The sequence below is a fragment of the Cohnella abietis genome, assembly GCF_004295585.1.
Classification (GTDB): Bacteria; Bacillota; Bacilli; order Paenibacillales; family Paenibacillaceae; genus Cohnella; species Cohnella abietis.
Map to the genome: position 1 here is coordinate 4,658,503 of NZ_AP019400.1, position 461,373 is coordinate 5,119,875.

The following is a 461,373-nucleotide window of genomic DNA, read 5'->3' on the forward strand; positions in this document are numbered from 1 at the left end:
CCCCACCTTCACCAGAGAAGGCAGGAACCTCTCGACCTTGTGCTTCTGTCCATATCGTATAAGGGTCTTCAAAAAGCACAGGAGCCCGAGGCATAATAATACCCGTCAAAATCACAATAGTAATTATTATTATAGCTGGGAAAGCGATATCCAATGGTCTTTCCGCCAAAGCTTCCCAGCTATCTGGATGCCTAACCTGAAGCTGACGTAAATGAAGCACAACTAGCCACACTAGTCCTGTAGCTACAATCCATGCGATATTATGCCACAGCTCCAGAGGGTAAAAGGAATCGATAGCAGCCATTACGCCAATGGATGACACGATAACAAATATTGCGCCCGCGCGCCTTGACCCTAACCACGCAATAGCATGAACGGATAGCAAGACACCACCAATGATTTCAATAAACGGATGAAACTGTACAGCATGAACCGAAACAAACTCACTTACATAGCTCCAATTACGCCAGCTTTCCGGCCATCCATTCCACTCCATTGGAATCTGCCATAATATCATTCCAATTACAGAAAGAAATTGAATACTTAGCCTTAGCCAGAGCTTACGTGTCATTAACAATTCAACTATCGCTGTAACCGTAAAGACTCCATAAATAATGGTGTAGTTTTCATCCCACCAGTAATCACTAAAGCATTGAATGAGCTGCAATACGATAATAATAGCAAGAACCCTGTGAAGACGCTCAAGTACAAGTCGCCTCCAGAAATCTCTAGGAATCCTTATCTTCATGCAGGTACCACCCCCAGAACCTGCGGCAAATGATCCAATTGGGATACTGAGCAAAATTCCCACTGCTTGGACTGGCATAGCAATTGCCATTGCCGTAGTCTAGCTGCTTCGTCAGCGTGATGATGCTTGTCTGCAATATGAATGATACTAGGAATCATCCTTTTGCTTTCAAGGGCATTCATCGCCACGACGGTTTGATTGTCAGTTGAGGACCCTATTATAACGATATGAATGCCCGTTTCAAATCGCTCTGCTACTTGACCAAGCAGCTCTCCTAACGTTTCACGGCTATCGGCCTCGACCTCTACCAGATGCTGAAAAACTTCGTCCCGTGAGACCGGTGTTCTACCTTGACCAAACCAATAAGAAGAAGATTGACCTGAAGAAACAAATCCTACCGGCATTCCCTTAGCTATCGTTAATTCAATCAAGGAGGCCGCAACAGATACCGCTAGCTCAAACTGCTCCGCTCCAGGGTAGGAAATCTCATTACGATCCAAAACAAATACTACACGTGGAAGGGCTTCCCTCTCGAACTCCTTCGATTTCCATTGCCCAGTCTTGGCCGTGGCGTTCCAATGAATACGAGAAAGCCGATCCCCATGAATGTATTCCCTAACGCCATCAATTTGGGTAGTTTCTCTTGCCCACAGAGAAGTAAGCGTATGTTGAAACACCCCTCTCTGAGACCTTCGGAACAATCTCCAGTCCTTCAAAGTGATGGTCCGAGGCAGAACTTGAATGTGAAGCGGTTGAGAATAGGAGCCGCGGTGCTCGAACAAGCCGAAAATATCTCTCGTAGAGCAGTCTGTCTTTTGAAATTCATATTTTCCTCTACGCAGAGGAGCCGTCTCGAATTGAACCTCGCCTCTTCGACGATAATCTGGCACGAAGGACATTTCGTATAATTGTGATTCTCCACCTGATAAACGAACAAGCTTTTCCCTTACAATAATGTATGGAAGCGGCCAGAACCCAGGAATCTGCATACGAAGCTTTACCTGTAGTCTCATTCCTGCTGTCAGGAAAGCATGACTTCCTTGCCCTGCATCCGTTAAACGTATTCCCCTAATGCCACCTATTCCACTCCAACGCCCAAGCAGTAAATATAAGCCTAGCGCATTGAGGATTACAAATAGCATTAACGAGGTTTTACCACCTTGGAATAACACATAACATATTGCTGTTACATATAAAATCGCGCATAACCACCAGGCCCGTGGGAACTGCAACCGCGTCATGTTAACGCTCCATTCCGACAGGCACCGGCAACTGACGAAGAACATCTTGAAGAACATGTAAGGTTGTTATTCCTTGCATCCGTGCCTCCGAACGCAGGTGCAGTCTATGACTAAGAACTAACGGAGCCATCGCTTTGACATCATCGGGCAATACGAAGGAGCGATGATTGAAGAATGCATAAGCTTTAGCTGCAGAAGAAAGTGCAACAGCGGCACGTGGACTTGCGCCGAGCAGTATTCCCCCATGCTTGCGTGTACCTCGAATTAAAGCGATAAGATAATCCGCCACGGTCGTTTCTAAATGAATGCTCTGTGCTAATCTCTGCATTTGAGCAACATCATCAACGGTTGCAACCGCCTTCAAGGATTCAGCAGCACGGCTTGCACCTGGCTCTAGAATGAGCCTTTTTTCCGATGCTTCATCAGGGTACCCAAGCTTTATTTTCATCAAAAAACGATCCAATTGTGCTTCAGGCAAGCTGTATGTTCCTTCGAATTCTATCGGATTTTGGGTGGCAAATAGCATGAACGGATGGGGCAGAATATGGGTCTCTCCGTCTACGGAAACTCTTCTTTCCTCCATCGCTTCAAGCAGGGCAGATTGTGTTTTTGTAGTGGCACGATTGATCTCATCTGCGAGTAATAAATTGGCCATTATCGGACCTGGTCTGAACACGAATTCCTCTAATTTAGGATGATAGATGGAAACTCCTGTAATGTCTGTTGGCAATAGGTCTGGATTGCATTGTATTCGGTGAAATACTCCCCCTATAGAAAGAGCGAGTGCCTTGACCATTTGAGTTTTTCCGGTACCAGGAACATCCTCAATCAGTACGTGCCCTCCTGCAAGCATTGCGGTTAACATCCAGGATATTTCTTCTTTTTTTCCATAAATACACGATTCCATATTATGTCTAATTTTATCTAGTAGCTGCATCGCGGCATGGTGATCCATTCCCGTTCCTCCTATGGAATCTACTTTGATGATCTATCTAATAGTCCATTTTTATTATACCGGAATTTGGATGCTGCCGTAAATTTTAGTTTTTTCCAAAAAAGAATAGAGAAACAACCAAACCTGTATAAGTTTGGCTGTTAAGTAGTTATTTAATGACTTTCTGTGTCCATTCAACCTTTAGGTCGAGCGACTAGTGCTGCCAGGAAAGAAAACACAATCGCTGCGGAAATACCTGCACTTGTCACACTGAATATACCCGTAATGACACCAATCCAACCGACTTCATGAAGCTCAGTTAACGCTCCGTGCACAAGCGCATTTCCAAAGCTCGTGATCGGAACAGTTGCCCCAGCTCCGGCAAAATCAATAAGCGGATCATACCAGCCTACTGCATCCAATAGAGCACCGATTACAACTAACAATGACATCGTATGCGCCGGAGTAAGCTTAGCAACATCAAATAGCAGCTGACCAACAACACAAATCCCTCCGCCGACAATGAACGCCCATACATAAGGCATCATAGAGCAGTGCCTCCTTGCTGTTCAAAGTTTTGCGCTTCTATGGCTACAGCGTGTGCCACACACGGGATGCTTTCCCCCTGCTGAAAAGTAAGCGGGCTAAGGAGCGCCCCCGTAGCAACGACAAGTACTCTACGAAGCTCTCCCTTATGGATTCGCTTTAAGAGATGTCCATAAGTGACCACTGCCGAGCACGCGCATCCACTACCACCGGCTTGCACCTTTTGCTTTTCCACGTCATAGATCATCAGACCACAATCCAGAAATTGTGTTTGATCCATAGGTACTCCGTTTCTTCGTAGCATTTCATTTGCAATAGGATGACCGACGCCCGCCAAATCACCTGTCACAATCATGTCGTAGTACCCTGGATCCCTGCCAGTATCCTGAAGATGACCTTGAATAGTGTCAACTGCAGCAGGAGCCATCGCAGCTCCCATATTGAATGGGTCCTTAATTCCGAGGTCCATTATTTTGCCAATCGTAGCCGCAGTAACAATGGGGCCATTCCCTTCACGGCTTACGATAGAGGCTCCTGCTCCCGTTACCGTATATTGAGCTGTTGGTGGCTTCTGAGAGCCATACTCCGTTGGGTAGCGGAATTGCTTTTCCACAGTGCAGTTATGACTACAAGTTCCCGCCATCGCGTAGTTACCTGCACCCGAAGCCACAATAAGAGAGGCAATCGCTAGCGATTCCATTGAAGTGGAGCACGCTCCGAACACACCGAGGTAGGGAGCTCCAAGCGTACGGGCAGCGAAAGTGTTACTAATAATCTGATTCAATAAATCTCCACCAATATAAAAGTTAAGCTCATCCTTCGATAGCTTAGCATGCTGTAGTGCGATATCTGTGGCCTGCTCCATGAGCAATCTCTCAGACTTTTCCCATGTGGGCTGACCCATCTCTAAATCGGGGTGTACCAGATCGAAGTCTGAAGCTAATGGGCCCTGACCTTCATCCGGCCCAACAACAGTCCCAGTCGCTATGATGACAGGAGGCTTGGAGTATACCCATGTTCGTTTACCCTGTAGTATCATGCCAAGCCCCGATTCCGAAAATCCAGTATATGATACCAACCACGAACGCCGCCACAACACCAAATACGATGACAGAGCCTGCAAGCTTGAACATATTAGCGCCTACTCCAAGCACCAGTCCTTCGCTCCGATGCTCGATTGCTGCAGAGCTCATAGAGTTGGCAAAGCCTGTTACCGGAACGGCACTCCCTGCCCCTGCCCACTGTGCGATTTTGTCATAGACACCTAGGCTTGTCAGAATAACTGCGAGCAGAATCATAATGGCAACTGTCGGATTTCCCGCTTCTCTAGCTGTCATATGAAACACAGCCATGAAAAACTTCTGCACCCCCTCACCGATGGTACAGATGATTCCCCCTACCAAGAAAGCCTTGAGACAATTGGTCAAAATGGAGCGAGAAGGCTCACGCGTTTTAGCGAACGCTTGATACTCTTTAGATGACATGGAAACAGGCTTATAGCTCTTCTCCCCACTGCCGGAACTTTTTACGGTCATTTATGCACCTCCTACTGGGATTTCAATTACTTTGTTGCGTTATTATTTCCCAAAGTTGGTTATTAACATTCTGCATTTCCAGTTTTCTCTTATCCAAATCAGTTAAATGCTGTGGAACAGGCACGGTTGGGCATTTACCCACATACAATGGTAATGCTTCTTTCCTGCAAGCGGACCCTAATTCCGGAGGTGGCCTTCCCGTGCCTGGTTTTATCACATCAATTGCCTTGTTCCTCAAACAATTATCGTTACTTGTCTCTTACGTTAAAAACAATGCTTTTCCACAGCCGCTAACGGATGATGAAGAGTCGCTGCATTTGCAACGGCTTGCGGAGGGTAACCCCGTTTCTCGCAATATGCTTATCGAGCACAATTTACGTTTGGTTGCCCATATCGTCAAAAAATTCGACAACACCGGTGAAGACCTAGAGGATCTCATCTCCATCGGAACAATCGGACTGATTAAAGCGATTGAAAGCTTTCAAACAGGCAAAGGTACAAAGCTAGCAACATTCGCAGCTCGATGTATTGAGAATGAAATCCTTATGCATTTGCGCTCGCTGAAAAAAACAAGAAAAGATGTGTCGTTGCATGACCCGATCGGAACCGACAAGGAAGGGAATGAAATCACTTTACAAGATATACTGGGGACTGAGGCCGATGATGTTGTTGAACAAGTTCAACTGAAAATTGAGAAAAGTAAAATATACCGCAATCTCGACATTCTTGATGAACGTGAGCAAGAGGTCATTCGTGGAAGGTTTGGACTCGATGGCGGTGGAGATGAGCGAACACAACGTGAAATAGCTAGGGAGCTGGGAATCTCGCGGTCGTATGTATCTCGCATTGAGAAGAGGGCTTTGATGAAGCTTTATCATGAGTTTTACAAGGCTAAGCGGTGATTGGATGAGGGTACAGGTAAAGCGCCGAGAAGTAACTTCGGCGCTTGTTTTGGTGGTATGCGTTAGGGAGTTAAATAATAAGAACGATTTCGAAGCACGCGAAGAGGATTCTGGGTTGTGCGATTTTCACTTTTTAGTTGACCGAAATAAATAGCATCACTTGCTGAATAATTCCCTGTCTTCCCAATTCCCTCAAGTAAATCATCTAGGTAAGTAAGATGCTCGAAAATTGCCTGCATAGACCGATGCTTCAACAATGAGTGAGACATTAGATCCGTAACGAATTGATCCGTAATCTGTTTCATTTGCTGTTTGCTCTGATTTTCAGTAGTTTTACGATAATTCGGCAATAGATGAATGAAAAGCTCGTTCTCCTCACGAGTCCAACGTTTGGCCATCCTATACACCTCTTAATTAAGAAATTGTTACTACATCAAGGCAAGCTCGATTTCTTTGTCCTTCATCCATATATAGGCATTATATTCTCTCTCATGACACGTTTGGTCGGCGTTGTACGATTTTTTCGAACAACGAGGGCCGGAAGTGACTCATTTGGTCGGTGTTGTACGATTATTTCGAGCAATTAGGTCCAGAAGTGAATCGTTTGGTCGCGTTGTACGATTTCTTCGAGCAACGAGGGCCAGAAGTGGCTTGTTTGGTCGGCGTTGTACGATTATATCGAGTAACGTGTCCCGAAAGTGACTCATTATGTGGGTGTTGTACGATTTATTCGAGCAACGAGGGCCAGAAGTGGCTCGTTTGGTCGGCGTTGTACGATTTTTTCGAGTAACGTGTCCCGAAAGTGACTCATCATGTTGGTGTTGTATGATTTATTCGAGCAACGAGGGCCGAAAGTGACTCATTTGGTCGGCGTTGTACGATTTATTCGAGCAACAAGCCCGGAAATGACTCTTTTGGTCGGTGTTGTACGATTTATTCGAGCAACGAGTTCCGGAAGTGACTATTTGGTCGGCGTTGTACGATTTATTCGAGCAACGAGTCTCGGAAGTGACCCGTTTGGAGGGTGTTGTACGATTTATTCGAGCAACGAGTCCGGAAGTGACTCGTTTGGTCGGTGTTGTACGATTTATTCGAGCAACGAGTCCCGGAAGTGACTCGTTTGGTCGGTGTTGTACGATTTTTTCGAGTAACGTGTCCCGAAAGTGACTCATCATGTTGGTGTTGTACGATTTCTTCGAGCAACGAGTCCCGAATGCGACTCTTTTGGTGGGCGTTGTACGATTTCTTCGAGCAACTAGCCCCTATCCCCGGATAAGCCAAACAAGCTGGCGCATATACCTCCGCCAGCTTGTTTATAGTGTCTCTACAATTAATCTATACCTCTTGTGACATTGCTCCGACCGCATTAACCTGCTGTAGGAGTCCATCCAGCATTTCGTCGGTAAAGGTGCCTTTACTGAAAGCGACTAATGATCGCAGTGGCATCTCTCGGATAAAAATAGCCATCATCTCGGAGTTATGCTTCTCCTTAGAATCTGCCATACCATTTATCAGTTGACTGACGATAGGTGTAAGCAAGGGATCAGCAATTAAATCCCCCAAAGACGATTGCCGATTGTATTTTCTTACGATTCGGGAAGTAGAGCGAACATGAACCGTCTCAACAAGCAGGATGTGCCGTGAGGACTGGCCTACCAGAATGTCGAAGTCTCCTGTCTCCACAATCCAATCAGCCTGCTCTGGATCGTAGTAGGCGAAAGCCCGCTTGTCCAGCGTAAACACAACCTCTTTCTCCTCGTCCGGCTTAAGCTCCACCTTCGCGAACGCCTTAAGCTCCTTCTCAGGACGGATCAAGCGGCTCTCGTTGTCTCTTACGTACAGCTGAACCGTTTCCTTCCCTACTCTATCGCCGGAATTTCTAACCTTCAATCGGACGGTCAACGTCTCAACATCGCTCAACTCACGCTTATCCACCTGTAACCCACTATATTCGAATGAAGTATAGCTTAATCCGAAGCCAAACGGGTACAGTGGCTCAATATTTTTGGCGTCAAAATAACGGTAGCCGATAAACAGTCCTTCCCGATACTCGATGCGATCTTCTTCCCCAGGAAAGCTCAAGTAAGCTGGGGTATGCCGAAGATCCACTGGGAATGTCTCCGCTAGCTTACCGCTTGGATTTACATCTCCAAATAGAACATCTGCTAGTGCCCCTCCGAACGCCTGCCCACCTAAATAAGCTTCCAAGATTCCATTAATATCATCAGCCCATGGCATTTCCACCGGGGAGCCGTTGCACAATACGACGACAACGTTTTTTTGCACCTGAGCCATGGCACGGATAATTTCCTCTTGATTTGAGGGAATACGCAAATTGTCTCTATCGTAGGCTTCCGACTCATATTTTTCCGGAAGACCCACAAGAACGATTGCTGTATCAGAGCTAGCTGCAGCTGCCTGCGCTTCCTCCACCCAAAGCAGGTTACTCTCTTCACTTTCCAGATCGTATCCGGGTGCATAGACAAGCTCTGCACCTTCGCCCAATTTAGATGCGATCGCTTCTGTCACATCATCCACCTGCGTCGGCTTCATATGTGAAGAGCCTCCACCCTGAATCTTCGGTGCCTGGATCATCGCTCCAATAAGCGCAATCCGTTGCTGCCCCTTGGACAATGGAAGCAAGCTTTGCTTATTTTTCAGCAAAACGATACTTTCCGCGGCTGCCGTCCTCGCCAACTGATGATGTCTATCGTAATCACAATCTACGGGAAGCCCCTTACGTGCCATCGAGCGAATAACCAAATTCAGCAATCTTTCTACAGCTTTATCAAGTGCCTCTTCGCTCAATTTCCCAGCGCGAACCGCTTGCACGATATTATCAGCGCCTAGACCATCACTTGAAGGCATCTCCAAATCAAGCCCTGTACGGATACCTTCTGAAAGGATATTAACCGCTCCCCAGTCTGAAACAACCGCGCCTTGGAAGCCCCATTCCTCCTTCAGAATCCCGTTAAGCAGCTGCGGATGCTCAGAGCAATAAGAGCCGTTAACCCGGTTATACGCACTCATCACTGTCCACGGCTTGCCCCCCTTAACTGCTTCTTCGAAGGACGCTAAATACATTTCCCGTAAAGCTCTATCCTCCACGATCGCATCCGTTGTCATCCGCCGTGCTTCTCGATTGTTGCAGGCGTAATGCTTCAACGATGTGCCTACCCCTTGGCTTTGAACACCAATAATATAAGCTTTGGCGAGCTGGCCGGACAGATAAGGATCCTCTGAAAAATATTCAAAATTTCTCCCACACAACGGGGATCTCTTAAGGTTTACGCCCGGTCCGAGCAGTATATCCACGTTAGCCGCATGGCACTCCTTGCCCAAGGCTATGCCTATCTCCTCTAGCAATTCCATATTCCATGAGCTTGCCAGCGCTGAAGCAGATGGAAAACAAGTCGCCGGTGCACATTCGCTTACATCGAAGTTGACCTCATACTCGTCCAGCTTTCGTAAGCCATGAGGACCGTTCATCATTACGATAGACGGAATGCCAAGCCTCTCCAGTTCATTCGTTCTCCAGTAGTCTCTTCCCGAGCACATCGCCGCCTTCTCCTCTAGCGTCATGCTCGAAAGCCATTGCTGTGCCTGCGTTTGATTCATCTCTCTGTTTTCCTCCCTCTGCCATCCTAGCCCTTAACTGCGCCAATCGTTATTCCTTTAACAAGATACTTCTGGAAAAAAGGATACAGCGCCATTATCGGAAGCACCCCAACGACCGCAATCGCCATCTTGACCGTCGTGCTTGGCAAACTTGCTGCAGCTTCTCCAAGCTGGGAGCTGAATTTACTCTCACTCAGAAATTGAATGTCTGTCAGCATTCGATTCAGAATATTCTGAATACTGAAAAGCCTAGAATCCGTCACGTAAATCATCCCGTTAAACCAGTCATTCCAATAAATAATCGTCTGGATCAAGCCAACAGTTGCTACGATAGGCATCGACAGCGGCAGGATGATGCGCCAGAAAATTTTGAATTCCCCCGCACCGTCGATTTGCGCTGCTTCAATTAATGCTGGAGGAATGGTCGTCATAAAAAAGGTTCGCATAAGCAGTACATTAAAGCCGCTCATTAGAAGCCCTGGTACTATTAACGCAAGTATCGTATTTTTAATATCAAAATATTGCACATAGATTAAATAAGTAGGTGTTAATCCCCCATTAAACAGCAGGGTAAAAAATACGAAAAAAGCAGTTGCGTTACGCCATGGCATGTCTTGCCTGGACATCGGATAGGCCAGCATCGCGGTTATAAGCAAGCTCGACGCCGTTCCCACGATTGTAATAAACACGGTTACCCCATATGCCCGAGCCAATTGCTCCGAATGGTTCCACAGATATCGGTAGGCCTCCAGACCGAATTTATCTGGAAAGAAGGTGTACCCCTGCCGCAAAATTGAGCCCTCGTCTGAAACTGACGAGATGACAAGCAGCAGGAAGGGCAATACGCTGACTGCTGTCAGGATTAGCATAGGCAAATGAAGCCAGATCTGCTTTTCCCCTTTGATTGTATTCATGCCTCACCACTCCAGTCTTTAGAACAATGCACTGTCCTTATTAAATTTGCGTACCGCATAGTTCGACAGCAGCACCAGCACAAAGCCGACTAATGACTGGTAAAGCCCTGCGGCTGAAGACATCCCGATGTCTCCCAGATTCATGAGTGCTCGATAAACATACGTATCGATTACTTGCGTTGTATCGTTTAGTGCCCCGGATGCAAGCGGAACCTGATAGAACAGGCCGAAATCCGAGTAGAAAATTTTACCGATAGCGAGAAGAGTCATCATAATAATAATGGGTGATAGCAAAGGCAGCGTGATGCTGCGGACTTGCTGCCATTTTGAAGCACCATCAAGCTTAGCCGCCTCGTAGTATTCCTGATCAATGCCGACGATTGCCGCCAAGTAAATGACGCACAGAAAGCCAGCTCCCTTCCACATGCTGATCATAGTCAGAATGTACGGCCAATATTTGGCCTCGCTATACCATGAGATTTCTTCAATGCCGAGAAGCGGGAAAATGGTCTTATTGATGAACCCCGTATCCATGCTGAACAAAGAAAATGCGAGATAGCTGACAATAACCATCGAAATTAAATGAGGCAACAGCAGCACACTCTGGTAAAACCTAGACATAATACGGCTACGTATTTCATTCAACGCTATCGCGATTCCGACGGCCGCAATTGTGTTAAGTATAATGAAGGTGAAATTATACAAAATGGTATTACGAGTAATGATGTAGGCATCCTGTGTTTTGAATAAATATTCAAAATTTCTTAATCCAATCCATTCGCTGCCGAGAAGGCCCTTCGCAAAGTTGAAATCCTTGAAGGCAATAAGCAGTCCGAACATTGGAAGATAATTGTTAATTAGTAAATAGATCAGTCCCGGCAACATCATGAACAGCAGCACACCATACTTGCGCACTTTGTTATTCCGACGAGGCCGTTTGGTTTGTTCCATCTTACTCACCGCTCCTATCACTTATGGCCTTATTAGCCTAACCGGGCCGAGCATACCGGAGGGCTCCTGCTGTACGAACTTGGAAAACCAGTCTTGCTGATCCTTCGCCAAAGTATTCGTCACTTCGATTACTAACGCATTAGTTCCCTGCATCCAGAACTCCGAGATATCCCATACATATGGAGCACAAAGCTTAACGCCTGCTGTTTTGCCATTAACCCAAACCTCGGCCGTCTCATATACTTGTCCAAGATCAAGCCACAATGGGCCGTGCGGCTCCACACATGCAATCTCGCACTCGTATTTGATTGTGCCTGAAAAACGAGGTAGCAGCTCTCGTGAGCTCATATTACGCAAGCTTGTTAATGCTCCCCAGCTATCGAACACAGGATAAGACTCCGACGATGCTAAGGACACCTGCCACTCCGCTGGTTCGACTAGCCTACTGCTGGTCGCTTGTGGAGGAAGAGCGCTTCTAGAACGAAGTGCCAATTCCGCAACATCAGCTGTTGTAACCCGCAGTAGAATGAATGATTCATAAGCGCTGAGACGGAGATCAAGACCATAATCTCTTCCTTCACCGACATATTCCAATTCATTACTGAAGGCATCGTAGCTAAGCCATAAGCCTTCTCCTGGCAATTTCACATGGGTTTCAAGCTGATCTGAAGGATGCTCATTAAACAGCATCAATACTTCCATTTGCTCATGTCGATACTGATAAGTCCGCAAATGCGGCTGCCAGTCTGTCGTACCGATCTCATACATACCATTAGTGCGAAGCGTGTCAGCCAGCTTTAATAATGGAACGACTGAAATATTGGAGCCTGCCTTCAACTGCTCAAGCAAGTCCGTTGAAGCTATAGACTGACTGAGTCGAGTCGGTAGCGCGTCCACGAAGTGGATCGGCAAGCCCGAAGCGGCAAGCTCAATCAGCTTGCTAATCAATTCGACAGGCAATGCTTCCGAATAAGGAACGATAAGACAACTGTAACGTTCCTGATTTATGGCAAGCTCGCCTTCCGTCGCAAAAGAGGTCAGTAGAATATCAGCTGGCAGCACGTCACAATCAATCTGGTGCTGCATCAATTGCTTAACGGGCTCCTGGAAAAGCATATATTGTCCAGACCATTCAGCCTCCGCATGATAAAGCACTGCAGCGGTTGCCACATGCCGTCCATCGGATAGCAAATGACTAAGTCGGTTCGTATAGTGATTCAACAGGTTGTAGTACCTAAACTGAGGGTTGCGCCCCCGTGCATAGAAGTGAGGCGGACAATCCCAATCCGGAAACTCCTTCTGGGAGAAGGCATGCGGGACAAAGTGGTTTACGCCCCGAACGAGCATATGATCGGTCAGCCACTTCATTAGCTTCAAACCCTCTGCCCAACCGTAAGCTCCGAATATTTCACAAAATGTTCTGCCCCGCTTGCGTGGATCAATATGTCCGAGCGAGGAGGCAAGCTTCGTCATTCCGTATTGGAAGAACACGCTATCCGTTTCCCCACCCATCCAAGAGAAGGACATCTCGTCAAATCCGGGTACGATTTGCCATAGCACAACATCCAGCCCCGACATATTCTGTCCCTCTAATGCTCTAAAGAAATGTCCCGCGCCGCAGCCCAGCCTTGCGTGAACATTGTTATCTTCAATTAAATGACCTATATATTCCACACCATGCTCCGTGCACCATTTTCCAATTCGCCCGCTAAAATGCTCAGCGTAAAGCTTGCTGATTACATTCATATAAGCGTAACGAACAGCATGTGTGTGTGGACCACCTTCATGCCAGAGCAAAGGCAGATGCTGCCGCAGATTTGAACCGTATTCTGCCTCAAGCAGCTCCAGAAGATCCTCCCTCCACGGCAAAGCCATGCTGGCTTGACCTAGACCCGAAGCAAAATCATAGGAATTTTTACTATTGTAGAAACCTGGCTCGTCAGAGAAAAACCCTGCGAATGTAACGCCGAAATCATCCTTATAGCGGGCATAGTAGGCTTCATATACCGTATCGATCAATATTTGCGTAGATTCAGGTACTATCGGGTTCAAATAATCCTTCCGTCGCTCGTCTCCCCCTTCTCGGGTAACCATTAACAGAAAGATTCTCCAGTAGCCCTCAGGAACCGGCCAATAAAGCACGCCATCCTGTACAGAGGTACTTAAATCAATGGGAATCAATTCTCCATCAAGCTGCCCAGTTACCGGGTCGCGTCTAGCAGCAACTGCTCCAACCGGTCTTGCCCCATCGAGAATGGAGAAGGGACGCAGCAGGAACGTTGCTTCTGGATCAGGTCCCCTCGCATCGATGTGGCGCTCAGACATAAATTGTCTTTGGTGCTCAAGCGGTGCTTCCTTAACTTTGCCCGCGGCATGACCCGTTGGGAAATGATCATCATCGAATACCCAAACCTTCAAGCTATGTCGTCTGGCTTCGTCCATAATAATATCCATATCTCTCCACCACTGTGGGCCGAGCATATCCGGATGAGGTCTAGCCTCGACACAAACCGCACGGATGCCTGCTTCGCGAATGCGGGTGAGCTCTTCGCGAATGACGGCTTCCGTTTCTCCTCGCTGCCAGAGAAACGGAATAATATAATTCCGTTCCTCCCCAGCAAGTAAATCCTTTAACTTTCCGTTCATTTTAAGCCCTCAGTCTTGGCCCACTCATCCAACTGCTTTTGCTTTTCTGCTATGACTTTATCAATACCCGCTGTCTTGAGCTTATTGAGATATTCCGGTAGTACTTTGTCAGGATCAACAGAGCCCGTCTCCAAAACCATATAATATTGAGACATGACATTAGTAACGGCAGCAATTTCCGTCTTCACAGCTTCAGGGTTCATCGTAAAGCCCATCGCTTTGGATTTAATAGCTTTATCGTTGAAGTCCTTCATTTTTACCCAAATTTCTGGATCCTCGCCCTCGAACACATAAGAGAGGAATTGATTGCCGAACAGCCAGCCCATATTCAGGTTGTAGCCGTTATTTAGCATGTTAATGCCTTCCGGATATTTGATCACATTATCTGATACTTTGACGTAGTGCTTGTTCTCAATACCCCAGTCGAACAGGTTAACTACTTCAGCATCCCCATACAACAAATCCAGAAACTTCATAGAGGCACTAGGATCTTCTGCCTGACGAGGAATACCCCACATAATATTCGTTACATCATCGGTCATAGAGACCGGCTCCGACAATGTGGCGCTGATCATTTCTTGACCAATAGATCTAGACTCCTGAGCATCAAAGCCCGGTTTAAGCTTAGACAAATAGCCGAATCCTCTGTTTGCCTTAATCAGCTCAATTTGACTTGCTTTATTCGTCGCTGCATCCTTCAATACATATCCAGCCTGGTACCAGCTTCTCATTTTTTTCAGAAGCTCGGCATATTCCGGAGACGCATAGCTGTTTACTAGCTGGAGATTGTTATCGTAGTCTGGAAGAACTCCCAGCCCATTTCCAAGCCCATCGTACCACTTGTAGCCTGACAAGAAAGAGAAGCCCGCTCCGCTTGGAATAAGCGGTGTAATTCCCTTTTCGTTTTCCTTAATAATTTTCAGTACTGCTTCCACGTCGTCAAAGGTGTGGATTTTACTTGCATCGATACCGTGCTTGTCAGCCAAATCCTTGCGCATCGTAAAGCCATTTGCACTGGCCAAGTCCCTTATGGAAGTAATACCGTAAATTTTGCCGTCTACTTTTCCAGCGTTCAAGTAAGCTTGATCAAGCGCTTTCTTAATATTCGGTCCATTCTCATCCAGCAGCTTGTCCAGAGGCAGTAATTGACCTCTAGATACCTGCGAGCTATAACCAAAAGCCGAGCCTACTAAGATCAAATCCAGCTTTTCATTGCTCGTAAGCATCAGATTTACCTGCTGCGCGTAAGCACCGTAATTAATCGGAATTAAATTTACAGTTACATTAATCTTTGCTTGAGTGAGTTTATTGATCTCACTTTCAACTAATTTCAAATCCGGTGGTGTTCCCGTCACACTAAGAAATGCGACATTCAGCTTAACAGGATCGCCTTTTACAGTTTCAGTAGGATTTTGTGTCCCAGGGGCGCTTTCCGTCTCCTTTGACGCTCCTCCAGAACCACATGCCGCCAGCAACAATAGACAAATCGCCATAAATCCTGATAACCATACCTTCTTGCTCATTGTGTCTCCCCCTAGCTTCTTTGGCTTTCTATTGTCATTATAGTGGCGGCTTGCCCCTGTCTTCTGCTTCAACTTCGACTACTATCTGACGCAAACTCGACTTTACTCGCGTTGCCCTCACGGTTAAACTGTCTGAAGTCTATCGGGGTCATGCTTGTCTGCTGCTTAAAAAGCTTCGCAAAATGGGAGAAGTTAGAGTATCCTATCGCCGTTGCTACCGTGCTGACAGGTAGCTCGGAATGAACAAGAAGCTGCCTAGCCAGCTTGATACGCTCTCGGAGCATATATTCGGGAATCGTACAGCCCAGCTCCTTCTTGAACAGCCGAGTCAAATAATCGGGATGCAAATAAACATGACTCGCCACAGACTCACGAGAAAGATTCTGTTCCAGGTTAGACAATATATAACTAGTTGCTCTGTCAACAACATTCCGGATTGATGAGACTTCTGTATAATCCGTCGCCTGTGTGATAACATGTTCAAGCCAACGCTCTAAATCGGCCAACGAGCGTATCGCAGCATCGGACAAGCGTAAACTTTCTCTATCACAAAACATAAGATGGGCTTGAACCCCCTTATGCTGGAGTACAGAATGAACCATCTGAAGAAAATCTTCCTTAAAGGCGAGCAAATAACGGCCATCAATTCCCTGTTGATGACGAAGCCCGCGTATGAAAGACACTGCCTCCTTAAGCAGCAAATCCTTCGTACCTTGACGCAGCATCGTTGCCCATCCACCCATATCCGGTACTGGAGGAGGAGATTTGAATTTACCTTTTACCTTTACTAAATCTACATAAGAGCTTCCATTCACATTGTGCTTGTCTAACTCCAACAGTGTAGGCAGTAAAGCAGAAATTTCATGCGACAGTACGGCTTCTCCTACGTAGCAAGCCACCTCTGAATATAGATGAATATTGCAATATTCTGTAAATTTACCGCAAACCTGCTCTACTCCACTGCTCAATCCGTCCTGCTGTGAGGCAGGCATAATAAGAAGCCACGACTCGGTACCGACGGGTACAATAATGCTCGTTGGTCTTATATTTCCTATTAGCTCCATACCCGCATTTTTCAGAGCATATTCCAGTAGCTTCCTATCTCTCATTGAAAACTCCTGATGCCAGCTTCTCACACTCAACAGTATGGGAAGAACGGCTGCCTCAGGAGAATGGGGAATTTGTCTAGCTTCTGCTTCACGAATGACCGCCTCGCGGTGCGGAGGAATTGTCTCATTTAATAGATCCGTCCAAAATCTTTCATAGTGGACTCCTTGATGGCGCGACCACCATCTCCTGTGCTGTAATGCATTTTCCAGCTCACGCTCTCTGAGTGCACTTTCAGTCGCCTTGCCTATCGCTTCCTCGAGCTTTTCCTTGGACAACGGCTTAAGCAAATAATTAGAGCAGCCTAGTCTCACAGCTTCTTTAGCATATTGAAAATCAGCATGGCAGGTCATCAAGATAGGTATTGTCCGCAGCTCGTCGCGCCTCATCCGCGAAAGCAATTCAAGCCCGCTCTCCTGAGGCATTTCGATGTCACACAATAGCACATCAATGTCATGCGTTCGGAAAATTTGTTCAGCGGCGGATGTATGGTGAGCGATATAGACGTCCGAGATTCCGAACTGTGTCCAATCAACAAGCTTTTTAATCGCTTCTACGAAATGAATTTCATCATCGACAATGAGAAGATTAAGCATTATTTTCCTCTCCTTCCTTAGAGCACATCTTCATCGGCAGACGAATAACGACCCGCGCGCCACCTTCCTCACGATTAGAGAACTTCAATTCGGCATGATTGGAATACAGCAATTCGAGTCTACGCTGTGTGTTCCATATACCGTGTCTGGTCCCATCCTCGCGTTCCAAGCTCGCCCCTTCGGACAAAACAGAAAGCACCTCATCACTAAATCCACAGCCTGTATCCTCAATAATAAGCTGAACATAAGGCTCTCGTTCACCAGACTCAAGCTTTCCACGAATGGCGAGCGTAAACGGCTTATCCAGTAATAGCACATGCTTTACGGCATTTTCAACGAATGTCTGGACGATAAGTGGCGGAACAGCTAATTGGAATAGATAAGCCGGTACTTCTATAGTGCTGCTTAGACGGTTAGAGAATCGCAGCTCTTGAATTAGAATATAATTTCTTACATTTTGCAGTTCTTCCCCAAGAGAGACGAAAGAGGTACCACTTCGGAAAATATAGCGAAAATAATCGGCCATGCAATGCGACATTTCCTGAATGAGCTTGTAGTCTCTAACGACCGCTAGACTATGCAGGATGTTAAGGGAGTTCAAATAAAAGTGAGGATTGATCTGATTTTGAAGCTGCTTCAGCTCAGCCTTTTGGTTACTTAGCTGCTCTTCATACACATTAATTTTGAGCTCCTGTATTTGAGACAGCATGAGGTTAAAATTATCGTTCACGACACGAAACTCTTCGGTGGACGAGTCCTGCTCAGGTATACCCTGCATATGCCCTTCCCCAATCCGCTTCATCGCTGATAGCAGTCTTCTAAGCGGAAGCATAATGGTTTTACGCAGCAATAGGAGACTTAGAGGCAACAGTAAAATAGACCCGACTGAGACAGCCGTGTTCCACTGGCGGAGATCAAATAGGCTTTTCAATATGCTTTGCTCTGGAATAATGGCGACAAGACGGAAACCTCCCTTGCGGGACAGCTCCCCTACAGTCAAGTAGCGATCAGGACTGCCAGTTACACTATAACTCCCTGAAGCAAAGCTCAGATCTATGTTGTTGTTACGAACAGCTTCAGAGTGCATCATTGGCTGCCCCTCATTGGTGACGAATAGGGAAAAGCCACTTTCTCCGAGATCGATCAGCTTTAGTGGAACGATAAGACTATCCGCCTTAACCCAAGCGCCAACAAAAACGCCCTCATTTGCTTGAAGCAGCCGAAGCATGTAGAAGCTACCTTCTATTTCACGCGTAAGCCATTGCCTACCTCTAATTCCCTGTTGCTCAGGAAATTCGTTGAGCAAGCGGACTATCTCTTCACCAACCGCCTGTCGTTCAGGATAAGGCAAGCGCGTGCTAAAAGCTTCGATGAGCCCCCCGTCAAAAGCGGAATAGATCAGAAATCCATCAACTGCATCATAACGCGCAATCTCATTTGTCAGGTTTCTGGACAGCTGCACCTTAAGTCGCGCGTAATCCGCTTCGTCTAAATGCTTATCAAGCATCGAAAGATTTAGATCGGAGACAATCATTCCCATCAGGAAGCTTTCAACGTCCTCCAGTTGTCCATCGACCTGATTCATATACAATGAGATGTAGCTTTGATTGCTCTGCGCGACCTGCTTTCGGACGACCTGAGCAGCATAATATTGATTGAAGTTCAATAGACCAATTAGCGGTATAAGTATTGCTGCAACGCCAACGATCAGCCGGAAACGAATCGTATGTCTGAGCCTGCTGCGAGGAAGATTCATTTTCCTTCCCACAGGCTTAATAGAAATTGCCGATAACGTATATCCTGCTCCTGCTCGGCAGCTCTTAAGATGCCTTGATTTTGTCTTGTGCTAAATACCGACTTTTGAAGGTAGCAGAAGTATAGGTGTAGAACCATTTGGGTCCGTTCAATCAAAGCGAGCTTCTGCCCTGATTCCTTAATATCCGACTCCAAGGAAAAAGCGCTTACTGACAAATCTGTTTCCTCGCTAATCAATTGTTTATATTCTGGAAGCTCCGCTGGGTTTTTGCCCATAGTAGCGAAGTAAACGTTAAATAAAGCGTCAAAATAAAGCAAATCCGAATAGTTCTCTCTTAGCGACAAATACTTGTTAAGAATAGCCTCCACGGAAGCGCGTGGAGACTGGAAATTAAATTCGAGAAGCAGTCTACCAAACATACGTCTAAGGTTGTCGATGTATACTTCAGTAGCCAGCTCCTCCTTATCCTTAAAGTGATGGTACAATGTTCGTCTTGATGTACCTGAGCGCGCAGCAATTAGAACCAGGTCCGAGCTTTCGATGCCTTTTTCACAGAACACCTCTAGTGCCGCATCCTTTATCATCCCTCGGGTAAGTTGAAGCTGCTTCTCCCTAAGTTTCATTGTTAAGCCTCATTTCTAAGCGCACTTGTCTCACCTGAATTCGAGCCTTCCCCCTCTTTAAGAAAACGGGAGCCTAGTGAAACCCTGCTTTTTCTGTTAATAATACCATCTAACCAGTTGACTAGTGTTACTCCTTCTTCCTGCGCCTCATAGAAGGCCTTCATTGGAAGCAGCGTATGCGGAGTCGTATGTGTTTTTTCATCGTAGCCATAGTCAGTGAGGAAATAGTGAAAGTTAGGGATATGCTCAACTAGACGCCGCGTTGAAGCACGTAATTGACGGGTCCAAGCCTCCGTCCTTTCCGGACCCACATCATCCCCTTTGACATCCAAATTGCCCTGGAATGATGTCAGCACTTTGTCGTATACGGTGCAAGCATGCAGCAGGACGACATTGTTGGGCAAAGATCTGGCGTTCCCCATAAATGCAGCACCGATCATATCGGCTTCCATAGGGTAGGAAAAGCGACGCTTAAAATCGGCATTCCAGTTTTTATTCACGATATCCGGCCAGCTTTCAGATTCCAGAAAAGAGCTGTCCGAGAGATGATAAATTTCTGAGCTCGAATATCGCTTTGCAATTTGAGTCGCATAGAAAGCAGAGCCAAAGCCACCAGCGCTGGAGCCAGCAATTAATAGCTTTTCTGGGGCTTCAAAATTATCATAGACCCACTTAAGGGCTTCCTCAACGTTATTCTTTCCGTTATGTCGAATATGACGTGCGCCCTTACCATTGGCTCGAACGTAATTAGCGCTAGTATCACCAACATGAAAGTCTCCAGATGCATAAGGGATAAATACAACGTTCCATTCCGAAAATGGATTTTCTGGTTTTCTATCAAACATGCCTCCATGCATGTTAAGAATATAGAAGGGAATTCGGGCAAAATAATATCCAAATTGGCCATGCTTAAGGTAGGAGCGCAGGGACAAAGGCACATTAGCCGTTTCCCCGTTCCAGCAACCACCGCCACCTGAGAAATAAACCATCAGATTGCGGCTGTTGCCTTTTCGTGTATACAAGAAATATTTCGAGCCGTCGGTGGCCGTTGTCCTTTTGCTGAGCCTTGCTTTATTCCATTTTCCAAGCTTCGTTTGCTCAAATCTCTGCCGCCTGCTTGGCCTCTTAATTAAATAGTGATGCAAGTAAACAAACGATAGTACAACTACACCAATGGTATAAAAAATGGCTCTCTTAAATGTGCTCATGCCAATTTCCCCTCTTCCTGTATTTGATTAGATGATGTTAAATTTCTGGTGTGGATATGCTTCCATCCTTTGTTGCGAGCGAGCTCTGGCTGTTTTCCGATAAACACATTGGCGGCAATGCTGTCATCGGCCAGTCGATAGCGTAGCCATGCCGTTAAGTAACCCCTGTGCATTCCGCCGTTCCCCATGCTCTCCAAATGATCCGCCGTCTTCGTCATCGCCATGACAGTAGGCAGCTTCATATTGGCTCGAAGAAGCGCTTCCATATTTGTCGACTTCGGAGAAATAATAAAATCATGTGTTCCTGCCATAAGAAACAAAGAGGATTCCAAATTCTCAGTTTCGTAAATATCCTTCGGTTTGCACCATTTAAGAGCAGGCAGCGCAATTGTGACGATCGTTTGAAGGGGCTGATCCAAATACTTGTTAGCATTTAACACGCCAGTCGCACCTTGTGATTGACCGACTGCGCCAAAACGATCCACCAACAGCTTTCCGTATAACGGACTCTTTTCTTTTTTGTTTTCTTCCAAGACAAACTTAACGGTTTCGGCGATTTCCTTGCCCGTTCCCGTATTTAGACAATAATTAGTTACGACAGTGAAGCCCCATGTGGCTAGATGCTCGAGAAGCCCTTCATAATGCTCAGGCTGAGCATTGGTTCCATTGCCCAAGACGACAACCGGGCTCGCTTCGGACCGATTGTCTGGGTAGATCAGCTTGTATAACGGCCCCCCTGTCTCGTCGCTTATTACAAAGCTTGCAGAGCGGTAAGGGCCCGGCTCCCCATACTTCCGTTCCAGTGGTGCCGGCCTATAGCGATAGAGTAGCGCGCGTAATTTAAGCGCATACATTAAGAGTAAGCCTACGGGGATAATGACCCATTTCGTCCATGATTCTGCTTCCTTGTTCTCAGAAGCTGCCATACTCGCTGTCCCTCCATTTCGAATTGACTTTACATCAAGATCATTAATTGCACACCGTGTGTAATGATTATATGGTTGCGTACATTTTATGTCAATCCTATAAAGTTTGCTTTAAGAATGTGACTCAACCCCAGCAGTTCGCACGTCATGATTAACGTCTGTTTTTGATTGGTTAATTTTTTTGCCCTGACAAATGCTTCTCGGAAGACTATAATAACAAAGGTACGAAATATTATCGGAATGTCCTTGAGGTGCTTGAATTGACCATTATCGTATATGATCTCGAAATGACTGTGCGACGCAAAAAGGGCCAAATCGCTGAAATTATTGAAATCGGAGCGGCTAAAGTCGGTCTCGTTGAAGATGTCCCACAAATTATTGAAACCTTCCAATCCTTTGTTAAGCCCGTCATTGTTCCTCAGTTGACTACAGATACAACTACATTTACTGGGATAACACAAGATGACGTTAATGGAGCGGCAACTCTGGCTCAAGTCGTAAAGGATTATACGGCCTGGATAGGCGACGAGGAATATTTCCTTTGTGCTTGGGGACCTGACGATCAACGCCAGCTTGTTCAGGAGTGTCGCCAACATCAGATAGCTACAGATTGGATTGTTAATCACAATAACTTGCAGAGGATGCTCTCTAAAGTATACAAGCTTGAGAAGCATCAGCAGATGGGGTTAAAGCCAGCTCTGGAAATGCTAGAAATTCCATTCTCAGGCTCCCACCATCGAGCGATGGATGACGCCATTAACACCGCGCAAATTCTTGTAAAGCTATTCGACAAATTCCAGTTCAAACACAACAAGCTGAGCGATGAAACAACCATCGAAAGCGAAGTAGTGTACAAGACTGACCACTACGAAAATTTACCGTTCGCGGGACTTGCTAATTTGTTCCCTGAGCAATAACAGCAAAGAAACTAAAAGAGTGTCCAAAGATAAAGGCGTTGTTTCAGGTAGTCCTATACCTGCAGCAACGCCTTTTGGGCAATCCCTTATTGAGTGTGCTCTGTAACTTCTTATTTGGTTTAATTACCTGTCTCTAGCCAACACGCGAATTACGGACATACTGGTCGATAATTTCGTGCATCTCCTAACAAACTAGTCTCTCCCAGGCACCGTTGCTCGATATTTTCTTCGTACATCTCTTAACACACTAGTCTCTCCCAGGCTCCGTTGCTCGATATTTTCGTGCATCTCCTAACAAACTAGTCTCTCCTAAGTAGAGTTGCTCGATACTTTCGTACATCTCCTATCGATGAAGGGTAAATTAGACGGGCAAACCATTTATCTACTCTCAAATCTATCTGCGACGCTGGTGAGAATTAGTCGGCCTCTACGCTCATCTCTACTCCAAACTGCTGCCGACGGCGCGAATTAGTCGGCCTCTACGATTATCTCATCCCCAAACTGCAGCGATGGCGGGAATTAGTCGGTCTCTCCGCTCATCTCTACTCCAAACTGCTACCGAAGGCCAGAATTAGTCGGTCTCCCCGCTTATCTCTTCTACAAACTGCTACCTATGGCGAGAATTAGTCGGTCTCTCCCCTTATCTCTTCTCCAAACTGTTGCCAATGGCGGGAATTAGTCGGTCTCTCCGCTCATCTCTACTCCAAACTGCTACCGATGGAGGGAATTAGTCGGTCTCCCCGCTTATCTCTTCTACAAACTGCGGCGCACCCGCATATATAAAATAATGTATTCTTTGAAACAAAAGAATAATTCCCCAAACTCTCTCTCTTGTTAAATACAGCCTATCTGGTCAAGCCGTCCGTTTCTGTGATAAAATCAAGGATATGACATTCCGGTTTATCCGAAAGCGAGGGACTATAGATGGCTAACAAGAAAATGCGTTCAGACATGATCACCAAAGGCTTCGATCGCGCACCACATCGTAGCTTGTTACGTGCTGCAGGCGTTAAAGAGGAAGATTTCGGCAAGCCATTCATCGCAGTTTGCAATTCTTATATTGATATCGTTCCAGGTCACATTCATTTGCAAGAATTCGGTAAAATCGTTAAAGAAGCTATCCGCGAAGCGGGTGGCGTACCTTTCGAGTTCAACACCATCGGTGTAGATGATGGAATTGCAATGGGTCATATCGGCATGCGCTACTCACTAGCAAGCCGCGAAATTATTGCCGATTCCGTTGAAACAGTAGTTAACGCTCACTGGTTTGACGGCATGGTATGTATTCCTAACTGCGATAAAATTACTCCGGGAATGATGATGGGCGCTTTGCGCGTTAACATTCCTACACTATTCGTAAGCGGTGGACCTATGAAGGCGGGCAAAACGTCTGATGGACGTTCCATCTCCCTTTCCAGCGTATTTGAAGGCGTTGGTGCTTACCAAGCCGGCAAAATCGACGATAGCGCATTGCTTGAACTCGAACAATATGGTTGTCCAACCTGTGGATCATGCTCTGGTATGTTTACAGCTAACTCCATGAACTGCTTAGCTGAAGGACTTGGACTAGCGCTTCCAGGAAACGGTACGATTCTGGCCGTTGCACCTGAGCGTAGAGATTTCGTAAGAAAATCCGCTAAACAGCTTATGGAGCTTATCAAATTAGATATCAAACCTCGTGACATCGTAACCAAAGATGCTATCGACAATGCTTTTGCACTCGATATGGCTATGGGTGGTTCTACGAATACCGTGTTGCATACACTAGCTCTTGCTATCGAGGCTGGTATCGATTACCCAATCGAACGAATCAATGAAGTTGCAGAACGCGTGCCTCACTTGGCTAAAATTGCTCCTGCTTCCGATTGGCATATCGAAGACGTTCATAATGCTGGTGGAGTTAGTGCAGTTATTAACGAGCTTCTTAAAAAAGAAGGAGCTATCCACGGAGATTGCATTACCGTTACTGGTAAAACTTTGCGTGAAAACGTTGAAGGCTGCGAGATTCAGAATACAGAAGTTATCCATACAATTGATAACCCTCATACTGAGCGTGGCGGATTGGCTGTTCTGTTTGGTAACTTGGCTCCTCAGGGCGCAATCGTCAAAGTCGGCGCAGTTGACAAGTCTGTCGGCGGCTATCACAAAGGCCCTGCTATTTGCTTCGATTCACAAGACGATTGTCTTGCTGGTATCGCTAATGGCAAAATCAAAGAAGGCCATGTTGTTGTCATTCGTTACGAAGGACCTAAAGGCGGACCAGGTATGCCGGAAATGCTTGCACCTACCTCGCAAATTATGGGTATGGGACTTGGCGCTAAAGTCGGCCTGATTACGGACGGACGCTTCTCTGGAGCATCTCGCGGAATCTCCATTGGTCACATCTCTCCGGAAGCTGCCGAAGGCGGACCAATTGCATTCGTTAACGATGGTGATATCATCGAGTTGGATCTTAACAACCGTTCGATTACTCTTCAAATTACTGATGAGGAAATGGATCGTCGTCGCTCTGAATGGAAAGGCTTCGAACCTAAAATCAAACGTGGTTACCTTGCTCGTTACTCCGCAATGGTTACTTCCGCTAGCACCGGCGGCGTTATGAAAATGTAATTTATTCTTCAAGCATAGCAAAGCACCGCCGTCCTTATTGGACAGCGGTGCTTTTATCTTTAGTGGGCTTAAATTACCCAATAGGTGTACCATTAGGTAATTTAATATCTGGTTCCAAGAGAACCACATCCCCCTTTTCCGGTATCCCTCCAAGAACTAATACTTCTGATTTGAAACCCGCTATACGTCGAGCAGGAAAGTTAACTACACCTATTATTTGTTTCCCTATAATCTCCTCAGCCTTATAACGTTTTATTATTTTGAACGTTGTGCTTACTTGATTTTGACCAAAAATACATTCCCATACCGACTAAAGTCAACATACTGCCTAAGAACTGAAATAAAGAAATTGTTTCCCCTAGTAATAAGTAAGCAAGAATAATGGCAAGAACAGGTTCTCCAATAATTCCAACCGAGACTGTTGTTGCCCCAATTGATTTTAACAACAGATTAAAAAGATATTGTCCAAAAATAGTTGGGATTATCGCAAGCAACAAAAAATAAGTCCAATCGGATGAATCGTAATCAATTAAAGAGAAATTATTTAACAAATTGTAAATGAGCATGACGGTACCACCAATAAAGAAAACGATAATGCTGTACACATTTACATCAATTTTACGACTTACTTTCTGCCCTACCAACAGATATGCAGAAATGAACAGTGCACCTATTAACGATAAGCCATCTCCAATTAGAGCATTTCTCGAAATCCCTATGTCTCCCCAAGCTATAATGATTGAACCAAAAAGAGCAACGGACAAGCAAAAAACGGTTAGCAGATTAGCTTGTTCTTTGAACAAAAAGGTTGAACCGATCAGTACAAATAATGGTTGCAACGTCAAGAAGACCATAGAGCTTGCAACTGAGGTATAGACCAATGATTCCATCCAGAATAAAAAGTGTAACCCTAGAAAAAGTCCGGCTAAAAGTACGATAAACCAATCTTTTTTATTCATCTCTACGGAGCGAAGTGTTTTCCAAGGTACAAAAGCGAGCATGATGAATACGGACATATACAATCTGTACATTCCAGCCACAGAAGTGGGTGTATTTGAAAATTTTATCATGATAGAAGAGATAGACACTGACAATATGCTTATAAATAACAAAATAAACGGATGAGAAGGCAATGAAGATTTAATTAATTTACCCATAGGTCCTCCAAGCTGTTAGTACAATTACTTGTGCACAGTATTGTAATGATAAGTCGACAATGGATATAATAATATCATCGCCAACGTTTTTTTCGTGTAACAATATATCTAATTTATATCGAAATATCGTCTAATAAAGGAGTTTGCAATTTGAAAAAACAATTACACGAAGCTATTCAGTACCCTGACGAGGCATTTCCATACATCATGTACACTCATACTAATCATAGATCTATTCCTAAAGGCAGAGGAGTTAATGATTTACATTGGCACGAAGAATTACAAATTACTCTAGTGACCAAAGGGAAACTAACCATACAAATCAATGGTATCGATTATGGTTTAGGAACGGGTCAGGCAATTTTTATCAATAAGAGCGTTCTTCACATTGTTACACACCTAACTCATGACGGTGAATATGTGAGCTTTAATTTTCCGGAGAAGCTACTCGCCTTTTATTCAGATAGTTCCATGCAGAAAAACTATGTACTTCCATTTACTAATTCTTACCTATTATCTTTAGAAATTAATGGTGATGCGGAGTGGCAAAACAAAATTCTTCATATCCTATGGGATATGAAGAAGGAATTCGAAATGAAAAAGTCCTGGGGGTGGCAGTATGAGATTTCCATCAAAACGGTTCAGTTATGGTTAATTCTAATATCCAACATTTCGTTATCCTCAGAGGAGTCCGCTAAACACAACAGACTTCAACAAGAGAGATTGCAATTAATGCTTAGCTTTATCCACCAAAACTATTCAAACAATATAACTTTGAAGGAAATTGCTGAGGTAGCGCATTTGAGTGTTTCGGAGTGCACTCGCAGCTTCAAAAAAGGCATCCATATGACTCCTTACTATTACTTGGTTAAGTTCCGTATTAAAAGGAGCTGCGAGCTATTAGAATCTACTGAATATACGATAACCGAAATTGCCTTGAGGGTTGGCTTCAATCATGTAAATCATTTTATCCAGTCTTTTAAAAAACATTGTGACATTACACCTAAGGAATTCCGAAAAATTAGAAATGTACAGAAACACCACCAAGCAACCAAAAATTAAGGGGCTGCCACATCAGGTCTCTTCAGACCTAATGGAACAACCCCCATACTGTTACCTCTTATGAAAAACTACACCAGCTTGCCGATCGATCCTTCTTCGAAATCCTCGCTAGCTTCCTCCACTTCAGAAGCCTTCTGCTTAGGGATATCCGCCTTTACTGTTCTTTCCCGATCAGGACGCCGCTTCTCCCGCGACTCATCAGCCCAAGTCATCAATATTTCCCGGGGCATAATAAGCATCCGCGGACTCATCGTTTCGCCTCTTTCGCGTACCCTTTTATTACCTGAAGGATGAATGACCCGAATAAGAATTCTTAAATAAATATTTGTAGTCCAGGAGAAAAAACCTCTAGGTAAATCATAAGTCCCATAACCAAGTGATTCCGCACCGCGATGAATCATAGATACGCCATAAAGCGCCTTTACCTTATCACCATTCGTAGCTTTAGCAAGCTCTCTCGCCATATCAGGCAATGTTCTTTCCATCTCACGAATAATTTTTATTCCAATTTGCAAAGTAGACTTAGAATTCATTCCTAACTCAAACAGCATTTGATTCTCGAAATGGATTTCCATAATGTAGTCCCCGGAGTGTAATGTTGCATTTGCACGCAAATCCATTGGCGGCCCCGAGTATCGACGAATACGATAATTAAAAAATTTACCATCCCCCACGGGATGAAGTCTGAACAGAAGGTGGAATACCTTTTCGTATGCCATCCACACGCTTACTAATAGCTTTTTCATGAAGCCAATAGATGGATTATTTTCAACAATAGACTCGTCACTGTTCACTTGGGGTCTCCTCGCAGCCATATGAGTATCTACCCCTTTATTCTTAGCCCGCTCCGTAATTTCGATCATTTCATCAATGCCGATAAAACGATAGCCCATCTTGCGCCCGTCATCCAATATCCGCTCTAAAGCCGAGATTGTATTCGCCGGAGCATCACGATCTGCTCCAAAGGTACTTCCACAGTCATGCAACAGAAATACTTGACCTGGCTTGAGCTTGCCCTTCATGCGTTTATATAGCTTTTCTGCACCTAATCTTTTACGCCAATCTCCGAATAACGAGGTCCATAACACGATTTGTAAATATCCCAGGTTTGCATAATCGAAGACATTCACCATTCCCCAAGGAGGGCGATAGTACATCGGTCTGATACCCGTTATTTTCTTGATAATATCTGAGGTTCGATGTATTTGCCGCTTGACGGTTCGAGGACGCATAAACCAATTCGTATGATGGACGTAATTGTGAATACCAATGATATGTCCTTCTTCATGAATACGAGCAACGATCTCGGGATACCGCTCTGCATTCTCACCTACGACAAAGAAAGTCGCTTTCGCTCCTTCCCGCTTAAGTAAATCTAGAAGCTTTGGCGTATAGACTGGGTCTGGCCCATCATCAAAGGTAAGTGCAACCTCCTTCTTCGCCTGTCCCTTCATAAATACTCTAAATCCAAAAATCCGACTAATTAAAGCTGGTAAAAAAGCGTAAAAAGTCAAAAAATAAAAACCTATCCAGAGGATGATTTCCATGCCTTCCCCACCATCTTGATTGCTGTATTTATAATTGCGTGAGATGTGCGCTTATATCTTCTATTTTATCATACCCCACTGCAAAATAGGCATGGTATAGGCATCTTTTTTGTAATCGTGTACAATAAAAATAAAAATGGGACAGGCGTGCGATAGATCGTGCGTGGAAAAGGTGGATAATCAAATGTTTTCCTTGTATCAGAAGTATTGGCGAACTGCATTCGATATCGGCATCATTGTTTTAACGGTTTGGTTAACGATGTATGTTTTCAGCTATTTGTACAACCTTGCTACTCCCGTTTTTTTATCCTTTGTTGTTTTTTGGTGCATCGAGCCTCTTGCCAAATTACTTAATCGTTGGGGAATTCGAAAAGCGATCGCCTCAGGAATAAGCGTACTTCTTTTTACCATGTTTATTCTGGCTTTATTTTTAGGGTTAGGTTATATCTTTATTGTGCAAATCACTCAGCTCATTAAGGATCTTCCTCATTATCAAGAGCTCCTGAAGGATCAAATTGCAACGATTACCGGCAATATGCAAGGAGGAATTGAGTCTTTGCCAGCCGGTGTTACGGAAAAAATAACGGAAGCTACAGCATTCATTACCGATCTAGGTGCCAAGTGGGCTGTCAATTTTCTTAATTGGCTTGTTCATTTCTTAACCTCCTTCTCCTCGTTCGTGTTAAATTTCTCGATTGCAATCATTCTTGCTTATTTCCTGAGTATCGAGATTGATACATGGAAAAAGCTAAGCTCAGACAAGTCTCCCAAGACATTTAAAAATGCCTTTGAATTTCTCCGTAATAATGTATTCAAAGGGATTGGAGGCTACCTCAAAGCACAAGGGAAGCTTATTAGTATCACCTTTATTGTCATATTTATCGCCCTCTTAGCGCTGAGAGTGGATAATGCCTTTTCTATCGCATTATTGGCAGGCATTTTCGATGTGCTTCCTTTGCTTGGGGTCAATACACTGTTCATACCTTGGGTCGTGTATTTATTTGTCACAGGCGATACCAATCTTGCCATTTGGCTTACTGTATTGCTCCTTGTCGTCACACTTACGAGGCAATTTCTTGAGCCACGCATTACCGGTCAAACCGTTGGAGTATCAGCCTTTACTATGCTTGCTTTCATGATGGTTTCCTTGTCTTTATTCGGGGTCGCTGGCCTCATCTTAGCACCTATCTTAATGATTTTGCTTAAAGCGTTATATGACCAAGGCTATCTCCACAAGTGGGTCCGTTTTCCGAAGGATGAATTCACGATTCATCCTTTCGCTCCTCAGCCTAATGATTCTGTTGTTCCAAAAGGCGAAGGCCGTCCATAATCGCTCCGAAAAGCGAAGCAGCTTTATTGCGCAAGCCTGCTGGCTGATCTTCGATTAGCACAGCAACCGCGTATCTCGGCCGTCCAGCAACAGGCCCGTAACCGACGAACCATTGGTCATTACGGGCTTTTTGCTTGCCTGCCAGCTCTGCTGTGCCTGATTTGCCTGCAAGTGGCCATACAGCGCTCTTAAGAGCGCTTGAGGCAGTTCCTGCCACCACAACCGACCTCATACCCTGTTGGAGCAGCTTCGCTGTTTGTGGCTCAATCTGGCCGTATTTCGATTTTGCAGATTGTATAGCCACCTGGGTCATTAAGTCCCCATCGGAATATCGAATTTCTTTCACGATTCTGGGAGAAAAGACATGCCCTTGATGTAAAATTGTAACAGCCATATTGGCAACCTGAAGTGGTGTCACCCTCACGTCTCTTTGACCAATTCCCGTACCTGTACGAACTCCACCATCCTTTGCTGCCTGCTTGCTTAGAAATATCGAGCCTGCTTCTTCCTCCCCCAATAGGCGCAACGGTTTGCCATCTATGAATTTATCTGTATTCCAGCCGACCTTCCTCCCAAGCCCCATACGCTCCGCAGTAATTTGAAGCCATGCCGGGTCCATCCGTTCAGCGAGCTCAGCAAATACGACGTTACACGATTGCGCAAAGGCCTCCTCCAGCGTTAACTCTCCATGCCCTTCCTTCTTCCAGCATTTCAACCCGTATTTTCCATAATGGCCATCGCAATAAAACCTCTCCTTCCACGTTGTAACACCTGATTCTAATGCGGCTGCTAGAGTTACCGCTTTGAATACAGACCCCGGAGGGGACGCAGCTAAAGCTTGATTACGCTCATCTGTCCCGGTAGCTTTAACATGATAAGGATCTAACCTAGGAACGGAAACCATTGCTAGAATATCCGCATTAGCAGCATCAAGAACTACCGCCGCCCCTTTAGAGATTCCGTATCTACTCAGGACAGATTGTACTAGCTGTTGGATATCTAAATCCAATGTTGTCGTTATCTGCAGTGGGAAGTGAGGGTTGTCAGGAGCTGTTATTCTTAGCCCAAGACCTTCTAAAGGTTTTCTCGTTGCGTCCGTAACCTGCATGACCTTCGTAGGTGCAACCCCTTGAATGAACCGATCTAATGATTTTTCTAACCCCGCGCCTCCAATGGCATTTGTGACATGCATATGATGGTTTAATAGCTGCTGACCATACTCCTCCCATAATCGCTCGGGGTGCTGGGAGATGTAACCAATAGCGTGAATGGGAGTCACTTCTTTCGGATAGCGATTGCGGTATGGAAGCACGGTAACACCTAGTAAATGTGAAAGCTCAACCGCTTTAATCTGCTTCTCCGTTAGGTTTATTGCCAGAGAGGAATGCTCCTCTTGCCATACACCAGGCTCCCTAAGCTCCTTAAACCAGTTATGCAGCCATAACGGCTCGACTCCAAGTGAATTGGCGAGTAATCGTACCTGCTCTTCTGAGCCCCTCGGCATACCGTTGCCTGGAAAAGCCGCTAAGCTTTGCACTGTTATACCTGTTAGTAAACGACCATTACGATCACGAAACTGTCCCCGTCCATTATCCAGTAGAAGCTCATCGGAGCGCTGCTGGATGGCACTTTGAGCAAGAGATTTGCTAGCTGCCTGCATCCCTCCTAAGCCAAGCTGAAGCCAAGCTAATCTTGCCCCTTCTATTCCGAATATAATGGCAAATAGCAGCAGCACATAAATGCCACGCATAGCCCATTCCCGATTCATGAGAATATAGCCCCTCTCTCTTACCTCTTTTCCTATTCATTATTTCCATAGTTGTTATAAAAAAAGCAGTAGACAGGGTATCTATCTCCCCTGCCTACTGCTTTTCTTCTACTTATGAAGATTAAGAAACGGTAAATCGGCTCAAAGACTCACGTAATTGGCCCGATACGGCTTCAAGTCTGCTAGAAAGCTGAACTAAGCCCTCGCTAATGTTCAACTGCTCGTTACTAAGCGATGCAACCTCTTCAGACGTAGCAGATGCTTCCTCTGCAACTGCGCTAACATTACTCATCGCTAGTGATAACGTCAACTGAGCATCTTCAAGATTACGAACCGAATCCGTTGCGGATTCAAGTCTATTAACAAAACCACCCATGTTGTCTTGGACAGTAATGAAAATTTGATTGGCTTCCCGAACAGATTCGATCTGCTCCTGGAATATAGGATAAGCCTCCGATAGCACATTTACCGTCTCGTCGATTTCGCGTGAAATATTCTCAACGATTCCGCCTACCACGCCAATCGATTGCCGAGATTGATCTGCCAGCTTACGAATCTCATCCGCAACAACCATGAAGCCTTTTCCTGCCGCTCCTGCTCTTGCGGCCTCAATTGTTGCATTCAAGGACAAAATATTAGTTTGCTTAGTCATATTGCCAAGCACATCAAGTATTTTGCGAATGGATTGTGTGCTGTCTTTCAGTTTGTCTACCTTTTCTACCATTGAGCGCGTCATTTCTTCCGTTTGACCCGTTTTCTCAGTCAAGCTTCCCATGTACAACGAGCCTTTACGACCTGCTTCCTCTACCTCACTGGCCGATTGTCCCATCTCCGCATTAGAATCAATAACAGACTGAACCTGAGAACCGATTTGAACGGTTAAATCCGTTCCCTTCTCAGACTCCACTGCAAGATTAGTAGCTCCATTGGCGATTTCCTCTGTAGCTATTGCAATTTCCTTAGCAGCATCAGCTGTTTTGCGTGAGGAATCCGTTAAAGCTGCTGCAGTTTCTAGAACCTCTTGAGCCGAAAGGTTAGTCTGACGAACGAGCTTCGTGATCTCCTCCATCATGCGGTTAAAGCTATCAGCAACTTGTCCAATTTCGTCTTTCTTACGGATTGTTGAACGAACGGTCAGATTCCCACTTTCCCCTTCATTCATCAGCGTCCGCAGCTGAGCAAGTGGTCTGCCGACTGAACGCATGACAATTAAGCCAATCCCGGCCGCAATAAGAGCAGCAACCAAAGACATTATCCAAGTGAGGTTGCTAATTGCTTTAGCATCCTTCACAAGTGTAGACACCGGAATATTGCCTATTACTTTCCATTTGTTATTATCAAGAATGCCCGCCGAGGTCAAAGTTTTCGTCCCATCAACCCGGATTGTTGAAGAGCCCTCATCACCAGGCAGCTCGTATTCGTATTTAGAGCCCCACTTTTTAATATCAGGTCCATAAACGATAGTTCCATCAGTCGAAACGATGTAGGAAGAGCTGCCTTCCCCGAATTGAACGGTTTTCATCTTTTCCTGAAGTACTTTCGCCTTCACTTCTAAAATCAAATAATAAGGCTTGCCTTGATTGAGCATTCTTCCCAAAGCAAAAGTAGGTGCGTTGCGGTTTCCATCCAAGCCCGATGGCATTGTAGGAGACCAAACAGCTTTACCATTACCCTCAGCTACAGCTTTAATAAACGGTAATTTGATAATGTCATCATTGCTAATCGCGCTGCCAGTCGTCATGAATTGACCTTTAAAGTCAGCTGGGATTAAAGTAATGGATTCATAGCTGGAATCAGCCATTGCAATTCCGCCCATTTTCTCTGTAAGCTGTCTTGACGTATCAAAAACCTCATAATCATCCTTCGAGATTGTTAAATTTGTTAGTAAGCTGAGAAACGAGTTATCAGTAATGAATTGCAAGGATTGTCTTTCATAGCCCTCTAGAAGCAATGATATCTTACCTGCTGTCTGCTCTGCAGTCGAACTGCTTGCATCTGCTACCTTACTCTGAATGATGGAACTGGATTTGGAATAAGAAAACCAGCCCAACGACAATACGCAAGCCAGTATACTACAAGAAATAAGTAAAAATAATTTCATACCGACGGAACGAATCGGATTTTCAAATTTCGTTTTCTTCAGCTGCCCACCAACGTTCTTAGAAATACGGCCCACCCCTTGTGATGCCTTCTTCAAATTCAACGCTTCCAATTGCTCACGCCACGATTTCTTCATCTGTTTAATACCCTCCGACTATGTAGTGACGACTGATTGGCGGCAAGAAAAAAACTTGCCGAATATCTCCATAAAGTATATATCGGTCGCTTAGCTGGCAACTATTACTTAATTGGAGAAAATTCGACAAGTTCTATTGAATTCCTCTAGTTTATATCAAAATAATTTAAGATAATCGTTTACGCATTAAATCTAGCGGTGACACTGGCTGTAATGTTGCGATACGTATTTTCTGTAGAGGGTGCCTAGCGACGGAAAGCGAATTTCCTTCTTCATCGGTTATTTCAGTTACCTGCTGGATAAACCGTCTACCTCCAGGTCCGAAAAACTCGACCTCCATTCCTGGTCGGAATGGGCTGCGCTGCTGGACGGTTGCGATTCCAGTAGCCTCATCGTAATCTGTCACAATCGCGGCAAAATCATAAGGCGCAGGCTTTTCCTCTGCCTCATAAATATGCTCCTCCGATCCTGGAACTGCATAAAAGAAGCCAGTATTCAGCGGCCTGTTCGCAGCCTTACCGATATCCTCCACCCACTCTGGGAGCAGTTCATACTCCTCAGGACTTTCCATATACGCATCAATGGCTTGTCGATACACATTTACGACGGACGCAACGTAATGAATGCTTTTCATCCGACCTTCGATCTTAAAGCTGTCTACGCCAGCCTCAATTAAATCGGGAATATGCTGAATCATACATAGATCCTTGGAGCCCATCGTAAATAAATTATCTCCCGGCTCCATGATGGATTGCTCATCGGCGTGGAGGTCGTATTTCCAACGGCAGGACTGACAGCAGCCCCCACGGTTGGAATCGCGATCCGTAAAATGATTGGACAACACACACCGTCCAGATACAGAAGAGCACATAGCCCCATGAATAAAAACCTCGAGCTCCACATCTACACGAGCTTTCATTTCCCTTATTTCGTTCATAGTAGCTTCCCTAGCAAGCACGACGCGGGGCAGTCCTTCTTCTTTCCAGAATTGCACAGCCTGCCAATTCATCGTCGACTGCTGAGTGCTTAGATGCACTTCAAGCTTAGGAGCCACCTGCTGTGCGAGCTCAACAATAGCTGGATCAGCTGCGATAATCGCAGCGATTCCGGCATCTTCAAGCTCCTTAAGGTAACTGGTTATTCCATCTAAATCCTCTTGGTGGGCATATATATTCGTAGCCACAAATACTTTCGCACCGTATTTAGCCGCGAATTCTACACCTTCACGCATTTCTTCGAAGCTGAAGTTGTCGGCATTCGACCGGAGACCATACTTCTGACCCCCGATATATACAGCATCAGCGCCGTAATGGACCGCGAACTTCAATTTCTCTAGACTTCCTGCAGGGGCTAGTAGCTCAGGCTTTGCTAACCGCTGTCTTTTCCCCGTCCCACGGGTCGCATTGTGCACTAGAGCTTGGCTCATTGTCGTGCCTCCTTACGAATATCGTTAATAAACCTGTTCCTTATACAAAAATCCGAACCCAAGCTCTCTCTCGGGATTTTGCAGCTTCTGAATGTCTGTTAGCCATTGCTGGTTAAATCGATACCCGTCAGAATTATCTTTCCACTGATCTAATGCTTTGCGATAGCTTCTAATAACAGTTTCATTATAATCATCCGACTTTAGGAGAGACTCGATGTACAAACTATCGACCCCCGCTTGGATAAGCTCTGGTAACGCCTCAATTAAGCATATATCATCTGGACTCATAACGTGGGTACCATTATTATCCTCATACACTGGAAACCGCTCATCCGGGCGCTCAGCCTCAACTAAAAACAACCCTTCGTCTACGCCTCTGCGAACTAATGAGACTTCGCGTCCTAGATGATCTAAGTAGCTCTGCACAAGATTTCTCTGAGAATGATAAATATTCGTCGCCCCGTGAACCTGAACTTGAATTTCCATTCCAGCCTTGCTCTTAAAATCAATAATTTCTTCCTCGTTGAGTTCCCTCGCTACGACTGCGCGTGCTGCTCCCCGTCGTCCCCAATACGAAGCCGCTGCAGAGTTGGTTCCTGTCATCTCTGCATTCCAATGCAAGGTCATATTCGGTGCAAATTGTCTTATGTTTAATAACACAGCTGGATCTCCGAATACGACAGCATCAGCATGGGCTTCATTAGCCAAGGTAATATACTCCGGCAATAAGGGTAGCTCGTCGTTGCGAAAAAGCTTATTCATATTTACATAAGCTTTCGCACCTAATCGATGGGCAGCTGCGATTGCTTCCTTCAGATTGATATCAGTGATGTCTCCCGGCTGTCTCATACCAAACCGAGATTCACCCACTAGCACGGCTGAAGCTCCTGCTTTAATGTACCGTTCTATTTGCTCTATTGAACCAACGGATACGAGCAATTCAGGTATTAGGGCTGTAATGGATACACACCTCCAGGAAGTCTTCGACCCGGCGCCCTTTATACAAAGCACATGATTAAGTGCATTGCATAAGCTCGCCGGGCCGGAGCGCGTCATCGTCTATCAAACGCGTCTTTATTATTTTTTGACGTTTTTCTCACTTAAAGTAATATTTTTTTGATGCTGCTTGTACGTTACAGCGAATAGATGACTATTTGTTCCGTCTTTTTTCGTAACGTAGTAGAAGTAATCCGTTTTCTCCGGGTACAACGCTGCTTCGATTGATTTCAAGCTCGGGCTGGCAATCGGTCCTGGAGGTAGTCCCTGATTTACGTAAGTATTGTACGGGCTGTTCACCTTGAGATCAGCATTTAACAGTCGTTCCTTCTGCTTATCAAGCAAATATTGAATCGTAGCGTCGATTTGCAAAGGCATTTTCTTCTTCAGACGATTCTGAATAACGCTTGCGACGATCGGACGCTCCTCATCAATAACGACCTCTCGCTCCACTAAGGAAGCAATCGTCAACAGCTGATGAACGGTAAGTCCACGTTCCTCTAAGACGATCTGCCAATCCTCTGGCAACTGATCAAGCTTGTGATCAAGCTCTGAGAGCATACGATTGATAAGGTCGACTTCGGTGCTACCACTCTTCATCTCATACGTTTCCGGGAATAAATATCCTTCTAACGGAAACCTTAGGCTGTTATCGGATGGTAAATTTTTAGTCCATAAGGAGCCAGTTAATTGTTGTGGCTTTCCAGCTGCTTCTATAAACTTAGCCTTGTCTATACCCGCTATATCCGCAAGCCTTGTCGCGATTTGCTGTACCGTAAAACCTTCTGGTATCGTAAATCGGATTGTAGCCCCTGCAATAATGTCACCATTATTCAGTTTTGTGACGATTTCATCTCGGGTCAGGCCTGGCGTAAGCTCATAAACTCCTGCTTGGAATTTCGAGCCTTCACCCTGCATCTTGAGCCAAACGCTAAAAAGAAAAGAACTTCGTATAAGTCCATTTTGCTCTAGCTCTTCCGCAACCTTCTGAGCACGCATGCCGCTGCTTATCGTTATTTTTACCGGCGTAGCGGATGCTGCAGGCGCTCTAAGACCATTCCATAAATATAACAAAACTCCCACCAAAACAGACAATACTAATCCTGAAGCGATTAGAAAGGACCATAGCAATACCCGAGGCTTACGACGGCGGACGGCAGGAAAGCTCTGTGTACGTGCAGTTTCAACCGGCTCCTCTGGAGTACGCTTACTCGATGAACGCATAGGAGTCGAATTCGACAGTCTACCGCCTGGTGGAATGCTTGATTCCGTAGCTGCAGCTGTTTCGCCTGTTCCCTTCTCCTTGCTCTCATCGTCCGTTATCTTATTGCCGTATATGGATTTCCAACCTTGTGATGTCGGCTCATCATCTCTGTCCACGCCTTTTCCCCTCCAGCAAGCCCCGTATTCGTAAAAAAGAGCGGTCGCCCGCTCCCTTGTCACTCATACTTAAGGCTGGTCGTCACTGCCAAACTGAGAATCGTCGAAAGCTTCGGCAACGAGCTCCCATTCTTCTTCATCCGAAATCGTTTCAAGCTGAACATCTCCGCTTGTGTCCCCGATTACTCGAAACACTTCGAAATCATCGTCTTGCTTCATAGCTTCCGATTGCAGAATAACATAATCTCTGCCATTCACGGTTAGCTCGGACAGTATGTGATAAGACTGAGCCGTGCCATCCTCGCCATGTAGCTCAACTTGATCTCCAAATGCTTGTCGTAATGCTGATAGCTCACTTGGAGCTTTATTATTGTGTGGCATTTAGAATTAACCTCCCGAAGCCTTGCTTTGCCGTATGTTCGGCTTAGCCTTTATTTTCTTCAGCTGCGTCGAACTCACCAATTAAGGTATTGAAGGTTTCTTCTACCATGTCCCACTCTGCTTGATCCTCAATAGGGAACAATTTGATTTCTTCATTCTCTTCCTCATAACGGAAAGCAAACACCTCTTGCTCTTCATCGCCATCCTCTTCTGCAGGGACAACCATTAAGTATTTGCGATCCGTACCGTCGTCTAATTCAAAACGCATGATGACTTCAAATGCTTCATCATTACCCTCATCATCCGCGATATAAATAATTTCTGCTTCTTCTTCGTTGTTAATCAAGTCTGTCATGACCATTCCTCATTTCGATATTGAATCAAGATAGCTTTGCAATAATATTGCGGCTGCCATCTTGTCGATGACTTTCTTACGCTTCGCTCTGCTAACATCAGCTTCAAGTAATGTACGCTCCGCAGATACTGTCGTCAACCTCTCATCCCACATATTAACGGGTAAGGATAGTTTCTGCTTCAGTTGATCTGCGAATTCGATACAATTTTCCCCACTTGGGCCGATCGAACCATTCATGTTCTTAGGTAAACCCACAACAATACTCTCTACTTCATATTCTTTGACTAATTCGGCAATACGAACCATAGGATCTTTAACAATCTTCTGATCGATAACCTCTGTACCCTGAGCAGTCCACCCGAATAAATCGCTCATGGCAACACCGATCCGTCTTTCCCCATAGTCCAAACCCATAATTCTCATGGGCTATCGATTCTGCTGAAGATAGAAACGAACGAGTTCTTCAATTAATTCGTCACGTTCCTTCTTGCGAATCAGACTGCGCGCATTATTGTGACGGGGGATAAAGGCCGGGTCGCCAGAAAGCAGATAGCCGACGATCTGGTTGATAGGATGGTACTCTTTCTCCACCAAAGCATCGTGCACAGTAAATAATATGTCGCGTGACGAAACTTCCTGGGGATCCGCAACGACGTTAAACTTGACCGTATGGTCCAGATGGTTATTGTCCGATGAGCTCATCTCTATAGCACCTCGTTTTCGCTGACCAACTTTAAGACACTTACATTTATAATAACATATTCTAAGGTGGACAGGAAATTACTGCCTACCCACCATCAATAGTTTAACACTATTTCCCTGAGACCTGAGCTAGAACTAGCTGCTCAACAGCTGCTAATGCCTCAGATAATTTGGATGGATCTTTGCCGCCTGCTTGAGCCAGCTCTGGCTTACCGCCGCCACCGCCTCCGCAAATAGCTGCGACTTCTTTAATGAGCTTGCCCGCGTGCAATCCTTGTGGAACTAGATCAGAAGTTACAGCAACAACAAAATTCACCTTGTCCTCAGAAGCAGCGCCAAGTACGAGAACTGCTGAGCCGAGCTTTAGCTTGAGCTCGTCGGCAATGCCACGAAGCACGTCCATATTTCCTGCTTGGACCTGCGTAGCCAAAAGAGTAACTCCTCCAACCGTTTTAGCTGCTGAAACAAGATCTGCTGCCTCTAAACGGCTAAGCTTGCCTTGAAGAGACTCATTGTCCCGCTGAAGCTGGCGAACCTCGCCCTGAACAGATTCGACACGCTTAGCAACATCATTAACTCCGCATTTTAACTGGGCAGCTGCATTCTTTAAGATGCTAATTTGATCATCCAGGTAATTATAAGCATTGCGACCTGTTACAGCTTCAATACGGCGAACACCAGAGCCGATTCCGCCTTCGCTTACTAGCTTAAACAGTCCAATCTGTGAGGTATTGGTGACATGACAGCCTCCGCAGAGCTCTAGACTATAATTGCCGACTCGAACTACCCGAACAATATCTCCGTATTTCTCACCGAACAATGCCATTGCTCCAAGCGCTTTGGCCTCTGCAATAGGCTTAAAGCCTATATCGAGCTCAGTTCCAATCCAAATTTGTTCATTAACGCGTCGTTCCACGTCCGCTAGCTCTTCGGCAGTAATCGCACCGAAGTGCGAGAAGTCAAAACGGAGTCTTTCAGGGTCCACGAGAGAGCCTGCTTGGTTAACATGCTCACCTAGAACGTCCTTCAATGCTCTGTGTAGCAAATGAGTGGCTGTGTGGTTACGGACGATGGCGCCGCGATCCGAAGCATCAACCGTAGCTGTCAATGTATCACCGACACGCAGCACTCCTCCTGTTACAAGCACCTGATGAACAGGCTGTCCATGCGGTGCCTTGCTCATTCCGCTAACCTCGGCATTAAGGTCTTTACCGATTAACACTCCACGGTCGCTAACCTGTCCGCCGCTCTCCGCATAGAACGGAGTACGATCGAGCACAACGAATACCTTCTGGTCTACGCCTGCAGATTCGACGAACTCATTATCCGCCACAATAGCAATAACGCGAGCCTCAGCAGTTAATCCATCGTAACCGACAAATTCACTTTTATCTGTATAGTCAGCCAAAGGTCCGCCTTGCACCTTCATGCTGTCAGTTTCCTGACGCGTAGAACGACCACGGTCCCGTTGCTCCTGCATCGCAGCATCAAAGCCTTCACGGTCGACTGTCATTCCTTGCTCCGTAGCGTAATCTTCAGTTAAATCAAATGGGAAGCCATATGTGTCATACAGCTTGAAGGCATCCCTACCTTCAATTGCAGTAAGTCCCTCGGCACGTGCCTTCTTGCATAAGTCAGCCAGTATCCCCAGCCCATCTGTTAAGGTTTCGTGGAAACGCTCTTCCTCTGTACGAATAACCTTCTCAATAAATTCACGTTTTTCAACAACTTCAGGGTAGTAGCTCCCCATAACTTCACCAACTGTTGCAGTAAGCTCCCAAAGGAACGGACGATCAATACCAATGACCTTACCGTAACGAACAGCGCGACGAAGCAGACGGCGAATAACATAGCCACGTCCATCGTTGGAAGGAGATACTCCATCACCTACAGAGAAAGCTACTGTACGAATATGGTCTGCTATAACCTTAAGAGCTACATCGTGCTCCTCATTTACTTTATATTTCACACCCGCAATGCCACTAGCGCGTTCAATCAACGGTATGAACAAGTCCGTATCGAAGTTAGAATCTACATCCTGCAAGATGGATGCGAACCTTTCAAGTCCAGCTCCAGTATCGATATTCTTATTCGGAAGCGGAGTATAGCTACCGTCTTTGTTGTGATTAAATTCAGAGAAAACAACATTCCATACTTCAAGGAACCGCTCGTTCTCTCCGCCTGTCGTACAATCTGGATCGGAAAGGCTTCCATACTTGTCTCCACGATCATAGAAAATTTCTGTACACGGTCCGCATGGGCCTTCGCCAATATCCCAGAAGTTGTCCTGCAGCTTAACGATTCTCTCAGATGGCAGACCAATCTTCTCGTTCCATATCCGGTAAGCATCTTGATCCTCAGGATATACCGTTACAGAAAGCTTCTCTGGGTCAAAGCCGATCCATTGAGGGCTTGTCAGAAATTCCCACGCCCAAGTAATAGCTTCTTCCTTAAAATAATCACCTATGGAGAAATTGCCGAGCATCTCAAAAAAGGTATGGTGCCGACGAGTTTTACCAACATTCTCAATATCATTCGTACGAATACACTTCTGAGAGTTCGTGATTCTTGGATTTTCTGGAACGACTCTTCCGTCAAAATAAGCTTTAAGCGGTGCCATTCCTGCATTAATCCATAACAAGGACGGATCGTTATGCGGAACTAGCGGTGCGCTTGGTTCGATTCTATGACCTTTGCTTTCGAAGAACGCCAGCCATTTGCTGCGTATTTCTGCTGCCTTCATTGGTTTCATTAGGAATCCTCCTTAAATAACTAAAAAAATCGCCCCTGAAATCAGGGACGAATAGCTTCGCGGTACCACCCTGGTTATTGTACTCATGGTGAATACAATCTCCTCTTTACCGGGATAACGGCCCTAGCCGACGGATTTCAATCCGCACTCCGAAACCAGCTTCCCTCGCCCTTCGCAACGAAGATTTTCTCAGCCAAGCCGTTAATATTCCCCATTAGTAGGAGTTCGGCTTGAAATCTTCTCTCTGGTCATGCGGTCTACAAGGTACTATTGTCTCGTCAACGTGTTCCAATATGATGAATATATAGATTATAGTCAACGGCTTTCCGCGCTGTCAAACGGTTTTTCTGTGAATGTAGTAGGCAGACACATGCTGAACGACAACCTTCATAGCCGCATAGAAGGGAACAGCGAGTATCATCCCTGCAATTCCTGCAAGCTGCCCTCCGATAAGCAGTACCAAAATAATCGTGAGTGGATGCATTCTCATGGACTTACCGACAACCTGCGGACTTATTACATTACTCTCTAGATTTTGGCAGATCATGTTGACAATAATGACCATCAGCACCATTTTCCAAGATATCGTTGTCGCCATCAGCAATGCGGGCAGTGCTCCAAAAAATGGTCCTAAATACGGAATAATATCAAACAACGAAACAAACCCAGCCATCAGCAAAGGATAAGGCATACCGATAATAAGATAACCGATGTATGCTAGCACTCCAATGCATAAGGAAACAATAAGCTGTCCACGTATGTAGCTGCCTAAGGCTGTATCTATGTCCTTCATTAGCCTAATCGCATGCTTGCGGCTCGCTCGTGGGACATACTGCAGTGCTGCTCGTTCAAAAACGTTCAAATCCTTCATCATGTAAAAGGCTAGAAAAGGAACAATCATCAAAATAAACAGCACGTTAACGACAGCGCCTAGATTGTTTAGAAAATCCGCTATACGTTTCTCCACCTGTTTTTCCAAGCTGCTAATCGAGCTATTGATTCCATCTCGAACGCTCTCAGGTAGCACATTATTATTGTTGAAATGATCAACAATGCTTTGCGCTCTCATCGTTAGATCGGGCATATGCTCACTTAATTCCTCAACTTGATTCATAAACATCGGAATAACATTCATCAGAATGACGACTGAAACCGATATAAATACAGCGTATATAAGTAACACAGCAGCTGTCCGAGGAACCTTGCGATCATGCAGCAGGTTGACGATAGGATTGAGCAAATAAGAAATGATCATCGCCACAAGGAACGGCGCCAGGACTGCCTTCAGAAAGTCATAGACGGATAAAAGCATCGGTCGCACTAGCACCACAAGGAACAATACGAACAAGCAAAGTATGGTGTATATAAGCACAGTAAACAAGCGGCTCTCAGTAAACCTGCCCATTGTTCCACCTCCAGGTTAACCTCACCCAACTTAAAGCGTTCTTGTTCAGTATATGTACTTGTCCGAATCGGTAAACCATAGAAAAACAAAAAAGCACCCTAATTCTCCACTTGGAGTATCAGAGTGCCTCATATTAAAGCTAAAATCACATTCCGTTCGCATGAATCTGTTCCACTGGCATCGGATCTTCGAAGAACAAATCGTCAAGAGAGCTTAACGTCCCGTCTTCCTCTACTTGATATACCGACATTTTTTCGCCGTTAACCGTCAATTCAATAAAACAGCTCCAGCAATAAAATTGATGGGAACCAATCTTCCCTATGTCTTTAGAACTGCAATTCGGGCATCTCATCCGTCTTCACCTGTCACTTTCCGCGTATGGTTTCTCGAAGTATCCGCTCGCAAGAAGCAGGTACCAGAATGGCGTCCTCGCCCAAGGTCATATTCTCGGCATCTGGCAGAAACAGCTTCCGCCTTCCCTCGAACACGTCCGCGAGAAATCCGTCCGTCAACTCGTATCCTATTATTTGTGTACCCTCGAACGGTCTAATGTAAACGTCCGACACTTCACCTAAATGTTGTCCTTCAATCGTGTAGACAGGCATATCCTTCAACCGAATGACTCCGGTATGAAATGTCCGCAGCAGTTGTTTGTTATCTTTAGTCACAATGACTGAACTGTTGCGAATCAACAGGGCATCCTCACCGCAATGAAGAATATGTTCCCAATAGACGATCTTGGGAATTTTACGAATTCCGATTCTGGCATATGTGTCTAGAATAACACCTACCAGCTTCCAAAACTCATCAAACCATAAATCTTTGATTTTCCCAATGCATTTGCCGTTTTCGAGCAGCACCGGTAAACCGAGAATCCGTTGCACCTGGATCATAACCGGGCTCCTAGCAATTTCAACGCCTACTATCTATTACGTAAACGCGCCGAAATGGTTGCAGTTATTTTAGCCGTTTTATCGGCTTCTTCTCTAGTATTACCCAAACCGAAGCTAAATCGTACGGCGGATAACAATCTTTCAGAAGAAAAGTTCATTGCCGATAAAACATGCGAGGGTTTTAAGGAGCCCGAAGTACAAGCAGATCCCCCAGAAGCCGCTACGCCTTCAAGATCAAGATTCATTAGCATGCTCTCCGAGGAAAGTCCAATAAAGCTCACATTCAGAATATGCGGGAGACGATACTCCAAATGCCCGTTGAGCACGAAATGATCTGCTCCTAGTTGCTCTGCTAATCCTTCTAGCAGGGCGGTCCGCATCATCTCAGCATGCTCTCGCCTTATCTGAAGCTTCTCGCTTGCTAATTGTGCCGCTTTAGCGAAGGCAACAATTCCAGCAACATTCTCGGTTCCAGCTCTTCGATTGCGCTCCTGAGAGCCTCCGAATAGCATAGGCTGGTACGGTGAGCCTTTGCGGATATATAACAAGCCAACACCTTGAGGCCCGTTGATTTTGTGAGCGGATAAACTGAGAAAATCAATAGGGAGCTGCCCTAAATCAAAAGGAGTGTAACCAAATGCCTGTACAGCATCCACATGCATTAAAGCTTTATGCTTGCGAGCCCATTCGCCGATTTCGGCAATCGGCTGTAGTGTTCCAGTTTCATTATTGCCAGCCATAATGCTTACAACAGCTGTTGTGTCATTAATGGCAGCCTTCGCGTCCTCTAATGCAACACGACCAAACTCATCGACAGGCAATACCGTCAGAGAGAAGCCTTGTGCCTCTAACTGACGGCAAGCGTGCAATACGGCGTGATGTTCAACTGCCGTTGTTACAATACCTTTTCTTCCTCGCTTGAGCTGCGCGTGGGCTGCTCCGAACAATGCGGAATTATCGCTTTCCGTTCCACTTCCAGTGAACACAATCTCAGAAGCCTGGCAATTCAGTATTTCTGCAAAGCAATCTCTAGCTGCGGCAATCTGCTCTCTTGCTGATCGCCCTAGAGCGTGCAAGCTTGAGGGGTTTCCCGGACCATTATTTGCCGCAGCAACATATGCACTAATAACTTCTGGATCCATAGCTGTCGTTGCTGCGTGATCGAAATAAATGGATGTCATGCCTGCACCTTCTTCTAAATGTAAAACATGTAATTATCCAGCTTGTCCGCGCCTTTAAAATGAATCAAATCACTGAGAGTCGTGGAATCAAGAACCCCTGCGATGCTATCACGGATACGTAACCACAAGTCCCGTTTCGCCGGATCGTCCTCTTCTGTGAAATCGACTGGGCTGATCGGCCCTTCAAGTATCCGAATAACATCTCCCGAAGAAATCGTATCCGGCTCCTTCGACAGAATATACCCGCCGTATGCTCCTCTTACACTCTTTACGAGTCCAGCATTACGTAATGGAGCAATCAATTGCTCGAGATAGTGCTCAGATAGGTTATTCTTTTCTGCGATGCTTTTTAATGAGATCGGCCCTTCGCCGAATTTAGCCGCAAGTTCCATCATGATCGTTAAGCCATAGCGGCCTTTCGTCGAAATTTTCAAGATAACACCTGCTTTCATGCTATTTGTTATAATTTAGCTACTATTTGTGACTTACAAACATTGTTAAATAGGGGGTATCCCCATATTAAATCTATGTTATCACATCTATATCCTTTTTGGTCAAAAAAAACATGACATATTCATGAAAGGTATAACTAGAGTGAGAAATAACTTCTAATATGCTAAAATGGGAAGCGCAATGGGATCTGTAAGCAGTAAGGAGAGATGAACTATGGAAAGTCTTAATCAAGCCTTGCCCTCACAAGAAGAAAGATTTAAAGATCCATCCAAGGTCCGTGTCGTCGTTGGCATGTCAGGCGGAGTGGACTCTTCTGTTACGGCACTGCTTCTGAAGCAGCAAGGCTATGATGTAATTGGAGTATTCATGAAAAATTGGGACGATACGGATGAATTCGGCGTATGTACCGCGGAGGAAGATGCCGAGGATGTACGACGGGTTTGCAACCAAATCGGAATCCCTTATTATACAGTCAATTTCGAAGAGGAATATCGCGACAAGGTATTTGAATATTTCCTTGAGGAATATCGCCGTGGAAGAACTCCAAATCCCGATGTCATGTGCAATCGTGAAATTAAGTTCGGCGAATTTTTACAAAAAGCGTTGGATTTAGGTGCAGAGGTTATCGCAACTGGTCATTATGCCCGAGTAGATTTCCGCGATGGTAAATATTCTCTGTTACGTGGTGTTGATTCAAATAAGGATCAATCCTATTTCCTCCACGCGCTTAATCAGTCACAGCTATCGCACGCTATGTTTCCAATAGGTCACCTTAATAAGCCAGATGTCCGCAAAATTGCAGAAGCTGCAGGCTTGGCAACAGCTACCAAACGCGACAGCACAGGCGTCTGCTTCATTGGCGAGCGTAACTTCAAGGAATTCCTCAGTCAATATTTACCAGCTAAGCCCGGCAATATGGTTGATATTGCTTCTGGAGAGGTCAAAGGCCGGCATGACGGGCTTATGTACTACACCCTAGGACAAAGACAGGGTTTAGGAATTGGTGGATCTGGAAGCGGCGAGCCTTGGTTTGTGGTGAACAAGGATTTAGAAAGCAATACCCTGTATGTCGTGCAAGGAGATGCGCACGTAAGTCTATATTCCATTAGTTTAACGGCAACCGAAGTCAACTGGATTAGCCCTGAAGTGCCAACGACTCCCGTAAGGTGCACAGCTAAATTCCGTTATCGCCAGCAGGATCAAGGCGTTACTCTGACTCCTCAGGGAGATGGTGTTTACCAAGTCACCTTCGACACTCCACAGAAAGCCATTACACCCGGTCAGGCAGTCGTGTTCTACCAAGATGAAACCTGCCTCGGAGGCGGTACCATCGATAAGGTCCAGATGCTGGAGCCCGCTAAAGCTACTGCTTCAAGCTAATAATAGACATAAAGAGAGACCGCGGCGAATTAGCTGCGGTCTCTCTTTATGTGCTATAGCTAAATGTTGAGAAGAACTCAAGGCATTATCCCAATCGGCTCATCTCATCGTCACTGATCTCAAAGTTATGGTAGACGTCCTGAACATCGTCATTATCCTCGAAAGCGTCCATCATTCTAAGCAGCTTGTCCGCATTGTCTCCATCAGCAGCTACTGTATTTTGAGGCAACCAACGTACGCCCGCTGTTTCAAAGGTGTAGCCTGCCGCTTCAAGCTTGCCCTTCACAGAATCGAAGTCTTCAGGTGCAGTAATGACCTCGAAGCTCTCTTCACCGCTAACGACATCCTCCGCGCCAGCCTCCACAGCCTCCATCATGAAGCCGTCCTCGTCAATCTCATTGTCCTCGTCTCGCAAGACGACTAACAAGCCCTTCTGATCGAACATATATGCGACACAGCCGGACTCCCCTAGATTCCCACCGCGTTTGCCAAATATAGAACGAACATCCGCTGCTGTACGATTACGATTGTCGGTTAGACACTTGACCATAATCGCTACACCACCAGGACCATATCCTTCATATAGTACGTCCTCATAATCGACGCTATCGGCTCCACCAGCCGCTTTTTTAATCGCTCTTTCAATATTATCTGCCGGCATTTGGATCGCACGAGCATTAGCAATCGCTGTTTTGAGACCATAATTGGCATCAGGGTTTGTTCCGCCCCTCCTAGCCTGCACATAAATATCACGAGCCAGCTTAACAAAACGATTGTTTTTAGCTTGATCCGCTTTGCCTTTACGGCCAGCAAAAAGCTTAAATTTTGGCATAACAATTTACCCCCGTGAGACATTAGTATCAATAAATTCTAGAAATAGTGTACCATTTCGCCGCTGGCATGGTCAAAGGTATTGACGAGAAAGACCCCCAGCCTTAGCCAGAGGTCTCGTTGTTTGTTCAAGTATAACACTTACGCCAATTTCACAAGTCTTAGCAAGGAGCTTGGGACTGGAACAAAAGGCAAATCGGTTGGTAAAAATTCAGCTTCTACGAAATCACCAAGCTCTGTTAGTATTTCCGGAATAAAAGCGCATGGCTCCCATTTCAGTGTAACAAGAGGATATATTCTTAGCTCGCCGCCAGGCTTAAGCACACGAAGCATCTCCTTGATGGAGGCTGTGTGAAAAGGTACCCCGAACGAATCGGCATATAAAAATAAAAAGTGACTGCAAAAAATCCGTTCAAAGCTATTATCTTCAAAAGGCAGATGAGGTAAAGATGCGGATAAATATCTCGTCCGTGCATCCTCTCTGCGGAAATCCTCGTTAAACAAGGTTAAGGAACGCTCTCGTATATTTCGGTGCTGCTCAGGTGAACCGTAGAAGCTCCAATCGTAAGCTCCGGCATTAGCGGCAATTTTCGCAGATGAAACCGCAATTTCCTCGTATGCCTTTGTAATGACTTCCTCAGTCACTCCCTCATAAAAAGGGTCAACGGCAACCGCAGGCACTCCCCTTGCAATCAGATGTGCAGTAAAGGAAGATGCTCCTCCTGCAACATCTAACACCGGACCACCCATTAATTCCGCATCCGACAGCTTAAACATCGCACAATACTCTTCATACGAACGGCAGGTTGATGCCACCCCTGTTTGCGGGTAGCCAGCTAATCCTTCTTTTTTTCCCATCTTCTTTTCTCCTCTCAGCTCATCCTTCTCGTCTCTTCTCAGCTCGTCTTCTCTTCTTCATTCACTCTTGTGAATTCCCATTAGAATCCCATATGCACTCTTAACTGTCAACCTCTAATTTCCATCACTACGTTGATTTCTCCGGCTATCTTCTCTATGATGAGAAAAACGGCAATAACTGCCCAGATCAGGAGACTCCCATGTTCACTAAACATACTGTCTATAAGCACGACAACTTTAATATGCTAACTGTAGAGGTTCAAGGAAAAACACTTGTCGTCCGTGAAATATCAGATCAGTGGGGTGAGGTTTGTCATAAATTCCTTAGCCGCCCCCAATTGATGGATTGGGCAGAAAAAAGATTTCTACCCATTGACTTCCCAGATGGCGAAGAAGGCTTACGCCTAACAATGGAAAAGCTGAAAGAAATTTAATTCTGTTAAAAGGAAACGAGGCTCCGCTCGATGATGACCGAAACGAATATTATTTTTATCATATCTTCATTTGGTTTGGCTGTTGTACTTATTATGTCGCGTGAGCGGATTCCTCAAGCCATGCGTAGACCAATGGCTATTATATCTATTGGTCTTGTGATTTTCGCCTTTTTCCTCATTGTTTATAGCTTCTTCCGAGCGGGTGCCTAACGTTAGGAAGAACTGATAAACACGGCTGGAAAGGACATACTATTCCGGTAACTCATTCCGTTTCCGGAGGTACGTATGAAGCCGAGTATTTTACCGCTTGCCGCCTCTATGGTGGCCATTTCCTTGCTATGTACAACAACAAATACTAGCACTGTTAAGGCAACAATCAATAAAGCTAGCACTGTAGCAGATGCTACCCATGACACTTTACCCAGGAGGTTGATCTCGCCCATGAAAGAAGTAGCCAAAAGATCCGAAACCCCAAAGGAATTCCGTTGGAAGCTGGAAGACCTGTACCCTAATCAAGCCGCATGGGATGCAGAATTTAAGCGTGTAAAAGGACAAATTAGTGAAATAACTAGCTTTCAGGGCAAGCTCAAGGACGCTGAATCCATCGCTCGTTGCTTTGCCTTGGAGGATGATGTTTCCCTCTTAACGGAAAGACTTTATGTGTATGCAAACATGCGCCATCATGAGGATACTGCGGAGGCATCTTTTCAGGCATTGTCCGATAAATCAAAGAAAATCAGTGTCGAGATTGGCGAAGCCCTTTCCTTTATTACACCTGAAATTCTCAGCCTGTCCGAAGAACAGCTAACTGGACTTATTGCCGATCCTGCTCTTGCCAAATACAAGCGCACTCTGGAAGAGATGCTTCGTCAGAAGCCACATATTTTGTCCAAAAATGAAGAGTCGCTGCTTGCTCAAGCAGGCAACCTCTCTCAAGCGCCAGGTACAATTTTCGGAATGCTCAACAATGCAGACCTGAAATTTCCGAAGGTAAAAAATGAAAAAGGCGAGGAAGTTGAGCTTACACACGGCCGGTATGTTCAATTTCTGGAGAGCAAAAACCAAACTGTACGACGCGATGCATTTAAGGCGATGTACGATACCTACGGCAAATGGCGGAATACGCTAGCTTCCACATTAAACGCTAACGTAACCAAGAACCTTTTTTATGCCAAGGCACGTCATTATCCTTCCGCTCTGGAAATGTCACTGTATGGCGACAATATTTCGCAATCGGTCTATGACAATCTCATTTCCACCATTCATGAATATTTGCCGTTAATGCATAGGTATATGGATTTGCGCAAAAAGCTGCTGAAGCTGGACGAATTACATATGTATGATCTTTTTGCTCCTCTTGTCGATGAATTCGATATGGAAATTTCGTACGAGGAAGCGAAATCGAAAGTGTATGAAAGTCTTGCGCCGCTTGGTGAAGACTATCGTAAGGAGCTTCAGAAGGGCTTCGACAACGGCTGGATCGACATCTATGAAAATGAAGGCAAACGGAGCGGAGCTTATAGCTGGGGAGCTTTCGGAACCCATCCCTACGTTCTGCTCAACCATAACGATAACCTGAACAGTATGTTTACGTTGACGCATGAGATGGGGCATGCGCTGCATTCCCACTACTCGGATACCAACAACGATTATCGCGACGCACAGTACACTATTTTCCTTGCAGAAGTTGCATCGACGCTGAACGAGGCGTTGCTGATGAATAATCTGTTGGAAAATTCCACAGATGCTAAAGAAAAAATGTACCTGCTCACCTACTATGCGGATCAATTCCGGACGACGGTATTCCGTCAAACAATGTTCGCAGAGTTCGAGAAAATCATCCACGAAAAAGCGGAAAACGGAGAAGCACTGACACCTCAGGAGCTGAGCTCCATCTACTATGATCTGAATGTCAGCTATTACGGTAAAGGCATGGTTGTAGATAAGGACATTGAAATGGAATGGGCGCGTATACCTCATTTCTACAACAGCTTCTATGTTTACAAATATGCAACTGGTTTCTCCGCAGCAACGAGCTTCGCCAAGCAAATTCTTGATGAAGGAAAGCCAGCTGTCGATCGCTATCTTGGTTTCCTTAAGAGCGGTGGCAAAGACTACTCCATTAATATCTTGAAAAAGGCTGGAGTAGACATGTCAACGCCTGAGCCAATTCGCCAAGCGATGAGTGTATTCGAAGGGTTAATTAAAGAGATGGAAGAGCTGACAAGCAAATAAGAGTCGGATTTACCTGGGCAATAATGGTTTGGAGCCCTCTCTGGGCTTCTAGCGTCTCGTTAGCGGGGTTTGAGGTATAGTTAGCCTCTTGATGGTTGAGTTGGCTAACTGCCGCTAATTTAGGCGCTGTCGGGCTCACGAGGCGGCACACCAATATTCAAATCTACGAAAAAAAACTGAGGCGCTTATATGCGACCTCAGTTTTTTTCGTTGATGCCGGAGTTGTGCGGCGGGGCCGACTAATTGCTGCTTTCGAGGCACGCTTGATGCGGAGTTGCGCGGTGAGACCGACTTATTGCTGCCACCTTGGCACGCATGGTGCAGAGTTGCGCGGCGTCGACGACTAATTACCGCTACTGTGGCACGTTTGATGCCGAGTTACGCGGCGACTCCGACTAATTACTACTACCGAGGCACGCTTGATGCGGAGTTGCGCGGTGACGACGACTAATTGTTACTACTGTGGCACGTTTGATGCCGAGTTACGCGGCGTCGACCATTAGCATTGCATGAAATGAAAAACCACTTGTCACTCCTCGCAAACGGCCGGTAATGGTTTACTGAATTTTCTGAAATTTAATTTGTCGCTCAAAACGAAAAAACGGCAGGGACTCTAACAGAAGAGAGTGATGTCCACAAATTTACACTATTGTACTTTTCAGGAGATTGGGTCGTACGTCAAGTCGTCCAGGTGGTCGCATTCGCCACTTTCGTATTGTAATTGAGTTTCTTTAAACAGTCGTTCTGCTTTTGACTTTTGCCTGCCTCCAGACTTTTGCTTTGGTGGTCGAAACAGCAACTTTACGAAGTGTGTGAGGTTTTCGTGCCAACACATTCGAATACTTTTCGTTAATTCCCAAAGCGTACCTCCGTAGTGAAGCTCATCTCGTGTAAGCAGGACCAAGCAATAAGCGATTAGCGCTGCATAGATCTGATTGTACACCGCATTTCTGCTCGTTCCGTAGAAGCGCTTCACATGCAAGTGTTGTTTAATCCACTTGAAAAAGATCTCGATCTGCCACCGATTACGATAAATATCGGCGATCTCTTCCACACTCAGTTCAAAATCATTGGTGCAAATGAGCACTTGTTCGCCCTTTTCGTCGAAGCATGTGATCAATCTGAGCGGATTTTTCATTTTGTATGCCGAAACGTCGCTACCGAGCAGAACCGTTGCATCACCTACATTGGCGTCAGATGCCACAGCGCGTTCTTCCAACACTTTCATGCATGCGCTTTGTCTCAGTCGGGTGACGAACCGAATGCCGTTGTTGCAGTAGGCATCAAACTTTTTATAGTCGACGTAACCGCGATCGAAGATATTCAGTACCTCTTTATCCGCAGAGACTAACTCACCCATGTATTTTCGCTCATGCACGTTTCCGCTGGTTAAAACGACCTTTTCAGGAAAGGAAGCGGCGTCCGAATGAATGAATCTAAGGTGCAGTCTGACCCCAGCTTTTTTCTTCGAGTACGTCGCCCATCGATACTTCGACAAGCACATCGTAATGGTAGATGCGTCTACGAGATTAAGCGCACGGAGCTTCTGGGTCGTTTTCGCCGAACCGAATTTTTGGGTCGCTTGCCCTGCGATGTGGCCAAACACATAAGCGAGAAACGAGTGATCTAAGTCGCGCCATTTGCGAGAGAGCTGCGCCGTACTAATGGAGGAGAGACCAACTGTCTTTTGAAGCTTCCTGTTTGTATTCAAAAACAAACTAAGACTGGCGTAAGATGGGGTTTGCATCAATTGAGCAAACACGAACAATTGTAAGGCAAAAAACGTATGAAACTTTTTGACGTAACGATCTAACTCGCGACTCTGAATGGAAGCCAATAAAAAATTGTGGTTTAACGGGGAAAGGTATTCCATTATGACCGATTTTGTAGTATTCTTGTCCATGCGGAAGTTCCTTTAATTAGGATTTGGACAGGACACCCTCTCCCCTAATTATAGGAGCTTTTTTATTGTCTGATTAAATAAAATCATACAAATTTAGCACATTTTACTTCGTGGAAGTAACCTTGACAACCTGCTGAAAATTTAATGCAATGCTACTGGGCGTCGACGACTAATTTCTGCTACTGTGGCACGCTTGATGCCAAGTTGCGCGGCGTCGACGACTAATTACTACTACTGTGGCCTGCTTGATACCGAGTTAAGCGGCGACTCCGACTAATTTCTGCTACTGTGGCACGCTTGATGCCGAGTTAAGCGGCGACTCCGACTAATTACCGCTACCAAGGCACGCTTGATGCGGAGTTGCGCGGTGACGACGACTAATTACCGCCACCGAGGCACGCTTGATGCAGAGTTGCGCGGCGACTCCTTCTAATTACTACTACCGTGGCACGCTTGGTGCGGAGTTACGCGGGGACGACGACTAATTACTACTACTGTGGCACGTTTGATGCTGAGTTAAGCGGCGACTCCGACTAATTGCTGCTATCGAGGCACGATTGACACGGAGTTATGCGGAGATGCCGACTAATTACCGCTAACGAGGCACGATTGACACGGAGTTATGCGGAGATGCCGACTAATTACTGCTACCGAGGCACGTTTGGTACCGAGTTAAGCGGCGACTCCGGCTAATTGCTGCTACCGTGGTACGCTTGATGCAGAGTTGCGCGGCGACTCCGACTAATTACTACTACCGTGGCACGCTTGATGCCGAGTTACGCGGCGACTCCGACTAATTTCTGCTACTGTGGCACGCTTGATGCGGAGTTGCGCGGTGACGACGACTAATTACCGCCACCTTGGCACGCTTGATGCAGAGTTACGCGGCGGCTCCGACTAAGCTACATCTCCAACAGCGTCCGCCAAGCTTGCAAACGATCCTCGAGTCCTCGGTAATCCCTCGTAGGTATTGGACTCGTGGAAGGCATACGCAGCACCTTGCGCCTGATTACCTCTGGATGCGTGCCATAATGCTTTTGCAGCTCTGTATATGACTTCGCCCCATTACAAGCTAGAACCGAAATGCCAGGATATTGAACTAGCAGCCCAGGGATATCGTTAGGAATCGCCAGCTTTATATCGCTGTCCAAGCTCCCCTGTCTCTCGCAGCTCGCAATGACATCCCATAAGGCAACACCATGATGCAAGGCAAACGAGATCCTGCTCTCGTAATCAGGATTGGGCTCACTTCCCTCGCCAAACAAACCGTATACAATCGGCCATAGATAGTTACGAGCATTCCCATAATATTGATAAGCTTTTAACGATGCCACGCCCGGCATACTCCCCATAATCAGTATTCGGGAGCTCGAGTTGATGACGGGCGGAAAAGAATATACGTTCAATTGGACCTATTCCTCCTAAGCAAAACTTCCTCACAGCTCACAGTTCACGGTTCACATTTACAGTTCCTCCTCCCCTTTATAACACAAAAAGAACGTTATCCCCAAGCTGAAGGATAACGCCCTATGCTTCCTTTATAACCGCATCAACCTTTAACACTACCAGCCATAATGCCTTCAATAATTTGCTTCTGTAGGAAAGCATATAGGATTAAAACCGGTGTTACGCTGAAAATAATCCCCGTACAGATCAAGGCATAATTCGTTTGATAAGCATCCTTAAAGCCGACCATGCCGGTAGGTAATGTCCGAAGCGCATCCTTGCTTATAAAGAAGCTCGCCAACAAATATTCATTCCAGTTTCCAAGAAAATTAATAATGAAAACTGTTACGAGAGCAGGCAGCGTCAGCGGAAGAACGATTCTCACGAACAGCCCCGGAGCGCTAATACCATCTATGATCGCTGCCTCCTCCATCTCTCCAGGCATGGACTTCATGAATGCCGATATTAGCAGCACACTAAACGGCAGCGCCCCTGCGGTGTAGGGCCAGAATAATGCCCAATGCTTGCCAAGAATGTGCAAGTCCATCATAAGAATATACTGAGCAATGAACAGAACATTACCAGGGATAAGCATCCCCAACAAAACGACTTGGGTTACCAATAGGCTAGTGAGTTTAAATTTCATCCGAGTAAGGGCGAAAGAAGCTCCCGCTGCGATCAGCACGCCAATTACGGCTGAGGATATTCCAATGTACGCGCTGTTCCAGAAGTAAACGTCAATTTTAGCTTGAACCCAAGCTTTGACATAGTTATCTAAGTACAAAGATTTAGGCAATGCAAACGGCGCTTGCGAAATTTCGACGTTATTTTCCTTCAGAGAAGAAAAGAGAACAAATACGAAAGGGAACAAAATAATAATCACATACGCTATTAAAACGATATGAGGGACTGTTTTTTTGAGCGAAGCTGGCATCAATATTCAGTCCTTTCCGTCTTACCCAACGTTATCTGATAAATGGCAGTAAACACGAGTGCGAGAGCAAAGATAATGATGGACAGCGCCATCCCATATCCATAATCACCGTATTTGATCGCTTTATTAACCATGTATGACGCCATAACCTCCGTTGCTCCCGCAGGTCCTCCGTTCGTCATAACGAGTACGATGTCTACTACCCTCATCGCTCCAGCAATCGAGAGCATCACCACTACCGAAATAATCGGCTTGATCAGAGGAACCGTTAAGTACCATGCACGCTGGGGAGCCGTTGCGCCATCCACACATGCAGCCTCTTCTATGTCCCTTGGAATGGCCAAAATCGCCGCCAAAATCAATACAATATAAAAGCCGACCCACTGCCATGCATTCGTGATCAGAATAGCGATCATTGCCCATTTCGACTCAGCTAACCAATAAATCGGGTCGATGCCGAAGAAGCCTAGGAATGCTGCGATCGGTCCAATGTCCGGATCATAGATGAAGCCCCACAGAATACCAATTACAGATGTGGAAAGGATAGACGGAATGAACACCGTCGTTTTGTAGAAGCCTTGCAGCTTTTTTACGTTGCTTATCAATAGTGCAAAAACGACAATAACCGGAATCTGAATGCCAACCGAGAAAAAGATAAAATACATGTTGTTTCCGATTGCGCTGAGGAAGCTTTTATCACCAAATGCCGTTTTGAAATTATCTATGCCAATGAACTGAGTTTCTTCTAAGCCGTTCCAATTTGTAAATGCATAGAAAACGGAAGAGAACATGGGGTACAAGAAAAATAGCCCATATAGTACGATCATTGGAATAATAAACATGAGGTATACAGCGGGATTTTTTAGTGTACTCTTCATAGTTCCTCCCGACTAATGGATAAGGAGGCCACCCACCTAAAGACTGGTAGTGCCTCCTCACCCATTTTCCTTACGGAATATGATTTACGGAAACTTCTTTATTTTTTGGTGTTTTCCGTATTTTGAACCTTTTGAAGCGCGTCTCCTACTTGTTGTGCAGTTGCTTTTCCAGCAATCAGCTTTTGAAGCTGAACTTCTGATTCGGAGTTAACCGCTTTTTGTACTACTGAATCATAGTGAACGAAGGAAGAGCTAGCTTTGCTCATTGTTTCCATAACTTGCTTAACTAGAGGATCCGTTACTTTAGCCAATGCCTCTTCAGACAGCTTCATAGAAGGAAGAACTCCATCTTCGATTAGACCGCGCAGTTGCATTTCGTCGTTGTACAGGTTTTTGATAAAAGCTGTGACAGCCTTCTTCTCATTGTCGTTCAGGTCGGAAGAGAAGCCATATCCGTTGCCGTAGTTAGCGTTGATCGAGCTTTGGTCGCCTTGAGCACCATTGATGGCAGGCAATGCTATAAATCCTACTTTACCTTCAAGGCTTGCAGCTACAGCAGCCGCTTTGAAAGCGGAAGAACGCCAGCTACCATCGAACATCATGCCTGCTTTACCAGCAGCGAACTCGTTCAACATGTCATCGTAAGTTTTACCAAGCTCACCTTTGGTAAAGTAGTCTTTTTTCACCCAATCTTGGTAGATAGCATATCCAGCAACAATTTCTGGCTGGTTCCATTTAAGCGTTCCGTCAGTTAGTCCATTAGGAAAACCGGAAGTGATGTGACGACCGATTACAGTGTTAACCAGCATGTTAGGTACCCAGCCCGCTTGTGAACCCATAGCGAATGGAGTGATTCCTTTAGATTTAAGTGTATCAGCAGCTTTGATAAGATCGTCCCATTTTGTAGGAGCATTCAGACCGTTAGTTTTGAAAATTTCAGTGTTGTAGAAAACGCCTTCCATGTTACCGCCGATTGGCAGACCATAGATTTTACCGTCTAATGTAAATTGAGCGAAGACGTTAAGGAATTTATCTTTCAAGCCCAGCTCTTCAAGAATCGGAGTCAGATCGAGCAGACGTCCGGCTTTGGCATATTTCAACGCATCCGCGTTTCCGCCGAATAGATCGAATATTTTCGGAGCATTACCTGTTGCCATTTCAGCTGGCAGCTTCGTGAAACGATTCACCGCATCCTCAATACCATCTAGCTCGAATTTCAATCCCGGCACTTCAGATTCCGTCTTTTTTACAACATCGTCTAGAATTGCTTTACGGAATTTTTGTGGTTCACCGATTTGAATGTGACGAAGCGACACAGTGAAAGGCTCTACTGCTGCCGGATCACTAGGTGATGCAGAAGGCGAAGCATTGTTGTTTTTGTCTCCGCATGCTGCTGAAAATGTCGACATTACGAGAATGAGTGTAAGAATGACCATTGCATTTCTTTTCATACGGTAGACCCCCAAAAGGTATTTGTTTGTTGTTGTTTCTTTATTGTATTAGGTAATTCATTCAAAGTAAGGGAGTCAAACACCTAACGGAGGTATAAGATCATCTTGCGGTTTATTCATGTCATTTCCCCCTATAACCTAATAATCATCCGTTTTAACAGATAACGCAATAATAATTCCTTGCATTAACTAATGACATTAGTTATTATAATAATATGATTAGTTAAACCGAGGAGGAGTTTCATATGAATAAAACAACTTTGGGCCCACTCACTCAGCTTATTTTTATGCCGAGACTTTTTCCATTAAACTGCTACCTTATAGAAGATGAACAAGGAATAACTCTTATAGATGCGTGTATGCCGTTCTTGGCGAAGGGTATTCATGAAGCTATTAAAGCAACAGGCAAACCGCTTACTCGCATCTTGCTCACGCACGTTCACGGGGATCATATCGGTGCGGTTCCTTACCTTAAAGAAAAGTACCCTTCTGCCCAGATAGGTATTTCAAGTAGAGATGCAGCTATTCTTAACGGGGATCACTCCCTATTGCCACACGAAGCCCAAACACCTATTAAAGGTGATTTACCGAAAAAAGCACCTTTCGCACCCGACTTCCTTATAGAAGACAATGACCAGATTGGTTCAATAATTGCCGTTGCATCCCCTGGTCATACTCCAGGTCACTTTGCTTACCTAGAGCAAATAAGCAACACCTTGATCGCTGGAGATGCCTTTCAGTCAAAGGGCGGATTTGCCGTATCAGGTACACTGAAATGGGCATTCCCCTTCCCTGCAATGGCGACCTGGCACGCCCCAACTGCAATAGCAAGCGCCAAAAAATTAATGAGCCTAAAACCTTCAGCGCTTGTTGTCGGGCATGGTCCTGCTTTGCTACAGCCGGTCAATATGATGAAGCATGCCATTGATGAGGCAGAACAGCGCATAATTAGAAGGAGCAACCGATGAGAGCAGGAATTAAACCAGAAGTGGTAATCGTAGCCGCAGCCGCTATCGCCGATCGTAATGGGTGGGACCAAATTACTCTTGCGAGTGTTGCAGCTCAATTAGGAATTAGAACCCCCTCCCTCTACAATCATGTTGATGGGTTGCCTGATCTACGCCAGAAGCTCGGGCTATATGCTCTACAACTGCTCACAAGCTCCCTACATGATGCAGCTATAGGTCATTCAGGCAAACAGGCTCTTATCGAGGTTGCCAAAGCCTATCTTGAATTTGTGCGTCTTCATCCTGGACTTTATGAAGCCATTAACCGGGTAACTAGTCCAAAGCCACCCGAATTCGAGGTTGCTACCGAACAGCTTTTATCTTTGTTCATACGTTTAATGCAGCCGCTTGGGCTCCCTCAGGAGGAAGCGATTCATGCCATTCGAGGTATACGCAGTATGATTCATGGTTTCGCAGCATTGGAAGCAATGGGAGGTTTTCAAATTCCCCAAGATTTGCTTGAGAGTATAACTAAATCAATCACTTATTATTTGAATGGATTACTCGATAGCTTCAATATGGATAACTGAAATAGGTAGTCAGTTTGGCCCCACAAACGGCATTTTTCTCATTCGATTGAGAAAGATGCTTTTTTTTATAATCCTAAGCAGGATTCGACATTTTTCTCGCGAATAGGGGTAAGGGATATGCTAAGGAGTGAGCAGGCTTGTATAAAAAAGAACTAGCCCCTGAAGAGCTGTTGAGAGTTATTTTTGGCTATACTGCGAAGATTGCGAGTGAGAGGCAGCTAAATGCCGTCCTTGTCCATATGGCTGATATGGGAAGAGAAATGATACTATGCGATAGATGCACGGTATGGCTAATAGATGAATTGAACAGTCAGCTTTACACGACTGTTGCTCATGGGGTAGACGAAATACGCATTCCTTACGGAACAGGCTTAGTCGGAAGCGCAATTCAAGCCGGAGAACCGATCATCATCGAAGATGCTTATAACGATCCCAGGCACAACGCGGATAACGACCTCAGAACAGGCTATCATACGAAATCAATCATTACTGTGCCCTTCGGCAACAATGATGGGGAAATTATCGGAGCCTATCAAGCCGTTAATAAATTAACTGAAATCGGTTATTTTACTGCACGAGACTTGGAGCTGTTATCCTTGGCTGCCTCTTATGCCGGAAAATCACTGGAATCGGTTATGCTGCATCAGGAGATTATTGATACACAGCGAGAGATCATCTCCACGATGGGTGAAATGGGGGAAATTCGTTCTAAGGAAACCGGCAATCACGTTAAAAGAGTTGCTGAGTATTCATACGTGCTCGCGCTCGGTCTCGGTCTAAGTGAAAACATGGCTGATCTACTTCGAACGGTCTCACCGATGCACGATATTGGAAAGGTAGCTATTCCGGATTCGATCTTAAACAAGCCTGGAAAATTAACCAAGGAAGAGTTCGATGTTATTAAAACGCATACGAATATTGGTCATCAATTGCTGCGTGGATCCAAGCGTGAGTTACTCCGAACGGCATCCATTGTAGCTGAGCAGCATCACGAGAAATGGAACGGCAGCGGCTATCCAGCTGGTAGAAAAGGCGAGGAAATCCACATATTAGCTCGGATAACGGCAGTTGCAGATGTCTTCGATGCCTTAAGCATGGAACGGATATATAAAGCTGCGTGGCCGCTGGAGAGGATCGAACAACTGTTTCACGAGGAGCGAGGACTTCACTTCGATCCAGCTATTGTCGATGTTTTTTTCGCACAATTGCCTAAGCTGCTCGAAATACGCCAGAGACTAACTGATATTGAAGAGCATACATAAAATCTATCGCTATTGCCCCATCCAACGCCACCTAGCTACATCAAGGCTTTGTAACTAATAAAGGAGCCGCCAAGCTTCACGCTTGACTAGCTCCTTTATTAGTCCGTCCCATCGTAGCCGACAAGACACCTCTAGATTCTAGCCCTCTAGCTGCACCTTCGAATGGCCTAAGCTTAGCTCATTCCACCAGACGTCGAGCTTATCGCCGGAATTTAATGCTCCTACCCCTGCCGGAGTACCTGTGAATAACAAATCCCCCGCTCCAAGACCATAATTGTGCCCCACGAAGTCTACGATTTGCTGCAAATCAAAAACCATATCACTAGCGTTTCCGCGCTGAACTTCATTTTCATTAATACGCAATCCGAAATCATGCTCCGTTATCGCCGCAGCGCCGGGGAATGCCTTCCAGCTTCCAAGAACAGCAGAATTCCTAAAGCCTTTAGCTGGAAGCCAGGGGTGTCCCTTCGCTTTTAACCCGTCCTGAACGTCCCGCAGAGTAAGGTCTAATCCTACGGTAAACATTGAGAAAAGCTCATCAAGATGAATGCCTGGCTCGTAAGCTGTTCCAACAGCGAAAACAAGCTCAGCTTCATAATGAATGCTTCCTCGAGAACCAGGTAAAATAAGATCTCCATCTGACATCTGCATAGCTGCATGAGACGGCTTAGTGAAAATCATGGGAGATGTGGGCACTTCATTACCCAGCTCTGCAGCATGAAGTCTATAGTTCCGACCAACGCAATAAATGTTACGTATATCTAACTGGGCCAGCTCTTCATTACCATTCATCCTATTCATTCGCTCCTTTAATCGCGGCGAGCCAACGATCCGGATAGTTCGTGCACAGCTGAAAAGGCTCGGGTCGGCTAGCCAGCCTGCGCAAATCATTAACCGAATTCACAGTCCAAGCCATTACCTGAATATCAGCTTCCGCCGCCTGCTCCATTAACTGCTCATTAAGATGTCTAAATCCGATAGACAGATAAGAGGCATCTATGGAAGTAATCATTTTAATAAGGTCCGCAGGGCGATCGTCTATAATTAAACCAGTCTTTACTAACGTTGAATAACGCCGTACAGCCTCCAGAACTTCCGAACGGAACGAGGTAATGACAATCTCCTTCTCTAACTGACGGGAACGAATGACTTCCACCGCTTGCCTTGCCAAATCATCGGGACTAGAATCTTCACCTTTTAATTCCACGTTTAATCGACATTTCCCGGTAGTTAGGACAAGCACCTCATCCAAAGTAGGTACCCTCTCCGAAGAAAAGGAGCTATGAAACCAGCTACCTGCATCCAAGCCGCCAAGCTCCTTAGCTGTCAGCTTATTAACCTGCCCTTTACCGCTCGTTGTCCGCTCTAAGCTACTATCATGAATAACGACCGGCACGTCATCCCGGGAGAGGTGAACATCAAGCTCAATCCAATCGACGTTTGGTTGGTCCATCGCGAGTTGGAATGCGGCTATCGTATTTTCAGGTGCTATACCCGAGAAACCACGATGAGCGACACAAGGGTGTAAAGAAGCACGGGTATTCTCCTGCACAATACTAACCCCCTTGGGAGGATATCTGAAAGTTAAATTTCTAAGCCCTTTTGTAAAGCTTTTAATTCCGTGCCACAATCGTCCCATCCTCCTCTACTGAGGCCCCATAAGATAATTTCGACAAACGTGCTAAGAGAGCTTTCCCTTCGACTTCCTTCATCGGTGCTGGCTGCGAGCTTGTGGCGAACATCGGATTAAACTTTAAGGAGCAAGTTCCACCCTTGTCACACTCAGCATTTAATACACCTGTTTCTGACGTGATCGTCCCAGTCGTAGAAAATACAAAGTTTCCTAAACTGTATGCGATCCATTTGCCTTTGTAATACTCAAAGCCTTGCAGCACATGAGGATGACCACCGATAACTAAATCGGCTCCACCGTCAATGTAACGATGGGCAAGATCAGTTTGAGTTGCAATTGGTCGGTCAACTCTTTCTTTGCCCCAATGTACCATGACGACTACAATGTCCGCGTTTTCCTTCGCTACCTTAATAGCAGCAACAGCACGATCTGGAGAATAGGTTTCGGCGACGCCTGGATGATTACGGTCTGCCTTCCACGACACTTCCGGAACTACCCCAGTAACACTTACGAACCCAACTGTAATGCCATTTCTTTCTATGTATGCAGGTGTAAAAGCTTCACGATCATCGATACCAGAGCCTGCATGCTTCAAGCCTGCATCGTCCAGCACATCCATCGTATCACTTAATCCTTCCCAACCATAATCCAATGTATGATTGTTGGCGAGCGATAAGAAATCGAAGCCCGCTTCCTTCAGTGCAGGAATAGCATCGGCACTTCCACGAAACACATACTGCTTATTTTTAGCCGGCGTTCCGCGTTTAGTTATTGGAGCTTCAAGATTACCTGCTGTTATATCAGCCGCTACTAGCAAAGACTTGGCCTCGCGAAAAGGGTAATCAAATCCGTTCTTTTCCATGAGCGTCAGTACAGAGGCTGCTGGTAAAATATCACCGACTAACGCAAGAGTAACCTTGTTATTGTTAATTTCAGGCTCTGCATTTCCCTCCTCCGGCGTCTGTTCTGGCTCAGCAATATCGGTTTGTTCTGGCGGTTTTGTTGATGGCAGCTCCCCTGTTGGCGTTTCAACGCTTTGGGGATGTAGCTTTCCAGGAGCAGTCGTTTCCTCTTGGTTAGATTTCCAGACGAAGAAGACTACTAGTAATATACAACATAGTAAAATGCCATTTACGATAAGCAGAAACCGCGTTTTGCTGCGTCGCTTCGACTTTTTCTGACTGTTTGTTCGTGATCGCGAGTAAGTCATGATTGCAACCGCCCTTCCGTGTCTCTTGCCGTTATTATACATGATGAGAAGCATATACAGCTACATTATGGAAAACCAAAGAAAAAGACGATTTCCCACCCCTTAATGAGGAGAAAATCGTCTTTATTCTCAGCTAACAAAATGAGCATTTTATCAACATATTACGCGCCCTAATCCTCCGAGCCTACTCGAGCATAGCTACCAATCGTCACCGGCAGCTTAGCCTGAACGGGCAGCTTCCCGGATAGAACACCTGCCAGCGCAGTCATCATAGCAGGCTTATTCTCATAAGTGCACAAGTAGATAGGAGCCTCTGGAGCGACCAACAGATCGTATGGCGTTCTCATTGAAACCCACACAAACTTAAAGCTGTTGTTAGCAGACAGCTCTCGAATGAGCTCGGTTTGTCCCGGAGAGAAGCCTGCATCGTATGTAGCGAATACGACTGTTTGGCTGCCTACCGTCGCTGCTCTTACATCTGCCGCTTCATCTGAAGACGGATCAATGCCTATTCTGACCTCCTGTATGTCGTAGCCTGCTTCCGCAAGAGCCGTGCCCAGTGTCCAATCCTGAGTAATTACCTCAATGACCTCGGTCCCCACACGTGCTTCCGTCCAAACAACAACCGTTTTGCCTTCTTTAGACAACGGAAGCGCCGCACCACCTTTTACTACCGTAACAGCCGCTTCGCAAAGCTCACGTTTCACTTCTGCTGCCCGAGCAGGGTTCGTTGCTGGCACAGCATTCTGAAACAGTCCTTGTTTTTGCTTAAGTCCCCATATTCTCCGCGCAGCCTCATCAATTCGAGATTCTAATATTTCCCCTGTCATGACCGCTTCCATTACAGCCTCTAAAGCCGCCGTTTGTCTAGTCAGACGATGACTTATTAATATCAGATCTGCTCCAGCCTTAATAGCCTCTACGGCTCCGCGGGCAACTCCAATTGTTTCTGCAATGGCGTTCATTTCCAAGCAATCCGTTACAATAACACCATTGAAGCCAAGCTGTTTCCGAAGCAGACCTGTTAATATCTTTTCGGATAGTGTGGCCGGAATATCGTCAGGCTCGAATGCTGGGAACACTACATGAGCTGTCATAATAGCATCTACACCCTGCTCAATCGCACGACGGAACGGAAATAGCTCCACTTCATTCAATCGGTCGATATCATGAGGGACCAACGGTAGCTCATGATGGGAATCAACCGCGGTATCGCCATGACCTGGAAAATGCTTAGCAACGGCTACAATCCCTCCCTCACGATATCCATTAATTGCTGCCAGACCAAGCTTGGCTACACGCTTCGGATCTTCCCCGTAAGAGCGAACTCCAATAACTGGATTTTGCGGATTATTATTAACATCCAGACATGGAGCGAAGTTCATGTTAATTCCAATGTCGCGTAACTCGGCGCCTGACCATTTCGCTGCTTCATAAGTCAGCTCACTATTGTTAGCAGCCCCCTGAGCCATCGCTCCTGGCATAACCGTAACACCTTCCTCCAAACGGACGACCATTCCGCCTTCTTGATCGATAGCAATAAACATCGGATGAGTAGATGCTTGCTGAAGCTTAGCCGATAGTTTCTTGACCTGAGCTGCGTCACGAACATTCCGTCTAAAGTAAATAATTCCTCCGATGCTATAATCGTTTATCAGGTTAAGAATGTCTTTCGATGGCTCAAGCTCATTGTAACCACACATAAAGAGCTGCCCGATCTTTTCCTTGAGACTGAGATGCTCGAAGCTTTTGTAATCTGTCATCCTACTCTCTCCCTTATCAAACCTCGTGATTGGCCCATGCAGGCATTTCAGCTCCGGTCTGGTTTTGTTGCCGTTCTCGAAATTCTGACGGAAGCATTCCGGTATACTTACTAAACACTCTCGTAAAATAACGCCTTTCTGCATAACCAACCATCTGTCCTACCTGTGTTACACTCTTGTCACTTAAAGAGAGCAGCGATTTCGCCATTTCCATCCTCTGCTTCGTAACATATTCGACGAATGTTTCACCAAAATGTTGCTTAAACAACAAACTGAAATAACTGCCGCTTATGCCCAAATATTCGGCTATAACATCAATACTAAGCTCCGTTGATAAATTGCGATCAATATAATCTCTTGCTGACAGCATAAATACATCACTCGTTTTCTTCTTCATAACACTCTCAAGCGATTGGTCAACTAGTCGATTGATGACAAGCAAGGTTTCACGGATTCCGTGATGCTGATCAATCTGACTCCATATCGCATGCTCCTCTTCTCTGCTAATAACATCCATAGCACGCATCTCTCGCAGAAGGTGGATACACAAATAATGTAAGATTGGAGCAACTCGCTCGAACGAGGTTTCGGGAAGTAAGCGGAAGCTATCATTCAGCTCCTTTAGCGCAATTTCTGTACGACGGCGTTCGCATCTTTTTAGCCCCGTAACCATCTCCTCAATGCGGTCCCATAGCTGCTGCGAGGTATCCGCATTTCCTCTGACCTTCTCCGATAGAATGACAGATGTATTCGCTGTAGGAGACAGGTTTAAGGATCTCTGCAAGCTTTTGTAGGTTTTGGCTAGCTGCTTTAAGCTGACCTCTGAGGGATGAAGAGCAATTCGAATGTTCAGCCTGAGATAGCTTTCCACAGCATGATGTAGCTTCTGCGCCCATTCTAAGCATTGTTCTCGGTTATAGATGTCGGGTAGGCTTCTTTCGATTAGCACACACCATTCCCCGCTGCGTACCTGTATAACAGAATAAGACACTCCGATATTCAACAAGTTTTCTTGTAAAATGTTATGGATGGCAAAGTTCCATAGCTTGCGTTCTTTCTCATCCCAGGATCTCTCTCGTTTAGAATAATCCGCAACATCAACTAACATCATTGCGAACGCCATATGGTCTCCATCCATCTCGTTCTGCTTCAGGAAAGGTCGACTATTGGCGCCTCCAAGATCGATAAGCTGGTCGTACAGCACCTTCTCGTGAGCCAAATTAAATACGTGCTTCCACTCCTGCTGAATCGAATGCTGCTCAATGGTTCTTTCTCTTAAGCCCTCAGCAAGGCGTTTAATCGTTTCTACAAGCTCCTCATAATCAATCGGCTTTAGAATATAGTCTTTAACCTCATAGCGGATTACTGAACGAACGTAGCTGAAATCCTGATATCCAGTCATCATAATCACTTCAGCTTTTGTATCAAATTCACGAAGTGCACCTAGAAATTGAATGCCATCCATGACCGGCATCCGAATATCGCATAGGATAAGCTGCGGCTGCATAGACCGCGCCACCTCTAATGCCTGCTCGCCGTTACGGGCTGTTCCGATTAATTCGATGCCAAGGTTATCCCAAGGAATAACCATCTTTAAGTTTTTTAATATGTTTACTTCGTCATCGACCAATAGAGCTTTAAGCTTCATAGGAATCACTCCCCGATGCTTGCGGAATTAGACATTTAATAATCGTTCCATGACCTGGTGCGCTACACAAAATAAGTCCGTATCCGCTACCATAATGTATACGCAGACGATCCGCCACGTTGCCAACACCGAGCCCACGTCTTTCGCCTGTTTCAGGCGTTTCCTCGTACATATCCTGTAATGTCGTCATTCCACTGATAGCGAATTTGGCCATTTGCTCCTCATTGATGCCTATTCCATTGTCCTCAATATAAAAGGCGATATTACGGCCTTCCTCACAGGCTCTAACGTGGATTCGACCCATGTACTCAATTCCTTCGAACCCATGCTGGATACTATTCTCAATCAAAGGCTGAAGCGTCAATTTCAATATGGAGCTACTCCTTAGCTCATTAGGTACATCAATTGTATACTCGAATAATTCCTCAAATCGGTATTTTTGAATTTCGAGATAGCTCGTTAAGTGCTCTAACTCCTGCTCTATCGTAATCTCTTCCTTTTGTTGAATGCTAATTCGGAAAATATTCGCAAGCCGCTGAACCATTTTACTTACTTTACGTCCTTCATTCTGAACCGCCAGAATATTAATCGACTCCAGCGCATTGAACAGAAAATGGGGTTTAATCTGTGCTTGAAGCAGCATCATCTCAGCTTTTCGCTTGCGTGATTGCTCCTGCTTAACATCCTCGAGAAGCTCCGACACTCGGGTGACTAGATTATTGAATCCCTTGGACAAAGCGGCCGTTTCGTCATTGCCGACGATCGACACTCGAGTAGATAAATCCCCTCGCTCTACCTGACGCATCGCCCTAACGACTCGCACAATAAACGTGACCGTACGTCGAATGAAAATGAGATTAAAGGCAAGTGCCAGAATAAGAGAGATAGCAGTGATAACTACCATCCAGCGAAGGACCAAGGTCATGTCCCCGGACAAGTATGTCCATGAGGTAACCATAACTAGCTTCCAATCTCCGACGCCTAAGCGCTGAAGCTGCAAATCCTGAACCGAAACGAGACTTTTATGGCCGTCGAAGGTCAATGTTTCACTTTGCGTTTTGTTGCTTGTCATATTAATACCCTTAACAGTATCCACAAGCTTCGAGATTTGCTGACCTTCCGAAATACTTTCATTATCAAAAATAATATTCCCGTTCCCTGCGACAATAAGAAACCGACGATCTATCTTTCCTTGACTATTATAAAAGCTAAATATTCGACTCAGCTCGTTCATCTGGAAACGTGTGACCAGAATCCCTTCACTCTCTAGTGAATCAATATCGAGCATAACCCTAATTTGAGTAAACCAATTGTTAGCTCCCGTTATCCTTACATCTTCATTAGGTCCGACCCAAACAGGGGCTCCATTTTTCCTCAGAACCTCACTGTAGATTGGATTGCTTTCTAGCTCCTCACGAGGAATCGGTGTATCCTTCGTGAAATTAACGAATACTTGCTTGTTATCGTTACGATAGAGAGTAACGGATTTGATACCTGGATAAGTCAGAAGAAGGCGCTTACTAAGCATTTCCTTCTCGAGCAGTTCATTGTAGCCCGGACTTCGTGATACCTCTGCACCCGTTGCACCATTGCTGTCTAGCGAATGCTCTACATACTTCACACTGTCTTTCGTTGTCACCCAGAAGTCGGAAAAATAGTTCGCTTCCTTGATCATGTTATTAATATTTCGACCTATAGCCTTAAGCGTTAGTTCCGTCTGCTCTGCATATTTCTCTTGGGTTACCTTCTGGAAAACCAAATAAGAAACCGTGCCTAAGACGAACAAAGGAACAATAATAAAAGCAAAAAAAGCGGCAAAAATACGCTTGCTCAAGCTCATAGATCGATGTCCGTCCTCTCAAGTGATCTGATTTCATTATAGCAGGAGGAAGACTTAGAGGTAGGTTTTTACAACTAAACAAACCTCTTCCTATCATTATAATGAGAGAACGATGTTCAAATAAGTTATTATTCAATTATTGAGGGATAAATATGGACAGTGGCTTGAATCAAGTAAAACGGCTTTGCCGTCCTTAGGACGGCTATACACGTTTGTATCGAGCTATCAGATGAGTATATAGACATAGAAATTTATACTTTCTGATAGTCTAAGAAAAATAAAATAACGATTGACAACGCTTGCAATTGAATGTTAGCATAATCTTCCTTTCGCTTTTTATTCCATACAGGAGGATACAAATTTGATAACAGTTAGTCGTATTAGCAAAAGCTTCAAGGTTGCCAAAAGGACGTCTGGCGTAAGAAGCGCAGTAAAAGCTTTATTTCGAAGGGAGTATACAGAGGTTGCTGCGTTAAAAGATATTTCCTTCTCCATTAAGCCCGGAGAGATCGTTGGCTATATCGGACCGAATGGCGCCGGTAAATCAACGACGATTAAAGTAATGAGCGGCATCCTCGTTCCAGATGAAGGAGCTTGCAGCATTATGGGCTACACACCTTGGCTTGATAGAGTAGCTTACGTAAAGAATATAGGTGTTGTATTCGGACAGCGATCCCAATTATGGTGGGACGTTCCGGTAATTGATTCCTTTGATCTGCTACGCGACATCTACGATGTTCGAGAATCCGAGTACCAGAGCAATGTTAAGCTGCTTACAGAAACGCTTGACCTGAAGGACATCATCCACACCCCCGTACGCCAATTAAGCCTTGGCCAACGAATGCGCTGCGAAATTGCCGCCTCCCTTCTTCATAGCCCTAGCATTTTATTCCTAGACGAACCGACAATCGGGCTCGACGCCATCTCCAAGCTTGCCGTAAGAAAATTTATTTCGACAATCAACAAGGAAAAAGGCGTAACCATTATTCTCACCACGCATGACATGAACGATATTGAAGCACTCGCTCAACGAATTCTTTTAATAGGCAAAGGAAGCTTACTCTACGATGGTAGCCTTAATACTTTGCGCAGTCAGTTTGCTCTCAACAGCAGCCAATCGATCGAAGAGATCATTGTTCAGCTGTATAAGGAGTATCAAATTACATGAGAGGCTATTTATCTGTTTTCAGACTCCGTCTGTCTATCGGCTTACAATATCGAGGTGCAGCGCTAGCGGGGATTTGTACACAATTTTTCTGGGGCTTCCTTATCATCATGGTATTCGAAGCGTTTTATAGTCAAACACTTACCGAACCGCCAATTTCATTAACCCAGCTCATCACGTATGTCTGGCTTCAGCAAGCATTTCTTTCCTTCATTGCGTTATGGTTCAGGGATAATGAGCTATTTCAGTTAATTACAAGCGGAAATATCGCCTATGAGCTATGCAGACCCAGTGATATATATAGCCTATGGTACGCAAAGCTTCTAGCCCAACGCTTATCAAGCGCCATACTACGTTGTATTCCGGTTATTAGCGTCGCCTGCTTCCTCCCTCAGCCTTATCGGCTTCCTTTACCAGCAGATCTATCTACTCTCATGTTATTCGTCGTCACCCTTCTGCTCGGGCTCTTAATACTAGTGTCCATCTCCATGCTGATCTATATCTCTACTTTCGTCACAATGTCATCTGCTGGCTCCTTGCTAATGTTCGGCGTTCTAGGAGAATTCCTAGCTGGGATGATCATCCCCGTTCCGCTTATGCCTTCTTGGCTGCAAAGTATCGTTAACGTTCTTCCCTTCCGTCTATGCGCTGATTTACCTTTTCGAGTTTACTCCGGGCATATTACGAACATTGAAGCACTGACCTTAATCCCGCTCCAGCTATTGTGGTTAAGTGCGCTTGTTGGCATTGGGAAATATACGATAAGCAAAGCACTTAGAAAAATTGTCGTTCAGGGAGGGTAGGAAAAATGAAGCTATTCATCAAATATTTGCTCATTCTATTTAAATCACAGATGCAGTATCGCACCTCATTTTTGCTGCTCACCTTCGGCCAGTTTTTCATCCCCTTCTCCGTCTTTGCCGGTCTGTACTTTTTATTTGAAAGATTTGGACAGCTCAAGGGGTGGGATTTCTACGAGGTTGCGCTCTGCTTCGGCATCATTCATATGGCTTTTGCGATTAGTGAGTGTTTGGCTCGTGGCTTCGACAGCTTCTCAATACTGATCGTAAACGGAGATTTCGATCGCTTATTGGTTCGTCCGCGAAGTACGGTTCTTCAGGTGCTAGGCTCCAAGTTCGAATTCACTCGATTCGGTCGACTGCTGCAGAGCTCACTCGTGCTAGGCTGGGCGGTAGGCAACATTAACGTGGACTGGACGGTTATTAAAATAGTGACGCTGTGCCTTATGATCGCTAGCGGCGTATTTGTTTTCACAGGTATCTTTATGCTTGCTGCAGCAATGTGCTTCTGGACTATTCAAGGGCTCGAAATCGCTAGCATCTTCACCGATGGCGGTAGGGAAATGGCGCAATATCCGCTAAACATCTACCAGAAATGGGTGACTAGATTTTTTACCTTTGTCATTCCGTTCGGATGCGTCAACTATTTACCCTTGCTTTATATTTTAGGCAGAGCCGAAGGCAGCTCCACCCTTTATATGCTAACGCCGATTGCAGGCTTACTGTTCATCGTTCCGTGCTTGCTAGTATGGAGATTCGGCGTGCGTCACTACCGATCAACCGGATCATAGCTATTCCAGCAAACCCATCTCGATGCAAATATTTACCGACAATCTCTTAACGATGGACGCGAACCGAATTTCGACGCTATCGCCATCCACTTCTATAATTTCACCGTTACCGAACACGCGATGCTGCACTTTTTTTCCAACTGCAAATTGTGTAATTTCCTTAAAGGCATTGGGATTATAAGGGTGCTCCTGCTTCTTAACCGTACGCGCCCTCTTTCCAGCTGGCTTACTAGGAATTTCTTTAGGTGGATCCTGAATGTTGCTTACTTCCGTCACGAATTGCGATTGTCGGACATTCTCGCCATCCTTCTTCTTGTAGGAAAGCAGCTCAAGCCCGCTTTTGGCTCTAGTCATCCCAACATAGAACAGACGAACCGCCTCTTCCATTTCCATATGCTGACCTTTCTCGAATTTCTTGTTGTCATCATTGGAAGGAATAACCCCCTCAACCAGATCAATCATATAGACGTGCTTAAACTCCAAGCCTTTAGAGCTGTGAAGAGTGGATAACGTCACTGCACTACCATTTTTATTGTACTTTGAGTCCTTCATGTTCTTTTCTAGAAATTTCAGTCGTTTGGCGAATTGCTCCATCGTATCCAGAGGCTCCGCAATTTCCTCCAACGTATTCAGAATTCCGACGAGATACTCCTTGCGAAATCCTAATCGCTCACACATTTTCTCGATCGCTTTATCGTACCCGAGCTTATCTCTGATCGTCTGAATGGCCGCAAGTGGCTTTGCCCCCTGCATCTGAATAAGTGTTTCTTTACCATTCTGGATCTGCTTAATTTGGTACTCTTGCAGGGGGACATGCTGAAGTAGGGTGTCGAATACGGATTCGCCTACTTCCAGCTCCATTAGCTTCGCCATCTGCTGTTTGGTGATGTAACCATTGAATTTGGTATGGATTTTCTCTAAAATGTCCGGTCGCTTGTCATTAAAGGTCATCCGCATAAAATTCAACATATCCTCAACAACCCAGTGGGAGAAAAACCGATTGTCTCCGTCCTTCATATAGAAAGGAATTCCTGCACGATCCAACGCATTCATAAGCATAATAGAGGAGGAGTTATTGCGATACAGCACAGCTATCTCATCCAGGTTAGCTTTGTCAGCGATTTTCTCGACCACGTATTTCGCCTGATATCGATAGTCCGGCAAGTCTGTAATCGTTATAGGACTGTGCTTTTCATTTAGTGTGAACATATTTTTGTCGTACCGATTTTTATTGCGTTTAATAAAACGGTTCGCTACGTCCACAATGTCGGGAGAGGAACGATAGTTTTGCTCCATTTTCAGCAGGGCTGCATGGGGATATATTTGTTTGAAATCGAGCAAATATTGCGGCTCGGCCGCACGCCATGCATAGATGCTTTGGTCATCATCCGCAACGACACACAGGTTCCCATGCTCTCGAACGAGCTTCTCAATAATGGCATGCTGAACGAGCGACGTATCCTGGCTTTCATCCGTCAGCACATAGTCGAATCTCCCCTGATACTTTCGCAGAAGAGAGCGATCCTTCGTTAGTGCATCATTAGCAATTGTGAGCATATCATCGTAATCTAATAGCAATTGGGCAGTGCCTGACTGCTTGAATCGCTCGTATTCCTTAAAAATAGCTTCCGCTTTTGGCACATCACATTTGACTTCTGATAGCTTGTCCATTGAAATCAGCTTGTTCTTAATAAAGCTAATATAGCTGGTGAGGTCTTCCATCTGATCGTCAGTCAGGTTATCGTTATTCACCTTTTTATATAGATCCCGCAGTATTCTTTGCTTGTGTAAGGGTGTGCCCTCGTGCAAAACATCGCCCTGACCAGCCGACTCCGTAGTCTTCTCAATCATCTGGTATGGGGTATTCGTTTTATGAAAATGGTTCCTTACAACCTCGAAGGCGAAGCTATGAATCGTGGAAAAGTCGACAGAGCTACCGATGTGATTGGGAAAAAACCGATTGAATCGCTCCCTCATGTCCTGAGCAGATGCCCGACTGAATGTCACAGCCTTAATCCGAGAAGGGCTTACGTTCTTCTCCTCGATAAGATAACCGATTCGCATAATAAGTGTCGTTGTTTTACCTGATCCGGGAGAAGCAAGCACTAGCAATGCTCCTTCGGTATGGGTTACCGCTTGCCTTTGAACCTCATTAAGCTCGACTTGTAGCTCGTCACGTTTACGTGTAAAAAAATCAATACCGTCTTTCAATTTCAAATTCCCTTTCATATACAACTAGAATAAGGATCAGCGGGGTCAATGTTCGACCGTCCCGCTGCGAGAATATAGGTAATCGCTAGGCTGCTTCCGCAGCTAGGATTTGCTTGTTTAATTTGTTTGTTCTATTTACTTGTTTGTTCTATTTACTTGTTTGTTCTATTTACTTGTTTGTTCTATTTACTTGTTTGTTCTATTTGCTTGTTCGGAATGTACTACTCATTGTATCCCCGATCTGCCCTTGGTGACAACCCATCGGAAGCGCTCCCTTGGCAGAGGTGGGGAGAGTGCTGGGTGTGACAACAAAAGGTCGTGAACTCTACCTGCGTAGAATTTCACGACCTTTTCAATTTATAGCTATTTCTCCCACTCACTCAACCATTGGCGCTGTAACCAATAAAATAGCGGCTTGTAGCACACCGAACCTCGCTTTTCCACCATTTAGTCCGCTCACAGCGGCTTGCAACCCTCCAAATCCCGCTTTTTCCACCATTTAGTACGCTGGCAGCGGCTTGCAACCCTCCGAATCCCGCTTTTCCACCATTTAGTACGCTCACAGCTGCTTGCAACCCTCCGAATCCCGCTTTTCCACCAATTAGTCCGCCCACAGCTGCTTGCCCCCCTCCAAATCCCGCTTTTCCACCATTTAGTACGCTGGCAGCGGCTTGCAACCCTCCAAATCCCGCTTTTTTCCACCATTTAGTCCGCTGACAGCGGCTTGCAGCTCACCGAACCTTGATTTCCGACCATTTAGTCCGATCACAGCGGCTTGCAGCACACCGAACCTCGCTTTTCCACCATTTAGTCCGCTCACAGCGGCTTGCAGCCCACCGAACCTCGCTTTTCCACCATTTAGTCCGCTGACAGCGGCTTGCAGCACACGAAACCTCGCTTTTCCACCATTTAGTCCGCTGACAGCGGCTTGCAGCCTACCGAACCTCGCTTTTCCACCATTTAGTCCGCTGACAGCGGCTTGCAGCACACGAAACCTCGCTTTTCCACCATTTAGTCCTCTCACAGCGGCTTGCAACACACCGAACCTCGATTTTCCACCATTTAGTACGCTGACAGCGGCTTGCAACCCTCCGAATCCCGCTTTTCCACCAATTAGTACGCTGACAACGGCTTGCAACACACCGAACCTCGCTTTTCCACCATTTAGTCCGCTGACAGCGGCTTGCAGCACACGAAACCTCGCTTTTCCACCATTTAGTCCGCTGACAGCGGCTTGCAGCTCACCGAACCTCGCTTTTCCACCATTTAGTCCGCTGACAGCGGCTTGCAACCCTCCGAATCTCGGTTTTCAACCAATTAGTACGCTGGCAGCGGCTTGCAACCCTCCGAATCCCGCTTTTCCACCATTTAGTCCGCTGACAGCGGCTTGCAACCCTCCAAATCCCGCTTTTCCACCATTTAGTACGCTGGCAGCGGCTTGCAACCCTCCGAATCCCGCTTTTCCACCATTTAGTCCGCTGACAGCGGCTTGCAGCACACAAAACCTCGCTTTTCCACCATTTATTTAGTACGCCCACTGCTATTGCTCCCTTTCACTCGACCAGGAAGCGCTGTAACAACAAATAAAACCCCCTTCCGAGCTCAAAGGCTCGAAAGGGGGTTTTATTCGATTTATTTTAATAGAAGAGAAACAAAGTGGTACGTCCCAGAGCTTATTTCATAAACACACTGGTCACTCTCGCGGCTAACTAATGTGACGCCAGCAGCATCAGTCGCTAGTCCAGCCCCTTCCAGCACGTCTGTACCTTCCACAGAAGGAACATGTACTAACGCAGTTACGTTAGCTGGAACAGTTACCTCTAGCATAAACTCTCCGTTTAGCACCATCCAGCTTGTTGCTACTGGACCGTATATAGAATCATAGGTGCAGCGTGCAGATGTTAAGCCGCCTTGAGGGCGCGGACGAATAAGTAGCTTACGGTAGCCCGGCTCAGAAGCCTCACGATCGATGCCGCCGATGTTTCGGTACATCCATTCTCCTATCGAACCGAATGCAAAGTGGCACAATGAGTTCATCCCCGGATCCTGAAATCCGTTCTCCTCCGTCCAGCCGTCCCAGCGCTCCCATATCGTTGTCGCGCCTTGATTGACCGAATAAAGCCATGACGGATATTCCTCACGATTTAACAATCGGAAAGCAAGATCAGAATGTCCCGAATCCGTTAACACATTCATCAAGGATTTCGTTCCATGGAAGCCCGTCGTTGCCATATCGCCCGCTTGCTCTATTTTCGAAACCAATCTATCAATCGCCAATGGCCGCAAGCTCTCTGGAAGCAGCTCCATCTCTAGAGCCATCGCATACGCAGTCTGCGTGTCTCCTTTAATTCGTCCTTGCGCATTAACGAATTGCTCTACGAACGCCTGACGAACTCGTTCAAATAAAGCCGCATAATTGTCGTGATCATCTTCCTCTTCAAGCACGCCTGCAATATCCGAGAGCAGCTTAGCATTATGGGCCATATACGCCGTGGAAAAAATATCGTAAGGAGTCGTGGAATGATGGCTGACCATTCTGCCGAACTCGGCTATAACCTCTTCGAACGGCCTCTCGTCTACAGATAACCAATCCCCGTATTGTGGAACGTCTCTTCGAATGCCATCGGGATGCTGCTTACGGTTGAATTCGACCCACTTCTTCATCGATTCATAATGCTTACGTAATATTTTCTTATCTCCATACGTCTGGTACAAGCCCCATGCTACGATAATAGGTGCATCTGCCCAGCCTGCTGATGCCGTATGTGTGTAGGTGAAGTCATTGTCAAATTCGGTCTTTGGTCCGAAAATAAATGGAGCGAAATCCGTGTATGCGCCAGTAGGCTGCTGTGCATCCTCTAAATCAACGAGCCACTTTGCGAAAAATGCCGATACGTCCATATTAAAAGCAGCCGTACTCGCGAATATTTGCGCATCACCTGTCCAGCCATGACGCTCATCCCGTTGAGGACAGTCCGTCGGAACGCCCATGAAATTAGCGCGCTGAGTCCAGCGAATATTGTTCACAAGCTGATTGATCTGTGGATTAGAGGTTTCCAATTTACCCGCTAGTGGCAAGTCAGAATGGACTACGATCCCCGTTACTTCAACAATATCGATTGGATCTCCACTTACCTCAACATATCGAAACCCATGATAGGTGAACGTAGGCTCAAATACTTCTAAGCCTCCACCTTTACAAATATAAGTATCTGTCTGACGAGCAAACCGTAGATTTTCTGTGTAAATTTCCCCGTTTGCATCCAGTACCTCAGCAAACCTGAACGTGCAGCGCGTGCCCGCTTCACCAGTCAAGGCAATCCGAACCCATCCGGCTAACACTTGTCCGAGATCGATAATCGTCCTGCCGTCAGCTAGCAAACGTAAGCTTTCCGGCTTACGCTCCTCCGTTGCGCGGATTGTCCTAGACATCTGGGAGACAATCCACCCGCGGTAATCGTACATCACATCTACAGGTGTCCAAGCATCCTCTGCAAAGCCGACGTCATTCCAGCCCGGCATCTCTAGCCGGGCATCGACCGTCTCACCCATCTGCAAATCTGCAGAAACGATAGCCCCGAAGGATGCTTTCCATTGTGAATCCGTAACGATACTCTCGCGCGTTCCATCCTCATATTCCACATTTAACTGCAGCAGGAATGACGGATCCATGCCATATTTTTGAAACCCATACATTCCAATATAGCCTGCATACCACCCTTGACCGAGAACGGCGCCCGCTGCGTTATCACCTTCTAGCAGCATACTGGTCACATCGTAGGTTTGATATTGCACCCGCACGTGGTAGTCAGTCCACTCCGGTGAAAACACATCGTTCCCGACGCGTTTACCATTCAAGAATAACCGGTATAAACCAAGTGCCGTCGCATAGACGGTTGCCCTCTTGACCGGCTTATTTACTTGAAATCCACGGCGTAAATATATATTCGGCTTTGGCTCTTCCTTAGTTGGTTTCCGATCATTTTTCCAACCAATCCATTGGCCTCTCCACTCGTCGCGTCCCAGCAGTCCCATCGACCAGCTAGCCGTTTCACTCCATGGTCCGGCAGCATCGTGCTCATCCCAAACCTGAACCTTCCAATACACGGCTTGCTCAGAAGCAAGCTCTTTACCCTCATATTCGATATGCTGCGATTCAGAAGATGTAACCTTACCACTATCCCATAAATCGCCTTTAAGTTTATCAAGAGCTTCGGGTCTAGAGGCGACCAGAAGTCGGTAAGCCGACTGAGACGCTCCCCGACGTGGGGACTCTACGATCCAACCGAGACGAGGCCGCACCACATCGATACCAAGTGGATTGTCCAAATATTCAGTGCGAAGACGCTCAGCTTTCAATGATGTTAATAATTCCACTTTTACAGCCTCCAAACTTCTTAAATTTAACCGACCTCTTACCCTTTAACTCCTCCGGAGGCTACGCCTTCTAGCACCTTACCTGAGAATAGGAAGAACAAAATAAGAATCGGCACTGTCGCCATAACAGACCCTACCATCGCAAGATCGATATTGTACATCAGGTTATTCGTAAACTTCATTATCATAAGAGGCAGCGTCTTTTTCGCTTCACTCTGCAGCATAATCAATGGTACGAAAAATTGGTTCCAAATTTGCACGGACATAATGATACAAATACTGAAAATAACAGGGCTGGCAAGAGGGAACATCACTCGCATGAAGGTCGTCCATTCTCCAGCTCCATCGATTTTGGCAGATTCGTATAAATCGTTAGGCAGCTTCTCGAAAAAGGTTGTTAAGAGGAATACTGGCATCGATAATCCTGAGGCTAGGACGATAATAACTCCCCACTGTGAGTTAAGTAAGCCTACATCGCGGATAAGCAAGAAGATCGGAACAATGCCAAGCTGGACAGGAAACATAAGCCCAATTAGAAAATAGAGCAGCACCGTGTTCTTGAACCGAAATTTAAATTTACCGATACCGTAAGCAACCATTGACGATAATAAAATGATAATGACTAGCGTTGCCACTAGAATCCAAGCGCTGTTAAAGAAATATCGAAGGAAGTCCGCTTGCACGAACAATTTTTTGAAATTAGCGAAATTAAAAACATCAGGCCACCCAAATGTATTGGATAACAGTTCCTTTTTCGACCGGAAAGCCTGATAAGTCATATACCCTAAAACAAACAATGTGAAAGCAGAATAAAACCATAGGATAGTCGAGCTTATATACGATCTCTTTGGCTTTAAGTTCATGTTAGTCCTCCGTCCTGCGGTACGTCGTAATCACCTGAATGACCGCGACGAGAAATATAACGGCGAACATTACACAGGCAATTGTCGTTCCCATGCCCATTGCGTTCACATTCATCGTTCCTCCAACCGCGCTGTTATCTCCAAACGCGATCCGATAGAAGAATAGTGCCATTACGTCAACGCTACGATTAATCCCGCCTGATACGCCGCCTAAGATAAAGCTATAGTCGAACATTGTCATGGCGAAAATATAAGTCAAAATTAGCATATTAAGCACCGTCGTCTTAATTTGTGGCAGTACGATGCTGAAAAATCTTCTCCAATAGGAAGCACCCTCAAGCAACGCGGCTTCCATTACTTCGTTTGATATCATTTTCATTGCGCCCAGGAAAAAGATCATCCCAACGCCAATCCCTGACCAAGCGACCATAATCCAGACGATAAACATACCGAAATCCGGTAATCCCATCCATGGACGGGCCCATTCTCCCAGCCCCACTGCTTCTAGCAGCTTGTTAAATACGCCGATATTACCATCGAAAATCAATGTACCCATAAATACGATAACCGGTGTTGCGATAAACTGTGGCGAGAAAATCATTGCCTGAAAAAAACGATGCCCTTTGATTCCACTATAGAGTAGATAGGCAATGTATAGCTGAGCCGGAAGAACCGCAAATGTATTAAGCAAAAATAGAAATACGCTGTGCTTAAAAGCTCCGGTCAATTGGGAGAACAGCTCTTTATTGCTGAATAGCTCAACATAGTTATCCAGTCCAATAAACTTTTTAACACCGATACCATCCCATTGGTTCAAACTGATCTGGAATGCTGAGAAAATCGGATAAACCGAGAATACGCTGTACAAAATAAAGCCCGGCAAAATAAACCATAAAAAAGGCCGCTTCTTGAACCAAGTCAACCGGAACACCCTCTTTGCTTGGAGAAACGGTCAAGCAACGTCATCAATAACGCCACTTGACCGTACCCGAATTCTTGTATCTTATTATTTCGTTGGGTATTTAGCTGCTTTATCTAACGTTGCAGCACCTTCAGCTCCGGTAATGGCTGATGTCATCAGCTTAGGAATAACATCCTTCATCAGAACATCGGCAGTGTTGGATTCAGGCGAAGATAATGCTGTGAGCACTGTGTAAATATTTACGCCAGCTTCATCGAATATAGCAAGCTCTTTAACGCCTTCGTCTTTAGCAACGATATCTTTAAGCGTAGGTACTAGTCCTACAGCATCTTCAAGAATTTGCTGTGCTTCCAAGGAGTTCAAGAACTCAATGTACTTAACAGCTTGGTCAGGATGCTTGGAAGTGGAAGCTACTGCATAAGTCATGAAATTGCTGTAGCTGGATTGAACAATTTTCTTGCCTTCTTTGTTTGGAATAGAGAAGCGTCCAAGGTTCAGTCCCGACTCAACATAAGTCGCGTTAGCCCAAGTACCGTCGATGATTGCAGCTGCTTTACCATTAGTGAAAGCAAATTGCGAAGCTGCATAATCCTGAGCAAGGAAGTTTTTGCCGAAATAGCCTTTATCCGCGAAATCACGGAATGCTTGCAATGCTTCAACGATTGATGGATCAGTCAGCTTGCCTTCTCCAACTTGAGCTGCTTTTAGTGCAGCATCAGAGAACGCTGGAGCGAATGCGAAGATTGGCCATGCACGATCCCACTCGCTCTTACCAGCAAGTGCAATCGGTGTTACGTTAGCAGCCTTGAGTGTCTCAAGACCTTGAACAAACTCATCCCAAGTAGCTGGGGATTTGATGCCATTTTTCTCGTAGATGTCTTTGTTAAAATAAACTACGTTTGTATCGAAGAATGAAGGCATTGAGCAGTATAATTTACCGTCAATAGAGCAATAATTTTTCTCGGAATCAGCAAAACGGGAAACGTCTATGTTGTAAGAGCTCAAATCCTTCAAGAAGCCGTTTTTAACCATTTCGCCCATTTTTGCTGTTTTATCGCCTTGAACCCAGAATAGGTCAGGCAGTTCATTCGCTTGCAAAGCTACGTTCAAGCTTTGGTCATTTTGTGCGAAATCATATTCCAGCTTGATGTTCGGGTATTTTGCACTGAAGGCTGCGTTAATCTTCTTGAACGGTTCCTCTAGTACAGCCTGATTTCCTAAGTCTCCCCATACCTTCAGGGTTACCTTCTCATCACTTGGGGCGGCGCTAGTCGTACCAGATGGGCTTGCGCTTGGGCTGCTATTTTTATCGTTGTTCCCTTTGCCACAGCCTTGCAGTAAAGCTCCGGTCATTGCCACCAAAGCTAAAACCATTACCATTCTTTTAAGCTTCAATTAAAACCCCTCCGATATTCGCATTTGTGTGTACGTTGAAGCGATCGCGATCTATTAAAATTGTAAGCGATATCAACTCTCTGCTCCATGCAGGATTACCCTGAGTATGTGCCAAAAAGACCGGAATCCCACTCCAGTCGGCAGTCTATGTTCCATATTCTACGATAGAGATGCTATTTATAAAGATCAATTAACGCTGTTTGAACTGCTTCACCGTTTGTCCGGTTATTTTTTTGAATACCTTAATAAAATAATTCGAGTTTAAATAACCTACCCGCGAGGCAATTTCCTCTGTAGAGTAGTCCGTTTCCTTATACAAGCGAATAGCCTCACGAATACGAATTCGAGTTAAATAGTCGGAGAAAGCTTCACCAGTCTCCTGACGAAACCGCTGGCTGAAGTGATTAGGGCTGAAATTGACGATTTCAGCTACCTCCTCAAGTCGAATCGGACTGCCAAAATGGCCTTCCACATATTCCTTAACCTTAAGCACCCACCCCCGGCTAGGCTGCATAGAGGAAATAACTTCTTCTGTCTGAAATAACATTTGCCTGATTGCTGCCATATATTCTGTGCGCGAATGCACTTTCTTAATGGCTTCGTTCAATGGCCACGATACACCGAACCGACTACGAATAACTTCCATGTCCATAGCATACCGCTCAATTAGCAGGTCCATTAATTGGGACGCCACCATCTCGCCAAGTCTCAGCCACTCAGATGGAAGTAATCTCGGCTGCACACTGCCCAATTTGTCGTCAATTTCATCTCCTAATTGCCTAAAGTGTAAATACTGAATTTGGTTTTTAGCCTGCTTGTACCATTCTAGCCATACCTGCTCTGTAAACACACCCAGTGTGGATTGCTCTTTCACATATATACCTGCACCACCGTAGAAGGAAAGCTGAAGCGCTTGTTCTGCCTCTGTCCTCGACTGGCCCATTCTAGCAAGAGTCACACTAGAGCTAATGCCCGCAATCAGACCAATGTTCAAGTTTTTTGCCCAAGCCGCTTTTAATTCCTCTGCCATCTGATGTAAGCCGATTAGACTATCCGCTTCCGATTCTTCTTCATTGAAAACACAGGCCCCGTGCAAAAGTCCCGAATCCTCACCAAAAAACTCAAGGTGCTTAAGCCGCGAGAATATTTCTTCCGCCTGCAAGGCCATCGCTTTTCTTTCCGTCGGTGAATAGCCTGATTCTCTTGGACTTGGCTTGAGGCAAATCCATCGCATCGTTAAGCCCCAGCTTTCAAATCTTTGGACGATTTCTGGAAACTCCGCGTCTATTTGAATATCTTTTCCTTCTGCAGTTCGTAGAAGCATCCTTTGCTTTTCTTCGGCTAATGTATTTAATACGACATTCTGCTTATGAGCTTGCCTGACTTCCTGTCGTCCAGGAACGACAGAGGTATCCTCGAAGGGAAGAGCATCGAGCACCCTTAGCAATTCCACGGGCTCCATTTCATATTTAGAGATGTAATCCATAACTCCTAATTGAATGGCTTGTCGTGTATATTCAAAATCACTATAGCTGCTCAAAATAATAAACTTTAACTGGCTATCGATTTGCTTCAAATTACGGATTAACTCAAACCCATCCATACCAGGCATCCGTATATCCGTTAGCACGATATCGAAAGCTTCTCTTCTGGCTGCTAGCAAAGCTTCTTCACCGTTCTTAAATACTCCCGTGATTTGATATCCTCGACTTTCCCAATCAATAATCGATTGCAGTCCAATTCGAACAAGAGACTCATCATCTACGATCATCACCTTGCGCATAGTGTCTCTCCCTCCCCTATGCCTTTATTAAAGGCACGCTTACTGTAATCTGCGTACCCACTCCGGGCTCGCTCTGAATCGTCAATCCATATTGCTGACCGTAATGAAGCTGTATTCTTTCATTAACACTATGTAAGCCGAAATGCTGACTTGGATTGTACAGCTCGGATATAATTTCTGCCGTCTTCTCCGTTGTCATGCCTATACCGTTATCACTCACCGTTACTCTTAGATATTCCCCTTCCTCTTGTACAGCGACCTTGATCTCTCCCGTATGGTCTGACGGCGCTAACCCGTGAATAAGCGCATTCTCGATTAAAGGCTGAAGAAGAAATTTGAGTACGGTAACCTGCTCCAGCGTCTGAGGAATATCCGTTACAAACTCAAAGTGCTGATAACGAACCTTCTGTATCGTGACATAGCTGTGCAAAATCGCAATTTCATCTGCAAGGGGGACAGGATCGCCAGATCCTCTTAAAGCGTATGTAAGCAGTGTATTTAACGAATCAACCATTTCTTTGATATTATCCTGCTTCTGGATCATCGCCATCCAGCGGATAGAATTCAAGGTATTATATAAAAAATGCGGAGACAACTGATTTTGCAGTACCCGGATTTCAGCATCCTTCTTTTTCTTTTCCTGTTTGGCAACCTCGTCAATAAGCTGCTCGATTTCATACATAATTGAGATGAATGTATCATTCATCTCGACCACTTCAATCGCTCCGCTAAAATGCTTTAGCTTACCTGGACGTACTCCCTTAATTCCTTGCTTCATATTAAGCATGAGACGTCTAATCGGGATGACCAAATCCATGGCGAGAAGATGTGTTACAACAAGTCCTAGCAGAATACATGCGAGAACTATGAATAGCGCCTGACGCACGGTATGATAAATCGGCTCGTACAGCTGTTGCAGCGGCAGCTGGACTTTAAGCATCCAACCATTCTGGATTCTGTCCTCTGAATAAGACAGGATCTGCTTTTCCTCAGGATCTATCGTAATCTCATTTTCCACAAGTACTTTGCCATCCGCTGAAAGAAGCTTAAGTGCTGTATTCTCCTGAAACTTAGTTTGCCGGAAAATATCCGAAATAGATTCAACTCGAATGACGAGAGTTAAAGTGCCAAGCTCATTCAGCTTCTCATCCCTAATCGTTCTGCCTAGACGGAATGCCTGAAAGTTACTATAACCATCACTGAAGGCTTCCGGAGGGAACCATTTCGCACCACCTGCCATCTCCTTGACCGATTGGCGGTAATCCGAGTTAAGAATGTCATAATTATTGGTTGAATTTTTACCGTAAGTATACATGATTTTGGGGGTTTCTATTTTGATGGAACGAATGTAGGTATTCTGATCAGCACCAAGCCATAGAACATTGAGCTTTTCATTAATAATATTTTCCATCCTGAATTGATCATACGTCGTTTCTGGCTCCGTAGACACGAGCTTAAGCAAGTCACCGTCCGTCATGATTTGTTTACTGAGCTGCTCGTAGCTGCGCATTCGATCGTCTATTTTCTGTCCCATCAAGCTTAGCAAATCCGTAGCATATTCTGCTGTTCTTGCTTTGGATGACGTTGTATAGCTATCCGTTAAATAATAAATTCCCGTCAATGCAGGCAACAGAATTAGAGGTGTATATACCAAAATCAGCTTATATGGCAATCGGATTTTGCGCCACATCACCGAAAACCAGAACCTATTCTTACTCATCTGTTACCCTCCCTCGTCCGGCATGTGGTTTTCCCCATTCTAACACAAACGTAAATATACATGATGATCGCACAAAAAAACACCGTCTACCAGAATGATTTCTCATCCCAGCAGCGGTGTGTTTGTTAATCTTTATCGAAGGAGCCCCTCATGTGATACTCCATAGAACCAGGATCGATGTCATCCACTTTACGTTGATAACGATATTCCAAGGATAGCCTCAGCCTGTTTTCCGAACGGTTATCGAGTGCCTTATGGAGCGTATGCCCATGGAACAGTAACAGGTCACCCATTTGAAAATCTGTTGTTAGCCAAGGAAGCCCCAATTCCTCACAGCGTTCATGCAAGACGCCATGTCCTCCCGTTCCCTGCATCGGCTCATGCGTTAGCATTCCTAATTTATGTGTCTTCGGCATAACGGCAAGACCTCCCAACTCTTCCGGACAATCTCCGGCCGGAATCCAGCAGGTATACGTATCCGGAGTCCCCTTGATATAGAAGTAATCCTGATGGGGTGGTGTTGTATTCTTGAAGCTTCCCGGAAAAGTAATGCGACCGATCCGGCGACGATGCTCCTGAAGCTCAGAATCGAGAAGTCCAGATAGAAGCAGGGATAATACAGCATTGCTCCCAAAAGCATTAAATCTCGGAAGCCCCAGTATACGGCGATAAAGCGGAGAGGTCTCGAATTTAATGGCGGTCGGGAAACCTTCACCTGAGTAAATTCCATCTACTAAGGGTACATCTGTTTTCACATATCCGTATTCGCTTGCTATTGCAAGCATATCTTCCCGAATATGAGTCAGTTCATTTTTATCCAATATGCCGCGGAAAAATAAATAGCCATCCTCATTGAGTCTGTTTCTTAATTCAGGTAGATCATGCAGCCATTCATTGGATGGGGACAATTCTTGCTTCAGCTGAGTGCTCATAGCTTATTAGCTCCTCTTCATGTAATATAAATTTAACTTTTATCAATTTCACTCCCTTAATATAATGTATATATTTCTTGATTTATTTAGTGTTAATAATTATTATTTGCACTTTACAAATAATAAGAAGAATAGGTGATAGCTTTGACAATTAATGAAGAAGTCAGATGGGAAAACCTAAGTCCTGTCGTATCCTACGCCAATCGGCTTGCTTGTTCGCCTGGTTTTAGCTTCGGACCTAGAGTTGTTAAAGATCATCAATTCATATGGGTTGCAGAAGGATCTGGTGAAGCCATCATCCAAAATCGTCGATATCGAGCCTCTAGTGGAGATTTGTTTCATTATGGACCTCATGTTGTACACAAGTTCACGGCGGATTCCGACCATCCTTTTGTCTTATATGGCTTACACTTTCAAACGATTGGACAATTAGGAGAACAGGGAGAGGCCCTCTCTCCGCTACATATCGATGTTCCGGAGGATTACAAATTGGATTATCCAAATATACTAGCCATCGGTCATTCACCTGATTTACTAAGCCAGCCTGAATATATGAAATTTCCTGGGAAGAATGCGGAACGTTATTTCCATAGGTTCACGTTATCGTTTCAGAAATCTGGTGCTCTGCATCATCTTCATAATCGGGTGACACTAATACAGCTTTTCATGGAGCTCCACCAGCTCACTCGCCAACAATCAGAGGAAAGCTCTGAACAGGGATTACTTCTCCGGCGGATACAAGATCGTTTAAAAGAACAAGCAGCCATGCCCTACAATCGGGAATGGCTGCGTGAATGGACACATTATCATGAGAATCATGCGGCAGCTTTATATTTCAAGCAATACGGCATATCGCCCCACGACTATTTTCTTGAATGCAAATTAGAGCTGGCCAAACGCTTACTTGTCGACTCTAAGAAAGCAGTCAGCGAGATCGCGGAATGTCTTTCCTTTGGATCGATCCACTATTTCTCAAGATTGTTCAAATCTCGTACAGGCTTAAGCCCTTTGGCCTTCCGTAAGAAGAGCATGTTAATCTAGTGGTTTACTCTCAATTGCCAGCTAGCAGGGCTTCAGCTGCTTGTTTTCCTTGAGCAACACAATCTGGCAAGCCGACTCCACCGAATGCAGCACCCGTTACTTGAACGCCAGGAAGCTGCTTGCTCAAACTATCGCGGAATGAGGATATAGCCTTATTATGATCGATTGGATATTGTGGCATGGAATGACGAAGTCTTGTGATTTCAACAAATTCAGGCGTCGCTGTTAAACCCATGAGATCATATAAATCACGTTGAACGACTGAGGCGAGCACAGCATCTGATAGCTCGACGCCCTTCTCATCTCCTGCCCTTCCGACATAGCAGCGAATTAATCGTTTGCCACTCGGTGCAGTATGGGCCCACTTAGATGAGGTCCACGTGCTTGCCGTAATATGCCTGTGCTCCCCACGGGAAACAAGAAAGCCCGAGCCGTTAAGGTCGTGATTAAAGCCTTTCTCATCGTAAGCTAGCACGACGTTAGCTACTGATACATATCGGATATTCGTCAATGCCGATACGTCGGTGTGAGAAGACAGCAGGTCAGCAGTAACATTGGCAGGTAGGGTGAACAATAGCTGATCCGCTTCAATTGCAGTACCATCGGATAGCTGTAGACGGTACATAGCCTCAGCTTCTTCTAGTTGGCTCTCTGCTGCTGTGCGTTCGACGTATTCCACCTGTGCTTCCATCCGAATGGAGCAGCCAGCTTCTCTAAGACTTGACTCAAGCGCCTCAATAACCGTAGATAATCCATTGCGAAATGTCATAAAAACAGATGTAGGCAAGAAATGTGCTACCAGATCCTGTTCCTTTTCATCGGAAGCTTCATTAATGGATTTTTCTTTTGCTTTGGCGGCAGTCGCAGCAGCGAGCTGGCTCATTTTTGTGCCTTGAATAAGGCTTCCATAATCCTTCACATACTGCTTAAACTGTGGGAAGGTTGCTTGCAGCCCCAGCCGATATAAATCTCCTGCATGAATGCCAGCTAGTAATGGCTCGAAAATCCTTTCAACCATTTCCTTACCCATACGGCGCTCGAGGAATGCTCCAACTGATTCGTCTTCAGTAAGCTCACCCGGCACAATATCAAGCTCCTCTAGTGCCCGGAGCTTCCCTTCCTCAGAAACTAATTCCGTCTTCATGAATTTTTCCTTATCGGAAGGGATACCAAGGGTAAGGCCCTCGGGCATGGGGTGAAGCTTTCCTTCATGTGAAATATAAGTTTTTTTCGCTACTGGGTTTGTGCCAGTCAATTCCTGTTCAAGCCCCAGCTCTCTTGCCAATTGGATCATAGGAAGCTTACGAGCTAGAAAGGAATCTGGACCACGCTCGATAACGAACCCTTCCTTACGAAGCGTGTTTACTCGGCCACCTAGTCGGTTCGAGCCTTCTATAACTGTAACTTCTATTTTTTCGCCTTGCTCCTTCGCGTGCTTTAGCAAATAAAAGGCGGCGCTAAGGCCGGTAATACCGCCGCCTAGCACCGCCACCCGGCGAACCTTTTGTATGGTCATTCGTTAGTCCCTCCATGAGCCAATCCTAGAACGGAAGCAGCTAATGCAGCCATATACTGAGGATCGTCATTGAGCATACGAATTCTTTCCAGCCTTATGCCGTGCTCTTCGGATAGCTTCCGTGCCTCGATGTCGATATCGTATAAAACCTCTAAATGATCGGATACGAAGCCAACAGGCGTCACGAGCACATTTTTCACACCCTCTTCGCTTAAACGCGTCAAGGTTTCCAAAATATCAGGCCCGAGCCAAGGCTGCCCTGTTTGACCCGCGCTTTGCCAAGTAAACTGCCACTTCTCAACACCCGCGGCTTCTGCAATCGCACGTGAAGTAGCTAGCAATTGATCTGAATAGGGATCGTTCATCTCTAAGATTTTGGCAGGCAGGCTGTGAGCACTGAATAATACTAGTGCATCCGCACGTTGCTCACCAAAGCGATCGAGCCCTTCCGTTACTCTCTTGCTTAGCGCGTCGATTAGCTCAGGATGCAGATGATACTCTTGCACGGACTTGAACGCGATACCTTGCTTACTCGCTTCCTCCTGTGCACGCTTCATATATCCGCCAACACTCATAATTGAATATTGGGGTGTAAGCACGATTCCTATAGCATTCTTAATGCCATCCGCTGCCATTGCAGCTACGCCATCCTCAATATACGGAGCAGCATGCTTTAAGCCTTGATAGCAAATATAAGCGCCTTCGCCGGCAAGCTCATCCAATGTGCGCTGTAGTGCTGCTACCTGAATATTCGTATTTTCACGAAGTGGAAAAACTCCACCAACGATAGAACGGTAACGGCTCGTCAGATCCTCTAGCTGCGCTGCTGAAGGTGGATTCCCTCTGCGAATGTGCGTGTAATAAGTCTCGACATCTTCCAAGCTCTCTGGAGTACCGTAAGACATTACAAGTACACCAATAGCATTGTTCACTTGGTCGCTCAAGATGTCACCCCCGCAGAAATTTTATTTTCACTATAAGTATGAACAAATTCCGTTAATTCCTTTAGCTTTTCCAGCGATGCCTCTGGGAACAATCCATGTCCAAGGTTGAAAATAAATCCAGGCTCTTGCATTCCTTCGTCTAGAATTCTTCGAGCGTGCTCATGAATGACTTCCGAAGGCGCAGTAAGTACATAGGGATCCAGATTGCCCTGAACAGCAAACTTACCACCCGTGCGGCGTCTGCCTTCAGATACGGAAACCCGCCAATCCAACCCAATGACATCACTCTGCAAGCTAGTAAGATGAGGAAGCAATTCTCCTGAGCTTACGCCTGGGAAATAAATTTTCGGCACATCAAGGTCTGAAAGACTTGCAAAAATGCTTTCCACATGCGGAAGCACAAATTGCTTGAAATCATGCGGTGCCAGCGAGCCTACCCAGCTATCAAACAATTGCACAGCCTTGGCTCCCGATTGAATATGCGCGCGCAAATAGGTTGCCGCCATATCTGCAAGCTTACCCATCAAGTTATGCCAAACATTCGGATCACTATACATGAGTGCTTTAGTCCGTATGTAGGATTTGGATGGGCGTCCTTCTATAAGGTAGCTAGCCAACGTGAATGGAGCTCCTGCAAATGATATTAGAGGCACCGTAAGCTCACGCTCAAGAATCTTAATGGTGTCCAGCACATGCGACAAATCTTTTTCCACATCAATAGGCTTTAAACGCTCAATATCACTCGCGCTACGGATTGGATTATGGATGACTGGCCCGACATCCTTGACGATATCAAAATCAATTCCAATCGAAGCTACGGGATTCATAATATCGGAGTATAGAATAGCTGCATCAACACCAAGCTTATGTATCGGCATGAGTGTCACTTCAGCAGCGAGCTCCGGCTGCTTGCAAATTTCGAGCAGAGTATATTTTTCTTTTATTTTACGATAATCAGGATCATAACGTCCGGCTTGACGCATATACCACACAGGCACCCGTTCAACCGACTCTCCCCTGCAGGCGCGTAGAAACAAGTCATTCGTAATCATAGTGTTATCCTCTTCTAGACAATAGATTGGTTACTTTCCTTTCATTATGCCCCTTTTGCCCCGCTAGAACAACCTCATGCGCCCTTAGGAGTATGACAATAGTTTGACAAAGGCCATAATAGAAGCTTAATCGCTTGTGATATACTATCAAGACATAAGAATGGCAGACAAAAAGGAGCAACAAATGCAGCGCTGGAAAATAAATTTGATCGTCCTGATGAGCGGAAATTTCCTGGTATTTGCGGGAATGACGATGATTATCCCGTTCCTATCCTTATATTTAAAACAAGATCTTGGGTTAACAGACAATCACGAAATTGGTCTATGGGCTGGGTTAATTTTCGCAGCAAATTTCGTTACATCATTCCTATTCCAGCCGTTATGGGGCAAGCTCTCTGATAAATACGGGCGCAAATTAATGCTCCTTCGTTCAGGCTTCGGGATGTCCATAGTCATGGTGCTTATGGGCTTCGCTACTGAGCCGTGGCATCTTCTCTTACTTAGAATGCTTAACGGCGTAATCTCTGGCTATACACCCGCCGCAGTCTCTCTGGTATCCGCAACTACGCCGAAAAATCGTATGGGCTTCGCCATGGGGACACTGCAATCGGGGGGAACAGCCGGCGCCATTCTAGGACCGTTCATAGGCGGCTTACTTGCAGACAGCTTTGGCTACCGTCCGATTTTCTACATTACAGGCTCGTTTCTATTTCTTGCCTCATTTATTTCTTGGCTCATGGTTCGTGAGAACTTCGATCGTTCTGCAGCAGCACTTAAGAAGCAAGTTAGCGTGGTTAAGGGCTTTCGTGACTTAATGGTCATTCGTCAGCTTCCTGTTCTGCTAACAATCACTTTCCTTATTCAATTTGCGATGTTAAGTCCAATGCCGCTTATGCCGCTTTATGTTCAGGAGCTTCATGGTACGACTGAAAATTTGGCCTTCTACGCCGGATTTGTCGGATCGGTAACCGGAATTTCCAATTTAATTAGCGCACCTCTCCTTGGTCGATTAAGCGATCGGATTGGTCCAACGCGGATTCTGCTTATTTCACTCGCAGGAGCGGGCGTCATGCTTATTCCACAAGCATTCGTCGGGTCCGTCAGCCAACTGCTAATTTTCCGCTTTTTATTGGGATGCTTTATGGGCGGATTGATCCCGACAGTCAATTCCCTCATACGCAAGCACACACCAGACGGTATGGAGAGCCGCTCTTACGGCTTTAACAGCAGTGCTCTTAGCCTTGGTAATATGTTGGGTCCCGTCATGGGTGGTTTATTGTCCGGCTTGATTGGCATCGAGGGATTGTTCATCCTGTCGGGTATCCTGCTGTTTTTGACCTGTATTTGGGCTACCCGAGCTTTGCGAGCCCGGCGGAGTACGTAGGGAATGGGAAATATACTGCTACAAAAAGCCTTCAAATCCACTCGCTACTATAAAAAGCCTTCAAATCACTCGCTACTACGCGGGATTTGAAGGCTTTTCAATTTGATTATGAGAATTTTAATTAGAGACTACTCAAATTTTACTAAGAAATAATTTTTCTTCCCACGACGCAGAACAACGTATTTACTATGGAGCCGCTGTTCTTGGGTAACGACGAAATCGATAGCGTTTTGTCTCTGACCATTGATATATACTGCTCCGCTCTCAATATCCTGCCTAGCTTGTCGGCGGGATGGAGCCGCTTGAGCTGCAATGAGAAGATCCATTAACGGAATTTCCTCTTCATTAATAACAGTTGTCGGCATGTCTTGAAGCGCCTCTACGAGCTCCGCCTCAGTCAGCAAAGTAACATCTCCCGAGAACAACGCTTCCGTAATTTTCTCCGCGCTTATGACCGCTTCCTCGCCGTGTACGAGGCGGGTGACTTCACGGGCTAGCTCACGCTGGGCGGCACGCTTCTCAGGACGGGTGCTAAGCTCTGTCTCTAGCTCGGCTATTTGCCCGCGATCAAGGAATGTGAAATATTTTAAGAACTTGATTACATCATTGTCGTCCGTGTTAATCCAGAATTGGTAGAACGCATACACCGATGTTTTACTCCGATCAAGCCAGACAGCACCGGATTCGGATTTGCCGAATTTCTTCCCATCACTCTTCGTGACAAGTGGGAGGGTCATTCCATAAGCGCTGCCTCCGCCCATTTTGCCGATTAAATCAAGACCTGCCGTAATATTGCCCCACTGATCGCTGCCTCCGATTTGCAATGTGCAATTGTGATCAGTTAGCAGCTTGTAGAAGTCGTAGGACTGTAGGATCATGTAGCTGAATTCTGTAAAAGAGATCCCGTTCGCCAGCCTTGAATCGACCGAATCCTTCGCCAACATGTAGTTGACGGTAAAATGCTTACCGATATCCCGCAGGAAGGTAATGATGTCCAGCGGCGCAATCCAATCATAGTTGCTTACAAGCTTTGCTCCATTTGCTTCTTGGTTAAAATCAAGAAAACGGGAAAGCTGATCCTTCAGTCTATTCGTCCATTCCGCAACCGTATCCGCAGTATTCAAGGAACGTTCTGTCGAGCGACCACTTGGATCACCGATTAGTCCTGTGCCCCCGCCCACTAATGCGATAGGGTTATGACCAGCCTTCTGAAAATGGCGAAGGATTAGCACAGGAAGCAAGTGGCCGATATGCAAACTATCCGCTGTTGGATCAAATCCGCAATAAAGTACAACCCTTTCGTTGTTGAGCTTCTCTTGAAGTGCTTCGCGATTAGTCGTTTGATGGATTAAACCTCTGTATTCTAGGTCCTCTAATAAAGCATTAGAGATATTTGCTGTAGCTTGATTAGTATCAGACATCTCAATCTCTCCTTCTCATCTGTGCAGAAATTAACAAGCATAAGCGGCTGACGCCGTCCTTTCACGGCGTTCAACGCGTATGTCGGAGACATATCAGAAAAGTATAGAAAATTCTATACTTGCTGATATGTACAAAAAAGACCCGTCCTGTCTAAAGACAGGGACGAGTCATCGCGGTACCACCCTAATTGAAAACACGCTTATGCGCATTCTCCACTCTTGTCAAATAACGGTAGACTACCGTCTTGCCCTTCCGCGCCGGCGCGGTTTCGGATCAAGAAGCTCCAGGACGTAATTCGCGTTTGCTCGTGAACCGGCTTGCATCAACCGCCGGCTTTCTGGATCACGTTGTACGAACGCTACTGATTCCCTTCATCACACTTAAGTTTAGTTGTTGGCAATACTTTATAACACTATACCTAATATGTCAATTAAGTTGGGCTGTTGCGGGAAAATTAGTCGGCTGGGCTGCTTTATTGCTCACATAAACTGTGCCAATGCTGGGAATTAGTCGGTGCCTCCGCTTATCTCTTACACAAACTACGCCCATGCAGAGAATTAGTCGGTGTCTCCGCTTATCTCCTCACTCTAGCTACCCCATTGCCGAGAATTAGTCGGTGCCTCCGCTTATCTTCTCACTCTAACTACTCCATTGCAGGGAATTAGTCGGTGTTTCCGCTTATCTCCTCACTCTAACTACTCCATTGCAGGGAATTAGTCGGTGCCTCCGCTTATCTCCTCACTCTAACTACTCCATTGCAGGGAATTAGTCGGTGTCTCCGCTTATCTCCTCACTCTAACTACTCCATTTCAGGGAATTAGTCGGTGTCTCCGCTTATCTCCTCACTCTAGCTACCCCATTGCCGAGAATTAGTCGGTGCCTCCGCTTATCTCTTACACAAACTACGCCCATTCAGAGAATTAGTCGGTGCCTCCGCCTATCTCCTTACACAAACTACGCCCATGCAGAGAATTAGTCGGTGTCTCCGCTTATCTACTCACTCTAGCTACCCCATTGCCGAGAATTAGTCGGTGCCTCCGCTTATCTCCTTACACAAACTACACCCATGCAGAGAATTAGTCGGTGCCTCCGCTTATCTCTTACACAAACTACGCCCATGCAGTGAATTAGTCGGTGTCTCCGCTTATCTCCTTACACATACTGCGCCCATGCAGTGAATTAGTCGGTGCCTCCGCCTATCTCCTTACACAAACTACGCCCATTCAGAGAATTAGTCGGTGCCTCCGCTTATCTCCTTACACAAACTACGCTCATGCAGTGAATTAGTCGGTGCCTCCGCTTATCTCCTTACACAAACTACGCCCATGCAGAGAATTAGTCGGTGCCTCCGCTTATCTCCTTACACAAACTACGCCCATGCAGAGAATTAGTCGGTGTCTCCGCTTATCTACTCACTCTAGCTGCCCCATTGCCGAGAATTAGTCGGTGCCTCCGCCTATCTCCTTACACAAACTACTCCCATGCAGAAATTTAGTCGGTGTCTCCGCTTATCTACTCACTCTAACTACACCTGCGCCGGGATTTAGTCGGTGCCTCCGTTTATCCGCGCACTCAAGCTGCTCAAGTGCCGGAAATCCGTGCAATGCGTCGCACAATGACTCCCCCCTAACTTCCAAAAACCAGCCCCTTGATTGCCACGGATGGCTACGGTATAATACAGCAAAATGAATGATTACATCATGCCTGTGAAGAGCATCCAACTCGGAGGCGTTCTCGTTAAGGAGCTATACATATTTAGCTCCTAAGTTAACCGTTGCCGCACGTTATCGCGGAACTAAAGTGGATCGGACGGAAAATCGTTTGATCAATTTGGGTGGCACCGCGAGTAAAAAACGCTCCTCGTCCCATAAAGATGAGGGCGTTTTTTGCATTTTTATTACAGAGGAGCGCGGTGGCATGTTAGACATTAAGTGGATTAGACAGCATCATGAGCAAGTTCAGACGGTCGCAGATCAGAAGGGAATTAAGCTATCAATCGCGGAATTGCTAAAGTGTGACGATGTGCGACGTTCGCTTCTAAATCAATCGGAAACTTTTCGGGAATCCCGGAACAGCCTTTCTCAACAAATCGGCCAGATGGTTGCACAAGGAAAGCATGACCAGATTGAGCTGACCAAACAGAAGGTCAAAAGAATAAATGACGAATTACTAGAAATAGAAGCTACTCTATCTTCAACGGAAAAACACTACTTGCAGCTCATGGCGCTTGTTCCGAATGTTGTTTCTCCTGATACTCCTATTGGCCGTTCAGATGCTGACAACGTGGAGTTAAGACGAATAGGCAAACTACCGGTTACTGATTATGAGCTTAAAAGTCATGTTACATTGGGTGAATGGCATGATATGATCGATCTTCCCCGAGGAGTAAAAGCAGCTGGTACACGTAATTATTATCTAAAAGGAGACGGCGTTCTTCTACATCGAGCCGTTCAGCAACTAGCCCTAGATCTGCTGCTCGCAAAAGGCTTCACCCCCCTCGAAGTTCCGCTAATGACTCGTTCGGAGGCTCTATACAATACAGGTTTTTTCCCTCTTGGGGAGGAACAAACCTACCGGCTATCGGGGGAAAACAAATGGCTTGTTGGAACATCGGAAGTCCCTCTAGTAACCTATTACGCCAATGAGATCGTAAATGTTACAGAGCCTATCAAGCTGGCAGCAGCATCCGTATGCTTTCGAAACGAGGTTGGTTCTTCTGGTAAAGACGTTCAGGGACTCTATCGCGTTCACCAATTTTCTAAGGTTGAGCAGGTCATCCTGTGCGAAGCCGACCCCGATGTATCAGATAACATACTAAAGGATATTACTGACAATGCTGAGGAGCTGCTCCAGCTTTTGGAGCTTCCGTACCGTGTTATGGCTGTCTGTACAGGAGATATGTCGCAGAAAACCTACAAGCAATATGACATCGAAACATGGATGCCTAGCCGTCAGGCTTATGGAGAAACCCACTCTTCGTCCAATGTGCATGATTTTCAGGCTAGACGCTCGAACATCCGATATCGCGACGCTGCTGGCAGCTTGAAATTTTGTCACTCACTCAACAACACTGCTGTGGCCAGCCCACGGATCCTCATCCCTCTAATTGAAAATCATCAATGCGAGGATGGAACCATTAGAATTCCTACGGCACTACGACCGTACTTGAATGGTAGGGAACGACTGTATCCCAAAAATATGGAATGAAACTTCCACATTAGGCACCTCCATTGCTCCTTCAAAGCACCCTTCAACTGAAGAACCCCAAGCCTCAGATCACAACTGACCTGCAGCTTGGGGTCTTTCAGCATAATATGCCTCTGTGGCGCCAACAAAACGAAGATGGTTCTAATCGTACTACTTGCTTGGCAGCCGGTTTGAAGTCTGATCAGCAATGTTATTCATCGCTTCTGCCCTTTCAAAGTCTGAAACTCACATACTCCAAACACGGAACATATCGTTAACGAATCCAGCAACTCTTATATGCTCAAAAACTAATTGTTTTATTTTGTAACGAACTCCACACACCCTATATCCAGCAAAGTAGCCCCATTCCTCCCGAATATTACTCAATAACGCCAATGAAGTTCCTTAGAAATTAAAACAGGTCATTTTGTCGGTAATAAACACAATACAATTCGTTAGCTAAAATCACACCGCGTCTTCTATGCGAGATACCATAGACGCTAATCCAAACTTGGTGATGAAGTACGCGACGATAGGTAGTTAAAACGTAATGTAGTGGTGTCCCGTAGTGGTGTCCGTAGTGGTGTCCGTAGTGGTGTACCGTAGTGTGTCCCATATGCAATACAAGACAGCACAAAAAAACGTGTACCGCCGTCAATACGACAGCAGTACACGCAAATAAAGCTATTATAGCAAATGACAAGCGGCAAAATGACCAGGCTCCACCTCTTTAAACGGAGGCATCGTAGCCGCGCATTCAGGCATCGCATGTGGACAGCGTGTTCTGAACGGACATCCGCTCGGTGGATTAAGCGGACTTGGAATTTCGCCCTGTAAAATCACACGTTTCCGCTGCTTCTGAAGATCGGGATCCGGAATAGGAATTGCGGACAACAAAGATTGCGTATACGGATGAAGCGGCTTAGCATTCAACTCATCCGACGTTGCTACCTCAACCAGCTTACCCAGATACATAACGCCAATCCTATCGGAAATATGCTTGACCATAGCTAGATCATGCGCAATGAACAAGTAAGTCAAACCATGCTCCTTCTGCAGCTTCTTGAACAGGTTCACAACCTGAGCTTGGACAGAAACATCTAGCGCAGAAATTGGCTCGTCAGCAATAATAAATTGCGGCTCAATCGCTAACGCGCGAGCAATCCCGATCCTCTGACGCTGACCGCCCGAAAATTCATGGGGAAAACGTCCCGCATGCTCTTCATTTAAGCCGACATCTGTAAGCAGCTGGCTTACCCGCTCTTTTCTTTTTTTCCCCGTATACAAGCCGTGAATATCCATTCCCTCAGAAATAATTTTCCCAACCGTCATACGTGGATTAAGCGAAGCGTAAGGGTCCTGGAACACCATCTGCATATCCCTGCGGAATTTCTTCCTATCATCGCCACTCAATTTCTGTATATCTTTGCCGTTAAACAGTACCTCGCCACCCGTTGCTTCATAAAGCCGGATAATCGTTCTGCCTGTCGTGGATTTACCGCAGCCAGACTCGCCGACAAGTCCAAAGGTTTCCCCCCGTTTAATCGAGAAGTTCAAGCCATCAACCGCTTTGAGTACACGATCCCCACTCAGGTGAAAATGCTTCTGTAGGTTTTTTACCTCTAAAATATGATCCTCAGCCATGTGATCTTCCCCCCACTTCGACTGGAATATCAACCTTCGGAGCGTCCGGATGTAACAACCAGCAGGCAGAGCTATGATCTGCAGACAGTTCGAAGTGCTCAGGATCAACCTCTTTGCAGATTTGCATCGCATACGGACAGCGTGCCGCAAAAGCGCAGCCTACCGGAGGAGCAAATAAATCAGGAGGAGTGCCCGGTATCGAATCCAGCTCATTGTTCTTATCGCTATCTAACCGTGGAACAGAGCGTAGCAATCCCCAAGTATATGGATGTCTAGGGTTATAGAAAATATCATTAAGAGTACCTCTCTCAACAACTTTACCTGCATACATAACGATGACTTTATGAGCCATCTCAGCAACTACACCTAAATCATGCGTAATAAGGATGATCGAAGTATCTGTTTTCTGCTGAATGTCTCGTAATAAATCGATAATTTGAGCTTGAATCGTGACATCGAGTGCTGTGGTTGGTTCATCAGCAATGAGCAGCTTGGGTTGACAAGCGAGAGACAACGCAATCATGACCCGCTGCCTCATCCCTCCCGAAAGCTCGTGTGGGTATTGATGAATACGTTCCGATGCATTCGACATCCCCACTAGTGTCAGAAGATCAGCAGCACGCTGCATAGCTTCAGATTTACTTACCTTCTGATGCTTACGAATACCCTCCGAGATTTGTGCACCAACCGTCATTGTTGGATTCAAAGAGGTCATCGGGTCTTGAAAAATCATGCCCATCTCCTGACCTCGCACTTTCTCCATCTGGGATTCCGACATTTTCGTAATCTCATGCTTGCTATCAAAAAGAACCGACGAGCCCTCTTTAATGTAGCTTGGCGGAGTCGGAATCAACCTCATAATCGTCTGGGCTGTTACCGATTTACCACTTCCGGATTCTCCAACGATCGCCAGAACCTCTCCTTTATTCAGGCTGAAGGAGACGCCACGAACCGCTTGAACCTCACCGGCATACATTTTGAAGGATACACGCAAATTGTTAACTTCAAGTATAGGCTTTCCCATCCGGCAGGCCTCCTTATTTTCTCATTTTCGGATCGAGAGCATCCCGTAGCCCGTCCCCGAACACGTTAAAGCTAAGCAAGATCAAGCTGAATACAATAGTTGGGAAAATAATGCGATGTGGCTGGTACCTCATATATTGCGCACCATCGTTAATTAAATTACCGAGGGACGCCATAGGAGGTCGAATGCCGACACCGATAAAGCTAAGAAACGACTCAAAAAAAATAGCCGTCGGAACAATAAACGTAATTTGCACAATTACAAGTCCAAGCACATTTGGAATAAGATGCTGCATAATGATCCGTGAAGGCTTCGCGCCCAAAGTTCGAGCAGCCAGAACGAATTCCTGCTCCTTAACGAGCAGAATTTGTCCCCTTACTAACCGCGCCATACCTACCCAACCCGTTAAGGCATAGGCGATAATAATAGATTTGATACCGGGTCCAAGGAAGACAATCAGAATAATAGCCAGCAGCAGCAATGGAATAGAGTAAATTATTTCAATGATCCGCTGCATTACATTGTCTACTTTTCCACCAAAATAAGCCGAAATCCCCCCATAGATAACACCAAATACTAAATCAATCACTGCTGCAACCAAGCCTATAAACAAGGAAATTCGAGTTCCCCACCATACGCGGGTCCATAAATCTCGGCCAAAATCATCCGTACCGAAAAAGTGTGTCCACGACGGCTTAAGATCTATGTCCTTCAAGTACTGGGTTTCATAATCAAATTTGCTGAACATAGGCGCAAATATAGCTAATAACGAGAGCACGATAAGAATGATCAGCCCAGTCATAGCCATTTTATTCGTTCTCAAACGCCTCCAAGCGTCCTGCCAATAGGTTAGGGATGGCCGGACAATGGTCTCTGCGTTTGTAGTTTTTTCAGCTGGGAGAAACTTTTCTTTAGCTATATCTATCATGGTTTATCTCCCTCCCGACATACGAATCCGTGGATCAATTAAGCCGTACGCAATATCGGTCAGGAACATCACAACAATAAGAACCGCTGCATAGAAGATCGTTAATCCTGTAATCATCGTATAGTCCAAAGTTGTAATAGAGCTTACAAATTGAGACCCTAAGCCCGGAATGACGAAAACTCTCTCAATAACAAGTGTCCCCGTGATGACGTTAACTGCAATAGGTCCCAGAATGGTCACGACAGGTAATATAGCATTACGAAGCATATGTCCAATTACGACTGTGCGGGTTGCGAGACCCTTAGATTTAGCCGTCTTAATATAGTCCAAGCTAGATACTTCTAACATCGAAGCACGCATCATTCTGGCTAATATTGCAATTGTTCCTAATGCAAGGGCAATAGCCGGTAAAATGCGATGCTCTGGTCCTTCCCATAAGCCTGAAGGAAGGATGCCCCATTTGTTCCCTACATATAAGGATAGAAGTGGACCAATTACGAAAGAGGGCACGGAGATTCCAATTAGAGCGATGAACATTGAGGAATAATCCTGCCATTTGTTATGCTTCAGTGCTGCGACGATACCGAGCAGTAATCCGATAATAATCGCGATAACCAAAGATTCCAGTCCAAGCTCCAAGGAGGCTGGAAAGGATTGCTTGATGACGCTGACAACCGACCGTGTCGGGAATTGATAAGATACGCCTAAGTCTCCTCGAAAAACATTGCCTAAATACTGCAAGTACTGCTGCCATTCCGGCTTATCTAAGCCGTATTGCTCCTTTAATAATTTCAAATTTTCTGGAGGCAGCTTCGCAGCTACTTCACCAAAAGGATTACCAGGTAGCAGCTTCATGAGAAAAAAAGTAGCTGTAATGATAACCCATAATGTGATTAGCATATATACGAATCGACGCAGCACGAATTTCAGCACGACTGATCCTCCTTCCAAATTTACATATAAGTACAATCGACATGAAAGAAGCCGTTCTGATAACGGCCTCTTTCATGGATTGTAGCTTGTCCAGCATCTTTAACATGGACTGCTTCAACAATTGAAGCTAACAGCTTATTACTTAATTGAAGTCCATTTTAATTCGAAATCAGTACCGTATGGAGGCAAGATCAAGCCCTGTACTTTGTCTTTAATCAAGTAGGGTGATGAACGGAAGAACAGTGGGAATATAGCTGCTTCCTCCATCAGAATTTTTTCTGCTTCATGCAATTTATTTGCACGGACTTTGGCGTCCGGCTCTTTCTGAGCCCCTGTAACTAGCTCATCATACTTCGCGTTCTTCCAATCTTGGGTGTTAAATGGGCTACCCGACACGTACATATCAAGCCAAGTCATCGGATCGTTATAATCTGCACCCCATAGTGAATTTACAATGGTGTAGTTTTTAGCAAGCTCTCTCTCAATCCGAGAAGCATGCGGTAATGGTTCAGCCGCTACATCGATGCCGAGATTTGTTTTCCACTGGGAAACGAGAAATTCAAGTGATTTTTTGCTTGTTTCAGTATCATCACCCATTACCGTCAGCTTAGGAAGAGCTGCTACTCCAGCTTCCTTCAATCCTTCTGCCAGCAATGTTTTTGCTTTTGCAGCATCGAACGCAACCTCTGTGTCCCCGACAACCTTACGGAACTCTTCTCCATTGCCATCGCTATTACCGTTTGGTATCAAACCAGTTGCCGCTACTGAACCATTTCTAAGCACTGTATCTACAAGCCCTTGGCGGTCAATCGCCATGCTCAATGCTTGACGAACTTTAGCATTTGCGAAGGCAGGCACTTTCGTTTGTTGGAAATTCAAATAACCTGTTATAAGCTCATTTTTTCTGTGAAGCTCTGTTTTTCCTTCGTAGGCTTTCATCTGATCGCCTTTAATATCAGCAACATCTGTTTTATTGGATTCATAAAGATTCAGGCCAGTAGCCGTGTCTTTAACAATGTTCAAAGTGATCTTGTTCAGCTTGACGTTATCCGCGTCCCAATATTTCGGGTTTTTCTCAAGAACTAGCTGCTGCTCGTGATCCCATTTTTTCAAAATAAATGGACCAGCGCCAAGCACTTTATCTGCATCTGCACCGCCTTTATCGCCAAGCGCAGAAACGAACTTCTCATTCTGAGGATAGTAGTTTAAGAAAGCTAGCTGCCCGGTAAAGAAAGACATCGGTTGCTCCAGCTTAATTTCTAATGTCGTATCATTCAGAGCTTTAGCACCAAAGTTTTCTTTGGCCTTCTTAAGCTCTTCAGGAGTTTTGGAGTTTAGAATATCACTCCCCCCTTTAACCCATTCCATAATGAAAGCATATGAAGCTTTAGTAGCCGGATCCAATGTTCTTATATAAGAATAAACGAAGTCTTTGGCAGTAAGCGGCGAACCGTCAGCCCATACAAGACCTTCACGTAATTTAATCGTATAGGTTAATCCATCATCCGAGATCTTAGGAAGCTCTGCGGCAAGCGCTGGCTCAGGGTTCATATCTTTATTCAAACGGTACAAGCCTTCACTAATAGCTCCTAGAATGGTAAAGGAAGCTGAGCTTTCTGCTAAGGATACGTCCAGTGCAGGTGGATCAGCACGGTAATTCATCACTAACTCCTGTTTGCTGCCCTTGCCGGATCCATTTGAAGAAGTACCTGATCCCGATGGTTCGGAGTTGTTGTTGTTGCCACAAGCGGCTAGCAGTGTTCCCGCTAACGTAATTGCCATGGCTGCTGAGAAAATTTTCTTGAATTTCATGCTGTTGCCTCCCCATTTTTTTAACTAGCATTTGAAGTATGCACAACTTCTATGCATTATTTGGAATATTGTGAAAATTGAAAATATTTCTAAGTCCACAACACCGCTATTCCGTTAAAAATCTACCTTACAAATAAATACAATCCTTTTGTAATTCGAAATCTGTCGGAACAACAGAAATACTACTACAAATCGCTTACATGCCGCAATGTGATAATCTTGGAAATGTTAGGTTGTGTGACATGGAAGTAACAAAAAAGAAGAACTGACCTCATAGGCTATTAAAGCCCTACTGGTCAGTTCTTCTTAGTCCGGTTTCACCTTATTAGTCCTTCACTCTTGCCAAAGCCAGACCATCATACGCTGGTAAATGAACACCCATTAGCCTTGAATCCTGCGCAATCCGTTGATTGAATTCCCGCATAGCAAGCACCGATGGACCTTGTTTGTTGTCATCAATCGTCCTGCCTCTAAGAAGCGTATTATCGGCTGCGATAATGGCTCCCTTATTCGAAAGTCGAATACATGCATCTAAGTAATGAGGGTAATTCTCTTTATCTGCATCAATGAAAAAGAAATCAAAACGCTTACCCTCTGAAGCTAGCCTCTCCAAGCTTGCTGAAGCATCACCAACTAGATAATCAACATGACTCTCCATACCAGCCGCAATTACATTCTCTTTAGCAAATTCTGCATAATCTTCGCGTAGCTCAAGGGAAAGCAGCTTGCCCTCAGCTGACAACCCCCGTGCCAAGCATATTCCGCTATATCCACCTAATGCACCGATTTCTAGTACATTTTGCGCTTTGGAAGTCGCAACTAGAAAGGTAAGCAGTCGCCCATATCCTGGTGCAACTGAAATTTCCGGCATGCCGGCTAATCGAATATTTTCCTTAACCCTTTCTAGGTCAATATCATTACTATATAGTTCATCAAAATAATAATCGGGTGTTAATCCCATCGTCATGCTCACCTCCATAAGTCGTAGAACGGATAAATCCCCCTACATTTTACCACAAAGTTTGTAAAATACCCTTGATTAGAGCTATACTATTTTTTGTTTACACTTTACAATGCGATAATCATTTAGTGCAGCGGTCTATACAAATCGCTTGTTATGGAAAGGAAGTTTGCACATGTTAGCTCAGATACAAGGTGGAGCCCGTAAAGGACTACACTGGATTGTAAGAGCGCTTACGCTTTGGCCTATTTGGGGTATTATCCTACTTGCTGTATCGATATTGTACAAATTAAATGAGCTCGATAATCAATTCAATGTTGGTGGTATGAATTATTGGAAATGGGCTGTTAATCTTGGTGCCGTTCTTCTTGTCTCCTTCTGGACAATATTTCTAGGCCGCCGGGCAAGAGCACTGTCTCTCGCAATATTGAATTTAGCACTCTCTATCCTTCTCTTCTCGGATCTTATTTACTTTAGATACTTCAAGGACTTCATCTCCGTTCCTGTGCTGCTGCAGGCCGGACAGGTAGGAGAGCTGAAGGATAGCATCTGGAGTCTCACGCAAGCAAGTGACTGGATTCTATTTGCCGATATTCCCATTGCCTTTGCGTTGGCAGGCTTTATTTTCTGGCGTACCGCGGTTGCTCGACGCTCCAAGGTAGGCCCTATAGTCAAAATCCGTAGCCAGTACATTTGGCGCAGATTCGTTCCAGCAGCACTAATATTCGCTATTGGATGGTCATTGCTTTATTACCCTATTGTAGAGCAGAAGAATGGATGGGCGCGAGGCTTGTTCGTTGGAAATTGGTGGAATGTGCCCATTTACAATGTTACAGGTCTTCTTGGTTTTCATGGCTATGATACTTATCGTTATGCCAAGGAGCATTGGTTCGGTGAGGGTCTTTCTGCGGAGGAAATTCAGGAATCGAAAGCATGGTTCACAGAGCGACTTAAGCTGCAGAAGCAAATGGAAACGGAGCCCCTCTTCGGCGAATATAAAGGCAAAAATGTGCTTGTTGTTCAAGCTGAAGCCTTTCAAGAATTCGTAATTGGTCAGTCCATCGATGGCGAGGAAATTACACCCAATTTAAACAAGCTCATCGGGCAAAGCGTTTATTTCCCTAATTTCTATCATCAAACCGCTCAAGGTCGAACATCTGATGCCGATTTTCTCACTAGCTGCTCCATGCACCCCTTGCCAACCGGTTCAGCCTTTATTCGCTTCGCGGGCAATGAATTTGATTGCGTTCCCTCCACCCTAAATGGTGAAGGCTATGATACAACCGTACATCATTCTTATGATGGAAGCTTCTGGAACCGGAATAATATGTATCATAATATGAAATATAATCAATTTTACAGCATCAAAGACTATACTATAGATGAACGAGTAGGCTGGTCTTTAGGGGATCAATCCTTCTTCCGTCAGACGATTGAACAATTGAAGGAACGTCAAAAATCACCTTTCTACGCCTTATCCATAACACTGTCTAGCCATCACCCCTTCAAACTACCTTACTCCAATCAGGAGCTTGATGTAGGAGATCTGAAAGGTACAATAATGGGAGATTATCTTCAGGCGACTCGTTATGTGGATTCTGCAGTCGGCGTATTGATAGAGGAGCTTAAGGATGCAGGCTTATGGGAAAATACGGTTCTGATGTTCTACGGGGACCACGATAATTCTATATATGACTGGAAGCTTTATGAGCAATTCTTTGATCATCCCGTAGCAGACATAGACAAGGACCGAATTATTAGGAAGGTCCCGTTCTTTATTCATCTCCCGAACGACGAGCATGCTGGTATAGTTAATAAAGCTGTTGGACAGATTGACACTACACCAACTATTATGCATTTGCTTGGAATTCCATTAGATAAAAAGTATTTGATGGGCATAAGCATGCTATCTGAAGCGCCTAAATCCGTTGTATTCCGTAATGGGGGCTTTACCGATGGCAAGGTTTACTTCGTTCCTAACAGCGATGGCATAGCCGCTGATGGAACCTGTTATTCCGTTGACAGCGGTATTCCTACTGACACTGAAGCTTGCATAGCAGGCGCAGAGTCGGCTAAGCAAGACCTGAAAGTGTCTGATCAGGTCATTGAGAATAATCTCATCGCCAGATTTCATAAAGAAGACAAGGAATAATTAAACGCTATATAAAATAAAAACGGCAACTCCGTCCTAGGACAGTGTTGCAGTTTTTTTATGTTTTCACATATTTTTTAGCTTTTTCAATTGCCTCGTCTTCAGATGAGGCAGTAATGTAACGACCATTAATAAATATAAAAGCATAACGAGAGCAAGGGCCGCAATAGGATTTGCAAGCCACTTTAATTTCAGTTTCAGGTGAAAGCTTTTGTAGCTTAGGAAGCATTGTCTTTACTTTCATATGCTTGCATTTGTCGCATATTCGAATATCGTTTAGTGGAGCTAATTGCTCGTTATCAATGATCTCCATGGTTGCCCTTGCTTGGATTCGTAATGACAAACCCTTCTTTAGGAAAATAAAGATAGTCGATTTTGACACCGTCTAGCAGCTGTTCTCCCTTAGTTAGGATAACATCAATGTCCTTATCCGTAGAGACAACTTCATCCTTATCGGTAGGCTTGCCTAAATCCATACCGTAATGGGCGTGGTCTCCGTGGCTGTGTGTCACGAATACCTTCAATTTCTTGTTTTCATTTTCCGGCTTGTCCAATTCTTTGCGCAGCACGTTGGCTGCATTCCGAGTTATTTTACAATTCATATTGATATTCACTCCCGTTAGTTTCTTGTGTTCTATTGTAAATAGTTTAATCTAAGAAAACAAGAACGCAAGATAATAAGATGACATTCTCAACCAAGGGAAAAGCGGATTTTTCTACTCACTAGGTAAATGTACTTATCCAATAATTTATCTTTACATAAGCTAACTGGGTGATGAAACAATATCACAATAAAAGCCCGGTGGTGATATTCTTGAGTTATGGTGCAGGAGCTGTTGGTGGATACGGCGGCGGAATGGGCGCTGCTGCTTTCGCGCTAGTGTTGTTTATCCTACTGGTCATTATTCTTAGAGCCGGCTACTAATTAAATAACAGGTTTAACCCACCACTTCTTAATTGAAGTGGTGGGTCTTTTATTAAGACCTGAATAGCTATCTTTCGGGCTTCAAGTTATATTTACGTTCCATCACACGAGCATACCAGGTTGCTACAAGTGCAGTAAATGCGATATCATCAATCGGCATAAAAGGCATAAAGTCTGGCAGCACCCAATAAAGGGCAACTGGAATAATAAATATTAGTTTATCCCTTAGCGTCACATGCTCCATACGCAAAATACGCCATACTCTGCTGGGAAGATGTCTCCATAGAGTATAGAACGATCTACGAGCCATTAGAAGGGTCTCCTTTCAAATTACAACCGCATTCATCAAGTTTACCCCTCTTCCTCCGATCCAAAACAGGACTGTGGCGTGCAGTCTAGCGCTTCTGCAAGAAGTCTTGCTAAATCGTCGTATATGTCTTCGAATTGATCCATAGAAAGAGGATTATGTCCCCAGCCCGCCTCTACCGTGAAGCCCGGTCTATGAAACTTCGAGATGAACCAGTCTTTGTACCCTGCATCACTTCCTTCTAAATAGACGGCACGATAACCCGCCGCTGCAGCTAGCCTCTCCGCCCAAGCTTTTGATTCAGTTGGCTCATCGTTCCTATAGTTCCAATAAATCTCCTCACCCTGCGTATGAAGCGCGATAACCGCTTGGAAATCGTTCTGCTCAGTAAATCGAGCTAGGGCCGCTGCTTCCGGCTCAGATAAGGGAGAAGGGCCGCTGAAGTCCCTAGGCGCTGGTCCTTTAATCCCCCGTCTTTGACGCTCTAGCTCCCAGTATGCTGGAAACTGGTCATTAAGATCGACGCCCCTTGCATTTGCTTTCCAGCGATGGAACCGGTTAGAGCCCCGATTCCATTGAAGCAATTCATTGTACATGGGATGCTTCGTCGTCACTCCTCGTTGGACAAGCTCTACACCATCAGGGTTAACCATAGGCACAATCCATAAGCTGCATCGTGAGAACAAATCTTTAGCTGATTTCCCCCAGAAGGTTGATTTCCGAGTAATAGCATTCGCATAATCCTCCACAAATCTCATCAGAAGTAACGACGTTATCCACTCATTGGCATGACAAGCACCGTTAAAATGCCACCGAAATGACCCTTCCCCTATCTTCAAATAAGGGATAGGCTTTCCCAGCAGGCTTTCCCCTATCGTGCCTGCACTAATAAAGGAATATCTCCCCGTTAACCTCTCTAATTCCTTGCCAAGCTGCTTAGAACCGAACTCCGTCTTCCGCATCCTATAACCCCCTCCTGCTGCGACATCTAACAACGGTTCTATTGGTGTATGATACTAAGCGCTAATATATAACTACCTTCAACACTACAAAAAACTCGAGCTACGTTAAGCACCTTAGGGTGGCTTAACGTAGCTCGAGCTTTCCTTGCCTTTATACACCGATACTTGAAACCTGCCAAACAACTGGAAATAGTTGAATTTGCTCTTCTAACCATGCTTGAGCAATTTCCTGAAACTTACGAGGATCACCACTGCAGAAAAACTGGTGCACCGGTTCAACGTCTATGCCCGCTAATTCGTTGTTCTCTTGTAGAATCGTGCTAATTTCTCGAGCAGTTTCTTCGGCAGAATTAATTAATGTAACTTCAGAGCCCATTACCTTCGAAATAGAATCAGCCAAGAAGGGATAGTGAGTGCAGCCGAGAATAAGACAGTCCATCGTAGTATTCTGCAAACTACTTAGAGATTCTGCTACGGTTTGATACGTTTCCTCCGAGTGAAAATTTCCGTCCTCCACAAGAGGTACAAAGGAAGAGCATGCCTGACTTATTACCGTCACACTGGGAGATTGCCGCTTAAGAGCCCATTCATAGGCCCTACTCTTAATCGTGCCTTCTGTACCGATGACGCCAACAACCCCAGTCTTCGTCCGGCCAATAGCAGCGCGAGCTCCAGGGTTAATCACTCCGATAGTTGGCACATTAACACGTGTCCTAATGTCCTCTAATGCAACCGCGGTGGCCGTGTTGCAGGCGATAACAATCATTTTGGGATTGAACTGTACAAGATAATCCACGATTTCTCTTGTAAATGTAATGACTTCTTCGGCTTCTCTAGGACCATAGGGCGTGCGTGCGGTATCGCCGAAATATAATATTTTCTCATGGGGGAGCTGACGCAACACTTCCTTGACGACAGTCAGTCCCCCCACACCGGAGTCCAGGACTGCGATCGCTTGCTGCACGGAAACACCGCTTTCTTCGTCTATAATGAGGTCGCTACAGAATAATTTATGAGGCCTAAGTGTAAAAGGTACCTGCAAATTAGCTTATATTTGGACGAGATTTAATCGACGCCCAATAGAAAGCACCGCCCAGCGGGAGCGGGCGGTGCTTTCGGGCAAAGCTAGAATAGTTTTGGATCAAACTACTGACGAGTCTTCATTATCATTTACCTCTATAGCAGCAGATTCACTTACTTCTACTGTTTCGTTATTTTTCCGTGAACGGATATCTGTAACGATACGGCCAGTAGCCTGCTTCGCATCTGATACAAAGCTTGTTGTCCGCTTTGCCAGAGATTGAACAGCAGAGCCCGCTTGACGACCTAAGTCTGAAGTCTTTTCTCCAACCTTTTGTGCAGTTTCTGCAATATCACTACGAAGCTCACGACCTGATTTCGGGGCAAATAATAGAGCAGTGACGGCGCCAGTGATCGCACCAGTAAGAGTTCCCCATAGAAACGATTTAACGACTTTCTTGTTAGCCATTTGCTTTCACTCTCCTTGAGATGGATATGCATTCAGTCCCGAGCCCTCACAGCAATCGGATGGATGATCATTATCGGATCGCCTTTTCCATGACGCCCATAGCTTTCGGCCTATTTGTGTTAAATCCGGAATACTGCCGTCTCCGTCTCCATCGTCACTATCACCGGATAGAGGCTGAAAAGGCGCTGTAAGACACTCCCGGTACAAGGACGTTACGTGAACAGCGGTTTGTGCTGCAGCCTGCACGGCATCTCCTACCGCTCTAGCTCCCTCTGCAAGCGAGCTGAATCCTTGCAAGCTTTTCCTAGATTCAGCTATGGCTAACTTAGCCTCATCCGCGAGCTGCCTGCATTGTCTTAAGGAGACTTCAGTCTCCTTACCGAGAGCCCTTACGACCTGTTCCAGACGTCTAAACGACCGTATTAGCATAATGAGACCGACCACGCCAGCAACGGCAATTGTTAAGACAGCTACCGTTATTCCATATGCCGCCACATCCCATGCCATCCGTGTCCCTCCCTTACTGTGCAACCCGGGCGAATGCCCATGTGGTTAATGCAGTATATGACGGTGTATGTAGAAGTGTTAATCATCGTTGAGTTTAAACAAAAAAGCCCAACTGCCAATTAAGCAGTTGGACCTTCATCTCTATAATTCTTTGTGTAAATAAGCCTCCACCTGATCAGAAAACCCCATTAGAACCCTTGGGAGCTCCGCTGTAAGAGGATGTAGCTCTTGTCTAGGCCAGTGTTCGTATTCCTGTACTAAAGTTTTACGAAGTAGCACCAGCCGACGTAATGGAGTCGCTACCAGATCAGTAATGACCCCTTCTCCTTCAATGATATCGATAATGTCCTCATAACTGCTGGCATCTCGCATAATAAAACCATCAATTAAAGTATGTCCGACATCCGTCGCTATTTCTGCAGCTAAATGTAATGCTCTTTCCTGTGCCAAGCCTTCGGTTAAGCTTCCTGTCCAAGAAACCGTTGCTGCTGATAGAAATTGAGCAATTTCCGGGAGGCACGCCAGACGGCTGCGGATGCTTCCTACGTTCACATCATACATGGGTAGATAGCCCCCTTGTTATTTCCTCTTGCTTTTGGCTCTTCGCTTCAACCAAAGCACCATAATAAATGCGCTAATAATTATGACGATGATATAAGTCATCATCTGATAAACATCGCCCATATTGGTTGGATCTTTCTCAACAAGCATCCTCATCTTAGCTCTCGTAATCGACACTGACGGATGCCTCGCGCACGGACGTCATGTGTTCGATAACTTTCTTATGCTCCGGATGCACTTGGTAAACCTGTAAAGCATCCATTGAATCAAATTTGGTTACTAATGCGATATCATACGAGCGTTCGGAATGAAGAATATCTGTTCCAACCTCGATATGACGAAGCTCGTCAATTTTACCCTCCATGTTGCGCAGTACTTGAACGGTACGATTAACGGCTTCTGGACTGTTATCCTTCAATTTGAACATGACGATATGAGTAATCATTATTTTACCATTCCTTTCTTATCATGAGGATTTAGAGTGTCGTGCATACTACTTATAAAGTTAAGCGAAGGGAGTCATATGAACCTCATATGCGATATATCATTACAGCAGCCTGTACACTAATCGGAACTGCGCTATGCCTCTTTAATGTGTCCGGATATGATCCCCACAATTTGTTTCTTATGATGTTCAGTGTTCCCATGTGGTTTGTTGAGCTTTTCACTGATCTCCATAAGGTAAATATATGGTTTATGTATGCGCTAACGATCCTTAGCTGGGCATTGATAGGATTCTTAGGTGATCTTGGAGTTGCACGTATCCGCAGCTGGCGGCATTTGTGAGCAACGATGTTAATGGGAAAAAAGGAGCCATGCTGGCTCCTTTTTCTCATTATTCAACAATAAACTTAGATACCATGTCTGCATGCCCTTGACCACACATAATGGAGCAATGCAAATCATAAGTACCTGGCTTGTCAAAAGTAACTTCAAGCTCTGGAGCATCCTTGCTTAGCTCTACACCAAGTCCTACGATTTCTAGACCGTGATTGCCGAGCTTGTTAGCGAACTTCACCTTGTAATTCGTTCCAGCTTTTACGCGATACTCTTTTTTGTCGAATTCAAAATTTGATGCTGTGATTTTAAGTAACTCTTGGCCTTCTTTCAGACCCGCTGCCTCGTCTTTAGGTTTCTCAGGCAATCCTGTTGCCATTAGATATACACCCATTGCGCACGCGATCGTGATCAAAGTAGACAAAATCCATTTCATTGTCTGCTCCCCTGCTTCCTACAAAGTGTCTACCTCTTATATTACCTAAAAAACACATTTGAACTCAAGCACTTGTCTATAGAGTTTAATTAACTTTTTGTACATTTGACAATTTCATGAACAACTATCGTTATTTTGTGCTTACAAATGGTTTACCCTAATCCAAGTTGCGAAAATCACTGGGAATTTTACGAGCTATCCCACTGTTAATAGCCTCCTGAATAACCGCTTTACGAACAGCAGGCACCACCTTGTCATTAAACACGCTAGGGATGATGTATTCTTCATTTAACTCATCATCCGTCACAATAGAGGCAATTGCTTTAGCGGCGGCTAGCTTCATCGATTCACTGATTGTACTTGCTCGAGCATCCAACGCCCCACGAAAAATGCCTGGAAAAACAAGCACGTTATTTAGTTGATTCGAGTAATCGGAGCGTCCCGTCGCATAGACTCGCACAGACGAGCCCGCCTCTTCAGGTGATATCTCTGGATCGGGATTCGCCATAGCGAACACAATCGGATCTGGATTCATTCGCTTGACATCCTCATTAAATAATAGCTTCGGCCTCGACAAACCAATGAATACATCAGCCCCCTTAATTACTTCGGCTAAGCTTCCCTTTTCATTAGATGGATTAGTCATTGCAGCATATTCATTCCATGCCTTGTTCTCATAAAAGCTGTCTCTATTTATGGCACCGTCCTTGTCTACCCCAATAATTTCGGTAACACCTGCAGCCAATAGCATACGTGTACAAGCGATACCCGCTGCTCCTATGCCGTTTACAACAACTTTAATACCGCTCATCGATTTGCCAACGATTTTTAATGCATTTATTAACCCAGCCAGCAGTACAACAGCAGTACCGTGCTGATCATCGTGAAAAACGGGAATGTCCAATTCTTCCTTAAGACGACGTTCGATTTCAAAGCAGCGCGGCGAGGAAATATCCTCAAGATTAATGCCACCAAACGTCGGTGCGAGCGCTTTAACAATGGCGATGATTTCTTCCGTGTCCTTCGTATTTAAGCATATCGGGAAAGCATCAACGCCTGCAAATTCCTTGAATAGCATCGCTTTTCCTTCCATAACCGGCATCGCGGCATGGGGGCCAATATCCCCAAGTCCGAGAACCGCTGTCCCGTCTGATACAACAGCTACCGTATTACGGCGGATTGTAAGCGTGAAGGCCTTATTTACATCATCGCGGATTGCTAAACAAACATTAGCTACGCCTGGTGTGTATACACGTGAGAGGTCGTCGCGATTTTTAATTGGTATCTTGGATTCAACCTGTATTTTACCACCAAGATGCATTAAAAAAGTTCTGTCAGAAACATTCAGTAGATGTATGCCTTTCATTGCGCTAACTACTAAAGATAAGGTTTCAACATCTGAGGGCTCAGCAACACTAACGGTTAGATCACGTATTTCCTTTTTTCTACCAGGTTGGATAACGTCAATAGCTACAATATCTCCACCCTGTTGACCAATGGCAGACACGAGCTCGCCGAACGTAACAAGCTGCTTGTCCATTTCTACGCGGAGTATAACACTTGTACCACTTTCCAACCTCATGATAGAATGACCCCTTCCCATCTCAATGTACCTATATAGAGTATAGCCTTAATTGTGGCAAACAAAAAGCCGCACCTCATCATCCTTTAGGATATATGCGATCCGGTTTTTATCGTTAAGGATTTGGCTTTTTTTCATCATCTGCTTCTCCTGCACGATCCCGAAGCACTTTAACAATCTGCTTCAAACGGTCAGGCAAGGGTAGACCCATCCTGCCATAGTTCTCAATAATGGATAACAGTTCATTCGCAATATAGAAAAAAGCTGTGCTTCCCATTACGATTTCTATTCCAAGTAAAACATCCAAGCGATGCGCAATAAGCAAAACAAGTAAGATTAGCCCCTTTTTTAATAAACCCCAAAAACCGATATTGCTGTTTAACCCGCTCCCCTCGCGAACAGCAGCGATAACACCTGTAAAATAATCAATACACATTAGAAGTAACAAGAACGTTAATGACTCATTCCACCCACCAAACGAAAATGAAACTACCGCTCCTATAAATACGCAAATTATCCCCGCTTGCAATTGCATCCACCGTTCCTCCCCTAATAAAGCTTTTTTGATATATTATGCAAGGTGGACAAGACGGAAACGGTCAATAACCGAACGACAAATGACTATTAGGCTTAAAATACTAATCACAAAAGAGACCCCTATTCACTCTGGGGTCGCGTTCATGCAATATTCACTTAGAGTTACTAGTCGCCTCATTTACCGTTGATCAGCCTGCAGCTCGAGCGTAACTTTTCTACTCCCCATTCGGTGACCGAGCCATGTAAATACGAACGCTGCAGCGGTCAGCATCACTACTCCCATAAGTGAAATAACCATGAAATCAAAGATGATCTTGCTGCCCGAATCGATTAATCGAATTGCATTGATTAATAGTAATCCTAATCCGATTCCTTGAACCAAGCCTACCAGAATAAAAAGCATCACTTGGGTCACTATCACCTTCTTAATCCCCGTTCGGTCAACCGAAATCGCCCTTAATATCGCAAATTCTTTTCTCTTGGATTGGATATTATTGACGAGCATATTGAATACCCCTATCGTCACACTTAGGAGGATCACGATCATTGCAGCGATAAAGAGATACCACCGTTGATAGAACATTTGATCCGACCTCTTAATCGCTTGATCATAACTTTCTATTTGAAGCTCTGGATACACTCTTTTGAGTTCCTTCAGCTCAGACAAAGTACGTTCAATCTCACTCGTGCTGATAAAAGCTGTACCAAAAGACTGATATGGAGCTTCTTTCAAGACACTATCCCAGTCTGCAACAGCATCAATAAAAGGCCCCGGGATTTTTTCCACAATATTCGTGACAATGACCGAGTGCCTTTTATGTTGAGTCGACTCATCAACGAGATCAATCGAATCCCCGATCTGCAATTGACTGCTTTCAGCCAGCTGCCTGGTAACTATGATCGCGTTATCGATGCGATCGGGGAGGTTCGTCAACAACCCTTGCTTTTCCATTTCCTTTAGATCAGCCAACTCAAAATGGATGTCTTGTTTATTTTTCGCGATTTTAATAATACCACCAGAACTCGTAATACTTACTCCTTGTACAGTAGGCAGACGACTGATTATTGACTTCAATTCCGAATGATTAATATCGGATATATATCCCGTTCGGCCTGTAATGACAATCGGTGTATCAAATTGATCTCGAACGTAGTTATCTCCACCAGCTCGACCCGTTTGCAAAATGGTGGATCCGAATACGGTAATGATCACCATGGCACTGATCGTTAAGATGACGAACGTATTTCTTTTCACCTGTGGAATTAAGTTCCTCACCGCAACATAGGATTCTGGGCCGAAGAGAAGCTTGAGGAGGGACGCCAACTTGCTGAATACATAAGAGAGATATATCGGTAGCAAGGACATCAGTCCAATGACGATCATTAATGAAGAAATTAATATGAATAGTGGGGATTCAATTACATATCCCCCAATGATCAGAAGAAAAACGCCGCCAATAAGAACGAAATAGATGAGCCCCCGCTGTGCATTTTTGTGTACAAAGTTATTCTCCTCATTGCTCCGAACAACCTTCAACGGCAGCACTCTAATGTTACGTATTGACGGGAGAAGCATGCCCAATATTACCGTAACAACGCATATACAAGTCGTCACCAGTGCGGAGGTATACTGAAACGCGGATGTATCACTTTTGAATGAAAACAATTTGCCTAATTCCTGATAAGCATAATGATGAATAACCCAAGATAACAAGAACCCTAATCCGGCTCCAACGACCGTGATGATTCCACATTGATACCAAGCGATTGAAACGATTTGTTTGGTCGAGGCTCCTATCGAACGAAGGATCGCAAGTTGGTTTTTGTTTTTGTACAATAACAATTCGAAATTGGAGATCAGCAGTAAAATAGATACGATGACCACGAGAACGGAGAGAACGACAGTGAAGCCTTGAAACCCTCTCTGATTTTTGGTGACGATTTCATCCTCTTGCGGAATCTCCACTCTTAAATTCGAATCGAGTTTCCGGATAGAGGCAGCCAAATTGAGCGAATCATAGTTGTTGTCGACTTTAAGCAAGAGTAAGGTTGCTTCATTATTTGCGTTAGTTCTCTCCTGAACAATCTGCTTGACTTCCGCTCTCGGTAAAATAAGAATGTTCTTGCCAAGCCTATCCTGATCGTCCAGTACCTCGCTTACCAGATAGGTGCTATTCTCTGCTTGAATCCGGTCGCCTACCCCCACGCCTAACGATTCCGCCAAGCTTTGATTCATCATGGCTTCATGATCGATTATATCCCGTTGGAAGTGGTATTTGCTCTTGGCCAAATCATCATTGTCCACGCCTACCGCGTCGACGGCGATCCCCAATCCGTTCACAGACAATTGCGTCTCCATGATGGCAGAAACCTGTTGCACACCTGCGAGGGAGGTTATTTGATGTACAAAGGAGTCATCCATCCCTTGTATTGTTGTGGATTCATATTGAATAGAGAGATCCATATCTCCATAAATCCTATGCAATTCATTTACTGAGATTTGTTTCACATAAGATGAGAAGGAGGTCATCGTAATGATTAAGGAAACCGCGAGCATGACCGTGAGGATACAGGAAGATGCGATAATCTTGTTGGCTTGAAAAAAACGCAGAGCTAACCCTCTCATCGATATGATCATATTATCTCTCCAATAATTGTCTAAATTTGATTAAAATCTGATCCATATCTTCATCTTGCTGGCACTTACAAACATACTCATCGACAATATTGCCGTCATGGAAAAATATCACTCGGTCTGCATAGGTAGCCACCATCGGATCATGGGTAACGATAACGATGCTCTGATCGAATGCTTGCTTCATATCAGTTATCACCTTTAATATCTCTCTGGAGGTGTTATAGTCTAAGTTCCCCGTGGGCTCATCAGCTAACACGATCGGTGGGGATGTAATTAGTGCCCGGCTAATCGCAACCCTCTGCTGCTGTCCTCCCGATAATTCAACCGGTCGATGGGTGCGATGATGCATTAGACCCACTAACTCCAGCATGCGATTCACCTTATCGCGAATCTCTTTATTGGGCAGCCCCTTCAAAACTAATGGCAGCGCAATGTTCTCTTCTACACTCAAATCCTTCAGCAGTTGAAAGGATTGGAAAATAAACCCAATGTTCTCCCGCCTAAACTTCGTTGCGTGAGGTTCAATAAACATCTTTTCCAGTTTAACGCCCTGTAACAAAATGTCACCGCTCGTCGGTTCATCTAGCGTCCCCAATATATTCAATAGTGTACTTTTTCCTGAACCGCTTGTTCCCATCACGGCCAGCATTTCACCCTTCGTTAAGTGGAACGTAACTTTACTCAAAGCAGTCACATGTTGATCTTTGGTATGATAGGATTTACTTAAATTTCTTACTGACATGACTGTCCCTCTATTGCTCATCCTCATGCTCCCTCCTTTACTTCCTTGGTTTCATACCACTAGCCAGTTTCGATGTTCCAACGAATATGATAACAGCGTTGGATCGTAACGAGATCCAACGCTGTTATCATGTGCATAGAAGACTAACCTGAGGTTTACTCGAAGCGGTTGAAATTACTTTTAATACGCTTCAAACTCGGAAATTTGAGCAGCAGGCCATCCGGTATTACCAGTAATGGTCAGTCGTACAAATTTTGTGTTCACTTCGCCCAATTCAATCTCTACCTCGTTTGCTTTCTTCGGATCGAAGGTGTATGACTTCTTCGGTAGTATAGATTTGAACGAATCGCCATCTGAGCTAATGAGTATTTCAATTTCTTGATCACGAGCTTCCCACGCATCTTGAGGTGGTAGCTTTAACATAAGCTTACTAATTTTTTTCTCAGCCCCAAGATCGAGTGTGAGCGATTGCGGGAATTTCTTTGCCGTGCTTTCCCAATAGGTATAAGGATCCCCATCTACTGCAAGCTCTGCAGGGAATGCCGCTGCTGTATTAGAGGTCGAGAAAACCTTCTGTAACAGCGCTAAATTGATCTGTACTTTAACCTTCTCGAAGGTTTCAGTCGCTGTACTCGCTTGTTTGGAAGAAGTAAGCTCTACATAACCTACCTTCTGTTCCTTAATCAAAGCTACGTAATCAAAGATGGCATAGTCCCCTTCTTCCTTAACAGGAAGATCAGCGATTTTCGTTCCATTCGCCTGATAAGCGACCGCGGTTCCATGAGGCCAATCCTTGCCTTTCTTAATCTTTAATGTCGAATCAGAACCAATCGGCTGATAAATACGAATGGAATCCTTTTCTCTGATTTCGACCAAATTATGATCTCCTGCGTCTAAGTCCAAACCGTTTAAGCGAGCATAGTTACCTGCTCTGCGATTGCCGTCGTTGGAAGCAACATAATAGCCTCCTGGAGCAAGCGATATGTCATTATCCAAAGCATAAGCCTCATTCAAATTCCAATTTGCTGTTACCTTATATTTACCGAAGTCTGTTCGGGTAACCGTTGGTGTCACTTGATTAAAGCTCACCACCAATGAATCAGCGTATTGAGATAGAATGAATTTTTGGAATATACCGATCGTATCCACCCATGGATTAGCAATCCCATTGAATAAGTCTGTGCTGAGGTTATACCCCATCGCAAGATTCCATCTCAGCATGTCTTGATCGTCTGTCATCGTCTCAGCAGCTAAGTCATGGTGGAACTGCATAACCTTATCACGGAACAGCATTCCAGCTAGTGGGTAATATTCCGTATAAGTTGACGTATTCTTACGATAGCCAAGTATATCCCACAAATAAGTTGAGCCCATGAAGCCAACAGCATCTTTCGCTAATACATCTGTTCCGTCTTCCATGTACATATTGCCCTTCAAAGAGCTGAAGTAATTTCGCACACCTTGGAAATAAGCAGTTGACGGATCAGTGCCTGCTGGAATTATTTTATTAAATACATAAGGAGAATTACGAATGCCCCACTGATCCTCGAAAACGCCATCGAAGCCAGCTTCCTCAAATAGCTTCTTGTGCTCCTCAGCCGTCCGTTCAATAAAGAATGGATGACCCGTGTTTACAACATATCCGCTATGCTTGCCGTAATCCTCCTTCATGATCGCGTTATTGTCCTTCACAACAATTAAATCCTCCATTGTTGTACCTGAAGGGAGATTAGCTAGAGTAGGAGAGTTATTTCCCCACCAGGACATATTCGTGTAAGGGATGACCTTATCTCCCTTATCCTTCGCTGCTTTCACGAATGCCTTGAATGCCGGCTCTCCGCCCCATTGCGGATCTGGAGGAATAAAATCTGGATAGTTCTCATCGTGCCCACCCTTCTGGAACCCTACCAGATGGATGACTCCGTTGTAATTCATTTTATCCAAATAGTTTTTCGTCAGATTATTCCAGCTTCCATCCTTAATTGCTGAGATATCGACCTTGTAGAAAGGTGATTGGAAGTAAGCTTCCTTATCCTTCCCTAGCTTGTCGGCCAATGAACGATATTTATCCATCTTGTTCAGCTCGCGGTAGCTAGCGATTGTAGTATCATAATCGCCAATCTCAAGCACAACCGTTGGACTATCCCATTGCTTCTTAGCATCAATCCACGTCTTATAATCGTGAATAATTCCTGTCTTACCAGAGTCATTTAACTGATTCTTGAAGCCTAGATCTGTCGTTGCTATGATATCGTTACTTAAATCATATACAGCCAAATTTCCGCCAGCCGTGCGAAGTCCTAAGTAGGAAGCAAACATAACGCCAGGATACTGATCCTGAAAAGAATTGCTTTCCTTGAAGAATGTGTCCTTCAGCTTAGCTCCAGGTAGCATAGGGAGTATGGCATCTTGAACACCAGCGGATTCCACCTTAAGCTCGTAAGGGAATCGGAATGACTTAATCGTCTTGTCCGTTTGGTTATCTACTGCTGCATTTAAGTAAATTCGGTCTTTATCCGTAAATTTTGCTGTGATGTCTACCTTCACCTGTCCAGCATAGTGAAAGACGAGCTCATTTTTACGAGAATTCCAATTGTAAGAGAACGCTTCTGCTTTCTTCCCGTTAGTCGACGTATCATCCTGCAAGAAAGCCCACCATAGCGCCTTCTCACGATTGCCTAACGTAATATTGCTTCCGGTATCTTTGTTCTTCAAATACTCTATTGCCCCATTATCCGAATGAAACGCAATTTCATATTTGGAGTTACTAACAATCAATAAACCATCTTTATCCTTGAAGCTTGCTTTCGCACTAAAAGGTGCAAATAGAAAAATATAAGCAATCGCCAGAATAATAACGATACTCCCTGCCGAAATCCATAATTTTCTGGACTGCCAATTAAGCCTGGCCACGAGTCATCCCCCTACTATTGAATTTGAAGCTCAAAGGATTGCTTCGCTTTCACCTTATGATGTTATAGAGGGTTGCCCCTTGCAAACTTATCGTTTGCCCAAGACAACCCTCTATTTTTAAGCTATTAGAGCTTTTATTCTACTATTCAACTTTGATCGAATCATAGAATTTCTCTTGGACGATCTTAGCAGCTGCATCAAGCTGAGCTTTAAGATCTACACCTTTTTTGGAGAATACTTCTTGAACCACGTTAGTCATTGCGCCATAGTAATCTTGCGTGTTGTATTGTGCTTCTGGTTTACCATCCAACAACGCAATCACTTTAGGGTCATATTGGTATACATTGTCGTATTTGTCATAAACCGCTTTTACTTTTTGGCCATATTCGGAATCATCTTTGTAGTAGTAAATAATTTGTGGAACTAGGAATTTGTTCTCTGCTTTACGAGCTTTAATGCTTTCTTCAGCAGAAGCTAAGCCTTTATCAGAGAAGTAATCAAATGTTGCATAACGGAAAGCAAGTTCTTGCTCATCTTTCGTTGCATTCGGGTTGATTACAAGGAAGTTACCACCCAAGATTCCTGTATGTTTGCCGCCTGCAGTAGCTGCTGGCATTGGATATACACCAATATCTTCTGGCTTCAGTCCACCTTGGTTCAAACCTTGATCAAGCGGACCATCTGGACCTGCGATAACCATTGCTGTTCTGCCTTGTGCAAATGCACCTACTGCATCTCCCCAGCCAAGAGCCCAGTCCTGAGGAATAGCATTAGCTTCTTTCAGCTTGCTGTAGAATTCGATTGCTTTTAAGCCAGCTTCAGAGTTAAAGGCCGCTGTAACTTTACCGCCTTCAATCTTTTGAATTTCTCCGCCTGCTTCGAACAGGAAGTTAGTCCAGTTCCATCCGGATTCATTTCCTTTACCCATTGGAGCGATACCGGAAACTCCCTTTTTCGGATCAGCAGCTGCTTTAGCTGTGTTGTACATATCATCCCAAGTCCAATCTAATGGAGGAAGAGCAACGCCCTTGTCGTTAAGCATCTTTTTGTTAACAACTGTCGCAACTACATATCCATCACGAGCAATACCGTATACTTTTCCATTGATAACGAATTGGTTTTGAAGAATTGGATTCATTTGATCTTTCTTTTCATAAGCGTTGTACAGATCCGTAATATCGGCTGCCCAACCCTTCTCAGCAAGGAATTTCCCTTCTGTAGCGTAAGTGTTGAACAATGTTGGAGCTTCGTTCGCCCCCATTTTAATTCCAATTTCATCAGGTTTGTACTGCCAGTCGCTCTTCACAATCTCAACGTTAGGGAACACTTCGTTATACCGTTTGATCTTGTCATCCTCTTGAGCACGTAATTCTACTTGGTCAGGAGTTGGATAATAGATGCTGATTGTTGCTTTAACTTTCGTAATATCCCGTTCTTCTGGCTCAGGAGTAGCAGCTGAGTTTGACTCAGCAGGCGCACTAGATGAAGCTGAAGGTGATGAATTGCCGTTGTTGTTTTTACCACCACAAGCTGCTAGTACCAAGCTGAACACGATAAGACAAGCAATAATCGTTGAAATTCTACGCATTGAAAATCCCCTTTTCGTTTAAGAGTTTTTAGCTTACACGCTCATCATAATGGAGGCGCATTCATCAAGGCGATGTGTATTCCTATGTCGATCATGTGCAGATTTACGCATGCTATGATGAACGGTTACCCTTTGATGCCACCAAAATTTAGTCCTCGAACGATATATTTTTGGAAAAGCAAGAACACAACTACAGGAGGTAAGGTGACCATTGAAAGAATAGCGAATCGAAGATTGACATCCAATCTGCGAATATTGACTACATACTTACTAATGGCTGTTGCTAGTGGATATTTATCATTGGTTGACATAATCAGACCAGGCCAGTACCAGTCGTTCCATGCAGTGGCAAATACGAAAATAGCCAATGTAGCAAAGATCGGTACAGATAATGGAAACGCAATTTGATAGAACAATCTTATTTCCGAAGCCCCATCAATTCTTGCTGACTCGAACAGCTCCATGTTAATACTGTCGAAAAATGATTTCAGTAGTAACAAATAGAAAGCATTCGCCCCAGCAGGCAACCATAAGGCCCAGAAGCTATTCATTAAGCCCAGGTCTCTCAGATTGACAAAGTTAGGGATAATATAGGTTGTTGGTGGAATAAATAGCGTCAAAAGAAAGAAATAAAAGATTACTTTCTTATAGGGAACGCTCATACGAGAAAGACTGAATGACGCAAGTCCGAGGACAATTATCGTCACTACCATGTTTCCAATAAAGATAAACATTGTATTTCTGAAATACATCGGTAACTCAATATAACCCCAAGCTTTGCGATAATTCTCAAAATGCCATTCCGAAGGCAAAAATGTTGGCGGGAATGAGTTAACCTCGGTATTAAGCTTCAAACCGTTAAAAAATATAACCAGCATAGGATATAACATTGAGCATGCCATAATTACGACAAGGAGCATTATGAGATAGTAAACAATTCTAGTTCCCGGCTTCTTCAAGTCGTGGGCAGATAATATTCCTCGTTCGAAGGTTTTCAAGGCTTATGCATCCTCCTTGTTGGACATGCGATATTGAATAACAGCTAGCAGTCCAAGAACTAAGAACATAAGTACTCCTAAAGCTGATGCTGTCCCATAATCCTGTCTAGTAAAGGCATATCTTTGGACGAGCAATGCATACGTTAGTGTAGCATTATTCGGTCCACCCTCTAGCATTGCATACTGAGTTTGAAACCCTTGAGATGTTGCAATGAGTTGAAGTAGAAACAATAGAACAATTTGGTTCTTAATTGCTGGTAAAGTAATATGTCTGATCCGCTTCCATACGCCTGCTCCATCAATCTCAGCTGCCTCGTACCAATCTTTAGGCACACTCATGATTGCAGCTAAGTAGATAAGCATGGCTGATCCGAAGCTTTGCCATGTTTCCATAAATACGATAGAGATCATCGACCAAGCCCTGTCTGTTAAGAACAATACTTGATCAAACCCTATTTTTTCTATAACGGCATTGATAGGTCCAACTGGGTCATAAAGCCACTTCCACAATCCGTATAGAACTACAAAAGGAACAACATACGGTAAGTATGCAGCAACTCTCGCAAAACCTTGGAACCTTCTCATCTCAGATATAGCTAGTGCAAACAAGATTGGAATCCAGAACCCCATTAGTATGCCGAGCGACATGTAGTAGAGCGTATTCTTTACAGATACGGTGACATCGGCATCCTTAAAGATCCTTAAGTAATTCTCCCATCCTATAAAAGAATCCCCTTTAACGAAGTCAATCTTGTAGAAGCTGAAGACAATCCCTTTGCCAATTGGCATCCATAAGAACATAAAGAAAATTACGGCGGCAGGCAGGATAAACAAATATCCCCAGATGTGTCTTTTCCATTTCATGAGAGGTTTCTTGGGCTTCACATCCAAGGAACGTAATGGAACAGTTGTTGATTGATTCATCTTGTCTCCCTCATTCCTGTATTCTATTGCTAAGTACTATTGTAGGAAAAGGGAGGCTAAGTGAACATGTGTGTATCTATTGGGATCATGGGTAATCCTACTTCTTCATTTCGCTAGGACTAATTCCGAAGTACTTCTTGAAAATTTTACTAAAATGCTCAGGAGACTCGTAACCAACTCGTTCTGAAATCTCATATCTACGCAAATCTGTATTTTGGATTAATCGCTTACTCTCATCCATTCGCAGTTTAATGACGTACTCCCAAAGATTACTTCCGGTATTTTTCTTGAAAAGATAGCTAAGATAATTAGGACTAACATGGTTTTTCTGAGCTACCTCGTTTAAGGTCAAGCCCTTCTGTGTATAATTCTGATGAATATACTCATTGGCACGTTCCACAATCATGTTACTCTGAGCGACCAGATCTTCCTCCGTAGGATCCTCACAAATGATATCCCACTTAAAATCCCCGAAATAGAACACATGATGATCTTTGTGCTCACGATTCCATACAATTGCTTTGTTAACTTGTTCATTTAGCTCATTTAGAAACTCGCGCCCTTTTAAGATTTGGCTAATGCCAACAATACTCTGAAAGCCCAAAAATTTATGTATATTGAAATGCAAGCTGCGCCCTATCATCTCGAGCTGATTAATTTTGTCGACACTTGAATCACCATAGCTGGTCTCATCCCATTGAATAATAATGCTTATCTCCTCATGAGGAGAGTAGAAGGAGTGATGATCCCATTTCTTGTCTAGCACTTCGTTCACAATATTGAGCGCGGCATATTGAAGAAGTAATCTATCCTTATCAGCGAATGTTGCGGCTTTGGAATTTGATGAGAAATCTAATCGTATTTTTATGACTGTAAAATAAGGTCCCTTGAGCGAAACTTGATTAATTTCTTCTAGCTCATACATCTGCTCTGTGAAAATCTTGTCCTTTTCCGTCAGCAGTCGGTTTAATATTTCAGTTCTCTGGGGAAGAGGCTGGTCCATGCGAAAATGCTCCCTTAAATCTGAAATCATATCCTCCTGATTAAGTGCAGACCTGTCCATATGAAGTAAAACATGGCGAACAGAATTAAGCAGCTGCTCACTATTAATGGGCTTAATCAGATAATCCTTTGCCCCTAAACGTATTGCCAGCTGGGCATATTGAAAAGTTTCATGGGCCGATACGACGATAACCTGAACCCAAGGCTTGATGATTTTAGCTTGCTGCATTAATTCAATACCGCTCATTGCACCCATCTGTATATCCGTTATTAGCAAGTCGATATTTTCCATCTTCACGTAATCCAGTGCTTCATAGCCATTATGTGCTGTGTAAATATTCGATATATCAAGACCCGAGGTTTCAAGAAGACTGGCTAGCCCTCTACAAATTAACGGCTCATCATCGACAATTAAGATGTTATACATCATTTTTCCTCCTTATAGTTAATGGTTTCAATAAGATTCCATACTTACCCTCTTTGGAATAAGGACGTTTACTCGAGTCCCCTCGCCGTCTCGGGCTTCATAATGTAATCCATATTGATCTCCAAAATGTAGTTGAATTCGTTGATGAACATTACGTATCCCATACCCTGATACATTTTCTGATTGAGCTTCGTTTACTATCTGATTAATAGCAGCATAATCAGTTTCCTTATACCCGTTATCTTCTACTGTTAATATGATGTTCTCTTCAGTTTGATAGGCATTAATAGTGATCTCTCCATCCTCCCCCATATTCATAACTCCATGAATAATGGCATTCTCGATTAAGGGCTGCAGGGTGATTTTGGGGATTAGGTTTTGGAGAACCTCATTACTGATGTTCCATCGGACACGGAAGCCATATTCATATCTCTTTTGCTGCAAGCTCGTATATGCAACAGCGTGCTCTAGCTCCTCTTCCAGAGAGATTAGCTCTCTCCCTCTACTCAGACTAATCCTCATCAGCTTGGAAAGCTCCTTGATCATTTCGGCCGATGCTGTATTGCCTTCCAAAGAGCTCTTCCAATAAATGCTCTCAAGCGTATTGTATAGAAGATGCGGATTAATTTGTTGGTATAGGAGTTGTAGCTGTGACTCCTTCTGCTTAATCTCCATGTAATATCGATCATGAATCATGTCGTTAATTCGATTGGCCATATTATGAACGGAATAAATAAGTACCCCCACCTCGTCATTGCGCTCTTGAGACGACTCTTTCGATAATGGTTTTCCGGGTTCATGTGAACGAGCAAACACCGCAAGCTTCTGTAGCGGATTCATTAATGATCTCCAGAAATACATCATAACAACAAGAGCAAACAAGGAATAAACAATTGAAATGAGCTGAATGACTTTCTTTAAGGCACTCTGCTGCTGGAGGAGAGACTTTACCGGAATTCTATATACTAGCTTTTGATTTAAAGAATATTTGGAATGAGTAACATAAATATAATCGTCCTTTATCGTATTCGTCGTTTCGCTTCCAGTCTCGCTCTGTTCCGGCAAGACTAGGCTGTCTCCTAATTGAGATGTTGAGGAAGCTAGAATCCGATTAGACCAATCCGTCAGGTAGATTTCTCCACCTTCCGGCAAGGAGACCGTTTTAAAAGACTCCTCAATTTTTTTCTCAACCTTCGTCGCAACGAGAATGCCTACTACACTGTTTCCTTTAGAGATGTTGTTTACTACACGTAAGTAGGCAAGCGTTTTCTGGTCTGCTCTTGGGCCTAAGTTATCAATATAGACGAGTATTCCCTTCCCCTTTTGCTTCAAAGCAATATTTATCCAAGGCATATTGTTCTGATCCGTGTAGAAAAAGACCGATGAAGCGGACGTTTGGCGGTCTAAACTGGGTACTGTAGGAGCAAACTCATAACTCCCATTTGGGTCGTAAACAAACAGATTATAATAAATCGCTTCACCACCGGAAATAGCCACGGAATTATTGCTAAGAAGCGTGCTCATCTCCGAATATTTTTTGACGCGGTCGTATTGTATCTCATTGTCCTTAATAATCATCTTCTGAGTAGTCGGATTCTGGATAATCGTCGTCATTATCCGATTAATGGAGTCGATATCCCGGTTAATAAGAAAATGATTTTGCTTATTTAGCTCCTCATAAGCATTCGTGACGTGTGACTTTAATATTTGTTCTGCCTTGGTGTTCGCATACCAGTTGAGAAGGAAAACAGGACTAACTAATATTAAAAACAACAAAACCATTTGTTGTTTTACATTTAACTTCGTTAAGGGATTTTTTATCCGCGAAAGCAACATAGGGTTTCCTCCAACTTCTTGTCGATTCTAAGTATGAGCAATTCCTTATGCCTTTTGGAGTGTACAGCTCTAACTACGTACAAGCGCATACATTTAACGTAGAATTGCGCATATCTAGTACTTCTATATCCTCAACCTAAACCCTTTAGTTTCCAATTTGTATTTCAACAAAATTAATCGCAAACAACCCCAGATTTATAAATTCCACAATAAAATAGATTTTTTTATGATTAAGAACAAATTATTACAATTATTTGCAAATACCTCTATCAAAACATTCAAGCACACATATTTCGCGTAGAACGGCACATTACCACCTAACTGAAAGCACTTACAATAAGAGGTATGGATAATATTGAATAGATCTGCCTAGGGGGGCAACTCATGACAATGTTTAGATCGGTGGGTACAAAGCTATTCATTTTGTTTTTTGTTTCAACTTTCGTATCCGTTCTCCTTGTCGGTATGATTTCATATACCAAATCCCAGTCCATAATCGAAAAAAAGATGGAAGCTGTATCGCAACAGACTGTTAAAGAAGCAAGTGAAAAAATTAGCCTCATGCTAAAGCAATTTGAAGATATGTCACTACAATTTTCCACAAATCGGGACCTTCAAGCACAAATACAATCTTTATTCGACCCATCGGCAGATCCAGCAGTTCAAATGAGGGCCAAGCTTTCGATTCAAGAAACCTTAAATCAGATCGCTAGGTCTAATACCTTAATTAAATCTCTTACATTATTCAATACGACCAATGAGAATGAAACGATTTCTTCTGTCTCCACAGGCTTGGTCATGCTGGACCGTAAAGAAGAGTGGTATGCCAAGGTAACAGGAATGAAAGGAACCGTCCTTTGGTTGCCTATGAAGGAAAATGGCTATACAGGGCTAGCTAAAGGAAATCTATTTGCCCTATCCAGGATGGTTAACAAGCTCCTTATTGTACTCGAAGTCGATTCTACCATGCTCTCGGAAACCATAAATGGAATTCACTTCAGTGAAAGCTCTAAAATGATTCTTCGCGATGATAAGGGCAGCATTCTAGTATCATCCACTGCAGAAGATGCGGGACAAGCTTTCGTAGAAGATCATTGGAAGAAAGACAATCTTATCGTCTCTGAGCCGCTCAAAAGAACGACGTGGACCTTGTCAGGAATTGTCCCCCTTAAAGAGCTCGTAGCTGATACAAAGGTCATTCGCAACCTGACTTACCTCATGTGTATTATAGCCGGGGTCGTTGCTCTAGTCATTGGCTATTTCATCATACTCTATATTGGCAGACCATTATTAAAAATCCGCAGTATGCTTAACGAAGGCTCCCGAGGAAATTTGGACGTTAGGCTGCACTTCAAAAGAAATGATGAGATCGGCGAAGTAGCCACCAGCTTTAATACGATGATGAGCCAAATGAAGCTGCTGATCGAGCAAACACAGCAATCCGCTCATAAGGTGTTAAATACTTCTTCTAATCTCCTTTACGTATCCCAGAATACAGCGATATCGTCTGGGGAAATCTCAACGGCGACAAGTGAGATTGCTCAAGGCTCTACTCAGCTTGCAGCAGAAGCGGATCATGTCTTCCATATCGTTGAATCTATGAACGTTGATCTCACAAGTGTGGCCAATGCCACAGAAGAAATTAATGTTTCCTCCCAGGATGTGAGATTAGCCTCATCAGATGGTAAGCTATTCATGCAAAAGGTAGTTCAAATGACAATAGAATCTGAGAAATCGATTGATTTGCTTGTTTCACGTGTTATGAAGCTAGAGGAAAGCACAGGAGAAATGCAAAAGGTGTTCGGTATGATGAATAAGATCACGAAGGATTCTAAAATTCTTTCCTTGAATGCAGGAATTGAAGCCGCCCGCTCGGGTCAACAGAGCGGAGGTTTTAGGGTCATCGCTAAAGAAATGGGACAGCTTTCTGACCAAACGCACGGCTCACTCCATACGGTTAACCAAATGACTGATACGATACAGGACGAGATTTCTCAAACAGTAAAAGCATTAAAGCAGGCACTGCCCCTGCTGCAAAACCAAATTCAGGCAGTAAAACAAGCCAACTCCATCTTTATTAACGTGTATGAGAAATCTGAGGCGTTTACCCTTAATGTAGATCAAATCAAGCTAGATGTTCTTGAGCTTGAATCCAAGCAGCAGTTTCTAAACAAGTCGATCTCCAATGTAAGTAGCTTCTCTCAGCAAGCATCTGCGACGTCCGAGCAGGTTGCTGCTCTCAGCTCAGGTCAATTACAATCTAGCAAAGAAGTTGTCGATATCGCCAAAGAGCTGGAGACCCTCTCCTTATCTTTGCAGGCAACTTTAATGACTTTTTCATCAACAACGGGTTCCAAACTCAATTAGTAGATTTGGAGTCTCATAGTTAGTTACTGTACATACATTCGACTACCCGCAGCCCACTGTTGGCTCGGCTCCAAGCGAATAAGTCCAGTTATTTCCTCAGGCAGCTTTAAATTAGGGGCATTGACCATGCCGGTTTGCGGCTCTGGACAGAAGAATTTCCCATTAGCTTCGGCATTATACACCATCCAGTGCTTATAGGCTTCTCCCGCTTCGTATACGAAGCGAACATTTAACCGACGATCATATATTGTCGTTTCATTAACACCTACACCTGAGCTCGTGTAATGATTGTCGAAGCTAGCGCAATAAGGACTTCCTTTACCCTCCTTCAAGAGTAACTCACCTTCACTGAGTGCTAGCTGGTCACCTGTAGGCAGCATCCGTTCGTTTAGCTCCCAGCGTTCACCGATGGAGATTCCACATTCTAAATCGTCTTTACTGCTGCCCGATGCGAAAGGAGCATTCAAGCTCGTATGGAATCCTAGCATAAACGGGATGGCTACATCACTTTCGTTGAGAGCTTCGAATCTGTGCTCGAGACCTCTGTTAGATAAGGTGAAGGTTTGAGAAAACACGATTTGATGAGGAAAATAGACATAACCAGCGTGCTTCTCGTCAAAGATCAGCTTAACTGTGACAGAGCTTTCCTGCTCTGAGCTATTTAAGCTAACGACTTCCCACTCTGATTGGCTTATGAAGCCATGAATGTGATTGCCTGTTTCCTCTTCATTAATAGGGAAACGATATGTACGTCCATCGAACTCGAACACTCCGCCATCATATCGGTTGGGCGGGAACAACACCGGAATGCCATGCACGATAGGCTTTTCAACAAAGGCCTCCCAATCGGCTCCCTCAGGCTCGCGGATAAAACGGAAATCACGGTCGTCATCCCGGAATGATATGAGATTGCCTCCGATTCTTGGTAATAGAATAGCAGAATAGCTACCGTGCTTTAAGAGAATAGCCGGTTCATTCTCATAGGTTCCTTGTTTAGCATAATGCAATGTCATTGTCGTTCCTCCACCAAATGAAGATTTTGTAAAAGTATATAAGTAACTTACCTTCATCGTCAATATTAGTCTCGCAAAAATAAACGCTCTTCCTTCAGCCTAGGGCTGGTGGAGGAGCGTTTATTTTTAAATGGAGCTGGGACGGGGGAACCCCCCTCCCTTATCAAGGAAAAGTGGCACCGACGAAACTACGATGTTTTTAATTGTACTTCGGGCTTCGTGGGGGGCTTGATATGAGATTAGCGATGTTTTTCATCGCTTTCGACCAGTTTGGTTAGTTAAATGGCTGGCATATCCCGAAAGTACGATGTTTTTAATTGTACTTCGTGCTTCGTGGGGGGCTTGATATGAGGTTAGCGATGTTATTCATCGCTTCTGATAGTTAGAAGTCCTAAACTTACCTTTCTAAATACGGAGCTTGCGGCTAACGAATCGAGTAATTCTTATTTGGTTAAAAACTAATGGTTTTATTTTGTAAACATTCCTGTAGAGACTAATTTTTGGTCTTGGACAAAAAAAGGAGCACCTCTTATGATGGGGGTGTCACGGGTCAATGCCCTAAAACCCATCAGGAGGCGCTTACTATGAAGTTTACCCAAAATGAGAAAACAAATCAACGTATTGAACGAATGACCAGCCAACACGCCGTAGTGGGGATCGACATTGCCAAAGATGTTCATGCAGCGCAAGTAACGGATTACCGTGGACGAGTCCTCTCGAACCGTCACCTGTCCTTTACCAATACGCGTGAAGGATTCGAGAAACTCGGACTTTGGTTGCAGGATATACGTGGCAAATACGGCAAATCGGATGTTATTGTCGGTATGGAACCGACCGGTCATTACTGGTATAACCTCGCCAATTGGCTATTAGAGCAAGGCATTGAAGTGGTTCTGGTAAACCCGGTTACGACGCATCGCAACAAGGAAAATCGGGACAACAGCCCCTCCAAGAACGACCCCAAGGATGCGCTTGTCATCGCAGACGTAGTCAGTCGCGGCTATTACACCAACTATGCACCGCAGTCCCCCGTATTTGACCAAATCAAGACCATTACGAGCAATCGCGAGTATTGGGTAAAAATGTCCACGAGCTTAGGAAATCGCATTGTCCGCTGGATCGACCTGTACTTTCCCGAGTTCAGAAGTGTCTTCCCCGTCTGGGACACGGCCCGTTCACTGGCGACGCTCCGAGCCTTTCCACTGCCTGAGGACCTCAAGCAGTTGAATGCAGAGTTGGTCATGGAGGGTTGGCGCGAGCAGGGAATGAGACGTGCAGGTGGTGCTAGCGGGAAGGCAACGGCCACTCAGCTTCTCAGCGCCGCGAATCGCAGCATTGGAAAACCGTGCATGGACGTGGCAGCAGGCCAGGATCTTGCTCGCTTGCTAGCGGCTTACGAGCAAACCCAAGCGGCACTCCAGGAAATGGAGCAGGAGATGGAAATGCTGCTGAACAGCCTTCCGCTGGCTAAGCAGCTCAGCAGCGCAGGTTTGGGAAGGGTCACCATAGCCGTCCTGTTAGGATGCGCTGGAGATCTGAGCCAGTACGCCCATGGCAAACAGTTGTTGCGTCGTGCGGGCCTCAATTTGACGGAGCGAACATCTGGGAAGCACAAGGGGCAGATTAAGCTCTCGAAGCGAGGGGACAGTACGTTGCGTAAGTATTTGTTTTTAGCTGTATTGAATTTGGTGCGGCATCACCCGGATTTCAAATACTGGCATAAGCAAAACCAGCTAAAAGGCATGACGAAGCTGAAGTCTGTATTTAAACTTATCGGGAAGTTGGCGCGTCTGGTCATCGGGATGGTCCAACGCGGAGAAACGTACCAGAGCAAGCTTGACGTTACGGCAGCCTGAGTCACAGCGCATAAACCGATTCGACACGCTTACGAATGTTGACTCGTTCGCGGAATGCCACCACAAAGAAAGCACAGAGAACCGAATGTGGAGTTCGTCAGGGACATAGATCCGTTATCTAAACGCAATCGGTCTCCACGCCTTGGTCAGGTTGAACGAAGGAATGTAAGGGCGCAGACCCGTTGAGACATGGGAGGGTGAACCTCCAAGGGACAAGTGGAGTGTGCAGCAGAAGTCTGTCGCGAAGTGCGTATGAGCGCGACTTCTGTTCCTGCATAGCCAAATGTGTCCATCGACAACGGGTTTCCCCTACTTCCGCTCCATCCACCTGTTCTTGTGAGTTGCAATTCTGCGAATGAGTGAGCATTCGTGAGTAAAACCCTTAAATACGAGGGACGAACTCCAGACATCCTATTCCCAGTAAAGTAGCTCCATTCCTCCAATAAATGACTCAATAAAGCCAATGAAATTCGTTAAAATAAATAAGGAGGCATTTTATCCGTAATAAGAACAATTCGGTTCGTTAGCCAAATACAACTTTTGTAGGCTCACGAAAACAGCTTCGCCCGTCCTAAGTCCGCGGTACTCGTTTGTATCGAGCGATCAGGTGAGTATAACGACATTGAAATTTATACTTCAGAAATGGATATGCGTGAAACTTATGCAATCTAGCTGAACAACCAAATAAGGGGCTACCCATAAGTGAATTTTAAGCTCACTTAAGAATCGTTCACTTTGATCAAGAATGACGTTCAAACTAAAATGTGTTGGTTCAGGAGGTTATTCCTGCGCCAACATATTTGTTTTTGATCAACTGCTGCTTGCTTAAGCAGATTATGCTCAAGCGCAAGCCAACCATGATCCATTGGCAGATAAAGTTGGTCCAAGGTCTATTGAATGTAAAAAGAAACCTCATCTCTTAAATGGTTGCTCGCCATTTCCATTTTGACTAAAGAGAGGTTTCTTTGTATTAGTACTTTCAGTAATCGATAAGAAAAGAAGGGAAGTCTCTCCTGTAGGAGCGAAGCGTTTGTCTTTGAGATCGTGAAATCTCCTTGTTATCATTTACCCATTCAGATTTCACGATCTCAACCCGGGGTCCCCGTAAAGTATTCGGAAATGACTACAAAGCTTATCCTCACTTTACGGGGTGGAGCAACAACCGGAAGGAGATACTTCCCCGCAAAAACTATAATCGATAGACATAACGAGAGGCTGCCCTATAAGTTATCTTATGGGACAGCCCCTTGTATCGAGCGAGCGATCTAATGTTGATTTTCAACTAGATTTTCTAATCACATCAAACCAGCTCATTGAGCCCGCTAACTACGCGATTTGCAGCTACGAGAATATCCGGATTACCGATCCCTACAACATATATCCCAGCGGCAATCGCCGCTTCAACGCCTGCTTCAGCATCTTCAAATACGACGCATTCCCCCGGCTCAAGTCCCAATGCCTCACACCCGGCAATAAAAACCTCCGGATCTGGCTTGGCCTTAGAAACCTTAGTCCCATCTATAACAGCATCGAATAGCTCGGCCAACCCTACCTTCTCCAAGATAAACACTGCATTCTTGCTAGCTGACCCCAGAGCAATACGTACCCCTCTGCGTCTTAATTGAAGCAAATACTCCTCAGCACCCGGCAGCACCTCAGATCGGTCCATCTGGTGAATATACTGCAAATATTTTTCGTTTTTCTGCTCAGCCTTCTGCAGCTTCTCTTCCTCAGATATGTCTATCCCGCCGATTTCGAGTACGATTTCAAGAGAACGTATACGGCTAACGCCCTTCAGCCTCTCATTATCCGTTTCCGTAAACTCAAAGCCCCATTGATCCGCCAGCCATTTCCACGCCAGAAAATGATACTTAGCCGTATCCACGATCACACCATCCAGATCGAAGATTGCTCCTTTGACTTTATCCAGCAAGCTCGTCACCGTTTCCTTTCCCAACATACTGAAAGGTATGGCTGCTGCCGGGCTCTAGCTTAATCGTCTGTAACCCAAGCCGGAAGCTTTGCTCCAAGGCGTTTACTTCATCCGATCTGATGTGCGCTTCAGTATCGGACACGGTAATTTGAAACTTCTGACCACTGACGTGAATGGAAAAAGCAATCGACTGCCAGCGTTCAGGCAGGGATGGATTTAGGATCACGACTCCTCTATTGAGATGTACTCCTGCGAACCCAAGAATAGCAGCCATCCAAGCTCCACCGTTCGCCGCTGGATGTGTCCCTCCAATATATAGCGTGCCGACATACTGCTTCGATTCACCCGTCAAATCGATTGTTGCCGTTCTCAAGAAATAATTGTAAGCCCAGTCGGCATAACCGATATCTGATGCAACCAAAGCATAAATACAAGAGCTTAAGCTGGAGCCATGCTCCGTTCTCGGCTCGTAATATTCCCAGTTTGCCTTCTTTACTTCGTGGGAATAACGGCTTTTGAACAGATGCAGCATGAGGACGACATCTGCTTGCTTCAGAATTTGTGTCGTAGTTGCTAGCCCGTTGCCGCCACCTAAGTATTCATTTTTGTTCAAAATCTTCGATTTAAGCTGCTTAAGCTCAATATCCTCAAGCTTGGAATACCCATCGAATTGCTCAATAACTAACGTATTCGGGTCAGGCTGCGGCATATAGAGCTTACCGTACATCCGAATCATGTTTTCCTTGTCTTGCTTAAAATCCAGCCTTCTTATTAAGTCTTCATAGATTTCAGGGTGCTCAGTTTCTAACAATTCTAAAGTTTGCAGAGCGATTTCCAACGTCTGCCCAACTAAAGCATTGGTGAACGCATTATTATTGACTCGCTCGTGATATTCGTCTGGCCCCGTTACGTCTAGAACCTCGTATCTTTGCTTGTCCTCTTTGTAATAAGCGTAGGAATAGAAGAACCGGGCACATTCCAGAATAACCTCGGCCCCACCGTCGAACAGAACACTCTTGTCTCCGGTAAACTCGTAATATTGCCATATGCCATGTGCGGCATCTGCGCTTATATGAACTTGTTTATCACGGAAGTAGGTACGCATAGGGCGATCAGTAAATACATCTGTAATATTAAAGAGAGTGCAAGCATCGTCCCCGGTATCTTGGCTCTCCCAGGCATAATACGCTCCACGGAAGCCATACTCGGCTGCTTTTCTCCTAGCCCCATCCAACGTATGAACCCGGTACATGACTAGGTTCCTAGCAACATCAGGCTGACTATATAGGAAGAAAGGCAGCATGAACATTTCTGTGTCCCAGAACACCGCCCCTTTGTATACTTGACCAGATAAGCCACGAGCAGGTATGGATACTTTCTCAGACTTGGTCGGAGCAATGATATGCAGCTGATACATGCTATATCGAAGAGCGAATTGGGCATCATCATCTCCTTCAATAACAACATCCGATAATTCCCACTTGCGCTCCCAATGCTGCTCATGACGTCCAAGATGGATGCTGTAGCTTTCCTTTGAAGCCTTATGGACAAGGGAATAAACATCATCTAACGATTGCTGTTCATTGCTCGAGTCAAAGGAAATAGCAACATACTTCGTGAAGCCATATGTTTTGCCAGCCTCACAAGCTATCGATATCCCTCTATAAATAGAGGTTGAATTGTCAATATAGCCTTGTTCTACATATCCATCCCACGCAATAGCTTCTGCAATAGTTACCGGCTGTCGAAGCTCATGCGTAACGGTGGATAAGCCAATGATCCCGTCTCTCTCCGTCGTTTCATAGTTTTCGAGATGCGGTCCATTAATGTCCCATACGTCTCCATCGATTCCAGTCTGTACGATTAACTCGCAATCCTCAGAGCTGGTAATTTCAACCTTCATAACAATAAGATTAAGCTGCTCCATACTGACAAAACGCTGTGATTTCACTTCAATCTTGTTGCCACCTGGCGCTGTAAATACGGTTTGCCGTTGGAAGGTAGCATTTCGAATATTCAACGATTGTCGATGAGATTCATATGGCGTCGTAAGAAGACTTAGCTTCTCGCCATTGCAGATAAGTATAGTAGACAAGCCATTAGGCGCATTAATGGGTTCTCTCCACTGATCGCCAACTTTGTCATATAAGCCGGCTAACGTACACGCGGTTAGCTGTTCCTTCGTAAACTCCTCAAGAGTTCCCCGGTAACCCATGGCACCATTGCCAATCATGAACTTATTTCCGTTTGTCGTTATCCGATTTGGATCGAAATCAGATTCCTCTAATATCCAACTCATGCAGTGTCCCTCACCTTCAACATACGAATATGCTCCAATTATGAAGGGATTTGCACCGCTGTTACAGGAGTAATATTACCGAAATGATGATCATTTCAACCGTGTTAGCCAAGTTTGTATCGTTTCTAGCGTAAGATCAAGATTTGAACGACCTGTTACATCCACATAAGGCTCACTATCGCGAAAATAGTCCGCATGCCCCCCAATAATGGGCACATTGCGATTGTCAATTGGTGCGTACTTTTGGCGATGCCATGTCGGTAATCCTAATTTTCCAGCTCTCCAGCCACCATGTGTGCCTAACCGGGAGACCCGGTCAGGAGATTTCCCCCTGCCTCCCCGCCGAATATCCGCTGCATTAATCGTTAATACACTTGTATCTAGCTGCACGGGTATTCGACATTTTGGTGATCCAATCATTACAATGTAGCGTTCCGAACCGGAATCTTGTAGAAGCTGGGCAGCATGTAGACCTGCAATCCCTCCTCCGCTATGACCAATAAACAGGAGAGTTTGTTTTTTGGAGGAAGGCCGTTTAGATGCAATAGCCTTAAGCACCCGATTGCCTCCAATCGATTTGAATATCCGATCGGTTCCCAGTCGCATATCTGCCCTGATTTCCCATAGCTGCGGCAACACTCTTCTGCTCCAATCCCCATATGGAAACAGCAGCTCCGAATGAACGGGCTGCCCCCATGACTCTAGAAAGCTATGTAGAGCAGCTCTAAATTTCTCCATGAAATGGGGAGCGGTCGCTAGCCCTGCCATCAAATATAAACAAATCTCATTTTCCTCTTTCTCGGTCAAATCGTTCTGCATCAATAATCCTTTCCATGTCGGACGGATGGTCGTCCCGGAACCACCTAACTAGCAGCGGTGGATTTACATCGCTTAGAACGACTAAGGACATTTTCTGATTCATGGAGACAGAGCCTTGCGCGCTTCCGATAAGCTCCATAGCATATCGATCTGCCGAGGTTTCGGCTTGTCGTGATACGTAATTGGTTACTGGCAAGGTCACGAAGGAAAGTATCGAGAGGATGAGTAGCACCAGCGGCAAAGCTGTCATATCTGACACTGAACGAATGCCCCATTGTGCACCTCGATTGCGGACAATTAGCTTAAACAGCCATCCGCCGATAACAATTAATACTAACGAGGAGCCAACAGCACCAACAGCACTCCACTCCAAATGATGCTTAACATAATGGCCCATTTCGTGAGCCATAATGAGCAGAATTTCTTCGCTTTTCAATTGCTGAAGCGTCGTATCCCATAGCACGATTCTAAGAGATGACCCAATGCCATTCACGTATGCGTTCATTGCATTTGTTTTGGCGGACATATTAACCTCATAGACGCGGTGAGCAGGAATGTCTGCTTTGGCGGCCAGCTCTAGAATTTGTTGCTCTAACACAGGATCAGATAAGGTTGAAAATTTATTATACAGAGGATCTATGACAACGGGCTGGACGTACATCATGAACAAGGTAAATGGGATGGAGATCAACCACAGCTTTAGCCACCATTTTCCACCCTTTGAGATTATCCAGAAAGCTACAGCGGATACTGCAAGTATTGTTAAATAATTAATACCAAAACCAACCATCTTATCCCTAAGCCAGCTAAGCACGGGCTGTGTTGATATACCGTAAGTTTTAGACAGATTATAGCCTAGTACCCGAAGCGGAAAATAAAGCAGAAATGAGACGGCATTAACCAGCAACACATAAATCGGAAAACGTATGTAAATTGGCAGCTTCTTTCTCTCTAATGTCTCTCTCCATCTGTTCGAAAGACCACTTGAAAGTAACATAAAGTAGATAAGCCATTCCCACGGCCCACTCATAAAAAAGATCCAATTCCTCACAGCGTTCAATGTTTCACTATTTTGAAGCTGATTCATCGTGAAGAAGGTTGTGGGATCAGCAGCTGATCCTTTATAGGCATCAGGCACTTGATTAGGCGACGTATACCACACATATATCGCAATTCCGATTGCGTAACAGACGAAAATAAACATCAATCGCATGAAAGCAGATCCTCTACTTAAACGCATGCCCCAGTCCCCTTATCCTCTAATAAGCATAAACAGCTCAGTAACTAAGATAATCATAACATTTTCATTGCCAACAAAAAAACAACGCAGAGCATCAAGTAGTCGCATAACCTAATGAAAAGGGGTGTGACTATGGCACAATATAGAATCATCGTCGACCTATCCGATCGAAGTCTGTATTTGCTGGACGGAAATACTGTCGTACGATCCTTCCCGGTGGGAATCGGAAAAATACTAACACAGACCCCGGAAGGAGAATACTGGATCGTGAACAAGCAAGCTAATCCCGGAGGACCTTTCGGAGTGTTCTGGATGGGCTTGTCTCGACCTCACTATGGTATTCATGGAACCAACGATCCCTCCTCTATCGGCAAACAGGTCAGCCACGGGTGCATTCGGATGTACAATGAGGATGTTCTGCAGCTTGCAGCATTGGTTTATGTTGGCACTAGGGTTACGATTAGGGCTTAGCGAATCATTCAGGTGGGATGGAATTCTTGGCGCCTACTTCGATATAACGCACTCACGGCTACTAAGAGACGCCGGCTCTGGAGCTTTTCTCGAAATAACGCACTCACGGCTACTAAGGATCGCGGGTTCTGGGACTTTTCCCGATATAACGCACTCACGGCTACTAAGGACCTCGGTTTCTGGGACTTTTCTCGAAATAACGCACTCACGGCTACTAAGCGACGCGGGTTCTGGGGCTTTTCCCGAAATAACGCACTCACGGCTACTAAGCGACGTGGGTTCTGGGACTTTTCCCGAATTAACGCACTCACGGCTACTAAGGACCTCGGTTTCTGGGACTTTTCTCGAAATAACGCACTCACGGCTACTAAGCAACGCTGGCTCTGGAGCTTTTCTCGAAATAACGCACTCACGGCTACTAAGGATCGCGGGTTTTGGGACTTTTCCCGAATTAACGCACTCACGGCTACTTAGGATCGCGGGTTCTGGGGCTTTTCCCAATATAACGCACTCACGGCTACTTAGGATCGCGGGTTCTGGGACTTTTCCCGAAATAACGCACTCACGGCTACTAAACGGAACCTCCAATCGCCGCCCCTCGGAGGACTGTTGCTCGATTATTTCGTACATCTCCCTCTAATCACCGTCTCTCGGAGCCCGTTGTTCGATTATTTCGTACATCTATCTCCAATCGCCGCCTCTGGGAGCCCGTAGTTCGATTATTTCGTACATCTCCCTCTAATCACCGCCTCTCGGAGCCCGTTGTTCGATTATTTCGTACACCTCCCTCTAACCGTGCCCCCCAGAGTGCTGTTGTTCGATTATTTCGTACATCTCCCTCTAACCGCGCCCCCCAGAGTGCTGTTGTTCGATTATTTCGTACATCTCCCACCAATCGTGCCTCATGCACAGCGCTTTTTGAACGCGCTCCTACCACGAAGGTACTCTAAAGCTTTAAACATACAACCCCCTCAGATCTCAAAAGACCTGAGGGGGTTGCTCTTCCCTAAATTGTAGGCAGTTACTCGAACAAATCTGTTACAGCACCTTTAGAAGCAGAAGAAACTAATCTCGCGTACTTACCAAGTGCCCCTCTAGATGCTTTAAGTGGTGGCTGAACCCAGCTTTTCGTACGTCTCTCTAGCTCCTCTTGCGTAACTTGGAATGAAATATCCTGGGTTTCGCTATCGATAGTTACGATATCTCCTTCATGGAGAAGCGCAATAGGACCTCCTACTTGTGCTTCTGGCGCAACATGCCCGACTACGAAGCCATGAGATCCTCCCGAGAATCTCCCATCAGTGATGAGTGCCACTTCGCCTCCTAATCCTTTTCCAACAATCAATGCGGTAACGGAAAGCATCTCAGGCATACCCGGACCCCCTTTAGGGCCGCAGTATCGAATGACCAATACATCTCCTTTAACAATTTCATCCTTCATAATCGCTTCAGTTGCTGCATCCTCACTGTCATACACTCGAGCTGGACCAGCGAAACGCAGCTTTTTCATCCCCGACATTTTAGCAATAGCCCCTTCTGGAGCCAAACTTCCTTTAAGCACGACTAACGGTCCACTAGACTTCAACGGGTTATCGAATGGACGAATGATATTCTGATCCTCGTCTAAGGGAGCAGCATTAGCCAAATTTTCCGCCAAAGTCTTACCTGTAACCGTTAAACAGTCACCATGGAGAAGTCCCTGCTCCAGAAGGAGCTTCATCACGCCCGGAACACCACCAATATCATTGAGATCCTGCATAACAAACTTGCCACTTGGCTTAAGATCTGCAATATGGGGTACTTTGGCACGAATGCGTTCAAAATCGTCATATGTTAAATCAACTTGGACCGAGTGAGCGATAGCGAGAAGATGCAAAAATGCATTCGTTGAGCCACCTAGAGCCATTACAACTGTAATCGCATTTTCGAATGCTTTCTTAGTCATAATATCCTTCGGGTATATCCCCTTCTGAAGAAGACCTAGCACCTTCTCTCCCGCCTCTGAGCACTCAATTGCTTTATTGGGAGAAATAGCAGGCGTTGAAGATGAGCCAGGAAGACTCATTCCAAGTGCCTCAGCTGCTGATGCCATCGTGTTAGCCGTATACATACCACCGCAGGCTCCCGGTCCAGGGCAAGCGCTACATTCTACCTTATAAAGCTGTTCGTCTGTAATTTTGCCATCATGATATTGTCCGACTGCCTCAAAGGCGCTAACAATATCAACGTCTTTTCCGTCGAGCTTCCCTGGCTGGATCGTCCCGCCATATACGTATACTGCAGGTATGTTCATACGACCAATAGCCATTAAACAAGCCGGGGTATTTTTATCACAACCGCCTACAGCTACCAAGCCATCAAAACGCTCAGCATTTGTAACGATTTCAATCGAGTCCGCAATGGCTTCTCTGCTTGGCAACGAATACAGCATTCCTTCGTGCCCCATCGAGATCCCATCCGAAACGGTAATCGTATTAAAAATCAACGGTGCTCCACCATGCTCTTGAATGCCTTTTTTTGCTTGTACCGCTAATTTATCAATATGCATATTACACGGTGTGACCTCACTCCAAGTACTTGCTACACCAATCATTGGCTTCTTGAAATCCTCATCCTTGAACCCGACTGCTCTAAGCATAGCGCGATTAGGAACACGATTTACTCCTTCACTAATCACTTTACTCCTAATTCTCAAATCTTGATTGTCCGACATTCTAATCATTCCTCCCACCAAACTAATATTTAATATTGATATCCACATAACGTAACTCTTACCCATATTCTTGTTATATGCAATATATCGCATATATGTATCAGATACAAGTGTTATTACAATTGAAAACAAACAGCCCTGTAATTTTGCCTTTAAGTTGTAGCATAGTATTCCAAATATCATTGATTTTTACAGAAACTTAGAACAGTACCCTACGTCTAATCTTTAGCAAGTTAATCCTTAAAGAAGGGGATTCTTATGAAAAAATTTATTATAGGCTTCGCATGGTGGGCTATTTTATTGACTATTACAACGGGAGCTGTAGCAGCTTCATCATCTAAAATTCAGGCTGTAGAAACCTCTGTTAACATTGATAAACCAGTAGTAAACAACCTTTTAACCATTGATATGAAAAACAGGTTGGACGGAGGAAGCTTCGCCATATCTGAGAAAAAACTGATATTTAGGGACAAAGATAATTTTGTACGGATTGGATACCTTAAGGAAATTTCTAAAAAGAAGATTAACAATAAAAATCGAATTATCTATACAGGAATCATTAAAATCAATAAAAGTTTAACAAATAAGATGGTCAGGATAGTTGGTTTAGATAATAAAGGGGAAAGTATATCAACCCTTGGCTATGTTGCCATTAACCAACAGTATGAAAAACCGCCAGAGACGGGAGATATTCGATCTTTCCGAACGGAAATAACTGCAGATGCGAAGATAGAATCGTTTCAAGTCACCGTGATTGATTTTATTGAACAGGGGAATTTTTCAGATGTCGATACTGATGCTATTGATATGTTTGGGACTCCTTCGATAAACTTTGACTTGCTCAAAGAGATGTACAATCTTAAAACATACAAAACAAACAACAAAAACATCAATGCTTTAATTGGTAATCTTGATCAAGGTCAAATCATTCCTTTAGATATCTCAATTGTTAATACGTCAGGCTCGGACCTCACACTAATTAAACCCTTCAAGGTGACTTTCACTGTTAGTAAAATAACCAAGAATGGGCAAGCTCGTGTTGTTTTCCAAAAACCTCTTGTAAGCTTAATTGGAGAATGGAAAAGTAAAGATTATTATCGTGCAAATTTTTACTGGGATCTGTTAAATAATCCTCTTGAAAAAGGAATCTATAAAATCTCATTAAAATCTGTTATCGCTACTTATACGATAGATCAGAAACATGAAGTTAAAACGTATAATGTAGCCCAGGAAAACAACCCAATGGACCCGGATGAGCTTTATGTTGTAATCCGATAAGAGTATTACTAGAAGAGCATGAACTAAATAAACTTCTGCTCTTATTAAACAAAATAAAAAGAGCTTACCCGCTCTATTCCCCCATTTAAGTTGAGGCTGACTTATAAGCAAACGCAAAAAAGGCGGCATATCTTTCTCTGCCACCGTTCTGCTATCATTCAATACTCAATCGATCTTCATTATACCTTTAAGCCGCCTAAGCTAGCTCCTTTAACGAATAATCGCTCAATGTTTTTCGCGACAGTTGGGTCAGGAACTAACGGTGGTGCTTGATGAGGTTTAACACGGGCATCTATAATAACGTTGTCACATGCCCAATGCTTGTTCTCGTAACCACTGTTCACGCCATAAATATCATGGGATGGGTTGCTGCGAGTGAAAGTAGCCCAAAGGAAATTGTTAATAGTCTCACTCATAAAGGTACTATCATCACACAATATAATGAGCGGACATGAAGGTAGTTCACCCTTTTCTTGAATAGCGCCACTTAAGCTTTGCAATTGTTGCTGTGCTTCCGCATAAGTAGTAAATTTAGAGCCTTGGATGGCCACAATACCCGGAATGACTAAACGTGCATTTTCAAATCCTCGTAATTGTCTTAAACCATCGGGCACTTCACGGCATAGCTCCCTCTTCTTATCCCCGTATGCTGCGAAAACAACCTTGCTACCGCTATTCAATCCTGTTCCTGAATAATCAAGAGTGTCAATGGTCGTATTCGTTTGGAAATGAAGGTCCCGTCGGAGGTCAATACGCTCCAGAATATACATTAAGAAGTCCGCTTCATGATGGGCGCTTATGGGCTGATGCTCTTCAGCAGTAATGAATAGATATTTCGCCAAGCTCAGCTGTCCTGTTCCCAGAATTCGATTAGCTATGGTGAGAATCTCTGTAGGCTGCTTGACCTGCTGGTATGGAGTATAACGCTCACTACCAATAGCAAAGAGCAAAGGATGCACACCAGCAGCATCTACTGCATGCACTTCTTTTACACCAGGTATTTCTTTTTTTATCGCGTCCCCAGTAAGCTCATGAATGAGTGCACCGAATGCCGTATCTTCTTGCGGCGGTCGACCTACAACAGTAAATGGCCATATCGCATTAGGCTTAGCATACACCTTATGAACCTTCATTAGCGGAAAAGGATGGGTAAGGCTATAATAGCCCAAATGGTCACCAAAAGGACCCTCCGGCTTAGTTTCTCCCTGATGGATTTCTCCTGTTATTACGAAATCAGCATCGTTACTAATGCAGAATCCATCCTTATAGCTATAGTGAAAACGTCGTCCTGACAATAACCCCGCAAAGGTGAGCTCGCTCATCCCTTCCGGCAAGGGCATTACAGCAGACAAGGTATGTGCAGGGGGGCCACCTACAAAACAGCTCACTTTGAGTGGGACACCTAATTTATTCGTTTTGTCCTGATGAACGCCAATGCCTCGATGAATCTGATAATGTACGCCAATTTCTTTATTCGTTTCGTACTCATTGCCGTTAAGCTGAATGCGATACATACCTAGATTGGAATTCATAATTCCGGGCTTGTCCGAATCTTCCGTGTACACCTGCGGCAAAGTAACAAAAGCACCGCCATCCATCGGCCAGCTTTGAATGAGCGGAAGATCTGATATTTGAATTTCCTGTGTGGCAACCGGTAAGCTATCCGATTTTTTAAGCGGAAGAGCTTTCCACGCCGCCAGCCCGGTACCGGCATACTTAAATGGATTCTTCAATGCTTTCATTGGATCGTTACGCAAAGCCATTACGCTCTGAACCGATTCCCACGTGTGCCTGAAAATAAACTTGCTGCGCTCCACTGTGCCAAACAGGTTAGATACGGCTCTGAATTTCGAACCCTTTACATTTTCAAATAGCAACGCAGGGCCGCCAGCCTCAAAAACCTTCATATGAATGGCAGCCATTTCAAGATACGGGTCAACCTCTTCATGGATACGAACCAAATGTCCATTATTCTCTAAATCTATTACACACTCTTCTAAATTACGATACATTCGAATGACTCCAATCTCTCCTAAATAGGATTGATGAATAGCTAATCTCTCCTATGTGCGGAGTCTGCTTTGATTAAAGTTAAAACAAATGTAAGGTAAATGTCAAACGATAAGCTCTGCGAACGCCCTTACTGGGAAAGTTCCCATCTTCTTTATCTTCGGGGGGACAGCGTAAAATAAAAAAGGCTTTTGTGGCAATTGTTCTAAATGACATAGGTGCTCGACGATAGGAATTTCTGCATGTAGCAAAATAGAATGTACGGGCCGTGTTTTCCCCTTCGTACTATCAATATTCATGGAGTCTATCCCAACTAATGCGACCCGCTGCTCTAATAAATATTGTGCGGCATCTTCCGTCAGATACGGATGATCAGTCGCATACTGCTCTGTATTCCAATGTTGATCCCAGCCTGTATGAACCAATACCGCTTTACCTTTTAACTCCGTGTTATAGAAAAATGTCTTATCAATCGCTTTAATCGTCTTATCCTCGATGTTCACTACAACGGCATCTATGCCCGCAAATGATTTAAGCTCCATCTCTGAAAGATCCTTGCCATCGTGGTATCTATGGAACGGAGTATCAATATAAGTTCCTGTATTCGAGACCATTTCTATCTTTCCAATTTGAAACTCCGTTCCCTCTTCGTAAATGTCTTTAGAAGCTTCTCTACTTAAATAGTCGCAAATAATCGGAGCAGGTAGTCCCTTATAAGTAACTAATCCATCCTCAATGATGTGACTTAAATCAATATAGATTTTCTCCATAAATCAGCTTCCTCTCCTATATAAATTAAAAACAAGAAAAGAGCTTACTCATCCTTGGTCGTATTTTTCAATAAATTCATAAATTCACGTGCAGCGAATCCCATATATTTTTCCTTATGATAAACTAGACCGATTTGTCTATTTATTGCGGGATTTTCAATCCTAATCATTTTAATTCTTGCATTATTATACATATTTAGAAGAGTTTTCGAAAGAACTGATGCCCCCGCTCCATTTTCTATCAAATGAATAATCGTTTCTGGAGAATCCGTCTCAATGAGTGGTTGTAAGCTCATTTCTTTCAATAGGCAGGCTGCTTCAATTTGCTGGCGACACTTATAATGCTTGGGAAATAAGATGAGCGGCAAAGTAACGATTTCATCTAGATGGACAGATTGTTTATGAGCCATCGGGTGCTTACTTGAAACAGCCAAGTAAAGCTCCTCCTCGTATAAAGGCACTGTTGTTAATCTTTCATCATGAACAGGGAGAATGGTTAAGGCGAAGTCAATTTCATTCTGAAGGATACGTTCAATAAGATCATCAGCTCCGATAACGGTAAGCTTGATTTGAGGATAGCTTTGGTGAAAATCCAAAAGTAATTTAGTTACCAATTGCGTTAGTTCCCCAGTTAAAGCTCCTATCGAAAGACTGCCTTGCTTTATTTTTCTGAGCTCTTGAATTTCTTCTTTGGCACCAGCTAGACTGTTAAATATGTTATGGGAATGCTTTAGCAAAATAAATCCTGCTTCTGTTATCGCTATTTTCTTTCCTATGCGGTCAAATAACAACGTGCCTACTTCGTCCTCTAATGCTTTTATTTGATGGCTTAAAGTAGGTTGAGTTACGCCTAAATCCTCTGAAGCCCGAGTGAAATTAAGTCTCTTGCAGATCGCCATAAAATATTCCAATTGCCGTATTTCCATGTTAACCTCCGGGAGACATTATTATATTGAACATAACGCCCCAATTATTACACTACTCTTTCCACGGTGAATGTAATACGCAATCACAGAAATTTGTTGGTTTGAACCCCGGAAGAAGAAGCCCACAAACATCAGCTTTAATATTACCGAAGGTCGTTTCCGGCTTATGCTTAAAGCCTTCAAGGAATGCGGGTAATATCCGGTTTTTGAAATTATCTCGCGGAAAGGCACCGACCACCTTCTCACGAATCTCTTCCGAAATGCTGTCAAAATTTTCACCCATCACATCATAGCCTACGCCAGAATAGATTAGCGCCACCTCGGGCTCTTTATACTGAGCAACCCCGATGGTCGTATGCAGTGCGATTGCATCCCATACTAATCGAATAGACTGATCCGGAACACCATGCTGTTGAAGATAGCTGCGTGCTGCATTCGCCCCATCTACTTCAAAACGTTTATCAGGACTGCTGTATTTCTTAGTAAGCCCCAAGTCGTGAAACAGTGCACTAATATAAAGCAGCTCTGAATCGAATTTCACCCCTGCGTTCTCGCCCTGAAGAGCGCCAAACAAATAAACGCGGTGGGAATGATTCCATAATAAAGCATCACCATGCTCACGAAGTAACTCAGCAGCTCCAACAGCTAGCTTACTATCCGGGATTTTAATATCTGCAATCGAAATTGACATAATAAGTGTCCTCCTCTTAGTAGGTTAATGCTCTTAAAGTATATTGGCCCACTAACGATTCATCAATATCATCGTTTCTATAATAATGATAGATAATACACATGATTGAAAGATGAGGATTTATTAGCCCCATATTCCCAACAGTATGACTCCCGTAGTAATTAAAATTGATGTAATTAGACGTCTTCTGCCTTGCTTTTCTCGCAAAATAAATATTCCCATGATCGTACCAAATACTGTTCCTATCTCCCTCATAGGAGCAAGCTGTGCTAATGGTGCGAGAGACGCGGCATATAAGAACAGCAGGTAGCTTGCAGGTGCGATAATTCCACCTAACAGAATGATCCTCCAATTTACACGCAGCTCTGTTCGTATAGCTTTGGAATTAAAAGTCGCCCATGAAAGCACAAATAGATTTCCTATATTTGTTGCTTCATTTATTACGACAGCTGGATAGTAGCTCAAGGCAACCTTATCCACAACAATGTAGCTCGCTATACATACCCCTACTGCCAAAGCCAGTAACGGTACTCTCAGTGTTGATGATTCGGTGCGGTTGAATGTAATGTTACTTATTAGCACAATTCCTATAACAATAAAGAGCACACCTATCCAGCCTAATACTGATAGCTTTTCATTAAGTAATGTCACTCCAAGCAATGGAACTAATAAAGGACTGGTTCCTCTCATAATGGGATATACCTGCGATAAATCACCTATCGAATACGTTTTCGCGAGTAAAATGACGTACAAACCATGTAGAAGCATGGATGCAACAATTATCCATCCTCCTGTACTTAGAATATGGACTCCCTCCCACTGTACAATAGTCCATGGAAGAAAGACGAAAACAGCTACCAATTGGCAAAACCAAAGAAAAACATTTTTATTTATGCTTCTCTTCGTATAAAGGTTCCAGACCGAATGCAGGAATCCCGAACCAATAACGAGTAAAATGGCTACGTTAAACATTCCCTCGCGACCTTCCTACTTGGAATCAATTAATTCAACATTTTACCATATGTGCGAACGACTTAAGAGAAAACAAGCTTAGAAAGTCCGTAGACCCTCTAAGCTTGTTTGGCGATTATTCGTATATTACTTACTCATCTGAGCAAGCATATTGAGCAAAATTGTTATAGCTTCAGCTCTTGTGGCATGCTCCTGAGGGGCGAATTCATTATTCCCTTTTCCTTGCACAATGCCTGCTTCCTTCACAACAGCAACACTGTCTTTCGCCCATACAGGTATATCCTTGTCATCTGCGAAGCTTGTTGAGGCAATAGCTTTAATAGATTGGCCCAAAGCTTTTGCAACTATTAATGCCATCTCTGCACGTGTAATTTGTGCATCTGGACGGAAGCTTCCGTCATTATAGCCTTTAATAATTCCTGCTTGTACCGCCTGTGCGACCGCCTTCTGTGCCCAAGCTCCTATCTTCGCGGTATCTGTGAAGATTAGCTCTGGACCCGCTCCTTGTAGCTTCAGGGCATTCATCAGCATAACAGTGAATTCTGCACGAGTCACAGTCTTACTAGGCTTAAAAGTACCATCGGGATATCCTTTGACAAAGCCGCTAATGACCGCTTGCTTAATAGCTGCCTCCGCCCAATGTCCTGAAATATCGCTAAGCTTAACTTCAATCGTTGGTTCGATCGTTGGTGCAGTCGTTGGTTCAGTTGTTGGTTCAGTTGTTTTGTCCAGTATTGGAATTCCTGTGGCTTGATCAACTACGAGTACTACAAATTTTCCAACGTGGCTAACATTCGCAGTAATAAAATTTCCTATAATCTCGCCGCCAGCGACTCCCTTCCATTCTTTCTTTCCTTCCTCATAATAGAAAATACCTACCGATTGGTTGCTCTTCAAGCTAGAAGGGTCGAATGATAAAGTCAGCGTCACCGGTTTACTGAAGTTTTCCGACGAGTTCTTCAGAATCTCATATACAGGACTCGCCAAAACCTCTTTATTCGTTAGTAGCTTTTGTGAATCTAACACTTTTTCTATTGTTAATTTCAATTCTTTATCTACAACACTAGAAGGAATTGAGAGCTTGATTGCATCTCCCAGACTAACCTCACCTGGCGTACCCGTAGGAAGCGTTAATTGACCGTTCGTTGAGATCACTTTCTCATTAGGTATTGAGCCGCTGCCTGTTCCAGGATAAGATGCACGGTCTACAGTAACTAAGTATGTCTTCGTCGTGTTGTCCTGTGCGGTCACTACGATAGTAATCAAATTACTTCCCACATTTAGACCGATATCTCCATACGGTTGACCACTTATAACCGCGTTTCCGTTCACGGTCATCTTCGCGTTACTATCGGACACATTCGCCGTTATAGCTATGCTCTGCACAGCATTAGCTACACTGGATGTATAGGCTATAGTCCCAGATGCGAATTCTGGACTTAGCACACCGCTCGACAATATCAGATCACTCAAGTCTGCATTACTACTTGGTGCTGGTGCACGATTTACTGTGAGATTATACGGATTAACCGTGCCATCCTGAGCTGTCACAACAATCTGAATCTGATTAGGCCCGATGTTTAAGTCGGTAGCTTCATAGGCATATACCGTATCCGTTACTGAACGATAAACCGCACCTGTAACTGTAACCGTTCCTTTTGAATCTGCCTTGGAAAAGGAAAAATGAAGATTTTCAATTGTGTTAGACACATCTACCGAATAATTAGGCTCGGTTGGTAAGAACGCCGGTGATAACAAGCCTTTTCCTTCTTCAATAGCCAGATCGGATAATAGCGCATTATTACTGATTCTTGTGACATCTATCGTATAGCTTTTCTTTGTCACTCTATCACTTGCTGTCACGGTAACAGAAATTAGATTTGAACCTGTGTCCAAAGGAACGTTGTAGGAAGCTACGTTATTGTATACAGAGCTCGAAACACTTTTTCCTGATTCAACAGTTACATTCACTGTCGCCATCGGATCTAACAATGTCGGAGTGACCTTTAATTCATATACACTTGCAGCTACAGATGCCTCATAGGGACCTGTATAGCTAGACGTAAATGACGGATTTAACATTCCATCGGAAATCGTTAATTCGCTTACCATCGTGTTATTATTAAAAATAAATTTCCTAACTGTTTTTCCACTCGCATCTATTACATACAATTCCCCACTATTGTCTACTGTGATTGCGTTAGGAACAAAAAACCGAACATCCCCGTCATCTCCGCTCCCCCATTGTGTGAGATAAGTGCCGCTTGAATCAAGCACCTGGATTCGGTTATTGTCATAATCCGCTACATAAATGTTATTCGCATGATCTGTAGCAATTCCTGTAGGATTATAAAATTGCCCATTGGACGTACCCGCCTCTGGAAGCCCCTTACTCGTAGTCTTCCCCCATGCAGTGCCGGATCCACCATTTGAATCAAACTTCTGAATACGATGGTTACCACTATCTACTACATATACATTACCATTTCTGTCTACGGCAATTCCTATAGGGTTGGTGAATTGTCCAATCCCCTTGCCCATACTCCCCCATTTTGTAACATAAGTACCGTTCGAATCAAACTTCACGACTTGGTTGTTAGACTTATCTGTCACATACACGTCGCCTTTGCTATCTAATGCAATACCTGAAGGTTTTGATAAAGTCCCATTTCCACTCCCCATATTACCCCACACTACCCAAGTGCCTTCGGGGTTACGCTTCTGAATTCGCTTGTTACCCGTATCCGCAACATAAATGTTACTGCTACTATCCACTGCAATTCCTTCAGGACTTGAGAACTGTCCAACAGCGTTGCCCTTACTTCCCCATTGATCGAGAACATTACCGCTTGTGTCAAATTTTAAAATTTGATTTTTAGATTTATCTGCCACATACACGTTACCATCGCTAACTACTGTACTTGACTCTGAATTTATTGTAGCAGCTCCATATTTCCCCCATGAAATCCAAGAACTATCCTTTGAATCAAGCCTCTGAATTCGGTGATTGAAGGTATCTGCCACATACACATTATCTTTGCTATCAACGGCAATTCCCCCAGGGTCTGAGAACTGTCCTAGCTCGCCCCCCTTAATAGGAGCTTCTTTTTCACTCGTTTTCCCCGCAAATACTGTCCAATTACCTAGAGTATCAAGCTTCTGAATTCGATGGTTTTTCTTTTCAACCACGTACAAGTTGCCTTCGCTATCTAATGCAACTCCTGAGGGAGAATCGAACTTCCCATCTGTGGTACCCTTACTCCCGATCACTGTCCAAGAATTAGAAGAAAGCTTCTGAATACGGTGATTAGAAGTATCCGCGACATACACGCTTTCGTTGATCTCATCTACAATAATTCCTGTTGGAAAATAAAACTCCCCGTTACCATTTCCACTGGCAGGAACACTATTTGTTTCTTTTCCCCATACTGTCCAAGAGCCGTCAGTATCTAGCTTTTGAACTCGATGGTTGCCACTATCCACTACATATAGGTTACCCTTGCTGTCTAACGTAATTCCTGCTGGTCTGCTGAACTGGCCCTTTCCGGTGCCCGCTGTACCAATTTGTGCGAGGTAAGTCCCTCTGGAATCAAACTTCTGAATACGATTATTTAGCATATCTGTTACATATACGTTATCGCTTTTGTCTACTGCGATTCCTTGAGCATAATTGAATTTCCCCTTACTGCTCCCCAACCCTCCCCACTGGGTGAGATAGGTACCTTTAGAATCAAGCTTTAGGATACGATGATTTGATGTATCCGCCACATATACATTTCCTTTAGAGTCTATCGCAACTGCTCCAGGGGAATTAAACTCTACAGAAGCAGGTAATCTAAATTCACCACTTGTATAAACTTCATGAATACCATCGGATGAAACTGATGCATAGGCTTTTGTTGAGAAGTTAATGGAAATGGTACTCATCAACAAAGCAATAATTAACAAACCATATATCGCTCTTAAAAAACTTCTATTCATTGTGTGTTGCCTCCAAAGATTATCATTCTATTTTCGAGCTTTCGACAATGTTTTTAATACTACGGTATATATCCAAATAAAAAAATCCCCCAAATGGGGGGGACGAGACCTCAAATTTAGAGGATATTCAACTCTTTGCTGCGTTGTATCACTTGTACACGATTGCTCACTTTAAGCTTCCTATACACATTTTTAATATGTGACTTTACAGTTTCACCGGTGATATTCATATCACTCGCAATTTCCTTGTTCGATAATCCACTTGCGATTAATAGTAAGACCGTCGCTTCTTTCTCCGTTAACATTTCTTTAGGAATTAGTCCTTCATTCGGAGCGACATTCAGTTCCAGTAGCAATTTCCTCACATAAGCCAAAGATACCGATGGGCTAATGCTTAATGGCTTATCCTGCTGACTTACTAAATACGCTGTTAATATCTCCGCCATTAATGGACCTTCGTCAATAAAGCTACGTATATAACCCTGTGGTTCTGCCAATTGTAAGGCCAGCTCTATTGGACCAAGTGCAGTCTCTATTTGACCAGCACGCTGTAGCGTCATACTTTGCAAAATCAATACCTTAATTTGATCACGGAGACGATCCTCCTTGCTCAACAACAGATATAACCTTTCTAGCAAATACATCGCTTCTTCTGTACGTTCAACCGCCGAAAGCACCCTTGCTAACGAAAGATATTCTGCCATATGGTAGAGAGAAACCTCATCCGTATGCGACAGACCGCAGCTTTGCAGCCAATCCCGTGCACCTTGAACGTTGCCTTGCCGCAGCGATAAACAAGCCTGCTCTGCTTCAATATGTAACATAAATGAAGAATGATCAGGGGAGTCAATCTGGAGCTTCAGCTCTGTGAGAAGTTTGGAAGCCTGATCGGGATTTCCTTTAGCTTGTTGAATTCTTGAAGCACTTATGGCAATGGGCATCAGAATTCTCGCGAAGGGCTGTATATCCTGCCGTCCGAGCACCTGCCCCACACACATTTCTGCCTCTTCCAACCGATTCCATTCGTATAGTAGTTTACTATAGGAAGCACACAAGCTTCCGAAAAAAGGATAATCCTGCTTACTTGACATAATATTAATCCATTTCATTAGGAACTCATTAGCCCCATGAAGATCGTTAATAAATGCCAGATGGTCATCGAACGAATCATACCCTTGATATCTGTTGCGTCCCATCGTTTGAAAGAAGCTGCCTTCGGGCATATATCTATCTACTAACTCGAGATATTCAGATGTTCGCTCCAAATCTTTTTGCAAATACGTCGTAATCGTTCGGAAAAAGTATAGATTTCCCATAATCTGATTCCACTCTACATCCGTTATTTTCCCTTGCAGAGCTTGGAAGCAGATTTCGGCATGCTCTACCCTACTAAAAGCTTTTTCCCATTTTCCGACACCCAGCAACAAAGAAATATAAAGCAATTCTAGCATCGGCTTATCCGCGAAAGAATTTTCTGGCAAAGCAGATACCCATCTAATTAACTTAATCGTTTTCGATTGCATCAGAGTGTTCAAGTTTTTCTCAATCAACCGAACGACATCCGCATCCTGTTTGGCCTCTAAATAATGCTCCACTGCCTCTTCGTCAAATCCATTATTCTCCATCCAAATTGCCGCTCGAGTATGGGCCTGCCTCCACTTATCCGGATATACTCTGAACAATATGGCTTGTAGAAAATCAGAAAGCAAATGATGATATCTATACCACTCCCTATTATGATCTAAAGGGATAACAAACAAATTTAATTGCTCAAGCCTTTCTAGTTGTTCCTGACAGTTCAACTGTCCTGTTACGGCTTGGCATAAGGAATGATTCATTCGAGTTAGAATAGAAGTTTCCAATAAAAAATCGCGAATGGGCTCCGGTTGATGATGAAATACTTCTTCCAGCAAGTAATCGGATATATGATGCTGCTGACCATTGAATTGCTGAATGGACTCGCCTATATTCACACTTCGTTTAAGAGAAATCGCCGCCAGCTTTAAACCACTAATCCAGCCCTCAGTTTGATGGAATAGATCAGCAACTTGCTCTTCGGATAGTAATAAATCGGTCGTTTCACGAAAAAAGACAAGTCCTTCATCCAGCTGAAAACGCAAATCCTGCATAATAATCGTATGTAATTCACCTTTTGCCAGAAGTCTCGCAGTCGGGAACATCAAATCAGTGCGACTTGCAATGTATAGATGAATATGGGAAGGCAAATGATCAAGAAGATAAATTAATGAATCGTGGATTTCGGGGAGCTCAATGACGTGGTAATCATCGAGTATGATAACTAACTCACTATTTAATCGATTAAGCTCATTCAAGAAGGCTGCAATAATAGACCTCAAAGGAAGTGAAGAGCCCTTCTCAAGCTCGAATCTTATCGTGGCACCAAAGCCCGGAATTCTCTCTTGAATCGCAGCGATTACATATCTCCAAAACTGGACCCAATCATTGTCCTGCTTATCTAGTGATACCCATGCCATCTGCGTATGGCTTTGCTTCACCCATTCACTTAATGCTGTTGTTTTCCCGTAACCAGCCTGTGCGGAAACAAGCGTAAGCTTAGTTTTCATCCCTTCATTAAGCTTACGCATCAGCCTCGGTCGGGCTACCAAAGGGTTGCTCACATAAGGGATAAGTAGCTTCGTACTTACTATCAATGTAATCCCTCCGTATATACATTAGCCATCGGCGGAATATATAATTTTTAGTGTTTTGTTCTCAAATTATATCAGATTAGACAGTATTAAAAAACCGAAGGACACTAGTTTTCTACTATGATATTGCATAAATGGCTTCCTATCAGCTCATATGTTCACACAACTCGAAACCGTTTCCATAATTGTATTATTTTACTGAAATAAGCTTTACTACTTAATTTCATTCTTCTCGATATTAAGTAGTTTACGTAACGTGACGTCATATAGATATTTTCCACTGTAATACAGGTCATTAGCACCCGTCCACTCAAAAGATACACTTAATTGATTGCTATCCAACCATTCCACCGCTTTAAAATACGGATCAGAACGCATTCCATTTTCAGTCGTCTCCCCGTTCCAATTTTCACGTAATTCTTGTAAGCTCGGCAGAGTAATTTCGGATTGATCTTGAGTATCCACCACCAGTGTTCCGCCCCAAGCTCGTGCCATATATGAAACGGTCACATATCGGCTGTCTGGGGACCACAAGAAGGACTGAAGATAGTAGCCTGGCGTCATCGACCATAGTACTTTTTGCGAAGCTACATCCAGAAGCCGTATACCTTCCGCTGGATTATTCCCCCCAGAAGAAACATTGCTGTTTTCTCCGAAAGCTTCAATAAGGAATTTGCCATCTGGTGATATTTCATTAGCATGGTTCACGATCTGCTCATTTAGTTGATCCGGATCAGGAGATGTTTCTGCTACCTCTATGGCTGGCTCGGGATGGCTACCTGCCGACTCACTCCCTACAGCTACTGGTTTCCAATTCTCAAGTAGTTTACCAAGCTGTTCAACATTTTTACTGAGCATAGTTATATCCAATTGTTTAGCGATATCGGATCGAAGATACTGAAGTTGAATATCATATGCAGACTGATCCAGTTGACCTGTCGAAGACGTATTTCGAAAAGCAAATGAAATCTCATCCACATTATCGATCATCGCGAATAGTACAAGTGCGTTTTTATAGTTAATATTTGCTAGCTCTAAATTCTGCTGATGATCTGGTCGAGACAGGCTATTACTAGCTTCGGTTGCTGTAGGCTCATAGAACACTGTTAGGCCATAAGGCTTCTGTTCGGTTTGTAGATGGATATATTGCTGTTTATAATAGCTATCTGGCTCAGGTAATTGCATAACAAGGTGTGACACTTTAGAAGCATTGCCTACATAAGAGGTTCTGTTCATTGCCATTTTATCTAGATTATAACCGGCGTATGTTTTAGTATATGTGTTCTCAGTAGCTGTCTTATCGCCAAATATAGTAAATCCGCCGTTTGCAAGCAACACTCCACAACCAACAACAAGAACAAGCACAACGGAAGCCACTATAATCATTCTATTTTTTTTGTGTGATTTCTTCATAGCTATTAGTTACTCCTCACTTGTCGCTCCAGACAACTAATACAAACTAATTCTAGTTTACATATTTTCCACTCCATGTGTCTATAAAACCAAGTAATATATGTTAAATTAATGAAATTAAGCGGGTTTTAGGAATAGCCGCTCCATCCTCTATTAGCTAATTTTAGCGCTGGTGGTTTGAGTTTATTTTCGAGCAACAGAGGTATATTCGTCGCTGGTGTAGTGGATGTACAAATATTTCGAGAAACGAGGATGAAACAAACAAAAAAGCGGCATCGCTGCCGCTTGGGAATTTAAGACTGGTGGGTTCTGAGGGACTCGAACCCTCGACCAGATGATTAAGAGTCAACTGCTCTACCAACTGAGCTAAGAACCCAAATTATAATTGGTGGACCCTAGCGGGATCGAACCGCTGACCTCTTCGCTGCCAGCGAAGCGCTCTCCCAGCTGAGCTAAGGGCCCGGGACCATAATATACCTGATGCTTTCATGTAGACTTCCATGTAAGACAACAGAAATTATTCTATCATGGAAGGGACAAAGATGTCAATGGGTGAATACACATTATTTTTACATACTTATATTTGCAGGACAAACGTATAAACTTTCCGAACTTTTTTCCCATTCAACATTTCACACTCTGCACGTCAACCAACCATTCCATACTCTGTTTCCGTCCAGCAATCCAAACTCTCCAGGCTCAACCAGCACTCCGGACTCTACTTTCAAGCAGCATGTCCGGATTCTACTTTCACCTAGCATTTCCAAGCTCATCATCAAATCCCGTGCTTATTCATAAGCCCATTTAATTCCTTAAGGAACATGTTGATGTCTTTGAAATGCCGATATACCGAAGCAAAGCGGACATAGGCCACCTCATCAACTGTATAAATATGCTCCATCAATAGCTCGCCAATGATACGGCTCTCTACCTCTGCCTGAGCGGTATTGCGGACTTCCCGCTCCACATCCGAGACAATGACCTCCAGCTGGCCTACCGATACTGGACGCTTCTCACATGCACGTAACAATCCGCGCAATACCTTGTCCCGACTAAACTCCTCACGGCTACCATCCTTCTTAATGACAATAAGCGGAGTTTCCTCAACAGTCTCAAACGTAGTAAATCTGCGGCTGCACTTCTCACATTCCCGGCGACGGCGGATCGACTTGTTGTCATTAGCCGGGCGTGAATCTAAAACCTTCGTTCCACTGTAATCACAATATGGACATTTCATGGCGTCGATGTCGCCTCCTACACAGCTTTATTTTAATTTCCAAACCTTCCCTTACATGAACAGAAAAATAAAGCACATAATACAGTTACCAACCGCAAGGAGGTGAACAATAATGGCATCCGGACAAAACAACAACAGCAATACATTGCTCGTTCCCCAAGCAAACGCAGGTTTGAACCAACTGAAATACGAAGTAGCACAAGAGCTTGGTATCGCCATCCCACAAGATGGATATCAGGGGAACATGACTACTAAAGAAAACGGTTCTATCGGTGGATACATCACCCGCCATTTGGTACAAATTGCTGAGCAACAACTTGCTGGCAAATAAACCAAGAACCATCTGAAGGCACTAAATACCGGGGAGCTTTGAAGCTTATGCTTCAAGGCTTCCTCTTCCTTATATTCGGACACATTGTCAGCTACTCTTTACAGCGTTCCATAAACCTTCTGATACTTCTTATAATAATACATCACACGTTGAACGTAATGTCTAGTCTCTCCGTATGGAATATCCTTTAAAGTTTGTTCTTCACCGTTCCAGACCCCTTTTTCCAGCCATTGCCGCACTTTACCAGGACCTGCATTGTATGCTGCGAGAGAAACAATCAATTTACCGTCAAATTGGCGTTTGAGATCCTTTACATACCAAGACCCCAAACTAATACCGGTATTTGCCTCCTTACCGGCATTGCTAGCCATCATATTACCGAAATCATCCTGCTTCAATATCCATTCCGCTGTGGCTGGCATAATTTGCATAATGCCGATAGCCCCTTTGCGCGAAACAGCATCTAGCTTAAAATTTGATTCCACCCTTATAATAGCAGCAATTAACAAAGGATCTAATTCATATTTCGTTGCACTTTGCTTGATCTCCTCCTTATACGAAATCGGATAAATCCAGCGTCCCAGCCAGTCCGATTCCACAAAGAGCATACCAAGAATAATGAGAATTAGAGGCAAAACCACTCTTTTCCGCTTAAATCTTTTCGTCATCCAAGCCCCTTTTCTCGCCAATAGCGCTCGATTTGCTGCTCAGTGCTTACGAGACTGCCACTATTGTCGATGAGAATATCAGCCCGAAGTCTTTTTTCCTCTATATCCATCTGTGCGTCTAATCGCCTTTGTGCTTCATCTGTCGTTAGCTTGTCCCGCTCAATTAGGCGCTGAAGCTGTTCCGTTCTAGGAACGTATACAACCATAATCTGCTCAAAATAAGACTCCAACCCCGACTCATACAATAGAGGGACATCCACGACAACCAGCTTGCTAGAAGATTTTTCTGCATGATATGCCATTCTGTCTCTCATCACAGCTCGAATTGCCGGGTGGGTTATCGCTTCAAGCGCTTTACGCTCAGCCGTATTCGTGAATACGATTGTACCTAGCTTCTTGCGATCAAGTGACCCATTCTCTTGTAGAACGGCTTGTCCGAACCGTGCCGCAATAGCAAGCAAAGCAGGCTGCCCGGGCTCAACGACCTCCCGGGCTATCGCATCCAGATCTATTAATATGGCGCCTTGCTTGATCAATAACTTGGCAACCGTGCTTTTTCCTGTAGCTATACCGCCCGTTAAACCTATATTCATTAGATCTCTTCCTTATACTAACAATTTGAATATTCCCATAACGATTAGAATAATACCCGGTAGCATTGATAGCTGTCTTACCCAACGCCAGCCTGATACCCAGAAGCCTACTCGTGTACCTGACCAGAGAAATAAACCACTAGCTGCTGCAATCAGTATGGCCGTAAGTAATGGTGGAAATCCTACCAATGCAGCCCCTATTCCCGCTCCGAAAGCATCAAGAGACAAAGCTGTCCCAAGAAAAAAAGCTTCCCCCGCACTTATCGTACCGGATAAATCCATATCTGCTGCCGAAGGTGTTCGTAATATTTGAATAATGAATCCAAACACTTTAAGCTCCATCTTCAGAACAGGAGCCGGTTCATTCCCAATGACTATGACTTCTTCACTAGCTACATCTTGAGCAGTTGACTGCTTAGCCTCGTCTCGTCCTCCATTGCGGATAAACTGTATGAGAGCTACTGTGCCAATTCCGATTAGAATTACCGCTCCAACTGCAGAAGCCCCATCAGGAGACATCCAGCCCGTTAACGCAACACCAACCATCATCGACAACAAAATAATTAAACCCGAGCAGGCCGATATAATAAGAATGGACGACACTGGAATTTTAATTTTTCTAACTCCATACGTAATACCGACACCAAAGCCGTCTAAACTAACTGCAAATGAAAGTAATACGAGCGAAGCGACAGGTGCCATCATAGCTAATTTCCCCCTGCATGGATGCTGACCCAACTGTTGTTACCAGAAGTCAGGTTCTGTTCATCCTATGCACGGGTGCGGTTAAATGCCCCAATTTTATAGGCGAATGCCTAATTATCTAAACCATCTAACCGATCCTTGACCTTATTGTTACGTTGTTTTAGCGTATTCATGCTGTTAGAATCACTCTTGCTGATGTTATTATGTGGCTGCTTCTGGCACTTTGGACAAATATGAGTACCTCGACCACCTACTACTGATTTCTCTATGAGGTTGCCGCAATTCAGACAAGGCTCACCTGTTCTGCCATAAGCCTTCAAGCTATGCTGGAATAACCCCATCTCACCTTGACCGTTAACATAGGATTTAATGGAGGAGCCTCCGGCTTCCACAGCAGCCGACAAAGTCTCAACGATCGCAAGATGGAGAAGCTCTTGCTCCTTCCGCTTTAACTCGTTGGCCGACGTCTCCGGATGAATACCCGCCATATGCAGCGCTTCATCAACGTAAATGTTACCCAATCCAACAACGACTTCTTGATTGAGCAACAGCGGCTTGATCTTTGTCGACCGTTTGCCGAGTGCACGCCGGAACACTTCCAGCGTAAACCCCTCTTCCAAAGGCTCCAATCCCAGTTTATTCAGCGGAGGAGCTTGTAATTCTTCTCCTGGCATAAACAAATGCATTGTTCCAAACTGCCGAACATCCTTATAACGTAATTCTGTACCATCGGTAAAATGGAAAATAACATGGGTATGCTTCTCCGGCAACGTTTCTGAGTCAAATAGCCCATAGCGTCCCTCCATCCGAAGATGGGAAACAAGGACGAGTCCATCCATAACTAATCGTAAAAACTTACCCCGACGCTCAACCGATTGAAAGGTTCTACCCTCAAGCTGAGCCGCGAACACTAAAGGATCGTCCGGCTTCTGAAGAATTCGCGGCAAGCTTACTGTGACCCGATCAATTTGTTTACCTGTAATCAGCTGGCTTAAAGTTCTGCGGACCGTTTCAACCTCAGGCAATTCCGGCATATTGTCTCTACCCCTTTCTCTAGATGTAGCCTCATCCTTGTTACTTCGCTTCGTACCAGTTGTTCCCCACACTAACATCTGCCAATAGTGGAACATCAAGAACTAATGCATTTTTCATAACCTCAGGCACTAGCTTTTTCATGATTTCCAATTCCTCTTCCGGCACTTCGAATACTAATTCATCGTGTACCTGTAGCAGCATACGGCTTTGCAATCCACGTTCGCGAAGCGCTTCGTCCATTCGCATCATCGCTAGCTTAATAATATCTGCGGCTGTACCCTGTATCGGTGTATTCATAGCCGTCCGTTCGGCGAAGGATCGAAGATTAAAGTTAGAATGACGAATTTCTGGCAAATAACGGCGACGCTCTAGAAGAGTTGTCACATACCCATCCTTCTTGGCTTGCTCCACAATCGTATCCATATAACGACGAACGCCCGGGAACGCCTGAAAATATTGCTCGATAAAAGCTGTAGCCTGGTCACGTGAAATGTCCAAATTCTGCGAAAGACCGTAGCTGCTAATGCCATAGACAATACCAAAGTTTACTGCTTTGGCCTGTCGACGCATATTGCTGTCTACTTGCTCGGCTTGGACTCCGAATACATCCATCGCTGTTTTGGTGTGAACATCCATCTCATTGAGAAATGCTTCCTTTAGTCCATCATCGCCAGATATATGAGCGAGCACGCGCAGCTCAATTTGCGAATAGTCAGCCGCCAGAATATGCCAGCCCGGCTCAGAAGGGACAAAGGCTTTGCGAATCTGACGGCCTTCCTCCATACGGATTGGAATATTCTGTAGGTTAGGGAATTGGCTCGATAGCCTTCCCGTAGCCGCAATTGTTTGTCGATAGAACGTATGAATTTTACCCGATTCCGGACGAATTTCTTTCAGCAAGCCTTCTATATAAGTTGATTGCAGCTTCGTCAGCTGACGATAGTGCAAGATTAACCGGACGATGTCATGATACGGCTCTAGCCTCTCAAGCACCTCCGCATCCGTCGAGTATCCTGTTTTCGTTTTTTTAATAACGGGAAGCCCAAGTCTGTCGAATAACACCTCACCTAATTGCTTAGGTGAACCTATATTAAACTCAAACCCTGCAGCATCGTATATGGCTTTCGTCATCTCTTCAATGCGACGCTGGAACTCCGTCCCTAAATCCTGTAATGCTGCAGCATTAACGGATATCCCTTGCTTCTCCATTCCCGCTAACACGCTGGACAATGGCTGCTCAAGCTCATAATACAAATGATTCATACCGAGCTGCTCAAGCTGTTCCGCAAGAAGCGGCTTTAGCCTACGAATCGCATCGACTTTGGCTGCTAAGTGCTTTGCAAGCTCTTCTCCTGCAGGGATATGGAATTTAGCACCTTTGCCATAGACAGCATCGTCCGACAGAATAGGAGCCAGATGATAACGATGCAGCAGCCCTTGAAGAGAAGGGTCTGCTTCAGTTGGATCAAGCAAGTAAGCGACAAGCTGTACATCGAATGCCTGTCCCTTCATCACTATGCCTGAACGAGCTAATACTAGCTCTACACCATGCAGGTCATAGCTGATCTTGTTAGCGGCGGGGTCCCCAAGCCATGCAGTAAGAGTTGCGCTTTCCGCCTTTGAGAGGTAGTCATAAGGAACAACATAACAATTCGTTCCCGCAACAATTGCGATCCCCATGCCTTGACCATGATGCGGATTATCTCCTACAAAATCGACTAAGACAGCTTCTGCCTCCGGAAGCGCAGCGTTTAACCGATCCCATCCGTCCGCATCAACTCTTATTACTTCATAATGTGAGGCCGTCTCAGCGCTCTCCGCTATTGTCGCTTCATCCGCCTCACCTAAGTTCAATCTTTCGGCCAGGTTCTTAAACTCCAGCTTACGAAACGCCGCTGCAAGAGCAGCAGAGTCGTAGCCCTTCCAAGCCACATCATCGAGGGAATGCTCAACTGGAACCTCGCGGAATATCGTTGCAAGCTGCTTGCTCATCCGAGCATCATCCATATGAGCCTCGATATTTTCACGTAGCTTCCCTTTAATATCGCTGACATGCTCCAACACATTTTCAACCGTTCCGTATTCTTGCAGCAGCTTCAAGGCTGTCTTCTCACCAACTCCGGGTACGCCCGGAATATTATCGCTCGCGTCACCCATAAGACCTTTAAGGTCAATAATCTGGTTAGGACTGAGTCCGTATTTCTCCCCAATCGTCCCTGGAGTGTAGCGCTCTACCTCGCTAACACCTTTACGAGTAATAAGCACGCTTACTTGCTCTGTCGCAAGCTGAAGCATATCCTTATCCCCTGATACGACAATAGCGGATTTCCCTTGCTCTTCGGCAAGCCTAGACATCGTCCCGATAATATCGTCCGCCTCATAGCCTGGAAGCTCAAACTGCGAAATTGAAAAGGCTTGAAGAAGCTCCTTCAGAAGCGGAAATTGCTCAGACAGCTCCGGAGGTGTCTTCTGGCGTCCACCCTTATACTCTGCATAGCCCTCATGGCGAAAAGTAACCTTGCCTGCATCGAAGGCGACGAGCAAATGACTTGGCTTTTCTTCTTCTAATATTTTAAGCAGCATCGTTGTAAATCCAAGTACCGCGTTCGTATGAATCCCACTGCTGTTCGTCAAAGGCGGCAACGCATAAAAAGCACGATTTATTATACTGTTTCCGTCAATTAAGACCAGCTTGTCCATTTCTTTTCCCATGACCCTGAGCCCACCTCGCCGACATTATTCATATGATAATCATACCATACTGGCACTAGTGCCGCACCCTGCCGTCATCTTCCAGTTCATAAAGAAAGGAGAAAGGAGCTTCCCTAAGTCATTAGACTTTAGGGACAGCTCCCATTATTACTGCTGAAGGAAATTCACTTGGCCTGCCGATCAGATAGCCTTGTGCGTAATCAAATCCCATTGCTCGGAGGAGACGAAGCTCCTCGGGTCTTTCGATACCTTCCGCCACCGTTCTGATATTCATCTTCTTAGCGAAACGAACGAAAGTGCGGAGCATATGCTTCTTCATCTCGTCCTTGTCAGCCATACGAACAAGTGAACGATCCACCTTAATATAATCAGGACTCAATTCGACGATCGATTGCAGGGAAGAATAACCTGCTCCAGCATCATCTATTGCAATCTCATAACCCTGGCTACGGTAATGCGCCAATATTTTTTTGGCAGCTTCAAAGTCATCTATTGAACTTCGCTCCGTTAATTCGAATACGACCTGCTCGGGGTAAAGCCCTCTTTCATTTAACCAACGAACAGTTTGGCCGGATACAAAGTGAGGATCATTAATAATTCCCATCGTTACATTAATAAATATTTTCTGGACCGAGCCCAGAGAGGGACAATGTCGAATAGCCTTTTCTCTTGCCAATCGATCCAACGCGAAAGCCATATTGTGTTTCTCTGCGAATTGGAATAAAGAAAGCGGACCATCAAACAGGCTGCCTTCAGGACACCTAGTTAATGCCTCATATCCGAACACTCTTCCGTCACCGAGTCGCATGATCGGCTGGTATACACTCTTAATGCTGCTTTCCGATAGGAGTCTATCAAGCTCAAAGCGTAGCTCCCATTCACTTTGATTGGATAACGATTCATGTATTTGCCCCGCAACCTTCATTACACCTTCATAAATAGTGTCTCTAAGAGATAGCGTTTGCAGGCGAGACAATTGTGCGTAACCAATCCCTCTTTCTGGGTGTCGCTGTAGCTGAGGATTACCCATGACGCCTCCGGCCTGCGCGACGATAGCTTCCCTGATGCGCTTAGCTAAGCCCCGCAGGTAGGCCTCACTCTCCTCTTCGCTAAAGAGGCTAGACAATTCCGCATATAAGAACAAGTGATTGGAAATCACATCTCCAAACCTTAGATCATTGCGTCCCATTGTAATCGCAATCCAGTTGGACCAATTAAAACCTTCCTCTTGGAATTCAGACCTAAATCCAACCTTCCACTCTGATAGATCAATGCCAATTAAGCCCATATTCTGATGCTGCTCGATTTGATCAATAAATTGATCCATTCCAAACCATGATGTCATCATTCGATAGTACACCATCTTCCACAGAAGTCTTCGATGACCTTAAATTTACCAAAACATTGTAAAGTCGATCCTCACTATTTGTTAACTTACAGTTAAATCCATAGGGATGATGATCTGATTGTCTACATTATCAGTAATCCGTTCCCAAGCAAGGGAATTGCCGCTTTGCTGCTTCGCCTTTTTCTTGAGCAATGCCGCTCGTTCCGACAGCGCTTCCGGCGTCCATCCTTCTGATGTTTCACAGAGCAGCAAGGACAATGACAGGGACAATCCCTTAGCATCTATCGGACAGCCCGCTCGATCGAGTACGGGTCCTGTGCTTTTCCCTGTATGTGCAGCTATCCCCTGTTCAAACCTTGTAAGCACATCTTGGGCTATGCCAACTGAATCTAAGCCCGAACACAATACTATAAAATCATCGCCTCCAATGTGACCAACAAAGCAATCATATTTGGGCTGAAGTCTCATGGTTTCTACAAGTGCATCCCCGGTAAAGCGAATAACGTCGTCTCCCTTGTGGAAGCCGTATTGATCGTTATACCATTTGAAATGATCCAAATCCGCATATAAAACGGAAAATGGACGTCCCTCGGCAAGCCTACGAATTAGCTCCCTGCGAATCGGCTCATTACCCGGCAAGCCTGAAAGTGGATTCGCCCACTGGGCATCCGCCATCCGTGCTTGTGTCACCCATTCCAGCATAGATCGAATGAATGTAATGCCAGTCACAAGTCCTTCACGAGTAATAATAATTGCGTCATAGAGCTTGTCTGGCTCACGGGCCATTGCCATCTGTGAGGCTTGGTCAACAGGAATCGACTCTTCGACAACCATTGGATGTGTATCCATGATTTTACCAACAGCTCTATTCCAATAAAGCGGCAGTCCAAACTGTCCTGACAGCATTTGATGAAGCTTTTCCTTCATCAGTAAGCCTAGTGGCTTGCCATTATCAACAATAACAATCCCTTGACCTTCCCGATGAAGCTCAAAGTGACGGGATATTTCCGATACTGGTGTTTCACGGCTAAACATCTTAACCGGAACGACTAGCTCCGATAAGGTTCCAGATGCCCCTTGGTAACGCTTATTTACTTCTGCGCGAATCCGGGCTTGAATATGTGGAGCTAGTGTCGTTGCTTCATCTAGCCCTTTATCGAGCCATGTCCCTTGAGCATAATTCATTCCACTTGCAACAAGCGCAGGAAGCAATTCTTCCCGATCCAAGCCGTTGGCTATCAATACAATCTGCTCTTTGCGAGTTAGGGAAATGATTCCATTCAGCATACTTTCTTCTACAGGATCCATTCCCTTGTCACTTACCCAGCCCACATTCATCTGACCATAGTCAGGATGCATATCGACCATTCTACGCAAGGAAGTAAAGCTTGGCACGATGCCTGAAAGAGAAATCCTAAAGCCCTGACTACGATAATGGCTTAATGCTGCTTTAACCGTCGTGTTCTGCTCTGTTTCACCGCCAACCATAACAAGCACAACATGCTCAGGCCTTAAATTGGCAGCCTCGATTCTCCTAAGCGTGCTTCCTGGATATAGCCTTGGATCGAATATGATTTTGGTAGGAACAGGAAGGAACAGCTTCACATCTCCATTACGGGAGGGGAAGCCTCGTATTGCTGCTTCACGGAAACGTCGATCAGCCTCGAATAGCTGACCTGCTTGATCCGCTGTCTCATAGAACTCACTAATATTGATTTTCGCTTCACTATGGGCTTTAACAGGAACGGCTTCGTATCCATACAGAGAGCCATCTAAGAGAGACACAATAGGTAAATATTTTACCTTGAAATCGTATTCTGCTGGCATTGCTGAATATTCAGGTAACGGAAACCTAATCGGATTGCTGGCAAAGAACATCCGGTGCCATGCAATCTCGTATGCTTTCAATAGGGCATATTCCCATTCTTCAACCGACTTCAAGTGAACTGCCGAGGATGAGGTTTCGTTCCCTACCCACCCGATCCCATAACGAAGGCTGCTTCCCGTTTCCTGACTTTGTGAGCACTTGAAATCAGTAAAGGCTCGTATCGCTAAATCTCTTAACAGAAAAGCCATTCTACCCGAAGTTATCTCTGGCGTATCATTATTGTTATTTTCTTCAGGACTAAAGGAAACGATAAAGATCAAACTACTATCCGTTAAAGTCCAATGCCTTACAGAATCAGATAACTTCTCGAAACGCAATGCAATAGCCTGTAGTAAGCGTCGAATACGAAGACCGGATGTACTCGAAGTCGCCCTATTAGAGGTCGTCTGACTGCCTTCCCAGCGAACGATTAACAAGCCGACATGCTGCGGCAGCGTAATCTTGCTCATCCACTCGTTAAACATATTGTGATTTAGCCATCCGTTTGTCTTATTCATCATGGTTTACCCCCGACAGATGATTCCGGAATTGTTTCACCTTAACAGGAATACTAATTTTAGTATAAAAGGACCTTCAGGCAGAATTCATTTCCTGAAGGTCCTTTTCTTCCTTAGATCTGCAGCTAATAGATGATTACTGATTCAAATCAGGTCGTTTGCCAGTCATCAGATACACAACACTCTCGGCAATATTAGTAGCATGATCCGCAATTCGTTCAATATAGCGACCAACAAAGCTAAGCAGCATCGCTTGTCCAATCGTCTTCGGATTTTCCACCATGAGGGAGAACAGCTCTCTGATGATTTGAGAATAAAGCGCATCTACTTGATCATCGTCCTTAGCGCTCTTATAGGCCAAGTCTACATTCTCATCCACGTAGGATTGAAGTGATTCCTGGATCATAATCGCGACTAGCTCAGCCATTCTTGGCAGATCGATTAGAGGCTTGATAAGCTCCTGTCCGTCGAGTCTAATAACGACTTTCGCGATGTCGACAGACAAATCTCCCATACGCTCGAGATCTGATGAAATCTTGAATGCGATAAGAATGCGACGTAAATCTTTCGCAACAGGCTGCTGTGTAGCAATTAATTTAGCACCGATTTCACTAATCTTTTCTTCAAGCTGGTTTAGCTCGGTATCGGATTTCACTATTTTTTTTCCTGTTTCGACGTCACTGTTCTTTAACGCGGTCATCGCTTCAGTAAGCGCCTTTTCTACTCGATTACCCATCTCAATAAGTAATTGAGTCATTTCCTCAAGACCCAAATCAAATTCTCTGCGTTTAACCATGCTAATAACCGTCCTCTCTGGGAATCAACCGAATCGTCCGCTAATGTAATCTTCCGTACGCTGGTCAGTCGGATTGGAGAATAGCTTCTCGGTCTCCGAATATTCTACAACCTCTCCATTAAGGAAGAAGACGGTTTGTTGAGAAACACGGGCTGCTTGGTGCATATTGTGCGTAACCATAACGATTGTGTACCGATCCTTAAGCTCCTGAGCCAGCTCTTCAATCTTAAGCGTGGAAATCGGGTCAAGGGCCGAGGTCGCTTCGTCCATAAGTAGAATGTCTGGTTCAACTGCTAAAGCACGTGCGATACATAGTCGCTGCTGCTGACCACCCGAAATACTGTAGGCGGAGCGTTTCAAGTGATCCTTTACTTCATTCCATAGGGCAGCAGAACGAAGGCTCGTTTCCACAATTTCATCGAGCTTCTTACGGTCAGTGATCCCATGCAAACGGGGACCATAAGCGATGTTATCATAGATCGATTTAGGAAAAGGGTTCGGCTGTTGAAACACCATTCCGACACGCTTCCGTAGGGTTTCAACATCGACCTCGCTGGAATAAATATCAGTTCCCGCAATTTCTACCTTACCTTCGATACGAGTGCCGGCGATCATGTCGTTCATCCGATTGAAGGTTCTAAGCAACGTAGATTTTCCACAACCTGATGGACCGATGAATGCAGTAATAGCCTTCTCCGGGATTTCCATGTTGACATGCTTCAAAGCGTGAAATTCTCCATAGAATAAGTCCAAATCATTAATCTCGATGATGGAGTTCATGGTCAATTCTCCCTTTTTAATTAGATGGCTTTCATTATCCGAACCGCCCTGTAATGTAATCGCTAGTCTCTGGCTTCTGCGGATTGGTAAAAATATTGTGCGTGAAATCATATTCCTTAACTTCACCCATGAGGAAAAATGCAGTCTTCTCTGACACTCGTGCTGCTTGATGCATGTTGTGAGTCACGATTACAATGCAATATTCCTTCTTCAGCTCTGCGATCAATTCTTCGATCTTAGAGGTTGAGACTGGGTCCAAAGCCGAAGCTGGCTCATCCATGAGGATAATGTCCGGCTTGACGGCAATCGATCGAGCGATACACAGACGTTGCTGCTGACCACCCGATAGTGCAAGAGCCGAATTATTCAGCCTGTCTTTGGTTTCCTCCCATAATGCAGCTTTCCTTAAAGATTGCTCAACGATTTCATCGAGCTCCTTTTTCCTCTTAACCCCGTGATACCGAGGTCCGAAGGCAATGTTCTCATAGATTGATTTATGAAAAGGATTGGGGCGTTGCCATACCATGCCGATCTTCTGACGAAGCGAAACGACGTCGGTAGATGGGCTATTGATATTCTGATCCCTAATCCATATTTCTCCTGTCACCTTACAGTTAGCAATAAGATCATTCATCCGATTCAAGCTTCGCAAAAATGTTGATTTACCACAGCCTGACGGACCTATAAGAGCAGTAACCTGTTTGGATGAAAAATCGAGTGAGACATTCTTTACAGCGGTTCTATCGCCGTAAGAAACGCTCAGGTCTTTGGCGGACAATCCGATATGCTCCAAGCGATAACCCCCTTATTTGATTGCTGTAAATTTGCGATACATGTATCTTCCCAGCCATCTTGCTGCAAAGTTAAACAGCAATACAGTAATGACAAGGACGGCTGATGCACCTGCAGCAATTTGTGCAGCATCTGGAGCTAAGCCCTCTGAATTGATCTTCCAAATATGAACAGCCAAAGTTTCAGCTGGGCGGAACGGATTGAGCGGAGAAAACGGGCTGAATGGGTTCCAATCCGTGAAGTCTAATCTAGGCGAGCTCATTCCCGCTGTAAACAGCAGAGCTGCCGCTTCTCCGAACACCCTACCAGCAGCAAGAATCGTACCTGTCAGAATGACCGGAAGTCCGATTGGAAGCATAACTGAAGTTATCGTCTTCCACTTGGACAATCCGAGAGCGAGACTCGCTTCCTTCTGCTCGCGAGGCACTCCCTTAAGCCCTTGCTCTGTTATCCGAACCATCAATGGAAGATTGAACACGGTAAGTGCCAATGCACCAGAGAACAAGGAAAATCCAAATCCGAACAAATTGACCAATACGAGTAGTCCGAACAAACCAACGATAATGGACGGAACGGATGAAAGAACTTCAACGACCAAACGAATGGCACTTGTGATCCGGTTTGCAGGGGCATATTCGCTCATATAGATACCTGCACCAAGACCGATAGGAATTGTAATAATCATCGTAAGTACGAGTAAGAACACGGAGTTAAATAGCTGTGGCCCGATGCCACCGCCTTTACGAATCGTCTCCGGTGCTGAGGTTAGAAAGTGAAAGCTGATATGTCCGACGCCCCGGAAGAGAATATAACCGAGCAAACCAGCTAATATTAGTACGATAAACGCTGCGACCGCAATAATGACGGAGGTTGCAATTTTATCAGCTGTTTTAGCTTTCATAGCTTCGATCTCCCTTCTAGGAAGCGTACGATAAATACGAAGACGAACGTCATTAGCATTAAGATAAGAGCCAATGACCACAATGCGTTGTTCGCTAGAGAGCCCATAGCTGTATTGCCCATGCTAAGTGTAATTGCACTTGTTAAAGTCGAAGCTGATTCAAACAGGGAGCTCGGGATATGCGGAGCATTACCGATAACCATCTGAACAGCGAGCGCCTCTCCGAATGCGCGTGCAATACCGAGCACAATACCCGTCATCAAAGCTGGCAGCGTTGTAGGAAGTACAATTCGATATATGGTTTGCCAACGTGTAGCGCCAAGTGCGAAGGATCCTTCTTTCAATCCTTTAGGCAATGCGGCTAATGCGTCAGTTGCTATCGTCGTAATAGTGGGAAGAATCATAATAGAAAGCACTAAAGCTCCCGCAGCAATTCCTATTCCTTGCCCTGGGAAGACGTTACGGAAAAAAGGAACAATAACACTCAGACCTACAAAGCCGTAAACGACAGAAGGTATACCTGCAAGCAGCTCAATGACTGGCTGTAAATAGCGACGTCCGAATTTAGGCGCTATTTCAACCATGAATACTGCTGCACAGAAGCCGAGCGGTGCTGCGATAGCCGCAGCGAGTAAGGATGTGCTGAAAGAACCGAATATAAAGGGTAGTGCGCCGAACACAGCTGGCTCTCCTTCAGGTGCCCATTTCAGCCCTGTCAGAAGATCTAATACGTTTACATGATTGACGAAAAAGGTACTCAGTCCCTTTGATGCGACAAAGTAGACAATAGAAACGATGGTACCAATGAGGAATGCTATGCACAATAGGGTATATACCTTACCTACCCATTCTTCTGCAAGATGCGGCTTAGCTTTTTGCCGTTCTAACGACTGAGCCATATATCTCTCCCTTTACACAGTCAATCAAGAGGCTGTATCGTTCTGCCTCTTGATTGGCTCATGATTTGGAACCCTATTATTTTGTAATATTGCCACTAACATCGCGCTTTACTTCCATTTTGCTTGCTGGAATGTAGCCAAGCTCTACAACGTCGCCGTTCTGAACTTCGTCACTCAGCATGTACTCTAGGAATGCTTTAACAGCTGCGGTAGGCTCACCTTTTGTATACATGTGCTCATATGCCCATACTGGATAAGTTCCGTTAGCTACATTTTCTACGTTTGCATCTACGCCTTCATATTTAACTGCTTTTACGGAGTCATCCAGGTAGGAAAGAGCAAGATAACCGATTGCTCCTGGTGTTTCGCCGACTAGCTTCTTAACTGTACCGGAGGAATCCTCTTGGATAGAGCCCTTCAAATCTTCTGATTTTTGACCAAGTGCATATTTCTCGAAAGTCGCACGAGTACCTGAGCTTGATGGACGGTTAATAATTTGAATGCTTTGATCGTTACCGCCAACTTCTTTCCAGTTCGTTACTTTACCTGTGAAAATATCAACCAGCTGCTGCTTCGTTAAGTTATCAACTGCAACTTCTTTATTCACGACTGCGGACATACCCACTACCGCAACTTGATGATCGACTAATGCTGCTGCTTTATCTGCATCCAGCTTTTCTTCTGCGAATACGTCAGAGTTACCGATGTCCGATTGTCCTTCAGATACTTGAGTAAGACCAGTACCGCTTCCGCCTGCTTGAACTTGAATCGATACTTTCTTATTAGAATCCATGAATTTCTTCGATACTTGATCAACTAGCGGCTGCAAAGCCGATGATCCTGTCGCTAGAAACGAGCCCGATAATTCGCTTCCACCATTGTTGCCACCATCATTATTTTTTTGGCCGCAAGCAGCCAGAGCTACCGTTAGAGTTAACACCATCAACAACATTACTGTCTTTTTCATTTCTTTAGTTCCCCTTCCAACTCTCAAGTATTTTTTCTTACAGTTCATATTGTAGAAGGTTGTCGTTTGGCAGATGTTTTCGTATTGTTAACGGAGTGAAAAAAGTTAATACACTTTTTCTATGTAAATGATAAAATTATAGGCGAAGTTGATAACTAGCTAAATAAAGTGGGGTTTATATCATCAGTCTATTAAAAATGAAATTACTCGTCCTAATCGATCGCTATAAACAAGTTACTGCCGTTGCCAATTCACTGGGAATGAAGCAGCCGACAATCAGCTTCCATATGAAGAAAATGGAGTCCGAATGGGGCACGAAGCTGTTCGAAGCTAAAGCAGGTCGGATCTTTCTTACAAACGCGGGTAAAATGCTGCTGCCTTACGCAGCTCAGATTAGCGCGCTATATTCTGAAGCTGAATCGAAAATGGTCGAGCTAAGAGATAATGAAAGAAATTTATTTCGTATCGGTTGTACAGACTGTGCAATGACTACGCTTGCTCGTTCTGGTTGGTTACAGGGCTTAAAGGATAAAATAGATGTTCAAGTTACCGTGCAAACCGGCAATGAAGAAGGACTGTTTAACCTACTGAAAGCTGGTATGCTCGATTTGGTTGTATGTGGTCAACTACCGCAGGAATCTGAAGACTTCCAATACGAGAGCTTAACATCCACATCAATGAAGCTTATTGTCCCCATCGACCACCCATTGACTGTTTCGGACGAGATTATTGCTCCGCATAATCTTTACAAATATCCTTTTATTGATCATACGGAGCGGTCCATAAGCCAACTTATTGCAACATGGAAAGCACAATTTCATTGGAACCTTCAAGCAGGAGCGAAATTCGAATCCGTAGAAATGATTTTCAGCGCCGTAGAAGCCCAGCTTGGCTTAGCTATATTGCCGGAATGTACTCTTCCCGATCCTGCCAGAAGGGTAGCTGCGTTAGAGCTTCCCGGACATTGCTCCGAGTGGAGCCTATATGCTAGCTGGAAACCAAATTATTGGAATACTGAGCTCATGAAGCAGATGGTTAGCAGTATATCTCTTTGAGGCCATCCAAGCAGCTCTTAGCGATTTTTACGTTCTTTAATCCATAGAGGTATTCTGAACACGACATTAAACATCAGAATAACAAAGACGAGAACTGCAGCCGCTTTATCGGAGATAGATACCGCATCAGGTACGATTGCTTCTGACTGGACATACCAGAGGTGAACAGCCAATGTCTCACCAGGGGAAAGCAGATTAAAGTCCCACATCTCGCCGGAGGTCGTTACACCCGCCGTCAGGATGATTACCGCGCTTTCACCGAATGCGCGCCCTGCGACTAAACAAATTCCTGTTACGATACCACTGATCGCAGTTGGAACTAGCACTCTTCTTATCGTCTGCAGGTGCGTTGCTCCTAGAGCGAAGGAAGCCTGCTTCATTTCTTTGGGAACAGCTCTGATTGCCTCTTCCGTTACCCGCGTCATAACAGGCAGGTTCAGGAATGCCAAGCTTACTGCACCACCAATAATGGTAAGTCCAATCTGAAACATCTCAACAAACAAAGCGATTCCGAACAAGCCGAATATAATAGAAGGAACAGAAGCTAACCCTTCAACACAAATCCGCACAAACCCAACTAGCTTGTTGTTAGGAGCGAACTCGGCTAAATAAATACCCGCAGCCATACCAAGAGGGATGGAGATCGCAAGTGAAATGAATAGCATGTAGAAGGAATTAAATAACGCAGGACCAATTCCTCCCCCTTCCTCCATCTCGCTTGGCAGCCCCATGATGAAATCCCAGGTTAAATGCGGCAGTCCTTTTTGCAAAATGAGAAAGAGCAAAGCACATATAAAAAGAACGATACATGCTGAAATGCCCCATACCAGAACAGTAAAGATCCGATTCTTTACGTTATTAATGCCTTTTCCAGAGCTAAAAGCTCCTTGTGATCCGTTAGTAGCTACCTTCATTGTTGTGCCCCCTTACGTTGGAACAATCGAACAAGCACAATCATTAAGAGAGAAATAACAAGCAGTAGGAAGCCCATCATATACAGCGCATTATTCCAAGTAGAATCAAACGGAACGTTAGCAATTTGCATAACGATGTTACTTGTTAATACAGATGTAGGCTTGAACAGCGCATCCGCGAGCTGTGGCGTATTCCCAATGACCATTACAACAGCCATAGTCTCACCAATTGCTCTAGCCATCCCTAGAATAACCCCATACATAATTCCGCTCTTCGAAGCTGGGATAATAACTCTAAATATCGTTTGGAATCTTGTAGCTCCGAGTGCATAAGAGGCATCTCTGTATTTCCTTGGAACAACACTAATTGCATCATCGCTAATCCGGCTAATTGTCGGAAGCACCATAATCGTAAGTACGATGGCTGCCGCAAGAATACCGTCACCCATATTTGTTCCCGTCAAGTCCCTTAATAGCGGAATAAGTATCGTCAATCCTAGAAATCCATAAACAACGGAAGGAATACCTACGAGTAGGTCCAGAATAGGACGCAAGAAGTTCCTCATCCATTTCGGGGCGATTTCAGATAGAAATACGGCAATAATAATCGACAAGGGCACTGAGATTAAAAGCGTCAGCAGTGTGAGTGCAAAAGTACCAAAGATGAAAACAAATGCTCCGTAGCTATCGTTCTCAGGAGACCAATCCGTCGAGAAAAAGAAGGTCATCGGCGAAACATCACGGAAGGTAAGTACACCCGTTCTAAACATAAAAAACAAAATACTAAACAATATCACGCAAACGAATGCAGCACTTGCAAAGCAAGCAATTTTGAAAAAGCGGTTGTAAACGAAAAGTCTATTTTTCCGATCAAACCATTTACCTGAACCGGCTTTGATGCTGCCTCCCAGCTCATTCACTTCTTTAGTGACAATCGTTCCTTGAGCTGCATTATCGAGTTGCATAAGAGTCTTCCTCCCATGAAGAAACCAGCGTCGCGTAAACTCCGCTTAGCTGGCCTCTTCCCCTATGTTTGCTATGGAGCATTATTTAATTATTTGATTGCGGAGATCGGAATGAATTTCAATTTTTTCAGTGAGCCGTTTTGGAACTTAGCGCTTTGGATATACTCGATGAACGCTTTAACAGCACCTTCAGGCTTACCTTTAGTCATGTAGTAGCCGTAGCCCCAAACTTTGTAAGTACCGTTAACAACGTTCGCTTCAGTAGCAGCTACACCGTTAATTTGCACAGCCTTCATGTTGCTAGTTACATAGACAAGATCGATATAACCGATAGCGTTAGGCGTAGTTTCGATAGCCGTTTTCATGTCACCGCTGGATTTAACTTCTTTGTAGTTACTGCCTTTAGTTATGAAATCAGTACCTTGTAAAGCTTTCATTTGGAAGTTAACACGAGTACCTGAACCAAATGCGCGGTTTACAACAATAATGTCCGCATCAGCTCCGCCAACGTCCTTCCAATTCGTTACTTTACCAGAGAAGATATCTTGCAACTGCTTAGTCGTTAAGCTATCAGCCTTCACATTCTTATTCACGACAGCTGCGAAAGGAATAATAGCTACTTTGTTTGCTACTTGACCATCGAATTTTTTGAAGCCCGGTACATCCTCAGAAGCATCCCAGTCTACTGCTCCGATGTCTGCAATACCTTTACGTACGGATTGTGGACCTGTTACAGAGCCAGCAGCTGAAGCTGAAATTTTAACCTTTGGGTTCAGCTTTTTGAATTCATTAGAAGCTTGAAGCGTTAGAGGAAGAAGTGCGGAAGAGCCATTAATTACGATTTTTCCGCTTAACGAGCTAGCAGCACCTGCTGCGGATACGGATGATGTAACGAGTGCGATCGCCATTGCAGCGACAGTTAAAGACTTGAATAATTTCATTTTTATTTCTCCTCTCAATTCTCTTATCGGGTTGTTGGTTTCCAAAGACCGTTATTGCTCAAGAATACTTTTCCATCATTAATAACTGCGATAGGTGATCCTGCTTTTGCTACTACTTCACTTACGCTGTCCGAAACAGTGTACAGTTGCTTGGCAGCACCTGTAGCCGAATCAACCTCATAAACGAATTGGCTTGAAGCAGTGCCTTCAGTAAGCAAATACCATTTGCCAGCAGCATAAGTTGCTTCGAAGATGTCTTTTTCTGCAAACAATGTTTTAACTGTTTTATCCTTGCCAACTGTAACTAGGATAGATTTTGCTGCTGCATCATCACTAACAGCTACATAAGATACACTTGAACCATCGGCAGCTGCATGAATGAACACCTTGTCATCCGTAGATGTAGTCAATTGAACCGCTTTGTTGTCTTTGATTGAAGGATCAACCGTATAGGCGAAGATTTGCGGCTCAGTACCTTTCATATCAATCGTGACATCGTCACTCTCAACTGGCTTGGAGCCGTCAGCAACTACCGCACCTGGCTTAGTTACCGTATAAGTAAATGTTTTGCCGTCTATAGATACATCTAAATTTGCTTTATAGTCTACTTTGTCTTCAAGAATCTTAGAAATTGTACCTGCTGCAAGATCTAGCTTAGCAATAACGCTACCTTTGTCTCCTTGAAGGAAATAAATAGCTGAGCTATCAGCCGACCATACGAGTTCTGGCTTGATGCTAGTATCTGAGCTTACTTTCGACTCTGATTTCGCATTGAAATCGTAGACATAAACTTCACCAGCAGCATTCGTATAAGCAGCTTTAGTTCCGTTAGGTGCTAAGATCAAGTCCGATGCATCCTGTACAATACGTAACTTCTCATATTTAGTAGATAGCGCATCAACTAAGAAATCTAAGCGACCCGAATCTGTCTCTTGTGAAGCAATCAATCTAGCAGAATCTAGCCATTGAATATGATCTACTCCTCCAAGCAAGTCTGCATCTAACCAGATATTGCCGGAGTCATCCTTCAAGAAATGTCCGCCCAACGCTTCAACAAAAGCTTGTAATTCTACATAACCTGTTCCTTTTAAGCTCTTAACTGGAACTTCTAGAGTAATTTCTACTCCGTCAGCATCTATCACTTTGCTATTCAGCTTCATTTCCACTGTACTACCATTAAGAGATACTGTAATATTGCTTTTTTCTGTTTGAATATCAGCACCCAGCTTATTGCTTAAATCCCGGATTCCAACAAGCGTTTTGCCTTTTTCAATGAATGTATTGATGTTTACTGGTACCCCGTTCACAATAAAAGCTGAACTATTTACTTGAACTACACTTGCTTTTGTTACAGTTGCTGCAGAAACTGCTCCTACAGATGAAACTCCGACTGCCAATGCCAACACAGAAACAATAGACGCTTTTTTTAGCAACATCGACTCTGATCACCCTTCTGAATTAAGGTAGAATTTAACTTACTATTGTGAGTATAGTCCTCAATTGTAAATTCTCTGTTCGAGGTTCGTTTTCGAATTGTTAAATTTATGTATTAATTTGATTGACTAGCTTGTGAAATTCCTTGCTAATCTCATTCGAAATTCCCATAGCATCTCGGGATGCAGAGACAAGCCTTGAGGCAGCCTCATTGTTAAGCTCTGATGAGCTCCATAGCTGGGCAAAGGTATCTTCCGTCTTCTTAACTTGAACGAAGCCTCTATCCGCTCCTTTCTTTCCTTCACCTACGAGATTAGCTGCACTTTCTACAGCTTCTGCCATTGATTTGATCAGCCCCGTAATTTGGCCTGCTGATTTCTTAGTCTGGTCCGCCAAAGAACGAATTTCATGGGCGACTACTCCAAATCCCTTACCATGCTCACCCGCCCTAGACGCTTCTATTGTGGCGTTGACGGCGAGTAGATTACATTGATCAGCCAGATCCGCAATTAATCGAATGATGCCATCCGCCGCAGATGTTCTTTCTGTAAGCTGGACAACAGCCTTCTCTTGCTTAGCTGCATTAGCAGACCACAGCTTAAATAGCTGAAGCATACCTTCCAATTCATCTCTTCCTTGATCGGTTATTTCAGCGATCCGCTCGCTGCACGCTTGGGTACCGTTTGCTGTCTCTGTTACTTTGGTTACGGACTCATGAATATTGGTTATCATCATTTCCGTATCGCGAATAGTTCGAATTTGTCTACTAACCGCTTCTCGCTGCAATAATCGGGAAACATTGAGCAGATCATTCACAGTCATTACCCCAACGAATCGGCTACTGTCAGTTAGTATGACTGCATCATAGAAAGATTCTTCTGAACGGGATAAAGCTCGGTCAATGAGCTCTTGGGGTGGAGTGGATATTTCTAAAATGAGTGGTGCAGCATCCATCAAATGAGAGATCGGTCTATTCCCAAACAGCGACATTCCATACAATGAGCCCAATAGCCTGAAGAAGCGATCCTTCATTATTAATCCAATTGGATGGTGATTTTCGTCGCATACAACAACGCATTCTAGCAGCTTGCTCCGACGAAACAGATTGACTAAATCATCGCTCTGCTGATCCGGAGAAATAATCGGACAGTTTTTCAACCAATCCTTAACAATAATCGGCTGAAAAATATCCTTTACCGAATGCTCGCTTAATGGAGGAGCTTGAGAAACTGATCTTTTTACAGCAGTAGCTTCCACTAATTCAGTTCTTACTCTTGTGGGAGTGCTTATCATAGGACAGGAGCACCTCGTCTCTGCATGGGGTTCATGAAAATATTTCCTTATACTGAAAATATCAAATTTATGTTATCCATTTATTCGGATTGTGTTAACGCAGTGTAAACTTTGTCGAATGTAGATAAAAGCAAAATAGCCCTCTCAGTTAATAATGAGAGGGCTAAAGATTACGAGCGCACAATTTACCTAACTTATTATTCTTGAAACAGCTTAGCCAGATCAATAAATTTGTAACCTTCATACATAATCCAATGCTGCCCGACATATTTAGGAGAAAATATGGCAAACGGCAGCTTTTTCTCATCCCATTTACTGTTAGTAACATCAATACGGGAGATTTGCGATTGTCTATTCACATCATCATTGCTTATGGTGTAAATTACACCCTGATCTGAACGGATGACATAGGCGCTATTTGGTGCTTCCCATATTTGCCTTTTGTTTAAATCTAGCAAGAACCCATTTATTGAGCCTATAGCTGATTCAACTAAAACTGGGGATGTATTGTCAGTTGGCTCCTGTACGGTTTTCAATTGAAAAAATCTACGTTGCTTAATATCGTATAGCTTAAATGCTGAATCAGCTATGGCAAAGTCTTGCTTCTGTCCGTTCTCTCGGTCTAGATGAAAGTATCGGAGTAATACAGAGTTATATTCAGGTAGCCAACCAGCAATGTCCACGTACTCGTCCTTTTTCGCATCCGACTTTAAGCTCGCGACCTCCTTACCTTCTTTGTTAAAAAGACGGATTCCCTGCGGTGCTATAATAATCATCTCTTCCGAGCTCATGATATGCTTTGGATTATTATCGGATGTGTAATAAAGTGCTGAATATTGACTATCTTTGCTCCATTCCCAAATAGGGTAATTAATCATCCCTTTGGGATATGGGACTTGGGCGATAATGTTTTCCTGCAGATCAATTAACTCAAGCTTCTTATTCTCATACCAAAACATTGACCCATCCGGTGAGGGAGCTGTTTTGAAGGTTGGCCAAGAATGCTTATATTTGTTACGGAACTTTTCTAACGATAGTGTTTTTAAGTTAATGACCTCTATGTCACCATCATGGTATTTATTGAATACCAGCTTTTTCGAAAGCGAACTATACCAATTGAGAGCGAAGCTATCTATTTCGTTCGTTATGGTTGGTGCTCCAACGACTAGCGTTTCTATTTCAGAAGTTCTTAAATTTAATGCTTCTATATTAAAGGTTTGTGAGCCGGCTTTGTTGAGTACATTAGAATAAACAATTTTATCCTCATCTAATAGCCCGAATACCTCCAAAGCACTGGAAACATCATAGGAGTTGCTTAGATTAGTATCTGTGATCACATTCGTCGACACAATCTTCTGGTCTTGCAAATCAATAATCCCAATCACTCTTCGTAAGAGAGCTTGGTTTTGCCCAGTATCCTCTATATGAGTGAAAGGAACCGCGAGTGTATTACCACTTGCTACCCTTTCTCTCTCGTTCACATAATAGCCGTTACTGAAATTCAGTTGAAAACCATACTCATTGGGGGTGATCGTTAAGCTTAGCTCTTTGGGATCGATTTCTTCAACCCGATTTTCTGCTATTTTCTTAAACGTATCCCCATCCCATTGGTATGTAGCTTCAATTAAACTTCCACCCGTGTTATCGTAATAACGAGTTAAGAAAGATTTCGGCGATGCTTTGGACAGAGGAATAGAATAGTCGGAGCTCGTACTAAATATATCCTTCCCAATCATGAAGATCCCATCAGGTCGAATCGTGTATATGTTATAGACATTTCCATTACTTGATGCATACTGTCCAATCGTAAAATCCGGATTATTATCCCCGTTATAGTCATCAATAACTAGCTCGAAGCTTCCTTTACGGAATCGCAGCTCCTCTCCAAAGGTTGGAGCTAGATCAAGCCGCTGAAGCACCTTGCCGTTTAAGTCTGTTAATTCAGCAACAAATTCCCCTACATAATATTCACCCTCGAATGGCCCAGGATTACTATCTGCTACTAGCACTCCCTCGGTCATAATAATCGAAAGCCTATCTTGCTCGCCGTCATGATTCCAATCTAACCCCTTCTGGGAAAAAGGCACTTCAAACAATTTAACCTCATTTGTGTGAGTAGCCTCGGGAACAAGTTTAGACCTATTCTGTTTAGCAACAAAAAATAAGATCCCTATTAATACAACCAATGTGATCCCTAGTATTATCAGCCTTCTTCGCATCATCGTTAAAGCCTCTTCCCTAAATAATGGTATATCTATAGAACGATTTTATTACTGGAAAAGTTCTTTATTTATGGAGTTGGTCCTATTAAAAAAACTGCTCCCTCGTCATATGGACGATGAGAGCAGTCAGTGGAAGTTATCTAAAACTAGTTTATAAACTTAACATATTCCAGCAATCGCTTAAGTGAACTTACCGCATCTGCACGGGTTGCATTCGCTTGCGGTTTTAATTGTGTATTTGCTTCTCTACGAATGATGTTAGCCTCCGCCGATTGTGCTACTGCAGCTTGTGCCCATGAGGAGATACGGCTATTATCCGTAAAGGTGTCGAGTAACTGTTTCTGTTTACCAGAAATCTCGATCTTCTTCCCTGCAAAGGCTACAGCTCGTGCTACCATTACGTACATCTCTTCGCGTGTAATTGTGGCATTCGGAGCAAATAAAGTATCACTCCGCCCTTGTACAATACCTGCTAGAACTGCTGCTTCAACCGCTTTAGCATAATAACTTTTCGCTGATACATCTGTAAATTTAGTTCCGGTCTTTACCATCTCCAAGCCTAAAGCTCTAGCTATTAAAGTAGTAAATTCCGCCCGAGTAACATCTTTATCTGGAGAGAAGTTATCCGCAGATGTACCGTTTACTAGCAATCTAGATGCAAGCAGCTCAATATCCGATTTGGCCCAATGCTTCTGAATATCGGAAAATGATTTATCTTTCCTCTCTGCTATCGCGTACAAGCTTGCATGTGGGGCCATAATGACGATCTCATTTGAGTTTTTCTGAATCGCAGGTATGAATTGAAGTTCCCCAGACTCCGAATTAATAATGACAGCCATTAGCTTCTTAATATCCGTTTGTCCAGTAATAGCAATCGTTCTTGGTACATATGTGCTACCAAAGCTAGTGATTTCTTCCGTTTTCCCGCCTGCTTCCGCAGTCACACTAAAATCCAACACATTGATAATGCTTAGTCCTTGTGCTTCTGCTTTAAGTCGAACAGACTTTTCTTGTTCGGATGTCGGAGCATTCAAGGATATAGACAGCTTTAGTTTTGCAATATCCGTTCCCAGCTTCTTGGCCAATGCTTCAAAATCAATCGATTGAATAGGAAGATCAAAGCTACCGCTGTCTGTTTTTACTGAAATGACAGTCTCTGGGCTAGATTTGATACTCTCCGCCAATAATCCCGCTGGAAGCTCTACTTTCGTTGAATCGCCCTTCTTGTCAACGTTAACGATAATAGTTTGTGATGCCGATTGATTATTTTTCAAGGCTTCGAATGCATTTTTCAGGTCATCATTGTTCAAGGATAAGGTAACATTTTGCTTACCGTCAGAATTCGTTTCCGTCTTTACACTATCTGGCCCAAGTGTCAAAGTTACGCCATTGCTTCCAGTAGTAACTGCTGGCGGTGTAGCTGGAAATGAAAAAGACCCTGTTGGTGGTGTTGATGGTGTTGGTGGTGTCGGGTCACTTATAGTTACATTATCAAACTTATGTAAGTTTGTTGTTGCCTGAACGGTTACAACATTATTAAAAAGAAGTCCCACATACAAACTTAGGTTGTACTGACCAGCAGGTGGAAGCTTTATCTCATTTCCTTGAGCAGAATCCGATGTTTTAATGACATACTCATGATTTCTAACGAGGTAAGATTGTGTCTCAATTACCATTGTTCGAGTCAGATTTGGATTTACCCAATCCGGAAAAGTATTGTTCCTTTCACTCGTAAAACCCGCTAACCCAATGATACGATTATTATCGGTCACATCCATAAGGATAATATCACTGATAGTGATATTACCCCAGTTCAAAGAGTTATCCGCTCCAAAATCAATCTTAATAGAATTTAAATTGTGTGTATGTAAAATATTATTCACTGTATCGTCAGCAGGAGTAAAACGAAAGAGCTCCGTATTTGCAGGTACGTAAGTATTCGCACTAACCGACGAATATTTTTGTGTCGCCGAAATACGATATGCGCCTAATCTAACTTTTTCATTCTGATTTCTATAAGTGAAATTATTGTCAGTTGAAGTGAAGGATATCCAATCGATTCCATCGTTCTCACTCACTTGAATACTCAATGGTGCCTCCGCAACAGGGATTCCATTAAAAACAACATTTTTGTACATAATATTGTTATCATCATAGACAGTACCGAAGAATTGAGCTGAGCTAGAAGTAACCTCTGTTATAGAATTATTTTTCGCCGTAATCTTAACACGCAATTTATTGGGATCTTTTGTGTAAATATTTCCGCCTAATTTCTGATTTGAAGAATAATAATAAAAACCGGAACTGAGTACTTCACTTGCGTTAGAATCGATAACTGGCGGGTCAGTGACTATTTCAGGCACTGTTGGGGTCCCCCCTGTTGATGGCCCTGTTGGAGGCACTTGATTAACTACTGTCACTTGATTAAAAGCGTGATAATTATCCGCTTTTACATAGTAGGTGTCAGCATTCAGATCTGTATCAAAGTTATTTACTATACTACCAATTGATAGACTTAGATCGTATTTACCGGCTGACAAACGCTTTATTTCATTCCCATCCATTAGAGATGATGTTACCAGAGCATAATTATTCCCTAGTAAGAGCTTAGTTTGGGTTTCTATTATTAATTCTCGTGTAGAGTCTTTACTAGTCCAGGTAGCAGTATAGGGATTATATTGATTGTCTTTTGCTGGCCTAATGCCTGAAATAGAAATGACACTATTATTTGTTGTATTCTTTAGAACAAAATCACTACCCGTAAGTTTACTCCAATTCAATAGATTATCCGCTCCGAAATCAAAGCTTAAAGCAATTAAGTTATCCGTATGCGAAATATTGTTAAGGGTATCATTAGCTGGAGTAAACCTAAACAGTTCCGTGTTTGGAGATACATAGGTAGCAGTACTTTCAGAAATTGAGGAATAGCTTTCCGTTGCAGAAATTCGATACCCGTTCAATTTTACATTTTCATCATCAAAAAAACCGTTATAATTATTTTCGTTCTTTTCAGTAAACAACCAATTTTGCCCATTATCATTACTTACTTGAATGCTAGAAGGAGCGCTCGCAATATTTAGTTTAGAAAAACCAAGACTTTTATAAATATTGTTATTGTCATCGTACCCGTAAAAGAATTCAGACAAACTAGTCCCATCACTGTATCTCAATTCTGTTACAGAATGATCATCTGCAGTAATCTTAACATGGACTTTGTTCCAATCCTTAGTGTAAACTTGTCCGCTTACCTCTTGGTTAGTTGAATTGTAATTAAAATGAACAGCAAAATAAGCATTTGCTGTTAGGGGAAGTAAAACTGTAAATGCCATTCCCACCAGCATTAGCATCGTTAGCTTTTGAAGCACCTTCTTTGAAATATTCACTCTCTTTCCGCCCTCCATCAAATGGTAAAATATCATTTGATCTGTTCTCAATATCAAGTACACGCACACGGTACACTGGCATCTAAAATATCGTTGTAACCACCGCTTAATTATCCACAATCAACAGTCATTATTAGCCGTGAAAATTGCTAAAACACAGCTACACTTTTATATGCTAATCTTACCTTAAAAGCATATTGGAGTGAATCCTATGTCGAAAACGTACAAACAATTGAACACAATCGGTAAAGAAATCTTTATCAGATACTACTCCGAAATAAAGAACTTAAACATCAGTAAAGAATTTTTGGCATCAAAGATGCTCAATGAAAATCCAAAAGCCACTTCTTATGATGCTCAAATTATTAGAGTCAACACTGCTCGGATTATTTTCAAATCCAACCGACACCTTGAAGCACTTCAACTCATTATAAATTCAGACAAACTTCCTCATAGCGTTATTCATGAAGCTAAAAATCTGATCAAATCCGAAACATGATTAACAGTAAAGAAATCTTGATGAATGATTTCATACAAATCTATATGAACTCATACAAAACATTTGAACAATAGTTTAGGAAATCATACAAAATTGAATGATTTCCTAGACTATTCTAATCTCATATTTAAATAATACCAGTTCTTCTCCTTTAACCACTCAAAACCCACGTCATGCTTGAATTGTAACGTCCTGTCCCTGCTTTTTTCTTGTCGTTTCTCCACCCAAGTAGGCACGATTGGAACGTCATGATAATAAAGCGTACCTTGACTGGTACTAACAATTTCAGCCTGACCAGAATGCTGGACATTTATATAGTACGGATTATCGGTTAAGCAAACAAATCGTTTTACAGCAAAATTGTTGAAATTCATCAACTTCTCAATGTCTTTGAGAACGTCATACATATCGTTGTCAGTTGCTCTATTCGATGACTTTCGGAAGCATTTTAACTCTATTGCAGCCTTAAAGTCATTGTAATAACAAACGATATCCACGTTCTTGTTTTCATAAGAATGCTCCAACTCAATTTTGAACACATCCGACTTGTCCAAGCACATTAATTCCCCTAGATTATGGATAAACGATGCATAATGTAACTGCATGGATGATTCTTTATTTACATTAATTCGTCCAAGAGCAAGGCGATTAATAAATATGCTCCAAGCCAAATCAAGAAGATAGTTTAACCGTTCTTTCGGATCAATAGGTACGTTTATCATGAATCACACTCGTTTATACAGAATTATGGACTTATACTTCCTCAATGATGAGAGTCCTTTCATTTCCATTGCCCTCTGATATTACAAACGAACCGTTTTCATCAGTCTCATGTACATATGATATTAGTCCATCAAATATAAATCCCCCACCATCATGTATTAACTTCTCTTCTTTTAATCCTTTACGCTCTAGCTTCAACAACTTGCCGTATACATCATCAATTAATTCTTGATAAATGCCAAGCATACTGGGATGCCCAATTTTTCTTTTAACCGTTTGAGCCTCTTCTTCTGTTATTTCCCCACTGCTTTTTAGGTCATCTATAATTTTCATGCATCTAACGTAACTATGTTCGCCTTTGTCATTTTTCAGAAGTGTAATGACGCTTGAATATTCATTCTTCAGTAATGGGGATATGATTTCTCTTCGTTCATTTCCTTGAATCGCCTTAACTTGAAATCCTCCAAGACATATACTTTTTTCTGAATCAACTGGATTGCGAACATAAAAAGCCACATCATCTTTTGTGGTATGTGAATACTTATTTGTATCCCACTCCTTGGTCTCCCTTGAAGATTTTGCAATTGTCCTGATTCCAAAATAAAAAGAAACAAAGTCATTGCGATTACCAATTATCGGATAGTTGTTCTCATTAAATCCCGTTGACCACCCCAGCATCTTTTTTCCAATTTTCATATCCATTCGCATAAGATTGACGATGTAGTTTTCAAAAACATGACCAGCGATTAATCTTATATCGACATGACTTTTAATTTTGATTTTATTATTCTCAAAAGCAAAATGGTCAGTTGAGAACAGTGATTCAACTGCCTTTTGACGAAGAACATTTAAACCGATTGCATTTACATATTCTCCAACAGGAATTTCAGAAGGATCACTGATTGTTTTAGAAATATCTAAGTCGCTATTTATATCATCGATTGTTTTCTGACTAATAATAATTTTGGGAGGTGTCTTCGAAGTTATTTTAATCACTACATGACCTGCTTTCTAAATACCCCTTATGAATACGCTTATCAACATTATAACAACAATGGATAAAAGCAAGCTACTTTGATTCAATTTCATTCAGACCATTGAAATCGAACGTTACTGCAGTTGAATGGGTTGCGCAGCAGAGTGGATTCTAATCCATAGTTCCTCCAACCTAAAACAATTAACAGATGATTATTGCAAATTAATTCATTCTTATCTGAATTGCGAAAGGTGCAGCTAATACCTTTCCGAATGCTGATTTCAAACAATAAATTTTACCGATAATCCTATTTATATCAGGGTTCTCGGTTTTTGGTTTGCGTCCGCATAGATAAGCAATCAAAAAAAGATAATGATTCCAAATTATGTATTCATGCACCGCCTATACTGAACGATTTACTGCGAAAATGCTATAATTAAAATAAATGCTCTAAGAAGGTGAAGAATTTGAATCGATTATTTATTCTGGGTAACGGCTTTGATGTAGCTCACTCTTTACCAACAAGATATGACAACTTCCGAAAATACTTATTAGAAAACTATCCTGACGCATCGAAAAGAACGCCTTCATTCAATATCTCCAGCAGCACTATGCCTGATGGTGAGGAAGTGTTTGATGATGATGAAGCTGTATCCTTCATCATGCATGTGATTTCAAATGCAGAAGCAGATGCAAACAATTGGTGTGATATTGAAACCAGTTTAGGTCATCTGGATTTCAGTGAATTTTTTGATGATATATCCATCCTATTTGGTGACGAAGAAGATGACGATGATTTCTATAGTGATGACTATAAAAGACGAGAAGACGCTGCAAGCAACTTCCGAATGGTCACAGAAACTATTAAGGATTACTTTTCCGAATGGATTAACACGATTGACATAAGCGAGGTTGCACCGAAACCAAAATTGCAAAATTTAATTTCAAATGGCGAAAACCATTTTATAAATTTTAATTACACAAAAGTATTGGAGCAAGTGTACAACGTTAAAGAAGTAACGCATATTCATGGCATCGTAAATGGAGACATTATTCTTGGTCATGGGGTTGAACTCACCTCTAATACGGATGATGAAGACGAGGATTATGAGGATTACGATGATTCCCATTTTGAGCTTGATGAGCTGCACCGTTCACTAAAAAAGCCAACGGAAAAGATTATACGAAAAAACGAATCCTTCTTTAATAAGCTAACGAATGTAAACGAGATTTATTCTTATGGCTTTTCGTTCTCCGATGTTGACTTGCCTTACATACGTAAAATTCGTGAAAGCACAGATACCACACATGTCGTATGGTATTTGAGTCGTTTTGGAAAAGCCGAAGAACATGAGGAATATAAAACGAAGATTCGTAAATGTGGGTTTAAAGGAACGTTTGATTGGTTCGATATTTAGTCTTGCTGATAAAACAAGGCAATAAAAAATGCGACTCCAGCTTAATTGGAGTCGCGTTTTTCTTTCCGCTATTCCATCTTTTCTTCACCCAGTCAAGCCCTAGCAATAAATTTACAATGCTCTCGTACATACCGCATCTCAGACATCTCACTGTGCATATGCGTTCATACTCCAACTTTTCTGATGAAGTCAGTCCAGTTGAATACGGTTGTATTTCTTTGACGAACATCATTTCGCCACAAGAGCATTTGAACATGATATTCACCTCCAACCACTTAACATCAAATGATTTTCAAGATTTCAAAATCTTTATCACTATTTATCTGCGATAAAACAGGAGTAATATTGCCGACATATTTAGCACTAATTAACTCATAATCCTCATTACTTTGAATCTCATATAACAACAATTGAATCATTCTCATCCCCGTTTGAAGCCGTATCCCATTCTCACCTGGATTCGTCAGTTCAACAGTTAGTGAGCCAGCAAAGCCTGGTTGAATAACAGAAGCAATTTTAATGCCCAATCTGTTTAACGAGGAACGAGAAAACAATAATCCCATTATATTTTTAGGTAGCTTTATGTATTCAAAAGAACTCGCTAAAACAAGTTGATGCGGATACAAAATAAACGAATCCCCAAACTTTTTATAGGCATCTTGAAAAAATGTCTCCATAGGAAGATCCGATAATCCAATTACAGGTTCTTTGGATTGAACGGAAACCTTAAAATGTGTACCTAACCTTAGATCAATGCCAACTTCTCTTATTTGCACTTCTCTATCTAGCAATGGAGTTATATGTAGTTCATCACTATTCAATAATTCATTAATTTGTTGTTGTGTTAGTAGCTGCATCTATCCATCTCCTATGTATATGTCCTGAATAGAGTGCTTTGCGAATTAGATTGTTAAGAATGTCTTGCGCTGCGTTCTTATCCTGATTCTTTGTTTCATCACAGATGACTTGCAATGATTGAAAGTAGGAAATCCAACCAGCATTTAAAATACTAATGCTACTAACAGGGTTTCCATCTAATTCATTTGGAGGAATTAACCCTTCAATTTTTGCAACTAAACGCCCCGTAATTTGATTAAATTCGGTTGAAGTATACATAGGTATACTTTTGACGCTACAAAAACTAATAATAGCATCAATGATTTGGTCTAGATTTGATAGGAATAACTCTTCAAGTTCAATTAAGATTGCATGATTAAACTTAAATGAATTAGTTTCATATGTAAAAGTCATTCCTTGAGCGTTTTCCCATCCATGATGCCAAGAATCCATTAGTTGAATGACATCAGACGATAAATATGAAGTAAAGTTTAATTTCTCCATCGTTCTTCTTTTAATTCGACTTCTTGCGATTCTTCTTGGATGTGATTGAGCTATACTATCCTTCAGTATTTCTGCTCCCTGTTCCACACCATACAACATAAAGATTTGTTCAGAGGAGAAATGTGAAGCTGGACCATATAGAATAATACCAAGAATATCTGCAACGTATTCTTTAACCCAATTGTAATATACAGGTCTTAACATATCAGGTAGACTCAACTGAATCTCTTGATCAGTCAATTGTTGTCCATTGACCACATATGGTCTAATCGATTGAATATTAATGAATTGGCAAAGTTGTTTATACAAGATTGAAGAAAGATCAAATCCACAATGTAAATCAATATAATGACCAATTTCATGACCCATAATACAACCAAACAATACATTATTTTTATGAAGTTTTGGAAAAGTTAACATAATTGTTTTATTTTCATTGATTGTGGGAAACTTATTAAGTGAATTAATGGGTCTCGCCAAACATTGCCATATTTCTCCGATAGAGTAATTGATAGCATATTCAGGACTCGTAATTACGTTTGCGCCTGGAGTTATCTTCTCAATAATCTCTTTGACAGGAATCATTACTTCAAGTGGATGATGACTATCAGTTGAATGCTCAATCCTTGGGTAGATATTCATTAAAAAATACCGAAACAAATAGGACATTACTTGAATGTCCTGTTGGGAAATTTGACTTGGATCGTCACTATTGAAAAAACTAAAAAACAATTTATTTAAACTGATAGCTTCTTTAATAAAAGTGTGATTGTCCTTTGAAGGAAAATCACTCGTTTCTAACTTTTTAAGTTGCGTATTTAATGCATGAGATTGCTCCTGCATAAGTCGCAGAATATTTATGTTTAGTAGGCTCATGACTACTCCTCATTTATAAATTACATTTTGAGAAAACCGCAACCGCTTTATTCTTTTCAACCTCAATTACATCTGTCAATTTTCTCAAAAACGTTATAGTTACCGTTTCGGTTACATTTGAACTATCTAAATTACGGATAAGTCGTTCGAAGTAATCAGATATATTTTGCATCGCTAAATCTTCTCTAGGTATTGCACGTGTTGAATAAATATATGCATCCATTGTATTGAAATTTCCCTCATCACATACATCCAAGTTAAACGTGAAGGAAGTTGTTGTATTTGTATAACGTTTAGCCTGTTTTAAAAATTGAATAACTGGTTTTGTATCATCTTGGCAAACTCGTTCATTTGAATTTATTACTTTCATTAAATTCGACAATCTATAATTTAAAAAAATAAGATCTAATTGAAGATCTGGTGAGTATTCATTTGATAAAGTATCATCATAATACATTTGTAGTACCTCCTTCATATTACTAATGCTACAGTATAACATTAAAAGATCATTAGTAAAAATTCAATCCACATATAAGTATATGTAGACCACTGGAAAAGATGTATGCGAAAACAAGACTGAATAAGGCTAATTCGACACACCTTCAAAATTTCCTGCTAACTCGTCCACAATATAAGCATTATTTTGCAATCCAAGAAATTGTTTTGTACAAAACCACATCTCATGTGATTCCATGAATCAATATAGATTTTTATTTTAGTCTTAATAATTTCTCACCCTCATTAATTGTTTGTTTAACTAAACCTGATAATGAGTTTGGGTATTTCCCTAACCCTGTGGTTAATATAATTTGGTAATCCGTTGATTGTAGTTCAGAGATTCTATCCATACATTTATTCAAATTTTCTCTATCAATTCCTAAGTTTTCAGGTGTATCGATAAGTAAAAACTGTGGAAATGGGATACGATTCTTAGAGTCCAACGACATTTTCAAAAGAGTCAAGAAATACAAAAAACGTTTTGGTACGTCTGAGCTTGCTTCTCTGTAATAACCATCATTAAGAACAGGCATATAATATTCATTTATCTCTGCACTGGTTACTTCTTTTAAGGTTATAGTCATAAACCCATTGTATATTGCGTTAAATCTTTTAATCTGGGCTTGTATCAATTGTTCAATTGCATCCTGTGTATTATTTACCCTTAATTGAAGCGAAGTAAAATCATCTTTTGCCTTTTTATATGCCCGTTCGATACCTTCAAACTTCTCAATTATTTTAATCCTGTTTTCGCTATCTTGAATAGCATTTCTCAATTGATAAACACGTTCATTTAATTGAAGTAATTCTTGGTTATTGGAGTTCGTATGTTGTTCAGCCTCTTTCAACTGACTGCGAATATTCTCCAAGTTTATGTGAATCTGCTTAATAACTTCCTGTAAAGATGTAATCTCTCTTCCACACGAATTGATAGCTACTTCTATGGTTTCTACCGATTTTTGTTTTGAACGCAAAATTTCAATGTACTCCTGAGAATTATAAAAAAAACGTTCACTCTGACCTTCTTTTATTTCAGAACCACACAAGCAAACTCCACTGACACGTTCCACTTTATTAAAACAACATGGACAGTGATCTGGAGAGAAAAGATGTAGTGTATTATGAGAAAAAATAATCTTATTTATATGTGAAACTTCTCTTATCAGTTCCTCTTTCAATTCAATCAAGTCACGCTGTTCAAATGATACATTACTGAGATGTGTTTGAACCTCTGCAAGTTCTTGCTCCTTAAGAACCAGCATTTGACGAAGTTGTTGAATTTGTTGTTCGAACTTCGAAGAATCTGACTTTCGACTCTTTACTTCATTTCGTATGAGTTGAATTCGTTGTAGTTCCAGATTATCTTCTGCTACTTTCCTTAGCAACTCGCTGGAAGGTTGACTGCTTGTATCGTATCCCATTTCAGCGGCTAGGACACCAAAATTATCAAATAATATTTTTTTAGCATCTCTTTCCTTCTCTAATTCACGCAGCTTTCCAAGCATAGCATAAAAATCAGAAAACCTATGACCTACCAATAATTCAAATATAACTTTTCGTATATGAGCTGAATCTGAAATGAAGTTATTATCCGACTTATGCTCTTTATATATTTTTTTTGGTTCGGTGCCTTGGTCATAATGGATGAGACGAAACAAATCAGTAAAATTAACCTTAAAGTGAGATGTGCCTTGCCAAACGTCTACCACTTCAATATCCAGTTTTTGAAGTAACCAGTCTGAATAAGTGGATTGACCTTCAGGCATATGTTGTCTGTTTAAGTACAATGACTCTTCTTTACCATTCTTATCTTGGACAATAATCATATTATTAGTTTTTTGACCAAAATAACGTTTAATTATGTAAGCCTCATGATTGATTTCAATTTCAAGCAACACAAAATTATTAGTATCATTCTTGATTTCAAAATGAACTTCAGTTTTAGAGAAATTAAACATCTGAACGTAATCTCCAAGCGCATAACAAATCAACGCACTAAATGTTGACTTTCCTCCACCATTTCCAGCTTCAATAATATTAACTCCATCTGTTAATCGCGGCGAACTATAGGTGTACTTATCGCCATTGTAATGCACTCGATTAATTTTTAATCTTCCCATATGTATACACCTCTATTACGGAACAATTCATCAAGTAATGAGTCAGTTTTCATTGTTCTGATATGTGAGAACATACCCTTTATTTGCTTACTATGATTGCGTTCCATTCTAAATAATTCTGTAGAAAAAAACTCTTTTGGAAGGTTTTCAGTACTAAGCCAAACATCATATGATTTTCTATTCTCATTCTTGGACATTGAAAGAATATCCTTCTGTTGAAGTGCATATAACAATGAGCCTGCCCAGTTTAATCGCAATCGACTTTTTAAATAGGTCTCTTTTAAGTGATCTCTATCAATAGGTGATGCCTTACTATCCATCGCTTTATTAGAAGAAACAATAGAAAATAATGAGTGATTGGACAAAAAGGGAATAAGATAGTTCAATTTTGACCATTCTTGTAATCGCTGATGCTCACTTGTAAAGCCAAGCGTATGCAAAAAAATTATCGTATTGTATGCGAAATAATAATAATCGTCTTCTGCACTAAACATCATTCGTTTCTTTACGTTTATATTGTCACTCATTGCACATTTAATTCCTCCTATCAAAAGCTAAATAACATGAGTTAATTAATTCGTAAATTGTATCACGAACAGCATTCTCGCTTCTAAATGGATAATTATAATCTTTGCCCCAATCTTCAATGTGTGCTATGGCTGAACGAACCAACATTTCTATCCAATCATCAACAACTGAAGGTTCAACCGTTGATTTTTGCGTCTGCTTATGCACAATCCTAATCAATTGTTCTTCGCATGCTTCAAACACACGATAAAGATATGCGCCTCTTGCTTGATGTTGAACTCTTCTTAGCTGTGTTTTAATCGAGCCAATTTTACGTGCAAATACCTCAAATGTCGTATCATCATAATCAGGTGATACATCTTTGATTTTGCTATTAATATCACGACCATCAAACGGCTTTTCCATCGAATCCCAATCCTCATAGCAGGGGTCTAATGGTTTTGACGTTGCAACGTTATTACCTATTTCAAGAAACTTGGTTCTAATGGTATCTGTATTAATCAATCGATGAAGCGGATCTTTGTGTGCTTGCCTTTTTTCAAGTTCTTTATCTAATGCATCAATAATATACTGTTCTTTCCCAGATACAGACACCGTATCATACAAGCGACAATTTTTAACTTTTAACAATAACGTCAGTTCAAGTTCGTTCTCATCTTCTTCTTCGAATTTCCAATTAATTTGCTCCAAAAATTGAATCCATAAATCATCCGAATATTTTTCAATTACATGTAAATAACCAGTCGCATTCTTGCCAACATACTGCTTCCTATAATCCTCTAACAAGATACATTTTAAATATGGAAGAACCGTCACATACTCTTTATTCATTAACAACAGCATAAGTTCTTTATCGGGTAATTCTAATTTATTTTGCTTTAACAATTCAGTAGTACGTTCATTCGTAATGCCAGTATTCGTATAAAAACCAAAACGAATATGATGTCCATAGTGTAAAAAAACATCAAGGAAACTCACTAAACTATTTTTAACTTCATCAGAATTTAGTGAAAAGCATTTGGACTCATAACTTTTGTCACTCTCTAGATATTCACTACTTTTACCGTCACCGTCACTTGTGTTCAAATAAACATCTTCAATATACTCGCATGCCACAAGCACAGAAATATTGGGGGCTTTCTCAAGTTCATCAAAAATTAATTGGATAGCTCTAAGGCGCTGTAGCCTCTCACCTTTACTTTGTTCACCCACTACCCGACTAATGATGCTTCTCTCCATAGGCTTCCATCCTTATTGTTGTGAATCTTTTGCACTATGCCATTTCGACACCTTCCTCCATTATCCCTTTTTCAATCCCATTTTTTTGATATTGAGGGAATTCACTATAAATAAATAGGAACTCACGTTCTCATTTTATCATATTAATGCTGATGAATCTATAAGAAGTCGAAAAGGCTTTTTGTTGGTTATTGCCTACAAAATATATGACATGCTAGTATAGGGTTAGGAAGATTTTTCAAAATACTCTTAAACGGTGGGTGGCATATGACAATATATTCTGCGGAAAATGCAAATGAAATCGTCACACGAACTTTTAATGGACAATTTATTGGTGGTATTACAAATGATAAGTTAAATGAAATTAATCATTTTTTAGCTTCAGATAGCTTTGAGCGAGTTAATTGGAGTTTTGGGATTGATAGAGGTGCAGTTCGAAGTATAACGTTATCTTGTCAAAGACCTAAAAAATTACTTCCTTTCAAGTTTGGCATCTATTTTGATGAAACACCAAAAGGAAGCTTTTCGGTGCCTTATCTACTCACCTATCAGGTTGGAGTGTTGAAAAAGCAATGAATGATTTCCAAAAAAAGTACCCTACGTTTACAATAAAAAGCACACGTCCGATTCATGGTTTTGGGATAAACTATGGGGTCTATATATTATTTACTTACTCGTCCAAAAATTCATAACGTATAATGAGACCTTCCCTTTAATAGGTGAAGGTCTCATTCATCGTTTACTTCTTTCGACTCAAAAATTTGCATCAGTTTTGATGGTGGAACATGCAATGCTTTTGCTAATGTCAAAATCGTAGTCAGACTTGGATTCTTAATACCGTTCTCGATTTCGCTTATGTAACTTCTATCAATGCGTGTATACAAACTTAAATCGTCCTGCGTAATTTTTAATTCTTTACGCGCTTTTTTTATCCTATTACCAAACGCAACTAAATACGGATTTTTTTCATCCATTCTATCATAATTCCTCTCTGCTTTTATTCAAGCATAGAAGAGTCATAGAATGAATTTCTGTAGGCTATTGCCTACAAAGTGAGTTTATGCTAGACTTTTGGAGAAATATGACAACAAGTGTCGAATGAGAAGGAGTGAAGCAAAATGAAGAAGTGGTTCGCTATAATGGTATTTACGACATTCGTTACTGTTGGATGTTCAAATGAAACAAGAGAAGTTAAACCCACATCAGAAGCAAAGCAAACAGAACAAGCCTTCTCACCCACATCAACATCTGCAGCAACAAATACGGTTAAAGAAGAGGAAGCACCAGATCCTTCGGAAATCGTTAAGAAGTTTTACGAGGCTTACATAAAGAAAGATTACGATACGCTTCCCCAATATATTGAAGATAAGAACTTAGGCATGTCGGCAGCTGACTTTATTAAGAATCTGAAGGAATCTGATTTTAAGAATTCCGCTGATACAAAGGAATATATGATTTCTCAGATTGCCGATTATGATGACACTCATAAATATGCCAAGGTTTTAGTTAAGGGTAAGAATGCAAACGGAGATGTATCTGGAGAAAATCGAATTGGACTGGTGCTTGTTAATGGGGAATGGAAATTGGATTTTGTGCTATTGATTGAAAAGTCTAATTTAGATAAGCAAATTACGACCGAAAACAAGGTTCTTACTGTAACTAGCGTTGAGCAAATGAAACGAATGGATGGATTTAATTACGTTATTCAACTAAAGAATAATCAAACAGACAATCAAGTTTCGGTTGGTTGGCTCAATGAAGCTACTGCCGAACTGACCACAGATAAGGGAAATGTAACAAGCAAACTAAGCCGCGCAACGATAAAACCAAATAGTAATGGTTCAATTACAATTTTCTTTGAAACCCAAAAGGCAGAAGCAAATTCTCTTCAAATCAATGGACTTCAAATTACAGACTCTAAAAACCTTCCGATACAGGGAAAGGATCCATTCAGTTTGGTAATCCCATTAAAGTAAAATATACAAATTCATTGCGGTCACTCTGCTTCACTTATCAGTTGGACCGCTTTTTCTAAATGGTTTTAACTTAATTACTTCTGCAATCATTCAAAAAAGATTGTACAAGTCAAAAGGCACATTCAATTTCATGGATTGATGTCCATCAAATTGAATGTGCCTTTTTGTTAATCGTTTTTTCATGCTTATACATAACCTAATTTGCTTAATCTAAAATATAAAGCTTGTGTACTTACTTTAAATTGGGATGCAATTTCACTTATTTCATCACTATCATCACTAATATCTAAACCATCACTTAATCTTTGTTCAATAATTGGGACTAGAAAATGTTCAGGCATTAAAATCGCAGCTGCAAAAGTATTTGCTTCAATTTCTTCTTTACTGGTAGCAGTTGAAGATACACTATTTCTATAATTTACTTTAAAGGTTCCAGCTCTATCAAAATGATTTGTTTCACCTTTATGCAATAAGAAATGACCTAATTCATGTGCTATTGTGAAACGTTGACGATTAGGACTATGAGATGAATTAACACCTATTACATTTAATTTTTTATTTTCATCCCTAAACAACATACCTGATATATCGGAATCATTAAACTTTTCATCGATGACATGTACGCCTAAATCTTTTGCAATTTCACGAATTGGCACATGTGGTGCAGTAATTTTAAATTCCTCTAAAACAGTATTCGCCAACCGCTCCACTTTTTTTAGATTCATTCGTCATTCCCTCCCACTTGTTCCAGTTTTCTAAAAATACGTGCTTGAAAATCCATCTCATCATCTTGTGTTTTTTCATCATCTTTTTCATTTTTTATTAATGCGTCTGCTTGTGGCAAAAGTTCCACTGGATTAATGTTAAATATCGTAGCAAATACAAAAAGAACATGGACTTGAATTTTTTGTCGTCCAGATTCAATGTTTGCTATGGAAGAACGAGTAAATTCTGTTTTATCACTCAGTTCTTGTTGCGTCCATCCTTTTTTATCTCTTTCCTCGCGAATCCTCCGACCAATTTCTGCATAAATAAGGTCTTCCATAAAAATCCTCAATTCTAAATTTTCATCCCATATAGTCTTTACTTCTTTTAGTATTGCCTATATGTAACGTTTTTGTCAATCCAGTAAACACAAAATTCACGATTATACGCCAAACACACTTGAAATGCAATCCCTAATCACTTGTTTATATCAGAAACATTTTATTTGATTGTGATGTTGACAACGACAAACGTGGGTGCTAGACTTAATCTCAGATAGGCAATCAACACCAAGGAAGGGGGAAGATACCATGGCAGTTAATGGACAACCTGGCGGCGGTAGAATCGGGCAAGTTACGAACCGCAGCCAATTTCAAGCGCCAAACGGCAATTGGGTGAAACGTGATACGCAAACTGGTCGTATCATGGACCAGAAAACGAGCAGCCCAAAGCCATTCAAAGGCGTGCGCCGCGAGAAATAAAAAGAAGACTCCACGTATGGGAGCCTTCACGTCTGTAATACCGAAAGACCAACACGCTTATCGTGGGTCAAATGTTCAGAAGTTCGTTTCAATGCTCGCAACATTAAATGAACCGCCAACGAACGGATATCCTCATATTACTGAAAACGCAATTAGGACGCAACCATAACCTTGGTAAAAGTATGTCCAATTTGTGTCAGTAGTTATACGTTCTAAGGCAAATTGAACCAACCCACGATAAGTACAAAAACTTATCTTCGAAAGGGTTGTTGAAAACAATGGCAAATATTCAACTGCAAGATGTACTGATTTATGTTAACGGAACTTCGCGATATAACGGCGGTGCGTTTGACACTGTTCTTGTTAAAACCACGCTCAAAACGGACGAACCAGTTTTGGACGAATACTATGTCCCAAGCGGTGTAACGGCAAGCCCTGCCCTTCTCGATTTACTCCGTCTGCAACAATTGGAGGTCACACCGTTCCGCGCAAGCACATTGCTTGCAGGCACCGAAGATATCCAACAAGAAGCCTTGAATGGCGACCCTGCAGGTACATTAGAAGATGCTGCTAAACTGCTTCTTCTTTCCTTACTGAAGAAATCGTCCCTCGTCCCTGTCGCTGGCTCCACGAACCTCTACGAATTGTCGTATGAGTATAAAATTTTCCCACTGACGAGTCAGGGTCTTCCGAATTCCTACGAGCTTCAAATTCGGGTTCCTTTCGATGGACTGGGAATGCCAAACGGCAGTCGTGTAGAAGTTTCTGCCATCTTGCCACGCGGTGCAGAAGTTGACCCAAACGCTACTATGGGCAAAGATACGAACGGACAAGAAATTGCCGAAATCGTGTACGATATGCCTAATGTAAGCCGTAAAGCCGTAACGTTCGCATACCAAATTGACCCTCTTTTCACCATTCGATATAACCATACGCAAGGGGTTCAGTCGTAATAGGGGTTTAAGCGTAATCGACTTCCCCCACGTTTTGTGGGGGATTTCTTATAATAATTTGGGAGGCAAATATGTCGGCGTTAACTCATTACATACAAACTCATACCTCTGATATCATGTTAAATATCTTTTTTGCATTCTTCAGCTTTTTCGTTAGTCTTTTACTAACGCCCAAGAATAACAGTGGGGTTAACACCAATGGATCCTCCATCCACAATACCATTCAGTTTATTGAACGTAACGTCATTACCCACCATCATCATAATAATTCATCACGAAATCGTCCAAGACGTAAAGATGATGATGACAATTCCGCTCTCGGTATGTGGGTTATTGGACTCATTGTGGCAGCGTTCCTATTTGTCAGGTATCACGAAGTGATTATGAATTTTTTGACTGGCTTCATCTGTTTTGCAATGGTGAGTACAATTACAATCGCTGTTAAATTGTATAGGAATAATCAGTACGATAATTTAAATCGCTTTTGGACAGCGGTAGCGCTCCTTATTGTCATTGTTGATTTGTTCACGTTGAAACTCATGCGTAATCAAGTTGATGTCTCAACCCAAGCGGATTCTTTATCCAACTTCATTCAATCAGTTGGAATTGACGGTGTGATGAGTTATGCATACTTAGCAGCTGGATTCATTTTTGTCATGATTCCAAACCTGCTGTTACTTGTACTGTTAATTCACATGTACGCAGTTAACGTCTACCTAGCTACTGGAAGCCGTATAGCTGGATTCATCATCCGTAAGACAAATCCGTTTACGATTAAGCCAGCGTTAATCGCTACCATTGGCATCCTATTGTGTGCAATGTCGCTCCTCTTTTCATCAGGCACAATGTACCATTGGGTATCTAAAACACAAGATGTTAAATTATCAACAACAAGCGCTGAAAAGAAATAAAATATTAAAAACCATTACTCCATATTGGTGTAATGGTTTTTAATATTTTAATGAATTGATTCGTTTTAATTCCTGTTTTCCCAAGATGAAAGCTCCCTCTTCATCGAAGCAAGTGAGAGTTTTTTGCACGATAAATAGAAGCATAGAAGTACGTTTGATTATTATCAATTCACCTTGTAACTGTTGCAGAACAAGTTCAATATTTAAATCATTCGGTGATACCTGGGATACTTCTGTACTCTGTAAAGAGAAGTTGATTCTTTGTTATATAAAGAGATACCGTTAATGTTCCTTGGGGTTCATTAAAAAGAACCGAAAATAGTGCTGTTTTCAATTTTCCATCTTCAGGTTTGATTGTAAATGCAGGTTTTATCTTCACATTCTCACAGACGCATTTAAATTGATTAAGCAGATTCTGCGTTTGATAGTTGAGAATATTTCTTCTGCACGTTTCATTATAAATTGTAATCTCTACTACATTGTCCAACAAGGATTCATATTGCTTAAAAATGAAAACGAGTTTACTTTCCAAAAACATGTAGTGTTGCATCAGGTACATCTCTCCTCACTATTTATCGATGGGAACATTTTTCCCAGGTAAAACTAAAATATACGAATCTTTGTCTCATTTTTGATAGAATGAATTCATATAAAATTGTATGAGAAAAGGAATCCACACTATATGAATGAACTCTTGATTCAAATCGGACAAACCATTCGAATTCTCCGTGAAGATAAAAATTTAACCCTAGATGAGTGCGGAACCATGATTGGTGTCACACGTAACTATCTTCGACAAGTTGAAAACGGCGAACGCAATATTACGATGAAGACTTTAGAATCGATTGCAAAGACTTTGGGTGTTCATCCATCCGAACTACTGATAAACAGTTCCCCTTCACCCATTCTTGATGAAGAGGAATTGATTATGAAATTATGTAGTTCAAAAAGCAAGAGAGACCTAAAGTGTGTCATTGCCCTTCTACATGCCATGTCTGATTAATCAGCATACCCTCCAACTTCATAGGCAATCGCACTTAACATTTTATTGCGCTTGCTGAAGAAGTGAGTGATTTCTTCAAATTGATGCGTAAATGAATAATAAAAATAATCGACTAAAATCGCATGATAATCGTTTTGTCCGTAACGTGATAAGTAGTTACGCATAGCTATTTGTGCCGTACTCGTAAACATGTCGGAATCCGTATCATGAAAATCAATTTTTTGTTGATTAGAAATCTCAATCATCGCGTTGGTTTGAAATAAATAGCCTAGTGCGAATACAATTTCAAAATCTCGCATTTGGATTTGAAATTTCCTTTGCATCTCATCTTTTAACTCGTTATAAATCTGTATGTTAAGGAGCGCAATACTTCGTTTACCTGTATGAACCACAGAGCGGTGTTCATACGCAGCGTCAAGGGCAATAAATGGCGTGTCGGATTCGATTAAGACTTTTTTCCATTCGGGCATATTTTTCATAATGAGTTTTGACCCCTGCATTTGCGGAATGAAAGGAAAAATTATGTTATTCCAGCCAAATTGCTCAGAAATGATTCCCTCAAAAATAGATAGCGTTTGTTCTTCACTGGTTGGTTTATATTGAGTGCAATGCATGTTGTACCGCCTCCTCTAGAATTATAGTATTCAATTTTGATTACTATAATATTATACCAATTTAGAGGGGAAATCCGCATGAAACTAGTAAAAATTTTTCAATTAGTTCTTTTTTACTAGATAACTCCCACCCAACATCTTAGTTGGACTAGGAAAAAAAAAGCATCCACCATTTAGTGAAATGCTTCGTTAGTCGTTTAACGAGTTAGAATAAGGCGAAGAACTGAAACTATCATATCCCCTGGTTAGATATATCATTTACGTTCCAAGTGTGTAATGGTTTTTCAAATGACCGCTCATGTATCTTTGCTGTGATAACGATTATAAATCTTCGCTTCTACCCCACTGTTCTGTGGTTTGTAAAATTGATGATTTATTAGTTCTGGCGGTAACAAAGGTTGACGTTTATCTGGGAAGTCGACTGGGTTTATATACGTCTTCGTGCCGTCCCTGAGATGGTCAGGTACATCAAATGGTTTCGTATTTTTGACGGTCTCCAGCGCGGCGTTAATGGCTTTATACACCGAATTAGATTTAGGACTCTCACAAATGAAAATGGCGGCTTGTGCAAGCGCCATACGGCACTCAGGCATACCTACAAACTCCGCTGCTTGTTTGGCTGCCAACGCCATCTGCAACGCTGTAGGATTCGCCATACCCACGTCTTCAGTCGCATGCACGACCATTCTACGTGCGATATAAATGGGGTCTACGCCGCTGTATAGGAGTCGAGCCATCCAATATACTGCCGCGTCAGAATCGCTGCCCCTGAGCGATTTACAGAAGGCAGAGACGATATCATAAAAATCCGTTTGATTCATGCCGTTGATGCGTTGTTCTACGGCTTCTTGAATGTGTTGTAATTCAATGACGTTACCGCCATGTAGTGAGTAAGCAGCGTTCTCCAAAGCAATCAAAGAATTGCGTACATCCCCATTCGTTATATCCACCAGATAGCTCAAAGCATCTTCTGTAATTTCAAACTTATTTGCAAGCCCACGTTCTTCATTCTGCAAAGCAAGACGAATAATTTGTTTATGGTTATCATGCTCAAGAGGTTTGAAATTATATATTTTACATCTAGATACGAGCGGTGGGATAATGTCATGCATCACCGATTCAGTCGTTGCTCCAATTAACGTGAATGTTCCATCTTCAGAAGGCGGCAATAATGCCTCTTGAACATTTGATTTCATCGCATGGATCTCATCGATAAACAATACGGTTCGTTGGTTGTACAATTTTAAATTATCTTTGGCATTCTTGATGGCATCTCGGATATCAGCGATGCCGAGGTTAACCCCATTTAACCGAATGAAGTGGGCATTCGTCATTTTGCTTATAATCGTGGCAAGGCTTGTCTTTCCAGAGGATGGAGGACCCTGCAATATCATATTGGTTAGGTGGTCATTCTCTATCAGTCGGCGTAAAACCTTGCCTGGTGCAAGCAAATGCTCCTGACCGAAGAACTCACTTAAATTCTGAGGACGCATTTTTTCAGCTAGTGGTTTAAAATTGTTATTTTGTTCAAGTGTATAATCAAATAAGTCCATTATTGAAACTCCAATGCGTTTTTTTCTTTCATTATACGACATCTTCACTATAAAGATAAAAAAATCCCCATCCGATTGGATGAGGAGCTAATGATGTTATAATCCCCTAGCTGCTAATCGGGATTGGAGTTGAAGGATTTCGCCTCGAAGCTTTGCTGATATTTCTTTCTCTTCTTTCCAAAAAGCTCGAGCGCCTTTATACTTATCCATCAGGTCTTCGTGTTCAGCTTTTAATTTAGCAAGTGCCTTCTCTGAATCACGTAGTTTCTTTTCAATCCCCTCAATTTCACGTTTCAAACCTTTGTAATCAACATCATTTTGTTTACTTCCAAATCCTCTTCGTCTTGCATACTTATGTTCCCATAATCGTGGATTCCATATTTTTAATAGATGTTCTTTGTAGAGTAAACTCTTATAAAATTGATTCCCCCCATAGTTCAATAATTTCTCTAAGGTTAAAACCGCATATTGACCTTCCTGTACTTGAATGAGTTCAATGAGTTTTTTAAGTTTTTTAATACTTTCTTGCCTTTGTTTTTCTTGATATTGTGATAGATGTTTTTTGCTCAAACTAATTTATCATCTCCATTTGAAATATCGCCATTCATGATTTTATTTACAAGTTCATTTTCATATTTATCAATGCCATTTTCACAAATCTTAATGATGCGTTCCAACAACACCGCATTTCGAGCAGCATTCTCAAACGAAGCAGCCATGTTCGGATGCTTGGCATACCTCTCCATGCGTTCATGCCAATAATCAAGTTCTTGATTGTATTGATTAAGGTATTCAGCTTTGGGAATAAACCAATCACATGCATAGCAATCAAAATGGTATGCTGTTCCTTGCGGTTGACATTTTTCAATTTGACCGCAAATGCCAATCCCCTTACTACCGCCAACTTCCCATGTTAAATAGGCATTCGGGTTTATTCGTTTGATGGCTGATAACCCATTTTCATCTAAATTAAAATACTTCCCCTTCATGGCAACGGCGGCTTGTTTTTCAGCAACTCGATTGTCCGTTAATAATTTCTTAATGGCATCTTTTATCGGATGCTTGTAGGACGCTAACATGGTCATATTTTTATGTTTGGACAGTTCGGAAACTTGTTCATCAGAGTAACCGCCGATGTAAATACGGTCGCTGATTGCGTTGTGGCGAAATTGATGGGATGTAATTACGGCGATATTTCCTTTTTTATCTTTGATTTGAAATAGGTGTGCCAGTTCCTCCAAATTTCTGTTGAATTTATCGAGTGTTAATCTTGAAAACCGATTTTCATGCTGTTTGTACACTTTCTTCATAACTTTACCGTTTTCTTTATCAAATCCATACCATTCAGATAGGAACAAAAACTTTTTATCTTCTTCTAAAATATCGTCATACTCCTGAATTCGGTTTTCTGTTTGTTTTTCTAATCGCTGAATAAGTTCAATGAGATAAGCGCCATGTCCAACGTTTAAAATAGGAATGGCTTTAATTTCTGCAACCAAAAAACCACCATTTTGCTTCCAAGTCGGCACGAACAAGACATAGTAGCTATAACTCGTTTTCAAGGCATGGATGGGACAACTTAAAATTTCAGTTCCTCGGTTTGGAAAAGAACGTAATAGCCAATAGGCGGTTCTTAGTTCCAGTGGAATATCCATGGCTTCATCCTTCATAATGGCATCAAATTTTCTTGCCACTTCATCAGGTATATACTTATGGTTGTTATTGATATGGAGATTTCGAAACGGATTTTTTCTCTTAGTCGGTATTTGTTCGGGGATTCCAGGGAATCCACGCATCGTTTTAAAAAAACTGTTAAGGGAGTTATAATATCTGGCTCTCGATTTTTGTGGTACGTTTTCTTTTATAAACTCTTCGTAATTAAAAAGTATTTGTTTGTTTACATCTTTTAGTTTTAGATGCGAATAGAAATCTTCTAAATAACGTATGAAGAATACTGTTTGATTCACATCAACGTTAATTGGTGCAATTTGTTTATTGGATAGCAAGGCGTAATACTTCAATAACTTCTTATAAGATTCTCTGACAGGCAGGTTAAAGTAAATCTTATAAGGAGACTTATTCCGAGCATCTTTATGTTTGTGATTGCAATACCACACTTCATCGTCAAAATGAAAATCTCCGTACTGTATTGTTTTTTTGTGGAGTTGTTCTATTAAATCATCTGTGAATGTCGTTTGATCTCTGTTAAATAACCAATTCTTTTGGTCGGTCAATTTGAATCCCCACTTCCATAGCTTTCTTTTCTGTTTGCTTTATCTTATTTTCGTAGATTTTCAACTCATTTTTTGCATGCTGAAACACACGATAATTTTCATAATCGTGAATATTCAGTGATTTGTACTTACTCTCCAACTCATCTACAACATACTTCTGTTCCAAATATAGTTGATACCACTTAGGTAAGTGTTGGGGTCCCGTAATAAGAAAATTGCATCCAGAACATTTGTTTTTTACGCAGGGACCAAAGGCAATGTGTTTATAACAGAGTCCATGTCCTTCAGGTGTTTCGCGGCTACCTTCCCTTAATTCTTGAACCAACGCTACCTTTTCTTCGGCAGTGTATGGAGACATGATTTCTTGATTTGTGACATCTCCAAACATTTTTTCAAAAAACGATGCTTCTTTCTCAGCCATCTGTGGCTTGGCTATTTCCTTATAATGTTTTTCAGTTGTTTTAGTGCTGAGATGATTAATAAAATCAGCAACTTCTTGTAGGGTTGCGCCGTTCGTGAATAAGTTTACAATGACCGTTTTACGGCACATATGATGCGTGTAATGAAACAGCTTTCCCATTTCGTCTTTAATTTTATGTTTCTTAATGAGTTTATTAATCCAAATGGACATGCTTCGTTGAGAATGCAATGTGACTTTATCCATATGCTCAGACAAAAAAATCACTTTGGAATTGATGCGTGTGCGTAAAGCCTCACTCGCCTGCTTTTGGATGTTGAATGCCTCAATTAGTTTTTCGTGTGCAGGAATTTCGTGAAAAGGGTCTTCACTATGCTTTGGTTTTTTCAACGAAATATATTTAAATACCATTTCATTTTCATATTCATATAAGTAATCTACTTCAACTGATAATGCCTCTTTTATTCGCATGCCAGAATACATCATCATCGCCCAAATGTTTTGAACATGACTTGGCAATTCTTGAATATGCTTTGTTATTTGTTCAACTACAATCTCAGGAATATACTCAGTTTTGTTTACAAATGAATCTATATTGCTAAAACCGAATCTCTTAAAGGGATTCTCTATATGTTCCAATGATTTTGATTCCAAAATCCATTCGTATAACAATTTGATTTCTGTATAAAATCCTTTCATTGTAGATAACTCATATTTCCGATTCCCATGTTCATCTTTAATTTGTTGCAAACCATCTCTAATGTGATGAGCATGAGCTGGATTAAGCTCAAGGACAGTTTGAATTTTGTAATGTGCATCTAATAACTCAAAACAGGTTTTGATACTATTCAACCGTTGTTGCGTATTCGATACGGATTCGTTTCGTTCGAATATATTTTCTATATAGGACTTCACTTCATTCTTTACATTTCCATTAAAATTTATAAAATCAAAACGATAACGGCGAATGACCTGCAACTCTGTATAATACAATTCCCATACATCGTCTTTAAACTTATATTACCAATGACGTACTTTATCAATCTTGGCAAGATAATAATCAGTTCGGACACGTTTGAACACATTGTCCATCTCTTCAATTTTCTGCAAGACGGAACCAGAAAAATAGTATTCTTTGACCCCATATAAGCAATAGTTATACAAGATTAGCCAACTGATTTCTATCTTTGTTGATTCTTTTTCAAGAAGTTCGCAACAAAAACGGATATAGCGTTCAAAAGCTGCCAAATCGTTCATACAGGCAAGATACACTTGATAGCCACTAATTTTAGGCTGCATCACTGTTGCATATGTCCAAACGGTATGGTTATCCAGTTTTTTAATCGCATTGAGTAATATATGCATACACTCGTCTATAAAACGTTCTACGACATCAATAACAAACTGAAAATATGGAGTCTTTGAGGTATAGTTGGTTCCAAGTTTATTAAAAACATCTTTTGTAGCAAACGGACGATTCTCTTTAAAAAATTGATGACATATGGAACGTAAGAATTGTTCAAACTCAAATGGAAATAAGCCTGCAACCTTATACAATGTCGATTCTTTTCTTTCCTCACGAAGTCGGTGAAATTGTTCGATGTCGCAGTTCTTTAAACATTCTACAACACTAGTGACATATAATTTTATGGAATCAATTTCTGCTACTTTAACTTGTAAGGTTATCTCTTTTTCGTTTATAAGAAAGATGTTTCCGCTGCCTGGCGTGATTTGCTTTAACACAACATCAATCACTGGTCATCCTCTTTCTCTTTGATTTGAGATGGCGCTAATTTCCGCAAAGTTTCTCTCCGCGTTTTTGTGGCTGTTTTTTTCTGATAAAATTTCCGAAGCGTATCAGGCTTGTGACCCAAGTAATCAGCAATGATGTTAATATCTATTCCTTTCTCAAAACTCTTCTCGACCAAGATTTCCGCTCTTGTACTTCGTCCACTATGCGTTCTAATTTTAGAAGGATTCATTCCTAATTTTTTAGCTGTTCTTTTCAGAATACTCAGAAAATTACGCCTAGTTACAGGTCTACCCCGATACTTTCCCTTGTTATTCAGAAATAGAAATGGACTCACATAGATGTCAGCAGATTCTCTTTCTCCAGCAATGTAATTTTCAATATCAGTCATAAGAGGTTGTGCAATGATTGGAATATCATCAAGGATAGGCACGTCACGATTACTTGTTTTAGCGTATGCTTCATTATCTGAATTGAGTTGATATACAACTTTTATCTCATTTTCAAAACGGTTGATATCGGTTAAGTGAAGCCCCAAAATCTCGCCAATTCTGAGACCACACTCCACACTTATCCGAAAGATTATTCGGTCTTTATGACTCGGTAAATGGTCAACTAAACTTTGAATTTCATCGATAGTATACCATTTGATATGCTCTTGCTTTTTTTTGAATCTGAACTTTTTAAAAAGTGCGTTATCCCTTGAATTGTTAAAGTTATAGATTTGACCATACAAAAACTTTTTGTTTACATAGTGATTTCCTTTACGATCCTTTTTATGCCCATACCATATCAGAGATTGTTCGATGGCTCCTCCATCTTCCAACCAATCATAAAAGTTTTTTAAAACTGAGATATGATTTCTCACTGTGTCAATGGTTTTCCCACCGCTGATTGCAACAACTTCGCCGCTATACCCCAATAGGTAGTGAACATATCCTTCAAGCGTTGCTTTATCTGTAACGTCCCGATAATGCATTTTTATGATTTTTAGATATTCTAAAAAGCTTACAATGACATATGCATAACGTTGTCCAGTTAGAGGGCTATTGGTACTTACAAACTGAATCCATCTGTTGATTTCTGCTATTGGTACTTCATCTTCTGTTATTGAGTATCTGGATATTGTTGTTCCATCATCTTGCGTAAATAAAGATTTTTTTACTTTTAAACTCAATCTTTCCATCACCCTTCTGTCGGATTCTCAGATGCGCATCTGCTCGTAGTTATTATAACAACCAAAAGTCGAAATGCGCATAAAATGTAAATACATGTCATTTCTCCACTTCCAGCCTCTAATTTATTATCACTATGTTTCGCTTACAAATGCACTATAATGTAGGATTTAGAATTCGTAAAGAGGAGGTAATGGAGTTAAACGGTTGAAGTAATATTTCGACAAATTCCCTCCTAATTTGAGAAATGAGTATAATAATTTTATTATTTATTCCGATTCTGTTGCTACACATAGGTTTGAGATTTGCTTATGAGTTTATTGTCTTTACTCAGTTTAATTAACTACAAAGTCATTACCACTTCTCAAGTAAATGTTTCCAGTTAGCACAAATCCTTTAAAAAGATAAAAAGACCATGGAATAAATTCCCTGGTCTTAGTGTTTCTTATCCACAATAGAGGTTAAATATCCTTCAAAAACTATCCTCTCGCCCCTTCGGTTGAGCTACGTCCTCCTCCATTAATTCATCAAACCTCCTCATCATTTATCTTATCTATGCGTGTACTTTGTTTTAATAAGGTCTACGCTAATAAAAAACCGTTTATATCAAGGTTTAAGATACGTGGTTCACTCCTAAAATACGTGTACTAATAATACACAGAACTATCAAATTATAACCTATATATTCCCAAAGTAAACGACAATTTTTCTCAAATCCTGCGTTTATTTCAATCTATTTCCTATTCCCTTTAGTTCGTCTAACAATTCCTTATACAAGCTTTCCTTTGGCTGTAGCTTTGTAGCAGCTTCAACTTTAGTTCTAGCATTTTTATAATCCTCTTTATTTTGTGATATATTGCCTTGTAAAACAAACAATTTTGCATTTTCATATTGAATAGTATGCGACCAAGGAATCATGCCGGATGCAATTCTAAAATGTGGCTCTGCCATTTCTAGTTGTCCACTGTCCCTTAGTTGAGTTGCCACTTGTTTTTGCTTATATCCAATTGCGGACCAGCCCAAAAACAGAGTAATACAAACACTGCAAACAACTAGTGAATATGACACTTTTTTAGAATTAATTGTAAATACTACAGGTAAATAGGTTAGTGAATCTGACATAAACAAGAGAAGAATTCCCCCCATTATCGGGAAGGTTAGATCAAAATCAAATCCACTATGCAGTATAACCACAATAACCACGAGTATTGATGCCTTCCCCCAATAAGCTTCAGCTTTGTTTCCTTTCTTAATTTGAATCTTAACCCCCACAATAAACAAACCTACTAGAATTCCAATTAAGAGAAGTCCGTAAATCCCTATATCCAATGCGGTCTGCAAAAAGTGGTTATGTATATACTTCACAAAATAGGGCTGGGATTGATAGTCTTGTTGAAGAAGATTCCAGCCACCACCGCCTGTTCCCTTCCACCAGTAGTCTTTTAGCATTTGTAAGCCATCTTTCCAATAAACCAATCTTATTTTAAACTCACTGGTTTCCGGCTGTATTGTCTGAACACGTCCCTTAAAGAACAGAAGATCCCCTTTGTAGAAGGCAGCCAATAACCACCCTGCAATATGTGTGACTATAAAGCCGACTGCCACTTTTTTGCGTCTCATCTCTGAAAAGATAAAAAATAAAATAATCATAGTTGCAAACCATAGCACCCATACTGACCTAGACAGCGTAAGTAACAGCCCTGTAACGAGAATAGTAGATACAACTAATTCACGTACTCTTCCATTTTGAGCATAATGAAGCAATGCAACAATAAGTGCTACAAGAAGGATAATCGCCAATGTATTTGCATACTCCAACGTTGATTCAAGCCGCCCATTACGTTCCATTTGAAACAAAACTCCTACTACAGCAACTATTGAAGTGATACGAGTTAGAATTAGATACAAGGCCAATCTTTTTCTCTATCTAAGTGCATTAAAAGAATAACAAGGGGGAGAAGGATCACTACCCTACCAGCCTCTATAATGGCGTACTCACGGTCAATACCATAGCCTATCGTCAAGATGTACATAGCTGAATAAAGTAGCAATATAATAGGAAACCAAGTCATTTTCAACGTCTTATCTTTATTGCTTAAATAACAAATAAGGCAAATAGAGCAGAGAACCGATGCTACGGCGAAAACACTCCAATCCGAAAAAAAACCTTGCAATAGTGCCCCCACACTAAAAAACAAAAACAATACTGCGTAAATAATGGAATTCTTGTTCATCAAAATCAAAATCTCCTTTAAGCTGTCGTTCCTTCATCATTATCTTTTACTTTATCGGCATATTTCAAATAGAAATTAAAGAGCCTATCTGATCATAAAGATCAGACAGGCTCTTTAAGCTTTATTAGACTTAAGTGTATTGTTACTAAACCTCGTCAACACTAACCCAAGCACCGCGTTCAATCGATAGATCTACCGCTTCCAATACCTCTTGGCATTTTACGCCGTCGTAGAAGGTTGGAGTGAATGGGGAATCAGTCGTCATGTGCTGGACGAATTCATATACAATATGAACGAATGCGTGCTCGTATCCGATAATATGACCAGTAGGCCACCAGTTGCCGGCATACTTGTGAGTAGATTCCGTAGCGAGAATACGACGGAAACCCGCCAAGTTCGGCTCGTCCTCACGGAAATATACCTCAAGCTCATTTAACTTCTCAAGATCCCAGCGGATAGAACCCTTGCTGCCGTGAATCTCGAATGTATTGTGGTTTTTGCGGCCAGCTGCGAAACGAGAAGCGATGAACACTCCCATAGCTCCGTTCTTAAAATCCGCTAGGAAGCCAGTCGCATCATCTACCGTTACTTCACCCTTCTCGGTTGAAGATCCAGCGCCAGTGAAACCAGCTGCGTCCGTCAATACTGGACGTTCCTTAACGAAAGTCCGGCTATGTCCAACAACTCGATCAAATTCTCCGATTAGGAAACGAGCAAGATCTATGCTGTGAGCATTGATGTCTCCATGTGCACCAGAGCCAGCAACCTCTTTCTTAAGACGCCAAGCAAGCGGTGTGTTCGGATCAACGAGCCAATCCTGTAAATAAGTCGCCCGATAGTGATGAATTTCTCCAAGGCGTCCTTCATCGATGATTTGCTTAGCCAATTGCACTGCAGGCAAGAAACGGTAGTTAAAGCAAATCGCGTGCTTAACACCTGCTTTCTCAGCAGCTTCAAGCATCTCCCGGCCATCAGCTAAGTTAAGCGCAAGCGGCTTCTCACAGAAAACATGTTTGCCTGCTGCGATTGCAGCAAGTGTGATTTCTTTATGCGCATCGCTTGGTGCATTGATATCAACAAAGTCGATATCTTCGCGAGCAATCATTTTACGCCAATCCGTCTCATAAGATTCCCAGCCGAATTTGTCAGCCGCTTCCTTAACCCCATTCTCATCTCGTCCACAAATCGCCTTCATAACGACGTCTGCTTCCGTATCAAAGAACATTCCTACATCTTTGTAAGCATGGCTATGAGCCTTGCCCATAAATTTGTAGCCTACCATACCCACATTGATTTTCTTTTTGCCTACGCCCACCACATTTCACCCGCACTTTCCTGAAGAATGAGTCCATTAAGGAAGTTAGCAGCTTTGGTGAAGCCTTCGTTTACGCTCATCAAGCCGTCTTCATGCTCAATGCTAATTGTTCCATCGTAGCCAACAAGACGAAGTGTGCTTACAAAATGTTTCCAGAAATCGTCGTCATGACCATACCCAACCGTACGGAATACCCACGAACGATTCAGAATGTCACCATAGTTTTTGTTATCTAGAACGCCGTTAATAGCTGTATTCCGTTTATCAATCTTCGTGTCCTTCGCATGTACATGGTAAATAGATTTGCCAAGAGCTTTAACACACTCAATGGGATCCATACCTTGCCAGAACAAGTGAGAAGGATCGAAGTTAACTCCGATGTTATCTCCCGCTTCTTCACGAAGACGTAATGCCGTTTCTGTATTATATACGAGAAAGCCAGGGTGAGCTTCAATAGCTACTCTCACATTGTGCTTACGCAGGAAAGCAGATTGTTCCTTCCAATAAGGAATGGCGATCTCGTTCCATTGCCATTCTAATACCGTCAAGAATTCAGGCGGCCAAGGGCAGGTTACCCATGAAGGATATGTAGAATTGACTGATTCACCAGGACAGCCCGAGAAAGTAATTACAGTCTCTACGCCGAGCTTCTCAGCCAATTTAACGGTAGCGACGAAATCATCATGATCAGATTTAGCAGTGGCTGCATTCGGATGTAACGGATTACCATGGCAGCTTAATGCACTAATCGTTAGACCGCGAGAGTCAACAGCATCACGAATACGGCTAATAGCTGCGTCATCATTCAATATTTCCTGTGCATTGATATGAGCAGTTCCGGGAAATCCTCCGGTTCCGATTTCAACGGATTGAAGTCCTGCGGCCTTAGCCGTATCCAATGCTTGTTCGAAAGCTTGTTGGCTGAATAGAACTAGAAAAACTCCTGATTTCATTGATTATCCACCAAACCTTTCCTAGATCATCTTAGTTATTAATGGACATAAAATAGATAAAGTATGTACACGCGTTCATTTTATGTCCCTTACTATTTTACAGGAAAATGCATCGAATTACTAACTCCAATTATACGACATCGCCTATTATTATTAATTTTCTCGGTTCTTTGGGCTATAACTAAACAAAGCTTATCGCTTGCCCTTTATTCGCAGATTCATAGACGGCTTCGAGTATTTCTTGTACAACAAGTGCTTGTTTAGCCGTAACAACAGGTTCTCGGTCATGAATAATGGCGTCAATCCATGCCCGTGCCTCTTGCTCTGCTGCATCATCAGGAAGAGGATTTCCGCCGAAATCACCAGACATCTGAATTTCTTGCGTATAAAGGCGACCATGCTCTTCACCATTAACACGTAGACCGTTTTTCATATCCGCTCCTGCTTTAGTTCCGGAGAGAGATACTTTCGCTTCATCAACATCAAGCGTATTAAGCGCCCAGCTCGATTCGAGCCACACGGTAGCCCCGCTCTTCATCGTAATCATGGCAAAGGCAGAATCCTCTACAGTAAATTTCGCAGGATCCCAGCTTCCCCAAAGATTCGCCTGGCTTCCTTGCTCCGCTAGCTTGCGGTAGGAAGTTCCCAGCACTGTCCTGGGCTCGTAGTTATCCATCATCCATAAAGCGAGGTCAAGAGCATGGGTTCCAATATCAATTAGCGGACCGCCACCTTGCTTCTCGAGGTCTAAGAACACACCCCATGTGGGTACAGCACGGCGACGAACTGCATGGGCCTTTGCAAAATATATTTCTCCCAGATCACCGGAACGGCACGCTTGGTGGAGCCAGCGACTATCTGCGCGATATCGATTTTGGTAAGCGATACTAAGCTTTCGGCCTGTTCTTTGGGAGGTTTCAAGCATACGCCGCGCATCCTCTGCCGTTCTAGCCATCGGCTTCTCGCAAAGCACGTGTTTACCTGCTTCCAAAGCAGCTATGGATATTTCGGCGTGGGTGTCATTTGGCGTACACACATGTACAACATGAACATCTTGGTCGCGGAGCAATTCATAAACATCGTGATACACTCTAGCATCGTGCGTGCCAAATCTATTTTTGGCTTCATGTGCTCTATCCGATGCTACATCAAAAAATGCGACAATTTGCGCTTCTGGGATTTTGGCGAGCGAGGGCAAATGCTTCCCCATGGCGATTCCACCGCATCCAATCATACCTACATTTACTTTTGTCAAAACACTTGTCCTCCTTGCGGGTTTTAAGTATTCATTCTACAATTAGTGTAACATAACTTTATATTAATCCCATGCACACAGATGCGAGGATCTTATGCGATTTTGTCATACAAGGGGATGAAGCCGTGCAAGCTATGCGAGAAAAGGTTGAATATGAGAATCCTCTGCTGTCTTTGAAAATATGGCAGGCGACCCGCAACGATCCTGGAGCAGTTAATTGGCATTATCATCCGGAGTGTGAGCTGTTGCTTGTTCAACGTGGACATCTCGAAATTGATCTCAGTGATAAAACCTACATGATGAATGATGGCGATATTGTTATTCTTGGAAATTCTCAGTTGCACCGAGATCGGAGTAAATTGGGATTCCTCGACTATATTGTCCTCCAATTCGATCTGCATACTTTTTTCGATCAAAGTACGATTCCCTATTTGCAGTATTTTAATGAAACAAAAGTACCACTTAGCACCATGAACTATATTTTTCAGGAAAATTTAGAAGCCCGTAATGCTGCAGCGGATTGTATTCGTCAAATTCATCATGAAGCACAGCAAAAAGAGAGCGGTTACGAGCTAGCCGTTAACATGTTAATAAAACAGCTGCTCCTCATTCTCATTCGCAATGACAATCGTGGCTTGTTGTCTGATCAGGACCGCGTTGAACGGATTCGTCTTAAGCCGGTGCTGGACTACGTCGAGACAAAGCTGGATGATCGAATTACTGTTGATGAAGTATGCCAATTGGCCAATATGAGCTATTATTATTTCGTTAAATTTTTCAAGAAAATAATGGGCCTTTCTTTCACAGAGTACGTTAACTTTCGGAAAATAAAAAGAGCCGAGCAGCTATTACTAACTCGAGACATGAGTGTCAGCGAAATTGGAGATCTGATCGGCATGGCTAACATGGCTCACTTCTACAAAATGTTCAAACGCTTCAACGGCTGCTCTCCGAAAGAGTTTCAACGGAAAATGCTCGCTTGGGGTAGGTAGGGTGCTCCCGTTTAAGATGCTACCATTAAAGATGTTACGTTAAAGTTGCAACATTTATGTTCTACCGTCGGCTTTCGGGAGTCATTTACAAATTCCCCTTGTACTTTAACCAATTATGTGATATTTCGACCCCATGTAGAACATTTATATTGGTCGTGAAGCACACGCCGCTCATTCCGGAGATTACCGGGCTGAGCGGCTTTTGTTTTTATTCTATTGAGAGGATGATGAGTTAATGAGTTCGAACAATGTAATTACGATGAACGATGAGTTATTGCATGCTTCGAAAAATGGACCGAGGACAATCGTTTAGCTAGTAAAGGAGAACGTAGAAGGAGACTGTCTAGCGCTTCAAGGCATGCAGAAAAAATGTTTATTCAGCAGGTATGGTGGCCCGCTTTTGGGCATTTTACTAATCTGCATGCGGAATACGAAATCAGAGATTATAAGGATGGCTGGAGATACCTTGACTTTGCTTATATTACTGAAGGTTATAGGATTTGTATCGAGATTGATGGCTACGGCAGCCATTGGCGGGATGTGAATAGATCACAGTTTGCAGATCACTTAATGCGACAAAATCACCTGGTCATTGACCGTTGGCATGTTCTGCGATTTTCGTATGATGATATTTTGGAAAAGCCTCGCGTTTGCCAGCAAATAATCCACCAGCTAATGGGAAAACTAAGTATGACTGACTCTCGGATAAATTTTGACTTAGCACCCATTGAACAATCGATCCTCACCATAGCTGCTTCAATCTCAACACCAATCACACCAAAATACGCCGCAAACCACATTGGCGTTCATCGAACAACTATATTGAGACACATTAAATCGCTAGTTACTAAAGAGCTCTTAATACCTTGTCGTATGGACGTAAAAAGGGTTTGCAGCTACAGAGCCAACAAAGCTATGTTAGCGAGGGTCAAATAGGGGCTGTAGCCGACTGCGGCGCTAAGTTATAGTAGCATTTTGCGACGATAGTGGGAGTTTCGCTCGGTGCCCCTCCTCATCGTTGCATTTTGCGACGATGGTGGGACTTTTTCTCTCTTGCCCTCGCTTATCGTTGCATTTTGCGACGATAGTGGGACTTTTTCTCTCTTGCCCTTCCTCATCGTTGCATTTTGCGACGATGGTGGGACTTTTTCTCTCTTGCCCTTCCTCATCGTTGCATTTTGCAACGATAGCGGAGCTTTTCATCTCTTGCACTCCCTCATCGTTGCATTTTGCAACGATGGTGGGGCTTTTCATTTCTCGCACTTCCTCATCGTTGCATTTTGCGACGATGGTGGGGCTTTTCATCTCTCGCACTTCCTCATCGTTGCATTTTGCGACGATGGTGGGCCACTTTAGAAACAACAAACCTCGCCTAAGCCTAGTGGCTTGACGAGGTTGATTTACGGTGGATGAACAGCTTGTAGCCGACGCCACGGATAGAATCGATTTGCACGGATTGCTGATTTAACTCAAGTTTCTTGCGGAGTGAGCTCACATGTACATCAACTGTTCGTTGGCCACCAATATAGTCGAAACCCCATACGACATTCATCAAATCATCTCGAGTGATGACGATACCTGGGCGTTCAGCTAAATATAGCAGTACCTCGAACTCCTTCGGCCGCAATGTGATCCACTGACCATTTGAGAAAACCTCATATTTGTCCGGAAAAATCTGCAGGTCTCCTATGGCAATGACTTTATCCCCACTACTTGCTTTCGAAGGCTTACTTTCCTCATTTCGAGAGCGCCTTAACACTGCCGATGTCCGAGCCAACAACTCGGCAACTCCGAACGGTTTTGTAATATAATCATCTGCACCAAGCTTTAAGCCTTGTACCACTTCCTCCTCTGCATTTCTTGCAGTGAGAATAATAACTGGTGTTTTGACTCCGTTCTGACGTAGCTTTTGCAGTACCTCGAATCCATTCATACCAGGAAGCATCAAATCAAGAAAAATAATGGCATATTGTTCATGGATTGCTTTATGCAATCCTTCCGCACCGTTCCCGACGACTTCTGTATCATAACCCTCTTGCGAAAGATTATAAGTAACTAGTCGTGCAAGAGTCGGTTCATCTTCGATAATCAGCACTTTGTCCGACATTGGTTCCTCCGGTCCGACAGGTAGTCCTGCCATTTTGACTCTTCATGTTAGTTTTATCATACCATTGTAAAGGCTGCATCATTAAAGTGTTAGCGGAATGTAAAATAGGTAAAGTTAATATTAAGGCTGTAGGAGTGGAAGCTCCAAAATAAACTGTGAACCCACGCCAACCGTGCTTTCCACTCGAATTGTTCCGTGATGCAGCTCTGTCAAATGTTTTACAATGGATAAACCTAAACCTGTTCCCCCTGAGCTGCGCGAACGCGCTTTATCTACTCTATAGAAACGTTCGAATATTCTAGGTATATCCTTTTTCGGAATGCCTATGCCTGTATCTGACACAGTAATTCGGACTAACTCATCTTCCCCATCGTCAGCTACGATAATACTCGCCCGTACCTTGACTTTGCCACCTGCAGGCGTATAGTTGATTCCATTCTGAATCAAGTTCATTAATATCTGTCCTAGACGATCTTCATCAGCTTCTAAGAATAGACCTTCCTCGGTCTGAATGTCCAATGTTATTTCCTTTTTACTAGCTTCTGAGGCAAGTAATTCGGTCATACGATCCAGGAACATTGGCAGATCGATAGGTGAAAACATTAATGGTGAACGGCGCGACTCAATCTTCGATAATTCTAATATATCTCCAATTAGTCGGTTCAGGCGATCACTCTCGTCTTGGATAATCGTCAGAAAGGAGGTTGCCGTTTCAGGATCATTCATCGCACCAGCCAATAATGTTTCTGCGAAACCTTTGACAGCAGCTACAGGTGTTTTTAACTCATGCGACACGTTAGCGACAAATTCGCTACGCATGCGCTCCAGCCGTCGAATAGCTGAAACATCCTGAAGCACGAGAAGAAGTCCAGGTTCTTCATCTCCGTTCATCGTCATTGGGACAATATTAATTTCAAGCAATCGCTCCTCAGGAAAATAAACCGTTAGCTCTTCATGAATAGACAGAGGATTTTCTAATCCTGAACGAATGAGACCGACCAGCTCAAAATGCTGACGGATTTCCGTGTAGCTACGTCCGACGCGTTCACGTACGGAGCTTCCTAGCAATAACTCTGCCTCATGATTGTACAATGTAATCCGGCCATCGTGGGCGATCATCACAACACCGTTTATCATATTGTCTACTACACTTTGCAGACGTGTACCATTTTGCCTAATTTCATCTAGCTGCCCCTGAAGACTCCCAGCCATCGCATTAAGCGCTCTAGCTAGCTCGCCTACTTCATCTCTTCCGCCTTCCGGTACGCGAATGGCATAATCCATGCCAGCCATCCTTATTGCTGCGGATGTCATACGTTCTAACGGTCGAGTAACACTAAGAGCAACTCGATAGCTTATTATCGCTGCAAGTGCGAAAAGCAGGAATAAGCCAAATACTAAAGCAAGCCACATGTTGTTTAAGCTACGTTCGACATCTCCCAAGCTCATGGCCAAACGAATTATGCCCTTGTTAGCAGTACCCTGGTCATCATGAACCGTAATTGCAACATACATCATCTTCCGATTTAAGGTTTCACTCTTTCGGACGCTGCTTCCTGTTCCTGATTTGAGTGCTTGCTGCACTTCCGAGCGATTGAGATGATTATCCATCGTCGACAGCTCATGATCCGAATCTCCCATAACTTTTCCGTCAAGACGAATATAAGTTACGCGCATCCCAGCAATTTCCTTAAACCGCTTGGCCTCATGCTGCAAATACAAGCTTTGTTCGGCTGAATTCTCCATCGCAGGCCAAGGAGCGGCAGCGTTAAGAACGTGCAGCTCCCGAATCATATGATCCCGCAAAGCCGCTTGATGGTTCCTCTGATAAGAGTTACCCATTAACAGCCCGGCTGCCAGGACAGAAAATCCAATCATGATGACAAATAGTCCGGTTAACTTCAAGCGAAATTTAGACATGAACAGACAATAGCTCCTTTAACATACGTATGGCTCTTTAAACAAATACTGGTTCTTTAAACTGCGCTAGCTTAGCTTTAGAATCCTTATCCACATCGGCATGCAGACTATTTCCGTGAGAGTCCATTGTAACAATGGCAGCAAAGCCTTCTACTTGCAAATGCCACATTGCTTCAGGAATACCGAATTCCATAAAGTCGACTCCATTAACCTTCTTAATGCATTCCGCATAATATTGAGCTGCTCCACCGACCGCATTCAAATACACGCCGCCATGCTCTTGTAATGCTGCCAATGTTTTAGGTCCCATCCCGCCTTTACCGATGACCGCGCGAAGTCCGAACTTTTTCATAATATCGCCCTGGTAAGGCTCCTCGCGAATGCTTGTCGTCGGACCTGCACCCTTAACATGCCAGCCTGAATCATCCTTAAGCATAACTGGGCCGCAGTGGTAAATAACGCCGCCATTCAGGTCAATTGGAGCATCATGATCCATCAGGTGCTTGTGCAAAGCATCACGCCCCGTATGCATTTCCCCATTCAGAATAACAACATCGCCAACCTTAAGGCTGCGTACGTCTTCCTCTGATAATGGCATTTGCAAAACGATTTCCTTAGGCTTTGATACTTCTACTGAAGCTTCCTCTGCCGGTTCTACCATTTTCACAGCATTGCCGCCTTCGTAAACCCAGCTTTTAATCTCATGCGTGTTACCATCTAATACGACTCCTTGACGACGGTACGCCCAACAATTGTAGGCAACAGAAACGAAGAAGCTTGCTGGTAACCGGTTATTTACCCCAACCTTACAGCCAAGCAAAGTAACATTACCGCCGAAGCCCATCGTACCTATACCAAGCTGGTTAGCCTTGTCCAAAATATATTCTTCCAATTGCTGAAGCTCCGGAATCGGATTCGTATCCTCAATCTCGCGGAATAATTGCTGTTTAGCTAGCTCATAGCCCGTTGTCCGGTCCCCACCGATACCAACACCTATAAATCCTGCGCTACAGCCTTGTCCTTGCGCTTGATATACGGCATGCAGCACACATTTGCGGATACCATCTAGATCGCGACCAGCTTTGCCTAAGCCTTCAATTTCACAGGGCAAACTATATTGAATGTTTTTATTTTCGCAGCCGCCGCCTTTAAGAATAAGACGAACATCTACGTCATCGCGCTCCCACTGCTCGAAATGGATAACCGGAGTGCCTGGTCCAAGGTTATCTCCTGTGTTTGATCCGGTTAAAGAATCCACAGAATTCGTGCGAAGCTTCCCATCCTTCGTCGCTCTTGCAATTGCATTTCTAATTTCTTGTTTCATAATAATCTGATTAGCACCGACAGGGGTATGTACGACAAAAGTCGGCATACCGGTATCTTGGCAAATGGGGGAAACATTATTTTCCGCCATCTCAATATTTTGAGCAATTGTCGTCAAAGACAATCCTGCGCGCGTCGCGCGGTCTTCCGCCTCACGGGCTGCTGCAATGGTACGGCGAACGTCCGCCGGAAGGTTAGTTGAGGTTTCCACAATAAGCTGGTACATGCTTTGTTCGAATGAAGTAGACATGATAAGTGCAATTTCCCCTCTCTGTTCGTTAATCCTTATCCATTATATAATAGCATACAGAGAAGCAATCGGATAAAAGGAGTCAACTTAATGGCAAATCATTTTTTAGCTTATTTGTACAGGCTGCAATACATTGAACGTTGGAGTCTCATGAGAAACACTTCTTCGGAAAATGTTGCGGAGCACTCCTATCATGTAGCACTAATTGCCCATACTTTGGGTAGTATTGCTCGGGAAATATTCCATCGGGATATTAATCCGGACGAGGCTGTGACTTACGCTTTATTTCATGATGCCACAGAAGTGTTTACGGGAGATATTCCGACACCCGTAAAACATCATAATCCACGAATTTTATCAAATTTTCGCGAGATTGAAGCATTAGCCGCCGAACGTCTGCTTGCAACCGTTCCTCCTGAGCTTGAAGAAACTTACCGCCCCTTGCTCGTAGGCAAGCCTGCTAACCCTGAAATGGAGAAGCTACTTAAAGCGGCAGATCTATTGGACGCCTACCTAAAATGCATTAGCGAAATGTCAGCAGGCAATCGAGAGTTCGCATCCGCTCGCAGGCAAAGTGAAGAAAAGCTAAGAAAGCTGGATATGCCAGAGGTCGAATGGTTTTTGACACACCTAGCGCCCAGCTTCGAGAGAACTATAGACGAGTTATCTGAGGATGAACAGCAGGTAGACAAATAGAGAAGCTATGAGTAAAGTAACGCAACTGGGCATCTCCCCTTGCGCATACGTCACTTCAGTAAGCGCAAAGGGGACTGGGTGTCCTTTAGTAGAACACTAGCAGTTCATGAGGGCACACCGTATATCCAACTTGTTTCGGTATGCCTTCATGCGTACGTCATTGCCTTTGAACGCGCGTCTCTTGAATATCCTTCCCCTGCTCATCTTACCAAAATTCGCTATGCCATCTCTATACCCAACCATCCTGCGAATAAAACCTTCGCTTGCTCTTAACTAACATCTGCTTTCTTCTCCGAGGATCGCCCCGCCATTGTCGCAAATTACTACTTTAAGCTTCTTTTATTCGAGGATTGCCCCGCCATTGTCGCAAATTGCTACTTTGAGCTTCGCTTATCCGAGGATCGCCCCGCCATTGTCGCAAATTGCTACTTTCAGCTTCGCTTATTCGAAGATCGCCCCGTTATTGTCGCAAAATGTGACTTTAAACTCACATGCTCCACTGACTGTACCCTTATCGATCATGCGCTCTTAACTAACCTCTGCCCTTGGTGTCAGTCTCCGGAATGGGGGGGGGGGACCTAAGTGTACAATTTTTTAGGGTAAACAGTCTGGGCAAAGCATAATTAGTTGGCGATATACGGTTTTTCGAAAGGGTTAGCAAGGATTCGAAGATGTTTCGATTCATCGAGCAACTAGTCCGAAAGGCATGATTAATTGGAGGTTTACGGTGTTTCGAAAGGGTTAGCGAGGATGCGAAGCTGTATCAATTTTCGAGCAACTAGTCTGGAAAATGCATAATGAAAACAACCCCAGCCCCCACTGCTTTAATGAAGGTGGGCTGAAGGTTGTTTGCGTTCATAATTGGGAGTAGAACTTAACCCCCAGCTACTCCAAATTCGTTAGCGCTTCCTTCTGAAGGCGAGAAGCATGATAACTAAACCCACAAGAGAGACGGCTCCAATAATTGGTACTATATAATAGCCCTTCGGCATTTCACTTGTACCCTGCGTAGCACTTTCGTTCTCTACACCGCTTGCTTGAGCCAATTCGCCAGAATTTCCTATGCCGGCAGATTTTCCAGTTTCTACAGACTCTGCAATGCCTATATTTGCCGTAGTTTTAATTGGGTCATATCCTGTGCCGAGTTCTGTAATATCCTCATCCGCCGACTCGAGCAGCTTGGTTCTTTCACACATACCCGTTTCAAGCTTGTCAGCATTCCCGTATGCATATACAACATACTCAGCCCCCAAAGCGAACCCTGTATATCCGCAGCTTGCACCACTAACAGCTGTGTTCACGACAGTTTTATTCTCAATCTGTCCCTTCCACACTGTCTGTACCTCAAAAGTAACCTTAACCGGATCTGCACTAGACATGATTTCCTTCTGTTCAGGATTTTCCATATTGATGACCTTCCCAGAAAAAATAGCCGTCTTCCTAGCCATCTCATCACTGACAGAGGCAGGCATAGCACAGGAGCAAGCATAGGCTTGTTCAGGCTTAAGTACAATCCCAGCGCTTACTAAGACTATGCTACATAGAATCAGTAACGTTATACGTTTTAGCAATTCAATCACCTCATCATATTAACGTCCCGTCGCTCCAAATTGTTCCACCAATTACAATTTTCTCGGGACAATGAACATTGTACTTCTAGAAACATCCAAGTAAAACGGCTTTGCCGTCCTTAGGACGGCTATACACGTTTGTATCGAGCTATCAGATGAGTATATAGACATAGAACCTTATACTTTCTGATAGTCGAAAAAAAGCCTCGCCCACAAGAACGGTGAGCGAAGCTTATGTACACTTCACATAAATAATTATTTATAGTATGGGTTTTTCATAAACCAAATTACGACTATGAACAATACAAAAGTAATAGCACTAAGTGTCCGAACTCTGGAAATGGACGCGCTTGCACTTTCCCCGCTAAGGGAAGCAGCTACAATCCTTTTGAGAGGAGCTTGCAGAATTCCTGAGAAGGCTCCCATTGCAACGAACAATACAATGACTACTACCATCCAAGCAACTGTGTATTTCGCACCGCCTGGTGCATTTGAGATCAAATATCCTCCGGTAACTAGCTGAACGACCAATGCATACTGTCCAATTCTTCCAGCTGAAATTAATCCGCTAGCTAAGCCTTCTTGAGCCGTACCAGAAAGCTGCTTAAATTTCCCTACGATAAACGGCAAGATCGCATACACTCCCATACCTACTGCACCCAATACGTGCAAAAACACCATAACCGTGTACATTTGACGTTCCCTCCAATAATAAAACAAACTAAGACAATTCTCAGTATACACAATATAGAGGGTGAACAAAACCTAACTCACACATTCAACATAAATCCTTCACCTTTTGTACGCAAAAAGAGAGCCCTAAGGCCCTCTCAGTGTATTTATTGATGAAAATTATGCATTTTCTACGATTTGGATAACGCTGCGTACGGATTGTGCGGATTTCTCAAGTGCGGTTTTCTCTTCATCTGTTAGGTCCAATTCAATAACCTTCTCGATTCCGTCGCCGCCTAAGATCGCTAGCACACCCATAAACAGGTCATTATAGCCATACTCTCCTTGCAGAAGAGCGATAACCGGCAGAATGCGTTTCTTGTCTTTAAGAATCGCTTCTGTCATTTGTACAAGGGAAGCAGCAGGAGCATAGTACGCACTGCCGTTACCAAGCAGGTTAACGATTTCTCCGCCGCCAACGCGAGTACGCTGAACGATCGCATCAATACGCTCTTTAGGAAGAAGCTTCTCAACCGGAATGCCGCCAATTGAAGTATAACGAACGAGAGGAACCATATCGTCGCCATGTCCACCCATTACAACGCTACGAACATCTTCTACGGACACGTTAAGTTCTTGAGCTAGGAACGTATTGTAACGAGCCGTGTCAAGAACACCGGATTGTCCGATTACACGATTTTTCGGGAAGCCTAGTGCTTTATTAGCCACATAAGTCATCGCATCAACCGGGTTAGATAGAATGATTACGTAAGCGTTCGGGCTAGTTGCTTTGATATTCTCGCATACCGATCTAACGATACCCGCATTTGTGTTCACGAGATCATCGCGACTCATGCCCGGTTTACGCGCAATTCCTGCAGTGATGATTACAACATCCGAATTGGCGGAATCCTCATAGTTGGAAGTCCCAACAATATTAGAATCAATGCCTTGAACTGGTGTTGATTCCATCAAATCCAGCGCTTTACCTTTAGTCGGGTTTTCCAATTGCGGAATATCTAGAAGAACAACGTCTCCCAATTCCTTCTGTGCCAGCATTAGCGCAGTCGTGGCGCCAGTAAAACCAGCGCCTACAACTGTAATTTTCGCACGTTTGATTGCCACTTTGTATATCCTCCTTTGATACTTAGCACTATGCTATGTGCAATGGAGCGAGTGTATGAATTGTGCTTTACTGGCATTGAGCTTTAGAAATGTTTAATAATTTCGTCTGCAAATGCCGAGCATTTTACTTCTGTTGCGCCTTCCATCAAACGAGCGAAATCGTAAGTTACGACTTTGCTATTGATTGAAGATTCCAAGCCTTTGTAGATCAAATCAGCAGCTTCCAACCAGCCAAGATGCTCAAGCATCATAACACCGGAAAGGATAACCGAGCCTGGGTTTACAACGTCTTTGTCCGCGTACTTAGGAGCAGTACCATGAGTCGCTTCAAAGATAGCATGTCCAGTTAAGTAGTTAATATTAGCACCTGGAGCGATACCAATTCCACCAACTTGAGCAGCCAATGCATCAGACAGATAATCACCATTCAGATTAAGAGTAGCGATAACGTCAAAGTCAGTTGGACGAGTAAGAACTTGTTGCAATGCGATATCAGCAATAGCATCCTTGATTAGAATTCTGCCGGAATCAAGAGCTGCCTTCTGAGCCGCGTTAGCTGCTTCTTCGCCCTTCTCTTCTTTCACACGATCATATTCAGACCAAGTGTACACTTTGTCGCCGAATTCAGCTTCAGCCACTTCGTAGCCCCAGTTTTTGAACGCGCCCTCTGTGTACTTCATGATGTTGCCTTTATGAACTAGAGTAACGGATTTACGTCCGTGTTTGATTGCATATTCGATAGCAGCGCGAACTAGACGCTTGGAGCCATCTTCAGAAACTGGCTTGATACCAAGACCGGAAGTTTCTGGGAAACGGATTTTGTTAACGCCCATTTCGTTTTGTAGGAATTCAAGCAATTTCTTAACTTGCTCTGTACCGGATTGATACTCAATACCAGCATAGATGTCTTCTGTATTTTCACGGAAAATAACCATGTCAACAAGCTCTGGACGTTTAACAGGAGAAGGTACTCCGTCGAAATAACGCACAGGACGCAAGCATACATAAAGATCCAGCTCTTGACGAAGAGCTACGTTCAAAGAACGGATACCGCCGCCGATTGGCGTCGTCAATGGTCCTTTGATTGCGATAATCATCTCACGAATAGCAGTCAATGTATCAGCAGGCAACCATTCGCCGTAAGCGTTAAATGCTTTCTCGCCAGCGAATACTTCGTACCAAGCGATTTGTTTCTCGCCTTTATAAGCTTTCTCTACAGCTGCGTCAAGCACGCGCTTAGAAGCTTTCCAGATGTCGCGGCCAGTGCCGTCGCCTTCGATAAAAGGAATGATCGGGTTGTTAGGAACGTTCAGGACACCATTTACTACTGTAATTTTTTCACCGGATGTTGGGGCTGCAAATTTTTCGAGTTTCATATTCATTTCTCCTCCTGATTTTCACATATATTCTCACAAAGAACCGGCTGCTTAACCCCCTCATCATAACATGGAGGTAAAACCGGCCGGCAACAACATGTCATTTAGCCACGCTCACCGATAGCTACATAATGCTGATTGACCGGACCAACGTACTCGGCACGCGGACGAATCAAGCGGTTATCTTCATATTGCTCTAGGATATGAGCTGACCAGCCGGAAACACGGCTGATTGCAAAAATTGGTGTGAATAAATCGCGCGGAATACCGAGCATTGTATAACAAGAAGCAGAATAGAAGTCTACGTTCGGCTTCAATCCTTTTTGGCTTGTTATGAGATCCTCAATCTTTATGGACATTTCATAAAGCGTCATATCACCTTTAAGCTCACCTAGCTGACGAGACATTTGCATAAGGTGCTTGGCACGTGGGTCACCATTCTTATATACACGATGACCGAAGCCCATTACCTTTTCCTTGTTGTTCAGCTTGTTCTGAATGTAAGGCTCTACATTCACCAAGGAGCCAATCTCATCCAACATAACCATAACGGCTTCATTGGCACCACCGTGCAATGGGCCTTTCAGTGCTCCGATAGCCGATGTTACACCGGAATAAATATCGGACAATGTAGCAACCGTTACACGTGCAGCGAACGTTGAAGCATTCAGCTCGTGATCCGCATGCAGAACGAGTGCTTTGTCCATCGCTTCAATAGCAACCTGAGCAGGCTCTTCACCAGTCAGCATATATAAGAAGTTATGCGCGATTCCTACGCCTTGCTTTGGAGCGATTGGCTCCTTGCCTTCACGGATGCGAGCGTAAGCTGCCACTACTGTAGGCAACTGTGCTTGCAGCTTGATGGCTTTGCGAAGGTTTGCTTCTTTGCTCATGTCATTGGCTTCACTATCATAAAGAGCAAGGCTGGATACTACGGTACGTAGAGCAGCCATTGAGTTGCTTGCTTTAGGATACAAACGTAAGCCTTCAATAACCTCTGTTGGAACTGTCGCAAATTGGCCCAGCTCTGCAATAAGCCCGTCCAACTCATCTTGAGTAGGTAGCTTACCATGCCACAGCAAGTATACAACCTCTTCGAACGAAGCCTGCTCTGCTAATTCATCGATGTTAATGCCTTGATACGTCAATACGCCGTCAATGATCGAGCTTATAGACGACTTCGCCGCTACAATTCCTTCAAGGCCTTTAGTTGCTGTCATATTTTCTCTCTCCTTTGTCCACAAAATTCAGACCAATCGGCTTGTCTAATGAATAGCCGAATGACGCCAAGATACGCCTGCGCTAGAGCAAGAAGCTCTCTCGGCTCAATAATCAACGCAAACCATGAATAACTTAACATTTTTTGACCTTTTTTAATGATAATCGATTTTTACGGGGAATGGAACTGATTCAGACATTAAAATGTTTTATCGGCATCATAACCATTCGTTCTTGCGCGTTCATGTAACATTAATCATTTGCTTGAAGCTCCTAAACATTCTGCTTATTGATTTGTGATACAATATAGTGATACGAAATGCACGCACGGTTGGAGGTCAGAGACATGAATACAAATAAAGTAACAGGGATTATAGATATTGGATCCAATACCGTCCGCCTATCCGTTTATCAATTAACGAGTAATGGCGCTTATCGTGTTCTTGATCAAGGTCGTTGGCCTGCACGCCTGAGTCAACGCATGGCTCCCGACGGAACATTGCCTGTCGAAGTCGTTGACGAGCTTGCTGAGGTGCTCCGGTACTTTAGTCGGATTTGTTCTAAGCATGGAGCAGACAAAATTCGTGCTGTTGCAACGGCAGCCATTCGACAAGCAGCAAATAGAGACACTGTCATTCAGCGTTTATTTGCCGCTACTGGTCTGTCTATAGAGATTTTGACAGGCGAGGATGAAGCAAGAATTGGGAGCCGGGCAATGCTGAACAGTCTAAGCCTTGCCGATTGCTTTGTCGTTGATATTGGAGGTGGCAGTACAGAAATCACTTTGATTAAAAATCGCAAAGTGGTCCATGCCGTATCCTTTCCCATTGGTTGTGTAAACACTTCTGTTCGGTACTCACTTGGAGAAGAACCCGTTTCTCAGTCTGTTTTATCGAATATTCAAGCTGATGTACGAAAATTGATAAGCAAAGAAAAATGGATTTCCAGTCACCCTAATCTCCCTCTAATTGGTCTAGGCGGTACCGTTCGTGCGCTTGCTAAGCTTCATCAGCGTGAATCTAATTATCCTTTCCCATATTTGCATGGATATGAGCTCAACAATCCCGATCTACCTTCGACGCTAGGAAGCTTGTCTATTCTGAATGTTGAGCAAAGACGTAAGCTCCCAGGGTTGTCCAAGGACCGTGGAGATGTTATCGTCCCTGGTCTAGCCATATTACTTGGAGTCGTTCAACAGGCCGAGACATCCCGTCTTGTCGTCTGTGGAGCTGGTTTACGAGACGGTCTGTTCCAAGAGACCTGCCTTCTTAATCATGAAACGGATTCTGAAGATTATGTATTAGAGGAAAGCATTCGCAATCTGAACGCTTTATACCCAGTAGCCCCAGAAGGGCATCTGAACCAAGTACGCAAATTAGCATTAACTCTATACGACAACTTATCTCCCCATACGGTCATGCCCGCTTATTCACGGCGCATACTTGAAACTGCTTCGCGCTTGTTCCGGATTGGGGCTGTTATCGATTACAACGAAAGTGCCGACCACACCTTCTATATGCTACTCCATACAATTTGGAATGGCTTGTCCCATCGGGAAATGCTACTGACGGCTGCCATCGCTTCTTATCGGGGCGCTAATCCGCTTAGACGTAAGCTTGCACCTTATCGATTAATGCTTGAGGACGGGGACTTAGAAGCAATTGCTAAGCTCGGCTCTCTGCTTCAGCTTGCCGTCGCTCTTGATCGAAGCGAATCCCAGGCTATTACGTCTCTTGAGCTAGCTATTAAGGGGAAAACCCTTCACTTGATCGCTCACGCCGACCACCCACTCCCAGTAGAGCATATGGAAGTTGAAACCTATGCTAGGGAAATCAAAAAAAATTGGGGAATTACTCCTATGTTAACGGTTCACATAGGATAATTCCCCTTCGTTCCTTACTCTATAGCACTGGCAATCGACTTCCACAATGGAATATCCGCAGCTTCGAACTGGCTGCGAAGAGGTGCGTGCGGGCTTGTCACTCGCACGTAGCTCCCTGACGACTGTAGCTCCCTCGCCTTGACGTTATCCTGCAAGTTCATTTGTAGCAAATTCATCAGCATCTGACGAGGACCTGGATCTTTTACCGGGCACATTAGCTCCACCCTGCGACTTAAATTCCGCGTCATCCAATCCGCACTGGAGATAAACAATTCTTCTTCCCCACCGCCTCCTACAGCCAATATTCTCGCATGCTCTAGAAAACGGTCTACAATGCTAATGACCCGGATATTATCGCTTAAACCGATTACTCCTGGTCTCAAGCAACATACTCCACGCACGATTAAATCGATTTTCACCCCTGCCTGAGAGGCTTCATAAAGCTTGTCTATCATTGACTGGTTTGACAAGGAGTTCATCTTCGCAATGATTTTTGCTGGTCGACCAGCTATGGCATGCTCTATTTCCCGATCGATCAGTTCAAAGAGCTTAGGCTTCAAACCAATCGGGGCCACTGCGAAGGAAGACCATTGATGAGGAGTAGAATACCCCGTCATCTCATTAAACAAAGCCGTCGCGTCAGCTCCAATATCCGGATGGCTTGTGAACAACCCTACGTCCGTATATAATTTAGCCGTATTTTCGTTATAATTCCCCGTCCCTACATGGACGTATCTTCGCAGTGTATCGGCTTCTCTTCGAACGACTAACGTAATTTTTGCATGTGTCTTCAAACCAACCAAGCCGTATACAACATGGCAGCCTGCCTTCTCAAGCTGGCGAGCCCAAGCAATGTTGCGCGCTTCATCAAATCTCGCCTTAATCTCTACAACTACGGTTACCTGCTTGCCTGACTCCGCCGCGCTCGCCAAAGCTTGAACAAGCACTGAATTAACACTAACTCTATAGAGCGTCATCTTAATAGCCAACACGTCTACATCTGCTGCGGCCTCTAATATGAAGTCATTAACAACTTCGAAGGATTCGTACGGATGATATACCAAGACGTCTTTCTCACGGAGAACAGATAGCATATCCTCTGCTTCCTCAAACTCGTCTGGGTAGATTGGGTCAACCTTTGAGTATCTGAGATGATCGTAGTTAGGAAGCATGGAGACGAATTTCGAAAGGAATGCGAGATCGAGCGGTCCATCGATTTCATCGAATACTACGTCTTCCATCTCCAGCTCGTCTTGCAGAAGCTCCATCGCATGAGGATGTATCCCTTTTTCTACTTCAAGCCTTACAGGTAGCCCACGGCGACGACGACGCAGCTCCTTCTCAATTTCCTGCAGTAAATCCTCTGAGCCTTCTTCGTTAAGCGTTAAATCTGAATTACGTGTAACGCGGAACGCATGAACAGCTTCGACCGTGTAGCCACTAAATAATAAACCGATATGTTCCTTAATGAGATCCTCCAGCAACAAATAAGTAAATTTACGGCTGCCTTTGCGACCCGGAACTAATACTGTACGAGTCAAAATTGTAGGTACTTGAACGATTGCACAGAATGATCTTGAGTCACTGTCATTCCTCAAATCGTCCTGTTGCAGAACAACTGCTAAATAGAGCCCTTTGCTATGCAAAAGTGGAAAAGGACGACTTTGGTCAACAGCCATTGGCGTTAATACAGGATAAATGATCTGTTGAAAATATTTAGTCATTAATGTTTTCTGTTCTTCATTCAGATCACGGAAGGTAGATAGCATGACACCTTCCTTGCCAAGTATGCGAATAAGCTCACGGTAGGAACGGTATTGCTCTCGAACCATCCGGGTCGTGCGTTTCATCAATCGTTTAATTAGTCCTTGTGGGGTATAGCCAGTAAAATCTGTTTTTGTATATCCTGCTCTGCTTTGTGCTTGTAATCCTGCGACCCTTACACTCATAAATTCGTCTAAGTTACTTTGCACGATGGATAGAAATTGAAACCGTTCAAGTAGAGGCGTTCCTGGATCCTCTGCTTCCTCAAGCACACGCCTATTAAACTCCAGCCAGCTTAAATCCCGATTAATGTAATTTTTAGCGCTAGTCACTTTGCTTCCCCCTGTTCATTATGTAAGCGACTACTGAATGCTTAAGTACTCTTGTTCTCTTATATTATGTTGTTCAATTGTAAAGCCAACGTTAACTTTTCGTTAACTGTAGGTTAAATGACACTTTCTTGGCAAAATAAAGAAAACAAGACGCTTGAATCGGAGCAAGGCAGCCTATTTTCTTAGCCATGATTCCATAAATAAATAGTAAATATTATTTATCTACGATTAGAACCTCCGTAAATTGTGAATCGGCCACTACGTATTGTACGTTCTAATAAACGATAGAGAAATAAATGGTAAATGGGTCTTGTAAGTGGGAACAGCATGGTCAACCCAATAAGATCCGAGAGAAAGCCAGGAATAATGAGCAGAATACCTCCCGCTAATACGCATAGTCCTTCTAACAAGCTATGCCCCGGCGCTTGACCGGATTGCATTTGTCTTTGCGCTTGCTGCCATACTCTTCTGCCTTCGACTTGAATAAGCCAGCCGCCTAGAAACCCTGTGGCTACAATAAGAAAGAAGGTCGCCCATCCCCCTATCCATTGGGTCATCATTATGATGCCCCACAGCTCCAAAAGAGCAAAGATGAAAAAAATGGCTAATAGCTTTCTTTGCATCCTCTATTCCCCCTTCACTTTCGTCAGATCGAAGTAGCCAGCCCTGCAAGCTGTATCATCTTATCATACCAGTCTGGAGCCTCTCTTGCGAAGCGAACCGGTCTCCACTCCCGATTGACCCACACGTGCTTCGTACCTCCACGGACTAACAACGTACCTGGTGGCGCATCGCCTTCATAGCTTTCCCCCAGACTGCCCGTTAAGTTACCACTTAGCACCCTTGATTCAAAACGAACGCGGATACTCGTTATTTCTGCAGCTCGTGTCGCTACCGTAACCCAATCATCATAGAGCGCAGGCTGCTTGAACGAAGCTTCCACATCCGTAACAGGCAGCAATAAGCCCTTTGCTTCCATCTCTTTATAGTTTATTCCGGCTTGACGCACCCATTCCGTCCTGCCTATTTCGAACCAGTTCAAATAATTAGCATGATAAACGACACCCATCTGATCGGTTTCCTGATATCTTACTCGCAAAGGGTGTAGCAACCATTTGGCCATCCGTTTACCACCTCTTTCCAATTAGATACAAAAATCCCCCACAGCAGCGCTGCGGGGAATCCTAACTTATCGCAAAACTAGCTTACTACATAACCTTAGCTTGACCGGAGTAAATAACGCCATGCTCAGCATAAAGCGTTACTTCCATTCCATCGCTTAGCAGCTTAGTCGCATCATTAACACCTACGATAACTGGAATACCTAGGTTAAGACCTACAACAGCTGCGTGACATGTAATTCCGCCACATTCCGTAATAACTGCAGCAGCTTTTTCGAAAGCAGGCATATATTCCTTGTCCGTTGAAGGAGCAACTAGAATAGCTCCCTGTGTCATATTGCGAATCGCTTCTTCAGGAGAATTGGCGATAACAACTTTACCTGTTGCGCTCTGCGAGCCAATACCTTGGCCCTGAGCAATTAATTCACCAACATTGTGAATTTTGATTAGGTTTGTCGTACCGGAGCGACCTACTGGAACACCTGCAGTAATGATGATTGTATCACCAAGACGAACAAGATCAGTTTCCAAGGCACCTTTAACAGCGATTTCGAACATTTCATCTGTCGTTTTTGCAGTAACACCCTTAACAGGGATAACACCCCATACAAGCTGTAGGCGACGCAATACTTGATCAACAGGTGTAACAGCAATAATATTTGATTTCGGCTTATACTTGGAAATCATACGTGCAGTATAACCGCTCTCTGTGGAAGTTACGATAGCTTTCGCGTCTAGATCTAATGCCGAGTTGGCAACAGCTTGACTGATCGCTTCCGTTACAGAAGTTTGCTGAGCGTTTGCTTGCTTCGTGAAAATTTCACGATAGTGCAGAGCGGACTCAGCACGTTCTGCAATTCGGGACATTGTCAGAACCGCTTCTTCTGGGTATCTACCAGCAGCCGTTTCACCGGAAAGCATAATCGCATCTGTACCGTCGAAAATCGCGTTCGCGACATCTGATGCTTCTGCACGGGTAGGGCGTGGATTGCGTTGCATGGAATCGAGCATTTGAGTAGCTGTAATTACCGGCTTACCTGCACGATTACATTTCTCGATCATTTGTTTCTGAACTAGTGGCACCTCTTCGGCTGGAATTTCCACGCCCAAATCTCCACGAGCAACCATAAGTCCATCAGAAACTTCAAGTATTTCATCAAGATTGTCAACGCCTTGTTGATTCTCGATTTTGGAGATGATGTGGATATGCCGTGCATCATGACGCTCAAGCAGCTCACGAATTTCAAGAACATCGCTTGCGCGGCGAACGAAGGAAGCTGCTATGAAATCTACACCAACCTCGATACCGAATTTGATGTCGCTAATATCTTTTTCTGTAAGTCCCGGCATGGAGATATCTACTCCTGGAACATTTACACCTTTTTTGCTCTTAATTTGACCGCTGTTAACGATTTGGCACTTGATTTCCGTACCTTGAATATCAATAACAGTCATTCCGATCAAACCATCGTCAATAAGAATTGTGGAGCCTACGTGTACGTCGCTAGGCAATTCCTTATACGTAATCGGAACACGGTTGATATCGCCTAAGATTTCTTCGGTTGTCAAAGTAATAAATTCACCTTGAACAAGCTCGATTGGCTCTTCCTTCAGCTTGCCTAGACGAATTTCCGGACCTTTGGTATCGAGTAGAATCGCTACCGTTTTGTTCAATTCTTGGCTAGCCTGACGAATTGTTTTGATGCGGTTGCCGTGCTCTTCAAAGTCACCGTGCGAGAAGTTGAGACGTGCTACGTTCATACCAGCTGTAATCAACTTTTTCGTGTTTTCCAGTGATTCGCTGGAAGGACCAATCGTACAGACGATTTTTGTTTTACGCATGATTTCTTTTCCTCCGTTTATCTATCCATGTTCGCATCTATATAGAGCTATTCAAGCTCTGCGGTACCGAAATGTCCGATTTTACGGAACTTCTGATACCGGTCTTCCCTCAATTGATCTGGCGTTAACTGCTGAAGCTCCTGCAGATGCCGCCATATTGCTTCCTTAATTGATTCTGCTTGCATAGCTTTATCGCGATGAGCTCCACCTTGTGGCTCAGGAATAATATCTTCAATAACTCCAAATTCAAGTAAATCCTTTGAAGTGATCTTCATCGCTTCGGCAGCTTGGTCCGCTTTCGAAGCATCCTTCCACAAAATAGACGCTGCTCCATTCGGAGAGATTACAGAATAAATCGCATTCTCCAGCATGAGCACCCGATTACCAACACCTAACCCTAGAGCACCACCGCTACCACCCTCTCCGATAACAACGCATATAATCGGAACACCGAATAGCGCCATTTCCCGGAGATTACGTGCGATTGCTTCCGATTGTCCACGTGCTTCAGCGGTATCGCCAGGATAAGCACCCTTAGTGTCTATGAAAGTAATAATCGGACGTCCGAATTTGTTCGCTTGCTGCATGAACCGAAGCGCCTTGCGGAAGCCTTCTGGATGGGGACTGCCGAAGAAACGTTGAATATTGTCCTTCGTGTCCTTACCCCGCTGATGTCCAACTACCGTAACTGGAATACCGTTAAGCTTAGCAAGCCCACCAACAATGGCCATATCATCAGCAAACAAACGATCTCCATGAAGTTCAATAAAATCGGTAAAAACCGTATTTATGTAATCAAGGGAGGTTGGACGCTGATGATGGCGAGCCATATGCATAATCTGAGCTGCAGTCATATTGGAATAGGTTTCTACTTCCAGCTGCTTGTAACGCTCTTCAAGCCTTCCAATCTCATCGGTAAAATCTATTTCCTTCTCGGCACCGAAATGCTTGAGTTCGTCGATCTTCTTACGCAATTCCGCGAGCGGCCTCTCAAAGGGCAGTTCACTTGACATCGGCCGGCTCTCCTTTCCCCGCATGCATGTCGAGCAGCTTCGTCAACAGCGATTTCATTTCCTTACGATGGACGACTTTATCAAGCTGACCATGCTTAAGGTTGAATTCCGCCGTTTGAAAATTATCAGGGAGCTTCTGGCGGATGGTCTGCTCGATAACAATACGACCTGCAAATCCAACGATTGCTCCAGGCTCAGCCAGAATAATATCTCCAAGGCTAGCGAAGCTCGCAGATACACCACCTAGGGTAGGATCTGTAAAGATAGAAATGAACAAGCCGCCCTGCTCATGGAACTTAGCAAGCGCCGCACTAGTCTTAGCCATCTGCATCAAACTCAAAATACTCTCTTGCATTCTCGCCCCACCAGAGGTAGAGAAGAAAACGAGAGGTAATTTCTTTTCTGTGGCCCTTTCAATAGCCCGCGTTACTTTCTCGCCGACTACGGAGCCCATACTGCCGCTGAAGAAGTCAAAGCTCATCGCACCGATTACGACAGCAAAACCACCGATTTCACCCTCGCCCGTTATGACAGCATCCTTCAAGCCTGAGCTGAGCTTTTGCTGCTCTAGCTTCGCTGCATAACCAGGAAAGTTAAGTGGGTCTTCAGAAATCAGATTTTCATCAATCTCAAAAAGACGCCCCTCATCGAGCGTCATCGCAATGCGCTCCAAGGCGTTAAGACGGAAATGATGCCCGCAGGTAGAACAAACTTTAAGATTTTTCTCCAGCTCTTTACTGAACTGAATCGTACCGCATTTTGGGCAACGGTTCATTAAACCTTCGGGAATATCCCTTTTTGTACGTTCAGTTGGAACGACTGCATATTTTTTCTTCTGAAATAAATCCTTGAACACAGCGACACCTCACAAACGATAAATGGCGACCGTCAAGCCTTACGGATTCGCCGACTCAAGAAGAAAGACGGGGTATCGTAATGAATTAAAGATGCAAAATACTGCCTAATACTTCTTGAACTTCCTTTACTTCACCGGATGGAACTAATATTTCATATTGCGGTTTAGTAAGGTTAATGGGGCGCACCTGCACGAGAAATCCTTCGTCGGTTAGATGCTTCTGAATTCGTTCGGCAATCTTCGAGGTCGGTGCAATGTAGATGACCGTCCACATGAAGCGTTACCCCCAATATTTAGCGATTCTTTAAAAAAGATCGTTCGACGCAATAAAGAAATCATAGCACAGATGCCGTAAGACTAGCAACCAAACAAAGACAGTTTCCTTACGGAACGGGCTATCTAAAGCAATCTAGTGTTCATGAATGCTTTACTGGGAGCCAATCAATAACCCTCTTGATTTTCATATCCCAATAGCCCCAATCATGATTCCCGGGCTCTTCCTCATAGTTTAAAGGAAGTCCTAGCTTATAGCAATAATCACGGAAACGGGTATTATCCTCATATAAGAAATCCTCTGTTCCGCAGCATTGAAATAGCTTCGGAACTAGCGCTTGCTCAGCAACTTGTTCAGCTAAAGCAAACAAATCGACTGACGATCCCTTAACTGCAGTCGGATCTCCGAATGAAAGGTGGATATCCCCACCAAATTTCTCAGCTACTAATCGGTCAATATCCACCGCTCCAGACAAGCTCGCAGCAGCTGCAAAACGTTCAGGAAAGGATAAGCCCAATTTCAAAGCTCCGTAACCCCCCATCGATAGCCCAGCCACGAAATTATGCTCACGCTCTGAAGATAAGGGGAAGAATGAGCGTGCCAGCTTAGGAAGCTCCTCACTAACGAACGTCCAATACTTCGCGCCATGACTCATATCATTATAGAAGCTGCGATTGACCGCGGGCATTACTACAGCTATACCACGGGCGTTCGCGTAGCGTTCAATGGATGTGTGTCTACTCCATGCAGTATGGTCATCTGATAATCCATGTAATAGGTAAAGCGTTGGAAATGGTGCCGCTCCCTGTTGAGGGACTACGACGTTTAATGATATTTGCACCTCTAATACCTCGGAAAACATCTGACATTGGAAGAAAGCCATTTTCTCTACCTCTCACTCTATTAGGAATTGGATTATCTATTATTTCATTCTAATGCTGCCTTCACCAAGCAGCTTCTCCATAGCAGACACTAGCTCCGGTGTAGGATTAACCTTGTATTCGTCACTTAAAGCGACATTTCGGCGTTCTCGCTCATAGCGTAGAACGGTTGTAAGCTCGCCTGGATGAGCCTTCAGCAGCAGCTTAAGGCGGATTAGCGTTGCAGGCTGTTCATGCGGCTCATCTATACGGATATATACCCGCTCTACCTTGGGAGCGCTGGCTGGAGGGTTGGACAAGGCAGGTGCTGCTGGTGTTTTCCCTGTAGCTACAGGCGCAGAAGAGACGCGATTCGCATAGCTGCCGTTCGAACGTCCTGACTGTCCAATTTTACGCAAGCGTTCTACTTGATGCTTTAAATCCGTGCCATCTAAAGGAATAATATCATCTGCTAGCAGCTTGTAATCTTCATCACCCTGCTGAACCTTAGCCCTTACGAAAACAAGTGAGCCTTTCTTCGCTATAGAAGCCGCTTTGCTCCACACAGTCGGGAATGCCACGAGCTCTGCGCCCATAATACGATCCTCTATTTCTAAAAATGCCATCGGTTGACCTTTCTTAGTAACAAAAGGCTTAAGCGACACGACCATGCCTGCCGTAAATACGGTTGAAGCATCCGCTGCATCAGCTATATCAATAAGCCGATCCAGTCTTAAATCATCCATTACCTCGTCATAGGCATCCAGAGGATGACCAGATAAATAAAGCCCCATCAGGTCTCTCTCTAGCTCAAGCATTTGCGTCTGCGAGTACGGAGGCACAATCGGCAAATCGGCATTCCAGCTAGGTGATTCAGCAAAATCAAACAGCTCGATCTGCAGCTCCTCCCGCTCCTTGCGCCAAATGGCTGCAGCCGAAATCGTTGGCTCCAAAGCAGCAAGCTGCTGCGCGCGGTGCCCTGGCATTGATTCCATTGCACCTGCTTGCACTAGCGATTCGATAACCCGCTTATTGCACACACGTGGATCAATTCGCCTACAGAAATCACTTAAGCTCTCGAAGGGCTTTTCTTGCCTTTCCCGCAGCACACTTTCGATGGCTTGTGTTCCAACGTTCTTAACCCCTGCCAAGCCGAATCGAATAGAACCCTTGCCATCTTGACCAACTGCATTAATGGGAGTAAAAAGAACCCCGCTCTCGTTAACGTCCGGCTTCGATACTTCTATTCCCATTCGTCGGCACTCATCTACGTATTCCGCAGTCTTGCGCTGATTCCCTACGACAGCCGTCAGCATAGACGCCATGAACGCAATGGGGTAATGCGCCTTGAGATAAGCAGTCTGGAATGAAAGCACCGCGTATGCGGCAGCATGCGCCCGACAGAAGCCATAGTCCGCGAACCTGACAATTAGATCGTATACGCTATTGGCTTCTATTTCTTCGTACCCTTGCTTCAGGCTTCCTTGGACAAAAAACTTCCGCTGCTCGTCAAGCACTTCCCTTTTCTTCTTGCTCACCGCACGTCTCAGCAAGTCCGCTTCCCCTAACGTGAATCCTGCCATCGTTGAAGCAATTTGCATAATTTGCTCTTGATAGACGATGATACCGTAAGTATCAGACAAGATCGGTTCTAGCTTCGCATGAGGGTATTCAACAGCTACCAAGCCATGCTTAGCTCTAATGAACTGTGGGATAAATTCCATTGGACCGGGCCTGTACAAGGCAAGGACGGAAACAATATCCTCGAATGAGGTCGGCTTCATTTCCTTCAATACTCGCCGCATACCCGGCGATTCTAATTGGAATATGCCAGTCGTTTCACCGCGTCCCATTAACGCATAAGTCGCTTCATCCTCGTAGGAAACATTTCCCCATCGAAACTCACGTCCGGTTTGCTCTCGAATCGAAGCTAGCGACCTTTCGATAATAGATAAAGTACGCAAGCCAAGAAAGTCCATCTTAAGCAGCCCAACCGCTTCAAGATTTTCCATCGAATATTGCGTTAAAGGAACCCCGTCGGTTCCTTCCTGCAACGGTACATAATCCGTTAAAGGGTCGGACGAAATAACAACACCAGCAGCATGAGTCGAAGCATGACGCGGCATTCCTTCTACCCGTTTAGCCATATCGATCAAATCCGCAGCATTAGAGCCGCCTTCAGCTAAAGCTCGGAACTCCGAGCTTTCCCTCATTGCCCGCTCTATCGACATACCAGGTGCGGCAGGAATAAGCTTAGCTGTCTTATCCACTTCTCCATAGGGCAGGTTGAGCACTCTACCTACATCGCGAACAGCTGCACGGGCAGCAAGCGTACCAAATGTAATAATCTGAGCGACATGCTCGGCACCGTACTTTTCTACAACATAACGAATGACTTCATCACGACGCTCGTCGCTGAAATCAATATCAATATCGGGCATACTGACCCGTTCCGGATTAAGAAAACGTTCAAAAAGTAGCTTGTGCTTAAGAGGATCTACGTCCGTTATTTTCAGCACATATGCAACTAAGCTGCCCGCCGAAGATCCCCGTCCAGGTCCCGTTACAATGCCATTCTCATGGGCAAAGCGAATGAAATCCCATACGATGAGAAAATAATCGTCAAAGCCCATTTCTCCAATAACTCTTAGCTCGTATTGTAGACGTGTCTCAGCGGTTTTACGGAAGCCCTCTTCCTCCCACACCTGCAAGCTACTAAACCGCTCGTTCAAGCCTCTCTCACACAATTCTTTCAGATGCTGCGCGGCAGTACTAACTGCTGGTAAAGGCGAGAACTCCGGTAATATATGCCGTCCGAACTCCAGCTCCAAGGTGCAGCTGTCAGCGATTTTCACCGTATTGGCTATCGCTTCAGGGACATGGCGGAACAATGCAGCCATATCCTCGCCGCTTTTAAGATAGAGCTGGTTCGTCGATATTTTGAATCTATCAGGATCATCTATCGTTTTTCCCGTTCCAATACATAGGAGAACATCCTGCAAGGAATGGTCATCCTCGCACATGTAGTGGGAGTCATTCGTAGCAGCTAATGGAATACCTGTCTCAGCTGATAGCTTCAGAATGCTTGCCAATATTTTCTTCTGATCCAATATCCCATGATCCTGAATCTCCAAGTAATAATCCTCGCCGAACAATTCATGGTACCGCAAAGCTGTCGCTTTGGCATCGTCATAACGATCATCCATGAGCTGCTTGGATAATTCACTGCTCATGCAGCCGCTCAAGCAAATAAGTCCCTCTGCATGCTCAGTAAGAGCTTCGAAATCAATGCGTGGGCGATAGTAGAACCCTTCCAAATGTCCGATGGAGGTCAGCTTCATTAGATTGCGATAACCCGTCTCGTTCTTAGCAAGTAATGTGAGATGGTAGGTAGGCTGCTCTTTGCGCGATTGCTTATCGTGACGGGAGCCTGCAGTAATATAAGCCTCCATGCCAATAATCGGTTTAATCCCGTGCTCTATGCACGCTTTATAGAAAGGAATGGCGCCATACATGACACCATGATCTGTTAAGGCGAGAGACTTCATTCCAAGCTCAGCCGCTTTGGCGGCCATATCCTTGATGCGAGCCGCGCCGTCTAGCAGGCTGTATTCGCTATGAACATGTAAATGGACGAAATCGCACATGGTTATCCCTTCTTTTCCGCTAAAACTCTCTTTTATTAATTGTATCATAAGGGAGGAGACCCGTCCCATACATATAGTAGTGGAACTGACAAACTGGAGGCGCTTGGCGCAGCTCGTTTGATCGCAACTGGAGGGATAAAAAATGGACGACTTCATTACGAAAGCGGCTTTCAGCTTCTTCATTGCATTCGGCGTCGTGCTCGGCGGTTCGCTTCTTGCAGGCATAGGCTCAGTTTTTCTAATTACCCCACCCAAGGATAGAATGCTGCAAGTCGCGGATAGCTTAAAAATATGGGCGCTCGTTGCAGCGGTCGGTGGAACAATCGATCCTATTCGAGTCATTGAGTCGCATATGTCGGCAGGTTACTTCTCCCCAGCTGTGCAGCAAATCGGTTATATCCTGTTTGCTTTCCTCGGTGCTCATATGGGCACAGAGCTCATACAGTGGATGTGCCGCAGCGGGGGGTGACAAGCTATTATGCGCATGCCTACTTTCCAGAGGTTCCAAAAGTTCATGCAATTAACAGCGTTCTTCGTATGCGGGATGATCGTCGGCAGCGCCATATACAGTGCTCTAAAAATCAATATTGTTGATGAGGTCATATCGAGAAATTTCAAGCTCCAGGCTCAGTTAGAATCAATTAAGCAGGATCTGGAGAAAGCTCAAGAAGTCCGCAAGAAAAACGTCATCCGCAGCATCGTTATCATTTTCGAGAAGCCTCAGAATAAACCCGATATCGATATCCTCACTCAAACTGCTTTGAAGAAAGAGCTTAAAGAGGATCTATCAGTCCTCCTCGGTCGAAGTATATACGATATTAATCTGGACTCACAGTTAGCTAGGAAGCTGCTCGCAAATAAATCTTATGATCAAATTGCAAATAAGAAATATATCATCAGTGTAAAAACGATGTTAGTGGTGGATGGCGTTCTTCAAATCTGGGTTGAGGCTACAGAGCACCTCCATAAATAGGACAATCATAGCCCAAAGAGACGAACTCTCACTGAACGGGCGCGTCTCTCTTCGAAATATGGTACAATAAGTGGCGTTACAAACTGTCTAAAGGAGCTGCTTTTTCTCATGTTAAACACACTACAATGGGTTTTCGGTGCCATTATACTCGTAACCTGCTGCCTATCCGCCTTCAACAGCTTTAGAGCGCGTCGGTCTACTGAAGTACGATTGCGAGGGCTTTACACTTCTCGAATGAATATTAGCATGGGTCTAATGCTTATTTTCATTGCGTTTTTTCAAATGTTTATGTTCAGCGGTTCATCTGTCCGCGTTGTAATAGGAAGCTTATTCTTATTACTTGGCTTGTTTAACTTGTTTGCAGGGATTCGGAACCATTCTCATTTTACACGTCTGCTGCGGTAGTAATGGTTAAGCTGGGTCGATGGTTTGGGCAGTTAACATCGCTTTCGCGACAACCTCTCCGTCCTGTACGGTTTGCACCTCTACCTTTACATACCTTCTGCTTGCTTCAATAATAAGAGGCACGATAGAAATTCCTGCATCAATCGGTACTGTGCGCAAAAAATACGTCGTCATATTGTCGAGTACATGCTCTCTTTTCCGTAAATCCTCGACCGCTCGGCTCGCCGCTTGCTGCATAAGTGAAGTCAGAACGCCCTCGGATATCGTACCCAGCGGTCCAGACATCTGCGGCGTGGCCAACCCGGTAAAGTACAATCGATTTTCCGAGTCCCTCTGTTCCGTGAACCCACCCCACATTAAGGCATCGAAGGTTTCCCCTAAGTGTGCAGGTCGATTGGCGAATTGCATCGCCCGAAGCACTTCTCCTCTAGTAATTGCTCCAACCAGCTTGCGCTGTCGATCGACGACAGGCAATAGCTCAATTCCTTCAGATACCATCCGATGTGCTGCTGAAGCAACCGGGGTATTCAAGGTTACGGTCATAGGACGACGAGTCATCAGCTTATCTAAAGCTTGTCCAGCGGGAGAACCTATGACGTCCTTAGAAGTAATCATCCCCACAACCCGATTCCATTCATCTGTTACAGGAAAACGACTGCTCCCCGTCTCCGCACTTAATTTTAGAAAATCGGCAACAACAGCGGACTGCTTCAGTACGCCATTTCGATAAGTAGGCTCAAGCAAATCAGCGATAATCATTATTTTACGTTTAATTAAACGGTCGTACATCGCTCTGTTAATCATTGAAGCAACGGTAAACGTATCATGACGACAGGTGAGAATAGGAAGCTTACGCTCATCAGCGAGAGCTCGAACCTCCTCACTCGTGCCGAAGCCGCCCGTGACAAGCACTCCCGCACCTTGTTCTAAAGCGACTTTATGCGCATTTTCGCGGTTACCGACGATCAACAAACTCCCCGCGTCGATATAAGCCATCATTTCATCGAGCTCCATTGCGCCAATTACTAGCTTATGGAGTGTTTTCTCAAGCCCCTCTTCTCCACCTAATAAGCTCCCCTGAACGATATCAAGCAGCTCGGCGAACGTTAATTGCTCCGGGTTACTGCGTCTCTTTTTGTCCACTCTAACAGTCCCGATACGTTCCTTCGTGTTAACCAAACCAAGATGCTCAGCTTCCTTAAGTGCACGATAAGCAGTCCCATCCGATACGCCACGATCCTTCGCCATCTGCCGAACGGGCAGCTTTGTACCGATAGGAAGCTCGCGAATATATTGAAGCAATTGTTCATGCTTTGTCGATTCAATTGAGTGATTATCTTTTCCCGGCATGCAGCTACCTGCTTCCTCTATATACTTTAGGTAAACTTTATGCGTTGCTATTGCTCCATTATATCACGAAGAGATCTCGCGCCCGAAAAGTCAGTTGTTAACTATCAAAAATAGTTGAATACTCACATAGTTAGCCAAGTACCCCACCCCTTAAAATGGATAATAGTGGGATTATAGTTGTTGCTTCCTCGCGAATTATTAAGCTTGGATGCTGTAGCTCACGGATCACGGAACAGAACAATAATCAATGGAGGTGCGAATAAAGTATCATCATTTATTGATAGCGCTTACAGAGATTAAATTTGAAAGAGGAGTGATCGTATTGACCCATTCGCATATTAAATACTCAAAAATGGTAGCACTCATACTTAGCTTTATTCTAGCATTCTCTTCTATTGTTGCTGTCTTTTCTGAATCAAAAGCTTCTGCTGCAATTAGTCCCGTTGGCCCAACTAATCTAAGGGTTACAGATGTAAGTGCTCATACCGTAACTTTGGAGTGGGACCCTATTCCTGGAGTCAATGATTATTGGGTTTGGAATAGTAATAATGGTTATGTGACTTGGGCGAGTGGCTCCACTAAAGAAGTAGGCGGTTTAACTGCTGAGACTGAATATTCCTTTTTCATCGGTCAAGATGGTGTTCAAGCAGCTGTCATTACTCCTGAACAAAAGAGCAACCTAGTCACGTTTACTACTCTTCCAGAGGATCCTGAGGCATACCCAACTCCCCCCTTAACCCCTCCACATAATCTTCGTATTGCAGACATAACAGATTCTACCGTTTCATTAAGCTGGGGCTCAAGTCCTGATGCAACTGGTTATGATATCTATGTGAATAATGGCTGGGCTTCGGGTACTTGGGATAACGCAGCTACTACTTATACCTATACGGCTCCATTTGTAGCGGGTTCAGTATACACCTTTATGGTAGGAGCACAAAGATCGGTTAATGGACTTACAGATGTATCAAGCAACAGCAACAAAGTATCTATTACTTGGGGACAATTAGCAGCACCTAAAGATTTACAGGTCGTAACAGCTACTAGAACTTCAGCATCGCTAGGCTGGGCTCCTACGCCAGGTGCAACCAGTTATGATATTTTCATCAATAGTGAAAAGGTCGGTTCAAGTGAATCCAATCACTATGTTGCGACAGGCTTGACTGAAGGGCAAAGCTACCTTGTTAAGGTTGTCGCCAATAATAGCGTATGGACATCCCCTTCCAGCAGTGAAATAACAGTTGTTCCAGGCAGTCAGTACACTATCATCACTTACTATACCTCATGGTCTATTAATGAAACTGGGCGTAATTTCAAGCCATCCGATATCGATGTTTCCCAAATCACACACATTAATTATGCCTTCTCAGATATATGCTGGCGGGGTTATGGCACTGGAGGCGTCCCTTGTCAAAGTTCAAATGTTCCTTTACAAAACAGATACGTCTTTGATGGCGAGATGATTGTAGGAGATCCTGAGGTAGATTTGAACAACTTTGCTGCTTTGAATCAAATTAGTCAGCAAAACCCTCATTTGAAGCTAATGGTTTCTGTAGGTGGCTGGTCCTGGTCTAAAAATTTCTCTAATATGGCGGCAACAGAAGAAACGAGACGCGCCTTTACTAATTCGGTAGTTAAATTTCTTCGTGAGTATGGCTTAGATGGTCTTGATATCGACTGGGAATATCCGGTTGAGGGCGGCGATGCTGGTAACTCTCGAAAACCAGAGGATAAAGAGAACTTCCTGCTATTAGTTAAAATGATACGTGAAGCACTTGATGCAGCAGGCTCAGAGGACGGCAGTTATTACCTGCTAACGATAGCAGCCGGACAATCCGACGCATTCGTTAACAATGCGGATTTGCAGCATTCTTCCCAGTATCTCGATTTCATTAATATGATGGCCTATGACTACAGTGGTAGCTGGGAATCCTTAGCTCATCATAATGCGCCATTATACTATGACGATAAGCATCCGAAAGATTTTGCACTTAGAAATAATATTGCAGCCGCTATTACGAGCTTTCTAGACGGTGGTGTACCAAGCTATAAATTAGTAATGGGAATTCCATTCTACGGGAAAGGCTGGAGGGGTTGTCCTGAAGGAGGACAGTATGAAACCTGCGAGGGGGGTGAAGCTCTCCCTGGACAATTCGGGACATGGGAGAGTCAAATCTTCGATTTCTCGGCTATCGAAAATAACTATTTGAATAAGGATGGTAATGTTCGATATTGGAATGAAGCGTCTAAGGTGCCTTATTTATATAACAGCACGACTAAAGACTTTATTTCATATGACGATCAACAAACAATTATGTACAAAGCTTCCTATATCAAATCGTTGGACCTTGCAGGAGCAATGAGCTGGGAAATAAGCGGCGATCGCAATAGAACCCTTTCAACACAATTGCTTAATGATTTGCCTATAAACGGGGTCAAAAATCCATCTGCTATTGCTGCACCGACAAATCTAGCCATTGATACTGCGAGTACGAATTCTATTTTTGTTAAATGGACTGCTTCTAGTCATACAACAGGCTACGATGTTTTTGTAAATCAGAAGTGGGTTGGATACACGACGGAGAGCCAATTCCTTGTCCCTTCGCTTGCGGCGAGCACAGAATACAAGATTTATGTTGTCGCCGTTAATAAAGGGGAAAATGATCTCATTACAGGGGTATCCGTTGCTAGTAATGTCATTAAAGCGACAACTGCTACACCACAATCATCATACGTTATAATACCGCCACCAGCAGATACAACTTTACTCGGTGATCCTGCAGCAACTAAAATAAAAACGACAAGCACAACCAATGGAGACAAAACCAGCGTTTCGCTCTCTACAGCAGAAGCGATTAAATCTATCGAAGACTCTACCTCAACCAAATTTCAAATTGTTGTAGGCACAAAGCGGAAGAAGCTTGAGACCACTATCTCCAAACAGGTTATTCAAGCTATCGCCAAAAAAGGGAAGAACGCTGTCCTTTCAATCGTTACTAACGAAGCTGAGCAGAATATTCCCATCTCAGCGTTAACTCTGGGGAATGACATCACAGATATCATCATTACAATCCAAGCTCCGGAGCAAGATGTCACTGATAAAATCAATAACAAAGCCAAGTCAACAGGAGCTAAGTCACTTCTGAGTCCGCTCGAAGTTAAGATAGTTGCTGTAGATTCAGGTAAGGTTCAGACTGCTATTACTATTTCAGGTGCTAGTTATGTCAGTACCTTATTCAAATTAAATAAGAAGGATATCGATATTGACCGAGCAACTGGCGTTATTTATATCCCAGAAACGAATGAGTACCGACACGTCCCTACCCTTTTCACAATAAATTCCGATGGAACGGTAACTGCACAATTGAAAGGACATGCAAACGGGATTTATACGATTATTGAAACGAAATTTGACTTCCCGGATGTAATTGCGGAGTGGTACAAAAAAGATATCACATTAGCGACTTCAAGCTTGATCGTATCAGGCACCAGTGAGCAAGAGTTCGGAGTAAATCAAGAAATCACACGAGCTGAGTTTGTTTCCATCATCGTTAAAGCTTTGGGAATCGCTCCTACTGCTGATAGCTCGACATTTAAGGACGTGGGTGGGAAAACGGAGTTCGCAACAGAAGTTGAAGCCGCTGTAAAGAGTGGTCTAATAAAAGGAAGGTCTAGCGATAAATTTGATCCTGATGGATCAATAACACGGCAAGAGCTAGCAGCTATCCTTGAAAATGTAATGAAGTACAACGGAGTAACTAGTCAAGCAGACCCAGCTATTCTGAAGACTTACAAGGATCAAGCTAAAGTTTCCTCATTCGCCAAAGCTGCCTTAGCATTAATGGTTGATCAACAAATTATCGTTGGGGTTACTCCAACAAAGCTCGATCCATTGTCCAACGTCACTAAGGCACAGGCTATAGTAACCGTTATGAGGATGCTTCGCATATTAAATTTGTCCAACTAATTTAAGTACACAAGAGGTGGTACAGGGGGATGCTCCTGTACCACCTCCTTATTAGCGCACTCTCCGATCTCTAACTCCCACGCCAGCCAGAAAAAAGTAACATTAGCGAACCCTACGTTCTCTATCTCCCACACCATCCCGCAAAAAGTAACTTTAGTGAACCCTACGTTCTCTATCTCCCACACCATCCCGCAAAAAGTAACTTTAGTTAACCCTTCGTTCTCTATCTCCCCAGCCCTCTTGCGGCAAATCCGCAATGTGTATCCGCGGGCTCTGAGTTGTATTAAACGGTGAAATTTATCTTGGCTAGATGTGAGAAATATAGACTATCAATAAGTAGTCGTCATAGTGTAAGAAATTGGTCTGCATTAGTAATCACTATTTATAGCGTGAGTTATCTAAAAAACACGTCGCATCATAAAGGGTATTCGTTACTCCGAGAGGGGAGTGCACATAGTGGGGATTCTGGATATGTATATATCCGAGATAAAAATATTAAAAATGATTTTGCCAAAGTAACTTACTGTATCAATCGTATGCCTTCTTCCCTAAGCAGAAAGCACCAAAAAGCCTTCTCTCCCACTCCCATTCAGGAAGAGAAAAAGAAGGCCCGCGCCATGTAAGGTGACGATGACAAAACGACTTACTGCTTTAGATCTTTAGCTCCCCGAGCTTAATAAGCTCGACAACCGCTTGCGAACGACCTTTGACATTCAGCTTTTGCATCACATTCGAGATGTGGTTGCGGACCGTCTTCTCGCTGATAAACAACTGCTGCGCAATGTCACGGGTCGTCTTATCCTGCACTAACAGCTCAAAGACTTCGCGCTCCCGATTGGTGAGTAGGAATTTGCTTTTATGGTCGCTGCCTTTCAACGTTTGTCACCCCTCCTTGCCCGGGAATGTGTGATTACAAGGTATAGGGATACAGTCAATTTCATCATATGAGAGGGCTTTTCGTGTGGTGCGGAGGTATTCAAAAATAGGCGTTAGAAAATTCCCAAAAAGAAAAAGCTGAAATCAAAGCTACCCGCTTTGACTCAGCTTTTGTTGTATTCATGCATCTTTTAGCGGTTTCGCGTTCCAGATGGTGCGGGGAAAACCCTCTCGACCAACGCATTAAACTCGGCAAGAAAGCCTTGGATTGGATGACCCTGTTTGACATCGTTGGCGTAACCCCTCATTCTCCCAGTGAAGTCAGGGTTGGAGGATACATAAACATTTTCTACAGAGGGAGATAACGCTTTTACTTGGTCAGCGATTTTGTCCTTGACTGCGTCAGTCAAGGCAACATCTGTTGCACTGTCATGATGACTCATCGAATGAGGACCACTCTTTGCATGAGAACGATGACCTTCATTTACAGCAACGTATGCATTGTGGTCCGTCATCATGACGAAAGCAGAATCGATACCAGGCATGGCAGCTATTTTATCTGCGATCTTATCACTCGTCTCAAGGTGTGAATTACCATGCATTCCGATGATGTTGTTATTTTCTTTTCTTTCCCCGTATTGAGATCGGTTCTGTTCATTGTCCTGATCATTGGCGAACCTCATCTTATTGACACCATATTGTTGATTAATGGCATTAGGACGAATGTTCTTGTTCCCTAAATCCCCCGTCTTCGACATGCATCCGGATGATGCAATTGCGGATGATAATAGAACGGCGGATAAAATGAGACCTTTACGCATGAAAATAATACCCCCCTTGTATTGATCAGCTTAGCGGTATACGCCAATACATAGGGTGCGTCATGCATGCTTTATTTATTCGAACTCGGTTTCTTTTCCCACTAACTCATCGTTATTAGCTTCTTGACAGTTAACATCATCAGATATAAGATTACAGTACTAATACCTGGTACTAATACTTTATACTAAAAAGTAATGATGAAGGGAAGAGATTATGATGACAATAGCTCACCCAACCGAAAATTCAGCATTTGCTTCTTCAGCTCGTATAACTGCCATTGGTAGTTATGTACCCGAACAAGTTATTACTAACGCTGAAATAGAACAATTGGTCGATACCGACAACGAATGGATCATCAGAAGAACGGGCATAATCGAACGACATAAAGCTGCAAGCGACCAATTTACAAGCCACCTAGCAATAGCTGCAGTAAAGGATCTATTTGACAGATTTCCTGCCACTTCAGCTGAAGACGTAGATGCTATCCTCGTTGCAACTACGACTCCGGATATGCCGTTTCCTTCTGTTGCCTCCCAAGTCCAGCAGGCCATCGGAGCATTAAACTGTCTTGCTGCAGATGTCAGTGCTGCATGCGCTGGTTTTGTAACTGCGCTCCAAATGGCTAATGGACTAATTATGACAGGCGTCTATCGCAAAATTATTGTCATAGGTGCGGAGACCCTTACGAAAATAACCGATTACACGGATCGCTCAACCTGCATCCTCTTCGGAGACGGTGCTGGTGCCGTGCTCGTAGAAGCCGCTGCATCGGGAGCATTCTTATCCTCTGTCGCAACAACCGATGGCTCAGGAGGCATGCAAGTATACTGCAACGATGACCATAAGATTGTTCAGAACGGCCGAGAAGTATACAAATGGGCTCTTTCTACCGTGCCGGATGGCGTTCGTAAATTAGTACAGAGCGCAGGCTTGCAGCTTGGGGACTTAGATTGGTTCGTGCCCCACAGCGCTAACCTGAGGATGATTGAAGCCATTTGCGAGAGGTTAGACATTGCACCCGAGAAAGCATTGGAAAGCGTTGTACGCAACGGCAATACTTCGGCTGCAACCATTCCTCTTGCTCTAGATGCAGCCTATAAGGCGAACAAGCTTCAGCCCGAACAGCTTGTAGCCCTCTATGGCTTTGGCTCTGGCTTAACCCAATCTGGTTTATTGCTTCGTTGGACTTTGTCCTCTAATTAAACGAGATAACCCTTGGTACAAAGTTACTGAAGGCTTCCAGCCTAATGCCGACTCGGCCAGACGCGGAGACAGTCTGCTACATAGGACGTCTCCGCTTCGGCTTGGCTTATAGATTCTTTCACCCCGTATGTTCCCGGTTAGCCTTTCACACCATTCGGCTAATTGGTTCACCGAAGTAGCAACACCAGTGGAAATATTGCATACCTGCCTCTCCCCCAAATCAATCGCTGCCAGATTTGCCCTTACTACATCATCCACATGTACAAAGTCCCTGCTCTGCTCTCCGTTACCATTAATAATAAGAGGATCGCCTTTAGCTATTTGATCTAGAAAACATGCCACGACTCCGCCTTCCCCTTTAGCCGTCTGGCCCGGCCCATAAACATTTGCATATCTTAAAATGGTATAGGAATTGCCCCACCACTCACCGCTTTTTTGTATATATTGCTCTGCAACCCACTTAGATAAACCATAAGCCGCTAATGGCCGCTTCGGGCTTGATTCTTTCAACGTCCTTCTGTTGGGAGGCTCCCCGTAAACACCCGAGGTTGAGGAAAATACTAGCTTACTACCCGATTGCCTGCATCCTTCCAGCACACGAAGCGTTCCTAATATATTAATTTTACCGTCCTCTGCTGGATCATTCATAGAGCTTCCCATTCCCACTTGTGCTGCCAAATGAAAAACAACCTGAGGTCGGTATTGAGTAATTAATGCTGTCGTTCTAGTATCTTCTACATCAAATTGATACCATTTTACTTCGGGAGGAAGCCCCTTACTATTTCCTGTGCGAAAATTATCAATAACGATAACCTCATAACCTCGCTCAACTAATGCATGGACGAGATGACTTCCGATAAATCCCGCTCCCCCAGTCACGACGACACGCATCCAGTTCATTCCTTTGCTGTTTTACCCCATCTTATGAAATGAAACGAATCCACTCTTGGACAGACGACTCAAAACGGGCTTATGACAGAGGTGCAACCGTCGTGGCGGCAACCGCCCTGTCCACATAAACTGTTGAATACCACTTTGTTTATTAAGTTTGGAGGGCTTGAGTCAATTATGGCAAATGGAAATGGCTTGCCGCTCGTCAGTGTCATAATCCCTTTTTACAATTGTCCCTTCATCGATCAATCCATAGCTAGCGTCTTGAATCAAACCTACCCTAATACCGAAATTGTTGTTGTAGATGATGGTTCGACCCTTCACCAGAATAAACTTGAGAATTTTCGCTCCCGCATCCATTATTTCGGTAAAGCCAATGGCGGAACAGGTAGCGCACTTAATTACGGCTTACGTGTTGCAAGCGGCGATTATTTCGTATGGCTGAGCTCCGACGACCTTATGTATCCCCAAAAAATCGAACGTCAGGTCGCCTTCATGCAACAGCACAAAGCACTCATTAGCTGCACTGATTTCCACTTAATTAACGAATATAGCGAGATTACGATGCGCGCTCTCGCAGTTAAATTTCCAAGCCTAAGAAAACTGATAGAAGCATTGTTTACTTTCTGTCCGATCAATGGGTCTACTGTTATGATGCATCGCTCATTGCCAAGTAAAGTTGGTTACTTTAACGAGTCATTGGCCTGTACGCAAGATTACGAGTATTGGTTGCGAGTTCATTTAGCACGGGTTGACTTTTACTTCATTAATGAAGTGCTGACACTTTATCGCTGGCATGAAGGTATGGGCTCCGTTCAGAAAAAAGCAGTAGTAGATCATGAATTCAACCTCGTCCGTGATCGATACGCTCCACAGATGCATGCCATGCTTAACCTCTTGTGATAACCGTTCATTTGGGGGTGCCTTATGAAGGTTTTGTTTGTGTTTATTTTGCCGAGCGGCGGCGTTGATACACTGAACAGATTAAGGTATAAAGCCTTGCTTCCTGTAGGCATCTTTAGTCATTTTCTCTATTTTCAGAGAGGGAGTGGCTCATCCAGTCTGCCTCCCGAGGTACCGGTTTTCTATGCCTCTGACCCGCTAGCCATTCAACATATTCTAAACTTCTATTCGTTCGATGTTATCGTAGTAACTTCCTTTTTCATACAAGTACCTCTATTTCGTCAATTAGGGTTTACCAAACCGATCTTATTTGAAATTCAAGGCTTCGGGTTACAGGAAAATGCACGCCATAATTTAATCGAAGCCCAGCCTTATCTCAACGATAATGTAAATGCCATTATTTACCCTAAAACCCCTCACATAGGCGCACTTCTTCAGGAGCTATACACGCATAAACCTAAATTTGCTTTCTCTAACCCATTTGATCCAGACAGCTTCGTTAGCCCACTGCCAGCGCCTCTATCCTCCTATCCTCCACTGGCTTGGATTGGACGGCTCGAGGACAATAAAAACTGGCGCGATTTTCTGCGAATTGGAGCTGAAGTCATTAAGCTTATTCCGAGCGTCCGCTTATGGATGTTCAGCGATCCAGAATTAGCTTTACCAGGGGAAACCGAAGAGCTGTTTCAATGGTCCATCGGACTTGGACTAACGACGCGTATTACCCATTTCTATAATGTTCCTCATGATCAAATGCCCTCGCACTATGAGCAAATAGCTTTGTCCGGGGGCGTACTATGTATGACTTCCAAAGCAGAAGGCGCTCCATATGTCGCTCTTGAAGCCTTAAATTGCGGCTGTCCCATAGTTACGTCAGATTCTGACGGAGTAAAATCAGCTATTATCGATGAGGTTACAGGACTTTATTATGATCATGGGGATATTGTAGGAGCGGCAGAGCAAATCGTTCGATTAATGACCACGGAGAAGCTAAGGAGAAATCTAGTTAATGCGGGAAAAAAACATGTGCGGAGTGATTTCTCAATGGAAAAATATGCTTACCAATTCTCGGATATGCTCATCGCCGTAGGCGTGCACCCATGCTGACAAGCATTCTGATTCTAACTCTGAACAATTTGGAGCTAACAACACGCTGCTTGCATAGTATTCGTACTTTTACAGATAGTCCCTATGAGCTCATCTTTGTTGATAACGGATCAACAGATGGGACAGTTGCTTGGCTCTCTCATCAGCCAGACGTTAAGCTAATTGCAAATAGGACCAATCTAGGGTTTGCTGTCGCTTGCAATCAGGGGGCTGCTGTAGCACAAGGCGATCATTTGCTACTGCTGAACAACGATACCATCGTATCTCATCGCTGGTTATCCGTCATGCTTCAGTGTCTCCATTCTAACGATCGGATAGGGATTGTAGGCCCTAAGTCTAATTTCGTACTCCCGATGCAGAAAATTCCCGCTGATGTAAGCAATGAAGGGCAATATCACTTGTTCGCACAAAGCTTCAACCATCATAATCCGGGTTTATGGCAGGATATCGCTTCTTTAAGCGGATTTTGTATGCTTCTGCGGCGAAGCACCTGGTTATTGCTCGGTGGGTTCGATGAGGCATTCAGTGTTGGAGGCTATGAGGATATAGATTTAGGCTATCGTGTTCTTAAAATGGGTCTGTTTCTGCGTATGGCCGGGGATGCATTCGTCTATCATGAAGGGAACCGGAGCTTTAATTCCAATGCCATTGATATGTATGGCGTTGCCGCAGTAAACAGAAGACTGTTCATTAGCAAATGGGGATTTAATCCGGAGAGGCTCATTCTGAACCATGATCCAGCCTTCTTACCTGATCGCTATGCAACCCCCCACCCCCATCACGCTCCCCTAGAACCGGAAATACCTAGCGGCTGGTACGCTCTGGCAGACGATGGATGCGTGTACAGGATAGAACGTGGACATAAGAGACCCTTCAATTCGTACGAAACCTTCCTGCGTATGAGACTTAGCTTAAACAGAGTCGGTCGTTGTGGAGCATCGTTACTGCTCAACCTGCCGGATGGAGTCGCTATAGACGCAGCGAATTTCCCAGCTGGCTATCCCGATGTATTCATAGCAAAAGATCCTAGCAACGGCTTGCATAGTGTGGAATACGGGATCCGATACCCCATTCGGAACGAATCTGTTTTTGCCTCTCTTGGCTTGAAAGTCGAAGAAGCCATTCCTGTGAGCTATGAGCAGCTCTGGAGCTTGCCAGAGGGCTGGCCTCTACAAGGCAATGCTTGGGAAGAGCACGAGCTATACGATTATCTGTTATATCGCGGTCCTAATGGCGGCCTATTCTATAGCGAAGGACAGCGACTGCGCCCTATCGTCTGGGAAGAAACGCTTAGCCGTTTCGGGTGGAGCAAGGAGCGAGCCATTAATATCCCCGAGTATTTGTTTAATAGAACACCTGTCGGCTTTGCTATATACTAATCGCTCCATCAAACGTGTACCGCCGTCCTTTGGATTAGCGAACGTATGTTTATCTCGAGGTTATTCAGGAATGGATACGTGTGAAGCTTAAAAATTTAGAAAAACCAAAAAACAAGCTACCCCAGCCAATCAATAAGGGGAAGCTTGTTTTTCTCTTTCAAAGATGAGCTTTCTTGTCCCTTACCTATCGCACACCAGTTACTTATTTATTGAGCAGCTATATTTTTCACTTTAAGCTCATTATTCGAATAACGGTGCTTCCCAATGCTCCGTTTGAAGACAGTTCCTCGAATTTTTCGAATAACGGTGATGCGAAATGCTTCGCTCGAAGGACAGTTACTCGAATTTTTCAAATAACGGTGCTTCAAAATGCTTCGCTCGACGACAGTTACTCGAATTTTTCGAATAACGGGCTTCAAAACGCTCCGGTTGAAGACAATTACTCGAATTTTTCGAATAACGATGCTACGAAATGCTCCGGTTGAAGACAATTACTCGATTTTTTCGAATAACGGTGCCGCGAAATGCTTCGCTTGGAGACAGTTACTCGATTTTTTCGAATAACGATGCTCCGCAATGCTACAGTTAAAGACATTTACTCGAAACTTTCGACTATCTCGATTGTAGTCGAGGCAGTTATTGAGAGAGCGAACGGGCACGCTCGACGCAACAATAACTCAGAAAGAGGCCAGATGTACTCACCTGACCTGACCGTGCTGAAGAGCTGTTAGTAGCTGCTCTAATCGAGGGGTATAAGTACGTCTAATGCTGCTAATCTCCTGCTGTATCGCCTTGTCATGCCTCAATGTACCCATTGCAGCATGAACTCTATAATCGGTTAAAGGTTCGTTCAAGTAACCCATTGGAAATCCCGACAGAATGGTTCTAATCCATAAATCATAATCATGTGTGTAAGGAAATTGCTCATTAAATCCACCCATACGGGTAAATAAGGATTTCGTCATCATGACCGTGCAGCCATTAACCCTGTTGCTCGTAAGCAGGGTACGATAGAAATTAACCATCGGACCCTCATGTAATGCGATGGGATGACTCTCAACAATGCCTTCACTATCCATCCGATAAAATGAAGTGTGACCAATCGAATAGCCAGTCTCCTGCATGTACTGGACTTGCCTCTCAATCTTATTAGGGTGAAATCGGTCATCCGAGCTCAGCCAAGCTATATAATGCCCGGTAGCGTAGCGAAAGCCGGCGTTCAACGCGCTTGCCGTGCCGCCATTCTTCTGGTTCAGAACTCGGATATCCCCGTCATAGGGATACAATTGCTCCGTTTCGCGCTCAGAGCCATCATTCACAACAATAATTTCAAGAGGCTTGTAGGTTTGCGCAAGTGCGCTCTCCACAGCCTCCCGAATATAGGGATCATTGTAGAATGGGATAACGATAGTGACTAAAGGATTTAGTGAGTCAGCATGCTCTACGTGGATAGGGATCCCCCCCTTTCCCTCTGACGACGCCACCGTTCGTAATTCAGAGCATCATTAATTGACTTCTGGAATGAATGGACAGGCTTCCATCCTAAATTCTGTACCATAGACGTATCTCGAGGTAGAGGACTAGGGAGTATTTCTTGCGATGAGCTCCTAATGCTCCACGGTAGCTCTGTGCTCGATGCGTCGTCAAATTCCCTCTTTATTTCGGCAAGCGTGCGTAATGTTCCTGATTCAAGGGCGTAGCTTTCTCCCGGTTGCCCTTTGTTAATTACAGCTTCATAAGCCGAGACTGCGTCTCTGACATCGAGGAAATCTCTTGCTTCATGCAACGATGAAAGCACGAAAGGTTGTAATTTCCCTTCCACCTCTTCGGCCGCGACCACCCATCTTGCAAGCTTACCGCATATTCCTTCGCTGCCTCCAGGACCGATTAAATTAGACGGCTCAGCAATCATAACAGGTATCCCGTACCAATGGTGCCAGGCTTGAGCCGCCGTTACCTGAAGCGTTTTGCTAAAGCCATAAGGATGTGAAGCATACGTTAATTTGTCTGCATTCGCTTTAATCATGGAGCCAATGACCAGTACCCGGCAAGGCTCCTTTAAGCCACGAACCCCCTCAAGCACATGGACCGTAGACATTAGATTTATGGAAAGAGTCGTGGCCGGTTGTCTCCATGAGAAATCCACCGCGTTACGACCAGCCAAATGCAGAACAGCTGCCGGCTCTATTCGCCTTAGCATTCGTGCAACGGCTTCTCCATCCGTCAGATCACAAATTTCCGTATGCGCCGTCGCTTCTATTGGTTCATTCGCCCTTCCGGGAGAAACTACTGCAATGACTTCCCAGCCCGCTTCCGCAAAACGTTGGCAGGCATGGCCTCCGGTAAACCCACCTGCTCCGGTAATAAGTATTCTGCGTTGGGTCATGAAGAAGCCATCCATTGCTGCAATTCAAATAGCATTTCTTTGTAGTAAGGCGTTCTATATTCAAAATCTTTTCTAGTCGCAGTCAAGGTACGGTCGATAATAGGCTCCTCTTCAGGAATAATTGTGACATTCCCTTTGTCAAAATGCCCCTGTAGCATTAATAGTAAGTTATGCTTGGATACCGTCTCCGCAGCAGTTAGATGGACTAATCCCCCAACCTCCGGACGCTCTAGCAGCCACTCAATCACTTTAGCCAGCTCTAATGTCGTAACTCCGTTCCAGAACACCTTCTGGTAGCCACTAATTTCCCCCTCTTGGGAAAGAAACCACTGCAGCAATCCGATTCCGTCTGGCTTCTTATCCGGACCGATGATAGAGGTACGAATGGTAACATGCTGTGAGCCCAGAATCTCTCCCAACGCCTTAGTTCGAGCATAAACAGTGCTCCCATCCGGAATGTCATCTTCCACATAGTTACCACGAGCACCGGAAAATACACAATCCGAGCTAATATGAATTAATCTCGCACCGACTCGATCTGCTAGATGGCGAAGCCAATGCGGAAGCAGCCCATTCACCTTATAAGCATCCAAAGGGTGGTCCTCCGCATGGTGATTCAATATCCCTACTGCATTAATAATAATATCTGGTGAAGTTTGCTCAATAAGAGCTCTAACGTCTTCAAAGGAGCGAGCGTCTAGCTCACGAGCTTGAATGCCTTCGAATACTTCCCAATCTCCGTCCACACCAGAACGGGGCCTTACTGTGACAATAATGTCATGCGTCGTGCTTCGCTTCAAATATGCCGTAATCATATGACCGGCCATTCCATTTCCGCCAAGCAGGACAATTCTCATTGTAAAAACCCTCCGCGCTCCAGCATAGCTCGAATCTCATCTTTATTCATAAGCGATTGGCTAGAGGAAAAGCTCTCGAAATCAACGGAGCTGTAGGAAGCATAATGCTGTCGTAGCCCCGGAACATCCAGCGTTGGAAGAATGACCAAATATTGCTCGTCATAGACAATCGTGCTTAAGCTCTCATACTCGGTGAGCAGAATCTCATGAATTTTTTCACCTGGTCTAATTCCGGTTTCAACCATTTCTGCGCGCTTGCCCAAAGCGTCCATCAGGACATCAGCCAAATCAATTATCCGGCAGGTCGGCATCGTCATAACGAAAATTTCGCCACCGATGCTTTGTGCTGTCGCTTTGAACAATAATCGAATAGCATCCTCTAAAGTCATGAAAAACCGGGTCATTCCCCGATCAGTTATGCTCACCTGATTTTTGTTTTTGATCTGGTCCATGAACAGATGAACGACGCTACCGTTCGTACCAAGCACATTACCACCACGTACGCAGACGAACTTCGTTTTACTGCGAAGCAGGTTTGCATAAACAATCAATTTTTCCCCGATTGCTTTGGTCATTCCATAGAAATTCGACGGATTAGCAGCCTTATCTGTAGAAATGTTAATGACCCGCTCCACCTTATTTTCAATGGCCGCTTCGATCACGTTTTGTGTGCCAATCACGTTGGTTTTCAGTGCTTCATAGGGCTGATCCTCACAGACTGGCACATGCTTAAGCGCTGCGAGATGAAAAATAATATCAACGTCCTTACAGGCTTTAGAGAGCGCCTCCCGATCCCGTACATCACCAATGCAGAAGCTGAGCCGACTGTCCTCGAAAGCTCGGTTCATTGCCACCTGACTGGATTCATTACGGGAAAATACGATCACTTCAGCAGGTCCTAGCGGCAACAATTGCTTAATGAGCTCATAACCCCAGGAACCAGTTCCTCCGGTGACCAGGATACGCCTATCTTTAAACATCCCTTTTCCCTCCAAGCACAAATTTCGCGACTTTGTCAGACACGTTTTCGTCCAAATACCCTTCAGGGCATTTCCAAGCATCCTTTAGTGCCAGCATGACTCGAGCCGCGTTTCGAATAGCCTCTGGATGAAGTCCTGCAACAACGTTACTCCCGCAGTCCACTGTCTCAGGTCTTTCCGTAGTCTGACGGATGGTGACTGTCGGAACGCCGAAGATGCAGCATTCCTCTTGAACGGTTCCGCTGTCTGTTAGTGCCAAGCAAGCATATTTCTCCAACCGAACGAAATCAAAAAAGCCGAAAGGCTCATGAAAGGAAACTAGCGGGTGAATGGAAGCACGAACCTCATCTGTTAATCTCGATTTTGTACGGGGATGCAGACTACAAATAAGAGGAAGCTGATGCTCCTCAGCCGTCCAGCTTAAGCCCCTCATAATTCCGGCAATTGTATCTGGGTCATCAACGTTCTCCGCGCGGTGTATCGTAGCTAACAAGTATTGTCCTTTTACAACACTTAATCTCTCAAGCACCGTGCTTCCCTCGATCTGGTCCTCATAATGACGAAGCACCTCATAGATCGGATTACCAGACCGGAAAATCCGTTGGACAGGAAACCCTTCTCGAAGTAAATTTTGCTTGCTGTTCTCGGTATAGGGAAGATTGTAGGTAGATACTGAATCAATAATCCGTCGATTTTTCTCTTCAGGCACGCGGAGATCGAAGCAGCGATTTCCCGCTTCCATATGGACGACCGGGATGCCCATTCTTTCTGCAACCATTGCGCATAAAGCGCTATTCGTGTCTCCTAGCACAAGCACGCGATCAGGACGCTCCTTCTGTAGCAGCTGCTCCACAGCGGCGAACATGACAGACAACTGGCCGCCAACCGTTTCTTTACGATCATCCAGCAGCAGGTCAGGAGAGCGTAACCCCATCTCAGCGAAGAAGACTGCGCTTAAGCTAGGGGAGAAGTTCTGACCCGTATGAACGAGAACATGCCGTTCCGCTAAGCGGTCAAGCTTGCCGATTAACACGCTAAGACGAATGATTTCGGGCCGAGTTCCTAATATCGTTACGATACGCAAGCCTTCACCTTCTTCTGCGTTGTGCTTTTCTAGCCGACCTTCTCTTATGTGCAACACTTCTTCCACGTTTGCCCTTTAACCGTTGCTTACTCGTTCTTACCCGACTTCTTTTACGTCGTCTTGCCTTTATTGACTTGGGAGGCTTTATTTCCGTAATTGAAGGACCGGACGGAAGCTGCAAAAGGTCCTCATCCGGAACAATAGTCACATTTTCGAATAAATATCCTCTTTGCAGTAATGATTTAGGAGATACGAATGGCCTTTTCACACCATGCTCAACTAGAAAAACTGTAGGACCGCTACCCCGCCACAACGAATTTCTCAGCTGCCTGGTCGATTGAGGGAGCTCAGCAATGAATTCATCCAGCTTCGCCCGGAACGCCTCAATACCGAACACCTGCTGAGACGTTTGCGCGTTGCGTTCACCAACCGCTTTTAGTAATCCATTGTTAGTTAGTAGCATATTCACTCGCGAGGTTAATCCGTTCACGTCCCCCGTGCTGGCGAGAAACTCTTCATTACCTGTAGCAGACAAAATTTCCGTTAGTCCCCCAGAAGCATAAGCGACAACTGCTTTACCGAATACGAGTCCCTCCAATGCCGTCATCCCGAAGCCTTCTGCAACTAGACTAGGAACAACCACAACATCCATAACAGAATAAGCATGCTGTATTTGCTCAGCAAAGGGGAGGAATAGAAACCGATCCCCATACCCGGACTGCTGTACAATCTTCTGACAATTGCGATAATAAACGTCATCTGCTGAATTACCAATGATGAGAAACCTTGTGCTCACATTACTGACCGCAATAGGAAGCATCGCGTTCACGAATTGCTCAAGACCTTTATTGGTATAAATCGACGCTGCGAGGTACCCTGCAACTCGGTGATACTCCCCCCAACCGTATTGCTGACGCAAACGAGAGCGATGGTAAGCCCAGCTACTAGGGAGAAGCTCATCTCTTATTAGATAAGGCGGAAGCATAAAGACTTTTGTTTCTGGGGCAAGCAATTGAAATGGCTGTAGAGTCGTATGTGATATTCCAACAACCCTGTCGCTATTAGAGGCAATAAAAGAAACCGCAACATTTCGATCAGGTCTATCCATAATCGTTTCCATTACAGTCCAAATCGTAGGAATACCCATTGTTTTTGCAGCCATAGCAGGCAAGGGATGGACGCTTGTATTAACTAGCACATAATCAGGACTCTCTTCGGCCAGCATCGCATGAATTTGGCTCCATGACGGGTGCTTCTTCATTGCCTCTATCTCTTCAAGAATGGTAGGCGCAGCTGTATACAAAGAAATACAAAGAGGAATATCCAGAACAATGATTTTTACTCCCAATGCTTTTGCTTTTTCTGAGATTGCGCCTGTTTGAGGAACGACCAACACACATTGAAAACGACGGATCATCTCACTGACGAAAAGGAGAAGAAGCTTTTCCGCCCCAGTCACATAAGACGGGCTGCATATATGAGAGAAAATGACCAGCTTTGGCTTTACACCATTCATAATTCCACATACCCTTTGCTGCCCATTGGTATGATCGTCACCTCCAATTGCCGAGTTGTACAATGTATGGGACTGCTGTAAAGTATGGCGCGGCTATTAACCATTCATCGTCAAATCCATAATCTGATTAAGTCGAGACACGAAGGTGTGATCCCGCAAAGTTCGATAAAGTCCTCTTAACGCGATCTCTTGACGTTCTTCTTCATGCTCCAAGTAGTAATCGGTTTTAGCGGCAAGATCCTCTGGAGAATCATAGGTCACAATTTCTTGGCCAGGGATATAAAATTGGGCGATGTCTTCGCGGTAGTCTGTCAGCTGCATAGTAGCAGAAGCGGAAATTTCAAAGGTTCTGGGATTAGGGGAAACAGCGGTAATCATGGCACGATTCTGATTAAAAGTGCCATCATCATGGGCGCGATGAGAATTAATGACGATTTTGTTAGCATTGTATCTTTCAGAGGTTTCGCCTGGCTCCATCCATTTGCCCAAATCGATTATGCCCTTCCAACGCTCATACTCAGCCAGTCGATCCCACCACAACCCTGATAAGTGTAGACGTCGATGTGCCAATAAGGGCATTAGCTGATCAAATAGAGTTACTCGATTCCAATAGGCAGTGCCTATGAAGCTTATTTCTCCTCTTAGCTCGAAAGGTGTATTACGTGGACGATAATCAACCGGGAAAACACCTAGTGGCAAATAAGAGACCCGCGGACAGCCTCTCTCAGCGTAAAAAGATAAACAATTTTTTTCTAACGTAAACACATGATGATAATGTACAGCAATGCCTGCCGTAATGTCGGTATAGTAAGGATCGTCTGTAAACCATATCGCGGTTCGAACACCCAATGCATTAACCGCCTGAACCTTCTCAGGAGCCATGTGCATCCCATCTAATACGAGCATCATGTCTGGCCGTACTTTGGTCGCTACCTTCAAAACATCCTCATCGGGAACAACTAAGGTTACCCGTTCGGCAACTGTCTTTAATGTCTCAACAATGCCATGATCCAGCGGGCTGTAGGGAAATCCTTTGCCCGATGTTACGTACAGCACATGAAGGGGACGTTTGACAGGTACAGGTGTTGCCCTTCGAACAACGGACTCACAACGGCCAAACCAATGCCCATCCTTCCATCCGAGCGGGAAGCCATCAACCCGACCTCTGTGGTACGCAGCTTTATTTTGAATTACAGCGGCAGATTTCATTGCTTTTCCCAACCTTCATCCCACCCACGATTTTGGATTTGAATTTTCATACTAAAGCCCGATAACTTCTAGTAGCTTTCTAATTCGAGCTTCGAAGGTGTGGTCTCTTTTCGTTCTGCGATAGGCTCTAGCCGCCACCTTAAGACGCTCCTCCTCGTGGGTTAAATAGTAATCGATCTGCTGAATTAAGTGCTGTGCATTGTTGAATACTCCAATTTCTGATCCTATTTCATAATTTTCAGGTAGCTCACTGCGCATATCCGTTAGTTGCAAGGTACCGCAAGATGCCATCTCGAACGTGCGAGGGTTTATGGATTCCGCCGGCCAGTTAATTCCATTCAGATTATCCTTGCCAGCCTCTGTCGTGCGATGAAGATTAATGACAATTTTGGCGCCATTGTAATACTTTGCCGTCTCCGGAACCTCAATCCATCCGTCATGCACAAATCTTGATACTGAAGAATAATTGTCCATCCGATCCCAGAGCTTTCCTCCGATGAGAACCCGTTTATTCTGCAAATAGGGGGCTAACTGATCAAACAGCTCAACCCGGTTCCAGAATGCAATTCCAATAAAACAAATATCCGTTCGATATTGCTGAGGCACAGACATAGGCTTGAAAATATCAAAATGTGCCGCAAGCGATAAATGATGTACTTCTTGGCAGCCTAACGAGCGGTACAACTCTAGGCAAGATCGTTCATGGGTAAACACATAATCGTACCTTGGTGCAATTTTTACTGTTACATCTGTTACATAAGGATCATCTACAAACCAAATTACTGTAGGAATGCCCATACTACGAATTTCATCGATCTGTTCGAGATGGTCCATCGGGAACACGTGTAGTCCATTCATCACAAGCACCGCATCCGGCCGGAATTGGGCAGCTTGAAGCTTCATTTCACTGGCAGGAGCGACGATAACCTCAGTAACTTCATTCTGAAGTGCGGCAATTACACCTTGATCAATCGCTTCGAAGCCTTGCGGAACATAGAGGATACGTGCCTTATTACGCGGGTAGGTTTGCTTGGTGATATGCTCATCAATGCCTCTGCATGCGCCTAATCTCCAACCATCCAGCCACCCGCTTGTGTAACCATCTTTAAGTCCGCGTTCCTTATTTTTTAAGATCGCATGGTTCCGCATCCTCATCACCCGCAATCAATATATGCGCCAATGCAAGGTTGGACTTGGATACTTACCCGTCCAACAGACGAATTTAGGCGGGCAAAAAGCGCCCTTTCTCTCGAAGACAGCTCGGGAGAAAGGGCGCTTTTCCTAATTGTTGCGATTATTTTACTGAATACGGTGAACTTGAATGTAATGATCGACTGTATCTTTAATTTGTATGATTACGGTAAAGGTCTTCGTAGCTCCATTACTATAGTTTACGGTAAAGATATAGGAATAGGAGCCCTCAGGTAAATCCTTGAAAATAATACCCGTATCTGCTTCACGTAATATACCGTTCCACAATAGAGAGCCCGGTGAAGCTTCGGTTAAGCTTTTCTGAAGCTTTGTCGTAGCTATTGCTTTGACGGATAGCGCCTTCGTTGTGGAATTTCCCGTATCTGTTACGGTAGCCTCCAGAACAAAGGCTTCACCGGCCCAAAATACATTTTTATCACGAAGCTTTGAAGGATGCTTAGCATTCCAATTCAGTCGATGCTCCTCCCACTCCGGCGTATGATTAACCTTGGCAAAGAGGGTAAGCTCACCAACGACTACCTGCTTCGTTATACTGTCACTTGCTTGATGTGGATCCTTGACAGTTAGAGTGACGAAATAGATACCTGGCCTGTTTAACGTGTCTGTGAGAGAAAAATCAGTTAACGTGCTTTTTCGAGTGTAGCCCCCTGGACCTGTAACAACCCATTCAGAAGTTAATATATCATTATCTGGATCTATGGATTTATTCTTAAAGGTTATAGTATCGCCTTCCCAAGCGGGCTTCGGTGACCAATCAAAATCTGCTATAGGTGGCGAATTAACGATGAGCCAGGTTTGCGGCGACCAATTCGACCATTCATACTCATCCGATACACGAACTCTTACACGCAGCTTCTTTCCTGTAGGAAGGTCACTGTTCACTGCCCAGGTCGCGCTGTTCAACGTCGTATTCTGATTCATTGTTCCACTGTCTACAATAAACGTATCATTGGCTTCATTAGTAATTTGGAGCTGATAACGTGTGAACAACGTCCCTGGATCCGCATCTGTTTGTGACCACTTCAGAATAGGTCGCTTAGTGGCAACAACAGTAGGTTGGGCTTCAGACCCGCTAGGAAATATCATCGTTGCTACAGGCTGGCTATTCGCGATTACGACATTTTGAGAATAGGGCTGTGACCAAAGAGATAAGCCTGAAGGGGGCGCATCCCTTACACGCAAGGTAATACTATAAGTACCTACTTGCGGCTTACCTTTGGCTGAAGCTCCGCTTTTTAATTGAGAAGCTGTAGGCGCAGTAGCCCCGGCATAGATTTCTAAGCTGTCTTTAGTTGCTGACCATTGCCACTCCGCTATCGGATCACCGTTAGGATCATAGGATTTGTCAGTTATTTTGTAGGACTGGCTGAGTGAAATACGCGCAGGATCTACGGTAAACAAAGCGATTGGAGGTAAATTGCCCGTATCCCCCACGACTTGAATATTTTCCTCTGACCAAGCCCCCTCCTTATCCTTAACCTTCAAGGAAATTAAGTAGGTTTGGTTTGCCGCTATCGTGCTAGGAAGAGGCCCATTCGTCCAATTCGCTGCCGTAGCCGTTTTCCACCGCCAAACCTTCTCAACAATACCTCCGCCAGCTTCAGATTGGTGATCGAGATCATATGAAAATTCGCTAATTGAAACCGAATAGTTTCCTCCTACAAGAGTTGCACTTGCCGTAAAGAGCGCAAAAGGAATTCGATGCACGTAAAATGTCATTCTTCCACCAGGTCCATCGCTCCATTTGCGATAGCTACTGAATCTGCTATCGTTTTTGGGATTATCCTGCGCCTGATACAGCACATCATATCTGCCAACCTTATCAGGCTTTACAATTGGCGATGTAACATATGCTCCATTACTGCTTATCGTACCTTGGTTATTCTCAAAGACGCTTGAGTCATGATCGAACAACCATCTACTACGCAATAATGGATCACCTTCAACATCATCATAGCTTGTCGTGTATTCAATTTCTTCTCCTAAAGCAATGTACTGAATGACAGGAGAATCCAGATTCGCTGCGGGAATGATATGATCACGAAATGCCATTAATGAAGAATCTAAGCTCGTATTATTATAAAATTTTCCCTTCCCATTATTCTGAGCAACTAGAGACGAGGCTTGAGCTGAATTGGCCGAGGAACCAAACTGAATATAGGACACATCATTACTTATCAGCTCCTTTAAAACCTCTGCTTTCAAGCCCGGCTTATCCAAGTCCGAATGGTACAGATCACTAATATCAACAAAATATCGTTGCGCATTTTCCGTCCAAGTGGTTGCGGAACGAGTTAATGCCTCGCTCAAAGGAGGCGATACAGGAACAGGGAGCACAGACTGATACCTGACTGGCGGTCCGTTAACAGCTCCAGTAGCATTAAATAATAGCTCCTTACTGTTAGTTGCAGGATCATAAACATAAATCTTATAGGTAGCATTTTTGTAGCTATAGTAAACTTTGTTGTCGTAAGATACTGCGTGAACGATTACTTGATTGACATCAATTTGTTCTAGAATACCCTTACTATAGTTATACTTAAAAAAACCAAGCTCAGCAGGTAATTGTCTCCCCCAAGGATGAACATCTCCATTAAAATAAAGATTAGGCTCGGTATAGCTGGCAGCAGCACTATCTACTGTTCCAGGCAGGCTCCATAATGTAGAATAACCTGAATAACTATAGGACTGCAGTGCCCTCATAAGCCCTCCACCATAACTAAATGCCTGACCAAAAGGTGTCGCAATTGAAGGGGAGGCGCCACAATGCATGGAATTCCCGCCAGAAAGGTCATTCTTATAAGCCCCGCAATAATAATTACCATAGGTATCAAAGCCTGTATTCATTAAAACTCGACCGTTAAAATCATACAATATGTACATTAATGACATGAAGGTGCTATCAAAATCTACTATTTTATTTGTCGCTTGATTATACATTTTTAAGTAATGAAAGGTAGGAGAATAGGCATCGACTGAGTAGGCATATCCAAAATAAATATTTCCCTCTGGGCTAACTGTATAGATATGTGATCTTTTTGGTGCTGTAAAAATGGTTGTGCTAGAGCCTGTAGCTGGATCGTAGAGCTTAAAATCATAACCATTTATCATATAGTACATTTTTCCATCGGTACGAATAATCGGCTGTGGAGATGCGTAGCCATATCCCGTCATAGTTGCCACTAATGTGTTCGTATTCGTAGATGGACTATAGTAATAGAGTTGATCGATTGAGGGCGATTCTCCTGAATGCAGTACATAGGCAAATGCATCCGTTACCTTAGGCTTAGAATCGATGTATTTAACATTTGCCTCAATTCCATTCAGAGCAAGCTCTGGGAGCACGAGTGTGTTCACTTTCGTCTTCAGTGCAGCCATATCTCCGCTTATCGTATCTCCCATATTGAACACGAGATCTACTTTCTTCTTTTTCTGTAAGCCAAATGATACTGTCGGTGCATAGTTATCAACTTCTACCACGAGCAGAGGCGATACAGAAGATCTTGCGTCAGCTGGAGTTAGGAATTCTGGCATTGTCGGTTCAGAGTAAGTTTCCGTTACACGAACACGGTAAGCGTACTTGCCTACATCGTTTACATATTCGTAAAAAAACTTACCGTTGCCAATACTTTCAAGAGTCGTCCATGTCTCGTCTGTAAAAAGTCCATTATTATTGGAGTCATAAGCTCTTTCCCATGTACGAGAAGCAATGATGTCAGCATCAGGAGAGTACGAATGATCCTTCAAATCCACATAAGCTTTATTATCTGAGTAAGACTGTCGATAAATCGGACTAATTCCTGTAATTTCAGCGTGCGGAGCTTCGTCTGGCTTAATAATGATTGTTCGCTCTTTCGTATCCGATTCTCCTACAGTATTCGTTACCGTTAGACGCACGAGGTATTCGCCAGCTTTTTTAAAAAGCACATCTTTAGACTTTGCCCCTATCAATGAATCATGATATTTAATATCCGCCATCGTTCCCCCACTTATCGGGATGATTTGCCAAGTAGTCATAGCATTATTGATCGGGTAAGCCTCCGGGCTGTAGCTACCCGAAGCGTCTAATGTAACTTTACGATTTTCCTTTAATACACCATTTACACGAATAAGGGCGCTTGGCTTAGGTGGCGCCGCAATAACAGTATGCCAAGCATCACCTGTAGCTCCTTTATTATCAGTTACAATGAGATTGAACTTATATGTACCGGGATTCATGCATATGAATTGTGCCTGCACATTGAACGAGCTAGAGAGAAGCTGGCAATCATCTGAGCCCCACTGATAGGCCACTATCGTTCCATCCGGATCATAGGACCCGCTTCCGTTTAATGTAAAGCTTTGTCCGGCAGATGTATAACCGGTACCATTAATAACCGCCACAGGAGGTATATTCCCTTCGGTAGCGGGTGGCAATGTTTCCTTATATACATAAGAAGATGCTTCAGCTGAGCCACTTAATTGAGCCTTTCCATACACCGCTTTATTAAATATTGCCGTAGCGGTTACAACATAGTTCTGCGTAAATGAATCACCTGCTATCTTTGATTTTGGAATGGAAAACTTAAAATTTGTCGTTGCTGTTAGATCAGCTCCTGGAATCGTTTTTGTTTGGAGTGTAGCATTTCCCACATCGTCCTTGTGCTTCGCATATAACCTCCACTCTTTCACATTCGCTGTATTCGTATAATTTTTCAAAGCCCCCGAAACCGTAACTGTAACTACCACATCCGTATTATTAAATTTAATAGAGTTCGGATTAGTAGCAGCAGTTGCCGTAACATACGGCTCGTCTCCTAGTGGCTGTATAATGACATTAACAGTCTTCCCGACATCTACCGTCTGCTCTTCTTTAAATGAGTTTTTGATATAGGCCTGCCCTTTAAGAGGAACAGGCACCTTTATGTCTGCACTACTCTCTGGATACGATGACCTCTTTATCGTTACCTTTTGATTGGAGAGAGTAACCGATGCCGTACCTCCTTGCGAAGCATTATTACTTCCTGAGCTTGCTTTGAGTATGGATACATCCTCTTTAATCGCAACTCCCGATAAATTAGCATTAGCAGTTACGTTGTAGAGTATATCAACGCTATCCTGATCCTTTCCTATCGTGTAGGTTTCACCATTAGGTGTAGCTATCGATCCAGAAACGATTGTTTCCCCCACCATTGGCGGTGATGTAAAAGTGGCATACCAAACCTTATTATTGCTACCATAGTGCTGCGTGTACACACTACCTCCCGTTTTCCACAACGGAGGGCTTTGCACTTTGGTGTACTGGTCATATAAATTAATTCCACCCATTTTTTGTCCAATGTAATTGGCTGTATAGTTGGGAGAACTTGCGTTATTGCCTGTTAAAATAGCTTTACGAAGAAAAGATTCCTGACTTGGTGAAATTGCTCTCCATGAATTGGGTCCGTCTGGTTGCTTCAAATAAGTATTCCAATCTTCTGGCTTATCCCCTATTAAGTCTTGCGGGTAACAAGGATTTGTGTAAGGTTGGTCTTTTACTGTGTATCCTAAATATCGAAATTGTGTTCCCGGAATAGACGAACAGATACTATTCGGTTTTGAGTCCCCAAATGGACCTGAACTTCCATATACTATTAAGTTATATTTTTTGTAAATCTGGAAGTTAACTGGTCTATTATTATTAGAACTCACAAGTTCTTGACCCTGACTAATTAAATACTCATTGAATTCATTCTCATTATCAGGAAATGCTAAAGACGTTGAAAAAGGGATTACAGTTACTCCAATAAATAGGATAAGAATAACTCTCAATATTTTTTTCATAGAGAACTATCCTCATTTCTTATATGAAAAAGTAAAATCTAATGTTGAAGACTCTCCATTATCCGCGAAGTCAACCTGAATTTTGCCAAAAGTTTTAACTTCACGAACAGCCTTATAGTTTTGCATCCCTTTTGTACGTTTCTGAATGTAATGGTTCAAAATGTAGTCTGCGATTTTATCACCGTATTCCTGACCATACAGTGCAAAGAAAGAAGCGCGCATTTTATTCTCGTAAAAAGGCACTGCCCAAACTCCAGTGACGGTTGGTAACTTATCATCAGGCCACAATCGTTCTAATGAAAACATTATTGAAACATGGTCACTGAATTGTTTTCCGTAGCTCTGGTTATTGAGTGCATCATTTTCCATGAAAATAAATTTAAAGAAATGGTTACCTCTAGCATCATATACTGAGCTTTTTGAGAAAGTAAGAAATACCCGTTCTTTGTACTCTCCATCGCCATCCGTATGGTACTTCAACCCCACAAAGTGATTCTCATCTAAAAGCACCTTCGTAGCATCGTATATTTGGCGATTAATATCTGGATTCAGCTTCTCTTTCAACGTGTAGTTGTTATTAGTTACTTTAGGATCAGTAGAAAAGAGAAACTTTCCATTGTTGGGGACGAAGTAACCTGGAGATGTTGTCATAGCATTCAGCTTCTGCTCATCCTCAAAAATCTCGTCCCCGGGGAGCACATACTTAAATTTGGGAGCGGGCTCCACAGTAACGGTGCTTTTAATCGTAATAAGTCTCTTCTCCGCATTCCATTCCATATAAACACCTAGCGCTTCTACCATGTAGCGAACGGGTATGAACAATCTCCCCTTCTTCATCTCGGCTTTCGTGTCCATAACGACAGTCGTTTTATTAACCTTCATAGTCGCATTTCCAACAGTGATTTCAGCAGTATTCCCATTTCTTTTCAAGGTTGCGGTTTGCGTTTTATTGTCCCATTTGATGTCTTTACTAGGCATGCCGATAGCACTAGCAAAAAATCGTAAAGAAACCATAGTACGCTGATCTTTGTTCACGTAAGGCTCCGGCTCTCCAGCAGGTGTCTTAAATGTTTTACCATCAATTAGGAAACTGACATCTACTTTATCCGCAGCTGCACCAGCATATCCAACTGAAAGCAACCCCATAATAATGACCAATAGCATTACCGTAACTTTTCTCATTAATATCCCCCTCTGAGTAATTAATAACTGGCTATCAAACCGACAAATCGAGCGTCCTAGCACCCCTAGCGACTATAAAATCACTCCCTCTAGAAAATAGACATAAAAAAAGAGGGAGCACTGCCGACATCTGTTAAACGTCTGCGGGTGCTTCCTCGCGTCAATATCCAGTATTTAGTTAATTTATTATATAAAGAACAATTCGTCTTCGTCAACTACTATTCTGTCGAATCTTCTGTTATTTTATTACTTTTTGTTTGTTTAGTAGCTCTTGTCCGATTTTCTGTATGTTGTCTAAGGCTTCTGAGATAGATTGCTGCTTATTCGTAACCTGAGATAATTGTTCCTGAGTTAGCTTTAGTATTTGGCTAAAAAACTCGTTTGGAAGCTTATCATAATCTTTATATAATGTAGCTTCAACTGGCTTAAGAGAAATGAAAGCTTGTAGATTATGTCCCTCTTCATCTTTAATATACTTTGTTCTTACAGGAAGGCTCCCGGAATTGATTTTGGATTTCACTTTAGCAAATTCATCACTATTCACGTAGCTAATAAATTTCCAAGCAGCTTCTATATTCGTAGATTTAGCATCAATAGCGAAAATTTGATCTATAGACATCGTATCTGTAACATCAGGGTTTTGTGGGTTTACAGGCACAGTAACGATATCCCAATTTTTAATGGCTCTTTCCTTATTGGCGCTTTGAGCTGCTTTTATCTGATTTCTGAGACCATTATCGTCCACTACCATAGCGATTTTCCCATTGATAAAAGGACTCTCAAACAAGTAATCTTCATAGGTGTTATAGGACATCGCACCTTGATTTTCGATCGTATACATAGCTCCAGATTGAATGGCCTTCTGAGCAGTCTCAAAAGCCGCCTTCCACGAATCGGTATTAATCGTCATCTTCATACTTGAAACATTAAAAACATCCAGCCCCATCGTACTACCAATATTCGTTCCTAAATTATATAAATCATAAGAGTGCTTTCGTTGAATCCCATAAATACGATCCTCACCTGTCCCACTAGTTGGAAAACGAGCTGCTAATTGCAGCAAGCTATCCCAGCTCATCTTGTCCTCTGGCAGAGGAACTCCATATTGAGTAAAGAGGTCCTTATTATAATAAACCGCTTTACTGTAGAAGGAGGGGGACAACCCATATAACTTACCCTCACTTAGCTCTCTTATGTAACTAATGACTCCCGGAACAATCCCGTCAAGATCATATTTATCCCTCTTTGCGCGAGCATCCAAGTCATAGAGCCGACCTTCATTCGATAGCTGCTTATATTGTTCCGCGCTTAGCATTAACACATCAGGCTTCTGTTCATCAATAAACTTGATTAACGCTTTATTCCTATCTTCACCATCTTCGTAGTTAATATCATTGGTTGAAACAACTTCAACATCAACATTGGGATATAACGCGGAAAATAGCATGCCGTACTGGTAATAATAACCGTTTTTATCATAGTACATTACCTTTAAAGTACTTCTAGTATCCGATCGTTCTTCCGTTTTAGTGCTACATCCCACTAGCAAGCCCGTCAGCATTGCTAGAACAATAATTAGCTCAATCCTGAATTTCCTAATCATCCCTTTTTCCCCCTATTGCATTTCTTATCTCTTGTTATTTTCCATCCAAAAGCTGCTGCCCTTGTGCTTGAATGTTTTCTAACGCTTTGGATAAGGATTGCCGCTCACTGGTCACCTTGTGCAATTCTTCTTGCATTAAAACGACTATTTTTGAAAATAGTCCATAAGGCAGCTTCTCATTATCTTTATAAATACTAGATTCAATAGGCTTGAGAGAGTACAAGGCTTCCAGATTATGCCCGCTCTCATCGGTAATATATTTAGTTCTTGATGTTAAGCTTCCTGTACTCACTTCCTTTTTAATTCTGGCAAACTCATCGCTATTGACGTAGCTGATAAAATTCCATGCCGCATCAATATTTGAGGATCTGGCATCAATCGCAAAGATTTCATCAATAGACATGCTGTTCGTCACATTGGGGTTTTGTGGATTTACAGGCATTGTAACCATGTCCCAATTGCTGATGGCCTTATCCTTAAACCTTTCTTGAGCTTCTGTAATTTGATTAACTAAATAATTCTCATCGATGGTCATAGCTACTTTACCTGCGACAAAAGGATTCTGGAACAAATAGCTCTCATATGAACCATTGCCGCTCTCATTTACTCCCTTATATATAGTCTCAGACTTAATGGCTTCCAGTGCAGATTCGAATACTGCTTTCCACGATTCTGAATTCATAGTCATCTTCATGCTAGAAGTATTAAAAAAACTAAGACCCAAAGTGCCACCCATTGAAATTCCAAGTTCATATAAATCGTCGGAATAGTAAGTCTTAATCCCATATATTCGTTCCTCTTCGCTACCCGTTGTTGGAAAACGTGATGCCAGCTGAAGTAGCTTATCCCAGCTCATCCCATTTTCCGGAAAAGGGATTTCGTATTTTGCGAACAGGTCTTTGTTATAGTAGACGGCCTTGCTGAAAAATGCTGGAGACATACCGTATAGCTTACCGTCACTTAGCTCTCTTATGTAATCCGTAATACCTAGGACGGTGCCCTCAAGGTCAAACTTATCTCTCTTAATAAAAGATTCAAGATCATATAGCTTACCTTGACTCGACATATTTTTGTATTGCTCGCCATTAAGCATGAGTAAGTCGGGCTTCTTCGCATCAATAAATTCCATAACCGCTTTATTCATGTCCTTACCTTTCTCGTATTTAACATTATTTTTTGAAATAACCTCAACATCAATCTCAGGAAACATGGCGGCAAATAAGGTGCCGTATTGCGAGTAATATCCCATCTCGTCGTAATACATAATTTTTAATTTGCTTGGTGTTTCTGTGGGATCCTTAACACTAGAACTACATCCCATAAGCAAGCCTGTAAGCATGGATAAAATAATAACCATTTGAAAATTTGATTTGCTACTCATTGCAAGTGACCCTCTCTCTCAGCATTGCTAACTGTTATGTTTTTATTTTCCAACCACCTTCTCTTAGCTTACTTAGCATTTCTTAACAACTACCCGTCCTTTTGCTTAAGAAAATCTTAATTTGTGCTTATGAAAACTTAAATACCACCAATCGATAGAGCTATCGCTTGGTGGTATTCTTATGTTGCTTCTTCATTAGACCTGCTGCTCATACGCTATCTGGTGACCATCCTCAAAGCCTTTGGAAAATCCAGCATTATATCCCTCGTTATACGCATGATTAAAGCCTGCATTGTATGAAGAGCCACCATCGACTCGCTGTCTCCTTACCCTCAATCGACGTCGACTTTGACCTTTACGAACTCGAAGCTTGCCTTTGCCAGAGCGAGATTTGCCTCGTCGCACACTTTTGATCCCCTTCTTCTTTATGCTTCGGCTCGCGCTCGATTTTCTTTTCCCTCTCTTGCCAGCTTTTGCTGAACGCGATTTACGTTTCAATCCGAGGCACCTCCAACATTTCGATTACTTGATCTAATTGTATCGGCTAACCACGGGGAAGCTGGTTTTCCTCTCACAGGTGGATTCCAGCTTGTTCCGGTAGCCCTTCTAAGCAAAGCTCCCTGCAAGCCAGTTAGTACCCTCACATGCTCGTGCAATGTGGAAACGGATACTCCAGCTACCTCAGTCACATCTGCAACACTTTCTAATATTTTCGCCAATGCTTCCTGGCTTCTCGATATGGCTCCCATTAACTGAAGCTTAATCTCCCACTCACGCTGCCATCGGTTCATTTGTCTTGATCTCCTGAATCTAACCCACCGAACATAGATGCCATATTATCCGAGCTGTCACCATCTGGATTTAAGATCACTTTCATATTGCGGCTTAGACCATTACAGAGCTTAGTTAGCCCATCAATGATTTCTATATTCTGTTCATGAAATTGTAAGCTGGTCGTCAATTGATCGTTATGCGCATCAAAAGTATCGTTCGTAATGTGGGTAAGTATCCAATTACGAACCTTCTCTGCCTCCGTCGCCTTCGCTTCCAGAATCATAGCTACGTTCCACTGCATCTTTGCAAGTGCATCGAGCGTGAGATGATAAGCCTCTTCCCTTTTCATCCCTTCTGCCCCCCTTTCCTGACAAGCCTAACTACATACTCTCTTATTCCTCGTCGTCTGAATCTGCCATTGCCTTCACAACCTGAGTTAAGCTATCCGCTACCGCTTCTTCCAGATCCGAGAGGCTGTTCAAATAAGAGACAATACTCTTGGTCACATTAGAAGAACTATCCAATAACCCATCAAGACCGCTTAATTGAGGATGTTCGTCAGGCAAGGCTTGAACCATATGAGCCATCCTTACAGTTACTTGCCGCTTAGCATCCAATATCCGGGCCATCTGCTGATGGGATTTGGATAAATGAACGACGATTTCTGTTAACAATTCCTGCATGCTTGCTGCATCCCCTATCCTTCAACGGATTCATTCGCTCCGATGCTTCCAGCAAACGTCTAGTCTCATACAGCATATGCCGTCATTCAGCGCTTGCCACAGGAGCAAATGCCCACATTGTTTGATGATTACAATGGATCACTTCAGACAATAAAATAACCCCAGCTACAGCTCCCTTAGAGTGCTACAGTTGAGGTTATCGCTATAATTACAGCACCTGCCGTAACAACGGCGGCGCAACAATCGGTAGTCCATGGACCTTATCTTCCAGTTGCTCAAGTGTTATATTCTTATGCGGCTTTAGGTGAAGGCTCCAAGCCCGCATAACTGCAGGGCTAATGATACGCCGCGCTACTCCACCTTCCATGTGAAACGTATTTCCATCCGGAAGCAATACAACTCCTGATTGTATGCTCACTTCGTCTCCTGAACCTCGCCAGAGGTGCTCCACCTCTTCCGCTGCAATCGGCGGCTCAAGTGGCCAGAGACGAAGATCAATCTGCGAAACTCTAATCGTTGGGATGGATAGCTCCCCCTCAATCAGCCTACGTTTACCATGCTCAATCCAATACCTATTAGCTCCGATGGCCTGCACGACCACTTGCTCTGGGTAGAAGTGCGCAGAGTGCTGTAGCTGCCCTTCCAATGGATCCGAATGCTGACGCGCCTCTTGAATCCATTCGTTAGGATTACTCCATTTGTCCATGAAATAAAGCTGATTACGGTCGTTCACTTCTTGGAACCGATCACCTAGTGCTTTCATGCTAATACTGCCAAAATGATGGATGAAGGTATCCTGTGCCATAACAATTTTTTTACCGAGTAATCTGACCCTAATGTTATAATCGTCGTCCTCATAATTTCCTACCTCGAAGCCTTCATCAAAATAGCCAATACCCTCGAATAGCTCCCTGCGAAACAATAAGCAGAAACCGGTTAGTCGTTCGATTTGACGCCATCTCGATGGATCTGACTTGTTATTCTCACGCGCGAATTTCGGCATATCCACGACATCCTGGTAAGGAACATCTACTTTCTGATCACCGCTTATATAGTTGGTTATCGGTCCGACCATGCCAATTCCTTCATCGCTGTTCAGACAGATTAGTAAATTATCTAACCAATTTTCCGTAGCCAGAGTATCGTTGTTAAGCAGCATAATCGTGCGCCCCTTGGCCATCATCATCCCCATATTAATCGCTCCAGCAAACCCACGATTGTTATCCAGTACACGGAATCTGACCTGTCCTCCTAGCCCCAGCAAATATGCTGCCGTGCCGTCCGTAGATGCATTGTCTACAACTATAATTTCATAAGGGAGATCGGTATTGTCCATAATGCTTTCAATACATTGCTCAAGCATATTCAACTGATTATAAGTTGGAATAACAATGCTTGTTCCCTCGAATAATGTGGGATAGCTTTGAGTGCCAGAATGTACCCCTTCCCGATATCCTTCACCAAACCCCTCGCGAAATTGTAGCTGCCGAGCATTCGAACGATGACGGGACCCGGCGTGACTTCGACGTGGCTTGATTTTAGAGGCTCTCGTTCTAGTACGGGTAGGCTTGCGATGCTTATTGTACTTAGCCTTCGTAATCGTCGCAACCACTTGCCCCACCTCATTTCTCCTCTATTTCATCCCATTCCGTTCAGGGTGCACCAGCCCAGCCATCCGGTTCGCTAAGTGACCGAAATCAAAGGTTACCTTCCCTCCAATTCCAGCCAAATGTACAGCGATAGGAATGGCAGGTACTCCTGCTGCGATTAGTGCGATATCGTAATCATAAGTAGAGGCTTCCGCCACGACTCTGTGCACGTCGGAAAAACCATTAACAGGGGTTACAATTCCCGACACCTCCAAGCCTTGCTCGATTAATACTTGGCTAAGCTGAACAGCTACATCACCAATGACGAGTATTTTGCGACCTTGTAACAGCCTCAACAGCAATCCCAACTCATGTAGCGCGTAATTCATCGTTGATGTAGTAAAACGTAGACCCTGATAATCTATTCCATGTGCACGCAATACGGCAAACAAAAGTGGTTGAAAATGGGGATGCCGAGACAGCGGTACACCGATTAATGAAGCAAGACGTAAGCAAGAAGCTAGCTCATCACGCGCAGTTAGGTTTGGCAAATGAACTCCTGCGTATGGAAGAAACGAGCCTGCTCGCTTGATTTCCTCTATCGTTAGCACCTTTTCCTGTGCCATTGTCAGCAGCTCTCCATCTCCAAGACGAATGAAGGCATACGGCTGTTTGTCCTGCAGAGCCTTCTCTAGCTCGTGGTACACCCCTGCTGCATCCAAAAGTGGAATTCCTCGATTTCGTAACACCTGGACCCCTGCAGCCATAGCTTCACGAGCTGTTATATCGGGTATGATAAGATCGTTAGGGATATGCTCTTCCAATATTCGTTCTTCGCCTGCAAGCAAGCCTTCTCGGTATCCGGAATCATAGCCTTCCTGATTAGAAATAGCTTCAATACTCTTCTCGGTAATATTACGGCTCATAGGAATTAGTCTGCGTTTAGCATGATAACGTCGTTTCGGTGAAATATTTTTTTTCCTAAGCTTCACAATTCGTTTTTTTGTAGTCTTCGGGGAAGCTCCTGTCGCTGCATGCTTTCTATCCGTTTTTGGTATAGCCTTGCTTGGAGCACGGTTTTTATCCGCTTTGGGAGTGATTTTGCTCGGAATACGATTGCTATCCGATTTGGGAGTGACCTTGCTCGGAATACGATTGCTATCTGATTTAGGAATCACTTTGCCAGATGTAATACTTTTACTCTTTACAACTTGAGGAGAACGACTTTGCACTGCGTTTACTACAGGTTGCTTGACTGGTTTAGGAGGAGCCACTAAAGGCTTAGCTGTATTCAGTAAGCTAACATTGATCACGAAATAGCCCCCTTTAATCTCCTTCCCGCTTCCTCCAATGATTCGAAGGTACCTGCATCTGTCCACCAGCCCGTAAGCTCACGATAGCTAAGCTGCCCATTGAGAGCATATGCATTATTGACGTCTGTAATTTCCAGCTCTCCTCTTCGAGAAGGCTTTACGTCATTGATTAAATCAAACACCTCAGTATCGTAAAAATAAGCTCCGGTAACGCAATAATCAGACTGGGGGTTCTCCGGTTTTTCCTCAATTAGCAGTATACGACCACTAGCTTCATCCAGCTTCGGAACGCCATATCGACGGGGATCATCCACCTTCTTTAACAGCACCATCGCTCCGCTTGCTTGCTTTGCGAATTGCTCGCAATAAGGCAGCAGACTTTCCTCGAACAAATTATCTCCGAGCAGCACGAGGAACTTATCCTTTGACGACATAATTGGACGAGCAAGCTCCAACGCTTGTGCGATCCCACCTGCCTCCTCTTGCACACGATACATAATGGACACACCCCAATCCCGTCCACTGCCAAGAACGTCTGCAAAGCTGCCCAGCGACGCCCGACTCGTAATAATAACAATTTCACGGATACCAGAATCGCGTAATTTAGTAATGCCATAACAAATCATTGGATAAGAACCAACAGGCAATAAGTGCTTATTCGTCCAGTAGGTGAGCGGTTTAAGCCTTGTTCCCGTTCCACCCGCCAGTATAACAGCCTTCAAAGCGATTCCTCCTCATGGTTAGAGCGGTTATGCTATCAGATGAACGATCTCGGATCTACATGCCACTTATCCATAAACATCCGATAGTTCCGTTCGACAAGCAGCTGCTGCTCTGCAATTCCTTCCCTTTTGAAGCTTGCGCTCCCCTCATGGTAAATTAACGTATCATGGCACACGAGAAGGCTGTAGCCATGAAGTCTGGTACGCAAGCAAAAGTCATCATCCTCATAGTGACCAGGTGAAAATCGTTCATCGAGAAGCCCAATTTTTTCTATGAGACTGCGATTAAACACAAAACAAATGCCTACAATTCTCTCGACCCTTTTCCACTTTGAGTGATCCTGTATGTTGACCTCAGATGCAATTCTCTGAAATTCCTCGACATCCTCGAAAGGGTAGTGAACCTGCTGTGATCCGCTAGCATAATTCGTGACTGGTCCCACGATTCCCACATCTGAGGAGCTGTTGAGTGCGGCCGTCATATTGCTTAACCAATTAGGAGTTACGACTGTATCGTTGTTAAGTAAAACAAGGGTATCCCCGGAGGAAAGCCGCAAGCCTTTGTTGCAAGCAATGGGAAAACCTTCGTTACGAGGAAGCGATATAAAGGCAAGCTTCTCCCGCCTGCACCATTCAGCGCTTCCATCGGTAGAAGCATTATCTACAATAATAATTTCGTAAGGTGTGTCCGTGTATTTACGTATGGAGGAAACACAATTTTGAAGAAGATCGAGACGATTGTAAGTTGGAATAATGATAGATGCTTTTGTCATTGCTCCCAATCCCCCAATACGCTTCGGTTACGTACGGAATCGGTAAAATCCAACCGACTGCCCCTTGTACCCATCGCCTCTGTCCATGCCTCTACATGATCACCCGCTGCTATTTGCCAGTTCTGCTTAGATGCAATTAGTCTGTTAGAATTTCTGTTGCTTGCTGAGCCTCCCGTACCAATCTTTAGACCATTCAAGATAGCTAGAGCATGTGCTTTGATTGGAACGGTAAAAGCCGCAGCCCCAAGTGTATCTAAAGCATTTCGAGAGACGGCAAATGGTAGCGAGGACAAACAATTAATGCTTAAATCCTCTCGATTCAAGCTCCTGTTCAGAAATTCATGAAACCGCTCGGATTCTCCTCTACGATTGAATAACCCCATCTGCGCGGTAAGGTCGTTAAGCGCGATATCAACCCGTCCATCGCATTCCCATAAAAAACGGGCTAATATGTCCGAGTGAACAGGATGCTCGCCGTCAACAAAAAGCACCGTATCCGCACCCGTTAATTTAGCGCCCAGAGCCCGTCCGACGTCCGGATTAACCTCATCAGGCAAATAGGCGATTATCATGTTTTTATGGTTTCTTGCGAGAGAGTAAATCTCCTCATTCGTGTTCGCAAGCACAATAACAATTTCATGAAGAGGAAGAGCCTCCAACTGAGCTAGCACCCCTTTTGGAGCCGGTGAATGAGGTCCAACAAAAACGACAGCAGCAGCCTTATTTCGCAGTGGCACTGGCGATACTGTAGCATAGATGCCAGCACCCTTCATAAATCCCGCAGCATAGCTTTTTCCTCTTTGTTGTACATGGCGCCATGCCGCCGTTATATTGCGTCCTTCATAGAACCTTTTGCTCCACCGCTGACGAAGTGCCCCTTTGAGACGCTCTTGGCTAACATTTTCAGATGAGGTGCTTCTCCATGCCCTACCCTCTTTTACACCTGCCGAATGATCGGGTAAATGAGATTTCGTAGTTGAAGCACGTTTTAATCGTACCCTCCTCTTTGAAGGGGGGATTTTAACTATTTTCGAGGAACGGAGAGGTCGTTTGGTTGCTAGCTGTTTTTTGCGCATTTGGTTATCTCACCATCCATCTTTGACGGACCTCGTCCTCATACCCGCCCCTGGAATCTGTATTTCTCAGCCACCAATGAATGGCTTCTAAGTGGTCCCCTACGATAATGGGTTCTAATGAATTTTTACGCTCCCGCTTCGTGCGCATCGGATTCAACTTTCCAACGTTGACATGGATGACACGTTTAACGCTAAGACCTTCGCGAATGGCCATTGTATGAGCCAAGGGAGGTACAGATAATGCTGATGCTCCTATAACTGACAAAGCCCTTCTACTCATCGCGTGAGGGATTGCTGTCATAGAGGCACCTTCCAGATCAGATCTGCCTAACAATGCATTTAAGGCGTGCTTGGCGAGAATCACACCATGAACAACTGTTTTTTTAACTGGACCTGAATAATCATTTAAGGCCACATCTACTCCATTAGCTACTGCATCAACAAAGACCCTAAGCTTAGCAGCAGGTATAATCATATCCGCATCAATGAATAGCAATATATTACCTTGAGCTTCCCTTGCCCCCAATGACCTTCCAACATCATGGCCGAGAGGATGATCGTAAAGGATTACCTTTGCACCGCTTTTCCTGGCAATGTCCAGCGAACCGTCGGTCGAGCCGTTTACAACCACAATGACTTCTACGTGGGGGTGCACCAAAGAAGCTTCTCGGATGACTCTTTTGAGTGTTTTTCGCTCATTCATGACTGGAATAATGACCGAAACGAACGGAGCCGTCCTAGGATCAGAAGTAGCAGGAGGATTGGGGATTTCTGATTGCTCACTCGATCGTATCGAGCGACTTAAAGACACCCTGCGTCTGCCTCTAACCCTCCCGGACTTAGCAGAACGAGAGCCGTTCCTCCCGATTTTTTTCGCCAATCCATTCACCCCCCCTCAGGATCGGGCAACGGTATACATGACATTGTATGTGTGACGTGTCCATTCGCAACGGCATATGTACAGTTTCATACGTTTGTATCGAGCGATTAAATGAGTATAAGGAACCAAAAAACTTATACTTTCACTCGTTCAACAAAGGCTCCGTTCTTATTTCGCGCTACCCTAAGAGGTAAGCATGAAATTGAACGGAGCCTTTTATAACTCACCTTATTTACCTTTGTGCTTGGTTACCTATTGCTATCCATTGGATAAATCCTTTTGGTTCAGGTCCTAACCGCGTGCGGAAAACAATTAGCTCGACTTCATGCGGACGCTTGGTACCGAGAATACAGCTGCAAGAAGGGTGGTCAGACATTGCAATTAATGTATAGGAATTGTCCGCGTATGGTGTAGGAAAAGGAACAATTAAGCGCATCGACTCCATTCCACCCTGAAAAACATACTGTTGGTTCCCAAACAACATACCAACACCAGGTAATTGTGTGATAACCGGAGTAAATGAAAGCTTATCTGCACCCACGCTGCCATTAGCTAGATGTTCGCTCGTTACGCTTCCTGCCTCTAGCTTCGCTCCGCTCACGCTTCCATCCGCTAGGTGCTCACTCGCTATGCTTCCTGCCTCTAGCTTCGCTCCGCTCACGCTGCCATCCGCTAGGTGCTCACTCGCTATGCTTCCCGCCTCTAGCTTCGATCCGCTCACGCTGCCATCGGCAAGGTGCTCACTCGTTACGCTTCCGACCTCTAGCTTCGCCCTGCCCACGCTGCCATCGGCAAGGTGCTCACTCGTTACGCTTCCTGCCTCTAGCTTCGCTCCGCTCACGCTTCTATCGGCCAAATGCTCACTCGCTACACTTCCCGCCTCTAGCTTCGTCCCACTCACGCTGCCATCCGCTAGATGCTCGCTCGTTACGCTTCCTAACTCAAGCTTCGCTCCACTCACACTGCCATCCGCTAAATGCTCGCTCGTTATGCTTCCTAACTCAAGCTTCGCTCCACTCACACTGCCATTGGCCAAATGCTCACTCGCTATGCTTCCTGCTTCTAGCTTCGCTCCGCTCACGCTGCCATCCGCTAGATGCTCGTTCGCTACGCTTCCTAACTCAAGCTTCGTCCCACTCACGCTGCCATCGGCAAGGTGCTCACTCGCTATGCTTCCTGCTTCTAGCTTCGCTCCGCTCACGCTGCCATCCGCTAGATGCTCCCTCGTTACGCTTCCTACCTCTAGCTTCGCCCCACTCACGCTGCCATCCGCTAGATGCTCGTTCGCTATGCTTCCTAACTCAAGCTTCGCTCCACTAATACTGCCATCTGCCAAATGGTCGTTGCTTATGCTTCCTAACCAAATCTGCGCTCCACCAACACTTCCAACAGATAACTGCTCACTTGTTATGCTATTACGTTCAAGCTTCGCTCCACTCACGCTACCATCCGCTAGATGCTCCCTAGCTACGCTTCCTGCCTCTAGCTTCGCTCCACTCACACTGCCATCAGCGAGATGCTCCCCAGATACGCTTCCTACCTCTAGCTTCGCTCCACTCACACTGCCATCCGCGAGATGCTCCCCAGATACGCTTCCTACCTCTAGCTTCGCTCCGCTCACACTGCCATCGGCAAGATGCTCCCTAGCTACGCTTCCAGCCTCCAGCTTCGCTCCACTCAGACTTCCATCCGCGAGATGCTCCCCAGATACGCTTCCTACCTCTAGCTTCGCTCCGCTCACACTGCCATCCGCTAAGTGCTCACTCGTTACGCTTCCTGCCTCTAGCTTCGCTCCACTCACGCTGCCATCCGCGAAATACTCACCTGTTACGCTTCCTACCTCTAGCTTCGCCCCACTCACACTGCCATCCGCCAGATGCTCGCCCGCTACGCTTCCAGCTTCTAGCTTCGCCCCGCTCACGCTGCCATCCGCTAAGTGCTCACTCGTTACGCTGCCCGCTTCCAGCTCCATCTTTATATCTGTTGGAGCTGAAGCCACAGTTTGAACTTGCTGTAACTGATTCAACAATTGCTGCAGATCAGCACTCAGCTTCGTGCTGCTCACACTGCCATCCGCTAGCTGTGCTTCTGATACGGCTTGCGGCTTGAAATGACTGGAGGTTATCGTTTGCTCCCCTAAGTGGTAACCAAGAATGGAACGTGGAATGATGTGAGATGAGCTTATGCTACGTACAGAGATTTTCTCAGCGTTAACGGCCCCTGGTGCCAGTTGCGTCGCTCCGATGCTTCCTTCAGTTAATTTCACAGACGTAATAGAGCCATCAGCAAGCTGCTCCGTGCCTACAGATCCTAAAGCCAGCTTCTCAGAGCTTACTGCACCTGCCATTAGTCGTTCTTCGGTAATTTGATCTCCTACAAAGGTTAGAAATTGGAACAACGGAGGAGAAAGACTTTCTACGGTTACGGCTCCTAATCCGAGCTTAGAATTGGTTATGGCATTGTCGGCAAGCTGACTCGTTCCGACGCTTCCATCCGCTAGCTTTCCGGTAGTTACTGATCCGTCGAACAGCTTCTCACTCGTTACACTAGAATCACCAAGGATTTCAGAAGTCACCGAGCCACCAGCTAGTTGGTTAGTTCCTATGCTCCCGATAGCAAGCTTCTCAGTCGTAACCGATCCATCGTTCAATTTAACTGATGTAACGCTTTTATCCGCTAATTTTTCCTCAGTCACAGAGCTATCCGACATCTGGCTCGTTCCGACACTGCTGCCCGCAAGCTTATCAGTCGTTATTACCCCATCCATAAGCTTAGCGGTCGTTACACTCTCATTAGCCAAAACATCCTCAGTGACAGCTCCATAGGACAATTGTTCCGTCCCGACGCTTCCCCTCGCAAGCTTCTCTGTTATTACTGCTCCGTCGGCAAGCTTCGTGTCCGTTACACTGCCATCTATTAGATGATTGGCTGACACAGAGTCGGCTGCCAATTGGCTTGTGCCAACAGCCCCCTCTGCTAGCTTCTCGGATGTTACTGCACCCGTTGCCAGCTTTTCATTCAACACACTGGAATCTGCTAAAATATTCGCTGTGACCGAGCCCCATACTAGTTGGTCCGTACCAATACTACCTAGTGCAAGCTTACCTGAAGTTACAGCACCATCAAGCAGCTTATCGCCCCGAACACTAGCATCTGCCAAAATTTCCGCAGTTACTGAGCCTGCTGCCAATTGATCCGTTCCTACGCTGTTATCAGCAAGCTTATCCGCTGTAATGATACCATCTCTAAGCTTTGAAGCTGACACGCTTTGGTCCGCGAGAATCTCAGCTGTAACCGAGCCTTCCACCAATTGACTGGTGCCCACACTGCCTCCAGCCAGCTTATCAGTCGTTACAATGCCATCAAGGAGCTTATCAGTAGTTACACTGCCCTCTGACAAAATATCCGCAGTTATTGAGCCTAGAACTAATTGATCGGTTCCAACACTTCCATAAGCAAGCTTTTCCGACGTAACTACTCTGTCTTCCAGCTTAGCAAGCGTCACACTTCCATCCGCAAGGATATTCTCGGTTACTGAGCCATCAGCCAATTGAACAGTACCCACGCTTCCCGCAACAAGCTTTTCCCCAGCCAACGAGCCATCAACTACTTTAGCTCCTGATACACTGTGATCCCCTAGGATGTCAGATGTAACCGAGCCCGCTGCCAATTGCAGCGTGCCCACGCTACCGTCTGCTAGCTTCTCTGTGGTAACTGTTCCATGGGCTATTTTAACACCTGTAATATTTCCATCTTTAAGGATATTCGTTGTGACGGCGCCTTCCACTAGCTTCTCGGTTCCGATACTCCCATCAGCCAGCTTTTCGGCTGTTACAGCACCATCACCAAGCTTAGCACAGGATACGCTCCCGTCAGCCAGGCTATCCTCCAAGACCGATCCATTCAGCAAGTGTCTTGCTTCAATGCTACCGATAGCTAGCTTCTCCGACGTAACTGCTCCATTAAGTAGCTTCGCAGTTGTGACACTTTCATCCGCCAGTATTCTAGCTCTAACAGATCCGGTTACAAGCTGACTCGTCCCGATGCTCCCGACTGCCAGCTTTTCAGAGGTTACTGCTCCATCAGCAAGCTTAGAGGTTGTGACGCTTCCTCCTGCTAGAATTTCTGCAACAACTGAGCTGTCAGCTAGCTGCTCCGTTCCGACTCCACCAATCGCCAGCTTCTCGGGTGTAACCACGCCATCGGCTAGCTTTGCAGCTGTGACGCTTCCATCCGCTAGAATGTCCGCATTTACCGAGCCAGCTTCCAGTTGACTCGTTCCCACACTTCCATTCGCTAGCTTATTTGCAGTCACCACGCCGTCGCCCAGCTTCGCTCCCGTTACACTACCATCACTGAGGATGTCCGATGTCACTGAGCTTTCTGACAAGTGCACTGTTCCAACACTATGAATCGCTAGCTTTTCTGACTTAATTGCGCCATCTGCCAGCTTCTCAGAAGTTACCGCTCCTGCAACCAGTTTATCTGGAGTAACACTTCCATCCGCCAGCTTTTCCCTAGACACACTTCCGTCAGCCAGCTTCACTCTTGTTATTAAACCATCCGCTAGCTTTTCCTCAGTAATTGTTTTCTCCTTGAGATGTACCGCACTTACTGCATTCGGCTCTAATCGCTCAGAATCGATACGACGTTCCCCGTTCTTGGCGAGATCCAACAAATCAGGCGCTAGATGGGAGACTGACACCGTACCCTTACGCAGATGGAAGCCATGTACGGCTTCCGATTTCAGATGCTTGCCGCTTATGCTTTCTATTTGCAAGTGCTCCGAATTTACGCTTAGCGGGGCCAGCTTATTAGAAGTCACGCTGTCCTCAGCCAGTTTATCCGAAGTAATCGCGTGCTTAGCAAGAGTCGCTTCATGGACGCTACCCATTGCCAAATGTGCGGCACCGACGGCTCCCTCGCGCAAATGCACAGAATCAATTAAGTCGACCTGTAGATGTGCGGACGATATGGCCTGGTCAGCGATATGCTGCTCCTTTACAGAGCCAGCTTGAAGCTTGCTGCTATCGATGCTTTTCGCTGCTAGCTTGTTTACCGTTATTATGCCGTCATTAAGATGAAATTCGCGGAGGCTTTTCTCGCCCAAATGAACACTGAGAATAGACTGCTCAGCAATATGACGGCTTTCCACCGCACTTGATACGATATGCTGGGCCTTAACCGACCCATCTGCTAGCTTATCTGAGGTAACTGCGCCGTTCGCCATACCGGCAGTCGTTACGGCTCCTTCACCTAGATGAATTTGCTTGATAGACCTAGGCTTCAAATGCTTGGAGGAAACAGCTGCTTCGGCTATCGCCCGCCCAGATACTGCCCCGTCCTGCAATGCTTTTTCATAAACTGCATTTGCGTCCAGCTTTGCGGAAGTAACACTATCATCAGCCAGCTTGGCAGTCGTAACGGCTAAATCGGCCATTTTATCTGTTGAAACACATTCTGGGGAAAGCTTTAAGGAAGTGATCAAATGATCCGTTAAATGATGCGAGAATATAGAACGTACTCCAAGCTGTCTCTCTCCGACGGCACCTGGAGCTATATTTTTCTCCGTCACCGCTTCGATTTGCAAGGCTCCAGTGCTTACTGATCCGTTCGCTAAATGAACTGATTCAACAGCACCCTGCCGAACGTGACGGCTATCTATAGAATCAGAAGCCAGAGCACCACCCATGACCGCTTCTACTCCGAAGTGATACGGTTTAAGCGACCCGGCCGCCAATTGCTCTGAAGTTACACTCTCCGAGGAGAGATGCTCTGTTTTAACTGCCGCCGAAGCCAGATGCTTACTTCCAACGGAATGATCTCCGAGCTTAACCCCAGTAACCGATGAATCCGCCAGCTGAGAAGCTCCAATCGCGCCATCCACTAGATGGGAAGCATGCACTGCATTTTTAGCAAGCTGTCCCGCCCCGATCAAGCCTTCCTTCAGATGCTCTCTCCGGATCGATTGATCAGATATATGCCGACCTTCAATCGTTTTCTCCGTTAAATGTCGGGGACCAATGATGCCTTCAGCTAGCTTATCAGATAAAATACTTCCCTTGGCCAAATGCTTGGATTGCACAGCTTCATCAGCAATTTTGCCAGAAATAATACTCTGATCCGCAAGCTTGGTCGAAGTAACAGCATGATCAACTAGCTTAATAGTAGTAACCGATTGCTCAGCCAGCTTTATCGCTGTTATTGCACCCTCTACCAAATGCTTTGTTTCAACGACCCCGTCGACGAGATGGTTGCCTTTTATTGCTCCCATACGTAGATGCTCGGATTGGACCGAGTTTAAAGACAGCTTGCTTCCCAGCACGGACTGATCGGCGAGCTCGCGTGATCCGACCGCTCCCTCGGCGAGATGCTCCGCCACCACGGCGAGCGGAGCCAAGTGCTTTCCCTGCAGCACTCCAGGGGCCACGTGATCAGCTAGAACTACACCTTCAGTCAGATGCTGGCTCTCTATCGCCCCTCTAGCCACTTTATCCTTTGTTACTGCACCGTCACGAAGCTTGGATGTGGCTACAGATCCTTCAGCCAATTTGGAAGTATCAATGCTTTCGTTGGCCAAATTTTCGCTTCTTATGGAACCACTGCGGATTTTTTCCGAGGTGATGATCTGGTCCTGAAGCAATTCAGATGTAATGATGGATAGATTTAAGTGCTTAGACTGTATGGAGCCCTCGGCGATTTTGTCTGAGCTGATCGTTCTGTCGGCCAGCTTCTCCGAGGAAACACTGCCATCACGCAGCTTCTCACCGGTAATGGAGCGATCACGGATTTTTTGCCCTGATATAGAGTTTTTCGTTAGATGATCCCCAACGACGGATTCTGGTGCTAATTTAGATGAAGTAATGGAACCATCCGCTAATTTTATAGCCGTTACTGAAAAATCCGCCAAAGAGTTCGTAAATACAGATTCAGTGGCCAAATGCATAGCCTCAATCGCAAAAGGAGCGAGCTTCTCGCTAGTAATTGACTCATTAGCAATATCGTCCGTGTAGACAATCGGGGCCGGGCGGGAAGGCATCCGTTTTTCTTCAAGCTTCAGATGTCGCTTTTCCTTTTCTAGCTGCTCCCTCGCCTCGATATCCTCTTGCAATTCTTGTTCGGCAGAATCCTCGTTTAGTAAAGCAACCAAGGCATCTGTAGAATTATGAGATTCCGTCTGCAATGATTCGACGACCGAAATAATATCGGGTATCTCTACAGCAGTGGATAATTCTAAAGCTGGGGGGAGAACCATTGCAATAGCAACGATTTCCTCAGCTTCCTCATTGGAGGAAATGAATTCTGAAGGCTGCGATAATTGTGCCTCTGAAGGCTGTTTAGCTGGCGCTTCAGCCACAGGTTTCAAGGAACGTACTCCACTATCTCTGGCATTAACACGACTTTGCTTGCTCTCGGCCTGACTTTCCGCCACCGGTGCTGGAGCAGCCGAACCATGAACGGCTATCGACTTGGCGTTTGATTTTTGTATGTCATCCAGCCAATTCAGCTCGAGCTTGTTCGGATTGTCGACGTAATAAAGCGGCCGGCGCGATTTGGGTGTCTTACTCGCCTTGTTCTTTTTCATGTCTTTCTCCTTCCTAATCATCAAAATCTTCAGTATCATATGCATTCACCCATGGGCACGTCACGAGGATGGGCAATTATCTCTACTTAAGCCTTAATTAAATAGCTTCTCTCAGTCTGATATTCGTTGCTTGCTGTTAAAAAAAAATGGAACTGCCCAGCACCACGTGAATAGACTATGCATTGTATTTTCTTTCTTCCTGCAGAGGAAATATCCACATATTCGTTTTTTATATTTCTTCGTTTACTTTTTCACTTTTCGGGCGTATATTTAAATCAGATCAAGTTTTGCCCTAGGGAAAATTAATGTCCCTGACGCTACACTTGTTACCCTGTACAACACGAGCAAAGAGGTGCATGAAAGATGAAAGAGGATCTGGCTATTTCTAAACCACAATTAACGTCAGCTGCGTCTGAATCTCCTAATAACACTGGCTGGAAGAGGGAAAGAGTAAGCGCCTCGCTGCCTGAAGCTTTTCGTTCCGTCAAAATTCCAAAAACCGGCTCCACCTTCCGTAAATTTCTGGCGTTTGCCGGTCCAGGATATATGGTTGCCGTCGGATACATGGACCCTGGTAATTGGGCAACGAGTTTAGCAGGCGGTTCACAATTTGGATATACCTTGCTTTCCGTCATTATGATCTCCAACTTGATGGCCATTGTTCTCCAAGCCTTATCCGGGAAGCTTGGTATCGTGACCGGCCGCGACTTAGCACAGGCTTGCCGAGATCACTATAGCAATCCCGTTAACTTCATGCTGTGGATCTTTTGTGAGATTGCTATCGCCGCTTGTGATTTAGCTGAGGTTATCGGTGCTGCTATTGCGTTAAATCTTTTATTTGGTATCCCGATACTTTATGGCGTCATATTAACTTCATTGGACGTACTCATCATCCTTTTTCTACAGAAAAAAGGCTTTAGATATGTAGAATCTCTGGTCATTGCCTTAATCGCGACAATCGCCTTATGTTTTGCTTTTGAGCTTATTTGGTCAACACCTAATATGGGCGACGTAATGAGAGGATTTATCCCATCAACAGAAATTATCAAAAATCCTGAAATGCTATATATCGCTATAGGTATTCTCGGTGCAACCGTCATGCCTCACAATCTCTATCTTCACTCTTCAATTGTGCAAACTCGTGAGTTTGAGCAAACGGCGCTTGGCAAAAGGCAAGCGATACGTTTCTCCACCTGGGATTCAACAATTGCTTTGTTTTTCGCCCTATTCATCAATGCGGCGATCCTTATTATTGCAGCAGCAGTATTCCATACTGCTGGACGAACCGATGTTGCTGAAATTCAGCAAGCTTACCACTTGCTCGCTCCTATGCTCGGAACGTCATTCGCTGCCATTCTATTCGGTGTCGCATTGCTAGCGTCAGGACAGAACTCAACCTTAACTGGAACCTTAGCAGGACAGATTGTAATGGAAGGGTTCCTGAATATCCGCCTAGCCCCTTGGCTACGCCGATTAATTACTCGTATGATCGCTATCATTCCTGCAGTTATTGTTACGGCTATATATGGCGAAAGTGGTACGATGGATCTGCTGATTTTAAGCCAAGTTATTTTATCTCTGCAATTATCCTTTGCTGTTGTTCCGCTAGTTCAATTCACAAGCGACAAGAAAAAAATGGGGCAATTCGTAAACCCCATGTGGCTCAATATTTTAGCTTGGTTCGTTGCCATCGTAATAATGGGATTAAACTTATATTTGCTCTACCGCACCTTTTGGGGTTAAGCTGCAACAAACCAAAAAAACGTGATCAGGAGTGCCTGATTCACGTTTTTTTTGGTTTACTCCCGTTGATTAGCCAGCCATCTCTCCGCCGTATGCTGCCAAAGAAAATAGTTGTATACCCTTTCCCTTCCCCTGCGCCCCATCTCTTTCCTTAATGCTTCATTAGTCAATAAATAGCCAATGTGAGCAGCAAGCTCTGGTACAACTCCGGGAAGCTCTGGCGTAACCAAATAACCTGTTGAGCCTGGCACCACAATCTCTTTCATTCCGCCTGCTTTGGTGGCAACTACCGGTAATTCGGCTGCCATCGCCTCCAGGTTGACTAACCCAAACGCCTCTTGGCCGATGGAAGGCACAACAGCAATATCTGCCATAACGAACCAACGAGGAATTTCGTGATGAGAAACATAAGGCTGAAAATGTACATGCTTCTTAAAATGCTTTGCTTTCTTATGAAGCCTCCTCACATACCCGGTTTGGCGATGAGAGCCGTAATAAGCGCTTCCTACGATAACTACCAGTAAGTCGGGCGATTTGGCAATAAGAGCAGGCAAGGTAGCCAATAGATGGTGAATACCCTTCTGCGGGACAAGTCGTCCCACATACAGCACGATGGGGCGATTTCCCCATCCGTGAGCAGCGCGCATTTCCTCACGGACAGCCATTCCTTCTAAGGTAGATCGGCCTGGAAACCTGGCAATATCGACGCCCAGATGATTGACTTTAACTTTTAGAACCGATTGTGGCACTCTTTGCTTAATATAAGTACGGAGAAATTCACTGTTAACCTGAATTTGATCAGCTGCATGCAAACACTTGCTGCGCTGTAGTTTGCTCAAATAAGGAGCATTTATGAAAGTAGTGGAGTGCAAGTTGAGACAAATACGACTGTTTGGAAAAGATCGCTTTAAACGTGGAACCCATGAAGGACGATTCTCCACCTGTATAATATCTGGTTTAAACTTCGTTAGCCTAGCACATACTTTTTTGAAATACTGACTCTTATCCGTACCAGCAAATCTTTCGACCGTAATCCCGTTTAAATCGCCTACAGTAGCCTGACGTTTACCCCTGCGGCCATATATTCGAGCATTAACATGCGTATGAAGCCCGGGGACGACCTTCTCCACTACACGCTCCACCGAGCCCCCCATTGAGGAAGGAATCGGATAGGCTCCGGGAGTAATAAAAGCCGCTTTTAGCATTACGGTATCTCCTTACTTGCCTAATCTGACTCGACTCAATAGCATATACGAACTGGGCTTAATTAGGCACGGCAGCTGTCCCGCAAATTACGACTATTGCACTTTGTCCAACGATGTGTCACAATTCACGGGAATGTATTTTATCGATAAAGGAGTGCACGGCTGCATGACTCGTTGGCTGCTGCGCATGATGACGGAACTGTCCTCACGCAAATTTCTGTCCCGCATTACGGGACGTTTCGCTAAATCTTCTTTGAGTCGGAGATGGATTGCCCGTTTCGCGGCGATGTACAAGATCCCGGTTGAAGACGCCGAAAAAAAGCTCGAGGAGTATCGTTCTTTGAACGATTTTTTCACCCGCAGACTAAAACCTGGCAAGAGACCTATCGACCAGTCTGCTGGAGCGTTAGTCAGTCCTGTTGATGCCATGATCACCGGATGTGGTGTTATTAAGGATGGAATGCTGCTTCAAGTAAAAGGGCAGGATTATACGATTGAAGAGCTGCTGAACAGCTCCCCACGTCAATCCCAATATCGGCACGGTTATTTCTGGGTGCTCTATTTAAGTCCGACGGATTATCACCGTATTCATTCTCCTTGTCAAGGAGAGATTGTAGAAACTGAGCATGTCCCTGGTCGAGTGTATCCAGTCAATGAATTTGGACTTACCTCGATGCGTCGTGTTCTCTCCCGCAATGAGCGGCTCGTCACTTATATTCGGCATGAGCTTGGCGAAACGGCTGTAGTAAAGGTAGGCGCTCTGAACGTCAGTAGCATTAAGTATGTGGAGCCCATGCCTAAATCCTTAGGTCGTGGTGATGAGCTTGCTTACTTCGAGTTCGGCTCTACTATTGTTCTTCTTACTGAAGACGGTACTTTGCTGCCACGCAAGGATTTGAAACTAGGCGATAAGGTTAAAATGGGCGAAAAGCTCGGCACACTAACTGTTAGGAACTAGACTTTCAACAACACTTGAATGCTATAACATAAAAAAGCTCGTTCATTTCGGCATTACTGCCGGTGAACGAGCTTTTTCCATAAACCGCTATCAAGCTCATCGGTTCATTAATACAATCTTGCTATACTCAGACCGTTGGTCACATAAAGCTTTGAATTGCTCGGGTCCCTCTTCCAAATCTTTAAGTCCCATCCATTCCTCGGTTTGGATACAGCCCTCTACAAGTAACTGAACGGCATGATTGAAATCTTCGTCGGTGTAGGTATACGCTCCTTTCAGCGTCACCTCTTGCCTAACAAGATGATTTAACGGCAGCGTAGTCTCATCTTGTCCCAAGCCTACCATAACGATAGTACCGCCGGAATTAATAAGGCTCAATGCTGAATGACGGGTTCCCTGAATACCAACGCAATCTATAATGAGATCGATGCCTTTATGGCCAAAGGTTTCAGAAACTTCTTTGTCCAATTGCTCTGGCAAAGCAATATGAGCTCCATATCTAGCTGGATAGACAAGTCTTTGCGGCTGTTTATCCGTAACAAGTATTGCCCCCGCTCCCATCTGCTTTGCTGCTTGCATCGTAAGAAGACCAATAGGCCCGGCACCGAAAATCAGCAGATTATCGAATGGACGATAGGCTAATTTTAATGCATGGATGCATACCGCAAGAGGCTCGGCTAATGAGGCAATTTCCGGTTTCATACCCGAGGGAAGCTTCGTTATACTACTTATTGGTACAGCAACGAATTGTGCGAACGCCCCCGGCCGATGAATACCGACAATTGCCCGGCTTCTACATACGTTCGGCTGGCCAAGAAGGCATCGGTCACATTTTCCACAGGATAACAACGGATTAACGACTACAAGATCACCCTTATTCAGAGTTGAATGTCCCGGTGGTGTTTCTGCTACCCGACCACAAAATTCATGCCCCATAATCAACGGTGGAGTTCTAATGGAGCTATGCCCGAGATATCCTTCGAGCTCGCTCCCACATATGCCTACTGCCTCAACCTTAAGTAGTACCTCTCCAGCTTGAACCTCCGGCATATCAATTATTTGCAAGGTTAAGTTATGAGGCCCTTCGTATACTAAGGCTTTCATACGTCCACCCCGTTAACGATATGCTTAGGACGCTGCCCAGTGAAAATCCGCTCAATTTCCAAAGCCGCATAATGCTGGAGCTTAAGCAGTGAAGCTTCGGAATACCATGCCATATGGCTGGTAACAATACAGGAATCTAGCTCTAGCAAACGATTTCCAGGCTGAATAGGCTCTTCCTCCAATACATCGAGCGCAGCTCCGGCAATTTTCCCCGCATGAAGTGCATCTGCCAAATCCTCCGTTGAGATGACTCCACCCCGTGAAGTATTGACTAGGAAAGCAGAATGCTTCATCCGCTCAAAAGTTTCTTTATTAAACGTGTGTCGTGTTTGAGCGGTTAAGGGCAAATGTACCGAAATAAAATCTGACTGTCCAATTAATTCATCCCAACCTACATGTCTAACACCATGCTTATAGAATATGTCATCCCCTAGAAAAGGATCATAAGCAGCTACTTCAATTCCGAAAGCCTGAGCACGCCGTGCTACCGCCCTAGCAATGTTACCGAAGCCCGCTAGCCCTAGTCTCCTCCCTTGTAAACCTACGATAGGCCTACACGGAGCAATTTCCCATATGCCTGCTCTAACTCGTCCTGCTACCTGTGGGAGCTTACGAACGATACCCAGGAGCAGCGTTAGCGCATGGTCAGCCACCTCTTCTATCGCGTAGTCTGGTACATTAACGACCGGAATTCCGCATTCCTTTGCAGCTTGGAGGTCAACATTGTCTACCCCTATACCATATCTGACGATGATTTTACATTTCCTCATCGCTCTAATCGCTTCCGCATCAATGGGCGCCCATTGTGTCAGCACCGCATCCGCATCTATACACAGCCTTGCCACCTCGGCGGAGCTTGTCGCTTGCCCCGTAACAAACTGAAATCCGAGCGGCTCGAGTACTGCTCTCTCCTGATTTAAGTCCGGAAAACCGGAATCTGTCACAACTACTGTATATGCCATCATTTCAATCCACCACCTTTATTTAATCAACCTCAAGCATGGCTAGTGCTCGAACTGGAGAACCATCTCTACCTCTAATCCGAAGGGGAGCCGCCATCAGGAAAAATTCGTTCGTACCGATGTCACCCAAATTAGCCAAGCCTTCGAGGATGACAATATCAGCCCCAAGCAATATATGATGAACGGGACTATAGTCAGTCGGGTTAGGAGTTGGGACATCCATTCCGATTAAGCTAATTTTGCGACTGGCTAGCCACTCTGCCAGCTCGATTGTCATGAAAGGGAAATCTGAGAAATAGTGCGAATTCGGAAATTGCTTATGCCAATCCGTACGATATATGACTCTTGCTCCCTCAGTCATCCGATCTTCATATAGAGCGAAATCCTCAACCGTTATGGGCTCCTTCGGCTGCTTGTAGCTGAGATCAACTAGTATGGCTTCACCTATACACGCTTGCAGGTCCAACTGCTCCACTGTTTTCCCATCGTCGATAAAATGAAACGGAGCGTCCAAATGCGTCCCCTGATGCGTGCTCATCGAAAGCTGCGATATATTGTAGCCAATGCTTTCCACCGTGTTGTGAACGATAACCGCGCATTTAGGGTCCCATGCAAATGTTGGCGCCCCGTGATAAATATCCATCGACAAATCTACAATTTTGCGCATGCTCCCAGTCCCCTTCCTTATTTGGCTAAATAGCCTCCGTCGACCATCAGGTCCTCTCCCGTAATAAAAGAAGCATCATCAGATGCAAGGAAGGCAACTGCACTCGCCACTTCCTCAGGCTTTCCCTGCCTGCCTAGAATGTGCATTTGTGATACCCTTCGATCTTCATCCTCGACGCTTATTCCAAGCTGTGCGCAGCTGTTCTCGAACGCTTCTGTCCAGATATAGCCAGGACAGACGGTATTCACACGTATTCCGAAGGGGCTTAAATCAATCGCCCAGCATTTCGTCAACCCTCTAATAGCGAATTTCGTAGCATTATAGGTGGCAAAGCTGGATTGCCCAACAAATCCACTGACGGACGACAGATTGATAATGGAAGCGTGTTCAGATTTCTTTAATAATGGAGTACAGTAACGAGTCATTGTCGAGGTTCCGATAACATTTACCCGCAGAATCGCTTCCCATTCCTTTGGCGTTGCATCTACTCCTTTGAAAATAAAAGCTGCTGCATTGTTAACCAGAATGTCCAGCTGCTCTCCTGTGGCCGTAAGATTAGTTATGAAATGGGATATTTCTTCCTCTTTGCTTATATCCAATTGTTGAAACATCACTGGATATCCCGTTGCCTGACTGATTTCATATGCAGTCTCGTGGCCTCCCTCTTGCAAGTCCACTAACCAAACCCTACAGCCTTCTTCGCTCAGCCGCTGGACGATTGCCTTACCAAGTCCCTGCGCTCCACCGGTAACAATTGCCGTCTTGTTAAGGAGTCCCCGCAACTTTATCCCTCCTGTCGGTCGTTATGCCCCCAGTGTAACACCAGTCCAATTTCAACGTAAACAAGTCCAATATATCCAATAAGATATTTATTTTAAAGGACATGTCCAATCCATTGCAGTAGCCCTTAGTTACCTTTATAATTTATTTATTCTCCCGAAAGGATGATCATCCTGAGCGAAATTCCTTTATACCAACAAATAAAAACGTATATCATAGAGCAAATTCATTCGGGTCGTTGGCCGAAGCATCATCAAATCCCACCTGAGCGAGAGCTGGCCCAGCAGTTCAGCGTTAGCCGTATAACAGCAATCAAAGCGATTACTGACTTGGTGGAGCAAGGTTATCTCCAAAGACATAGAGGCAGAGGAACCTTCGTGCTTCCGGTCACTGAAGAGAAAATGAACCAGAGCTCGCGGGAGGGGGATCGGATCGATTACGGTCGTGGGGCTCGAATTGGAAACAAGGAGAAATCCGGCTTGATTGGCGTTCTACTGCCCTTTTTCGAATTTCACTATGCCAATACACTGTTTGCGGGCTTGGAATCAGCATTAAGCTCATCTGGCTATCATGTCGTTATCCGGAAAATTGAGAAAGCTTATGGAGACGAAACCGTTGCAGTTCGCGATCTTATAGAGCTCGGGGTTGAGGGGCTAGCGATCGTGGCTATACAGGACGAGCATTTCATGCCCGACATCCTCCGGCTGGTGTTGGATGATTTCCCCCTTGTGTTCGTTGAAAAGAACATCCGGGATCTAAAGGCAAATAACGTCTATAGCGATACAGAGAAAGCAGGCTTTCTAATGGGGAGCTACTTAGCCGCTCAAGCAGACAATCCTGTTGGGCTGGTAACCTACCCGTCTCAATTTTCACTTGGAGTCAAGGAACGCACATATGGGTTTCAAATGGGGCTTGTTCAGAATGGCTTATCTCCGCTATCAGAGGACAATCAACTGATCGTTCCATTCGAGCTGCTAAGGGATAGAAATCAGTTAGATGAACATTTTGAATGTGCAGCCATTACAGATTTTATCACCCAGAGAACTGAGCTGAAAGCCATTGCAGCCGCTGATGCATTTCTTGCCAAGCTGGTGTGCAGAGCGTGTGAAAAGTCGGGGAGAGATGACATGAAGGTCGTCTGTGTTGACTATCCTGCCTTCCATTCGCAGCATGTCTATCCTATTGCCTATGTAGACCAGTCTCCTTACGAGCTAGGCCAATCCGCAGCTAATGTCTTAATCAGTGCCATCCATAGCCAAGAAAAACAGGAAATCGTGCTACAGCCTAAGCTTGTAGAAACCAGAGCTTAGCTGGGAGTGACACGACAATAAGGCAATCTGCACAAAGTTGTCTTTGTGTAGATTGCCTTTGTAGTCTCCAAATTGTAAGCATGCCACGAACATTTACCGGATTTCAGAGGGACTCTTTCCGGTGTATTGCTTGAATTGCCGACTGAAGAAAAAGATGTCTCTGTAACCAAGCGCATCGGCAACCTCTGTTACGTTCATTCCTGCATGCATTAGCAGGTGCTGCGCACGCTCGATCCGTGTCCGAATCATATAGGTCTGAACAGACATCCCGATCATTTCCTTGAATTTAATAGAAAAATATCTAGACGATAATCCCGCACGTTTAGCTAAATCATCAACACGATGCACAATCCCAGGATGCTGTTGTATATAATTAGCTACCTCGCGAATGCTTTCCGTCAATTGATTGCTCGCTTTGCGTTCTACAGGCTCCTGCCTGTCCTTCCGCAGCAAGTGAATAATGAGTTGCTTTAGAATGAGCTTGGCTTCTTCCTCCGCAGCGAATGTACGAACAAGGAACAGACGGACATACTTAGAGAGCATATGCTCGAAATCAAAGGTATCCTCTAATTCTCGGTAGGAGTCAGGAACAAGCTCAACAGTGTCCGACACATCAAAATGAATGTAGGTCAGAACTAACGGCTTCTGTGGATTGTGAGTAGCAGTAGGATGATCTCCCGGCTTAAACAGGAAGCAGCTCCCTTTGCCAATCGTATATTGCTTTCCGTTAAGATAAAGCTCCCCTTCTCCACTCCACACGTAAAACAAATCATAATTAGATAAAGGCTTCTCGCGTTTTTGCCATTTCCACCCGGGTTCACAGGAAATTTTGGCGAACGATGAAAGCAACACGAATGATTCCGGTGTCAAATCAAGCATTGAACAGATTCTCCTTTCATCTGGTCGGAATCTATTAATCCAATTGATTGTGCGGCTTGACGGATCTTCCTTATTCCCTTATCGATTAAATCTTCATTCAAGTGGGTAAATCCGAACAAAGCTGAAGGAACAGATGATTCACTTGGCTGCACGACATAAATAGCACCATCCCACCAAGTCACACCGCTTTTTGCACATTCCTGTACTAACATCATATAATCTTCACTCGATTTATTCCATCTAACATACACATGCAGCCCCGCGTCTGAAGGTAATACTTCAAACAAACCCTCTAAATAATAATTTATTGCCTGCCGGAGCTTTCCTTCCAGCTTACCGAAGACTCTGCGCATTCTTCGCATATACCGATCAAATCCGCCCTCCGCCATCCAGCCTGCCAGCGCTTGCTGTTCTGCAATTCCAGCCGGATAAGGATCATACAGCTGTTTGGCCATGATGAAAGGCGAGATAAGCTCCCTAGGTATGACGGCATAGCCGATTCTAACACCGACACTCATGGAGCGAGAGAACGTTCCGACATAAACGACTCTGCCTTCGCGATCCAATGCCTTTAGCGGTTCAATCGGACGACCTCCCCAACGGAAGTCGCTGTCATAATCGTCTTCAATTATCCATGCATTCCGCCGTGATGCCCAAGATAACAAAGCCCGGCGGCGCTCATAGCTGAGTACAGCACCTGTTGGAAATTGTCGCGTTGGTGTAACGAACAGGAGCTGCGCATCCCAGTCGCGAGGGATAATGCCGCTGCTATCTACTTCTTCCGCAATAACTTTAGCCCCTGTAATATTAACCGCTCTCTGGATACCCGTATAACTAGGGTTTTCAATGACTGCTGTCTTTCCTTTCTCCAGTAACAGCTGGGTGAGAAGGGCTATGGCTTGCATCGAGCCCGAAGTTACGACGATATCCTCGGCATCGCATACGATCCCCCGTTCACTCCGCAAACGGCTTGCAATGGATTGTCGTAACGACAGGCTGCCTTCTGTTGGATAATCGCTTTTCTGCCATGCAGAGCCAATACTCTTCCAATGCTGAGCAACCTCTGCTTTCCACTCCATCCATGGAAACCAAGCCGTTCCCACTCCCTCAGGGACGAAGGAAACGTCAGCATCTTGCTGAAGGGCCGCATTGTCAGAGTCTTGATTAGTCTTATTTAATGACACGATTGCTTTCTGATTCGTCGATTGATAGGAGGGCTGTAAATCCAGCAACCGACGCCCCCATGTAGAAAGTATAGGTGCTGCTGGAGCCACGCTCAATTGTTCTACGTTAGGACTGCTTGGCATCATCATCTCATCGTCATCCCATCCAGCGACGAAGGTGCCTTGCCCGACTCCCGTCTGAACGAAGCCTTCTGCCGCTAGCATCTCATACGCGACACTTACGCTTCCCCGTGACAAACCATATAAGGTGGCAAGGTTCCGAGTTGATGGCAGCTTTTCGCCGGAAGGTAAATTCCCCTCCGTAATCGCCTCACGTATGGCAAGATATAGCGCTAGATGCTTGCTTCCGCATTCGGCTAGCTTTTTCGAATACCTAAAAGGTGAGCTCACCCTGCTGCCCCTTCCGATTGGACTATTCATTTTAATGTAAATTGGATCTTTTCACTTGTCAACGATAGCCTTACACTAATTTCAACCGATTAGACCATTTGGGGGCGAAAAGGATGAGAAGAAAAGAGTTCAATGTAGATGACCCTGAGCTTTATGAGAGCTTTCTGGAGGAGCAGCACGACGGAGTGCTAACTTTCATTGGAACTGATGGCTGGCCAAAGGCGGTGCCGCTCAACTATGTTTATCATAATGAAGTGATTTATTTTCACGGAAGCAAGAAGGGTGAAAAGATTACAGGGTTAGCTAGCGACTCAAGAGCGGAATTCTTAGTTTATCAATCCCACGCCTTTATTCCATCCTATTTCACTGATCCTTATCTGGCCTGTCCCGCAACTGTGTTCTTTCGTTCCGTTCGAATTCGAGGTCATGTCACTCAGGTTGAAGAGGCAGAGGAGAAGGCTTCCGTTTTAGCCGCGCTATTAACGAGGATGCAGCCCGAGGGCGGGTACTCCCCGATAGATGCTACAGATAAGCGCTATACTGGCTCCTTACGTGGCGTTGCTGTACTTCGTTTAGATCCAGAAGAAATAACAGGTAAGTTTAAATTTGGGCAAAATCTTTCGGAAACTCGCCGGGAGCAAGTCATTCAAGGCTTATGCGAACGTGATCTTTCTGACGATCCAGATACGATAAAAAGAATTCGTGACAGCGCACCCAAGTGTCCATTTTCCCACAATTAAACTATTTCATAGCATTTTTGCACGAATCGTGTGGTTTTCAATGACGCTCTCTCTCCAATGGTGTATAATATCAGCTAATGAATCTTGGAAGGATGGACGTTATGAATCCGCTCGCACAGCAATTAAACGAAACGCTTAATCGAGAAAATCCACATGTTGCCCAGATGCTTTCTGGTTTGGGAAAAGCCATCTATTTGCCTAAGGTTGGAATATTAAGTCAATCCGCTGAAGCCAAGCAAAAGGCGAACCTCTACAACGCTACAATAGGTATCGCAACTGAGAATGGTATACCGATGCATCTCGAAGTCATTCAAGAAACATTGTCCGCTTACGAGCCTAAGGACATTTATGAATATGCTCCTCCAGGCGGTAAGCCTGAGCTTCGCAGTGTATGGCGCGATAAGATGCTCGTTGAGAATCCTTCCCTTGTTGGGAAACAGATCAGCCTGCCCGTTGTCACGAACGCCATAACGCACGGACTTAGCATCGTGTCTGATCTGTTCGCCGATGTGGGTGACGCTGTTATTGTGCCCGATAAAAATTGGGAAAATTATGAGCTGACCTTCAATATTCGCCGTGGCGCTGAAATGGTTAATTATCCTCTTTACGACGCTGATAACCGCTTTAATTCAGCAGGTCTTCGCGATGCATTGCTCGCTCAGAAGGAACGCGGTAAAGCAATCGTGCTGTTGAACTTCCCAATCAATCCAACCGGCTATACACCGGGAATTGAAGAGGGCCAAGAAATCGTCGCTGCTATCCGTGAAGCTGCAGAGGCTGGCATTAATGTAGTAGTTGTTACAGATGATGCTTATTTCGGATTATTTTTCGAGGATTCGTTGCAGGAATCATTGTTCGGTCAGCTTAGTGGGCTTCACGAGCGTGTATTAGCTATTAAAGTTGATGGCGCTACTAAAGAAGAGTACGTGTGGGGCTTCCGAGTCGGCTTTATTACTTTCGGAGGTCTGCCCGAAGCTAGCTTGTCTGCGCTAGAGCAGAAGACGACTGGGATCATCCGCGCAACCATTTCAAGCGGACCTCATCCGTCGCAAACCTTCATCCTGCGTGCATTGAAATCACCGAAGTTCAATGAGCAGAAGGAACAAAAGTTCCAAATTATGAAGGGCCGCGCCAATAAAGTTAAACAGCTTCTCGACAGCGGCAGGTATGGCGAAGAATGGACTTATTACCCGTTCAACTCCGGCTACTTCATGTGCCTCAAGCTACTTTATGTGGAGTCCGAAGCCGTCCGCCAACGTCTGCTTAACACCTATGGCGTCGGTGCAATCGCACTCGGCACAACCGATTTGCGTGTAGCTTTTTCCTGCATAGAAGAAGCAAATCTTGAGGATCTCTTCGATAAGATTCATCAAGCTGTTCTCGACGTAAAAGCAGGTAAATCATAGTACGATGAACAAGAAAAAAGACTACCGGGCAACCGGTAGTCTTCTTTCTTGTTATGTGCCTAATGTGCCTCTATTTGCTTCGCCAGCCCGTAAAAAGTAACTTTAGTGCACTCACGGTTCCCTATCAGCCCCGTTAGCTCGAAAAAAGCAACTTTAGTGCACCCACGGTTCCTTATCAGCCACGCTAGCTCGAAAAAAGTAACTTTAGTGCACCCACGGTTCCCTATCAGCCACGCTAGCTCGAAAAAAGTAACTTTAGTAGACTCACGGTTCCCTATCAGCCCCGCTAGCTCGAAAAAAGCAACTTTAGTGCACCCACGGTTCCTTATCAGCCACGCTAGCTCGAAAAAAGTAACTTTAGTGCACTCACGGTTCCCTATCAGCCCCGCTAGCTCGAAAAAAGTAACTTTAGTGCACCCACGGTTACCTATCAGCCCCGCTAGCTCGAAAAAAGTAACTTTGTGCACCCACGGTTCCGTTTCAGCCTCAGCCAGCTCTTCGAGCCGCAAAGGGGTGGATCTCTCCATCGGCTCAATCACAACTCACAAATCATCCTCGTCCAAGAACCGAGCAATCTTCCGGGGTACCCACCAGCCACACCACAATAAGCCTACTACGATCATCGGCAGCCAAATATCAAGACGAAACATTCCTGCTCCTGCCGAGCCAATATTTTCAGTTCCTGTTCCTGTAGCTCCAATCCCCGCGGTCAAGATGCCTATTAATCCGAGCAGCAAAGCTGCACCAAGACCGGCAGTACGTGCTATTGCCGCAGCAGCAACAAGTCTGCCTTCGGGTGCAATAGGAAGCGTCGCCGCCGTTTCAACGAATCGAACTCTCCTCAGCTCACTCAATTGCAATCCGCAGATTAAGAAGGCAATCCCATATATAACAGCATCGACAACTACATTCCCCGATACGACTAATATAGCAGCTGCTAATAGCACCCATCTCCAGAACGCACCGAATGTTTCCCCACGCAGAAACACTTTAGCGTATAGGAAATGCCATGACCATTGATGCTTCCACAGTAAATAATCTCCAACCCAAGCAATCCATCTGCGACGCGCAGGCTTAGAGGCTTCAGTTGGCACATCAACAAACCAACCAAGAAACGACATCCAACGGCGTCTCGTTGCTTCCTCATCTTCAATTAGTTTTTCCCAAGGCAAGGCATGCTGAATAGGCAGACGCCACAACACCCACATAACGACCATACATAGCAGCATAAAAGGAACAGCTAACGACAATGGCTTCAGCATTAAGCCTGCCACTATGAGAACCGTTAACAGGATGCGAGCCATCTTAAGCATTACACGCCAGGATTTAGCTGCCAGCCTGCGCTCTCTCCAGCCTCCATAAACGTTGTATCCCGAGACGATGGCAAACAATATAGCCATAACTACAAAGGGATGGCTGCTCGCAATGTCGGCAGTAATCGGCGCTCGATTATATATTGGAGTATAGATCGCACACACCACTAACACCCGTATTACGCCCATGACTATCGCATTATGTAGAGCAGGTCTAATGTAGATTTCAAGTAAACGACCTTCCATAGCTAGTAGAAAGATCGGATCGGCAGGACGAAAATAAGTGCGTAGCGGTGCACGGATCGATGCCAACGCAATAACAGCCACTCCAACCCAACCAGCGGGCCAATTAACAGGAACAGCCTTGATAAAATCCACGTACCATACTAATACCGTGAAAAAGATCGCTGAAGCAAACAATCCAAATCCGCTCTGAAACACATAACGGAAATGCGGCACGATTTCTTTGCGGAATGCTGCGGCACGACCTCGACGAAGAGAACGCAAAAAGCCGTGCTGCTCCTCCTGCCCTAGATCAACCACCCAAATTTCCTCCTTCCGCAGCGATAACTAGCGCTTCGAAGGCATCGTCCAGCGTCGACTCCGGATTAGTGCAGCCTGCCTGAGCCTTCACCTCACGCGGGGTTCCTCCCGCAATTATGTTACCCCGGTGCAGCACGACAAGCCGATTGGCCTGACGCTCCAAAGCAGGTAATATATGCGAGCTTAGTAAAATCGCGCTACCCTTCGCGCGCACTTCCTCCAGAGCGTTCAACAATCCCCGTATGGCTAGAGGATCGAGTCCTAAGAATGGCTCATCGATAATAAGCAACGGTGGGCTTACCAGAAGAGCATTCATCAGCATAACCTTCTGCTTCATTCCTTTGGAAAGCGTGCCCGGCAATGCATTAAGCGCCTCTGTCATCCGGAATGTTACTGCAAGCTCGTCCATCCGCGCTATGGCTGAATTTTTATCCAGATTGTATGACATTGCGGTCCACTGCAAATGCTCCTTAACCGTCAAATTCGGAAACAAGGACGGCTGCTCCGGAACATAGGCAGTAGAAGATCGGTATTTGTCACGGTTTTCCTCCAGCGTAACTCCGGAAATTCTAACTTCTCCACTTTGCGGGGCCATTAGGCCCAATATATGTTTAATAGCCGTGCTTTTCCCTGCTCCATTCAGTCCAATCAATCCAACCATTTCTCCAGGGTTAGCGGTTATGGATACACCATGCAGCACCGGTCTCCGCTGGCTGTAGCCACCTGTCAGCTTACTCATCTGAAGAGCTGGAACAACACCGTTTTCTTGCTTTAATGCCACCTTATTTCCCCCTCGTTCAAACCAGTCATTCCTTCTATTATACCGGGGGAAAGTGCTCTACACAAAAAATGAAGCAAACGAAAGAATGTTTATGTTGAACGTTATCTATAAACTCTGAACAACTAATAAATAAAGTTAGTATGATCAATTCTAGAATGAACCTCCACGTTAAACCGTGAGCTAGCATAAATGGTATCCCAGTCCTCTTTCATCTTTTTCCACTGCTTAGGGTGCCTGCGATGGATGATTTCCCCCACCCCCAGTAAATCCACCTTGTTCCGCTGCGAGAAATCGATATATTGATTAATGTCCTCTGAAATCCTCTCATTCAGACTATTTTCCCAATCAGAGATTTTCCCAGGCGTGACCTCGCTATCTTTACATTGTAAGCTTGTCAAATTCAGATCTGCGTAGATTTCAATCCGAATAACTGGCCTCATATTAGAATCTACTGATACCTTCAACCGACTCTTATTGCTGGTGTTCTCGAATGAAATCGTTTGACCATCATCACATTTAAGGGTCTCAACAGCACCGCTCAACTTATTACCTGCACGAAGATATCCTTTCGTTTCCCTTTCCTTCATCAGCCCAATAAGACGATCACCTTGAAAAGAATAAATACCAACAGTCTGCAACAGACGCCTTTCTTTCTCAGAAGAATCCGTTACAATTTGAGCCGCTGGTATACTAAGATCTTCATAGTGGTTAACTAACTCCTTATAAATATCAATTAAGCTCATCTTTTCTGTCAGCGCAGTAATGCTAGCCCCCTCCGTTAATCCCCTTAGAGCTAACGAGGTAATAGCTACATTCGGCATCGTAACCTGCAATGCTTCATACGCATTACCTTTCATCACATATACTAATGCTGAATTTCTAAACTGCCTTAATTGCCTAATAGCTCTGATATGCTTGCCAATCCCCAGCTTTGCGACATCTTCACTGAATAAAATACTTGTCGTATGACCCCAAAGCAACGTTCGATCTGATTTAACTCTCATTAATCGAGCAGCCTCGAACAAGCTTTTACCTTCACCGGTCAAATAGAAGGTTCTATTCTGCATCCCTTTAGGCTGGTTTCCGCCAGTTGATAGCTTGGCTATTTCAGCCGTCAGCTTGACACCGCCGTTCTGCCCTGAATCAACCGCAATAGAATGAACAATATGTAATTCATTTAATTCCTCACTGCCTTTGCAACTAGAAAGAATGCTACAAACAACAATTACAACTATAGTTAACTTTAATTTCAGGATCATCTTGATTTTCCTCGAAAACGAATTTTACTCAAAGGGCTAAACAATTTAGGGCGTTTTTTATTGAGAACAAGCGGGCGGCGAACGAGCACATCTGAGAGTTGGTCAAAATTAAAGGGAGCAGCGGGGGCTAAATAGGGAATTCCGAATGAACGAAGAGACGCTAGGTATGTCAATAACATGAGAAGTCCCACCATGATTCCGACATATCCTAATAATGCTGCAAGCAAGGTCATTCCAAATTGAAGGAACCTTATAACATAATTAATCGCAGTAGGTGGGAGTGTAAAGGTGCATATACCTGTTAGTGCGGCCACGATAACCATAATAGGTGAGACGATTCCGGCCTGCACAGCGGCCTGTCCCAATATAAGGGCACCAACAATACTAACAGCTTGACCTACCTGCTTAGGCATACGTACTCCCGCTTCACGCATAACTTCAAAAGCTAGCATCATCGCAAAGCTTTCCACTACTGCGGGGAAAGGAACTGGCTCTTTGGCCGCTGCTATGCTTTGTAATAGGGGGGTCGGAACAAGCTCATGATGGAAGGTAATCGTGGCTACATAAAATGCAGGCAGCAGCATACCCACTAATCCGCTAAGCAAACGTATTAACCGCATTGAAGTCCCTATATAGTAGTTCCATGTGTAATCTTCACCGACTTGAAATGCCTGTAAGAATAAGAAGGGTAACAGGATCACGAATGGAGTTCCTTGAACGACCACTGCTACCCTCCCTTCAAGAAGCGCACCCATCACTCGATCAGGTCTTTCTGTCGTTTCAACTAACGGAAACAAGGTTCCTCGATTATCGATAATCCATTCTTCTAATGCATTACTTCCTATTATGGCATCTGAAGGTATTTCTCCAATTCTGCGATGCAATTCAGCAAGAATATCCGGATTCGTAATTCCTCCGATGGATAGCACTGCAATGCTTGTTTTGCTTAGAGAGCCTATCTTTCGGGTTTCTACCTTTAGGTTAGGTGAAGCAAAATAAAATCGAACTAACGCAATATTGTTTTGTAATGACTCAGTGAAACCGCTACGCGGTCCCTTCACCGTTGATTCGCTAACGGGTTCTTCCACACTGCGCAGTTGAACACCTAGCGTATCAACAGCAACTCCGTAACCAGAGGCATTAAAGAGCAGAACTGACATTCCTGAGGCAAGACTATAGGCTGCATCCTCAATCGTTAATATTCTAGATTCCATTTGAAATGCAGGTAATATTGCTTTATTTTCCTTATACATAATTAAGATTTGCTCAAGCTTTGTTAAATCGATTAGCCCTTGAATATAACAAATCGTGATGGTTTGATCTAAGTCTAGATCAGAGTCTACCATAACCAAATCTTCGGTTGCCTGCATCCTCTCCGATAACATCCGCTTATTCTCAGATTCGCTTTTTGATAATACCGCTTTACTCTCGTTCATTATTTCACCTCTTTTTTCGTAAACTTCTCTTTAATGAGCGCAAAAAGCAACAGAAGTACCGGGATAAAAAGTTGAAAAATGACAAAATACCAAGCCTGTTTATCGTAAAAGGTAGCTAATTCAATCAATCCCCATACCTTAAACTTAGAACAAATCACAAATCCGATAGCTAACGGAAATATTAGCATGCGCGGCTTTCGCAATCTTAATAAATCCGAAAGCCCTTGAATAGCGGACCAGAAATAAACGCTTATTTTAATAAATGAACACATGACCCAGACGATCACAAGAGCGGCATCAAATCGTTCAATGTTGCTGAACAGCTTAATATTTTGAATCAAGCTGACGCTAGGATAGGTAAAGGTAGCAGTCGTTTCCGCACCGAATAGCAGTGTACAGGAAAGAACAGACATCAATAGCAAGATTACGGTTATTCCGACCGCACCAAAAGCATAGAAAACAGTGTGCTTCGTTTTTCGTACATGCTGGATGATCATGGAGACAAACATTAAATCTCCAAACCATGACGTTGTCAGCATTAATCCCTTTAATGGCTTTAGCAGCCCTTCTTCCATTACAGGAAGCAGGTATTCAGGATGATACTGATTAATTAATAGCAAATAGATAACAACAAATGTAGCTAGCATAATAAAAATAATGATTTCTGATACTCGAGCGAACGCTTCTAGTCCATGAAAGACGGCGTAGGCGCACATAATAACTCCAGCGAACAAATACCACAATTGCGGAATAATCGGATTCAAAGCAATAATAAAAAATTGAGAAAATTCACGCAAAACCCATGATGATACATCCATAAAGAAAAAAATGAATAGAGCAGCCACCCCACTACCTAACCAAGGTCCCAATACATGAATACAAATTTTAATGATGTTTTTATCAGGATAGATTCGGTTTAACCACAAGAAGACTGCCATATTAAACAACGCAACAAATCCACCTACCACTACCAAATACCAGCAATTACGGCCAGCATACTGAGAAATTACTGCCGGGGCGTATAAGCTTGATGTGCCAATCGAGGCAATAACAACTAATGATAGCAATTGAAAGTTGCTGATTCTAATGCTGCCTTCCATATGTAACCTTCCTTTCCAATGCATTAAGTATGCTCAGCACTGGGTAAAATATGCTCTGATGGCATCTACATACTTCTACATGCGAAGCAAACAAAGAAAAGGAGGTTTTTTATATTAAACCCTATATGTACGCGTATTTATGTTCAATTGTTTGGCTAATTGGCGTATTTTCCTATCTATCCGATTACACATGGTACAGATTAATTGCCACCGGAACTTGGGGGTTTATTTTTGTTAATGCTGTTACGCTATTTCCAGTTCTACTTTTTTTGTTCATTGCAGATCGGCTTCAGCCCATTGAAAAGCACAAAAAAAGAACCGCAGAATAGCGGTTCTCCAATCTATAGCTATTAAACAAAACATCTAACACATTAGGATATAATTTCGATAGCTTGAACGACATAATTAGACCCTCTGACTACAACATTCAAATTAGGGGCAAGCACACCAGAGTTCCCGGATATCGTAGCATTAGCATCTACATTGTAGATAATTCTTTGCAGCGTGCCATTGTTATCTTTGGCAATTGAGATCGTTGCGATTTTCCCCTGGGCATTTAAGCTAAATGAGCTCACTATTCCCGCATCCATGATCTGATAGCTCGCTGAAGCAACCTTTGTGACTTCAATGAATACAGCTTTACCTTGGAAAGTCCGGACTAGCGCTTCGTCTCCCACTTGAAGAGCAGACAGAGGAGCCTTTACATCCTTGCGGAAAATAAACACATTAGCGTCTACAGGAACCGACACCGTCGTATTATCTGCTCTTTTCATGATCATACTGCCGTTTGCAATTGCCTGAATCGTTCCCGTGATTGCTTGCGCACCTTGATCCCCTGGTAGCTGCTGGTCAACACGATCAAGCAAAGCTGCCAATTCAGCACGACTGACAGGTCTATTTGGCTGGAACGTATTATCGTTATAGCCTGTAATTAGTTTTTTCTCCAATGCAACTGCGATATAACCAACGGAGCCTGCGGGAATATCCTTAGTGTCACGGAACGGCAACACTGTATCCATTTTTTTCTTTGCTTCGGATTCCAGTTTTAGCGCCTTAACAAGGAGCACGGATGCCCACAAGCGGTTAGCAGGCTTATCTGCTTGAATAAGCGAATCATTTTCGGAAAATAAATCATTTTCTAGCGCTACGGTTACATAACCAACAGCCCAGCCATATTTTTTCTTCAATTGATCGAAATCCTTGAAGTTTAAGGTAGCGTTCATGTTCTCAGGCTTTTCGGCCTCTTCCTTTAGCCCAAGCAATCGAACCGCTGCAACTAAAGCTTCAATTCTTGAAATGTTATTTTGTGGCTTGAAATTACCATCCTCATATCCGTTAAATACACCTTGGGCTGCAAGCCTAATAATGTGATCGTAAGCCCATTTCCACTGTTGCTCGTTCAAGTCTCCGAAATTCAGGTAGATCCCTTTAATTTCATTTTTCTTTTTGTCATCCTTCTTTTTGTTTTCATTTTTGTGCTTATCCACTTTTTTGTTTTTATCCTTTTGACCATGCGAGGAACTATGCTTCCAGCTGTTTGCACCATTTTTCGATGATTTGTCAGAAGCCATTGCCCCTGTTGCCCCTCCAACGAGCATTGTTAGCGCCAATGCTGCCGCTGCAGTTTTCCTCAAGATCGGTTGCTTATTATTCATCTGTAATAACTCTCCTTCGATTTGAAGTAATCACGGCCCAAAACCGCATGTATATACCATTCGAAAGAGACGACGATTATGAGACGGTCCTAGAGGATAAATGAGTCTAATGAACGAGAAAGGACCCCTTTCCGAGAAAACTAGGAAAAGAGTCCTTAATTGTTCTATTTAGTGTCGTTCGACTGCGTCTCCCGTTTAGCTTTGAGCCATTTCGGAGCACCCTTATTTTTAAGATCTCGGGATCTGTCCGTTTTCGCCTTTGTCGGCTTGACCGGAGGCTTGGCTGGTGACTTTGCCGGAATATCCGAAGCTGAAGCTGCTGGACTTGGGGCTGCTTTATCAGCTGTCTTCCCATCACGGGGCGGCTTGTTACCCGGGAATGTCTTACGTTGATCTGTACCGCGATCACCAGCAGGTGATTTATTGGACTGAGAAGCACTTGTCGTAGCAACCGATTTCTTCTCTTGCTGCGATTTTTGATTTGCCAAAAATTCAGCTTTAGATTTCCATACGAATTTTTGATCCTTCGCAGCTCCACTAGATGGTTGCTGCTTATGGTCCGAAGTAGGATTTTTCTGTAATATCCCCTCTTCCAAGGATACAACTTTCCCTTCGTATAGCATCTTAGGTTGTATTTGAATTTTAAGCTGCTTCTCCAGCTTATCGATAATGAATCTTTCCTCATGGGAAATTAAAGTAATCGATGTACCATCTTTACCCATTCTGGCCGTCCTACCCGAACGGTGAACATAATGGTCAGCATCAAGCGCTGGCTCGAATTGAATAACGAGCGGAAGACCAGGAAGATCAAGCCCTCTGGCAGCAACATCGGTCGCAATTAGCAGCTTCGTTCTTCCGTTGCGGAAGCGTTGCATGACTTCTCCACGTTCCTGTCCGCGAGTATCCCCGTATAGGGCATCAACGGAAACACCTTCGTAACGAAGCTTGGCAATCAGCTCACCAATTTTCTCCGTATCATTGACGAACAAGAGCGCTGAGGAAGGCTTCATATGTCTCACTAGCTTACGAATCATATCGATTTTCTCACGACGGTCACTTAAGAAATACCAATGCTGTAATGTCGAGGATAATCCATTTTCGTTTTCATTTGCCGTCACGTCGGATACCCAAGGATCCTTCTGCCATCTCTTCTCCGCATCTCTCATCGCTTCCGAACGGGTCGCTGATACGAATACGGTTTGACGCTCACGAGAGCATTGTCGAATCAAATTTTCTACGTCGCTCTTACCGCCAAGCGAGAAAATTCTATCCGTCTCATCCACTACTACGAAAGTTACCGCATGAAGAGAGAGCTTGCGAGTATTAGCTACCTCACGCACCCTTCCCGGTGTCCCAACGATAAGCGCTGGCTTGCTCTTCATCCGCTCCAATTGACGTGACAAGGCCGCGCCACCAATGAGCGCTGTAGCCTTAATACCAAGCGGCTGTCCGTAGGCTTCAGCCTCCCGCATGATTTGCATCGCGAGCTCCTGGGTCGGTGCTAGAATAATAGCTTGTACATCCTTACGCGAGCCATCAATTTTCTGAAGAACGGGTAACAAATAAGCAAGCGTCTTTCCTGTTCCTGTAGGGGATACCAATACTCCATCTTTTCCAGCCAGCAATGGCGGTAAAGCCTGACTCTGTACGTCAGAAGGCTCCTTAATACCAGATGCCGCCAGCTTGTCCACAAGTAATTCATTTAAACCCAATTCGATAAAACCCATTACTTCAACTCCTCATTTCTTATTCATAAACCTTCCGAAGAGGGTATCACTTACTCTTGGAAACACCTGCATGAATTTAACGCCTATAGAAGCCGTCCATGGCAAATCTAGCTCAGCTTTGCCCTTCTCAATAACCATTACAATAGCCCGTGCGACTTTATCTGCAGACATCATGAACCAACGTACATTGCTCACATAGGTTCCATTTGGATCTGCGCGATCGAAGAAAGGAGTATCTATAGGTCCTGGGTTAACAGCCGATACTCTTATCCCTTTCCCCTGCATTTCTTGCCTTAAGGCATTCGTAAAACCAAGCACAGCATGCTTAGTTGCCGAGTAGCCCGTAGATTTCGCGGTTGCCAGCTTGCCTGCTATGGAAGCTACATTAACAATGTGCCCTTGACCAGCTTGAAGCATATGAGGAACAACCGCATGCGTACAGCGTACCGTTCCCATGTAGTTTACATCCATTATCTCTTGAAAATGTTCCAGTGATGTGTCGGTAAACGGAAGAAACTCGCCGTAGCCCGCATTATTCAGTAGCACATCAATTCTACCGTATCTACTATACACTTGGGAAATGACCTGGCTAACCTGCTCCTGCGACGTTACATCCATCTCGAATATCGCGTGCTCGCCTTGGATAGCCTCCGAAAGCTCCCGCAGTTTATCAATTGATCGTGCCGTTAATATCGGAATGGCTCCTCGCTCTGCAAGCAGCTTTGCAACCAAAGCACCGATTCCGCTTGACGCACCGGTAATGAGCACAACCTTGTTATGAAGCTTATCTTTCATAATTGCCCTCCTCAGAGGTATTAAGCCTGCCGACAAATGCACGTTGCCATTAAAAAAGCCCCTGCCGGGGCGGACTAGCAGCTTATATAATTTAGTCTTATGCCATCAACACTTGAATTTCCATCTCACCGATGCCATCCATAATCAATGGAACTGCAAGTGCACGCTTTGCGCCAGTAGCTGATGCAAAATGAGTGCTCATAATCTTAGGAGGCGTAATATCGACATGGACTCCCTGATTATACAACATGGTGCTAGCATTACCGCTAATCATATTGCCTAATTCGGAAATCGCGCTTTTGCCCATATCGTCGATTTCGGTTATGTCATATCCACCCATCATCGCAGATATGATACGCAAAGCAACCGATTCGCTTAATCCAAATACAATATCGCCCGTCATATGTCCTGTCAGTCCAATTTGAATCCACACATGGTTTTCAGCAAATTTAATGTCCCGAATCGAGAGTTGCCCGGTGCTGGGACGTATTTGTACCATCTGTTCGATAACCATGCGCGCGGATTCCAAAAACGGGTTGATGTACTCAGCCTTCATGCCTGAACGCGCCCCTTTACCTACTTGGATTGAAACCGCTAGCCGTAATCACTTTCCCTTATTATACTGAAATCATAGGTACAAGTATACTGATTTTTGTCAGGGAGGTATGAACGATGCCCAATCTGTGGGCCCATATTCAATTCGGTAAAGAGGTATTAACAGCTATTCAATCGGAGGGACTTCTGGACTATTCCGATTGGAAGGTCTCATTTCAGCTGGGCTGTCAGGGTCCCGACTTTCTTTTCTACGACAACTTCTTCCCCTGGCAGTCTGAAACTTCACTTAATAAGCTAGGCTCGCTCATGCATAATGTTAAATGCGGCTCTTTCCTACTTTCCTTGTTCAACGAAGTACGTGAGCGTCCGCTTTCTGATCCGGCAGTTGCCTATACGATTGGCTTTCTGCTGCATCATATACTAGATCGGCATCTCCATCCCTTTGTGTTCAGTCGCTCGGGCTTCAAGCGGTGGCATCACCAGCGCTACGAGACTGCCATGGACTCGACTATTCTCATGCAGCGTGCAGGCATACATACGGGGTCAACTCCCGTTCTTCCCGAAATCGATACGAAAGGTAAAATGCCTGGCGGATTCTCTACCGATTTCCTTCGAGTCGTATCCGTTCACTACCCGATACTCGCTAGTCAGATTACAGAGGAACGACTTGATCAAGCTGTCGCCCAATTTCTTCAAGCGCAACGACTGTTCTTTGATCCGACTGGCTGGAAGGGCCGCTTGGCATTTCGGCAGCTAAGCCCGTTTTCCCCGCCTCGCCATGTGCCCGAGTGGGATGTTCTAAACGAGTCCCGACAGCAATGGGTTGATCCCACTGACCGCACGATAAGCCATACGAGTAGCGCATGGGACTTATGGGAGCAGGCTTTAGAGGATGCGCGAGCTACAACCTTAGCAGCAATCGCCTTGTTGCAAGCAAATAGTAAGGAAGAGACCCTCCAACGAATGGAGCTTTTCAAAGAACTGCTTCAGGAAATATCCTATGAAACTGGCCTTCCTTGTGGCATTGGCACCATTACCTACGCAGAATCTATCGTTCCCGACTGATCTGAATAAATAGGCTTCTCGTAGCCTTAAGGCTGTACCGCTTCCTTTTCTCCTTTGGCTAAGTTAACGAAAGTGAGCAATAAGATTCCCATTAAGAAAAAGAAAGCGACTGCGAGCAAGGCTATGCGGCTTGAATCGCTTATTAGCTTAACGAGCCCAAATACGAGCGGACCTCCAAAAGAAAAAAAGCGGCTCGTAAAGCTAAGGAAGCCATTAAACTCTGCTGTTTTTCCCGGAGGAATCAATTTGCTAAATATAGCTCTCGAAGTAGCCTGAGAGCCCCCCTGCACCAGTCCAACTAAACAGGCAAGCAGATAGAAATGCAAAGAGCTAGTCATGAAATAACCTAATAAAACAATGATCAAATAAGTAACAAGCGAGCTGTAAAGCATCTTTTTGCTGCCTAATCTATCAGCCAATTTGCCGAACAGCATCGTTGCAGGAAATCCTATAAATTGAGTAATCAAAAGCGCCGTTATGAGATCCGTTTCTTCAATTCCTATTGTTGTACCGTAGCTGGCTGCCATCACGATAATCGTGTTGATTCCATCGAAGAAAAACCAGTAGGCAACCATAAATTTCAATAGCTCTGGATATTTCTTCAGTCGTGAGAATGTTTCACCTAGGCGCTGAACACCTATTTTCAAATGCTCCCCGATCCTACTCTTATTCGTGGATTGGGGATCTTTTATTTTCTTAAACAGCGGAAGAGAAAATACAAACCACCATATGCCGACCGAAACGAATGAAATTTGTGAAGCTGCTGTCTTATCTGGAAGCCCTAAGCTCTCCCAGCCCAAGATCATTCCTAAATTAACCGCAAGCAGTAAGCCGCCACCCAAATATCCCATTGCGTAACCGAGTGAGCTTACTTTTTCCCGCTGCTCGGGAGAGGTAATATCGTTTAGAAGAGCATCATAGAACGTATTTCCTGCTCCAAAACCAACCATCCCAATAACAACAATAATAGAAGCAAGCCACATATCACCGGGTCCGACGAATGCCAGACCTACGCTTGCAGCTGCTCCTATTACAGTAAAAACTCTTAAGAATAACACCTTCTTACCCGAGTGATCCGCTATCGCTCCGAGTAAGGGTGACAGCAATGCCACAACAATAGCGGCTGCAGTCTGCGTGAAGCTCCAGCTTCCATCGGTACCACCAGCTACACTGATAAAATAGATCGGCATAACAGCAGCCATAATCGTCGTTGCAAATGCTGAATTTGCCCAATCATAGGCTATCCATGCTCTGACTATTTTCTTATCATCCATTACGGGCTCGCCTCGCCTCTCTCATGCTATAGAGCTGTTTGACGAAAACATTCGACGAATGACGAGCCATTCCTGTCTGGATAACGAGATTTAATAGTGATTTAACATTTAGTTAACTTTTATCATGACTTGACTGATCAGGCATTGTACCAGGTAAAGTAAGCTCACCCGACTTAACATCCTTCAGCAAATCCTGCAGCCATAACCGTTCTGTCTCGCTAAAACGCAATATTCCCTGAATCATGTGGGTTGAACCACGCGGTAACCAATCACCCTTAAGCTCTAGTACGAATTGGAGGTGCTTGATTCTTTCCTCACACGCTTCCAGCTGCTTTTCAATAATCGGCTCCATCAACTCATTTTCCCCATGCCTTGCGAATGGCAAAGCCAAGAAGAGAGGATGATGAGGATGGAAACCATTTCCCATCTGCTGATACATCAGCTCTTGCAGCTCGACCTTCCCTGTATCTGTTATACGGTAGATTGTTTTGTCTGGTCGATTATCACCGGATACCGAAATGATCTCGGCCACTTCAATGAGACCGTCCACTCGCAATTGATCAACTGCATAATATAGGGAGCCATCCTGCACCTTGAACGTATGGTGCCAATTACGCGCTTTAATGGTTTGCCTAATTTCGTAGGGATGGCGATTGCACTCCATTAGTAATCCAAGAATCAATAGCTTCATGGACATCCAGCATTACCCCCCATGGAACGATGGCTCTGGCTTAGATGCTCCATCCTTCTGATTTTGGGAATTCCCTGGTCCAGATGCTCCAGGTTGTCCTGGGGTGGATTTCTCCATCCGAGCTCGACCCATTAGAAGAGCAAACACCAAAGCAATTATAGGTAAAATCACGGACCATTGGAAAATAAAGATTATGGAGTCTGCAAGCTTACTCAATAAATGGTTAACAGCATCTGAGGATAACCCCATCTTAGCTTGCATCTCAGGGTCAAGTAGCACTTGGCCACCTTTAATCTTCTCCGCCACCGCAGGACTAAGATTAGGCACTTCAGCTATACCTTTCTGAAACTCATGCTTCTGTAAAGTACCGAACACCGTTACACCTAGTGCAGAGCCAATCGTCCTAAAGAACGTAATTAAGGAGGAGGCTGAGCCTTTGTATTGTGGCGGCACGGAATTAAGCGTAGAGATGTTCAAGAGTGAGAACGAAACACCCATACCCAATCCAATAATAACCATGAACAAAGTAATCAATAATCGACTTGTCGAAGTATCCATAACGAATCCAAGCAAGCATGACCCAACAAGTAATGTAATGGCTGATACGACCATAACATCACGATATCGGAATCTTGTCGCGAACCTACCGCCAATCTGGCTACTTAGTACAACACCAAGCATCATCGGGGTTAGAACTGAGCTCGTTTCCGTTGCTGTCTTGTGAAATACACCTTGAATGAAAATAGGAATATAAGTAGCCCCTGCTATCATTACTCCACCATAGAGAAGGCTTATGACCATACTGCTTGTGAACAATCGCTTTTGGAAAAGACTGAGCTTAATAATCGGGTCTTTAGCATATTTTTCTGCCAGTAGAAACAGAACAAGCAGTACCCCAGAGGCTACAAATAACGAAATCGTCTTAAGGGAATCCCATGCCCAGCCGTCCGATCCCCCCAGCTCGAGTCCGAACATTAAAAACAGAATAGTACCTGTAAGCAAAATAGCCCCAGCCCAATCAATGACTTGCTTACGGGTAACCTTCGTCTCATGGTAAGCCTTCACAATAAAAATAATAGCCAAAATTCCAATCGGCACATTAATGTAGAAAATCCAGCGCCAGCTCAGATTATCCGTAATCGCTCCACCCATAATAGGTCCGAATACGCTGGATACTCCAAACACTGCACCGAACAATCCCATCATCTTGCCTCGTTTTTCAGCTGGGAACAGATCGAAAATAATAGTGAACACAATCGGCATTAATGCCCCGCCGCCGATTCCTTGAATAGCCCGGTAAATGATAAGCTGATCCATATTCATAGCCGTTCCACACAAAATAGATCCTATTAAGAACAATACTAGCCCCATTAGGAAAAACCGCTTGCGACCATACATATCGGATAGCTTTCCGAATATAGGCGTTGATACAACCATAGCAATCATATAAGCGGAATAAACCCAAATAAAGCTTTCAAATCCTCCGAGCTTTTTAATAATAGTAGTCATTGCCGTAGAAACAATCGTCTGGTCGAGTGCTGCCATAAATAATCCGAGCAACAAGCCTGCGACAACTAAGCGATGATTGCTTTTTTTAACATCCATGCATTTCAACTTCCTTCCCATACTCTGATCTTAATTTACTCAAATTTGAGTTCTGCATTCCATATTATACTCAAATTTGAGTAGAACTCAACACTTTGCTACGAAATAAATAATCCCCTATAATGGAATGATCGACAATTCTTATTTATAGTCTTTTGTTCAATTGATAAATATATTCAATGCTTGGAGGCGATCACATGAACATTAGCCAGCTGGAGACATTGGTCACTATATCCAAAACACTCAGCTTTCGGAAAGCGGGCGAAGTGCTCAATTTGACGCAGCCTGCCGTATCAGCGCAAATTAAAAGCTTAGAAGATGAATTCAAAGCCATGTTAGTGGACCGCAATCATCCTGTTACACTTACAGACCGGGGTCAGGTATTTCTAGCGCATGCAGAGCAAATATTAGCAATCGTGGAGCAGCTAAAGCAGAAGCTGACGGATTTGAACCATATTCCACAGGGACACATCATTCTAGGTACAACGACATCGATTGCTATTCAAATTTTGCCGAGGGTTTTGTCCTATTTTCAAAATCAATTCCCCCTTATCAAAACGAGCATCCAGTCCATGTCCTCTACCCAAGTGCTGTCCAGCGTGGAAAATGGAACCGTTGACATCGGTATCGGTTATTTAACGGACCGCAGTTTGCAGGTAGAAACCTCTGTGCTCTATTACGACACCTTTGAATTTGTCGTTGCTCCTCAGCATCCTCTAGCCTCCTCCAATCGTATTAAGATCAGCATGCTCAAGGATGTTCCCCTTATCTTGTTATCTCCAGACACGCTGGGACGGCGTTTCGTGGATCGGTTATTTCGTGAGAACGGGCTAGAGCCTAATATCGTCATGGAGCTAGGAAGCAGTGAGGAAGTAAAACGGATGGTTGAGCTTAACATGGGAGCGGCCTTCGTCTCGAAGCTGTCGATCGCGGTAGAGCTTCGAAGAGGAACACTAAAAATGATTCCGATTAACGATGTTGAAGTTAGCCACCCCGTCGGAGTAATGACCAAGTCTGGGCGTTACGTGAACAGTGCTATGCTACAATTTTTGAATGATTTGAAAGGTATGCCCGAGGACCAATTCGTAGGTAGCGAATAAAAGTGACAATTAGGAGTGAGGATGATGAAATTTGATTTGCACACCCACCATGACAGATGCGGCCATGCATCAGGTAAAATCAATGATTATATCGTATCGGCAATAGATGCCGGCTTTCAGGTAATCGGAATTTCAGATCACTCGCCTTATTTTGCCCATGAACAAGACCAGCCTCAGCCAGGTATCGCTATGGCCAGAAGCGACTTCCCTAATTATATCGCCGAGGTGCTGAGACTTAAGGAAAAATACAAGGATCGTATTGAAGTATTGCTGGGTGTGGAATCTGACTTTTACATAGATCAAATTGAGCTCTACAGAAAGTCCTATGAGCCGTACCCTTTCGACTACATTATTGGCTCCGTACACCAAACAAGAGGAATAAGCATATTTAACCGCAATCGCTGGAACGGTAAAACCGAGGCTGAGCAAATCGATGAAAAAAAGCATTATTATGAGCTTATTCGTGAATCGGCCAATAGTGGGCTATTCCAGGTGCTTGGTCATATCGACGCCATGAAGGGGTACTTCCCACTCTTCGCTAATATTACCGGCGCAGAAGCTGAGATCGACGAAACGCTAAAAGCAGTTGCTGCAAACGATATTTCTATCGAGATTAACACGAGCGGCAAAACAAAGTATTGCGGCGGGTGGTATCCATCGGATTCCTTGCTCGAGCGTGCGTTGCATTTCGGAGTTGATGTTACGTTTGGATCGGACGCTCACGTCCCTGATCGTGTTGGGGATGAATGGGATATCGTGCAGAAGCGATTGCAAGAAATCGGCTTCAAGCGCTGGGTCTTTTTCCGGCAAAAGCATAAAATCATCGTTCCTTTGTGATAGCCGCGTTGGCCGGGGGCAATAGTTATAGATTTTATGGTTAATGCTCCCTCAGCCGCGTCGGTTGCCCCAAGGCGTGCCATACAAAAAAAAGGAAGCCTGCCATCGGTGGCAGGCTTCAATATTATGAAAAAAGGGGGTCTTGTTTATTATAATATCCGAGTTCTGCGACAGAACGATAACAGGAATGTTTCATTTGTGTAACAAAATCACATTTTCCTTATTAAGGTAGATCTATCAACATAATACGAGCACCTTTTTCGCTCAGAATGGACAGCTCAGGAACATTTTCTATCCGCGCTGCATCCCTGCGCCCAAGCTTTGCTTCACCATTAACGCTAACCTCACCTTCGAGCACGAACAAGAACACCTTCCTGCCCGCCCCCTGTGTAAAAGCTAACGGTTTACCCGCAGAAGGAGCCGATAAATAGATCGTCATATCTTGATGCACATGCGCGATTTTCCCCTCTACTCCGTTTGAGGAAGCAATGGGAACCAAAGTGTCCGCCAATCCCTCTGTATCGAATTCTGTTGTTTCATAAGAAGGACTAATCCCTTTCACGCTTGGCAAAAACCACATCTGCAGTAGGTCAAGCTGCTCATCTTTGGAAATGTTGTATTCCGAATGAAACACTCCTGTGCCTGCCGACATTCTCTGGATGCCGCCCCATGTCGTTTCAGCACGATTGCCTAAGCTGTCTTTATGCTCCAGAACCCCATTCAGCACCACAGTAACAATTTCCATTTCCCTATGAGGGTGCATGCCGAATCCTTCTGTTGCCGCAATGGAATCGTCGTTCAAAACTCTCATCGGTCCAAATTGCAAGTATTTCTCATCATAATAATCCGCGAAGGAAAAACTAAAGTTTGATTTTAACCAGCCATGGTCCGCCGAATAACGTTCGATAGCGCGTTGAATATTGATCAATGAAATAACCCCCCTGTATGAATTCAGTTTAACTGAATTGCTGAGCGCATACTCTTTTGCTAATTCAAATACTACCATAGTAACTTACAAATGTAAAGTAACTAACATATTTTTAATTTTTACTTACTTTTCGGAAGTGAGTATGTTAAAATGAACAACAAAGGGGGAATCGGTATGGACTATTCCAAAATGTGCCCCAAGTACGAATCGGCTGCTGAGTTACTGGGTAAAAAATGGACGGGGCTCATCATTCGAGTACTACTCGGTGGTCCCAAACGGTTTAAGGATATTAAAGAACAAATTCCTGACATGAGCGATAAGATGCTGACAGATCGCATGAAAGAGCTTGAATCAATTGGAATTCTTACCCGAACCGTATATCCAGAAATGCCGGTGCGTATCGAATATGAATTAACAGAAAAAGGCCACAACTTAGAGGAAGTCATTCTATCCATTCAAACGTGGGGCGAGAACTGGATGTAATGAACGAGCAATAACAAAAAAAGCAGCGGAGCCTATACTACTGGCTCGCTGCTTTTTGTTATTCGATGAGTTCCCGAAATCCAATAAATCCATGAGGCATAATAGCCTCCCAGCTTCCTCAATAGAAATGGTACAGTGACGAAGAGCGCTAACCCAATTCCCGCGGTAAACCATGACCGCTGCAAATTCGACCAATTCGGAAACGCAACATTCATGAGCCATTCCTTGTCGAACAAATGAAATGAGAAAAACTTTGAGCTTATTACTTCCGCCAGTGGCGATAACATTAATCCGATAGCTACTGCTGGAATGAGAATAGCGAATACAAACGAAAGAATACCTATCGGAAGCTGAATAATGCCATACGCCAAATTTCGATATTGCTGGATGTCCCCTAACACCTCAAGCCATCCCCGCCAGCTTTTAAGCCTTTCGTCACCGGCTACCGCTTTTAGACTCATCCCCTCCTCTAACGTTTGGTGCTGGATACTATCTGCCTCTCTATTTTCATAATCCGAAATCAACCGATTCTCTATGCGCAGCATCCGATGACACCAAATAAGAGTTCCTGCAAGTAATGGTAATCCAACGACGAATACGGCCAATGAAAGTCCTACACAAAGACCTGCAATAGCTATTACAAAAATAATAATCCGTCGCGGTAGTGATCCTATTAAAATTTTCCACGCTTTGAGTGCCTTCTTAAGCTTCATTATTTCTTGTCTCCCAACTAACCATCGTTGCCTTAATCATAAGGGAAAATTCGGAAAAGGGCACTTGGCTTTGGATCAGTTAAACACTGGACTAAAGTCTAGGCTGCATTAGCCTATTAGAATACTTTTTAATCCTTTTGATATGTTTACAATTTCGATACATGTCGATAAAACGCAGAAACATGACTCTCGTAATCTAACATCAGACAAAACATCTGAAGGAGAGTCATCTATGAATAAGAGAATCGTTTTTTCCGCCGCAATCGGCATAATCGCTATAGGTGTTTTATGGTCTAAAGCAGAAGCCTTGACGCATAGCAAGCCTGAAACAGCACCTATCGTCGCTTCTCCCTCTACTAAACCAACACCGAAGCCATCACCTGAGCCCTCTGTAGCACCTTCAGGAGGGCCTACAGAACCTACAAAGCAACCAATAGAAGAACCTTCTGTCAAACCCACTGACAAGCCCACAGGGAAGCCTACGCCTACTGGGAACATTAATCCACCTGTTAAGCAGCCTGTTAAGCCAGCCGATATAACCGCTCTTCTAGCTGCTAACTTACCTGAACTAAATTTCAAAAAAGACTCGGACGGCAAAATAATAGTAACCAACACTTCAAGTAATTATATACTCGTTAATAAAAAGCGCATGCTATCTTCGACTTATGTGCCTAAGGATTTGACAGTACCTAATGTGCCATTTTCTTTCTCAGGCAGCTCACCAAAGAAACAAATGCGCAGGGAAGCCGCTCTAGCTTTGGAATCCCTATTTAAGGCAGCGAAGAAAGATAAAATCGACCTAAAAGCCGTGTCCGGTTATCGCTCCTATGCCACTCAAAAATCTATTTTTCAAAGTAATTCCGATAAAAAGGGCGAAGAAGTAGCAAATCGGACAAGTGCACGCCCTGGACAAAGTGAGCATCAGACGGGTCTCGCTATGGATGTTTCTAGCGCTAGCGCCGGATATGATCTTGTTGAAAAATTTGGTGAAACCACTGAAGGAAAATGGCTTGCGAAGCATGCTGCAGAGCATGGGTTTATCATTCGATTCCTCAAGGGTAAAGAGTCTATAACGGGATATTCTTACGAACCATGGCATATTCGGTATATTGGCAAAGAAGTTGCAAAGGATATAACTAATAAGAAAGTGACGCTTGAGCAATATTTTGATACTATATCTGCTACCGTTAATAAATAAATTGAAGCTCTATGACTAGGTGACCCTATGAACAAAAGAATTCTTGTAGCCGACGATGAGCCAGGCATCGCCAATCCCATTTCTTATGCCTTTCGCAGGGAAGGATATGACGTAGAAACCGTCTTTGACGGAGAAGCTGCTCTGGAAAAGGCACTCAGCTTTAAACCTCACATTGCTATTCTAGACGTAATGATGCCTAAGCTGACTGGGTATGAGGTATGTAGGAAGCTGGATAATCGCTCTAATATGGGGATCATTCTGCTTACTGTCAAAAACGATATCGTGGACAAAATCGTTGGGCTAGAAATGGGCGCAGATGATTACATGACTAAGCCCTTTGACCTTCGAGAGCTTATTGCACGGGTTAAAGCGCTCCTGCGTCGCCTTGAAAAAAAAGAGCCCGAAGCAGAAACGATTACAGCAGGCGCTTTGAAAATACATTTACAGCTCCGTACTGTTCTAGTTGAGGATAGACCAGTAGAATTAACACCTAAGGAATTTGAGTTACTTACACTGTTGCTCTCCCATCCAGAACGGGTATACACACGAGATGAATTACTGGATACCCTCTGGGGGATCGAGTACGCGGCCGGAACAAGGACGGTAGACATTCACATGCAGCGCCTGCGCAAAAAATTAGGTGAGACGGGGCAGCTCGTTCTGCAAACTGTGTTCGGAGTAGGATACAAAGCCGTTGTGATCAGACAATGACCGCGATTAGCATCAAAATAAAGTTTAGTCTTTTTCTTGCCATTCTATTATTGCTCACTGTACTGGTGCTTAGCATCTTCGTTCTGAAGGGCATAGCGGATCAGCAGCAGCAGAAAATGGAGAAGGAGCTCCTTCAGCAAACAAGAATAGCCAATCTCAGCATTAAGCAAGCCTATCTGACTTCTCCACCTATCGAAGCTCAGCCGTTTCTTCGTAATCGAGGACAGCAGTTTGCCATGGACTTAGCCGTGTACGCAGGCATGCATGTTGTACTTTATGACAGCACTGGCAAGAAGGTAGGAGATTCCGTTCCCATAAGCTCGTCTTATGCTGTTGAGGATGCCTTATCTATTGCACTGCAAGGAAAGATAGCCTATCAACGCGAAGGACAATTATTATATTACTTAGCCCCTCTGCAAGGCCCCAACGAGCAGATGGGCGTCATCCTATTTCAATATTCGCAAGCCGAAGACATAAAGTTCTACCATACAATCGCAGGCTTGTTCATCCTTACCGGAGGAGCTGTTCTAGCCGCTAGCTTTATTTTGGGCTATCTCTATTTTAGACGTGCTACCTCGGCCATCATTAAGCTCAACCAAGCCGCCGAGCATATCCGCAGAGGGCAATTTCTGTTGTCTCATCCTCTTAAGCGAAGGGATGAGCTGGGACAGCTTAGCCAAGGAATTTTTTATATGAGCACAGAAATTCAGAATAGTATGACCGCTATGATTGCGGAGGAGAACAAGCTTCGTCAAGCTGTGGTCAAGCTTCAGAAGCTTGAGCAGCAGCAGAAGCAGTTTATCGGCAATATTAGTCATGAGTTTAAGACTCCCCTCACTTCCATTAAAGCCTACGTCGAGTTGATGGAGATGTACCGGGATGATGAAGCTTTGCACAGTGACGCGATACAGCATATTAGCCTTGAAACGGAGAGATTGATTGACATGGTTGAAAAAATCCTCCGATTAGCCGCATTAGAGAAATACGAATTTGAGCATCAAGCGGAGCTGGTGGATATACAAGAGCTGCTGCTGGGTCTTATTGACAGAATGAAGGCAAAGGCAGAAAGATTCGATGTCGTCATGATCTCCCATCTAGAAGAAGCTGTAATTTGGGCAGATCGCGAAAATGTCGTTCATATCATCATCAATCTCTTAGATAATGCGATTAAATACAACATGCCCGGCGGACAAATTATGATTTCTAATCATGAAACAGAAAACAAGGTCATTATTGAAATAAGCAATACCGGCACTCGAATTCCTGAGGAAGCACGCGATAAAATATTCGAGCCCTTCTTTACTGCTAACACTGACCGATCAAGACAAACCGGCGGAACCGGACTGGGACTCGCCCTTGTTAAACAGCTAGTTGAAAAGCATGGCGGTTCAATCGAGTTGATGAACAGTGAAGCTGGTACGGCCTTTAGCTTATCCTTCCCCTCTTATCAATCTCGTAATGACATATCAAAGAAGGAGGTCCTCCGATGAGCACAAGTACATTCAAATCATTTCTCATTCTTGCAAGCCTCATTGCCCTTATTGGCTGTCAGAGCGTAAATGTGGGTAGTGTAGAATTAGGGCAAAGCTCTAATAAGCAAATAACTATTTTAGATAATCCGGAAAAAATAACTTATGAGAAGTCCTCAATTGATGCTTTGGTACGGTTAGATGATGTAAGAGGGATGGATTGGATTAGCGAGGATGAAATCATTGTAGATAAAGAAAACACAGATTTCCCGCCCGAAGAAGCCGAAGGAGCACAATGGTATCCTCACAATTTATATATTCAATCCCTGCAATCCGGCGCGCAGACAGCCCTTTATCCTGAAAACAGAAATCAAGGATTTGCGCAAGTAAGCCCTGATAAAAGTAAGCTATTCTACAAAACATTTGATTTGCAAGCGAACACTGGACAAGGGTATCTTATGGATATCCCTACTCGAAAGACGTTCGCGTTTACGGAAAGGGACGCAATGGAAGTGGGGAATGGTCGCTGGGTAGATAACAATTCACTAGTATATGCCTCTATTGAAGGTACAATCTATTTTGCAAATGTGGATATCCCCCAACCAAAGAAGCTTATTGAAACCCGGATTCCTTTTATCAGCAATATTTCCTATCTCAACAACAAACTGTATTACACGACACCTTATAACGATAAAAATACGGCTAACCTGCTATTTGGCTCTCCAAAAGAAAAGCAGGTTGCATCTTCATTGGACAAGGTCTTATCAGTCGTCCCTTCTCCTGACGATCAGAAGCTCGCTATCGTTCGAAGAATTAAAAGCGGAGCAGTCGAATTACTCATCACAGATTTACAAGGTAATATTCTAACAGCAGTTGCTCAAGACTCGCAGATCTTCGGAACAGCATGGTCGCCCGATGGTACTCGCCTAGCCTATGCAGCCTTAGGCTATAGTGGGGTCTTGAGAGGAATTTACGTCGCCGATGAATCAACTGGTCTCTCTAACGCCTTATCTGTTGACATCAAGTTCATTTCGGACACCCTACAATGGAGTCCAACTGGCAACCGCCTAATGATAACAAGTACGCAGCCTGACGAACAAAAAAACCGCAACCGGTTTGTCACCTACCTCGTTCGAGTAAATGCAAGCTCGAATACTAAACGATAACAATTTAGCTCCGCCGTCCATAGCATAGAACGACGGCGGTAGCACACTCCAGCCGCCTAACCAAAACTTACTCCTCCAGATCGCAAAAAGCAGCATCAGCGCAAGCACCGTCCACTACCTGCCTAGCCAGCCTACAAAAAGTAACATTAGTGAATCCTCGTTCCTCTATCTGCCTCGCTACCAGCGGACTAATTGGTGGAATACCGGAGTTTCATCTGCTGCAACCCGCTGTCAGCGAACTAGGAACTACAAATATTAGCAACCCATGCAAAGAAGTCACTATGAGAGGATTAATCCTTCCCATAGTGACTTCTTTGACATTACGTTATGCGATTACATACCCAGCCATTTCTTGAACAAATGCTTAGTTGTGTCTTTGTTCATAGCGGCGATAGAGGTAGTAAGTGGGATGCCTTTCGGACAAGAACGCACACAGTTCTGTGAGTTACCACAGCCTTCAATGCCGCCTTCTTCCATTAACGCGTCCAAACGCTCATGCGCGTTCATCTCACCAGTTGGATGAGCATTGAACAGACGAACCTGCGAAATCGAAGCAGGACCGATAAAGCTGTTCCGGTCGTTAACGTTAGGGCAAGCTTCTAGGCAAACGCCACAGGTCATACATTTGGACAATTCATATGCCCATTGACGCTTGGATTCTGCCATACGAGGTCCAGGACCAAGATCGTATGTTCCATCAATCGGAATCCATGCTTTAACCTTCTTCAACGCACCGAACATACGCTCACGATTGATAACCAAGTCGCGAACGACTGGGAACGTCGACATAGGCTCTAACCGAATCGGCTGCTCCAGCTTGTCGATAAGCGTGCTACAAGCTTGACGAGGCTTGCCATTAATGACCATTGAACATGCGCCACAAACCTCTTCTAGGCAGTTCGATTCCCAGCATACTGGAGACGTGCTACCGCCATCCGCTTTAACAGGGTTACGTTGAATTTCCATCAACGCACTAATAACATTCATGTTCGGCCGATAAGGAACCTCGAACTCCTCCGTGAATGAGGAGGCTTCTGGACGCTCCCGGCGCGTAATAACAAACTTAACTTTACGTCCAGCAGCTGTTTTGGTTGTTGTTTCCGCCACTGCTTAGCCCTCCTTCTTCTTGCTCGTGGAGTAATCACGTTTACGTGGAGCGATGAGAGAAACATCGATATCCTCGTAAGTAATTTCCGGACCTTCGGCAGTCCATGTCGCCTTAGTCGTCTTCATGAAATTCTCATCGTCACGCTCTGTAAATTCTGGCTTGTAATGAGCTCCACGGCTTTCATTACGCATCAAAGCTCCTAAAGTCATAGCTTCAGCTAGCTCCATCATGTTCCACAGCTGACGAGTAAAGGCGACGCCCGTGTTGTTCCAACGAGCAGCATCGTTAATATTGATATTCTTGTAACGCTGCTTAAGCTCTTTAATTTTATGAATGGTCTCTTCGAGCTTTTTGTTATAACGAACAACCGTCATGTTATTCGTCATCCACTCGCCAAGCTCTTTGTGAAGAACATAAGCGTTCTCGTTACCATCCATTTTCAGGATCGACTCATATTTCGCTGATTGCTTATTACGCTCGCGTTCGAATACCTGCTCATCAAGGTCTTGAGAAGACTTCTTCAAGCCTTTAATATATTCAATCGCCTTAGGTCCCGTAATCATACCGCCATAGATAGCGGACAAGAGAGAGTTTGCACCAAGACGGTTAGCACCATGATATTGATATTCGCATTCACCGCATGCGAACAATCCTGGGATATTCGTCATTTGGTTGTAATCAACCCACATTCCGCCCATCGAATAGTGAACGGCCGGGAATATTTTCATCGGAATTTTCCGTGGATCATCGCCCATGAATTTCTCGTAAATCTCAATGATTCCTCCAAGCTTAACGTCAAGCTCTTTAGGATCCTTGTGAGATAGATCGAGGTAAACCATGTTTTCGCCGTTGACGCCCAGCTTTTCATCTACGCAGACATGGAAAATTTCACGAGTCGCGATATCCCGTGGTACAAGATTTCCGTAAGCAGGATATTTCTCCTCGAGGAAATACCAAGGCTTACCGTCTTTGTAAGTCCAAATACGACCGCCCTCACCACGTGCAGATTCACTCATAAGACGCAGCTTGTCGTCTCCCGGAATCGCAGTCGGATGGATCTGAATAAACTCGCCGTTAGCATAATGTACACCTTGTTGGTATACAGCACTCGCAGCAGTTCCTGTATTAATAACCGAGTTCGTCGTTTTACCAAAAATAATACCAGGACCGCCTGTTGCAAGAATAACAGCATCGCCACGGAAGGTTACTGTTTCCATGGAGCGTAGATCTTGCGCAGAAATACCGCGGCATACTCCGTCATCGTCAAGAACGACCGAAGTAAATTCCCAATGCTCAAATTTCTGCACTAGTCCTGCAGCTTCCCAGCGACGTACCTGCTCGTCCAACGCGTAAAGCAGCTGTTGACCAGTCGTTGCACCCGCAAAAGCTGTACGGTGATACTGTGTACCTCCGAAACGGCGGAAATCAAGCAAACCTTCTGGCGTCCGATTGAACATAACACCCATCCGGTCCATTAAGTGGATAATACCCGGCGCTGCTTCGCACATCGCTTTTACTGGCGGCTGATTCGCGAGAAAGTCGCCTCCATAAACCGTATCATCAAAGTGCTCCCAAGGGGAGTCGCCTTCACCTTTGGTATTAACTGCTCCGTTTATGCCACCTTGCGCGCAAACGGAATGTGATCTTTTTACAGGCACGATTGAAAATAAATCAACCCTTACCCCGGCTTCAGCCGCTTTGATTGTCGCCATCAAGCCAGCAAGCCCGCCTCCAACGACAATTACCTTTTGAGTAGCCATTCTAAGTTCTCCCTCCCTCTAACCTACTGTGACTGAACTCAATGTAGCTGCTGCTGCCGATGCGAACTCATCGCCGCGGAACGCGAACAGAGACAATAAGAACAAAGTAGCAATGATCACGAAGATGACCATGCAAATATTAGAAGAAATTTTTTGTGCACGCGGACCAACAGTAATACCCCAGCTAACAAGAAATGCCCAGAGACCGTTAGCAAAGTGGAAGGTTGCAGCAATTACGGCAACAACATAAATCGTAAATACAGTTGGATTACTTACGATGCTATTCATGTGCTGTCCTAATTCCTCATGCGTGACATTACCAAGTGCAATCTGAACACGGGTTTCGTAAACGTGCCAAGCTACGAAGATAAACGTAATTACACCTGTAATCCGTTGCAACGTAAATGCCCAGTTACGTCCGTAGCTGAATCGCCCCGTATTTACGTTTGATTGATAAGCGATATACAAACCATAAACCCCATGAAATAACATCGGGAGCCATATAACGAACATTTCTATAAAGAAAACGAGGGGCAAGCTATTTAGCAGATCAATCATGCTGCTAAAGCCCTCCGTTCCGCCTTCCCAAGCGGAGTAGTTCGTTAATGCATGCTCGATAATGAACAATCCGAGCGGAATTACACCAAGTAGCGAATGAAGCTTTCTCGGTAGGTAAGAATTACCTTTCATATCTGTCTTCGATCTCCTTTCGCATCCTTCTGTTCGACTTTAATGTCAGACTTAACCAATCGTCACCTTAATGTCATCGCTTTTAAGGTTACTCTATTTTCGCTTATAATGGAATTGCTTATTTAATATTATTACTTATAACTATTTTGCATAAGGGAATGGTGAAGCCATATGCTTGAGGATATGCGTCTGTTTTCTATGATTGTGGAGCATACAAGTCTGAATAAAGCGGCCGAAAGGCTAAATCTATCTCAGCCTGCCTTATCACGTAGAATTGCTCGACTAGAATCTGAGCTAGAGGTCGATTTATTCAGAAGAATCGGAAAGCGATTGGAGCTAACTGCAGCCGGACAGCTCACTTACGAATTTGCATTGGAGCTACGCCGCTTTCACGGCAGCTACTTACAGAAGCTGAACGCCTTCAAATCCGCGGAAGCACCTATAGCTACAATTGGCGCTAGTCTAACGACCCTTCAGACGACACTACCTGCTCTGATTACTGCGATGACAGAGAAGCACCCGAATCTTGAAATTAAAGCAGTGACCGGCAAGTCGCATGAAATTACTACGCTAGTAAAGGAACGCAAGGTTGATTTCGGACTAGTCGCCTCATCCGTCGAGGACGATGCCTCCATTACCAGTTTACCCTTGTTTGACGATCATCTTATACTCGTTCTTCCTAGAACACACTTTATATTAGAAAGAACACAATTTGAGGTCGACGATTTGAATGGCTTGCCGATGATTTTGTTCGCTCCAGGCACTTGGTATCGCACGCTTACTGACCAGTTATTCCGTAGGCATAATCTGAAGCCAGACGTCCGCATGGAAATCGACTCCTTCGAGGCGATCATCCGTTTGTTGTCCGCTTGTAGAGCAGGTACTCTATTGCCCAAATCCTATTTACGCGAGCAAGTGCTTAAAGATAATGATTTGTATCTCGTGCGAATCCCAGAGCTGGAGGAAACAAAGCGGACGACGTCTCTTATCCATGGCGATCCTGCGTGGCTTGCACCTTCTACACGCTATCTCATTGAGGAAACAAGAGCTTATTTTGCCCGGAACCAGACCACTATTTAAGCCTGTCGTAGCAAGGGTTTGAGAGCGTTTACCTTAACTTTCCTGTAGGATACCCCTCTTTACTATGCTAACCTTTTACAAGTAGTAAAGGCGGCTACCCAAACAATGGAAGGGGTAGTACGTTGTAACATCGCGATCTAATGAATGGTTTAGTAATTGTTTTAGTAACCATGCTTAGATTTGCACAAAAATTCGGCCAAAACCGCCAGGTGCGGGGGAAAAGAAACAAAAGTACCTTCCGGGCAACCGATTGTACTTGGGGTGAATCGCAATAATCAAGCGTAGGGTTGTCTCCCAGCCCGAGTCCGACAGCTAACCTCGCCGGCCAATCTAGGAGGATTTTATCAATGAATCACAGTTGGAAAAAGCTAAGTACACGATCTGCAGCGCTAGTATTAGGAGCTGCTATTCTGCTCCCGGGATTAACCGCTCACGCGGCTACCGCCTATACGGCTAAGGAAAACGATACGTTCTGGAAGCTCTCGAAGCAAATGGGTGTCCCGCTTCAGCAGCTCATGAATGCCAATCCTAAAGTTGATCCATTGAACATTTACGCAGGATTAAAACTGGTTATCCCGAACAATTTATCGAAAGCAGCAATGGATTCCGTCCCAATAGCCGAACCAGTAGTTTCGGCCCAATCCATTACGACGTCAAGCGGTCAATCCTTACCCTTCTCCAAAGTCATAAACATCACAGCATCAGCTTATTCGGCTTCATCTGAGGAGAATGGCAAATGGGGCGCAGTTGATTACTTCGGCAATCCGCTTAAGCTTGGAACGATAGCCGTTGATTCAGATGTTATTCCTTTAGGAACCAAGGTTTTCATTACTGGGTATGATTTCGCCGGCTTGCCGACAGGCGGCTTAGTCGCTACAGCAACTGATAAGGGCGGCGCTATTAAAGGCAATCGTATCGACATTTTCGTTCCTGGCTCGCGCAATTTTGTATCTGATTTTGGATTTCAGAGTGTTAAGGTATATATTTTGAACTAAGTAAGGTTTTTTACAGAAAACTGTATCTTTTGGGGCTATCCATCACATTTAATGTGCTGTTGGATGGCCCTTTTTTTCTATAATGCTTGTCCCTACCGTTTCTCAGGTATGGCCAATAGCTCCGTCAAAGTAACTGGCTCATAGTCATGAAGGCGAAGCCAGTCTATAATTCGCGGAAGTGCGTTAACTGTGCCTAATAAATTCTGGCCTTGGCCTCCTCCTGCATGCATTAGGACAACTGATCCTGGCCGAACTGCTCTAGTCACATTCCGAAAAACCTGCTCTGCGCTCAATTGACGCCAATCCGAGGAGTCCACATCCCAGTTGACAACGGTATAATTCTTTTTCTTCGCCCACTCTAATTGTCTTGGCAATATTTCACCATATGGCGGGCGCACAAGCTTTGGATTAAACCCAACAATCCCCTCTATTACCGCCTCCGCTCTGCCGATCTGCTCTTGCATTTTCACCAAAGGTAGCTTCGAAAAATCAGGATGGCTGTACGAATGGTTGCCAATGTTATGGCCTTCTCTATGGATACGCCTCAATAAATCGGGATGCTTACTGCTGCGTGTTCCAACGACAAAAAAGGTCGCATGAATCTTCTTCCTCTTCAGCACATTGAGCACCTGTGGCGTAAACCTTGGATCTGGGACATCGTCAAACGTCAATGCCACTTTGCGTGATCCGCGCGATGCAGACAATACAAAAACACCCTCATATCTGCGCTCAAGCTCAGACCATTTTACACCGGAAGGCTTAGCTACAGCATCAGAGCTATTCGTCCATAAAGACAAAAGGGTGATCGTGCCTATCATCAGCACCATCACCGCTTTTCCATAACGCCTCTTTCTCATCACGCCCATCCTCCCCATACCGCTCATCTTACCTATAGCCTGAGCGAATGGGAGGTTTTTCATTCAAAAGGGAAGTAATTACTTTCCATACTAGTCTGCTACCGAAGTTGTGGAGATTTCTGGGATTGCTACCTATTCATTTAACAAGCTATTGTCTAATTGAATCCTGGAACTGCTCGATTTGTACATTGGTTCCAATAACAACCATAACATCATCTATGGTAAGGACATCTTTAGCTACGGGAGCAATAATAATTCCTTTGGGCTTGTTGATGGCCACAATACTGCAGCCAAATCTGCCTCTTGGATTAACATCGTCTAACGATTTCCCTGATAGGCACTGGGGGACAGCAAGCTCTGCTATTGTATATTGCTGCGATAGCTCAATATAATCCAGCAGATTAGGCGATACGAGCTGATGCGCTACCCGGATTCCCATATCTCGCTCTGGATATATAATCCGATCAACACCAATTCGTTCCAGCACACGCCCATGCAGATCCGATACCGCTTTAGCCACGACCTTTTTGACCCCAAGATCCTTTAGAAGAATCGTAGCCAAAATGCTCGCTTGGACATCATCCCCAATCGCAACAATACCGCAATCGAAGTTACGCGCACCAATGGATCGAAGCACCTCTTCCTCTGTCGCATCCGCCACTACCGCATGTGTGAGTATATGGGAAAGATCCTGGACCTTCTCTTCATCACGATCGACACCAAGAACCTCATTACCTAGCCTCATAAGCTCAGTCCCCAAGCTTGATCCGAACCGTCCCAGCCCTATTATTACGAATTGATTCACTTTCATCCGGCTTCCGGCCCCCTACCCAATTATGATTTTCCCCTCTGCATGACGATAAAGCGCTCTTCCCTGTTTTGGTCCCAGAGCATAAGTCAAAGTTAAAGGCCCTAAACGACCTATGAACATCAGAATGATGATTGTTATTTTCCCCGTCACGGTTAGATCACCAGTTAACCCCATAGACAAGCCGACCGTACCGAACGCCGAGGTTACTTCGAACAGAATTTTCAAGAAGGCCGCATCCTCAGTCGTTGCTAACACCATAGTTCCAAGCATGACGATCCCAATACAGAACAAAGTGACCGTAACCGCCTTGTACACTCGTTCCTGTGCCAATCGGAGGCGGAATAACACAACATCGTCCTTACCACGAATCATCGCCAGCACTGCACCGACTAGAACAGCGAAAGTCGTTGTCTTAATCCCTCCACCTGTCGACCCAGGAGAAGCACCGATAAACATCAGAATGATGATGAAAAATTGCGTCGCTTGACGAAATTCCGTAACATCAACTGTAGTAACTCCTCCTGAACGAGTGGTGACCGATTGGAATAGCGATACGAGCAATTTATGACCAAACCCGGTATCTCCCACAGATCGCCCATTCGTGTATTCAAATATGAAAATAACAAGTGTGCCGACAACGATCAAAATAGCTGTTACACTAAGCACCACTTTGGTATGTAATGAAAACCTTTGTTTTTTGCGCCAATCGAACAAATCCGCAAGCACGATAAAACCAAAGCCACCGAGAATAATGAGTGCCATTGAAACGATATTCATATATACATCCGACGAGTAAGCTGAGAAGCTTTTGAATTCACCCGACAAATCAAATCCGGCATTATTGAAAATAGAAATGGAGTGAAACACACCATGATACAAAGCTTTTCCTACAGGCATATCGAACATAAAACGGATAAAAAACAAAATGGCACCAACAGTTTCAAGAGCCAATGCATAAACAATGACTTTTCTAACGAGTCTAACTAAGCCTTCAATACTTCCTTGATTAAGTGACTCCTGTAAAATAAGCCTTTCCTTAAGAGATATTTTTCTCCTGAGGATAAGAGCAAACAGTGTGGCAACTGTCATGAAGCCGATTCCGCCGATCTGGATGAGCAGAAGAATAACCCAGTGACCGAAGGTGGAAAAGTAAGTTCCCGTATCAAATACGACTAACCCCGTCACACACATGGCAGAGGTGGAAGTAAATAAGGCATCTATAAAGGACATCGATTGTCCGCTTATGGAAGCGATCGGCAGGCGTAGCAGCTGTGCGCCTATAAAAATAATGAATGCAAAACCCATAAGGAGTGTTCTCGGTGGAGAAACACTGAACCATCGAACGACTTTTCTAAACAAGAAGGTCACCTCTAACTACAAATTCATACCAAATTCATACACACTTTCTGAATCACCAAAAAACACTGGAACCCCAGTGCTTCGATTTCGCACATGATTCCCATTCGTATAGCCTACGAGGTTAGCTGTCGGGTTCGGGCTCGAACAGGCTGCCCTATCCAATGTTAAGTAAACACAATTGGAATTCACCCCGGGATCTCCGAATACAATTGAACTTGTACACGTGATTGTTTGGTTCCCCCGTTTTCAATAACATGAAATTCGGCTATTCATTAAATGAACTTGAAGTCGATTTAAGACGTACCTACGAATTATATTCTTTCCCTGTGTGGGGGACAACGTCAGAATGAGGGCAAACCTAGCCATCTAGACGATTAAATGGAGAGCAACCCACATGTTCAGCCCTCGCACGATGATTATCGCTCGCTTTCCTTTCATTTTCGTCGAAAATGAGAGATACTTGATGGAAATTAAGGTAGTAGTTAGCTAGAACCAACTGTATACGTTTACTTGAGCTTCTTTTGCAAAGGGAGAGATGATTTTTGAACTCACTTACTTCAAATCAATTGGATAGACGCTGGATATGGGCAGCTACCGTTGGACTAATCCTATTCTTGCTTATACAAGTATTCCCCGTTACCGGGCAATTGTTTACAACTGAAATCCAAAACGTGATGACACGATCTGAAGCAAAAAATAAAGCATTAGATTTGGCAGCTTCAAAATTCGGAATTAAGTCTGAACAAGTGCAGGAAGCAACTGTGACCCATTTGTCTGATAGCAACGCTGTAGCCTATTTATCCAAGTATAATTTCATGAAAACAGCCGATAAGCTCTGGACCCAAGCTACGCCAACGGACGTTTACGCCGTAAAGCTGCTGTTGAAAGATAGTCAGGATGCTTTACTGATTTCGCTCAATATGGAAAATGGAAAGCTTGTTGCTTGGAAGTTTGTTGGTAACAACGAACTCAATTCTGTAAGCTCTCGCTCAAAAGCGAATATTACCGATGAATCCGTCAGCTCTGCCCTACAATATGCTGAATTCTGGGGAATTCCAGCGGCTGAATGGACATGGGATGAAAGTCGTTCTGACAAGAGCAGCATGACATTCCTATCCCGTGAAGGCAACATCGGTGAAACACAGCTATGGCTGAAGGTTGTTGTTCCCGAAGGATTTAGCGCTCTTAAATCATCCAATCCCCCTTGGATTGGAGGCTCAATTGAATACGGAGTGGACTTACCCAAATCCTTTACCTCTTACTTAAAAAACCAAGAAAGCTTAGCTTCAAAGCTATCTATGTACGGATTTATTTTACCGCAGATCATTCTGTTCGTTCTCGCTATCATCTATGTGGGAAGTTATGGTGGCCAAACTTCTTATCTGAGAGGAATATTCCTTTCTGCTGTATATTTTGTGCTTTATGCAGGTATTACGTTTAACATGGTTCCAGGTTTAAGGGCTAGCCTATGGAAATCCGGGAATATCAGTGTTGACGTGAACACGGCGATAATCATTACAAGTATTATTATGTATGGTGCTATGGCTGTTCTCACCTATTTCTCCGCTGTTGCAGGAGACGGCTTGTGGAAATCTATGGGACATTCTCTTTGGCCAAGGTGGAAAGAAGCAGGCTACGGTATCACGGTGCTTAAAAGTATGCGAGTAGGTTATTTCTTGGCTTTTATCCTTCTCGGAGCGCAATCCCTTATTTTATTGATTTTGGAGAAAACGTTAGGCTCGTTCTCCTCTTCGGATGCATCCCAGTCTATGTACAATATGACTATTCCATTGTTACTTCCTTTACTCGCATGGTGTGCGGGTATATCAGAAGAGCTCCAAAGCCGTTTGTTAGGTATCGGCTTATTCCGTAAATGGCTCGTCGGAGGTGCGCGAAAAATACTTGGTCGAGAGCCGTCGCGAAGAACCGCGGTCACTCTTACACTTATAGCGATGATTCCACCGGGTTTGTTGTGGGCTATGGGTCATGTCGGTTATGCGATTTATCCCGTCTATACTCGTCTTATAGAGCTCGTTATTATGGCTATTCTGTTTGGTTGGTTTATGCTGCGTTTTGGCATTATGACAGTGATTTTTGCCCATGTTACACTCGACGCCATATTGATGGGCATGCAGATGATGTTCGATGGTCTCCCAGGCGATTTCTTCGCCGGAGCATTCAGCCTTATCATGCCAGGGCTAGCTGGAATAGTTATCTGGTGGCTTCATGGTGTAATTAAAGGGAAGCCCAAGCCTACGGCTGTTTAGAGTAATTAGGCTGAGTTCCTCCTTTCAGTTACCGTCACTCTCTGTAGCCTTTCCCACCGCCATCTTTTTGACAAATTAGATTGCCGGCTGTAGCTAGCTTAGCTCGTGGGAGTTCCAGAAGGGTTTTTAATGTTTGACCACAAACGAAAATTTAACATTTGCGCGCTGGCTGGGGTGTTAGTGAACGGTGGGTTCTCTATTGTTACTTTTTTCTCGCTGGCGGGAGTCTTAGTGAACGGTGGGTTCTCTATTGTTACTTTTTTCGCGCTGGCGGGGGTGTTAGTGAACGGTGGGTTCTCTATTGCCACTTTTTTCGCGCTGGCGGGGGTGTTAGTGAACGGTGGGTTCTCTATTGTCACTTTTTTCGCGCTGGCGGGGGTGTTAGTGAACGGTGGGTTCTCTATTATTACTTTTTTCGCGCTGGCGCGGGTGTTAGTGAACGGTGGGTTCTCTATTGTCACTTTTTTCGCGCTGGCGGGGTCTTAGTGGATAAGAAGCTGCACATAATTACTTATGTGACAGCTCCTATTGTTAAACACTCTGTATATTACTCAACGTTCAAAGCTTCGAGAATGCGAGTAGCGAGGGCTTCGCCAATGGATACAGCCTTGAAGTCATCAATAGCTGCTTCCTTAATCGCCTTTAATGAGCCGAAATGACTCAGAAGCTGCTTACGTCTCTTCTCCCCGATACCAGGAATCGAATCCAGCTTAGATGCAATCATCGACTTAGCCCGCTTCTCACGGTGAAAGGTGATCGCGAAACGGTGAACCTCATCTTGAATTCTTTGAAGCAAATAAAACTCTTGGCTGTCACGTGGCAATGGAACTACTTCAGGTGGATCCCCGACGAGCAACTGTGCTGTCCTATGCTTGGCATCTTTAGCTAAACCGCACACGGGGACGTTCATGCCAAGCTCATTAGTAAGCACATCCAGTACGGATGCAATATGACCTTTACCGCCATCCACCACGATGAGATCCGGTAACGACTGCCCTTCCTTGAGCACCCTTTCATACCGACGACGCACAACTTCTCTCATTGTTTCGTAGTCATCAGGTCCTTGCACGGTTTTTACATTATATTTACGGTACTCCTTCTTGTCAGGCTTACCGTTTGTAAATACGACCATCGCCGACACTGGTGATGACCCCTGCATGTTCGAGTTATCGAACGCCTCGATCCTATTAGCACTTGGAATACCAATCCAATTGGCTAACCCTTCAACGGCCTTCACAGTGCGTGATTCGTCCCGTTCAATTAACCGAAACTTTTCCTCTAGTGCAACTCGAGAATTATCGCAGGCCATTGTAATAAGATGACGCTTTGTCCCTCTTCTAGGAACAGCTACCTTAATTTTAAGCCAACGGCGCAAAGATTCTCCAACCTCTGCTGCTTCTCCCTCCTCAACGGAGTCCTCCGTCACAGCACCGTCTCCATAAGCTTCTCTTTCCTCAGCGACAGCTAACGGCAACACTTTTGCTCCTTCTGACTCAAGATCAGCTAACGGCAACACTTCTGCGCTGTCTGACTCACGACCAGCTAACGGCAACACCGCTGCACTGTCTACCGCAGAGCCCTCAGTTGGCTGCTCTCCTCCTGCTTCGGGTGGTGGCGGTAGAAGCATCTCACGAGGGAGCGCAGGGTTATCGCTATAATATTGAGTAACATAGCTTAGAAAGTCCTCGTAGGCTTCACCATAGTACGGGAAAACTGATGCATGTCGTTGAATCATTTTACCTTGGCGCATATATAGAATTTGTACGCACATCCAACCTTTATCAACCGCATAGCCAAACACATCCCGATCCATCGCATCGCTCATGTTGATCGTCTGCTTTTCCATTAGAGCTTCAATAGCCACGATCTGGTCACGATACTCCCTGGCCCTTTCAAACTCCAGCCCTTCGGCAGCAACTTCCATCTTATGCTTGAGATCCTTCTTGATTTCTGTATGGCCTCCATTTAGAAACCGAGAAATCTCGCCAATCATCTCGTCGTAAACGGACTGTTCTACCGGATATTCGCATGGCGCCACGCATTGCCCTAAATGATAATAAAGACATACCTTCTCCGGCAATGTATTGCATTTACGCAAAGGGTACAACCTATCCAGTAGCTTCTTCGTCTCCTGAGCCGCGTAAGCGTTCGGATAAGGGCCGAAATACTTCCCTTTATCCTTAACGATCCTCCGGGTAACCTCAAGCTTAGGATGAGCCTCGTGCGTTATTTTGAGATAAGGGAAAGACTTATCGTCCTTCAGCAGTACATTATAACGTGGAAAATGCTCTTTAATAAGATTACACTCAAGAATTAGCGATTCCGTATTGCTTGCTGTGACGATATATTCGAAGTCTCGGATTTCCGAAACCAGCTTTTGTGTTTTACCATCGTGGCTTCCAGAAAAATAAGAACGCACACGATTTTTCAGCACCTTAGCCTTACCTACGTAGATAATTTTTCCTTCTTCATTTTTCATTAAATAGCAGCCTGGCTGATCAGGAAGAAGGGCTAGCTTATGACGAATGTTTTCCATCGCCTTATCACGATCAATGATTGGTGGCAGGATGTCCATGTTCGACACCTCCTATAGACATAGCCGGGTCAGAACACCCGTTCCTCCCATTGTAGCACAGCAGCGAGCTCAATGGTTTCACTGAATTACACGATGTCGCAAACTTGTCACCAGCACAATGAAGGAATACTTTACAACAAAAAGAAATGTTGGTTATACTATAGTTATCGAATGTGTCAGGAGGCTTCCCAATGGAAAACGTTACAGATCCCCGGCAGCACATCAACGAAGAGCCGCGCGATGATTTAATGGACACAGCTATCGGCTTTGGAGTCATGTTTGGCTTCATGTTCGTTGTATTTACTGCAGCGGTTGTTATTAAATTCGTTATTACTTAAGAATCGTACAAGAAGGGCTGCCCATAACTATGGGCAGCCTGTTTGCTTTTTCCACTAATATTCCATTAATAATAATCACACAAAAATGGCGCTGGAATAGTGAAGCGCACCCCCTGAATTTCATCGGATTAACCTTACAGGTTTCCAAAGCTAATTCCAAGAGGGTACTTCACAATTCCTGCACCACTATTTTTAAAGCATTATTAATACGGTTTATGCTTCATTTTGACGTTGATTGACTACGCGTATGGAGGAATCATCGTAACGCTTGCGTTCCTTACGCTCAATCTGAACGATTCTGCCATCATGAACAACGATATTGACTTCTCCATACTCCAATCCATTGACCTGCTCAGCTATGCGGCCCAGCCAACGGTCATCCACCTCTACCGGTTTCGCCATTTCGTTACCCTCCCATTTCATTCCATTGTTAAAATCAGCTTTCGTGTTGTTCGCTCATACGACTTTCTAGAATCGATTTAACTACTAGAGTTATAATGGCTAACAGCATCAACATAGAAGCTACAGCGAAAGCTGCACTAAATTGGTACTCGTTGTAAACAATTTCAATATGCAGTGGCAATGTATTGGTTTCTCCTCGAATGTGACCAGATACGACGGATACAGCTCCAAATTCCCCCATCGCCCGAGCATTACAGAGAATCATTCCATACAATAGACCCCATTTAATGTTAGGCAGCGTAACCTTGAAGAATACTCTCCAGCCACGCGCACCCAAGCTAACTGCTGCTTCTTCATCTTGAACTCCCTGAGCCTCCATAAGCGGGATAAGCTCTCTAGCCACAAAGGGAAAGGTAACGAACATTGTAGCAAGGACAATACCTGGCGTAGCGAAAATAATATTAATGTTGTGCTCGTCGAGCCAAGGGCCTAAGAAGCCTTGAGCACCAAACAGAAGCACGTAGATAAGTCCGCTCACTACAGGAGATACTGCAAACGGAAGATCGATTAAAGTAATGAGCAGGTTTTTGCCTCGAAATTTGAATTTCGTAATGGCCCAAGCAGCCGCTACCCCAAAAATCGTATTAAGTGGAACCGCGATCCCTGCCGTTATTAGTGTTAGCCTAAGAGCTGCCATTGCATCTGGATCAGAAAGTGCATCTACGTAAGCATGCCACCCCTTGCGAAATGATTCTGCAATAACAGATATCATTGGAAGAATCACAATGAGTCCAAGAAACAAAAGAGCAATAACTATTAATGTGTTGCGAACTGCTTTTGACTCTGTGAGATGAGGCCTAACCGGCAAGCTCTTTTTCCCTGAGCGGGGGTTCGTTACAATTCCTGCCATATCACTCAACCTCCTTTAACGCTGCGCAGGCGGCGATTACTCCACCTTTGCAAAACATTGATTAACAGCAGCAGTACGAATGAAATCAGAAGGAGCACGACGGCTACTGCCGCTGCCTCGCCATACTGATACTGTTCTAGCTTTGTAATGATCAGCAATGGCGCAATTTCGGTTTTCATTGGCATGTTTCCTGAGATGAATACGACCGAGCCGTATTCCCCAATTCCACGAGCGAACGCCAATGCAAAGCCAGTTAGTAAAGGTGGAATTAAATCCGGCAGGATAATCTTAAAGAATGTCCTAGCTCGGTAAGAGCCCAGTAGCACAGCCGCTTCTTCCATATCAGATTCCATGTCCTGCAAAATCGGCTGAACCGTTCGAACAACGAAAGGAATTCCGATAAAGATGAGGGCAAGTGTTATTCCGATAGGAGTATAAGCAACCTTAACGCCTAAAGGCTCCAATAGCGATCCAACCCAGCCCTTAGGCGCGTAGATCGTTGTCAAAGCGATACCTGCAACAGCTGTCGGAAGCGCGAATGGCAAATCAATGAGACCATCAACGATTCTTTTACCTGGAAACTTGTATCTAACAAGCACCCAAGCTAGCAGCAGACCAAATACTAGATTCACTAAAGCCGCGAAGAATGCAGTCGTTAAGCTTAGCCTGTAGGAGGCCACGACCCTAGGATCGGAAACAGTGTCCCACCACTCCGAGGGGGAAAGGTCAGCCGACTTGATAACAAGCGCAGCCAACGGTATGAGTACGATCAAACTTAGATATAGGACTGAAAATCCCAAAGTGATCGATAACCCAGGTAATACCCTATCTTTTTTACGAAGTAATGTCATTTGCCCGCCTAAACTCCTCTTCCCGGCCCAATGTTAGGAACCCGGTTTATATATTTGGTCAAACGTTCCACCATCTGAGAAATGCTTAGCTTGTGCTTCTTTCCAGCCACCGAAGTCATCGTCTATTGTCAGCAAATTCAATTCGGCGAATTGATCCTTGTACTTGTCTACAACGGATTGAAGACGCGGTCTGTAAAAGTTTTTGGCTGCAATTTCCTGACCTTGCTCTGTATAAAGATACTTGAGATATTCTTCTGCAGCTGCACGAGTACCTTTCTTGTCTACATTCTTATCAACGATCGCAACAGGGGGTTCAGCCAATATGCTGATTGAAGGCGTAACGATTTCAAACTTATCACCGAATTCCTTAATCGCCAGATAAGCTTCGTTCTCCCATGCCAGCAGCACATCTCCGATTCCTTTTTCTACGAAGGTTGCCGTTGATCCGCGTGCTCCCGTATCCAGAACAGGTACGTTATTGAACAGTTTCTTTATAAAATCAAGCGTCTGCGGCTCATCATAACCTAATGTCTTAGTTGCATAGCCCCAAGCCGCTAGGTAATTCCAGCGAGCTCCGCCAGATGTCTTCGGATTCGGAGTAATGACTTGCGTGCCTTCCTTGATCAAATCTCCCCAGTCCTTGATTCCTTTGGGATTGCCTTTACGAACAAGGAATACAATGGTTGAAGTATAAGGAGTGCTGTTTTGTTCAAAAGATTTCTGCCAGTCGGCCTTTAGCTGACCCTTCTCCGCTATAGCATCAATGTCATAACCAAGTGCTAAGGTAACAACGTCCGCCGGTAAGCCATCTATAACAGAACGGGCTTGTTTGCCTGAACCGCCATGGGATTGCTTAATCGTAATTTTACCGCCTGTTTTTTCTTTCCAATATAGTGCAAAGCTCTTATTAAACTCTTCATATAGTTCGCGTGTCGGGTCGTACGAAACGTTCAGTAGCTCAATTGGATCAGGTACTTTTCCAGACTCATTTGCACTTGGACTAGCTCCGGAGTTAGATGAAGATTCATTATTGCTATTACTTTTCGATCCGCAAGCAGACAACACAGCGACTAGCAATGTCATAATCAGAATCACGCGGAGGTTTTTAAATGTTTTCATTTTCATACACCCCTCAATATTGGTAAACAAGTACTCTTTGACTCCGGATGGCCAACCCGGTCGCCTATTCAATTAAATCCTACCCGTTTTATAATTCCTACCTGTTTAGTTGGTATTGGAGCAATAATAACAGGTGACATTGCTTACTGTCAATAACTGCTATAATAAAAATTGATAAATAATTTTTTCCAAATAAAATGTCTTCTTCTCTTTCGTTAGATGGAACATTAATTTCAGAAAAAGTTAGCGAAATTTTGCATCATATAACGCAAAAAAACTCCCCAAATTCAGAGAGTTTTTCTATATTTATGAACCTCTATGATTCCTACCTCGCACATGAACAATATCAACAAAGGGACGAACACGATCCATTAGCCGTTGCCCCTTATGTAGCTCTTCGCCTTCCTTGTGAGTGAAGCTAAAGTGTCTCTCCAAATCATCTAGCTCATGATTCGAGGTGTAGAAGGTCGGCTTGCGGTTCATTCGGTGGTTAAGGATAGCTCCAAGCACGTGATCCCTCACCCAAGGGGTTAGATTCTCAGCTCCGATGTCGTCAAAGACGAGCAGATCTGCATCCTTCATCAGAGTAATCGTTTCTTTTAGCTTCTGTGGCTCGAACATAAGTGCTTTCGCATCTTCCACGAACTCTGGCATATAAACAATTACACTTGAGTAGCCTTCTTTGGCTAGCTTTTGCAGCAAATAGCCAGCTAGGTACGTTTTCCCGGTTCCAAAATCGCCCTGTAAATATAAGCCTTGCTTCTGTAAGCCTTGATTGATTGTCGTCCGAACGTAATTTTGCAATTGATTGACGGCCAATGCTCGATTAGCATCCAACCGGATAATTTCTTCTTCGTCGTATTGCTCTCCTAGAATCGCCTCGTCAACGTAAAAGCTCGTCATCCTACGACGAATTTGCTGCTGCTGCTCATTGGCTGTCCACTTCGAGCATGCCGTCTTATAATCGTTCAGCTGCCAACGCCCGTTCATTTGCACACAATTAATTCCCGTAGAATGACCTTGCATATCATTCGGACAAAGAGCTAATCCTGGGCATGCCTTACAATTACGATATTCCGTCGTCATCTGGTATAAACGGTTTAAATTAGTCCTCAGTACCGCTTCATCTAGCTCAGGATACCGGGATCGCAGCTTAAGAACAAGCGGATCATTCAATACCTGATCTGCAATCCGCTCCGCGTTTCCTAATCCCCCGATTGGTGGCATTCGGCGCATCGCCTCTCCTAAAGATTCCATTCTCCCGTGCCCCCTTCTGCTCGATGATAAAGTTATTAATGTAACCTGAACTAACCATTATGCTAGCTTTTACCCTTAAGCTCTCTAGCCAGCTCTAGCATTTTCTCCAGCTCTTCAGGCGTAACTTGCTGAGCAGGCCCGCTGTCCTTTACAACAGACATTGCAGGCTTGCGCCTTCCTGCAGAGCTACTACTGCGTCCTTGCGCTCCAGAACCATTCCCTCCAGCTCGAGCTGGCTCTTCTCCACGTCGCTTGCGCTCCAGCGTGGCATTCAGCTTGTCCTGTTCACGAATATACATAACTGCCTTGTCTAACGTATCTATTCCCTTAGCAAGCATGTTAGACGCTATAGAGTCAACAAATGGTTTGGTCAAGCGCTGTGTATGACCCAATGAGAACACATAGTGAATGAGGACATTAATAACGGGCTCCGGAAGCTTATAATTCAAATCAATCCGTTCAAAGATACGTACAAAGGCATCTGGAACTGCCCCTGGAAAATACCTCTCAAGCATTCGCGTATAAGGCTCCCGACGCAGCATCTCATTATAGCGATCTATTGAAACATCTGACTGGAAGCGCTCCGGTATTGCTAGCTGCATCGCGCTTGATGTTACATTACTCGTATCTGCTGGGGCTGATCTTTCCTCCCCGCGGGCGAGGAAGCGCTCCCGCTCCTCTTCCCGCTTGCGATCTTGACGATAAATAAGATTAGCGCGGTTCTGAAGCTCGTCCCATAGCAATAAGCCATCCTGATGAAAAATCCCATCCTCATCAAGCAAACGGCAAATTTCCGGTACTTCTAAATTAAATTTATATGCTAAATAATTCAACTGAGCCATAGATTCCGGTGCACGATTGAGACGCTCCACAAATCCACGATTGGCAGATCCGCGTGGAAACCGAAGCAGCATCTCCGTATGACGAATCCGTTCCTGTGGCTTAAATGAAGGCGTACGTTCCTTCGCCGTAGCGCTCTCCGCCCAACCCATTTCCAGCTCAGGGTCCATTGCTGCCGCTCCGATTTTGAACATTTCGTAGAAGGGCACTGTTGCCTCCTCCCGATTGACGAAACGGGCCAGCTCTGGAGGTAGCTGTCTGGTAAAGCTTTCTTTGAGCTCTAATAGAGCAGTCTTTCCAATCTTGTCCCTAAGTAGCAGAGTCAAATGAAAATTAGAAAAGAACTCTTCCGAGTTAAGAGGACGCTGAAGAACATATTCGTATAACAACTCTTCTGTTAATGGATTATGATTGCGAAATACTTGAAGCAATCCTACTGCTTCCAGCTTTGATGAGGCCTCAACCGCGATTTGGCGCCCGGTAGCGTTCAGCTCCAACCCAAGCCCAAGGAGTAGCTTGCGTTGCGGCTCAATTGTTGAATAGCCGGCACTCTCTTCCGCACATTGATGATAGAGAAGCTGATAGAATGCAGCTGAAACCGCCCCTACCATTGGCTGGTAAAGGGCTACCCATACTTTGCGATCTAATGCACTTAGCGCAAAGTCGCGATTTGTAAAATAACGGTGATTTTCCGTAAACTCCATAATATTCGACACGTGCATAGCCCGATCGACAACTCTTTTCGCTTAAAGAATGATTGTTCTATTGTAGCATAAAATCACCCTTACGCAGAAATGTAAATAAAAGTGAATAACCAAGTGAACACTTCTGAAAGACAAAGAAAAAGGCGTCACTTAAAAGTGACACCCAAGTAGTAGTCTAATACATCTCTCAAAATCATAAATAACTCGCCATTCGTTAAGGCTTTATTATTTTTAATACCATTAACGATTGACTTGCCTATCCACCCACGTTCAACAAGCTCATTTAATGCCTCATCCTCAGTTGTATCCAAACTAGTAATAAGAGCAAAAAAATACGCAGCACGATCTAATGACACAGTCGAGGAAACCGCTAAATCTTTGTCCCAGCCGTAATCCATATTCGCGAATTGCTCCGGGTACATTTTATGCAAACGCTGAGCAGTGGCTAGAAGAATCTTTTCTTTGGCGGGCTCATCTAGCTTCCATCCTTCGTTCAGATAGCCCCCAGATGTAATAAATAAGCTAACAGCTGTAAGTAATCCATTATAATACTTATGTTTCGTATAAGATGGCTTTGCAAAATCTACCATCTTCAGATTCATGCCTTGCTTAGTAAGCCTCTTGCGGAGTTCTACAATATCATTCCATGATTTAGAAAGCTGACGGAAGCTAAGATTTCTTTCTTTAGCGAGCTTCACCGCAGCACCTGCGGCTTCTCCTGTTGCCATCCCAAGTGGAATCACTCGAGCACTACCATGCGCTAATGTATCAAAGCTTGCGGATCTGCCCACAACAAGTAAGCCATCTATTTCTTTCGGGACTAAGCTGCGAAATGGAACACCATATTGCTTAGGATTCATAATTATTGAGCCAGAGCTCGTATGATTAATGGTTTGAATATCCGCTTCATAAGCTCCATATGCAATAGCATCCCAGTGATCACGGTTATTCATTAGATCTGCAATCGTTAATCGATATTCACCCTGAATGTGTCTTGATTCCCTTACATATAGCTCAGGAGCCGTCCCTGCATAGGTAAGCTTACTAAATACTTTATACTTCTTTTTAAGATAATTAACGATAAGAGGCGCTTCCTTCTTGCCAAGCTCTAATCCCTCTTTTATTGATTTCGGATCTAGCGGATCAATATCGTATATTTGCATCGAATTAATTAATAACGTGTTGTCATTCTGTCTACCAATATTCAAGCCTCTCATTTTAACTCTAGTCGGATTAGAAGACTTGTATTCCCTCGCATCAGAATATCCCCAGATGCTTTGTTTATCAAACCCAACTCCGTTTTTTTGAAGCTCTTTCCATACTGCATCTGTGACACCACTCAGCTTAAACACCAATGTAACAGCAACTCTAACATCTGGCTCTCCAATATCTTCCCAGTTCACTGTATAGGGAACTCCGGCAGCAGCAGCGATATCGGCATTCTGAGTAGCGTCTATGACGGCACCAGCTCGAATAGTTAACGGCTTCCCCGTATCCGTGACCAAGCTTATACCAATGATTTTATTTTCCTGCATCACAGGGTCTATCTGTTTCAAGTTCATCATGACATCAATATTAGGCTCGCTTAGCACCATTTTGTGAAATGCTTGAGTAGCCCTTTTCACATCAAAGGAGGTTGAATTAATTTCTTTATACCATTCTAGGAAAATACCTTGGTTTAGAAAAGGGGATGGGAACTTCTTAGATATATTGGGAGATTTGTTTAAGTCCAAAGAATTCAGCCAGCCCAGCGTCATTAGGCCACCTAGAACCTTGCGGTTTCCCCCATCTATTAAAAGCACCTTCAACTTATTTCGCGCAGCAGAAATAGCCGCTACAACTCCCTCAGGATCAGTTCCTACTACAATAACATCATAGTATGATGAGGGATTAGCTTTAGATATCAATGGATAGTCCGTTTGTGCTTTTGGGGCTGCGAACGTGTGCGGCATAACAAGTAAAAAAGAAAGAACCACGACAAGACAGATAGGAACCAGCTTTCGGAGTTTTAAAAATGACAATTCAGCAATTCTCCTTACTCATTCTATTATTTAACCAACATATTCCTACAATGGTATATAAAATAATAGAGTACGTAAAGGGGAATCTCAATTTAATTGTTACAAATTTGCGGTTAGTTAGCCCGATCCCCTTGCAATTCCACGTCACGAAACACCCATAACCGATAACCAATGTAATTAACAGCTAGTGAACAAACTACGGATACGATTTTGGCTAGAGCGGACTCTGTTCCCCAATGCTCTAAGCCAAGCAATGCCAAAGTCGCTGCGGAGAAGGAAACGATATTGATAAGGATAAATCTGACCACTTCTCCCACGCTTTGCTTCTTCTTTACCTTAAACGTCCAATATCGATTTAATAAATAGCTATTGATTACTCCCGCCAAGTAAGAAATCGATTGTGCCCATAATGAGCCTAGCCCCGCACCATATACCAACGCACAGAAAACAGCGAAATCCACACCCGTATTAAGCCCACCAACGAGTGCGTACTTCGCCAATTTCATTCCTTCAGATAATCGGAGCATTCGACTCCTCCTGACCATGCACTGCATCACTTACTTTAGAACATTTTATAGCCACCGCGACGTAATGCTCGAATAGCCCAGCCACTCAAATAAGCACCAACAGCACCAGCCACAATGAGAATCATGTCCGAGACAAGCATCGATTGAATATTTTCAGTGACATTTAGATCACTTTGCCACAGCTGCCATATACCGAGCGGTACGACAACGATAAAGAATAACCATAAGGGGAACCATGTTGTTTTAATTAGCATGTTCAATATAAAGCCAATGCCGAAAAAAAGAACCAAGCACAGCAAAGAGCCGATTACACCGAACATTATTCCACCAAGTATTCCACTCATTCCTTTTTCCCTCCAAGTAAAACGGCTTCATTGTCCTTAGGACAGAGGCACACGTTTGTATCAATTGATTAGATATGCATTTAGGTACTCTATATTAGTTTACAATTTGGCTTCTTAGCAGTCAACGAGCAGGGTGTGAATGGGATGTGAACAAAATGTAGTTAGCGGTTAATTTAAATGTCTGGCTAACGACCAACAGTTTGCCCCTCCCCTTCGATTGGGCTACAATGGGAAAAGCATAATGGACTAAGGAGAGATGAAACGATGAGCGAGGCGGCACAAACATTAGATGGTTGGTTTGTATTGCATGATTTGCGCAGTATCGATTGGCAAGCTTGGAATGATGCAACTCCAGCGGAGAAAAATACCGCTTTGAATGATTTACTCAGACTAGTCGCAGATTGGCAAGCGGTTGAAGAACGTAAAGAGGGAAGCTTAGCTTTGTATTCCATTGTGGGGCAGAAGGCTGATCTTATATTTATGCATCTTCGGGAAACCTTGGAGGAGTTGAACGCGATTGAGAATGACTTTAATCGCTCTGCGTTCGCACGCTTCACCCGTAAAGAATATTCCTATGTAAGTGTCGTAGAGCTCAGTAATTATATGACGCCTCCTGGAGTTGATCCATTGCAGGTACCGGAAATCGTCGCTCGGTTAAAGCCAACACTTCCTAAAAGCAATCATATATGCTTCTATCCAATGAACAAGAAGCGTGATTTAGAGGATAACTGGTATATGCTTCCGATGGAAGAACGCAAAACATTGATGAGAAGCCATGGCATGATCGGTCGTGGATATGCGGGTAAAGTAAAACAGGTTATTTCCGGCTCGGTAGGGTTTGATGACTGGGAGTGGGGCGTCACTTTGTTCGCAGACGATGCGTTGCAGTTCAAGAAGCTCGTTTATGAAATGCGTTTCGATGAAGTAAGCGCACGTTATGGTGAGTTCGGTGCATTTTACGTGGGCAACCTGTTAACTAGAACTACACTTGCTCGTTTACTTCAAGGGGAGTAGTCGCATTTTCGAACTATTAATCATGTGCAAAACAAACAAAGAATACCATCCCTCATGTGGACGGTATTCTTTGTTTGTTTAGTGATCTAATTAATGAAATTTACATATTGCAGCAATCGCTTCATCATCGTAACTGCTTGAGCACGGCTTGCATTAGCAGATGGCACAAAGGTCTTTTCTGTTGCGCCGGTAATGATTTTTGCTTCAACAGATTGTGAGACTGCCGCTTGCGCCCAACTGCTGATAGAGGCTTTGTCATTGAATTTAGCCAAGGCATCGTTTGATGCAGCAGATGCAGGGGCTGTCTTACCAGCTGCGCTGATAGCTTTTGAAACCATAACCGCCATTTGCTCTCTCGTAATGTTAGCATTCGGTTTGAAGCTGTTGTCACTAAAGCCAGTAACTAGGTTAGCTTTAACAGCAGCGCCTACAGAGCCTGCAAACCAATCGCTTGATTTTATGTCTTTGAAGGTTGCTGAAGCTGCATCAGAGGTTAAACCTAATGCATGAACCAACATAGTCGCAAATTCAGCGCGGGTAACACTGCTTTCTGGAGCAAATTTAGTATCCGAAACACCTTTGACAATTAATTTGTTAGCCAAAAGCTCGATATCTGCTCTAGCCCAATGCTTGCTGATATCATCGAATGACTTGTTCATCGTAACAGCGCTGTAAATACTGTTTCCGTTTCTCATTAAGCGGGCTTCAACCGTGCCGTTCGCATTCGGAGCACCGAATACGGACGGTACAAATGAGAGTTTGCCTGTCAGGGGATCATAAAGTACACCTGTACTATGCTTCAAATCCACAGCCTGTGGCAGAAGGATCGTCCTAGCTACATAGGTCGCTCCGAAGTCATTCAATTCGACATTATTTCCATTGCTGCCGACTGTTATCGTAAAAGAAACAGCACTACCTAACTGCTTGCCTCCCTCTTTCTCCGCACTTGCTTGAATTAGCGCATTGATATCAGAAGACACGGGTGAAATTTCAAAATGGACAATGAGGTCATTGATGCTTACACCCATTTTTTTGGAAATCGAATCAAAGTCGAAAATACTTAGCGGGAACGAATAGCTACCACTGTTCGTCTCGATGGAAAGGAGCGCATTCGGCGTTCTAATGCTTGCATCCTTAAGTGTGGAAGCTGGCAAATCAACTTTGACGGGGCCTGCCTTGTTGTCAATTTTGATAACGACCACTGTGGCTTTGTCACTGCCCGTCTGATCGGCTAGTTGCTTGAATGCTGCTGCAAGCGTTCCAGCGTCCTGCGAAACGGTCGTTGTAACCGTTCCGTCAGCTGCCTTCACTTCCTTGGTCACATTTTTGCTGGTATCAACAAAGATAGCACCCGACCTCGTTACCGCCGGAGGCGTTACCGTTCCAGTAATAGGGCCTCCACCGCCAAAGCTGCCACCAGGATCGACCTTTTCATTTGCCGTGACTGTAAAAGTCGTAGTAGCGACGGTGCTCGATTGTCCTGCTACAACAGTATAGATTCCTGCTGGCTCACTGCTACCAAGTGTAAACGTACTGGAATATTTTCCGGCAGTCACCTTAGCTACATCGAAGAACAACACATTGCTATTGCTGGGACGAAGCACCTTAATGATGACTTGGGAAAATTCCGATTCGCCCGAAATTGTAATGGAATCGCCGGGATGATGGGTTGTTGTTCCCGTGATTGTTACAGATTCGGCGGCATTAGCCGTTAGGGGTACAATCGTCAAGCATATGGCAAACAGTAAAACTAAACTAAGCTTATTCAGCTTCATTGACTCATCCCTCGCTTTCTTGATTACCGAATCCGCCGGAATGCGACGGATTCGGCTGTTATTACGTGTTAATATCTAGTCAAAAACCATAATTCAAATTCCAATTGCGACTTTTCAGTTGACAGATTGATTCCGACGTTCGCGGGATCATTACTATAATCGCTCACGACATAGGCATACACTTTGTAATCGGGATTGCCAGGGTCCAGAACATTAAAATTGACGGTGTATGTGCCACTATTAAAATTTGATAAGCTCATAGGAACGTAGCTCACAGCGGTATCACCTTTTTTCAGTTGGAAGATGACAGTCGCAGATTTTTCGTCCGTACCGGTGTTTAATATCGATACTTTTGCTGTAATGCCATTCGTTCTCTCTACAACAATCGGAGCGATGTAATACGCTTCTGTAGACACGATCGCTCTGCTTTCGAAATATTGTTCTTCATACCCAAGGGAGAAAATGGTAATTCTGTAATCGTTGTTATTTTTAAAAATTCCTTTTTTGACCGATATTTTTCCTGAAGTAATGGTATAGTCTGCCTCGGTCAACGTGGTTAATATTGGATATTCTTTCTCGGGAGTGTTAATCACTTGAGCAACTTCGATCTTCTGAATTTTGTTTGTCCAATCCGGATTGTCCAAAAAATTCAATTCGCTCGGCACATTGCTATAAAGATTGGTTGAAAGAATGATAACCGGCGCTAGCTGCCTTAGCGTAACAGACGAGTTCAGTACATTGCCGTTGTCATCTTTTATGGCGCCTGCATCTAGCTTAAAGAACACCCACCCGCTAAGCGGAGTGTGAATCGAAACGCCAATTATATTGCCACCTGCTGCTACTACTGAATCATCTGGGCCTAATGGCAAGTACGTATTCCCTTGGTCGATTGAATAGGAAAACTTTTCCTTAAGATGGGATATACCATGTGCATCTATTGTATTATCTATAAGATTTTTATCGAATTCCATTTCTAAAGCATAAACATACTTAGATGCAATCAATTTGTTATCAGATGTAGCGTTAATTAACTTAGGTGCGAGAAAATCTTTCGGTTGAATTTCTTCCGTAATAATGTCATTAGCGACCACATTACCGCTCGCATCTTTGAGCGTACTTCCGGCAATACGGACATAGTTGCTCAATTCCGTTAACGCCGAGGCCAAGTGAATGACGAGCTTATTGCCGCTAATCGTTACTGTATCGTTGGTGCCTAATGCAGCAAATGGATGAGCGTTATCAGGCTCAATATTGTAGCCAGACACTAAGTTGACTGCTTCTTTTAACGTCGTAGCATCCGTTGTAGCATTAATAATATTTTCATCAAAAACAAAGGTGATATCGTGGTTCTGATTATCGATAGCATAGCTTTTCAATTGTGGCGGAGCAGTGTCAGCCGTGGGGGCTACGGAAAGGGGATTGGTTATCATTCCAGGCAAAAAGATGTCGTCATACTTAAAAGCGCCTCCAAGAATAAATATCTGGTTCTGGTTACCTTTAAGCGGATTATACAGTGTGATTATGAGCTTTAACCCTGTTGTGTCTAATTCAGCTGTATCTAAAGCACCCAGCGAGTCATAGCTCGGATTACTAGTGCTTCTGTTTAGCATAATCCAATCCTTTAATGACCCACCTGTATCGTCACGAATGACTTTGCTAAAGTTCAACGTCACAGTTGTTACGATTATGCCGTTATCGCTAGTGTTAACAGCAGTTGCGTCTACCAGCATCGGCAGAGTTGCGTCGTCTAATGTGAACGAAGGAGTTATATTATCCGAAGCCATTGCAACGCCACTTAAACTTTTGAGGGCGCCTGAAGCTACTTTCACTTTATACGTTCCCAGCCTCTGCTTACCAGGAAGAACGTATATGATGAGGTATGAAGGTTCATTCTTTTTATTATCGACGTATACCCTATCATTGACACCCAACGGACTATAATGGCTGCCGTCATCTGTTGAGATCGTAATCGCTGTTTTCAATGCGGCATCGCTAGCTAGATTGTTCGCGATCTGTTGGTCAAATTGTAATCCAATAACATGATATTCGGAACCTGCAAAGGTTATGGGTTCATCAAGAGATAATATCGGAGCATGGGGATAGTTATAGATCGGAACATAAAGACCCTTATTATCATTAACCGATAAGTTTCCAGATTGATCCTGGACGTTTGAGAGATAGAGATCATAGCTTCCTTCAGAAAAAGTGGCGGCTAAGGTGATTACGATCGTGTTGCCATTAACGACAATAGGATTTTCAGCTGCTAAAACGATTGGAGCATCGTTGTAGTAAAGTTGAGCATCCAATGGTTGACCCGGATTGTTAAAAATAGGCTCGTCAAACGTTAATGTCACCTTGTTGCCGTCCGAACTAATCACTTGGCTCAAATACGTAGGCGGCGTTACGTCACCTAATGTGATATTGCCAATTGTGATCACCGCATTAGCTTGGGAGGCATCCGCATTTACCACTGTACCCGCCTGCACTCTAATTTGATTATCTGTTCCGGTCAGCGGCGTGTCGAACGAAATTTGCAACTTCGTAGTAGGGGCATCGCCAGTAACACTCAAACCTAAGAAATCTGACTTCACAAATGAACCCATACCCGACCGTTTGATTAGGACAGGTACATTTGGTGCATCTGCTGATAATGCGATAGGCTGATCAAATGTCAGCGTAACGGTCTTGTTGCCGTTGCTTATAGCCACAGGATTGACAGTGGACAGCGCTGGAGCCGTACCTGCTGCATGAACGACAGTGAGTGAACCCGCAAAATTAAAAGTGGATAACACGACAGCTGCCATTACAACGAATGAAACCAGTTTCATTATCAAGCTTTTTCTTATTAACACGATAAGTCCCACTCCTTATAAATAGAATGAACGATTCACGCTTCCTTCGGTATATTGGGGAAAAGATCATACAAGACCTCCCTATTCTTTCCCCACGTAAATCTGCATTTTGTAAATAATTTAGTTTCTACTAGACCTAAAAAAATAACTATCAATTACAATTATAAATTGTATCTTCGGCTTGAATCTTAATGAATTCTTAATGAATATTTACATTTAGTGGTATTTAAGACCCCTAAAATCCACTTGGTATTTACATACTTACATGCGTTCTCTTATATAAAACTGGTATTGCCACTGCTATAAGAATCATGCCCATAAAAGCAGGTGCGGCATGACCAAGTGATACATAGATTTGACCTCCAATAATAGGCCCAATCATTCTTGCTAAAGCCTGAATAGATTGGCTCCCTCCTTGAACCCTTCCTTGTTCACTAGAATCGACTGACTTGGAGAGCATCCCATTAAATGAAGGCCCAAAGATTGAATCCCCAAAACCAAATATAAACATTCCAGCGATAAGAAGAGGATAGAATGAGAACAAAGCAGATAGAGCAATAAAGCTGTAGCCTATAATCTCTGAAACCATTCCTAGAATTGAGATCTGCTTATCATTAAATTTTTTCAAAAGCTTCGGCATTATGAAACCTTGTGAAATGATGTCTTGGACGCCCATAATTGAAAACATAAGTCCAATTAATACTGGCTTCCAATTGAAAGTGTCCATTGTAAATTGTGAAAAAACGGACTGTAAAGATCCGTTCGGTATCCAAAGTAAAAATGCTGAGATAAGTAGCCTGTTTAGGTTTTTCATAGAAAGTAGGTTTGCAAGCTGCGAAAATGGATTCAGTCTAATAAAGGTAATCTTTTTCAATCTATTATTCTTAGCAAGGCTCTCAGGCATAAAGAAATATCCATAGACAACATTCAATAACGTTATGACTGCCCCAAAATACATAGGTACAGCATAACCAAACTTGGCGAGTACTCCGCCTAGCGTTGGACCAATGACACTGCCTACACCTACAACCGCACTCACCCATCCAAAGTATTTGGTTCTCTGTTCTGGAGGAATGATGTCTGCAAAATAGGCGAAGATCGTACCTATACTACCTCCTGTTACCCCCTCTATGATACGCCCAGCAAATAGTATCCACAGAGCTCCACCTATCCCAAAAACGAAATAACCGATCGCGGAACCCAAAAGGCATACTAAGAGCAATGGACGACGGCCATATCTGTCGCTCAAAGCTCCAATTATGGGAGCCGCAAAAAACACACAGAATGCATAAACAGAGGTTAGCAGCGTTACAACAATAGCTTGATTTCCCGGATTGCTTATATAAGGCTGCACTAAGAATGGGACGACAGGTGCTATAATACTGAAGCCTATTCCGCAAAGAAACACAGAGATAAGACCGAATATTAACGCGTGCTTATCTACGGCTTGTTCTGCATTCTGTTCATTGTTAGATGTAAATATGGACATTTAAGTTCTCTCCTCTAAAGTTGTAATTTTGATTCCTTGGAAACATAATTATCGTACTGCCATTTTGTTTCCTTGTCAACAAAATTGAAGCAATAAAAAAACAGCCTTTCTCAATAGAGTTGGGCTGCCTATAATTACATATTGATTATTCAAATAACATTTTTTCCGACTTCATATCTAGACCTTGTTTTTTTATTTCTGCATCCAAATGCCTACTATACTTTTCCACAAAAATAAGAATACTGTCGAATTGTTCCTCGGTTACCTGCTCAAATATGGGTTTATCCCGCTCTTGAAACTCTTTGTGTAGATCCTCATGGATTTTATAAATTTTTTTCCCTTGCTCAGTAAGCCTAAAATAGATTTCTTTCTTGTTATCCGACTTCTGGTAGCTTTCAATGAGGCCTTTTTCCATGAGCTTCTTAGTCATTTTGCTTATAGCACCACGTGTCATATAAAAGGACTCCGCAAGCTTTGTCACGTTGGAATCTACATTTTTTTCAATGTATTCGATGCAATGTACTTCAGAAGACTTATGACCTTTAAGACTATCTTCCATCTTATCTTTGTTAATCCAAACTAACTTATTATATAATTCCCTGAAACCCATCATGACCTGATCTTCTTTGTTCATGGCCAGTCCTCCCCAACCGTCGGTGCATTCACTATTATTGGGGCTGCCCTTTTGGTCATCTCAGACCTTCATGGGCCGCCCCTTTTCTATGCTCAGGGCTGATCCTTTAGTAGTCTTTCTCCAGCAATACCGGGAGTAGTCATTTGCACGGGATCGAGGATTTCATCCATTTCCTCCGGTGTTAACAGACCCTTTTCCAATATAAGCTCCTTAATAGTCATTCCTGTTGCCATCGCCTCTTTCACAAGCTGAGCAGCAACATCATACCCAAGGTGGGGATTCAAGGCAGTTACAATTCCAAAGCTCCGATTAACGTACTCTTGGCATCTAACCCGATTGGCCTCCATCCCTTCCAGGGCAAACCGATTAAAGACATCTAGTGCACGCTGCATCACCTGAAGTGATTGCAATAAATTAAAGGCGATAACCGGACCCATCACATTTAGCTCGAACTGACCCGCTTCCGAGGCCATACAAATCGTATGATCATTGCCAATCACCTGAAAAGCAACCTGGTTCACAACCTCTGCCATAACGGGGTTAACCTTACCTGGCATAATCGATGAGCCTGGCTGTCTTGAAGGTAACTTGATTTCATTAAGCCCTACATGAGGACCAGAAGCCATCATCCGAATATCGTTGCAGATTTTTGATAAATTGACAGCACATACCTTAAGAGATGCAGATAGCTCCGTATAAGCATCCGTATTCTGGGTAGCGTCAACCAAATCCTCCGCAGAATGAATCGGAATTTGGAGATCCCTGGCCATGTGATCGACAACTAGATGAATATATTCAACTGTAGCATTTAATCCGGTTCCTACCGCTGTTGCTCCCATGTTTACAGAGAGCAAGCCTTCGGCTGCACGGGAAATTCGGCCAATATCACGCTCCAATACTTTGGCGTATGCACCAAATTCCTGCCCCATTCTGATGGGAACAGCATCTTGCAGATGCGTTCTCCCCATTTTGATTACATCATCAAACTCCACTTGTTTGTTCTTGAAGCCTGTTTGCACTTCTCGCATTGTGACAAGTAGCTGATCCGTTAACAAATGTGCTGCTATTCTTAACGCTGTCGGTATTGCATCGTTGGTGGATTGTGACATGTTGACGTGATTGTTTGGACTACAGTTGAAATAATCACCTTTGTCATGCCCCATAATTTCCAAAGCCCGATTCGCGAGTACTTCGTTCATATTCATGTTAATGGACGTTCCTGCTCCGCCTTGAATGGAATCGACAATAAATTGATCAATCCATTGTCCCTGTGCCACTTCCTCGGCCGCTTGTACAATTGCTTGTCCAATTTGATGCGGCAGTCTCCTCAGCTCCATATTAGCTTGAACTGCGGCTTTCTTGACATGTGCTAGGGCAATGACGAGCCCGGGATGTACGGGTACACCCGTGATCGGAAAATTCTCGATGGCTCTAAGAGTCTGAATTCCGTAATAAGCCGTAGCCGGCACTTCTTTGCTCCCCAATGAATCCTTCTCGATGCGTCCGGACAACACGATCTCTCCCTCACATAAGGTTTTGTTTGCCTTGTTCCTTTCAGAAAGCGGTTCTATAGTCCGAGTATAGCATAGCTGTAACATGAATAAAAAAACCGAATCCAGCCCCCCTTATATAAAAGGAGTTCCGAATTCGGTTTCTTATGAAGTACTACTCGTCGTCTTCCAGCGCAAGCATTTGTGCTTCCCACTCTGCACGGCGTTTTTCTTCCAAATATTGTTGTGTCATTCGATCTCGTTCACGGCCTTTTTCCTTCAACCGTTCAATTCCGGGTTGAATGAGCAGGTCCACTTCTGCTTGGACAATAGCAACAAGATCATATCTTGTTTGCGATTCTAGATAAGAGCCCACTTCCATCAGCGCATTGTATCGGTCCAGTTCATCTCGCTTTAACAGGCCCCGCACTTGCACGCTGCAGTGTCTCATTACAGGAATTTGCCTTTACGCAGCACGAGTGGAATACCACCAATGATGAACAAATAACGAAGGTCAATGGCTTTCTTAAGCCAAGCAGCGAACCGACCTTTATATTTTTTGCCGAAAGCTACACCAATTGCTTCGCCTTTACCAAGGGATGCAACAGTACCTTTGCTAACGTAAGTGTAAGTTTTCAATGGCTGGTTACGGATTGAAGCAACCAAGTTGTGAGCGCAATTTACGCCTTGTTGCATAGCCATTTGGGCTGTTGGCGGGTAAGGACGACCTTCTGGGTTAAACACGAGTGAGTTATCTCCCAAGATGTAGACATTCTCGTGACCTGGTGCGCGTAGGAATTCATCTACCTTCACACGGCCTCTCATTGTTTCAAATCCAGCTTCCTCAATCAGACGATTTCCACGAACTCCACCTGTCCAGATGACAGTTTGAGATTTGATTTCTTCGCCTTCTCCAACAACTACACCGTCCGGAGTACATTCTTTAATGGCAGTACCAATACGGAATGTAACACCTTTCTTCTGCAACACATCCATCGCATATTCAACAAGCTCAGGATCAAATCCTGGCAATGCTGTAGGAGCAGCTTCAATGTTGATGATTTTTACAAGAGAAGTATCTACGTCGAACTGCTTGCACAGCTCAGGGATACGATCTGCTAATTCTCCGATAAACTCAATACCCGTAAAGCCTGCGCCACCAACGATAAAGGTTAAATAATCTGTCCGGTGGGGCTCACGCTTAAAGCGAGCGAATTGATATTCAATGTGCTCACGAATCAAACGAACGGAGTTAATACTGCGAATGTTCATCGCATGCTCGCCAAGTCCGGGAATACCGAATGTTTCAGGCTCGCCGCCTAAGCCAATGATCAGATAATCATAAGAAAGCGTACCATCTTCAAGAATTACCTTACGATCTTGAGGACGAATTTGTACTACTGTTGATTTAACGAAATCAATTTTGAATTCATCAATCAGTTTAGAGATGTTAACCCGTGCATTTTCTGGGTTGTCCGTACCTGCAGCTGGCATGTGCAGATGCGTTGTAATGTAATGGTAGTCATGTTTATTGACTAATGTTACATCCGCTTCGTTATAATTTAATTCCTTTTGCAGTCGAAGCGAAGTTAGCACACCGCCATAGCCTGCTCCAAGGATAACAATCTTCGGAATACTGCTCATTGATGATCCCATCCAATCCTTTTGTGTGTTTAGTTTGTGAAAAATTACACAATGTTCATCGTTAAGTCGCTTTAACGGAACTCTACGAATTAATATATCGGCTTTTCCAACAATTTTCAAGGTTCTTTTTCACGAATATCTTTGTACATCTTTACAAAATCCTTTTCATGCCTCTAACAGATGATTATAATTAATACGTTAAGCTATCTGGAAGTTTGGAGGTGTAAGCTTGTGAATCAAAGCAATGAAGCTGTTGTAGACGTAGCCATCATTGGCGGTGGTCCCGCTGGGATGTTCGCAGCCTTCTATGGTGGTATGCGACAGATGTCAGTTAGTCTTATAGAAAGTATGCCACAACTTGGCGGTCAATTAGCCGCTCTCTACCCCGAGAAATATATATATGATGTTGCTGGGTTCCCTAAAGTTACTGCACAGGAGCTCGTTAACAATTTGAAGGTACAGATGGATCACTTTAAATCTAACCTGTACTTGGAAGAAAAAGTAGTGAAGGTCAGCAAGCTAGATGATCGCCTCTTTGAGATTGTAACCGACAAGCATGTTCATCATGCACATTCCGTAATCATTACCGCAGGGGTTGGTGCATTCCAGCCACGGAGGCTAGAATTACCTGAAGCTGCTCAATATGAGAAAACCAATCTTCACTATTTCGTTAGCGACTTAGAACGCTATAGGGGTCAGAAGGTTATTATAAGCGGTGGCGGTGATTCCGCACTGGATTGGGCGTTAATGCTTGAGCCCATAGCGGAGCAAGTTATGCTAGTCCATCGCCGAGATAAGTTTAGGGCGCATGAGCATAGCGTAGAGCTTCTAATGAATTCCAAAGTAAAGGTTATAACTCCAACTGAGATTACTGCGTTGCATGGAGAAGGCTCCATACAGCAAGTAACATTAACTGATGTAAAAACTGGCGTAACAACGGATTATGATGTTGATGCCGTAATTATCAATTTCGGATTCGTCAGCTCCCTCGGTCCTATCGCGGAATGGGGGCTTCATATAGAAGGTGGCTCAATCATCGTCGATTCACGTATGGAAACGAATATCCCTGGCATTTTCGCTGCTGGAGATATTACAACATATCCCGGAAAACTCAAGCTCATTGCCGTTGGCTTCGGAGAAGCGCCTACAGCTATCAATAACGCTAAAGTGTATGTTGATCCAGACGCTAAGCTATCTCCAGGACATAGCAGCAATATGAAATTATAACAAAGCTCAAAGGGCATCCTAATTAGGTACACCGGAATGATTAAGCCGGTTCCTAAGGAGGATGCCCTTTTTGATATGTCCTATCTGCAATGCTCTGACCCTCCTAGAGGTTTCTTGTCCTGACTGCGGTTCCCCGGCCGAAGACGAAGGTTGTTCGAGCGACTGGAGCGGTCCTTATTCCCCCTACGAACCCGCACTGCTCGTTGTCCAGGACGCTATCGCCGGCAAAAATGAAGCCATTTGCCAGCATGCCGTTCGGTGTTCCCATTGCCATCTCCCGTTCACTGCTGAAATTACGGCTTGGCATATCTAGATTACCCGATCTTCCGGAACGGAAAGCTTTCTACGCTTTATTTCTGAACGAAGCAGGTGTACGAATTCTCTTTCTAATTGCATACGTTTGGCACTACAATAAGCATCCAACAGCAGTTCATCAGGTAGAAGCGGTAACATTACCCACACACCCTTTCCAATATTTATATGAGGTTTGTGAAGGCATCATAGCATGTCCTCAACTGCATGGACAAGCTAATTAGTTATCCACAATAGGGTGTGGACAATGTGTGAACAAGCTGTTAAGAAACACTTACAGACCTTTGCCAGCAATGTGGAGATTGTGGATGAAGTTATGCACAGTGTTTTCACAAGTTCTTTCATAAATTACTTTCATAGCGGCAAAATATTTAATTAGAGGTTTCTATAGAAAATGTTGTCGTATTGGGTAAGTTACTGCGGTCGTGTATTGACCTCTAGCATCCAAATATGTCCGTTTCGGTCGATTCCGTAGTCATACCCCAATTGACCAATGCCTGGATAATGGCTTTCAAGTAGCGCGGTTGAGGCATTCGTCAATTGTCGCATCTCACTTTTCTTCGGTCTAACAAGCCGTGATGACAATGAACGACGAATTCCTTGCGCTGCTGTCATTTGGGTTCCCCCTCGACACAGGTTTGTGACAAACAATCCTTTTCTTGCCAGCCTGCCTACCATTGAGCGGTAAGTCCACCTACCATTTTCCTTCACATATTTTACTCGGTAATCAATCGGCCTGCCGCCTATTGTGGCAAGATGAATTCCCCTTTGGATTAAATAGGTCCGCTTTTTTCGAGTAGCATTCAAAGCATGCAGTAGCTGGTTAAAGCTTGAGAAGCTGCGTCTATTCGATTTATGTGTAAGCCGATATGTCCTGCCGATGCTTTCAACCTTAATAACTCCCTGTCCCCCTGCACCGCGAACGGGCTTTAGAACAACCATTCCGAATCGCTTAAGCATTTGCTGCAAATTGCCCGCATTATACAATCGGGAAGAAGGTATATGTCTTGCAATATATGGGCTTCTGAGTAGGGTATTAGTCTTCACCCACTTACTCGCCAATTGTCGACTGATTGTAACCTCCATAGATCGGACTCCTTTCCTGAGGGTATACTTATACATACTCTTTTGGACGGACAGGTTCTTGGATAGATGTCGTTGGCAATCAGCCTGAATTTAGGAGTAACAAAAAACGACCACATGGACGAGTTTGATAATCTCATTTCGTCACTTGGGTCGTCTTATTTATATTGTTAACTAATGCTAATATCGAAGGCATCTGTCATAAAAGTTAAGCTGCTCATCTAGAAGCTGAGATAATCTTAATACTTCGGGATTTCGCATATCAGAACCATTCTGGACAAACACCTGTATCATAATTTTTCGTAGCATTTCTATTCTTCTCTTTGTCGTTGTCGTGCATCTTTCTTTTTCTTTTTCTTTTTCTTTCTCTTTTTCTTTGCCAATATCCCGAGCAATTAGTGTACATTTTTCCCGCACAACTATCCCTCCTGCTCCTTCTTAAGTTGATTTCATTGATTGTATATTCTCATCATAAAATAAAACCTTTTGGAAAATACAAGGAAAACCGTTAGGAAACTGTTAGTTTGAAACAAAAGCATTTTTGCTTGTGAACAATCTATTTAGCTTAAATTTATTTTTTTCGAAAACGTGAATAAGTTTGGCCTTAATGTCGCATTCTATATGTGACGGTGTGAAGAGAGGTGTGGTTCCGTTGGACCATTTGGTGCAAGGACTGCAGGAGGAACTTAACTAATCACTGAGGCTTAGGAAGCGAGGGGTTGTGCTGCAGAGTATCTCTGAACACACTCGCCCATTAACTTTCCATTAAAACCGGAGAGCGAACAAGCGGTGCCCATGTTTTTCCAATGTCATAAGATGTGATATTTCAAGAAACTCAACAATCAAACACCGTCAGGAGGGGCCTTGCAAAAGGCTCCTTCTTTATGTGTAAAAGCTGTTTCGTACACAGCAAAATTTGTAGAAATAATAGTCCATTGCACACTTCCATATATATCCACATGGACTTAAACTTATTTTACAACTTGTAATCGATGGGCAGCTCTTCTTGAAAGGGGGAGGCTGTCTAATGGATGTATTTCAAGTTTTTTCGGTTCTCTTCGCTTCTGGCATCTTTATTATCACATTGCTTAATTATATAGAGAAAAGAAAATAATCCGATTGGTTCTTAACTGGTTCTGAAACCATACTAAGAAACAACCATCAGTTACAAGTTGCTGGGGTCGGATCATGTGATCTGACTCTTTTTTTGGAGTTGTCTATAGCAGTGGGGCTAGCGGGTTATGACTTTATCACCCATTGGCTTTCTTTATATTTAAGCCAATGCTCCGACTTAGCTCTCGCTTTATGTCGTTCCATGTTGTTATAAACATCATCAAAGTTCTTTATTTTTCCAATTACATTCAAAGGAATTTCTAAGCCCGTTCGAGATTTTATTGTTTTGGAGAAATCTATTAATAAACCCTCTTTAGCGAAAGATACAAGCTGTCCCCCTACTTCAAGGCTCATCGGTTCCACATTCCTCTTATAGATTTTTAATTTCCCCGGAAATAAATGTCGAAAAATATCTAATTGGTCTTGTTTGTTTTTGTAAAAAACTTTACTGTACCATCCATCATCGTGGGCTAAATAAACAAATTGGTTATTGAGTTTTTCAAAAAATAGGCTTCCTAACACTTTTTTATAATGACCTAAATAGAGTAGTTCTGCCTTCTCTTGCGGTTCAAGCTTATCTAGGGAAGCCAATTCATCAAAATCTATCCAACAAAAATCTCCATAGGAATGGATATTTTCTTTGTACAATTTATGCAAGTTTTCTCTCTTCACAAAATCTAATCCGACACCAGAATGAAAATCTGCACCTGTGTATCCGGATGATAGAAGCAAAACATTGTTTAATCCCATAGTAAGCGAATCAACAAACTCATTGAATTCTATTCCCGATGCTGTTATAGATCGTTCTTCTTCACTGTAGATCATGTAGACGACATCTCTTTTTTTCATACTCCAGCCCCTTTCTTTCTCTTCGGATGATCAAGGACAACATAAAGCAACATACCTGCCCCACTTGCCGGAATTAGACGGTAATGCCTCTTAAGTACTTTCACTTCTGCCACTGATCGTGCCTCTTCCTAGTACTGTTGCTCGATATTATCGTACATCTGCCTTCAACCATGCCTCGTCCAAGCCCCGTTGCTCGATATTATCGTACATCTGCCTCCAACCATGCCTCGTCCAGGCCCCGTTGCTCGATATTATCGTACATCTGCCTCCAACCATGCCTCGTCCAGGCCCCGTTGCTCGATATTATCGTACATCTGCCTCCATTCGTGCATCGTCCAAGCCCAGTTGCTCGAAATTATCGTACAGTTGACCTACTCGCAGGAAATAGTCGGAGATGCCTCTTTATTGCTGCATTTTGCGACTTTGGCGTGTACTCCTCGGCTTTTCCTTACATCATTGTAGTGTTTTACGACTTTGGTGGGTACTCCTCGGCTTTTCTTTGGCTCATTGTAGCGTTTTGCGACTTTGGTGGGTACTCCGCGGCTTTTCCTAGGCTCATTGTAGCGTTTTGCGACTTTGGTGGGGACTCCGCGGCTTTTTCTTGGCTCATTGTAGCGTTTTGCGACTTTGGCCGGGACTCCTCGGCTTTTTCTTGGCTCATTGTAGCGTTTTGCGACTTTGGCGGGGATTCCGCAGCTTGCTTTTGGCTCATTGTAGCGTTTTGCGACTTTAGTGGGGCCTTGGTGAGATACCTTTGCCTCATTGTGACGGGCACTCCGCGGCTTTCCATCGTCATCTCCTATAGCAGTAACTATGATAAGGGGAATGACGAAGCCTCATCATCCCCCATTACCACTAATTATTAAATTTTTCTTTCTGCATAGAAAATTTCTGCTTGACCTTTAATATAATCGACTAGTTTTTCAATACCTGCTGATTCGAGCTTCTTGCGATAAGTTTCCAAAGCCTTATCTACATCAGGTACCAAGCCCATCATCAGTGGTTGACCATATTGCTTGTAAACCTGATTAACTGCTGCTTGCTGTGCCTTTACAGGCTCATAATCGAGTAAGATTGGAGAGAATATGCTTGGTCTGTTTTCTGCTTTGAACTCGTCATTAAATTTTTTCAAGTCAGCCCAGGCGCCTATTTCCTGCAGCATATTCGGCTCATATCTCCAGCCCCAGCTAGCAATATCGTATTTTTTCCAATCCTTAGATACGGAAGTTCCTTTAGGTGGAGTCTGAAAAGTTTTGCCATCTGATTCAAGCGAATAATGCGTGCCTTCAATCCCGTAGGTCAATAGCTTAAAATATTCGGGATTGTTGCGCAGCTTATCCAACACCATTAAAGAACGCTCGACATTGTTGGAGCTCTTAGGAATAGCCATTCCGTTGTTAATGGATAAGTTTGGCATCGCATAATTGTGGAACCTTGTGAATGGAAAATAGGCAAGCTCTATTTCTGGATTCGTTTTCTTCGCATCTACGATAAAACCACCTGCTCCTGGAGGGTTGCGCCAGTAGATAGCACCCGTTCCAGCCTTGATCAGATCGCCCGCTTCTGTTTTATTAGACAACGTATTGGATGACCAGTAGCCTTTAGAAGCCCAAGTCTTCATCCGTTTAACATATTGTTCGAATTCCGTCGTGAACGGATAAGCTACAATATCCCGAGGGGTATCATAAGATTTGGCAACGACGAGAGAGTCTCCCCCTATGGCTTCAAATCCGCTGACAGCAGAGAACAACGTGCTTACTTCATTCCATGCAGATCCGCCAATTGGCATCACCCCAGGCTTACCCTTTTTGACCCCATCCATATAAGCTTCAATTGTATCCAAATCCTTGATTTCAGGCAGATTCAATTCTTTGCGCCAATCTTCCCGATATACGAACCCGTTCGGCGTAAATTCAGGGAACGTGCTTGGTACAGCATATATTTTGTCCGCTACCTTTACTTCATCCCAATCCTGCTGAGGTACGGTACTCCAAGTTTGCGGTGCGTAAGTAGGAAGCAGATCCGTAAGATCTACGAATGCGCCTTGCTTCGCATAGCTGTAATATTTAGCCCAGCTTGAAGCGAATATCATATCTATTTTTTCACCTGCAGTGAGTAGCAGATTATATTTTGTTTCCCATTCCGTCCATGTTGTGAAATTAAGCTTAAGCGTGGTATTTAAGTCTTTCTCTAGCATTTTATTAAATTCATCTAGAACCTTCTGACTATCTTCATGCGAGTCGCCTAACAAATACCATACAAGATCAACCTTCTTAGAGGTGTCCAGCTTAGAGGGCTCTGTATCTGTTGCTTTCTCTGATGCTGGAGCTTTCTCAGTGCTTGAAGATTCCGGTGATTTCGATGGATCTGTAGCATTGTTATTTTTGGCGCATGCGCTGATCACTACAGTCAGCATTGTTAATGCAATTAGAATCGAAAACCATTTCGTTAACTTCCGGTTCATACACTTTCCCCCTAGAATGATTTAATAATATATGTTAGCCGACTATGCCGAAGCCGGTTCTAACCTTTTACAGCGCCAATCGTTAACCCCTTAATGAAGAATCGTTGAACAAAAGGATATAGAAATACAATTGGACCTGTAGCGACAATAGCGACTGCCATCTTCAAGGTTTCCGTAGGCGGAGTGAAATCAGCAGATAAATTGCCTGCAATGTTCGTTTTTAATACTGCGGCGCTAGAGAGTATGCGGTACAACAGAAATTGGAGCGGATATTTGGAATCCGATGTAATGAACACATTAGCTAGAAACCATTCATTCCAATAAGATAAAGCAAGGAATAAGCCGATTGTCGCTAGTCCAGGAACCGATAGTGGTAAAATCAACCGCATATATATGGTGAAATCCCCTGCTCCGTCGATCTTCGCAGATTCAGAGATAGAGTCTGGAATTGATTTCATGAAATTTTTCATCAGGATAATGTTCCATGCACTGAGCATAGATGGAATCAGCAATGCAAGATAGCTGTCCTTCCAATCCAAATATTTGACGATCATGATATACCATGGAATTAATCCACCACTAAACAACGTCGTAAAATAGATAATGAAAGCAACAGGATTTCGGTAGTGGAATTCCTTACGAGATAGAACGTAACCTGCCATCGAGGTGAAAAATAATCCCAATATCGTCCCCACAACTGTTACCAGAATCGTTACCGTATAAGCGTTATAGATTTGGTAGGGATTACTGAATACAGCCATGTAGGAATCAAATGATAATTCACTCGGGATTAACTTAAAGCCGTCTCTGATGATTTCCGTTTCGGACGATATGGAGCCCATAACAATCAATAGAAAAGGAAGCAGGCAAATAATCGCAAGCAGCGAGATCATCACATAACCAAGTACATTAAATACAATCGTTGCCCTCTCCATACGAATTTTCATATTAATGGCCTCCTAGAATAGCGCATAATCTTCACGGGTTTTTTTGATAATATAGTTAACAAGGCAGACAAGTATAAACCCAAAGGCGGATTGATATAAGCCAGCAGCAGTACCCATTCCAATATCGAAATTAACCGTTAAGGAGCGATACACGTAGGTGTCGATTATGTCTGTTGCTTCATACAGCATGCCGTTATTGCCGATGATCTGGTAGAACAAGTCAAATTGACCTTTTAAGATGCCACCGAGACTGAGTAGAATGAGGAGTACAAATGTGGGGACTAGTAGTGGAATAACGATATTTCTTATTCTTTGAAAAATATTTGCACCGTCAATTTTCGCCGCTTCGTGATATTCTTCACTAATGCTCATAATTGCGGCCAAGTAAATAATCGTGCCGTAGCCAAGACCTTTCCATACATTGAAGAATACGATTATGTATTTCCATGGCGCTGAATGAAGATAGAAGTCATAGGGCTGGAGACCAACCGATAGGAGGAAAGTATTCACGACGCCATTATCGAAATTAAATAGGTTATAGACAAATGCGCCAATCAATACAAAGGATAAGAAAAATGGAAGGAACATAAACGATTGCGTTAGTTTACGGAATGACTTTCCTGGAAGCTCACTTAGAAAAATTGCACATAGAATTTGCAAGAGGTTTCCTACAAATATGAAAGCAAGATTATATAGCGCGGTATTCTTCGTTAATGCTAATAGCTGTCCGGATTCCCATAAAAATTGAAAGTTCTGAAATCCTACGAATGGACTGTTGAATAACCCTCCATCGAAGCTAAATCTCGTAAATGCATAATACACACCGACCATCGGCAAGTAACTAAATGTTACGAAAAATACGATTGAGGGTATAACCATAATCCATAGCGTTTTATTCTTTCGGAAATCTTTAAGCAATCGAATCATAGGCTTTTCCCTTTCTTTAATGAAATCGATTTCATTAATGGGTAATAAAATATTAATTCTTTTAAATGCGCCTATACCTTACTCTTGTGAGCATTATCGTGATTCACTCTCAGGATTTCCTGTCTGCTTTATTTGAAATCGATTTCATTTTATATTATAATAAGTGAAATTAAGTGTTGTCAAATACATTCTCACAAGTTAGGTTGATGGTAAATGGACATAAAAATCATAGACGTCGCTGCTATTGCTGGAGTGTCACCTGCCACTGTTTCTAGGGTGCTCAATCAAAGTAGCATAGTATCTACCAAAACCAAAGAAAAAGTCTTATCTGCTATTGAGCAATTAGGCTACCACCCTAATGCGGCCGCCAAAAATCTACGCTCGCAGAAATCGATGACAATCTGTGTAATCGTACCCGATATTAACGCTGCTTATTTCTCAGAGGTCATTAAAGGCATTGAGAACATGGCCTATGCTAACAAATATAAAGTTATTATATGCGATGCCCAGAACCAAAAGGATCGTGAGCTAGATTATTTGAACCTATTAGTGAATCGAACGGTAGATGGTGCTATTCTTATCGCGTCCCTCCTCTCCGATGCAGAGATTGCACAGTTCTCCGACAGAGGCTACTTCATCGCGGTTGTTGGGAGATACATCGAGCATGCTAAAATTCCTTGCATCTATACAGATAACGTCAAGTTTTCAAGAGAGGTTATTCATCATCTCGTCGGACAAAACCATCGTGAGATTGTATTTCTTAGTGGTTATGCGGAAGCAATCGACAGCTATGAGCGATTAGAAGGATACTTGAAAGCTTTGCGGGAGCATCAAATCCCCTTCCGTCCCGAATTAATTGAAAACGGAAATTTCAACGAAGAGGGCGGATATGATGCAATGAAACGACTATTTGAGAAAAAGCTAAGCTTTACTGCTGTATTTGCCGCAAATGATGAAATGGCCCTTGGTGTCTACAGGGCTTGTGCGGAATACGGTATTCGCATCCCAGATCAATTAGCCGTTGTCGGCGTCGATAATAACCGAATTTGCAAATACATTACCCCCACGATGAGTACAGTTAATCAACCTAAATATACGATGGGTGCCATTATTGTTGAGAAGCTTATCGATCAGATGAACGACAACCAGCATCCCGATAAGCGCACATTTAAAGTAGATTCTGAGCTCATTATTCGTAATTCTTCCCAATCACGGGTTTAGTAAGGAGCTTCACGAGTCGTACGGTGTTTGTATCATTATGAAAATGGAGCCCTCAATTACGGGGCTCTATTTTTGTTAACTGAAGTCGATGAGTTCGTCGACACGGCTCCAAATAAGATGCGCGGGTAACCTTGATTGGCTCATTGTAGCGTTTTGCGACTTTGGTGGGGACTCCGGGGCTTTTTCTTGGCTCATAGTAGCGTTTTGCGACTTTGGCGGGTACTCCGGGGCTTTTTCTTGGCTCATTGTAGCGTTTTGCGACTTTGGTGGGGACTCCGCGCCTTTTCCTTGGCTCATTGTTGCGTTTTACGACTTTGGTGGGGACTCCGGGGCTTTTTCATGGCTCATTGTAGCGTTTTGCGACTTTGGTGGGGACTCCGGGGCTTTTTCTTGGCTCATTGTAGCGTTTTGCGACTTTGGTGGGGACTCCGCGCCTTTTCCTTGGCTCATTGTTGCGTTTTACGACTTTGGTGGGGACTCCTCGGCTTTTTCTTGGCTCATTGTAGCGTTTTGCGACTTTGGCGAAACCAAACACATGTTGAGTGAATGCTTTATGGATAACAGATAATTAATTACATAAACATTGGAAGGATCTAGTATTTTTTTGTCGAATAAAAGGCTTTATAGCAATTGAATGGAGGCACTATAATGGAAAACGATCTTAACCTGTTCGAACCGATCCCTAAGCAAGCAAAGGAGTCTAAATTCCGCACCGTCATGTTAATCGTATCCTTTGTCATTGCCCTCGCATCCCTTGCAGGGGTGGCGCTACTTTACGCAAAGAACGGAGAATTACAGACTGCTAGTGAACGCCAGCAAACGTTGATAGACGATCAGAAATCAGAGATTACCGCTATTAGGAAGTCTGCCGCGTCGTTTAAGGAAACCGCAGCTAAAATTGTCGGCGTCGAGGAACGCACGTTTGAGCTTGCGCGAGGAATATTCATATTATACATGCAGCACGATATGGAGGGCGGTGTTGTTACGGATGATTTTACGGTGGAGAAACTGAGCCTAGATGTGCAAGACAACGGTAAACTTTCTATTACCATCGATGTGGACAACCAACCGCAAATGTCGCTTCTCTATAATGGGCAAGGTAGCTACGAATTAGCCGACCGCGAGCTACGAGCAAAGAGTACCGCACTTATTAGAATCGTAAAAGCACGATACTTAAATTCGTTTACCAAAGGCTTACCGGAATGGAATGATAAGGGTGTCTTTCTCACCGTTAAAAACTACGAGATTGGCGACACTCGTTCCGGTACATTTACGCTAGCTGGCGATAAGAAGTGAAGCTGTTCAACCTACCATGACATACCTCACATGCTTCTTAAAGACAGCATAAACAGCTTTCGCTGTCCTTAGGATAGCGAAAGCATGATTATGTCGGAGGTTATTCAGTAATAAATAAGCTTGAAACTTAAACATTCTGAATAACTAACAAAAAGACCTCCATAAACGAGTTAGTCGATGACTAATATCGTAATAGAGGTCGTAATCCGCAATCATCGCGGCTGCTCCCGTTTTGGCTACGCCTAAATCAACGGAAGGCTGCCGAAGTTAGTGACGTTGTTATTCCGCCAAGCTGGTATTCCACAAAGTGTGTTACTCCGTAAAATTGTGTTATTCCCCACAATCAGCAAGGATCCGCAGCAGGATTGCCCGCTTCTTTAGCCGTTCTGAAGCTGCTTCCACAGCCGCAGGTTGCGCTGGCGTTCGGGTTATTGATGGTGAAGCCCCCGCCCATGGCTGATTCTTTCCAATCAATCTCCAGACCGTTTAAATATTTCACGCTATCTCCATCAACAACGACCTTGATTCCACGAATGTCCAATTTCTCGTCACCTTCGTTGAACTCATCGTCAAATCCCATACCATATGAAAAACCGCTGCATCCACCTTCTTGCACACCAATTCGCAGAAACAAATCTGGAGCTTCTTCGGCTGCCAGCATCTCTTGAATCTTATCCCCTGCTGACTCGCTTATATTCATCAATACGGTGTTATTCATTACGGTTCCCTCCCATAGCTGATCTCCTCTTAGTATACCTTAAGAGAGCCTCATGCCTCAAGAGATGTATCGCCATTCATTTGCTGCGCTATCGCTTTTAGCTCTATGCGACAGCGAAACTGTCCCTTCTCATTCTGAAGAAAGTCAGCTAAGCGACGAAATACATGCGCCAGCTCCGGACCTGACGAGTCAGTATCCAGCATGTAGCGGAACTGATCAGCAGATAATCCACGTATACGCCCACGCTCAACTTCACGAGTTTCCGTCTCCTGAATTCTCTTCCATTCCTTAGACGGCTCAAATTTATCCGAACGTCGCACAATTTGCTCATATATTCGATGCTTTTTGAGCCACATATAATATTGAATAGGATTGGACAAATTCCATGCTTGGCTTAAATCTTTAATCGTATAGGCCGCCCGGTACTGCTGTAACGTCTGAATCTTCTCTGCATCATCTAGCTTTTCGAGTTCACTAAGTGGTAAAATTTCTGGCTTCATTGAAATACACCGCCTTATTATTTTTTTATTACTAACATAACCATAAAATGTTTATTATTCAAGTTCATTCCCTATTTTGCCAGCGTTTATACGTTTTCTATTTCCAGTTGCCGCAGATCACGATGAGGTTTATAATATTTACAGTTGTTCACCCAGGGTTCTGTACGCAAACATGGTAAGTTATTTTTTTCACAAACTTAGTTTTATCTTTCATACTTATTATTTTTCAGGTTATAGGAGGCGCATGTCATGACACTCGTTACGACGCACCCCGATCGCCAGATGGCGGAAATCGCCGACAAAGTCAGAAACGGCGAACGGCTATCTTTAGAGGATGGCGTTTTTCTCTATCGCTCAGATGATTTATTGACGATCGGACAATTAGCGAACGAAGTTAATTTACGGAAAAATGGCAAGAAGGTTTACTTTATCGAAAATATGAGCCTTTATTTCACTAATATTTGCGAAGCTCATTGTGCATTCTGCAACTTCCGCAAGGATGAAGGACAGGAAGGCTCTTATACATTATCACCGCAGGAAATGATTGAATACGTGGATAAGCATATACATCCAGGTGTTCGTGAGTTTCACATTGTCGGTGGACACAATACTAGTGTCCCTTTCGAGTATTACGTGGAATCTATTCGAGCTCTAAAGCAGCAGTATCCCGATGTTACTATTAAGGCTTATACTGCAGCTGAGATCGATTTCTTTTCCCGTATTTCAGGCTTAACCTATAAGGAAGTTCTTGAAACATTAATCAGCGCTGGTCTAGAAACACTAACAGGCGGCGGAGCTGAGATTTTATCAGACCAATACCGTAAAAAAATGCGGGTGGACAAGGCCAACATTGCGCAATACCTAGATGTTCATCGTACCGCTCACCAGCTCGGGTTAAAAACGCATACTACGATGCTATATGGCTCGATTGAATCTCTTGAGGAACGTGTACAGCATATGCTCCATATTCGGGATTTGCAGGATGAGACGAATGGCTTCCAAGTATTCATTCCCCTATCCATGCAGCCGATTAGCCCTAAAGCGAGCATACGTCGCCGTAATTCTGCATATGACGACCTAAAGGCCATCGCAATTAGCCGTCTAATGCTTGATAATATTCAACATATTAAAGCTTATTTCATTAACATTGGCACACAGTTAACACAAGTGGCGCTTACAATGGGTGCATCCGACGCACATGGAACAATCGTTCGCGAGAAGATCAGTCATGCAGCAGGAGCTTTAACACCAGCAGGTATTACGCGTGAGGATTTGGTCTGGTTAATCAAAGGCGCTGGACGTATTCCTGTTGAACGCGACACCTTCTACAATGAAATAAAAATATACGAGTAACATGAGTTCCCCGGCTTTATTGACGGGGGCTCTTCTGTGTCATACTAATACAATCCTACATCAAAGGAGATCTTTGCATGAGTAAGGTCGTGGTACTAGGTGGAGGCTACGGTGGGCTAACCGTTATCCAAGAGCTACTGGAGCATGTACCGAAGGATGTCCAACTATTTCTTGTTGATCGCATGCCTTATCAGGGGTTAAAGACGGAATACTATGCTTTAGCAGCAGGAACGGTATCCGATTTGGAAATCCGTGTTAATTATCCAAGCCATCCGCAACTAACTTTGGTTTATGGCGATGTAACTGATCTGGATCTTGAGCTCAAGATTGTTAATATCACGAATCAAGAGCCTCTTTCTTATGATTCTTTAGTTATCGCCCTTGGCTGCACAGACAGCTACCATGGCATTACCGGTGCTTCAGAGTATTCCTGTAGCATTCAGTCCTTAGCAGCAACTCGAAATACCTATCAGCAAATAAATAATATTCGCCCATATGGCCAACTAACCATTGTTGGCGGAGGCTTGAGTGGCGTAGAAATTGCCGCCGAGCTACGAGAAAGCCGTTCCGACATTAACATTCGAATATTGGATCGCGGCAATAGTGTGATGTCATCCTTTCCGGTCAAATTGCAGGAGTATGTTGCATCATGGTTCCGCCATCACGATGTGGAAATGCGTTCCCACATTGGCATTACTTCCTTGGAGAAGGGGGTCATTCATAATGGAGACGAGCCCATCTTCACGAATGCAACCGTATGGACCGCCGGAATACAGCCTGTGAAGCTTGTTCAGAGCATGACTGAGCCCAAAGACCATCAAGGCAGGTTAATCGTCAACGAGTTGCACGAGCTTCCTGGAGCCCCACAAGTGTATGTCATTGGTGACTGCTCAAGTCAGCCGTTCTCCCCAAGCGCACAGCTTGCAGGCGCGCAAGGAAAGCAGGTTGCAGAGGTTATTCGAGCTCGCTGGGAAAATAAAGAACCGAAGCTGTCCCGTATCAAGCTTAAGGGTGTGCTCGGTTCATTAGGTAAAAAGGCAGGCTTCGGTTTAATGGGAGCTACTCCACTTCTTGGCCGTATTCCTCGTATGCTCAAAAGCGGAGTGCTCTGGAAAAGCAAGCGCCACTTCGGTTAAAGATCGTCGAGCAGCTTATCAAGAGCTGCATGATCAAGCTCCTGCTGCGATATCGTGGTAAGAATGAGATCGTAAAGCTGGTCTGCTGCTTCCGCTACTACGCTTTCTCCATTAACCAAAGCATACGGAGACAGGTAACATTCTCCACAATTGCCTAAGCAGCCATATTCGATCACTTCGATATGAGGTAGCTTTTCTAGCTTCTCTAACACTAGATCCGTTCCATGATGCATATTACTTGCACAAAATTCAACGATATGCATTTGTTCCATTCCTTTCCTAAATCGTATGCCTGGCAAGCATCTGTTTGAAAATCTAACTTTTTGTACTATAATAGAACTTGAAAGGAGTGGATGAATATGAGTACAAATGCTCCAAGCACACAGTATGATGAAGTCATCGACGTTCTCGATAAATTACGTCCGTTCTTGCAACGCGACGGAGGAGATGTCGAGTTGGTTGACATTGAGGACGGTATCGTTAAATTGCGCCTAATGGGTGCATGCGGTAGCTGCCCGAGCTCCACTATTACGCTTAAAGCAGGTATTGAGCGTGCATTACTGGAAGAAGTTGAAGGCATTCAAGAAGTTGTTCAAGTGTTCTGATTTTCCTTCTTATCCAGAAGTGGAGAAGGTCCTGTCCTAGTGGCAGGGCCTTTTGTCATCTTTTTAGATGCGTTCTAATGGGATCCAAGCCGCCAGATACATCTATTGTGTTGCCTGTAATAAAATCCGACTCCGGTAAACATAGAAAAGCAATCATTCTCGCGACATCCTCACCTGTTCCAGGACGACCTCGAGGGGACTCATCATCAATTATACCTGCAACGTCCACTATGCTTTTTTCTTTGTTTCCACCACGGATATCTCCCGGACAGATCATGTTTACAGTTATCCCGTTCGAAGCTTCCTCTACTGCCAGTGTCTTCGTAAAAGATACAAGCCCAACCTTAGCGGCTGCATAAACTGCCCGGTGAGGCCATGACCTCGCCTCCGATGCATGACCAAATCCAAAATGTATGATTCTCCCCCACTGACGACTTCTCATTCCTGGAAGCACCCGGTGATTCATCAGCATCGTCCCAACAAGATTGCCGTTCATCAGGTAATGGATATCCTCAGTATCATAATCCGCGAACAGTCGACGCTCTCGGATGAAAGGTCCCGCATTGTTAATAAGAATATCCACGCCTCCCAGCTGGCTCTCTACCTCAGATACAAGCCGTATCGCATCATCCGCTTTCGCAATATCTCCTTGAATGGCACAAGACTTACGCCCTAAGGCTTCAATGTCCTCCACGAGTTGCTCAGCCTCTTCTCTGCTGCTTACGTAGTTTATCGCTACGTCACATCCCGAAGCAGCCAGCTCCAGCGCTGTGCGCCTCCCCAAGCCCTTTGCACTTCCAGTTATTAATGCTGTTCTGCCTAATAGCTTCACGCGGTTTCCCCTCCGTCGCTTAATTTTCTACCGTTGCAGCTGCTTGCATGCATAGCGGAAGGATAGGTTTAATGTTCCATGAACCATTTCCCAGCAGCGATCCAGGTCTGACATATTAACCGATAAATTTTCAAGCGTTCTAGGTGATCCATCGTTGGCGATGCTTTGATTGAGATCGTCCTTCAGCTCTGCGTTCATCTGATGGATTTCCAAGTTCCTGCGATTTCGGAGTCTAGAAAATACGTTCTGGTGGCGTTCCTTAAGCTCATTAAGAGGCTTCATTAGCTCAACGTGCAGCTTGTTTTCCCTCATATTCCGCAACACAGTGAAATAGGAAAACCGAGCTTTAATTCGTTCGGTTTGAAGATTTAACAATTGATTAAGCAGCGTTCCAAGCTTATCAAGAAGCGCAAATGCGCGAATATAAGCATTCTTATCGTAATAAACATGCCGATTATAGCTAAGCAGCTCCTCGGATGTTAGCTCTTCAATCAAATTATGATGAACTTGATCCGCATAGCGCTTAGCTGCGTAACAGCTTTGCTCTAGCTCATCCATTGAACGAAGCAGTCCCTTCGCCCAAATCGAAAAAGTATGGTGCCCAGAGGATTGTTCAGCTGAACGATCCGCGATTTTAGAGGAAAGCAATGAAAATCGTTCAATGGCCTGTACCGTCTCAAGCGACAATCCCGTCCACTCTCTTGGCTGTTCTCCAAATAACATTCGCAGCAAAGCTCTTCCTCCTAGCATAGTCATACGATTACGACACCATTTCTTCATTGTAACGTAAAAGAGACGGCTCGCTCAACCAACAAAGGCTAAGCTCTACCGTCTCCCCACTATACCCATTCTTGCTCTTAGTTACTTGCCTTAGATAATTGACGCGCTCGAACCGCGAACAGAATCAACATACTAAAGAGCGCTGAGATAATAACCGTATGCAATAACCCTGTAAAAATATAAACATCTTCATTGCTCAGAGTAGCCGAAAGTAGCCCTCCGCTAAGGATTTGCATGCAAACTAATATTATAGCTTTATTCCCAATCGAAACGAGCTCTGATTGTTTGCCGACGGATTTACGGACGTAAATAACGAGAATGGCTACCAGCACGAGTAGTAATAACGCTGCAATTCTATGGGCGAAAGCTACAGTAGTTGAGCCACTTAGCTCAGGTATGACATCGCCATTACATAATGGCCAGCCTTCACAGGCTCCGCCAGAGCTTGTGTGCCGAATATAAGCCCCTAAGTAAACAACACCATAACAGTACACAATGACAGCAACGATGCTTCGGAATACCGCCTTAGGAATTGTAGTGACAGGAAGAGATTTCGGTTGCTTTGCAGCAGCGTGATTGTTCGGTAATGTCTGTCGTTTAACGGTCAAATATAACAGCCATGTGCTTGTAAAAGCGAATAAGGAAATTCCGAAATGAAGGGCAAGTACAAGTGAAGACTGCTCCCACACTACTGCCATCGCACCAAGAATAGCTTGCATAACAGTGAATAATAGAGCACCACCTGCATAAAGCTTGTTTTCCTTATGACGAGCAGGCTTCCAGAACCAAGTTACAAGAAAGGTCGCACCGACCAGCAAACCAACTAAGCCGCTAATCATCCGATGAGTATATTCAACCATTGATTCAACCGTATATGCAGGTACGAAACGACCGTTGCATAATGGCCAGTCTGAGCCGCAGCCTCGTCCGGAATCAGTGTTCGTTACAAGAACACCTGCGATTAGCACTAAAAACATGCCGATACAAGAAAGTAATGTCAATAAACGGTATCTTTGTGAAGTCATGCCCATCCCCGATTTCTTTGTGAAAGTAGGCGCATAGTAGCCAATTCCCATTATACCGAACCCCATGTAGCATTGCCATGTTCAAAATGTGTCGGTTTTTTATAAGCAATTAAACAACCGTCAGTTCATTCTGACGGTTGTTTGAGAAAGCTAACATTATGTTTGAAAAGCTATCCCAGCAATTACTACTTGCTAGTTAATGCACTTGAAACTTCAACTGCACGATCAAGAAACTGCTCAATTTCTTCACGTGTTTTGCGCAGCTTATTTACGAATCTAACAAGCTCTTGACCTTGACGGAACGCGATAAAGCTTGGGATGCCCAGAATATTAAGCTCGCTACATAGATCTGGCATGTCGTCCCGATCAATCTCCACCAGCGTCAAGCGATCAGCATAGGCAGCCTCAACGTCAGCTATAAATGGCTCGATATAATGGCAGTCCTTACACCATGTTGTTTTGAAGATAACTACTGTCAGACGGTCTTCCCCTACGTATTCACGAAATGCGGCTTCACTCTTTATTTTTTCCACTGTGATCCCTACCTTCATTGTCTGCTCTTACTGTATCATTTTCAGATGAATAATAAAATAATACTTAACGCACGATATTCGACAAATGACTTTTTACCCATTCCGAATTCATGAAATCCCCTCGAAGGAGCATACATAGTCTTGAATGATGTCCCGCGAACAGAAAATAGATTGATCAAGCTATTGCAAGCATCGGGTTACTTGGTGTCTGGAGTTGTAGAAAAAGCTAGCGGCCTGTGGAATTCCTACCTGCTCACCCGCCGCCATTTGCCGTTGCCCCTTGATCAAGAGCTGACGCAGCATTATTCAAGCCTATTAGTCGCTCCACTCCACAACGATGACGGCAGACTTAGTAGTATCAGCGACACAGAGCTGTGCAGCCACATTCGCAGCGAGACTGCATTATTAAACTTGAATAACCTGACTCGGACTGATGCCTACTTAACCATCTTCAAATCGTTTCCTGAGCTTCATTGGGCATTACTAGCTCACCTAGTGTCCCGAAATGGCGGCTGGAATATGACCGATTTACGCGGACAATGGCACCCACAATTACTGGATGAACAAAAGATAAGCTTGATTTTCGAACTACTAGAAGCCTGTAATTGTCTTATTTTCAGCGATGCCTACCCACAGCTTAGATTATATATCGAGAGTAAGCGGATCGGTCGTAATCTCTTTTACTTGCTCCCGCAATTCGGTGTTTCCGCCTTCATGGTTCCGTTCTGGAATACATTCTGGCAAGATGGCAATCCGATTCCGTTAACGGAGGCTCTCATCATAAACGAACAGCACTTTATTCAAGCTCGTGTTGTAGAAGATGACACATATGAGCACGAGATCTTCCATTCCTTAGCCTTTCGAAGCCAGCCTCTACTGCAATTAAATCAGATTGTATTTCCTTTATGGAGAGAACCGCGTGCTAAAAGAAATATTCCGTTACGTCTAGTCGGCAGGGTTCTGGAAAATTTTCGGGATTTGAACGAAAGAATCGAGTTCGGCAAATGCCTGTACGGAATTCTCTATGGCTATCCAAATATACTGAAAGCCGCCATCGCTTTTGCAGAGCGAATTCCCCACACGGGATCAAGAGCTGATTACTGGCCCCATCGTTTTACTCCAGCCCATGATCATAACAATAAAGCCGACGATACATCTGAGTTAACAGACAGCACCGCCGACCCTATTTCAAGTCGCTGGTTTAGCCCCAGCCTCTTGGAAGCTTGGCCGAATCGACCACTTAAGCAAGCAACTGAGAAAGATTGGTATCAGGACTTAAATGTGCTTTCTCACCTGACCTCCATTAAGCTGCCTCGAGTAATAGATATGACTCATGAGCATTTATTCGGTCAGAGCAAGCTTCAGGAAGCAGTGCTTCTTGAGCGTAGCTTCATGAAAGGTGCGAGCAACCGGCGAACAGGTCGTGGATAAGTCGCAATTTCCTCAGACGAGACAACTTTTAGATAGACAAGCAGTAACGGGTACAGCACTAGCAGTACTATTCCCATAGCCGAGCAGGATAAGAAAAACATTAATTTCTGCGGAAGGCCATCACAAATCGCTATAACCGCCCACTCAACAAAAGCAAGCGCTGCCCCAACGATTCCGGTCGTTAAAATAAATGCCGGCCATCTGTTTCCGATGACTTTGAATTGTGTTCTTTTACGAAGGCTAAGAATATTAAAGGATAATGCCCATATAAAGCAAATCGTTGTTGCCGCAATAATACCGTAAATACCAAAGTACGGAGCCAATGCGAAGCTAAGAACAATTTTAATAAGCACGCCCGTTATAGCATGCATCGTCGCCTTCTTAGGCTCACCAATTCCAAGTAGAATTGAATTGGTAACCATCATACCGATCTGGAATAAAGTCCCGAGTGTTAACATGGCAACGATCGCGCTGCCTTTAGCACTCTGAAATAAAAACCCATTCACACTATAAGCGCCTACCCCAAGGATTAGCACTACTGGCATCCCACTGTAAAGCGCTATTCTTACTGCTAATGAAGCTTGTCGACCAACGCGTTCACGATCTCCCGTCGCATGTGCCGAGGAAATAATCGGAATAATTGACTGACTAAGTGCTACGGCAAGAATTACAGGAATACCCGCTATAGACTGTGCATTCATACCTAGAACGGCCGCCCAATGATTAATAAGCTCTAAATCATAATGACCTTTAGTTAGTGATTTCACCATCAGGTTGTCCAATGTATACAGCAATTGAACAGTTACGGCGGTCATTACAATCGGAATGGATAGCTGGAATAGCTCCCGATATATAGTACGCAATTCAAGGCGCCTTGAAGAGTCCTGTCCAGCATTCGATCCATCCAGTCGATCACTCGTTTTAAGCTTTCGAGCAAAATACAGCATAACTCCAAAAGCTCCGATACTTCCAAACACACTACCTAATGACGCCCCTGAAGCTATACTCTTATCATTGGTGGAATCCATGGAATACACCGCAAATGCGATAACAACTGCAGCGAATACCCGTAGAATCTGCTCTACGATCTGTGATACTCCGCCTGCCGTCATGAATTGTCGACCTTGAAAATAACCTCTCATCATCGCTATTATCGGAAATAACAGCAGAGAGGGTGCGATAGCTCTAATAGCCGAAGAAGCGTTAGGCTCATCTAGAATCGTCTTAGCAATAAACGGAGCTAGCAGCCACAGACCAATCGTAATAACAAGACCTGCAATGGCCCCGAACAGAAGCGCAGCTCGGTAAACCTGCTGTGCTTCTGATATTCGACCAATTGCGTAACGACCTGACACCATTTTGCTGACAGCGCTCGGGATGCCCGCCGTTGCCACAATGAGTAGGAGCAAATAAATATTGTTCGCATTGGCGAAATAAATATTGCCTAAATCGCCCATTAAATAATCCAACGGCACCCGCTGGAAAATGCCTAAAGCCCGTGCGACAAGCGCGGCGGCGGCAAGGATAAGCGTACCTTTAAGTAACGTGTCTTTTTTCAAGGGGACCTGGACCTCTTTACTTATAATTAGTTAATGGTTTCTAACGGCTTGTGGTTTCCACGAACAGGACGTGCAGCACCGGAAGGAACCGCCCACTTCACGCCATTAGCAATAATCCGGCGCACAATCGGATGATAGTAGGTTGGATAGGTTTCATGACCAGGACGGAAATAAAATATTTTCCCTTGCCCACGACGGAATGTACAGCCGCTGCGGAAAACCTCTCCACCTTCAAACCAACTGATGAATACAAGCTCGTCCGGTGCAGGAATGTCAAAATGCTCTCCGTACATTTCCTCTGGCTTTAGCTCGAAGTATTCAGGAATGCCTTCAGCGATTGGATGGGCAGGATCAACAGTCCAAATACGCTCCTTCTCATTCGCTTCACGCCACTTCAAATCACAGCCTGTACCCATAAGCTTCTTGAATATTTTCGAGAAATGTCCGGAATGTAAAACAATGAGTCCCATCCCATTCATAACGCGCTCGTGCACACGATTAACGATGTAATCCTCCACCTCATCATGCGCCATATGCCCCCACCATACTAATACATCCGTATTATCCAGCACTTCCTGCGTTAAGCCATGCTCTGGCTCTGGTTGAGTTGCCGTGCGCACAGCAAAGCCTTGCTCAGCCGCTTCCAAGCCTTCTGCGATTGTAGAGTGAATGCCATCGGGATATACATTGCGAACCTCATCGTGAATCTGTTCATGCCTATATTCGTTCCATACGGTAACGCGGGTCATGTCATCACTCCTCGATTTTATTAAGCAATTAGCCATATAACAAAGATTACAATCATTACCGCCTGCAAAATAATCTTAACAACTATGCTGCTAAATAATCCAAGTAAGGAGCCCCAGCCTACTTTAAGAGCCCTACTCATAGAAGAGCCGTGTATGAGCTCGCCAAGCATTGCCCCCGCCAACGGCCCAATAATGAGCCCGAATGCCGGAATAACGAAGGGACCGATGAGAATACCAATAGTACTTCCGATAACAGATGCACGAGATCCCCCGTACTTCTTAACTCCCCACGCGTTGACCATGTAATCCGCTACGAATAATACGACGACTATAATGGTCTGGATGCTCCAAAACCAAAATCCGAAAGGCTTAAATGTAAAAAACCATCCGTATACGAAAAATGCAGCATATATAGCCAGTGCCCCAGGTAGTATCGGATAAATGGCTCCAGCCATTCCTACGACGAAAAGCGCTACGATAATGAGCCATCCTAGTATGTCCATGAGAAATCACGACCTCAGTACATAATTTTGAATGACCTGCGCAACGCCGTGCTCTTGGTTGCTGCCCGTCACGACATTCGCAGCCGCCTTTACCTCATCCTGTGCATTCCCCATAGCCACACCGAGCCCTGAGGCCCTTATAGCAGCAATATCGTTCATACTGTCACCAACCGCAACAACCTCGGACATATCGTACCCAAGCAACCGGCATACTTCCATAAGTGCTGTCGCCTTAGAAACGCCCTGTGGATTGATTTCAATATTGTATGGTGAGGAGTTACTTATTTCGAGCCCGTCCCAAGCTTGGATTTCCTTAAGAATTTCACTAAGGATATCCGTATCCTCCGTGTAATATCCGAACTTCAGCCAGTTGCGGGAGAATGTATCTCCAACCCAACGTTCCTTGTTATAGATATCTTCGGTCGTATACGCCCAAAACCATACCTCACCGTATTTTTCCGCTAAAGCATGCAGCTTCATGACCTTCTCTGAATCGAGCAGCGTCCGGCGATGAATCGCATGCGGCTTGGTCCAGATCTCTCCTCCGTTGACTGTAATCATCGGTGTATCCAAGCCTAGCTGCTCTGCAAAAGGAAGGGCGCTAACAAATCCGCGCCCCGTAGATACGCACACTGTAACGCCAGCGTCGACAGCATGCTTCACCCATTTCGCGTTTGTTTCACTAATTTCACTACGATCATTCAGTAACGTGCCATCTAAATCTAACGCCAGCAGTCGATATTTCCCCATCTGATTTGCCAATTGATTAATCCACTCCCCATTGCCCTTTGCCTTCTACAATTAACGTCATTCTATCACATTTAGACGTAGGAATTAAAATTAATGTTGGAATGAATTCTCGTTTGGGGTTAGCCAATGACTATAAATACAATTACCGTCGTCGCAAGAAAAACCAAAGTCCAGATGAATCGTTTAATCGATGGTGGCTTTGCTCTCTTCACTGGTAACCTCTCCTTCCCATCTGAGATGAAACGGCATTTTGTGTATTTAGTTTATTTTTATACTATGCAAAATTCTTTACCTTGCGCAACATTTTACTTAAATGAAAAGGGGCTAATCTAAGCCACTATAGCGGTCATTAGATTAGCCCCTAAACTATTCCATACTCTATTGCTATTGCTCAGCAACAGTTTCTTCAATATCCGTTGGTACGACTGGCTTACGAGGTGTCCCTGACAATCCAATCTTCTCATCATAGGCATCGAAGATTTTACGTGCGATTGGGGCAGCACCCCAACCTCCATAACCACCTTCGGGAATGATAACAGCAACGGCCAATTTAGGTTTAACGGCAGGTGCATAAGCAATGAACACGGCATTCTCAACCTTCGGTTGATTTCCTACAGCCTGCTGGGAGGTTCCCGTTTTACGTAAAAACGTGTAAGGAACACCCTCAAAGCCCTGCACTTTAACCTGACCCATACCTGCTTCAATCGCGTCCCAATAAGACTTAGAAAAATCGACTGTGTTTAGAACCTCGGCTTGAAACGGCTGTGTTACATTACCATCGACATCTCTAATCTCATTGACGAACTGCGGCCTCATTCTTTTGCCATGGCTGGCCAAGGTTGCCGTGTATTGTGCTAGCTGAAGCGCCGTATACCGGCCTTGCTGCCCCCACGCAGCCCGTACAAGGGCGGATTGCGAGCTTGCTTTATCAGCTTCATGAAAATAATCCACGACGCCTGCCGACTCGTTAGGCAAGAGGCTACCAGTCGTAACGCCTAGACCAAACTGTTTCATGTATCTGTCCCATACATTTACTCCTTCGGCACCTTTATATTTTATGTTCAAATTGTTACCCACCATCGCCGACATGAACGCATTAGATGACTTTGCTATAGCTTGTGTCGCGTTAATCGAGCCATTCACTGCATTACTGGCATTACGGACCTTTACCTTGTGCCCTTCTTTACCAAATTCAAAGTAGCCAATATCATTGTATCTAGTAGACGTTGTAAACAGCTTTTCGTTTAGACCAACAAGGATGGACAATGGCTTCTGTGTTGATCCCAAATATACGAGCGAGGAAGGATGATTTTTACGCTCCTTATCATCCGTGTAGGGTGGGAATACTTCTCTAATCGCGCCGTTATATTGGAAAAACTGTACAGCATCAAGATCCTTCTGGCTAATGCCCCCCTGCCAGACGCTTGGATCATAGTCCGGCATACTTGCCATAGCTACGATTTTACCAGTCTCAACCTCCATAGCTACTGCGTATCCAGTCGTTGCGTTAGCTTTTTCCTGTTTACTGGATGAGTTACGTATTTTTTTAATTTGATCCGTAATAGCTTGCTGTGCAATCAATTGAATGTCTTTATTAATCGTCAAATACAAATTCTCGCCTTTGATTGGCTTCGTTAGCTTCATCGGACCAATAATTAAGCTATCCTTATCTACCGGGTATTCCTTAACACCATTTCGGCCTCTCAGCTCGTCCTGGTACATGTACTCAAGTCCATCCACTCCGACGGCCTCGGATTCCAAATACTGCATCGTTCTATCTGGCTGGTCTTTATTAATTTCCTTATATTTAGGTATGCTCGTTGCACCGCTCAATTTCTTCATATACCCGACCAATTGCACCGCTACCTGGTCTGGACTATATTGGCGAATACTCTCCTCGATAACATCAATGCCCTTAAATTGCTCTCTATTTTCCGAGAAATAAGCGATTTCTTCTTTGGTTAAGCCCGATTTAATTCGACGTGGCTGGTAAGGATAGTGCACCCTCCCCGTAAAATCCATATCATCATAGACATCTTCTGCCGTAATCGGCTTTGCTTTCTTATCGCCTAACCTGTCAAATACCTCAACAAGGCTCCTTGCCAAAGCTTGACCTGCTTCCTTCTTCGTCTTCGTATCCAATGTATAATATAACGATTGCGTAGAAATCGAGTAAGCAATAGCCCTTCCTTCTGAATCATAGATGTTTCCACGAATAGGTGGTACTGCAACCGGTCTTGTACCAATCTCATGCTCTCTTTCCCTTAAGGAAGGACCTTCGACGAACTGCAAATAAGCTAATCTGACGATTAACATCGAAAAAACAAAAAACGTAAAAAAGAAAAAAACATTGAGACGGAAGCTAAAATGCCTGCGATTTCTAAGCTCTCGCTTCTGCTCTTCTTCTGTAAGGTTACTGCTCACCCGGTAATTCCTCCTTGCCGTATATGTGTATCGGTAAAATCGGACGTATCAAACCAGTTGCCCGACTTTGCCCAAGTAGAGTCCAAAGGTAACCATCGCTGCTGTTCTGTTAGATAAACCTCATTCCAAGCGTGAGGGCCATACCCTCCGCGACCATCATAGCCTAGCCCTGTTACAACCCGAACATCTAAATTGACAGCTCTAGCCATTGCTGCATAGAGCCTAGCATAATCAATACATACTCCCTTACGGGTAGTAAAAGTATGTTCCGGGTTCTGTTCCCACCAATCGCCTTGCTCTTCATAGGCTTTCACTTTCTCGTTGTCGTAAGTCACTCTGCTTCCTACCCAATCATATAAAGCACGCGCCTTATCCTCATCTCCATCTTTACCTTTAGTAACCGAAATTGCAGCTTGCACAATATCATCTGGCAGATCGGCATCGATGACATCGTAGCGTTTCTGCCATAGCTGATCCAGCTCACTGGACATCGCTTGTGCAAAAACAGGTAGCTGTTTCTCTAACATATTTCCCGCAGCCGGACGTATAACTTGGGAGGCAACCTCCCGATACAAGGTGGATTGTTGAATATAATCTGTCATAGGACCTTGCGGAAATAAGGCGCAATATGCGAATAGCAGTGATGTAAACAACAAAGCTCTACCTGTGCCAAGGGCTGTTCCGATTAAGCCCCCTACCGAACGGCTCACCGATCCCCCTGTTGGCACAATGGAGAAGGGAAACGAGATGACAGAGGCCAAGACACGGGTAAACAGCGCTGTAGCAAGTCGAATGATTGTGTGAAACACAAGAAATAAAGCAGCAAATCGAAACAATGGTAAGTCACGAAGTCCTGATAATGCCGTGTATCCAAACTGCTTGAACAACGAGGTGTTAGGCTCTGGACGAACTAAGCTACGCTCTAATAGCCAAGTCTGCAGATGCGGAGAGACCGCCCATGCTGCCATTGCTGACAGCACAACTGCAAGAATAGCTACTACTGCACCCACTAGGAAAAACAAGAGCTGCCTGACCGAGCCAGAAGCCCCTCGCCTTACTCCTTGAATTAAGGAGAAGACGACGACAATTACTAGCAGCCATGTTACCAGATTAGCATCTAACATTGTTCACCCATCGCCGTTCATTCGTATTACTTAGTAGCCGAAGCTCTTGCTTTGACCACAAAATCGCGAACAGCGCCTTCCATTTTCCAAGTTCCCAAAGATACACCTTTAAGCTTCACGGTCACTTCACCAGAATTAGGTATGCCATTAAGCTCTAAATTAGTTGTTGTTATAGAATAGCTACCGTCCTTGTTATTGACATAGGTAGCCTTACTTGCTTCACCAGCCATCGCTTTAATCGCTTGATCCTTGGCCTCGCTCGTTACCTTGCTACCGATCTTCTCGATATCATCTATGCTGTATCCTCCGTATGTAACAATCCCAATGATAATAGCAGCTATCAATATCCATTTAATCACGGTTTTAACTAATTTCATAATGACAAATATAGCCACAATAGCTGCAACTACAATAAGCCAATTGTCCTTCAAAAATTGAACCCACAAATCCGTATCCAAATTCATATAATCTCCCCCATAAAAAAGCAATTTTTCGATATCCATAATGCACCTATTATACCGTAATGCCGTAGTCCACGTAAACGACCGTCATATCCGCGGTCCAAGCTACGTAAAAGTAGGATAAGCCGCTCTTGCGGACAAGGGGTACTAACATCCCCATAAAAGGAGGTAACGGCTATTGAAAACCGCCGTATGGCTTTATTTATTTTTGTTTGTCGCTTTTTTTGATTTGCATGCCCAATACCCGATGCTAACCCCTTTCGCCGTTTCTATGGGCGCTGCACCCTCTTTCATTGGCTTGGTCATGGGGATGTACTCTTTGACGCATCTGCCCGGAAACTTGATAGCCGGCTTCGCGGTTGACCGCTTCGGCAGCCGATTGTTTATTGCTGCAAGTCTAACCGGTGCAGGAATTTTATTGCTATTCCAATCCCGTGTAACTGATCCGTGGCAGCTCCTGTATATCCGCTCAATTAGTGGATTCGTCTTGGCCTTCCTGTCGCCGGCTTGTATGTCTCTGCTAGCCAGACTTGCAAGGGATCACATTCACCAAGGAAAGCTTATGGCTGGCAATGGACTTGTGCACACGATAGCATCCGTCGTTTCTCCAGCAGCAGGCGCCTATCTGGCAGCAACGGTCGGTTTTGCCCACTCATTTGCCATTCTGGGATGGGTTCTACTGTTTACAGGTATAGCTTCCTTATGGTTTGTGAAGGAGCCTTCTAGAACTGCGGAAGAAATTGCTGCTGTTGCTAAGAAGACCAAGCCTGTCAATCCCTCACCCGCGATTGCAGTGGAAGGCAGTGGATCTTCTAGCTCTCGATTTCCATGGTCTATTTTCGCATTACCGGTGGGACTCTCGTGCGCTCAAGGTATTTTGTCATTTGAATTACCACTTCGCGGCTCAGGCAGCCAGACTATTATGACTACGGGTATTTTATTTTCTATCGTGAGTCTGGGTGCGCTTGTTACATTAGGAATGCTATTCCTCAATCGTTATTTACCCTACTCTCGTACAATTGTAGGCGTTCTGCTGCTCGCTATTTGTTACTATGGCTTAGCCTCGAACTGGCCAATCCCTCTTCTCTTGCTGCTCTTCATCATTGGTATGGCGAAAGGGGTAATCTTCCCGGCTATGACCTCTTTCCTGCTTCAGTTAAGCGGGGCATCTCGTTACGGTAGAACCTTTTCGTTCCTGTCGATATCTCTATCGATAGGCTCATTCCTAGGTCCTGTGGCCGCTGGAGCAGTCAGAGATCATTTCTCGCCCTATTTTCTTTCTTTTCTTGCCCTAATGATTGCATTAGCTCTGCTGTTTCCACGCTCTTCATTCCAAGAGAACTGGAACCCGAGTGCAACAACTCCGCCAGTATCGGGGCATTAGAGCTCGATGACGTTGTGCTATGACTCATTCCTTCCCATTGTTCTAGGCACTTGCACATGTCAAGACCTAGATAAAGGCATATCATACCCTATAGCCTAAGGCCCATTAGCCTAAATTCCAGTAAATGGCCAATCCTAGAGCTACTAAAGTGGGGTGACGCACATGTCCCAAATTGCCGGAGGCGGTTATGGAACGACAACTACCATTACGATTGTTCTGTTTATTCTTTTAGTTATCGTGCTGCGCGCCTGTTAAGCCTATTCTCGTTGCGCGCTTAGACGGGCCGCTCTGCTCGCGGCCCCTTTAATGTTATCCGGCTCTGTTGCGTGGTACACTATCATTAGTTAAACTCAACACTACGCCGTTCCAGCACCGGAGGATAATTATGAATATTGCCATCATCGTCGAAGGAAAGAACGACAAAAGTCGGCTCTCCCGCGTCCTTTCTTCCGAAATCCCAATTTACTGTACCTTTGGCACTCTGAGTACAAACCGCATTGAGACATTACGGAAAGAAATCGGTAACCGTCATGTTTATTTGTTCACGGACCCTGACTCATCCGGTCGTCGAATACGAGGGGTGCTTCGTGATGTGTTTCCAGATGCTGATCATATCTATACGCGGAGGGGCTATAGTGGGGTTGAAGGTACTCCGGAGGAATATCTTATACAGCAATTAGAGAAGGCAGGGCTTCAAGAATATATTCTGTATGAAAAACCGCTCGATCCTCCTACTTGAAATAGGAAAACGAGCGGTATTATGTCTAACTATTTTATTATAAGTCCTGCTACAGAAGGCTCTTAATCATCTTGGCCATATCGCTTGGTGTTTTAGTTCCCTCGATATAGTCATTGGCATTAATCAAATCACGAATTTGACCCTTTTTATCAAGCAACACAATTAAATTCATATGAAAATAGTTACCATCCGGATCTTTCCCAACTAAGATGCCATATTTCTTGGCTAAAGCTGCTATCTCTTCCTCAACGTCCCCACGCAGAAACTTCCACCCGCTTGGATCCGTATCGAACATTTTCGCATATTTCTTAAGGACATCCGTTGTATCGTGCATTGGGTCGATTGTAACAGACAGGAACTCCACTTTATTGCCGAACACGCCATCTTCCTTTAGCTCGTCCTGAACTTTAGACATCAAAGCAGTCGTAGGTGGACATACGTCTGGACAATTTGCGAAGAAGAAATAAAGCAGCCGAGCCTTGCCATCCGTATTGCTCAGAGTAACCGTATTCCCATCCGTATCCGGATAAGAAAATTCCGCCCCCTGATCAAGCACTGGCAGCTCCTCCGATTTATTCTGCTGAGCCAGAATGAAATAACCCATGACGATACACATACAAAGGACAATTAAAGAGAATCCATACCGCTTCACCCAAGACTGCTGCTTGGACTGATTTTTCGAATCATTAGAATAAGGCATTTCAACGGTTGACTCATCGTGAGCCTCCGTTGTGGAAGGCTGAGCTTGTTCAATATTAGATTGATTATTAGATTTATCATCCATTGTAAAATTTTACACTCCGTTCGTATCCAAGATCATCGTTAGAAACATAATCATCAAATAATTAATCGAAATCATAAAGTCGGCTTTTGCCCACTTCTCATCGTTCTTAGTACCCAATCCAGTAATGGCATGGACCAACCAAATAAGAGCTATCCCGACAGACAGGATGAGAAAATAAATCCCTACATAGTCGTAGGTGTACATCAGAATAGAAGCAGGAATAAGCAACAAAATGTACGGGAGCATCTGCCATTTGGTACGGGTTACACCTTTGACGACCGGTAATAAGGGGTAGCCTGCAGCTCTATACTCTTCCTTACGTCTTATAGCAAGAGACCAGAAATGAGCAGGCTGCCACAAGAATAGCAAGGCGAATAAAATCCATGCACCTGTATCGATTTCATTCGTAACTGCGCAGTATCCAATAACAGGCGGCATCGCGCCGGACACTCCGCCTATCGATGTGCTCCAGGTTGAGCTGCGCTTAAGCCACATTGTATAAATAACTACGTAGACGAACATCCCTAGGAGGCCTAACCAACCTGAAAGGGGATTTACTAGGGCGAAAAGGACAATTAATCCCACAATACCGAGCACTACAGCATAACCAAGTACAAATTTCGGAGTCATTCTGTTTTGCGGAAGGGCTCTGTTTTTCGTGCGCTCCATTTTCAAATCATGTTCGCGATCCAAATAGTTATTGAAAACACAAGCGGAAGCCATGGTCAGCGCAGAACCAAGAAGCATCCATATTAAGGGCCATATCGCGAGGTCCCATTTGGAAGCGACCCAGTAACCACCGAATGCCGCAATTAGATTCATACGAATAATTCCCGGCTTGGTTAGAGCCACAAGATCTTTAAACACGGTGTTCCTCCTTTATGCATCACAAAGCTGCATAACCTGACGTTTGTTCAATGATACCTTATATCTTCAATCATTGACAATGTTCGCTCATCCGTGTTCATTAAATCGCCACTGCCTGTGAACATGGTGCGAACTGCCGTATAAATCCAGCCGCTTACAGTCACATAATTCGGGCACCCGAAATACACTGTATTGCGACAGTAGCCTAAGGCAAAATCATAAGTCATAGGCGCTTGATAATTCCAACTCCCGAAGATTGTCCGAATGTTTATTAATTTAATTTCAAGGAGGATTTACAATGTACAACAAAATGCCATGGCCGGTTTATCCGCAAAATCAAGCACCTACTTCTATGATGCCTATGGGAATGCCCGCTTCTAACATGATGTCTACTGGGACACCTGGTGCTACTATTATGCCCAATATGGCGATGATGCAAGGTATGTCGCCCCCGCCAGTCACCAATGGGGTACCTATCCTGCAAAACGGCATGACATTGCCAGCACCACCGACTCAAGAAGAATCCTATGTGGAAAACATTCTTCGTATGAACCTCGGTAAAGTAGCGACACTGTATATGACCTATGAAAATAACTCCGAGTGGAACGCCAAAATCTTCAAAGGCGTGCTGGAAGCTGCCGGTCGGGATCATATTATTATTAGTGATCCTGTTACGGGCAAACGCTACTTACTCCTTACTCTGAATCTGGATTATATCACATTCGATGAGCCCATTAATTATAATCTTCCATTCGGCTCTAATCCTAATCGTTGATCGCTACAGGACGGAAAATCCAAATACGCAAGCCTTCATCGTTTCCTTTAACCCATTGTATCATTTCATTCCAAGAACGCCCCTCGCGGCGTTCTTTCTCTAATTTAGCGGCTTCTTCTATTGTTGCTGTCGATTGAAGCTCTACATAAATTCCGGGCTGCTCCGTGTTTTCCAGAAGCTTAATTCCTAGCCAAAGCTCAGGATGCGACTGAACCCATTCGTGATAAGCTTCGCGGTGCATTTCCGGAATAAAGTATTCACAGAAAAGGATCAATTTTATCATTACTCCCTTCATATTTCTGCGTTAATACGTCCATACTGAAGCAACAAGGAGGTTGATTTCACATGGATACCGGCACGCATTTTGTGTACGGCTTGGGATTAGGTGGATTGGCAATGGTTGATCCCGTCATCTCTTCCCACGTTTATGGTCCCATTGCCATACTCATCGGCACGGTCGTAGGCTCTAACGCACCAGATTTAGATGGCTTACTTAGATTTAAGAGCAATGCCGATTATATCAAAAATCATCGGGGATTGTCCCATTCCTTCCCAGCCATTCTAGGCTGGACTGCATTGATTACTACGGTCATTTCACTAAGCTTTCGCGATATCCCCTGGTGGCACATTGGCTTCTGGGTATTGTTAGCCGTAGTTGTTCATGTGACAGCAGATTTATTTAACTCTTACGGAACGCAAGCTTTTCGCCCAGTCAGCAGGCAATGGGTTGCTTGGAACATCATCCATATCTTTGACCCTTTTATATTTTTCTCCCATCTCCTTGCCATACTGCTCTGGGTTTCGGGTATTGCTACTCCACAGGTTATTTTCCCGGTTCTCTATATTTTGCTAGCCGTATATTATAGCTGGAGAACGTTGGTTCACCGACGGCTAGCCAAAAAAATACCGATGCAAGATAAAGAAGGCAGCAACGGGGATCGTTACTCTTTACTCCCTACTATCTCCTTGTATCGCTGGAATCTGGTGAGGATTTCGCAGGATTGTACCTATAGCATCGGTGAGTGGGATAACGGCAAGCTAAGATGGGTTGATGTTCTTAAATGCGATGAGCATCCCGCCATTGAGGCTTCGAAGAAGAGTGCTGATGTACAAGCTTTCTTAAGCGTTACTCCTTTTCCCTGCGGTCATGTCAAAACCCAAACATGGGGTTATGAGGTACAATGGGTTGATATTCGTTACCGTTACCGCAAACAATATCCGTTCGTTGCTGTTGTGTTGACGGATCTAAATTATGCCCCTCTGCAATCTTATGTAGGATGGCTGAGCGACGAACGCTTGGAGAAAAGATTAAAAATGAATACGTACTAACTGACAAGCGGGATGCCTGATTTACGGGCTTCCCGCTTGACGTTTATAGACTATAAGCGCACAATATGAAAAGCCCGAGGCAAGCCCCGGGCTTTCGGTGCAGGACAATGTCCTTAGCGACCGGATAGTTGTTGCTCAGCGATTTGGACCAGTTTCTTGGTGATATATCCACCGAGGGAACCTGCATCTCGGGAAGTTACGTTACCGTAATATCCGTCCGCTGGAATTTGAACACCTAAGGATTGAGCTGCTTCGACCTTCAAACTTTGCAATGCTGCTCTTGCTTGTGGTACAACTAGCTGGTTGTTTGATGCCATGATTTAAAATCTCCCTTCGACTAGATGATTGGTTTGCAAGCTTGCCAACTTAGTATGCTAGAAACGAAGGAAAATATGCTTGCTTTTAATGATTTTTCAGAATGCTTTTATAAGCCTTACGAGGAGGTGAATTTATGAGCAAATCTCTATCGCTTTTTTTCGCAGTTGCTTCAGTCATTCTCCTACTCGCGACTGCTTTCTCCATTAGCAATAACGGCTGGTTAACCCTATTATTTAGCGTTCTCACCCTTGCCATGATTGCTTTCGGGTTCATCACGAAAGCAAGGCTAAGAAAAAAAAATCAGTAGTTATTTACGAACTTGCGGCAAAAATCCCATCGCTTCCTTAGCTTTAATAAGGGTTGATTGCGCCACAGCGTTAGCACGTTCTGCTCCATCACGCAATATTTGTTGAATTTCACCAGATGATCGAATTTCAGAATATTTTTTTTGCAGCGGCTCTAAAGCTTGGACAACAACCTCAGCTAAGTCCTTCTTAAATGCGCCGTATCCTTGACCATCATAAGCGGCTTGCACCTGCTCAATCGTCTGACCGGAGCATTGTGCGAAGATCGTCATTAGATTGCTAACCTCAGGCTTATTCTGAACGTCAAATATAATTTCCCGGCCCAAGTCCGTTTTGGCTCGGGAGATTTTTTTGCGTATATCTTCAGGGCTATCCAGCAGAGCAATATAGCTTCCAACATTCGGACTGCTTTTGCTCATTTTTTTGGTACCGTCATCCAATGACATAATTCTTGCTCCGACCTTAGGAATTAAAGGCTCCGGAACAACGAATGTATCGCCATAACGATAATTGAAACGTCCTGCCAAATCGCGGGTAAGCTCTAAATGCTGCTTCTGATCATCTCCGACTGGAACAAGATTAGAATTGTAGAGTAGAATATCTGCTGCCATTAGTGATGGATAGACAAGCAGTCCTGCTCCAATAGCATCCTTACCCTCCGACTTGTCTTTGTACTGTGTCATCCGCTCTAGCTCGCCCATATAGCTTAAAGTCGTAAGCAACCATCCAAGCTCCGCGTGAGCGGGTACATGGGATTGCATGAAGATCGCTGCTTGCGCAGGATCCAGTCCGGCGGCTATGAACAAAGCAGCTACTGATTCGCTCTGCTCACGCAGTGCTGCAGGCTCCTGAGGAACTGTAATCGCATGTAGATCAACGACCATGAAGAAGCTATCGTAATCATTTTGCAGCTCAACGAAATTTTTAATTGCCCCAATGTAATTTCCCAGTGTCAGCTTGCCGCTTGGTTGAATACCAGACAATACCCGTAATTTAGACATAAAGAATCAACCCCCAGTTTATTTTAAACACAAAAAAAGCCCTCCTCCGCAAGGGACGAGAAAGCCGTGGTACCACCCTTATTCGTATCGCGTCAGAGCCTCTAACCCTGCTCATAACATACGATACCTTCAGTTCCATTAACGGGGAACAGTCGGAGAGCATAGGACGCTAAATACCAATAACGTCGTTTCGCTCTCAGCTCCAAGATCCATTCCGCAAGACAGGCACACCGGCTTCCAGCAATCACCGGCTCTCTGGGAGCGCTCTGTTCTAGCGTACTTGTTCTCTTCATCGCAGATTGTGCTTTAGTTGTTACTCATTATACCTCTCACTAAAGCTTTGTCAACTTAAAGAGGAGTTTCGTGAGTGAGGAGTGTCCGAATTGGGGTGTGGAAAGTGCCCAATTCGTGGATAGTTACAACAACTGCCAAGGCAACTGCCAAGGCAACTGCCACAGCAACTGCCACTGCAACTGCCAAGGCAACTGCCACAGCAACTGCCACAGCTGGATTTGCTGCGTAGCTTTAGCTGGGTAAACAAACCATCCTCCTCATGAGTGGACGGCGCAGGGACGGTACCTTTCGTCACGTAGGCGAGATAGTGAACGCTTCGTTCTCTATCGCGGCCTTTTACGCCTCTGCGGGCGAGTTAGTGAACGCTTCGTTCTCTATACGGGCCCTTTGCGCCTCTGCGGGCGAGTTAGTGAACGCTCGGTTCTCTGTACGGGCCTTTTACGCCTCTGCGGGCGAGTTAGTGTACGCTTCGTCCTCTATCGCGGTCTCTTGCGCCTCTGAGGTCAGATAGTGAATGCTACGTTCTCTATCGCGGCCTTTTACGCCTCTGCTGGCGAGTTAGTGTACGCTTCGTTCTCTATCGCGGTCTTTTGCGCCTCTGCGGGCGAGTTAGTGTACGCTTCGTCCTCTATCGCGGTCTCTTGCGCCTCTTCGGGCGAGATAGTGAACGCTTCGTTCTCTATACGGGCCTTTCGTGCTGTTGCGAGCGAGATAGTGAACGCCCGGTTCTCTATACGGGCCTTTCGCGCCTCTGCGGGCGAGATAGTGAACGCTTCGTCCTCTATCGCGGTCTTTTGCGCCTCTGCGGGCGAGATAGTGAACGCTTCGTTCTCTATACGGGCCTTTCGTGCTGTTGCGAGCGAGATAGTGAACGCTTCGTTCTCTATCGAGGTCTTTTTCGCTTTTGCAGGCGAGTTAGTGAACGCTTCGTCCTCTATCGCGGTCTTTTGCGCCTCTGCGGGCGAGGCGGTCTTGGGTTGGTTGGGCGGTCTCGGGTTGGTTGGGCGGTCTTGGGTTGTGGCGGTCTTGGGTTCATTCGGCGGTCTTTGGTTGGTTGGGCGGTCTTGGGTTGTTTGGGTGATCTTTGGTTCGTTCGACGGTCTTGATTGGTTGGGCAGTCTTTGGTTCGTTGGGCGGTCTTTGGTTCGTTGGGCGGTCTTGGGTTCGTTGGGTGGTCTTGGGTTGGTTGGGCGGTCTTGGTTCGTTGGGCGGTCTTGGGGTGGTTGGCGGTCTCGGGTTGGTTGGGCGGTCTTTGGTTGGTTGGGCGGTCTTTGGTTGGTTGGGCGGTCTTGGTTCGTTGGGCGGTCTTGGTTCGTTGGGCGGTCTTGGTTCGTTGGGCGGTCTTTGGTTCGTTGGGCGGTGTGCTTGGTTGTGGTTGTGGCGATGTTTGGTTGAGGCAGCACTGGTTGAGGCAATGTTAGTTGAGTTGATTCGGTCGGTTATTGGCTGAGTCGGTGTCTCGTTGCGGCGGGTTGAGTCGCTCTTTGGTTGCGGCTGTGTTAGTTCAGTCGGCGGTTAGTTGAGTCGGCGTTCGGTTATCCGTATCCTCACTTTTATTAGTTTCAAATAAATGCATATCCCTTCCAATAAAGCCCATACTACGTTCAAAGGAGGTGAGCGATAGTGGCATCACGTTCACGCAGCAATTCCCTCGTTGTTCCTCAGGCCGCCCAAGCGTTGGAGCAATTGAAGTTCGAAGTCGCACAGGAGCTAGGAATTCAGCTTCCTAGGGATGGCTATTACGGTAACCTATTAACTCGCGAAGCCGGCGCTATCGGGGGAGAAATTACCCGTCGACTAGTTGAAATGGCTGAGCATCAAATTTCTGGACAATTCGGTCGTTAAAACTAACCCTCTATGTACACCAAAAATCCGGCATACCCTCTCCGAAAGGGTAGTATGCCGGATTTCATTTTATGTATAAATGCTATTCGCTAGATGCTTCTTTACGATCTTGCCTCTTAGGTGAAAACCGGAACATCAAGTTAGCCATGTTGTAGTTAGATTCAAATTGGACGCTCAAGTATACCTTATCTTGCTTCACCACAAAGTCGTATGATATTTCCCCATGCGTCCACCCGCTTTTGTGACGAAGCGCCTCGACGGCAAGCCGTCTGAGAAGCATAACCTGTGGAACTGACATTCCGTTAGCACCTTGACCCGAAGTACCGCAATCCACTGGAAGGTGTCGAATCCCAAATCTGCCGACCGCATCATCACGAATTTGTAAGACAATCGTACCTGCGGTCAAACCTCTTAATTCCCCACTCAATTTCTCTAACGCTACATCCACTTGCCGGGCTAATGGAACCTGATTCACTGACATTATTCTCCTCCTTTTGGTTTAATACTCATATTGACTAGGTATTTACTAATGCGACTTCAGGCTCATTATAATTGAATATTTTGAATATTACAATCATTTTGTCTAAATATGGTTTATTTTGTAACAAAAAACCTTTAAAACCACGAATTGTAGCGGTTTTAAAGGTTTCTTCTGTTTGTTCTAAGGCTATTCCTTACATAATTGTTCGAAAGTCTCTACATCGGAGACAGCTCTAGCAACAGCGTCCCTCCAGAACTGTGGCTCGTCTAGTGCAACATTGAGATGTTTGGATGCTAGCTGCTCCACTGTCATTACTCCCGTATCTCGCAGAAGCTGATCATAACGCTTGCTGAAGGATTCACCCTCTCGTTCAGCTATAGCTACGAGCCCTGTGCTAAACAAGTAGCCAAACGTATAAGGGAAATTATAGAAAGGAACATCGGTTAAATAAAAATGTAGCTTCGATGCCCAGAAGTGAGGGTGCCAGTTATCGAGAGCATCGCCAAATGCTTCTTTCTGTGCAGCTGTCATAAGCTCGCTTAATTCTGTTGCCTCAAGCATTCCGGCAGCACGACGTTCATAAAAGCGAGTTTCAAACAAAAAGCGAGCGCGTATATTCATGCAGAATGCAACTGCACGCTGCAGACGCTCATCAAGCAGAGCCAATTTCTCTTCCTTGCTTTCTGCTCTGCGCAGCAACGCATCGTTAACGATAGCTTCTGCGAAGGTAGAGGCTGTCTCAGCAACATTCATTGCGTAATCCTGCGCTAATGGTGGAAGATCTTCGACTAACGCCCCATGATAAGCATGGCCCAGTTCATGTGCAAGCGTCGAAACATTACCAGGTGTTCCGGAATAGGTCATGAATATCCGGCTCTGACGGCTCAAGGGTAGGCTTGTGCAGAAGCCCCCTGGTCTTTTGCCAGGACGGTCCTCAGCCTCAATCCAATGCTTCTCAAACGCAGTCTTGGCTAGCTCGGCCATGTCCGCTGAGAATTGCTGAAAAGCGTCTATGATCAACCCAGCAGCCTCATCATAAGGGATTTTTGCTTGACTCGTTGCAATAGGAGCATCAACGTCATGCCAGGAAAGCTTCTCCTTACCGAAGCGCTGTGCCTTCAGCTTTAAGTACCTCTTGAGCGGCTCAATCCCTTCCTCGACCGCTGACCACATCGCGTTAAGAGTCTCTTGACTCATTCGATTCATGCGTAGCGGTTCGCGCAAAGGATCATTCCAGCCTCGCATCCCGTATAGCTTAAGCCTGAAGCCAGCCAATCTATTTAAGGAATCCGCCGCAAGATCAGCCTGAGCCGCCCACGCCTCTTCCCACTTGGTGGACATGGTAGCTCGGACTGCCGGCTCTGGATCATCCAGCTTATTGGCAGCTTGCCCAACAGAAAGGTGGGACGTAACGCCCTCTTCCTCCCATGGGATGGAAACCCGACTGACAATTGTATTATAATGCTCCCCCCAGCCGTGATAACCATCGACAGCCAGCTCGCTTGCCACAGCTTCTAAAGCAGGCGGAAGCTTATCCTTAGCAGAATCTCGACGTTCGTTGAGCGGAAAAAGCAGGCTAGCAATATTCGATTGCTCACTCCACTCCTTCCAGACTTGCTCTGGCAAAGAAGCCAGAAGAGCGTCGTACATATCCATAGCTTGCTTAATACGAGCTGATAACGTCTGTATGCGCTCTGTCCACGCCACCGCCCGCTTGTCACTCATGTCCTGAGAGGTCAAGCAAGAAACGAAGGAGTCCGCTTCTCTTTGCTTAGATACGATGTCCTGCAGCTGCTCAGTCCATTGCGTTAACTGCTTAGTGTCCACCGAGCCTTCCTCAGCCCCTTGAAGCTCCTTAAGCAGCAAGGCAGTGAGCGCTTCAGTTTCTTTAACAAACGATTCAAATTGTGGAGAGGAAGAGCCACCGGGAAACAAAGACTCAAGGCTCCATTTTAAGGAATACAATTGTTTCATCCTTACATCGCTCCATTTCCATTGCGCTCAGTTATTTTATTGTTGTATGGTTATATGAGAAAGGTGGGCTTGACTATGATTCCATTACGTAACAGTTTACCCTACGATATCATCCGAAATGAAGTATTCGTTCAAGAGTGTCCATTCTGCAAAAGCTCCCCGGTTCTTCTTCCGTTAAAAGCCGAGGACGTCCGAAGTATGCAAGGAGGCGCCCGCAAAATAACACTTATATTTCCCTGCTGTCATGGTAGTCTCCGTCTTATTGATGCTGACCAGGATTACCTTCTTTCAAACCGTCCTATACGCACATAGCCATTGTCATTGCCTGCTTAAGAAGCTGACCTATACCCCGCTCTGTTGCATTTCCTCTGGGAGCTCCAGACCGCGTCCCGTCATTTCTTCGCGTATGTATTGCCATTGCTCTCGAGAGGCTCTGATCATAGGGGCATCGGTTATTTTCTTATCGTGAATGACCCGCACGAACCATCTTACCGCCTCATGATTGTCGCCAAGCCGTCTATTTAATTCACCAATCAGAAACATAAGACGAGCATTGCTCAGAGAATCTCTCTCCGTCTCATACACACGTACGTAAGCATCCTTGGCGAATTTAAGAAACCGACTCTCCTGCTCCTTATCTTCCTCATAACGGTACAACCATGCGATATGATGCAGCAATGCTGCAGTAACCCGATCCTTCTCTTCGATAGCTTGGGAGGTCAAAAGCGAAAGCTTGTAGCATTCCTTTGCCACTTCCAAGTTTCTTTCTCCACCATAATCCTTATATTTCCATATGGCGCCTATTTTTTCGTAATAAGCTGATCTTTGATGATCATTTAACCGTTCACCGAAGCTCTCGGTCGATGCAAAACCACACATAGGACATACCCTAACCACATAATAATCCGGGTTTATCGTTTTGAAGTAAGAGCAAAAATCAGAATCAGTCTTAATAGCCTTCTTAAGGCTTGGCCTTACTCGAGAGGTTTGGAAGCTCTCTTCGCAGCAAATACATTTAACTTTAATTTGGAAAAGCGGCTCCACGATTTGCTCCTCCTTATAGGGGCATTAGGATCTGTCGGAATTAACAAAATGATTAGCCGGACCGGATAATCTCTCAATAACAAGCTTCTGAAAAGGTACTGGAATTTCGGTTTCGGCGAGTGCTGCTGCCATGCAGCTCAACCACGCCTCCGCCCTCTCAGGGGTAATTTCAAAAGGAAGATGACGGGCTCGCATCATCGGATGACCATATTCATCAGAGTAGAGAGAAGGCCCCCCTAGAAACTGAGTCAGAAACAAATACTGCTTCTCCATTACAGGATTAATATCCTCTGGAAACAATGGCGCTAGCAACGGGTGCTCCTGCACCTTTGGATAAAAGCGCGCTACCACATCACGAATAACTTCGGCGCCTCCAATTGCGTCGTAGATTTGAGAATAACTGGACAAATTGTACCTCCTATTATGAGACCATGGAATATTGACACCATGATCGCTCCTTGAATTGGGTATTTGTGCCTGTCTGAAAGTACCTATTTTACACGCTCATTATACCATAAGCATAAACAGCAGTCGCTGTCCTTTGGATGCCTTCCCCCACGTATAATACAAAAATCGCCCCGAAGGGCGATCCAAATCGGCAACCGGCCGATAACGATATTGGTCTTTACATTTCTTCCTCAGGGCTAAGTAAAGATTCCCGAATGACATAAACGAAAGCGCATACAAGCAAACCTGCAACGATTCCAGCCATACGCATCACTCCAGCTTCTATAAGTCTCATTTCCATAGTTGAATCCTTTTTTCTAGTTCCATTGTATCATAACTATTTACACAGATCACGATATTTTTGTAAACGTTTGCAAAGATTATTTAACCTTTTTTTCAGATCGGAAAGATTGAACAAGCTTCATCATATATTGGACAAGAGGTGTTGAAGTATAGGGAAGTGAAGGTGAAAACATGCAGGGAAATCAGGAAAATTCATTCCGTTGGTATACACTTGCGAGTGTGTTAGCGATTGGCGGAGCTGCTTTATTCATTGGTATTCTGGCGATTGCAAATACCCAGATCGCTCTAACAGCTTCACTGCGAGGGGTTTCCGTATGGTGGGAGGTATTATTTCCAGCCTTATTTCCCTTCTTTGTTCTTTCAGAATTATTGCTTGGCTTTGGAATTGTTCATCTTGCAGGCACCTTATTAGATCCCTTCATGCGTCCTTTGTTCCGCCTTCCGGGCGTTGGAGGCTTCATCGTAGCTATGGGGTTTGCATCGGGATATCCGGTTGGAGCCCGATTAACCTCTCGTTTAATGGAGCAGAAGCTGATCAATCAGAACGAGGGTCAACGATTGGTTGCCATAACGACAACCTCCGACCCCATTTTTCTAATTGGAGCTGTCTGCATTGGTTTTTTCGGTAGTCTACAGGCTGCTCCAATATTGGCTCTTGCTCACTACGGAGGGGCTCTGATACTAGGAATAGCCTCCTCGAGATTCGGCAAAGGGCAGCTGCTGGTTACTGAGAAGAGCATTCCACTTAAGGGGAGCAGAATTCGAGCGGCGCTTGCAGCTATGCACCACGCTCGACTAGCTGATGGACGACCCTTTGGCGTATTGCTGCAGCAGTCACTGCAATCCTCTTTAACGCTTATGGTCATAGTGGGCGGCTTGGTCGTTTTTTTCTCAGCGACATTGGAGCTATTCATCCATAGCGGGATTCTCTCCTTGTTTCGCGATGCAACAGCGAGCTTGCTACAGTGGTTTAAGCTATCTCCCCAACTATCGTCTGCTTTCGTAAATGGAACCTTCGAAGTCACATTAGGAGCCAAGGCCGCTGCTTCCAATATACAAATTCCCTTGGTTGATCGCATCGCGGCTGCTGCCTTTGTTCTCTCATGGGCAGGCTTTTCCGTTCATGCGCAGGTAGCAGGCTTAATGAGCAGAACAGCTTGGCGATATTTCCCGTTTGCACGTGCACGATTTCTTCACAGCTTACTTGCGATGCTGCTCGTTTATTTGATATGGCCTTTATTTAATCATAATGCAGCTGTAAGCTCCCCTGCTCTTGCCGTGTCGCATGCTGGTCACCTGATCAACCATACACCTATTCCTACGGTACTATGGCTTCCCATTTTATTCGGGGTAACAATATTGACCATCGTAGTTGCCGGAATTATAGCCATCGGAATAGATAAAATAAAGCTTAGTCGAGCAGCATAGGATTGTATTCCCCATCGTTATTGTTTATGATCGAATCAGTTATAAGTAATAGGGTGTCGGAAGGAGCGGCCAGGATTGAAATACGCATTGCTTGACCGGGGAGACCGATTATCCCGGGCATTATCGGAAGAGTTTCAAGGCTTAGCAGCAGCTAGAGGATTTATGATGAATGAAACCTCGCCTGATATTGTCGTTTCCATTGGAGGGGATGGTACTCTTCTTCAAGCTTTTCATCGATTTAAGAATCAGCTAGAGAATGTCGCTTTTATTGGAATTCATACTGGCCATCTCGGTTTTTACGCCGACTGGAAGAAGGATGAGCTATCTGAGCTGTTGGATTTAATGGTATCCTCAGAGCCTCGTAAGGTACAGTATCCACTGCTACAAGTGGAGATATTGACCTCATCTGGCAAGATAGAATTATTAGCATTAAATGAGTTTACATTAAAAAGCGTCGATGGCACCTTGGTTGCCGCTTTGCATATCAACGACGAGCCCTTCGAGATGTTTCGCGGTGATGGTATCGTCATCTCTACACCTACTGGAAGCACAGGGTATAATAAAAGTCTCGGAGGCGCAGTCATCCACCCTTCTCTCGAAGCGTTGCAGATCGCAGAGATGGCCTCGATAAACAATCGTGTTTATCGTACGCTTGGCTCTTCCGTCATTTTACCTAAGCATCACCACTGTGACATTATACCTGACCCTGAAAAAGAGCTATTCATTGGCATTGATCATGAGGTTATGCAAATGTCAGAAGTACGCTCCATAACTTGTAGAGTCGCAGAAAATAAAATTACATTCGCCAGATATCGTCCTTTCCCCTTCTGGAATCGGGTGAGGGAAGCGTTTATTGGCTCGGAATAACATAACAAGAAGGCCATCCCAGCATAGCAAGGGATGGCCTTCTTGTTATTATTCACCTGAACTTGGATTGCCCATGTCTGACCGTTGCACGCCATCCGGACGATGTCCGGGCTTTCCACCGAAGCTTTTACGACGTCGGTTTTTACCCGGCCAGCGACTGTCGTTGCGTGAAGCTTCGTTACGAGCATACCCCTCATCAGTGTTACGTGTGTCATCAGCATTGCGACTATTCGATTGATCCACGCCTTGATGGCGAGGCGCTCTAGGTGTATAGGACGGCTTACCTGGGGCTTGCCCATTGCCTCCATGACCTTGACCCTGCTGTTGTCCCTGTGGTCGACGATCGCCGCCTGATGGACCATTATAAGATCGTCCTTGACCTTGACGAGGATTGCTTCCACCATCTTGCCCTTGCTTCGAATTATGTTTCTCTCGAGACTGGGATGATGAGTTAGAAGAGATATTCACATTTGGGTTCGGATTAATATTAGCGCTTGCATTACGCCGCTCTGCGTCTGCTGCCGCTCTTGCTACGGCAGATACGGTTATGTTCGGTACCCTAGCAGGACCCCCGACGCGCTCTTTAAGAGGCCAGCGCATAATTGGACCGCTAATAGTAGCAGCCGTCTCAGCGACTTGCTCTCCAGCTTCATTCATAGCTACAATAGCCTCTGGAGATTCCTCGTTAGAAATGGGCGCATCAGGTGGTAAAGCATTGCTATCGAGCTTAGTCAGAACAAAATGAGCACAGCCAAAGTTGCAATATTCATTAATATAATCGACAAAGCTTGAAATCGTGCTTTCCTTAGTCGCCCGAGGATGCCCGTCCCGATAAAAGCCCCGGAGGCGAAGCTGGTTGTAACCCCAGTCCCCGACGATATAGTCGAAACGCTCCAATACTTCGCTGTATCTTTCGCGGAAAGTTTCCGGATTCCATCCGCCCTTATGTTCATGCATAAGCGAGTATGCGTTGCCTCCTGCCATGAAAATCATTTTACGCTCTCCTCCCGAAGACTATTCGTCCTCGCTTCAGCTGATTTTACTTGTTCATGTGCATGGTAAGAGCTACGAACAAACGGTGCGGATTCCACATGGGAAAACCCACGATTCAGCCCTTCTATTTTCAAAGCTGCAAATTCGTCCGGGTGAACGTACCGTACAACCTCCAAATGAGAGGGTGACGGCTGTAAGTATTGTCCCAAGGTCAAGATATTACAATCCACTGCCCGAAGGTCGTCCATCGCTTGAAGGATTTCCTCGAATGTCTCGCCTAACCCAAGCATGATGCTTGATTTCGTTGGAATATTAGGCTTCATTTCCTTAGCTTGTCTAATTAGCTCAAGTGACCGACGATACTTCGCTTTCGCACGAACGCGATCGGAAAGCCGTTCAACCGTCTCAATATTATGATTTAAGATATCAGGATTGGCATCCATTACAATTTGTAATGATTCTTTCTTACCAAGAAAGTCTGGAATAAGTACTTCAACGCTGCAGAATGGCAGACGATTACGAATTGCCTTGACTGTAGCAGCAAAGATGGAGGATCCCCCGTCCTGCAGCTCGTCCCGTGCAACAGACGTTACTACGCAATGCTTGAGGCCCATCTGCTCAGCAGCTTCCGCTACTCGCTCAGGCTCATCTAAATCAAGCTCAGTGGGCATGCCTGTCTTAACCGCACAAAAACGGCATGCGCGAGTGCAAATATCCCCTAGAATCATGAAAGTCGCCGTGCGATTAGCCCAGCATTCATATATGTTCGGACAACGCGCTTCCTCGCAAACGGTATGAAGCGTCTTGCTCCGCATCACTTGTTTAAGCTCTTGATAAGGTTCGCCTGTCGTTAGCTTTATTTTCAGCCAATCGGGTTTGCGCGGCTTAGCGCTAGTCGTCATTGTAATTCCTCGCTTTCTGTCCTTCTTATTATAGCATGATTCGGATAAAAACCAATGATCTGTAAACCCTACTCCTACATGTTTACAACGAGGAGGAGTTGTGTTGCTGCGCAATAGGTGGAAAAACTGCATCAGAAACAAAGGGCTTGTACGTCTAATGACCGTAACTATGCTATTCCTTATTAGTATGAGCTCGGTTTGCTCAGTGGGATATGGTTCAACGATTTCCTCAGAGCCGAATCTAAATAAACAACGGCGTATTCTATACGAAGCCATTTCTCTCAGAACAGGATTGGAGTGGACGTACATTGCCGCCATTGATCAATACGAGCGTACATTAACGAAAGCCCATCCGGAATCTAGACCGATTAGTGCTGGCGCCATTACCGGAATTTATATTTCTGATATAGATTGGAGTGGTGCTTTGAACCCCAATAAGAACGATCACGTTCCCGCTTCTATTCGATTTTTCAACGGCTATGGCAAGGACGGCTCAGGGGATGGCATTGCAGATCGCACCAAAGATGAAGATTTGCTCTATTCCGTAACCTTACAAGCTTTACGGTACGGGAGCGCCGAGGAAGATTTCAGCATCGGCCTGTGGGAATATTACCACAATACCCGTGCAGTGCTGCGTATTATGCAATTCGCCAAGCTATATAAGCATTATAACCGACTAGAGTTGTCAGAGCATGCCTTCCCCCTACCGCTGAACAGCGTCTATTCCTTTCGGAGCACGTGGGGTAATAGTCGGAGCTGGGGCGGATATCGGATACATGAGGGCACAGATATTTTCGCCGGGCATGGAGTTCCCGTTCGTAGCACTTGTTACGGCGTTGTTGAGGTAAAAGGATGGAACGCATTCGGAGGCTGGAGAATCGGTATTCGTGATTTAAGTAACCTGTACCATTATTACGCTCATTTATCCGGCTTCGAGAAAAAACTACAGGCAGGAGACATTGTCCAGCCTGGTCAAATAATTGGCTGGGTAGGCAGCTCTGGGTATGGCCGTCCAGGTACACAGGGCAAATTTCCTCCACATTTGCATTACGGTGTTTATCGGGATAGAGGCCTTATCGAATGGGCGTTCGACCCTTATCCGATGCTTAAGCAGTGGGAACGTGAAGAACGCAAAGCGGCGCACGCCCCACACTAACAAAGATCAAGCGCTGCCCATCTAACGATTCATCCAAAATAGATTGGAACAAAAATAAAGTCCCTTCCCCCTCACCTTAGGGAGGTCGGGACTTTATTTGTTAATGACTCTCTTGCGCTGGTTGAGACTGAGATGGCAGCAGCTCTGGTTTGCTTGGCAACGCGATTGATGGGGCTTGCGCTGCTCCGTTACCGACTGGATTACCATTATTATCATAATAATAAGTCGGCACATCACCAACAACCATCACATAAGAGAGTGGGATTTTGGTTTCTACTGTTTCCGGCTCCTTATCAAAGGGGATAACAACCGAAATATCTGCACGAATGCGAACGTATACCTCAATGAGAACATTGTTAATGCCTGCCTCACTTTGCTTCGTCTCCACATCTACTTTAACAACGCTTGCTGGATGGAATTTAACAGATACGGATGGCCCAAATGATGAAATTAATGGACTGTTCAATGCATGCCCAATTGGAATTTTTTCTGGAATATCTTCATGCTCCTTAAGAACACGGGAAACGATTTCCGTCGTCTTCGCAGTAATTCCCATCTGTTCCTTATAGTCAATCAGAAAACCCGTTATTTTGCCTTCCGGCGTCGTCTTCCACTGTATCATGTTATTCGTAACCGCGTTCTGTGCGATCTCTTCCTTAATTGCCGTATTAATTGCTTCAGTCGCTAGCTGATTCACTCGAATTTTCGCAAGGAACATCAGTGGCTGACGCAGCTCTCTATCTAGAAACATTGTGCCTTGAATAAGAATAAAAGTAACAATTACGAGCATAATTAGCCAAAAATGCTTACGCTTCAATTTACGACGGGGTCGCTGGGCAATGAATTTCTTAGCGGGGGCGTAGTCAGAATTATTAGAGCTAGTGGAAAACCATTTATTCGCTCCCCATTTGCGAATCGGTGGTTTAGAGTGTGCGCCTCCACGCCAAGAGCTGAACCCACTTCCCCATTTTCGTTGTCCAGACTTGGACGAAAACCCGCCAAGTAAGGACCGATTGCTCCTTCCCCATTTGCGCGGAACAAGCTTTGGTAACGATCCATTCCGTAAAAAGGTAAACGGCAGCCCTTTTCCCCATTTTTTCCGCAAGCTAACGCCTCCTATTACGATACTAGGTCGTCCCCGGAAATCCATGGTTCAAGCTTATGCGTAAAAAAAGAGAAAAAGCACCATCCTTCCGGTATCGTTAACCAGAAGGATGGTGCTTTCGGCGACTTATCCTGTTAGATCAAGGCAATCGCAAGCAAGGTAAACAGAGATAAAGTTAAAATTTCATCTCTAGGTCCAAACCCAAACCCCCATGCCGAGACTCGGACTCCACCTGAAGTTCGCAAGAAAACATGATGATCATCAACGTTAACTATAACGCCCTCATAACATCGACCATCACAAGTATGAATGCGAACTCTACAATTGATATGTTTTCTACATAAGTGGTACATTTCCATTTTTTCAACCTCCATCCTCTTGTTTACTGTGTCCGTGCAACTTTACCGGGATGAAAAAGAGGCGGAATTGATACCGATTTTCACATCAGTTATAACTGTATATCCTATGAACATCACTGTTATGGGAATTGGACTGCACGTAGAAATGTGCTCTTGTAACCTCTACATCTGTCCCACAAAAATCATCATAAATAGAAAAACGCAAAGAAGCCGCCCATAAGCTCACTTATGGAACAGCTTCTTCAATTAATAATCAATCAGTTACATGCTACTAAGCACTAATAATGATATCTTTTATTTGTATACTTCTTTCATGACTTAAATCCAAAAATTGATCAGCCACTTTGATTAAGGGAGTTTCAATACTATGCGGGTTTAAGTAAATGACCTCACCCACTCGTCCATCCGTTAGAACAACTTGTTTCCCTACAAGCCTCTTCATGATGTTATCCAAAAATACAGAAACAATTTGTGGATTAAGCTCCCCAAATTTCCCTTGTCTCATTTGAGAAATAATTTCTTGAAATGGAATAGGGTCGTGGTAAGGTCGCTTAGATGACATGGCGTGGAAAATATCAGCAACTGCAACGATGGAGCTAAAGGTGTCAATGTTACCTTTCTTTAGCCCTAAAGGGTACCCATTGCCGTCATCACGTTCATGATGCTGCAAAGCAACGTTAGCTACTCGTTGACTTATGCCTGTTGTTTCTTTAAGCATTTCATAACCGAATACCGTATGTTTCTTAACCAGTTGGAACTCTTCTGCTGTTAGCTTTCCTGGTTTATTTAGAATATCTGTCGGAATTTTCACTTTACCTACATCATGCAAAGTTGCAGCTAATGAAAGAATAGCAAGCTCTGTCTCGTCTAAATTCATCCATTGACCGATTAGCGTAGCTATTATTCCTACTCCTATATTATGCTGATAGGTATAGTCATCTTTAGCTTTAACAAATTCGAACAGCTCATATAATTCCGTATTTTTGGATACAGTCTGGATAGCAGGTAGAATCTCTCTACGAATTTCCATGAGGGGAATTTTACGTGTACTGCTAATGGATGTTAATAATTCTCTAGACCTGTTTACTGTTTTTTCAATAATATCGTTTGTTTCAACATCCGATTTTTTTTCTGTAGAAAGAATAATAGAATCCGATTCGATTTTATGATTTATAATTAGCTTTATGGATTCCGAATTTAAAATAGACTGAGCCGGTATTATTGTAACGCCATAATTGTTGATGATATCATTCATCACTTTTCTTCCAATAAGCTGCTCCATTTGTCTGCTCCCGAAATCATATTTCTATTGTTATATGTTACCACATTTTTGTCTGGAAATGTGAGTAATATAATGTTAAAATTTATCACTCTGTAACCTAACAATTTGCTTTTCAGAAACATTTATAGCTGAAAAACGACTGAATGTGAGGAACTACAACATGAAAACCAACATAAGGTTCTTTAAAGTGACAGGTGAATTGCAAAGGGATATATTCAACATTGTGATTTCTCCATGGAAGCTACTGCTAGAAACGAAACGCTATTATGAAATTAAACCCGAGAATGGTGCTGTAAAAAGAATTTATAAAGAAAAGCTTAATACCCTTATCACCGAGACAAAGCATTATGCTAATGGTGTTCTTACTTGTTCAGCCTTTTGTACGGAGGATTACATTGATGAGGTTCAGAAAAATATCTTACAACAGCTACAATTGAGCATAGTCGCGTATATGGAAGACCTTCAATTAAATCAACTCGCTCTTGATAAACACCTTAAGCTACTTGTCAACCGGCAGCTTCTTGAAGTCGGCAACTAGTAAGCTTATACATACGGATATTAATTTGGAATTGATATAAATAATATATGTGATATACTTTGTATACTGGGTGGTGGCTGATATTAACATTTGCCCGTATTTACAATTTTCATTTGAAATATTGGGGAAGAAATGGAACGGCTTAATTCTGCACTACCTATCTATTTGCTCGGACAGATCCGCCCATTTTTCAGAAATAAAAAGAGATCTTACCGATATTACCCCGAGGGCCCTCTCCATTAAATTAACCGAGCTTGTTCAATACGGTTTAATTGAGAAAAGGGTGACAACTGAGCCCCATGTGATTATTTCTTATGGATTAACTGAAAAAGGTCTATCTTTGACTGAAGCACTAGAGCCTATTCAGAGATGGGCTCAGCTTTATAAGGAAGTTTAATTGAATGAGGAGATTCGTATGAGTAACAATCCTATGGCTTGCGATATAACAACTGGTGTGTGCGGCGATGCTGGAGACGATGTGTTGGAAATTATCGATCTGAATCCCCCACAGAAAACGGTGAAGCTTTATTATGTGACCGACCCCATCTGCTCCCATTGCTGGGCGCTGGAGCCGGTTATGAGAAGATTTGAAGCCGAATATGGACAGTATTTCAAATTCCAGACTGTAGTTGGAGGCTTACTGAAGGGCTGGGATGGATTTGCTGATGTTAAGAATGGAATCGGCAAGCCTGCAGATGTAGCTGGTCACTGGAGGGAAGTCGGGGAACACTCCCGTATGCCCATTGACGGTTCTTTATGGCTAGATAATTACATCCAATCGTCCTATCCCCCATCCCGCGTATTCAAAATCATTCAGCAAAAGGACGCTCAGCTAGGACACGTCTTCCTGCGCCGTGCGAGAGAGGCTGTATTTGTCTTTAATCGCAATATTGGTGATGAGTCAGAAATGATTGATATTGTGAATCATATGGGCCTTAACGGAGAAGCCATTGTGAGTGAAGCAGGAACGGACACCGGGCTAGAGCTGATGGAGCAAGACTTTGCACTAGCCGCATCGCTTGGTGTTCGTGGGTTTCCCACGATCGTTATGGTTAATGAAGACAATAAAGGCGTCAAAATCGTCGGACCACGGTCAATAGACACCTACATTCAAGCTTTGGAGCAAGCTCTCGGAGCACAGGGTCTTCAAGCTAAACCAGTCCCGTCACTAACACAGCTTCTTGATAAAGAAGTTCTGTTATTCTCGAAAGAAATCGAAGTTATGTATGATCTTGAACCGAGCGATGTTAACGCCTTTTTACAGCAAGAGCTTTCAGCAGATGCTTTTTCTCTTAAAGAGATTCTTGGCGAGAAGTATATTGAATTAGTTAGGTAAGCGGCTGTGACTGTTGCTTGAGCTTCAACTCTACAAGCAAAGCATGAAGCTGCTCTGTTGCAAGCCCGTGCAGCACTAAACGAAAGCCAGCCTTTAGAGTCGTCAACGGTACCATCGGGTGTTTGTTATTAATCAGAGCAAGTCGATCATTACTGCCGATAAGCTTGGAAGCAAGGATGCCTATCGTTTCATCCAATTGCAATGAGTTGGTCGCTCGCCAGAAATCGTTATCTGTTAGAAACATTTGATAGACGGGCGTGAAGCACTCGATCGCAGTCGTCAGGTCTAGGAAATTTGTCCACCTATTAGGCATTGGCTCAATTGGAAGCGTGGTCGAGGTGATCGCGTCAAAATTGAGCCTTTCCTGCTTCACGATCTCTATATTTTTCTCGCGCAGCTCGCGATTAAGATTAATAACGAAATTATACAAATTAAGATCATGAATGAGAAATAGATCGTCCTTAACTGGCTCGAGATTTGTTGGCTTCAACGGATTCATCGTAATTTGCACGTCAGGCACATTGCTACGGATAAAGTTCAGCACCTCGGAGCCAAGGTAGAAGTGCCTTAGAATCATATAGTTAGCGCTTGGACTCACGAACGTCTTCATACCCCAATACAGTACACGGTGCAGCACTCTTGATGATGTAAAAGCCTTGGGAACAATTATCTTGTATATTTGTAGCAAAATAATCATTAGTCGCGCGAACGGTCTCAGCACAGGTAGAAGAAACTGTCGGGATTTGCTCGAGCAATCCTTTAGGTAGGCGGCTTTCGCCTCATCGTTAAACGGAATACTTTGATCCAAATAAATGGCCAGAAATGGATTCGGATCATTTTTGTCATGAGGCATTGTTTTGAAAAAATCCGCTTCACTCATACGTTATCCAGCTCCTCTAACTGTAGAAGATACAAGCGAGCCGTTGTTTTGGCCGTTTTTACTATCCTTGCTGCAATTTCCGCCGTAAGCATCGGATGCTGAACAACCATTTCCAGTCGTTCGAAATGCTTCTCATCGGACTCGCTATGATAGATTAGAAAAGAAACTTGATCTTCATTCAGTTCCAACTGATCACGAATCATCTCCCCCCAATACCTTGCCATTCTGCAGCCAAGCCCTTCAATAATCCACATCGCCCCAATGAGATCATATGGATTATCACGACCGGCCCGATGGAACAAGTAAGCAGATAAAGCTTCACTACCTATATTTTTCACACCGGCCTGAATGGTCGCTAAATCTCCGCCAATCGCAACGTAATTGCGCTCCAGGATTTGAAAATCTCTATGCTCATCACGAGCATGAGCGATAAATGCCGAGCGAAGATCAATTTGCTCTATGGCAATGTAAGAAGCCGCGCGGGCAATCCACTGAGATCCATCGATAACCTGCTGCCGGATATTTTCCATAAGCGCCTTATAATCGTCGAGTGTAAATTTATTGCGGTAAAGCTTATGAATGATCGGAACTTGGGCCAGCTTCTGTTCGAAATCGATCCAAACATGGACAAGCTGCCTCACGAGCTGCTCCTGCACAGAATTAGCTGCATCGTATTCAAGATGGGGCGCTTCTGGCTGACGCTCTGTGAGTACACTAGATTTGTCTCGTTCTTCAGTCGACGAACCGACTACAGTAAGTAGCATGTAGGAGGTTTGGAATCTGCCGCTTTCCGGTACCATACACAGCACCTGTTCACCCGGCTTAAGATCCCCTTCGCTCAGTAGCTCTTCCAGCATAATATAGATCGAGGCAGCCCCCGTATTACCCTTGGTGTACAAATTCGTAAACCACTTCTCCTCTGGAATCGTCAGTCCGCCGAGCTTCATTAGACGAAAAATTTCTTCGCGGAAAAAGTGAGACGAATAGTGACACACCATCCAATCGATCGTGCTCGGATTTATGCGCCCTGCCTCCACCAGCTCGAAGAAACGATTTACTCCGACCTTCGGCATTTCATTTACGAGTCGAATATCTTGCTTCAGGTTAAGTGCCCCGTCGTCCGCTGCTTCGTGGATAGAAGGATAATCGAGCCAGGAGGTCAGTTGCTCATTTTCTTTATTCAATCCAGCATACATGCAGACGTCGTATTTGTTTGCGTACGATTGGTTGTCGATCCATTCAATACGAAGTGACAGACCTTTTGTAGCAGGCTTATTGCTCAGTACCGCAGCACCCGCCCCATCAGAGAGCATGAATCGAAGAAAATCGGTGTCAAAAGGCAATGGGCTGTCGGCGTAGGCAGCCTGCACTTCAAACCGAGTATGCTTAAAGGCTCGGCTGGGGAACTCACTGGCGCAAGAGACAGCCGTAGCTTGCTCTCCGGATTGCACGTGCAAGTAGGCATTCTTGAGCGCATGCATGCCGCTAGCACATACGCCGTGATGGTTCGCGATCTCCATGACGGGCAACTGTGTTTCGGCATGAACCATGCTAGCAAAGCCGGGGACTAGAAGATCTCCCTGCGTTGTAGCCGCGGCAAGAAATCCTATCTTGTCGTCGATTGCTTCAGCATTGTTCTCAAGTGCATCGCGTATGGCGAGGGCTGCCATTTCCGCATTCGTATATTGGCTCTTCTGCTCCTTATCGATGGCGTAATGCCGATAAAGAATCTGATTCTGCTCGAGAATACGGCGGCGCGATTTCGAGCCTTTGCCGTTTACTCGTCCAAGATAATCTTCCATTTCATCATTGCCTACTGGGAGACCGGGCAGGAATTTTCCCATGCTTGTAATATACACTTCGTTCATAGAGCACCTCACGGAGAAGGATTATAGTTTGAAAATGAATATGACCTAATCATCGCCGTTGTAGCTCCCCGCGCATAGTACTAACTATTTCTGGTACCTTGTTGAGGTTGAGATTGTGCTGCTTTTTGGTCGTTTGCAGTCATTTGAGGTTACTTGAGGTTACTTGAGGTTACTTGAGGTTACTTGAGGTTACTTGAGGTTACTTGCTTTTAGAGGTGCAACCCGCTGCCAGCGATCTAATCGGTCGTTTCCTCCGCTACGGGCGCATTTAACCCGCTGTCAGCGGACTAATTGGTCAATTCCTCCGCTACGGGCTCATTTAACCCGCTGGCAGCGGACTAATCGGCCAATTCCTCCGCTACGGATCCATTTAACCCGCTGTCAGCGGACTAATTGGTCAATTCCTCCGCTACGGATCCATTTAACCCGCTGTCAGCGGACTAATTGGTCAATTCCTCCGCTACGGGCTCATTTAACCCGCTGTCAGCGGTCTAATCAGTCGATCCCTCGGCTACGGGTCCATTTAACCCGCTGGCAGCGGTCTAATCGGCCAATCCCTCCGCTCCGGACCCATTTAACCCGCTGGTAGCGGACTAATTGGTCAATTCCCCGACTTCAGGCTCATTTAACCCGCTGGCAGCGGACTAATTGGTCAATCCCTCCGCTACGGGTCCATTTAACCCGCTGGCAGCGGTCTAATCGGCCAATTCCTCCGCTCCGGACCCATTTAACCCGCTGTCAGCGGTCTATTCGGTCATTTCCTCGGCTACGGGCTCATTTAACCCGCTGTCAGCGGACTAATTGGTCAATTCCTCCGCTCCGGGCTCATTTAACCCGCTGGCAGCGGTCTAATCGGTCGTTTCCTCGGCTACGGGTCCATTTAACCCGCTGGCAGCGGTCTAATCGGTCGTTTCCTCGGCTACGGGTCCATTTAACCCGCTGGCAGCGGTCTAATCGGCCAATTCCTCCGCTCCGGACCCATTTAACCCGCTGTCAGCGGTCTATTCGGTCATTTCCTCGGCTACGGGCTCATTTAACCCGCTGGCAGCGGACTATTCGAAAACTCAACCCTCGTCTACGTCACCAAACAACTGATTGTTCGAAAAAAGTTCGCTCCATCCGCGCTTCAAAGCTAATAGTATTTGAGCTTTCTCCTTATGCGATATCCCATAGCTAGTAAAATCAAATCGACTCCAGAGGGGGAAATTCAAAAAGATAGTTTGCCAATCCCCTTTGATTTCCGATTTAAAATCATTTTTCTCATATATGTCCTTCAAAATTAGGAATTGCTCAATAGGATTTTTGGCATCAAAAATCGTTCCTCGCTGAGTTAATCCCTCGTATCCCTGACCGTAAAATACATCCACTATTTTGATTTGCCCGATAATGTTGCTATTGAGCTCTTCCATTTCTTCAGCGGGTATCCATAATTCATTGTGATGACTGTTTCCAACCACTTGGTCTTCAAATTGATCAATGTAGGGGCTAGCAACATCAAACTCGGTTACAAATCCGACATATCCCGAAAATTTGTCTTTTGTATTCCATTCCCGCGCGATTTGATCTGCATAAGGTTTATTGAGTACAGGATAAAAAATGGGCTGCTCAGAAAGCCTTGGCGGGAACCCCTTCAAATTCAGATCTAAAATCAACTTCATCTCAAAAAGCCCAACGGGCCGATACAATGTTCTCATTTTTGTTCCTCCTCTCCACCTTCTCCAAGATAACAAGGGATGAATATGTTCAGTAGCTTATTCAAATCCACCCATTGCTCTTTCGACAAAAATACGATAAGTACGTGCTGATCGATTATAGAATGATAAAATCTTTTATTGCTTCCACGCTCCTTCAACAATTTGGACATATGCATGAAAATACTCATATCCAACCAATCGTCTTCAACATGAAAAATAAACTTATACACTTTTCCATTTGCTACTAAAGAAATAAACGCTTCATTTTTCTCAATATTCAGAACATCATAGATATTAGTTATATCTAGTTCATTCCCCACTATCCCAGCGATTCTCTCCACTATACGACTATAATCGCCATGGTCTTCAATGCATTCTCGATCCAAGTACCAGACATCATCGCTAGGATGCACCAAAGAATTTTCAACTGCTTGATACTCCGAACCCATTGACATTAGCAGAAAAATGTACGGATTTCGTTCGTATTCACGGCGTTCACGCTCTAAAATATTTTCGATTGGAGTGTTAATTTTTAAGGTTATTCCCGTTCTATGTAGCTGAATCAATTGATCTTCGATACTTACTTTTCGCTTTTTGTTAAACCAGTTCATAGCGAATCTCAATTGCCCACCTCCTGAACTTCCAATTTTACCCTAAAAATTCCCATGCATAAAGTAAAAAATAATCGCCATTTCCACATCTATGCTGCCTATTTGTGGTGAATTCCAATGTAATTAATTTGAAGGAAAAACCGCACACATTGTCGAACTATATAACATTATGATAACGACGAGAAGAGCACTGCTCATAACGGGATTGTTTATATTCATTCTAGTAAGTATACGTTTAATCTGGGCCGCTACTTTTATGGCACCTTCGCACCCGGAAATCGTTCAAGGACGATTAGATTTACGAGGATGGAATTTCGCTACTAGTCAGCCACTAGCTCTAAATGGACAATGGGAATTTCACCCCAGTGTATGGCTAGCTAATAACAATAAGGATACGGATACACTATCATCGGACAGCACTTATCTCTCGGTACCCGAGAATTGGGCCTCCTCGCTGTCCCCACACAAGGCATCAAACTACGGCTACGGCTCCTACCGTCTCCGTATTCAAATTGATCCAGACGAGAATCGGATCTATAGCCTTAGACTTAATTCAATCTCATCTGCATCTGAGCTGTTCATTAATGGGCGATTGCTCGCCCAATCCGGAATACCAGCAGACAGTGGAAATCAATATTCACCAAAGAACGTCCCTTATACAGCATCCTTCACTGTAAACTCAAACGAGATTGATCTAATTATTCAAGTAGCTAACTTCCTTAATCCCTCTTCGGGAGGCATTGACCGTTCGATTACTTTCGGCTCCCTTGCTGCAGTAAACAAAGAAACGAATTTCTCTATAGGTGCGCAATTGTCCGTGTGCCTTGTTCTATTTCTGCATGCCGTTTATGCCTTTGTTCTTTATATTTTCGGCGTGCGACAGAAAGCGTTGTTCTACTTCACCATGCTCAATCTATGTTCGATTATGAGTGTATTGATCGTAGACGATAAAATGTTACTTGCTTGGTTTCCCATCAACTACGAATGGGAAGTAAAAATCAATAACTGGTCATACCTCGGTACCGCTCTCTTCTTGCTTATATACGTCAAGCAGCTTTTGCTCCCACGTGCAAAAATACGTTTTGTACAGGTGTACGTCTGGTTGTGCCTAGTTTACTTTATTCTCATTCTATTCGCTCCAGCAAACTTACTATATGAATTAAATAACCTGAACATCTTTATGGTAAGCTTGCCCTTCCTGATTGCTCCTGTCATAGCTTGGCAAGCCGTTCGGAGGGGCGAGCCTGACGCCATCTTCATCTTCCTAGGCATGATTGGCTTTTTGAACAACATGCTGCTTAGCATTCCGAAAGAGATAGGCTGGTCCCATGCGGTATACTATCCAATGGACTTGGTTATCTCCTTCTTCGTATTCGCAACCTACTGGTTTAAAAGCTATTTGCGTAGCTCCGCCCAAACGGCTAAGCTTGCTGATCAACTGGTGAAAGCCGATAAGCTGAAGGATGACTTTCTTGTTAATACCTCTCATGAGCTAAGAAATCCATTACATGGCATCCTGACCATCGCTCAGACCATTATGGATAATGAGGATAAGGATCAACTAAGCAACAAAGAGAATATGAAGCTTCTGATTTCCGTGGGAAAACGTATGTCTTACCTACTGAATGACCTGCTTGATCTTACACGACTCAGAGAAAACCGTATCCGGCTACATATGACCCCTATATCTGTTCAGACTATCACGTCCGGTATTATTAGCATGACTCGTGTCCTAGCAGAGGGCAAGCCCCTCCAGCTAAATAATCAGATACCTGAGAAATTCCCACTTGTCATCGCAGACGAAAATCGTTTGATTCAAATTTTATTTAATTTGCTACATAACGCAATGAAATTTACGGATGAAGGCAGCATAACCGTCTCTGCTCATGAGAAAGATGGGTTCGCCTATATCCATGTATCTGATACGGGTATCGGAATGGACAAGGAGACAAGCCGAACAATCTTCCTTCCCTACGAGCAAGGACCATTCGAGCACTTTAATCCATCAGGTGGAATCGGTCTCGGACTCAGCATCTGTAAACAGCTAGTTGAGCTGCATGGAGGCACTATAAGTGTCTCATCAGCACCAGGAGAAGGCTCGACATTTATCTTTTCTTTACGCTTAGCCGATATTAGCGCTCCCGAATTGATGAAGACAGCAATGCTTGCACATCCGGAAACGGCAGCTGCTCAGGCCACAGCTTCAGTGGACATACCTGAACCTTATTATGTTGCCGATCGCCCTTCCATACTGGCCGTTGACGATGATCCTACCAATCTTAGCATCCTCGTCGGTGCTCTTTCTCTGGACCACTATGATATTGTTACTGCCATTAGTGGACAAGAAGCCCTATCCTTACTTAATTCAAGAGAGTGGGATCTAGTCATTACAGATGTGATGATGCCACGTATGTCGGGTTATGAGCTATGCCTTGCTATTCGTGAGCGATTTACCGCAGCGGAGCTTCCAGTCCTCCTGCTAACCGCGCGAGCACGAACCGAGGATCTAGAAGCAGGATTTCAAGCTGGTGCTAACGACTATGTTATGAAACCGGTAGAGCCTATGGAGTTAAAATCACGAGTCAAAGCGTTAACGGCTTTGAGGAAATCCGTCAGTGACAAAATGCGCATGGAAGCTGCATGGCTTCAAGCACAGATTAAGCCTCATTTTCTATTCAATACCCTTAATTCAGTTGCCTCACTCAGTGATTTCGACACTGCTCGGATGCGTAAACTGATCGAGGCATTCAGTCAATATTTACGGGCAAGCTTTGCCAACCGGAATTTAGAAAGGATTGTTCCCTTAGAGGTTGAGCTTGAGCTTGTGCGTTCCTATCTTTATATCGAGAAGGAACGTTTCGAAGAGAGGCTACAGGTTATCTGGGAAATAGACAAGTTTGACAGTCTAATGCTCCCTCCATTATCCATCCAGCCCCTTGTTGAGAATGCTGTTCGGCATGGTGTCCTGCGTCAGGTTTCGGGGGTTGAAGTTCAGATTCGTATTACGAATCATGTGCAATTCGCGATGATCTCAATCATTGACAATGGAGCAGGAATGAACACGGAAACGCTACAGCGAGTATTGGAACAGCCTAAAGATACCAAAGGCGGTATTGGCCTTCCCAATACACATCGCAGATTGAAGCAGCTATATGGTGAAGGATTGACCATCTCCAGTGAGCTCTATAAAGGAACGACGGTTACTTTTATCGTCCCCTTAAGCCATAAGTAATCCTACCAGAAAGCCTGCAGTCTCCCCTTTGTAGGGAAGATCTGCAGGCTTTCTGGTATCTTAACGTTCGTATGAATAAACATCATAGCTTAGCATTTTGTCAGGATCGAATGTACCATTCGCTTACATGCTAATAATACCTAAGTCTAATGCTTGCACTACGAATGATTGGGCCATGTAAGACTCCTAAGTAAAATCAATTCACTTACTTTAGTTGAGAAACAATAAAAAGTATAGTATAATAATTCTAATATAGGAGGCGATTTAGTATGACAAATCCAGCCAAAACAATAGAAATTGGAATCAGTACATTCTTAGGAACGACACCAGACCCGGTGACTGGAGTCACTATGGACCATGCCGAACGCCTGCGCAATGGAGTTGAGGAGATTGTCCTCGCCGATCAAGTAGGCCTGGATGTCTATGGAATCGGTGAGCATCATCGAGCGGATTACGCAAGCACTTCACCCGCTATCATACTAGCTGCTGCGGCTTCTTTAACGAAACGGATTAGGCTCACAAGCGCTGTAACCGTGCTATCCTCGGACGATCCAGTTCGCGTGTATCAAAACTTCTCCACTCTTGATGGCATCTCTAATGGTCGGGCAGAAATTATGGCAGGTCGGGGCTCGTTCATTGAATCTTTTCCCCTGTTCGGACAAAGCCTAAATGATTATGACGAATTGTTCGAGGAAAATCTAGAGCTGCTACTTGCAATCAGAGCCTCGGAGAAAGTAACCTGGCGCGGTGGACACCGTCCAGCTATTAATAACCTCGGGGTATACCCTCGATCTGTTCAGAGTCCGTTACCCGTGTGGATCGCAAGCGGCGGGAATCCAGAATCGGCTGCACGTGCAGGAACGCTGGGCCTTCCCATCGTATTCGCAATTATCGGAGGTATGCCCGAAAGATTCGCTCCATTAGTTGAGATATACAAAGAAGCTGCTACACGTGCCGGACATGATCTTAACACCCTGTCGATTGCCATACATTCGCATGGCTTCGTCGGTGAAACAACGCAACAGGCTGCCGATTTCTTGTATCCTTCGACACAAGCCCAAATGAACGTCATCGGGCGTGAGCGAGGATGGCCACCTTATACGCGCGAAACCTTCGATGCTGCGCGCAGCCTGCGAGGTGCCCTCTATGTCGGCGAGCCCGAATATGTCGCAGAGAAAATCATTCTCTTGCACAAAAATCTAGGAATCAACCGCTTCTTCCTGCATGTCGATATCAGCACCATACCGCATCGCGAGATGTTACGGACCATTGAACTGTTCGGCACCAAGGTTGCCCCCCTTGTACGTAAAGAGCTTGACCGATAATCAACCAAGGTGGAGCCTGCTAAATTTATGATTTATGAATCATCGTCCGCAAATAGTTCCTTAAGAACCGTATCTCTATTTTCGAGAAAACGTCTTGTGATGATGTAATGTAGCGTATCCTCGTACTTTATTTCTCCAACTGGATAGTCATCAAAGCTTAATATTTGGGCATTGGGATATCCAAGTAGTATAGGGGAATGCGTGGCAATGATAAATTGAGCATCATTCTCTAAGTCTTTGATAATACGTAATAATGCCAATTGACGAGCAGGAGAAAGTGCCGCCTCCGGCTCGTCAAGTAAATAGATCGCCTTTTTCCCAAAACGATGGTTAAAGAGCGACAGAAAAGCTTCACCGTGCGATTGCTCATGCAGAGAGCGACCTCCATAGTATGGTAAGCTCTCTGGCATGGTATCCAAATGGGATGCAAAATGATAGAAGGTTTCTGCCCTCAGAAAAAAACCGTTTGTTATCTTTGGCATCCATGACAATCGAATATGATCACCCAAGACAGATTGGGATGCATCCACCTCATAGACGTTATTTTTACCTCCACCTGCCGTGTTAAAACCACATTGATGAGCAATTGCTTCAAGGATGGTTGATTTACCTGAACCATTTTCTCCTACAAAGAATGTCACATTTGTTTTGAACTCAATAGCTTCTAAGTTCTGTATCGCAAGAACCGAGAATGGGTATACATTAGGGTTAATATTAGATTTCCTCAAAATTTCAAGACCGCGCAAGAACAAGATATCATCTCCTGCCTTTTTCAATTCATATCTTCAAATCCTTATCACCTTATGAGTTTCTATTCTCTTGGTCGATGGCTTGTACTTAAAGTATTCCATTAAAGATAGGTTTACTAATGCAAGTGCCCTCTCCTCAATAACCGAGTATGTATTTGAACCCAAATCGCAATTTAATCTTACTCCGTCAAAATAAATGATCTCAAGAGGCGTGTGTCCATGTATGATTGGCTTTCCATTTGTCAGTTCAAGTAAACTCTCACGAGTGTAGCTGTAGAATTCATTTTCAGACATCCAAAGCATATCATCTTGGTGTTGCTCAGTGATAGATGACCTCTTCAACTAACCAGTAGTTTAGTTGACTAAGCAATGGAAGAATATGCTACAATTAGGGTGTTATAAACCAAATTAACTTTTGAATGGATTGAATAAAATGATAGCATCCGCAAAGGTTAAAAACGGTAAATCTATTCATACAGCAATTGATATGGGCGGTTTCCTGTACATAGCTTGCCATGTAGATCTTACAACAATGAAAACAGAAAGAGTTTATGGAGAAGTTACTTGTAAAAAGTGTTTAGGGTTAAAAAATGCAGTCTCTCCTAGTTATTTATTTTCCGAGGGCATTCATGCTCTAATGCACCCATTTTGCAGGACAAATAATGACCATGACGGCTTTGGTGCTGGATGGCATGATGGTAGGGAAAACCTCAATAAGTATCTGCCAAATGGATTAAGTGATGATTTTATCAAAGGTTACAATGAAGGATACTATGAAGGTCAACAAAATTACTCATACCATTATAAAAACGGGGATGTTAAGGACAAGCCATTGGCGAAGGTTCCCTTAAAAAACTTTGGTGTTAAACAACAAGCAACACAACCTAAGAAAACCGATTCTGCTAATGTTAAAAATAATTCAACTAGTACATTAGGCAAGCTTATCCGTCTGATTTTTTTTAGAAAGTAAAATAAATATTTAAATAACGGATAACGATAGCTGAATATTATCTCAGAGCAGGTTGCCTGAGCAGCTTGCTCATTTTATTGAACTACATGGCAGGATAGTTTAATTTACTAAAAGTATTTTAAGAAATCCAATTAATCCCAAACCACCTTTTTACACTATTTCAGGCAAAAAGCCATTCTCAGATGAATACGAAGAATTAGTTCCATATTCCTTGACTAATACTTTTCATTCAACCCCCTTAGGAATTGGCTTCGATTATTTAGCAAGGTCTATAATCGCTAAAATCATTAAAAATAAGAAAGACAAAGAGCTTGCATATAGTATGCATAATTGCTAAAAAAGGATTGATATATTTAGAAAGAATGACCGATAAAAAACTTTTAAGACACTTGTAAATAAACACAAAAAAGGCAAAAAAAGAATGCGAACGGTTTATAAACAACAAAAAAGTAGATTTTGACGAATTGATAAACTTTTCAGGTTATGTGGCTTCGCTCGAAACTGTTGCAAGGTCTGGTTTGCCCCCTATGGATATTGAGAAAAGTCTAATAGACGATACTGACATTAAGATTATAAATGACTTGAAATTATTATGTGAAGTGTTTCAATCTAAATTTATTAATGCGGGTATTGTCAAAGAAAATAGTAATGTTGTATTTAACCCCAGGTTTGGCATTGTCTCAATGTTTTGTGGTGGAGCTGACGCAGATATATTTATTGACGATACGCTATACGATTTTAAATGTACAAAAAGTAGGGGTTACTGATGGCTTGAATGTTCTCAAATTGTTAGTTATTATTTGCTGAACATCATTGACATAGAATGTGGGGGAATTGGGATAGGTGACGACTACAATATAGACAAGATTTCATTTTACAGAAGCAGATTTGGAGAAATTGAAATTATCGATGTTGGATTATTAGATGATACGAAAGTTGAACAAGCTATCGTGAAATTAGGAAAACTATGGAATTTAAATTTAATTGTTTAATTGATATGTATTGGGACACGATTAGCAAGCGATACATCTTCGCTTTGAAATTATTAAGCTAACGGGTACGATACATGAACGGCTGCTGCGGAGCAGCCGTTATTACGTTAACGGGGAGCATTCTCCATAGAGGTAGGATAATGGAACAGCTTAACGAATTTTTGTGATGACAATAAATATTTGGGGGATGCTTGATGAATAAACAAAATGCCTTATTTCAGGATTTAAAGCAGATACGGGATTCTTGGATTAATGTGGACTACCTTGGTCCGAATACGGTTATTCCTGAATGGTCTGATTTAAAAAGTGAATATCGGTTATTAAATAACCTTCTTAGTACAGATGAAGGAATTGAAGCATTTAAAAAAGTTATACAGGATAAGATTGATGGAGTCTTACATTCTGTATTAGTAATGATTGACGGTGGTACAGAACTTGCCGAGAAATTCACTATTGACCTTGTTGTAGAAGATACTGGGGAATCCCTGAAGGAAGGGATTGCTTTACATGAAGAGTTTACAGGATATTTGCTTGATGCCGAGGAAAGTTAAATTAATTAGCTAACGGTGAACGATGGTTGAATTAGTTAACCGCGAGCTATCAATTATTTGATGGCTCTCGCCATTATCATGATGGCTCTACTTTATTAACATGATGGATCTAACTCATTAACTAGTTGGCTCTATGGCACCGAAATATTCACATGTTGAATTATCACCGATAGGTTAGCATTTGAAGGGATTCTTGTAAGAAAGAATATTGTAGGCCCACTAGAACAGGACAATGGACAACTGCACTATAAGCCATTTGAACATTAAAGCGGATGCCTAGCGTTTTTCTCAACATGTGTAACTGATGAATGATCCTGTCGTTAATCGAAATAGGAGTATGGCTTCGATATACCTCTTCACAAAGCGTTATTAACATAAATTTTCCATACGGCAAACCCAATTGCACCTATTTCCCAGTTGGACTTCCGAGTGAGGATACTATGGAGAGTCAAGGAAATGATCCTCCCCCTATCTATATCCTCTCATCCCCTTAAAACCTCTACTTTGTAAAAAGATAATAATTACTGTCCCCACCTCCAATCCCCCAAATCCCTAATCCCACACCGCCTCTCCCCTGATTTCAAGATAATAATTGTTGTCTGCCCATGTGAGGTTTAGCGGATGAAAAACTGGAAGAGAACTGGTTCAATTGTGAACGAAAAGAGATAATAATTGGTGTCCTTTAGAGCAGGGGGAAGAGATGAGGAAACCATTGGGGAGAGGTATAGAACCGAGTAAATAGCTGAAGAAACATTGGAGAAAGGCATTGGATTGAGAAGAAATCGAATGCAATTCCGCCTCTCTCTTCTCCCGCTTCCACTCCCGCCTTTCATCCATCTCATCAACAATTCGAGGAAGAGCATCGAGATCATGTTGGATTCAAAGATCGAGAAAAACGATTGGGAATATAGCTGAGGAAATACCAGAGGAAAACCCGAAAAAGCTTTGATACTACAGGGATTACGGTGATTATGATTGGAGTGAAGATCGAGGAAAACCAGGCTTGAAATGACGGATTTAGAGCGGGAAAAGAAGCGACTGGAATGCCTTAGAGTGAGCAATCGAGTAAACGTTTGAAGTTAAAATGATGGAGGTTTTGGTGGGAGAATAGATTCGGAAAATGGCTTGATTGGGAATGGATTTTGATTGGAGGAAAAAAATTGAGAAATGGCTGGAGAAGGTCTAAAAGAGTAGAGAAAAGACTGGAGGTTGGTTGGAGGTAATGCCGACCAGTTTCCAGTCTTTAGTGATTTGAGGACAGTTTTTTCGGGTGAAGACAGTTATTTAGGTTGGTGGACAGGAATTATTGTTTTTGTAAAATTCCGCTGCCGCTGAGCCTCGAACAGGAGTAAGGTTGAAGCCATTGCGACGTTGAGAGATTCTGCGCGGCCGGTCATAGGTATAATTACATTCGCATGTACTAATTCGGATACTTGCTCGGATACGCCGCTGCCTTCATTGCCGAATACAAGCCAAACATTGCGACAACGGAAATCATAATCGTAGCATGATTGTGCGGCTTGTAGGCTAGTCCCTACCAATGAAACACCCTGTGCAGCAGCTTCGGGCAGTAACTCACTTAAATCTGCTTCCAGTACAGGAACGTGGAAAATAGCCCCCATCGTCGCTCGAATTGTTTTCGGATTATATAGATCCACTGTTCCCTTGCCGAGTACGACCGCGGTTGCACCGCTTGCAGCGGCACTCCTGACTATCGTGCCTACATTCCCAGGATCCTGGACAGCGTCGAGCACAGCAACTAAACCACCTTCGGTGCCGAACAGTAGCTCCGCGCTTGGCGGACGCTTAAGAGCAACGGCAAAGATTGGCTGGGGAGTTCCCGTCTCACTGCACTTCATAATGATATCAGGAGAGACCGGTATCCATGCAGGTCCATCCTTATGCTCATGCTCCAAATATTGAGCAAAAGTATCCAGAACGCCGGAGCCTTCATCGAATGCAACAACCTCAAGCGGCCATTGTGCATCCAATGCTTCTTTTACAAGATGTATGCCCTCCAGCAAAAATTTACCTTCACGTTCCCGGTATTTACGCTCCAACAGCTTGGCCCACTCTTTTACCCTTGGATTTGCTGCTGAGCTTATATAGCCTTCAAGGTTCCGCATTAGCTTGCTCCAATTTCGTTAATTGATCGTTCTTGCCGACAATGACCAGAATATCGTCCTTCACCATAGATTCATCAGCCCGAGGTGTAATATTCATCTCACCGTTTCTTTTCACTGCGAGCACGTTGCAATTGTATTTCTGGCGAATGTCCAGTTGCTTAAGACTTTTGCCAATCATCGAGGAAGGAATCTTCATTTCGACGATACTATAATCAACCGAAAGCTCAATATGCTCAAGGATGTTCGGAGAAATAAGATGATGGGCAACACGTAAACCCATATCCCGCTCCGGAAATACGACCTTGTCAGCTCCGATTTTGTTCAGCACCTTACCGTGTAGATCATTCTGTGCCTTTACAATAATATAGGGAACGCCAAGATCCTTCAGGATCAATGTCGTCAATATGCTGGATTGAATATCTTGTCCAATTGCAACGACTACTACATCAAAATTACGAATTCCTAGCGCATTCATTGCCTCTTCATCTGTTGAATCTGCAACAACAGCATGTGTCACGGAATGTGCGACGTCCTGCACGCGCTGAGCGTTATCATCTACTGCTAGCACTTCATATCCCAGTTCGGCTAAATACTTGGCAACACTTGTACCGAACCGACCTAATCCAATAATAGCGAATTGCTTCTTAGCATAAGGCTTTTTGGCCAACTTGATGTACCTCCTCCCGATCATTTCCACAATGGACTCATTATATCACATTCATCATCCGGCATAACCGTTGGCCCAGTAGGGAATTCTACACTGGAAGTTCCCCTTAAGGAGGCCTATACGTGGAATTAGACTTACGACAAGCGATTAACCAAAGGGTACAAGGCAAGAGCACAGACGAGCTTACTGAAATTGTTGAAAGCTCCATTGGTAACGAAGAAATGGCCCTGCCTGGCTTAGGTGTTTTGTTCGAATTAATTTGGAAAGATAGCACAGCTGCAGCTCGCAAAAAAATGGTCGAGACGCTTCACAAACAACTGAGCGTACATTAGGCTTAGAAAAAATCATGCGTGGCATGAACCAGCTTTCCCTCTACAGCAGTATATTGGACGAGTGGATTATTCCGAATTTTGCGAACGACAATAACATCAGCACGTTTACCTAATTCAATTGAGCCAATCGAATCCGCACGTCCTAGCACTTTAGCGGGATTAAGTGATGCCATTGCAACGGCTCTTGTAAGCGGCACTCCTTCTGTTTCCAATTTGAAAATAGAATGAAGCAAAGAGGCTGGATGGTAATCCGAGCAAAGAGTGTCAGCTACCCCGGATTGTATGGCTTCAATCGCGTTTAGATTTCCATCATGGGACCCCCCGCGAACGATGTTGGGGGCTCCAACACAGACACTCATTCCCTGATTATCCGCATAGGCTGCAGTCTCAAGGCTAAGCGGAAACTCGGATACAGTGGCACCGAAACCGAGAGATCGGTCAACGGAAGCAGCGCTATCGTCGTCGTGAGAAGCGACGGCGATGCCTAGCTTGCGGGCATCCGCTGTTAATGATTTCAGCTTATTCCAATCCACCAGACTTCTACGCTCCTCCAACTCCTTAACGATGGCGGCTACCTCATTTAGATCGACCCCTTGATTTTTCATCACATAACGCTGGAACGCGCCAGGTCGATGATATTGTCCTTGGCCAGGAGCGTGATCCATTAATGACAAGTAATCGATCAGACCATCTGAAATTAGCCTTTGCGCCAAATCAAAGCCAGTTAAATGCGAAACCTCATATCTAAGATGTACGCCATGGCGAATCATCGCCCTTTCCTGCCTCATCGTAGCAATTAAATTGACTACCTCTCCCACCAGATGCTCCCCGCGAACACTTAGCCCTACACCAAGAGATAAAGAATGAAGCATCGTAGTAATCCCATGCCCCGCCAGCTTTCTTTCAAACTGTAGAAATGCCATATCCATTGGAAAAAGAGTATTTGGACGCGGCTCTATTTCCTTCTCAATAGCATCACAATGAATATCAATTAAACCGGGCAGCACCCAGGCTCCTTCGGCATCAATGACTTGATCTGCACTGTGTGACTCCGATGTTTCGTCCGGGTTTTCTGAGCCAGTATCAATCGCGATAATTACCCCATTCTCAATCGTCAAATCCCCTTCGTACACCCCATCAGGTTTGACGATATGGCCGCCCTTTATCTTTAGTCGGTTACTCACGAGCAATCCTCCTTTACATCCGTTCAAGTTTCCTACCATTTTACAATTCCTTTGCGCTTCACACAATAAATCAAATAAAAAACCGCTAATCCCTGAAGGACGCGGTCGTTTTACCTTTATGGAGCGACTTCGAGGAATTGCAAGTCAGGCATCCGATCCATTGCCGTTCTCATAGCATATTCATTTTCGAATAGTGCCACATCGACATTGTTTTTGTCTTTCACTAAAATCGAATTAATACGGAACTTACTAGGGTCTACCTTGTCACCAACAATCCAGCGGGCAAATTGGAACTGCGTGCGGAACAATTGAATGTCAACGCCGTATTCATTTTTCATCCGATACTCGAATACTTCGAATTGAAGCTGTCCGACAACGCCAAGATACGTATCCTCGAAAGCACCCACCGAGCGGAATACTTGAACCATACCTTCTTCCGTCAGCTGGTCTAGCCCCTTCAAGTATTGCTTCTGTTTTAACGCATTTTTAATAGATACTTTGGAGAAAATTTCTGGTGAAAATGTCGGAAGCTCATCAAACACAATGTCGCGGCTTTCGCTAAGACTGTCTCCAATTCGGAATATCCCCGGATCGAAAAGACCAATAATATCGCCTGGGTAAGCTATTTCGACGATATCGCGGTCTTGCGCAAGAAATTGCTGTGGTTGGGAAAGCTTGATTTCTTTGCCTACACGCACATGTCGAACACTCATACCACGTTGAAACTTACCGGAGCATATGCGTAGAAAAGCGATGCGATCGCGGTGAGCTGGGTTCATATTCGCTTGAATCTTGAAAATATAACCCGAAAACTTCTCTTCCTCCGGTTCAACCATACCCTCAGTGCTTTTACGCTCTGTTGGCTGCGGTGCAAGCTCCAAGAAGTTCTCAAGGAAGGTTTGTACTCCAAAGTTGTTAACTGCACTTCCGAAAAATACGGGAGTCAGCTGCCCTGTGCGTACCTTCTCATAATCGAACGAATCTCCAGCAACGTCAAGCAGCTCTAGATCCTGCGCCAATTGATCTGCAAGGAAGTCGCCTGCCATCTCGCGAATAATCGGATCGTTATAATCCTCCGTTTTGCGAACCTCAATACTTGTGTGGTCTTTACCCTGGAACAGCTCCACCTGATTTTTCATCCGGTCATATACGCCGCACAGCTCACGACCCATGCCAATCGGCCAGTTCATCGGTACGGATCTAATACCGAGCACACGCTCGATTTCTTCCAATAGCTCGAAGGGATTCTGACCTTCACGATCCAGCTTATTAATGAACGTAAAGATCGGGATTCCTCTTTTACTACATACCTGGAACAGCTTAATCGTTTGTGCCTCTACGCCCTTAGCAACGTCGATAAGCATTACAGCGCTATCCGCCGCGGTCAAAGTACGATAAGTATCCTCAGAGAAATCTTGGTGACCTGGGGTATCCAAAATATTAACTTGCTTGCCTTCGTACTGGAATTGCATAACGGAGGAGGTAACCGATATTCCCCGTTGCTTTTCAATTTCCATCCAGTCACTGGTTGCATGGCGTGCTGCTTTACGCGCTTTAACGGAGCCAGCAATATGAATCGCACCTCCGTAAAGAAGGAGCTTCTCCGTAAGCGTTGTTTTCCCCGCATCGGGGTGAGAAATTATAGCGAAAGTACGGCGTTTGGAAACCTCTTGCCGCAATTCTTCTGACGTCTTTTGGCTCATCGATTGATATTCCCTTCACGATAAAATAACAGCCTTCATTATACCATAAAACGACTTCGTCATCCTTTGAACTGAGCAAAAGGGATAATGGCCTCAGGGGTGAATATATAAATACTGCAGTTTTCCTGCATGAGAATGCATGGAATTACAGCTACTCTCACTAAAAGGAGCTATCCCTAGCCGTTTTCACAGCTTTAAGATAGCCCCCTCGGGATATTCACAATAGTACACCATCACATTACAACAAACTATATTATGCGCTCATCGTCGGAACGGCTTCGTTCTCGGGCTCTTTTTTCGATAACACTTCTTTCTTCAGGAACCAGCAGATCACGAAAGCAATAATTACAAACACTAGCGATATCGTATAGATGCTCTGGAACGATTCTGAAAAAGCGGTTTGCACCTTATTCAGTAGCTCTGGAGCGATCCCCGCTGGGATGCCGTCTGTTGCAATATGCTCAGCAGTGCCCTCAGGAAGCTGATCCTTCAAGCTAAGTACTCCGCTACTTATATTCCTAGACAGGAGGCTCCCAAATATACTCAGGCCAATCGTAGCACCTAAAGCTTGGAACAGCTGCACCGTGGACAATGCTATACCGCTATGTTCCTTCTTCACGGATTCCTGCACAATTAAATTGTCTCCACCGAATAGAGCGCCTAACCCCAAGCCCAGAATGAAAAAGCTAACAATAATATACATCATTGTCGTCTCCACATTAAGCTGTGTCAGCAGATAAAATCCGACGATTGGTAGGATGAATGATACGATAAACAGGCTTCGATAAGCTACTCTCGTAATCAAGAACCCATTCAAAATACTTGATGGAACTGCACCAGCCATAAACGCGAGCATTAAATACCCTGAAACCGTAGGTGTTAAGCCCATAACATTTTGAGCGAAAAAGGGAAATAACGCTACGCCACCCATAATCCCAAGCATCAAAGTAAATACGAGCAGAGACAGCACGACTACATTGCGGTTTCTGAATAGATGAAGCGGAATGATAGGCTCCTTAGCTTTTGATTCAATTCGGATGAGTATTATAAATAATAAAGCAGCAATAACCAGGAGCCCAATGATTAATGGGGATGACCAGCTTAAGCCTTGATTATCAATAAGAACCGGAGCCATGAGTAAAGATAGCAAACCCAATACAAGAGTGAAGGCTCCTGCCCAATCAATAGATCGTTTTTCTTCCCCTCTGCTTTCCCGCATACCCTTGGCTAGTACTGCTGCAGCAACTAAACCTACAGGAATATTAATGAGGAACACCCAATGCCAGTTGACGTGACCAACTAAATATCCGCCGACTGTAGGGCCCAAGAGCTGAGGTAGTATCATTAACGGTCCGAACAAGCTTTGAATCTTTGCCCGTTGCTCCAAAGGGTAAGTATCTCCGATAATAACTAGGGCGAGAGGCATTAATCCCCCAGCTCCGATGCCTTGAATTCCCCTACCGATGAGCAACCATGTCATTGAAGGAGCTAACCCGCTGACTATAGAACCCGTGATGAACAAAGCCATACAGCTTAAATACACACGCTTGCGCCCATAGAGGTCTGCTAGCTTCCCAATAATCGGCATAAACATCGTTACCGCCAGCATGTAAATTCCTGCAACCCAACCATAAAGAGATAACCCGTGAAGCTCGCGAATAATCGTTGGCATTGCTGTGGATACGACCGTCTCGTCAAGCTCGGCGAAAATTAGACCGATCAATAGTCCGGTTAGCACAAGTGTTTTGTTATTTCCTCTTTCCGTCATCCTTACACCGTCCCATTTTCCTTTGTCACAATTTTATTTGCTCCCTAACAATCGCGCTCTTATGGATTTGCAGAGTACCCCTGTATTCCACTCGATCAATATCGCAGCCCGCACCGACCTTCACACGATTGCCCCGAACTACATTAGCGACTGTATGCTCTATATCAATCGAATCACCTTCAATCAGCTCCGTATTTAATACAGTAGCATGCTTAGAGCGAATTAAATTGGAGAATATCGCTGACCTGCTTCGCTTAATTTTGAGGGTGCCTCCACCCAATTCTTTGGCATTACACGGTCCATACATAGTGATTTCCAATATTTCGGCACTTAGCAGTCCTCCAACTGTGAAGGCACCCGACCCTCTATAAGAGCCCACTTCACAATCGCCCTTAACATCAATATTTCCGGTAAACTTTACTTCCTCCAACCTTGCTCCTGCTAAAATGCTTATCTCTCCACGCCCGCCAATTTTTGTTGCATCAAGATTGCCCTTAACCTCGCACTCTCCTGTGAGTCTTAGACCCCCTACCTTCAAGTCCCCGTTTATATCCAGTTCACCTGTACAATGCAATTTCAAACAGTCAACATCGCTTGAGAGTACAGACTCCCCTACAATTCTCACATGACGAAATTGTCCACCGTTCGAACTGGTTTCACCTATCATCCTCAAGTCACGTCTAATTTCCTCAGCCACCGGTCCTCACCTCCGCTAATACCTTTGCACCTTGATGTACCTTAAGCTCTGAACGATACTCAACCTTGCCAATCGTACAGCCCTTACCGATAACAATTCGATTTCCCCTTACGATATCTGCTTTCGTATACTCCAAATCAATATCATCGCCTTCAATCGTGGTCACATGAAGCTCCGTGGTGAACTGAGGAAGCATCCAGCGCCAAAGGCTGCTCCATACACTCTTGGGTGCCCTCCGGACTTGAATAAATTCGACACCGATTTCATGTGCCTTTCCTTTTCCAAGTAGCTTTATGTTCATCCTACCTGCGTTAAGCAAGCCCTTCACATCGAAAGAGCCTTCCATCTCGAGTCTCTCGACTTCACAATCCCCTTCTACATTCAACATGCCGTTAAGCTTAAGCTGTTCTCCCCTTAAAGACCCCTTCACTTTCATATGTCCATCAACGGTGGATTTCCCTGCCGACAGCTGACCTTCAATTTTTATTATTCCATCGACATCTAGCTCTTCTGTAAGCAGGTCCCCTCTAATCTTAGCTATCCCGTTAGTGTTAAAAATCATTGAGCTGATGCTACCTTCAATTTTACCGATACCATCAATTTTTACAGCTCCGTAAGCTCCGCCACCCGCCGAGCTTACTCCATTAATACTCAAATCTTGCTTAGCTATAGCTTCCATTCTCTTTCCCTCCCTAAACTAATTTCCCTTTTAGCTGCTCAATACACTCCGTTATCGAAATACGTGCGATTTGCTTGACTCCACTTTCATAATAAATCTCGGCAGGCACTGACAGGAGTGCGAAGGAGGACACGCCCATTTTACGAATAAATACGAGATCGCAGGGCTTACCTTCAAATTTCGGAAAATGATCCCGCATCGTCTGAAGAAGCTGGTCCCCCTCCTCCATCCCCATCTCTCCGGCTTGTAGTAGCTTATCTATCACATAAAAGTAAAGAATCCGCTCAAAGTTATATACAATCGTGTCCGGATCCTGCTCCGCGAATCGTTGAAAAATAACCTTCGAAACAATGTTTCGTTCGTACAGCTCGCTTTTACGCATTTCATAATCTGGCAGTAACGGTGACAGTTTGCCTGCTAGCTCATCAAGTGATAAATCTTCCTTCAAATTCATTATTTTATCGATGCGCGCCAGCATTAAGTCTTTTGGAAAAAAGGTTTCCTGGCCCGTAAAAGTAGACTTTCTTATAAACCATTCCTCAGGTATGAGCTGCTTTCGCTTCCAGCGGTAAAGCTGACCGTAAGAAATACCTTTCTCGTCCAATAGCTCCTTCTTGGATATCAATTCCCGATCCATAAGCATCCCTCCACAGATAATGTAACATAACACTGTTACGTTGTAAATGATGAATAATATAAGAAAATAGTGGGCTTGTTTCATCGGTTGATAAGTTTTGTGTAACAAACCTGGAAAGAAGCACGTTTGGTGGGGGCGGTGTACGATTTTTTCGAGCTACGAGTCTTGGCTGAGGTACTTTTGGAGGGTGTTGTACGATTTTTTCGAGTTACGAGGCTTGGCTAAGTCATGTTTGGAGGCTGTTGTACGATTTTTTCGTACTACGGGGCTTGGCTGAGTCACTTTTCGTAGGCGTTGCACGATTTTTTCGAGCTACGAGGCTTGGCCGAGGCATGTTTGGAGGCTGTTGTACGATTTTTTCGTACTACGAGGCTCGACTGAGTCACTTTAGGTGGCTGTTGTACGATTTTTTCGTACTACGAGGCTTGGCCGAGGCACTTTTGGTTACTGTTGTACGATTTTTTCGAACTACGAGGCTTGGCCGAGGCGCTTTCGGAGGGTGTTGTACGATTTTTTCGAGCTACGAGGTTTGGCCGAGGCATGTTTGGAGGCTGTTGTACGATTTTTTCGAGCTAAGAGGCTTGACCGAGGCACTTTGTAAGGGTATTGTACGATTTTTCGCGGTAAAGGCACATAACTAAGGGGACCACACCTCAACGGCATGGTCCCCTTATGGTCTTGCTCAGCAAATGCTATTAAATCTAATCCCCCATAAGGAAGGCTCTTGCTGGTGCAGCGTCAATGCCGGTCATCTTTAGAGGTGCGATAACTAGCGTGTAGTTGCCCGCTGCTACATCCTTCAAGCGTAGTCCTTCGACAATGATGACATCATTGCGCATGAGGGTACGATGAGTTGGATATTCTGCTTGAGCACGCTCAATGCCGAGCGCATCCGTAGCGACTAGACCGACTCCGATATCCGCTAAGTATTGTGCTCCATCTTCTCTTAGGAACACAAACTCAAGCATAAATTCTTCAGTAAAAGAACTCGAAGTCTTAAAGAGCAATCTTTCCCCACGTTGAATAGCGAAAGGAACAAGATCTTCTTTTGTAATAAAACCCGTAAGATGAGTGAGATCAAGCACTCTAGCTGGACCGACCAAACGATCAAGCGAAATGGTTTCAATCGTTTCCCCACCTGCAAGCATATGGAGCGGCGCATCAACATGTGTGCCGGTATGAGTATTCATCGTAAGCAAGCTCTCGTGAGGCTTACCCTGATCATGATTCTGCACGTTAGTAATATGAGGTTTCTTAGCCTCATAACTTTTCCATACTTGCATGCTTTCCTCGATCGTCATACTGATGTCGTATATTTTGGGCATGTTACAACCTCCGAAAGCGTTATTTGCTTGTGTTAGACAACCAAATAACGTTGTCCTCATCTTGTCCATTCACGGGCCACCAGTGGAAGCCATCATTCTCAAGAAGCTGCTGCGTTTTCTCCGGTCCCCATGAACCAGCAGGATATTGCTGCAGATCGCTAGCGTCTTCTCTCCATGATGCAGCAATTGGATCAATTAGCTTCCAAGCGACAGCAAGCTCGTCCCAGCGGGTGAAATACGTATGGTCTCCACGAGCAGCGTCAAAAATAAGCCGTTCGTAAGCTTCTGGCGTATTTAGTCCCACTTGGCAGCTTTGGCAGAATTCCATAGCTACCGGTTGAACAGTCATGTCATTGCCTGGCTTCTTGGCGTTGAACTTAATATAGATGCCTTCCATCGGATTTACGCGAATGACTAACAGGTTCGGCTGTAATTCCTGACGTTTGGCGAACAGTACATTATTCGGAACATTCTTGAATTCAATAACAATCTCTGTCGATTTAACAGGCAAACGTTTGCCTGTACGCACATAGAAGGGAACACCCGCCCAGCGGAAGTTATCTACAAAGAGGCGCGCAGAGAAAAATGTTTCCGTTGTAGATGCAGGATCAACTGAATCTTCCTCACGATAACCTTTAAGCTCCTTACCCTTCGATGCTCCAGAAGAGTATTGACCTCTTACAATGTTATTGCGAATCTCATCGCTTGAGACAAGCTTGCGAACGGAACGAAGCACTTTAACCTTCTCGTCGCGAATATCCTCCGCGTCCAATCGGCTTGGTGGCTCCATTGCAATCATAGTCAGCATTTGCAGCATATGATTCTGTACCATATCACGCAACGCGCCAGACTTATTGTAATAAGCACCACGTTCTTCAACACCAACTGTTTCCGCTAGTGTAATCTGAATGTTGGCAATGTGCTGATTGTTCCACAATGGCTCAAAGAAAGCATTCGATAGACGAATGACCTCAATGTTCTGAACCATTTCCTTGCCCAAGTAATGGTCAATACGGAATACTTCTTCCTCACGGAATACTTGACGAATTTCTTCGTTCAAGAGCTCAGCGGAAGGGTAGTCGTACCCGAAAGGCTTCTCAATGACAAGGCGATGCCAGCCAGTGCTCTCCAGCATTCCTCCTGCGCGGAGGTTGCGAGATACGCTGCCGAACAGCTCCGGGGCAAGCGCTAAATAGAACAAGCGGTTACCTGGAATGTTGTAGCTGGCTTCAAGCTCTTCTGTATGGGCCTTCAGCTGTTGGAAGGCTTCCACGTTTCCAGTATCGAGCGATTGATATGTAAAATGCTCGACAAAAGCATTCCAAGCTTCTACTTCGCTTGGTTTATAACGACAAAATTCTTTTATGGACTCATGAACGTCATCGCGGAACTGATCATTGGTACGAGGACGACGAGCCAAACCAACAATGGCAAATCGTTCTCCCAGCTTTCCTTCGCGATATAGACTGTAAAGAGCCGGAAATAATTTACGGCGGGCCAAATCACCCGTTGCTCCGAAAATGAAATAGACCGCTTCATGAGCGGAAATAGATTCGTGTTTGTTATCCGTCATAGTCCTCAGCTTTCTTGTACGCGGGAATGGGATGAGCTGATTTTCATCAAATCTCATGAATTGTAGTGTAGCACAATTTATGGGACAATACCATGCTTTTAACTGTCTTTTACCAACCTAGGTATTCGCCCTTACCTGTATGTGTACCGTTGAATAAAATGCTTCAAATTATTTCACCCAGGAGGCAGCTGCGGAATGGCGTATTCTCTCCATGAACAATCTCTTCGACCTCTGCTCGGTCGAGCGGTTTGCGTGATCATGAATGACAAAACTCGCTACACAGGAGTACTTGCTTTTTGCGAATCATCGTCTATCGTTCTGAACGGCGAACGCTCTCAGCGACCGGTTAAGAGATCACGTAAAGCCCATATTCATTCCGATGAACAAGTCTCAGTTGAACAGCAACACTATCCGACTTCAGCTTACTGGGGAATACTCAGCCTTGGACCCACCTTGAGCGCAAACAGCGTCAGCGTCAAAGCGGTCATCCCCATTTCCCCTCGCCTACAGCTTCATTCTGCTCTAATTCATAGCTAGTCAGCGAGGCCATTCCGATGGGCATATATAGCCGCTTGCGTACGATCCTCTACTCCCAGTTTACTGAATAAGTTCGTTAAGTGATACTTAACCGTCTTAATTCCAATAAAGAGATCATCGGCAATTTCCTGATTGGACTTTCCAAGAGCGATCAGCTTCAGAACCTCCATCTCCCGGTCAGTCAAATCCTCATGCGGTTGAGCGACTGCCTGCTGCGGTCGACGGAAGCGATTCATCATTTTGGAAGCAACCTGCGATTCAAGCACGGACTGCCCTCTTGCTGCGGCGCGAATTGCATCTGCTATTTCATTAGCTCGTGAGGTTTTAAGTAAGTAGCTAAAAGCACCCGCCTCAATGACGGGATACATTTTCTCGTCATCTAAGAAGCTTGTAAGTACAATAACACGTACCTCTGGCATTTCTTCCGTAAGTCGGCGGGTAGTCTCGATACCATCCATTCCATCCATCACCAGATCCATCAGCACTACATCAGGCGAGTACTCACGAGCAAGGCGAAGACCTTCTAATCCATTCCCCGCCTCTCCCACGACTTCAATACCATCCTCAGTATTGAGTACTGCTGCTAGTCCTATTCTAACCATTTCATGATCGTCGACCAATAATACTCTTATCATCGAGATATCCGACATTCGCTTAACCACCTTCCGCCACTAAGGGTACCCTTATTTCTATACGCGTTCCTTTACCGGGTGCACTGGCAATGTTCAAAGAACCACCGAGCTCATTGACGCGCTCTTCCATATTGGTCATCCCATAAGAAGCATGCTTCTTAACCTGCGTATCAAAACCAATTCCATTATCCCGAATTCCAAGTCGAACGGTATCTCCGCGACGTTGAAGCACAATATCCATCTTGGTTGCTTTCGAATGCCGTAGAGTATTGGAGAGAGCTTCTTGGATGATGCGAAAAAGGTGATTTTCCACCCCTTTGTTCAGCGGTAAATCCTCTTCCATTTCTAATGATATGTCAACGGGAACCTTCGCTTTCATCTCCTCAACTAATTCAGGGACAGCTTGGGCTAACCGCTTACCTTCCAAATGAACAGGACGTAAATGAAGCAAAAGAGCTCTCATCTCGGATTGGGCAACGGAAGCCATCTCTTCAATGAGCTCCACCTGACGACGAGCCCGCTCGAAATCATGATCCAAAGTCCGACCTACCGCCGTAGCAGTCATGGAGATAGCAAACAACTGCTGGCTAACGGCATCATGCAGCTCCCGGGCGAGACGTTGTCGTTCCTCAACAACCGCGGTCATACGAGCTTTCGTCGCAAGCTCTGCATTATTCGTGGACAAGCGCTGCAAGGAGGTAACCTGCTCCTCCCATTTACGCCCAAGCTTCCCAAGCTGCTCGCCTAGTCTTCCAATCTCATCCTTACCCAGATCAGGCTGGGGGAGGCTCGGGCTTCCTTTTTCCAGCATGACCATCGTATCTCTAAGCAGCTCTAAGCGATGCCGTATTGGATAGCTCCGCCAGAAGCCGTAAGCAGCCCCTGTGACAGTCAGCACACCTACGGCTGTGAGAATATAGGATACAACCGATTCCCAAGACAGGAACGTACCTGCTAATCCGTTTCGAATCATTAAATAAACAATGAGCGCGCCAACGGCGAGGGAGTATAGCACCGCCTCGCCCATATGACGCCAAACCATATTGGTGACCTTTCGGGATTCCATGCGACTCCCCCCTCCGCAATCCATGACTAAACCGTACGTATTTTGATATCTCCTACGAGATAGAATAACTGAAGTTTCAATTTCTGCTCGCATTCCTCATAGTTAGGCGAACGCCAAGATAAACGATGGAGCATTCCGCCTTCTTTCATCTGCCTAAACGAAATTTGACCAACTAAGACAGAAGCTTCAACCTCAATACCATAATCATCAGGTATATTTAGATCAATATCTCCTACTAGCCCCTGCAATATAATCGTCGTTTCTTTGTCCTCCGGAACTGCAAGCGACATGTCCATTCGAATTTCTCCTATTGCATGCCAGAAGCTCATGGAGTGGAGTACCCAAGAATGCTCATCAAGCCTCATGTTCTGCAGTAGCTTATGCTTACTCACATAGGTACCGAAACCCATCGGACGCGAGCGAAAATAATAAATTCCAAGTGACACCAGCACCAGAAGCGAGAACAAACCAAATTGATTAATAATTAACACTAGAATACTTATGACAATTACAATTATAGAAATTCGAGAACGGTCACCACGATAACGATCTATACCGATAAGCAGGAGTAGGATAGCGTTCACCGTTACGTAACCCATTACGTTTCCAAGCGCAAGGTAAATTCCGGCTATAATAAACAGAATAGCGTTGCTGGATAATTTCATATTGGGTTACACCTCCTGCTGCTCTCGTCTTCATCCGTAGTTAAAGCCATAACGGATCTGGATCCGTTATGGCTCGGCATACATATCTATCAATCATCACTATCAGACATCATAGCACATCTAGCGACATGGGAGAATGCTAGTTCTTTACTCTTTGCTTAGGTCTGGCTGCACGCGGCTTTTCAATGCCTCTAGCTCTTGTTCAACTCGGTAGGCTTTCTCCGGGTCAACACGGGCTGGCAGTCCACCTAAGGAAGAGCCCGGAAGCCTTGCAACATCAGCCTCAGCTTCCATCTGAAGAACCTTTTCCTCCATCCGATAGAAGCCACGCGATGCCGATCCGCTTTCAATAGTATGCAATGAGCTAATTTGTGCCATTTGCTTGCGGGCTTTAGCCATCTGCGTACGAGCCGCAAGCTCATTACGTTTATTCCGAAGCTTATAATATTCTTCCTTCATCTCATGAAGCTGTACAGTCAAGTCACTGACCTGTGTGCTTGCTTGATCATGAAGTCCAGTTAATTCAGCGGCTTGCTGATCAAATTGTACCTTTTCCTCTAGGAGCTTACGAGCTAACCCTTCATTGCCGGAACGCAATGAATGCTCTGCTTGCCCTTCACGATCGCCGCCTAAGCGGATCACCTCATCCAACCGCTGCTTCATCCGACGCTCAGACGCCATTTGCTTAGCTACAGTAACTTCTGCCTCGTGGATTTCTGTCTCCATGTCTCGGAGATATTGATTAAGCATAACAATAGGATCCTCTAATTTATCAAGCAGATCATGTACAGACGCCTTTGTAATATCTCTCATTCTTTGGAATACACCCATGGTGTTATTCTCCTTTCGACTGTTTCTCAAATTTTGTAATTCTGGCTTTCAGCTCTTCAATCTCTTTTTGCATGGATTTCTTCTCAATGTCCTCCATCATGGCATCAATCCCCTGTGAGGGTTTCGTGAATGATGGCCGAGCCGATGCGGCAGGCTCCGGACGGGGAGCACTAGAATAGGATGGGCTTGTACCAGATCCCGTGTAGCCAGTGGAACCAGAGTTGAAGCCTCCTTGATTTCTGTATTGGGGTTGCTCAGAATCCCTCCAGCCTTGATCGTAGGGATTAGCACCGAAGCCACCTCCGTAAGTAGGCTCAAGAGGAATGACAAACCCAGCAATGATATAGACGACGACAACAGATCCGGCTGAGAAGACGGCAACTACGACCAACAGAATACGAAGTAATGTGGCATCAACGCCCAAATATTCCGCTAAGCCTCCACATACACCGAATAGCTTTTTATCTCGCGTTGAACGATAAAGCTTGCGCATTTCTTAACCTCCTTGTTTCAGCTTCTGTTTTAACTGCTCCAGTTCTCTTTCGATCGTATTTTTAACGACCTCTCCAGCCTGCAATAACGATTCCTGACCCATCTTGCGAAGATCACGCAAGCTGCGGGTTTCAAGTTCAATGTCCGTCAAGCGGTCATCGATTTTGCGAAACATATTGGAAGTATCCACATTACCCGGCGCATATCTTGAGTTTAATCTCTGTTGAAGCCTTAGTGATTCCATACGCGCAACGTAAAATTGTCGACGGTCATACACTGTACGATATTCCGTACGAAGCTCTTGCAATAATTGATCTAGATCCGCTAGCTCGCTCTTGCTTTGCTCATAAAGTAGTCTGTAGCGCTCCGAGCGCTCTTCATGAATGACCTTGTCTTGAAGCGCTAGCTTAGCGACGTCCTCTTCACCAGCCTTAAGCGCGATCAATGCTTGCTGCTCACGCTTAACCGTCCATTGCTCGGCTTCCTTCCATTGCCGTTGCAGATGTTCAGTATGGGTTGCATATTGACGGTGTAACCCTTCGCTTTGCGTAATCTCTTGATGCGTTGACCACAGAAATTGATCGATGACGCGGACGGGATCCTCTGCTTTATCGAGACGATCATTTAGCGAAGCTACCGTCATATCTCGCACCCTTTTGATAACACTCATTCCTGTATCCCTCCTTGTTCCTTACGGCTGCAATCTGCTATACATTTAAGTTCTGGAATTTTTACGACCAAGCATCGATACACCGAATATAACCAGTGCGATTGCCGCTGCCCAGACGAACAAGAAGGACAGCTTGCCTAGAAGAATGAATCCCCCAACAACTGCTACAATTCCTCCAAGCAGTCGGTTTCCATTGGTCCAAGCCACGACGCCGAGTATAATAATCAAAATCGGAATTAATAGTCCGAACAAGAATCCAAGTCCGAGGCCCAATTTACCGAGTATGATTAATCCTCCTAAACCGATTAGCAACAGTGCCAGCCCATTACCGCTTCGCATTTGCTTCACCTCTTTCTGTAACTCGTTTAACTTATGATCTTATTGTAAACCTCCAAGCATCTTAACATAACGGACTCGCGGATGTTTTTATGCCTAGACTGTAGTCGGGGATGGATACCGTCCTAAGACCTTTCCCACTCAGACCAACGGTTCAAGGACGATGGCAACAATTGTGGGTTTCCCCTTGTTTCCTCCTATGTTAGCGTATAGATACAACCTAAACGGAGGTGTTTTACCTTGAAAAAACACGTGATGGGATTGTGTGCAGCATTATTGCTCGTTAGTGGCTTCACTTCAGTACCTACCATTTCAGCTGCTTCTTTGACCGTTAAATCAAATGTCAAAAGCAAATTATCGAATAAGACTACTGATGAAGCTACATTAAATAACGATGATAGCTCCAACACTTTAGATGGCTCATCTAATGAAGGAACAAATAGCGATGACAGTGTCGACTCCGTGGAAAAAGTTATTGCGGACGGCATGAAATATAAAGGAACACCCTACGAGTTTGGTTCAAATCGGAGCACCGCTACAACCTTCGATTGCTCCGATTTCGTACGTTGGATATTCAAAGAATCGCTCGATATTAATCTCCCTTCAGATTCCCGTCAGCAAGGTGCCTATGTCAAAGACAACGGAACTGCGGAAAATGATTGGCATAATCTAAAGCGCGGCGATTTAATGTTCTTCATGACGTATAAAGGTTCGAATTCGGCTAATTATAAAGCTATCGACAAAGCCTCGGAAAAAATTACTCATGTCGGCATTTATCTTGGCAACGGCAAAATACTCCACACCTACTCTAACGACAGCGGTGGAGTACATGAAGGCGATTTTGCCGGAACGACGTGGGAACAGCGTTTTCTCTTCGGTGGAAGCGTGCTTCCGGTATCATAAACGAAAAGGTGCTGGTGCAGGAGGTTATTCCTGTGCCAACACCTTTTGGAAATACATAAAAACATCTTCCATAGTAGGGGAAACGATCTCATAAGGCAGCATTGGCATTGAACCGGGAATTTCCATAAGCATTCTCACTTCAACACTATCGGCGTTATACTTAACAGATAGGACATGCAAGCCCTGATGTCGACAGTTCCCCTTCTCCTGCTCCCATACCAGCTTTGGAACACGACAGCTAACGATTCGCCCATCCAATTCCGTAATCAGCTCGTTAGACGAATAAGGGCCCATCAGTTGACCTTTCATTATAAACAGGATATGACTGTTGCTATCGACCTTTCGTTCCGATGGGTGATGCGCCACAATTATGACCTTTTCCCGTCCACCTTCACTCATCCACTCTGATAACATTTCCTTTTCATGCGGATCTGCATGAGCAAGTGGCTCGTCGAGCAGCAGCAAATCTGGATCAGCAAGCACGGCTTGCACCAGCATAAGCCGCTTCTTCTGCCCGACCGACAGAAGCTCTAGCCTACGCTTTCCCATCCCCGTTAAGCCGAGCAGTCTCGTAACGTCTTCAATTCTAGAAGCAATTAAAGGTGCTGGAATCAATCTCATGCCGGCAATATATTTCAAATATTGCATCACAGTTAACCCGTTATAATAGGACGCCTCTTGAGGAGCGTACCCCGTATAAAGCTTATATTCCATTCCTTCAATAACCTGGTTGTGCCGGGCTAAGCTGATATTACCGGACGCCGGAGCCAGTATACCCGCCAAACCCTTCAATAAAGTAGATTTTCCGCTCCCGTTAGCTCCAAACAAATAATACAGTCCAGGTGCAAGCGTTAGGCTTGTTTGCCTGATCACAGGTAATGCGACATCTGGCTGCCTGAAAGAAACATCGTGTAGCCTTAACTGAATCATGATTTCCCACCAGATGGGAGTATATTCTTCAAATTATGATTTTGCACAGACCATGTATCCTTCTTACGTAAGTGAAAGAGAATATAAGCTAAGGCCAGCAGTGACACTAATGCTCCAATGATTTTACTGAAAGCCCAGTAGGTATATTCACTATCTCCAAGTAAGAACAATGGTCCCAGCTTTTCACTGCCGATGATTTGTGCTAACCAAAGTCCTGTCATAGTGAACGCGGTAGTCACATTTCCTAGGCGCAAGAGCAAAGCAAGCGTCACGCTGCTATAAAGACATAAAGGGACAAGCCAGCTGATTGTAAAAGGTACAATTGCCCTGTCGTTGTGCCAAGTAAAAATAAAGCTCGCAAGCACGAATAACGCAATATAGTAACAAAGTACAACGGTAATTTTACTCGTTATCCACTTCGCAGGCGATAAGGGAAACGATCTCTCAAGCTCAAACATTGACGTGCCGTATGAGCGGCAAGCATAGATAATGGCAACCAACGATAACAGTGGTGCCATCATAATAATAGGATTCGAGGAGGTCAGGAGCTCGAACTGCTCGAATATTCTCATGAACATTACGCTAATAATGACTGCCAGCAACGACCCCGCCCAGAACCAGCCTGACAGGAGAACAATTTGCGGCATTACAGTGCGTACAAAACGAGCCGACAACGATTGTGACAAAGCAACCCTATCATGATGGAGTTGATCCGCAAATCTAGGCTGAACCGAGGAACTAGTCTGATCCGTAAATCTAGGAAGCTCCGCTTGATCTGTATCGAGCAGTGGCATAAGTTTGTCTATTAGCATTGCTGTCTGGCGGGTAGTCGGCTCAGCAACTGTGTAACGGGGAAGCATCTGATTTAAGCGCTCCCTCTCTTGTTCGGACAGTGACTCGAATTCGATTGAGTCAAGCTCATCTATTGGGGTCATAGTATTCCCTTTGTTCAGAATGACTTTTAGCTTGTTATCCATCGTTCGCAGCCTCCTTGTCCTCCAGCAGTTGTGCCAGCTTCTTCAATGCTTGATATAGCTTTGACTTCAGCGTGTTAAGTGGTAGCTCCATTATGATCGCAATTTCCTGAAGCTTAAGATCCTGATAATAACGAAGCACAACTATTTGGCGGTTTTCATCACTCAACAACGATAATCCGCGAATGACTTCCTCTCGTTGCCACTGACGATCCAGAATTGAGGCTACAGTATGCTGATCCTGCTCAGCAGACAAAGTCTGATCATCCGTAAGCACCTCTTTCTTATAGGAGACTTTCTTCCACAGATCCTTGCATAGATTCGTCGCAATTGTATACATCCATGGACGTAAATCGTTAGGGAGTCTGCCATCTCGTACTGCCAGACACAGGCGCGTGAAGCATTCCTGTGTAAGATCCTCTGCGATGTGGGGATGACGGACAAGCCTTGTAATATAACTAAATATCGGAGCATGATAGCGGTATATGACCGCTTCAAGAGCGGCCTTATTTCTTAGCTTTAACTGCTCTAGCAGCTGCTCGTCAGTCAAAAGCCGCAGCTCCTCTCTAGGAAGGATTATGAGCTAGCCTATGTTTGCCATATGTGAAAATAAGAATGGAGAAGACCATAGAAACTACACTCGCGAACAAAAGATACAATGAATGTTCTTCCAATGAAATAACGCCTTTAGGCCATATGGATTGAAAAAGGAACATCGGACCCGTCCACTGCCCCATTGTCATCATTTCTAAGATGAAGTATCCCATACCAACCCCTAAACCTACTAGCACATTTCGACCTATAAGGCTGAAGAAAAGAGCTAAAGAAGCGAGATACAGATTCGCTGGCAATATCATTTTGCTTATTTCCCACACATCAGTGCTGTTCAGCTTTAATATCCGATAATGCGCTGTCACCAGGCATAACCCATACAAAAGAACTGTAAGGAGGGCTGCAACAACTACTCTTTCAATTAGCAGGGTAACCGCCTTTTGACGATATGTGAATATAAGGCCTAGCGCCCGCTCCTCCATCTCCTCCGAGAAGAGGTTGGAAAAAATGAGAATGGAAAAGGGGGCCATTCCAAGAAGGAGAATGGAGCACAGAGTATGTAACTCCGCTTCTCCGATCCCGAGCTCCTTTGTGTTCGCAAGGAGTAACAGCAATCCGATCCCATACAGGAGCGCTCCGTACAGATAACCCGACAGCATCAGTTTACAGGAATAGACGATTTTACGCATATAGACCATCATTGGCCTCGTTCCGCCCATTGTTGGATGAACTTGCGCTCAGCATCAATCACTTGCTCATATTTCCAATTAGTCCCGGTAACGGATATCCCCATCAGCATCTCATAATAAGCTTTAATAAAATGCTTGAACTCCGCTTCTGTAGACTGCTTGTAAATCTGATTGAATTCCTGATTGTATTTACTGCTTATACTGTAGATAACTGGATCTTTCATCGGCAAAAGCTGCGCCTTGTGCTCAGTATCAGTAGAAGCCGTTAAATAGGCAACCAGCAAATAATTAAATTCGCTAGATTGAAAAGCAATTTCCCCAAGCTGCTGCTCAAATAGCGTCTGCAGCCACCTTGTCTTCATATGAGGATCAAGACGGGGCATGGTTTTAGAATAATCAGCTGCATAAACCAGCCCATTCGCGTTAATAATCGCGGGATCTGCAATATTGATTCGCCTATTAATGCTCGTGGGGCTTCGATATTCCAACAGCAACGTTAAGGAGGCCGGGAAATCTTCGAGTTTATTGCTACTTTTCCGAGCCTCATTTCCACTTCCTTCAGGCCATAGTTCCGTAAGCAATTGCAATACTTGTTCAGTGAACATTGTCCACTTTCCAACTGTTTCCTCTTCAGAGCGTCCGACATACCAGCCATCAACGAGAATGGAAATGCTATGGCTCGTCCCTGGATAACTTAGAAGCTTAAGCGGACCGGCAATCACTGAGAAACCGGGGGCTTGTTTGGCACTAAGCTCAGTCTGGTAGACACCTCTGTCATTATCTGACCGAACAATTGCTCCCACAACAGGTACGACGTTTAATGTCTTTGCGCTAATAATCTTAACGTTATAATCTGCATTAGGAATTGCGAATAGAGAATCTACTAGATTGGGTTTGGGACCACCTCGGTTGTTATAGTAGCTGAGCACGTATTGCGTCAAAGAATGGGTACCGGGGATCGGGAACCAGCCTGAGGTACCCGGAAGATAAAGACGATCATCATCGACGAAGGCATTACGATAATAAAGACCGAACCCACTGTCATGATCATACCGCCAACTGTTCACCGTACCATTGTATGTCATATTAATAACTGCTTTTTCCCCAATTGGGAGCGGCTGTGCAGGTACAACCCATACAAAATCGCGATTTGTTTCCCACTCGTAAGTAGCCGCTTCCCCATTAACTACCACAGAGGATAAATCATAAATATGTCTAAGCGTTACAGGAAAACGGTCAAGCACCCGGTTAGTTCCATTGTTCATATGGATTGCCGCTTCTATCGTTAAACCATGCTTTTTCTCCACGTGGAGAGTTAAATCATACTTCGTGGCCGCAATACCTGCATATTCCGCTATCGTCGCCAATTCACGCTTTTTGTTATCCGTTACGATTTCCTGCCCATCCTTAGAGTAATAGGTAATTTCATAGGTAGACTTGTAAAAATCGAGTTCAGTTTTGATAATCGCTAACCTGTCCATTGAAATATTCATATACAAATAAGCGGTTATAATAGCGAGCAGGCTTGAGAATATTGCGGCAAAATAAATGTTACGCAATCCCTGGCGCTCATATCGACGTTTCATGCCAAGGATAACGAGGACAAGAAATGCGGTTATGAGCAAGCTCAGATAAAACAGCCGATGAAGCCAGAAGGTCGTGCCGTGCATAAAACCCCATTGCCTGGAATAGAGCTCCGTTCGAAAAAGATCCACCTGGGAAAATTCCAGTAGCATGATCCAATTCTGAGGAAACCACTTTGATATTAAAAATTGGAGCAAGTACGTCATTGATAAAAACAACGCAAGGCCGGCGATGTATATCCAACGTTTGCTAGACAGCAGACCGACAATATAACCAACGACAGCAATAAACCATACGGGGATCACCGATGTGAGCAAAATGAGAATGCCATATAAAGCGTCAGAAATAGGCGTTCCATCAATGAGGATGACATTTATTGCGAAAAAAATAGCCGGTATAGCCGCGATGATAGACATCGGTGCCGCCAACGCAACAATCTTCATAGCCTGTAATTGCAAGTAGCGAGAGGGCAGCGCATGAAGGATCAGATTGCTCCTAGTGAGCGTCTCCCGTCTGGCCAGATGCATCGCAAGTAGCAGCGTAAACAGAAATACAATCATCAGAAACTGACTCTGATGCATCGCATACATTCCTCTACTATCAGCAAAGTTCTCAATGCTTGAGAATAGATAAAGCACACCACCGCATATGAGGGTGATGACCCAAAATACAGGTCCGCGAAATAATAGCTTCCACTCGACCATGAGATATTTCCAGAAGTTACCCAATTGCGGTACCTCCCGTCATTCTCATGTATGCATCTTCCAGTCCCGGTGAAGCAGCTATCGCATCATCAAACGGTCGTACATTCGATATTACTCGCACCTCATATCCGTTTTGAGTCTTCCTCGCGGTTGCAACAGTGCCAGTCTCCCTAAGTCTTGCTAGCTCTGCCTCGGTCACGACTCCTACCCACACCTGATCGGCTACTCTTACAAGGAGTTCATCTTGCGTGCCATGAAATAATAGCTTTCCTTGCCGCATAATCGCTAATCGGGAGCAGCTGCTCTCGATATCGCTGACAATGTGCGTGGAGAGAATAATAATTTTGCTCTCGCTCCATTCCCCGAGTAAATTGCGGAAGCGAATTCGCTCCTCAGGATCAAGACCTACCGTCGGTTCATCCACAATAATGACTTGCGGATTGCCCAGCAGCGCTTGTGCAATACCAACACGCTGCTTCATGCCTCCTGAGAACCCTCCGATTTTTTTGTTGCGTACACTTGTGAGATTTACCTGCTCCAACACTTCATTAACCTGCAGCTTCCTCTGTATCGTGTTCGACAAACCTTTCATGAGAGCTACATAATCCAAATATTCATAAGCGGTCAGCTTCTTGTATACGCCGAACTCCTGAGGCAAATAGCCGAGCAGTTCTCTGATTTGTTGATCATCCCTGCCTATCTTCAAGCTCCCAAAAGCGACGTCACCAGATGTAGGTCGCTGCAGCGTTGCAAGAATTTGCATAAAAGTAGATTTGCCTGCTCCGTTAGGCCCCAACAAGCCGAACATACCACTGCCAATGGATAATGTAAGGTTGTCCAGTGCATGAGTGCCCTTGCTATAGCTTTTACTTAGTGCATCTATTTGGATCTGCATATAACAGCTATCCCCCAACCGATAAAGTGACAATTACCGTGCGCACGGCCTCTGTTACCTATTATGACGAGCAACTCTCAATAAAGTTGAGGTTATAAGCATGAAAATTATAAATGCATAATAATCAAGAAAAAACGCCCTATTAAGGGCGCTGAGCAGTGATACTGACAAAGGCATGAGTTATATTGCTACCTACACTGGCTTCCATTTGCTGAACGTAGCGGCTTGTCCGTAATAGCGGCCTTCCAAATCAGTAACATTCCAGATCAATGCCTCTATAATTTCAAATCTATTGCCGCTACTAGAAATCCGAATACCCGTATATCCATCAGAGTAGCCTTGCTTTTTAGCATTGCTTAGTAGCTTTTCCCGCTCTGATCTTTCCATTGGCTCTGCTGTTAAACGTGAAGGTGTTGTGGTGAATGTCTCCCAATCCATCTCCCATAGCTTTAAAGCAGTTCTATTTCCATAGTTCAATACAGGATCCAGCTCTGTTCCGTGTGACAAAACAACAAAGTCCGCCTCGAACAGTACAGTCGCTGCCTCTTGCAGCTTAGAATCATAATCCACTAAATGTTGACCAGTCGCTCTATAATAGCTATCAATCAATAGATTCGAGTGAGATTTAAGCTGCTCTATTTGCTGCATACTCAAGATTGGCTCCATTTTGGTTAAAGCCCCTTCCAGCCTCATTTAATAGGACACACAAGAGTATAACCTCCCGTGTGTCCTATGTAAATTTTATCTCTATTAATTCAAGGTTACTTCGTTCTCCCCGAAATTCAATTCTTGCTTAACGCTGCCACTAGCAAGCTTGAGCTCAAGCCTCGCACTCATACCAGCAGGTATCCGTGCCCGAACACGGACACTCCCTCCCGCTACTCGCTCCCAACCCGCATACACCGTTCCAAGTGGAGTCCAAACTTCGGCTTCCGCATACGCCAAGCCTTCAGGCAAATAAGGACGAATAACTGCCTTTGCAAACCCTGGAGCTTCTGACTTAATTCCTACTACATATTCTTGTAGTAGCCGAGCAGGATATCCATTCCACGCATGGGAATGGCTCTCCATATCCTCCCAGCCCTCCCACATCGTTCTTGCGCCTTGTGCAATCATATAACCCCAGCCTGGATATTCCTTCCGACTAAGTAGCTCATATGCCTCGTCCCCGCGCCCATTTTCAAACAGCATCCGTAAAAGCGGTAAGGACAGCACCGTCCTGCACTCAAACTGTTTACTTGCTACATAAGCAACAGCCGCTTCGCGATCCGCCGTTGGGACTAGATCCGCATATAAAGCAATTGCCGTAACGCCTTGATGCGTTTTAGTGGATTCCGAGCTGTCCTTGAACCTCTTGAGCTCTCCATCATATAGATGTTTAACAAGATTATCGCTTAGCCATGCTGCATGTTCCCTATATAACTTATAATCGTCTTGTTTGCCTATAAGCTCTGCCGCCTGGCTAACAATCTGCATCGCCTGAATCAGCTTAACCTGTTGAACGGTAAGAAACTCTCCTTGATGATCCACGGATGGATAAGGCCAATCACTGATGTGCCAGCCCTTGTCTAGCGGGACAAGCCCAGTCACTGGATCAAGCTTACCTATAAAATAATCCACCATCCGGCGTGCAGTTTCATAGGAGTTATCTAGCAGCTTAACATTTCCTGATGCTTGATATAGCTTCCATAAGAGAGTCGCGTAATGCAAATCCCACTCCGGAATCTGTAAATTGAAATCCGGATGCTCATAATTAGTAGGCGTTACGAAAGGAAAAGTCCCATCCTCCAGCTGTGCATCCGTGAAATCACTAAGCGTTTTTTCAACTACACTTATAGCATCGAAGTTATAGAGTAATGATTCTGCTTGGAGATCAGTATCCGCGGTATATTGTGCTTGCTCACGGTGAGGACAATCGACTGTTTGACCAAGCGTGTTATTTTTCTGAGTGCGAATGCACGCTTCATATAAGTCGTTAAGACTCTCATCGGAGCAATTAAAGCTACCTACATAAGGTATAGCAGTGTAAGCTAAACACACGTTTACTTCATTTCCATTTTCTATTGGCAAAGGATAGCCCGTTACCTCCACATAGCGGAAAGCTTTATAGGAAAAATCAGGCTGCCAGCTCTCTAGCTCGTCACCCCGCATTGTATATTCATCGTAATAATTGTCTGAATGCTCATTAGTTACATTGTGCTTTACTCGGCCGTTCTCATCCAAATCCTCCGAGTAGCGAAGACGAACCGTTGCTCCTTCGAATCCTTTTAGAGACAATTTAGGCCATCCAGAAACGATTCTTCCTACATCGAACACCTGAGCGAATGAAAGCTCTCCCTCTACAGCAAGAGCGCTTAGCTTCGTTAGTCGAATTTCTTCTTCGATGGCGCCTTCCGGTATTTGCTGCTCCATCATGTTCCACTCGTCCCGACCGATCCGCGCTTTCTTTGCTTTAATGGTGTTGCTTGCATCCTTCCAGCCTATATAGCGCCACTTAGGATCCCATTTCCTAGCATCATAATCTTCTATCGCGGATACCCGTCGATTTTGTTGATACGGGGCTCCTATCCGATGAGGTATTTCCTTCAAAGCTTCCCAAGTTCCATCGGTTTTCACAATTTTCTTTGAACCATCCGCGTATGTCAGGTGTAGCTCAAGCCGAAAGCCAGGCAACCCGTTAACAAAATTTTGACCACTACCTCCAAGGTAATGCGCATCTGCCGTAAGACAATTCAGACCATCATTTAGATGCTCGGTAATTTCGTAAGTCAAATAATATTTCCTTTTCCAAGGGTTTGTAGGTGCAGGAGAGCCGTAGCCGCCTACCTTCGTCCCATTAACGTATACATGAGCTGTGTTATGCGCCGAGACATACAACTGCGCTGACACAAGCGAGTCTCTGACCGCAAATTCCTTACGAAAATAAGCAAAATCATTGATCCTAACTCGCTTTGACCACCAAATCCAATCTGCTGTCCAATCTATTGTCCAATCTATTGTCCGTTTGATACTCGTCAGCCCCTCGCACTTTTCCACAGCATAACATACGCTTTTTCCTTGTAAATAGGGGGTGATCTGTGCTATTAATAGGGCAATTACATCCTTTGATGAAAGGTCGATTCTCATGCCATCCACCCCGCACACTTTAGAAGGTCGAATGTTCTGGAATTCCGATTTTCCTTTGTACGTAACTAGGGAACGAGAGTTTTTTACCCTTCCCATCCATATCCACGATTTCGTTGAAATCCAATATGTAGCTGAGGGAAAAGGCTACCATTACATTGGAGATGAGAGAATTTTTGTGGAAAAGGGAGAGCTCTTTATCGTCCCCATTGGAACACAGCACGTGTATCGTCCCGCTTCTGAAGCCTCTAAGGACGAGCTCATCGTTTACAATTGCTTATTCGACAGCTCTGTACCGATGAAAATTTTGTCTTCGTATCCTTTTCCCGAAGAGATATTGTCTTTATTAACGGGTCAGACGCATGCCTATCGACGCTACAAAGATACCTTCCATGAAGGCCGAATAAGTATGGAAGCCCTCCACAGAGAGTATCGTATGCGGCAGCCTGCTTATGAAGCTAGTATGTATGCTCTTCTGACGAGACTGCTCGTCTATCTCTATCGGCTGGAATTGAATCTCGCCTCCTCGCTTCCAGCCAATTCACTGCTCGGATCCGTTCTCGAATATATGGAGGAGAATTATTCCCGTGCCATAACGCTTGTAGAAATTTCCAAGCTGCTTCCCACCAGTCCGAGCTATATGCAAAGGATGTTTAAGCAGGCGACGGGGCAATCCTTCACGGAGTATTTGCAGAACATTCGAATCAAAAAAAGCTGCGATTTGCTCAGCCAAACCTCATCTCCAATTAAAGAAATCGCCGAACAGGTTGGCTATCGAGACCTTAAGTTTTTCTACGCACTTTTTCGTAAAAAAACAGGCCAATCGCCAAGCCAATATCGCAAACGTTCAATGATGGGGACTGTTTGATTAATAATAGTTCCCAGAAGCGGGCTAGGAAGCCAATCATGCCCTTTCCCTGCCCCGTTGCTCGATTATTTCGTACACCTCGCTCCAATCACGCCCTCCCATGACACCTTTGCTCGATTATTTCGTACATCTACCTCCAATCATGCTCTCCCACTACCTCGTTGCTCGATTATTTCGTGCATCTACCTCCAATCAAGCCCTCCCGCTACCTCGTTACTCGATTATTTCGTACACCTCCATCCAATCGCGCTCTCCCACTACCTCGTTACTCGATTATTTCGTACATCTCCATCCAATCGCGCCCCCTCACTACCTCGTTACTCGATTATTTCGTACATCTACCTCCAATCAAGCCCCCTCACTGCCTTGTTGCTCGATTATTTCGTACACCTCGTTCCAATCATGCCCTCCCGCTACCTCGTTGCTCGATTATTTCGTACATCTACCTCCAATCGTGCCCTCCCACTGCCTCGTTGCTCGATTATTTCGTACATCTACCTCCAATCGTGCCCTTCCACTACCCCGTTGCTCGATTATTTCGTACATCTACCTCCAATCATGCTCTCCCACTACCTCGTTACTCGATTATTTCGTACATCTCCATCCAATCGTGCCCTCCCACTACCTCGTTACTCGATTATTTCGTACACCTACCTCCAATCATGCCCTCTCACTACCTCGTTGCTCGATTATTTCGTACATCTACCTCCAAACTTGCCCACCTGCTACCTCGTTACTCGATTATTTCGTATATCTACCTCCAAACGTGCCCTCCCGCTACCTCGTTGCTCGATTATTTCGTACATCTACCTCCAAACTTGCCCTCCCGCTACCTCGTTGTTCGATTATTTCGTGCATCTCCACCATGCGTGCCACTAACAACCCTTCTACTCTAGTGTGAACGTGAAGAAGGACAGGTTTCTGCCCCAGTGCCCCAACACCCCAATGCGAAAAAAGCTTCAGATATCCGAAGATATCCAAAGCTTTCCGCTAGTCTTGACGCCATGACGTTAATTCTCTTATGCAACCTAACTAGATGCTTCTACCAGTGCCCTAACTCTAACTCTAGCTCTAGCTCTAGCTCTATCTCTAACTCCAGCCCTAGTTCTCACACAAACGAGTTTCAACTAACACTCCAGCTTTCTCATCCAATCGCAAAGTCTTAATCTCGAACCCGTTGAGCTGAACCTCCTGCCGAATACCTAGTGAAGGAATCGTTACGAAGGTCGTCTGCTTATGGCCCGTTGGCTCGAACAAACGAATAATGTAGCCTTCCCCGCGCTCTTCTTTCTTGAATGCACTAAGCTGTATCGTTCCTTCCTCAAGCTGAAGATAGGAAGCTGGCTTTTCGCCGTCACCAGAAGGAAAGAAGCTAAGCGCGTACGGTCTCTCGTTATGAGCATCTGCTTCACGATCAACGACTGTACGTCTCTCTTCAAGCGCTCCCGCATTAAACCAGAATGTATATTGGCGCTCCCCTTGATCAATTCTAGGAGAAAATCTGTCCTGCATAACAATCGCACGGTCATTTATTGGATGAGCGCAGTAACCAGGGCTCCGTAGCAAAGAAAGACGAAGCTCCCCATCTCGATAGTCTGATCCATAGGTTCCATTATTGATACACGTAATCGCCTGATTTCTCTCATTGGATTGGATGGCTACCCATTTCTGAGCTACCGTTTCCTCCCCGTCAGCTGCCAATTGCTGAGCTCCAAACGCAGTTTGTCCAAAGTAAATACCGTCTCTTAGCTCTGTTGGAATCGATAGCTTCAGCATCTTGTCCTTTTCATTCCAATACACTCGAACCTGAACCTCAATCTCCGTTCCCTTCTTCGGAAGCTTGTAGGTTAAACAAATCGAGGAGTTACCGTATACTAGTACAGACTCAATTACAGTTCTTACTTCTCCATCCTCAATAACCCGGACAGACGGCAGCAATCTTTCCTTCACACCTGAGAAGTCAGTACCTGCTCCAGTATCCATCAGCGAGAATTTGCCGATTACATGAGCAAATGTATTCGTATCCATCCGCCAAGGATCCTCATTGTCCTCTACGACAATTGGACAGAAGGCATCTGGTCGCAAGTATGAACCACCACCAACAAGATATTCATCAATCAGACCTGTACGGGTATTCACAGTAACCGTCAGCTCATCGCTTACAAAATGATATTTCCCGTCTTGAAGCTTTAATTCAGGCTCTGGCTTTCGCTCAAGCATCTCAATTCGGCAATCAAAGCGATTCATTGAAGATGGAGCCAGCTCCGCCTCAAAAACAACTCTCTTACGCCAATCTAGATTTAGATTGCTAAGCTCCTTTTCAGGCTGAGACGCGATTTGCTGACCATCCCTATAGACAACGGGCATCGAGAATTCGTCCTTCCAATTCTGATCCTCCAGCATGAACTCACACTCAAAGATACCCTTAACAGGAAATGGATGAGGATTATAAACGAGCACAGGGTACTCTTTAAGCTCTGCTTTAGGCTGTCCTGCAGCTAAGGCGAAGAAGGCTCTGGCTTTTAGACGAGCAGCGATTTCGAGACCATGATCGATCAAACGCAAAGACGCTTCTTCAGCGGGCTGAATAGAGGAACCCGGTAATATGTCGTGAAATTGAGCCATCATCAGATCACACGTCGCTTCATGAAGATCTGATGCAGGATACGATAGCATTCCTTGCAGCGCAGCGGCTGATAGCATTTTCTCCGTCATATATAGCTCATTTTCCAACTGTCGGTGCTTTTGTTTAATTCGAATCATAGAGGTGTAGCAGCCAACAAAACGTGGATTCAAATCCCCATTATAACGAGGAAGCTCCACTGCTTCCTTCAAAGCTTTGAAATATGTCTCAGGCCTAGAATGGATAAGCTCATACCCGTTCGCGTTGTCCATCATCTCCTTGATTTTGTTCAGATCAAGACGAGACGGCCCCCCCCCATGATTACCTACTCCCCATAACACCATAGAGATGGTATTGTCAGGCATATCGTTTAAAGCATTATTTATTTTAATATGAGCCTCACCAAGAGCCGAATTATATCCCCCCATCACTCGATGAGCCATAATTTCGCTACCATTGAAGCCTTCCCAAACAAATTCCCTAGCCGGTGCCTTATCGAATCCATCTGGACGCATAAAAATATAAGAATCATAACCCGCCTGCTGCATAATTTGCACAAGTCCTTGGGTATGCCCGAACGAGTCAAAATTAATCGCAGTAGTAGGCTCTACCCCGAATTTTTCAAGGAAATACGACTTGCCTAATAGAATCTGTCTAACGAACGATTCACCTGACGGCATATTACAATCTGGCTGCAGGTACCAACCGCCCATAATGTGCCACTTGCCCTCGCTCACTAGACGCTGTATACGCTTGAATAGGGTGGGCTCGTACTCTTCTATCCATTTATAAAGAATCACTTCGTTATGATTGAAAATATAACCGTCAAACTCCTCGCAGAAATCCGCTGCCGCGCGAAATGTTGATACCGCCGCTGCTGCTCCCTCTTCCCACTCCCACTGCCATACCGGATCTAAATGCGCGTTACTTAACAGATATAGCTTCTTCAAGGAAATCCCCCCATGATATGGTCTTCTTTCCTCCTTATTATCATGTGGATCCCGTTTGTGAGTAAATTGCTTATTCGAATGACTTTTTGTCCTATTATGATATGATTGAAAAATAGAGGCTAAACTCAAGGAGGCAAAGCTGTGGAAATTAATCGCTTAAAAGCTGAACTGCCCGCTGTTTTCAATCAGCTTTGTCATGAAATACAAATCAATGATACTGTCATAGATTGGATCGATATCGTTTTTGAACAAGTAGGCAATGCCAGCAAATGTCCACCACATTCCCATACCTGGTTCGAATTTAACTATGTACTTACTGGACAAATGCAAACACGCTTTGACAATCAGCTTGTCACAATCAACGAGGGTGACTTTTTTCTTATCCCGCCAGGCTTGATCCACTCACATACCTATAAAAATTATAATCCGCATGAAGGGATTTGCATCAGATGGCGAATTCGGCACTCTGAACAATCACACAATAACGATGCCTTATTTATCAATCTCGATAAGCTTCATCAATGGAGGCCCGGCGGATACCCTGATCACTATGGAATCAAAGCCATTGTTCTACATTTCTTTCAAGAAGCCTTAGCTGGAAACTCTCCGCTATCCCTTCAGTTAATACTCGTACGTCTATTAGAAGCTCTAATCCAAATTAACAATAGAGAAGAAAATACGTCCCCAGAATATTCTGGACCACGAGATATGCTCATCAAAAAAATCGAGGTCTATCTTGAGGACTACATGGGTGAACAATTCAATGTCACAGAGCTTGCCGCCTCACTGCATATGAGCTATGGACATTTGTGCCGAATCTACAAGCAACGTACGGGTATAACCCTTGTCGATAGAATGAATCGTATTCGGCTGGAGAAAGCGAGAAAGCTCCTTCAGCCCCCATCGGCGTTGCTTATCAAGGAAATCGCTGAACAAGCTGGATTTCCAGACATCTATTATTTCAGCAAAGCCTTTAAGAAGCATTACGGGCTTAGTCCAGTCGCCTACAGAAAAGAGCATACAGATGGAAATTAGAGCGATAACAACAAAAAAATCGCCCACAAGTGGGGCGATTTTTTTTGTTAATCTCCTTCAGATTATCCTGCATGATCTTCCTGTGAAGAAATGCTAGCGTTAGCTTCAACAGCATCCTTAGATTTCTTCTTCTTGCTTATTTTACGCTTAATAAACAGTCCTAATAGCAAGATAGGTACTCCAATTAAGAAAATGTAGAGCGTAACGTCCTTGACCATTGATTCAGCTGAACGTCCGAAGGAATAAAATAAAATACCGATGACGTAAAATTTAACTGCACGACCGATAGCCGCATAAATAAGTAAACGCCATAAAGGAAAGTTTAAACATCCCGACAAAATAGTAAACACCTTGAAGGGAATCGGAGTAAACGACCCTATCAGAATAGCGGCCTCTCCATTTTTCTGAAACATTGTCGTCGCAGAATCGATCCACTGCTTTTTGAGCATTTTGTAAAGAACTGCTTTACCAAGTAATTTACCGATCAAATACCCGAAAGGAGTTCCAAGCAAGCAGGCAATATAACCCACTGTAGCCAACTGAATAGCCGATGAAGGATTCATCAAGCTAAGCGGAACCTGAAGGAAAAAAGCGGGAATCGGAAAAATAATAGCGTCCGCAAAGGAATGAATAAACAGTCCCCAGGGACCGAAATCAAGCAAAAAATCCAAGATGTTATCGATCATATGCGAACCCCAGTTTGTAGCAATCTTTATCCCATG

Annotated in this window: 408 protein-coding genes, 2 tRNA genes, 1 pseudogene, 2 riboswitches and 2 other annotated features (1 of these 415 only partly in view); of the genes and pseudogenes, 103 read left to right on the plus strand and 308 right to left on the minus strand. The window is 44.2% G+C overall.

Features of this window, described 5'->3' with window-relative positions:
* The 6 genes from KCTCHS21_RS20550 to spoVAC form a co-directional block, all read right to left on the minus strand.
* Positions 1-748, minus strand: partial view of a DUF4129 domain-containing transglutaminase family protein gene (locus tag KCTCHS21_RS20550; RefSeq protein WP_162309354.1) — the 5' portion only. The gene continues 1,475 nt to the left of window position 1, outside the view; only the first 748 of its 2,223 coding nucleotides appear in the window; the start codon lies at positions 746-748; its stop codon lies beyond the left edge, outside the window.
* Positions 745-1,890 carry a DUF58 domain-containing protein gene (locus KCTCHS21_RS20555; RefSeq protein WP_157994086.1) on the minus strand — a complete coding sequence of 382 codons (1,146 nt, stop codon included), beginning with the start codon at positions 1,888-1,890 and terminating at the stop codon, positions 745-747. The genes KCTCHS21_RS20550 and KCTCHS21_RS20555 overlap by 4 nt, the downstream gene beginning before the upstream one ends.
* Before the next feature lie 100 nt (positions 1,891-1,990).
* Entirely contained in the window at positions 1,991-2,944 is a 954-nt protein-coding gene (locus tag KCTCHS21_RS20560) for an AAA family ATPase (RefSeq protein WP_130612691.1), read from the minus strand.
* Between the two features lie 173 nt (positions 2,945-3,117).
* Positions 3,118-3,468, minus strand: a complete 351-nt coding sequence (gene spoVAE, locus KCTCHS21_RS20565; protein ID WP_130616620.1) for a stage V sporulation protein AE — start codon at positions 3,466-3,468, stop codon at positions 3,118-3,120.
* Positions 3,468-4,505, minus strand: a complete 1,038-nt coding sequence (gene spoVAD / locus KCTCHS21_RS20570) for a stage V sporulation protein AD (protein ID WP_179952705.1) — start codon at positions 4,503-4,505, stop codon at positions 3,468-3,470. The genes spoVAE and spoVAD overlap by 1 nt, the downstream gene beginning before the upstream one ends.
* Entirely contained in the window at positions 4,492-5,004 is a 513-nt protein-coding gene (gene spoVAC / locus KCTCHS21_RS20575) for a stage V sporulation protein AC (protein WP_130612698.1), read from the minus strand. Before spoVAC ends, spoVAD begins: the two co-directional genes overlap by 14 nt.
* Positions 5,005-5,204: 200 nt before the next feature.
* Here spoVAC and sigK point away from each other — a divergent pair, with 200 nt between their 5' ends.
* Positions 5,205-5,906, plus strand: coding sequence for an RNA polymerase sporulation sigma factor SigK (gene sigK / locus KCTCHS21_RS20580; protein WP_130612701.1), 702 nt, complete (start codon positions 5,205-5,207; stop codon positions 5,904-5,906).
* A 62-nt stretch (positions 5,907-5,968) separates the two neighbouring features.
* Here sigK and KCTCHS21_RS20585 read toward each other — a convergent pair whose 3' ends face one another.
* On the minus strand, positions 5,969-6,304 hold the full coding sequence (locus tag KCTCHS21_RS20585) for a hypothetical protein (RefSeq protein WP_130612704.1): 336 nt from the start codon (positions 6,302-6,304) through the stop codon (positions 5,969-5,971).
* Between the two features lie 161 nt (positions 6,305-6,465).
* On the opposite strand from KCTCHS21_RS20585, the gene KCTCHS21_RS31215 reads away from it, so the two are divergent.
* Entirely contained in the window at positions 6,466-6,696 is a 231-nt protein-coding gene (locus tag KCTCHS21_RS31215) for a hypothetical protein (protein ID WP_130612707.1), read from the plus strand.
* Between the two features lie 545 nt (positions 6,697-7,241).
* Here KCTCHS21_RS31215 and KCTCHS21_RS20600 read toward each other — a convergent pair.
* The 10 genes from KCTCHS21_RS20600 to KCTCHS21_RS20645 form a co-directional block, all read right to left on the minus strand.
* Positions 7,242-9,524, minus strand: a complete 2,283-nt coding sequence (locus KCTCHS21_RS20600) for a glycoside hydrolase family 3 C-terminal domain-containing protein (RefSeq protein ID WP_130612713.1) — start codon at positions 9,522-9,524, stop codon at positions 7,242-7,244.
* A gap of 26 nt (positions 9,525-9,550) precedes the next feature.
* Positions 9,551-10,438, minus strand: a complete 888-nt coding sequence (locus tag KCTCHS21_RS20605) for a carbohydrate ABC transporter permease (protein ID WP_130612716.1) — start codon at positions 10,436-10,438, stop codon at positions 9,551-9,553.
* 18 nt (positions 10,439-10,456) lie between these two features.
* Entirely contained in the window at positions 10,457-11,389 is a 933-nt protein-coding gene (locus KCTCHS21_RS20610) for an ABC transporter permease (RefSeq protein WP_232057905.1), read from the minus strand.
* A gap of 21 nt (positions 11,390-11,410) precedes the next feature.
* Complete coding sequence (locus tag KCTCHS21_RS20615) at positions 11,411-14,035, minus strand: glycosylhydrolase-like jelly roll fold domain-containing protein (protein ID WP_130612718.1); 2,625 nt, start codon at positions 14,033-14,035, stop codon at positions 11,411-11,413.
* Positions 14,032-15,558, minus strand: a complete 1,527-nt coding sequence (locus KCTCHS21_RS20620) for an ABC transporter substrate-binding protein (RefSeq protein ID WP_130612721.1) — start codon at positions 15,556-15,558, stop codon at positions 14,032-14,034. The genes KCTCHS21_RS20615 and KCTCHS21_RS20620 overlap by 4 nt, the downstream gene beginning before the upstream one ends.
* Before the next feature lie 68 nt (positions 15,559-15,626).
* Positions 15,627-17,261: a response regulator gene (locus KCTCHS21_RS20625; RefSeq protein ID WP_130612724.1), complete on the minus strand. Its 1,635-nt coding sequence runs from the start codon at positions 17,259-17,261 to the stop codon at positions 15,627-15,629.
* A complete protein-coding gene (locus KCTCHS21_RS20630) occupies positions 17,254-19,029 on the minus strand; it encodes a sensor histidine kinase (RefSeq protein ID WP_162309355.1) in 1,776 nt (591 codons plus the stop codon). The genes KCTCHS21_RS20625 and KCTCHS21_RS20630 overlap by 8 nt, the downstream gene beginning before the upstream one ends.
* Positions 19,014-19,640, minus strand: a complete 627-nt coding sequence (locus KCTCHS21_RS20635; RefSeq protein ID WP_130612730.1) for a TetR/AcrR family transcriptional regulator — start codon at positions 19,638-19,640, stop codon at positions 19,014-19,016. Before KCTCHS21_RS20635 ends, KCTCHS21_RS20630 begins: the two co-directional genes overlap by 16 nt.
* A gap of 2 nt (positions 19,641-19,642) precedes the next feature.
* The gene (locus tag KCTCHS21_RS20640) at positions 19,643-20,848 is read right to left on the minus strand and encodes a pectin acetylesterase-family hydrolase (RefSeq protein ID WP_130612733.1); all 1,206 of its coding nucleotides are present in this window, start codon (positions 20,846-20,848) and stop codon (positions 19,643-19,645) included.
* Entirely contained in the window at positions 20,845-21,774 is a 930-nt protein-coding gene (locus KCTCHS21_RS20645; RefSeq protein ID WP_130612736.1) for a poly(ethylene terephthalate) hydrolase family protein, read from the minus strand. Before KCTCHS21_RS20645 ends, KCTCHS21_RS20640 begins: the two co-directional genes overlap by 4 nt.
* Positions 21,775-22,025: 251 nt before the next feature.
* On the opposite strand from KCTCHS21_RS20645, the gene KCTCHS21_RS20650 reads away from it, so the two are divergent.
* Both KCTCHS21_RS20650 and ilvD (KCTCHS21_RS20655) read left to right on the plus strand, forming a co-directional pair.
* Positions 22,026-22,691, plus strand: a complete 666-nt coding sequence (locus KCTCHS21_RS20650; RefSeq protein ID WP_269472722.1) for a 3'-5' exonuclease — start codon at positions 22,026-22,028, stop codon at positions 22,689-22,691.
* Positions 22,692-23,615: 924 nt separating this feature from the next.
* On the plus strand, positions 23,616-25,301 hold the full coding sequence (ilvD, locus tag KCTCHS21_RS20655) for a dihydroxy-acid dehydratase (RefSeq protein ID WP_130612742.1): 1,686 nt from the start codon (positions 23,616-23,618) through the stop codon (positions 25,299-25,301).
* A 73-nt stretch (positions 25,302-25,374) separates the two neighbouring features.
* Here the strand turns inward: ilvD (KCTCHS21_RS20655) and KCTCHS21_RS20660 are convergent.
* Positions 25,375-25,602, minus strand: a pseudogene (locus KCTCHS21_RS20660) (tRNA-binding protein); the annotation flags it as partial.
* Entirely contained in the window at positions 25,544-26,458 is a 915-nt protein-coding gene (locus KCTCHS21_RS20665) for a DMT family transporter (RefSeq protein ID WP_130612745.1), read from the minus strand. The gene KCTCHS21_RS20665 and the pseudogene KCTCHS21_RS20660, both read right to left, overlap by 59 nt.
* Before the next feature lie 150 nt (positions 26,459-26,608).
* Here KCTCHS21_RS20665 and KCTCHS21_RS20670 point away from each other — a divergent pair, with 150 nt between their 5' ends.
* Positions 26,609-27,520 (plus strand): AraC family transcriptional regulator, encoded by a 912-nt coding sequence (locus KCTCHS21_RS20670; protein ID WP_130612748.1) that lies wholly within the window; start codon positions 26,609-26,611, stop codon positions 27,518-27,520.
* A gap of 68 nt (positions 27,521-27,588) precedes the next feature.
* Here the strand turns inward: KCTCHS21_RS20670 and KCTCHS21_RS20675 are convergent, their stop codons facing one another.
* Entirely contained in the window at positions 27,589-29,067 is a 1,479-nt protein-coding gene (locus KCTCHS21_RS20675; RefSeq protein ID WP_130612751.1) for a polysaccharide deacetylase family protein, read from the minus strand.
* 184 nt (positions 29,068-29,251) lie between these two features.
* On the opposite strand from KCTCHS21_RS20675, the gene KCTCHS21_RS20680 reads away from it, so the two are divergent.
* A complete protein-coding gene (locus KCTCHS21_RS20680; RefSeq protein WP_130612754.1) occupies positions 29,252-30,397 on the plus strand; it encodes an AI-2E family transporter in 1,146 nt (381 codons plus the stop codon).
* Here KCTCHS21_RS20680 and KCTCHS21_RS20685 read toward each other — a convergent pair.
* The 15 genes from KCTCHS21_RS20685 to cymR form a co-directional block, all read right to left on the minus strand.
* Complete coding sequence (locus KCTCHS21_RS20685) at positions 30,357-32,165, minus strand: peptidoglycan D,D-transpeptidase FtsI family protein (protein WP_130612757.1); 1,809 nt, start codon at positions 32,163-32,165, stop codon at positions 30,357-30,359. The two genes, KCTCHS21_RS20680 and KCTCHS21_RS20685, sit on opposite strands and share 41 nt — an antisense overlap.
* Positions 32,166-32,286: 121 nt before the next feature.
* Positions 32,287-34,401 (minus strand): methyl-accepting chemotaxis protein, encoded by a 2,115-nt coding sequence (locus tag KCTCHS21_RS20690; protein ID WP_130612760.1) that lies wholly within the window; start codon positions 34,399-34,401, stop codon positions 32,287-32,289.
* Positions 34,402-34,567: 166 nt separating this feature from the next.
* Positions 34,568-35,827 (minus strand): peptidase U32 family protein, encoded by a 1,260-nt coding sequence (locus KCTCHS21_RS20695; RefSeq protein ID WP_130612763.1) that lies wholly within the window; start codon positions 35,825-35,827, stop codon positions 34,568-34,570.
* A 24-nt stretch (positions 35,828-35,851) separates the two neighbouring features.
* Positions 35,852-36,766, minus strand: coding sequence for a peptidase U32 family protein (locus KCTCHS21_RS20700; protein ID WP_232057907.1), 915 nt, complete (start codon positions 36,764-36,766; stop codon positions 35,852-35,854).
* 138 nt (positions 36,767-36,904) lie between these two features.
* Complete coding sequence (mltG, locus tag KCTCHS21_RS20705; RefSeq protein ID WP_130612769.1) at positions 36,905-38,203, minus strand: endolytic transglycosylase MltG; 1,299 nt, start codon at positions 38,201-38,203, stop codon at positions 36,905-36,907.
* Positions 38,204-38,272: 69 nt separating this feature from the next.
* Complete coding sequence (locus KCTCHS21_RS20710) at positions 38,273-38,584, minus strand: DUF1292 domain-containing protein (protein ID WP_130612772.1); 312 nt, start codon at positions 38,582-38,584, stop codon at positions 38,273-38,275.
* Between the two features lie 43 nt (positions 38,585-38,627).
* Positions 38,628-38,939 carry a DUF1292 domain-containing protein gene (locus KCTCHS21_RS20715; protein ID WP_130612775.1) on the minus strand — a complete coding sequence of 104 codons (312 nt, stop codon included), beginning with the start codon at positions 38,937-38,939 and terminating at the stop codon, positions 38,628-38,630.
* Positions 38,940-38,948: 9 nt separating this feature from the next.
* Complete coding sequence (ruvX, locus tag KCTCHS21_RS20720) at positions 38,949-39,362, minus strand: Holliday junction resolvase RuvX (protein WP_130612778.1); 414 nt, start codon at positions 39,360-39,362, stop codon at positions 38,949-38,951.
* A gap of 3 nt (positions 39,363-39,365) precedes the next feature.
* On the minus strand, positions 39,366-39,641 hold the full coding sequence (locus tag KCTCHS21_RS20725) for an IreB family regulatory phosphoprotein (protein ID WP_130612782.1): 276 nt from the start codon (positions 39,639-39,641) through the stop codon (positions 39,366-39,368).
* Between the two features lie 109 nt (positions 39,642-39,750).
* Positions 39,751-42,384, minus strand: coding sequence for an alanine--tRNA ligase (alaS, locus tag KCTCHS21_RS20730; protein ID WP_130616623.1), 2,634 nt, complete (start codon positions 42,382-42,384; stop codon positions 39,751-39,753).
* 343 nt (positions 42,385-42,727) lie between these two features.
* On the minus strand, positions 42,728-43,798 hold the full coding sequence (locus tag KCTCHS21_RS20735; RefSeq protein WP_130612787.1) for an AI-2E family transporter: 1,071 nt from the start codon (positions 43,796-43,798) through the stop codon (positions 42,728-42,730).
* A gap of 145 nt (positions 43,799-43,943) precedes the next feature.
* A complete protein-coding gene (locus KCTCHS21_RS20740; RefSeq protein ID WP_130612790.1) occupies positions 43,944-44,150 on the minus strand; it encodes a hypothetical protein in 207 nt (68 codons plus the stop codon).
* A gap of 13 nt (positions 44,151-44,163) precedes the next feature.
* Positions 44,164-44,691, minus strand: coding sequence for a PRC-barrel domain-containing protein (locus KCTCHS21_RS20745; RefSeq protein WP_130612794.1), 528 nt, complete (start codon positions 44,689-44,691; stop codon positions 44,164-44,166).
* A 29-nt stretch (positions 44,692-44,720) separates the two neighbouring features.
* A complete protein-coding gene (locus tag KCTCHS21_RS20750) occupies positions 44,721-45,872 on the minus strand; it encodes a cysteine desulfurase family protein (protein ID WP_130612797.1) in 1,152 nt (383 codons plus the stop codon).
* 14 nt (positions 45,873-45,886) lie between these two features.
* Positions 45,887-46,306: a cysteine metabolism transcriptional regulator CymR gene (gene cymR / locus KCTCHS21_RS20755; RefSeq protein ID WP_130612800.1), complete on the minus strand. Its 420-nt coding sequence runs from the start codon at positions 46,304-46,306 to the stop codon at positions 45,887-45,889.
* A 232-nt stretch (positions 46,307-46,538) separates the two neighbouring features.
* On the opposite strand from cymR, the gene mnmA reads away from it, so the two are divergent.
* On the plus strand, positions 46,539-47,705 hold the full coding sequence (gene mnmA, locus KCTCHS21_RS20760; protein ID WP_130612804.1) for a tRNA 2-thiouridine(34) synthase MnmA: 1,167 nt from the start codon (positions 46,539-46,541) through the stop codon (positions 47,703-47,705).
* An 85-nt stretch (positions 47,706-47,790) separates the two neighbouring features.
* Here mnmA and KCTCHS21_RS20765 read toward each other — a convergent pair whose 3' ends face one another.
* Complete coding sequence (locus KCTCHS21_RS20765; protein ID WP_130612808.1) at positions 47,791-48,537, minus strand: YebC/PmpR family DNA-binding transcriptional regulator; 747 nt, start codon at positions 48,535-48,537, stop codon at positions 47,791-47,793.
* A 140-nt stretch (positions 48,538-48,677) separates the two neighbouring features.
* Positions 48,678-49,394 (minus strand): class I SAM-dependent methyltransferase, encoded by a 717-nt coding sequence (locus KCTCHS21_RS20770; RefSeq protein ID WP_130612811.1) that lies wholly within the window; start codon positions 49,392-49,394, stop codon positions 48,678-48,680.
* 200 nt (positions 49,395-49,594) lie between these two features.
* On the opposite strand from KCTCHS21_RS20770, the gene KCTCHS21_RS20775 reads away from it, so the two are divergent.
* Positions 49,595-49,828 carry a hypothetical protein gene (locus KCTCHS21_RS20775; protein ID WP_130612814.1) on the plus strand — a complete coding sequence of 78 codons (234 nt, stop codon included), beginning with the start codon at positions 49,595-49,597 and terminating at the stop codon, positions 49,826-49,828.
* A 30-nt stretch (positions 49,829-49,858) separates the two neighbouring features.
* Positions 49,859-50,038 carry a hypothetical protein gene (locus tag KCTCHS21_RS20780; protein ID WP_130612817.1) on the plus strand — a complete coding sequence of 60 codons (180 nt, stop codon included), beginning with the start codon at positions 49,859-49,861 and terminating at the stop codon, positions 50,036-50,038.
* A gap of 2 nt (positions 50,039-50,040) precedes the next feature.
* Here the strand turns inward: KCTCHS21_RS20780 and KCTCHS21_RS20785 are convergent, their stop codons facing one another.
* Positions 50,041-50,271 (minus strand): hypothetical protein, encoded by a 231-nt coding sequence (locus tag KCTCHS21_RS20785; RefSeq protein WP_130612820.1) that lies wholly within the window; start codon positions 50,269-50,271, stop codon positions 50,041-50,043.
* Here KCTCHS21_RS20785 and pepF point away from each other — a divergent pair.
* On the plus strand, positions 50,270-52,063 hold the full coding sequence (gene pepF / locus KCTCHS21_RS20790) for an oligoendopeptidase F (RefSeq protein ID WP_130612823.1): 1,794 nt from the start codon (positions 50,270-50,272) through the stop codon (positions 52,061-52,063). The genes KCTCHS21_RS20785 and pepF overlap by 2 nt on opposite strands.
* 658 nt (positions 52,064-52,721) lie before the next feature.
* Here pepF and KCTCHS21_RS20795 read toward each other — a convergent pair.
* From KCTCHS21_RS20795 to KCTCHS21_RS20815, 5 genes are all read right to left on the minus strand, one after another.
* Entirely contained in the window at positions 52,722-53,966 is a 1,245-nt protein-coding gene (locus tag KCTCHS21_RS20795) for an IS4 family transposase (protein ID WP_130612826.1), read from the minus strand.
* Between the two features lie 902 nt (positions 53,967-54,868).
* Complete coding sequence (locus KCTCHS21_RS20800) at positions 54,869-55,372, minus strand: DNA-deoxyinosine glycosylase (protein ID WP_232057908.1); 504 nt, start codon at positions 55,370-55,372, stop codon at positions 54,869-54,871.
* Positions 55,373-55,515: 143 nt separating this feature from the next.
* Positions 55,516-56,346: a carbohydrate ABC transporter permease gene (locus tag KCTCHS21_RS20805; RefSeq protein ID WP_130612829.1), complete on the minus strand. Its 831-nt coding sequence runs from the start codon at positions 56,344-56,346 to the stop codon at positions 55,516-55,518.
* Complete coding sequence (locus KCTCHS21_RS20810) at positions 56,346-57,224, minus strand: carbohydrate ABC transporter permease (RefSeq protein WP_130612832.1); 879 nt, start codon at positions 57,222-57,224, stop codon at positions 56,346-56,348. The genes KCTCHS21_RS20805 and KCTCHS21_RS20810 overlap by 1 nt, the downstream gene beginning before the upstream one ends.
* A 98-nt stretch (positions 57,225-57,322) precedes the next feature.
* Complete coding sequence (locus tag KCTCHS21_RS20815) at positions 57,323-58,675, minus strand: extracellular solute-binding protein (RefSeq protein WP_130612835.1); 1,353 nt, start codon at positions 58,673-58,675, stop codon at positions 57,323-57,325.
* 245 nt (positions 58,676-58,920) lie between these two features.
* On the opposite strand from KCTCHS21_RS20815, the gene KCTCHS21_RS20820 reads away from it, so the two are divergent.
* The 3 genes from KCTCHS21_RS20820 to KCTCHS21_RS20830 all read left to right on the plus strand — a co-directional run bounded on the left by KCTCHS21_RS20820 (position 58,921) and on the right by KCTCHS21_RS20830 (position 61,474).
* Positions 58,921-59,643: an MBL fold metallo-hydrolase gene (locus KCTCHS21_RS20820; RefSeq protein WP_130612838.1), complete on the plus strand. Its 723-nt coding sequence runs from the start codon at positions 58,921-58,923 to the stop codon at positions 59,641-59,643.
* The gene (locus KCTCHS21_RS20825; RefSeq protein ID WP_130612841.1) at positions 59,640-60,212 is read left to right on the plus strand and encodes a TetR-like C-terminal domain-containing protein; all 573 of its coding nucleotides are present in this window, start codon (positions 59,640-59,642) and stop codon (positions 60,210-60,212) included. The genes KCTCHS21_RS20820 and KCTCHS21_RS20825 overlap by 4 nt, the downstream gene beginning before the upstream one ends.
* Positions 60,213-60,349: 137 nt before the next feature.
* Complete coding sequence (locus KCTCHS21_RS20830) at positions 60,350-61,474, plus strand: HD domain-containing phosphohydrolase (RefSeq protein ID WP_197726477.1); 1,125 nt, start codon at positions 60,350-60,352, stop codon at positions 61,472-61,474.
* 138 nt (positions 61,475-61,612) lie between these two features.
* Here KCTCHS21_RS20830 and KCTCHS21_RS20835 read toward each other — a convergent pair whose 3' ends face one another.
* The 6 genes from KCTCHS21_RS20835 to KCTCHS21_RS20860 form a co-directional block, all read right to left on the minus strand.
* Entirely contained in the window at positions 61,613-62,266 is a 654-nt protein-coding gene (locus tag KCTCHS21_RS20835) for a fumarylacetoacetate hydrolase family protein (RefSeq protein ID WP_130612844.1), read from the minus strand.
* Between the two features lies 1 nt (position 62,267).
* The gene (locus tag KCTCHS21_RS20840; RefSeq protein ID WP_130612847.1) at positions 62,268-63,026 is read right to left on the minus strand and encodes a glycerophosphodiester phosphodiesterase; all 759 of its coding nucleotides are present in this window, start codon (positions 63,024-63,026) and stop codon (positions 62,268-62,270) included.
* 61 nt (positions 63,027-63,087) lie between these two features.
* Positions 63,088-64,317 (minus strand): CapA family protein, encoded by a 1,230-nt coding sequence (locus KCTCHS21_RS20845; RefSeq protein WP_130612850.1) that lies wholly within the window; start codon positions 64,315-64,317, stop codon positions 63,088-63,090.
* A 170-nt stretch (positions 64,318-64,487) separates the two neighbouring features.
* Positions 64,488-66,080, minus strand: coding sequence for a beta-N-acetylhexosaminidase (nagZ, locus tag KCTCHS21_RS20850; RefSeq protein WP_130612853.1), 1,593 nt, complete (start codon positions 66,078-66,080; stop codon positions 64,488-64,490).
* A 16-nt stretch (positions 66,081-66,096) separates the two neighbouring features.
* Positions 66,097-67,728 (minus strand): response regulator, encoded by a 1,632-nt coding sequence (locus KCTCHS21_RS20855; protein WP_130612856.1) that lies wholly within the window; start codon positions 67,726-67,728, stop codon positions 66,097-66,099.
* The gene (locus KCTCHS21_RS20860) at positions 67,718-69,562 is read right to left on the minus strand and encodes a cache domain-containing sensor histidine kinase (RefSeq protein ID WP_162309356.1); all 1,845 of its coding nucleotides are present in this window, start codon (positions 69,560-69,562) and stop codon (positions 67,718-67,720) included. Before KCTCHS21_RS20860 ends, KCTCHS21_RS20855 begins: the two co-directional genes overlap by 11 nt.
* Positions 69,563-69,929: 367 nt before the next feature.
* On the opposite strand from KCTCHS21_RS20860, the gene KCTCHS21_RS20865 reads away from it, so the two are divergent.
* Genes KCTCHS21_RS20865 through KCTCHS21_RS20875 form a run of 3 tightly spaced genes read left to right on the plus strand, consistent with a single transcriptional unit; the run spans position 69,930 to position 72,324 of the window.
* Positions 69,930-70,736 carry an ABC transporter ATP-binding protein gene (locus KCTCHS21_RS20865; RefSeq protein ID WP_130612862.1) on the plus strand — a complete coding sequence of 269 codons (807 nt, stop codon included), beginning with the start codon at positions 69,930-69,932 and terminating at the stop codon, positions 70,734-70,736.
* On the plus strand, positions 70,733-71,536 hold the full coding sequence (locus KCTCHS21_RS20870; RefSeq protein WP_130612865.1) for an ABC transporter permease: 804 nt from the start codon (positions 70,733-70,735) through the stop codon (positions 71,534-71,536). The genes KCTCHS21_RS20865 and KCTCHS21_RS20870 overlap by 4 nt, the downstream gene beginning before the upstream one ends.
* Positions 71,537-71,541: 5 nt before the next feature.
* Positions 71,542-72,324 carry an ABC transporter permease gene (locus KCTCHS21_RS20875; RefSeq protein ID WP_130612868.1) on the plus strand — a complete coding sequence of 261 codons (783 nt, stop codon included), beginning with the start codon at positions 71,542-71,544 and terminating at the stop codon, positions 72,322-72,324.
* Here the strand turns inward: KCTCHS21_RS20875 and KCTCHS21_RS20880 are convergent, their stop codons facing one another.
* The 11 genes from KCTCHS21_RS20880 to KCTCHS21_RS20930 form a co-directional block, all read right to left on the minus strand.
* The gene (locus KCTCHS21_RS20880) at positions 72,325-74,553 is read right to left on the minus strand and encodes an ATP-dependent helicase (RefSeq protein WP_130612871.1); all 2,229 of its coding nucleotides are present in this window, start codon (positions 74,551-74,553) and stop codon (positions 72,325-72,327) included.
* Between the two features lie 362 nt (positions 74,554-74,915).
* Positions 74,916-75,149 carry a hypothetical protein gene (locus KCTCHS21_RS20885; RefSeq protein WP_130612874.1) on the minus strand — a complete coding sequence of 78 codons (234 nt, stop codon included), beginning with the start codon at positions 75,147-75,149 and terminating at the stop codon, positions 74,916-74,918.
* Between the two features lie 38 nt (positions 75,150-75,187).
* Positions 75,188-75,826 (minus strand): hypothetical protein, encoded by a 639-nt coding sequence (locus KCTCHS21_RS20890; RefSeq protein ID WP_130612877.1) that lies wholly within the window; start codon positions 75,824-75,826, stop codon positions 75,188-75,190.
* Between the two features lie 18 nt (positions 75,827-75,844).
* Positions 75,845-76,033 carry a hypothetical protein gene (locus tag KCTCHS21_RS20895; RefSeq protein WP_130612880.1) on the minus strand — a complete coding sequence of 63 codons (189 nt, stop codon included), beginning with the start codon at positions 76,031-76,033 and terminating at the stop codon, positions 75,845-75,847.
* A 134-nt stretch (positions 76,034-76,167) separates the two neighbouring features.
* Positions 76,168-78,912 carry a glycoside hydrolase family 78 protein gene (locus KCTCHS21_RS20900; protein ID WP_130612883.1) on the minus strand — a complete coding sequence of 915 codons (2,745 nt, stop codon included), beginning with the start codon at positions 78,910-78,912 and terminating at the stop codon, positions 76,168-76,170.
* Positions 78,913-78,950: 38 nt separating this feature from the next.
* Positions 78,951-79,775 carry a carbohydrate ABC transporter permease gene (locus KCTCHS21_RS20905; RefSeq protein ID WP_130612886.1) on the minus strand — a complete coding sequence of 275 codons (825 nt, stop codon included), beginning with the start codon at positions 79,773-79,775 and terminating at the stop codon, positions 78,951-78,953.
* A 1-nt stretch (position 79,776) separates the two neighbouring features.
* Entirely contained in the window at positions 79,777-80,697 is a 921-nt protein-coding gene (locus KCTCHS21_RS20910) for a carbohydrate ABC transporter permease (protein ID WP_157994087.1), read from the minus strand.
* 84 nt (positions 80,698-80,781) lie between these two features.
* Positions 80,782-82,092, minus strand: coding sequence for an ABC transporter substrate-binding protein (locus KCTCHS21_RS20915; RefSeq protein ID WP_130612892.1), 1,311 nt, complete (start codon positions 82,090-82,092; stop codon positions 80,782-80,784).
* A gap of 190 nt (positions 82,093-82,282) precedes the next feature.
* Entirely contained in the window at positions 82,283-83,875 is a 1,593-nt protein-coding gene (locus tag KCTCHS21_RS20920; protein ID WP_130612895.1) for a response regulator transcription factor, read from the minus strand.
* Between the two features lie 16 nt (positions 83,876-83,891).
* Entirely contained in the window at positions 83,892-85,595 is a 1,704-nt protein-coding gene (locus KCTCHS21_RS20925; protein WP_130612898.1) for a cache domain-containing sensor histidine kinase, read from the minus strand.
* A gap of 125 nt (positions 85,596-85,720) precedes the next feature.
* Positions 85,721-86,527: a phytanoyl-CoA dioxygenase family protein gene (locus KCTCHS21_RS20930; RefSeq protein WP_130612901.1), complete on the minus strand. Its 807-nt coding sequence runs from the start codon at positions 86,525-86,527 to the stop codon at positions 85,721-85,723.
* Between the two features lie 144 nt (positions 86,528-86,671).
* Here KCTCHS21_RS20930 and KCTCHS21_RS20935 point away from each other — a divergent pair, with 144 nt between their 5' ends.
* A complete protein-coding gene (locus KCTCHS21_RS20935; protein WP_162309357.1) occupies positions 86,672-87,568 on the plus strand; it encodes a helix-turn-helix domain-containing protein in 897 nt (298 codons plus the stop codon).
* Positions 87,569-87,578: 10 nt separating this feature from the next.
* On the opposite strand, the gene hemG is transcribed toward KCTCHS21_RS20935, so the two are convergent.
* From hemG to hemE, 3 genes are read right to left on the minus strand one after another with little or no spacing between them, the layout of a single operon-like run.
* The gene (gene hemG / locus KCTCHS21_RS20940; protein ID WP_130612907.1) at positions 87,579-89,084 is read right to left on the minus strand and encodes a protoporphyrinogen oxidase; all 1,506 of its coding nucleotides are present in this window, start codon (positions 89,082-89,084) and stop codon (positions 87,579-87,581) included.
* The gene (gene hemH, locus KCTCHS21_RS20945) at positions 89,081-90,028 is read right to left on the minus strand and encodes a ferrochelatase (protein ID WP_130612910.1); all 948 of its coding nucleotides are present in this window, start codon (positions 90,026-90,028) and stop codon (positions 89,081-89,083) included. The genes hemG and hemH overlap by 4 nt, the downstream gene beginning before the upstream one ends.
* The gene (gene hemE / locus KCTCHS21_RS20950; protein ID WP_130612913.1) at positions 90,025-91,080 is read right to left on the minus strand and encodes a uroporphyrinogen decarboxylase; all 1,056 of its coding nucleotides are present in this window, start codon (positions 91,078-91,080) and stop codon (positions 90,025-90,027) included. Before hemE ends, hemH begins: the two co-directional genes overlap by 4 nt.
* Positions 91,081-91,264: 184 nt before the next feature.
* On the opposite strand from hemE, the gene KCTCHS21_RS20955 reads away from it, so the two are divergent.
* Entirely contained in the window at positions 91,265-92,464 is a 1,200-nt protein-coding gene (locus tag KCTCHS21_RS20955; RefSeq protein WP_130616626.1) for an MFS transporter, read from the plus strand.
* 128 nt (positions 92,465-92,592) lie between these two features.
* On the opposite strand, the gene tyrS is transcribed toward KCTCHS21_RS20955, so the two are convergent.
* On the minus strand, positions 92,593-93,885 hold the full coding sequence (gene tyrS, locus KCTCHS21_RS20960) for a tyrosine--tRNA ligase (protein WP_130612917.1): 1,293 nt from the start codon (positions 93,883-93,885) through the stop codon (positions 92,593-92,595).
* A gap of 156 nt (positions 93,886-94,041) precedes the next feature.
* Positions 94,042-94,270: a binding site (T-box leader), on the minus strand.
* A 1,533-nt stretch (positions 94,271-95,803) separates the two neighbouring features.
* Here tyrS and serS point away from each other — a divergent pair.
* Complete coding sequence (gene serS / locus KCTCHS21_RS20965; protein ID WP_130612920.1) at positions 95,804-97,093, plus strand: serine--tRNA ligase; 1,290 nt, start codon at positions 95,804-95,806, stop codon at positions 97,091-97,093.
* A 666-nt stretch (positions 97,094-97,759) separates the two neighbouring features.
* On the opposite strand, the gene KCTCHS21_RS20970 is transcribed toward serS, so the two are convergent.
* The 6 genes from KCTCHS21_RS20970 to KCTCHS21_RS20995 all read right to left on the minus strand — a co-directional run bounded on the left by KCTCHS21_RS20970 (position 97,760) and on the right by KCTCHS21_RS20995 (position 104,374).
* Positions 97,760-98,716: an ABC transporter ATP-binding protein gene (locus KCTCHS21_RS20970; protein ID WP_130612923.1), complete on the minus strand. Its 957-nt coding sequence runs from the start codon at positions 98,714-98,716 to the stop codon at positions 97,760-97,762.
* On the minus strand, positions 98,709-99,740 hold the full coding sequence (locus KCTCHS21_RS20975; protein WP_130612926.1) for an ABC transporter ATP-binding protein: 1,032 nt from the start codon (positions 99,738-99,740) through the stop codon (positions 98,709-98,711). The genes KCTCHS21_RS20970 and KCTCHS21_RS20975 overlap by 8 nt, the downstream gene beginning before the upstream one ends.
* A 13-nt stretch (positions 99,741-99,753) precedes the next feature.
* Positions 99,754-100,668 (minus strand): ABC transporter permease, encoded by a 915-nt coding sequence (locus KCTCHS21_RS20980; protein ID WP_130612928.1) that lies wholly within the window; start codon positions 100,666-100,668, stop codon positions 99,754-99,756.
* Between the two features lie 3 nt (positions 100,669-100,671).
* Positions 100,672-101,601, minus strand: coding sequence for an ABC transporter permease (locus tag KCTCHS21_RS20985; protein WP_130612931.1), 930 nt, complete (start codon positions 101,599-101,601; stop codon positions 100,672-100,674).
* A 138-nt stretch (positions 101,602-101,739) separates the two neighbouring features.
* The gene (locus tag KCTCHS21_RS20990) at positions 101,740-103,413 is read right to left on the minus strand and encodes a peptide ABC transporter substrate-binding protein (RefSeq protein ID WP_130612934.1); all 1,674 of its coding nucleotides are present in this window, start codon (positions 103,411-103,413) and stop codon (positions 101,740-101,742) included.
* 325 nt (positions 103,414-103,738) lie between these two features.
* Complete coding sequence (locus KCTCHS21_RS20995) at positions 103,739-104,374, minus strand: O-methyltransferase (protein WP_130616627.1); 636 nt, start codon at positions 104,372-104,374, stop codon at positions 103,739-103,741.
* Between the two features lie 175 nt (positions 104,375-104,549).
* On the opposite strand from KCTCHS21_RS20995, the gene KCTCHS21_RS21000 reads away from it, so the two are divergent.
* Positions 104,550-106,526, plus strand: coding sequence for an LTA synthase family protein (locus KCTCHS21_RS21000; RefSeq protein ID WP_130612938.1), 1,977 nt, complete (start codon positions 104,550-104,552; stop codon positions 106,524-106,526).
* Between the two features lie 58 nt (positions 106,527-106,584).
* Here KCTCHS21_RS21000 and KCTCHS21_RS21005 read toward each other — a convergent pair whose 3' ends face one another.
* Together KCTCHS21_RS21005 and KCTCHS21_RS21010 are read right to left on the minus strand one after the other, a co-directional pair.
* Positions 106,585-106,839, minus strand: a complete 255-nt coding sequence (locus KCTCHS21_RS21005) for a DUF1450 domain-containing protein (protein ID WP_130612941.1) — start codon at positions 106,837-106,839, stop codon at positions 106,585-106,587.
* Entirely contained in the window at positions 106,826-107,128 is a 303-nt protein-coding gene (locus KCTCHS21_RS21010; protein ID WP_130612944.1) for an iron-sulfur cluster assembly accessory protein, read from the minus strand. Before KCTCHS21_RS21010 ends, KCTCHS21_RS21005 begins: the two co-directional genes overlap by 14 nt.
* Positions 107,129-107,340: 212 nt before the next feature.
* On the opposite strand from KCTCHS21_RS21010, the gene KCTCHS21_RS31220 reads away from it, so the two are divergent.
* Positions 107,341-107,451, plus strand: a complete 111-nt coding sequence (locus KCTCHS21_RS31220; RefSeq protein ID WP_162309232.1) for a sporulation protein YjcZ — start codon at positions 107,341-107,343, stop codon at positions 107,449-107,451.
* Between the two features lie 67 nt (positions 107,452-107,518).
* On the opposite strand, the gene KCTCHS21_RS21015 is transcribed toward KCTCHS21_RS31220, so the two are convergent.
* The 8 genes from KCTCHS21_RS21015 to KCTCHS21_RS21045 form a co-directional block, all read right to left on the minus strand.
* Positions 107,519-107,761 (minus strand): hypothetical protein, encoded by a 243-nt coding sequence (locus KCTCHS21_RS21015; protein WP_130612946.1) that lies wholly within the window; start codon positions 107,759-107,761, stop codon positions 107,519-107,521.
* A 41-nt stretch (positions 107,762-107,802) separates the two neighbouring features.
* Positions 107,803-108,720 carry a M14 family metallopeptidase gene (locus KCTCHS21_RS21020; protein WP_130612948.1) on the minus strand — a complete coding sequence of 306 codons (918 nt, stop codon included), beginning with the start codon at positions 108,718-108,720 and terminating at the stop codon, positions 107,803-107,805.
* 151 nt (positions 108,721-108,871) lie between these two features.
* Entirely contained in the window at positions 108,872-109,684 is an 813-nt protein-coding gene (gene racE, locus KCTCHS21_RS21025) for a glutamate racemase (protein ID WP_130616628.1), read from the minus strand.
* Between the two features lie 177 nt (positions 109,685-109,861).
* A complete protein-coding gene (locus KCTCHS21_RS21030; protein WP_130612950.1) occupies positions 109,862-110,209 on the minus strand; it encodes a YtxH domain-containing protein in 348 nt (115 codons plus the stop codon).
* Positions 110,210-110,215: 6 nt separating this feature from the next.
* Positions 110,216-110,716: a hypothetical protein gene (locus tag KCTCHS21_RS21035; RefSeq protein WP_130612952.1), complete on the minus strand. Its 501-nt coding sequence runs from the start codon at positions 110,714-110,716 to the stop codon at positions 110,216-110,218.
* 141 nt (positions 110,717-110,857) lie between these two features.
* Complete coding sequence (locus KCTCHS21_RS21040; protein ID WP_130612954.1) at positions 110,858-111,277, minus strand: DUF86 domain-containing protein; 420 nt, start codon at positions 111,275-111,277, stop codon at positions 110,858-110,860.
* An 18-nt stretch (positions 111,278-111,295) separates the two neighbouring features.
* Positions 111,296-111,454, minus strand: a complete 159-nt coding sequence (locus tag KCTCHS21_RS30950) for a hypothetical protein (protein ID WP_157994088.1) — start codon at positions 111,452-111,454, stop codon at positions 111,296-111,298.
* Positions 111,435-111,722, minus strand: a complete 288-nt coding sequence (locus KCTCHS21_RS21045) for a Dabb family protein (RefSeq protein WP_130612957.1) — start codon at positions 111,720-111,722, stop codon at positions 111,435-111,437. Before KCTCHS21_RS21045 ends, KCTCHS21_RS30950 begins: the two co-directional genes overlap by 20 nt.
* An 89-nt stretch (positions 111,723-111,811) precedes the next feature.
* Here KCTCHS21_RS21045 and KCTCHS21_RS21050 point away from each other — a divergent pair, with 89 nt between their 5' ends.
* On the plus strand, positions 111,812-112,063 hold the full coding sequence (locus KCTCHS21_RS21050) for a hypothetical protein (protein WP_130612960.1): 252 nt from the start codon (positions 111,812-111,814) through the stop codon (positions 112,061-112,063).
* 49 nt (positions 112,064-112,112) lie between these two features.
* Here the strand turns inward: KCTCHS21_RS21050 and KCTCHS21_RS21055 are convergent, their stop codons facing one another.
* The 11 genes from KCTCHS21_RS21055 to KCTCHS21_RS21105 all read right to left on the minus strand — a co-directional run bounded on the left by KCTCHS21_RS21055 (position 112,113) and on the right by KCTCHS21_RS21105 (position 127,677).
* On the minus strand, positions 112,113-112,490 hold the full coding sequence (locus tag KCTCHS21_RS21055) for a cupredoxin domain-containing protein (protein WP_130612963.1): 378 nt from the start codon (positions 112,488-112,490) through the stop codon (positions 112,113-112,115).
* Between the two features lie 157 nt (positions 112,491-112,647).
* Positions 112,648-114,072, minus strand: coding sequence for an NAD-dependent malic enzyme (locus KCTCHS21_RS21060; RefSeq protein WP_130612966.1), 1,425 nt, complete (start codon positions 114,070-114,072; stop codon positions 112,648-112,650).
* A 115-nt stretch (positions 114,073-114,187) separates the two neighbouring features.
* Positions 114,188-114,607, minus strand: a complete 420-nt coding sequence (locus tag KCTCHS21_RS21065) for a phage holin family protein (protein WP_130612969.1) — start codon at positions 114,605-114,607, stop codon at positions 114,188-114,190.
* 180 nt (positions 114,608-114,787) lie between these two features.
* Positions 114,788-117,247, minus strand: coding sequence for an FtsX-like permease family protein (locus tag KCTCHS21_RS21070; protein WP_130612972.1), 2,460 nt, complete (start codon positions 117,245-117,247; stop codon positions 114,788-114,790).
* A gap of 1 nt (position 117,248) precedes the next feature.
* Positions 117,249-118,010 carry an ABC transporter ATP-binding protein gene (locus tag KCTCHS21_RS21075; RefSeq protein ID WP_130612975.1) on the minus strand — a complete coding sequence of 254 codons (762 nt, stop codon included), beginning with the start codon at positions 118,008-118,010 and terminating at the stop codon, positions 117,249-117,251.
* Positions 118,011-118,169: 159 nt separating this feature from the next.
* Positions 118,170-120,902, minus strand: a complete 2,733-nt coding sequence (locus tag KCTCHS21_RS21080; RefSeq protein ID WP_130612979.1) for a discoidin domain-containing protein — start codon at positions 120,900-120,902, stop codon at positions 118,170-118,172.
* Between the two features lie 142 nt (positions 120,903-121,044).
* Positions 121,045-122,490, minus strand: coding sequence for an extracellular solute-binding protein (locus tag KCTCHS21_RS21085; RefSeq protein ID WP_130612982.1), 1,446 nt, complete (start codon positions 122,488-122,490; stop codon positions 121,045-121,047).
* 125 nt (positions 122,491-122,615) lie between these two features.
* On the minus strand, positions 122,616-123,488 hold the full coding sequence (locus KCTCHS21_RS21090; RefSeq protein WP_232057909.1) for a carbohydrate ABC transporter permease: 873 nt from the start codon (positions 123,486-123,488) through the stop codon (positions 122,616-122,618).
* Between the two features lie 3 nt (positions 123,489-123,491).
* Positions 123,492-124,412 (minus strand): carbohydrate ABC transporter permease, encoded by a 921-nt coding sequence (locus tag KCTCHS21_RS21095; RefSeq protein ID WP_130612985.1) that lies wholly within the window; start codon positions 124,410-124,412, stop codon positions 123,492-123,494.
* A 97-nt stretch (positions 124,413-124,509) separates the two neighbouring features.
* Positions 124,510-125,841: a response regulator transcription factor gene (locus KCTCHS21_RS21100; protein ID WP_130616630.1), complete on the minus strand. Its 1,332-nt coding sequence runs from the start codon at positions 125,839-125,841 to the stop codon at positions 124,510-124,512.
* Between the two features lie 27 nt (positions 125,842-125,868).
* Complete coding sequence (locus KCTCHS21_RS21105) at positions 125,869-127,677, minus strand: cache domain-containing sensor histidine kinase (protein ID WP_179952629.1); 1,809 nt, start codon at positions 127,675-127,677, stop codon at positions 125,869-125,871.
* Between the two features lie 384 nt (positions 127,678-128,061).
* Here KCTCHS21_RS21105 and KCTCHS21_RS21110 point away from each other — a divergent pair, with 384 nt between their 5' ends.
* On the plus strand, positions 128,062-130,044 hold the full coding sequence (locus tag KCTCHS21_RS21110) for a methyl-accepting chemotaxis protein (RefSeq protein WP_130612988.1): 1,983 nt from the start codon (positions 128,062-128,064) through the stop codon (positions 130,042-130,044).
* Between the two features lie 23 nt (positions 130,045-130,067).
* Here KCTCHS21_RS21110 and KCTCHS21_RS21115 read toward each other — a convergent pair whose 3' ends face one another.
* The gene (locus tag KCTCHS21_RS21115; protein ID WP_157994089.1) at positions 130,068-131,057 is read right to left on the minus strand and encodes an aldose 1-epimerase; all 990 of its coding nucleotides are present in this window, start codon (positions 131,055-131,057) and stop codon (positions 130,068-130,070) included.
* A 584-nt stretch (positions 131,058-131,641) separates the two neighbouring features.
* On the opposite strand from KCTCHS21_RS21115, the gene KCTCHS21_RS21120 reads away from it, so the two are divergent.
* On the plus strand, positions 131,642-132,913 hold the full coding sequence (locus KCTCHS21_RS21120) for an IS110 family RNA-guided transposase (protein WP_130612994.1): 1,272 nt from the start codon (positions 131,642-131,644) through the stop codon (positions 132,911-132,913).
* A gap of 1,300 nt (positions 132,914-134,213) precedes the next feature.
* Here the strand turns inward: KCTCHS21_RS21120 and pgmB are convergent.
* From pgmB to KCTCHS21_RS21140, 4 genes are all read right to left on the minus strand, one after another.
* Positions 134,214-134,846 carry a beta-phosphoglucomutase gene (gene pgmB / locus KCTCHS21_RS21125; protein ID WP_232058261.1) on the minus strand — a complete coding sequence of 211 codons (633 nt, stop codon included), beginning with the start codon at positions 134,844-134,846 and terminating at the stop codon, positions 134,214-134,216.
* Positions 134,836-137,145: a glycosyl hydrolase family 65 domain-containing protein gene (locus tag KCTCHS21_RS21130; RefSeq protein ID WP_130613000.1), complete on the minus strand. Its 2,310-nt coding sequence runs from the start codon at positions 137,143-137,145 to the stop codon at positions 134,836-134,838. Before KCTCHS21_RS21130 ends, pgmB begins: the two co-directional genes overlap by 11 nt.
* A 90-nt stretch (positions 137,146-137,235) precedes the next feature.
* Complete coding sequence (locus KCTCHS21_RS21135) at positions 137,236-137,964, minus strand: alpha/beta hydrolase family protein (RefSeq protein WP_130613003.1); 729 nt, start codon at positions 137,962-137,964, stop codon at positions 137,236-137,238.
* Complete coding sequence (locus KCTCHS21_RS21140; protein WP_130613007.1) at positions 137,930-139,204, minus strand: M48 family metallopeptidase; 1,275 nt, start codon at positions 139,202-139,204, stop codon at positions 137,930-137,932. The genes KCTCHS21_RS21135 and KCTCHS21_RS21140 overlap by 35 nt, the downstream gene beginning before the upstream one ends.
* A 132-nt stretch (positions 139,205-139,336) precedes the next feature.
* Between KCTCHS21_RS21140 and KCTCHS21_RS21145 the strand changes: the two genes are divergently transcribed.
* The gene (locus tag KCTCHS21_RS21145) at positions 139,337-139,675 is read left to right on the plus strand and encodes a L,D-transpeptidase (RefSeq protein ID WP_130613010.1); all 339 of its coding nucleotides are present in this window, start codon (positions 139,337-139,339) and stop codon (positions 139,673-139,675) included.
* A gap of 1,021 nt (positions 139,676-140,696) precedes the next feature.
* Here KCTCHS21_RS21145 and ilvD (KCTCHS21_RS21150) read toward each other — a convergent pair.
* Positions 140,697-142,388: a dihydroxy-acid dehydratase gene (ilvD, locus tag KCTCHS21_RS21150; RefSeq protein ID WP_130613013.1), complete on the minus strand. Its 1,692-nt coding sequence runs from the start codon at positions 142,386-142,388 to the stop codon at positions 140,697-140,699.
* A gap of 258 nt (positions 142,389-142,646) precedes the next feature.
* Between ilvD (KCTCHS21_RS21150) and KCTCHS21_RS21155 the strand changes: the two genes are divergently transcribed.
* Positions 142,647-143,666, plus strand: a complete 1,020-nt coding sequence (locus KCTCHS21_RS21155) for a hypothetical protein (protein WP_130613017.1) — start codon at positions 142,647-142,649, stop codon at positions 143,664-143,666.
* A 179-nt stretch (positions 143,667-143,845) separates the two neighbouring features.
* Here the strand turns inward: KCTCHS21_RS21155 and KCTCHS21_RS21160 are convergent, their stop codons facing one another.
* The 11 genes from KCTCHS21_RS21160 to nrdR form a co-directional block, all read right to left on the minus strand.
* Positions 143,846-145,678, minus strand: a complete 1,833-nt coding sequence (locus KCTCHS21_RS21160; RefSeq protein WP_130613020.1) for a UbiD family decarboxylase — start codon at positions 145,676-145,678, stop codon at positions 143,846-143,848.
* Positions 145,679-145,780: 102 nt separating this feature from the next.
* The gene (locus tag KCTCHS21_RS21165) at positions 145,781-146,446 is read right to left on the minus strand and encodes a cyclase family protein (protein WP_130613024.1); all 666 of its coding nucleotides are present in this window, start codon (positions 146,444-146,446) and stop codon (positions 145,781-145,783) included.
* A gap of 44 nt (positions 146,447-146,490) precedes the next feature.
* Positions 146,491-147,372, minus strand: coding sequence for a LysR family transcriptional regulator (locus KCTCHS21_RS21170; RefSeq protein WP_130613027.1), 882 nt, complete (start codon positions 147,370-147,372; stop codon positions 146,491-146,493).
* 52 nt (positions 147,373-147,424) lie between these two features.
* Positions 147,425-148,063, minus strand: coding sequence for an HD domain-containing protein (locus KCTCHS21_RS21175; protein ID WP_130613030.1), 639 nt, complete (start codon positions 148,061-148,063; stop codon positions 147,425-147,427).
* Positions 148,064-148,186: 123 nt separating this feature from the next.
* Positions 148,187-149,035 (minus strand): DMT family transporter, encoded by an 849-nt coding sequence (locus KCTCHS21_RS21180; protein ID WP_130613033.1) that lies wholly within the window; start codon positions 149,033-149,035, stop codon positions 148,187-148,189.
* Between the two features lie 126 nt (positions 149,036-149,161).
* Entirely contained in the window at positions 149,162-153,016 is a 3,855-nt protein-coding gene (locus tag KCTCHS21_RS21185) for an S-layer homology domain-containing protein (RefSeq protein WP_130613036.1), read from the minus strand.
* A 116-nt stretch (positions 153,017-153,132) separates the two neighbouring features.
* The gene (locus KCTCHS21_RS21190) at positions 153,133-155,688 is read right to left on the minus strand and encodes a winged helix-turn-helix domain-containing protein (RefSeq protein ID WP_130613039.1); all 2,556 of its coding nucleotides are present in this window, start codon (positions 155,686-155,688) and stop codon (positions 153,133-153,135) included.
* A gap of 210 nt (positions 155,689-155,898) precedes the next feature.
* Positions 155,899-157,098 carry a DUF4825 domain-containing protein gene (locus KCTCHS21_RS21195; RefSeq protein WP_130613042.1) on the minus strand — a complete coding sequence of 400 codons (1,200 nt, stop codon included), beginning with the start codon at positions 157,096-157,098 and terminating at the stop codon, positions 155,899-155,901.
* Positions 157,099-157,398: 300 nt separating this feature from the next.
* Positions 157,399-157,474 (minus strand) — tRNA-Lys (locus KCTCHS21_RS21200).
* Between the two features lie 10 nt (positions 157,475-157,484).
* Positions 157,485-157,560, minus strand: a tRNA-Ala gene (locus tag KCTCHS21_RS21205).
* 313 nt (positions 157,561-157,873) lie between these two features.
* Entirely contained in the window at positions 157,874-158,335 is a 462-nt protein-coding gene (nrdR, locus tag KCTCHS21_RS21210; protein ID WP_130613045.1) for a transcriptional regulator NrdR, read from the minus strand.
* Between the two features lie 112 nt (positions 158,336-158,447).
* Between nrdR and KCTCHS21_RS21215 the strand changes: the two genes are divergently transcribed.
* Complete coding sequence (locus KCTCHS21_RS21215) at positions 158,448-158,666, plus strand: alpha/beta-type small acid-soluble spore protein (protein WP_130613048.1); 219 nt, start codon at positions 158,448-158,450, stop codon at positions 158,664-158,666.
* Positions 158,667-158,764: 98 nt separating this feature from the next.
* On the opposite strand, the gene KCTCHS21_RS21220 is transcribed toward KCTCHS21_RS21215, so the two are convergent.
* The 13 genes from KCTCHS21_RS21220 to KCTCHS21_RS21280 all read right to left on the minus strand — a co-directional run bounded on the left by KCTCHS21_RS21220 (position 158,765) and on the right by KCTCHS21_RS21280 (position 173,247).
* The gene (locus KCTCHS21_RS21220) at positions 158,765-159,334 is read right to left on the minus strand and encodes a lytic transglycosylase domain-containing protein (protein ID WP_130613051.1); all 570 of its coding nucleotides are present in this window, start codon (positions 159,332-159,334) and stop codon (positions 158,765-158,767) included.
* Positions 159,331-159,927, minus strand: coding sequence for a dephospho-CoA kinase (gene coaE, locus KCTCHS21_RS21225; RefSeq protein ID WP_130613055.1), 597 nt, complete (start codon positions 159,925-159,927; stop codon positions 159,331-159,333). The genes KCTCHS21_RS21220 and coaE overlap by 4 nt, the downstream gene beginning before the upstream one ends.
* Positions 159,928-159,939: 12 nt before the next feature.
* Positions 159,940-160,632 carry a sporulation membrane protein YtaF gene (gene ytaF, locus KCTCHS21_RS21230; RefSeq protein ID WP_232057910.1) on the minus strand — a complete coding sequence of 231 codons (693 nt, stop codon included), beginning with the start codon at positions 160,630-160,632 and terminating at the stop codon, positions 159,940-159,942.
* 110 nt (positions 160,633-160,742) lie between these two features.
* The gene (gene mutM, locus KCTCHS21_RS21235) at positions 160,743-161,666 is read right to left on the minus strand and encodes a DNA-formamidopyrimidine glycosylase (RefSeq protein WP_130616633.1); all 924 of its coding nucleotides are present in this window, start codon (positions 161,664-161,666) and stop codon (positions 160,743-160,745) included.
* Positions 161,667-161,706: 40 nt separating this feature from the next.
* On the minus strand, positions 161,707-164,367 hold the full coding sequence (gene polA / locus KCTCHS21_RS21240; protein ID WP_130616634.1) for a DNA polymerase I: 2,661 nt from the start codon (positions 164,365-164,367) through the stop codon (positions 161,707-161,709).
* Positions 164,368-164,500: 133 nt separating this feature from the next.
* The gene (locus tag KCTCHS21_RS21245) at positions 164,501-165,727 is read right to left on the minus strand and encodes an EAL domain-containing protein (RefSeq protein ID WP_157994090.1); all 1,227 of its coding nucleotides are present in this window, start codon (positions 165,725-165,727) and stop codon (positions 164,501-164,503) included.
* Between the two features lie 81 nt (positions 165,728-165,808).
* Positions 165,809-168,115 carry a GGDEF domain-containing protein gene (locus KCTCHS21_RS21250; protein ID WP_130613061.1) on the minus strand — a complete coding sequence of 769 codons (2,307 nt, stop codon included), beginning with the start codon at positions 168,113-168,115 and terminating at the stop codon, positions 165,809-165,811.
* A 133-nt stretch (positions 168,116-168,248) separates the two neighbouring features.
* Positions 168,249-168,908, minus strand: coding sequence for a phosphate signaling complex protein PhoU (phoU, locus tag KCTCHS21_RS21255; RefSeq protein WP_130613064.1), 660 nt, complete (start codon positions 168,906-168,908; stop codon positions 168,249-168,251).
* Positions 168,909-168,932: 24 nt separating this feature from the next.
* The gene (gene pstB / locus KCTCHS21_RS21260) at positions 168,933-169,688 is read right to left on the minus strand and encodes a phosphate ABC transporter ATP-binding protein PstB (protein WP_130613067.1); all 756 of its coding nucleotides are present in this window, start codon (positions 169,686-169,688) and stop codon (positions 168,933-168,935) included.
* A gap of 34 nt (positions 169,689-169,722) precedes the next feature.
* A complete protein-coding gene (gene pstB / locus KCTCHS21_RS21265; protein WP_130613070.1) occupies positions 169,723-170,481 on the minus strand; it encodes a phosphate ABC transporter ATP-binding protein PstB in 759 nt (252 codons plus the stop codon).
* Between the two features lie 12 nt (positions 170,482-170,493).
* A complete protein-coding gene (gene pstA, locus KCTCHS21_RS21270) occupies positions 170,494-171,381 on the minus strand; it encodes a phosphate ABC transporter permease PstA (protein WP_130613074.1) in 888 nt (295 codons plus the stop codon).
* On the minus strand, positions 171,378-172,280 hold the full coding sequence (pstC, locus tag KCTCHS21_RS21275; protein ID WP_130613077.1) for a phosphate ABC transporter permease subunit PstC: 903 nt from the start codon (positions 172,278-172,280) through the stop codon (positions 171,378-171,380). Before pstC (KCTCHS21_RS21275) ends, pstA (KCTCHS21_RS21270) begins: the two co-directional genes overlap by 4 nt.
* A gap of 76 nt (positions 172,281-172,356) precedes the next feature.
* Positions 172,357-173,247 carry a phosphate ABC transporter substrate-binding protein gene (locus KCTCHS21_RS21280; protein WP_130613080.1) on the minus strand — a complete coding sequence of 297 codons (891 nt, stop codon included), beginning with the start codon at positions 173,245-173,247 and terminating at the stop codon, positions 172,357-172,359.
* 197 nt (positions 173,248-173,444) lie between these two features.
* Between KCTCHS21_RS21280 and KCTCHS21_RS21285 the strand changes: the two genes are divergently transcribed.
* Positions 173,445-174,302, plus strand: a complete 858-nt coding sequence (locus KCTCHS21_RS21285; RefSeq protein ID WP_130613083.1) for a LysR family transcriptional regulator — start codon at positions 173,445-173,447, stop codon at positions 174,300-174,302.
* Positions 174,303-174,319: 17 nt separating this feature from the next.
* On the opposite strand, the gene pstA (KCTCHS21_RS21290) is transcribed toward KCTCHS21_RS21285, so the two are convergent.
* The 7 genes from pstA (KCTCHS21_RS21290) to KCTCHS21_RS21320 form a co-directional block, all read right to left on the minus strand.
* Complete coding sequence (gene pstA / locus KCTCHS21_RS21290; protein ID WP_130613086.1) at positions 174,320-175,216, minus strand: phosphate ABC transporter permease PstA; 897 nt, start codon at positions 175,214-175,216, stop codon at positions 174,320-174,322.
* Entirely contained in the window at positions 175,213-176,181 is a 969-nt protein-coding gene (gene pstC, locus KCTCHS21_RS21295; protein WP_130613089.1) for a phosphate ABC transporter permease subunit PstC, read from the minus strand. The genes pstA (KCTCHS21_RS21290) and pstC (KCTCHS21_RS21295) overlap by 4 nt, the downstream gene beginning before the upstream one ends.
* A gap of 89 nt (positions 176,182-176,270) precedes the next feature.
* A complete protein-coding gene (locus KCTCHS21_RS21300; RefSeq protein WP_130613092.1) occupies positions 176,271-177,122 on the minus strand; it encodes a phosphate ABC transporter substrate-binding protein in 852 nt (283 codons plus the stop codon).
* Positions 177,123-177,145: 23 nt separating this feature from the next.
* Positions 177,146-178,558 (minus strand): stalk domain-containing protein, encoded by a 1,413-nt coding sequence (locus KCTCHS21_RS21305; protein WP_130613095.1) that lies wholly within the window; start codon positions 178,556-178,558, stop codon positions 177,146-177,148.
* Between the two features lie 106 nt (positions 178,559-178,664).
* The gene (locus KCTCHS21_RS21310; protein WP_130613098.1) at positions 178,665-179,849 is read right to left on the minus strand and encodes a methyl-accepting chemotaxis protein; all 1,185 of its coding nucleotides are present in this window, start codon (positions 179,847-179,849) and stop codon (positions 178,665-178,667) included.
* Between the two features lie 197 nt (positions 179,850-180,046).
* The gene (locus KCTCHS21_RS21315) at positions 180,047-182,071 is read right to left on the minus strand and encodes a hypothetical protein (RefSeq protein ID WP_130613101.1); all 2,025 of its coding nucleotides are present in this window, start codon (positions 182,069-182,071) and stop codon (positions 180,047-180,049) included.
* Between the two features lie 146 nt (positions 182,072-182,217).
* Positions 182,218-185,454: an S-layer homology domain-containing protein gene (locus tag KCTCHS21_RS21320; RefSeq protein ID WP_162309358.1), complete on the minus strand. Its 3,237-nt coding sequence runs from the start codon at positions 185,452-185,454 to the stop codon at positions 182,218-182,220.
* 211 nt (positions 185,455-185,665) lie between these two features.
* On the opposite strand from KCTCHS21_RS21320, the gene KCTCHS21_RS21325 reads away from it, so the two are divergent.
* Positions 185,666-185,953, plus strand: a complete 288-nt coding sequence (locus KCTCHS21_RS21325) for a hypothetical protein (protein ID WP_130613107.1) — start codon at positions 185,666-185,668, stop codon at positions 185,951-185,953.
* A 110-nt stretch (positions 185,954-186,063) separates the two neighbouring features.
* Here KCTCHS21_RS21325 and KCTCHS21_RS21330 read toward each other — a convergent pair whose 3' ends face one another.
* Together KCTCHS21_RS21330 and KCTCHS21_RS21335 are read right to left on the minus strand one after the other, a co-directional pair.
* Positions 186,064-186,675, minus strand: coding sequence for a hypothetical protein (locus KCTCHS21_RS21330; protein WP_130613110.1), 612 nt, complete (start codon positions 186,673-186,675; stop codon positions 186,064-186,066).
* 31 nt (positions 186,676-186,706) lie between these two features.
* Positions 186,707-187,672: a hypothetical protein gene (locus KCTCHS21_RS21335; protein WP_130613113.1), complete on the minus strand. Its 966-nt coding sequence runs from the start codon at positions 187,670-187,672 to the stop codon at positions 186,707-186,709.
* A gap of 447 nt (positions 187,673-188,119) precedes the next feature.
* On the opposite strand from KCTCHS21_RS21335, the gene KCTCHS21_RS21340 reads away from it, so the two are divergent.
* Positions 188,120-189,070 carry a bacteriophage abortive infection AbiH family protein gene (locus tag KCTCHS21_RS21340; RefSeq protein WP_157994091.1) on the plus strand — a complete coding sequence of 317 codons (951 nt, stop codon included), beginning with the start codon at positions 188,120-188,122 and terminating at the stop codon, positions 189,068-189,070.
* Between the two features lie 281 nt (positions 189,071-189,351).
* Here the strand turns inward: KCTCHS21_RS21340 and dcd are convergent, their stop codons facing one another.
* From dcd to KCTCHS21_RS21370, 6 genes are all read right to left on the minus strand, one after another.
* Entirely contained in the window at positions 189,352-189,927 is a 576-nt protein-coding gene (gene dcd, locus KCTCHS21_RS21345) for a dCTP deaminase (protein WP_130613119.1), read from the minus strand.
* A complete protein-coding gene (locus KCTCHS21_RS21350) occupies positions 189,899-191,287 on the minus strand; it encodes a M48 family metalloprotease (protein WP_130613122.1) in 1,389 nt (462 codons plus the stop codon). Before KCTCHS21_RS21350 ends, dcd begins: the two co-directional genes overlap by 29 nt.
* Before the next feature lie 13 nt (positions 191,288-191,300).
* On the minus strand, positions 191,301-191,744 hold the full coding sequence (locus KCTCHS21_RS21355) for a hypothetical protein (protein WP_130613125.1): 444 nt from the start codon (positions 191,742-191,744) through the stop codon (positions 191,301-191,303).
* Positions 191,745-191,997: 253 nt separating this feature from the next.
* Positions 191,998-193,905, minus strand: coding sequence for an ATP-binding protein (locus KCTCHS21_RS21360; RefSeq protein ID WP_130613128.1), 1,908 nt, complete (start codon positions 193,903-193,905; stop codon positions 191,998-192,000).
* On the minus strand, positions 193,893-194,432 hold the full coding sequence (locus tag KCTCHS21_RS21365; protein WP_130613130.1) for a hypothetical protein: 540 nt from the start codon (positions 194,430-194,432) through the stop codon (positions 193,893-193,895). Before KCTCHS21_RS21365 ends, KCTCHS21_RS21360 begins: the two co-directional genes overlap by 13 nt.
* A gap of 7 nt (positions 194,433-194,439) precedes the next feature.
* Complete coding sequence (locus KCTCHS21_RS21370) at positions 194,440-195,672, minus strand: hypothetical protein (protein WP_130613133.1); 1,233 nt, start codon at positions 195,670-195,672, stop codon at positions 194,440-194,442.
* A gap of 267 nt (positions 195,673-195,939) precedes the next feature.
* On the opposite strand from KCTCHS21_RS21370, the gene KCTCHS21_RS21375 reads away from it, so the two are divergent.
* Positions 195,940-196,248: a hypothetical protein gene (locus tag KCTCHS21_RS21375; RefSeq protein ID WP_130613136.1), complete on the plus strand. Its 309-nt coding sequence runs from the start codon at positions 195,940-195,942 to the stop codon at positions 196,246-196,248.
* A gap of 152 nt (positions 196,249-196,400) precedes the next feature.
* Here the strand turns inward: KCTCHS21_RS21375 and KCTCHS21_RS21380 are convergent, their stop codons facing one another.
* The gene (locus KCTCHS21_RS21380) at positions 196,401-196,646 is read right to left on the minus strand and encodes a helix-turn-helix domain-containing protein (RefSeq protein ID WP_130613138.1); all 246 of its coding nucleotides are present in this window, start codon (positions 196,644-196,646) and stop codon (positions 196,401-196,403) included.
* A 144-nt stretch (positions 196,647-196,790) separates the two neighbouring features.
* On the opposite strand from KCTCHS21_RS21380, the gene KCTCHS21_RS21385 reads away from it, so the two are divergent.
* Positions 196,791-197,648, plus strand: a complete 858-nt coding sequence (locus KCTCHS21_RS21385; RefSeq protein WP_130613141.1) for a hypothetical protein — start codon at positions 196,791-196,793, stop codon at positions 197,646-197,648.
* A gap of 185 nt (positions 197,649-197,833) precedes the next feature.
* On the opposite strand, the gene KCTCHS21_RS21390 is transcribed toward KCTCHS21_RS21385, so the two are convergent.
* The gene (locus KCTCHS21_RS21390) at positions 197,834-198,373 is read right to left on the minus strand and encodes an ImmA/IrrE family metallo-endopeptidase (protein WP_130613144.1); all 540 of its coding nucleotides are present in this window, start codon (positions 198,371-198,373) and stop codon (positions 197,834-197,836) included.
* On the minus strand, positions 198,370-198,693 hold the full coding sequence (locus KCTCHS21_RS21395) for a helix-turn-helix domain-containing protein (RefSeq protein WP_130613147.1): 324 nt from the start codon (positions 198,691-198,693) through the stop codon (positions 198,370-198,372). Before KCTCHS21_RS21395 ends, KCTCHS21_RS21390 begins: the two co-directional genes overlap by 4 nt.
* A gap of 250 nt (positions 198,694-198,943) precedes the next feature.
* Here KCTCHS21_RS21395 and KCTCHS21_RS31410 point away from each other — a divergent pair, with 250 nt between their 5' ends.
* From KCTCHS21_RS31410 to KCTCHS21_RS30720, 3 genes are all read left to right on the plus strand, one after another.
* Positions 198,944-199,114, plus strand: coding sequence for a hypothetical protein (locus KCTCHS21_RS31410; RefSeq protein ID WP_170211438.1), 171 nt, complete (start codon positions 198,944-198,946; stop codon positions 199,112-199,114).
* 278 nt (positions 199,115-199,392) lie between these two features.
* Positions 199,393-200,067: a hypothetical protein gene (locus KCTCHS21_RS21400; RefSeq protein ID WP_130613150.1), complete on the plus strand. Its 675-nt coding sequence runs from the start codon at positions 199,393-199,395 to the stop codon at positions 200,065-200,067.
* Positions 200,068-200,138: 71 nt separating this feature from the next.
* A complete protein-coding gene (locus KCTCHS21_RS30720; RefSeq protein WP_145988968.1) occupies positions 200,139-200,978 on the plus strand; it encodes a hypothetical protein in 840 nt (279 codons plus the stop codon).
* A gap of 208 nt (positions 200,979-201,186) precedes the next feature.
* Here the strand turns inward: KCTCHS21_RS30720 and KCTCHS21_RS21410 are convergent, their stop codons facing one another.
* Positions 201,187-201,528, minus strand: coding sequence for a hypothetical protein (locus tag KCTCHS21_RS21410; protein WP_130613156.1), 342 nt, complete (start codon positions 201,526-201,528; stop codon positions 201,187-201,189).
* 132 nt (positions 201,529-201,660) lie between these two features.
* Between KCTCHS21_RS21410 and KCTCHS21_RS21415 the strand changes: the two genes are divergently transcribed.
* Positions 201,661-201,981, plus strand: a complete 321-nt coding sequence (locus tag KCTCHS21_RS21415; protein WP_130613159.1) for a helix-turn-helix domain-containing protein — start codon at positions 201,661-201,663, stop codon at positions 201,979-201,981.
* Here the strand turns inward: KCTCHS21_RS21415 and KCTCHS21_RS21420 are convergent.
* From KCTCHS21_RS21420 to KCTCHS21_RS21475, 12 genes are all read right to left on the minus strand, one after another.
* Positions 201,978-202,595 (minus strand): hypothetical protein, encoded by a 618-nt coding sequence (locus KCTCHS21_RS21420; protein WP_130613162.1) that lies wholly within the window; start codon positions 202,593-202,595, stop codon positions 201,978-201,980. The genes KCTCHS21_RS21415 and KCTCHS21_RS21420 overlap by 4 nt on opposite strands.
* Positions 202,596-202,891: 296 nt before the next feature.
* Positions 202,892-204,190, minus strand: coding sequence for a replication-associated recombination protein A (locus tag KCTCHS21_RS21425; RefSeq protein ID WP_232057911.1), 1,299 nt, complete (start codon positions 204,188-204,190; stop codon positions 202,892-202,894).
* A 54-nt stretch (positions 204,191-204,244) separates the two neighbouring features.
* Positions 204,245-204,718, minus strand: a complete 474-nt coding sequence (locus KCTCHS21_RS21430; protein ID WP_130613165.1) for a hypothetical protein — start codon at positions 204,716-204,718, stop codon at positions 204,245-204,247.
* A complete protein-coding gene (locus KCTCHS21_RS21435; protein WP_130613168.1) occupies positions 204,715-206,382 on the minus strand; it encodes a site-specific integrase in 1,668 nt (555 codons plus the stop codon). Before KCTCHS21_RS21435 ends, KCTCHS21_RS21430 begins: the two co-directional genes overlap by 4 nt.
* Positions 206,354-207,793, minus strand: a complete 1,440-nt coding sequence (locus tag KCTCHS21_RS21440) for a site-specific integrase (protein WP_130613171.1) — start codon at positions 207,791-207,793, stop codon at positions 206,354-206,356. The genes KCTCHS21_RS21435 and KCTCHS21_RS21440 overlap by 29 nt, the downstream gene beginning before the upstream one ends.
* 27 nt (positions 207,794-207,820) lie before the next feature.
* Entirely contained in the window at positions 207,821-208,555 is a 735-nt protein-coding gene (locus KCTCHS21_RS21445; RefSeq protein WP_130613174.1) for a hypothetical protein, read from the minus strand.
* Positions 208,552-209,727 (minus strand): tyrosine-type recombinase/integrase, encoded by a 1,176-nt coding sequence (locus tag KCTCHS21_RS21450; protein ID WP_157994092.1) that lies wholly within the window; start codon positions 209,725-209,727, stop codon positions 208,552-208,554. Before KCTCHS21_RS21450 ends, KCTCHS21_RS21445 begins: the two co-directional genes overlap by 4 nt.
* A gap of 721 nt (positions 209,728-210,448) precedes the next feature.
* Positions 210,449-211,573: an O-antigen ligase family protein gene (locus KCTCHS21_RS21455; RefSeq protein ID WP_130613180.1), complete on the minus strand. Its 1,125-nt coding sequence runs from the start codon at positions 211,571-211,573 to the stop codon at positions 210,449-210,451.
* Positions 211,574-211,623: 50 nt separating this feature from the next.
* Positions 211,624-211,962, minus strand: coding sequence for a hypothetical protein (locus KCTCHS21_RS21460; RefSeq protein WP_130613184.1), 339 nt, complete (start codon positions 211,960-211,962; stop codon positions 211,624-211,626).
* A gap of 142 nt (positions 211,963-212,104) precedes the next feature.
* Positions 212,105-213,241: a Gfo/Idh/MocA family protein gene (locus KCTCHS21_RS21465; RefSeq protein ID WP_130616636.1), complete on the minus strand. Its 1,137-nt coding sequence runs from the start codon at positions 213,239-213,241 to the stop codon at positions 212,105-212,107.
* A 23-nt stretch (positions 213,242-213,264) separates the two neighbouring features.
* Positions 213,265-214,227, minus strand: coding sequence for a sugar phosphate isomerase/epimerase family protein (locus KCTCHS21_RS21470; RefSeq protein WP_130613187.1), 963 nt, complete (start codon positions 214,225-214,227; stop codon positions 213,265-213,267).
* Between the two features lie 181 nt (positions 214,228-214,408).
* Positions 214,409-215,482, minus strand: a complete 1,074-nt coding sequence (locus KCTCHS21_RS21475; protein WP_179952630.1) for a Gfo/Idh/MocA family protein — start codon at positions 215,480-215,482, stop codon at positions 214,409-214,411.
* A 134-nt stretch (positions 215,483-215,616) separates the two neighbouring features.
* Between KCTCHS21_RS21475 and KCTCHS21_RS21480 the strand changes: the two genes are divergently transcribed.
* The 3 genes from KCTCHS21_RS21480 (at position 215,617) to KCTCHS21_RS21485 (ending at position 217,830) form a co-directional block, all read left to right on the plus strand.
* Positions 215,617-216,474: a helix-turn-helix domain-containing protein gene (locus KCTCHS21_RS21480; protein WP_232058262.1), complete on the plus strand. Its 858-nt coding sequence runs from the start codon at positions 215,617-215,619 to the stop codon at positions 216,472-216,474.
* Between the two features lie 421 nt (positions 216,475-216,895).
* Entirely contained in the window at positions 216,896-217,018 is a 123-nt protein-coding gene (locus KCTCHS21_RS31965; RefSeq protein ID WP_269472723.1) for a hypothetical protein, read from the plus strand.
* 458 nt (positions 217,019-217,476) lie between these two features.
* Positions 217,477-217,830 carry a hypothetical protein gene (locus KCTCHS21_RS21485; protein ID WP_130613193.1) on the plus strand — a complete coding sequence of 118 codons (354 nt, stop codon included), beginning with the start codon at positions 217,477-217,479 and terminating at the stop codon, positions 217,828-217,830.
* Positions 217,831-217,852: 22 nt separating this feature from the next.
* Here KCTCHS21_RS21485 and KCTCHS21_RS21490 read toward each other — a convergent pair whose 3' ends face one another.
* From KCTCHS21_RS21490 to KCTCHS21_RS21500, 3 genes are all read right to left on the minus strand, one after another.
* Positions 217,853-218,581 (minus strand): response regulator transcription factor, encoded by a 729-nt coding sequence (locus KCTCHS21_RS21490; protein WP_130613196.1) that lies wholly within the window; start codon positions 218,579-218,581, stop codon positions 217,853-217,855.
* Between the two features lie 120 nt (positions 218,582-218,701).
* Positions 218,702-220,501, minus strand: a complete 1,800-nt coding sequence (gene pnpS / locus KCTCHS21_RS21495) for a two-component system histidine kinase PnpS (protein ID WP_130613199.1) — start codon at positions 220,499-220,501, stop codon at positions 218,702-218,704.
* A 37-nt stretch (positions 220,502-220,538) separates the two neighbouring features.
* Positions 220,539-222,074 carry a fumarate hydratase gene (locus tag KCTCHS21_RS21500; RefSeq protein ID WP_130613202.1) on the minus strand — a complete coding sequence of 512 codons (1,536 nt, stop codon included), beginning with the start codon at positions 222,072-222,074 and terminating at the stop codon, positions 220,539-220,541.
* A gap of 90 nt (positions 222,075-222,164) precedes the next feature.
* Between KCTCHS21_RS21500 and yfbR the strand changes: the two genes are divergently transcribed.
* Entirely contained in the window at positions 222,165-222,770 is a 606-nt protein-coding gene (gene yfbR, locus KCTCHS21_RS21505) for a 5'-deoxynucleotidase (RefSeq protein WP_130613205.1), read from the plus strand.
* Positions 222,771-223,669: 899 nt separating this feature from the next.
* On the opposite strand, the gene KCTCHS21_RS21510 is transcribed toward yfbR, so the two are convergent.
* The 6 genes from KCTCHS21_RS21510 to KCTCHS21_RS31225 form a co-directional block, all read right to left on the minus strand.
* Complete coding sequence (locus tag KCTCHS21_RS21510; protein ID WP_130613208.1) at positions 223,670-224,341, minus strand: hypothetical protein; 672 nt, start codon at positions 224,339-224,341, stop codon at positions 223,670-223,672.
* 255 nt (positions 224,342-224,596) lie between these two features.
* Positions 224,597-225,034, minus strand: coding sequence for a hypothetical protein (locus KCTCHS21_RS21515; protein ID WP_130613211.1), 438 nt, complete (start codon positions 225,032-225,034; stop codon positions 224,597-224,599).
* 159 nt (positions 225,035-225,193) lie between these two features.
* Positions 225,194-226,138 (minus strand): malate dehydrogenase, encoded by a 945-nt coding sequence (gene mdh, locus KCTCHS21_RS21520; RefSeq protein ID WP_130613214.1) that lies wholly within the window; start codon positions 226,136-226,138, stop codon positions 225,194-225,196.
* A gap of 83 nt (positions 226,139-226,221) precedes the next feature.
* The gene (gene icd / locus KCTCHS21_RS21525; protein WP_130613217.1) at positions 226,222-227,514 is read right to left on the minus strand and encodes an NADP-dependent isocitrate dehydrogenase; all 1,293 of its coding nucleotides are present in this window, start codon (positions 227,512-227,514) and stop codon (positions 226,222-226,224) included.
* A gap of 104 nt (positions 227,515-227,618) precedes the next feature.
* Entirely contained in the window at positions 227,619-228,734 is a 1,116-nt protein-coding gene (citZ, locus tag KCTCHS21_RS21530) for a citrate synthase (RefSeq protein ID WP_130613220.1), read from the minus strand.
* Complete coding sequence (locus KCTCHS21_RS31225; protein WP_162309359.1) at positions 228,731-228,874, minus strand: hypothetical protein; 144 nt, start codon at positions 228,872-228,874, stop codon at positions 228,731-228,733. Before KCTCHS21_RS31225 ends, citZ begins: the two co-directional genes overlap by 4 nt.
* A gap of 204 nt (positions 228,875-229,078) precedes the next feature.
* On the opposite strand from KCTCHS21_RS31225, the gene KCTCHS21_RS21535 reads away from it, so the two are divergent.
* Positions 229,079-230,614, plus strand: a complete 1,536-nt coding sequence (locus KCTCHS21_RS21535) for a Ppx/GppA phosphatase family protein (protein WP_157994094.1) — start codon at positions 229,079-229,081, stop codon at positions 230,612-230,614.
* 14 nt (positions 230,615-230,628) lie between these two features.
* Here KCTCHS21_RS21535 and ppk1 read toward each other — a convergent pair whose 3' ends face one another.
* From ppk1 to KCTCHS21_RS21580, 9 genes are all read right to left on the minus strand, one after another.
* A complete protein-coding gene (gene ppk1, locus KCTCHS21_RS21540; protein WP_130613226.1) occupies positions 230,629-232,710 on the minus strand; it encodes a polyphosphate kinase 1 in 2,082 nt (693 codons plus the stop codon).
* Positions 232,711-232,928: 218 nt separating this feature from the next.
* The gene (locus tag KCTCHS21_RS21545; protein ID WP_130613229.1) at positions 232,929-233,333 is read right to left on the minus strand and encodes an FxsA family protein; all 405 of its coding nucleotides are present in this window, start codon (positions 233,331-233,333) and stop codon (positions 232,929-232,931) included.
* A 23-nt stretch (positions 233,334-233,356) separates the two neighbouring features.
* Entirely contained in the window at positions 233,357-233,833 is a 477-nt protein-coding gene (locus KCTCHS21_RS21550; protein ID WP_130613232.1) for an acyl-CoA thioesterase, read from the minus strand.
* An 85-nt stretch (positions 233,834-233,918) separates the two neighbouring features.
* Positions 233,919-235,673, minus strand: coding sequence for a pyruvate kinase (pyk, locus tag KCTCHS21_RS21555; protein WP_130613235.1), 1,755 nt, complete (start codon positions 235,671-235,673; stop codon positions 233,919-233,921).
* 47 nt (positions 235,674-235,720) lie between these two features.
* A complete protein-coding gene (locus tag KCTCHS21_RS21560) occupies positions 235,721-236,686 on the minus strand; it encodes an acetyl-CoA carboxylase carboxyltransferase subunit alpha (protein ID WP_130613238.1) in 966 nt (321 codons plus the stop codon).
* The gene (gene accD / locus KCTCHS21_RS21565; RefSeq protein WP_130613241.1) at positions 236,676-237,542 is read right to left on the minus strand and encodes an acetyl-CoA carboxylase, carboxyltransferase subunit beta; all 867 of its coding nucleotides are present in this window, start codon (positions 237,540-237,542) and stop codon (positions 236,676-236,678) included. Before accD ends, KCTCHS21_RS21560 begins: the two co-directional genes overlap by 11 nt.
* An 85-nt stretch (positions 237,543-237,627) precedes the next feature.
* Positions 237,628-237,816 carry a glutamate decarboxylase gene (locus KCTCHS21_RS21570; protein WP_130613244.1) on the minus strand — a complete coding sequence of 63 codons (189 nt, stop codon included), beginning with the start codon at positions 237,814-237,816 and terminating at the stop codon, positions 237,628-237,630.
* A gap of 142 nt (positions 237,817-237,958) precedes the next feature.
* On the minus strand, positions 237,959-238,699 hold the full coding sequence (locus KCTCHS21_RS21575) for an alpha/beta hydrolase (RefSeq protein ID WP_130613247.1): 741 nt from the start codon (positions 238,697-238,699) through the stop codon (positions 237,959-237,961).
* Between the two features lie 39 nt (positions 238,700-238,738).
* Entirely contained in the window at positions 238,739-242,323 is a 3,585-nt protein-coding gene (locus KCTCHS21_RS21580; RefSeq protein ID WP_130616638.1) for a DNA polymerase III subunit alpha, read from the minus strand.
* A gap of 142 nt (positions 242,324-242,465) precedes the next feature.
* Here KCTCHS21_RS21580 and KCTCHS21_RS21585 point away from each other — a divergent pair, with 142 nt between their 5' ends.
* The 3 genes from KCTCHS21_RS21585 (at position 242,466) to KCTCHS21_RS21595 (ending at position 243,701) form a co-directional block, all read left to right on the plus strand.
* Positions 242,466-242,792, plus strand: a complete 327-nt coding sequence (locus KCTCHS21_RS21585) for a YtrH family sporulation protein (protein WP_130613250.1) — start codon at positions 242,466-242,468, stop codon at positions 242,790-242,792.
* Between the two features lie 9 nt (positions 242,793-242,801).
* Positions 242,802-243,296, plus strand: coding sequence for a sporulation membrane protein YtrI (locus tag KCTCHS21_RS21590; protein WP_130613253.1), 495 nt, complete (start codon positions 242,802-242,804; stop codon positions 243,294-243,296).
* A gap of 108 nt (positions 243,297-243,404) precedes the next feature.
* Positions 243,405-243,701, plus strand: a complete 297-nt coding sequence (locus KCTCHS21_RS21595; protein ID WP_130613256.1) for a YtpI family protein — start codon at positions 243,405-243,407, stop codon at positions 243,699-243,701.
* A 6-nt stretch (positions 243,702-243,707) separates the two neighbouring features.
* Here the strand turns inward: KCTCHS21_RS21595 and KCTCHS21_RS21600 are convergent, their stop codons facing one another.
* Positions 243,708-245,051 carry a DRTGG domain-containing protein gene (locus KCTCHS21_RS21600; RefSeq protein ID WP_130613260.1) on the minus strand — a complete coding sequence of 448 codons (1,344 nt, stop codon included), beginning with the start codon at positions 245,049-245,051 and terminating at the stop codon, positions 243,708-243,710.
* A gap of 247 nt (positions 245,052-245,298) precedes the next feature.
* On the opposite strand from KCTCHS21_RS21600, the gene KCTCHS21_RS21605 reads away from it, so the two are divergent.
* Positions 245,299-249,018, plus strand: coding sequence for a glycosyl hydrolase family 18 protein (locus KCTCHS21_RS21605; protein ID WP_130613263.1), 3,720 nt, complete (start codon positions 245,299-245,301; stop codon positions 249,016-249,018).
* Between the two features lie 651 nt (positions 249,019-249,669).
* On the opposite strand, the gene KCTCHS21_RS21610 is transcribed toward KCTCHS21_RS21605, so the two are convergent.
* Positions 249,670-249,894, minus strand: coding sequence for a helix-turn-helix domain-containing protein (locus tag KCTCHS21_RS21610; RefSeq protein WP_019422432.1), 225 nt, complete (start codon positions 249,892-249,894; stop codon positions 249,670-249,672).
* A gap of 191 nt (positions 249,895-250,085) precedes the next feature.
* On the minus strand, positions 250,086-250,715 hold the full coding sequence (locus tag KCTCHS21_RS21615; protein ID WP_130613267.1) for a YhcN/YlaJ family sporulation lipoprotein: 630 nt from the start codon (positions 250,713-250,715) through the stop codon (positions 250,086-250,088).
* Positions 250,716-250,929: 214 nt separating this feature from the next.
* On the opposite strand from KCTCHS21_RS21615, the gene KCTCHS21_RS21620 reads away from it, so the two are divergent.
* Positions 250,930-251,919, plus strand: a complete 990-nt coding sequence (locus KCTCHS21_RS21620; RefSeq protein ID WP_269472724.1) for a ketoacyl-ACP synthase III — start codon at positions 250,930-250,932, stop codon at positions 251,917-251,919.
* Here the strand turns inward: KCTCHS21_RS21620 and KCTCHS21_RS21625 are convergent.
* On the minus strand, positions 251,887-252,819 hold the full coding sequence (locus KCTCHS21_RS21625; RefSeq protein WP_232057912.1) for an NAD-dependent epimerase/dehydratase family protein: 933 nt from the start codon (positions 252,817-252,819) through the stop codon (positions 251,887-251,889). The two genes, KCTCHS21_RS21620 and KCTCHS21_RS21625, sit on opposite strands and share 33 nt — an antisense overlap.
* A 168-nt stretch (positions 252,820-252,987) precedes the next feature.
* Between KCTCHS21_RS21625 and KCTCHS21_RS21630 the strand changes: the two genes are divergently transcribed.
* From KCTCHS21_RS21630 to KCTCHS21_RS21640, 3 genes are read left to right on the plus strand one after another with little or no spacing between them, the layout of a single operon-like run.
* Positions 252,988-253,713 (plus strand): glycosyltransferase family 2 protein, encoded by a 726-nt coding sequence (locus tag KCTCHS21_RS21630; protein ID WP_130613271.1) that lies wholly within the window; start codon positions 252,988-252,990, stop codon positions 253,711-253,713.
* Positions 253,714-253,737: 24 nt separating this feature from the next.
* Positions 253,738-254,820: a glycosyltransferase family 4 protein gene (locus KCTCHS21_RS21635; protein WP_130613274.1), complete on the plus strand. Its 1,083-nt coding sequence runs from the start codon at positions 253,738-253,740 to the stop codon at positions 254,818-254,820.
* On the plus strand, positions 254,814-256,199 hold the full coding sequence (locus KCTCHS21_RS21640) for a glycosyltransferase family 2 protein (RefSeq protein WP_130613277.1): 1,386 nt from the start codon (positions 254,814-254,816) through the stop codon (positions 256,197-256,199). The genes KCTCHS21_RS21635 and KCTCHS21_RS21640 overlap by 7 nt, the downstream gene beginning before the upstream one ends.
* 698 nt (positions 256,200-256,897) lie before the next feature.
* On the opposite strand, the gene KCTCHS21_RS21645 is transcribed toward KCTCHS21_RS21640, so the two are convergent.
* The 22 genes from KCTCHS21_RS21645 to KCTCHS21_RS21750 all read right to left on the minus strand — a co-directional run bounded on the left by KCTCHS21_RS21645 (position 256,898) and on the right by KCTCHS21_RS21750 (position 283,044).
* Positions 256,898-257,683: a glycosyltransferase family 2 protein gene (locus tag KCTCHS21_RS21645; RefSeq protein WP_232057913.1), complete on the minus strand. Its 786-nt coding sequence runs from the start codon at positions 257,681-257,683 to the stop codon at positions 256,898-256,900.
* Positions 257,641-258,585, minus strand: a complete 945-nt coding sequence (locus KCTCHS21_RS21650; protein WP_157994095.1) for an NAD-dependent epimerase/dehydratase family protein — start codon at positions 258,583-258,585, stop codon at positions 257,641-257,643. The genes KCTCHS21_RS21645 and KCTCHS21_RS21650 overlap by 43 nt, the downstream gene beginning before the upstream one ends.
* Entirely contained in the window at positions 258,582-259,442 is an 861-nt protein-coding gene (locus KCTCHS21_RS21655) for a dTDP-4-dehydrorhamnose reductase family protein (protein WP_130613283.1), read from the minus strand. The genes KCTCHS21_RS21650 and KCTCHS21_RS21655 overlap by 4 nt, the downstream gene beginning before the upstream one ends.
* On the minus strand, positions 259,439-260,422 hold the full coding sequence (locus tag KCTCHS21_RS21660; protein ID WP_130613286.1) for a polysaccharide biosynthesis protein: 984 nt from the start codon (positions 260,420-260,422) through the stop codon (positions 259,439-259,441). The genes KCTCHS21_RS21655 and KCTCHS21_RS21660 overlap by 4 nt, the downstream gene beginning before the upstream one ends.
* A complete protein-coding gene (wecB, locus tag KCTCHS21_RS21665; protein ID WP_130616642.1) occupies positions 260,415-261,506 on the minus strand; it encodes a non-hydrolyzing UDP-N-acetylglucosamine 2-epimerase in 1,092 nt (363 codons plus the stop codon). Before wecB ends, KCTCHS21_RS21660 begins: the two co-directional genes overlap by 8 nt.
* A gap of 4 nt (positions 261,507-261,510) precedes the next feature.
* Positions 261,511-263,085, minus strand: coding sequence for a glycosyltransferase family 4 protein (locus KCTCHS21_RS21670; protein ID WP_130613288.1), 1,575 nt, complete (start codon positions 263,083-263,085; stop codon positions 261,511-261,513).
* A gap of 33 nt (positions 263,086-263,118) precedes the next feature.
* Positions 263,119-264,243 (minus strand): CgeB family protein, encoded by a 1,125-nt coding sequence (locus KCTCHS21_RS21675; RefSeq protein WP_232057914.1) that lies wholly within the window; start codon positions 264,241-264,243, stop codon positions 263,119-263,121.
* A gap of 39 nt (positions 264,244-264,282) precedes the next feature.
* Positions 264,283-265,386 (minus strand): CgeB family protein, encoded by a 1,104-nt coding sequence (locus KCTCHS21_RS21680; protein ID WP_232057915.1) that lies wholly within the window; start codon positions 265,384-265,386, stop codon positions 264,283-264,285.
* A gap of 144 nt (positions 265,387-265,530) precedes the next feature.
* Positions 265,531-271,245: a PKD domain-containing protein gene (locus KCTCHS21_RS21685; RefSeq protein ID WP_130613293.1), complete on the minus strand. Its 5,715-nt coding sequence runs from the start codon at positions 271,243-271,245 to the stop codon at positions 265,531-265,533.
* Between the two features lie 12 nt (positions 271,246-271,257).
* Complete coding sequence (locus KCTCHS21_RS21690; protein ID WP_130613295.1) at positions 271,258-272,427, minus strand: copper amine oxidase N-terminal domain-containing protein; 1,170 nt, start codon at positions 272,425-272,427, stop codon at positions 271,258-271,260.
* Between the two features lie 238 nt (positions 272,428-272,665).
* Positions 272,666-274,030, minus strand: a complete 1,365-nt coding sequence (locus KCTCHS21_RS21695) for an ABC transporter substrate-binding protein (protein WP_130613300.1) — start codon at positions 274,028-274,030, stop codon at positions 272,666-272,668.
* A gap of 34 nt (positions 274,031-274,064) precedes the next feature.
* Entirely contained in the window at positions 274,065-275,411 is a 1,347-nt protein-coding gene (locus tag KCTCHS21_RS21700) for an ABC transporter substrate-binding protein (protein ID WP_130613309.1), read from the minus strand.
* Positions 275,412-275,606: 195 nt separating this feature from the next.
* Entirely contained in the window at positions 275,607-275,909 is a 303-nt protein-coding gene (locus KCTCHS21_RS21705; RefSeq protein ID WP_130613312.1) for a hypothetical protein, read from the minus strand.
* The gene (locus tag KCTCHS21_RS21710; protein WP_130613315.1) at positions 275,906-276,202 is read right to left on the minus strand and encodes a hypothetical protein; all 297 of its coding nucleotides are present in this window, start codon (positions 276,200-276,202) and stop codon (positions 275,906-275,908) included. The genes KCTCHS21_RS21705 and KCTCHS21_RS21710 overlap by 4 nt, the downstream gene beginning before the upstream one ends.
* Positions 276,199-276,534: an alpha-helical endospore appendage domain-containing protein gene (locus tag KCTCHS21_RS21715; RefSeq protein ID WP_130613318.1), complete on the minus strand. Its 336-nt coding sequence runs from the start codon at positions 276,532-276,534 to the stop codon at positions 276,199-276,201. Before KCTCHS21_RS21715 ends, KCTCHS21_RS21710 begins: the two co-directional genes overlap by 4 nt.
* 43 nt (positions 276,535-276,577) lie before the next feature.
* Positions 276,578-276,868: a nucleoside-diphosphate sugar epimerase gene (locus tag KCTCHS21_RS21720; protein WP_130613322.1), complete on the minus strand. Its 291-nt coding sequence runs from the start codon at positions 276,866-276,868 to the stop codon at positions 276,578-276,580.
* Between the two features lie 208 nt (positions 276,869-277,076).
* On the minus strand, positions 277,077-278,489 hold the full coding sequence (locus tag KCTCHS21_RS21725; protein WP_232057916.1) for a glycosyltransferase family 2 protein: 1,413 nt from the start codon (positions 278,487-278,489) through the stop codon (positions 277,077-277,079).
* A gap of 12 nt (positions 278,490-278,501) precedes the next feature.
* Positions 278,502-279,770, minus strand: coding sequence for a GT-D fold domain-containing protein (locus KCTCHS21_RS21730; RefSeq protein WP_130613325.1), 1,269 nt, complete (start codon positions 279,768-279,770; stop codon positions 278,502-278,504).
* Complete coding sequence (locus tag KCTCHS21_RS21735; RefSeq protein WP_130613328.1) at positions 279,767-280,492, minus strand: sugar phosphate nucleotidyltransferase; 726 nt, start codon at positions 280,490-280,492, stop codon at positions 279,767-279,769. The genes KCTCHS21_RS21730 and KCTCHS21_RS21735 overlap by 4 nt, the downstream gene beginning before the upstream one ends.
* A 35-nt stretch (positions 280,493-280,527) precedes the next feature.
* Positions 280,528-281,265: a glycosyltransferase family 2 protein gene (locus KCTCHS21_RS21740; protein ID WP_130613331.1), complete on the minus strand. Its 738-nt coding sequence runs from the start codon at positions 281,263-281,265 to the stop codon at positions 280,528-280,530.
* The gene (locus KCTCHS21_RS21745; protein ID WP_130613334.1) at positions 281,262-282,341 is read right to left on the minus strand and encodes a hypothetical protein; all 1,080 of its coding nucleotides are present in this window, start codon (positions 282,339-282,341) and stop codon (positions 281,262-281,264) included. Before KCTCHS21_RS21745 ends, KCTCHS21_RS21740 begins: the two co-directional genes overlap by 4 nt.
* Before the next feature lie 4 nt (positions 282,342-282,345).
* Positions 282,346-283,044 carry a glycosyltransferase family 2 protein gene (locus KCTCHS21_RS21750; RefSeq protein ID WP_130613337.1) on the minus strand — a complete coding sequence of 233 codons (699 nt, stop codon included), beginning with the start codon at positions 283,042-283,044 and terminating at the stop codon, positions 282,346-282,348.
* On the opposite strand from KCTCHS21_RS21750, the gene KCTCHS21_RS31230 reads away from it, so the two are divergent.
* Entirely contained in the window at positions 283,043-283,276 is a 234-nt protein-coding gene (locus KCTCHS21_RS31230; protein ID WP_130613340.1) for a hypothetical protein, read from the plus strand. The two genes, KCTCHS21_RS21750 and KCTCHS21_RS31230, sit on opposite strands and share 2 nt — an antisense overlap.
* A gap of 177 nt (positions 283,277-283,453) precedes the next feature.
* On the opposite strand, the gene KCTCHS21_RS21760 is transcribed toward KCTCHS21_RS31230, so the two are convergent.
* The gene (locus tag KCTCHS21_RS21760) at positions 283,454-290,806 is read right to left on the minus strand and encodes a WIAG-tail domain (protein ID WP_157994096.1); all 7,353 of its coding nucleotides are present in this window, start codon (positions 290,804-290,806) and stop codon (positions 283,454-283,456) included.
* Positions 290,807-291,169: 363 nt separating this feature from the next.
* On the opposite strand from KCTCHS21_RS21760, the gene KCTCHS21_RS21765 reads away from it, so the two are divergent.
* Entirely contained in the window at positions 291,170-292,549 is a 1,380-nt protein-coding gene (locus KCTCHS21_RS21765) for an Nramp family divalent metal transporter (RefSeq protein ID WP_130613346.1), read from the plus strand.
* Between the two features lie 56 nt (positions 292,550-292,605).
* Here KCTCHS21_RS21765 and KCTCHS21_RS21770 read toward each other — a convergent pair whose 3' ends face one another.
* The gene (locus KCTCHS21_RS21770; protein ID WP_130613349.1) at positions 292,606-293,754 is read right to left on the minus strand and encodes a glycosyltransferase family 4 protein; all 1,149 of its coding nucleotides are present in this window, start codon (positions 293,752-293,754) and stop codon (positions 292,606-292,608) included.
* 166 nt (positions 293,755-293,920) lie between these two features.
* Between KCTCHS21_RS21770 and asd the strand changes: the two genes are divergently transcribed.
* Positions 293,921-294,712: an archaetidylserine decarboxylase gene (gene asd, locus KCTCHS21_RS21775; RefSeq protein ID WP_130613352.1), complete on the plus strand. Its 792-nt coding sequence runs from the start codon at positions 293,921-293,923 to the stop codon at positions 294,710-294,712.
* Positions 294,713-294,808: 96 nt separating this feature from the next.
* Here the strand turns inward: asd and KCTCHS21_RS21780 are convergent, their stop codons facing one another.
* From KCTCHS21_RS21780 to KCTCHS21_RS21795, 4 genes are read right to left on the minus strand one after another with little or no spacing between them, the layout of a single operon-like run.
* Positions 294,809-295,816, minus strand: coding sequence for a zinc-dependent alcohol dehydrogenase (locus KCTCHS21_RS21780; protein ID WP_130613355.1), 1,008 nt, complete (start codon positions 295,814-295,816; stop codon positions 294,809-294,811).
* Positions 295,813-296,781: a C-terminal binding protein gene (locus KCTCHS21_RS21785; protein ID WP_130613359.1), complete on the minus strand. Its 969-nt coding sequence runs from the start codon at positions 296,779-296,781 to the stop codon at positions 295,813-295,815. Before KCTCHS21_RS21785 ends, KCTCHS21_RS21780 begins: the two co-directional genes overlap by 4 nt.
* Before the next feature lie 19 nt (positions 296,782-296,800).
* Positions 296,801-297,445 carry a cyclase family protein gene (locus tag KCTCHS21_RS21790; protein WP_130613363.1) on the minus strand — a complete coding sequence of 215 codons (645 nt, stop codon included), beginning with the start codon at positions 297,443-297,445 and terminating at the stop codon, positions 296,801-296,803.
* Positions 297,446-297,462: 17 nt separating this feature from the next.
* Entirely contained in the window at positions 297,463-298,227 is a 765-nt protein-coding gene (locus KCTCHS21_RS21795) for an SDR family NAD(P)-dependent oxidoreductase (protein WP_157994097.1), read from the minus strand.
* Between the two features lie 162 nt (positions 298,228-298,389).
* On the opposite strand from KCTCHS21_RS21795, the gene KCTCHS21_RS21800 reads away from it, so the two are divergent.
* Positions 298,390-299,535 (plus strand): GntR family transcriptional regulator, encoded by a 1,146-nt coding sequence (locus KCTCHS21_RS21800; RefSeq protein WP_130613368.1) that lies wholly within the window; start codon positions 298,390-298,392, stop codon positions 299,533-299,535.
* 93 nt (positions 299,536-299,628) lie between these two features.
* Here the strand turns inward: KCTCHS21_RS21800 and KCTCHS21_RS21805 are convergent, their stop codons facing one another.
* Both KCTCHS21_RS21805 and pdxR read right to left on the minus strand, forming a co-directional pair.
* Positions 299,629-300,414, minus strand: a complete 786-nt coding sequence (locus KCTCHS21_RS21805) for a helix-turn-helix domain-containing protein (protein ID WP_130613371.1) — start codon at positions 300,412-300,414, stop codon at positions 299,629-299,631.
* Positions 300,402-301,988, minus strand: a complete 1,587-nt coding sequence (gene pdxR / locus KCTCHS21_RS21810) for a MocR-like pyridoxine biosynthesis transcription factor PdxR (protein ID WP_162309360.1) — start codon at positions 301,986-301,988, stop codon at positions 300,402-300,404. Before pdxR ends, KCTCHS21_RS21805 begins: the two co-directional genes overlap by 13 nt.
* A 113-nt stretch (positions 301,989-302,101) precedes the next feature.
* Here pdxR and KCTCHS21_RS21815 point away from each other — a divergent pair, with 113 nt between their 5' ends.
* Positions 302,102-302,728 carry a pyridoxamine 5'-phosphate oxidase family protein gene (locus KCTCHS21_RS21815; protein ID WP_130613377.1) on the plus strand — a complete coding sequence of 209 codons (627 nt, stop codon included), beginning with the start codon at positions 302,102-302,104 and terminating at the stop codon, positions 302,726-302,728.
* 101 nt (positions 302,729-302,829) lie between these two features.
* A complete protein-coding gene (locus KCTCHS21_RS21820; protein WP_130616645.1) occupies positions 302,830-304,134 on the plus strand; it encodes an aminotransferase class I/II-fold pyridoxal phosphate-dependent enzyme in 1,305 nt (434 codons plus the stop codon).
* Positions 304,135-304,676: 542 nt separating this feature from the next.
* Here KCTCHS21_RS21820 and KCTCHS21_RS21825 read toward each other — a convergent pair.
* From KCTCHS21_RS21825 to KCTCHS21_RS21845, 5 genes are all read right to left on the minus strand, one after another.
* The gene (locus KCTCHS21_RS21825; protein ID WP_157994098.1) at positions 304,677-305,990 is read right to left on the minus strand and encodes an ABC transporter permease; all 1,314 of its coding nucleotides are present in this window, start codon (positions 305,988-305,990) and stop codon (positions 304,677-304,679) included.
* Positions 305,983-306,729, minus strand: a complete 747-nt coding sequence (locus KCTCHS21_RS21830; protein ID WP_130616646.1) for an ABC transporter ATP-binding protein — start codon at positions 306,727-306,729, stop codon at positions 305,983-305,985. The genes KCTCHS21_RS21825 and KCTCHS21_RS21830 overlap by 8 nt, the downstream gene beginning before the upstream one ends.
* Positions 306,730-306,893: 164 nt before the next feature.
* Complete coding sequence (locus KCTCHS21_RS21835) at positions 306,894-308,030, minus strand: Ger(x)C family spore germination protein (RefSeq protein WP_130613382.1); 1,137 nt, start codon at positions 308,028-308,030, stop codon at positions 306,894-306,896.
* Positions 308,027-309,466 (minus strand): spore germination protein, encoded by a 1,440-nt coding sequence (locus tag KCTCHS21_RS21840; protein ID WP_130613384.1) that lies wholly within the window; start codon positions 309,464-309,466, stop codon positions 308,027-308,029. Before KCTCHS21_RS21840 ends, KCTCHS21_RS21835 begins: the two co-directional genes overlap by 4 nt.
* Positions 309,466-310,566 (minus strand): GerAB/ArcD/ProY family transporter, encoded by a 1,101-nt coding sequence (locus KCTCHS21_RS21845; protein WP_157994099.1) that lies wholly within the window; start codon positions 310,564-310,566, stop codon positions 309,466-309,468. The genes KCTCHS21_RS21840 and KCTCHS21_RS21845 overlap by 1 nt, the downstream gene beginning before the upstream one ends.
* A 125-nt stretch (positions 310,567-310,691) precedes the next feature.
* On the opposite strand from KCTCHS21_RS21845, the gene KCTCHS21_RS31235 reads away from it, so the two are divergent.
* Positions 310,692-310,895, plus strand: a complete 204-nt coding sequence (locus KCTCHS21_RS31235) for a hypothetical protein (RefSeq protein WP_130613388.1) — start codon at positions 310,692-310,694, stop codon at positions 310,893-310,895.
* Positions 310,896-310,937: 42 nt separating this feature from the next.
* On the opposite strand, the gene KCTCHS21_RS21855 is transcribed toward KCTCHS21_RS31235, so the two are convergent.
* From KCTCHS21_RS21855 to KCTCHS21_RS21870, 4 genes are all read right to left on the minus strand, one after another.
* Positions 310,938-312,221, minus strand: coding sequence for an S-layer homology domain-containing protein (locus KCTCHS21_RS21855; RefSeq protein ID WP_130613390.1), 1,284 nt, complete (start codon positions 312,219-312,221; stop codon positions 310,938-310,940).
* A gap of 164 nt (positions 312,222-312,385) precedes the next feature.
* Positions 312,386-313,948 (minus strand): DEAD/DEAH box helicase, encoded by a 1,563-nt coding sequence (locus KCTCHS21_RS21860; RefSeq protein WP_130613392.1) that lies wholly within the window; start codon positions 313,946-313,948, stop codon positions 312,386-312,388.
* 12 nt (positions 313,949-313,960) lie between these two features.
* A complete protein-coding gene (locus KCTCHS21_RS21865; protein WP_130613394.1) occupies positions 313,961-314,743 on the minus strand; it encodes an SDR family NAD(P)-dependent oxidoreductase in 783 nt (260 codons plus the stop codon).
* Between the two features lie 97 nt (positions 314,744-314,840).
* A complete protein-coding gene (locus tag KCTCHS21_RS21870; RefSeq protein ID WP_130613396.1) occupies positions 314,841-315,299 on the minus strand; it encodes a chemotaxis protein CheX in 459 nt (152 codons plus the stop codon).
* A gap of 116 nt (positions 315,300-315,415) precedes the next feature.
* Here KCTCHS21_RS21870 and KCTCHS21_RS21875 point away from each other — a divergent pair, with 116 nt between their 5' ends.
* Positions 315,416-316,363, plus strand: coding sequence for a zinc dependent phospholipase C family protein (locus KCTCHS21_RS21875; protein ID WP_130613398.1), 948 nt, complete (start codon positions 315,416-315,418; stop codon positions 316,361-316,363).
* A 26-nt stretch (positions 316,364-316,389) separates the two neighbouring features.
* Here the strand turns inward: KCTCHS21_RS21875 and KCTCHS21_RS21880 are convergent, their stop codons facing one another.
* The 3 genes from KCTCHS21_RS21880 to KCTCHS21_RS21890 form a co-directional block, all read right to left on the minus strand.
* The gene (locus KCTCHS21_RS21880; RefSeq protein WP_130613400.1) at positions 316,390-317,637 is read right to left on the minus strand and encodes an MFS transporter; all 1,248 of its coding nucleotides are present in this window, start codon (positions 317,635-317,637) and stop codon (positions 316,390-316,392) included.
* A gap of 112 nt (positions 317,638-317,749) precedes the next feature.
* Entirely contained in the window at positions 317,750-318,334 is a 585-nt protein-coding gene (locus KCTCHS21_RS21885; RefSeq protein WP_130613402.1) for a PadR family transcriptional regulator, read from the minus strand.
* Between the two features lie 6 nt (positions 318,335-318,340).
* Positions 318,341-319,933 (minus strand): MDR family MFS transporter, encoded by a 1,593-nt coding sequence (locus tag KCTCHS21_RS21890; RefSeq protein ID WP_130613404.1) that lies wholly within the window; start codon positions 319,931-319,933, stop codon positions 318,341-318,343.
* Positions 319,934-320,130: 197 nt separating this feature from the next.
* Between KCTCHS21_RS21890 and KCTCHS21_RS21895 the strand changes: the two genes are divergently transcribed.
* Together KCTCHS21_RS21895 and KCTCHS21_RS21900 are read left to right on the plus strand one after the other, a co-directional pair.
* A complete protein-coding gene (locus KCTCHS21_RS21895; protein WP_130613406.1) occupies positions 320,131-321,033 on the plus strand; it encodes a LysR family transcriptional regulator in 903 nt (300 codons plus the stop codon).
* A 24-nt stretch (positions 321,034-321,057) separates the two neighbouring features.
* The gene (locus KCTCHS21_RS21900; protein WP_130616647.1) at positions 321,058-321,870 is read left to right on the plus strand and encodes a histidinol-phosphatase; all 813 of its coding nucleotides are present in this window, start codon (positions 321,058-321,060) and stop codon (positions 321,868-321,870) included.
* 223 nt (positions 321,871-322,093) lie between these two features.
* Here the strand turns inward: KCTCHS21_RS21900 and KCTCHS21_RS21905 are convergent, their stop codons facing one another.
* Positions 322,094-322,798 carry a pirin family protein gene (locus KCTCHS21_RS21905; RefSeq protein ID WP_130613409.1) on the minus strand — a complete coding sequence of 235 codons (705 nt, stop codon included), beginning with the start codon at positions 322,796-322,798 and terminating at the stop codon, positions 322,094-322,096.
* 174 nt (positions 322,799-322,972) lie between these two features.
* Here KCTCHS21_RS21905 and KCTCHS21_RS21910 point away from each other — a divergent pair, with 174 nt between their 5' ends.
* Positions 322,973-323,281 carry a winged helix-turn-helix transcriptional regulator gene (locus KCTCHS21_RS21910; protein ID WP_130613411.1) on the plus strand — a complete coding sequence of 103 codons (309 nt, stop codon included), beginning with the start codon at positions 322,973-322,975 and terminating at the stop codon, positions 323,279-323,281.
* 32 nt (positions 323,282-323,313) lie between these two features.
* On the opposite strand, the gene KCTCHS21_RS21915 is transcribed toward KCTCHS21_RS21910, so the two are convergent.
* On the minus strand, positions 323,314-323,994 hold the full coding sequence (locus KCTCHS21_RS21915; RefSeq protein ID WP_130613413.1) for a sensor domain-containing protein: 681 nt from the start codon (positions 323,992-323,994) through the stop codon (positions 323,314-323,316).
* Between the two features lie 232 nt (positions 323,995-324,226).
* On the opposite strand from KCTCHS21_RS21915, the gene KCTCHS21_RS31770 reads away from it, so the two are divergent.
* The 4 genes from KCTCHS21_RS31770 to KCTCHS21_RS21935 are packed head-to-tail and all read left to right on the plus strand — an operon-like array spanning position 324,227 to position 328,538.
* Complete coding sequence (locus KCTCHS21_RS31770; RefSeq protein ID WP_232057917.1) at positions 324,227-325,192, plus strand: D-alanyl-D-alanine carboxypeptidase family protein; 966 nt, start codon at positions 324,227-324,229, stop codon at positions 325,190-325,192.
* A gap of 27 nt (positions 325,193-325,219) precedes the next feature.
* The gene (locus KCTCHS21_RS21925; RefSeq protein WP_130613415.1) at positions 325,220-325,903 is read left to right on the plus strand and encodes a response regulator transcription factor; all 684 of its coding nucleotides are present in this window, start codon (positions 325,220-325,222) and stop codon (positions 325,901-325,903) included.
* Positions 325,900-327,393: a sensor histidine kinase gene (locus tag KCTCHS21_RS21930; RefSeq protein ID WP_130613417.1), complete on the plus strand. Its 1,494-nt coding sequence runs from the start codon at positions 325,900-325,902 to the stop codon at positions 327,391-327,393. Before KCTCHS21_RS21925 ends, KCTCHS21_RS21930 begins: the two co-directional genes overlap by 4 nt.
* The gene (locus KCTCHS21_RS21935) at positions 327,390-328,538 is read left to right on the plus strand and encodes a TolB family protein (protein WP_130613419.1); all 1,149 of its coding nucleotides are present in this window, start codon (positions 327,390-327,392) and stop codon (positions 328,536-328,538) included. The genes KCTCHS21_RS21930 and KCTCHS21_RS21935 overlap by 4 nt, the downstream gene beginning before the upstream one ends.
* A gap of 333 nt (positions 328,539-328,871) precedes the next feature.
* Here KCTCHS21_RS21935 and sdhB read toward each other — a convergent pair whose 3' ends face one another.
* The 3 genes from sdhB to KCTCHS21_RS21950 are packed head-to-tail and all read right to left on the minus strand — an operon-like array spanning position 328,872 to position 332,096.
* The gene (sdhB, locus tag KCTCHS21_RS21940) at positions 328,872-329,645 is read right to left on the minus strand and encodes a succinate dehydrogenase iron-sulfur subunit (RefSeq protein WP_130613421.1); all 774 of its coding nucleotides are present in this window, start codon (positions 329,643-329,645) and stop codon (positions 328,872-328,874) included.
* Positions 329,646-329,648: 3 nt separating this feature from the next.
* On the minus strand, positions 329,649-331,406 hold the full coding sequence (gene sdhA / locus KCTCHS21_RS21945) for a succinate dehydrogenase flavoprotein subunit (RefSeq protein ID WP_130613423.1): 1,758 nt from the start codon (positions 331,404-331,406) through the stop codon (positions 329,649-329,651).
* Between the two features lie 18 nt (positions 331,407-331,424).
* On the minus strand, positions 331,425-332,096 hold the full coding sequence (locus KCTCHS21_RS21950; protein ID WP_130613425.1) for a succinate dehydrogenase cytochrome b558 subunit: 672 nt from the start codon (positions 332,094-332,096) through the stop codon (positions 331,425-331,427).
* 171 nt (positions 332,097-332,267) lie between these two features.
* On the opposite strand from KCTCHS21_RS21950, the gene KCTCHS21_RS21955 reads away from it, so the two are divergent.
* Both KCTCHS21_RS21955 and KCTCHS21_RS21960 read left to right on the plus strand, forming a co-directional pair.
* Positions 332,268-333,176, plus strand: coding sequence for a LysR family transcriptional regulator (locus tag KCTCHS21_RS21955; protein ID WP_130613427.1), 909 nt, complete (start codon positions 332,268-332,270; stop codon positions 333,174-333,176).
* Between the two features lie 184 nt (positions 333,177-333,360).
* Positions 333,361-333,518, plus strand: a riboswitch (cyclic di-AMP (ydaO/yuaA leader).
* 5 nt (positions 333,519-333,523) lie between these two features.
* Entirely contained in the window at positions 333,524-334,171 is a 648-nt protein-coding gene (locus tag KCTCHS21_RS21960) for a 3D domain-containing protein (RefSeq protein ID WP_130613429.1), read from the plus strand.
* A gap of 92 nt (positions 334,172-334,263) precedes the next feature.
* Here KCTCHS21_RS21960 and KCTCHS21_RS21965 read toward each other — a convergent pair whose 3' ends face one another.
* The 3 genes from KCTCHS21_RS21965 to KCTCHS21_RS21975 all read right to left on the minus strand — a co-directional run bounded on the left by KCTCHS21_RS21965 (position 334,264) and on the right by KCTCHS21_RS21975 (position 337,144).
* A complete protein-coding gene (locus KCTCHS21_RS21965) occupies positions 334,264-335,028 on the minus strand; it encodes a polysaccharide deacetylase family protein (protein ID WP_232057918.1) in 765 nt (254 codons plus the stop codon).
* Between the two features lie 148 nt (positions 335,029-335,176).
* Positions 335,177-335,839, minus strand: a complete 663-nt coding sequence (locus KCTCHS21_RS21970; RefSeq protein WP_130613434.1) for a potassium channel family protein — start codon at positions 335,837-335,839, stop codon at positions 335,177-335,179.
* A gap of 15 nt (positions 335,840-335,854) precedes the next feature.
* A complete protein-coding gene (locus KCTCHS21_RS21975) occupies positions 335,855-337,144 on the minus strand; it encodes a TrkH family potassium uptake protein (protein ID WP_130613436.1) in 1,290 nt (429 codons plus the stop codon).
* Between the two features lie 149 nt (positions 337,145-337,293).
* Positions 337,294-337,475: riboswitch (cyclic di-AMP (ydaO/yuaA leader) on the minus strand.
* A gap of 265 nt (positions 337,476-337,740) precedes the next feature.
* On the opposite strand from KCTCHS21_RS21975, the gene KCTCHS21_RS21980 reads away from it, so the two are divergent.
* A complete protein-coding gene (locus KCTCHS21_RS21980) occupies positions 337,741-339,465 on the plus strand; it encodes a CPBP family intramembrane glutamic endopeptidase (RefSeq protein ID WP_130613438.1) in 1,725 nt (574 codons plus the stop codon).
* 129 nt (positions 339,466-339,594) lie between these two features.
* Positions 339,595-339,951: a hypothetical protein gene (locus KCTCHS21_RS21985; protein WP_130613440.1), complete on the plus strand. Its 357-nt coding sequence runs from the start codon at positions 339,595-339,597 to the stop codon at positions 339,949-339,951.
* 61 nt (positions 339,952-340,012) lie between these two features.
* Here the strand turns inward: KCTCHS21_RS21985 and uvrC are convergent, their stop codons facing one another.
* Positions 340,013-342,040: an excinuclease ABC subunit UvrC gene (gene uvrC / locus KCTCHS21_RS21990; protein ID WP_130613442.1), complete on the minus strand. Its 2,028-nt coding sequence runs from the start codon at positions 342,038-342,040 to the stop codon at positions 340,013-340,015.
* 191 nt (positions 342,041-342,231) lie between these two features.
* Here uvrC and KCTCHS21_RS21995 point away from each other — a divergent pair, with 191 nt between their 5' ends.
* Complete coding sequence (locus tag KCTCHS21_RS21995; protein WP_130613444.1) at positions 342,232-342,378, plus strand: YqzM family protein; 147 nt, start codon at positions 342,232-342,234, stop codon at positions 342,376-342,378.
* Positions 342,379-342,591: 213 nt separating this feature from the next.
* On the opposite strand, the gene KCTCHS21_RS22000 is transcribed toward KCTCHS21_RS21995, so the two are convergent.
* From KCTCHS21_RS22000 to KCTCHS21_RS22040, 9 genes are all read right to left on the minus strand, one after another.
* On the minus strand, positions 342,592-342,780 hold the full coding sequence (locus KCTCHS21_RS22000; RefSeq protein WP_130613446.1) for a YezD family protein: 189 nt from the start codon (positions 342,778-342,780) through the stop codon (positions 342,592-342,594).
* A gap of 34 nt (positions 342,781-342,814) precedes the next feature.
* Complete coding sequence (gene cysW / locus KCTCHS21_RS22005; protein ID WP_130613448.1) at positions 342,815-343,690, minus strand: sulfate ABC transporter permease subunit CysW; 876 nt, start codon at positions 343,688-343,690, stop codon at positions 342,815-342,817.
* Between the two features lie 5 nt (positions 343,691-343,695).
* On the minus strand, positions 343,696-344,541 hold the full coding sequence (gene cysT, locus KCTCHS21_RS22010) for a sulfate ABC transporter permease subunit CysT (protein WP_130613450.1): 846 nt from the start codon (positions 344,539-344,541) through the stop codon (positions 343,696-343,698).
* Positions 344,542-344,574: 33 nt separating this feature from the next.
* A complete protein-coding gene (locus KCTCHS21_RS22015; protein ID WP_408621729.1) occupies positions 344,575-345,660 on the minus strand; it encodes a sulfate ABC transporter substrate-binding protein in 1,086 nt (361 codons plus the stop codon).
* Between the two features lie 306 nt (positions 345,661-345,966).
* On the minus strand, positions 345,967-346,917 hold the full coding sequence (locus tag KCTCHS21_RS22020; protein ID WP_130613454.1) for an ATP-binding protein: 951 nt from the start codon (positions 346,915-346,917) through the stop codon (positions 345,967-345,969).
* A 62-nt stretch (positions 346,918-346,979) separates the two neighbouring features.
* The gene (locus tag KCTCHS21_RS22025; RefSeq protein WP_162309361.1) at positions 346,980-348,461 is read right to left on the minus strand and encodes a DnaD domain protein; all 1,482 of its coding nucleotides are present in this window, start codon (positions 348,459-348,461) and stop codon (positions 346,980-346,982) included.
* 146 nt (positions 348,462-348,607) lie between these two features.
* The gene (locus KCTCHS21_RS22030; RefSeq protein WP_130613458.1) at positions 348,608-350,482 is read right to left on the minus strand and encodes an FAD-dependent oxidoreductase; all 1,875 of its coding nucleotides are present in this window, start codon (positions 350,480-350,482) and stop codon (positions 348,608-348,610) included.
* A gap of 113 nt (positions 350,483-350,595) precedes the next feature.
* Positions 350,596-351,009, minus strand: a complete 414-nt coding sequence (locus KCTCHS21_RS22035) for a GtrA family protein (RefSeq protein ID WP_157994100.1) — start codon at positions 351,007-351,009, stop codon at positions 350,596-350,598.
* Positions 351,010-351,044: 35 nt separating this feature from the next.
* Positions 351,045-351,353, minus strand: a complete 309-nt coding sequence (locus KCTCHS21_RS22040; RefSeq protein WP_130613462.1) for a YuiB family protein — start codon at positions 351,351-351,353, stop codon at positions 351,045-351,047.
* Positions 351,354-351,617: 264 nt separating this feature from the next.
* Between KCTCHS21_RS22040 and hemQ the strand changes: the two genes are divergently transcribed.
* Entirely contained in the window at positions 351,618-352,367 is a 750-nt protein-coding gene (gene hemQ / locus KCTCHS21_RS22045; RefSeq protein ID WP_130613464.1) for a hydrogen peroxide-dependent heme synthase, read from the plus strand.
* Positions 352,368-352,453: 86 nt separating this feature from the next.
* Here hemQ and KCTCHS21_RS22050 read toward each other — a convergent pair whose 3' ends face one another.
* The 7 genes from KCTCHS21_RS22050 to KCTCHS21_RS22080 form a co-directional block, all read right to left on the minus strand.
* Complete coding sequence (locus KCTCHS21_RS22050) at positions 352,454-354,142, minus strand: S-layer homology domain-containing protein (RefSeq protein WP_130613466.1); 1,689 nt, start codon at positions 354,140-354,142, stop codon at positions 352,454-352,456.
* Positions 354,143-354,210: 68 nt separating this feature from the next.
* Positions 354,211-356,970, minus strand: a complete 2,760-nt coding sequence (locus tag KCTCHS21_RS22055; RefSeq protein WP_130613468.1) for a hemoblobin-interacting domain-containing protein — start codon at positions 356,968-356,970, stop codon at positions 354,211-354,213.
* Positions 356,971-357,247: 277 nt separating this feature from the next.
* Positions 357,248-358,483, minus strand: a complete 1,236-nt coding sequence (locus KCTCHS21_RS22060) for an MFS transporter (protein WP_130613470.1) — start codon at positions 358,481-358,483, stop codon at positions 357,248-357,250.
* A 145-nt stretch (positions 358,484-358,628) separates the two neighbouring features.
* Positions 358,629-359,117, minus strand: a complete 489-nt coding sequence (locus tag KCTCHS21_RS22065; RefSeq protein ID WP_130613472.1) for a MarR family transcriptional regulator — start codon at positions 359,115-359,117, stop codon at positions 358,629-358,631.
* A 92-nt stretch (positions 359,118-359,209) separates the two neighbouring features.
* A complete protein-coding gene (aspA, locus tag KCTCHS21_RS22070) occupies positions 359,210-360,628 on the minus strand; it encodes an aspartate ammonia-lyase (protein ID WP_232057919.1) in 1,419 nt (472 codons plus the stop codon).
* A gap of 154 nt (positions 360,629-360,782) precedes the next feature.
* A complete protein-coding gene (locus tag KCTCHS21_RS22075; RefSeq protein ID WP_130613476.1) occupies positions 360,783-361,058 on the minus strand; it encodes a hypothetical protein in 276 nt (91 codons plus the stop codon).
* Entirely contained in the window at positions 361,058-362,251 is a 1,194-nt protein-coding gene (locus tag KCTCHS21_RS22080; RefSeq protein ID WP_130613478.1) for an NAD(P)/FAD-dependent oxidoreductase, read from the minus strand. Before KCTCHS21_RS22080 ends, KCTCHS21_RS22075 begins: the two co-directional genes overlap by 1 nt.
* A gap of 231 nt (positions 362,252-362,482) precedes the next feature.
* Between KCTCHS21_RS22080 and KCTCHS21_RS22085 the strand changes: the two genes are divergently transcribed.
* A complete protein-coding gene (locus KCTCHS21_RS22085) occupies positions 362,483-363,478 on the plus strand; it encodes an NAD(P)/FAD-dependent oxidoreductase (RefSeq protein ID WP_269472725.1) in 996 nt (331 codons plus the stop codon).
* 230 nt (positions 363,479-363,708) lie between these two features.
* Entirely contained in the window at positions 363,709-364,014 is a 306-nt protein-coding gene (locus tag KCTCHS21_RS32170) for a hypothetical protein (RefSeq protein ID WP_269472726.1), read from the plus strand.
* A 190-nt stretch (positions 364,015-364,204) separates the two neighbouring features.
* Here the strand turns inward: KCTCHS21_RS32170 and KCTCHS21_RS22095 are convergent, their stop codons facing one another.
* Together KCTCHS21_RS22095 and KCTCHS21_RS22100 are read right to left on the minus strand one after the other, a co-directional pair.
* Positions 364,205-364,876, minus strand: a complete 672-nt coding sequence (locus tag KCTCHS21_RS22095; RefSeq protein WP_130613484.1) for a YheC/YheD family protein — start codon at positions 364,874-364,876, stop codon at positions 364,205-364,207.
* A gap of 177 nt (positions 364,877-365,053) precedes the next feature.
* Positions 365,054-365,290: an aspartyl-phosphate phosphatase Spo0E family protein gene (locus KCTCHS21_RS22100; RefSeq protein ID WP_130613486.1), complete on the minus strand. Its 237-nt coding sequence runs from the start codon at positions 365,288-365,290 to the stop codon at positions 365,054-365,056.
* A gap of 610 nt (positions 365,291-365,900) precedes the next feature.
* Between KCTCHS21_RS22100 and KCTCHS21_RS32125 the strand changes: the two genes are divergently transcribed.
* The gene (locus tag KCTCHS21_RS32125) at positions 365,901-365,987 is read left to right on the plus strand and encodes a putative holin-like toxin (RefSeq protein ID WP_408621817.1); all 87 of its coding nucleotides are present in this window, start codon (positions 365,901-365,903) and stop codon (positions 365,985-365,987) included.
* A gap of 125 nt (positions 365,988-366,112) precedes the next feature.
* Here KCTCHS21_RS32125 and KCTCHS21_RS22105 read toward each other — a convergent pair whose 3' ends face one another.
* The 4 genes from KCTCHS21_RS22105 to KCTCHS21_RS22120 form a co-directional block, all read right to left on the minus strand.
* Entirely contained in the window at positions 366,113-366,835 is a 723-nt protein-coding gene (locus tag KCTCHS21_RS22105) for an oxalate:formate antiporter (RefSeq protein ID WP_130613489.1), read from the minus strand.
* An 862-nt stretch (positions 366,836-367,697) separates the two neighbouring features.
* On the minus strand, positions 367,698-369,299 hold the full coding sequence (locus KCTCHS21_RS22110) for an extracellular solute-binding protein (RefSeq protein ID WP_130613491.1): 1,602 nt from the start codon (positions 369,297-369,299) through the stop codon (positions 367,698-367,700).
* A gap of 59 nt (positions 369,300-369,358) precedes the next feature.
* Positions 369,359-370,246, minus strand: a complete 888-nt coding sequence (locus KCTCHS21_RS22115) for a carbohydrate ABC transporter permease (RefSeq protein WP_130613493.1) — start codon at positions 370,244-370,246, stop codon at positions 369,359-369,361.
* Positions 370,247-370,258: 12 nt separating this feature from the next.
* Complete coding sequence (locus KCTCHS21_RS22120; RefSeq protein WP_130613495.1) at positions 370,259-371,173, minus strand: ABC transporter permease; 915 nt, start codon at positions 371,171-371,173, stop codon at positions 370,259-370,261.
* Between the two features lie 213 nt (positions 371,174-371,386).
* Here KCTCHS21_RS22120 and KCTCHS21_RS22125 point away from each other — a divergent pair, with 213 nt between their 5' ends.
* Positions 371,387-372,394 (plus strand): LacI family DNA-binding transcriptional regulator, encoded by a 1,008-nt coding sequence (locus tag KCTCHS21_RS22125; RefSeq protein WP_130613497.1) that lies wholly within the window; start codon positions 371,387-371,389, stop codon positions 372,392-372,394.
* Between the two features lie 648 nt (positions 372,395-373,042).
* Positions 373,043-373,690 (plus strand): hypothetical protein, encoded by a 648-nt coding sequence (locus KCTCHS21_RS22130; protein ID WP_130613499.1) that lies wholly within the window; start codon positions 373,043-373,045, stop codon positions 373,688-373,690.
* A gap of 343 nt (positions 373,691-374,033) precedes the next feature.
* Here KCTCHS21_RS22130 and erpA read toward each other — a convergent pair whose 3' ends face one another.
* A complete protein-coding gene (gene erpA / locus KCTCHS21_RS22135) occupies positions 374,034-374,393 on the minus strand; it encodes an iron-sulfur cluster insertion protein ErpA (protein ID WP_130616649.1) in 360 nt (119 codons plus the stop codon).
* A gap of 65 nt (positions 374,394-374,458) precedes the next feature.
* Positions 374,459-374,908, minus strand: coding sequence for a hypothetical protein (locus KCTCHS21_RS22140; protein WP_130613502.1), 450 nt, complete (start codon positions 374,906-374,908; stop codon positions 374,459-374,461).
* A gap of 249 nt (positions 374,909-375,157) precedes the next feature.
* Here KCTCHS21_RS22140 and mqnE point away from each other — a divergent pair, with 249 nt between their 5' ends.
* Both mqnE and KCTCHS21_RS22150 read left to right on the plus strand, forming a co-directional pair.
* On the plus strand, positions 375,158-376,261 hold the full coding sequence (gene mqnE / locus KCTCHS21_RS22145; RefSeq protein ID WP_130613504.1) for an aminofutalosine synthase MqnE: 1,104 nt from the start codon (positions 375,158-375,160) through the stop codon (positions 376,259-376,261).
* A gap of 77 nt (positions 376,262-376,338) precedes the next feature.
* Complete coding sequence (locus KCTCHS21_RS22150; RefSeq protein WP_130613506.1) at positions 376,339-377,397, plus strand: NAD(P)/FAD-dependent oxidoreductase; 1,059 nt, start codon at positions 376,339-376,341, stop codon at positions 377,395-377,397.
* Here KCTCHS21_RS22150 and KCTCHS21_RS22155 read toward each other — a convergent pair.
* Positions 377,394-377,660 (minus strand): YuzB family protein, encoded by a 267-nt coding sequence (locus KCTCHS21_RS22155; protein ID WP_130616650.1) that lies wholly within the window; start codon positions 377,658-377,660, stop codon positions 377,394-377,396. The genes KCTCHS21_RS22150 and KCTCHS21_RS22155 overlap by 4 nt on opposite strands.
* A gap of 96 nt (positions 377,661-377,756) precedes the next feature.
* On the opposite strand from KCTCHS21_RS22155, the gene KCTCHS21_RS22160 reads away from it, so the two are divergent.
* Positions 377,757-378,002, plus strand: coding sequence for a NifU family protein (locus KCTCHS21_RS22160; protein ID WP_115994096.1), 246 nt, complete (start codon positions 377,757-377,759; stop codon positions 378,000-378,002).
* A gap of 55 nt (positions 378,003-378,057) precedes the next feature.
* On the opposite strand, the gene KCTCHS21_RS22165 is transcribed toward KCTCHS21_RS22160, so the two are convergent.
* From KCTCHS21_RS22165 to KCTCHS21_RS22180, 4 genes are all read right to left on the minus strand, one after another.
* Positions 378,058-378,834: an SDR family oxidoreductase gene (locus KCTCHS21_RS22165; protein WP_130613508.1), complete on the minus strand. Its 777-nt coding sequence runs from the start codon at positions 378,832-378,834 to the stop codon at positions 378,058-378,060.
* Positions 378,835-378,861: 27 nt separating this feature from the next.
* Positions 378,862-379,557, minus strand: a complete 696-nt coding sequence (locus tag KCTCHS21_RS22170) for a Cthe_2314 family HEPN domain-containing protein (RefSeq protein ID WP_232058264.1) — start codon at positions 379,555-379,557, stop codon at positions 378,862-378,864.
* Positions 379,558-379,691: 134 nt separating this feature from the next.
* Positions 379,692-380,690, minus strand: a complete 999-nt coding sequence (locus tag KCTCHS21_RS22175; RefSeq protein WP_232057920.1) for a COX15/CtaA family protein — start codon at positions 380,688-380,690, stop codon at positions 379,692-379,694.
* 134 nt (positions 380,691-380,824) lie between these two features.
* A complete protein-coding gene (locus KCTCHS21_RS22180) occupies positions 380,825-381,172 on the minus strand; it encodes a thioredoxin family protein (RefSeq protein ID WP_130616652.1) in 348 nt (115 codons plus the stop codon).
* Positions 381,173-381,313: 141 nt separating this feature from the next.
* Between KCTCHS21_RS22180 and KCTCHS21_RS22185 the strand changes: the two genes are divergently transcribed.
* Complete coding sequence (locus KCTCHS21_RS22185; protein WP_157994101.1) at positions 381,314-382,603, plus strand: DUF2515 family protein; 1,290 nt, start codon at positions 381,314-381,316, stop codon at positions 382,601-382,603.
* Here the strand turns inward: KCTCHS21_RS22185 and KCTCHS21_RS22190 are convergent.
* The 7 genes from KCTCHS21_RS22190 to KCTCHS21_RS22220 form a co-directional block, all read right to left on the minus strand.
* Positions 382,534-384,162 carry a putative polysaccharide biosynthesis protein gene (locus KCTCHS21_RS22190; protein ID WP_130613514.1) on the minus strand — a complete coding sequence of 543 codons (1,629 nt, stop codon included), beginning with the start codon at positions 384,160-384,162 and terminating at the stop codon, positions 382,534-382,536. The two genes, KCTCHS21_RS22185 and KCTCHS21_RS22190, sit on opposite strands and share 70 nt — an antisense overlap.
* A gap of 26 nt (positions 384,163-384,188) precedes the next feature.
* The gene (locus KCTCHS21_RS22195; protein WP_130613516.1) at positions 384,189-384,911 is read right to left on the minus strand and encodes a ThuA domain-containing protein; all 723 of its coding nucleotides are present in this window, start codon (positions 384,909-384,911) and stop codon (positions 384,189-384,191) included.
* A 20-nt stretch (positions 384,912-384,931) separates the two neighbouring features.
* Positions 384,932-385,414 carry a DUF456 domain-containing protein gene (locus KCTCHS21_RS22200; protein ID WP_130613518.1) on the minus strand — a complete coding sequence of 161 codons (483 nt, stop codon included), beginning with the start codon at positions 385,412-385,414 and terminating at the stop codon, positions 384,932-384,934.
* 6 nt (positions 385,415-385,420) lie between these two features.
* A complete protein-coding gene (locus KCTCHS21_RS22205) occupies positions 385,421-386,164 on the minus strand; it encodes a Cof-type HAD-IIB family hydrolase (protein ID WP_130613520.1) in 744 nt (247 codons plus the stop codon).
* A gap of 384 nt (positions 386,165-386,548) precedes the next feature.
* On the minus strand, positions 386,549-388,588 hold the full coding sequence (locus tag KCTCHS21_RS22210; RefSeq protein ID WP_130613522.1) for a peptidoglycan D,D-transpeptidase FtsI family protein: 2,040 nt from the start codon (positions 388,586-388,588) through the stop codon (positions 386,549-386,551).
* A complete protein-coding gene (locus KCTCHS21_RS22215; RefSeq protein ID WP_130613524.1) occupies positions 388,585-389,712 on the minus strand; it encodes a transglutaminase domain-containing protein in 1,128 nt (375 codons plus the stop codon). Before KCTCHS21_RS22215 ends, KCTCHS21_RS22210 begins: the two co-directional genes overlap by 4 nt.
* 26 nt (positions 389,713-389,738) lie before the next feature.
* Positions 389,739-390,176 carry a hypothetical protein gene (locus KCTCHS21_RS22220; RefSeq protein WP_130613526.1) on the minus strand — a complete coding sequence of 146 codons (438 nt, stop codon included), beginning with the start codon at positions 390,174-390,176 and terminating at the stop codon, positions 389,739-389,741.
* Positions 390,177-390,351: 175 nt separating this feature from the next.
* Between KCTCHS21_RS22220 and KCTCHS21_RS22225 the strand changes: the two genes are divergently transcribed.
* The 3 genes from KCTCHS21_RS22225 to KCTCHS21_RS22235 all read left to right on the plus strand — a co-directional run bounded on the left by KCTCHS21_RS22225 (position 390,352) and on the right by KCTCHS21_RS22235 (position 392,296).
* On the plus strand, positions 390,352-391,557 hold the full coding sequence (locus KCTCHS21_RS22225) for an MFS transporter (RefSeq protein ID WP_130613528.1): 1,206 nt from the start codon (positions 390,352-390,354) through the stop codon (positions 391,555-391,557).
* Between the two features lie 162 nt (positions 391,558-391,719).
* On the plus strand, positions 391,720-391,812 hold the full coding sequence (locus tag KCTCHS21_RS22230) for a YjcZ family sporulation protein (protein WP_130613530.1): 93 nt from the start codon (positions 391,720-391,722) through the stop codon (positions 391,810-391,812).
* 130 nt (positions 391,813-391,942) lie between these two features.
* On the plus strand, positions 391,943-392,296 hold the full coding sequence (locus tag KCTCHS21_RS22235) for a toprim domain-containing protein (protein ID WP_130613532.1): 354 nt from the start codon (positions 391,943-391,945) through the stop codon (positions 392,294-392,296).
* 49 nt (positions 392,297-392,345) lie between these two features.
* Here the strand turns inward: KCTCHS21_RS22235 and KCTCHS21_RS22240 are convergent, their stop codons facing one another.
* Together KCTCHS21_RS22240 and cyoE are read right to left on the minus strand one after the other, a co-directional pair.
* Positions 392,346-393,080 carry an SCO family protein gene (locus KCTCHS21_RS22240; RefSeq protein ID WP_130613534.1) on the minus strand — a complete coding sequence of 245 codons (735 nt, stop codon included), beginning with the start codon at positions 393,078-393,080 and terminating at the stop codon, positions 392,346-392,348.
* Between the two features lie 9 nt (positions 393,081-393,089).
* Positions 393,090-393,947, minus strand: a complete 858-nt coding sequence (gene cyoE, locus KCTCHS21_RS22245) for a heme o synthase (RefSeq protein WP_130613536.1) — start codon at positions 393,945-393,947, stop codon at positions 393,090-393,092.
* Between the two features lie 298 nt (positions 393,948-394,245).
* Here cyoE and gerQ point away from each other — a divergent pair, with 298 nt between their 5' ends.
* Positions 394,246-394,722, plus strand: a complete 477-nt coding sequence (gerQ, locus tag KCTCHS21_RS22250) for a spore coat protein GerQ (RefSeq protein ID WP_232057921.1) — start codon at positions 394,246-394,248, stop codon at positions 394,720-394,722.
* Here the strand turns inward: gerQ and KCTCHS21_RS22255 are convergent.
* Positions 394,712-395,005: a hypothetical protein gene (locus KCTCHS21_RS22255; protein WP_130613538.1), complete on the minus strand. Its 294-nt coding sequence runs from the start codon at positions 395,003-395,005 to the stop codon at positions 394,712-394,714. The two genes, gerQ and KCTCHS21_RS22255, sit on opposite strands and share 11 nt — an antisense overlap.
* A gap of 62 nt (positions 395,006-395,067) precedes the next feature.
* Between KCTCHS21_RS22255 and KCTCHS21_RS22260 the strand changes: the two genes are divergently transcribed.
* A complete protein-coding gene (locus KCTCHS21_RS22260; RefSeq protein WP_130613540.1) occupies positions 395,068-396,051 on the plus strand; it encodes a metal-dependent hydrolase in 984 nt (327 codons plus the stop codon).
* A gap of 113 nt (positions 396,052-396,164) precedes the next feature.
* On the opposite strand, the gene KCTCHS21_RS22265 is transcribed toward KCTCHS21_RS22260, so the two are convergent.
* A complete protein-coding gene (locus KCTCHS21_RS22265; RefSeq protein ID WP_130613542.1) occupies positions 396,165-396,368 on the minus strand; it encodes an alpha/beta-type small acid-soluble spore protein in 204 nt (67 codons plus the stop codon).
* Positions 396,369-396,502: 134 nt separating this feature from the next.
* On the opposite strand from KCTCHS21_RS22265, the gene KCTCHS21_RS30960 reads away from it, so the two are divergent.
* Positions 396,503-396,676 (plus strand): DUF5325 family protein, encoded by a 174-nt coding sequence (locus KCTCHS21_RS30960; RefSeq protein ID WP_157994102.1) that lies wholly within the window; start codon positions 396,503-396,505, stop codon positions 396,674-396,676.
* Here the strand turns inward: KCTCHS21_RS30960 and trpS are convergent, their stop codons facing one another.
* Positions 396,677-397,675 (minus strand): tryptophan--tRNA ligase, encoded by a 999-nt coding sequence (gene trpS, locus KCTCHS21_RS22270; protein ID WP_130613544.1) that lies wholly within the window; start codon positions 397,673-397,675, stop codon positions 396,677-396,679.
* A gap of 48 nt (positions 397,676-397,723) precedes the next feature.
* Positions 397,724-397,977 (minus strand) — a binding site (T-box leader).
* Positions 397,978-398,072: 95 nt separating this feature from the next.
* Between trpS and KCTCHS21_RS31975 the strand changes: the two genes are divergently transcribed.
* Together KCTCHS21_RS31975 and KCTCHS21_RS22275 are read left to right on the plus strand one after the other, a co-directional pair.
* Entirely contained in the window at positions 398,073-398,198 is a 126-nt protein-coding gene (locus KCTCHS21_RS31975; RefSeq protein WP_269472727.1) for a hypothetical protein, read from the plus strand.
* Positions 398,199-399,589: 1,391 nt separating this feature from the next.
* Positions 399,590-399,814, plus strand: coding sequence for an alpha/beta-type small acid-soluble spore protein (locus KCTCHS21_RS22275; protein WP_130613546.1), 225 nt, complete (start codon positions 399,590-399,592; stop codon positions 399,812-399,814).
* A gap of 82 nt (positions 399,815-399,896) precedes the next feature.
* Here the strand turns inward: KCTCHS21_RS22275 and KCTCHS21_RS22280 are convergent, their stop codons facing one another.
* From KCTCHS21_RS22280 to KCTCHS21_RS31980, 5 genes are all read right to left on the minus strand, one after another.
* Positions 399,897-400,295, minus strand: a complete 399-nt coding sequence (locus KCTCHS21_RS22280) for an O-methyltransferase (RefSeq protein ID WP_130613548.1) — start codon at positions 400,293-400,295, stop codon at positions 399,897-399,899.
* Positions 400,296-400,481: 186 nt separating this feature from the next.
* Positions 400,482-402,269, minus strand: a complete 1,788-nt coding sequence (locus KCTCHS21_RS22285) for a M3 family oligoendopeptidase (RefSeq protein ID WP_130613551.1) — start codon at positions 402,267-402,269, stop codon at positions 400,482-400,484.
* A gap of 342 nt (positions 402,270-402,611) precedes the next feature.
* A complete protein-coding gene (locus KCTCHS21_RS22295) occupies positions 402,612-403,313 on the minus strand; it encodes a DUF2225 domain-containing protein (RefSeq protein WP_130613555.1) in 702 nt (233 codons plus the stop codon).
* Between the two features lie 24 nt (positions 403,314-403,337).
* Entirely contained in the window at positions 403,338-403,721 is a 384-nt protein-coding gene (locus KCTCHS21_RS22300; protein WP_130613557.1) for a globin domain-containing protein, read from the minus strand.
* Positions 403,722-403,938: 217 nt separating this feature from the next.
* On the minus strand, positions 403,939-404,061 hold the full coding sequence (locus KCTCHS21_RS31980) for a hypothetical protein (protein ID WP_269472728.1): 123 nt from the start codon (positions 404,059-404,061) through the stop codon (positions 403,939-403,941).
* Between the two features lie 173 nt (positions 404,062-404,234).
* On the opposite strand from KCTCHS21_RS31980, the gene KCTCHS21_RS22305 reads away from it, so the two are divergent.
* Both KCTCHS21_RS22305 and KCTCHS21_RS22310 read left to right on the plus strand, forming a co-directional pair.
* Positions 404,235-405,491, plus strand: a complete 1,257-nt coding sequence (locus tag KCTCHS21_RS22305; RefSeq protein ID WP_170211440.1) for a nucleoside recognition domain-containing protein — start codon at positions 404,235-404,237, stop codon at positions 405,489-405,491.
* Positions 405,492-405,566: 75 nt separating this feature from the next.
* Positions 405,567-406,358 carry an NAD kinase gene (locus KCTCHS21_RS22310; RefSeq protein ID WP_130613559.1) on the plus strand — a complete coding sequence of 264 codons (792 nt, stop codon included), beginning with the start codon at positions 405,567-405,569 and terminating at the stop codon, positions 406,356-406,358.
* Positions 406,359-406,406: 48 nt separating this feature from the next.
* On the opposite strand, the gene KCTCHS21_RS22315 is transcribed toward KCTCHS21_RS22310, so the two are convergent.
* Both KCTCHS21_RS22315 and lipA read right to left on the minus strand, forming a co-directional pair.
* Entirely contained in the window at positions 406,407-407,351 is a 945-nt protein-coding gene (locus KCTCHS21_RS22315; protein ID WP_179952632.1) for a YutD family protein, read from the minus strand.
* Complete coding sequence (lipA, locus tag KCTCHS21_RS22320; RefSeq protein ID WP_331871368.1) at positions 407,348-408,529, minus strand: lipoyl synthase; 1,182 nt, start codon at positions 408,527-408,529, stop codon at positions 407,348-407,350. Before lipA ends, KCTCHS21_RS22315 begins: the two co-directional genes overlap by 4 nt.
* On the opposite strand from lipA, the gene KCTCHS21_RS22325 reads away from it, so the two are divergent.
* Positions 408,411-409,409 carry a M23 family metallopeptidase gene (locus tag KCTCHS21_RS22325; protein WP_130616655.1) on the plus strand — a complete coding sequence of 333 codons (999 nt, stop codon included), beginning with the start codon at positions 408,411-408,413 and terminating at the stop codon, positions 409,407-409,409. The two genes, lipA and KCTCHS21_RS22325, sit on opposite strands and share 119 nt — an antisense overlap.
* A 100-nt stretch (positions 409,410-409,509) precedes the next feature.
* Here KCTCHS21_RS22325 and yunB read toward each other — a convergent pair whose 3' ends face one another.
* Complete coding sequence (gene yunB / locus KCTCHS21_RS22330) at positions 409,510-410,514, minus strand: sporulation protein YunB (RefSeq protein WP_232057922.1); 1,005 nt, start codon at positions 410,512-410,514, stop codon at positions 409,510-409,512.
* A gap of 630 nt (positions 410,515-411,144) precedes the next feature.
* Entirely contained in the window at positions 411,145-412,155 is a 1,011-nt protein-coding gene (locus KCTCHS21_RS22340; protein WP_130613567.1) for an HD-GYP domain-containing protein, read from the minus strand.
* A gap of 160 nt (positions 412,156-412,315) precedes the next feature.
* On the opposite strand from KCTCHS21_RS22340, the gene KCTCHS21_RS22345 reads away from it, so the two are divergent.
* From KCTCHS21_RS22345 to KCTCHS21_RS22355, 3 genes are all read left to right on the plus strand, one after another.
* On the plus strand, positions 412,316-412,693 hold the full coding sequence (locus tag KCTCHS21_RS22345; RefSeq protein ID WP_130613569.1) for a hypothetical protein: 378 nt from the start codon (positions 412,316-412,318) through the stop codon (positions 412,691-412,693).
* 82 nt (positions 412,694-412,775) lie between these two features.
* Positions 412,776-413,090: a winged helix-turn-helix transcriptional regulator gene (locus tag KCTCHS21_RS22350; RefSeq protein WP_130616656.1), complete on the plus strand. Its 315-nt coding sequence runs from the start codon at positions 412,776-412,778 to the stop codon at positions 413,088-413,090.
* Between the two features lie 18 nt (positions 413,091-413,108).
* Positions 413,109-414,029, plus strand: coding sequence for a DsbA family oxidoreductase (locus KCTCHS21_RS22355; protein WP_130613571.1), 921 nt, complete (start codon positions 413,109-413,111; stop codon positions 414,027-414,029).
* Here the strand turns inward: KCTCHS21_RS22355 and KCTCHS21_RS22360 are convergent.
* The 4 genes from KCTCHS21_RS22360 to KCTCHS21_RS22375 form a co-directional block, all read right to left on the minus strand.
* Complete coding sequence (locus KCTCHS21_RS22360) at positions 414,022-414,909, minus strand: DUF6999 family protein (protein ID WP_130613573.1); 888 nt, start codon at positions 414,907-414,909, stop codon at positions 414,022-414,024. The genes KCTCHS21_RS22355 and KCTCHS21_RS22360 overlap by 8 nt on opposite strands.
* Positions 414,906-416,777, minus strand: coding sequence for a 3-oxoacyl-[acyl-carrier-protein] synthase III C-terminal domain-containing protein (locus KCTCHS21_RS22365; protein WP_130613575.1), 1,872 nt, complete (start codon positions 416,775-416,777; stop codon positions 414,906-414,908). Before KCTCHS21_RS22365 ends, KCTCHS21_RS22360 begins: the two co-directional genes overlap by 4 nt.
* Positions 416,778-417,841: 1,064 nt before the next feature.
* A complete protein-coding gene (locus tag KCTCHS21_RS31575; RefSeq protein WP_197726478.1) occupies positions 417,842-418,471 on the minus strand; it encodes a hypothetical protein in 630 nt (209 codons plus the stop codon).
* A complete protein-coding gene (locus KCTCHS21_RS22375; protein WP_130613577.1) occupies positions 418,468-419,094 on the minus strand; it encodes a hypothetical protein in 627 nt (208 codons plus the stop codon). The genes KCTCHS21_RS31575 and KCTCHS21_RS22375 overlap by 4 nt, the downstream gene beginning before the upstream one ends.
* A 157-nt stretch (positions 419,095-419,251) precedes the next feature.
* Between KCTCHS21_RS22375 and KCTCHS21_RS22380 the strand changes: the two genes are divergently transcribed.
* Together KCTCHS21_RS22380 and KCTCHS21_RS22385 are read left to right on the plus strand one after the other, a co-directional pair.
* Complete coding sequence (locus tag KCTCHS21_RS22380; RefSeq protein WP_232057923.1) at positions 419,252-422,314, plus strand: ATP-binding protein; 3,063 nt, start codon at positions 419,252-419,254, stop codon at positions 422,312-422,314.
* A 269-nt stretch (positions 422,315-422,583) separates the two neighbouring features.
* On the plus strand, positions 422,584-423,639 hold the full coding sequence (locus tag KCTCHS21_RS22385; RefSeq protein ID WP_130613579.1) for an LLM class flavin-dependent oxidoreductase: 1,056 nt from the start codon (positions 422,584-422,586) through the stop codon (positions 423,637-423,639).
* A gap of 32 nt (positions 423,640-423,671) precedes the next feature.
* Here the strand turns inward: KCTCHS21_RS22385 and KCTCHS21_RS22390 are convergent, their stop codons facing one another.
* Both KCTCHS21_RS22390 and KCTCHS21_RS22395 read right to left on the minus strand, forming a co-directional pair.
* Positions 423,672-424,391 carry an AAA family ATPase gene (locus tag KCTCHS21_RS22390; RefSeq protein ID WP_130616658.1) on the minus strand — a complete coding sequence of 240 codons (720 nt, stop codon included), beginning with the start codon at positions 424,389-424,391 and terminating at the stop codon, positions 423,672-423,674.
* 33 nt (positions 424,392-424,424) lie between these two features.
* Positions 424,425-424,682: a hypothetical protein gene (locus KCTCHS21_RS22395; RefSeq protein ID WP_130613581.1), complete on the minus strand. Its 258-nt coding sequence runs from the start codon at positions 424,680-424,682 to the stop codon at positions 424,425-424,427.
* Positions 424,683-424,821: 139 nt separating this feature from the next.
* Here KCTCHS21_RS22395 and KCTCHS21_RS22400 point away from each other — a divergent pair, with 139 nt between their 5' ends.
* The 3 genes from KCTCHS21_RS22400 (at position 424,822) to KCTCHS21_RS22415 (ending at position 426,901) form a co-directional block, all read left to right on the plus strand.
* Positions 424,822-425,358 carry a hypothetical protein gene (locus KCTCHS21_RS22400; protein WP_130613583.1) on the plus strand — a complete coding sequence of 179 codons (537 nt, stop codon included), beginning with the start codon at positions 424,822-424,824 and terminating at the stop codon, positions 425,356-425,358.
* Between the two features lie 485 nt (positions 425,359-425,843).
* The gene (locus tag KCTCHS21_RS31245) at positions 425,844-426,125 is read left to right on the plus strand and encodes a hypothetical protein (RefSeq protein ID WP_162309362.1); all 282 of its coding nucleotides are present in this window, start codon (positions 425,844-425,846) and stop codon (positions 426,123-426,125) included.
* Between the two features lie 419 nt (positions 426,126-426,544).
* The gene (locus KCTCHS21_RS22415) at positions 426,545-426,901 is read left to right on the plus strand and encodes a histidine kinase (RefSeq protein ID WP_130613589.1); all 357 of its coding nucleotides are present in this window, start codon (positions 426,545-426,547) and stop codon (positions 426,899-426,901) included.
* 1,280 nt (positions 426,902-428,181) lie between these two features.
* On the opposite strand, the gene KCTCHS21_RS22420 is transcribed toward KCTCHS21_RS22415, so the two are convergent.
* Together KCTCHS21_RS22420 and KCTCHS21_RS22425 are read right to left on the minus strand one after the other, a co-directional pair.
* Positions 428,182-429,027, minus strand: a complete 846-nt coding sequence (locus KCTCHS21_RS22420; RefSeq protein WP_130613591.1) for a TrmH family RNA methyltransferase — start codon at positions 429,025-429,027, stop codon at positions 428,182-428,184.
* Positions 429,014-429,694, minus strand: coding sequence for a potassium channel family protein (locus KCTCHS21_RS22425; protein WP_232057924.1), 681 nt, complete (start codon positions 429,692-429,694; stop codon positions 429,014-429,016). Before KCTCHS21_RS22425 ends, KCTCHS21_RS22420 begins: the two co-directional genes overlap by 14 nt.
* 122 nt (positions 429,695-429,816) lie before the next feature.
* Here KCTCHS21_RS22425 and sspI point away from each other — a divergent pair, with 122 nt between their 5' ends.
* Entirely contained in the window at positions 429,817-430,026 is a 210-nt protein-coding gene (sspI, locus tag KCTCHS21_RS22430) for a small acid-soluble spore protein SspI (RefSeq protein ID WP_130613595.1), read from the plus strand.
* A 2-nt stretch (positions 430,027-430,028) separates the two neighbouring features.
* Here sspI and KCTCHS21_RS22435 read toward each other — a convergent pair whose 3' ends face one another.
* From KCTCHS21_RS22435 to zwf, 8 genes are all read right to left on the minus strand, one after another.
* Entirely contained in the window at positions 430,029-431,210 is a 1,182-nt protein-coding gene (locus KCTCHS21_RS22435) for an alpha-D-ribose 1-methylphosphonate 5-triphosphate diphosphatase (RefSeq protein ID WP_130613597.1), read from the minus strand.
* A gap of 116 nt (positions 431,211-431,326) precedes the next feature.
* Entirely contained in the window at positions 431,327-432,913 is a 1,587-nt protein-coding gene (locus KCTCHS21_RS22440) for a peptide chain release factor 3 (protein ID WP_130613599.1), read from the minus strand.
* Positions 432,914-433,166: 253 nt separating this feature from the next.
* Positions 433,167-434,681: an MDR family MFS transporter gene (locus KCTCHS21_RS22445; protein ID WP_130613601.1), complete on the minus strand. Its 1,515-nt coding sequence runs from the start codon at positions 434,679-434,681 to the stop codon at positions 433,167-433,169.
* Positions 434,682-434,706: 25 nt separating this feature from the next.
* The gene (locus tag KCTCHS21_RS22450) at positions 434,707-435,378 is read right to left on the minus strand and encodes a hypothetical protein (RefSeq protein ID WP_130613603.1); all 672 of its coding nucleotides are present in this window, start codon (positions 435,376-435,378) and stop codon (positions 434,707-434,709) included.
* Positions 435,371-436,057, minus strand: coding sequence for a polymer-forming cytoskeletal protein (locus KCTCHS21_RS22455; protein ID WP_130613605.1), 687 nt, complete (start codon positions 436,055-436,057; stop codon positions 435,371-435,373). The genes KCTCHS21_RS22450 and KCTCHS21_RS22455 overlap by 8 nt, the downstream gene beginning before the upstream one ends.
* 13 nt (positions 436,058-436,070) lie before the next feature.
* Positions 436,071-436,694, minus strand: a complete 624-nt coding sequence (locus KCTCHS21_RS22460; RefSeq protein ID WP_130613607.1) for a YhbD family protein — start codon at positions 436,692-436,694, stop codon at positions 436,071-436,073.
* Between the two features lie 701 nt (positions 436,695-437,395).
* On the minus strand, positions 437,396-438,019 hold the full coding sequence (locus KCTCHS21_RS22465; RefSeq protein ID WP_130613609.1) for a cyclase family protein: 624 nt from the start codon (positions 438,017-438,019) through the stop codon (positions 437,396-437,398).
* A gap of 19 nt (positions 438,020-438,038) precedes the next feature.
* A complete protein-coding gene (gene zwf / locus KCTCHS21_RS22470; RefSeq protein WP_130616659.1) occupies positions 438,039-439,592 on the minus strand; it encodes a glucose-6-phosphate dehydrogenase in 1,554 nt (517 codons plus the stop codon).
* Positions 439,593-439,787: 195 nt separating this feature from the next.
* On the opposite strand from zwf, the gene KCTCHS21_RS22475 reads away from it, so the two are divergent.
* A complete protein-coding gene (locus tag KCTCHS21_RS22475; protein ID WP_130613611.1) occupies positions 439,788-440,129 on the plus strand; it encodes a hypothetical protein in 342 nt (113 codons plus the stop codon).
* Here KCTCHS21_RS22475 and KCTCHS21_RS22480 read toward each other — a convergent pair.
* The 7 genes from KCTCHS21_RS22480 to KCTCHS21_RS22510 all read right to left on the minus strand — a co-directional run bounded on the left by KCTCHS21_RS22480 (position 440,126) and on the right by KCTCHS21_RS22510 (position 444,824).
* A complete protein-coding gene (locus tag KCTCHS21_RS22480) occupies positions 440,126-440,764 on the minus strand; it encodes a response regulator transcription factor (protein WP_148669480.1) in 639 nt (212 codons plus the stop codon). The two genes, KCTCHS21_RS22475 and KCTCHS21_RS22480, sit on opposite strands and share 4 nt — an antisense overlap.
* Before the next feature lie 19 nt (positions 440,765-440,783).
* Positions 440,784-441,827: a sensor histidine kinase gene (locus KCTCHS21_RS22485; RefSeq protein WP_130613615.1), complete on the minus strand. Its 1,044-nt coding sequence runs from the start codon at positions 441,825-441,827 to the stop codon at positions 440,784-440,786.
* A gap of 26 nt (positions 441,828-441,853) precedes the next feature.
* Entirely contained in the window at positions 441,854-442,492 is a 639-nt protein-coding gene (liaF, locus tag KCTCHS21_RS22490; protein ID WP_130613617.1) for a cell wall-active antibiotics response protein LiaF, read from the minus strand.
* A 147-nt stretch (positions 442,493-442,639) separates the two neighbouring features.
* Positions 442,640-443,323, minus strand: a complete 684-nt coding sequence (locus KCTCHS21_RS22495) for a PspA/IM30 family protein (RefSeq protein WP_130613619.1) — start codon at positions 443,321-443,323, stop codon at positions 442,640-442,642.
* Between the two features lie 4 nt (positions 443,324-443,327).
* Entirely contained in the window at positions 443,328-443,816 is a 489-nt protein-coding gene (locus KCTCHS21_RS22500; RefSeq protein ID WP_130613621.1) for a PspC domain-containing protein, read from the minus strand.
* A 3-nt stretch (positions 443,817-443,819) separates the two neighbouring features.
* Positions 443,820-444,485 (minus strand): PspA/IM30 family protein, encoded by a 666-nt coding sequence (locus tag KCTCHS21_RS22505; RefSeq protein WP_130613623.1) that lies wholly within the window; start codon positions 444,483-444,485, stop codon positions 443,820-443,822.
* 45 nt (positions 444,486-444,530) lie between these two features.
* On the minus strand, positions 444,531-444,824 hold the full coding sequence (locus KCTCHS21_RS22510; protein ID WP_130613626.1) for a LiaF transmembrane domain-containing protein: 294 nt from the start codon (positions 444,822-444,824) through the stop codon (positions 444,531-444,533).
* 237 nt (positions 444,825-445,061) lie between these two features.
* Here KCTCHS21_RS22510 and KCTCHS21_RS22515 point away from each other — a divergent pair, with 237 nt between their 5' ends.
* Positions 445,062-445,724, plus strand: coding sequence for a C40 family peptidase (locus KCTCHS21_RS22515; protein ID WP_232057925.1), 663 nt, complete (start codon positions 445,062-445,064; stop codon positions 445,722-445,724).
* Between the two features lie 24 nt (positions 445,725-445,748).
* On the opposite strand, the gene KCTCHS21_RS22520 is transcribed toward KCTCHS21_RS22515, so the two are convergent.
* From KCTCHS21_RS22520 to KCTCHS21_RS22555, 8 genes are all read right to left on the minus strand, one after another.
* Positions 445,749-446,654: an ATP-binding cassette domain-containing protein gene (locus KCTCHS21_RS22520; RefSeq protein WP_130613628.1), complete on the minus strand. Its 906-nt coding sequence runs from the start codon at positions 446,652-446,654 to the stop codon at positions 445,749-445,751.
* Positions 446,651-447,631, minus strand: a complete 981-nt coding sequence (locus tag KCTCHS21_RS22525; protein ID WP_130613630.1) for a hypothetical protein — start codon at positions 447,629-447,631, stop codon at positions 446,651-446,653. The genes KCTCHS21_RS22520 and KCTCHS21_RS22525 overlap by 4 nt, the downstream gene beginning before the upstream one ends.
* Positions 447,624-448,178 (minus strand): RNA polymerase sigma factor, encoded by a 555-nt coding sequence (locus tag KCTCHS21_RS22530; protein ID WP_157994103.1) that lies wholly within the window; start codon positions 448,176-448,178, stop codon positions 447,624-447,626. The genes KCTCHS21_RS22525 and KCTCHS21_RS22530 overlap by 8 nt, the downstream gene beginning before the upstream one ends.
* 16 nt (positions 448,179-448,194) lie before the next feature.
* The gene (locus KCTCHS21_RS22535; protein WP_130613634.1) at positions 448,195-448,899 is read right to left on the minus strand and encodes a hypothetical protein; all 705 of its coding nucleotides are present in this window, start codon (positions 448,897-448,899) and stop codon (positions 448,195-448,197) included.
* Positions 448,878-451,181 (minus strand): ABC transporter permease, encoded by a 2,304-nt coding sequence (locus tag KCTCHS21_RS22540; protein WP_130613636.1) that lies wholly within the window; start codon positions 451,179-451,181, stop codon positions 448,878-448,880. The genes KCTCHS21_RS22535 and KCTCHS21_RS22540 overlap by 22 nt, the downstream gene beginning before the upstream one ends.
* A complete protein-coding gene (locus tag KCTCHS21_RS22545; protein ID WP_130613638.1) occupies positions 451,174-452,052 on the minus strand; it encodes an ABC transporter ATP-binding protein in 879 nt (292 codons plus the stop codon). The genes KCTCHS21_RS22540 and KCTCHS21_RS22545 overlap by 8 nt, the downstream gene beginning before the upstream one ends.
* 192 nt (positions 452,053-452,244) lie before the next feature.
* Positions 452,245-452,700: an MEKHLA domain-containing protein gene (locus KCTCHS21_RS22550; RefSeq protein WP_130616661.1), complete on the minus strand. Its 456-nt coding sequence runs from the start codon at positions 452,698-452,700 to the stop codon at positions 452,245-452,247.
* Between the two features lie 102 nt (positions 452,701-452,802).
* Positions 452,803-455,178, minus strand: coding sequence for an alpha-L-rhamnosidase (locus KCTCHS21_RS22555; protein WP_232057926.1), 2,376 nt, complete (start codon positions 455,176-455,178; stop codon positions 452,803-452,805).
* On the opposite strand from KCTCHS21_RS22555, the gene KCTCHS21_RS22560 reads away from it, so the two are divergent.
* Entirely contained in the window at positions 455,177-456,043 is an 867-nt protein-coding gene (locus tag KCTCHS21_RS22560) for an AraC family transcriptional regulator (protein ID WP_130613640.1), read from the plus strand. The two genes, KCTCHS21_RS22555 and KCTCHS21_RS22560, sit on opposite strands and share 2 nt — an antisense overlap.
* A 1,101-nt stretch (positions 456,044-457,144) precedes the next feature.
* On the opposite strand, the gene KCTCHS21_RS22565 is transcribed toward KCTCHS21_RS22560, so the two are convergent.
* Positions 457,145-459,616: a glycoside hydrolase family 38 N-terminal domain-containing protein gene (locus KCTCHS21_RS22565; protein ID WP_130613642.1), complete on the minus strand. Its 2,472-nt coding sequence runs from the start codon at positions 459,614-459,616 to the stop codon at positions 457,145-457,147.
* Between the two features lie 141 nt (positions 459,617-459,757).
* On the opposite strand from KCTCHS21_RS22565, the gene KCTCHS21_RS22570 reads away from it, so the two are divergent.
* Positions 459,758-460,651 (plus strand): helix-turn-helix transcriptional regulator, encoded by an 894-nt coding sequence (locus tag KCTCHS21_RS22570; RefSeq protein WP_130613644.1) that lies wholly within the window; start codon positions 459,758-459,760, stop codon positions 460,649-460,651.
* 62 nt (positions 460,652-460,713) lie between these two features.
* On the opposite strand, the gene KCTCHS21_RS22575 is transcribed toward KCTCHS21_RS22570, so the two are convergent.
* Positions 460,714-461,337, minus strand: coding sequence for a YqaA family protein (locus KCTCHS21_RS22575; RefSeq protein WP_130613646.1), 624 nt, complete (start codon positions 461,335-461,337; stop codon positions 460,714-460,716).
* Positions 461,338-461,373 lie beyond the last annotated feature (36 nt).

Coding starts and splice junctions, on each gene's coding strand:
- asd (WP_130613352.1), top strand. CDS start 293,921: ATGACTCGTTGGCTGCTGCGCATGATGACGGAACTGTCCTCACGCAAA.
- KCTCHS21_RS22230 (WP_130613530.1), top strand. CDS start 391,720: ATGTCCCAAATTGCCGGAGGCGGTTATGGAACGACAACTACCATTACG.
- KCTCHS21_RS21630 (WP_130613271.1), top strand. CDS start 252,988: ATGGCAAATGGAAATGGCTTGCCGCTCGTCAGTGTCATAATCCCTTTT.
- KCTCHS21_RS21500 (WP_130613202.1), bottom strand. CDS start 222,074: ATGTCTACTTCATTCGAACAAAGCATGTACCAGCTTATTGTGGAAACC.
- KCTCHS21_RS21685 (WP_130613293.1), bottom strand. CDS start 271,245: ATGAAAAAAATATTGAGAGTTATTCTTATCCTATTTATTGGAGTAACT.
- KCTCHS21_RS20875 (WP_130612868.1), top strand. CDS start 71,542: ATGAAGCTATTCATCAAATATTTGCTCATTCTATTTAAATCACAGATG.
- KCTCHS21_RS20785 (WP_130612820.1), bottom strand. CDS start 50,271: ATGGGCGAGATCAACCTCCTGGGTAAAGTGTCATGGGTAGCATCTGCT.
- KCTCHS21_RS32170 (WP_269472726.1), top strand. CDS start 363,709: ATGAAGCCATTTGCCAGCATGCCGTTCGGTGTTCCCATTGCCATCTCC.
- KCTCHS21_RS20920 (WP_130612895.1), bottom strand. CDS start 83,875: ATGCGCAAGGTGATGATCGTAGATGATGAGTCTCTTGTTCGAATTGGA.
- hemE (WP_130612913.1), bottom strand. CDS start 91,080: ATGATTACGAATGACTTGTTTCTACGCGCCTGCAGGGGAGAGTCGGTT.
- KCTCHS21_RS20610 (WP_232057905.1), bottom strand. CDS start 11,389: ATGGAACAAACCAAACGGCCTCGTCGGAATAACAAAGTGCGCAAGTAT.
- KCTCHS21_RS20615 (WP_130612718.1), bottom strand. CDS start 14,035: ATGAACGGAAAGTTAAAGGATTTACTTGCTGGGGAGGAACGGAATTAT.
- KCTCHS21_RS21620 (WP_269472724.1), top strand. CDS start 250,930: ATGATGACAATAGCTCACCCAACCGAAAATTCAGCATTTGCTTCTTCA.
- ruvX (WP_130612778.1), bottom strand. CDS start 39,362: ATGAGAATTATGGGTTTGGACTATGGGGAAAGACGGATCGGTGTTGCC.
- KCTCHS21_RS20675 (WP_130612751.1), bottom strand. CDS start 29,067: ATGGAAATCATCCTCTGGATAGGTTTTTATTTTTTGACTTTTTACGCT.
- dcd (WP_130613119.1), bottom strand. CDS start 189,927: ATGCAGCTACTAACACAACAACAAATTAATGAATTATTGAATAGTGAT.
- KCTCHS21_RS21745 (WP_130613334.1), bottom strand. CDS start 282,341: ATGCGCAAAAAACAGCTAGCAACCAAACGACCTCTCCGTTCCTCGAAA.
- KCTCHS21_RS22460 (WP_130613607.1), bottom strand. CDS start 436,694: ATGGATCGGGAATTGATATCCAAGAAGGAGCTATTGGACGAGAAAGGT.
- KCTCHS21_RS22325 (WP_130616655.1), top strand. CDS start 408,411: ATGACCGTAACTATGCTATTCCTTATTAGTATGAGCTCGGTTTGCTCA.
- KCTCHS21_RS22040 (WP_130613462.1), bottom strand. CDS start 351,353: ATGAGTGGAATACTTGGTGGAATAATGTTCGGTGTAATCGGCTCTTTG.
- KCTCHS21_RS21910 (WP_130613411.1), top strand. CDS start 322,973: ATGGACTATTCCAAAATGTGCCCCAAGTACGAATCGGCTGCTGAGTTA.
- KCTCHS21_RS21020 (WP_130612948.1), bottom strand. CDS start 108,720: ATGCGGAAGACGGAGTTCGGTTCTAAGCAGCTTGGCAAGGAATTAGAG.
- KCTCHS21_RS21135 (WP_130613003.1), bottom strand. CDS start 137,964: ATGCAGAACGATTTGACCGAGAAAGAGGAAAATGAGATTTGTTTATAT.
- KCTCHS21_RS22495 (WP_130613619.1), bottom strand. CDS start 443,323: ATGGGTGTATTCCAAAGAATGAGAGATATTACAAAGGCGTCTGTACAT.
- KCTCHS21_RS20925 (WP_130612898.1), bottom strand. CDS start 85,595: ATGAGTAAGAATAGGTTCTGGTTTTCGGTGATGTGGCGCAAAATCCGA.
- KCTCHS21_RS20930 (WP_130612901.1), bottom strand. CDS start 86,527: ATGAGCACTCAGCTGAAGCAAGAATTGTCCCCATCCAATGAATGGCTG.
- KCTCHS21_RS22050 (WP_130613466.1), bottom strand. CDS start 354,142: ATGAAGCTGAATAAGCTTAGTTTAGTTTTACTGTTTGCCATATGCTTG.
- KCTCHS21_RS22175 (WP_232057920.1), bottom strand. CDS start 380,690: ATGGGAATTGGCTACTATGCGCCTACTTTCACAAAGAAATCGGGGATG.
- KCTCHS21_RS21165 (WP_130613024.1), bottom strand. CDS start 146,446: ATGGAGAAAATCTATATTGATTTAAGTCACATCATTGAGGATGGATTA.
- KCTCHS21_RS21840 (WP_130613384.1), bottom strand. CDS start 309,466: ATGAACGAGAGTAAAGCGGTATTATCAAAAAGCGAATCTGAGAATAAG.
- KCTCHS21_RS21845 (WP_157994099.1), bottom strand. CDS start 310,566: ATGGAAGGCAGCATTAGAATCAGCAACTTTCAATTGCTATCATTAGTT.
- KCTCHS21_RS21425 (WP_232057911.1), bottom strand. CDS start 204,190: ATGTCGTATAATGAAAGAAAAAAACGCATTGGAGTTTCAATAATGGAC.
- KCTCHS21_RS21120 (WP_130612994.1), top strand. CDS start 131,642: ATGAAGTTTACCCAAAATGAGAAAACAAATCAACGTATTGAACGAATG.
- KCTCHS21_RS20905 (WP_130612886.1), bottom strand. CDS start 79,775: ATGAACTTAAAGCCAAAGAGATCGTATATAAGCTCGACTATCCTATGG.
- KCTCHS21_RS21895 (WP_130613406.1), top strand. CDS start 320,131: ATGAACATTAGCCAGCTGGAGACATTGGTCACTATATCCAAAACACTC.
- KCTCHS21_RS21765 (WP_130613346.1), top strand. CDS start 291,170: ATGAAAGAGGATCTGGCTATTTCTAAACCACAATTAACGTCAGCTGCG.
- KCTCHS21_RS21115 (WP_157994089.1), bottom strand. CDS start 131,057: ATGACATTGCATTATGCTAAACAAGGAACCTATGAGAATGAACCGGCT.
- KCTCHS21_RS21720 (WP_130613322.1), bottom strand. CDS start 276,868: ATGCAGGAATTGTTAACAGAAATCGTCGTTCATTTATCCAAATCCCAT.
- uvrC (WP_130613442.1), bottom strand. CDS start 342,040: ATGGACATCCTGCCACCAATCATTGATCGTGATAAGGCGATGGAAAAC.
- KCTCHS21_RS21930 (WP_130613417.1), top strand. CDS start 325,900: ATGACCGCGATTAGCATCAAAATAAAGTTTAGTCTTTTTCTTGCCATT.
- KCTCHS21_RS22315 (WP_179952632.1), bottom strand. CDS start 407,351: ATGATTTTCATGGCAGGAGGCAACGCATACTCGCTTATGCATGAACAT.
- KCTCHS21_RS21580 (WP_130616638.1), bottom strand. CDS start 242,323: ATGTGCGATTTCGTCCATTTACATGTTCATAGCGAATACAGCCTGCTA.
- KCTCHS21_RS20955 (WP_130616626.1), top strand. CDS start 91,265: ATGCAGCGCTGGAAAATAAATTTGATCGTCCTGATGAGCGGAAATTTC.
- KCTCHS21_RS21640 (WP_130613277.1), top strand. CDS start 254,814: ATGCTGACAAGCATTCTGATTCTAACTCTGAACAATTTGGAGCTAACA.
- KCTCHS21_RS22340 (WP_130613567.1), bottom strand. CDS start 412,155: ATGGAGCAGCTTATTGGAAGAAAAGTGATGAATGATATCATCAACAAT.
- KCTCHS21_RS21750 (WP_130613337.1), bottom strand. CDS start 283,044: ATGAATGAGCGAAAAACACTCAAAAGAGTCATCCGAGAAGCTTCTTTG.
- KCTCHS21_RS21805 (WP_130613371.1), bottom strand. CDS start 300,414: ATGCTTGATTTGACACCGGAATCATTCGTGTTGCTTTCATCGTTCGCC.
- zwf (WP_130616659.1), bottom strand. CDS start 439,592: ATGACGGATAACAAACACGAATCTATTTCCGCTCATGAAGCGGTCTAT.
- phoU (WP_130613064.1), bottom strand. CDS start 168,908: ATGGTTAAACGCAGAGAATTTGATTTGGGTCTTGAGGAAATGACTCAA.
- KCTCHS21_RS21680 (WP_232057915.1), bottom strand. CDS start 265,386: ATGAGGATGCGGAACCATGCGATCTTAAAAAATAAGGAACGCGGACTT.
- pstB (WP_130613067.1), bottom strand. CDS start 169,688: ATGAACTCCATCATCGAGATTAATGATTTGGACTTATTCTATGGAGAA.
- KCTCHS21_RS20835 (WP_130612844.1), bottom strand. CDS start 62,266: ATGAATGGTAATGAAGAGCTGGCCCAGTTAGATATACGTAACATTTAT.
- pstC (WP_130613077.1), bottom strand. CDS start 172,280: ATGGCTCAGTCGTTAGAACGGCAAAAAGCTAAGCCGCATCTTGCAGAA.
- KCTCHS21_RS21100 (WP_130616630.1), bottom strand. CDS start 125,841: ATGTATAACATCTTAATTGTCGATGATGAGCCGTTAATTTGTAGAGGG.
- KCTCHS21_RS21595 (WP_130613256.1), top strand. CDS start 243,405: ATGTTAAACACACTACAATGGGTTTTCGGTGCCATTATACTCGTAACC.
- KCTCHS21_RS21130 (WP_130613000.1), bottom strand. CDS start 137,145: ATGAGTTGGATATTAGAGGAATCTGATTTCGATCCAAATCGGATAACG.
- KCTCHS21_RS20970 (WP_130612923.1), bottom strand. CDS start 98,716: ATGGCTGAGGATCATATTTTAGAGGTAAAAAACCTACAGAAGCATTTT.
- KCTCHS21_RS20735 (WP_130612787.1), bottom strand. CDS start 43,798: ATGGGCAGGTTTACTGAGAGCCGCTTGTTTACTGTGCTTATATACACC.
- KCTCHS21_RS20685 (WP_130612757.1), bottom strand. CDS start 32,165: ATGAATCGGGAATGGGCTATGCGTGGCATTTATGTGCTGCTGCTATTT.
- KCTCHS21_RS20555 (WP_157994086.1), bottom strand. CDS start 1,890: ATGCTATTTGTAATCCTCAATGCGCTAGGCTTATATTTACTGCTTGGG.
- KCTCHS21_RS21105 (WP_179952629.1), bottom strand. CDS start 127,677: ATGTTGCTTTCGCGGATAAAAAATCCCTTAACGAAGTTAAATGTAAAA.
- KCTCHS21_RS21740 (WP_130613331.1), bottom strand. CDS start 281,265: ATGACAAAAGCATCTATCATTATTCCAACTTACAATCGTCTCGATCTT.
- KCTCHS21_RS20820 (WP_130612838.1), top strand. CDS start 58,921: ATGAATAAAACAACTTTGGGCCCACTCACTCAGCTTATTTTTATGCCG.
- KCTCHS21_RS22150 (WP_130613506.1), top strand. CDS start 376,339: ATGAGTAAGGTCGTGGTACTAGGTGGAGGCTACGGTGGGCTAACCGTT.
- KCTCHS21_RS21395 (WP_130613147.1), bottom strand. CDS start 198,693: ATGGAAGACCTTATTTATGCAGAAATTGGTCGGAGGATTCGCGAGGAA.
- KCTCHS21_RS21310 (WP_130613098.1), bottom strand. CDS start 179,849: ATGATAAGCACTCCCACAAGAGTAAGAACTGAATTAGTGGAAGCTACT.
- pnpS (WP_130613199.1), bottom strand. CDS start 220,501: ATGTCTAAATTTCGCTTGAAGTTAACCGGACTATTTGTCATCATGATT.
- KCTCHS21_RS22120 (WP_130613495.1), bottom strand. CDS start 371,173: ATGATTCGATTGCTTAAAGATTTCCGAAAGAATAAAACGCTATGGATT.
- KCTCHS21_RS21925 (WP_130613415.1), top strand. CDS start 325,220: ATGAACAAAAGAATTCTTGTAGCCGACGATGAGCCAGGCATCGCCAAT.
- KCTCHS21_RS20745 (WP_130612794.1), bottom strand. CDS start 44,691: ATGATCCAGGTGCAACGGATTCTCGGTTTACCGGTGCTGCTCGAAAAC.
- KCTCHS21_RS21995 (WP_130613444.1), top strand. CDS start 342,232: ATGGAAAACGTTACAGATCCCCGGCAGCACATCAACGAAGAGCCGCGC.
- KCTCHS21_RS21070 (WP_130612972.1), bottom strand. CDS start 117,247: ATGATCATATCGATGAGAGGGTTAGCTCTGCGTTTTTTTCAAGCCAAC.
- KCTCHS21_RS21830 (WP_130616646.1), bottom strand. CDS start 306,729: ATGAGTAAGCTGACAGGTGGCTACAGCCAGCGGAGACCGGTGCTGCAT.
- tyrS (WP_130612917.1), bottom strand. CDS start 93,885: ATGTCTGATACTAATCAAGCTACAGCAAATATCTCTAATGCTTTATTA.
- KCTCHS21_RS21860 (WP_130613392.1), bottom strand. CDS start 313,948: ATGGGTTTTATCGAATTGGGTTTAAATGAATTACTTGTGGACAAGCTG.
- KCTCHS21_RS22380 (WP_232057923.1), top strand. CDS start 419,252: ATGATAACGACGAGAAGAGCACTGCTCATAACGGGATTGTTTATATTC.
- KCTCHS21_RS21635 (WP_130613274.1), top strand. CDS start 253,738: ATGAAGGTTTTGTTTGTGTTTATTTTGCCGAGCGGCGGCGTTGATACA.
- KCTCHS21_RS21600 (WP_130613260.1), bottom strand. CDS start 245,051: ATGCCGGGAAAAGATAATCACTCAATTGAATCGACAAAGCATGAACAA.
- KCTCHS21_RS21875 (WP_130613398.1), top strand. CDS start 315,416: ATGCCCAATCTGTGGGCCCATATTCAATTCGGTAAAGAGGTATTAACA.
- KCTCHS21_RS21250 (WP_130613061.1), bottom strand. CDS start 168,115: ATGATGAATAAGACAAACGGATGGCTAAATCACAATATGTTTAACGAG.
- KCTCHS21_RS20600 (WP_130612713.1), bottom strand. CDS start 9,524: ATGAATCAAACGCAGGCACAGCAATGGCTTTCGAGCATGACGCTAGAG.
- KCTCHS21_RS30720 (WP_145988968.1), top strand. CDS start 200,139: ATGTCGGCGTTAACTCATTACATACAAACTCATACCTCTGATATCATG.
- pstA (WP_130613074.1), bottom strand. CDS start 171,381: ATGAAAGCTAAAACAGCTGATAAAATTGCAACCTCCGTCATTATTGCG.
- KCTCHS21_RS21180 (WP_130613033.1), bottom strand. CDS start 149,035: ATGTTTAACGTAGCCATTTTACTCGTTATTGGTTCGGGATTCCTGCAT.
- KCTCHS21_RS21950 (WP_130613425.1), bottom strand. CDS start 332,096: ATGAAAGGTAATTCTTACCTACCGAGAAAGCTTCATTCGCTACTTGGT.
- KCTCHS21_RS22055 (WP_130613468.1), bottom strand. CDS start 356,970: ATGAAACTGGTTTCATTCGTTGTAATGGCAGCTGTCGTGTTATCCACT.
- icd (WP_130613217.1), bottom strand. CDS start 227,514: ATGAAACTCGAAAAATTTGCAGCCCCAACATCCGGTGAAAAAATTACA.
- KCTCHS21_RS20690 (WP_130612760.1), bottom strand. CDS start 34,401: ATGAAGAAATCGTGGCGTGAGCAATTGGAAGCGTTGAATTTGAAGAAG.
- KCTCHS21_RS21545 (WP_130613229.1), bottom strand. CDS start 233,333: ATGCAAAGAAAGCTATTAGCCATTTTTTTCATCTTTGCTCTTTTGGAG.
- KCTCHS21_RS21385 (WP_130613141.1), top strand. CDS start 196,791: ATGAAGAAGTGGTTCGCTATAATGGTATTTACGACATTCGTTACTGTT.
- KCTCHS21_RS22195 (WP_130613516.1), bottom strand. CDS start 384,911: ATGACCCGCGTTACCGTATGGAACGAATATAGGCATGAACAGATTCAC.
- KCTCHS21_RS22400 (WP_130613583.1), top strand. CDS start 424,822: ATGATAGCATCCGCAAAGGTTAAAAACGGTAAATCTATTCATACAGCA.
- KCTCHS21_RS21870 (WP_130613396.1), bottom strand. CDS start 315,299: ATGAAGGCTGAGTACATCAACCCGTTTTTGGAATCCGCGCGCATGGTT.
- KCTCHS21_RS21615 (WP_130613267.1), bottom strand. CDS start 250,715: ATGCGTAAAGGTCTCATTTTATCCGCCGTTCTATTATCATCCGCAATT.
- KCTCHS21_RS22385 (WP_130613579.1), top strand. CDS start 422,584: ATGACAAATCCAGCCAAAACAATAGAAATTGGAATCAGTACATTCTTA.
- KCTCHS21_RS21010 (WP_130612944.1), bottom strand. CDS start 107,128: ATGAATTGTAAAATAACTCGGAATGCAGCCAACGTGCTGCGCAAAGAA.
- KCTCHS21_RS21700 (WP_130613309.1), bottom strand. CDS start 275,411: ATGAGTAGCAAATCAAATTTTCAAATGGTTATTATTTTATCCATGCTT.
- KCTCHS21_RS21110 (WP_130612988.1), top strand. CDS start 128,062: ATGACAATGTTTAGATCGGTGGGTACAAAGCTATTCATTTTGTTTTTT.
- KCTCHS21_RS21815 (WP_130613377.1), top strand. CDS start 302,102: ATGAGAAGAAAAGAGTTCAATGTAGATGACCCTGAGCTTTATGAGAGC.
- KCTCHS21_RS21890 (WP_130613404.1), bottom strand. CDS start 319,933: ATGGATGTTAAAAAAAGCAATCATCGCTTAGTTGTCGCAGGCTTGTTG.
- KCTCHS21_RS20725 (WP_130612782.1), bottom strand. CDS start 39,641: ATGAGCTCATCGGACAATAACCATCTGGACCATACGGTCAAGTTTAAC.
- KCTCHS21_RS20750 (WP_130612797.1), bottom strand. CDS start 45,872: ATGACATCCATTTATTTCGATCACGCAGCAACGACAGCTATGGATCCA.
- KCTCHS21_RS20870 (WP_130612865.1), top strand. CDS start 70,733: ATGAGAGGCTATTTATCTGTTTTCAGACTCCGTCTGTCTATCGGCTTA.
- KCTCHS21_RS22520 (WP_130613628.1), bottom strand. CDS start 446,654: ATGATTCAGTTAAGGCTACACGATGTTTCTTTCAGGCAGCCAGATGTC.
- KCTCHS21_RS21145 (WP_130613010.1), top strand. CDS start 139,337: ATGGCACAATATAGAATCATCGTCGACCTATCCGATCGAAGTCTGTAT.
- KCTCHS21_RS21185 (WP_130613036.1), bottom strand. CDS start 153,016: ATGAATAGAAGTTTTTTAAGAGCGATATATGGTTTGTTAATTATTGCT.
- KCTCHS21_RS20880 (WP_130612871.1), bottom strand. CDS start 74,553: ATGAAAGGGAATTTGAAATTGAAAGACGGTATTGATTTTTTTACACGT.
- KCTCHS21_RS22000 (WP_130613446.1), bottom strand. CDS start 342,780: ATGGCGAAACCGGTAGAGGTGGATGACCGTTGGCTGGGCCGCATAGCT.
- KCTCHS21_RS20770 (WP_130612811.1), bottom strand. CDS start 49,394: ATGGGAAAAAAAGAAGGATTAGCTGGCTACCCGCAAACAGGGGTGGCA.
- KCTCHS21_RS20740 (WP_130612790.1), bottom strand. CDS start 44,150: ATGAGATGCCCGAATTGCAGTTCTAAAGACATAGGGAAGATTGGTTCC.
- KCTCHS21_RS22555 (WP_232057926.1), bottom strand. CDS start 455,178: ATGAGAATCGACCTTTCATCAAAGGATGTAATTGCCCTATTAATAGCA.
- KCTCHS21_RS20975 (WP_130612926.1), bottom strand. CDS start 99,740: ATGGGAAAGCCTATACTTGAAGTTAACAATTTGCGTGTATCCTTCAAA.
- citZ (WP_130613220.1), bottom strand. CDS start 228,734: ATGACAGCAACTAAAGGCCTTGAAGGAATTGTAGCGGCGAAGTCGTCT.
- KCTCHS21_RS22500 (WP_130613621.1), bottom strand. CDS start 443,816: ATGCGCAAGCTTTATCGTTCAACGCGAGATAAAAAGCTATTCGGTGTA.
- KCTCHS21_RS31235 (WP_130613388.1), top strand. CDS start 310,692: ATGTACGCGTATTTATGTTCAATTGTTTGGCTAATTGGCGTATTTTCC.
- KCTCHS21_RS22015 (WP_408621729.1), bottom strand. CDS start 345,660: ATGAAAACATTTAAAAACCTCCGCGTGATTCTGATTATGACATTGCTA.
- KCTCHS21_RS21690 (WP_130613295.1), bottom strand. CDS start 272,427: ATGAGAAAAGTTACGGTAATGCTATTGGTCATTATTATGGGGTTGCTT.
- KCTCHS21_RS21550 (WP_130613232.1), bottom strand. CDS start 233,833: ATGGCCAAATGGTTGCTACACCCTTTGCGAGTAAGATATCAGGAAACC.
- KCTCHS21_RS20845 (WP_130612850.1), bottom strand. CDS start 64,317: ATGACTTACTCGCGATCACGAACAAACAGTCAGAAAAAGTCGAAGCGA.
- KCTCHS21_RS22115 (WP_130613493.1), bottom strand. CDS start 370,246: ATGAAAATTCGTATGGAGAGGGCAACGATTGTATTTAATGTACTTGGT.
- KCTCHS21_RS21490 (WP_130613196.1), bottom strand. CDS start 218,581: ATGTCGGACAAAGTGCTGATTATCGAAGATGAACCGACTCTTGCACGA.
- KCTCHS21_RS22545 (WP_130613638.1), bottom strand. CDS start 452,052: ATGCAGATCCAAATAGATGCACTAAGTAAAAGCTATAGCAAGGGCACT.
- polA (WP_130616634.1), bottom strand. CDS start 164,367: ATGGACAAGCTGGTCTTAATTGACGGAAACAGTATAATAAATCGTGCT.
- KCTCHS21_RS21470 (WP_130613187.1), bottom strand. CDS start 214,227: ATGAAATCAGGAGTTTTTCTAGTTCTATTCAGCCAACAAGCTTTCGAA.
- KCTCHS21_RS21280 (WP_130613080.1), bottom strand. CDS start 173,247: ATGAAAAAGACAGTAATGTTGTTGATGGTGTTAACTCTAACGGTAGCT.
- KCTCHS21_RS20995 (WP_130616627.1), bottom strand. CDS start 104,374: ATGGGATTAACACCCGATTATTATTTTGATGAACTATATAGTAATGAT.
- KCTCHS21_RS22360 (WP_130613573.1), bottom strand. CDS start 414,909: ATGAGTGAAGCGGATTTTTTCAAAACAATGCCTCATGACAAAAATGAT.
- KCTCHS21_RS20645 (WP_130612736.1), bottom strand. CDS start 21,774: ATGGCAGCTTCTGAGAACAAGGAAGCAGAATCATGGACGAAATGGGTC.
- KCTCHS21_RS20825 (WP_130612841.1), top strand. CDS start 59,640: ATGAGAGCAGGAATTAAACCAGAAGTGGTAATCGTAGCCGCAGCCGCT.
- KCTCHS21_RS21030 (WP_130612950.1), bottom strand. CDS start 110,209: ATGGCTAACAAGAAAGTCGTTAAATCGTTTCTATGGGGAACTCTTACT.
- KCTCHS21_RS22240 (WP_130613534.1), bottom strand. CDS start 393,080: ATGGATGATAAATCTAATAATCAATCTAATATTGAACAAGCTCAGCCT.
- KCTCHS21_RS22160 (WP_115994096.1), top strand. CDS start 377,757: ATGAGTACAAATGCTCCAAGCACACAGTATGATGAAGTCATCGACGTT.
- KCTCHS21_RS21515 (WP_130613211.1), bottom strand. CDS start 225,034: ATGTACACGGTTATGGTGTTTTTGCACGTATTGGGTGCAGTAGGTATG.
- KCTCHS21_RS21605 (WP_130613263.1), top strand. CDS start 245,299: ATGGAGGTGCGAATAAAGTATCATCATTTATTGATAGCGCTTACAGAG.
- KCTCHS21_RS31965 (WP_269472723.1), top strand. CDS start 216,896: ATGCGGAATACGAAATCAGAGATTATAAGGATGGCTGGAGATACCTTG.
- KCTCHS21_RS22365 (WP_130613575.1), bottom strand. CDS start 416,777: ATGAACGAAGTGTATATTACAAGCATGGGAAAATTCCTGCCCGGTCTC.
- pepF (WP_130612823.1), top strand. CDS start 50,270: ATGAAAGAAGTAGCCAAAAGATCCGAAACCCCAAAGGAATTCCGTTGG.
- KCTCHS21_RS20780 (WP_130612817.1), top strand. CDS start 49,859: ATGATGACCGAAACGAATATTATTTTTATCATATCTTCATTTGGTTTG.
- ilvD (WP_130612742.1), top strand. CDS start 23,616: ATGGCTAACAAGAAAATGCGTTCAGACATGATCACCAAAGGCTTCGAT.
- KCTCHS21_RS21590 (WP_130613253.1), top strand. CDS start 242,802: ATGCGCATGCCTACTTTCCAGAGGTTCCAAAAGTTCATGCAATTAACA.
- KCTCHS21_RS32125 (WP_408621817.1), top strand. CDS start 365,901: ATGGATGTATTTCAAGTTTTTTCGGTTCTCTTCGCTTCTGGCATCTTT.
- KCTCHS21_RS20585 (WP_130612704.1), bottom strand. CDS start 6,304: ATGGCCAAACGTTGGACTCGTGAGGAGAACGAGCTTTTCATTCATCTA.
- KCTCHS21_RS21060 (WP_130612966.1), bottom strand. CDS start 114,072: ATGAGGTTGGAAAGTGGTACAAGTGTTATACTCCGCGTAGAAATGGAC.
- hemQ (WP_130613464.1), top strand. CDS start 351,618: ATGAGCGAGGCGGCACAAACATTAGATGGTTGGTTTGTATTGCATGAT.
- KCTCHS21_RS22550 (WP_130616661.1), bottom strand. CDS start 452,700: ATGCAGCAAATAGAGCAGCTTAAATCTCACTCGAATCTATTGATTGAT.
- KCTCHS21_RS21075 (WP_130612975.1), bottom strand. CDS start 118,010: ATGAGCAATAGAGGGACAGTCATGTCAGTAAGAAATTTAAGTAAATCC.
- KCTCHS21_RS22260 (WP_130613540.1), top strand. CDS start 395,068: ATGGATACCGGCACGCATTTTGTGTACGGCTTGGGATTAGGTGGATTG.
- lipA (WP_331871368.1), bottom strand. CDS start 408,529: ATGGCTTCGTATAGAATACGCCGTTGTTTATTTAGATTCGGCTCTGAG.
- KCTCHS21_RS22420 (WP_130613591.1), bottom strand. CDS start 429,027: ATGCGGAACCTTGAAGGCTATATAAGCTCAGCAGCAAATCCAAGGGTA.
- KCTCHS21_RS21365 (WP_130613130.1), bottom strand. CDS start 194,432: ATGAGTGACAATATAAACGTAAAGAAACGAATGATGTTTAGTGCAGAA.
- KCTCHS21_RS21415 (WP_130613159.1), top strand. CDS start 201,661: ATGAATGAACTCTTGATTCAAATCGGACAAACCATTCGAATTCTCCGT.
- KCTCHS21_RS21790 (WP_130613363.1), bottom strand. CDS start 297,445: ATGCGCAAAATTGTAGATTTGTCGATGGATATTTATCACGGGGCGCCA.
- KCTCHS21_RS21785 (WP_130613359.1), bottom strand. CDS start 296,781: ATGATGGCATATACAGTAGTTGTGACAGATTCCGGTTTTCCGGACTTA.
- KCTCHS21_RS20715 (WP_130612775.1), bottom strand. CDS start 38,939: ATGACAGACTTGATTAACAACGAAGAAGAAGCAGAAATTATTTATATC.
- KCTCHS21_RS21880 (WP_130613400.1), bottom strand. CDS start 317,637: ATGGATGATAAGAAAATAGTCAGAGCATGGATAGCCTATGATTGGGCA.
- KCTCHS21_RS21300 (WP_130613092.1), bottom strand. CDS start 177,122: ATGAAATTATTCAAGTCTTTAACTGTCGCTGCAATGGCGATCGCACTC.
- KCTCHS21_RS21305 (WP_130613095.1), bottom strand. CDS start 178,558: ATGTTGCTAAAAAAAGCGTCTATTGTTTCTGTGTTGGCATTGGCAGTC.
- ilvD (WP_130613013.1), bottom strand. CDS start 142,388: ATGTCGGACAATCAAGATTTGAGAATTAGGAGTAAAGTGATTAGTGAA.
- KCTCHS21_RS22110 (WP_130613491.1), bottom strand. CDS start 369,299: ATGAACCGGAAGTTAACGAAATGGTTTTCGATTCTAATTGCATTAACA.
- KCTCHS21_RS21570 (WP_130613244.1), bottom strand. CDS start 237,816: ATGTGGACGGTCATCTACATTGCACCGACCTCGAAGATTGCCGAACGA.
- KCTCHS21_RS22200 (WP_130613518.1), bottom strand. CDS start 385,414: ATGGACATACTAGGATGGCTCATTATCGTAGCGCTTTTCGTCGTAGGA.
- KCTCHS21_RS22505 (WP_130613623.1), bottom strand. CDS start 444,485: ATGAGTGTTATCAAAAGGGTGCGAGATATGACGGTAGCTTCGCTAAAT.
- hemG (WP_130612907.1), bottom strand. CDS start 89,084: ATGACCATACAAAAGGTTCGCCGGGTGGCGGTGCTAGGCGGCGGTATT.
- KCTCHS21_RS22455 (WP_130613605.1), bottom strand. CDS start 436,057: ATGGAAGCTATAGCTAAGCAAGATTTGAGTATTAATGGAGTAAGCTCG.
- KCTCHS21_RS21355 (WP_130613125.1), bottom strand. CDS start 191,744: ATGTATTATGATGATACTTTATCAAATGAATACTCACCAGATCTTCAA.
- cysW (WP_130613448.1), bottom strand. CDS start 343,690: ATGGCAGGAATTGTAACGAACCCCCGCTCAGGGAAAAAGAGCTTGCCG.
- KCTCHS21_RS21390 (WP_130613144.1), bottom strand. CDS start 198,373: ATGAATCTAAAAAAAGTGGAGCGGTTGGCGAATACTGTTTTAGAGGAA.
- KCTCHS21_RS21245 (WP_157994090.1), bottom strand. CDS start 165,727: ATGATGACATCATGGTTTGGAATGGATCAATTTATTGATCAAATCGAG.
- yfbR (WP_130613205.1), top strand. CDS start 222,165: ATGGCAAATCATTTTTTAGCTTATTTGTACAGGCTGCAATACATTGAA.
- KCTCHS21_RS21350 (WP_130613122.1), bottom strand. CDS start 191,287: ATGAGCCTACTAAACATAAATATTCTGCGACTTATGCAGGAGCAATCT.
- KCTCHS21_RS22205 (WP_130613520.1), bottom strand. CDS start 386,164: ATGGGGAAATATCGACTGCTGGCGTTAGATTTAGATGGCACGTTACTG.
- KCTCHS21_RS20620 (WP_130612721.1), bottom strand. CDS start 15,558: ATGAGCAAGAAGGTATGGTTATCAGGATTTATGGCGATTTGTCTATTG.
- KCTCHS21_RS22485 (WP_130613615.1), bottom strand. CDS start 441,827: ATGGAATCCCGAAAGGTCACCAATATGGTTTGGCGTCATATGGGCGAG.
- KCTCHS21_RS22140 (WP_130613502.1), bottom strand. CDS start 374,908: ATGAAGCCAGAAATTTTACCACTTAGTGAACTCGAAAAGCTAGATGAT.
- KCTCHS21_RS21465 (WP_130616636.1), bottom strand. CDS start 213,241: ATGGTAGGCTACAAATTTATGGGCAAGGCTCATAGCCATGCTTACAAA.
- KCTCHS21_RS21865 (WP_130613394.1), bottom strand. CDS start 314,743: ATGAAAGATAAGCTTCATAACAAGGTTGTGCTCATTACCGGTGCGTCA.
- KCTCHS21_RS21855 (WP_130613390.1), bottom strand. CDS start 312,221: ATGAATAATAAGCAACCGATCTTGAGGAAAACTGCAGCGGCAGCATTG.
- KCTCHS21_RS21370 (WP_130613133.1), bottom strand. CDS start 195,672: ATGGAGAGAAGCATCATTAGTCGGGTAGTGGGTGAACAAAGTAAAGGT.
- KCTCHS21_RS22440 (WP_130613599.1), bottom strand. CDS start 432,913: ATGAGCCAAAAGACGTCAGAAGAATTGCGGCAAGAGGTTTCCAAACGC.
- KCTCHS21_RS21535 (WP_157994094.1), top strand. CDS start 229,079: ATGAATACAAATAAAGTAACAGGGATTATAGATATTGGATCCAATACC.
- KCTCHS21_RS22125 (WP_130613497.1), top strand. CDS start 371,387: ATGGACATAAAAATCATAGACGTCGCTGCTATTGCTGGAGTGTCACCT.
- sdhA (WP_130613423.1), bottom strand. CDS start 331,406: ATGGCTACTCAAAAGGTAATTGTCGTTGGAGGCGGGCTTGCTGGCTTG.
- KCTCHS21_RS22285 (WP_130613551.1), bottom strand. CDS start 402,269: ATGAAACAATTGTATTCCTTAAAATGGAGCCTTGAGTCTTTGTTTCCC.
- KCTCHS21_RS20815 (WP_130612835.1), bottom strand. CDS start 58,675: ATGAAAAGAAATGCAATGGTCATTCTTACACTCATTCTCGTAATGTCG.
- KCTCHS21_RS21820 (WP_130616645.1), top strand. CDS start 302,830: ATGAATCCGCTCGCACAGCAATTAAACGAAACGCTTAATCGAGAAAAT.
- KCTCHS21_RS31770 (WP_232057917.1), top strand. CDS start 324,227: ATGAATAAGAGAATCGTTTTTTCCGCCGCAATCGGCATAATCGCTATA.
- KCTCHS21_RS22280 (WP_130613548.1), bottom strand. CDS start 400,295: ATGTCAGTGAATCAGGTTCCATTAGCCCGGCAAGTGGATGTAGCGTTA.
- KCTCHS21_RS21780 (WP_130613355.1), bottom strand. CDS start 295,816: ATGAAAGCCTTAGTATACGAAGGGCCTCATAACTTAACCTTGCAAATA.
- KCTCHS21_RS22215 (WP_130613524.1), bottom strand. CDS start 389,712: ATGTTAGATGCTAATCTGGTAACATGGCTGCTAGTAATTGTCGTCGTC.
- spoVAE (WP_130616620.1), bottom strand. CDS start 3,468: ATGCCTTATGTATGGGCGTTCATTGTCGGCGGAGGGATTTGTGTTGTT.
- KCTCHS21_RS21585 (WP_130613250.1), top strand. CDS start 242,466: ATGGACGACTTCATTACGAAAGCGGCTTTCAGCTTCTTCATTGCATTC.
- coaE (WP_130613055.1), bottom strand. CDS start 159,927: ATGAATATAGGTTTAACGGGCGGTATAGCTACAGGAAAAAGCACGGTT.
- KCTCHS21_RS31410 (WP_170211438.1), top strand. CDS start 198,944: ATGGCAGTTAATGGACAACCTGGCGGCGGTAGAATCGGGCAAGTTACG.
- nrdR (WP_130613045.1), bottom strand. CDS start 158,335: ATGAAATGTCCATATTGTGATTACAGTGGAACGAAGGTTTTAGATTCA.
- KCTCHS21_RS30960 (WP_157994102.1), top strand. CDS start 396,503: ATGAGCAAATCTCTATCGCTTTTTTTCGCAGTTGCTTCAGTCATTCTC.
- KCTCHS21_RS20795 (WP_130612826.1), bottom strand. CDS start 53,966: ATGGACAAGAATACTACAAAATCGGTCATAATGGAATACCTTTCCCCG.
- KCTCHS21_RS20625 (WP_130612724.1), bottom strand. CDS start 17,261: ATGCTTAATCTTCTCATTGTCGATGATGAAATTCATTTCGTAGAAGCG.
- KCTCHS21_RS22095 (WP_130613484.1), bottom strand. CDS start 364,876: ATGGAGGTTACAATCAGTCGACAATTGGCGAGTAAGTGGGTGAAGACT.
- KCTCHS21_RS21085 (WP_130612982.1), bottom strand. CDS start 122,490: ATGCGTAGAATTTCAACGATTATTGCTTGTCTTATCGTGTTCAGCTTG.
- KCTCHS21_RS21885 (WP_130613402.1), bottom strand. CDS start 318,334: ATGTCCATGAAGCTATTGATTCTTGGATTACTAATGGAGTGCAATCGC.
- KCTCHS21_RS22465 (WP_130613609.1), bottom strand. CDS start 438,019: ATGCCCAAAATATACGACATCAGTATGACGATCGAGGAAAGCATGCAA.
- KCTCHS21_RS21215 (WP_130613048.1), top strand. CDS start 158,448: ATGGCATCCGGACAAAACAACAACAGCAATACATTGCTCGTTCCCCAA.
- KCTCHS21_RS21175 (WP_130613030.1), bottom strand. CDS start 148,063: ATGTCAATTTCGATTGCAGATATTAAAATCCCGGATAGTAAGCTAGCT.
- KCTCHS21_RS22445 (WP_130613601.1), bottom strand. CDS start 434,681: ATGACGGAAAGAGGAAATAACAAAACACTTGTGCTAACCGGACTATTG.
- KCTCHS21_RS21935 (WP_130613419.1), top strand. CDS start 327,390: ATGAGCACAAGTACATTCAAATCATTTCTCATTCTTGCAAGCCTCATT.
- ytaF (WP_232057910.1), bottom strand. CDS start 160,632: ATGATGGCACCTGTCGCTTCGCTCGTATTACTTTCATTTGCAGTTAGT.
- pyk (WP_130613235.1), bottom strand. CDS start 235,673: ATGCGTAAAACAAAAATCGTCTGTACGATTGGTCCTTCCAGCGAATCA.
- KCTCHS21_RS21005 (WP_130612941.1), bottom strand. CDS start 106,839: ATGGAGATCATTGATAACGAGCAATTAGCTCCACTAAACGATATTCGA.
- KCTCHS21_RS22510 (WP_130613626.1), bottom strand. CDS start 444,824: ATGCGAAGCGGTAATGGGCTGGCACTGTTGCTAATCGGTTTAGGAGGA.
- KCTCHS21_RS22080 (WP_130613478.1), bottom strand. CDS start 362,251: ATGAGCAGTATTCCGAAGATTGTTATCCTTGGAGCAGGCTATGGCGGT.
- KCTCHS21_RS21040 (WP_130612954.1), bottom strand. CDS start 111,277: ATGTATGATGTGAACGTAGGAAGCATCCGCAGCCGTCTGGCGTGCCTC.
- pstC (WP_130613089.1), bottom strand. CDS start 176,181: ATGCAACTCGATAATGCAGCTCAAGGAACGATTGTCACTAAAGAAGTG.
- KCTCHS21_RS20605 (WP_130612716.1), bottom strand. CDS start 10,438: ATGAATACAATCAAAGGGGAAAAGCAGATCTGGCTTCATTTGCCTATG.
- KCTCHS21_RS21045 (WP_130612957.1), bottom strand. CDS start 111,722: ATGATTACTCATATCGTCATGTTCAAATTGAAGGATAACAGTCCAGAA.
- KCTCHS21_RS22130 (WP_130613499.1), top strand. CDS start 373,043: ATGGAAAACGATCTTAACCTGTTCGAACCGATCCCTAAGCAAGCAAAG.
- KCTCHS21_RS21380 (WP_130613138.1), bottom strand. CDS start 196,646: ATGGATGAAAAAAATCCGTATTTAGTTGCGTTTGGTAATAGGATAAAA.
- KCTCHS21_RS20640 (WP_130612733.1), bottom strand. CDS start 20,848: ATGAGCACATTTAAGAGAGCCATTTTTTATACCATTGGTGTAGTTGTA.
- mqnE (WP_130613504.1), top strand. CDS start 375,158: ATGACACTCGTTACGACGCACCCCGATCGCCAGATGGCGGAAATCGCC.
- KCTCHS21_RS22560 (WP_130613640.1), top strand. CDS start 455,177: ATGCCATCCACCCCGCACACTTTAGAAGGTCGAATGTTCTGGAATTCC.
- KCTCHS21_RS20810 (WP_130612832.1), bottom strand. CDS start 57,224: ATGAAGAGTACACTAAAAAATCCCGCTGTATACCTCATGTTTATTATT.
- KCTCHS21_RS22235 (WP_130613532.1), top strand. CDS start 391,943: ATGAATATTGCCATCATCGTCGAAGGAAAGAACGACAAAAGTCGGCTC.
- KCTCHS21_RS21000 (WP_130612938.1), top strand. CDS start 104,550: ATGTTAGCTCAGATACAAGGTGGAGCCCGTAAAGGACTACACTGGATT.
- mutM (WP_130616633.1), bottom strand. CDS start 161,666: ATGCCGGAATTGCCTGAGGTTGAAACGGTCCGCAGAACTTTAAGCCAG.
- KCTCHS21_RS22075 (WP_130613476.1), bottom strand. CDS start 361,058: ATGAGACACTGCAGCGTGCAAGTGCGGGGCCTGTTAAAGCGAGATGAA.
- KCTCHS21_RS21325 (WP_130613107.1), top strand. CDS start 185,666: ATGTCGAAAACGTACAAACAATTGAACACAATCGGTAAAGAAATCTTT.
- KCTCHS21_RS21195 (WP_130613042.1), bottom strand. CDS start 157,098: ATGAAGAAATCACACAAAAAAAATAGAATGATTATAGTGGCTTCCGTT.
- KCTCHS21_RS21710 (WP_130613315.1), bottom strand. CDS start 276,202: ATGAACCGATGGCAGCGTGAGTGGGAGATTAAGCTTCAGTTAATGGGA.
- KCTCHS21_RS21480 (WP_232058262.1), top strand. CDS start 215,617: ATGCGAGAAAAGGTTGAATATGAGAATCCTCTGCTGTCTTTGAAAATA.
- KCTCHS21_RS22415 (WP_130613589.1), top strand. CDS start 426,545: ATGAATAAACAAAATGCCTTATTTCAGGATTTAAAGCAGATACGGGAT.
- KCTCHS21_RS21400 (WP_130613150.1), top strand. CDS start 199,393: ATGGCAAATATTCAACTGCAAGATGTACTGATTTATGTTAACGGAACT.
- KCTCHS21_RS20805 (WP_130612829.1), bottom strand. CDS start 56,346: ATGCCAGCTTCGCTCAAAAAAACAGTCCCTCATATCGTTTTAATAGCG.
- pstA (WP_130613086.1), bottom strand. CDS start 175,216: ATGAAGGTAGCTACTAACGGATCACAAGGAGCTTTTAGCTCTGGAAAA.
- mnmA (WP_130612804.1), top strand. CDS start 46,539: ATGGAAAGTCTTAATCAAGCCTTGCCCTCACAAGAAGAAAGATTTAAA.
- KCTCHS21_RS21715 (WP_130613318.1), bottom strand. CDS start 276,534: ATGAAAAGGGAAGAGGCTTATCATCTCACGCTCGATGCACTTGCAAAG.
- KCTCHS21_RS20635 (WP_130612730.1), bottom strand. CDS start 19,640: ATGAAACTTAGGGAGAAGCAGCTTCAACTTACCCGAGGGATGATAAAG.
- KCTCHS21_RS21410 (WP_130613156.1), bottom strand. CDS start 201,528: ATGCAACACTACATGTTTTTGGAAAGTAAACTCGTTTTCATTTTTAAG.
- KCTCHS21_RS21315 (WP_130613101.1), bottom strand. CDS start 182,071: ATGATGCGAAGAAGGCTGATAATACTAGGGATCACATTGGTTGTATTA.
- KCTCHS21_RS21095 (WP_130612985.1), bottom strand. CDS start 124,412: ATGAATCAATCAACAACTGTTCCATTACGTTCCTTGGATGTGAAGCCC.
- alaS (WP_130616623.1), bottom strand. CDS start 42,384: ATGAAGGCAGCAGAAATACGCAGCAAATGGCTGGCGTTCTTCGAAAGC.
- KCTCHS21_RS20560 (WP_130612691.1), bottom strand. CDS start 2,944: ATGGATCACCATGCCGCGATGCAGCTACTAGATAAAATTAGACATAAT.
- KCTCHS21_RS31980 (WP_269472728.1), bottom strand. CDS start 404,061: ATGGAAATGAGACTTATAGAAGCTGGAGTGATGCGTATGGCTGGAATC.
- KCTCHS21_RS22480 (WP_148669480.1), bottom strand. CDS start 440,764: ATGATAAGAGTATTATTGGTCGACGATCATGAAATGGTTAGAATAGGA.
- KCTCHS21_RS21360 (WP_130613128.1), bottom strand. CDS start 193,905: ATGGGAAGATTAAAAATTAATCGAGTGCATTACAATGGCGATAAGTAC.
- KCTCHS21_RS22475 (WP_130613611.1), top strand. CDS start 439,788: ATGGCGTATTCTCTCCATGAACAATCTCTTCGACCTCTGCTCGGTCGA.
- KCTCHS21_RS21140 (WP_130613007.1), bottom strand. CDS start 139,204: ATGCGTTTAAGTAGAGGATCTGCTTTCATGCGATTGATGTTTATTTTC.
- KCTCHS21_RS21915 (WP_130613413.1), bottom strand. CDS start 323,994: ATGAAGCTTAAGAAGGCACTCAAAGCGTGGAAAATTTTAATAGGATCA.
- gerQ (WP_232057921.1), top strand. CDS start 394,246: ATGTACAACAAAATGCCATGGCCGGTTTATCCGCAAAATCAAGCACCT.
- KCTCHS21_RS21900 (WP_130616647.1), top strand. CDS start 321,058: ATGAAATTTGATTTGCACACCCACCATGACAGATGCGGCCATGCATCA.
- KCTCHS21_RS20695 (WP_130612763.1), bottom strand. CDS start 35,827: ATGAGCCAAGCTCTAGTGCACAATGCGACCCGTGGGACGGGGAAAAGA.
- KCTCHS21_RS21960 (WP_130613429.1), top strand. CDS start 333,524: ATGAATCACAGTTGGAAAAAGCTAAGTACACGATCTGCAGCGCTAGTA.
- KCTCHS21_RS22575 (WP_130613646.1), bottom strand. CDS start 461,337: ATGATCGATAACATCTTGGATTTTTTGCTTGATTTCGGTCCCTGGGGA.
- KCTCHS21_RS20710 (WP_130612772.1), bottom strand. CDS start 38,584: ATGCCACACAATAATAAAGCTCCAAGTGAGCTATCAGCATTACGACAA.
- KCTCHS21_RS22395 (WP_130613581.1), bottom strand. CDS start 424,682: ATGTCTGAAAATGAATTCTACAGCTACACTCGTGAGAGTTTACTTGAA.
- KCTCHS21_RS20855 (WP_130612856.1), bottom strand. CDS start 67,728: ATGAAGCTTAAAGCTCTATTGGTCGATGACGAAGTAAACATATTAAAA.
- KCTCHS21_RS22305 (WP_170211440.1), top strand. CDS start 404,235: ATGCAGGGAAATCAGGAAAATTCATTCCGTTGGTATACACTTGCGAGT.
- KCTCHS21_RS31575 (WP_197726478.1), bottom strand. CDS start 418,471: ATGAGAACATTGTATCGGCCCGTTGGGCTTTTTGAGATGAAGTTGATT.
- KCTCHS21_RS21770 (WP_130613349.1), bottom strand. CDS start 293,754: ATGCTAAAAGCGGCTTTTATTACTCCCGGAGCCTATCCGATTCCTTCC.
- KCTCHS21_RS21155 (WP_130613017.1), top strand. CDS start 142,647: ATGAAAAAATTTATTATAGGCTTCGCATGGTGGGCTATTTTATTGACT.
- liaF (WP_130613617.1), bottom strand. CDS start 442,492: ATGAAATTATCCAGCAACGCTATTCTGTTTATTATAGCCGGAATTTAC.
- KCTCHS21_RS21420 (WP_130613162.1), bottom strand. CDS start 202,595: ATGCATTGCACTCAATATAAACCAACCAGTGAAGAACAAACGCTATCT.
- KCTCHS21_RS22155 (WP_130616650.1), bottom strand. CDS start 377,660: ATGCATATCGTTGAATTTTGTGCAAGTAATATGCATCATGGAACGGAT.
- KCTCHS21_RS21050 (WP_130612960.1), top strand. CDS start 111,812: ATGCGATATATCATTACAGCAGCCTGTACACTAATCGGAACTGCGCTA.
- KCTCHS21_RS31230 (WP_130613340.1), top strand. CDS start 283,043: ATGACTGGAATAATGACCGAAACGAACGGAGCCGTCCTAGGATCAGAA.
- nagZ (WP_130612853.1), bottom strand. CDS start 66,080: ATGACAGATTACAAAAGCTTCGAGCATCTCAGTCTCAAGGAAAAGATC.
- KCTCHS21_RS21625 (WP_232057912.1), bottom strand. CDS start 252,819: ATGAACTGGATGCGTGTCGTCGTGACTGGGGGAGCGGGATTTATCGGA.
- KCTCHS21_RS21575 (WP_130613247.1), bottom strand. CDS start 238,699: ATGGCTTTCTTCCAATGTCAGATGTTTTCCGAGGTATTAGAGGTGCAA.
- KCTCHS21_RS21975 (WP_130613436.1), bottom strand. CDS start 337,144: ATGGGTTTTGCATTCATTATTTTTATAGGCGCACAGCTGCTACGCCTG.
- KCTCHS21_RS22105 (WP_130613489.1), bottom strand. CDS start 366,835: ATGAAAAAAAGAGATGTCGTCTACATGATCTACAGTGAAGAAGAACGA.
- KCTCHS21_RS20980 (WP_130612928.1), bottom strand. CDS start 100,668: ATGATAGATATAGCTAAAGAAAAGTTTCTCCCAGCTGAAAAAACTACA.
- KCTCHS21_RS21695 (WP_130613300.1), bottom strand. CDS start 274,030: ATGATTAGGAAATTCAGGATTGAGCTAATTATTGTTCTAGCAATGCTG.
- KCTCHS21_RS22025 (WP_162309361.1), bottom strand. CDS start 348,461: ATGGAGTTTACGGAAAATCACCGTTATTTTACAAATCGCGACTTTGCG.
- KCTCHS21_RS21560 (WP_130613238.1), bottom strand. CDS start 236,686: ATGTCAAGTGAACTGCCCTTTGAGAGGCCGCTCGCGGAATTGCGTAAG.
- KCTCHS21_RS20765 (WP_130612808.1), bottom strand. CDS start 48,537: ATGCCAAAATTTAAGCTTTTTGCTGGCCGTAAAGGCAAAGCGGATCAA.
- KCTCHS21_RS22535 (WP_130613634.1), bottom strand. CDS start 448,899: ATGGGCGGAACGAGGCCAATGATGGTCTATATGCGTAAAATCGTCTAT.
- KCTCHS21_RS20775 (WP_130612814.1), top strand. CDS start 49,595: ATGTTCACTAAACATACTGTCTATAAGCACGACAACTTTAATATGCTA.
- KCTCHS21_RS21160 (WP_130613020.1), bottom strand. CDS start 145,678: ATGTATCGTAATTTAGAAGAGTGTGTAATAGATTTAGAGAATAATGGA.
- KCTCHS21_RS21835 (WP_130613382.1), bottom strand. CDS start 308,030: ATGATCCTGAAATTAAAGTTAACTATAGTTGTAATTGTTGTTTGTAGC.
- KCTCHS21_RS22265 (WP_130613542.1), bottom strand. CDS start 396,368: ATGGCATCAAACAACCAGCTAGTTGTACCACAAGCAAGAGCAGCATTG.
- KCTCHS21_RS31225 (WP_162309359.1), bottom strand. CDS start 228,874: ATGTTAAGTTATTCATGGTTTGCGTTGATTATTGAGCCGAGAGAGCTT.
- spoVAC (WP_130612698.1), bottom strand. CDS start 5,004: ATGACCGTAAAAAGTTCCGGCAGTGGGGAGAAGAGCTATAAGCCTGTT.
- KCTCHS21_RS21375 (WP_130613136.1), top strand. CDS start 195,940: ATGACAATATATTCTGCGGAAAATGCAAATGAAATCGTCACACGAACT.
- KCTCHS21_RS22020 (WP_130613454.1), bottom strand. CDS start 346,917: ATGGAATCTTTAGGAGAGGCGATGCGCCGAATGCCACCAATCGGGGGA.
- KCTCHS21_RS21650 (WP_157994095.1), bottom strand. CDS start 258,585: ATGACCCAACGCAGAATACTTATTACCGGAGCAGGTGGGTTTACCGGA.
- KCTCHS21_RS21065 (WP_130612969.1), bottom strand. CDS start 114,607: ATGCAATTGCAAGCGGGGATAATTTGCGTATTTATAGGAGCGGTAGTT.
- KCTCHS21_RS22065 (WP_130613472.1), bottom strand. CDS start 359,117: ATGAACAAAGAAGATCAGGTCATGATGGGTTTCAGGGAATTATATAAT.
- KCTCHS21_RS22220 (WP_130613526.1), bottom strand. CDS start 390,176: ATGAATTTGGATACGGATTTGTGGGTTCAATTTTTGAAGGACAATTGG.
- KCTCHS21_RS21955 (WP_130613427.1), top strand. CDS start 332,268: ATGCTTGAGGATATGCGTCTGTTTTCTATGATTGTGGAGCATACAAGT.
- trpS (WP_130613544.1), bottom strand. CDS start 397,675: ATGTCTAAATTACGGGTATTGTCTGGTATTCAACCAAGCGGCAAGCTG.
- KCTCHS21_RS21285 (WP_130613083.1), top strand. CDS start 173,445: ATGAAATTACTCGTCCTAATCGATCGCTATAAACAAGTTACTGCCGTT.
- serS (WP_130612920.1), top strand. CDS start 95,804: ATGTTAGACATTAAGTGGATTAGACAGCATCATGAGCAAGTTCAGACG.
- KCTCHS21_RS22060 (WP_130613470.1), bottom strand. CDS start 358,483: ATGTCCATATTTACATCTAACAATGAACAGAATGCAGAACAAGCCGTA.
- KCTCHS21_RS22345 (WP_130613569.1), top strand. CDS start 412,316: ATGAAAACCAACATAAGGTTCTTTAAAGTGACAGGTGAATTGCAAAGG.
- KCTCHS21_RS20665 (WP_130612745.1), bottom strand. CDS start 26,458: ATGGGTAAATTAATTAAATCTTCATTGCCTTCTCATCCGTTTATTTTG.
- KCTCHS21_RS21970 (WP_130613434.1), bottom strand. CDS start 335,839: ATGAAAGTGAATCAATTCGTAATAATAGGGCTGGGACGGTTCGGATCA.
- KCTCHS21_RS21055 (WP_130612963.1), bottom strand. CDS start 112,490: ATGAAATGGATTTTGTCTACTTTGATCACGATCGCGTGCGCAATGGGT.
- KCTCHS21_RS21455 (WP_130613180.1), bottom strand. CDS start 211,573: ATGGAACGTAATGGGCGGCTTGAATCAACGTTGGAGTATGCAAATACA.
- KCTCHS21_RS20990 (WP_130612934.1), bottom strand. CDS start 103,413: ATGAAATTCAAGAAAATTTTCTCAGCAGCCATGGCAATTACGTTAGCG.
- KCTCHS21_RS21035 (WP_130612952.1), bottom strand. CDS start 110,716: ATGGCATGGGATGTGGCGGCATATGGAATAACGGTAGCTGTCTTAACA.
- KCTCHS21_RS21655 (WP_130613283.1), bottom strand. CDS start 259,442: ATGAGAATTGTCCTGCTTGGCGGAAATGGAATGGCCGGTCATATGATT.
- KCTCHS21_RS21760 (WP_157994096.1), bottom strand. CDS start 290,806: ATGAAAAAGAACAAGGCGAGTAAGACACCCAAATCGCGCCGGCCGCTT.
- KCTCHS21_RS21220 (WP_130613051.1), bottom strand. CDS start 159,334: ATGACGAAAAGATTTAAGCGGAAAAGAGTGGTTTTGCCTCTAATTCTC.
- KCTCHS21_RS21800 (WP_130613368.1), top strand. CDS start 298,390: ATGATCATCCTGAGCGAAATTCCTTTATACCAACAAATAAAAACGTAT.
- KCTCHS21_RS21985 (WP_130613440.1), top strand. CDS start 339,595: ATGTTTGACCACAAACGAAAATTTAACATTTGCGCGCTGGCTGGGGTG.
- KCTCHS21_RS21330 (WP_130613110.1), bottom strand. CDS start 186,675: ATGATAAACGTACCTATTGATCCGAAAGAACGGTTAAACTATCTTCTT.
- KCTCHS21_RS21965 (WP_232057918.1), bottom strand. CDS start 335,028: ATGAGAAAGAGGCGTTATGGAAAAGCGGTGATGGTGCTGATGATAGGC.
- cysT (WP_130613450.1), bottom strand. CDS start 344,541: ATGACATTACTTCGTAAAAAAGATAGGGTATTACCTGGGTTATCGATC.
- KCTCHS21_RS21170 (WP_130613027.1), bottom strand. CDS start 147,372: ATGGAAATACGGCAATTGGAATATTTTATGGCGATCTGCAAGAGACTT.
- KCTCHS21_RS21015 (WP_130612946.1), bottom strand. CDS start 107,761: ATGGCTCGTAGATCGTTCTATACTCTATGGAGACATCTTCCCAGCAGA.
- KCTCHS21_RS22355 (WP_130613571.1), top strand. CDS start 413,109: ATGAGTAACAATCCTATGGCTTGCGATATAACAACTGGTGTGTGCGGC.
- KCTCHS21_RS20680 (WP_130612754.1), top strand. CDS start 29,252: ATGTTTTCCTTGTATCAGAAGTATTGGCGAACTGCATTCGATATCGGC.
- KCTCHS21_RS21660 (WP_130613286.1), bottom strand. CDS start 260,422: ATGTTTAAAGATAGGCGTATCCTGGTCACCGGAGGAACTGGTTCCTGG.
- KCTCHS21_RS22255 (WP_130613538.1), bottom strand. CDS start 395,005: ATGATAAAATTGATCCTTTTCTGTGAATACTTTATTCCGGAAATGCAC.
- KCTCHS21_RS22035 (WP_157994100.1), bottom strand. CDS start 351,009: ATGCTCCGATTATCTGAAGGAATGAAATTGGCGAAGTACGCACTCGTT.
- KCTCHS21_RS22170 (WP_232058264.1), bottom strand. CDS start 379,557: ATGTTATTTGGAGAACAGCCAAGAGAGTGGACGGGATTGTCGCTTGAG.
- KCTCHS21_RS22525 (WP_130613630.1), bottom strand. CDS start 447,631: ATGGATAACAAGCTAAAAGTCATTCTGAACAAAGGGAATACTATGACC.